Source organism: Marinagarivorans cellulosilyticus (assembly GCF_021655555.1).
Taxonomy (GTDB): domain Bacteria; phylum Pseudomonadota; class Gammaproteobacteria; order Pseudomonadales; family Cellvibrionaceae; genus Marinagarivorans; species Marinagarivorans cellulosilyticus.
Genome location: NZ_AP023086.1, coordinates 3,624,972 through 4,086,344, shown reverse-complemented (window position 1 = coordinate 4,086,344; position 461,373 = coordinate 3,624,972). Strand labels below are relative to the sequence as shown.

Here is a 461,373-nt window from a genome sequence, read left to right as displayed (position 1 = left end):
CGTGGCTTGATGTGCTGCTAGGTAGCCCTTTTAACAGTGTGGCAAGTATATTCGCTGTGGTATTCGCCCCTTGGGTGAGCTGCTGGGTAATGCCTGCAGTTTGCTGTAACTGCGTAATAAGTGGGTGGCTGTTCGTAATGCCTAGGGCGTGTTTCACTGCGGCAATTGAGTCTTCTGGTGTTTTGGCTGCGACTTGATTGGGGTGCAGTAGCGCGGTTAGTTTTTCTGCTAGTTTGTTGGGTAGTAGTTGCTTCTGAATGACGGGTGTGGTTTGCGCTACGGCTTGTTGAAGTTGCTGTATATGATTAAAGGTTTGGCTTGGTGGCGTTGTTCCACCGCCTTGGTTGCGTAAGTTGTTGTTCAGCGTCCCAATTGCGCTTTGTATGGCCGATAATTTCGTATGCAAATCTGCTGGTGCTTGTAGTTGTGTACGGCTAATAGCGGTTGTTGCTGGTTTTGTGTTATTGCCGGCAGTGTGGGGGTAATGATGGTTTGCAGCTATAGGGGTGGCCGGTGCAGTATTGCTGAGCCTGGCGCTTGGGTTTTTAGTGTTAGGTAGGGCCAGCTCTATTTGACCGCTGGGCGATAGTGTAATTGGTATTTTGGTGCCAATGCTTGGTAAAGCTGGCGTAGCTTTAGAGGATATTCCAGTGTCGGCAGCGGGTGCCAGAATTAGTATCGAGCCAGCTTTTGCGACAGCAAGCTTTAGCCAAAAGGCTGGGTTAGCTGGTGCTGGACTTGTTGTTGGGGTGGGCGGTGTGTTCGGAGCGCTAGCTTGGCGGGCGGCCAGAGTTTGCGGCCCATTAGCGCCCAAGTTCATGCTACTACTGTTGAGCTGCGCTAGTATTTTCTTATCAATTAAGCCGCTAGCAACGACTGTTGCTGGGACGGTTCTTGTTTGTGTAATGCCAAGAGCTTTAATGAGTGCTTCAGGGCTGGTAAGCGGTAAATTCGGCAGCGCCGTTTGCGAGGGCTGCGCTGCCGCAATATTCGAGTTGGCAATAATCGAGGGTGGCAGAATATTCATAGCGGCTGTTTAGTGGTGCTCTTAAATGCTGCGTGACTAACTGCCGCGCAGTGATTGGGAACGGGTGCTTACAAATAGAGTTTAGTTGTTAAGTTTAGCCGGTGTAGTGCTCGCCATCGGTCTTTTAAGCGACTACACTGTGCGGCCTTTAGATATGGCTTTTGGTGGTAGCTGCCACAGGCGGCTAATTGCTGTAAAAATAGTCTTAAATAATAAAAATATCCCACTTTGGAGGTTTTTTGGCCTTGTTGCAGTTAAACAAGTTCACCTGTACTCGCGATGACGAGCCTCTTTTTGTGCCTATAGATGTTTCTATTCACGCAGGCCAAATTGTTCAGGTTGCAGGCCCAAACGGTGCCGGTAAAACGACGTTGCTGCGTTCATTGTGCGGTCTTTTTGATAGCTATGAAGGCGAAATTCTTTGGCAAGATATGCCACTGGCCAAGGCTCGATTTGAGTTCTTAAGCCAGCTTCTTTACTTGGGGCATCAGCCCGGTATTAAAAAATCCCTCACCGCTCGAGAGAATTTACAGTGGTTCGCCGGTATAAAAGGCGCAGTGCAAACTCTAGACGTTGAAGGTGTGTTGGCTAAGGTCGGTTTGGCCGGCTATGCCGATATTCCGTGTCATCAAATGTCTGCAGGGCAGCACAGGCGTGTAGGCCTGGCGCGACTACATTTCGATACGTCTCCGCTTTGGGTGTTAGACGAGCCCTTTACTGCGATTGATAAACTTGGTGTTGAGCGTTTAGAAGGCCTGATCGAGGCGCGTGCAAAAGCAGGTGGCACAATTTTATTGACGACGCACCAAGCGCTTTCTTTTGAAGGCTACACAACGATTGAGCTAGAAAAGTTTAGCGGTGGCGCCAATGTCTAATGTTTCATCGAGTGGCCCAAGTCTTCGCGTAGCCATTGGTGCATGTTTCAAACGTGAGCTGGTGGTTGCTTTTAGGCACAAGGGAGAGCTGGCCAACCCTTTGATTTTCTTTTTAATGGTAGTTATTTTTTTGCCGTTGGGCATTAGCCCAGAAAAAGCCGTCTTAGCGCAGCTGGCGCCAGGCATGATATGGGTAATTGCCTTGTTGGCGACGCTGTTGTCCTTGGATGGTTTGTTCCGCAGCGACTACGATGATGGCTCGTTAGAGCAGATGTTACTAAGCCCGCATCCGCTACCTTGGTTGGTGCTGGCTAAAATTGCCGCGCATTGGCTTGTTACGGGTATCCCGCTCATGCTGTTGACGCCATTGTTGGGAATAATGCTGTTTTTGCCTACTCAAGGGTATTTACCGATGATGCTTTCTTTGTTTATTGGTACTGCTAGCCTAAGTTTAATTGGCTCGATTGGTGCGGCGTTAACTGTAGGGTTGCGTAAAGGTGGGTTGATACTGTCGTTGGTTGTAATGCCTTTGTATGTTCCTGTGCTAATTTTTGGTGCGAGCGCTGTTAACGAGGCCGTTGATGGTTTTGCGATTGGCGGACAAATTGCTGTTTTAACGGCAATGTGTTTAGCGGCGCTTGTTATGGCGCCTTTTGCGGTTGCAGGTGCTCTGCGCATTAGTGTTAATAGCTAGTATTTAATAATATTTGGGCTTTGTTCTCATAATTAGGCCAATAAGCGAACTTTATGTGTTTGGCTTAGGTCTGAACCGAAACTTAACGGAAGTGTAAAAATTCCACATAACAAGAAGGGTCGAATACTGTGGCATGGCAATGGTTTCACCGCTTAGGCTCCCCTAAGTGGTTTTATGAAAAAACAGCGCGTTGGGTCCAAGCGATGGGGTGGTTAGCGCTGATCCTGTTGGGTGTTGGGGTCGTATGGGGTTTAGGTTTTGCGCCTGAAGAGGCGAAGCAAGGCAATAGCTACCGTATTATTTATATCCATGTGCCAGTCGCTATTGTTTCTATGGCGGGTTACTACGTTATGGCTTTTAGTGGCGCTGTAGGTTTAATCTGGCGGATGAAGCTTTCTTATATGGTTATGAAGGCCGCCGCGCCGGTTGGCGCAGCAATGACTTTTCTTGCATTGGTTACTGGTGCTATTTGGGGTAAGCCAACGTGGGGCACTTATTGGGTGTGGGATGCACGCTTAACGTCGATGCTGGTGTTGTTCTTTTTATATTTGGGCGTTATGGCTTTACAGGAGGCTTATCAGAATCAAGAGTCAGCGGATAAAACCTGCGCAATTCTCTCGCTGGTAGGTATGGTGAATATCCCGATTATTTACAAGTCCGTCGATTGGTGGTTTACCCTGCATCAACCGGCCACGCTAAAACTGACTGAAAAGTCTAGTATTGCACCTGAAATGGCATACCCGCTGATATTAATGATTTTTGCCGTGTACTTATTCTATGGTTGGTTGGTGTTGAGCAAAACGCGCGTTGAGGTTTTGCACCGTGAAGCCAAAACTCAGTGGGTTAAAGATACAGCGTTGGGAGGGCGGTAATGGAATTCTATTTTGCAAGTTTTTCTGACTTTTTATGGATGGATGGGCATGGCCCTTATGTGTGGGCGTCTTACGCTTTAACAGTTGCAGTTTTTATTGGTATGGCTTTAGGGCCTAAATTACGTAAATCTAAGTTTGTTCAGCAGCAACGTGCGTTAGCGGCACGTAATGAAGCTGCAGTAGAGGTGGCTAATAATGAACCCCGTTAGAAAACAGCGCTTAATCGTGGTGCTTCTTATTGTGATTGCATCATCAGTGATTGCCGGTTTGCTCAAATATGCCGTTGGTTCTATGGGCAACTTATTCTTTTCGGTGTCGCAGGTTGTTAATGGCGAGGCACCTCTTGATAAAGCTATACGTGCGGGTGGTTGTGTCGTACCAGGCAGTATCACTAAAGCTGCTGATAAGTTAGAAACGCAGTTTTTAATTACCGACGGTGTTGAAAACTTGCGCGTCACCTTTGATGGCATATTGCCTGACTTGTTTGGTGAGGGTGAAGCTGCAGTCGTTAAAGGTAAGCTTAATGAGGGTGGAGTAATTGTGGCCTCTGAGGTGTTAGCTAAGCATGATGAGTCATACACCCCTAAAGAGGTTGAAGACTCCGTTCAGAACACATCACAGCATTCAAAAGCGTGTGAGGGGCTAAGCTATGATTCCTGAGTATGGTAATTTCGCGTTGATTATGGCGCTAGTTATGGCGATGTTTTTGGCGGTAGTGCCGTTAGTGGGCACGTTTACTGGCCGCGTTGTATGGATGAACTCTGCTCGCTCTTTAACTGCTGGTATGTTTGTGTTTACTGCCGTTGCTTTTGTCATCTTGGCTTATTCGTTTTTGCAGGATGATTTTTCGGTTAAGTATGTCGCCAGTAACTCCAATACGTTGCTGCCAGACCACTTTAAAATTAGTGCCGTTTGGGGTGGCCACGAAGGCTCTTTACTGCTTTGGGTTTTAACGCTGTGCACGTGGACGTTGGCAGTCTCTATTTTCTCGCGAGATCTACCGGTTGATATGCTAGCGCGGGTATTGTCTGTATTAGGCATGATCGCGGTTGGCTTCTTCCTCTTTATGATTGTGACCTCTAACCCCTTTGATCGAAATTTACCTGGCGTGCCGCAAGAAGGCTCTGATTTAAACCCGTTGTTGCAAGACTTTGGTTTGATTATTCACCCGCCCATGCTCTACATGGGGTATGTGGGTATGTCTGTTGCGTTTGCTTTTGCTATTGCTGCTTTGTTAGGCGGCCGCCTAGATAGCGCATGGGCGCGCTGGGCAAGACCTTGGACTAACATGGCGTGGGCCTTTTTAACGATAGGTATTGCGTTGGGTAGTTGGTGGGCTTATTACGAACTTGGTTGGGGCGGCTGGTGGTTTTGGGACCCCGTTGAAAATGCTTCGTTTATGCCTTGGCTGGTCGGTACTGCATTAATCCACTCGCTGGCCGTAACTGAAAAGCGCGGTGTGTTTAAGAGCTGGACTATTTTGCTGGCGATATTTGCTTTCTCGTTAAGTCTATTGGGTACGTTTATCGTGCGTTCTGGTGTTCTGACATCAGTGCATGCTTTTGCTACGGACCCTACTCGCGGGCTCTTTATTTTGGCTTTCTTGGGTGTGGTTATCGGTGGTTCTTTGCTGCTCTACGCCATAAGGGTGCCGGTGATTCGAAGTGTTCCTGGTTTTAGCTGGATGTCGCGTGAGTCGTTCTTGCTGTTCAACAATGTGCTCTTTGTCACGGCTACCGGCATGGTCTTGTTTGGTACTTTGTACCCTGTCTTTGTTGAGTTTCTGTGGGACGAAAAAATATCGGTGGGGCCTCCATTCTTTGATTTGTTTTTTACGCCAATAATGGCTGGCGTGGCAATACTTTTGGGTATTGGCATAATGATGAACTGGAAGAAAACCAAGATGGAGCCATTGCTGTTGTGGCTGCTAGCGCCATTGTGCGGTGCAATTTTTCTGGGGTTGATATCTCCGTTTCTAGGTGATAAATACAGCTGGGGGGCGGCATTAACGGTAACTCTAGGCGCTTGGGTTACCTTAATGACGATTAGTGATGTGCTACGTAAAACACGCCACAGCAAAAACCGTTTGTCGGCGATCTTTAATTTCAACCTAAGCTATTACGGCATGATTGCCGCGCACCTTGGTTTTGTGTGGATGATCTTGGGTGCATCGCTCAATACCATTTACAGTGATCAGCGTGATTTGCGCTTGGAATACCAAAAGCCTGTTCTAGTGGGCGGTCACGAATTTGAGCTTGTTGAGGTGGCTAATGTGAGCGGGCCTAACTACAAAGCACAAGTGGGCGAAGTTAAGGTGTTTCACGAGGGTAAGCTTGAGGCCGTTTTGAAGCCTGAAAAACGTCAGTATCTTTCTGGCGGTAACGTTATGACTGAGGCGGCTATTGATGCGGGTTTCACGCGAGACTTGTATGTTGCCTTGGGTGATGAGCTTGATGTTAGAGCTTGGTCGGTTCGCGTGCATTACAAACCGTTTGTTCGCTGGATTTGGCTGGGAGCTATTTTTATGGCTTTGGGTGCAACGCTTGCGATATTGGATAAGCGCTATCGTTTGGCGCGCGAGCCGAAAGCAGCGTCAGCTGCTGCGACGGCCTAGTAAGGTTAGATATGAATATTGATCGTTTGAAGTTATTTATACCGTTCGTGGTTTTTGCTGTGCTTTCGGTATTGCTATACCAAGGGCTGAAGAAGGACCCCAATGATTTGCCTTCGGCTTTAATTGGTAAGCCCGTGCCATCATTCTCGTTGCCGTCATTGGGGGACCCTGCAAAAGCCCTTACCGAAAAGGATTTTCAGGGCAGTCCTTACTTGTTGAACGTATGGGCGACGTGGTGTCCTAGCTGTAAGGTCGAGCACCCGTATCTGCTAAAGCTTGCTGAAATGGGTATTCCTATTGTGGGCCTTAACTACCGTGATGATAGTGCTGATGCAATAGCACTGCTTAAATCTCTTAAGGACCCCTACATCGCAAATATTGCAGACGAAGAGGGTCGCTTAGGTTTGGATTTGGGCGTTTACGGCGCGCCAGAGACCTTTGTAGTAGATGCGCAGGGGATTATTCAGTACAGGTTGGCAGGGGTGATAACCGAAGAGTTGTGGACCTCTGAAATTGCCCCTATCTTTTTTGGTGATTAAGTCTGTGCTCATTCGCTTGCTGGCTGTGTGCCTATTGGTTGGTTGTGCATCTTTTGTACGTGCAGACTACCGCGCTGCGCCAGGGCTTGATGCGATGCAGCGAATGCAAGGGCAGTGGCAGCGCCACTGTTACCCTTCAGTAGATGGGCAGTCGAAAGTTTACCGCAGGGATTTTCTTGTGGTGAGCTTTACCCATCTGGCTTTTGAGTCAAAAGTGTATTTGGATGATGCTTGCAATGCCGAACGTACAAGCTATAAGGCGACGTATCGGTACACCTTGACAGGGGCCTTTTTTGAGGCGCGCGGCGGCAAAAAAGCGTTTGCTTTAAATGCTAAGGCGGAATCGCCTGTATCTGATTTTTTTGTTTTACCCCCTTTGAATATCGCTGCGGTAGAGTCGGGTAGGTTGTACTTTGGTCGCGACTTTAGTGGTGAGTCAGAGGCGGGCGTTAGGCTTTCACGGCTTGATGTAAATTCTCCTTTTTTAAGGCATTAGAATGTCACATTCACAAATGTTGCCTGAGTGGGCTCCTTGTCGCGCGGTGCTCTTAGCGTGGCCCTATCCGGGTGGCGATTGGGATGCTAACTATGATGATGTTACGGCCTGCTATTGGGATATGTTGGAGTCAATATCGCAATCTTCAGAGGTTTGGGTCCTGCTGCATCCTTCGTTAAATTTGAATGCCTTTAATGCCAAATTGGCGCGGTTGAGCTGTGTTTTTCCTGTTCGTGTTAGGGCGGATGTTGCCTACGATGATACGTGGATTAGGGATTACGGCCCGATTAGTTGTTCGGGTGGGTATGTGGCCTTTACCTTTAATGGGTGGGGCGGCAAGTACAATGCTGATGCCGACGATGCCGTCGCTTTGCAGCTTGAGGATTGGTTATTGCAGCGGCCGAACGGCTTTAAGTTTGTATGCGAAGGCGGTGGGTTAGAAATCAATGATGATGGCGTGCTGCTGGCCAACGAGGATTGCGTTATCGATTCTGCTCGCAATCCCACTGCATCAAAAGAGCGCGTGCAGGAAAAGCTGCGCGATATCCTAGGTGTTCAAGAGTTTGCGTGGCTCAGGGGGGTAGTGCTTACGGGCGACGATACCGATGGTCACGTGGATACGATTGCTCGATTAGGGCCGAATAATGTGATCGTTTATTGTGGTCGCAATGATGAGCATCATGATGCGCGTGTTTTGGAGTCTTTGCATGAGCAGGTGCAGGACTTGGCTGGCCGCTGGGGCTGGCGGCCGTTTGAGTTGCCGACACCGGTGGTGAAGAGCTGCGTAGATGGCCGCTTGTTGCCAGCGACATATGCGAACTTTCTAATTTGTAATGCAACCATTTATCTGCCTGTGTATGGCCTGCCCGAGGATGAGCACGCCCTGAGCGTGATGAGCGAAGCTTTTCCAGAATACAGCATTCAGCCGATTAATTGCTCGGCTCTTGTTGAGCAGCATGGAAGTTTGCATTGTGCAACGATGCAGGTTGGCCTTGCATCTGTGCGTTAGTATTTAATTTTAATTGAGTTGTTGAGAGTGACTTATATGGCGTCTAGTGGCGTAATTAAGGCTGCGGTTTTACAGTTGTCGGTGGCTTCAGATAATAAAGCTGAAAACTTCGAGGTTTGTGCGCGCCATGTGCGCGGGGCTGCAGCAGATGGTTGTAAATTAGTTGTGCTTCAAGAGCTTCATGCAACTAGGTATTTTTGTCAGCAAGAAGACGTTGAGTGCTTCGACTTGGCTGAACCATTAGATGGTGAGACATACAGCGCTTACGAAGCCTTGGCTGCAGAGCTAGATGTTGTGATGGTGATATCCCAGTTTGAGCGAAGAGCTGCCGGGCTTTACCACAATACGGCACAGGTGATTGATGGTAAGTTGGGGCGTGCAGGTATTTTTCGAAAAATGCATATCCCTGACGACCCGGGGTTTTACGAGAAATTTTATTTCACGCCGGGTGATGCTGATGCCGAATTTGACGGCTTTAAGCCAGTGCAGACGCAAATTGGTAAGTTGGGTGTGCTTGTGTGCTGGGATCAGTGGTACCCAGAGGCTGCGCGGTTAATGGCCCTCGCGGGCGCCGATATGCTGATTTATCCAACGGCAATTGGCTGGGATCCGGCAGATGATGCAGCAGAAAAGGCTCGCCAGCAGGATGCTTGGGTAACAATTCAGCGAGCGCATGCAGTGGCCAATGGCTTGCCTACTTTAGTGGCAAACCGCACGGGCTTTGAGGCCGACCCTGCAGGGCCTTCGGGCATTCAGTTTTGGGGTACGAGTTTCGTCGCTGGGCCGCAAGGGGAGCTGCTAGTAAAGGCGCCCGTTGAAGAGCAGGGTTTTTATTCGGCCGAAATTGATATGCAGCGTAGCGAAGCTGTGCGCAGAATCTGGCCTTACTTTAGGGACCGTCGAGTTGATGCATACTCAGGCCTGGTAAAGCGCTGGCGAGAGAATTCGCTATAGGAAGTAGGGGTGTAGGAATAATGTGCGGTTGACGATTGTTGTCGTTGATCGCATGGTTTGTTGGGGGGGTAAAGGTTTTTATGTTGAGCTTAACGGGGAAGATTTTCTTTTGAAGGTCTTGGGTGCTTTGTTTTAAGTGGCGGACTGGACGGGACTCGAACCCGCGACCCCCGGCGTGACAGGCCGGTATTCTAACCAACTGAACTACCAGTCCGCAGAACTTAAATCAAATGGTGGGTGGTACAGGGGTCGAACCTGTGACCTACGCCTTGTAAGGGCGCCGCTCTACCAACTGAGCTAACCACCCCAAGAGAGACGCGCATTTTAAGGATATTCGAAGGCGCGTCAATGTTTTTTTTTAATTTTTTTTCAATGAAACAAATGGCTGTTTTTGCAATCTTTAATGGTGGTATCGCCTAGCTTTTTGCTTGGTGGTCTGGATGTGGGCAGCAGGGTATACTTCGCCACCTTTAAACCGATGAGCTAATCAAGGGGACAATAGTGTTTAAGCAGGTCGGATTTTTTATATTGTTATTGTTGTTAAGCGCGGATGTATTTAGTGGCATTGATACTTACGAGTTTGACGTTGAAGGTGGGCTTGAACGCTACAACTACTTTATTGAAGAGTTGCGTTGCCCCAAATGTAAAAACCAAAATCTAGCGGGTTCGAATGCGCAAATCGCGCAGGATCTTCGAAGAGAGTTACACCGCTTGATTACCGAGGGTGAGACTGACGATGGAATTGTCGATTTCATGGTTGATCGCTATGGTGATTTTGTGTTGTACCGCCCTAGGTTGCAAAAAAATACCTATGTCCTTTGGTACGGGCCAATTTTCATGTTGTTGTTAGGCGTTGGCGTGCTATCGGTCATTATCTATCGACGAAGCAAAGCCCCTAATAGTAATGGTGGCCTAACGGATGGTGAGCAAGAGCGTTTAGAAAGTTTTTTAAAAGAAACTGACACTGTTGCTGTCTCTCAATCAAAAAATTCTAATAAGAAGTAAGTGTTTATGGCTTTTTGGCAAGGTGTATTGATTCTGGCGGCGCTTGGCGCAGTGTTTATTTTGTGGCCTATTTTTAAATTGCCGCTAACGCGTGGCTTGGCCTCAAAGCCTGTTCGGCGCGATGTGACACAAGCTGCGCTTTATAAAGAGCATTTGGATGACTTGGATCGGTTGCTTAAAAATGGCGATGTCGAACAAGATCAATACAACGCTCTTAAGACAGAGCTTCAGCGTACGCTGGTTGTAGAATCAGACGGCCTTACCGAAGTCTCTACGCGCCCGGGTGGCAGCATTTTATTGGTGGGTTTGGCTGTTGCAGCGCCATTATTAGCAACTTTTTTATATTTCCAGTGGGGCGCTAAGCCGGACTGGGATATATACACTTTGATGGAGTCTGAGCGTGATAACCCTGCAAAAACTCAAGCGGAGTTCGAGCAATTTACTAAAGAGCTATTGATAACGGTGCGTAGCCGTCTAAAACAGCAGCCAGAAAACCATCAAATGCGTTACCTGCTTGCTGAGCGCTCTATGGCTGTAAAAGATTATGACGAGGCGATATCTGCATACAAGGAGTTGCTAGAAATAGAGCCTAACTCACCCACCATGGCGATTAAACTGGCCCAAGCGCTATTTGTTCGCGAAGGTAATAAAGTTACCCCTGAGGTGGCGCATTTTACTGATATCGCCGTGAAGGGCGCCCCTTTTATGTATCAAGCGCTTGAAATGAGTGGCTTGGTAGCCTTCCACAATAATGATTACCGCAATGCGGTTATTTTCTGGCAGCGTGCTAAAGGGCAACTAGACCCGAATAGTCGCTCGGCACAAGCGTTGGATGGGGCTATTAATAAGGCAGCGCGCGCGGCGATTGCAGCAGGGGAGGATTTAACCTCCGAGCCAAGTGAGGTAGCAAAAACTTCCGCAAACCAAGAGTCGGCAGCAGCTGATAAAGGCTTTGATGTGTCGGTTTCTATCGCGGATGGCATTTCGGCGAGCCCTGGCGATACAGTTTTTGTTTATGCGCGGGCATGGAAAGGGGCAAAAATGCCTTTGGCCATTCAGCGTATAACGGTAGCTGACTTACCTAAGACGATTCGCCTAGACACTTCTATGGCAATGGCGCCAGGCATGGACTTGACCACGGCAAGCGAACTGGAATTATTGGCTCGTATTTCTAAATCTGGAAGCCCTGTGCCGCAATCGGGCGATTGGCAGGCAACTTTAGGTCCGGTTTCTCTGGGCGATGGCATCGATTCCCAATCATTGGTGATTGCCGAGAAGGTGCCCTAGGCGTTGTTATTGGCAAGGGTAATTGGCATCTCTATTACTAAAGTATTATTTTGATGCCAGTTATTCGTCAATTTTTCTGGGTTATTAGGGTTTTATTATCTTGATCGGTGTAGAATTCGCCGTTTAATTGTCAAAGCAGCATCCGAGAGTTAAGCAGTATTCTATGCGGTTAAAGTGCATTAAATTGGCAGGGTTCAAATCCTTTGTCGACCCCACAACGGTTCATTTTCCAAGCAACTTGTGTGCTGTGGTTGGGCCTAATGGTTGTGGTAAATCTAATATTATCGATGCTGTTCGCTGGGTTATGGGGGAATCTTCCGCCAAAAACCTGCGCGGCGAATCGATGACAGATGTTATTTTCAATGGTTCCAACGGTCGTAAGCCTGTTGGTCAAGCCTCTATTGAGCTAGTGTTTGATAACACCGATAAAACGCTCAAAGGCGAATATGCCGCCTATAACGAAATTTCAATTAAGCGAAAAGTGACGCGTGATAGCCAAAATATTTACTATCTTAATGGTACTAAATGTCGGCGTCGTGACATCACGGATATCTTCTTGGGGACAGGCCTAGGGCCTCGTAGCTACGCGATTATCGAGCAGGGCATGATCTCTAAGTTGATCGAGGCTCGGCCTGAAGAGCTTCGCGTTTTTATTGAAGAGGCCGCGGGAATATCCAAATATAAAGAGCGTCGGCGCGATACTGAAAACCGCATGCGTCGTACCCATGAAAACTTAGAGCGCCTGACTGACATCCGAGATGAGCTAGAGCGTCAGCTCTCTCGGCTAGAGCGTCAGGCTCAGGCGGCAGAAAAGTACTCCGAATACAAAAAAGAAGAGCGTTCCCTTAAAGCGTATTTGCAAGCTCGTCGCTATTTGCACTTGCGCGAAAAATCGCAGAATAAGCACGGCATCATTACTGAGTTAGAACTTAAAGTCGAAGCTGGCGTAACCCGACAAGTGAATATCGATACCACAATCGAGACTCAACGCGTCCGTTTTACCGAAGTAGGCGACAAATATCATCAAGTTCAAGAGCGCTTTTATGCTATTGGTGCTGATATTGCGCGTATAGAGCAAACCATCGCGCACTCGCAAGACCGTGAACGACAACTGCGCGTCGACCTAGATCAAACAGAAAAAGACTGCCGCGAAGCGGCATTGCACCATCAACAAGATGCTGATAAAGCCGAAGGCTGGCAGGCTGAGTTGCATGTTATGGAGCCTGAATTAGAGTTATTAGAAGAAGAAACAGAGCTCTCTTCTGAAAAGCTCATACAGGCTGAAGAAGCTATGCAGGCTTGGCAGCAAGAGTGGGATGCTTTCAACCAAAAGGCGCAAGCCCCGCGCCAACAAGCAGAAGTTCAGCAGTCGCGCATACAGCACTTAGAAACCGTGCAGCAGCGTTTATTGGCACGCATCGAAAAACTCGATGCCGAAAAGCGCGAGTTGGTGCTAGGTGATGTCGAAGACGAAATAATGGAACTGCGCGAAAGCGTTGCGATGGCGCAAGAAGAGCTAGAGCAACTGCGTTTGCAAATAGAGGAGCACAGCGAAAAAGTTACTGTCCAGCGCGAACAAGAGCAAACCTTGCGGGCGCAGTTAACAAACTTACAAGGTGTGAATCAAAAAGGAAAAGGGCGTTTATCTTCGCTTGAGGCGTTGCAGCAATCGGCTTTAGGTAGCGGCAAAGGCCTAAGCACTTGGCTTAAAGCACAAGGCATTGATTCGTTGCCGCGATTAGCCGAGTCAATAACCGTAGCCGGTGGCTGGGATCGTGCAGTTGAAATTGTATTGGGTAAGCGCATTCAGGCTGTAGCTGGAGTTAGCGACTTAGGCAGTCTTATTGACGCGCATGAATCGCTGGCCAGCGGTGACTGTAATGTTTTTACTGATGGTGTTGTTAAGGGCGAAGGCGCTGTAGCGGATTCACTGGCAAGCCAAGTCAATAGTCCTTTCTCTATCGCGGGCTTACTTAATACTGTCTTTATGGCAGACGATATAGCCCACGCTAAAGCGCTACAGGCTAACTTGTGTGCACACGAATCCGTGATTACTCGCGAAGGTGTTTGGTTGGGGCCCAATTGGCTGAATCTTGTCAAAGCCGATGACGCGGGTGCCGGCGTTATTGCGCGCCAAACTGAAATAGAGCAGCTTAGAGGTGAGCTTGATGTTCAGGATGAGCAAATTGAAGCGCTGACGATAGAGTTAGAGACAGCAAGGCAAGGCGTTAAAGATTCCGAAGCTGCACGCGACGAAGCCCGAAAGCAGTTAGATCAAAGCCAGCGGGTTTTGTCGCAAGACCAAACCAAACTTACTGCTCATACGGTAAAAGTCGAGCAGGTACTTGCACGCAAAGATCGCGTCACCGCTGAAATTAACGAAGCCAAAGAGCAATTAGAGTTAGAAGCCGAGGGCCTCGCTCAAGCACGCATGCAGCTTGAAGATGCGATTGAATCGATGGAAATGGATACCCACGCACGTGAAGAGCTATTAGCGAAGCGTGATCAATATAAAGATTTACTCGAAAATACACGTCAAAAAGCGCGTCAGGATAAAGATACTGCTCATCAGTTAGCTATGCGTATCCAGGCGGTCAGTACACAGCTGCAAGCTGTTAAGCAGGGTTTATCTCGGTTGAGTGAGCACACCGCAAAGCTAGAGGAGCGACGCCAAAGTTTACTCGATAGCCTTGCCGAGGGTGCAGAGCCAGTTGAGCTACACAAAGAAGAGTTAGAAGCGCACCTACAAAAGCGCGTTGCCGTTGAAGAACAGTTACTCGAAGCTAAAAAATCCGTCGAGGGTGTGGAGGAAACCTTGCGCAACGCCGAAAAAGAGCGTTTAACTGTTGAGCAAGAGGTGCAGTTTGTACGTGCAAACCTCGAAAAAGAGCGTTTAGAAAGTCAAACCTACGACGTTCAAGCGCAAAACTTACGCGATCAGCTAGAAGCAGATGACTATAACGTAGACATTCTATTGGCCGAGCTGCCAGAGGATGCAGAAGCCGATCTTGAGCAAGCGCTCGAAAAAGTGGCGGCAAGAATATCTCGCTTAGGGCCGATTAACCTCGCGGCTATTGATGAGTATAAAACCGAGTCTGAGCGTAAAAATTACTTAGACGACCAAGATCAAGATCTTATGGAAGCATTAGAAACACTGGAAAATGCGATCCGTAAAATTGACAAAGAAACAAGAACGCGCTTTAAAGAGACATTCGATCAAGTTAACAGCGGCCTGCAAGAGCTGTTTCCTAAAGTCTTTGGCGGCGGCCATGCCTATTTAGAGCTAACCGGCGAAGATTTACTGGATACCGGCATTACCATTATGGCAAGGCCACCAGGCAAGCGTAACAGCACCATTCATTTGTTATCTGGTGGTGAAAAAGCACTAACGGCAATTGCACTGGTTTTCTCGATATTCCGGTTAAACCCAGCGCCGTTTTGTATGTTGGATGAGGTTGATGCACCATTGGACGATGCCAACGTAGGACGATACGCGCGTATGGTTGAGCAAATGTCGTCGCAAGTTCAATTTATTTATATTACTCACAACAAAATTGCTATGGAAATGGCGGATCAGTTGATGGGTGTAACCATGCACGAGCCAGGTTGCTCTCGTATGGTTACTGTAAATGTAGAAGAGGCAGCCGAAATGGCTGCACTATAGGAGAAACCCCATGCGTGAATGGTTAACAGTCATTATTGTGCTTTTGATAGTCGGAATCATTTTGGATGGTATTCGGCGTGTGCGTGCTGCTCGCAGAGAGCGCATTCATATGTCAAATAGCTTGCCAGAAGAGGGAGGGCTTGATGACGAAAATGTCGGCAGTGAATTCCCCAGCGGTGGCGCCCGTGTGGCGGCGTATCGGCACCCAGAAGATGCCGCAAATTTACACGTAAACCTTAAAAGCTCTTTGGCGGCCAGTAAAAAAACGGCAGGCGTTAATGCTAAAGCGGAGCCTGCACCAACAATGCTTATGGATTCTGCCGATGAACACCTAGAACCCACATTGGGCAACCTGGACGATCTAGATGATGACTTGGCGGTGATGGCACCACCGCGCACAGCAGCGCCAGCAGCTAAAGCTCCTGCTAAAGAGCCGGCCGTTCAACCTAAGGCTAAAGTAGCCGAGCCAGCCTTGGAGCCAGAAGAGGTTATTGTTATTAACGTTATGGCCCATCAAGGGCAGCTTTTTAGCGGAGAAACATTGCTGCAAACGCTTACCGAGCAAAACTTGCGTTTTGGCAATATGGAAATTTTTCATCGCCACAAAAACGAAGATGGCTCAGGTGAAGTCTTGTTTAGCTTGGCCAATATCGTAAAGCCTGGCACCTTTGATTTGACGACTATGGAAGATTTCTCCACGCCTGGGATCAGCATGTTTATGATGCTTCCTATCAGAGGCGATAGCGTTGCAGCGTTTGGTTTAATGGCGCGCACCGCCAAGGCTATTTCTGAAGCGCTAGACGGTGAGCTAAAAGATGAGCATCGCAGTGTGATGACGCAGCAAACGTTTGAACATTGCCGACAACGTGTTATTGAATTTGAGCGAAAACGTCGCCTTAATCGCTAATCAAGCCTTGCCAGTGTATAGATTCCAAACCGCCTATTGGCGGTTTGTTGTTTTGGAAACAAAAAAATGACAGAAGCTGTATTAACGGAAAATGACACAGTGATTCAACAGCAGTACGAAGCCCTTAAACAGGAAATCCAGCGTCATAACGTTGCTTACTATGTAAAGGATGAGCCTTCTATTCCAGATGCAGAATACGATCGTTTAATGCGTCAATTATTGGATGTCGAACAGCAGCACCCTAGTTGGGTAACGCCCGATTCCCCCTCGCAGCGCGTAGGAGCGACCCCGCTCGATAGCTTTCAAAGCGTAACGCATTTACAGCCGATGTTATCGTTAGGTAATGCCTTTAATGACGATGATATGAGGGATTTTGATCGACGTATACAAGACCGCTTAAAAACATCTATCGCGGTACATTATGTGTGCGAACCAAAATTTGATGGCCTTGCGGTAAGTTTGCTCTATCGCGATGGGCTATTCGAGCGCGCAGCTACAAGGGGTGATGGCACAACCGGCGAAGATATTTCGCAGAATGTTCGCACCCTTAAAAACGTACCGCTAAAGCTTGCCGGTAATTACCCTGCAGTGCTTGAAGTGCGCGGCGAAATTTACATGCCCTTAAAGGGGTTTGAGGCGCTGAACCAATCGGCGCGTGAGAATGGCCAAAAAACATTTGTAAACCCGCGCAATGCGGCAGCTGGTAGCTTAAGGCAGTTGGATTCTCGCATTACCGCAACAAGGCCGTTGGTGTTTAATGCTTATTCAGTGGGTGAGTTTGATGGCGAGCTGCCGGCAACGCACTTTGAAACCCTGCAATTACTGCGTGATTTAGGGTTTGTTGTGAGTGATCTTGCAGAGAAAGTCGACTCTATCGAAGGCTGCTTAGACTATTACACTCGAATGGCAGCCAAGCGAGATGCTCTGCCTTTTGATATAGACGGCTTGGTTTTTAAGGTTGATGACTTTGCATTACAGCGTCGCTTAGGTTTTGTTGCAAGGGCGCCACGTTTTGCGATCGCGCAAAAATTCCCCGCCCAAGAAGAAATGACAACCCTTAAAGCGGTCGAATTTCAGGTAGGGCGTACCGGTGCGATTACCCCTGTTGCGCGCTTAGAGCCGGTGTTTGTGGGCGGTGTTACCGTAGCGAACGCCACGCTGCACAACCGCGATGAAGTGGAGCGCCTTGGGGTGATGGTGGGTGATACCGTTATTATTCGTCGAGCAGGCGATGTAATCCCACAAATTGCCGAGGTTGTACTCGAGCGCCGCCCTGAAACGGCTAGCCCAATAGAATTTCCCGCGCAATGCCCTGTTTGTGGTGCCGATACTAGCCAAGTTCCTGGTGAAGCGGTGATTCGCTGCAGCGGTGGCTTATCGTGTGCAGCACAAAGTAAAGAGGCCATTAAGCACTTTGCAAGCCGTAAAGCGATGGATATTGATGGTTTGGGCGATAAGCTCGTAGAGCAATTGGTTGATGAAGGCTTGATCGCTAATGTTGCCGATTTATACCAGTTAACACTGGTACCGCTTGTTGGTTTAGAGCGCATGGCCGAGAAATCAGCCCAAAACTTATTGGATGCATTAGAAAAAAGTAAAAGTACGACTTTGGCGCGCTTTTTATATGCCTTAGGTATTCGAGAAGTTGGCCAAACAACCGCGGCTACGCTTGCACAGCATCTAGGTAGCTTGCAGGCCATTACGCAAGCTACGGCTGAACAGCTGCAAGAAATTCCTGATGTTGGGCCGGTTGTCGCTGAATATGTCGAATTGTTTTTTAAACAAGAAAGTAATTTAGCTTTACTAGAGGCTTTGCAGGCTGCAGGAGTGCATTGGCCAGCGCCGACGGTATCGCAAAATCAACCTTTAGCGGGTAAAACCGTAGTACTAACGGGAACGTTAGAAACTATGGGGCGCAGCGAAGCCAAAGAACGCTTATTGGCGTTGGGCGCTAAAGTAGCGGGTAGTGTGTCGGCAAAAACCTATTTAGTGGTGGCAGGGGCAAAAGCGGGCAGCAAACTCACAAAAGCGCAGGATATTGGGCTCGATGTGCGCAACGAAGAGGAGTTTATTGCGTGGTTAGAACAATTCGAATAATTAGCAGCTTCTGTTTTAGTGTTGTATTGGTAGCCTTTGCAAGTGGTTGCGCGGGCTACAGGCCTACTCAAATGGATGACGCTTGCGACATACTTGGCGGCAAAAAAAGTTGGTATAAAGATGCCGTAAAGGCTGCCAATAAGTGGGGCACACCGGTCGCAACGAAGCTGGCGTTTATACATCAAGAATCGCGTTTTAAAGCCGATGCGCGCCCCCCCAGAAAGAAGATCCTCTGGATTATTCCCGGTCCTAGGGCCAGCGATGCTTACGGTTATGCCCAAGTAAAAGATGCCACTTGGCGTTGGTACCAGGATAAAACTGGAGCGCGCGGTGCAGATCGCGATGACTTTGGTGATGTGACACAATTTATTGGTTGGTACAACAAAGAGAGCCAGCGCCGTTTAGGTATAGGCTTAGGCGACGCTTATAGGCAATACTTGGCGTATCATGAAGGCCATGGCGGTTATGAACGCCGCTCTTACAATAAAAAGCCTTGGTTAAAAAAGGTTGCCCTTAAAGTTTCTTCGCGGGCAAAAATGTACCAACAGCAAATTAAAGGCTGTAAAAAAGAGCTAGAAAAAAATCGCTTTTGGTTTTTTTAGTGCCAAGTGCATCGTAACGGAAATTCAATGACTATCTCCCTTGAGCAATTTTTACTGAGCGACCAAAAGCCGGATATACGATTGGCTTTGTTTGATGTTGATGGCACCTTATTAAATGTTGATGGCAATTACACCGCAGGGGTACAAAAAAGCATTGCTAGGGTGCAAGCCTTGGGCGTCAAAACAGCTGTAGCCAGTGGCCGTCCGTATTTTGCGACGCGCTTTTTGTGGCAGGAGCTTGGTTTAGTGGATACTGGCGTTTTTTGCACGGGGGCACAAATATTTGAGCCATCGACTAATACGTTACACAAGGCTCATCCACTACCTGATTCAAGCGTAAAAAAGCTATTGGCGCAGCTGCGCGAACAACATTTATATTACGAGCTTTACACCGATGCCGGCCTTTACATCGAACGTGATGTAGCACCCGAGATACTTGGGGTGCATTGTAAGCATTTACGTACGCAGCCGATCATGCAGAGCTTTGATACAGTCCATGATCCCGTCATAAAGCTGCTAGTGGGTGTTGATTTAGATAAAAGCGCGAATGCGCTGCAGGTTTTAGAGCAGCGTTTTCCAGATTGCATATTTGCCTATGCCAAGCTGCCAGCATACCCACGCTGGTTGTTTGCCAGTATTATTCATCACAGTGCCAGTAAACGTGCAGCTTTTGATTACCTGTTAGCGCACTATGGCATTAGTGCAAGTAATGTGATTAGTTTTGGGGATGCGCAGTCGGATATGGAATTTATTTCTATGGCTGGTGTAGGTGTTGCTATGGGGAATGCCTCTGATGCGGTTAAAAACGTCGCTAACATTGTGACCTCGCCAGTATGGGAAGATGGCATCGCAAAAGTGTTAGATGTACTCATTTAGTGTGTTAAGTAAGAGAGTGGTATGGCTAAGGTAAAGTTTAAGATCAGTAAGAAAACCCGTTTTATGAGTCATATGCTTGCTTCTGTATGTTTTATTGGTTTGTTTATATGGGGCTGGGATTTGTCGGTCAGCGATGCCCTCGCTTATTTGTTGGTCAGCTTGGGCTTTTTGGCCGTTATTATTTTAATATCCGCGGTATTGGGGTTGGCTTTACGTTTTGTGCGTCGCACAAAAACGACTGTTGAAGAGGAATAGCATGTTCACGCCAAAAGTTCCGGCCGCACTTGTACGGCATTTGCTCGATGAGGCGAAGCAAAACGGTATTGATTACAGCGATGCCTTAGCTGAATTAGAGCTCACGCCCGATGATATGAAAGCTGGCCTTCCATCGTTTAAATATGGCCAGTTGTACAGACGCCTTATCTTTTTAAGTGGCGATGAATGGTTTGGCATGTTCTCTGGCGGCAAGGTGCCTGTTGGTGCATTTCGTTTAATGTGCTTGACCTTACTCACCGCCGGTAATATTCGCCAAGCTTTAGAGTTAGCCGGTGAGTTCGCCGAGGTATGTAAGGGGTTTAAAGTTCGCTATAGCATTGATGAATACCATGGCTTAGCGCGGGTGTTTATATCGCCGGTGCGCACTAGCAGCGCTGAAGAATTAGATCAGCTGCAAGCGAATGCAACGCCAGAGCAGCTGTTGACCACATTGGTGGCTGGGCACCAGTTAGCTTGCTGGCTAGCGGGTACATCGCTGCCGATTGAGGGTTTACGGCTAAGCTTTGGTGCCGGTGAAACCATTCAAAGTGTCCGTTCGTTGTGTGAGCAAGATGTGCAGTACAACCAGCCTATCAATGCTTTGCTATATCCTTTGAGCGTACTGAATCGCCCAGTGGTGCAAAACCACCAGAACTTACCCGACTTCCTGCGTACAGCGCCTTACCAAATCGTAACTCAAGACTCTAGCCAAATTAGTACCACTGAGAAAGTACGTGCACTGTTAAATAAAGACGTTGGCCATAACATGCCATCGGCGGAGCAGGTCGCCGAAACTTTAAATATGTCGGTGACAACGTTACGCCGGCATTTGGCCGATGAAAATTCAGCCTATCAAACACTTAAAGACGAGTGTCGCTTAGAGGCGGCGATCCAGCTGTTAGCTTGCAGGGATCTTACCAATGTTATGGTGGCAGAGCGTTTAGGCTTTGATGAGCCGAGCGCGTTCTTTCGGGCCTTCAAAAAGTGGACTGGTATGACGCCAGGGCAATACCGCAAAAAACACCTGAATGTTGATATGCAGTGTGAGTAATTGACGGAAGTGTCCTACACTTATAGCTGTATATTATAAAGCTTGGCCAAAACACAAAAAGATAGCGGATTAAGTAATCAAACCTGCGTTAATTGGTTATCTACTTGTAGCAGGGCTTGGTACTACAATATTTAGCAAGACTAAACGCACGAGGCCGCTATGACTGATTACAAAGTTCCCGCAAGAGATATGCAGTTTGTATTGCACGAGCTGCTTGATTACGAGGCACATTGCCAACGTTTAACCAATGGCGAAGATGCTACCCGCGATGTGGTTGACGCGGTAATAGAAGAGGCCGGCAAGTTTTGTGAAAACGTACTAGCACCATTAAATAGAGTTGGCGATACCGAAGGTTGTAAGTTCGATAACGGAACCGTCACCACGCCTACAGGTTTCAAAGAGGCTTATCGGCAGTATATCGAAGCCGGCTGGCCCAGCATGATCCACCCCGTGGAATACGGTGGCCAAGGTTTGCCCGAATCCCTCGAGACAATTGTAAGTGAGATGGTAGGCACGGCTAATTGGTCTTGGGGAATGTACCCCGGGCTAAGTCATGGTGCTATGAAAACCATTGGTACCCATGGCTCTGACGAACAAAAAACGACCTATTTAAAACACCTAATTGCCGGTGAGTGGACCGGCACGATGTGCTTAACCGAGCCGCACTGCGGGACCGATTTAGGCATGCTGAAAACCAAAGCAGAACCTTCTGCAGACGGTAGCTACGCCGTTACTGGAACGAAAATATTTATTTCTGCTGGCGAGCATGATCTGGCTGAAAACATCGTACATATTGTATTGGCTCGCTTACCCGATGCGCCTGAGGGTACCAAAGGTATATCGCTGTTTATTGTGCCAAAATTTTTGCCCGAAGGTGACGGCATAGGTGCACGCAATAATGTAGCTTGTGGCTCGCTTGAGCATAAAATGGGCATTCACGGTAACGCAACTTGCGTGCTAAATTTTGATGGCGCGAAAGGCTTTTTAATTGGTGAAGCCAATCGTGGCTTGAATTGCATGTTTACCTTTATGAATGGCGCACGCTTAGGTACTGCAATACAAGGGCTTTCGCATGCTGAGCTTGGGTTTCAAAAATCGTTAGCCTATGCCAAAGACCGTTTACAAATGCGGTCGTTATCCGGTGTTAAAAATCCTAGCGGCCCTGCCGACCCTATTATTGTGCATCCCGATGTTCGCCGTATGCTACTTACGCAAAAAGCATTCGCCGAAGGTGGCCGAATGTTGGCGTACTATATATCGCAGTTAGTGGACGTGGAGTATAACGGTACGGACGACGCCGAGCGGGCTGAAGCTAGCGAGTTGCTTGCCTTTTTAACGCCAATTGCCAAAGCCTTTATGACAGAAAGCGGCTTTGAAAGTGCAAACCTCGGTATGCAGTGTTTTGGTGGCCACGGCTATATTGCGGAGTGGGGCGCCGAGCAAAATGTACGCGATAGCCGTATATCGACGCTCTACGAAGGGACCACGGGCATTCAGGCGTTAGATTTACTGGGCCGAAAAGTATTGCAATCACAAGGTGAAATGCTAAAACGTTTCACCAAAATCATCCACAAGTTCTGCCAAGGGCATAAAGATAATGCGGCTTTGCAAGCTTACATTGAGCCACTCGCCGCGGTTAATAAAGAGTGGGGTGAGCTAACAATGCACATTGGTTTAGCGGCCATGAATAATGCCGACGAGGTTGGCGCAGCCAGTGTGGATTACCTAATGTATTCCGGTTATATCACGCAGGCGTACTTTTGGGCGCGCGCGGCGGCGGTTGCACAGGCTAAGCTTGGCGGTAGCGAATCGGACTTTTACCAAGCGAAGCTAAAAACGGCAACCTTCTATTATCAGCGCATTTTACCGCGCACGCGCACTTTGCACGAAACCATAAAGTCTGGCGCTGCCAATTTAACCGCGTTAGATGCCGAGCACTTTAGTTTTTAAAAACCAATAGCCCCAAGGCTGCTAAAGGTTTGGGGCTATTGGCGAGTTTGGTAGTTGGTACATCGCTTTTTAGGCGACGTTAGTTAAGTGGTAATTCGGTGGTGTATTTCACCTGTTTTAAGGCAAAGGTCGAGTTAATTGACGCCACGTTTGGCAGGTGAACCAAGGTCTTTTTCAGTAGCTTTTCGTAAGCATCCACAGTACTTACAATAATCCGCAACAAATAATCTTTATCCCCCGTAGTGGAATAGCATTCGACCACCTGCGGCACCTTTAGTACGGCTTCTTCAAAAGCATTAAGCGAGCTTTCATCGTGACTTTTAATGGTTAAATAGGCGTGCACACTAACACTTAAATTCAGCGTGTTTGCGTCCAGTAGGGTCACTCGTTTTTTAATGTAGCCATCTTGCTCCAAACGCTTAACCCGCCGCCAGCATGGTGTATGAGACAAGCCCACGCGTTCGCCAATTTCGTTCATTGAGTAATCGGCATTTTCTTGCAACGCTTTAAGAATCAATCGATCGAATTTGTCGAGGGTGGTGTTTTCGTTCATGGTTGGTGTTGATCCTGGTTTTAGCTGCACGTTTATTTTTGTGATGTTATCGGATAATGATGGTTTTTGATATTTTCGGTTTTGTGAGGTGAGTAAACTGATACCTATGCGCAGTAATACTTTTATTGAGTAGACCTGACTTTGACTTATTGTCGTCTCTTTGCGCGCTCTTATTCAATAAGGCGCCCAAATTACTGGGCACCCGTTTTATTAGAGAAAAGTGTCGAAACTGTTGAAGAGTTTCAGCGAGATTATTTTTTTACCTAGCACAGCGCTTCATTTGCAATATGGTCGGCTCCCTTAGATCAAAAATGATATTGAAGACCGGCGCCATAGCGCGAGTATTGAAAGTCAAGTGTAGTGTGCTGGTCAATAGGTAAGTCTGATTCCGTCGCAGCCCACAACGCAAATAACGTGATATCTAGATGTCGAGTCATCGCATAGCTACCGCCTAGACCACCGATAATACTCGTGCCTGAGTCACTTCGGCTTACTGAATCCATATAGGGGCTGTCAACCGTTAATGTTACGTCCCATTGCAGAATCCCTAGCTCTGCATACATTGACCATTGTTTTTCATTGCGACTAGTGCTCCATACAGCTGTTAAAGTATTGCCATCCGCTTCGGTTTCGGCTTTCACTCCATAGTCGTCAATTGGGGTCGCAGAACCAAAATTAACGACAGAAAGCTTGGCGCCCCAGTTGTGGTGAAACTGATAGCCGGCATAAACGGAATAAGATTCGCTCATATCTGATTCGTCTTCATAGCCGGATGCTGAAACCTTGTGTTGGCTCAAGGCAAAATCACTCCCCAGAAAGGCTCCTAGGTTGTTGTCGTTAGCATTAGCCAGGCTGCTTATGGATAGTAATAATGCAGATAAAGGTAATGTTGAAAATTTCATACAAACTCCAAATGGTAATTAATGCGTACATGTGGTGGAGAGGCTTATAGGCTAGTCAGTGCTCTTTCCATCTTGAACGCTGCGAATTGTATTTATTTACGCTAGACGTTCGCCGCATTTATCAGGAATTGAGGTCCATCTATAGCTGTATCACCACTTTAGAGATAACACTTCAGAGCAATGCACCCTCCAAAAATAATTTGATATTCGACATGATGGTGATTGCCGGATAAAAATTTTGATTAATGGCCGGAATTGTAAGGTTGCCCTTTTTTGCCTTATCCGTTTGTTTTTAGTTACTTTGGTAGATTTGGTGTTCTGAAGAGGTGCCTGTGAAATTAATATGGGCGCGGTTTTATGTGCTTTTAGGAGCGCACCTAACGCTATATTGCATTTGGTACTGAGCCGCTGGTACTCAAAAAATACTTACTAAAATCAAATCGCGTTGTATATTAAACTCGGAAAACGGTAGTCAAAAGTTGGAAGTATTAGATTGAAATTATCACACTACGGCCAAAGAATGGCCGCACCTTCTGCTATTGCAGAGCTTATGCGCGATTTGGGGGAAGCTTTAAATACTAACCCCGATTTATTGTTTTTGGGTGGCGGTAATCCCGCGTTAATTCCTGAGGCTGGCGATATTTTTAGCCGGCACTTACAAGCTTTACTTAATGATAAAGCATTGGTTCAGCGTTGGTTGGGGGTTTATCAGTCGCCTCAAGGGTCTGAATCGTTGCTGCCGTTGCTTAGCCAGTATTTGCAGGACCAAGGTTGGCCGGTTAGCGCTAAAAATTTGGTTGTGGTGAATGGCGGTCAGTCGGCGTTTAACCGGTTGTTTAATTTATTGGGTGGCCCAAGTGTTAAGGGAACACAACGTATTCATTTGCCTATGCTGCCTGAATACGTGGGTTATCGCGGGCAGATGATTGGTGGTGATGCCTTTGCGGTATCGCGGCCCATCATTGCGTTGGAGTCTGAGCACCGTTTTCGTTACAAGTTAGATCGTAGTGCGCTGGTTTTGGATGAGCACTCAGGAGCGCTGTGTTTGTCCCGCCCAACCAACCCATCGGCTAATGTTGTTGACCTTGAAGATGTTCGCTGGCTAGAAGGCGAGGCTAAGCGTTGGGGGATTCCTATGCTGGTCGATTGTGCTTATGGCGCGCCATTTCCGAATATTATGGCGCCATCGCAGGCCTACCGCTGGCGCCCGGGGTCTGTGGCGGTATTAAGTGCGTCTAAATTAGGTTTGCCCGGTTTGCGCACGGCCGTGGTAGTGGCCGATGAAGAGCTAGCTTCTCTACTGGCACACGTTGGCGCGGTGGAGAATTTAGCCTCGGGCAACACAGGGCCATTATTATTGGAAAGCCTAATTGCCAGTGGTGATATTCATCGTTTAACCCAACTGATTCCTGAGTATTACCAACCAAAGCGCAAGTTGATGTTGGCCTTGCTTGATGAGCACTTGCAAGACGTGCCATATCGTATACACGGTGCTGATGGGGCGTTTTTTGTTTGGCTGTGGCTACCCAACTTACCTGTTAGTGCCAAGGTGTTATATCAACGGCTAAAAGCGCGCAATGTCTTGGTTATGGCGGGCAATGACTTTTTCTTTGGTGAGGAGGCGTCTTGGCAGCATGCTAGGGAGTGTCTTCGGCTGAATATTTGCCAGTCCGATCAAGCTATGGCCGAGGCGGTTGCGATTATTGCTAGCGAAATAAAAGCGTTATATTCAAAGGCTAAATAGCCGTTGCCAGCGTTGTAGGCTGACAACGGCGCTGTGCTTATTGGGTAAGTTGCTGCTCTAGCCAAGCGGCTGCACCGTTAAAGGCGAGCTCGTTATGGGTGACAAGGTAGGCCGGAATGTTTTCTACATAGCTGCTCATGGGGCCTTTATGGGCAAACTTAGCGGAAAAATCACTTTTGATGACAAAGTCGCTAAAGCGAGGCAGTATGCCGCCGGCTAAGTAAATGCCGCCAGTGGCGCCGTAAGTTAATGCAAGGTTGCCGGCAAAGCTGCCTAAAAAGCTACAAAATGTATTGAGTGTGGTCACGCAAGTAGCATCGGAGCCGTCTAGTGCTTTGGTTGTGATGTCGGAAGGCTCGTATTTGGCCGCACTGGAACCTTCGACTTCACAAATGGCGTTGTATAAATTAACAAGGCCTGGGCCCGATATAAACGTTTCGGCAGAGGCGTGACCGTGGTGGCCTATTGCGGCTTTAATAATGTCGGCTTCAAAGGCTGAAGTTGGCGCAATGTTGATATGGCCGCCTTCACAGGGGTTGGGTAGCCACAAACCGTTATGGCGAATAACACCTGCAACCCCAAGGCCTGTACCTGGGCCAAAAACAGCTTTATTAGTATTGTCTTGTGGTGTGCCGTCTTTAAATGTAATTAAGTGGTCGCCGCCCATCAGTGGAATCCCGGCAGCTACTGCGGCAAAGTCGTTCATAGCCACAAAGGCTTTAAAACCAAATTGTTCCGCAACCGCAGCGCAAGAAAAGCCCCAAGACAAATTCGTCATTTGCACTTGATCGCCTACCACAGGTCCCGCTACTGCTGCGCACATTGCTGTTGGTTTGATGCCGTCGAGTTTGTCTAAATAGGCGCTTAAGGCATCTTGAAAACTGGCGTAGTCTTTACCTTTAAGGATGTGGATGTGTTCTAGTGCGTAAAGGCCTGCATCTTTACCGGTGACAAGGGCAAAGCGGGCATTGGTTCCGCCGATATCGGCAACAACATAAGGAAACATAACGAAGTCTCTGTGGGGTCAATTACAAAACCTCGTCACTCTAGTCAAACCGGCATTAGCGTGCAAGTTCCGTGATGGCTTAATCCTTGGGGTAGCCTGATAGCAACGCTAAGGATTCAAGTGCTTCTTCTGCCATAGTGCGCCCGGTAATGGACTCTGCAACCCTTATAGTGCGGCCGTTGTTCAGTTGTGCTTCTACTGCGAAGTATTCCGTGTGGTTCTTGCCCGATTGCGACGAGCCGGTGCTTTTTATACGCAGGCTTTTTATTTGAGAGCGCGTTGCGTGTTTGTGGTTAAGGGTAAAACCTAGGAGCTTTCGGGTTGCTTTGATGCCCTCGCGTGTTATTTGCACGTCATAGCTATTGAGCAAGGCGTAGAGCCCGCCGGCTATTATGGCTGCGCCTATGGAGCCAAAAATAAAACCCATAATCGCCGCATCACCGCGAGATATAGCAATGCCTGCACCAAAAAATATAAAACCAAATAGCACGAAGGCGCCGGATACTTTTGCATTGCGTAGCGGCTGCAGCTTAATGGCTATGCCGCCGGGTATTGTGGTTGGGTTCAACAAGCTTTCGAGTGCTTCTTCCCGTTTGTTTTTAACTTTAGGGTGCTGCGTACTGTCGTCGATATTTAAATGTGATTGTGCATCGGATTGAAAGGCGGGTATTTCAAAGTCGCGATGTAGGTCGGCCCCTGGCAGTTGCGCCGCGATAGATACGCGCCACAGGTGGTAGCTATCGCTGGGCAATTCAGAATTTGGTAGGTTTTTAGGTGGGTTAAAGCAAAACGCAATTTGGCTGCCTTGTGGTAGGTTTTTGATGTGGCCTTGTCCTGCGTTGCTCCAAGTAATGCTTTCTCTGCGCTTGCGGTTTTTACCGCTGCCGCTGTAGTAGCTTTTTACGCAGCTAAGGGTAATGTGGACTTCTGTTTGGGCTGGCAAGCGGCTGCGCAGCGTTAGTGTGCCACCCATTTGGCCACCGATGGCTGCGGGGTAGGGGCTTAGCATCAAAGGTGTCGCACCAAAGCGCCGCCATCGAGCCGTATTAATCGCGCACCATGTCAGTAGGAATAGACCAATAATGGGGAAAAGCAGTGCGACGAGTGCGGGGTAGTTTTTACTGGCAAGCTCTTCGGGAATTATCAGTAATATAGGCATGGAGATAGCGTTCCAGAACACGGCAAAGCCCCACAACCCCCAAAGCCCAGCTTTGGCATTGGATGCAATTGGGTTTTTCCAATCGTCATTGGCTTGCCAGGGCATGTCTGTTTTCAGTTGTTCTGGGTGTTTGGTATTTTTCGAGACAAGAGCAAAAACAATAAGCCCAATCCCCACGCCGCCAAAAACAATGACAAAGACAGATTTAAATAGCAGCATGCCCCAGCGCAGTTCGCGATCGATAACAGATTGGCTGGGGTTACTTGGGTCCACATAAAGGGTAATGGGGGTTTTGTTTTGGTGATGCTTTTTAAGTGTGCGACTGTGGTCTTGGTGCCAGCTACCGATATTATCTGCGCCGCTCATAATGCCAAGGCGTGAGCCCGTATAGGTTTGATTGTTAAACTCATATTGGTACCGTGCGGTCGCTTCCCAAGTGGTGCTGTCATCGCCGCGGTGAGTTTGCAGCTGCGCAGATGTCACTACAGCTGGCGTGGCTTGCCATGCTTTCATTGCATGCCATTCCCACAAAGCGGGAATAATACTCAGGAACAAAAAGCCTAAGCCAACAGCGGCAAAGGGTAGGCCAAAAAGTGCCAGTAAGATGTTGTTCTTTTTCGCTGTGTTCTTGGACATGGCAGTGAAATTCGTGAATTAAGAATACGGTGATACCGCGGCAGTACTGCGAAATTGTAAGGCCACGTGATAGGATTCGCCTCCAAAATAGCACCGCATTACGGCCCCAACTTTTTACACAGGATAGTACAACATCCCATGCCCAAACATATTGCCATCATAGAAGATGAGATAGCGATAGCAGAAAACTATCGCGATGCCTTAACTCGACAAGGTTACGACGTAAGTCATTACACGAGTCGACCACAGGCGATGCAGGCTTTCGCCGCAAGGCTACCTGATTTGGCCATTATTGATGTGGGCTTGGGGGACGAGGCTGAAGGCGGCTTTGATCTTTGTAGAGATTTGCGCACGCGAGCATCCCAGTTGCCTATTATATTTTTAACGGCCAGAGATTCAGAGCTAGATCGCGTGTTGGGCTTGCGTTTAGGTGCGGATGATTACTTAACAAAAGATATTAGCCAGCCCCATATGCTTGCCAGAATTACGGCGTTATTTCGGCGAGTGGATGCGCTCGCTGCGCCGGCTCAAAATCGTGAGCAATTAGTGGCTGGGCCGCTGCTAATCGACTGTCAAACTTTGCAAGTGACATGGCAGGGGCATGCTATTGAGTTGACCATAACCGAATATTGGATTTTGCAGGCTTTAGCGGCACGCCCAGGGCATGTAAAAAACAGGCAACAATTAATGGATGCCGCGAATGTTGTGCTAGACGACAACACTATAACCTCCCATATCAAACGAATTCGCAAGAAGTTTAAAGCCATTGATGAAAGCTTCGATGCAATACAAACCGCATACGGCCTGGGTTATCGCTGGCTAACACCCAAGGACCCTGCATAGATATGACACTTAAGCGCCAGTTACTGCTATTGGGTTTGTTGACTTTGGCGCTACCGTGGCTGGCTGTTAGTTATATTCAACAGCTAGATAGCACTTTACGGCAATCGCGTTTAGATTCTGTCGAGCAATTGGCTGCCAGTGTTGCCCATAGTTTGTCGAAAGAGGGCGCTTTAATTGCCCGCTTAAAACAACGAAATCTGCAAACACCGGCGCTATTTACGGCTGAGTTGCCCAAAGATTATGTTTTAGACGGGTATCTAACCGAGTGGCATTACGACGAGGCCGATAATGCCGAGCCTGCGCGGCGTTACAGCAAAAATAATGGCTGGCACCCATTTATTAATTTGCCTACGGGCGTTTTGGCAGCCGCACAGTTTGCCTTGGTAGAAGACGGGTTGTGGTTGGGAGTTGCTATTACCGGCGTGGAGGCAACGCTTTTTTCGCCTCAGCGCGAAAGTTTCGATGCGTTGATATTGCGCTTTTCGCACGGTGTCGCTTTGCGAGTTATTACCTCGGTGGCGGGTGTTGCCGAGGTGCAGCGCTGGCAAGGTGGGCGCTGGCGACGCCACTTTGAAGACGTCGCTTTATGGCAAATGTCGGCTGCACAAACATCTGGCAGCCTTCAAACCATTGAGTTATCACTGCCGCTGGCATACCGCGAACACAGCGTTACGGTGGAGTACGCCAGCGCAGCGCTGGGTTATAGCGTATTTTTATCTCCGCAAAATAACCCTGTGCATTTGGCTTATCGGGATGCAGAGTTTACCGGCCTTGTCGGCGATTATGCTTCTGAGCAGCAGCGGGTGACTTTATACGATTGGCGAGGGTTGCCTGTGCAAGGAACGGGCAGTTTGGTTTTAGGAGCTGGGCTGCCGGAGTTTAATGAGCGCAACTCCTGGCTTATGCGTTTGTACTTTTTATTGTCGGGGCGGCCGGAATACCGCTACCAAGCGCCGCAAGTCCCTATGTCGACAGAGCATTCTGAATGGTTTTTTAATCGGGTATCGCCAGTGGCGCGCGCGGTTGTGGCGTTGGGTGAAAAAGGTCAAGCGCCGGTAGGTTGGCTCGTGCTCGACAAGCAAGACGCCCGTTTTTACATATTATTGGCGGGTATTTATGGCCAGTTTGTCTTTGTATGTACTATTTTTGCTGGGGTGGTTGTTATTGCGCTGCTTGGCTTTTCGAGTGTGCATTCGTGGCGTATTCGGTCATTAGCGAAACACGCGGAGCAAGCGATAGATCCTATGGGGAATGTGCGGGCGCCATTTCGTTCGAGCCGTATTCCCGATGAGATAGGTCAGTTGTCGCGTAGTTTTGAGGCTTTACTGCGTCGCTTAGGCGCGCATCAGGAGTACTTAAAAAGCCTTGCGGTAAAACTTTCACACGAGCTGAGAACCCCCTTGGCAATTACGCAAAGCTCGCTGGATAATTTAGAGGTGTCGGCGCTTGATATTTCGCAGCGTCGGTATGTTGAGCGAGCGAGGGGAGGCATGGCGCGGCTGTCATCAACACTTAATGCCATGAGTTCTGTGAATAGCCTAGAGCAGGCTTTAATGCATGCCGAAAGCGAAACCTTTTGCATTAGAGATATGCTCACAATGCTGGTCGATGCTTATCAGGACAACTACCCGCAGCAAGTGGTCTTGAGTGGTTTCGCTGAAGTTTCTAGGCCATATCGTGTAGCGGCAGCGCCTGAGCTAATAGTCCAAATGCTCGATAAGCTTGTCGAGAATGCTAGCCAGCTGGCGCCTAAAGATTCGACCATCGAAATAAGTGTGAGTTGGCCGAGCGAACCTGCGGGTGAGCTAACACTGCGTGTGATCAACACCGGCCCACCATTGCCCAGCGCTATAGAACAGCAGATTTTCGATTCCATGGTGTCTTCGCGTGAGGCGAGTCAGCAAGGTGATGGCGTGCACCTTGGCTTGGGGTTATATATTGCCCGCTTGATTTGTGAGTTTCACGGCGGCAGTATTCGGGCTTCCTCAATAGATGCGAGCGAGTCTAAGCGGGCTTTGGTAACATTCGAGATTATTTTACCCATTATTTCAGAAGGCTAGATTTGCTGGCCTTTTGTTTTTAAACAAAGTAAGTGAGTGCACATGCAACAACAATTATTGAAAATGCTAGAAATGCAGGACGCAATGAATACCAAGGTAAATGCCCATTGGCGCGATCAGGGCTTTGCGTGGTACCGCGCGATTTGGGTTGAATGTGCTGAGCTAATGGACCATTACGGCTGGAAGTGGTGGAAGAAGCAATCCCCAGATATGGCGCAGGTGAACCTTGAGTTAGTTGATATTTGGCATTTTGGCTTAAGTGACCTTCTACAGGGGGCTACTAATATAGACGATTTGGCTAAAGCGCTAGATGCCGAGTTGCGTAAAGTACCAGAGTCGGTCGCTGAATTTCGGCTTGAACTCGAAGACTTTGTGGCTGGCGTGGTTAGCACAAAATCGTTCAATTTGGTGGGCTTTTGCCGTGTGTTGGCCGCTGCCGAATTTTCGTTCGAACAGTTGTATTTACAGTATATGGGTAAAAATGTACTCAATTTCTTCCGCCAAGATCACGGCTATAAAGATGGCAGTTATCATAAGATTTGGCAGGGCAAAGAAGACAACGAGCATTTGGTTGAGGTTTTGAGCGAGCTGGATATTAAAAGCCTTACGTTTCAAACAGACGTTTATGAGGCTTTGCAGGCGCGATACCCCGCAGATTAGATGACTTTTACAAGGGTTGCTCTATAATGGCGCCCGCAAAAGCATGCTTAAGTACAGGCTTGCCTGTCTTGGGTTTATTTATTAGCAAAAACGGAGATTGATTGTGAAAGCACCCGTTCGTGTAGCCGTAACCGGCGCCGCAGGCCAAATTAGCTATTCTTTGTTGTTCCGTATTGCCGCTGGCGATATGTTAGGTAAAGACCAGCCTGTAATTCTGCAAATGTTGGAAATTACCCCCGCTTTAGGCGCACTGCAAGGTGTTGCTATGGAGTTGGATGACTGCGCTTTTCCTTTGTTAGCGGGAATGATCACAACTGATGATCCGAACGTTGCCTTTAAAGATGCGGATTATGCGTTGCTTGTTGGTGCTCGCCCGCGCGGACCCGGCATGGAGCGTAAAGATCTTCTCGAAGCAAACGCTGCTATCTTCTCTGTGCAAGGAAAAGCGATAAATGATCACGCTTCGCGCGATATCAAAGTTTTAGTGGTGGGTAACCCTGCCAATACTAATGCATTGATCGCGCAGCGTAATGCGCCAGATATCGACCCTCGCCAATTTACCGCAATGATGCGACTTGATCACAACCGTGCGATGACGCAAGTGGCCCAAAAAACGGGTACCAGCATTAACGATGTCACTCAAATGACAATCTGGGGTAATCACTCATCTACGCAATACCCGGATTTGCACACTGCACTGATCAATGGCGAGCCTGCCATTTCGAAAGTTGACGGCACTTGGTACGAAGAAACCTTTATCCCTGAAGTACAGCAACGCGGCGCAGCCATTATTAAGGCGCGCGGCGCGTCCAGCGCTGCATCGGCAGCAAATGCGGCTATCTTCCATATTCGCGATTGGGCGCTAGGTACCCCAGAGGGCGACTGGGTGAGCATGGGCGTGTATTCCGACGGTAGCTACGGCATCGAAGAGGGGCTGATTTATTCTTTCCCTTGTGTATGCAAAGATGGCGACTGGCAGATTGTTCAAGGCTTGGAAATTAATGAGTTCTCCTCATCCCGAATGAAAGCCACTGAAAACGAGCTTAAAGAAGAGCGCAATGCCGTGAAATCTTTGTTGCCTGCGTAAGTAGCCTTACTTTACTCTTACTTCATGAAACCGCGCCTAAACGCGGTTTTTTTTCATCTCTCACTTAGCTATCCAGTAGGAACTTTCCATGAATCTCCCAAAAATTGGCAACAAAGCACCAGCATTTGCGTTAAAAGATCAAAACGGAGAGCTTGTAAAGCTTTCTGGCTTGGTGGGTAAGAATGTTGTGATTTATTTTTACCCCAAAGCCATGACGCCAGGTTGTACGACTCAGGCTTGCGGGCTGCGTGACGCCAGTGCGGACTATGCAAAGAGGGATACTGTTGTGTTAGGGCTTAGTCCAGACCCGTTCGAAAGGCTCAAAAAATTTGAGGATAAGCACGACCTTAACTTTACGTTGTTGAGTGACGAGGACCATGCTATTGCAGAAAAGTACGGTGTATGGGGCTTAAAAAAGTTCATGGGACGTGAGTTTATGGGGATTCATCGCGTGACATTTATTGTCAATAAAGAAGGGCGCTTGGCCCACATTATGGAAAAGGTGAAAACAAAGACGCATCACGATGATGTATTAGCCATTCTAGACGGCCTTAACTCATAACGTAACTATTCAGCCGTGCTTAAATACGTCGGCAAACTGATTTTTCTGGGCCGCTCAAGCCATCTACGACTTTGTACTTCTGCAAAGTCTACCCCCACGCATCCTTGCTAATGTCATTAACTTAAGGAAAGTTAAGCGGTATGCGGTAGGTTTTCAGGACCCTCACGCGCCGGCTCTTGCAGGGATGGCAAGGTCAGGAGCCGATTTTCCAGAGTGCGTGCGGAGCGCCCATGGATTGGCTTTAGCGAGTCCAGAAAAATTGTCGGCTGCTGCTAAATTAATGACATTGGCATCCGTGCTGGGGCTGGGCGCTATGCACGAGACCTAGACGCGTAAATGCCTGAAAAATAATCAATCAGCCCCCCCTAAGTGAGCAATATTTTTTACGGCTGCATAGTTATCTCATAACGAAGGCTCATGCCCATTAAAAACTGCCACTTTGGGAGTTTTTTTTGCCCGCTAATCCGATAATTCCTCCAAATATCCACAAGAGTTCTCGCTATAAAGCATGAGCTATTAAAAATAAAATGGATTTTAATCAATAGCTTAAGGCTAGTGAAGTTCTCCTGTAGCGAAAATAATGTATTAAATGGCTTCAAATGACGCCTATTGGCGCAGCTATACTGCTTATTGGTGGCGTGCAATTCATTAATACTTATTGTCTTGTCGAAAAAATATAAACGTTTGTATTAAAAAATGCTTTGTATTTATGTAGGTGTTTGATTAGATTTGGCATCAGCATTATTAATTGTGTTTTTTGTGCCACCGATTGATTTAAGTGCCATTATCCGCGAAACCCATGACAATTGAACGGTTTTAGCGTGATGTATAACGTGATAAGTTATTGTTTGGCGCCTAACATGACAATTATTGGCGTGAATAACATTAATGTGGCGCAATGGGTTATGGTCTGAAAAGTTATATGGCGCATAATTCTCCTTATTGCTTTTTGCTACTTTTGGTTGGTTTTTTATTTTCTCATTAATACTTGTAGGTGGTTAACTTGAAACTTCATGCACATTCTCATGCTCCCTCTGTTTCTGTGCCAGGTTTTCAGCCTGACATAGCTGCGCTAACGCTTGGTGACTCGGAATCGCGCTTAAAAGCGTTGTTTAAAGTGCTGGTGCGCTCCAATCATGGCGACGACCGTTCGTCCGGCGTTACGCACTATTTGGACTTGGGATGTGCGATGTTTGGGATGGATTACGGGTTACTTTTGCGACAGTTGTCGGCACAAGTCGCCGAGGTGGTTGCTGTGGGTGAGCACGCGGATTCCTTTTATGTTGGGCAGCACCTAACAATCGAGCGGACATTTGCATCTGAAATATTTGATCGTGAAGAGTCGATGGTTAGCCCTAAGGTTGTGCCTACCCCCACATCTGTTCCTGCTTGTACATATAATGGCCATATCGTAAATAGCTACGTCGGTGCTCCTGTCCATACGGCAAAAGGCGAGACGTTAGCTGTCGTGTTTTTTGCTTCTTCCTACTTGACAAAGGAGCTGCAATCGTCGGATATTGAATCGCTTGAATTACTGGCAGAAGGAGTCGCCTGCATGAATGATTTACACAAAACCCAAGCTCAGCGCAAAATGACAGATCAAGCTATGTTTGCTTTGGGGTCTGTTAAGACCTTGGATGAGTACTTAGAGCAAGCTAGGTTGCCTGAAGTTTATGGCATTCCGTCGCGGGTTGTTGAGGTGCTTCGCAAGCGCATCGGTCAATCTCCGCTGGGTATTGGCAATGTCGCTGAAGAATTAAACCTTTCTAAGCGTACCTTGCAGCGCCGCTTGCAGCAGCAGGACATTAGTTTTGCAGATTTGCGTGATCAAGTGCGCTTCCACTACGCGGTTGATTATTTGGTTAAGCAGCATATGAGTATCGATAGCATTTCGGTATCGCTCGACTTTTCTGACCGCACCAGTTTCACCAATGCCTTTAAGCGTTGGACTGGGTTGTCGCCAAGTACTTTCCGCAAGCTTTTCCGCGATTACGTGTAGCTTCAGCTAAAACACTTACCTTATAGAGGCCCGCTTAGCGGGCTTTTTTGTTGCTGGGGTTGGGCAAACTCTGTAAAGTTGCGCCTTTTTATAGAGTAAGGGGCGAAACGTTTATGTCTTTATTAATTCCAGAAGCAATGGCTCAAGATGCTGGCGCACAAGGTGGCGGCGATATGTTTTCGTTGCTGATGCTGGTGGGCTTGGTGGTCCTCATGTATTTCATGATGATTCGCCCACAGCGCAAGCGTCAAAAAGAGCATGAAGCGCTGGTAAGTGGTATTGCTAAGGGTGATGAGGTTGTGCTGACAAGCGGTATGTTGGGTAAGGTTGTAGAGGTTGATGAGTCGTACATTGCGGTTGATACCGGAGAGGGTGTTAAATTGCGCTTTCAAAAATCTGCAGTGCATGCGGTTTTGCCCAAGGGCACAATGAAGTCGATTTAGTTGGTTTAAGTGAAAAAGCCCCGCAATAGCGGGGCTTTTTTCGTTGGGTTGTCGGAAACTGTATCTTGTGGGGGTATATGACTGCTGATTATTGGCCGGCCAAAGAAAGGTTGGCGCAGCTGCCAACACCAATGCACCGCTTGGCGCGTTTTGATCAATCGCTAGATGCCCGTTTATGGTTGAAGCGTGATGATCTAACCGGTTTTGTGTTATCCGGTAATAAAGTGCGCAAGCTTGAATATGTTTTGGCTTATGCAAAACGCTCGGGGGTGACGCGCATAATTACCTGTGGTGGCGTGCAGTCGAATCACTGTAGGGCAACTGCTTTTGCGTGTGCGCAGCTTGGGTTGGCGTGCCATTTGGTTTTGCGTGATACCCAGGGGCGCAACGTTGGGGGGAATTTTCTGCTGGATCAAATGGCTGGCGCCGACTGCTCTATTTACAGCGTCAAAGAATTTGCCAGTGGCTTACCGAGCCTTATGTCTTATTGGGCTGGTATTTATGAGGCTAAAGGTGAGGTGGTGTTGGAGGTGCCGACTGGCGCTAGTGATGGGGTGGGTATTTGGGGTTATGCAGCGGCCGCATTTGAGTTGATTGAGGATTTTCAGCGTGAAGGCATTAGCCCTGAAGTGGTTGCCTGCGCTACTGGGTCTGGTGGTACTCAGGCGGGCTTGGCTTTGGGGTTCGCGTTGGCGGGTTATGAAGTCGACTTGGTGGGCTATGCTGTGTGTGATGATGCAGCGTATTTTGATCGAAAAGTAGCGGCTGATATTGCCGATTGGCGGCGGCGCAACCCTGATGTTCGCTTGCAGGCGCCACTGCGGTACAGAACAGTTGATGCTTATGTTGGTGCGGGTTATGCCAAGCCGGGCGAGGCTGATTTGGCTTTGGCGTTGAAGGTGGCTAGTACGGAGGGTGTGCTGCTGGACCCTGTCTATACCGGAAAGGCTTTTTACGGCTTTACTGCGGATGTGCAAAATGGTTTGGCGTCTAATGCTGATGCGGTGTTTGTCCATACGGGGGGAGGCTTTGGTGTCTTTCCTTATGTTAATGAGTTCGAGCGGCGGTGGTCCGAGCGATAAATAGGGGGTTGTGTGGCAGAGTTGGAAGGTGCTGGAAAGCTGGTTGTGGCCATTAGTTCGCGAGCCTTGTTTGATTTGGATGATAGTCATGCAGTGTTTGAATCGCAGGGGCTTCGCGCTTACTCAGAGTACCAAATTGAGCATGAAAACGATGTGCTAAAGCCCGGGCAGGCTTTCGCCATGGTTAATAAGCTGCTAAGGATTAATACTTTGCTTGGAAGGCGTTGCGTGGAGGTGATTTTGCTGTCTCGCAATAGTGCAGATACCGGCTTGCGGGTGTTCAACTCGATTAATCATTACGGCTTGGATATTACCCGCGCGGCTTTTACCGGTGGCGAAAGTCCGTTCCGCTATATTGCTCCTTTTAATAGTCAGTTATTTTTGTCGACATATGCAGAGGATGTGGGGCGGGCGCTTGAGAATGGCGTGGCAGCAGCAACGCTCTTGTCGGCAGGCGGGGCGCCTGAGGTTTCTTCGCAATTGCGCTTTGCTTTTGATGGTGATGCTGTACTTTTTAGTGATGAGGCTGAGCGCATCTATAAGGCGGAGGGTTTGAAGGCTTTTGCTAAAAGTGAAAAAGAGTCGGCCAAAAAGCCGCTGGAGGGTGGTCCTTTTCGCCATTTTCTATCGGCTTTGCAATCTTTGCAGAAAGAGTTTCCGGAGGGGGAGTGTCCAATTCGTACAGCGCTAGTCACTGCGCGTTCCGCGCCTGCTCACGAGCGGGTTATTTTGACCTTGAGGGCGTGGGGGGTTCGCATTGATGAGTCGTTATTTTTGGGTGGAATGGATAAGGGGTTGTTTTTAAAGGCCTACGGAGCCGATGTGTTTTTTGATGATCAGCGCAGTCATTGTGATTCCGCCAGCGCCCATGTGGCAGCCGGGCATGTCCCGCATGGTGTTGCCAATCAGTAGTTTTCTGAATCTTCTTGAGTTTTCTTCGTCTTTCTGGTAGATTCCGCCCGCCTCATATTCTGTGAGGCTTTAAATTGCAGCAGTAGAACCACCAGCACTGGCTGTTGTTGCAAAAACATTAATAGACCCGTGTCGCTGGTAACACGGTGAGTGGCAAATCCCGTTTTTTGGGTGAGTGCCATGAAAAACATTACAGGTATCGCAATGAGCGAAAGCTTTGCAGAACTCTTTGAAGAAAGTTTATTAACCGTAGATATGGTTCCCGGTTCAATTGTAACTGGTGTAGTTATCGACGTTGACCAAGACTGGGTAACTGTTCACGCAGGCCTAAAATCTGAGGGCGTTATCCCCGCAGAGCAGTTTTACAACGAAGACGGTAAGCTGACTTTAGAAATTGGCGATGAAGTTCAAGTTGCCCTTGAAAGCGTAGAAGACGGTTTCGGCGAAACGAAACTTTCACGCGAAAAAGCAAAACGTGCAGAAAGCTGGAAAGTTCTTGAAGGCGCGCACGGTGCTGAAGAAGTTGTTAAAGGTATTATTAACGGTAAGGTTAAAGGTGGTTTCACCGTTGACGTTGCTGGTATTCGAGCATTCTTGCCAGGTTCATTGGTTGACGTTCGCCCTGTACGTGAAACCACGCACCTTGAAGGCAAAGAGCTTGAATTTAAAGTTATTAAGCTTGATCAGAAGCGCAACAACGTTGTTGTTTCTCGTCGCGCTGTTATGGAGCAAGCTAACTCTCACGAGCGTGAGCAGTTGTTGGCCACTCTTCAAGAAGGCCAGTCTGTTAAAGGTATCGTTAAGAACCTTACTGATTACGGCGCCTTCGTTGACTTGGGCGGCGTAGATGGCTTGTTGCACATTACCGATATGGCTTGGAAGCGTATTAAGCATCCTAGCGAAATTGTTAATGTTGGTGACGAAATCGACGTTAAAGTGCTTAAATTTGATCGCGAGCGCAATCGTGTTTCTCTTGGTCTTAAGCAATTGGGTGAAGATCCATGGGCAGATATCACTGGCCGTTATCCAGAAGGCGCCAAAGTTAAAGCTAAGATCACTAATCTTACTGACTACGGTTGCTTCGCAGAGATCGAAACTGGCGTTGAAGGTTTGGTTCACGTTTCTGAAATGGATTGGACCAACAAGAACATTCACCCATCTAAAGTTGTGCAGTTAGGCGACGAAGTTGAAGTGATGATTCTTGATATCGACGAAGAGCGTCGTCGTATTTCATTGGGTATCAAGCAGTGTCAAGAAAACCCCTGGGATGCATTCTCTAACCAGTTCGCTAAAGGCGACAAAATCAGCGGTAAGATCAAATCTATCACTGACTTTGGTATTTTCATTGGTTTGGATGGCGGCATCGACGGCTTGGTTCACTTGTCTGATATTTCTTGGAACGAGACTGGCGAAGAAGCTGTTCGCAAGTTCAAGAAAGGCGACGAGCTTGAAACTGTTGTGTTGGCAATCGACCCAGAGCGCGAGCGTATCTCTTTAGGCATTAAGCAGTTGGACGAAGATCCGTTTAGCGCTTATGTTGCTGAGAACGACAAGGGCACTATCGTAAATGGTGTTGTTAAAGAAGTTGATGCTAAAGCAGCTATCATCACTTTGGCAGACGATGTAGAGGCGACTTTGAAAGCTTCTGACATTAGCCGCGATAAGATTGAAGATGCGCGCAATGTGTTGAAAGAAGGTGATGAAGTTGAAGCGAAAATCACCAATGTTGATCGCAAGAATCGTTTGATTGTTCTTTCTGTTAAAGCGAAAGATGTAGCGGACGAGAAGCAAGCGGTTAAAGAGCACAATAAGCAATCTGAAGCTGTATCGGGTGCAACCACTATTGGTGACTTGATTAAAGCGCAAATCGAAAGCCAAGATAAGTAAGTTTTTACTACTCCCTTTTAGGGAATGTCTTTCGGAAACCGCAAGCCCTCGGGCTTGCGGTTTTTTTTATGCCCGCCCTATGGCGAGATAATTATGTGAAACGCCTTGCGTGCCCGAGCGGCGCCCAGTAAACTCGCGCCCGCATTGAGGTGCCCAAAGAACTTACGATTTGGGTTAAACGGGAATCAAGTGTAGAGCTTGAGCTGCCCCCGCAACGGTAATTGGTTTAGTTATTTCAAATGCCACTGTGTTTTTTAGCATGGGAAGGTGAAATAGCCGTGTTAGCCAAGAGCCCGGATACCGGCCTGAGTGTGCACGCCTATTGAGTGTCAGCCAATAGGTATTCACGATGTTGCGGTGGGCGACATCAGCAGTTCCTGTTTGGTGTTAAAGGCTTTTTCTAAAAGTTATAACCATTCCCGTTCGGCTTTTCCTGCCTGTAGCATCATAGTACTCACTGATATTTAGTAATGACTATGATCTCTCCAAAAATTCAAAAAAAATCTTTTTTAAGCGTTGCTGTAATGGCTGCGTCCTTTGTTCCAACTGTTGTTTTTTCGCTGGAGGTTACCCCTCCTGAAATAGAAGAAACTATCGTTACAATTTCTCGCATTGAGCAGCCATTAGATGATGTGATCGGTTCTGTCAGTCAATTTACGGCAGAAGATATTCGACAGGTTCAGCCTTACGATCTTAATGACATGTTTGATTTGCAGCCTGGAGTTGATGTTTTACGTTCAGGTAGCCGGGGGGCTAACAGTAGTATTCAAATACGTGGGTCTAGCTCAGAGCAATCGTTGATAATGGTCAACGGTGTTAGGATTGCTAGTGCAACAAGCGGCGCCTCGACTTATCAACTTGTGCCGCCTGAACTCATTGGGCGTGTGGAAATTTTGCGAGGGGCTGCGTCAGCGCTTTATGGGAGTGATGCTATTGGCGGGGTTGTGAATATCACTACCAAGGCAGGCACGCTGAATTCGAAAGGTATAAATTTAGGTGTTGACTATGGAAGTCACAATTATCATAGAGCTAGTGTTGCGGGAAATTATGCCGGCGATACTGTTGGTGTAGCTGGAGCTGTCATAAGAGAATCGTCGGATGGTATTGATAGTCTTATTCACGAGGGCGCGCTAGATCCAGATTCGGATGCCGATGGCTATGAGCGTTTAGGGGGTGGGGTCAACCTTAGTTATCGTCCTGACGACCTTACCGAGATAACATTTCTAGGTTTTACGAATAGTAACGACTCTTCATACGATGGAGGACTGGGAACAATCCGTGATCCATATCAAGATTCTTCATTAACTGTTTATCAGTTGTCAGGTGCGCGCCGTGTGAATGAATTCTACAGGACAACACTGGCTGTGGGGCGGGGGGCTGATGACTCGGTAGATAGAGCGCGAAACCCTAGCGAGCAGTTCTCTGAAAGTATCTATAACACGACCAATGTAAGCGTAAGCTGGTTAAATCAAATTGATTTTTCAGGTCAAACACTGGTTTTGGGTTTCGAGAATTTAACTGCAGACGTTGAAAGTAGTCAGGTTTATACGAATCGAGATGGCGAGGCTGTTGATAGTCGATCGGTAGATGCGATATTTGGTCAGTTGGTTGGTGGGGTGTCTGACTTTTCTTACGCTCTAGGTTTACGCCGCGATGATGCTAGTGGAATTGGTGCTGAGAATTCTGCGAACATTGGTGGTTCTTATACGTTTGTTGATAATCACAAAATCCATGTACGCTTTGCTGAGGGTTTTATTGTTCCTACTTTTAATTCGGCGTACTACCCTGAATATGCTTACGAGTGGCCTCCGGGACAATATCATGTTTACCAAGGTAATCCAGATCTGGAGCCCGAGCAGTCTGATAGTTTTGAAATAGCCTATGAAGGCTCTTTCTCCTTCTTTAGTCTTGGTGGGGCGCTTTATAGAAAAGAGGTTACTAATCTAATTGAGACAGCCTATAGCGTGCTGGAAGATGGGACTAATTTTTCTACACCGAGTAATGTCCGTGAAGCCGATATTCAAGGTGTAGAGTTGGTTGGTAGTGTATCTAGCGATAAGCTGGGTTCGTTGAGCGCGGCCTTTGATTATCTCGATGCGGTTGATGTGTCAGAAAGTGAAGCCCAGCCTCTGAATAATCGAGCAAAGCGTACGCTTCGCTTGGCATGGCAAAAGACGTCCGGCGCTGTTGAACTTGGGATGCAAGCAAAGATTCAGTCGGGTCGCAAGGTGAGTGAGCGTTATGCGGAATCGGGTTACACTGCAGGCTATGGGGTCGCAAATGCAACTTTCGCTTACCAAGTATCGGATCACATCCGCGTACAGGCAAAATTGAATAATATCTTTGATAAAGAATATACGCTTAACCCATCTTATAACGAAGATGGCCGCAACTGGGTTGCTGGCGTTAAAGTAACCTTTTAATTTTTGAGTTAGCACAGGGACGTGTTTGTGAGAACTTTATGTCTGAGATAGATAAAAACCAAAAACACAAAGCCGCCATGCAAAAACAAAAAGCTAAGGTTGATGCCAATATCGCTGCCGCTGATGTTGAGCGTGGCGTGTCGGTATTGTTAACGGGGAACGGCAAAGGTAAAAGTAGTTCTGCTTTTGGCATGGTGTTGCGGGCTTTAGGTTATGGCCAAAAAGTGGCTGTTATCCAGTTTATTAAGGGCGCCCAGCTTTCCGGAGAGGAAATTTATTTACGCGATAAATGCCCCGAGGTAGATTTTTACCAGATGGGCACAGGCTTTACTTGGAATACCCAAGATCGTACGGCGGATATTGCCGCGGCAGAAGAAACTTGGCGTTATGCTGAAAAAGCACTAACCGATAGCTCGATCGATTTGGTTGTGCTGGATGAGGCAACATACATGATTGCTTATAAATACTTAAGTGAACAAATGATTCTTGATGCGTTGAAAAATCGGCCTTACGAGCAAAGTGTAGTCGTTACCGGGCGCGGTGGTGGCGCGGCGCTGCAAACGCTAGTCGATACGGTGTCGGAGGTTAAAGATATTAAGCATGCCTACAAGTCGGGGGTAAAAGCGCGCAAGGGAGTGGATTTTTAATGATTTACAGTGAGCGCTTGGCTGAAATAAAAATAGAGCCGCTTAACGAAGTGATGCGTGAATCAATTCAGGATAAGTTGAACAATAAAACGAAGCCTTTGGGGTCGCTTGGGCAGATCGAGCAAATTGCTTTGCGCATAGGGATGATTCAAAACACCTTAACGCCTACTTTGTCTAAGCCACAAGTTTTTGTATTTGCTGGTGATCACGGCGTGTGCGAGGAGGGCGTAAGTGCTTTCCCTCAGGCGGTAACTCAGCAAATGGTTGCTAATTTTTTAGCCGGCGGCGCGGCTATCAGCGTATTAGCGCGTCAGCATAGCATGTCTCTTGGGATTGTGGATGCGGGCATCAATGGCGATGTTGCTGATTTACCGGGGTTGCAAAATCGAAAAATTAACCACGGTAGTCGCAATTTTGTTAAAGAACTTGCCATTACTTCGGGTGACGTCGTTTTAGCGCTAGAAGCCGGAGCTGATGTTATTAACGCGGCGTCGCATGAAGGGGGTAAAGTTGTATTGCTGGGGGAAATGGGGATAGGCAATACAACCTCTGCGGCGGCGTTAACGCATTTTGTAACGGGGGCTCCGCTTGCGCAATGTGTGGGTGCTGGCACAGGTTTAGATGCTGCCGGTATTGCGCATAAACTTGCTGTTATCGAAAAAGGTTTAGCGCAGCATAAAGCGTTTTTGGATGGGGCAGAAAAAGATGCCGTTCGTTTGCTGAGTGCTTTTGGCGGCTATGAAATAGCGATGATGACAGGAGCCTATCTGCAAGCGGCTAGTCATAAAATGGTTGTGCTTGTCGATGGTTTTATTGCTTCAGCAGCCTTGGCGGTTGCCACCCTTATTAATCCTTTGGTGTTGGATTATTGTCTTTTTTCGCATGGCTCAGCTGAGCATGGCCATGGCGCGTTATTAAAATATTTTAAGCGTACACCCATTTTGCAATTAGGTATGCGCTTAGGCGAGGGTAGCGGCAGTGCTATGGCTTATCCGCTGTTAGTTTCGGCGGTTAATATTTTAAATGAAATGGCTTCTTTTGATGAGGCGGGGGTTAGCGCGAGTGACCGTTAGTTTTGCTTGTGGCTAAGCCGTGGTCCAAAATTGTAAGCTCGCAACTTACGCTATTTTTTAACGCGAGTGTTTTTCTTACGCGCTTTCCGGCGCCTAAGAAAGTTCGCTTTAGCGCGAAGTTGCTAGAGCTGTCGGCTGTTTATTTTCCGTTGGTGGGGTTAATTGTTGGGTTGTTTGGTGCGGCTTCGTACGCAGTATTTTTAATGGTGTTTCCGCCGGCTATAGCATTGCTGCTAATGATGGCTTTATGCGTTTATGTAACCGGGGCTTTTCATGAAGATGGTTGGGCAGATACCTGTGATGCATTAGGTGGCGGTTACACACCTGATGCGATAAAAAAAATAATGAAAGATTCCCGGCTAGGCACCTACGGTATTGTTGGCATTGTTGGGATATTAGCTATTAAATATTCGGCTTTATTTACCCTTGCAAGTTCAGCGGTTGAAATGCTACTGATTTTTATTTTTGCGCAAGGTTATAGCCGTTGGCTGGCTTTAACTGTGATGTGGCAGCTTCCGTATGTACAGGATTCGCCGGGTAGTAAATCTAAGCCGTTGGCCTCAGCAATCAGCGGGGTGATTTTATGTCGAAGCGGCATACCGCTACTGTTTTTGTCTGTTGCATTTTTTACTGTTGTTTCTTTTGATAGCTTTTGGTTTGCATTAATCGCTTTAGCGTTTGGTTATGCGGGGCGAGAATACATGATGCGAAAATTAAAGCGGGCCATTGGTGGCTTTACCGGCGATGGCTTGGGCGCGGTACAGCAATTGTCTGAAGTGCTTTTTTACCTTGGTTGTGTGGCTGTCTTGCCTTCATGAATTTTTATCTAGTTAGGCATTGTTTAGTGCCGCGGCAAGGGGTGTGCTATGGCCGCAGCGATGTCGTTGCTCAGGCATTGAGTGATTGTGAGCGCAAAAGGCTGCTTAGCTCGCTGCCAGAAGCGTCGGCCATGTTGAAGTTTTCTAGCCCGCTTTCGCGTTGCCAAGCGCTGGCGAATTTTTTATGGGGAGATGCGTCTTCTGATGATCGCCTCGCCGAGTTGGACTTTGGTGTGTGGGAAGGGGTACCTTGGGATGATATTAGCCGAGAAGCACTGGATCAGTGGGCAGCTTCACCCTTAATGTTTTCTCCGCCGGAAGGCGAAAGCTTTAAGGTGTTGATTCGCCGCGTTGCATTGTGGCGCCGCGATGCATGTTTGCGTGCCCGTGAGCAAGGGCTTGATCATGTTGCGGCGGTAAGCCATGCCGGCGTTATTAAAGCGATGGCGGTATTGTGTAATGGCGTGAGTGTGGCGCAAGCGCTTGCTATGCAAGTTCCATATGCTGAGGCTTTGCATTTTCGGTAGCGGCGTCAGCGCCTTTAATTTGTATCGCGTTCCATGCCTTGAGCATGTTGGTACAAAAAGCCACGAATAATACGTGTTAAGCGTAGCTCCCCTTTGGTGCCTTGCGCGGCGGGTTGTATTTTTCGGCTGAGATAAACAGGCATTTCACTTATTTTTGCTTGTCTTTTTCGCTGTGTTAATTGTTGCATGGCAATATCTAAGTTGGCTCTACCCGATGCGCTTTCTATGATATCAAATGTAGGAAGGGTGATTTTTTCGAAAGCACTAAAAAAGTCAAACTCGGGGATGTGTTGTATTTCTTGCGCGCTGTTAAGCAATATTAATCCGCGAATCGAACTGAATGCAGTGGTGTCTGTTTGTGCTTCTTCGGAGTATATCGTGCGAATAATGCGCGCTGCGCTTATGCCTTCGGCAAAAACAATATTATTAAATTGTTTTTTGCTTTCTAAATGTTTAATGCCGGCCTTAATGCGCGCTATAGCAACTTCTTCGGCGGGTAAAACGGCTTCGTTGCTTTCTTGGGGTTCTGGGTTGGGCGGGTCGTCGGGTGTTGTTGTGCTGATTATTTTGCCTTCCGATAAATCTTCGGCGGAATCGTCGTGAACCACTTTAGATTCATCGACTGTTTGGTTGGCATTGTTTTTTTCGGCGTTAGCTTTTTCTGTTTCATCGTCCTTTTCCGTGTCGGGGGTTCCATCTTCTGGTGTGTCGGCTTGATCAGTTTGTGGTTTAACGACAATAGCGGGGGGGCGCTTGGGCGGCATTTTTTGCTGTTGTTTGGGTAGGCTCAGGGTTAGTGTCGACCAGCCGTGTTGGCTCAAATAGTGTTGAATGTTGTTTAGCTTGTGTTGATTGGCAGGGTTGGTATTTTCGCTTGGCAGTATTAGGAGTGCGCCCTGTGGATTGCCGCTTGTATCTTTATGCCATAGCGCTAAAAAATCGGTATCGTTAGCGCTTAGCCAAATACTTTGCGCTTGTGTGTGTTTAGCTTGTAGCTCGCTCTCGATCAGTGTTTGCTGCTGCAAAGGGTTGTAACTGTATTGCTGGCCGGGCCCGAGTGGCGTCGGTGTGGCAGGCTTGGTTGTTTCTGTATTGCTTTGTGCGCTGTCGTCGGGGTTTTGCGCGTCTGGGGTCGTATCGGCTTGATCGCTAGGTGGGCTTGGCGTTTCCTTCGTGGCTACGTCGGGGGCTTCTTGGCTATTGGCTATGGTTGGCAGCGTTAAGCTTGCACCCAAAAACAGTGCCGCAAAATAAAGGGCAAGGCTGCCCAGAAGCTTTTGTATTGGCGCTGTGTTTATGGGTGGGTGCCTTGGTGTGCTTGGTGCCGTGCAGCTATTCAACATGTTACCCTCTGATGGATTACTCCAAACATAGCAGAAGACCATGAATAACAGCCCAGCAATGCAAACTATTTTATCGGCAGTTGCAGATGCTTGTTCAGCCATATTGGCGCACTACCATCCCAATGCTACCTATTCTGATGTGGCTTACAAAGGTGACAACACACCGTTGACTCAAGCCGATTTAGCGGCGCATCGGATATTAAGTGATAGTTTATCGGCGATTGCAGGTTTGCCTGTGATCAGCGAAGAGGGAGTTATTGCGGATTATGCCCAGCGTGCACAGTGGCCAGCCTATTGGTTAATTGATCCACTAGACGGCACCAAGGAGTTTATTGCTGGCAGTGGCGAATTTAGCGTTAATGCGGCGCTGGTGGTTGGTGGGCGGGCTGTTTTGGGCGTTATAGCTGGGCCTGTGTCGGGTAATCTTTATGTGGGGCTAAGTGTAGCGTCGCCGCTAGAGCAGGCTCAAGTTTCGCGCCTACTGCCTAGCATTAGCTCTAATACCGAAGCTTTCAGCGCTAAAATTGATAGCTGGGCGAGCTTTAATCCTCAGCAAGCGCTTTCTTGGTCGAGAATCTCCACTGTTCAACCGCAGCGAAGTATTAAGGTATTAACCAGCCGCTCGCATCACGGGCTAGAGGCAAACCATTATTTGACGGGCCTAGAAGAGGTTGAGGCGATGCCTATGGGCAGTTCCTTAAAGATGTGTTTTATCGCAGAAGGCTTGGCGGACCTTTATGTAAGGCTGGGGCCAACGTCAGAATGGGATACCGCTGCAGCGCAGGCAATATTGGAAGGGGCTGGCGGGCAACTGTTGGACTTAACGGGCAATCCTTTGCGTTACAACCAAAAGGCCTCTTTGTTGAACCCGGCCTTTTGGGCAGGTAGCCAATATTTTTCTATCAATAACGCTGGTGCCATCAGTTTAAAAGAAAGCGAATTTAACGCCGATAATCACCAATAGCGTTGCAAGAATAGGGCGAAGAATACCGTTGGGCACACGATTGGCCAATTTTGCGCCTACGTGTACCGCCGGCAGCGAGCCAACCAATAAGCCGCCAAGTAGGGCGAAGTCTATATTGCCGAGCAGCACAAAGTGCCCCATGCCGGCAATAAAGGTTAATGGAACCGCGTGGGCAATGTCTGTGCCGACCACGCCAATAGCGCTTAACCTTGGGTAGAGCGATAGCAATAGCACGGCACAAAAGGCGCCAGCACCGACCGAAGACAGCGTAACTAGTATGCCCAGCGCAAAGCCTGCGATAACGGTAATGGGTTTGTTGTGCCGCTGGTACCAGCGTTCACCGTGAGAAAGGTCATGGGATTCAGCTTCTACTTGTTTCTTGAATAGCAAAACAATACCGGTTAAGACCAGCATTGCGCCTAAGGCTTTATTTAATAGTGGCGAATAATCGAGGTTGTCATTTACTAAGTAGCTAAGCGCAAGGCTGGTGAGCATTGAGGCAGGAATACTGCCGGCCGCCAGCAGTGCCACCACATCCCAGCGTACACTGCGTTGTTTGGCGTGGGTCCATGCGCCACCGGCTTTGGTGATGGCGGCGTAGAGTAAATCGGTGCCTATGGCGATTTTCTCAGGGATGCCCCAAAGGATTAGTAGCGGTGTCATTAGCGAGCCGCCGCCAACACCGGTAAGGCCTACAGCTAGACCTACGCCTGCACCGGCAAGGATGTAAAATAGAAAATCTATCAACAAGACACCTACTAATTCAATAATTTGGGGGTAAGATCGCAAACACATTCGCCGCTCGGCTTGGTGAGTGCTACATTAAGAGTTATAAAGAGGTTGGCAAATATACTGATTTGCATCTATTCTTCAAAAGAATATTTATTTATATTTTTATAAGTAAATTGATGAGCGCGTGTTTTTGCTCTAATACTTCGTTTATTACTGTGTTTTACCGCTTCCATTTGTTTAACGTTAATAATATTGCCGCCAATCGGAGGGCATAATGAAACTCCAGCAGTTACGATATATCTGGGAAGTTGCGCATCACGATCTTAATGTGTCTGCAACCGCTCAAAGCTTGTATACATCTCAACCCGGTATTAGTAAACAAATTCGTCTTTTGGAGGATGAGCTGGGTGTGGAGGTCTTCTCCCGCAGTGGCAAGCACCTTACCCGAATTACCCCTGCAGGCGAGGCTATATTGCGCACCGCGGGTGAAATCTTGCGTAAAGTCGAGAGTATTAAGCAGGTGGCGCAGGAATTCAGCGATGAGCGTAAAGGCAGTCTTTCTATTGCCACAACGCACACCCAAGCGCGCTATGTATTGCCCAATATCATTTCCAAGTTTATTAGCGAATACCCCGATGTGTCACTGCAGCTAAACCAAGGCACGCCCATGCAGATTTCTGAAATGGCTGCCGATGGCTCGGTTGATTTCGCGATAGCGACAGAGGCAATGGACTTATTCAGCGACCTTATTATGCTGCCGTGCTACAACTGGAACCGCTGCATATTGGTGCCTAAGAATCACCCGTTATGCCAGCTCTCAGAGTTAACTATTCAAGATGTGGCTAACCACCCTCTAGTGACCTATGTTTTTGGCTTTACTGGGCGCTCTAAGCTAGACGAAGCTTTTATGGAGCATGGCTTGGCGCCGAAAGTTGTATTTACCGCAGCCGATGCCGACGTTATTAAAACCTATGTTCGCCTAGGTTTGGGGGTTGGTATTGTCGCCAAGCAAGCCTACAACGTCGAAACGGACTCAGACCTAGTGGCGCTAGATGCTAGTCACTTGTTCAAACCGAGCACAACGCGTTTGGCCTTTAGGCGAGGGACATTCTTGCGAGGCTTTATGTACGATTTTATCGAGTTGTTTGCGCCCCATTTAACCAAGCAATTGGTCGATAGCGCGTTTAACTGTAGCTCGAAAATAGAGCTGGATGAATTGTTGGCTGATATACAGCTGCCCGAATATTAAGATTGCCGAGCATTAAATAAAAAGGCCTCAAACGAGGCCTTTTTTATGTCTGCGCTTTGTGGTTAGTCCTTTAGGTTTTCGTTGTGTAGGCCACATTCTTTTTTTGTGGCATCTTCCCACCACCAGCGGCCTTCGCGCTCGTGTTGATTGGGGCCAACAGGCTTGGTACACGGCTGGCAACCAATGGAGATAAAGCCTTGGTCGTGCAAGGTGTTATAGGGTACTTCTAAGGCGCGAATATGCATCCACACATCTTCTGAAGACCAGTTTGCCAGCGGGTTGTACTTTGTAAGCTCGCGGTCGGCGCCCGCAAATACGGCATCGTTTTGAATAACAGGAATGCCCATTCTTGTGCCTGGGCTTTGATCTTTACGCTGGCCAGTCACCCAAGCATCCACAGTTGCCAGTTTGCGCTTTAAGGGCTCTATCTTGCGGATGCCGCAGCATTCTTGATGGTTGTCTTGGTAAAAGCTAAACAGCCCCTTTTCTTTGACTAGCGTTTGTACTGCCTCTGCTTGCGGAAACATAAGCTCGATATCAATGTTGTAGTGGTTGCGCACGCGATCGATAAAACTGTACGTCTCTGGGTGCAGGCGCCCGGTATCTAGCGTGAAAACGTTGATGTCTGGGCGAATTTTGCTGGCTATATCAACCAGTACAACATCTTCGGCACCACTAAAAGAAATGGCGATATTGTCATGTGTTTCGAGGGCGTACTTGAGGATTTCGCGGGGGCTTTTCTTTTGTAGTTCGGCGTCTAGGTCGATCGCGATCATAGCGTGTGCTCATTTAAAACGGGTTTAGGTCTGCTGGCGCGCGCAGCGCCTATGCTGTAGTCATTTTGGCGGCGCTGATCATATCAAAAACTACCGCTTATCCCCAAATTGGACAACTTTGCCTGAGTTCTCGCGCAATTACAGTTTTGGACTATTCTTGGATTATGGCCGTTCAGGCTTTCACGGCGATAATCGCTATTATTAGATTTGGTATTAAAGGTGGACTTACCCATGTCAATTAACTCTTCGGTTTCTGGTGATGGCAAAACATTAATGATTGAGGTTGATGGTCGTTTTGATGCAAGCTCACTTGACGAGTTTCGTAGTTGTTATGAAGGTGGGAGTGGTTTGGAAGGGTACGAGGTAAATTTGCGTAAAGCGGAGTATCTCGATAGCTCTGCGCTGGGTATGTTGTTGGTATTGCGCGACTTTGCCGGCGGTGACCGCGCATCAATTACAATTTCTAATTGCTCGCCAGAAGTTAAAAAGATTTTTGCGATATCAAGTTTCGAAAAGCTATTTAGCATTCAGTAGTCAAAAATACGTTTGTTATCGCTTAAACCAAGATGTAGGTAAGGTTTAGTGATTTAAAGCTGGCTATAGATGGAGCAGGGTAGGATGGGCGACAAAACTGATGAAGTGCAAGAGGCGCTCGTAAAGATTTTAGTCGCCGAAGATTCCGCCGTGGATCGGATGATCCTTGAATCCATGCTAAGAAAGGGAGGCTACCACGTCATTATGGCCGAGGATGGCCTGCAGGCCGTCGAGCAATTCGAACGTCATAATCCAGACCTTGTTTTTTTAGATGTATTAATGCCGAACTTAAATGGTATTGAGGCGGCACGTAAAATCCGAGAAATGTCTGGCGATGTATTTACCCCGATTGTATTTCTAACATCACTTGCCGATGCTGAATCCTTGGCTACCTGCTTAGAAGCCGGTGGCGATGATTTTTTATCTAAGCCGTATAACGCGGTAATTATTGAAGCCAAAATTAAAGCGTTTTATCGCATGCGCGAAATGAATCAAACAATGATTCGTCAGCGCGATCAAATTGAATTAAATAACACCCATTTAATGCAAGAGCAAGAAGTGGCAAAGCAGGTGTTTGACAAAATCACCTATGCGGGTACGTTAGATTTGCCCATTATTAAATACTATATGTCTGCGCTTGCGGTATTTAATGGTGATGTCATTCTTGCAGATTTAAGCCCAACCGGCAGCTTGTTGCTTTTATTGGGTGATTTTACCGGGCATGGTTTACCTGCGGCTATCGGCTCTATGCCTTTGGCATCAATTTTTCATGGTATGGCCAGAAAAGGCTTTAGTATCGGCGATATTATTCGCGAGGTTAATGGCAAGCTCTACCATACTTTGCCGGTAGGCCTTTTTTGCTGCGCCACGGCGGTAGATTTAAGCTTCCATAAAAAACGCGCATTGATTTGGTCTGGTGGGTTACCCGAAGGTGGCATCTATCGTGCTGAGAGTCGTCAGTTCGATGTTATTCGCTCGACTAATTTGCCGTTGGGCGTTTTATCTAACCGGGAATTTAACCATACGCCAGCACGCTATGAAATGGCCGAAGGCGATCAGCTATTTTTATGGTCCGATGGCATTATCGAAGCCCGAAAACCCGATGGAAACATGTTTGGCGAGGAGCGCTTAAATGCCATTTTGTATGCTCAGAGCCCGGTGGATACTATTTTCGATACCGTGCTTAAAAGTGTGCAAAACCATATTGGCGACAGCGATGGCGATGATGACGTCTCGATTGTTTCTTTGGAAATGCCCAACGACGAAGTGGCTGAAAAAGTTTTAAAAAGTGCACCTAAATCACGTGGTAGCCTAGCGGACTGGGCAATGACGTTAAAATTAAATACCTCGTCATTAAAAACGTTTGACCCGCTACCGTTGCTGTTAAACGTCATTTCGGAGGTTCCACACCTTCGCCAAAGCAGTTCGGTTTTGTACACTGTACTTTCTGAATTATTTAATAATGCAGTTGAGCATGGTGTTCTGGGATTATCATCAAAACTTAAATCATCACCCGAGGGCTTTGCAACTTATTATAAGCTGCGCAAAGAAGGGCTAGAGCAGCTTCAAGATGGTTGGGTAACAATTGACTTTGAGCACCAGCTTGAGGTCGATGGCGGCTTATTAACGATTCGCTTTACTGATAGTGGTAAAGGTTTTGTTAAAGAGGACGAGGTGGTGAAGACCGAAAAAGGGGATCTGCACCCGAATTATTTTGGCCGGGGGTTGCAGCTGATAGATTCAATTTGTGAGCGATTAACGATTAATGTTCCTGGTAACCGCATCGAAGCGGTTTTCCGTTGGAGTACTGAAGATTAATGTGGAGCCTATGATGGAGTCTGTAAACCTAGGTGTGTTGGCCGAGCTTAAAGAATTGTTAGCCGAGGGTTTTGAGGTTTTGGTTGAGCGTTTTATTCTTGATGGTCAAGCGCGAATAGATAAAATGCAAGAAGCCTTATCTGCTGGTAGTGCAGAAGTCCTCTATGCCGAAGCTCACGGTCTAAAAGGCAGTAGCCGCAATGTCGGGGCAAATTTATTGGCCGATTATTGTGGTCAGCTTGAGGCAATGGGACATGCGCAAAACCTTGCCGGTGCCGAACCAATATTTTCCGCTGTTGTGAAAGAATTTTCCGCTGTTTGCCAAGCTTTGCAAGATTTTAGCGTTGCCTAATTGTCGGTTGCGCATTCCCTCTGTTGATAAGCCCAGGTACGCCAAAAAACTGACTTCAAACAGTTTTTTGGCTGTATTTACAGCTTTCGTTATATCCATAGTGTGCGCAATAAAGCTATAAACCTTGCGCTGTAATCTTTTGTTAACCATTGGCGTAGTTTCTGCATTCTCTTAGTTTTGATACAAGACTTAATCTGCAGGACGAAATAATGACGACTCATGCCTCTGCTTTAAACATGCTAGATAAGCCTGTTGCTAATCACGCGCCTAAAAAGCAAAACGCCAGTCGCGAAGCTGCATCCGCGGATGGTCGCGCTGGACAAAGCTCCGCTAGTGATACTCAACAAGCGCAGGATGCAAAAGACTTTAAAAAAGCGATGGCTAGGGCGGCACAAAAAAATAGTCAAGGCGATGAGGGTAAGGTCAATAATGATAAAAATACATCTACTGAGAACCCCATAGCGACAAACGAGCCCTCTGCACAAGTGATCGGCCCTGAGGCCGTGCTGGCGCCGGCGCCAGACATGGCTGGTGAATTACTGCCTATTGAAGAGCCTAGTTTTCTGACTGAAGGGGAAGTCAAGCCGCTTACTTCTCCTGTGCAAGCAGAGGGGCTTAAGCCTCAAGAGTTGTTATCTGGCGCGGGCGAGGCGCCAGAGGTCGGCGCGGAGATGGGGCCGAATGCGGCGCTTGATCTACAAAAGGTCGATTTGCCGCTACAAGCGAAGCTAACGGAGTCGCCGGCTTCGGAAGGTAAAGTGGAAGCGCTGGCCAGTATGCCGATAAAAGGTTTTGCGCTAAAGAATGCGACACCTGAGGTTGCTGTGAGCGGCGATGACGAGTTAAGCTCGACTTCAGCATCGGTTGTGATGTTAGGTAAGTCTACTCTTCCTACCGGTACTCCGCAAAGCGGGGGCGGTATGTTGTCGTCAATGAATAATGGACAGTTAACTCAGGCATTATCCAATAAATTCATGGCGCAAGGCTCTGGCGTGATTGCCGCTAAAGCGGGTGCTTCAGAAGCGCTAATGCCCGAAAAAGGTTTTAGTTTTCAGCAAAATTATTCATTACAAGAAGAGCAAGATTTTAAGCCTGCGTTACCCGCGACAGAGCTTTCACCAAAAGCGCCTTTGCCAGCAGTGGATCGTGTTTTTGTTTCGGCTAATGTACGTTTTGGCTCGCCGGCTTGGGCTGGCCAAATTGCGGAACGTTCAGCCAATTTGGCTTCGCAAAATATTAAGCAAGCTGAAATACAGTTAAACCCGCAGGATATGGGACCGATAAACGTCAAAATATCAATGGCCAATGAGCAAGCGACGGTTACATTTTCGGCGCAAAATGCGGCTGTCCGCGAAGCTCTAGATTCCACTTTGCAGCGCTTAAAAGACTCGTTTGATGAGGAGGGGTTAGATCTTGTGCAAGCGGATGTGACTGATCAGCAAGCTTCTGATAGTGATGATTCGCAAACTTATGGTGGCGAACCCCAAGGAGGCCCAGAGGAGGCTCAGCCCGAGCAGCATGTTGTGCATGTTCCTCGTTCGGCTGTAGATCACTTTGTATAGCAACTAAAAAATGTGACGAAAAAGGCTGCGTATATCGCGGCCTTTTTTGTGCCTCTGTGTTAACAACTTTATGTGTGTCTTTAATAGTTATGTGGCCCTTTTTTTGCTCCGTCATTAATTAATTGATAAAAAATTTAATAAACGACGAGTTTTTGACATGGCTGAAGAGGAAGAAAGCGGTGCCGAAGCGCCAGCTGGCGGCGGCAAAAAGAAGCTGATTCTATTGGTTCTATTGGCTTTACTACTGGTTGGTGGTTCAGTCGGGGGAACTATTTTTGCCCTTAAATTGATGACTCCTCCGGCAGAAGAAATGCCAGCTGAGGAAGCGGTTGTTGAGGACGTCAAAGAACCGGCGATTTACTACCCGATTAAACCGGCCATTATTGCTAACTTCGGTTACAAGGGGCGGCAGCGTTATGCTCAGGTCGACGTTACTTTATTAATCCGTGACGAAAGTGTCATTTCCGCTATCGAGCTTCATGCGCCTCTAATTACCAATGCGTTGGTGTTAACGATTGGTGGTCAAATGTATAACGAATTGCAAACGGCTGAAGGAAAAGAATTGCTTCGTCAGCAGTGCTTGCAAGAACTGCAGAAAATTCTAGAGAAAGAAATCGGCAAGCCAAGTATCGAGCAGGTTTTATTTACCAACTTTGTAATGCAGTAGGGTAAAGGGATGCAAGATTTATTATCACAAGATGAGATCGATGCCTTACTTCACGGTGTTGATGATGGCGATGTCGAAACGGAGGACGACAGTGATCCCCTTGCGGTCAGTAATTATGACTTAACAAGTCAGGACCGTATTGTTCGTGGGCGAATGCCTACGTTAGAAATGATTAATGAGCGTTTTGCACGTTATACCCGAATAAGCATGTTTAATTTACTGCGTCGTACTGCAGATGTTTCTGTTGGGGGGATTCAAATTCAAAAGTTCGGCGAATATGTCCATACCCTTTATGTGCCGACCAGTTTGAATATGATCAAGTTTCGGCCTTTACGTGGTACAGCTTTGGTCATTCTTGATGCAAAACTTGTTTTTAAATTAGTTGACAATTTTTTTGGTGGTGATGGTAGACATGCCAAAATTGAAGGGCGTGAATTTACACCCACAGAATTACGTGTTGTGCAGATGGTATTGGAGCAGGCTTTTATTGATCTAAAAGAAGCTTGGCGCGCAGTAAAGGTAATTGATTTTGAATATATTAATTCAGAAGTTAATCCCTCGATGGCCAATATTGTTAGTCCGAGCGAAGTGGTTGTGGTCAGTACTTTTCATGTTGAGCTCGACGGCGGCGGCGGAGAACTTCACATTACGATGCCGTATTCGATGGTCGAGCCAATTAGAGAAATTCTTGATGCTGGTTTGCAATCGGATACCGACGAAAGAGACGACCGCTGGATAAATGCGTTACGTGAGGATGTGATGGATGCGGAAGTTGAACTTGAGTGCGACATTGCCCGTCGAGATATTAGTTTGCGCGATATTGTTGAGCTACGCCCCGGTGATGTTATCCCGATAAATTTACCAGAAATGCAAGTGTTAACGGCCAACGGTGTGCCTATGTTCAGAACCACGCTAGGTCAACGTGGTGAGCACCTAGCCCTTAAAGTGTGTGAACAAATAGACCGAGCAGGCCCATTTAAGCCGGGTGCGCCCGAAGGAGAAACTGATGAGTGATGACGAGAATGATAATGTTGATCAGGACAGCATGGCCGATGAATGGGCTGCAGCTATGGAGGAGCAAGTAGAGGAAGAGGCTGCTCAGGCGGTTGATCTTGAGGAGTTTGACGAGCCTGCCGCTGCTGCCGGCACTGGCGCAGCAGCGAGCGTTGATGGCCGCCCGGATCTGGACGTCATTTTAGATATTCCTGTCAGCATTTCTATGGAGGTTGGCCGTACTGCAATTACCATCCGGAATTTACTGCAGCTAAATCAGGGCTCGGTAATTGAGTTGGATCGACTCGCTGGCGAACCGCTGGATGTTTTGGTGAATGGTACGCTCATTGCCCACGGAGAGGTGGTTGTGGTCAATGAAAAATTTGGCATTCGAATGACTGATGTTATTAGTCCTTCAGAGCGAATTAAAAAACTGAGGTAGCATCGATGACAAAATTCATTGTTTTTATTGTGATGCTAAGTTTAACGGGGCATTGCATTGCGCAGGCGACGCCGGTGCTTGCAACTGAGCAAGTCAACCTTGCTGTAGACCCTTTGGTTGCACGGGGGCTGCCTGAAAATACCGCAATGGCGGAAGATATTAATACTACGGCTTTGGCTTCGCCACTCGGGAATAAAAAAGAAACGGGCAATGCATTGGCGACATCTGGTTTAAGCCCAGCGCGCTCAATAATAAAAGTGCTTGGTGCATTAATGGTGGTATTGCTGGTTATAGTCGTTGTGGCAGGGTTGCTAAAACGTACAGGCTTTACGGCATTAAAAAGAGGTAAGCAGTTAGTTCTACGTGAAACGCTTAATGTTGGTGCTAAAGAGCGTTTGGTGGTTGTTGATTTTGCCGGTGAAAGCTTATTGATTGGTGTTGCCAGTGGCAACGTGAATTTGGTAAAGGCTGTGCCGATGCTGGGTTTTGATAGCAGCGAGTTACCGTCGCCGCATTTAGGCGCTAAAACGGCGATGGACTTTCAGCATAAGCTCAATGAATTTTTATTAAAGGGTCAAAAGTGATACTGCCTTCTTCTATGCCTGCGAGTTTGCGCTTTTTATGCAAGCAACCGCATTTAATTTTAGGGCTTATTTTAGTGGCGGTGTGTTACTGGGCGATAGAAAGCGCAGAGGCGCAAGCGCAAACACCTCCTGATCCAAGCACTGAAGCCGAGCGCATAGAGGAGGTGAGTGGGCTTAATTCTGCGGCGGCGCCATTGGGCTTTGCTCCAGTGCCTGCTATGCCTGTGCTCACCGTAAGCGGAGCGCCAAACGGGCAAAAAGACTACAGCGTTACTTTACAAGTTTTGCTGCTAATGACGGCTTTGTCATTTATTCCAGCCATGTTAATGACGATGACTTCCTTTACGCGGATTATCATTGTTTTTTCTATTCTGCGGCAGGCGCTGGGCTTACAGCAGTCGCCATCTAATCAAATTTTGATTGGTCTTTCATTGTTTTTAACCTTTTTTATAATGAGTCCAATCTTAGAAAAAATTTACGATGAGGCTTATTTACCTTATGCTCATGAGCAAATTGACGCGCGTGAAGCCTTAGCAAGAGCACAAGACCCAATGCGTGCTTTTATGATAGCGCAAACTCGGGAATCAGATTTAGCGCTGTTTTTTCGAATCGCAAAACGGGAGCCGGTGGCAAATACACAAGAAATTCCGTTTTCGATATTAATGCCCGCGTTTTTAACATCAGAACTGAAAACCGCTTTTCAAATTGGTTTTATTATTTTTATTCCTTTTCTGGTTATTGATATTGTCGTGGCCAGTATTCTTATGGCGATGGGTATGATGATGCTATCGCCTTTGATAATTTCTTTGCCGTTTAAAATAATGCTGTTTGTTTTGGTGGATGGCTGGGCATTGATTATTGGTACGTTGGCGGCAAGTTTTGGTGTTTAGTTGTAGGAGGTTGTTATGACGCCGCAAGTAGTCTTAGATATTTTGGGCGAAGCTTTTTTCCTTACTGTCATTATTGTTGTTGTGATTGTAGGGCCAAGCTTGGCAGTTGGTTTGATTGTAAGCGTTTTTCAAGCCGCGACACAAATCAACGAACAAACATTGAGTTTTCTGCCTCGATTGGTGATGACACTAACAACGATTATGATGACGGGGCCTTGGTTGCTTAGCCGTCTTACAGACCTTTTTAATCGCCTTATTTACGATATTCCACATATTATCGGATAATATGAACTTCACATTTTCCGAGATAGACGCACTTTTTCAAATGTACTTAATGCCTTTTTTCAGAATAGGTGCGTTGTTTTTAACCATGCCGGTTATTGGTACTCGGGTTTTGCCTGCGCGCAGCCGGGTAATAATGGCTTTTGTTATTACCATTATTGTTGCGCCCTTAATTCCCCAGCAAGATGCACCGCCAATACTGTCGGTATTTATGTTGGGGACTATCGGCGCCGAATTACTTGTTGGTGGTGCAGTCGGTTTTGTTTTTCAGGTGGTTTTTCAGTGTTTTGTTTTGTCGGGGCAATTGATAGCGATGAAAATTGGGTTGGGATTTGCATCCATGAATGACCCCGTTAATGGCGTGCAAACAACTGTTATTTCACAATTCTATTTGGTTGCTGCAACGTTACTATTTATTGCATTTGATGGTCACTTAGTGTTGCTTGAGCTGGTCGTCGAGAGCTTTTATAGTGTTAAATTAGGTGATTATGGTGCTATTGAGTTTTACGCCATAGCAGGCTTAGGCACATGGTTGTTCACTTCGGCATTGTTAATGAGTATTGCTTTATTAACGGCCTTGCTTCTTGTGAATATTGCTTTTGGTATTATGAGTCGAGCCGCGCCGCAATTAAATATATTTGCTGTAGGTTTTCCGTTTACGTTAACGTTAGGCATGATTCTAATTTATATAGGGCTGGGCGGTATGCTGGAGTATTTTGAGCGTATTGTTGGTGATGGTTTTATGTTTGTTCGCAATATGGTGAATTAATGTCCGAGAATGATAGTTCGCAGGAAAAAACAGAAGACCCCACGGCAAAACGTCTTGAGAAGGCTAGGGAAGATGGCGATGTTCCCCGCTCGAAAGAGCTTACAACAAGCGCTTTGTTATTGCTGGGTACGGTTGCATTAATGGTGACAGGACCTGCCATAACAGAGGCCATTATGGATGTTATGCGCAGTTGTTTTGGCGCTTCGCGCGAAACACTTTTTGATGCGCAGAAATTGCTTGGTATTTTTGCCTCATCAATTTATGAGGCTTTTTACTCGCTATTGCCATTTTTTGGTGCTGTATTATTCGCATGTATCGCGGGCCCTACGGCTTTAGGTGGTTTTTTGTGGAGCAATAAAGCACTGGCGCCAAAACTCAATAGAATGGATCCACTGGCGGGCCTTAAGCGAATGTTTTCGGTGAAATCGCTGGTAGAGCTAATCAAATCAATCGCCAAAGTATTAGTGGTGATGATCTCGGCTTACGTTATGTTAAGTTTGATTGCCGACGATATATTGGGGTTAGTCAATAAACCTGTGGAAGAGGCTATTCATCAGGCGGCTTATTTAAGTGCAATAACAACGTTGGTGGTATCGGCGTCGACATTGCTTGTGGCGGCGATTGATGTTCCTTTTCAGATTTACGAGCATACTAAAAAGCTTAAAATGTCGATGCAAGACATTAAAGATGAAATGAAAGATAGTGAAGGTAAGCCCGAAGTTAAAGGCCGTATCCGTCAGCTGCAAAGGGAAATGTCGCAAAAAAGAATGATGGCGGATGTGCCGACTGCCGATGTGATTATTACCAACCCAACGCACTACTCTGTAGCATTAAAATATGATCCTGCCGATATGGCTACACCAATATGTGTGGCTAAGGGCGTAGATCATGTGGCCATGAAAATTCGAGAAATTGCTAAGGCGCACAAGGTTGAAATGGTACAGGCACCAGCTTTAACCCGTGCGGTTTACCACACAACGGACGTTGGCAGTGAAATTCCTTCGGGGCTTTACGTGGCTGTTGCTAAAATATTGGCTTATATTTTTCAGTTGCGTGAATATCGCTTTGGTCGCGGGGAACGGCCTAGCCGGCCTCAAAATATTATTGTTCCTCGTGATATGTATTTTGATTAGCGGCGTTAGTCTGAAAATTTAATGATGCTACTGGAAAGCTCATTGATAATAGTTTCCAGTTGCTGGTCGATAACAATGCCTTGCTCAAAGTGATCCAATGCTTTACTAGCGGCTGTGGTAAATATGTGCAGTAGCTGTTCTTCTTGAGCGTCGGTTAGGCCCATAGCGAAAAACGAAGCTTCTACTTCGTGTACCATTTCATCCAAGATACTCATGTTGCCGGCTTTATGATTTTTTTGTTGTTCCTGCACGGCGGTGAGTTTTTTATGTGCGCCGACAACGGTCTCTCGGACCTTGAGAAGCCTCGCTGTCTTACCTTCATTGGCTTGCTTAATATGTGCTAGTTTGTTTTGGATGCCCTCGACTAGGGTCATTAAGTGGTCTTTTAATCTTGCGGCATTATCTCGGTCGTCTGGTAAGTCATTAATCAGTAGTGCTATTCCTTCGCGCCCAATAATGACTTTTCTGTTGTATTCATGAATGCTGGGGGCGCTGGACCTTAAGCGTTGAAGAAACGTGATTTCTAATTCGGATATTGAGTTGTCGCTGCTGTGAATGGCGCTGTCGGCGTTGTCGTAAAGCAATGTTGAGCCGGTAAGGTTTAGGCCAATAAGGGCATCGATAACGCAATGAGCCAACTCGTCTAAGTTATTAACATCAAAGCAAGCTCTTAAGAAAGACAGTATAATGCCGAGGTCGCCAGAATCTCTCATGGCACTCATAGCAATGGTGTTCGCTGTTTTTGCGGCGGCGGTTAAGCTTTTGCGTTGTTCTTTGTTTTTAAGGGTTGTTTTTATTTTTGATAGCAAAATGTCGCTGTCAAAAGGTTTAATGACGTAGTCGCAAGCGCCGACATCAAACCCTTTTGTGATTTCTTCTGTGGAATCATTGGCGGAGAAAAAGACAACTTCAATATGTTGAAGCTTGGGCGCTTTTTTAATTTCCAAGCAGGTTTCGTAACCATCTATGCCCGGCATGTTTATATCTAATAATAGTAATTCTGGTAGTTGCTCTTCATTAGAAGCCATTAATGATTTAATAGCTTGTTCACCGCTAGTGGCGACATTAATGGTGTGGTGTGCTTTAAGGGCGCCCAATATCGTTTGAATTTCAGATGGATTGTCATCGACAATCATTACGCGGTTTGTTTGGCCGTTCATAGATATTTTCCGCTTTAAGGATGACTGTGTAAATAGTTTTCGATGCAGTTTGCGAGTTTAGTTAGCTCAAATTGATTAAATAGGCTGACCATATTTTGGATGTCATCGTTGTTTTCAATTTTTGCATCGAGCTCATCTAACTCGTCTTGTGCGAGACCAACATCTGTTTCTAAATTGTTGAGAACACAGGTAAGTTTTTGCTTGATTTGCTCTTTATTTATGGTGGCTGCAGGTGCAGCTGTAGCCTGCGGGGCGCCTGTGGCTAGTTGTTGATTGCAGGCGGCGATGGTGAGTGATATGTGTTTTTTTAGGTTGTTCATTTGCGCTATAGAGGGCTGCTCTTTTTGGCCGCATTGTTTTTCGAGTGTGGCTCCTAGGTTGGATAATTTTGTTGCGCCAATATTGGCCCCGCCGCCTTTAAGCGTATGACAAATGCGCTTTGCTACTACCCAGTCTTTTTGATCGAGGGCCTCGCAAAACGCTTTGTAGGTGTGCGTATTATTTTTGGCGAAACTTTGTAAAATCTTGTTAATTAACGAGGTGTTGTTTTTCAGTCGGGCGTTAACGGCTTGTAAATCTAATATTTGTGTACGATCGGTATCTTGTGAGGGCTCTACTGATGAGTGTTTTGCTGCGTCCTGATTTACAGGGGTAGCGATTTTAACACCTGTGAATTTTTCTATCTGCTCAATGAGTGTTTCGTAGCTGAAGGGTTTACCCATATATCCGTTGAATGCCGACTGAGAGAGTTTGCTCTTGATGTCTATTTCGTTATGCCCTGTCATGGCAATAATGGGCGTGCTGGAAAATGCTCTAATGGCGCGGGCTGTTGCAAAGCCATCTGGTTCGGGCATTTCGAGGTCTAGAAATATTACGTCTAGCTGTCGTTTTTTGGCGATTGCTATGCCGGCATTGCCATCATCAGCAAAGTCGACCACGCATTGGGTTTCTTCGAGGTAGGCTTCGGCGATATGTAAGTTGGACGGAGTGTCGTCAATAAAAAGAATATGTGGCTGTGACATGAGAAAACAGAGGCTCGTGTTCGGGTAACACTTAAAGTCTAGCCTCTGTTATGAAATGTGCTGCGCAGTTTGGTGTTTTAACGCGCAGCCCATTGGCTTAATCGCAGTATTGGCACAGGTAGGCGGTATCTATCGCTACGGTGACATCAAAGCTTGAATTTGCAGGTACTTCAAATACTTGGCCGTTGCGAAAGGTGCGCGCTGCGCTTTCGCCAGGCAGGGTTACAGTAAGCTCGCCCTGTACTACCGTCATGATCTCTTTCTTGTCGGTGCCGAAGGTGTAGTCGCCGGCGAGCATAACGCCAATGGTGGCCGGCAAAGAGCCAGAGTTAATGGCCATGGATTTTACTTTGCCGTCAAAATATTCGTTTACAGTTATCATTTTTGTCTCCTCTATAAAACGCGCGCCATTGTAGAATAACCGCCGCAATAGTCCACTAAGAATTCTAAGAGAGCGCAATGCCAGCGAAGCACCCTGAAAAAGATCGCAATTTCGACGATTTAAGCCAACGTTTTACCCGTAATATTTACGATACGCCCAAGGGACGTTTGCGTTTGGCTGTGTTAGAGCGCGACTTTGGGGTTATTCCTAATAACCCAGCTTTAGATGTTTTGGATGTTGGGGCCGGGCAGGGGCAGTTTGGCTTATGGTTGGCGCGCCAGGGGCACGGGGTAACTTTGGTGGATGTATCGGGTGAAATGCTAGCGAAGGCGCAAACGGCCGCTAAAGAGCAATGCTTTGCAATACAGCCTAAATTTATCCAACAAGATTTGTGGTCGCTATGCAAAGAAACTCCGCCTAATAGCTGCGATATGGTGGTGTGCCATGCGGTTTTAGAGTGGCTTGAACACCCGCTGTCGGCCATTGTGGAGCTTACAAAGCTTGTGCGTCCAGGGGGGTATGTGTCGTTACTTTTTTATAATGTGCATGGGCTGGTTTTTAAGAATTTATTACGTACTAATTATAAGCGTGTGCTTAATGGCGATACGAAAGGTCAAAAGGGCAGTTTGACGCCGATTAACCCGCTCGAGCCGCAAGCCGTATTGACTGCAGTGGAGCACTTAGGGTTAAGCGTTTTGGCACACAGCGGTGTTAGGGTTTTTCACGATTATGTACTTGATAGGGAGCAGCAGCGGCGAGATTACGACAGCGTCGAAGCGCTGGAATTGACCTTGTCTAACCAAGAGCCATACCGCGGATTAGGGCGTTATGTCCATGTGTTGGTGCAAAAGCCTTTGTAAATGGCGTCCCCAGCTGGAATCGAACCAACATCTAAGCCTTAGGAGGGCCTCGTTTTATCCATTAAACTATGGGGACTTTATTAGGTGTTTACCTTAACGGCCGGCAATTCTAGCAACCTTTAACGCGTGAGCCAAATGGTTGGGGCAGTTCATGGCAATGTTGTATTTTCTGTCGCCATTATGCTTGGTTTTCGTACTTGCTCGTTTCCAGCAAGGCCTGTACTTCCTTGTGCAGCTTGTTGCGGCCTAACAAAAGGCGCCAAACACTCCCGCCATTTTGCCGCCACAAAATAGAGGCCCGAATAGCTGCAAGTAATAGCGCCCTGATTTGATCGGCGACACGCTGTTGTTGTAGGTAGGTGTATTCCCCTTTGACCTGGATGCGGTAGGAAAAGGTGCTGATGGTTTTGCTGTATATATCGGCAATATTACTGATTACATTGTCGTGGCTAACGCCAAAGTGGGTGCTTTGGTGTTTAGCGTCGTGTAAGCGCTGGCCGACTGTTGCTAGCATGTTTTTGTTACGCAGTAGTTTGCCGGCAAGGTTGTTGATCCCCACGGCATAATTAATTAAGTCCTTTTGATGGCTGCCTATGCGTTCGTTGAGCAAGCTTTCTGTTGTGCCAAACCCGCGCTCAAGTAAGCCAAGGCTGCCATAGACGCTTAGGGTGGATTCGGGGCTGTCTTCAAATAGGCTTTTAATGCATGTTTCAAAGTCTTGGCTGTTTAAATAGCCTGTTCGGGCGATTTCTTTTACTAGACTAAGGGCCTGTAGCATGCCGGCAAGGGCAATGGCTTGATTTTGCAGAGCACTGTAATTCATTTAATCATCTGTATTGGCGGTGGGTTGCAATAATAAGCGCGTTATTGGGCGGCGTTGATAATAGCGCCACCTAAGCAGTGATCGCCATCGTAAAACACTGCGTATTGCCCAGGGGTTATGGCTCGTTGAGGCGAGTCGAAGCTCACTTTTAAACCGTTGACGGTTTGCCCCAAGTGGTTGATTGTTTGGTGAGGCTCTATTTTGCAGGCTTGGTCGGGCTGGCGGTAGCGCGTTTTTGCCGCCAACGTTTTGTTGGGGGCTATAGTGGTAGGGTTTATCCAGTGGCAAACCTCTGTTGTGAGTGTTTCAGCCATTAGCAGTGGGTGATGCTTGCCCTGAACAACAATCAGCTCGTTACTGGTGAGGTCTTTAACGGCAACATACCAAGGCTCTTCAGGGGCTCCTGCTACGCCGCCAATGCCTAGGCCTTGGCGTTGTCCAATTGTGTGGTACATCAGGCCTTGGTGGGTGCCGATGATTTTGCCAGTCTCTGTAACAATGTTACCTGGCTGGGCGGGTAAGTACTGGGCTAAAAAGTCTTTAAAGCGCCTTTCTCCGATAAAGCAAATACCGGTGCTGTCTTTTTTGTTATGGGTAATTAGGTCGTGCTGCTCGGCCAGGGCGCGTACTTTGGGTTTTTCGATATTGCCAATAGGGAAGAGCGTTTTTGCAAACTCTTTACCGCCTACCGCGTGTAAAAAATAGGATTGATCTTTGTTTGGATCTAGCCCTTTGTGTAGCTGTGTTTCGGCGCCGTTAATATGGGTGCGCGCATAATGCCCTGTGGCAATATGGCTGCCACCCAGCATTTCGGCATACTGCAAAAACACCTTAAATTTGATTTCGCGATTGCACAAAATATCGGGGTTTGGGGTGCGGCCCGCTTTATATTCCGCTAAAAAGTACTCAAATACGTTGTCCCAATATTCAGCGGCAAAGTTGGCCGTGTGCAGTGGAATTTGCAGTTTGTCGCATACGGCTTGAGCATCTGCAAGGTCTTGTTTGGCTGTACAATATTCTGTGCCATCGTCTTCGTCCCAGTTTTTCATAAATAGGCCTTCAACTTGAAAGCCCTGCTCTTTGAGCAGTAATGCAGAAACGGAAGAGTCTACGCCGCCGGACATTCCGACAATGACTTTATTGTTGGGTGTTTCAGGTGATGGCATAGGATTAGTTCTCTGTGTGGTCGTAAAGGCTGCAAAGTGGAAGCTTATCGCCTTGCTCAAAGCGCGTTATATCATTGAGTATCATTGGGCTACGTAAAGCATGCTTTAATTGCACGATTTCATCTTTCGTAAGCCATATTGCCTCTAGAATACCGTCGTCCAAATGTGCCGCTTCGTTGTGCTCGGTGGCGCTGGCAATAAAGCTAAAGCGGATATAGGTTTCCCCGTTGCTAGGGGCAACATAACGGCTAATACCGAGTAGATGCTCTATATTTACATGCCAGCGGGTTTCTTCAAGGGTTTCGCGCTTGGCCGCTTCAATTAAGGATTCGTCTGGCTCTAAGTGGCCGGCCGGCTGATTGTAAACTTCTTGGCCGTTGATAAGTTCTTTGACGAGTAGGTATTTTTTATCGCGACAAACGACCGTTGCTACAGTCACGTGAGGGTTCCATGTTCTTGTGGTGCTCATCGGGCGTCACCTTTGCCTTTTCTAGGTCTTCGCTTATTGGGTTGTGTAGACTTCGGTAGGTGAATTTGTTCTTCTCGGCTATCGCCGGGCTGTAAGTGGTCGAGCTTCCAATTGCCAATTTGGGCTCTCACCAAGCGCAGCGTGGGTAGACCAACGGCGGCTGTCATGCGTCGTACTTGTCGGTTTTTTCCTTCGGTTAGGGTGATTGCCAGCCAATGGGTGGGCGAGTTAGCGCGTTCGCGAATAGGGGGGGTCCGAGGCCAAAGCGAGGGTGGCTCGATTACTTTAGCAAGACAGGGCTTTGTTGGGCCGTCTTTTAACACTAAACCTTTGGCCAGCGCTGTTACAGCAGCTGCTGAGGGTTGACCCTCTACTTGGACCCAGTAGGTTTTAGGGAGTTTGAACTTGGGATTGGCTAATTGGTGCTGAAGGCTACCGTCGCATGTTAAAACGACAAGGCCCTCTGAGTCGTAGTCTAACCTTCCAGCCGCGTAATACCCTTTATAGCGACGGGTATCGATATAGTCGGATAGCGTCTTACGGCCCTCGGTATCAGTGAATTGAGTGAGGGTGTGAAAGGGCTTGTTAAGTAGAAGAACTGTCGCCATGGTTACGCACATTAAAAACAGTGCGCATTGTAACGGGCTGGCGAGTTAGTGCAAATTAAACGTGCTCATGCTCATCGGCATAAGCCATTGCTTCTGCATCTTCGTTGTGTGCTGCGCTGGTTGGCGTTATGGACCGCCCAGAAACCTCATCTGCTGCACGTATGTTGGCCGCATGTAGCCCCTTTTCCCCTTGTTGAAGATCAAACACCACAGATTGTCCTGCTTTAAGGGTGCGAAAACCGTCCATTTCTATGGCGGAATAGTGCGCAAAGATATCTTCACTATTTTCATCCGACAAAATGAAACCAAAACCCTTGGCGTTATTAAACCACTTCACTATACCTGATGGCATTTTTATACCTTTTGGTTATTTGTGATGTATTGTATTCACGATTGAATGCAACGTTTTTTTATTATTCTGGCTTCGGCAATCACAAAAAATTATTTGAAAAACCGAGACTGGGCAATAGTTGAACAATTTGTAATCAAGTCGAGCAGGGCTGTCAAGTTTTTGTTGCTAATTTCTCTAGTGTGCGCACAAGTTTGCGCTATCTGCGGTAATATTGACGCTAGTTTTCATCATTTGTGACGTGTATAGATCATGGGTAATCTAGAAAGACTTCAGCTACCATTAGGTAGAACGTGTGTGATTAAAGCTTCTTTAGAGCATGACGGTCAGGACGGCGATGTTGCGGTTGAAATAGAAAAACCAAAATTGAAACGTCCACCAATGTATAAGGTCGTAATGTTGAACGACGATTACACACCGATGGATTTTGTAGTGGAAGTGCTCGAGCATTTTTTTGGTATGGATGCTGAGAAAGCAACGCGCACGATGCTAACCGTGCATACTGAGGGTAGAGCAACCTGTGGAATTTATTCCAAAGATGTTGCAGAAACCAAGGCCATGATGGTCAATAAGTATGCGCGCGAGCATCATCATCCACTGCTATGCGAAATAGACGTTGTAGAGGATGGAGATCCTTAGAACATAAGGTAAAGCGACTATGTTGAGCAAAGAACTGGAAATGACATTAAACACGGCTTTTAAGGGCGCACGCTCTAAACGCCATGAGTTTATGACTGTCGAACATTTATTGTTGGCGCTACTCGATAACGAGTCGGCGGCAGCTGTATTGCGCTCATGTGGCGCCAATTTGAATATTTTGCGACAGGAGTTGCTTGAGTTTGTTGATTCAACCACGCCGCTAATTCCTGAGGCCGATGATCAGCGGGAAACGCAACCGACTTTGGGTTTTCAGCGCGTATTGCAGCGCGCGGTATTTCATGTGCAGTCTTCGGGTAAAAACGAAGTGACGGGTGCCAATGTATTGGTAGCCATTTTTAGTGAGCAAGAAAGCCAAGCTGTTTATTACCTTAAGCAGCAAAGCATTGCGCGCATTGATGTGGTTAATTACATCACGCACGGCATTACAAAGGTTTCTGGTGGTGCGCAGTCAGACCATCACGGCGGTGATTCTGCTCAAGAGCAAAACGACGAAGATGCCATTTCACCGGCTGGTGAGGGAGCAGCAACGGACCCGTTGGACTCTTATGCCACTAATCTAAATGAAGAAGCGCGGACGGGGCGAATTGACCCGCTCGTCGGACGCGACGAAGAAGTTGAGCGAGTGGTTCAAATCTTAGCGCGCCGGCGCAAGAATAACCCTCTGCTTGTTGGTGAAAGCGGCGTTGGTAAAACGGCTATCGCTGAAGGTTTAGCCAAAAAAATCATCGATAACCAAGTGCCTGAAATCCTCAGCAAAAGCGTGGTGTATTCACTTGATTTAGGTGCATTGTTAGCGGGTACTAAGTACCGTGGCGATTTTGAGAAGCGTTTTAAAGCGTTGCTCGCTGAGCTTAAAAAACGTGACCATGCAGTTTTGTTTATTGATGAAATCCATACGATTATTGGTGCCGGCGCGGCGTCCGGCGGTGTGATGGACGCCTCCAACCTGCTTAAACCTCTGTTAACGAATGGTGATTTACGTTGTATCGGTTCTACGACGTTCCAAGAGTATCGCGGTATTTTTGATAAAGACCGTGCGCTATCACGTCGATTCCAAAAAATTGATGTTGATGAGCCCTCGATTGATGATACCTATAAAATCCTTAAGGGCCTTAAAAGCCGCTTTGAGGAGCACCATAAGCTCAAGTACACCGATGGCGCTTTACGTGCAGCGGCCGAGCTTGCCGGTAAGTACATCAACGACCGCTTTATGCCCGATAAAGCCATTGATGTTATTGATGAGGCAGGGGCTTTCCAGCAGCTCCAAACGGCAAGTAAGCGTAAAAAGCAAATCGGCGTAAAAGATGTAGAAGAGGTGGTTGCCAAAATTGCACGCATTCCACCTAAAACAGTATCGTCTTCCGATAAAGACCTGCTAATGAAACTTGAGGATAGCTTGCGTATGACTGTTTTTGGCCAGTCAGATGCTGTTGATGCAGTTTCCTCGGCCATTAAGCTTTCTAGAGCTGGTTTGGTTTCTGGCGATAAGCCGGTAGGCTCTTTCTTGTTTGCAGGCCCTACGGGTGTTGGTAAAACCGAGTTATGTAAGCAGTTAGCGAGCGCTTTAGGCGTAGAGCTGTTGCGTTTTGATATGTCTGAATATATGGAGCGCCACACGGTATCGCGGTTAATCGGTGCGCCTCCGGGTTATGTTGGCTTTGATCAAGGTGGCTTACTAACCGATGCAGTAACCAAGCATCCGCACAGTGTTGTGCTTCTGGATGAAATTGAAAAGGCGCATCCTGATGTCTTTAATTTACTGCTGCAAGTGATGGATCACGGGAAATTGACGGATAATAATGGTCGTGCAGCAGACTTTAGGAATGTCATTTTGATTATGACGACCAATGCTGGCGCTGAAGTTTCAAGCCGCGCGTCTATTGGCTTTACTCAGCAAGATCACACTACGGATGCCATGGAAGTCATCAAAAAAGGGTTTTCGCCAGAATTTCGAAATCGCTTGGACTCCATTATCCAGTTCGGCGGCTTAAGCTTCGATGTGATCGAGACAGTTGTTGATAAATTCTTAGTTGAGCTGCAAAGCCAGCTAGACGACAAGAAGGTATCGCTGAATGTGACTGAGGAAGCAAGGAGGTGGCTTGCTGAGCATGGTTATGATGAAAAAATGGGCGCTAGACCGATGGCGCGTATTATTCAGGACCAAATCAAGAAACCATTGGCTGAGTTGGTGTTGTTCGGCAAGCTGTCGGATAAAGGCGGAAATGTGGTGGCATCGGTTAAAGACGGCAAGATCGTTTTGGAGACTGAAGGTGCTTGATGCCTGAGCTTTACCGAAGAAATAAAAAAAGGGGTAGCCTTGTAGGCTACCCCTTTTTTTATGAATCTACTTTAGCGGGCGCGGTATGTGATGCGGCCTTTGCTGAGATCGTAAGGTGTCATTTCAACCTTGACCTTGTCGCCAGTTAAGATGCGGATGTAGTTTTTGCGCATCTTGCCTGAAATGTGAGCGGTTACAACGTGCCCGTTTTCAAGTTTTACCCGGAACATTGTATTGGGAAGGGTATCAACCACTTCGCCTTCTAATTCAAAATTGTCTTCTTTTGCCATTCGGCGAAGTCCTCATTTAGTCGCTAATTGGCGCTATCAGACAGCGCCGCTACCTCAACCGCAGGAGGCGGTTTTATTGAAGCGCGCAATTCTGCCTGAACTTGGCCCGATAGCCAAGCTTTTAGCGTGAAAACAACGCAGATTACAGCAAATAGGCGGAAATCCGAGCGCGAGTAGACAAGTTTAACCCTAGAAACCGTAGTTGAGAGTCAAAATATGCGTATTCCCTTGGTGTGCATGGTGTGTAGTAAAAATGTGTAGTAACCCCCATGGACGGCAATGTCATTAACTTAGCGGCAGCCGACAATTTTTCTGGACTCGCTCAAGCCACTCCATGGACGCTCCGCACGCGCTCCCAGCGCGTGACGGTCCTGAAAAATCACCGCCTACCGCCTACCGCTTAACTTGCCTTAAGTTAAGGACATTGCCATGGACGGGGGAAATGCAGATCACGCGGGAGCGGTTATCTGTCACCTTATTGGTAATGAATCATTTTTATCGCGCGCGAGGTGCGCCAGCGGAACGCGTAGACTTTGATGGTTCAACTGCGGTTTTTAGGTTCAAGCGTCTGGAACGCTTGCGTAGCGACCAGGGATGGCTTGAGTGGCCTAGAAAATGATCAGTTTGTCGACCTATTTGAGCACGGCTGAATAGCTACCATGGTTTAGCTGCGGCTTTAGGTTTACTGTTTAGACTCATGTTAAAGCGTTATTGACGCTGTCAAAAATATGCGCTGAGTATCTACTTTAGTCGCAGGTGCCCAAAAGTAAGCGTATCGAAAATGCGTTTTGATTTGTTTGAGGTTGGGCAGTTTAATGTCGATGTCCAGCGCTTTGCCAAGAAAATGCGTACTGTTATAGCGCGTAAAATGATGCGCAAAGACGGCAACTTTATAGTTTCCGTATGAGTATTGGCCTTGAAGGCTATTGTCGGTTACGCCTTGTTCTGGCGTTGTCGTGAACTGGTCGGCAAAGCCCTGGAAGTCGTGCAGAGATGCCATCGGGGTGATGTAAGGGGTGTTATCTTTGCTGCCGAGCTGTTCTTGTTCAATAGCGAATAGCCATCGGTGAGTATTGACCGCACCTTTAAACCGTGTGTACGGGATATGGCTAACTTGGCTACGCTGTTGAACGCTAAGGTCGGCTTCGATAAACGCTTTCGCCGCGCCAAAGGCGTACCGCCATTGGTAATTGGCGCCAAGACTACGGTAGTTAAGCGCGGGAACACTGAGGTTGTTATTGTCGATGTAGTAAATACCGAGCTTATTGAAATCCAATATTGTCGTTTTCAAAGCGGCAGCAAATGTTTTTAAGTCGTGTTCTCCGCGTAAATTTGCTGGTCGTATCCCGTTTAAGTCAGAAAAGTTATTATCCGAAGGTTGTAACCGTGTGCTCGCTTTGGGGCCTGTGATGCGGTGCGCCTTTGATAGGTAATTAAGCTGCAGCGCACTAGACATGCCGACAGCATAATTAAGCTGGGCGGCATCAAAGGTTTGCTCGTTTTGCCAAAATCCGTTGCCGCCTAAATGGCGTTGGTTTTCAAAATGAACACGCTGTTTACCGATTTTTAGCTCGAGAGCTTGCCAATGGCCTTTTACCCAGGCCTCGTTCACTTGGGTGCTAGGCGCGTCAGGTATTGTCGGCATGGCATTAAAACGTACGCCGTCGCTGTGCTTATCCTGCCAACCGGTAGCAATGTGGTCGAAGGCGACTTTACCTTCAAGTGTTTTGCTTAATGGCTGCTGCCAACTTAATCGAAGCCGGTAAGAGGCTGCTTGCCCAGCGTTGAGCTGTTCCATTTGGGCTAGCCGCCCCCTTAAGCTCAGGGCAAGCGGTTGTGTTGTGGCGCCGGCTTTAGCTTTAGGTTGAGCGGGTTGAGCATAAGTGTGAGGGCTGAAGGGGAGGTAGGCCCACAGTGCCATTACATACAAAAAAGCCTTAAGGGTTAACGGCTGTGCGATCAGGCGGCTGTGCTCAGCCATGGTAATTACTTCCTTTTGCGACGGTTGTTGGGGAACATGCAGCGACGCACCTTAGCGAAGGATTTTTATGGTTGCAATAGCGCTAGCTGTTATTGCCAATCTTCTGCGTTGCCGTCGTGAAAAGTCGTAACATGAGTGAGTTGATCCATCCTATCGTATAGCTCGTCGGGCATCGGGTTTTGCCGCACATCTAAGAACGCAAGCGCAGGCAGCCGAGTAATGTCCATAGTCGGTAGCTCGTTATTGAATAGATACAGTTTGTTAAGTTGGCTGAGTCGTTGGTAGCTGAATTCCTCTATGCGGTTGTTGTTGGCTCTTATTGTGGTTGCCGCCGGAAGATTGAGGTGCAGGAATTGCAGGTTTGCGCTGAATACAAATAGCTCCTCCAGCGCGGGGTGTGATAACTGCAATTTGGTCAGCGGATTCTTTGCAATATTGAGTTTGCGAAGTTTGGTAAGTGGCGGCAGCTGTAAGTGTTCAATATTATTGTTGAATAAAGATAATTCTGTCACTTCCACAAATTGCTCTAAGCCCTGAATGCTCGAAATCTTTTTGCTGTGGCACTTTATTTGGGTGACTTCTTTAGTCGTTTTCCAGTGGTGCTGTGCTTGCGCTTTTTGTAGGCACTTGCGTAAGTTCGCATCGCTAATGTATTGCAGTGCAGTGGCAAAGGCGTCATCGGGGTTGGCATAGGCCGGAGCACTGAAGAAAGGCAATACAATCAGCGTTATCAGCGGGATAAACTGGTTAGGTGTCAATGTGAGCTTCCTCCATGCGTATGCACGGCCCTGAAGCAATAACGTGATCGCTGGGTTCATCAATAGCGGAGCCGCCTTCCTCCTCGGCGGATAACAACAAACTGTGTGCATCTGTAATCAAGCGCCATTGGGCAATACTAAGCTCCAGGGCTTGGGTTGGTGTTTCGAGTACGGCAATGGATCGGTATTGACCGTCCCTTTTCGATTTTGCCCACAATTGCATAGCGCGCTGTGGTTGTTTGGCGGACCATTGCAGTGTTAATCGTTTTTGACCTTCAAAGCTTGCCGCAGTAATGACTGGCGAGCCCTTAGCATCAGCCAAAATGGCGAGATAATCTGGTGGTGGCGACGAAGGTGGAGAAAGCAACAGCACAAGCGTAATGATGCAGAAGCTCGCGAAAGAGGCGCCTGCAATTGCGGGGGTTAACCATTGAGAGCGATATTTGGGTTGTGCGCCAAGCCGTTTGTTAATGGCTTGCCAAGTTTCGGGTTTGGCGGGTGTGTCAAGGCTTTCGGTGTTTAGTGATATGAGTTGTTCCTGCCAAAATAGTACCTCGTGTTCAAGGTTGGTATTGGTCTTCATGATGGCCTCAAACAGTGTGCGCTTGATGCCTCGCAAACTACCTGTCACGTACAAAAACGCCCATTTATTGTAGGCGTTTAATATTGCATTAGGCATTTTCGGAGGTTCTCCTGTGCGCGGTGAAGCCATGATTTTACGGTGTTAACTTTCGTTTTGAGTTGCGTTGCGATCTCTTCGCGACTAAAGCCTTTTAAATAAGCCAGCTTTACACTTGCCGCTTGGGTTTCGCTAAGGCCGTTGATACATAAGGCCAGTTGTTTTGCGTTTTCGTTTTTGAGCAGATTTCTCCAAGGGCCGTTATCGCAGTGAGGTTCGGCATCCTCGTCTTGAATAAAGGTTTGTTGGTAGCGTTTGTCTTTAGCGATGCGGTCTAGTGCGCGGTAGCGAATAATGCTTGTTAGCCACGTGAGGGGCTTTGAGCGCTCGGGTTGATAGCTGGATGCGTTATGCCAAATTTGTACGAATGCATCTTGCAAAATATCGTTGCTGGCATCTTGATTCCTGACCATCGCCAAAGCAACGCCATTGAGGTAGGCGTTAGTCATGCTGTACAGCTTATAAAACGCTTGCCTGTCGCCCAGTGCTGTCAGCGCAATGAGCGCTCGCATCTCACTTTCTTTATCTTCTTTGTTCATGCCGTTGTCTTAATGTTTTTGTCCCGTGCAGTGTATACGTCTTAATGGCGTGGAAAGTTGCAGTGTAGAAAAAACGCTTTGTTGTGATGGGCGGCATGCGAATGATCCGTGCCACACCGCGATCGATGTCTATACTAAAATTATTCAGTATTGATTTATCACATTAAGGCCATCAATGACCTCAACGTTTAGCGCGTCCAACAACTTAAAACACTTTGCTGAACACCTTGTACAGGTGAATCGCCAAATGCCGGTCGTTTTCACCGCTAACCTTGTTGCAGCCGATGGGGAGCTGCTTGCTAGTGCTGGCCAAGCGTTTGACCAGCAGGTGGCTAGTTGTTTAAACACCCCAAAAGAGCTGCCCAATTATCTGGCCATAATTGGGGTTGCCCAACCGCTAAGTGCACAGCAGCTGCTTGCAGATATCACTCAGTTTGTTGAGCAGGATCAGGCGTTGCTAGAGCTATCTGAGCGTCACATAGTATTTGATGACTTTAAGCCATTAACGCACCGAATTGAAGAGCTAAAGCCCGTTGTGCTGCAACTAACAGTGCTAAAGATCCAGCTGCCCCTTGTCTACGAGCAAGCCTTGTTTTGCGCTTGGCTTGGGGTCATGTTGATGCAAAAGTTTAATCGATCATCGAGTGATGTTTTCCATATATTTTTATTGGCCTTGGTGCACGATGTGGGTTTGCTGCATGTGCCTGTCGAGTACGTTAAAAGTCGAAAAAGATTCAACTACAAGCAGCTGAAGGTGTTGCAGCTTCATACCATTGCTGGCTTTGAAGTGATGAAAATGGTGTCTAAGGTGCCGGAAGATATCCTAAAGGCTATTGCCGAGCACCATGAGAACCTTGATGGCACGGGTTACCCGCTAGGTAAAGTGGGCAATACAATTGGCCGCTTTGGTCAATGTTTGAATTTTTTAGATGCTATTAACGCAATTTACAATAAGCGGATAAAACCTGGAGAGCGCCCATTGCGGGATTTGATCCCGATGATTCAAATGAACGGGCACAGCCGCTTTGGGGTACTTGGTAAGAAGCTCATTGAATGGCTAAAGGAAATGCCGGCTCCCAAAGTGCGGGCGGTGCCAAATGTCTTGATACCCTTTTTGATACAAGCTGTCCGTGACCGCAATGGCTACATCACCAGCTGTGTCGATATTATGGATCAACTATCAAAGGAGGTGGGGTTTCGCCATGGCGATCAGCGAGTCTTTGCGCTGCAAAACACCATTATTCATATCAATATTTCTATTACGCAATCGGGCATTATTAATGTCGCTTACATGCGCTGGTTAGACCAAGTTGAAGCCGAAGGCTTAGCGCATGCCTATCGCGAAATAGAAGATGTGTTCCTGATGATGCAAGAGGTGGTTTACCATATTGGTAAGCTGCGAAATCAAATTGAGTACTTTCTGACGACACCCTGCGAAACGGACGAAGCTTATAAGCTAAGTCGCGGTCTTGAGCGCTTAGAGCGTGTAACTATGCCGCGTATTCACCCTAATCTTGAAATTTTGTGGATTGCTAACGTGCATTAAGTTGTAATACGGCCCAGCTATTTTAACCAAATAAGGGCTTTAGTTACGTGACCCCACCCAGCGATTTCCTGAATGTTGCCGCCATCCAAATGGTGAGCACTTCCATCCCTGACGACAATTTAGTGCGCGCTGAAAAACTGATTGCTCGCGCTGCGAAAGGCGGTGCGGAGTTAGTGGTTTTGCCAGAAAGCTTTGCATTAATGTGTGGCGAAGATACCCGCGTAATCGCCGAAAAAGAGGAGCAAAGCTCCGTGATTCAACACTTTCTAGCCGAGCAAGCGCTTCGCCATAAGCTATGGCTTGTGGGCGGCACCGTTGCGCGCATTAATCCCATCATGCATGGCCTAAAATTATTTGATGAGACATCTGAGCCCGCTTGTTCGCCCAAGGCTTATGCGGCGGTGCACACCTTTAACCCAAATGGTGTTTTGGCTGGCCGATACGATAAAGTCCATTTATTCGATGCTGGGGTGGATGATGGTGTGGGGCAATATTGCGAGTCGAACACCATTGCTGCCGGCAAGCATCTCGGTGTGGTGGATACACCGTGGGGCAGGCTGGGGGTTGGCGTGTGTTATGACTTGCGATTCCCCGAGTACTTCAGGTTGTTACAGCAAGCGGGCGTAGATTTCATTGCTGTGCCATCCGCATTTACCTATCAAACCGGGCTTGCCCATTGGTCTGTTTTACTTAGGGCAAGGGCCATAGAGAATCAATGTGCAGTTATTGCGGCCAATCAGGGCGGACAGCATAGCGCAAACCGTAAAACCTTTGGCCATAGTTGTGTAATTGATGCGTGGGGGGCGGTTCAAACTATGCAGCAAGATTTAGGTGAGGGGGTTGTGCATGCCCGTATCGATATGCAGGCACAAAAGGCACTGAGGCTAAAAATGCCTGTGCTTGAGCACCGCCGCTTAAAGGAAAATTGATCGGCGTCAAAAACTGGTTTTGCTGGCCTTTTATGCTGTTATTGGGCGTACTTCTTGAGGTGCGCGCAATACCCCGTATGGGAAATGGCAATAAAGCGAGGGCGTATTATGCCGATGGATTTTGTGATTGGGTTAAGCTTGGTTGTGGTTGCTGCCGTGCTGGTAGGTATGGGCTACGCGGTACGTTATGTGGCAAAGCATATTAAAGAGGATGCTGCGCGTGCCGAACAGCAGCCACGCGCTAAGGGCTAATTTGCGAGCTATTTAGGTCTCGCCGCTTGGTGCAATTTGGTGGTAGTTTTGGTTGCTGAGCCAAACGCTTTGATATGGCGATAGCTCTAGGGTTTTTTGGTCACGCGTGAGTTGCGTCGATGTGAGTAAATCCCACCATGCATCGAGTTCTATTAGGTTGATGTCGCTAAGCGAAATGCTTTGCGCTTGATCGCTGATATTGTTTATGCAGAAAATGCTTTGTTGTCGGTTGGCGCATTGACGCCAAAAGGCAAAGATGTGATCCCCTAGGTGCAAGGTAAATTGAGTCGCATTAGGGTGGAATGCCGGCTGACCTTTACGGATAGTTAATAGATTCTTTAATTCTGCAAATACTTGAGCGTGGTGACTGTCAGAATCCTCTAGTGCATCTTGAAGCGCACTTAAGTCCCATTGGTGGCGATTGATGGCGCGATTGTGGCCGGTATTTTCGGCGCGCTGATAATCGTTGCTGGTGCCAAATAAACTGTGAACATATATGGCTGGCACACCCTCGATGGCTAGCATAATGGTGTGCGCGCTAATAAACCGTGCTAATTGATGGCCGTCGTCGGCATGGGTAAATGTGCTTTTAAAGGCATCCCAAAGAGCGATATTCAGCTCGTAGGGTTTCATGGTGTTGGCATCAACGGAACGCCACGATATCTTCCCTCCATTGCGCTCCATCAACTCTGCGAGCGAGTGAGTTTCCTCACTACTGAGTAACCCTTCGGCTGGCCGCAAGCCAATACCGTCGTGACTGGCAATAAAGTTAAGGTAGGCGGTGCCCGCTTGCGCCGGCGGCATCGACATTAGCCAGCCCTTTAAGGCCTTTGCATCGCCACTGACTAAGGTATGCAACAGCAGCGGCGGCAGCGAAAAGTTGTAAACCATATGGGCTTCGTTGGCGTTGCCAAAATAGGAGATATTCTCGCGGTTGGGAATATTGGTTTCGGTAATGATGATAGCTTCAGTGTTGCAGTGTTCGACCAGTGTGCGTATCAGGCGGATGACTTCGTGTGTTTCTGGCAAGTTAATACAGCTGGTTGAGATGTCTTTCCATAAAAATGCTACCGCATCTAGACGGAAAATCTTAGCGCCTCGATCGAGGTAAAAGCGAATGATTTTGACAAATTCCAGTAGCACAAGCGGGTTGGCAAAGTTGAGATCCACTTGATCATGGCTAAAGGTGCACCAAACGTTTTTCTCACCGGTGGCCGTTTCGGTAGGGCGCAATAGCGGTGAAGTTCGGGGGCGTGTAATGTGGCTTAGGTCGTGGCTGGGGTCGCCTTCAACAAAGTAGCTAGCGCCCGGCTCAATGCCTTTTTTGAAGTTGTCGAACCAGCGGCTTCGAGATGAACAATGGTTAATGACAAGGTCTGTCATCAGGTTGAAGTCACCCGCAATGGCTGAAATATCATTCCATGTTCCGTGGCCTTCGTTCACCTGCAAATAGTCTATTACGGCAAAACCATCATCTGAGCTCCAAGGGAAAAAGGGCAGGATGTGCACGCCGTTGACAAAGCCTGTAAGGTTGGCGCGCAGGAACTGTCGGAGGGTTTTTAGGGGAGCTTCGCCTTCGGTTTTAATGCTGTCGCTGTAGGTTATTACAATAGCGTCTTGCTGAGTCCACGGGTTGTGGTGTGGCTCGGGGGTGGCGATAAACTCATCCAGCCGCATATTGCGTAATATCTCATGCGTTAAATCGCTATTATCTTCGGTGGAATAAATAACATTTAAGTGGGCTTTAACGCGTTCTGCCAAGTCTTCAAAGGCGCTCATGGCGAAAACTCCTCCATGTCTTGGCTTACAGCCTCAAGCATTGACTGTTGTAGTTGCGGTAAAGCGCTGCTTACGCGGTTCCAGCTAGGAATAAACGGGCGCTCCATGGGGTTATCCAAGAACGCTAAGCCGGCTTTAAGAATATTGGCGGCAAACAGCTCAACGGCTTGTTCTTCTTTGTGAATATCCATGGTTAGGCCATTCATCTGCGCATCGTTGGCATAGGTTTCGATAAGGTCGAGCGCTATGCGAAAATAGGTCGCTTTTATTGAGCGGAAAGTTTCGCTGGAAAATACCACGCCATTGGTCGCGAGCTTACGAAATATCGCCTTTGAAATGTCTATCGACATTTTAGATAAGCCAGCTTGGTCGTTATCGGTCGAGAGGTTTTGGTGTTTGTGGTCGTAGGTGTCGGCGATATCAGCCTGACAGATGCGGTTGGTTGAATAGTTGCGCTTCATTTCAGCCAATACACCAATCTCAAGCCCCCAGTCGCTGGGTATGCGAATATCTTGTACTGAGTCAGTACGCATCGCAAATTCGCCAGCCAATGGATAACGGAAGCTGTCGAGGTACTCGAGGTATTCTTGCGGACCAAATATTTTGGTGAGGGCGCGCAGAAGAGGGGTGACAAGTAACCGGCTAACGCGGCCATTCATTTTACCGTCGGCAACGCGGGCGTAGTAACCTTTACAAAAGGTGTAGTTAAATTGTGGGTTGGCAATAGGGTAAATTAGCCGTGCTAGCAGGTCGCGTTTATAGGTGACAATATCGCAATCGTGCAAGGCTAAAGCACTGCTTTCTTTGGAAGCAAAGGCATAACCAAAACAAAACCACACATTGCGCCCTTTACCTGGGTCGCCAATGGATAAGCCAGCATCAATAAGTTGCTGATGGGCTTTTTTCAGACGAGGCCCGTCGTTCCATAACACCTTGTAGTTTTGTGGCAATTGAGAAAAAAATTGCAGGGCTTTTCGGTACTGGCTTTCATCAGCTTTGTCGAGGCCAATAATGATTTCATTCAGGTAGGGTACTTTAGCCAGCTCTTCCACGATGGGCTGCATAGCGGGGCCTTCTAGCTCGGAGTATAAGCAAGGTAGAACGAGGCCTAGCTTTCGCTCATGGCTAAATGCTACAAGCTCTTTTTCAAGCTCTTCTACCGGGCGGCGGGTTAAGTTGTGCAGTGTGGTAACTATGCCGTTTTGATGAAATTCACCCATGGTTATTCTCCAGTATTTTCATTATTGCGCTATTCCAACCGGCTGGCCCGTATGCGCTTGTGTAGTGAATGTTTTGATGTTCAGCAGGTAGTGCTGGGAAGTCTCGCGTGGGGTTGTTAACTACAACCGCGGTATCGGCTTTGGTCAACATGGAAACATCGTTGGTGCTGTCGCCCAAAGCTATAACGTGCGCATTAGGCATGTGTAAAACTTGTAATAAATGGTTGATTGCGCGTTGTTTGCTCACGCCGCGGCTCAGCGCGTGATAAAAACGGCCGCCTTGTACAATATCAATATTGAATTTCTTAGCCGCGCGCTCGAACTCGTCAAATGCAGGTTCCTTGCCTTGCCACAAGAAGGGCTCGCTATAGCGTCGATCTTTCGCGTTGGCGGCTTCCTCGATGCTTAATCCAGTTTGGCGAGCAACTTCTTCGATGCTCATGTCGTGAAACCCCCAAAATTGGAAGCGGGAATCGCGTTTGAGTAGCTGTAGCTTCTCGATAATTAAGGGGTAGCGTGGGGCTAGGTCGATAACCTTGCCTTCGGGGAGGGCAATCCCTGAGCCATTTTCACAGATGATTGGCGTTTCTAGGCCAATATCTTTGATTAAATGCAATGTTTCGGAAAATGTTTTACTCGTGCACGGAACAACGGGAATCTGGCGTCGTTTGGCTTCTTCCAAAGCGGGTTTGGCGTTGTGCCAACTGTAATCGTGGTGATCAAGTAGTGTTCCATCTAAGTCGGAAACGATAATAAAGGGTTGCTCTTGATCTTGGTTGTGATGCATATAGCTACCTTCGTGCCCTGTTTAACAGGGCACCCAAATGGGCTTGCAAAGGCTATTGCATAAATGGTGCCGAACTCCGAAAGAAGGGGGTGGTTGGCTTTTTTTTGATCTATGTGGCGCTTGTCTCAGCGGTATAATAATTCGATCGCACCATTATGGTGCGTCCTGGTTGGCGGTAGTGAATCTAGTTGGTGCCAAAAACAGGGGCTAACTATTGGCCCATTCAGATTCCGCCCAAGACCAAATTGATGGCCATTCGCCTGGTTGTTGAACGCCATCGCACCAGTAAATCACTTGATCTTCGAGATCGAGGCAATAGTACCCATCAGCTGTTTGGCAAACGGGTAGAAGCTCTCTTGGTAGGCCATTTTCCCAGGCATGACTAGCGACGTCTGGTAGGTACGTATGTGAGCTAGAGTCGTTTACGGTTACAGGCTCTAATGTGCCGATAATGAGGTCTGAGGCTGTTAGCAGAAATTCGCGAAAGTCGCCGCGAATTTGAACGTAAATCATTTCTTCGACTTCAAGAATGTCATCGTCATCGGGTAACTCCAAGCCCACAAGGGGTTTTTGGTGCGCGGCTTTCAATATAGGAAGGGTTGATTCTTTGTCTGCCATAATTGTTCTTTACCTGTTTGAGTTGACCCCTATCTTGGGTGTGAGCACAAAAAATCAAGCCACTACCGTGACGGATGGGCTAAAACACTTCTAAAATGAAGGGGATCTCGCTATATTGGGGCGCTAATTTAGACAGCTATAGGTGAAAAAACCATTACAGTCATCGAATTGGCGTAGGCTCTTTGCAAGGAAGAGCCATAGAAGCGCCGTCGATAGCTTGGAAATCATCGAGATAAATCAATAATAAAAACCAAGAGCAGGCAGGAATTGCATTATGCGCTTAATCAAATGGTCATTCGGACTCGTCATCGGTTTGGTGGTGTTGGTCGCAGTCGCTCCCATTGCAGCAAAACACTACGCGGTATACTGGTTTACTGAGCAAGGTTACGAGGCTCAGATTAAAACCGTCGGTTTTAATGCAGTTACCGGTAAGTTAAGTATTGCCGGCTTGGATATTCGCAAGAGTAATGAGCAGGGTATACGCATTGATTTACTGGAAGCGCATATCAAATTACCCGAGCTATTCGGCCAAGAAGCTGTAATTCGGCGTTTGCGCACACAGGGGCTGCGCTTGGACATCGGCGCGCTTGACACTAACTTTTCAGAGTTCACAACCCCGATTGAAACATTTGTTAATCGGCACATGCCCGCGTGGCGTTTTGAGATTATCAGCTCTTTAAACGAGCATCTTGAAGTGTGTAGGACAGGCGCGAGCCCCAGTGGCAAGGCGCTTTCGCAATGCTTTAGTATCGGTAGCTTTGCTTTGCGTGATGCCACAGTTCAAAACACTAGCAAGGGCTGGCAGCTATCAACGCGCTCCACCTCCCATCTCCAGCGCATGTATTTCAAAGATCACTTTAATGGTACTTCGTTGTTGTACCTTGGCGATGCCAAGATCCGCGATGTGGTTGCCGATCAAACTGAGCGCCGAATTGGACAAATAGCGCTAAAAAGCTTTCACCTAGTTGAACGCAGTGAAATTGAAACCCAGCGTTTAGATACTCCTTATCAAACACAGCTTAATAGCTTATTGGTTAACGATATTGTAGAGACGCGTTCGCGCGATCAAGTACGCTTACAGTTGGGTTTGGTTGATGCTACAGCGTTAAGACAAACGCTACACAAAGATCACAACGCTGCGTTCGTGATTGTTGAGCGCTTGCGCGAAGTGTTTCCCTCTTTAGATTTGGCATTAAGTGGTGAGTCGGCAGGGCCGAATGTTATTGTCGAAGTAATGAAAACCCGCGTGATTGATGGCGGCATTGCGTGGCTTGACGACTCTGTTTCTCCGCCGGCACAAGAAGCCCTTACTGGGCTGTCTTTAGAATTAGGCCCGATTAGCAGTGCTCAGCCTGAAAAACGTTCACCGGTGACTTTTATTGCGCGCTTAAGCGATGGCGGAGAAATTGTTGTACGAGGCCGCTTGGCACCGTTTGCTGAACATCCCAATTTTGATGTTGATGGCCATGTTAAGGGTTTGGACTTAGCTAAAATCTCAGCTTATACCGAGACGCTTTTTAATGAAAGAGTGCTCCAGGGGCGCGTAGATGCTAAATTTAGGGCGCAAGGACAATCGTCAAGTATTCAAGGTGATGCTTCTGTGCGTTTGAGCGATATGTCTACTGGTGGCGGCGCCAGATTGAATGGTGTACTGAGTTTGCAGGATTCGTACTCGGCCCTAAAAGATAGAAATCAATCGGTGGATTTTGAGGTTTTCTTCGACTTTGATTTGCTGAAAGTAAACTCTCTAAGCGAAGCTTTAGGTTATCGAGCCAAGCGAACGCTCAGTGATTTGGCGCAAGGCATTACCCCGCAGCGGCCAGCGAATAAGCCAAAAGCAGCACAAGGCATGGTATTTGAGCCGCTTAAATACAACCCGAGTGAAACTGAGTTGATGGGCGGGCAGGCGATACGCTTTAAAGACATTACGGTGTTGGCCAAGGAAAACCCCACTAAGATTTTGTCTTTGTGCCCAGTAACCACTGGTGGCGAGTGGGCTGGGCTTTATCGCCAAGGCAAGCCGTTAAAGTCGTGGGAGCAAATTTCCTCTGCCGAGAATGAGCACTTGCTCAATATGTCTAAGCGTCGGGCCAAAGCTGTATCCAAAAAGCTGGATGAAATGGGTGTTTCAAAAAAACGTGTTAGGTTTTGCGAGCCAACACTCAAGTTAACGGATAACGGCCCATCATTTTTATCTGCGGAGCTTAAATAGCGGCTCTGCCTTTTCAGTTAGGCATTTAGGTGATTGCTAAATTAGCGATCACCTAAATGTTTTTGATCTTAAGCGTTGCATAGTCAACCCTTGACCCCATAGTCTTTTGCATTTGTTAATCTAAATAGCGTTATTTATGTCTGATCTTGTGATTCCTGGGGCCGAAGAAGTCCTACCACTCAATGTTTTTACTGAAAAAGCGTACTTGGACTATTCCATGTATGTCATTCTTGATCGCGCCTTGCCGCATATTGGTGATGGCTTAAAGCCGGTTCAGCGACGCATTGTGTATGCCATGAGTGAATTGGGGCTGAAGTCGACGGCCAAGTTTAAAAAGTCAGCGCGTACGGTCGGGGATGTTATCGGTAAGTTCCACCCGCACGGCGATTCGGCTGCCTATGAAGCCATGGTGTTAATGGCGCAGTCGTTTTCGTTTCGTTATCCACTGATCGATGGGCAGGGCAACTGGGGGTCGCAAGACGACCCTAAGTCGTTTGCGGCGATGCGTTACACCGAGTCAAGGCTGACTAAATTCTCTGAAGTACTGCTAAGCGAGCTGGGTCAAGGCACGGTGGATTGGCAGCCTAACTTTGATGGCACGCTTGATGAACCGGTGGTTCTCCCTGCGCAGGCCCCGTCGGTTTTGCTGAACGGCACCACGGGTATTGCCGTGGGCATGGCGACGGATATTCCCCCGCACAATCTGCGTGAAGTGATTGATGCCACTATTTTGTTGTTGGACAAACCCAATTCAAGCGTTGAAGACTTGTGCGAGTTTATTCAAGGCCCAGATATGCCGACCGACGCCGAGATAGTAACGCCGCGAGAGGATATTATTAGCATGTACAAAACTGGCCGCGGCAGCATTAAAATGCGCGCGCGCTGGGAAACCGAAGATGGCGACATTGTTGTTTCCTCCTTGCCTCATCAGGTGAGTGGCAACAAAATTCTTGAGCAAATCGCGCAGCAAATGCAAGCTAAGAAGCTACCAATGGTGGCCGATTTACGTGATGAATCGGATCATGAAAACCCCACTCGTTTAGTCATTGTGCCGCGTTCGAATCGCATTGATGTCGAAGGGGTAATGAACCACCTGTTTGCTACCACTGATTTAGAGCGCAATTACCGAATCAACATGAATGTGATTGGTATTGATGGGCGCCCAGCGGTTAAACCCTTAAATACCATGTTGGGCGAGTGGCTAGAGTATCGCGCAGAAACTGTTCGCAAGCGCCTTCAGCACAGGTTGGATTGGGTTAATCGCCGATTACATTTGTTAGATGGTGTTTTAATCGCGTATTTAAATCTGGACGAAGTGATTCATATCATTCGTACGGAAGATAAACCAAAGCAAGTACTTATGGAGCGCTTTGAGCTTTCGGAAGAGCAAGCGAACTACATTCTTGATACCCGCTTACGACAGTTGGCGCGCTTAGAAGAGATGAAGATTCGTGGTGAGCAAGAAGAGCTTGCCGTCGAAAAAGAAAAGCTTGAAGGCTTGCTGGGCTCTGAGCGCAAACTTAAAACCTTGATCAAAAAAGAATTAAAAGCCGTAGCTAAAGAGTACGGTGATGATAGGCGCTCGCCCATTGTGACGCGCGCGGAGTCTAAAGCCTTTAGCGAGTCTGATTTACTCGGAAGCGATCCAGTAACGGTGGTGCTCTCTGATAAAGGCTGGATTCGTGCAGCCAAAGGTCACGATATAGACCCTAATGGTTTGAATTACAAAGCGGGCGATAGCTTCAAGTTGTTTGTTAAAGGTAAGAGCAATCAGTCTGTCATGATGATTGATTCGACAGGGCGTAGTTATTCTTTACCTGCGCATACCTTGCCTTCTGCTCGCGGGCAAGGCGAGCCAATTACCGGCCGCTTAAATCCCCCGAGTGGCGCCGCCATTGAGGCGCTGATTATGGGCAACGATGATCAATCGGTGTTGCTCGGAAGTGACGCCGGTTATGGCTTTATTGCCAAGCTTAGTGACCTTCAAACTAAGAATAAGGCAGGCAAGGCATTGCTATCGTTACCTGCGGGGGCCAAGGTGTTAACCCCTCGTTTTGTCACGATTACAGAAGAAACCTACTTAATTGCTGTGAGTAACGAAGGCCGGATGTTGGTATTCCCGATTGCAGAATTACCCGTGCTGGCCAGAGGTAAGGGCAACAAAGTGATTAGTATTCCAAGTGCACGGGTGCAGTCTCGCGAGGAGTTTATGATTGATGTGGTCGCTTTTGTGCCAGGCCAGAGCTTAAAGGTATGGGCCGGCAAGCGGCACCTTGCAATGAAGCTTTCGGATATGGAGCATTACATTGGCGAGCGTGGCCGGCGCGGGCATAAACTGCCCAGAGGGTTTCAGCGAGTAGACCGTTTAGAGGTGGTTTAAACCATTGTTTTAAAACATTAGGCGCAGCGGGCTGCTAGAAAGGATTAGTATTACAGCCTGCTGGGGTTTCTTTGGTACACTCCGCGCCAATTGTTTGCTGAGATATTCGTTATCTTATTATGTAAGGTTTTTTGTGTATTTAAGGCTTTGTTATTACAAGGCCTTACGTTTGTTGTTTAAGGTGTATTGATGTTGTTAAAGATGTTGCGAGAAGGTTTGGGGCGGGTTTTAGTGTTTGGTGATTGGGTTTCGCGCCCCAAACCCATTAAGCGTAACGAGGCACAGCAGCAAGCCGCCAATATCGATGCGCAAGGGTTATCGTTATATCAGTTTTATGCGTGCCCTTTTTGCATCAAAGTTAGACGTAAAATTCACGCTTTAAACGTCCCAATTAATGTGTGTGACGCGCAAAATGATCAGCGTAAACGGCAAGAGTTAAGCATCGAAGGCGGTAAGTTAAAAGTTCCGTGCTTACGAATAGAAGAGCAGGGCAAAGTGCTTTGGATGTACGAGTCGAGTGACATTATTAATTACCTCAATCAACGTTTCGGTTCTGTATAAATCCTATGCTTCAAGCTTTTGACCCCGTATCGCAGCAGCTAATCCAGACATTGGTTAATTTGGTGAATCGCTCTACCGGCGTGGTCGATGGTGCCAGATTGCCAGTGTCATCCCAATTTGCTGGTAGCTATGTTTATGCATCCCCCAACAGCCGTCGAGTTTGCCATGATGCACTTAAACCGCTGGAGGATATGGGCTTAATCGAGTGCGGCTGGCACCTTAAAGTGTTAGAAGACTTTGAAACACTCAAGCATATTCACGTACCACGAGGTAAAGCTTTTTTAGAGTACCTAAGCATAGCGCCGCAGGTTGATATGGTGGCCAATGCGGCAACAACCTTACTTGAATTAAAGTGTGGTGTGGATTGGATTGATCATAAGATCAATGAAATTGGTGAACGCTGGCGTTTAGGTGCCCGCTACTTATCGTTAGGGCCAGAGCATATTGCGCAAGTTGTGATAGCCGCAACTGTGGCCAAAAAACTCGCTAAAGAGCCATTGCGTGGGCGAAGCATTCGGGCGTTAAGCCTAGATTGGTTTGGTGCTGCCCATATGCTTGACGAGCATAAACAGGTTATTACACTGTTTTGTGAGTCCAAGATTCACCCAGCAGCTAAAGAGCTCGATTATGAAGATCAGCTGGCCAGCTTAGGGCTAATCCATAGTTCATCACTGCTCCATTTGAGAGGCCCGTTTGATGCAATTTGCGATGACGATAAGCTGATTGATGTTGGGGGGTGGTCGGGTGCGGCCTTGTGTGCTGAGTTTATACGCGGCTTTGAGCGTACATCGGTGCCTGACTACGTGTTAACTATCGAAGATCTTACTTTGTATCAGCGCTATATTGCTGCAGTTCAAGATAATGGTTTGGTGGTTTATGTTGGCGATTTCCCCACGTCGCGTACGCTCAATTTTTACGAAAAGTTGGTCGATAAATTACCGCCTGAGGTGGCTCTATACCACTGGGGTAATATTGATTTGGCGGGTTTTAAATCGCTGTTGGCACTGCAAAGTAAGTTATTGTTACGCCGTGTGCTGCCTTTCAATATGGGGGCGGAGCAGTTGCTGGCAAACCCTGCACCTGGTGGGCCGTTAGGTTTAAGCAAACTGCGTAAATTGGCTTTTAGTTGCCAAAAAGAAATTAGAGACACGCTCATTGGTATTGCAAGTTTACCCGAAGAAAAGGTGCGTGAATGCCCAAGCGATTGCATGCCCATTCGCACCCCTCATAGCGATGAACCACTCGCCTAGTTGACTAGTTGTTAGCGATACAGCCGATGAAACGCCACAAGGCTCGCTGCAATACTCACATTGAGTGATTCCACTGCGTTAGCCATAGGAATGCCAAGTTTATGCTGGCAGCTTTTTATAATGGCGGGGCTGACACCGTGGGTTTCGTTGCCTACTACATAAACATTGCGCCCGTCTAACGGCAGGTTTTGCAAGTTGTGCTCGCCACCGCCTGTCAAGGCAAATGCCTGCGCGTTGTGCTTTTTCAGCTGCACAATGGCATCGTTTAAGTCGTCGCAACGAATAATATTGGCTTTAAATAAGGTGCCAGCACTGGCTTTGATGACTAGGGCATCTAGGCGTGCGCAGCCTTGGTTTGGCAATAGCAAGGCTGTGCATGGCGACGCACAGACCGAGCGAATAATCATGCCTAAGTTCTGAGGGTTTGTTACGGCATCTGCCGCGATAAGGTCAAAATGGGTCGGTAAGTTCTGTTCAAACTCTGCAAATGTCGTAAAACCTTGGCATTGTATGTCGAGCGCAACGCCTTGGTCTTGTTTGCTGTTTTTAGATATCCGGCTTAGCGCTGCTCGCGAGTGATAGAGTACTTCGGCGCCTTTAGCCTTGGCGAGCCGAGTAACGTCGTCGATGATGCCGGCTGATTTGTTACTGTCGGCAAGGTGTAAGCGAAATGGCGATATACCCTCTTGTTCTAACGCTTCGAGTACCGGTTTGCGGCCGTAAATGGTAAGCACTTTCGCGAAGACGGCTTTTTTATTGAGATAGGCTTGGCTATCCCCTTGGTTGCCACTGGGTGTCATGCGCAGATCTCTAAATAAGCTTTTAAGGCGGCATCCATTCCCATGAGCAAAGAGTCAACAGTAAAGGCGTGGCCAATTGAAACTTCGGCTAAGTAGGGTACTTGCTTAAAGAGTGGCATATTGTCTAAATTGAGGTCGTGGCCTGCATTGACGCCAATATTCAGCGCTTTGGCCGTTTCGGCTGCGCGAATATAGTCATCGAGCAAAACCTTTAGGTTATTGTCGTTGCACTGGAAAGCTTCGGCGAAGGGGCCTGTATACAGCTCTATACGGTCTGCGCCGATAGCGGCCGATAGTTCTACTTGCTCAACTATTGGGTCCATAAATAAGCTGCTGCGAACGCCAAGCTCACGCAGTTGCTGGACGATAACTTCGACAGTCTGCCGATTTACTGTTAAGTCGAAGCCGTGGTCGGAGGTTAATTGGCTATCGCTATCGGGCACTAGTGTGCACTGGTGTGGGTGAGTTTCTTTGACTAACGCCATCAGGCCTGGGTAATCCCCCTTGGGCGGTGCAAAAGGGTTGCCTTCGATATTAAATTCCGTACCGGGAAAGTCGCTAACCAATTTCCGTAGTGCGTAGACATCGTGTGGTCGAATGTGGCGGCCGTCTGGACGAGGGTGCACCGTTAGCCCTTGTGCCCCGGCCTCCAAGCATTTTTGGCCAAAGGCAACAACATTGGGGTAGTTGCCTTCTCGGGAGTTTCTAATAAGCGCAATCTTGTTCAGGTTTACCGAAAGAGCAATGCTTGAGGATGCTGTGCTCATTAAGGGGCTTCCTGTGGGGCGCTTTCGGTGGGTGTTGGGATTGGCGTTTCAAATACCATGGCTGGCGCAGGTTTTAAGCGTTTAGAGGCTTTGATGAAGACAGTGTCGTTAGGGGCGTTGCGATGCCCAGTGGCACTGTGCTTGCCGCGGGGCAGTTGCGTAATTGTTTTAGCGACCTCGGCGCCTTGAATAACCGTGCCAAATACTGTGTAGCCGGGGCGGCCATCTTTGGCGTCTAGGTTGGGGTTGTCGACGACATTGATGTAAAACTGTGAAGATGCGCTATCGGGGTTGCTGGTACGTGCCATTGCAATGGTGCCAACAACATTGGGTAGCCCGCCTATCGATTCATTAACAACGGTGCCCAGCGCTTCTTTGCGGGCAAAGCCCTCAGAAAAACCTCCACCTTGTGCCATAAACTCTGGAATGACTCGGTGAAATATTGTGTTGTCATAGAAGCCAGCATCTACGTGTTTTAAAAATAGCTCTACGGTTTTAGGGGCATAATCGGGGTGTAGCTGGATAATCATTTTCCCTTGGCTTGTCTCAAACTCCACTACCGGTTCGGTTTTGCTTGGGGCGCACGCGCAGAGTAGTAGGGCGGTTAAGGCAATAAAAGCTACGAGGCCAAGGCGTATTTTTTTTATGACTAGTTCAAGTAAGTTCATGTGTTATCCCTGCTGGATTAAAGAATTTGGTCGCTATAGCGTTTGCGTGGACGGAACATCGGTAGCACTATGGCCAACAGCATACCTGCCAGTAATAGTGCAATAGCATAGAGACCGTGGCTAATGGTTTGGTCACTGCGCAAGTTATCATTTTCTGCTTTGAGCGCATCGTGTTGGGTCAGTAGCACTTCGTGCTCGGCAAGTAGGTCGCGGTAGCGGGAGCTAAGATTGACAGCATCTTCAGAAAGAATTTTTAAGTTTTGGTATTCCGTACTTAAGCTAGCGTGTTCGCTTTGCACGTGGCTGCTAATTTTTTTCAGCTCGGCGTGCTTATTTTGCAGTTCTGTAAGTTCTTGTGTTTTAGCGGCTAAAGTGGCCTCGGCTTGCGCTTGTTTGGCTTGTGCGTTTTCGAGCAAGGTTTTAGCTACGGGTGAGTTTTGCAAGTATTGCTTGCGAATCCAGCCCTCGGTGCCAGCGGGCAGCTTTACTTGTGCCCAATCGCCGGTTGGCTCGTCCAATACTTGCAGCTTGGTGCCACTACGGATGCGTGAGTTGATAATGCGAAACTCATTACCGGGGCCTGAGCGCAAAGGCACCATTAAACTGTCGGTGATGTAGCGCGTTTGTGCCCAGCTATTACTGCTGAAAAGAGTGCTCAGCAAAATGGCGCTCAGCACGAATATTTTAGAATTCAATGTTCTTGGTCTCCGTTACGGTAGAACTTTTTTGAAAGGCTTAACCGTGACCTTGGCGTAGACGCCAGCGGCTACATAAGGGTCGGCATCGGCCCAGCTTTTGGCGTCACTCAAGCTGTCAAATTCGGCAATGACTAAACTGCCGGTAAATCCGGCATCGGGGTTCTCGTCAGAGGCGGGGTGTGGGCCTGCTAACATGAGCCTGCCTTGCACTTTTAGGCTTTCTAGGCGTTCAATGTGGTGTGGCCTTGCCTGTTTACGCAAGGGTAAGCTGTTTTCTACATCTTCACTTAAAATGGCGTAGTACATGCTAAATCCTTAAGGAGTTATTTGTTGTTATCTGGGTTGATAAGAATGTCGTCAATCGATAACCCTGTGTGTTTTTTGATTTGTCGGAACAAATAAAACATCGCCCCAACAAACACCAGCATGGTTGGAATGGTAATTACTGGGAAGCTCATGGCCGTCATTGTGCCAAGCTCTGCGTTAAAGGCTTCGCTGCCGGGTTCGCTAACAAGCAGGTATTTGGCTAAACCGTAATTCAATACCGATGATAAAAAGAATGAGCTAGCGAGCATTATGGAAGCATTGGTTAAAGTTTGCTCGAAAGCATGCTTGCATTGGTTTTTTTCGACGGCGTTTTGAATTTTTTCGACCTGCATGATTTGCGGGTTTAACATAAATGTTTTGACCAGCGGGAAGCGCGTTTTGAGTGAACCTAAAACGGCTAGGCCAAATAGAGCGGGGATGGCAGCTTCTTTAATAGCAATATATTCCGGTGGCAGCTTTAATAAGGTCATGCCGCCGGTGAGCATAACGCTAACGACACCCAGGGCAGAAAAAAAGTTAAGTTTGCGTGTTTTGAGGTAATCTATAACCCCGTAACCAATCGGAAACGCTAGCGCGACTATGAGTGCTAGCGTTGGCCCTAGCTTAGTTTCGCCGCTCAGCTTCATTAAAATAATTGTGGGTATGGCAACGTTGACGATAATGTTTAGCCACATGTTTTCTTTTTTAGGGGCCTCTTTATTATTTGTCACTGTATTATCGGGCGCTATTTTATCGGTCATTGCCTACTCAGTTGGGTTGTTTAAATGCTTTGTTTTGCCGTGTAAACCTTGGTTTAACAGTGCATATTATGGGAGTTTTAAGTGATTGCAGATTTACATACCCACACCACCGCGTCGGACGGTATTTTACGGCCTGACGAGCTGGTGTCGAGGGCTAAGTTGCACGGTGTGGATTTGCTCGCAATTACCGATCACGATACCCTTGCTGGCTTGCCGCTGGCGCAAGAGGTTGCTATTGCTAATGATATCCAGCTTATTACGGGTATAGAGCTGTCTTGTTTATGGCAAGGCCGCGGTATTCATATCGTTGGGCTGAATGTAGATTTAACCAATACAACCTTGCTTGAAGGCGTTGCGCAACAAGCTGCCGTGCGAGAAAAACGCGCTAGGATTATTTCTGAGCGACTTGAAAAGGCTGGCATTGCAAACGCTTATGACGGTGCCAAAGCCATTGCCGGAGAGGGTGAAATAGGGCGCCCTCATTTTGCGCAATACTTAGTAAAAGCAGGCGCAGTGCGTTCGGTTGAGCAAGCATTTAAGCGCTATTTGGGCGCAGGCAAGCCAGGCGACGTAAAACAAGACTGGCCAGAAATTGGCCAAGCGGTCGCTTGGATTCACGCCGCTGGTGGCCGAGCGGTTGTAGCGCACCCGGTAAAATATAAGCTTACACGGACAAAATTGAGAGACCTGCTTACCGACTTTAAAGCTTGCGGCGGCGATGCCCTAGAGGTGATTAGCGGCTTGCAAACCCCAAACATTACGCGGGATATGAGCTTGATGTGTCAGCAGTTTGGTTTGCTGGCCAGCTGTGGTAGTGACTTCCATAGCCCAAATGCGGGCTGGCAAGCGCTAGGTGGCTTTGGCAAACTAGCGCCCGAATTAACTCCGGTATGGCACGACTGGCTTGCAGCTTGAACCGCGTCTATATCAATATTACAGTTTCCGTCTGCTCGGCAGCGTGCCTAAGGCAAAGTAACTATGACTAAAATTATTACCATTCACCCAGAAAACCCGCAGCAACGCTTGATTGATCAAGTGGTGGAAGTTGTGCGTACCGGCGGTTTAATCGCTTATCCAACCGATTCAGCCTACGCATTGGGTTGTCATATTGGTGACAAGATGGCGCTTGATCGCATTCGAGCGATACGGCAGTTAGACAAGCATAAAAACTTTACCTTGATGTGCCGCGATTTGTCAGAATTGGCAACCTATGCCAAGGTCAATAATAGCGATTTCCGATTGCTGAAAAGCCATACGCCAGGCGCTTATACCTTTATTCTTAATGCGACGCCCGAAGTGCCGCGCCGGTTAATGCACCCAAAGCGAAAGACTATCGGCATGCGAGTGCCGAATAACCCTATAGCCTTGGCTATTATGGAAACTTTGGGTGAGCCGATCATGTCCAGCTCGTTAATTTTACCTAACGACACCGCACCATTAACGGACCCATACGATATTAAAGAGTCGCTAGACCATCAAATAGAGCTTGTAATTGATGGTGGCTTTTGCGGCTTTGATGCAACCAGTGTTATTGATATGACCGGTGATGAACCCGAAATACAGCGCCGCGGCTGCGGTGATGTAAGCGCTTTCGAATAACTTTTATACGACTAACCATAATCATAAAGTTGGCTTTTTTATAATTTATGTCTAACTACAACGCTGAAGATATTGAGGTCCTTACCGGCCTAGACCCTGTCAAAAAACGCCCAGGTATGTATACCGATACCACGCGCCCCAACCACTTGGCGCAAGAGGTTATTGATAACAGTGTGGATGAGGCCCTCGCAGGCCATGCTTCGCGCATTGAAGTGCGGCTGCACAAAAATCACTCGCTAACAGTCTCGGATGATGGGCGCGGTATGCCGGTAGATATCCACCCAGAGCAAGGGCTGCCTGGCGTCGAGGTTATTTTGTCTACGCTGCATGCTGGTGGTAAGTTTTCAAATAAGAATTACCAATTCTCCGGCGGCTTGCACGGGGTGGGGATTTCGGTTGTTAATGCCTTGACCGACGAGCTGGTCGTTGAGATTAAGCGCGACGGCAAAGTCCATCAAATTGCCTTTAGCAACGGTGCTAAAACATCTGATCTACAGGTGATTGATACTTGCGGTAAACGCAATACTGGTACCAAGGTAACCTTCCTGCCAAACCCCAGTTATTTTGACTCGGCTAAGTTTTCTGTTTCGCGAATGCGCCATATTCTGCGCGCTAAAGCCGTGTTATGCCCAGGCCTGACGGTTATCTTTATTGACGAAACCAGCGGCGATAAAGACGAGTGGTACTACGAAGATGGTCTAAAAGATTACTTAGCCGCAACTACGCAAGGTTATGAGTGCGCGCCAGCGATACCGTTTGTGGGCCAATTCGCCGGTAAAACCGAGGGGGTTGATTGGGCGGTCCAGTGGCTGTTAGAAGGCGGTGAGTGCGTTCAAGAAAGTTACGTGAACTTGATCCCTACGGCGCAGGGCGGCACGCATGTCAATGGTTTGCGTACGGGCTTACTAGATGCCATGCGTGAATTTTGTGAAATCCGTAATTTGTTGCCGCGCGGCGTTAAATTGGCCCCTGATGATATTTGGGCTGGCTGTGCTTATGTACTGTCTTCAAAGCTGGCTGATCCGCAGTTTTCTGGGCAAACAAAAGAGCGCTTGTCTTCTCGTGAGGCGGCAGCGTTTGTGTCGGGGGTCTCTAAAGATGCCTTTAGTCTGTGGTTAAACGAGCATACGGCAGAGGCAGACCAACTTGCTGAATTCTGTATTAATAATGCGCAAAAGCGTGTGCGTTCGGCCAAAAAGGTCGCCCGTAAAAAAATTACTCAAGGCCCTGCGTTGCCGGGTAAGCTCGCCGATTGTTCCAGTGATGACCCAACCCGCGGTGAGCTATTTCTTGTGGAAGGGGACTCGGCTGGCGGCAGTGCCAAGCAAGCGCGCGACCGTGAAAACCAAGCCATTATGCCTTTGCGCGGTAAAATCCTAAATACATGGGAGGTCGATAGCCAAGAGGTGCTTGCCTCGCAAGAGGTGCACGATATTTCTGTTGCTTTGGGGATTGACCCTGGCAGCCCCAATATAGAGGCGCTTCGCTACCATAAAATCTGTATTTTGGCCGATGCTGATTCTGATGGGTTGCACATTGCAACTTTGCTTTGTGCGTTGTTTTTTCAGCACTTTCCCGCTTTGGTTCGCGCGGGCCACGTTTATGTGGCTATGCCGCCTTTATACCGTATTGATATTGGGCAAGATGTGTACTACGCACTCGATGAAAGTGAAAAAGAAGGCATTCTTGACCGCATTATTGCCGAGAAGAAAAAAGGCAAAGTGAATGTTCAGCGCTTTAAAGGGCTGGGTGAAATGAATCCACTGCAATTGCGTGAAACAACCATGAGCGCTGATACCCGACGTTTGGTGCAATTAAGCATTGATAACGAAGAAGAAGTGCGCCAAATGATGGATATGTTGCTAGCGAAAAAGCGTGCTGGCGACCGTAAATCGTGGCTTGAAGACAAAGGCGATTTAGCCGGTGTGGCGCTTTAAACTTGGTGTACAAATAACATCTGAAATAAAAACCGCCCCAACGTAAGTTGCAGGGCGGTTTTTTTATTTTAGGGGTGTTAAGCCATAAGTTGCGCAATATTGCCGGAATAGCGCGTGCCGACCCTGTCTATTTCAAGCCCCATTGCGTTGGCCAAGGAGGTTAGTAGCGTGTTGTGGGCACCGTTTAAATTAAGTGCCATACCGGTTCGAAGTGCGCCACCTGCACTGCCAATTAATGCGTAGTTAATAAGGCTTACATCGTGTGAGTCGCCGGTATTCATATCGTTGCCAATAGATATCACGCTGTTATCTAAAGCGCTTAAGCCGCCTTCGTCGGTGGCGTCTAATTCGGCGGCTAAAATCGCGACTTGTTGAAATAGCCATTGGTCCACTTTGGCTTTGTCGGCGCTTTGGCCGGCATGTGCCAGCATATGGTAATCGCGGTTAACGCCAATCCAGGGGAAGGTATTACCGTTACCGCCGCCGTTATCGTATAGCTCCATGGTGGCTACGCGGGTGTAATCGCATTTCAATGCGACAGCCAGCATTTTAAACATGGCATCCATTCTAGCGGGGACTTGTGTTGATGTATCTACATCGGGTGCCTGGCAGCTTGGGCCTGATGTTGCGGCTGACTCTGCTTGTAATTGGGTTTCGAGTTCTCGAATGGAGTTAAGGTGCGCAGCAATTTTGATTTTGTCTTCGGTGCCTAGGCGAGCGGCAAAGCGCTCTAAGTCTTTTCCTAAGTAATCGAGTACGCTTGCATTGCGAATCATGGCTGCATCTAAAACGTTTGTTGGCACCGCTGCGCTGCTAAATAAGTCGGTATATAAGCTGGCAGAACTCACCTCGTTACGATTGGGTTGCCCAGAGGCTCTCCAACTGGTGTCTCTGCCATCGCGCTCTGAACGCACTCCTAAGTTTAATAACGGTCGTGTTAGGTTCACCGTTTTGGCGATATGGTCTGAAACCATTTGGTCGACAGAGGCATTTTGTGCTGAACCGAATTGCCCTCCAGAATGACTGCCGCTGAGTGCACAGGGGTGTGAATAATGGCCGTCCCAGCGCTGCCCTTTGTCTACCATCACTTTTAAGCCCAGCCCTCGAATGGTTGTGACTTTATCTTTCCAAGGCTCTAAAGGCTCTAATGCGACGCTGCCGGTGCTGTGAAAACTGTGAAAGTCGTTAGGGTTATTGCCATTATTCATGGTGATGCACACCATGCGTTTCGGAAAACCGCTATTGCCTTGGGCAAACAGTTCATCGCTGTGTAATAGGGGGATGCAAGCGGCGCTCATGCCTAAACGCCGGAGAATGTCGCGACGGGAGAAACGTGCATCTTTTTTGAGGTTCTTGCCGGTAATAATCATGGTTGTAGTTCCTCACCCGTTGATGGCTCGCGATACATAAAGGATTGGGATGTTGCTATTGCAATAATGAGCTCTTGTATGTCGCCCGATGCTATAAACGCAGCTGTGACTTGTTGAATAGACGGTTCATCTGAATCGAGATGCTCGTTGCGGTCTAGGCCGTAGCGCATCCACTGGCGGGCAAAGCACGATTGTGCTTGCGGGCTTTGCGCCAAAATAGCCGAAAGTTCTACAGCGCCATCAAAGCTGTGATTGATGCCGTCAATCTCATAATGGCTGGAAGCATCAACGATTGAGCCGTTATCAAATTCACGGAACTGCCCAATGCCATCATAGCTTTCAAATGCGAACCCTAGTGGGTCAAATAGTGCGTGGCAGGCCGAGGCGCAAGGGTTGCCCGTGTGTTCTTCAAAGCGCTCACGTGTCGAGCCACCAGCGGAAGGTGGCGCTATGGCAGGGATAACATTGGGTGGCGGTGGCATGTGTTTACAAAGTACTTGTTCAAGTATTACTGCACCCCTTAACGCAGGGTTCGAGCCATCGGCCGCGCCTTTGTCTGCAAGAAAGGCGGAAAGAGTAAGCAGCCCCCCTCGCTCATTGTTGCTTAGGCTTACCGGTTGTAATTGCTCGCTAAAAATGGCCCCAATATTGTAAATGTCACTGAGGTCGCTATTAACAAAAGAGCTTGTGCTGCTAAGCAGCGACTGAAATTGCTTGTCGCCGTCAAAGATAATGCTTTCAACAAATGCACGGGATTCTTCAAGCATCGCGGCTTTCAGTTGCCCATCGAAGTTGGGGTAGGTGGTTACGTCTTTTTCGATGGTACTTAAGTCGTTGTAGGTGAGCCAATACTCGAAAAATCGTGATACAGAGGCTTTTGCTTTTTCATGACTTAACAGGCGGCGAGCCTGCGCTTCTATTTGTGCTTTAGAGTTGAGCTTTCCCTCTTTGGCGGCTGTTAATAATATTTGATCAGGCATAGAGCGCCAGATGAAATAAGATAACCGAGAGGCTATTTCGTAATTGTTGAGCGGGACGAGCCCATCAATTGATTGCACTGAGCTTGGCCCCAATTCCCAGCGATACAAAAAGGCAGGCGATTGTAATACCACTTCAATCATCAAGCGTAAGCTTGTATCGAAATCGCCAGTATCCTCGCTGATTTGGCGGTAAAAATCGAGTAAATGGGCCGACTCTTGGGTTGTAAGAGGACGCCTGAAAGCCCTTTCTCCGAATGCGTTGATGAACTCGGAGGCACATTCTTGTGTGGCGTTTGAGCATGGCTTTAAGCGACTTAAATCAGCAGCTTCTGCAAGTGCTTGTGCAGCGTTTTGGTATTTTCGAACTTCAAGTGTGGAAACGCCGCCGGAGGCGAGCGGGTAAGAAAAGTCATCTCGCAAATCAGAGGCAAACTGAAATTGTGTTGATGGTTGCATACTGACATAAAGCAAATCTTGCACGGTGTTGTCGTATTCAAAGGAGTTAAGCCGGCGCAGAGGCATTGGGCCGGCAGAAGTTTTCAGTGTGACTTCCGGTTGGCTGGAGTGGCTCGCGCCTTCCTCTGAATTACCAGTGCACCCGCCGAGGAGCAGTAGTGAAAGTGTGACAGCGCTGCAGCACCTAGCGTGTAGCCGTGTGCGAAAAATATGCGAACCCATATGTAATCCCCCAAATATAGCCGAGCCGTGATTTCAAATCGTAGAAAACGCGGTGTTTTCTATATTAAGGCGTAAAAACTGCTGTTATTCTCGTGTCTTAGGTGAGGGTTTTGAGACTCATAGCGCACTTTGGTGCTTTGCATATTTTGGCTCGTGGGTTGTTTGAAGCGCCTGCTTTCGACTTTTCAATTCATAAGCTTGCTGTCGAGTGATACCACCAAGGGCGTAGATGTCTGTATTATTGGCCGCTGTAAAAACATCCAGTGTGGTTCGGGGTTTGTTGACTATTTGTATATTTAGTAGGGTTATACCGTGCGGTAAGTGTGTTTTAGGGCTGCTTGTTAGTTTTGCAGTAATGTTGCGCGTTGAAGCTTCAGAGGTGCGCGTGGCAGTCGCCTCAAATTTTGCTGCGCCAATGCGGGCGCTTGCGGCTGAGTTCGAAGGTCGCTCGCAGCATTCAGTTAAAATCGCTTATGGCTCGTCCGGCAAGTTTTATGCGCAAATTACCCACGGAGCGCCCTTTGACGTTTTTTTCTCGGCCGATCAGGCTAAACCTGCAGCGCTATCGGACGCTAACTTGGCGCTATCGAATACGCAATTTACCTATGCTGTAGGCCGCTTAGTTTTATGGTCTGCTAATTTTCGGGATATAACCGGTGGTGCCCAAGTGCTTGCGGGCGGCGAATTCAATAAGCTTGCTTTAGCCAATCCCACGCTCGCGCCTTATGGCGCTGCAGCTGTTGAGGTATTGCAAAGCTTAGGGCTAAAGGCGGAAACGCAGCCCAAGTGGGTTTTGGGAGAAAACATTACACAAGCTTTTCAGTTTGTAAGTACGGGTAATGCCGACTTGGGTTTTGTGGCCGGTTCGCAGCTCGCTCAGCTTCAGCGCGCAGGCCAGCTGAATACAGCTGCAGTGTGGCAAGTACCGCAAGCAATGTATTCGCCGGTTCGGCAAGATGCGGTATTGTTAGTTCGTGGCGCGAAAAACCCGGCGGCAATAGCTTTGCTGGTGTTTATGCAAAGCCCTAAGGCGCAGGCCATTATTGAATCTTACGGTTACAGCGTGCCCTAATTTCTTATCGAGTTTATCTGTTTATGTTTTTCTCTCCATCGGATATGGCCGCGATTGGGCTGACCTTGCGGCTGGCTTGTACGGTTACGGTAATACTGTTGGTGGTCGCAACGCCATTAGCTTGGTGGTTGGCCAGAACAACCTCTTGGTGGAAAGGGCCTGTGGCGGCCTTAGTTGCGCTGCCATTAATTTTGCCTCCTACGGTTTTGGGTTTTTACTTGCTTTTGGTTATGGGCCCCAACGGTTTTGTGGGCGAGCTTACGCAAGCGGCCGGCCTAGGGATATTGCCTTTTACGTTTTGGGGGTTAGTCGTTGCATCGGTATTTTATTCGCTGCCGTTTGTGGTGCAGCCCATTCACAACGCTATAGAAGCAGTAGGTGTTCGCCCGTTAGAAGTCGCAGCAACGTTGGGTGCTGGTCCGTGGGACCGGTTCTTTTCTGTTGTATTGCCGCTGGCCAAGCCCGGTTTTATTACTGCGGCGGTTTTGGGGTTTACGCATACGGTGGGTGAGTTTGGCGTGGTTTTGATGATTGGCGGTAACATTCCAGATGAGACCCGTGTGGTATCAGTGCAAATGTATGATCATGTTGAAGCGCTGCAATATGGTCAGGCGCATGCGCTAGCGCTGAGCCTAGTGGTATTTTCGTTTATCGCATTGTTGGCCTTGTACGGTTACCAGCGACGACAGCGCCAATTACTAAGCAGCAACGCAGGTGGTTTTTAGTTTGTCTTTTTTGCCGCAATCTTCGATTCATGCACGCTTTAAACATTGTCCTCGGCAAGCGCATGCTAGCGTGCCGTTTTGTTTGGATGTTGATATTACGTTGCCCAGTGCAGGAGTAACCGCAATATTTGGCCCATCTGGCTCGGGTAAGACAACCTTGCTGCGTTGCATAGCGGGGCTAGAAGCTGTTTCGCAGGGCGAATGCACTGTTAATGGTGAGAGTTGGCAAAGTAATACGACTAGTATGCCAGTTCATCGACGTGCAATAGGTTTTGTATTTCAAGAGGCGAGTTTATTCGCTCACCTAACTGCGCAGGCCAACCTGCAATATGCGATAAAACGTGCAGCCGGCAAAACGCACGCAGTTAATTACCAGCAAGTGGTAGATGTGATGGCACTTTCGCCGCTGCTTGCGCGTTATCCGCATGAGCTTTCGGGGGGCGAGCGCCAGCGCGTTGCTATAGCGCGCGCATTATTGGCTCAGCCTCGATTATTGTTGATGGACGAGCCGCTTGCGTCCTTAGATAGCGCGCGCAAACAAGAAATACTGCCTTACCTTGAGCACTTAAGGGCGGCTTTTAACGTTCCGATTATTTATGTCACTCACTCTCTGGAAGAGGTGGCGCGATTGGCGGATCAGGTTGTGTTAATGGAGCAGGGGAAGGTTGTATCACAAGGTGATGTGGCTGATGTTTTTTCTCGGGTCGATGTTGCCTTGTGGCTCAATAATGATATGGCGGTTGTGCTAAAAGGTATTGTTGTTGAACGTGATGCCCAGTGGCATTTAATGCGTGTGCAGTACAGCGGTGGCTATTTGTGGCTGCGTGATAGTGGTGCGGCATTATCGCAGGCGGTGCGAATTCGCATTCATGCTAAGGATGTGAGCCTGACATTAGCAGAGCATCAAGATACTAGCATTGCCAACAGGCTAAGCACGCAGGTGGTTGATATTGTAGATGACCACGATGAAGCTATGTCACTGATAAGGCTGGCGTCTGGTGGTGATTATTTAATGGCCCGCGTTACTAAGCGCTCTGTTGAGCAGCTGGGCCTTAAGGTGGGCATGTCGGTTTGGGCGCAGGTTAAGTCGGCAGCGATGGTGCGCTAAGGCGCAATATTAATTACAACAGGATTAGACGGAGACGCCATGCGTGGAACCTACATCCTTGGCAATGTCATTAACTTAGCGGCAGCCGACAATTTTTCTGGACTCGCTCAAGCCAATCCATGGACGCTCCGCACGCGCTCCCGGCGCGTGAGGGTCCTGAAAAATCACCGCCTACCGCTTAACTTGCCTTAAGTTAATGACATTGCCATCCTTGGTCGCTATGCAAGCGTTCCAGACGCGTGAATGCCCAGAAAACAATCAATTCGCCTTTGCGGTGACCATTATTTCGCGCCCACCTGACCCACGTGAATAGTTACGTTGCGTTTAGCTATCGGCTTTACCGAAGCATTCCGCGTCACAACTTATTTCGTGGTTCATATCCAGCGCTGGCGATGCGCTTGCGGTTTTACCGACTACAACTGCTGGTACGCCGGCAACGGTTGTTTGTGGCGCAACATCTTTTAATACAACACTGCCGGCACCAACCTTAGCGTTGGCTCCTATCTCTATGTTGCCGAGTATTTTAGCGCCGGCGCTAATTAAAACACCGTGCCTTACTTTGGGGTGCCGGTCTCCGCATTCTTTGCCTGTTCCGCCCAAAGTGACCTCTTGCATAATGGAGACGTCATCTTCCACTACCGTTGTCTCACCGATCACAATGCCTGTTGCATGGTCTAGCATTATGCCCTTGCCCAGCTTTGCCGCAGGGTGAATATCCACGCTATAGGTAATGGCAATGCGGCTTTGTAAAAACAGTGCAAGGCATTTTCGGTTTTGGCGCCACAGCCAGTGAGCAATACGGTAGCTTTGCAGTGCTTGAAACCCCTTAAAGTAAAGCAGCGGGTATAAGTAGCTATCGCAGGCCGAGTCGCGATCAAACACGGCATGCAAGTCTGCTCTTATAGCTTGGCCGATACTGGGCTCGCTCTTAAAGGCCTTTTCGATAATCTCTCTGACTTGTAAGTCAGAAATCTCTGAGCTGCCAAGTTTGTTAGCTAGGTGGTAACTCAAAGCGGCTTCGAGTGTGTCATGGTTTAGTACGGTCGCATGTAAAAAGCTCGCAAGGGCGGGCTCGTTAGCGGCTTGGTCGCGGGTTTCAGACAATATAGTTTGCCAGAGGGTGTCTTGGCTTGGCATTGCTGGTCCTTGTTGCTGGCGGCGGATTTGTATAACGGTTGGGTCATTATTGGGGGCGAGTCTCAAAAAATCTACCCTTGTGTTAATGGGTGCCATTATTAGGAATAGTTATTTATAGCGGGCTAATTTTACTGTTGGTTGGAGTATAAGGGAGTGGCTTTGAGCCGGGGTTAATGTGTTAAAAATGAAGGCCTTAGGTTTTCTACCTTAATGTAGGCTCGCGCAGCTTGGCTTCTGGCGCGTAATACGTCTTTTCTAGGGGGTGGTGTTATTTGTCAGAAATGGTCAATATTTGTACATTCTTGTTGTGTTTATCGAGTGTAGGAATTTAAAAATGTTTAATAAAACTGCGTTTTTCAAGCAGGCTGGTGAGTTGTTCGGCCATAAGGGTTCTCGTAGCGGCAAAGCAAGCTGTAAAAAAATTGCACCTATTGGGTTAACAAAAGATGAGGTTACGTTGCTGGCCAGTATGGTGTCTATTGTGGCTATTAAAACGCAAGATGAATGGCAGCTTGGTACAGTCGAAGATTCGGAGCTGTTCTTTGTCAATGTTGAGTCGAAAGAGGGCGCCAGTTTTGTGCGCCGACATGATGGCCAGTTCGCCATTATCCAGTACGGTAAAAGCAAGAGTGGTTCGGGGCTGGCAAAGCCGCTGCGCGCCCGCGACTTATCGGCAGCACTTAAAAGCTTAAACGAGCGCAGTGAAAAGCTTAGTGAAACAATTAATGCTGAGCTAGTTGTGCCAAATGTTGCACGAAATATGCGGCGTTCTGCCTAATAAGAATATTTGATTACCGGACTTTTTATTGCTTGCCCGCAGGGATTTTGGGAACTTGTGGTAGTCTTTATGAACATATAAGCCACTTTAAAGCGGTTTAGTTAAAAGACGACTAATGGTTACCCGGTAGGGTTAAGGAGAATGTCTGTGGGTTTGGGGAAAGCTTGGCTTCCAGCTGGAATTTTTGTTGCTGGCAGCATTGCGTTGTCTGTGGTGGTTTTTGCGAAACCAAAGCCTGAAATGCGACCTCCGCAGGTGGATGCAGCCTTGGTCAGTGTCGAGGTCACTAAAGCGGAATCAAAAGGTTTGCGCTTGTCGGTGACAGCGCAAGGCACTGTTGTGCCCAGACGCGAGATTGACATTGTTGCACAGGTCGGTGGCCAGGTTGTTGGCGTCGGAGCCTCTTTTGTTGACGGTGGCTTTTTTGAAGATGGTGAGCTGCTATTGCAGCTAGATACTAGGGATTATGACGTTGCCGTTTTGAGCGCTAAAGCGCGCTTGGCTGATGCGCAGCGAAAATTGGCTGAAGAGCAGGGCGCTAGCAGGCAAGCCAAGCGCGAATGGCGAGACCTTGGCAATCAAACCGCGAACGATTTGTTTGTGCGCAAACCCCAGTTGGCAGCCGCGCAAGCGGCTTTAACCTATGCTAAGGCAGATTTGGCCCATGCTGAGCTTAACCTCGCGAGAACTAAAATCGTTGCGCCTTATGCTAAGGGGCGAGTCAAGCAAACCTCAGTCGATTTGGGCCAGTATGTCACAGCGGGGACGCGCTTGGCCACGGTGTACGATTCAAGTGTTATTGAGGTGCGTGTGCCGCTGACAGAGCAGCAGGCCGCACTAATTGATTTGCCTTTTGTTCACAATGCCTCTGCCACAAAGCCCTCGGTTGTTGTTTCTGCGTCGGTTGCCGGCCGTCCCTATCACTGGGAGGGGGTGTTAGCCAGAACTGACTCTTTTGTCGATCCTGATACACGAATGTATTTTGCGATTATCGAGGTGGAAGACCCTTTTGCAGGTGCGCCGCTGTTGCCAGGTTTGTTTGTGGATGTTGATATCGAGGGGCGGGCTTTAGAGAATGTTTTTGTGCTGCCACGCAAGGCTATTTTCGAGCGCAACAAGGTTTACACGCTTGATGCGGATAACGTGGTTGTCTCTCATGATATTCAGGTTCTAAGGCGTACAGAGGACATGGTTTGGCTTACAGCCAGTATTCCCAACGGAGCATTAATAGCGCTCGAAAAACAGTCGCTTATTGCTGTTGGATCTGCGGTTGCTCCAAATGTTATTCAGCCGGCTGATGATGCGCGCGCTGCGATGGTGGCGCCGTGAGTCATTTAATCCGCTGGTTTGTAGATAACCCTATTGCGGCCAATTTGTTAATGCTTGCCATGCTAATTGGCGGCATTATGGGTTTTGATCGCGTTGAAAAAGAAGTATTCCCGTCGTCGGCATCTAATAGTATTTCCGTTTCTATGAGCTACCCCGGCGCCGCTTCAAGCGAGGTGGAGCAACAAATTGTGGTGCGCATTGAGGAGGCGATTGGTGATTTGCCAGGGATTTTTCAGATCACATCAGAATCGCGTCAAGGGTATGGCAGCGTCAATATTGTTGTTATCGATGGCTTTGATGTTCGCGAGCTACTCAACGATATTAAGGGGCGTATTGATGCGATAAACACTTTCCCTGTCTCGGCCGAGCGCCCGATTGTTCGTCAAAATTTACGTCGCGAAACTCTAATGTATGTGGCTTTATTTGGTGATGCAGAAAGGCGTGTACTGAAAGATATCGCGTTTCAGATTCGTGATGAAATGGCGTTGCTAGAAGGGGTTTCTGAGGTTGCGGTTGTAGGTTTGCGAGATGATGAATTAAGCATTGAGGTAACCGAGGATACCTTGCGCCATTACAACTTAAGCTTTGATGAAGTCGCCCAAGCTATCCGTCAATCGTCACTGAATGTGCCTGCCGGTACGATTAAAACTAAAGATGGTGATATCCAAGTGCAAACGCGCGCGCAGGCGTTCGACGGCTTTGATTTTTCGCGCATTGTTGTGCGCAGTAGCCGCGATGGTGGCCAGTTGTACTTGGGTGATATTGCCGATATTCGCGATGGTTTTGCTGAGCAAGATGTTGATTTCACCATGAATGGTAAGCCAGGCCTGAACCTTGAGGTGCGGCTAAGCGATGACCCGTTATTGTTTGAGGGGACGGAAAACTCCCGCGCTTATATCGAGGAATTGCGGACTTACTTGCCCGAGGGTGTTGAACTAAAAATCAATTTTGAAATGCGCAGCATTTTCGATAGCCGCTTTAATTTGCTCAAAGACAATGCCATTAGCGGGTTAATACTGGTCTTTGTTATTTTGATGCTGTTTTTGCGACCATTGCTGGCGATTTGGGTGGTTGCTGGTATAGCAACAACATTCTGTGGGGCAATATGGCTGCTGCCGTACGTGGGTGTATCTATCAATATGCTGTCAATGTTTGCCTTTCTGATGGTGCTAGGCATTGTTGTGGATGATGCCATTATTATTGGTGAAAGCATTTACCGGCATCAGCAGCGCGGTGAAAAAGGTTTATTTTCAGCATACTCAGGTGCGAACTCAGTTTTAAAACCGGTTTTTTTGGCGGTTATGAGTACGATTGTCTTCTTTTTGCCGATGATTGATGTACCCTCCGAAATCCTACCTTTTACACGTTCAATTTTTTGGGTGGTTTTCCTGTGTTTGGTTTTCTCATTGGTGGAGTCGCTATTAATACTGCCTTCGCATTTGTCGCATATGAAGCCTGAGCAGCCTAGCCGCTTTCGTTTGTTGCAAGGTTTAACGAAGGTGCGGCATTGGTTCTCTGGCCATATGGATGGCTTTGCGCAAACTCGTTATTTGCCAGCGTTAAAGGCTGTTTTAAATAACAAGGTGAGCACTTATTTTGTTTTCTTTTTTACATTTTCTATTGCGGTTGCCCTGGTGGCTGTCGGCTGGATAAATAAAAGCTTTATGCCTAATGTGCCGCAACCATTTGTGATGGTGAATGTGAGTTTCCCTGAGGGTACTGCCTTTGAGCAAACACTTGAAACCAGTCGCTATATTCGCGAGCAAGTAGAAGTTCTGCGCAATGACTCGGATATGATCGCGCGCAACGGAGGCGCTCCTTTTGTTCGAGAGGTTAATAAAAACCTTAATGGAACATCGTCTACGGTTTTTGTTGGTTTAACGCCGCCGGAGGAGCGCATATTGTCTTCTGGCGATGTGGCGACAGCGCTTCGTGAGTTGATTGGCCCCTTGCCTGAGGCGCAAAGTTATTCGCTAAATGCCTCTATGGGCGGCAGTGCTCCTGATATTGCCCTCAATTTGAATTTGCTCGACAACCATCGAGCTGTGCAGCAGGCCGCCGTTGATGATGTGATTAAGCAGTTATCTGCATACGAGGGGGTAATTAATGTCCGAAGTAACTTGGACTCCGAGCGCACAGAGGTGGAGCTGGAATTAAAGCCTTACGGTCAAACGCTAGGTTTAACCCTGAGGGATGTGGCGCAGCAAGTTAGGCAGGGGTTTTATGGTGAGGAGATTCAGCGCATTCCACGAGCTAAAGAGGATGTGCGCGTTATGCTGCGATATTCTTTGGCTGAGCGGCAAACCCTCGATACGCTTGATCGGCTGCGGGTGCGCACAAATGATGGGCGAGAGGTGCCATTAAGTGCGGTAGCTGAGGTTAAGCTTGTGCCTGGTGCGAGCACTATTCGGCGAGTGGATAGAAAACGCAATATTGCGATTACTGCCGAAGTTGAAGACGGGGTAGATGCAAACATTATTGTTAACCAGATAATGGCTGATCATCTGGCCCTGTGGAAGCGGCAATACAATGGCTTTAATTTGTCGCTTGATGGTAATTTGCGAGCGCAAGCGCGCTTTGGCGATAATTTCGCGGCGAATTTCCTGAAGGCATTCTTGTTGGTGTTGGCTGTTTTTGCGATTGCTTTTCGCTCTCTGTTCCAGCCATTTTTGGTAATGCTGGCGATACCTTTTGGTTTTGTGGGCGCTTCAATTGGCCACCTGCTGCTTGGTCATAGCATTAGCATGATGTCGTTTTTTGGGTTTCTTGCTTGTGCGGGCGTTGTGGTGAATGACAACTTGGTATTGCTTGAGCGCATTAATCAACTAATTGCACGAGGCGAAAGCACTATAGATGCCGTTTTGCATGCGGGGGTGGATCGCTTCAGGCCAATTGTGCTGACCTCTATCACCACATTTATCGGGCTACTACCGATTCTGTTTGAGAAAAGTTTGCAGGCTCAGTTTCTTATTCCGATGGTTATATCTTTGTCGTTTGGCGTGATGTTCTCGTCGGTTGTAACGCTATTTCTGGTGCCGTGTAGTTACTTTGGTGGCCATAGGTTAAAGTTAAGGGTTGTTTCTTGGTGGGGGCGAATAGCCGGTGCTAAGACGGTGGTTGCTAGCTAATAGGGTCTTGATAGTGATGAGTTGCGTGGTAATCGCGCAGCTTGTTGCTTCGGTATTGCTTTGATCTGCTATCGCGAATAGCAGACATAAAAAAACCGGCTAATGCCGGTTTTTTTATGTGCTTAATTTTGCAGGGCAAAATTAGATAGCAACGATGTTCTCAGCTTGTGGGCCTTTTTGGCCTTGAGTTACAGTGAACTCAACTTTTTGGCCTTCGGCCAAAGTTTTAAAGCCAGAACCAGAGATGGCGCTGAAGTGAGCGAAAACGTCTGGACCAGACTCTTGCTCGATAAAACCAAAACCTTTAGATTCGTTGAACCACTTAACGGTGCCTTTAACAGTGTTAGACATGATAATCTCTCGATAAAAATAATAATGTTAGCTCTTGTCATGCGCTTGGCGCAGGGGTGAGCGTTTGTAGCTGGAAATGAAGGCGGTACTAGGAACTACAGGTCGAGGTATTACAAGTAAAACAACGAAAAGGAGATTGTGACCAAGGAACTTTTTTCTAGCTGCCCCGAAGCATATATGGGATTTTCCATATGTCAAATATTTTTTTGGGTATCCATAAAAAATCTACCATTTGGCTGGCTGGAAAGGCGATAAGTATTCGCTAAGCTTAAAGGACGCGGTTGGGGGTTTAAGCTAAAGCACGGTGGTGCAGCCTTGATGTGGTTCTCGCTTGAACGCTTTTTGCTTTTAAACCCGTTAACAAATAGTGCTTTAGGGTATAAGCTCTGGGGATTGGGCCTGAAATTGGTCGTGTGTTTTTCAATTCTTTATACGGATAAATGTTAAGGGCTGTGTCATGGCAAAAAGAGCGCTAATCGTTGATGACTCAAAAACGGCACAGGTTCGTTTACGCAAAATGCTGGAGCGTTTTGAGGTTGATGTTGATATATCAAGCTCTGCAGAAGAGGCGCTGGGGTATTTATCTTATCGTCAGCCATCAGTTATTTTCCTTGACCACCATATGGAGGGGATGAGTGGCCTTTCGGCGTTAAAAATCATTAAGTCCAATCCCGCAACGGCATTAATCCCTGTGGTGATGTACACCTCTGAGCAGGGAGATGTGTATGTTGGGCAGGCTAGGGCGCTTGGCGCGTTGGATATTATTTCCAAAGAAGTGATTAAGCATTCCAGTATCGAAAAGGTATTGTCCAGCTTAGGCATACCTGCTTTGGGTACCAATAAGGATACTGGCGATATTCCTTCGCACGATGCTCCAGGCTCTGTGGTTAAAGAAGCTAAGGCGCCTATTGGCAAAAGCAAGCCAAGCTCTATCTCGCAATGGGGCGATGATGCCGGCAATAAACCTTCCTCCGATTATGTTGCCACCACTGATTTAAACAAAGTGCAAGTGCAGGTTGGCAAGCTATTCGAAATACATATTGCTAAGGTTCGGCAAGAAATCGAAGACAATACCAAGTTTTTGATGCGCCGTTTGAGCAAAGAGATTCAAGATAAGTCTGCCCCAAAGCTGGGTGCTGCCGTTAAATCGGCGCCGGCCGAGCCGGACCTGCCCGAGCAAGACTTATTGGCCGGTGAGGCGGTACGTGCTGGTGCGACACGGACGTCGCTGTGGCCGTTGATATTGATCATCGTGCTTGTGGGTTTTGCCTGTTATCAAATGCTTGATGCGCGAGAAACTCAGAGGCAGTCTTTGCTGCAGATTGAGATGCTGACGGACCAGTTAGGTGAGCAGGGGGCTGTTGTTGATCAAGTGTTAGAAACTGTGGTTGCGCAGCAGCGGGTGCCAAAATCGGGGGCTGATGCACGCGTGATGCTTGATGCACTTGGTTGGGCTGTTAATGTTAACCCAACTGTTCCTTTTGGGGAGAAGGCACTTAATGATGAGCGCATCTATATGTTGGGGGAGTTGCTGGCGCTATTAAAAGCTGCAAACTTTGGCGGGACAGTATTTATTGATGTTCACTTGGGCGATTATTGCGTGATTAAAGCGCCAACCGGTGAGTGGGTGCTGCCGGAAGATGATGCGGCTTTAGATTCTTGTGTGTTTATTGCGGAGCAGGCTGAAGAGGTTTCGTTAGGCGAGCAAGTATCCGTTGGTTTTCTGAATTATTTACATAGCACGCCAGTGTTGACCGATGGCGGTATTTCGGTTGAGTTAGCCTCGATGGGCTACGATTCTCCTAAATTTAGTTATCCTTCTGCGACGAATGCGACAACTGCAGGGCAGTGGAACTTAGCTGCTTCTCGAAATAGTCGCTTAGCCTTTTCTTTTTCACCGGAGTAAGCGCGAATATTGTTGATGGTGCTAGCACCCAGCACCGTCAATTCTGTGTTGAGCCCATATTACTTTTCAGTGATTTTATACAAATTCTCGATTAAACCTTGCTTGCTAATGTCAAACCGAGGGGGGAAGGGTATGATGCGCTCGTTAAAAGTGTGCGCTGTAGCTGGGTTTAGTTGCCTTACCGCACAAGTATTAGTTTATATAAGATGAGATTGACACTATGACACAGGATTCATCCCCCACTTCACCAGAACAAGATAACGCAAATTTGGCGCGTCAAATGAAGCTTGGGATGCGCCAGTGGGCGAGCGGCGTTTCGGTAATTGCTGCGCGAGATGAACAGGGTGAGCCGCATGCAATGACAGCCTCGTCGCTTACCTCGGTATCGGATGCACCGCCTTCATTGCTGGTTTGCGTTAACACTAAGGCTCGGATGGCGGGCATTGTTGGCATTGTGGGCGCTCAGTTTTCTGTTAATTTGCTGGGAAGTCAACATCAGGTGGTGTCCAACGCGTGCGCAACGCCAGATATGTACGATAAGCGTTTTACCATTGGCGGCTGGGACACCAGCGCAACGCCAAAACTCATGGATGCGCCGGCGGTCTTTGAGTGTGAAGTCGCTGAGGTTGTTACTTATGGTACTCACCTGGTGGTCATTGGGCGTATACACAATGTTGTTTTGCATGACCAGTCGAGTACGCCACTGTGTTATTGGAATGGTGGCTATCAATCGTTGGTTGTCGAATAGCGGCGGTTAGTTAGGCTTATGGCTTTGTCACTATTCAGTCATGCTCAAATAGATCGACAAACTGATCACTTTCTGGGCCGCTCAAGCCATCTGCGACTTTGTGCTACTGCAAAGTCTATCCCCACGCATCCTTGCTGGGGCTGGTCGCTATGCAAGCGTTCCAGACGCTTGAATGCCCAGAAAACAATCAATTCGCCTTTAGGGTGACTATTATTTCGCACCAACCTGAATAGTTATATTGCTTTTAGGTGTTATTAGGCTTGGCAGCTGAATGCGCTCTAGGATGTCGTGTAGTTGAATTTTAAGCGACTTTTCGTGACTGTGAAGTTGGCTGGTGCGTTCGTGCAATACCGTGTAGAGCCGTCCTATAAGGTGGCACATTTCATTTTGGAATACGTTGAGGTTGACCAGCTCTAGCGTATTTTTGTTCTCAAGCGCCTCATTCGAGGCGGCATACTCTTGTTGTTCTATCCCAATATTATGAATCCCTGTCAGCAGTTGCTCCTGCAGCTTTCGCAAGGCAACGTTCTGCGCTTCTGGGCGATATTGAATCAAAAGGTTTAGGGCGCGATTTAAGTCTTTGTGGCTTTCGGCAATCTTCTGGCCTTGCGTTGTCAATGCGCCTGCATTGGCTTGATTGCTAGGTGGCTCAGTAATGTCTGCTTTATGTTTGGTGAGGTTGATGGCGCTATTGAGTATTTTGTGCGGGAATTCATTGTTATGAAGTTGCAGTATGCAGCGCGTTAGTTGGTGGCAATGCAAAGGGTAGTGGCTGTACTCGTTAGTGGCTCTTACGAATAAATCGGTGACGGCGACAATGGCTGTAATGTCATTAGTTTCGTTGAGCGATGCGCGCGGATAACCTGTGCCGTCGTTGCGCTCGTGATGGTCGCGAATGATATCGCACAGCGCCTGAGGCGCCCTTGATAGACGCTTTACCATGCCCGCGCCAACGGCGCCATGGACGCGAATTGCCGGGTCGTGGGTGTGGCTATCATTGAGGTGCTCAATAGCAGGCGTAATTGGGTAGGCGAGAAAGCCAATATCATGGTAGAGGCCGGCAAGAAATGCGAACTCGCGACTTTCTTCATTGAGGTCTACATCCTTTGCAATGGCAAAGCCGGCCAGTGCAGAGAAAAGCGCGTGGTAATAATGGGCTGGGTTTAGCTGCTCCAAAAGTTGAAGCTGTTGTAATAGACGAGGGTATTTAAAGCTAATATCGCAGCACTTTTTTAGGTCGGGGGCGTTTGGTGTGTCGTAAATGGCTTCTAGCCCGGGCAGTGTGCGCATAAAGTTGTGTAGGTGGCGTTGGAACTGCTCTGGCTGGCGGCATTTGAAGTCGGGCTTAACCACTGGCACTGGCGATTCCAAGCTTAGCGCTTGAACAGTCTCATTCGAAAACCCTAGTGCTTGGATGTTGTGCTCAAACTGTTGTAGCCAAGGCGACATGGTGGCGCTCTTATAAAAACGGTATAGCTTTTAGTGTAGCGCTTTGTTTCGTTATTGCTGCTTTATGGCTCTATTCGACTAAGACTTGGTCAATTTTTTCGATAAGTTGCTTGATTCTTTGTGGGTCCTCTAGCGTTGCGTCTTTGCCGCTATTGATAGGCGCGGTATTTTTTAGCTCATTGCAAAGGTTTAAGGCGACAACAACAAGTAGTTGGTCGAACTGGCTGGTTGATGCTCCTTGGCTGCGCAGCTTGCGGGCACGCTCATCGAGTAGTTTCGCAGCTTCGAGTAGGGCAGGCTTTTCTGAGGGGGTGCAGGCAACGGCAAATTCGCGGTTAAGAATATCGACGGTCACTTTTTGTGCTCGATCGCTTGGTGTTGATAGCTTGCTCATGATTGCGCCGGAGTCTCTAAATTTTTAAGGTGCTTTACAACCTGCTCTAACCGCTCGCGGGTTTTGACTTGTTGTTGCATGGATTCTTCGTAGCGTTGGCGCCATAGGCTCGATTGTGCTGCGAGCTTGATTTCGGATTGCTCTAAATTTCGGGTATAGGCAATAAGAGCATCGAGCTTTGCTTCCAAAAGGCTAATTTGTGCATCGGCCTGCTTGTTGTGCGACTCATTCAACGGTTTACTCAATGTCCTTTCCTCGTGGGCGGTGCTCTCGTTTGCAGGCTTACCTTTGCAGCCGGCTTGAAGATGCTAAACAGTCCTTATGATTACGTCAATGAGCGGTATCACGTGATAGCATAACAACTTTTTATTTCCGCGCTGCTAGCTCGGGCTAAGATTATTGAGGAATACGATGAGTGATTTAGATGCAATACATTCTTGGGAACATTGGCGCGAGTTTCTGTTTAGGTTGGGGGCGATCAGTAGTCCGGCTGATCTCCAAGGTTTTGCCTCTGGTTTGTTGGCCGGTGGGGCTGCGCTAGATGTAGAGAAGTGGCTGGCGCTTGCCGAAGAATTTATGGATTTGCCTGAGCCTGTTACGCAGATGGAGTCCAGAGAGGCGTTGGCGGCGTACTGGATTTTGGCGCAGCGCAGTATAGCCGATAGTGATTATGGCTTTCGGTTGTTACTGCCCGATGACGCTGTATCGATGTCTTTGCGGGCCGAAGCTTTGGGCCAGTGGAGCCAGAGTTTCTTGGCGGGCCTTGGGCTTTCTGAATGCAATACTGACATGCTCGACGAAGATGGTACGGATATGCTGACAACCCTTGCTGAAATTGCGCAGATTGATATTGATTTGGAGGCTAGCGATGAAAATGAAGGCCTTTATACCGAGCTTTGTGAGTTTGTGCGCATTGCGGCTATGTACCTGTACCAACATAACCAGCCCTCGTCAGACGCTGGGGGGAGTGAAGATGTGAGTGCTTCGCTACATTAGTTGATTAAAGGGCATCTCTAAAAATGCACTTTTTCCGCGTTAGCGGCTTACAGGTTTTTGCTCCTGCAAAACCTGTATACAGCCCATCCATGGATATTAGCTCCGTCCTCGAGTCCTCATTTACACTAGGTAAACTGCGGCTCTCCGGGCGGTGCTTCCTTGCTCTCACACAAAAATTACTATTTTTAGAGGCGTCCTAAAGTTAAAAGCAGAACATTAATCTTTGATTTGATGGAATAACATTATGAGCTCAACCGTTCAAGCCTACGAGGCGCGCCGTCAAAAGCTGATGGCCATGATGGCGCCAAACAGTGTAGCGATTTTACCTGCGGCGCAGGTGAAAATGCGCAGTCGCGATACGGATTACCACTTTCGCCAAGATAGCGACTTTTATTACTTATCTGGTTTTGCTGAGCCCCAAGCTTTATTGGTTTTAGCGCCAGGGCGTGCGGAGGGTGAATTTATTATTTGTTGCCGCAAGCGCAATAAAGAAAAGGAAATCTGGGAAGGTGCTATGGAAGGCCCGGAGGGGGCTGTGGCGAACTACGGTGCGGATCAAGCTTTTCCGATAGATGATATTAATGATTTGTTACCATCATTGTTGGCCGATATCGATCGGGTTTATTACCCGGTGGCTGCAACCCACGATTTTGACGGTGAGGTTATGGCTTGGCTCAACACGGTAAGATCGAAGGCGCGCAGTGGTGTGCAAGCGCCGTCGAATTTCAGCGATGTTAGCCCTTTAATTCACCAGCTCAGGCTGATTAAATCTGAACACGAGATTGCCTTGATGAGGGCTTCGTGCGAATTGGCTGCTCAGGCCCATGTGCGTGCCATGAAGTTTTGCTGTGCTGGTGTTTTTGAGTATCAGTTGGAAGCTGAGATTCTGCATACCTTTGCTATGTCTGGAGCTAGAAGTGCGGCTTACAATACGATTGTAGGTGGCGGCAATAATGCTTGTGTGCTGCATTATATTGATAATTCCGATGCGCTAAAGGCGGGCGATTTGGTGTTAATTGATGCGGGTTGTGAACTCGATTTTTATGCGGCAGATATTACAAGAACATTTCCAGTGAATGGCGTGTTTTCAGCTGAGCAGGCGGCCTTGTATGCGCTGGTGTTAAAGGCTCAGTATGCTGCGATCGATGCCGTTTCGCCTGGTCGGCGATGGAATGAACCCCATGACGCCTCGGTGAAGGTCATCACTGAAGGTTTAATTGGTTTGGGCTTGCTAGAGGGCGAGTTAGATGCGTTGATTGAGAGTGGAGCTTACAAGCGTTTTTATATGCACCGCGTTGGGCATTGGCTGGGTATGGATGTGCATGACGTGGGCGCTTACAAAGTTGATGGGCAGTGGCGCGAGCTGGAGCGCGGCATGGCGATGACGGTTGAACCGGGGCTTTATATTCCAAGCGATGATGAGTCGGTTGATGCTCGCTGGAGGGGTATTGGTATTCGCATTGAGGACGACGTTGTTGTTACGGACCACGGCTGTGAAGTGCTAACCTCGGGCGTGCCAAAGGAAATTGCCGAAATCGAAGCGCTAATGGCTTAGTTGGGCCTATTGAGGCGGGCGAACCCTTTGTGACGAGCGGTAGGGGAGCAAGAAAAAGAAGGTAAATGCCCCCGGGCCATATAAACCGCGGGGGCTGCCACTCGTTATAGTGGCTGTGGGTTGGCGGAGCCAAATTGTGTTCGGTTGCTGCTGTTTTGTATTGTTTGCAGCAATCGGCGCAACGTTTGTTGCAGTGTTGTTTGTGTGGCCCGCTACTTCGCGGGGCTTATGTTGCAATAGAATCTTGCAAATATTCTGTTGCAAACAGGCAAAAATGGCGTTCGCGCTTGCCGAGTGAATTGAGGCTTGTAGCGCCGCAACGGGTTACCTTTTGCTATTTGTTAATCTTTTGCCTTGGCCGCCGACTTACAGGCGGCTTTGCTTAAAAAATAACCTCTACTTTTACTTTGTTGTGTTGAAAACATCATTTTTACGGTAGGGCAGTTGTGCTGCCTACATGTTGCTTAGGCGTTGCGCCTGTGCCGCGGGTCCGAAGCCGTTCCAGTTATCTTCTCTACCTTCGCGCCACCCAGCCATCCAGCTTTCTCGTGCACTGCCAACATCAAAAGGGCAGTTATTCCACGATTTGCCAGAGGCTCCAGCTTGATAACCTTTGGTTAATGCGCGATCAATTTGGCTTCTTTTCTGTGTTTTCATAGGTAGACGATACCTCGCTAGTGTTTTTTACTATAACTGTCATCACCAATTGCCAGTACAATAACTGCCGTTACACTGCATACAATATTGGTATCGTGTATTGCCAGCTTTGTAGACAGGCTAGGGAAACCCTATATTTGCCTATCTTTGGGGGCATTCTCTATCGTAGATAGAGCGGTAATTTCAGTACCAGGTTTTTCACATCAAGGTTAAAGATCTGTTTGCAATATTGCTCCTTCGGGGTGGCCTAACACGCCCAGATGACATCAATATTACAAACCAGCCGCTGCGTTAGCGGATAACCAGTAAAGCAAATTTTCTTATAACAAGGAACAACTATTTTTTTCTAATGCCCCCTTTTTTAAGCGGCTAAGGTTATAAGAAAAGTGAAAGCTTTGTCGTACATTTTGTGCAGTTAAAGTTCCATTTTTAAGACTATTTTTTAATTAGAGAGTGTTATGCAATTTTTTGTTACCTGCCCTAAGGGCTTTGAAGACCTGTTATTAGAAGAGATGCAAAGCTTAGGTGCTGAGGATTGTAGACAAACGATTGCAGGCGTTGCTTGTGACGGTGAGTTGGACTTTGCCTATAAAGCGGTATTGAACTCGCGTTTGGCCAACCGTGTTTTGTGGAGTGTTAAAAAAGCGTTGGTAGAGACGGCCGACGACCTTTACGCAGCTGCCAAGGCGGTGGAATGGAAGTCTATTTGTCGGCCCGATGCCAGTTTTGCTGTAGATTTTAGTGGCTCAAACCGCGCAATTAATAACACACAGTTTGGTGCGTTAAGGGTTAAAGACGCTGTTGTTGATTATTGGCGTGAAGCGGGCTTTGAGCGCCCGAATGTGGATAAGCAATCTCCAGATGTACGGATTAATGTGCGCTTAAATCGCGGTGAGGTGACTATCGCGCTTGATTTTGCCGGTGGCAGTTTACATCAGCGGGGTTATCGCCAAGAGCAAGGTGCCGCGCCATTAAAAGAAAACCTAGCTGCCGCTATTTTGTTGCGTATGGGCTGGCCCGCGGTGGCTGCTAATGGTGGTAGTTTAATCGACCCAATGTGCGGATCTGGAACTTTTTTAACCGAGGCTGCATTAATGGCGCTCGATGTGCCACCTGGTGTTTACCGAGAGCATTGGGCCTTTGGGCATTTAAGTGTTCATCAGCCCGCACTCTGGGAGCGGCAATATTCGGTAGCAAAAGGGCAGCTTGCTAAGGCTGCTGATACAGCGTTGCCGCCTATTTTTGGCTTTGATATGCATCCACCTGTGCTTCGCGCAGCCAATAACAATATTCAGCGCGCCGGTTTGCAGGGGAAGGTTATTGTGGGGCACAACACCTTGGCACAATTGCGATGCGATAATGGTTGGCCTGCGGGCATTATCGTTACAAACCCACCTTATGGTGAACGTTTAGGTGAGGTCGAGGCGCTTAAAGGGACGTATTTACAAATGGCGCAAGTGGCTAAAGAGTACTTTGCCGGTTGGACCCTGGGCGTGTTTACTGGTAACCCCGAGCTTGCGCAGCATATGCGAATGCGCGCAAGCAAGAAAAACAAGTTGTTTAATGGTGCGATTGCTTGCGAATTGCAGCAATTTAAAATATTAGCGGCATCAGAAGCGACCTTAAGGAAGGGGGAGGCAACGGAAGAGCGGCCGATTAATTTATCGCTAACTGATGGCGCACAAATGGTCGCTAACCGGCTGCGCAAAAATGTTAAAGCTTTAAAGCCTTGGTTAAAGAAAACAGGTAATGAGTGTTACCGCGTTTACGATGCTGACATGCCTGAATATTCTGCAGCAATTGATATCTATGCAGGAGAAGTGCATTTGCAAGAATACGCGGCGCCAAAAACAATTAAACCCGCGGCTGCAAAAGCGCGATTTAACGAAATACATGCTGCTGTATGCCAAGTGTTTGAAAAAGCGCCAGACGAAATAGCCACTAAAACCCGAGAGCGAAACAAAGGCGAAAAACAATACGAAAAATTTGCCTTGGCAGATAACCCTGATATTAAGGTGATGGAGGGGCATGCAGCTTTTTGGGTTAATTTACATAAATATATTGATACTGGCTTATTTTTAGATCACCGGCCATTGCGCTTAAAAATTGCTAGCGAAGTGCTTGGTAAATCATTTTTAAACCTGTTTTGCTATACCGCTACCGCAAGTGTTCATGCCGCGTTAGGCGGCGCTAAAAAAACTGTTAGCGTAGATATGAGCAAAACTTATTTAGCTTGGGCCAAGCGCAATTTTGATCTCAACCATATTGGAGAAGAGAATCACCTGCTGGTGCAGTCGGATGTCAGTAAATATTTGGCGGGTTGTCGTGAAGGCTTTGATGTCATTATGTTAGATCCACCTAGTTTTTCTAATTCAAAACGAATGGATGATGTGCTTGATATTCAACGAGATCATGTCGCACTCATTAAGCGCTGCATGGATGTATTATTGCCAACGGGCACGTTGTACTTTTCCAATAACTTAAGAACATTTAAGCTTGATGCCGATGAGTTGGTACGTTTTAACATTGAAGATATTACCGCTCAAAGTATTGATGTGGATTTTTCTAGAAATACAAAAATACATCAATGTTTTGCGATAACGCATAAACGGTAAAGTTGATTCTAGCGGGTAGATTTTTAGGTGGATACATGAAAGCGTTTGATGTTAAAGGGGCCTTTAAGCCTGCGGGCGACCAACCTAAAGCGATTGAGGCTTTAGTTGATGGTATTGAGGCGGGGCTGGCACACCAGACATTGCTGGGGGTAACTGGGTCGGGTAAAACTTTTACTATTGCAAATGTTATCCAAAAGCTGCAGCGCCCAACCATGGTTATGGCGCACAACAAAACCTTGGCGGCTCAGCTCTATAGTGAGTTTAAAGAGTTCTTCCCGAATAACGCGGTTGAATACTTTGTTTCTTATTATGATTATTATCAGCCAGAAGCTTACGTCCCTAGCTCTGATACTTTTATCGAAAAAGATGCTTCGGTTAACGAGCACATAGAGCAAATGCGTTTGAGTGCTACCAAAGCCTTGATGGAGCGAAAGGATGCCATTGTTGTCGCGACAGTATCAGCTATTTATGGCCTAGGGGACCCTGAAGCCTATTTAAAAATGGTGATTCATTTGGTCTGCGGCGATGAAATGGATCAGCGTGCATTGCTGGCGAGACTGGCCGAGCTGCAATATACCCGCAATGATATTGATTTTCATCGAGCGACTTACCGTGTGCGCGGCGATATTATCGATGTATTCCCTGCTGATAGTGAAGATTTAGCGCTGCGAATTGAGTTGTTTGATGATTGCGTCGAGTCAATCATGTTATTTGATCCGCTAACAGGGCAAGTGCAGCACAAAGTCGCCCGTTATACGCTGTACCCCAAAAGCCATTATGTAACCCCGCGCGAACGGATTGTCGAGGCAATTGACCATATTAAGGCCGAGCTTGATGTGCGTTTAGAGTATTTGCGCAATAACGACAAGCTAGTGGAGGCGCAACGAATCGAGCAGCGAGTGCGTTACGATGTGGAGATGATGCAGGAGCTGGGTTATTGCAACGGCATTGAAAACTATTCACGGTATTTGTCTGGTCGTGAGCCGGGCTTGCCGCCACCGACCTTATTCGATTATTTACCGAACGATGCACTGCTGGTTATTGATGAGTCGCATGTAACGGTGCCGCAAATTGGGGCCATGTATAAAGGTGACCGATCTCGTAAAGAAACACTTGTGGAGTACGGTTTTCGATTGCCCTCTGCGTTGGATAATCGACCGATGCGTTTTGATGAGTGGGAGCGTGCCGCACCGCAAATGATTTTTGTATCCGCGACGCCGAGTAAATACGAGCAGGCGCATGCCGGAGCCGTTGTCGAACAAGTGGTTCGTCCAACAGGGTTAGTTGACCCCAATATTGAAATACGGCCGGCTGGTACGCAGGTGGATGATTGCTTGAGCGAAATTCACAAAGTCGTTAAAAGCGATGAGCGAGTGCTCATCACGGTTTTAACGAAACGCATGGCTGAAGATTTGACCGACTTTTTGCAGGAGCAGGGCGTTCGTGTTCGTTATTTGCATTCAGATATCGATACTGTTGAGCGTGTAGAAATTATCAGAGATTTAAGGGCTGGCGAGTTTGATGTTCTGGTCGGCATTAACTTACTGCGAGAAGGGTTAGATATGCCCGAGGTTTCTCTGGTGGCGATTTTTGATGCGGACAAGGAAGGTTTTTTGCGATCGGAGACCTCTTTAATTCAAACCATTGGCCGTGCTGCGCGAAACGTAAACGGCCGATGTATTTTGTATGCCGATAAAATTACAGGCTCTATGCAGCGCGCAATTGATGAGACTGATCGCCGAAGGACTAAGCAAGTTGCCCACAATCTTGAGCATGGCATAACGCCAAAGGGTATTAAAAAGCGCGTGACTGACATTTTAGATGGCGCGCGTATTCCTGGGGCTAAAGTGGGCAAGCGAAAAGCGGCATCGGGCGCAAGTGCAGACTTCTTAACGCCAGAGCTTAAGGGAAAAGATGTATGGCTGCAGGTGGCTGAACTTGAAAAGCAAATGTTTGATGCTGCCAAAAACTTGGAATTTGAAAAGGCTGGGGCGTTACGCGATGCTATTCATAAGCTAAAAGAGGGCGGAGTTTAAAGCGGGTTTCTTTGTGTTAGCTGTGCGCAGGCAAATGTTTTTACTGTGAGTGATAGTCGTTTCGCACCAAAATAGGTAGCTTTGTGTAGAATGCACACTGCTATGGATTGGTGTGGTGCGTTTGATGATGCTTTCGGGAGTGGAGGCTAAAGCGATAACCACTTATCGCGCCCACTAAGAGGCGCAATAATAATGACTCTTGCTACCGGGGAACCCCATGAAAACTATCGTAAGCGCTCTTGCCTTATTGGCATGCAGTAGCCCTGTGTTCGCTCAGGACGCACTTAACGGCGGTAATACTGCCTGGATTTTAACGGCCACCGCTTTAGTCTTGTTTATGACGCTGCCTGGCTTATCGCTATTTTACGCGGGGCTTGTCCGCTCTAAAAATGTGCTGTCTGTTCTGGTTCAGTGTTTTGCGATCGCTTGCATTGCATCCATTCTATGGTTGGCGCTTGGTTACAGCTTAGCTTTCACCGAAGGCAATAACTGGATCGGTGGCTTTGGTCGTGTAATGTTCTCGGGCATGGGGACCGAGTCTTTATCAGGTGACATCCCCGAGCCGCTGTTTGCTCTTTTTCAAATGACGTTTGCAGTGATTACACCGGCACTTATTGTTGGTGCTTTTGCCGAGCGGATGAAGTTCTCGTCAGTATTAATTTTTAGTGCGCTTTGGTTGCTAGTGGTTTACGTACCTATTTGCCATTGGGTGTGGGGTGGCGGCTGGCTGGCTGATATGGGGCTCTTAGATTTTGCTGGTGGCACAGTGGTTCATATTACCGCTGGTGTCGCGGCGCTGGTAACGGCGATGATGATTGGTAACCGCAGGGGCTTCCCTGAAAGCCCTATGCCGCCGCACAACATGACAATGACAGTGACAGGTGCTGGCATGCTGTGGGTTGGCTGGTTTGGTTTTAATGGCGGTAGTGCGTTGGCCGCCGGTGGCGCAGCTGCAATGGCTATGCTTGTGACTCACTTATCTGCTGCTGCAGGCGCTTTGGCTTGGATGGTTGTTGAGTGGAAAAAGTTTGGCAAACCAAGTGCGTTGGGTATTGTGACGGGTATGGTTGCTGGCCTAGGCACTATTACCCCGGCCTCAGGCTCTGTTGGGCCGGCGGCGGCTATTGTTATTGGTTTAACAGCCGGTGTTGTATGTTTTATTGCCACCCACTGGATAAAGCGCGGTTTGAAAATTGATGATTCATTAGATGTATTTCCTGTACACGGAGTGGGCGGTATTTTAGGTACTTTAATGGTGGGCATTTTCGCTTCCACAGAGCTTGGTATTTTTTCCGGCTTAGGCTTTGGTGGCGATAACACCTCAATTGGTCAACAGTTGGGGGTTCAGTTTGTGGGTGTACTCAGTACTGCAGTTTATACGGCAGTTGTGACTTTTGTGCTGGTTAAGTTAACCGGTGTGCTTACTGGTGGCATCCGCGTGAGCGCGGAAGAAGAAACACAAGGGCTCGATATTACTCTGCACGAAGAAGTGGGCTATAAACTTTAGCTAGCCGCTTACTGCAATAAAAAAGGCGCCGATCGGCGCCTTTTTTATTGCTTTACCCTGCAGCCATAATGTGTTGGTTTACTGAATTTGGCACTTGAGTGTAAAGGTTGGCCGGCAGAGTTAATTCGATGGCTATTTCGCAGTAACCTTCGATACAGGGGCTTAATACCTCGACGCTTGCGTTGCCTCCCATTTCTTCTAGGGTGCTTTTTACCTGTGCAATGCCGTAACGGTAGCTGCTATCGATCGATGGTGAGCTAGGTGTATACACTTTTGGGTTGAACAGCAGCTGAGCCACGGTATTGATGTTTTTGGTTTCAGCGGGTGTTATTTGCCCCTTGTGAGCGCCTTTTTCAGCTAGCCGTTTGATATTCAGCCCTTTCCCGTCATCGGTTATGCGAATAACCAAGTGGCTGGATTTTTCGCTGATTTTAAGCGTGATCACCCCCGAGCTGTCTTTGCCAAGTCTTTTACGCTCTTCTTTTGATTCGAAGCTGTGGTATATCGCGTTGCGAAGTATTTGATCGAGTACCTCGGTGACAGAGGCTTTAAGTTTATTCAGCACACGGAAATCGTTTGATGGGGCGTAAATCGAGGGTTTCGTTTTATCTAGCGGCTCGGCAATATCTGCCAGAAGGTCTAAGCGCTGGTTGGCTAAAAGGACAATATCCAGTGTGGTGGCATCCAAAAGAATATTCTCTATAGCAGCTAAACTTGTTAGCCCATTCCTACCTGAAATGGCCGGTTTCAAATTTTTTAACTCTGAAGCAATTGTGTATAGCTGCTCCTTGCTGAGTTGCGGGGCCGCTGTAGCGTCCGTGCGTTTTAGTATGTCGTGATTGATGTGTTTGTAGCGCTCAATTTTAGTGGTGATGATTTGCAGGTCTGAAAGTAAATCGGCGACTTTCCAAGTGTTATCGAGTTTTTTGCGTATGGCGTCGTATCTCGATTCAATAGTATGGAGGCTCTGCGTTAAGTGGGTTAAACCCTGAGTGCGAGCCTCTTTTTTTATGTTATGAATATTGTGAAAAAGGGCATCGAAATCTATTTGGTCGGAATGCTCATAATCGCGAATTAGCTTAATGTTACGGTTGAGGGTGCTTTGAGTGTAATGCATAAGCTCTTCAAACTTTAGTGTATTAACTTTTAATACTTGCCCTACCAGTTCTAGCTCTTCTTTTTGTGCGCGAGTCGTGCGCTCCAGCGCATCTTGGTGTGTTGTATCTGAAATGGTCAGCATTAACTTGGTAATCACACCCTTATCAATAATGGGGTCCCAGTGGGTTAGTAGCGTTTTGTTGCTGCCGTTAGGGTCGATTATGTTGAGCTCTTCGCATAGCAGGTGGCTATTAAATGCGTACATCAGCTCCTGACTGCCAAGTGTTGTATCTATCGCGCAGGTTATTTGATTAATTTGGGCCGAGCTAAGGCCGGTGTTGGCGAATAGAAGCTCTTTATAATGCTCGCCAGGAGTGATTCTTGTATTGAGGATAAGCTCGAGCTTTTGCGAGTAGTGGTCATCAATAAGGCCGTGCTCGGTAATAATTAACATGCCTTCATGCAGGTTTCTCATTAGGTTTGAAAGGTCGTTGTTTCTGGATTCTAAGCCCTCGCGTGTTGTTCGGTTGTCTTGTTTTAATTTGGCCAGTTGTGTTTTGAGGCTATTGTTTTCCGTAATGCGAGAAAGCGAGGCGCACAAAAGCCGGCCCAGTTGGCGGGTGATTTTGTCTGAGGGCATGGGCGTTGCTTGGCGTTGCTGAGCTTCGAGCTCATTGATGATCAGTATGCTGCCTTCTTGTTTGTGGGTGTGGGCTATGATGGGCAGCGCGAAAACAGTAACCTGTTGGTTGCATAGCACATCGCCGGTTTGCAGGTTTGCAGGCTTGGCTTGTTGCTTAAACGCAGTTAGCGTGCGCTCTATTAGAATGTTGAGCTCTGGGCTTAGAGAGGCCGTAGTTTCCGTTTCTCCCTCTTCGTTGTGCTTCCCCTTTTCAAGCAAATAAATGTGTTCTTGGTTATTTTGATCGGTAACGAGCAGCACAATGATGGATGCGTGAGTGTAGTCGTATAGTGTTTGCGTGATGGCAAGCGCTGCCGCTACGGGTGTTGAGGCATTTGCAATTTTAAGGGTTGCTTGGGTGAGTAACTGCTGCTCCTCTACACAGGTATTCCATTGCAGCGCCAATTGATTGTATGTGAGTGTTAATGGCACAGCGTTGCTTGTCGTTATTGGTTCTAACAAGTGAGAATCTAACGCTTGGCTGATGGATTCTTCTATAACTGCAACTGACTGGGTTATTGTGCGTGTGACTCGCTGAGCAAGGTAGGCGCAACTGATTGCGGTAGCGGTAAGAAGGAATAATAAAATAATCGCTGCGCCAAACAGCTTTTTGGGCAAAGTTGGTTGAGGGGGGGCTGCCGGTATTTCGGTGGCAAAGTAGACGGCACCTTTGAATTCATTGTCGATAACAATTGGGCTAGCGAATAATGTGACGGCTTGTTCGTTTAACTGGGTTTTCAAATGACCGGGTTCTTGTAGCTCGCTTCCCCATAGGCTGTTTTCGTCAGCTAGCGAGTCTAGTGATTCTGGAATGCCTTGCGGTTTTGATGGCGTGGCAAGAGCCCAAGGTACTAAGTCTTCGTCTAGATAAGCTCCATAAATAATTTTGGGGTTAAATGCTACCGTGGTAGCAATAAGGCTTCGAACGCTGTTAATGTCCTGCGCTTCGATAAGAGGCGTTAGTGCGTGGCTAGTTGTCTTGACCAGTGTCAACCCTAAGGCTGTGGAGGGTTGGGGGGGCGTAAAATCTTTGGCTTTTTGATTGGCTTGGTAAACTACAATGCCAGTAAAGAACGTAAGGGCGGCACTAATAACAATGCCGCCTAAACTTATGCCTAATATTTTTTGAGTAAGCGTCATGTTTATCTCCCTAAGTGCTTATAGGGTCGGGCTGATAAGCACTTGATTCGCTGCGGCTTAACGCTGTGCGAAGGGGCGTATTTTAGTAATGCGCGGTTGGTGTTGTTGCTTTTAAGTGTGGCCAACAATTGAGGATGTTGCCAGTGCCGCGGCTTGAAAAAACGTGCCCAAGAAGATTGTAGCGTCGTAGTTGGGAAGTTAGCCGCCGGTGGCGTTCATAAAGCGAATAATTTGTGGTGGCTCGTCGAGGTCGAAGTGATGCTTTTCGGGTTTTAGCGCGAGCCCTTGTTGAATGGCATCTGACAAGGCCTTGGCGTCGAAAGGGTATTTTCTAACGACTGCACGCAAATCAACGCTGTGTTCATTGCCTAAGCACAGCAGTAGTCGCCCTTCTGCGGTAAGCCGAACGCGATTGCAGCTACTGCAAAAGTTATTGCTATGCGGTGATATAAAACCGATTTTGGTATTGCTGTTCTCAATGTTCCAATAGCGTGAAGGGCCTCCTGTTGTATTGGTACTTTTGCTTAAGTGATACTGCGAAGAAAGTTGCTGCATGATTTCTTGGCTAGATAGAAATGCCGCTTTTCTGTCGTGCGCCATGGTTGCGCCAAGGGGCATCTCTTCAATAAAGCTAATATCAAGCGCGTTGTCGATTGCATAGTTAACCAAGTCTTTGATCTCGCCGTCGTTAAACCCTCTAAGTGCAACCGTATTCAATTTTATTTTGTCGAAGTCGTATTCCTTGGCTGTGGCTATGCCTTTCAATACTTGCTCTAGATTACCTATGCGCGTGAGTTCTTTGAATCGCGCTGGGTTCAAAGAGTCAAGGCTAATGTTGATGCGGTTTACGCCGGCCTGCTTTAGTTCGGCCGCATATTGCGCCAAGTGGCTGCCGTTGGTGGTGATGGCGAGGTCATCGAGGCTGCCGATATTACTGCTTTTTATATTGCGTAGTAGCTCGGGAAGGTCACGGCGAATTAGGGGCTCCCCGCCTGTGACTCTGATACGGCGGGTGCCAAGGCTAACAAAGGTATTGGCAATAAATGCCATCTCTTCAAGGCTTAGAAGCTGGTTGCGTGGCACAAATGTCATATCTTCAGCCATGCAGTAGGTGCAGCGAAAATCACAGCGGTCAGTCACTGAAAGCCGAAGGTAACTTATGCTACGCCCGAAGGGATCTATAAGAGGAGTCTGAGTCATGGGGGCATTATTACTTCTTGCTCTCTTTTAGTCACGCTTTACGTTCATGGCGCTTGCGTGCACCGAAGTGATCCTTTATGTGTTTTAAACTGGTGCTTTTTTATTGTGCGCTTAGCAAATAGCATTTTCTTTTTTGGTGCTCTCTGGAGTATTTCGGTGACATGGTGGTGCAAAAACAAGATCGGTTTGTGAGGTGTTATTGTTTAACTTGCTGAAAATTAACAATAAAATATTTATTCTTGAGTTGGCCTGTTTTATGCTTTTATTGTTGTGATTATTTTTGTTTCTTTGCAAGTTTATATGTTTGTCCTAGTCGTGCTTTGTATTGGTGCTTTTTTGTGAGGCTGGGATTTACATGATAGGACCCGATAGCATGCCGATAGTAGCTTTGTCGGTGTGTGGGGAGTTGTACGGAGGCTGCTTTTGTAGCGCTTTGGTGCAGCTCAAGGAGTGTTTCTCCTTTGATAGCAAGTGTAACTCTGCACTTTTTGGCGGCCTTAGTGGCCGCCTTTTTTGTGCGTGTATTATTTACAACAGCTCAGATGTTAAACCGATGGCTTTTGTTTCCTCTTCTTTGTTTTTGTCGGAAATTACGCATGTGTGCGCGGTTTGCCCCTTGAGGTAGGTTTGAGCGACTCGTTTTAAGTCGCTTTCTTGGGTGGCCAGTAGGCGCTCTCTGAAGCGTTGGCGAGTGGCTGGTGTGCGGCCGTTTAGCATTGCGTGAAAATCTCGTTTAGCGCCGCCAGCGGGTGAGTCTGGTTTGTCGAGGCTACTCACAACGCCCAATATAGCTTCTTCAATAGACTGCCAGCTGTGCGTTGTTTCTATAGACCAGTCGATGGCTTTGTCGAAGTCTGCCAGTGTTTCGGCTAGGCGAGGGTCGCGGTATGAATAAAAGCGGAAGGCGCCGTTGTTGCTGTCTTGGCCTGCGCCGCCGCCATAAGCACCGCCTTGCTCGCGAATAGCGCGATGTAAAAAGCCGTTGCGCATAACATTACCCAGTACAACTAACGCAGCAGCATCCGGGTGGTCGCTTGCGACTGTCGGGTAAGCTTTTGCGCAAAAGTTCACTTGGCTATTTGTGAGCCAGGCTTCTTGCGTTAAGTGGGCGTTAAATTGCGGCGTAAACACGCTAGCACTAGCAGCGGGGGGCTGGTCGAACTTGTTGGCAAAGTGTTTAGTGTAGCTTGCCAAAGGTTGCTCTTCAGCAACAACCATAAAACGCTTAGGCATTGCCATAACCGCTTGGTGTATCTGGTTTAACTTTTGGCTTATCGCACTTAGGGTTTTGGTGTCGCTAAGGGACTTGTCTAGTGCCTTAAGATGGCGGATGCCTTGAAGCCCGGTTAGGTTAAAGCTTAGCTGTGCTCCTGGGCTAATCCCTTTGCTTGCGCCTTGCATGGCTAGCCCATGGCCGCTGCCAGTAACGCTTTGTTCTCTGCTGCTGCGCATTTGCGCAATCAGCTCTTTGATGCGATCAGTCTCGTCAAAGCGGGCTTCGTTTATGGTTGCTAGCATTAATTCACTCAGCGATTGCTGGTTGCTTCCTAAGGCTTTGCCAGACAGGGTAATAAAGCTGTTGAGCTTTTGTGTGTCGTCGACGCTGCCGCGCAGACTGGAGTAGGCGCCTAAGCTTCCGCTTACCTGTGCTTGCCAGCGTTGCACGTCTAAGTAATTTTTGCTGCCAATGCCGACCTCGGTGAGTAGTGAGGTATAAAATGGCAGGTAGGGTAGTAAATCGTCGTCCAGTGTGGGCATGTCACAAACAACTTGCTGGTAAACCAAGCCGTTGGTGCCCGCATTGTAGCCATACAATGAAAACTCGCTCTGCGGTAGGCGCTTCTCAAAAGCGGGGCTAATGATGGTTTCCGCTGCTGGCACGTCGTCAAGAGTTACCTTGGGTAATACGCTGTCGTCATCAACTTGCGCTTGTCTATCGAGCAGTGCTTGGGCTTGCTCAATAATTTGCTGGCTTTGCTTGGGGGTTAAAGAAGCTTTGATCTTGGCCAGCTGTTCTTTTTCGGCCGCTTCTTTAGTGGCGTTTAGCTGGGCATCTGGCGTTAAGGTAAGAGTAACCCTGTGTTTATTGTCGAGTAACCATTTTGTGATAATGGACGGGATAAAGGTGGGGTCTTTAATTTTCTCACGCAGTTTTGCCAGTGCGCTGTCTATGTTCAGTAGTGCAACTGGGTCGCCTCGGTGGGTGGCGGCTGTTAAGCCGTTAAGGATAAGCTGTAGTCCGTAGGGGTAGCTGTCGCCGCCGACTTCACGCTGTTGTAATTCTAATTGATGCAGGGCCGCCTCTAAATCTTCAAGGGGAATGCCGTCTTCGGCGACCTTTTTCAGGGTGTCTAGCAATAATGCTTCTACGGCATCACTTTGGTCGCGATCGGTGCCCGCAATACCGCAAACAAAAATTACTTCTTTTTGTGAGTCATCCAAGCCGCATAGAGGGCTTGGGGCCTGCCCGAGCGTTGATGTTTCTAATGCTTGCATTAGCGGGCAAGCGCTGTTGTCGAGCAGTACGCTGCTTAATAAATGTGCGGTTAAAGCATCTTCTAGGTTGATGCTTTGTCCCAGTAGCCAGCCGGTAACAATATGGGTTTTATGGCTCAAGTCTTCTTCGTTTAGAGGGTAGTGCTCTTCTACGCGAACAGGGGCGAAGTAACGCTTTTCGTTGGCGACATCAATTGTGACATCGAGTTTGTCAAATTCTTTCAGCGCTTGGTTTTCGAATTTTTCTTGTAGCTCGGCTGCCGGTAGGTCGCCAAATGTCATAAAGATGGCATTGCTGGGGTGGTAATGTGTTTTGTAAAACTGTACCAGTTCCTCGTAGCTTAGGTCTGGAATGCAGCTCGGTTCTCCGCCGCTGTTGTTGTGATAGGTGTTGGAGGGAAACAGGTATTTGGTTAAGGTTTGCCAAAGCTGAGAGTTAACCGAGCTCATGGCGCCTTTCATTTCGTTGTAAACAACACCCTTGTATTGCAGCTCGCTGCTGGGGTTAGCCGCTTCGGCGTATTCTAGCCGGTGCCCTTCTTGCGCAAAATCTAGCGGGTCTAAGCGAGAAAAGAACACCGCATCGAGGTACACATCTAATAAATTGTTGAAGTCTTTGCGGTTAACGCTGGCGAAGGGGTATGCCGTCCAGTCTGAGCTGGTAAAGGCATTCATAAAGGTGTTTAGCGAGCGGCGAGTCATCATAAAAAATGGATCGCGTACAGGGTAGCGCTTGCTGCCGCACAGGGCAGTATGCTCTAGAATATGCGCTACGCCGGTAGAGTCTTCTGGTACTGTGCGCAAAGCAACGAGAAATACGTTTTCGGGATTGTTCGCCGCTAGGTGGATGTGCTGGGCGCCGGTGCGGATGTGCTCGTATTCTTCAACAACAATGTTCAGTGATTCTACGGCTTGGCTACGAAGTTTTCGAAAGGCTGGGTGTGCTGCGTTTTGCGCATTAGGCATTAAGTGTCTCGCTTTTCAGGGCATTAAAAACAAATTTTAGGTGTACTGCCTGCAATATAGCAGTGCTTAGGGCTAAAACCGACATTCATTGGTGGAGACCAACTACAATAGTTGTATTTGATGTCGAGAAATGGGCGTGTGTGTCGCTATTGTGCCGGCCATAGCCGTTTGAATTCAACTGCTGTAAGGGTTTTTCGTGACTATCGATGCGTGGATAGAGCTGCATGGCCAAGATTTATTGGGCTTGGCATGGCTGTTATTTTGTTGGTTGGGGTATGCCATGTTGGCGCGTAAGCGCGCAAAGCATGTTTTTTGTATCGCTTCGGTACTGCATCAATATCGTAAGCAATGGATGGCTCAAATGCTGCAGCGCGACAACCGTATTGCCGATGCGTCATTGCTTAATAACTTAGAGCGCAATGCCAGTTTTTTAGCTTCTACCTCCCTTTTTATTATTGCTGGTTTGTTCACTGGTTTGGCGTCCTCCGATAAGCTGCAAGCAATTTTGCCAGAGCTGCCTTTTGCGGTTGCTACGGATATTGTGAATGTCCAATTTAAGTTGATTATTGTGCTAATGATTCACATATACGCTTTTTTTACATTCACGTGGGCTATGCGGCAATATGGCTTTTGTGCTGTTTTATTAGGGGCCGCGCCTTTGCATACCGATCCAGATTTAACGGGCGAAACGGGGCAAAACTATGTGCGCTATATGGCCAAAGTTATTGATCGCGCGGGGCATACTTATAATTATGGTTTGCGCGCGTTTTATTTTTCTTTGGCTGTATTGGCGTGGCTGTTGAATGTTTGGGTTTTTATATTGGCCGTCGCATTTACCATGGCGATTTTATATGGGCGCGAATTTCATTCTAAAACATTGCGCGCCATGATTGGTGTTAGCACTTTGGACTTAAATAACCTACCAAAGCGTGACTAAATGATGAATAATAGCGGCTTTCCTTTTGCGCGGAGAGCTGCAGCCCATGCCCTTAAACAAGGCTGTAAATAACGACTCAGACGATGACTTGGCCGTAGAAACGTGTGCCGAGCATCTTGCTTGTGCTGATGCAGAAGAGGATACCCAAATTCGTCGCCACGAGTTAACAGGCAAGCCAAGCGATAAAGCCAATCGGCCATCAGTAATCTCTCAGCAGCACGCATCAGAAGAAATTATTCCAACGCTTAACGAAAGGGTCGGTATCGATTCAGATTATGCAGAGCATAATTTTAAAAATGGCGATACCAGTAAGTTAAGTTTTTTAGCCCGAATTGATAAAACCGCTGAGCGTCAGCGATTGCGTTCGCAACCAGAAGGTACGGTTTTACGTGACCGCTTCTCGCTAATAAAAACACTGGGTAGTGGTGGGATGGGGGATGTTTATCTTGCGAAAGACCTTTTGCGCGAGGAAATGCAAGACAGCTCGCCTTATATCGCTTTAAAGCTGTTAAACGAAGATTGCCAAACTATTCCCGGCGCCTTGCAGGCTTTGCAGCGCGAAGCTAAAAAAGCGCAAGCGTTATCACACCCTAATATTGTGACGGTGTTTGATTTTGACCGTTGTGGCGATACTGCATTTATTTCAATGGAGTACTTGGAAGGCCAAACAATAAAAGATTATTTGGCTGATCACGGCAGTATGCCTCACAGCAAAGCGATGCGAGTTATTGAGTTGGCCGCTCGCGGTTTAGCTTATGCTCACCAAAAGGGTTTTGTTCATGCAGATATAAAACCCGCAAATGTATTTTTACAAACTGATGGTAATGTAAAAATCCTAGACTTTGGTATTGCTCGAGCCGTCAACCAAGTTCAGGAGCCGTCGGCGAGCGAGGATTTAACGGCTTTTGCTTTAACGCCAAATTATGCAACTGTCGCTAGCTTAAAAGGGCAAGCTACTACAGAAAAAGATGATATTTACGCATTGGCTTGCGTCGCTTACCAGCTGCTTACCGGGCGCCATCCTTATACCACTGCCCAGGGGATTCCCCTATCGGCATTGGATGCTCAGCGTTTGGGTGCCCGAGTGGATAATATTTTAGGGCTTAATCATCGCCATATGCGTGCTTTGCGCAAAGCATTACGTTTTGATAATGGCAATGGCTTTAATAATGCTGGCGAGTTTATTGATGCGATTAAGCCGCGCAGCCATAAAAAAATGGCAATGACTTTAGTTGCAGCGGTAGCCATCACGTTGGTTAGTTGGGTCGGTTTGCAAAATTATATTGAAAGCCGTGTGCCATCCTTAGACTCCTTGCCGAAAACACTAGCGCCTATCGCGCAATTAGTTCGCGAGGGCGATCGCTCGTTGCGCTCGGACGATCTAGATTTAGCCCATCGTTTTTATTCGCAAGCGTGGTTTGATGCGCAAACAACACCTGTAGGGCAAGATAAAGAACAGTTATCAATTGTTCAAAATATTGTTGCTGAACGTATTAATCGTGTAGTGTCTGCACTTATTGAAAGAACCGAGCAACGCTCGTTGTCAGAATTTAAAATGCGCGAATATTTAGCGGCGCTCGAGTTTTTTGCCGAAGCTGAATTTGTTCGCCGTCCTCACCGTGTTCGCCAAGCTATAGCGGACTTAAAGCAGCGCATTGAGCAGCTGCCCTAGGAGTATTCATTGTTTTCTTTGAGTAAAAATACAAAACGCTGGATCGCCCCCCAATGTTTAGTTGCTGCAGGCTTATTACTATCTGCTTGTGCTGGTGATAATAGCGTTAGCCAAGATAATGACCATGCCGATGTTGTGCATCAAGATGATCTAGCCGTTATTGATTGCCTATTGCCCGGCCAAATACGAAAGCTAGGTCAGGCGCGTTACATTAGTGCGCGGCGGGCAATTAAAACCACCGCGCACGATTGTGAAATTCGCGGTGGCGAATATGTCGCTTACGATAGGGCGGATTATAAAAGCGCTTTAGCAGCTTGGTTACCCATGGCCAGCGCGGGCGATGCCAAGGCGCAAAATTATGTCGGCGAGATTTACGAGAAAGGTCTAGGCATTGAATCCGATTTTCAACAAGCCGCTTATTGGTATGAAAAGTCGGCCGAGCAAAGTTATGCCCGTGCTCAAATTAACTTAGGTTTATTGTATGAGAAAGGGCAAGGGGTCGAGCGCAATTTGGCAACGGCTTTAGAGTATTACCGGCTGGCCTCTGGTGTTAGTGAAGACGCCGTGCTGCTTAGCACAGAAGCGAAGCGTTCTATGGAAGCGGAAAAGCTGACTCTTGAAGCGGCTTTGGCTGTTTCCGAGAAAAAGGCGCAAGAGCTGGGGTCGGAATTGTTAGCCCTTGAGCAGCAAGAGAAAAAGCGTGTGGCCCATGCCGAAGCGGATGAGCATGTTAATGCCCTTCGAGCTTTATACGAGCGCTCTGTTTCTGAGCGTTCCCGGTTGCAAGGGCAGTTGGACTCAATGAGTCTTGCCTATCGAAAGTTTACTCAGAACGAATTGCTAACACCTTCGACATTTGACCTAGGCGCAGAGCGCGTCGCTAAAGATATTAATTTTGGCCGTTACTTTGCGCTAATCATTGGTAACGAAGATTACGAGTTCTTGGACGATTTGCGCTCGCCTTTGCGCGATGCCGAGCGGTTAAAAGCCGTTTTGGAAGATCGTTATGGTTTTACGACGCAGTTAATTTCCAATGGCTCCGAAAAAGACGTGCTTATGGCGATTAATCAACTTTTTACCGAGTTGACTGAAAACGATAACCTACTGATTTTTTATGCAGGCCATGGCGAGCTGTCAACGGCGGGCATTAGTAAAAAAGAGCGTGGTTACTGGTTGCCAGTGGATGCTCAGGCAAACAATATTAGCCACTGGATCAATAATGCGGTTATTAGTGATCACCTTGATCGCTTAAAAGCACGCTCTGTACTGGTGATATCTGACTCTTGTTTTGCGGGCTACTTGGGCGAAGATAAAAGTCCCTATTTATTTGGTTTAAGCGATGCCAGTATGTCTCGTAGTGCTATTGAGGCTGGCTTGGAGCGTCGCTCGCGGGTTGTTATTTCCTCGGGTGGTGAGCGCCCCGTATTGGATGGCAATGGCAAGAATCATTCAGTATTTGCCGGCGCGCTTATTGACGCTCTCGAAAAAAATGATCAAACACTGCGCGATAGCCAATTGTTTTCGCTGCTGTCGGTGAATGTTTCTAAGCGGGCCGACTCCTTAGCTATGCGACAAAAGCCAGAGATGAAACCGGTAAGGGAAGCAGGCCACGAGGGCGGTAGCTTTTATTTTGTGCCTTCGAATTAGTAAATGCTCTTTAGGGCACCTCTAAAAATAGTAATTTTTGTGTGATAGCAAGGAAGCACCGCCCGGAGAGCCGCAGTTTACTTGGTGTAAATGAGGACTCGAGGACGGAGCTAATGTCCATGGATGGGCTGAATACAGGTTTTGCAGGAGCAAAAACCTGTAAGCCGCTATTGCGGAAAAAGTGCATTTTTAGAGATGCCCTTTAGTTTAGCGCTGCTTCTAGTAGCGCTTTTGTATAGGGGTGGCTGGGCGTTGCTAATATATCGTTGGCGGGGCCTTGCTCTACTATTTGCCCCTCTTTCATAACAATAATGTCGTGGCTTAAGGCCTTTACTACTTTTAAGTCGTGGCTAATAAATAAATAACTAAGCCCGTATTTTTCCTGTAAGGATCTTAGAAGGTCTATAACCTGCGCTTGCACAGCTCGATCAAGTGCGGAGGTTGGTTCGTCTAAAACTATTAATCGAGGTTTCAGTACTAGTGCGCGGGCTATGGCAATTCGCTGGCGTTGTCCACCAGAAAACTCATGTGGGTAGCGATGCTTTATGTCGGGTTCTAAGCCAACTTCGTGCAAGGCGCGATCAACCGTATCGTCAATACTTCCTTCTAAGCGATTCTTAAAGACGACTAACCCCTCGGCGATAATCTGCGCGATGGTCATGCGTGGGCTAAGGCTGGCAAACGGGTCTTGAAATACAACCTGCAAAGCTTGGCGGAACGGCTGCATTTTTGCGCTCGATAAAGAGCTTATCGATGTGTTTTCGAAGATGATTTCACCTTCGCTTTTTTGTAGCCTTAAAAGTGCCATGGCTAAAGTTGATTTTCCCGAGCCGCTTTCGCCAATAATACCGAGCGTTTCACCTTTTTTAATTTCAATGGATATGTTGTTTACGGCCAAAAGCCATTGTGTGGGCTTTCGAAATAATGGCTTGTTCAGTGGGAATTTAACGCTAACGTTTTTAGCGCTTAAGCAATTACTGTTGTTTTGTGTGTTTTTGAGCGGGCTACCCTTGGGGTCGGCTGAAATTAGCGCTTGGGTATAAGGGTGTTGTGGTGTGCTAAATAGGGCGGTTGGGGTTGCGCGCTCGACGATTTTACCTTTTTGCATAACGGCGATTTCATCGCTGTAACGCTTCACCACGCCCAAATCGTGGCTGATCAACATGACAGCAATTTGTGACTCTTGCTTAAGTGTCTCGATCAGATCGAGTATTTGCTTTTGCACGGTAACATCAAGGGCGGTTGTGGGTTCGTCAGCAATGAGTATTTTAGGGTTGTTAGCCAGCGCCATGGCAATCATAACGCGCTGCCTTTGGCCGCCCGATAATTCATGCGGGTAGCTTTTTAGCCGGCTTTCAGGCTGTGCGATGCCAACTTTACCGAGCCACTCAATGATTACTTTACGCGCGTCGTGGCTGGTTAAACCTTGGTGTATACGTAGTACTTCACCAATTTGTTTTTCAACAGTGTGGAGTGGGTTGAGCGCGGTCATTGGCTCTTGAAAAATCATGCCGATATCATTGCCGCGAACTTTCCGTAACTGTGCTTCGGGTAATGTAAGTAAGTTGTTGCTGGCAAATAAGATTTCACCGCGCGGGTGCGAAGCTTGAGGGTAGGGCAGTAAGCGCAGTATGGACATGGCCGTTACGCTTTTGCCAGATCCGCTCTCACCAACAATGGCGAGTGTTTTGCCCGCATAAAGCTCTAGGTTGATGTCCTCGGCAACCAGCGAATGTTGCCCTTGCTGGTTAAAAGCAACATCTAAATGGCGAATGCTCAGTAGTGGTAGCGTAGACATAGTTAAACCTTAAGGCGAGGGTCGAAAGCATCGCGTACGCCTTCGCCAATAAATACCATGAGCGTTAGCATTAAAGACAAAACACAAAATGCAGTTAGCCCCAGCCAGGGCGCATGTAAGTTATTTTTACCCTGCATAACTAGCTCGCCAAGCGAGGCAGAGCCCGGCGGCAATCCAAAACCTAAAAAATCTAAAGCGGTTAATGTGGAGACGGCGCCAGCTAAAATAAAAGGCATGTAGGTCATGGTGGCGACCATGGCGTTAGGCAGTACGTGACGAATGATGATTTTACCATCGCTAACGCCTAATGCTTTGGCGGCTTTAACGTATTCAAAGTTGCGTACACGAAGGCATTCGGCGCGCACAAGGTCGACTAAACGCGTCCAGCTAAAAAACAACATAATTAACAGTAGCCACCAAGCGTTAGGGGTAATCATGCTTGAAATAATAATGAGTAGATAAAGCTCGGGTAAGCCGGACCAAATTTCGAGAAAACGCTGGCCTATTAAATCTATTTTGCCGCCAAAGTAGCCTTGGATAGCGCCGATAAAAATTCCGATAATACTGCTGCCAATGGTTAGGCCTAATGCAAATAATATGGATACTCTAAAGCCATAAATACAGCGTGCTAACACATCCCTTGCTTGATCATCTGTGCCTAACCAATTTTTTGCTGTTGGTGGCGAGGGTGCAGGTTTATCTAAATTACTAATATGCGTTTTATAGTTGTAGGGGATAGGGGGCCATAAGAGCCAGCCGTCGCTTTCGATCAGCTCTATAACATAGGGGTCGGTATAGTCAGCCTCGGTTTCAAAGTCGCCGCCGAATTGTGTTTCTGGGTAGGTTTTAAAAACAGGGAAATACCAATTGCCATTCTGGTTGGCTATCAGAGGTTTGTCGTTAGCAATAACATTGGCAAACATTGAGATAAAAAATAAAACGCTAAAAATCCACAAGCTCCACTTGGCGCGGCGGTTCCCCCAAAAAACATCCAACCTTCGCTGTGCGAGGGGGCTAAGTTTTTGCCTTAATGTGCCCATTAGCGCCCCCCTTCAAAAGTAATACGAGGGTCTACCCAGTGGTATACCAAATCAGATAATAATTTAAGGAGTAGGCTTAGCAGGGTAAAAATGTACAGCGTTGAAAAAACAATCGGATAATCGCGATTAACAATCGCCTCGTAGGTGAGTAGGCCAATGCCGTCTAAAGAAAAAATAACTTCAATCAGAAGTGACCCTGTAAAAAACATACTGACAAACGCGGATGGGAAACCCGCAATTATAATGAGCATGGCATTGCGAAATACGTGGCCGTACAACACTTGTTTGTCGTCTAAGCCTTTGGCAATGGCAGTAGTAACGTATTGTTTGTTGATTTCATCCAAAAAGGAATTTTTGGTTAACAGTGTTAAGGTAGCAAACCCGCCAATCGTATAGGCCGTAAGGGGTAACGCCAAGTGCCAGAAATAGTCGGCTATTTTACCGGCGAGTGTTAGCTCGGCAAAGTTGTCTGATGTTAATCCGCGTAGCGGAAACCAATCCAAATAACTGCCGCCGGCAAATACAACGACTAAAATCATTGCAAACAAAAAACCCGGCACGGCATAGCCTACAATAAAGACGGAGCTAGTCCATATATCAAAAGAACTATTGTGGCGAAGTGCCTTTTTGATGCCAAGTGGGATGGATATTAAGTAGATAAGCAATGTGCTCCATAGCCCTAAGGATATGGAGACGGGCATTTTGTCTATGAGCAAGTCTATAACGGAGCTGTCGCGGTAAAAGCTATCTCCAAAATCAAATAGAGCGTAGCTTTTTATCATAATGAAAAAACGCTCAATCGGTGGTTTGTCAAATCCATATTGCGCTTTTATTTGTGCCATTATTTCTGGTGGAATCCCGCGCTGCATGGAAGGATCACCAGAAGCAGCGGCACCATCTAGGCTCCCGCCTATTAGGCTTTGATCATGCATTGCCGCTCCTTGCTTTAAACTAGCAACGGCTTGATCAATTGGCCCACCGGGTGCGAATTGAACAATAATAAAATTAATCAGCATTATCCCTGCCAACGTTGGGATAATGAGTAATAGCCTTCTGAGTATGTAGTTGGACATTCGACTATTTTGTTTGCTTTAGCTTCTTGGCTTTTTCTTCATCGTACCACCATGTGTAAAATCCAATCTCATGGCGGAAATCATAAGTAGTACGCTTTTCAGGGTATGAAAATTTGTCCCAAAATGCGAGGCGATTGGTTTTTGAATGGTAAAGAGGAACGATATAGTGTGAGTGGGTTAATATTCTATCGAGTGCGCGCGCGGCTGCTATTCGCTCTTCATCATTAGTGGCTGCAATTAGTTTTTTAATTATGCTGTCAATGGCGGGATTTTTAATACCCATATAGTTTGCGCCACCCTCAACGTCTGCGTTCTCGCTACCCCATAGCAATGCTTGCTCATTACTGGGGATGTCTACGCCTCGAAAACCTAGCCAAACTATATCGTAGTCATAAACCTCGAGAAGATTACTCCATTGTGCTAAATCCATTATTCGAAGTTTAACAATGATGCCTATTTTCTTTAAGTTGGCAATCCAAGGGTTTAGTACTTTCTCTAGTCCAGCCTGTCTAATGATAATTTCCATCTCGACTGGCTTATTTGATGCGGGATCAATGAGTTTGCCATTGATGATGTTGTAGCCGGCTTCATCAAGGATTTTTTTGGCTTCTCTAAGTTGTTTGCGGTTATTACCGCTACCATCGGTTTCGGTTGCGCGATAGGCTGGGCCAAAAACTGCGGGAGGTAGTTGATCTCGGAAGGGTGATAATAGTGCAAGCTCTTCTTTGCTAGGCGTTCCCTGCGCAGCATATTTTGTGTTTTCATAAAAACTGTTTGTTCTGCTGTAGGACCCATAAAAGATATTCTTTTTGGTCCACTCAAAGTCGAAGGCAAGGCTCATGGCTTGGCGCAAAGTACGATTTTTTAACATAGGCTTTCGCAAGTTGAAGAATATGCCGCTTACGCCTTGAGCCATTTCATCTTCGTACTCGAGGCGCTTTATTTTTCCTTTGTGTACAGGTTCTATATCATAGCCTGTTGCCCATGTTTTTGATGTTGCTTCGTAAAGGTAGTCGTAAGAGCCTGCTTTGAATGCTTCGAAATCCACGTCCTGGTCTCGATAGTACTCAACGTAAATTTTATCGAAGTTGTACATGCCATTGTTGACGTTTAGATCTTTAGCCCAATAGTTTTTATCTCTAACGTATGTGATAGATCTTCCAGCATCAAATCTTTCAATTTTGTAAGCACTGCTTCCCATAGGAATACTTAACCCACTTTTGGCGAATTCTTTACCCTTCCAGAAGTGTTTGGGGAATGCAGGCAATCCTGCCAATGCGTTTAATAAGTCCTTATTTTCAGGGTTAGTGATATCAAATTTTATTCTATGGGGTGATAAGATTTCTACTTTCCCAACATCAGCGAAATACATTTTGTACACTGGGTCGCCGTGTTCAATTAGCGTCTCAAATGTGAATTTTATGTCTTCCGCGGTCACAGCTTTACCGTCGGAAAATTTTGCTTTTGGGTTAAGGTTAAAGATTATCCACTGTTTACTTTTAGGGTATTCAATGCTTTCGGCGATTAGGCCGTACATGGTGTTGGGTTCATCGGCGGAGCTGACCATTAATGAGTCGTACATCAGAGTGCAGTTTCGCTCTGCAACGCCCTTTTGTATGAAGTAGTTCAGGCTATCGTAGCTGCCAAACTCTGAAATCCTAACCTCGCCACCCTTTACCGCGTTTTCTGAGGTGTATTCAAACCGCGTGAAGTCTTTAGGGTACTTAGGAGTGCCGTACTTGGTGAGTGCATGCGACTTAATAATAGTCTCAGCAAAGCAAGCTGATGAGAGGATAATAGTTGCGCAAAAAACAAACAAAGTTCGAATGGGCACGTTTTTCAACCTTCTATAAGACAAGTGGGCACAAGTTACCAATTTGATGCTACTTTTTAAATAGGTAATCAATTGTTTTTATGGCTTCTGAGTATAGGCGACGCTAGCGGGCCTGTATTCGACAATATCTTGTCGTTGGCGCGCAAGTCAACTATAGACCAAGCATACAGGATTGAGTTCGACGAAGCTTCTAAGGTATTGGCTGTACGGCTGAAAAGTAGGGTTAAACATGCTGCAACCGTTTAAGTTCGAAAAGGAAGGTAAAGGCACCGATTATTGGGTGCGCCGCTTAATGCGTCAGAACATGCCTGTGGCAGGGACGGTAATTGCCGAGCTGAATAAGCTATCTGAAAATGATGATGCACACCTTAACCATCTAGCCGAGTTGATCCTGCGCGACCCAAATCTCACATCACACGTGCTACGCATTGCTAACAGTGTGCAATACAGCGGCTCTAAGGGGCGCGTTAATACCGTTAGCCGCGCCATTGTCATTATCGGCCTGAAGGGTATGCGGGCCATTTGTATCTCTTTAATGTTGATTGATTCGCTGTTAAAAAATGGCGCTAAAGAGCGAATGCTGGAACTGGTGGCGCAAGGCTTTCATGCCGCTACACAAGCGCGGGCCTTGATGGCGGCGCAAGATGAGGAGGCCGCCGAAGAGGTTTTTATTGCAGCGCTGCTTTATAACCTCGGTGAAATGGCGTACTGGTCCTCGACCGATGTTACCAGTAAAAATGATGCGCTCGTTACAGATAGCACCAAGGCTAGAACAGAAGCCGCACAAGAGGTGCTAGGAACGAGCTTTAACAAAATCACCAAAGGTTTGGCGCGCCAGTGGAAGCTAGGCGCGACGCTAGAAGAAGCTCTGGTGCCAGGCAAAGAGCCATCGGCAAAAGCGCAGGCGGTTATTCTAGGGGAAAAAATCAGTCGCGCTGCGTTAAAAGGGTGGGATTCGCCAGGCATGAAAAAGCTGCTCGAAGAGGTTTCGCGTTATACCTACCTAGAGCCCGACGAATGCTTGGCGAACTGTCAGGAGCAAGCCGAATTGGCGCTCGATGTTGCGCGGCAATATGGGGCCAGCGATGTTTGCCATATGATCCCTAGCCGACACCAAACCTTTAAGCGGCCAGAGCCTGCGGCGGTTAAAATTAGCCGCATTATGAAAAGCGACCCTCAGTTGCAGCTAAATATTTTGCGCGAGCTAGCGAGTACCGCAGCGCAAAAGCACAATGTGAATACAATTTTTCAAATGGTTATCGAAGGTATTCACCGTGGCGTTGGTATGGAGCGGGTGGCTGTGGGCTTTATCAAAGATTTTCGGGTGACAGCCAAATATAGCTTAGGGTACGGTGCTGAAAATTGGCGAGAAACGTTTAACTTTGATGTTGGCCCCTATGCCGATAACGTATTTGTAGAGGCCGTAGAAAAGGGTGGCTTACTTTGGGTTAACGATGCCTTTTTTAAGCAAAATAAATCAGTGGGCCAAAAAGAAACAGCCAAAGTGCTCGGCGGCGTTGATTGTTTGATTTATGTGCTAGAGGTTAACGGCAAAAAGCCGGGCTTGATTTACGCAGATCGGGCAGACTTTGGCGGTTTAATCACGCAGAACCATGCCGATAGCTTTTTACACTTTGCTGCACAAGCGCAGTATTGTTTGCAGGCCATGTCTGGTGCGGCTAAACGCTAGTGGCAATAACGTTTTAGCTGCAGGCTAAAAATGCATCGGCATGTATTTCGGCCATGTTAGCCCCTGCTAAGAAGCACTGTTTTTTCAATTTCGTCACAAAACTTTGTGCACCACACAAATAAACGCTGTAGCCCTTAGTGCTTGGGTGTGCTTGTTTGCAAAAATCGTAAACACTGGCCTGGGTGTACCCTTCGGTGGGGCCGTCTTGCACAACAAAATCTACGCGCAAATTGGTGTGGGCGGCCTCTAGTTGTTTGAGCTCGGCGGCTAAATAAATACCTTGCACGTTTTTGGCTGCACAAATTAAGTGAATCGGCCCGCAATGCTGTTGCTGTATAGCCTGTTTAAGTATGCCAAAAAGAGGCGCCAAACCCGTGCTAAGGCCAGCTAGCAACAAAGGTTGCGTGGCATCTTTGGGGGCATATATGCAGCTGCCGGTAGGGCCTTGTATTTCCAGTGTGTCATCCACTTTAAGGTGCTCAAACGCGTATTGGCTGAATAGGCCGCCGGGCACCTTTTTTATGTGGCATTCAATAAAGCCCTCATCGGCTGTACTGGCAATAGAATAGCTGCGGGCAATATTACCTTGGTGCCAAAGGGTAAAGAATTGTCCTGCCACAAAAGGGAATGCTGCACTCAGCCGTAGCTGCAGTATTTGGGGGCTAAACTTTTTTAAGGCCAACACCGTTACGGCGGCACGCTTTTGTGCTTCTGGTTGGGTTAGTATCAAATCTTCATTGGGCCGGCATTGGCAGCTTAAAAAATAGCCTAATGTTTTTTCGGCATTGGTTAAGCCTTGTTGTGCTATTGCAGGCACTTGCCCTTGCGTTGCTTGTAGTTTGCAGGCTTGGCAGGCTCCTGCTCTGCAGGCATTGGGAATATCTAAGCCTGCGCCTTCTAGCGCCTCTAATACCGTTTCGTCGCCTTTTAATATTACGGAGTGCGATTGCTCGCTATTCGGTTGGTAGAGGATAACAGTCATGGCGTATTCACAGGGTGCGTCGAAGTTTAAACTGACAACGCCTGAGAGTCAGGCGTTGTCAGTGTTGTTATTTATTTAAAATGTCATCTTTTACGCTAATCGCGATGCCGGCGATTTCATTAATATCGTCTTCTTTTACACCCAGCTCGGTAAGGGTGGCTGCTAGGTTTTCGACAACAGCGTTGAAGTGTTCCTCGGTGAGGTTCATGTGTTTGTGTGCTTCGCGCATGTCTTTGCCGGAATAGTTGTTAGGCCCGCCAAAGGCCATGGTCAAAAACGCTTTTTGTTTGGCGATTTGAGCGTCCATATCAACGCTATCGAAAAAATGGCTAATGCGGTCGTCGGTTAATACCTTGCGATAAAAGATGTCGACAGCGGCGTCTACGGCGGGCGCGCCGCCAATGCGTTCAAATAAGCTCATGGTTTGCTCCGGTGGTGATGTATGTGTTAACAGCTTACTGAGTCTAGTTGTTAGCGGTTAGGCGTGCTTGATTAAACTTTGGGCAGCCCATTTTTGTGGCGGCTCAGTAAGGCTGTAAATGCGAGTGGTTAAAGGCTAGCACGATGGCGGTAAAAAGCATCGCGCGTTGTGGGTAAAGCTGTGGCGAAAAGCGCTTTTGATGATGCAAATCAAAAAACACTTGGGCTGTGTTTCGGCAAAAAACTTACAGGGTGAACGTTTTAAATTCGGGGTCTATATCGCTTTGGCTTTCCCATAAATTGTCAAAGGCTTCCAGCGCGTGCCTTGCTTCGGCGCGCGCCTGTTCGCAATAAAACCCAACCGCGCTTTCTTCGTTATTAAAAAATACCATCGCTTTTTTATCGCTAATGCAAAAGCCGGTTTCAACCCTTTGCTGGTCTTTGTTTAAGACTTTGAGTTTTGCGGCCGAGGGTAGGCGTTGAATAAGGGTGATTAGGTCGTGATTGCAGCCGTATAAGGGCTGGCTGTTTTGCACCAATACCCGAATGCGGCTTTGGCGAGAGCTGCGGGCAAGTGACGACACGTTTGCGATAAACTCGGGTTGATTAAATAGGTGGCCGTCGAGTTGGTTCGAGAATATATCAATGTGCCGAATGGCAAGGCCAGTGCAGGCGGTTAAGTATTGCTTGGCGGTATCCACGCTGTCGAAGCGATAAATGCCGGTTGTATTTTGGCTGTCGTCCATGGTTACCAAAAGAGTACCTATGGCGTGGAGTTAAGTGCTTTGCTAATAGGTTTATGCAAAATGCCGGCATCGTAAAAGCTGGTACCGGTCACTTTGAAGTTGTGTTGCAGGTAAAAGCCTAGGGCATCTAGCTGAGCATCGGCGATTAGCTCGTCCATACCGGCATGCAGGGCCGAGCGGCACACCGATTTAAGCAATGCTGCGCCCACGCCTTGGTTGCGGTAATTTTTAAGTACGGCCATGCGGGTTAGTTTATGGTGCTTTACTAGGCGGGCAGTGCCCACCGGCGTGCCGTTATGGTAGGCAATAAAATGCTGGGAATCTTGCTCTAGGCCGTCCCATTCGAGGTGCGGCGGTACGTTTTGCTCTTTGATAAAGACTTGCTCGCGAATACTTTCTAGCTCTGAGGCCTGTGCGGGCCAGCGCACTTGGCGTACCTTAACAATGGGTACTAGCGTGGGCGGCGTCTGGCAAGTTAAGGTATTCATGGTCAATCCACTGCTCAATGATGGCTTGGTCTTCGCTGCAATAATGCTCGGGCTGAATAATAGTATAGTTACATAACGCGCGGGCGAGAGACAAACTGGTCTGCCATTGGTCGCCATTAATGAAAACGGTAGCACACTTTGCGTTTGCATTTGTGTTGCCGTGCACATTCTGGCTTGTCAAAGGCTCGCTCGAGTGACCTTGCTTATTTTGAGTATAGGCCGCTCTTACATCTGCGGCGAGAATTAAGCCATCAGTATCAAACTCAGCGGTTGTAACGTCCGGCGCGCAACGCTTGCTTTCAGTCAAGCTTTTGCCCAGCCAGGCGGCAACGCGCTCTGGTGTAAAGTAGCTCTGGCAGTGTTCGGCAATGGTTTGGGCCACAGCAGGGCTTATTTCGCCGCAATCTTGGCTGCCAAACGGGTTCAGCGCGGGGTCGCGGTAGCGAGTATCTGGGCTTAGTGTACTGGCGATATCTTGGCTTAAGTCGAGCAAAATATCGCTATAGCTTGGAGAGCGAAAGCCAATGGAGTAGGTCGTGCAGTCGTCGCTTTGGGCAACACCCCAGTGCGCCATATTGGCCGGAATGTACAGCAGGTCGCCAGGCGTGGCGATGTATTCGGCTTGGCTTTCGAACGCTGTGAGTATTTTAAGTGGGCAATCTGGCACTAACGGCGATGCCGACGAGCATTGCTGCCCTAATTGCCAGCGCCGAGTGCCGGTGGCTTGTAACAAAAATACATCGTAATAATCGAAATGTGGGCCAACGCTACCGCCGGTTGGCGCAACGCTGGCCATAATGTCATCTATGCGCCAGTTGGGAATAAACCGAAATTGGTTTAGTAGTTGGTGTAGCTCTGGGCATATTTGGTCTAGTGCTTGAATCAGCAGTGTAAAATGGCTGCTTGGCAACGTATCAAACCGCTCTTCGGCCAATGGGCCGTGCTCCATAGCCCATTGGCTGCACAAAGGGTCTTTCGACGTTTTTTCAATAATCAGTCGCGATTCAACGCTGTGCTCAAGTGCCAACCCCGCTAAGTCATTGCCGTCCAGTGGCGCTTCCCATCCCGGTATGGCATTGGGAATAAAAAGTGGCTTTTGTTGCCAGTAATCGCGCAGAAATTCGCTAACGGGCATCGCACCTAAATGATTGAGCGGGGGCGCAGTCATTTTATGCTTTTAGCTTTGCAAGCTGGGCAGGCAAATCTTGCGTTTGGGCGATGGCGTTACCAATGTAATTGGCGGGCGTTAGCGCTTGTAGCTCGGTTTTGGCTTGCTCCGGCATATCTAAGCCATCGACAAAGGTCTTAATAGTGGCTTGGTCAATAACATTGCCGCGGGTTAATGCTTTTAGTTTTTCGTAGGGCTTTTCAATACCGTAGCGGCGCATTACGGTTTGAATGGGCTCGGCCAATACTTCCCAGGCGTTGTCTAAGTCTTGCGCTAAACGTTCTTCGTTAATTTGCAGTTTGCCAATGCCTTTAAGCGCTGCTTCGTAGGCAATATTGCTGTAGCCAAAACCAACGCCCATGTTGCGCAATACGGTAGAGTCGGTTAAATCGCGCTGCCAGCGGGAGATAGGTAGCTTAGCGGCTAGGTGGCCATAAACGGCATTGGCTAGACCAAGGTTGCCTTCAGAATTTTCGAAATCAATGGGGTTAACTTTATGCGGCATTGTAGAAGAGCCTACTTCGCCGGCGATGGTTTTTTGCTTGAAAAAGCCCATCGAGATATAACCCCAAACATCGCGGTTAAAGTCGATAAGAATAGTGTTAAAACGCGCGATGCCATCGAACAGTTCGGCAATGTAATCGTGTGGCTCGATTTGTGTAGTGTACGGGTTGAAGGTTAAACCTAGCGAGCTAACAAAAGCTTCGGCATTTTGTTGCCAGTCAACATCGGCATAAGCGCTAATGTGGGCATTGTAGTTGCCTACCGCGCCGTTAATTTTACCGAGGATGGCCACCTTGCTGACCTGTTGAATTTGGCGCTGTAAACGAATGGCTACGTTGGCAAATTCTTTACCCATGGTGCTAGGCGAAGCTGTTTGGCCGTGGGTACGGCTTAGCATCGGTGTGCTGGCATATTGTGCTGCGCAGTCGGCAATGGCATCAACAATGCGCTGCATTTGCGGCAGTAATACGGTGTCGCGGCCACTTTTTAGCATTAACCCGTGGGACAAATTGTTAATGTCTTCGCTGGTGCAGGCAAAATGGACAAACTCTGTTACTGCGTTTAGCTCGGCATTATCGGCAATGCGTTTTTTAATGAAGTATTCAACGGCTTTCACATCGTGGTTGGTTACGCGCTCTTCTTCTTTTATGGCTTGTGCATCGGCTTCGCTAAAGTTGGCGACAATGCCATCGAGAATAGCATTGGCCTCGGCGCTAAAAGCTGGCACTTCGGTAATGGCGGGGTGGGCGGCAAGTTGTTGCAACCAGCGAACTTCGACTTCTACGCGGGCACGAATAAGGCCGAATTCACTAAAAATGCCGCGTAGGCTTTCGGTTTTGCTGCCATAACGGCCGTCGATAGGAGACACTGCGGTCAAAGATGTTAGGTTCATAACGCTCACCAGCTGAAAAAAGGGCGCATTGTAGCGGAAACTCTACAGCAGCGGAAATTTCCAGTATTGCAAAGTTGTATTTGATCTGGCTCTGTTTGCACGTAAAGTGCATGTCCTACAATAAGAGCAACTGATTATCCCGTTTAATCATTCGCATCTGCCGCCGATATAACAACCTAAGTTAAGGACCTCTATCATTATGAGTGCACAAGCTCACCCGATTGTTGCCGTACCCTATGTATTAGAGGTAGTCGCCTTTTTGGTGGCGGTGGTTATTTTAGTACCGCTACTTAAGCGCATAAAAATAAGCCCTGTACTGGGCTATTTGGCCGTGGGGGCTGTTATTGGGCCTTATGCATTGGGGCTGGAGCGCGATGTAGCTGGGGTGCAGCATGTTGCCGAATTGGGCGTTATCTTCCTGTTATTTACCATTGGCTTAGAGCTTTCCTTCGAGCGTTTACGGGCCTTTAGCCGATTAATTTTTGGCTTAGGCACTTTGCAGGTGATCATCTGCAGTACGGTTATTGCGTTTGCCGCATGGTTATGGGGCAACGAAGTTAATGCTTCGATTATTATTGGGCTGTGTTTGGCCCTTTCTAGTACTGCCATGGTGATGCAGTTGCTGGCCGAGCGTGGCGAAAATGCAGCAGTGCATGGCCGCGCCTCTTTTGCGGTGCTATTGCTACAAGATTTGGCGGTGGTGCCCATTCTGATTCTAGTGGGGGTTTTTGGCGATAACTCTGGCGGCAGCCTTTGGGTTAGCGTGGGTGGTGCATTGGCTAAGGCCATAATTGTTGTTGTATTAATTGTGGTGTTGGGCCGCTATGTGCTGCGTTACTTGTTTCGTGTAGTCGCCACTACGCGCAGTGTAGATGTGTTTACCGCCATGATTTTGTTATCGGTATTGGCAACTTCTGTTGCAACCGGTATGGCTGGCTTGTCGATGGCGTTGGGGGCATTTCTTGCGGGCTTATTGCTCGCAGAAACGGAATTTAGACATCAAATTGAAAGTGAAATTGAGCCTTTCAAAGGGCTGCTGCTGGGCTTATTTTTTATGAGTGTTGGCATGAGCATCGATTTTGTTTTGGCCTTCGAGCGCGGTATTTGGGTGCTGTTATCGGTGTTCGGGCTAATAGGCCTTAAAACAGTAATCACCACGCTCATCGCCCGCTGCTTTTTGCCCACCTGGGGCGCAAGTTTGCGCACCGGCCTGTTATTGTCGGAGGCCGGCGAGTTTGCCTTTGTGGTTATTGGGCAGGCAACACTGACCTACAGCATTTTACCCAACGAGACAGCACAATTTATGGTGGTTGTAGCCGGCCTATCAATGGCTTTAACACCATTGTTGGCGTGGTTGGGTAAACGGGTCGAGCTAGCCATGCTAAAAGAGCCCCCCTCGGTAACGCTTAAGCCAGAAGATGCCGAAGGGCTGCACGACCACGTGGTGATTATTGGCTTTGGAAGGGTCGGGCAGTCTGTTGCCTCTGTATTGGCGCAGCAAAGTATTCCTTATGTGGGGTTTGATGCTGATACAAAGCGCGTGCAAACATTGCGCGAAAAAGGCGAGCCGGTATTTTTTGGTGACGGCAATAAAATGGACGTGCTTGAGCGCGCCGGCGCTGATACGGCCTCGGCACTGTTGATGACTACGGATGATGCGGCACAAACAGAGGCTGTTGTTGTTCAAATTCGCCAGCGTTGGCCCAATTTGCCGATTTTGGTTCGCGCCAGGGACCACTCCCACTCCCACGCGCTGGTAGCCTCTGGGGCAACGACGGTAGTACCTGAAACACTTGAAGCCAGCTTGCAGCTCAGTGGCCATGTTTTGTGCGCATTGGGCTTCCCTAGAGAGGAGGCCAATGCCTGCATGGAAGTTATCCGCCGCAATAACTACGACGCACTACCCACACCAAGTGTTCGCTCATAAGGGCTATACAAAGTGATTTTTTAAGCGTTAAAAATGGCGATTCGTTCAAACTTTAACCTCTGTCTGGTTCTAAAGTGTGGCTTTTGTTGTATTTATTGGCCTTCTTAAGTGCGATAATTTACTGCTGCAGTAATACTAAAGGCATTATTACAATAATACGCACCGAACGGGGGAAGCATGGACATACTGCGCCGCAAGCAAGGGTTTACATTGGTTGAACTGGTGGTAACGCTTACCTTGCTGGCGTTGCTGTTCATTATGAGCGCGCCTTTTACCCGAGCTTGGATTAATAGCGCCAAAGTTAGCGATACGGAATCGGTATTGCAGCATGCTATTGGTTTGGCGCGTTCTCATGCTATGCATTCGATGGAAGTAGAGGATGTGCTGCAGGCGCCGGTGGCGGTGGTATGTATTGCATCGAGTGATTTGCAGGTGCGCATCGTTAACCGCGATATTGATTTAAGCCAGGGCCAGCAGCCTTGCATACACTCTAAAGTGGTGTGGCGCACCAAAATTACCGAGCAGGTAAACCAAAGCTTCATTAATGATAACAACGAGCCGGTCATGTTATCTGAAATGCATTTTGATCGTGACGGCAAGCTTGCTTCGCAGTATTGCCACAGTGCGATTAATCAAAATAACTGTGCCACCTCTAATGTATTAGAGGTATCGGCCGAAGGCGCGCAGAAGGTTCAGTTTTCTGCGCGTTAGTGCCAAGCTAAAGCTTTGCCTATATTGCTAATGTTGGCGCCAAAGCGGTTGGTCTCTATTACTTAGGTTGATGCCAGAACGGCTGGCCTATAGTAGGGGTGCTTGGGCTGGCGGTTTGGCGTTTTACCATTAACCCCCCTTCGTATGCCGCGCGGCCAGATTCAATGGCCTGGGCAAACGCTTTGGCCATTAAGGGCGGTTGCTGGGCTTTGGCTACGGCGGTATTTAGCAGTACGCCATCAAATCCCATTTCCATCGCCTCGCAGGCTTGCGAGGGTGCACCTAGGCCGGCATCAACAATTAGCGGTGTGCTGGGTAAGCGCTCGCGCAGGGTGCGTAAATTGTAGCGGTTAAGTAGCCCTTGGCCTGTTCCAATAGGTGCGCCCCACGGCATTAGCACTTTGCAGCCAACATCCAATAAACGCTGGCACAGTACTAAGTCGTCGGTGCAATAGGGCAGCACTTGAAAGCCACGTTTTATGAGTTCTTCGGCGGCTTCAACCAAGCCGAAGGGGCACGGCTGCAGGTTGTAGTCGTCGCCAATCACTTCGAGCTTAATCCAGCCGGTATTAAAAATCTCACGCGACATTTCGGCTAAAGTAATGGCTTCTTTGGCGCTTTTGCAGCCGGCGGTGTTGGGTAGTAATGTGCAGCCCGTATCGGCAATTGCATCCCATATGGCTTTGCCATCTTTTTCTTGTGGGTTTTGGCGGCGCAAGCCTAAAGTCACAATATTGCAGGCCGAGGCTTTAACGGAATCGACCATAACCTGGGGTGAGCTATACAAGGCAGTGCCAAGTAAAAACCGGCTTTCAAAGCTTTTACCATAAAGTGTTAGCGGGCCGTTCATTAGCCACCTCCTACGGGCGTTACAATATCGAGGGTGTCGCCATCTTCTAGCACGGTTTCCTCATGCAGGCGCTTAGGTACAAATTCGCCATTGCGCGCTACGGCGTATTGGTCGCCGGTATTTAAAGTGGCGATAAGCTTGGCGAGGTTATTTTCGGCCGTGTCTTGGCGCTCGCCATTAATGCTGATATTGATCGTGGTTGTCATAGTTTTTTACATCGTAACGGTATTGGGGTGTTGGCCTAGCTAAGCTGGCCTAACAAATTTTCGATTAAGTGCGGCGCTAATAGATAGCCGTGGCGGTAGAGGCCGTTAATGCTAACGCTATTGCCGCTTTTATGCCATGTGATCGCCGGCATGTTATCCATGTAGCTGGGGCGCAGGTTGGCGTCTAGTTCAATAATGCGGGCCTCGGCAAAGGCAGGGTTTAGGGTATACAGCGCACTGCAAAGCTCCATCATCGATTGCACGCTTACCGGCGAGCTATCTTGGCTTTCAATTTCGGTGGCGCCGACAATAAAGCTATTGTTAGGTTTGGGCACTATATACAGCTTGTAGCGCGGGTGCATAAGGCGTACGGCGTGTTTTAGCGTTACTTCTGGCGTTTGCACCCACAGGACTTCGCCGCGTACACCGCGTACGGCTTGCGATTGTTTGGCGCCGGTGCCGCGTGCATCAATGGTGCAGTCGTAGCCTGCTAGTGGTCTCCCCTCTCGCTGTGGTTCGGGCGTGAAGGTAATGCTTGTATTGTCTTGAATGCTGCCGCCTAAAGCGATAATCCGCTGGTGTAGGTTATGCAGTAATTGGCGGTTATCCAAAAAGGCTTCGTCCGGAAGCAGTAGCCCGCGATTAAAGTGTGGGTTTAGGTCTGGCTCGTAGGTAGTTAATTCGTTGCGGTTTAGCCATTGTGCGGTATTGCTATCGCCAAGGTGGTAGCGCAAATCTTGTGCAAACTGCTCAAGCTCGCTTTCGTCGCTGGGGTGGGCGACCACAAGGCTGCCTTGATTGTTATAGAGTACGGGCTTGGCGCTGTGCTGGTTGAGTGTGCTTAACCATTTTGGCCATAACTGCAGCGAGTGCATGCCCATATCGTAAATGGCGCGCTCTGAAACCACCACTTCGCTTAATGGCGAGATCATGGCGGCGGCGGTGTAGGCGGCGCTGCGTGGTTGCGATAAATCGCCTTTTTCAAATAGGGTGACGCGAATAGGGCGGTTGGCCGTTTCGAGTAGTCGCCACGCCAGTAAGCTACCAGCAAGGCCGGCGCCAGCAATGGCAAAAGAAGAGGGTGTTGGCATAGCACTTGTTCCCTACGCAGGTTTAAGCCCGATCAGGTTCGGCGGGTTTCACAATTGATCTCAGCGACCCCAACTAAAGGCAGCACCCCGACAAGAAGCTGGCAGTGTAATGCGCGGCTTGGGCTTCGTCTAGTTGGCTATGGCTGAGCACTTGCTTCAGCACTGATTATTGCGATTAGGTAATGTCGTTAATAGTGGCATTCAAACTGCCGTCGGCTAGGGCGATGGCCACACTCTGGCCGCTTTTGGCTTGCGCCGTGCTGCTTATCACGCGGCCTTTGTTGTTGCGCACTACAGCGTAACCGCGTTGCAAGGTTTGCAGGGGGCTTACGCTATTAAGCAGTGCGACTTGTTGCTGCAGTTGTTTGCGCTTTTGTTGGAAGACGCGTTCAAACGCTTTTTTAAGTTGTAGGCTTAAGCGTTGATGTTGGTTTTTAGCCTCTTTAACTTGCCATGCGGGGCTGTTTAACTGCAGTTGGTGCCTTTGCGTATTGAGCTGTTGTTTGGCTGAATTTATGCGGTTACTTAGGGCTTGTTTAAGTCGTAGTTCTAAATGGTCGAGTTGTTGCTGCCGGTGACGAAGTTGATCTTGTGGTGATTGCAGCTGTGCTTTTAATAGTGCAAGCGAGCGCTTGGCATTGCCGATATGTGCCGCCATTAGGTGTTGCAGTTGGCGTTTGCGCTGGCTTAGCTGTTGCTGAATGTCTGCCATGTTTGGGGTGGCGGCTTCGGCAGCAGCCGATGGCGTAAGTGCACGCAAATCGGCGGCGAAGTCGCTAAGGGTGAAATCCACCTCGTGGCCCACGGCACTAATAATGGGTGTGTGGCTGGCATAAACAGCGCGCACCAGTGGCTCGCTATTAAATGCCCATAAATCTTCTAGCGAACCGCCACCGCGGCCAATAATTAATACATCGCAGCGATTTTGCTTATTGGCCAGTGTCAAAGCGCTTAATAGGCTGGCGGGTGCCTCGGCCCCTTGCACCATTGCAGGGTAAATAATAACTTCGGCGCTAGGGTAGCGGCGCTTTAGCACGGTAATTATATCGTGCACGGCAGCGCCCGTTGGGCTGCTAATAATGCCAATAGTGTTGGGGTAAGCTGGCAGTGCCCGCTTGGTCTCGGCATCAAATAGCCCTTCGGCCGCTAAAGCATTTTTGAGTGCTTCGTACTGCTGGTGCAAGTCGCCAAGCCCCGCCTTTTGCAGCGAGTTAACAATCAGTTGGTAGTCGCCGCGGCCTTCGTACAGGCTAACATTGGCATTGCAAACAATTTGGTCGCCAGCGCGAATAGGCTCGCGCACCATAATATTCTTGCCGCGAAACATCGCGCAGCGCACCTGGGCGCGGTTGTCTTTTAAGGTGAAATACCAGTGCCCCGAGCTGGGCTGGGCCAAATTGGTTAGCTCCCCTTGCACCCAAACGCTGGGCAGGTTTTGCTCCAGTGCGCGCTTAGCTTGTTGGTTAAGCTGGCTAACGGACATTATATTTTTGGCGGCGGGGGGCATGTCGGCCTCTAGCAAGGTAATCAAAACGTGGTGCGCAGTGTAAGTGGCTATGCTGCGCGGGTAAACCTAGTGATAGGCGCGCTTTTTATTGATCTTGATAAGAAATTGCAGAATTACACGCGATAGCGTTGACAACCCCTAAACAGCGCATTAATATGCGCGCACTTGTTACGGCACAGCCGCAGCAAGTTATCCCAAGTTGCTGATTTTAAATATTAAAATGCAACCACCCAATTACGGGGCCTTAGCTCAGCTGGGAGAGCGCAACACTGGCAGTGTTGAGGTCAGCGGTTCGATCCCGCTAGGCTCCACCAAACAACAAAAAAGCCCCGCTCGAAAGAGTGGGGCTTTTTTGTTGTTTCTTGAGTTTAGTGAGATTGTTCTAAGCCTGCGGTTAACGTGCATCGCTACAGGGATGTAGTTTAGTAGAGCAATGCAGGAGCGATTGCCGAGGGATGCACTAATACCGCGAGCGCATGGATGCGCATGAGCGGTGCGATCCAAAGGTCTAATGTTTAGCTTGGTGTCATACTCGAAAGAGTGGGGCTTTTTTTGTTGTTTCTTGAATTTAGTGAGGTTGTTGTAAGCCTGCGGTTAACGTGCATCGCTACAGGGATGTAGTTTAGTAGAGCAATGCAGGAGCGATTGCCGAGGGATGCACTAATGATGCAATGACTAATAAAGAGCATCAGTGCTCCGATGCATTACCCTAACAACGTATATCCATATACGGATGCGATGTCTATTAAGAGGCTTCCTGCCCAATGTCATTAACTTAGCGGCAGCCGACAATTTTTCTGGACTCGCTCAAGCCATCTACGACTTTGTGCTCCTCGACTTTGTGCTCCTCGGTAATTGCTCCTGCATTACCCTAATAGCGTATATCCATATACGGATGCAAAGTCTAATCTTGCATATCCTTATGCAGGTGCAAAGTCTACCCCCCACGCATCCTTGCTGGGGCTGGGCGCTCCGCACGCGCTCTGGAAAATGTGCTCCTCGACTGCGTGCTTCCTGCGCAGTTCTAATAAAGTACATCCTGTACCGATGCATTTTCGATCACCTTGCTATCCCTGCAAGAGCCGGCGCGTGAGGTTCCTGAAAAATCACCGCCAACCGCTTAACTAGCCTTAAGTTAATGGCATTGGCTTCCTGCCTCGATGGATTGCTTTAACAGTTGTAACTATTCAGCCATGCACAAATAGGTCGGCAAACTGATTAGTTTCTGGGCCGCTCAAGCCATCTGCGACTTTGTGCTCCTCGGTAATTGCTCCTGCATTACCCTAATAGCGTATATCCATATACGGATGCAAAGTCTAATCTTGCATATCCTTATGCAGGTGCAAAGTCTACCCCCGCGCATCCTTGCTGGGGCTGGTCGCTATGCAAGCGTTCCAGACGCTTGAATGCCCCGAAAATAATCAATTCGCCTTTGAGGTGGCCATTATTTCGCAGCCGCCTGAATAGTTACCAATTTACGCTCCTGTAAAAGCCTAGCTCTGCACAAACGTCCTGTTTGTGGCGGCCTCAGAGGTTCATTCCTATACCTTTACGGAGTTCAGCAGCTGGTCACCTTTGTAGTTGGCTATTGTCTAGATATCAATTGGGCTGGTAACGCCTCGTTCTCGAAACCAATTCGGGATACTCTAAATTCCCCTGACCCATACATAATCTGAGCGGTTACCTTGTGTAGGCTAGGCATGCGCTTTATCACACTATTGGCCTCCGTGAGAGAAAAGACGGTAGGTATAGTCCTAGCTCGCGAACTGTATGCAAAGTTCAGCTTCCCTACCTCCTGCTTCAAAAGCTTCCGATACATAAACGGTATGGGATTCAGTGCTGTTTTTTGGGCGTTGATCGCCAGTAACCTGTTAACCGCAAGGGTGTTTAAATTGGTCTCTATGTCAATATCGGTGAGTTCAGGAAGATTCCAATGAAGTGCCGTGTGGCGCGAACTTGAGTTGTTTTGATCCACATAATCTGCCAACGTATCAATACGCAAAAAACGAAGGAGCTGGTATGGATAACAACCCCACTAGAAGACCTGTTAAACGACTTAAGGCTGAATACACTGCCGGTTCGGGTAAGGCTCAGATTGCAGAAACACCAAGTCAGCTCTCAAGCATTCTCTGGCGAGCATCGAATAGTGAGCAAGGCAAAAGAAATACCGCCATGTGTATGCTGCTCTTTGCGACAGGTTTACGAATAAACGAGCTTGCCCAGCTTCAAGTTAGAGATGTGCTCCACCCCTGTGGCGAGCTTAAAACTACTTTTCGATTACCGGCGAAATACACCAAGACTGGCAAGTCACGACTTGTCTATATCCTGGTGAAGCAGCTCCGTACGGCGCTCGAACTATGGCTGAGCCAGCGAATAGCTGAAGGGGCCATGCTGTGTGATAGCAATGATTACCGATCACTAAGACCAGATAGTCCTTTATTTCTTGCCAAGAAAGGCACTTGGCGCCGATTTGCCTTTAATGTAAAGCGCTACAAAGCAACCGATAAAGATGGACGCTCGGTTACGAGAGAGGCGATGGTTTGCAGCAGCCTCGAGAACCTTATGAGAGAGCTATTCAAAGAGTCTGGATTGGAGGGCGGGTCGTCGCACAGTGGGCGTCGTACACTGGGGAGCTGGCTCGACAGAAAGGGCTGCACGTTAGAAGCTATACAGTCGATCATGAACCATGAAGACCCCGAGACAACCCTGATATATATCGATCCTTGGGATAAACGGATAGACCAAGCCTTCAAAGGGCATTTAGCCGAAGTGAGAATGCCAGAGCAATTACGACGAGCCCACCCCTTTACCGTTTGACACATAGTAATGAACTGAGTATCTTTACTATTACGTGATAAGTAAAGAGGTATTTCATGCCAAAAGTTAGCGCAAAGAGACAGATTACACTGCCTATTGATCAATGTAGGGATGCGGGTATTGAGCCTGGCGATGATTACTCAAGTTATGTGGACAACGAAGGTCATATAACCATCATCAAAAAAGTGGCCGGAGCGGCCAAGGGTTTACTATCTGACATTGATGTGAACCGAAAATACAGTGATGAGGATTCACTACAAAGCAGTATCGCTACATGATCTCAATTGATACCAACGTGCTCTTGAGATACCTCCTGGAAGACGACAAGACGCAGGCAAAAAAAGCGGCGGCTCTTATTATGGGTGATGAAACTGTATTGATTACTGATGTGGTTCTGGCTGAAACTATTTGGACTCTGAAAGGAAAACGCTATGGTCTGGATAAAGAAGCCATCGTTAAGGTAGTTAATTCGTTATTCGAAGAGCCAAATATAGCTTTTGAAAGCGGTCAGACTGTTTGGCGAGCCATTAACGACTACAAGAATTCAAAATCAATAAAGTATGGAGGTAAGCGCAAAGAAGCGGATTTTCCAGATGCGCTAATTGTGAACAAGAGTATACATACATCTAAAGAGTTAGGGGTTAAGTTTAACGGTGCTTATACATTTGACGTGGCTGCCCAACAAATCCCAGGAACAAAAAAACCATAGGGTCTTGGAAATGATAGGTAGGATGCGGCACTCGAATAGAGTCTTTGCGATTTTGTTATTTGTTTTAGCATTGATGGTTATCGGAGGGGTTTTTTATATCGCCGACAATGGCTTTATGCCATTCGGCGAGGCTCTTATTGTTATTTTTCTCTGGGGAGTTATTGCCATGCTGCTAGTTTCAGTTGCTCATGTTTCGTTTGTTACTGCCGTGGACGCCTTACGCACTGGAGATTGGAAATGATTGACTTAGTCCTGAGTAGGACCCTCAATACCTTCGGGGGGGCACCCAAACTCAAATGATAACAATCACAGAAAGCGGACGCCCTAAAACAATAAACATGAGGACGTAACGGCATGGACTTTTCTCCGATATTAAGCCAGATTTACAGTTCGCTTTGGTACTTAATCCCCTTCTTTGTTTTAGTTGGGGTAGTAAAAAGCCCTTGGTTTAAGGGCGTTTTTGGTGAATTTCAAGTCAATATGTTACTTAAATTATTCTTATCTAAAGATGATTATCATCTGATAAAGAATGTCACGTTACGCACTGAAGACGGCACGACTCAAATTGATCATATTTTAGTTTCAAAATATGGGGTTTTTGTTCTTGAGACTAAAAACATGAAGGGATGGATTTTTGGCTCAATTAGTCAAAAATCGTGGACACAAAAAATATATAGGCATACCAGTAAGTTTCAGAACCCTCTGCATCAGAACTATAAGCACACCAAAACGCTTGAAGAAATCCTTAAGGTTGACCCTGGATACATCCACTCAGTTATTGTTTTTATAGGCGATAACACCTTCAAAACTGAGATGCCTGAAAACGTTACTTATGCTCGGGGTTGCATAGAGTTTATTAAGTCGAAACAAATTGAGGTATTTGAATCTTCGCAAGTGATAGCAATTGTGAATGAAATTGAGTCTGGAAGACTTAAGCGCGGGATCACCACTAATAGAGATCATGTTGCCCATGTTCGAACTATCGTCCAGTCTAAAGAGGATTCGACGGCCGGACCTACGAATTGCTGCCCTAAGTGCGGGTCAGCGATGATAGTTCGAGAGTCTAAAAGAGGCGAAAATGTGGGGCGAAAGTTCTGGGGATGCTCATCATTTCCGAGGTGTAGGTCAGTTTTGGCGTATGAGTAACCGGTAAGTTTTAGTTGCCGTGTTTTAAACCCGCGAAAAATTAATAATTGACCTTGGAGAGATGAAAGCGAATGTCCGGCAAGTTATGCACCGAATATCATGAATTGGCGTGCAAACCCTGAAAAGGGATGGTATTCATAGCGGCCGCACTATAGGTCTCTGTTAAAGTAGGGGCCGCCTTAAGCTTCACTCACTCAATGAGGAAAGTTGGAAATGGCAGAAGTAGCAACAAACATTGTGGTCGCCTTGGGGGCAACCGGGTTTATCTTTTTAGGCTTATATGCGTTATACGTATACTTTAAAAACAAGTAAGCATCACTATTGGCAGCGAAAGCCTACTGTTATTTAAAAATAGGATCGATTATGACATTTACAGACCCCGCCATAGCTTTGGCTATTGCCCTAGTAAGCTTGATCATAACCCTAATTGGTGCTTGGGATAAGATTTCTTCTATCATTCAGGTTTCAAGAAAGGCTCGAACGCGCAAAAAGATTGCTGCGTTAGAGGATAATATTTCTAGGATAAACAAAGCGCTATCAACCCCGTCACTTGTCGTTGCCCAGTGCTCTGTTGAGTTAGGTATGTTAATTTCATCTGGATTGTTCGTAATTCTTGCTGATCTATCGCTTTCTAAGGACGCTTCTTATGTAGAGGTTGTTGAATATTTTTACTATGGTTTTGCGTTATTAGTAGGGATGGTTATGGGCAACCTATTTGTTTTGAGGGATAACTTAAGAGATCCACAGAAAAAAATTGAAAGTCTGCAGGCCTATAAGCAGATCTTATTGGGCAAGGAGAAAAATATTCATGGCTAATGACACGACAGATGACGAAGGTTGTTGCATGAGAAAATCAGTGTTACTCAGTCTATTCACTTTTCCATTGGGTCTTGTTGTTGGGTACGCTATCTGCGCCGTATGGTATTTTAAGGTGATGTATTTTGATGAGAACAGCGCTGAAAGCTATGCGTAACTTAATTATATCTTGAATTCAGGCGCAAGTGATACTGCTACGAATATGATAAAGCTCGCCTTGTTGGATAACGCGATTAGCATGCGCGAGAGTCGGGATATTTACTCGGCAATTATAAGTGAAGAGGGCGGATTAACAGTGCCATTGCGCTTCAATCTTGATCTCAGCGTCGAGAAGTCGGCATTAATCGTTACTGCGAGCCAGATAGGGTTGAGGTTGTAATATGAGTGAAAAGGTTAAAAAATCTATCTGGGACGAGACTGGACCAGATCGTTATCTGGGAGATTTTAATTGCAATGCTCAGAATTTGGCAGTTCTTAAGTATGTCGAACATGCAAAAAAGCAAGCCGGTGTGCTTAGCAATAGTGATTTATCGAAAATTGATACATTCATTTCAGAAATACCCTCTAATCCAAATGTTTCGGATATTTACCGATATCTAGATAATGTTTGTGGAATTGATGGTGTTGGGATACCAATTGCTATATGCATGCTCTCTAGGTCGAGGAGTGGTGAGTTTCCACCTTTTGATCAGTATGTTTTGTTAGGCCTGTTTCGTAGTGGTGTGCTTACCCAAGATGAGTACGATGAGCTCGCTAGAAAGAAAATTTCAACATTTTCCGAAATTTATTTGAGAAAAGTTGTAAAGCTCTGGCTTGAAGAAACGGCATCCGGCCGCAAGCCATCTCACATTGATGAGAGTTGGGTTTTGCTGGGCAAGAAGAAATAAAGAGATTGGAAAGTGCTGCTGACCCTAGAAAACAAAACTGACACTTCCATTTTCTATGTTGGGAAAATCACTATTGAAAATAGCTACAATAGAACGCTCTCTAACCCAAATTTAAGACTCAGGGAATTATTATGCCAAATAAACCACTTAAACTGTTTTATAGTTATTCTCATGCCGACTCTATGCATCGCTTGGAGATGGAAAAGCATCTGGTAACCCTCCGAAAAGCTGGCAGGATTAGTGAGTGGTCCGACAATAAAATAACCGCTGGAAAAAAGATAGGCTCCGAAATTAGGAGGGAGATCGCGGAGGCGGATATTGTTGTATTTTTAATAAGTGTTGACTTTCTGAATTCGGAAGCCTGTCTGGAGGAGGTATCGATGGCGAAGGAGCTATTTGCGAATGGTTCATGCAAGCGTTTGATCGCTGTAATCTTGAGGGATTGTGCTTGGATGGATTTCGATGATATGGGCGACTACTTAGCTCTTCCGTACGATGGGAAGCCTGTAGAATGCTGGCCATCAAAAGATATAGCTTGGTCAAATGTTTTTTCTGGTTTGAGAAATGTTATAGAGCAAGAAGAATTGAGTCACCAGAAAGAGTGGAAAATATGAAAGGTTTCCGGCTTGAATTGTACTGCAGCTATTTTGATGGTGATGCAGTTAGCCTTAAAAAGTTTGAGGATCATCTGGCTTCCTTAAAAGCAAGTGGCGTCATCAAAACGGTTAACAAAGGAAAGATAACCGCTGGCCAGATGATTGGAGTACGTCAAAAGGAGCTTCTTGAATCGGCTGATATTGTAGTTTGTTTTATCAGCGCTTCATTTTTAAGTGATAGTTCCTGTGCTGAAGAGCTTCATCGTGCGATCGAACTATCTAGTGGAGGGCGGAAAAGAGTTGTTCCTATAATACTAAATCCGTGCGATTGGAGAAAATTTCCTGTTCTTGGAGAATACAGTCCACTACCTTCAACGGAAAAAGCAATTAGTTTGTGGGAGGAAGAAGATTCCGCTTGGTTGGATGTTGTTCAAGGTATTTCCTGTGTGGTGGATGACATTAGAAATTGCTTTGAGCTAAGGGAAGAGTATATCTCTAGTGTTTCAGAGATTGAATTTTGCTCAAAGAACGATCAGGCAGTTTCAATTGATGACGTTTTTGTATTTCCGAATCTATTTATTCAGGGGGATGGTGTAAGTGAGGAGATCTCTGTAAAAAGCATCAAAGATGTTCTGAAATACAGGAAATTAATAATTGAGGGGGATCAGCAGAGCGGAAAGACCAAGTTTGCAGTACATATGCTTCTTGAGATGAACAAGAACAGCAATCCTTGCCTGCTGATAGACTTCAACCTAATTCAGTCTAGAAGGCCGTCGGAGCAAGTGTTAAGGAGAGCTTTTGATGAGCAATGGACCGGAGACTATTCACAATGGATTGAGCAAGAAGAGCTTACCGTGATTGTGGATAATTTATCCGGGTGTGAATACTCCTTAAATTATATATCCCTTTTAGAGGGCATATTTTCTAGGGTAGTAATTCTATGCTCTGCCGATGTTTATGATTCATATTTCGTTGATGAAGAAAAACTGGCCGAGTATCATACTGGGTCAATACGGCCTTTTACTCATGTCAAGCAAGAAAAGCTAATAAAGAAATGGATTTGTGTGCAAGGTGCCATTGGTGATACTCACGCCTTAATTGATAAGCTCGAAAACAATATTAACTCTATCATTCTTGATAACAAGGTGATTCCTAGATATCCATTTTTCATACTATCTATTTTACAAACGTATGAAAGTTTTATGCCGCAAGATACACAAATTACTGCATACGGGCATTGTTATAATGCATTAATTTTGGCGAGACTGATAAAGTCAGGCGTGGATAATAGTGATAGTAATATAGGAACGTGTTTGAATTTCTGTAGTAGGTTAGCCTACGAAATATATCAGAATTCTGGGGCGGGACTGTCTGAAGATCAGTATTTAGTTTTTATTGATCACTACAAAAGTAAATTTATTATCAGTGACGCTTTAATTAATCGGATTGTAAATCATTTTGGTTTGGTGAAAAATAATAATGGTTGCGGATATCATTTTATAATTGAGTATAGCTATTTTTTCTTTTTGGGTAGATTTTTGTCAGGCACATATTCCGATAATTCCAAAATCGTTACTGGAATGATCGATAGTAGCTATTCACGGAATAATTCTTTATCCATAATATTCACCATTCACCATGCGCACTCCCAGGAAATTGTTGATGAGATTTTGGCACATACAATGTGTGCGATTGACTGCGTGGCTCCAGCCAGTTTAGATGAGAGTGAGACCGCACTGTTTAACCGGGTATTGAATGATATTCCAAGTAAACTTTCTTCATTTAATAGTGTAGACGATGCAAGGGAGGAGCAGAGAAGTTATCGAGATGCTGCTGAGCATGGGAAAGCTGATATGGAGGAAGAGCTTTCAGAAATGGAATCCAAACCTTTGGTTAATGAGGTTTTTAAATGCTATAAGAATATGGAGATTCTTGGTCAAATATTGAAGAATAAAACAGGTGATCTAGAGATTGATGCAATATATGAAATTGTTGAGGTAATATGCGATGCAAGTTTGCGCCTATCTAAAATGATGCTTACTGATGAAGACGAGTGTGAAAAATTTATTAGGTACTTGTACCGACAATATAAGCTTTCCGACGACTATGACCCGAGTAAAACTGAAGCTCAACATCTCGCGGAGATTAAGAGAATATATGTGTTTAGAGCATTTATTTGGGTGATGCAGAATATTGAACGAGCTGTAGCATCAATTAATAAGAAGGAAATTGTTGATGTGGTTAATCGCCTAGCTGAAGATAAGCAAACTCCTGCTTATGAGCTAATTCGCTACTTTTTTACTTTAGACACCTCTGAGGGTTTTGATGAAAGAGCTAAAGCGGAATTTAATAGTATCTATGAGAAGTATGCGAAATCAAAAAAAGGTGAAATTATTCCAAGGGTGGTTTCGATTAGAACGCAGTATTACTGTAGAACTCATAAGATTCCAGAAAGTATTGAGCAATCAGTTTATTCGACACTTGGAATCAAGTATGAGCCAAAACTTAAATCGTTGACTTAAGAACTTGTGTTAACGGCTCTTATGGCTGAAAGAGGTAGGCCTTGATTTTACGATGCTGCTAACGTCCGCTTTTGGCCGAAAGCGGACATTGGGAAATGGCCTGCGGATGAATACCTAGTTATAGAAAAAATAAACGGCTTACAATTAAAAAAGGTTGATTACAAGACGAGCGTCGAAAACCATGAAGGCTATAGACGATTGAACTGGATATTTCACAATCCAGTGTGGCAGCTCAATTTTGCACTAAAGGTTCCGGAAATATTTTATTAATTACATACGAGTCAAACTGTCCATCATTGCTTATTCTGGCGACCGAAAATGGACGTAAATAAAGGTTTAAGGGCTATATGAACTACATCTACCTCGATACATGTGTCTTGCTGGACATTTCCACAAAGAGGAGTGATTTCCCCCTCGTATCTGCACTAGAGGAACTGGTGGATTCAAACAATGTGAAATTGGTCTTAGCCGATCTGGTTGTTGAAGAATATGAGCGAAATAAAGAGAGTGTTGCTAAGAAAACAGCTCAAAGATTGTCTCAAGAATTCAAGCAGGTAAAAGCTGTAGTAAATGAGTTTGCGGGAGAAAAGCAAGCTGAGACCATGGAAGTTCTTAATGATATCAATGCAAGATTGCCGCTTTTGACTGAAGCGAACTACGCAACGATCCATAGAGTTGAAAGGTTAATTGAATCGGCAAAGATCATTTCAATTAGTGACCGCTCTAAAATCGCCGCAGTTCAACGTGGACTCGAAAAAAGAGCCCCTTTTCATATCAGCAAAAACTCAGTCGCGGACGCTGTCATTATCGAGCAATTTTTTGAATTTGTGAGTAGCCTCGACAGTAACAATGATATTTGCATTTTTGTAACCCTTAATTACACCGACTTTTCTTCGAAAGATCATCGAAAGCCGCATGCAGATTTTGAGGAGATATTCTCAATCTCGAAATCTTTATATTTCAATAATCTAGCTTCAGCTATTGATCATATTGATCCAGAGTTGCTTGCTGAAGTCGAGTTTGAAAACGATTTTACAGAAGAAACTAGAGGTTTGAGAGAAATATTGGACTCTATGGATGAGCTGGTTGATAAAGTCTGGTACAACCGCCACCAAAATAGAATGTGGGGTATCGAACATGGTGAAATTGAAGTCATACCAGAAGGAACCGAACGCTACGGCTCAGATATAATTCATGAGCATATCCTCAAAGGCGCTATTAAGTCAGCGGAACGCGTGGAAGGAAAATATGAAGACATAGGGCCGTGGAGTGATTTTGAGTGGGGGATGATCAATGGTAAGTTATCGACACTGCGTTGGGTGTTAGGTGACGAATGGGATATGTTAGACACCTAAAGTTAAGAAGCATTACAACGGACGAGCCGTTGAATGCGGTGTTAAATTCCGCTCTTGGCCGAAAGCTCTGACACTAGACATGATGAGATTGGAATATGACAATGAAGCTTGAAGCGATAAAGGAAGAGCTGAGTAAGCTTAGAAATAAGCTGAGTGGACCCAATTTAAACCATGCTCAGCGCGAGGATGTTAAACTGCAAATCAAAGAGCTTGAAATTATGTTAGCCACAGCCATCAGAGCAGAAACAATCGCCTCTGGGGTGTTGCGCGCTATGAACGGAAAAAGCACAGAAACTAACCCAGAGCTGAAGCCAACCACTAAATCCAGCGGTTTCTTTCCCTCTAACAGGTAATGGGGGTTGGAAAATAGCGTAGCATAAGTTAGTTAATAAATTCATTACGGGAAGAGATGGAAGGCCTTTAGCTGTCGTTAAAAACTTTTCTGGTTTGGATGCTGAAAAGAGTGAACAGGATTTACGCAGTATGGCCGCTCAACTGATCTTAGCAGCAGACAAACTTGCCGTTAACAAAAAGTAGGCTGGAAGTGAGAAAGTAATGTTTTAGAAAATCTGATTCTCAAGCTCAACGTAAGACGCGAATTCGATTAACGACCCGGAGATACTAAGTATGACTTTTGACAAAGACACTTTACTCACACTTGCTAATGGCGAACCTGCCTCTAAAAAGGCCTTAGCTTACCTTGCAGCTACGGCATTAATTGGCGTATTCTTCAAAGAATCAGAAATTTTTTTGTGGACTAAAACGGTTAGTATAAAAGCCATTAAAAAACTTAAGAGGAGCTACCATAAAAACTTTGATATGCCATTTCCAGTATCAAGGCGTAGAAAATTGTTTAGCGCTTGGGTAATGATCACTGTGTTAGTTTTACTGACTGCAATCCTATTTATTCAGGGCTTATCCATATCAGCACTTGGCTTTTTATCAGCTCAAAACCTAACTCTTACGAATATGCTTTTAATAGTAGGAATTGGTGCATTAATGATGATTTTTGGTAGGCATTTATCAGTCACCGCGCACAAAATTGCAATTGAAAATAGCATTAACCTATTCCCATGGAGAAAAAAAGTTGGAAATAACCTTTAAACTCGTTGTAGGCGCGATATTTCTGAGGCTAATTTCCTGCACCTTACTTTTGTAAATGACTATGACTGACTCATCTAGCCAAGAATATTTAAAAGAGAAGTACAGCGAGTATTGTGAAAAGCCAACCGCTCTGCATCAAAGATCGCATGACTACTTGAAACTGCGAAGTGAGCCAATTGATGTTTTGGCATTTTTATTGGTTGAAATTGACTCAAATCACAGAAGTAGTCCGGCTGACCCATCTGCCCTTCTTGGACTGAGGTCGGCGGTTCAGGTCATCATTAATGAGCGAATTGCTAGGCGTCAGGAAGAAATAACTCTGCGGCTGAACAGAACCGGTCGTCGACTGGCTTGGGTGGGTATTTTTGTCGGCGTTGTTGGGGCAGCTGCCACTATTGCTGGTATATTTTTATAGGTTGGAAAATGACCAGTCAAGGCAATACGAGCTCCTATGTCCCTTTTGACTGCGAGTAGATTAACTAAAATAGGATCAGAGAGATGCAAAGGCATAAACTAAATTCACACCTATACAATTTTTTTTCGGAATACAAATATATACTAATTATAGCCTTCACAGCCTGGTTGTCTGGGTGTGCAGGAAAACACACGCTAAGACCAGATAACTACTATTCCATCAACTCTGAAAATCATGTCATCAAAGTTGCATTTGATCAAGAAGGCAGCATTTATCCTATCGACTCAAATCACGATGCCTTCGATTGGGAGCCTTCTTGGAAATGTAGATTTGCAGATTGTGGTTGGCAATTACATAGAATTAAAAATGCAGATAACAAAGAGTTAGTATACGACTACTTCACCGACCATAAAGCGGCCCTCTCAATAATAACCAAAGATTTAAACGAAAGCATTCAATCTACAGGTCATTTGGTGGTACTAATTCATGGATTTAATAATGATCACGACCAAGCTAGTGCTAACTTTGGCGAGATACAAAAAAAGATCGAAAAAGATGTAACGTTTTTAGAAGTGTATTGGGATGGATTAGGCGGTTGGCAACCGATCAGTTTTTGGGGTGATGCGTTGACCTATTCCAACTTAGCGGGACAACTTGGCCTTCGTAGAATACTAAACAGCGTTGAAAATAAGCCTCACCTTACCTTTGTTACGCATAGCCGAGGAGCAGCGGTAGCTTTAAGTGCTATTTCTGACCCAAAGTATGACGAAGATATATGCGCCCCCCAAGAAAACAATGTCAATAAAACAAACATCGAACTGTGTGCGAAGCAACTAGGCGAAAATGTTCCATTAGACCCAGACAAGCCTCTGCCGCGATTTTCGCCCTTTAAAAGTGGTAATTTTTCGTCCTTAAATACAGCGATGTTTGCGCCTGCAATAGGCAGTGGGCACATTTGGGAAGGCACAAGTAGATACCTTGGTGAGCTAGATAAAGTAAACCTGATTGTTGGCGCAAATACTAAAGACTTTGCCACAAGCAAGGTAGTTGCTGGCCACGAGTTTTACGGAGACACCTCTCTCGGTGGAAATAAATGCTATATCGAATCTGCCACTGCTAACTTATACCGGAAAGAATCCAACATCCGTTTACAAACACTATGGTTTCATAAAGGGCGCTATCACGGTTTATTGGATTATTTTGACCAAAAAACGAATAAACAAAAGCCCGAGTGTATGTTGTGGGCCGCCAGCTTAATTACAACAAAACCTCACGAATGTAACTTAAAACAAGTAAAGCTAATAAACACTAGAATGCCGCAGGCGAAATGAATGCTATCGATGGTCTGGAGGCCTTAGCGCTCGTATTGGATAAGATAACCGACACGGCGAGATATGTTGTGGATCTAACGCACCATAATGAACAGAAATGTATCAAAAAAAAATCGAACAACTGAACAGATGATATTGGAAATGAATGAAGATGCTATTGTCATAAATGAAGTGACGCTAACACCAGAACAATCAAAGGCTCTAAAGGCTGCTATAGAAGGATATTATAGTGTGCTACAACTCACCCACGATGAAGAAATTGCAGCGGGTGGTGGTCTTGATAAACGCTTAAAAGATCCTATTCGAGATATCCGTAATCTATTCAAGTAATGTATTCGATTAAATTGGAGGTTGGAAATGACAATAGATGAAATCAATACGCTTATCGAAGGCAAAAAGCGTCTCAAAGTAGCGTCTACTGATCGACAAGAAATATTCTCATTGGCAGTTGAAATAACTGACCTAGAGAAACAACGTGATAAGTTAATTACATTTTCCAAGCGCGCCAGCGCATGGCAAGATGAGTACGAAAAGCAAAAGGCGAAGCCGTCTCGGTCGCCTAGTAATACACCATCAATGTGAGGTTGGAATATGAGAGATTGGAAATAAGGCACCGATTGTCACACCCAATCGACCAAGATAATTGTCGTCAGCCGGCCATCCTAATTGTCGCCGAACAGGCTTCGATGGTTGGTAATGCCCTCACTTTGTTCAGGTGTTGAAATGACAGCGAACCGAACAAGTCGAACCTGCAATTCGCGGGTTTAAGATAAAGCCGTGGCAATGGTCACCGAACAGGTTTTTAACATTGCGAAGGCCGCAGAACCATAATTTTCAGGTCTCAAAATATGTACATAGGGTCGGAGCAGGCAGGCTAACCAAAATAGATAGCCCTGTCTGCCCTGAGTTAAAAAGGGGCCTGCACTCTATTATTCAGCTTATTGCACGACACCAGCTTAGTTGCTGACCGATTTGACGGTGACTGTGGTGGGGGCACTGTTTTGTGTGAGTGACCACTCGATACGTTGGCCTACGGATAATCCAATCAATGCTGATCCTGCAGGGGTTAGAATAGAAATACTCTTTTCCTTGTCTCTTTCATAAGGGTAGACCAGCTTTAGTGTGAAGGTGCGGTGCGTAGTCGCAATTGAAAAGGTGACGGTCGAGTGCATTTTTACTACATCATCTGGCATTTCTTTATCGGGTAAAATTTGGGCTCGCTCAAGCTCTTCGATCAGGTTGTCGCAGTTCTGCCCTCCATCGATCGTGTCCAACAGATTTGATATTTTGAGATAATCGCTCTGGCTAATGATAACGTTGGGTTTTTTCATAGTAAGTCTGTCAATAAGTTTCGTGAATGGGTTGCTAGCGCTATAACGTATGGTTTTCAGTTTGGGTGTTGCTACGTTTTACTGAAACGCGATTGTTGGCGCAGTGTCGTGATTTGGTAGCCATTGCTTCTTGGCATAGTAGGCTGCAATTTCTCGTGCAAGTGAATGCACCGTGGATTGTTCCGGCGTAATTTCACAGCGGATATTAAGTGTATTGCACCTTGCTTGGGTGGCGGCACCGATGGCAGCAAATGTCGCCATCTTGTATAGCTGTGGGTACCTGGAATGCGGGGCTAGACGCGCAAACGCTTGGGCGGATGAAGGCGATGTGAAAGCAATGTAGGGGCCGGTCAGTCAGTGCATAGTTGCTGCTAGTGGCCAAAAGTCTGTGCCGGTTTGCGTGGGCCGGCGTGCTGGTCAAGTGCCACGGAATAATGATCTCGCTGAGCGATATTACGCTATTCTCGGTAGGTCATTGTTTGGATTGGATATGGTTGAGTGACATCGGTCAGCTGATCAAATTCCCGCTTTAGCTCGTTAGGCGTGCGAAAGATACAGCGTTCAAAAGTGATCTTTATTTTAGGATCTTTAAACGTTTCGTTTACATCCGAACTTATCGATTCAACAAACCTCTCGTTTATCAGTCGATATAGCGATTTCATTGGTGGGAAAAACCTTGGCTGAAGCGCTAAATTCAATAACATATTCTGAATATTTAGTCTCGCAATGAAAGACGCATCCAGCGTATACCTGTTTTTGAAGCGAGCGCATATTTTTGCATAGATTATTAGCCCCACTAAACAATCGAGATTCGGTGCTTCGTGAAATGGCGGCTCATTTAAAGCTTCATAGAATTTTTTATTCCGATGCGGCGTGCTTGGTGTTTTAAATTCGAAAGCGTCGTCATCGGCATTAAAATTCACCAAACTCACATACAAACTGGGCCTTAATTGCTGGGCCGCTAACGTGAGTGAGTTGCTGTTTACATCATCTCCCAAGATCCTCCAAAGAGGGTGCTCGGCAACACGGGCGCTGCCAGGCAGTGCATCTTCGAATGCGGCAATAAGGTCATAATCTCTTAAATCATATTCCTCGCTCGCACATCGATATATCTTGCTGCGACTTGAGCTTATCTTTTTAGCGTATCGCGGTGATTTCTCAGCAAGTATTTCGGGAATCTTGGAATAAGAAGTGCCCAGCCGGTGACAAAGTTCGTTCACATAGAATGCGCTCCTCGAGCGCATAACCAATCGCTTATTTATAGCTAATTGATCTTTACTTGGATGATCTCCCAAAATTTTCATTTCCTCTAAATCAAAAATTTTGTTTCTTTGATATGGCCATAAATATAGCGCTCGCAGACTAAAAATGCTGTTTCAAAAACCGCCAAAAATGAAATTACGGTGCAAAGGGACCAATCTGGCACTTTTCTATCCCCTATATACACTGGTTATTAAGTGTTACGGCAATAGTCAGTGAGGGGGACAGGTCCTTGGAATCCAATCGAATGATGCCCGCAGAGGCGGATCTAGAAAGAGAAATCTATACCTCGCTGTTTGAGGCCTATGGGCCGGTCGTGACAGGCAAGGCGCTGTGGTCAGCGTTGGGTTACATCTCGGATGATGCGTTTCGTATGTCGATCTCACGTGGCGAAATGCCGATTCCACTTTTTGGTATTGAAAAACGGCGCGGGCGTTATGCACTTGTGAAGGAGGTCGCTCGCTTTTTAGCACAGCAACGCACTCAGAACTTGGAATCGCCAAAGCGAGAGGAGGTGAATTATGTAACTGTCGAACGTTAGCCCTTTATTCAGCGAGCTAAAACGAAAAAAGACCTGAGGACGGCAATCCCCAAGTCTTTTTGAAGCTAGTCGATAATGACCCCGACTCCTTTCAGTTTTATCCTCAAAGCCGATTCTGTCAAGTACAGAGCTACATTTTGATGTTGGCTTTGCGGGCTCGCTGTGCCGAATGATTTGTTGAACAAGGTACAGCTATGACTTTAACTGCACGGCGGGAGGCTTTACGCCTGCTGCTTCAAACTAAACTCTCCAATCGAAAAATCGGTGAGCTGCTGGGTGTTTCACGCAATACCGTGGCTCGCGACCGCAAAAAAATACAGCTCAAACAGTGGTGCTGGTCGGATATAGAGGCCATGGATGATATTGAGCTGTCTGGCCATATCCACGGGCATCGCCAGCATGATTCAAACAAAGTGATGCCTGACTGGCCAGAGACCCATAAGCTACTGCAGGCCAAGCATCAGACGCGCATTGAGTTATGGGAGAGCTACCGCGATGCCCATAAGGACAATGCCTATTCGTACTCCCAGTTTAACCACCATTACAAGCAGCACGTAAAAACCTTAGACATCTGCATGCGCCAGATTCACTACGCGGGTGAGGTGGTGTACGTGGATTATGCCGGTAAAACGATTCCGTATTATGATGACGCAACACAAAGCCAGCGCCAAGCGCAGGTGTTTGTGGGGGTTATGGGATGCTCGAATTACACTTTTGTTTTCGCATCGGCTAGCCAAAAACTTGAGAACTGGATTGAAGCGCACAACCGCATGCTGTGGTTTTTTGGCGGTGTGCCGCAAGTGGTAGTGCCCGATAACTTAAAGTCTGCGGTCACCAAGCCAGGGCGCGACCCCGTCATTAACCGATCTTATCAGGACTGGGCCGAGCACTGTGGCTTGGCGATTGTGCCAGCGCGGGTCAGAAAACCCCAAGATAAATCCAAGGCGGAAATCGGGGTGAAACTGATTACTCGCTGGATTAGTGTGCCGCTCTCGCGCCAAATGTTTCAAAGTGTGCATGCGATTAATCAAGCTATTGCGCCACTATTGCAGCGCTTTAATCAGCGACCGTTTAAACGTTTACCGGGTTCCCGCGAGTCGCATTTTAATGAACTGGATAAAACGGTATTGCGCCCGTTACCAGATGCGCCGCATGTCTACGGCGAGTGGCTAGCCGAGCAAAAGGTTGGGCCGGATTACCATGTGTATGTGCAAGGACATGCTTATTCGGTGCCGTATCATCTGGTGGGCAAGCAGGTATCGGCGCGCATCTCGTTGAAATCGGTTGAGTTGTTTTGTGTGCACAAACGTGTGGCCTGCCACTTGCGCGATGATATCGTGGGTGGTGCTACGACCCAGCCAGAGCACCGGCCTGCGAGCCATCACGCCTACGCGAACCAGAGCCTCGAGAGCTACACCGAGTGGGCGTTGACGTTAGGTACGGCCACTGCGAGTTTTGTGGCAGCGCAGTTTAAAGGTCGGCACGATCATTACATGCCAGCCCGCCAAGCCTGCGGTCGCGTAAAGGCGCTGGCTCGCCAGTATGACGCTGTAAGGCTCGAAGCTGCGTGCCAGCGGGCGCTGGATATTCAATCGCCCACGGTGAAAAGCCTGACCTCAATCCTGCGCAACAATCTCGATGCCAGTTCAAGCGATGACACCATTCTCAATACCATTCCTGAGCACAGCAATGTTCGAGGGCCAGACTACTTTTTGATAGAGGAGCCATCGGAAACAGATTCAGTAGAAGACAGCGCCGAGGGCGACCTGCCTAAGAGAGGACATGACGATGCTTAACCAGCCAATTGTTGAACAACTCAAAGAGTTAAAGCTATCAGGGGTACTACGTGCTTGGGAGCTGCAACAAAGTGATACCCGCTTCCACAGTTTAAGTTTTGAGGAGCGCTTAGCGCACTGCGCCGAAGCTGAGATTCATGATCGCAGCCAAAAGCGCCAAACACGCTTGTTAAACCAAGCCAAGCTCAAACAAAGCGGAGCCTGCATTGAGGATATTAATTACACCGCACGGCGCGGATTAGATAAAGCGCAGGTATCGTCATTGGCGCTGTGCCAGTGGGTTGAGGAAAACCAGAATGTCATTATCACAGGGCCAACAGGCGTGGGTAAAACATGGCTTGCCTGCGCACTGGCGATGCAGGTCATTCGGAGGGGCTGGCCGGTGCTCTATTTGCGAGTGAGTCGGTTCTTGGAGCAAACGGCTATCGCGCGAGCAGACGGATCTTTGCCCAAGCTGCGTGTACGCCTAGCCAAATGTCACTTACTGATATTGGATGATTGGGGTTTGTCGCCGCTAACCGAGGTAGGCCGACAAGACTTACTTGAGTGCATTGATGACCGCAGTGGTAATGGTTCAATCATTCTCGCCTCGCAACTGCCGATCAAAAGCTGGTATGACTATATTGGCGAGCCAACGCTGGCGGATGCCATACTGGACCGTATCGTTCACCGCTCCCATAAACTCGAGTTACAGGGCGCCTCCATGCGTAAACGTGTAGGTATGGGCTCTGCGACGAAGGAGGGGAAATTATGAGCGCTATGATTCAAGAGCGACACCGTATGTGCTGTGTGCAGACGCCTTTAGCGATTGAGCAGCCACACCATCCGGCAGGGCATACCGCTCAACAAGTGTTTAGCTATTACCAGAAGTGCTTATGGCAATCCTCCCGCGCACAGTGTTATTTAGAAGAGCGCGGTTTATTGGACAAGGCGCTGCTACAGCAATTTCACATAGGTTTTTGTGACCGCACGCTTCATCGCCAATTACCGGTGGCAAAATCTGTGGCAGGGCAACGGGCGCGTGGTCCCTTACGGCAACTGGGTTTGATGCGACCTTCGGGGCGTGAGACATTTGAGGGGGCGATTGTTGTACCTGCGTTGTGTAATGGTATGCCTTTGGCGGCGTATGGTCGGCGGGTAACACCTAAACTGGCTTCGCGGTGCGTGCCTTACATTTATTGGGCTACCCAGGAGGCAGGCTTATTTAATGAGTTGGTGATTTATCGGCATCGGCATGTGTATTTATGCAAAACGCCCATTGAAGCGCTGACACTTATTAAAGCGGGTATTAACAACGTGGTCAGCTGCTGGGGGAATGCAGAATTGACGAATAATCAATGGCAGCAGCTGAGTGATGCTGGTTTAGCTAGCCTTACCGTTGTGATTAATAAAGGGGGATTCGCTCAACAATTTATCGAGCAGTTACGGTCTGTTACACGGGAACTGCCGGTTATGCTGCGTTACATAGCACTCCCGAAACGTTGTGATTTAAATGCGGCTTGGGGAAAGCTTTCGGGGGACCGCGCGGCGTTTCATTCTTTACTTGCCAACGCCCGGCCTTATTTAGCGGGGGCTTTATGAACGATACCGCTGAATTACTTCACGAGGGCATTGAGTGTTATCTCACTTACTGTGAATCTCACGCCCAATCACTCACAACAATCCTTAATAAAAAGCGCATGCTTTTCTACTTCGCCAGCTGGTGTGAGCAAGAGCAATTAACGCTTCTTGCGCAAATCGGCATGGTGGAGTTTGAGCGCTATAGCTTGTACTTGTGCCGCTATCGGAAAGCACTTGATGGCGAGCCGTTGGCTCACTCTACTCGGCGCTTGCGGTTAACCGCTGTGCGCGAATGCTTTCGCAGGTTGTATTGTATGGGCATATTACCAGCACATTCACTTGCAAAATTTGAATTACCGCGCGTGCCAAAGTCCTTACCGAAAGCCGTCTTCACGCTTGAGGATATCGAAATGATTATTGACCAAGTACCTGAGTATGGCGCTAAAGGCTTGCGTGATAAGGCGCTATTGGAAGTCTTGTTTGCGACCGGTATTCGCACCGCAGAGCTGGCCCGTTTAAACGTCGTCGATGTGGATATGGCGCGTAAGCTGTTGAGCGTGAGCAAGGGTAAAGGCAAGAAGGATCGCGTTGTGCCTATTGCCGAACGCACTGTTCTGGCGCTTGAGAATTACCTTCATCTGTCGAGGCCGCGCTTACTGAAGTTTGAGGCGACTGATGCACTTCTGGTGAGTAATCGTGGTAAGCCGTATCGGCCCGAGCAAATGTCGCGCTTGGTGTCCCAGTATATTCAGCGCTCTGGCACGCTCAAGCTCGGCTCTTGCCGTAAATTTCGCCATGCGGCAGCGACGCTAATGCTTGAGAATGGCGCCGATATTCGTGTGATTCAAGAGCTGCTAGGTCATGAAGACATTACCACCACGCAAATTTATACGCGGGTATCGCCGGATTTATTGATTAAGACTTATCAGGCTACACACCCTGCGGCCTTATATGGGGTGAAATAATAGAGGGGCTGCCACAGCTCTTTGGTTGTCGTTTGACAACCAAAGAGCTGTGGCATAAGCTAGAGGTACTTATGAGACGAAAACAACATACCAATAAAGAGATTGAAGCCGCATTGCTCCATGCTGAGAAGCAAGGCTGGTCAGTTGTCGCAAAAGGCAGTCATGCGTGGGGGCGAATTAAGTGCCCTTTTAACGATAAAGACTGCCGCTGCGGAGAATTTTGTATTGCGAGCGTTTGGAGTACGCCGAAAAATCCATCTAACCATGCTCGCCAATTAATGCGCGTCGTTAATAAGTGTGAGCGGAATATTGACCTCATCAATGCTGACAACACCAATGACAATCATGATGACGGAGAGAATACACAATGAATGAGTATGAATTTACATTAATCTATTCGCTTCCCGATAACGATGCTGACCCTGATCAATACATCGAACAGCTCGCGGAAGCAGGTTGTGATGATGCATTGATTGGTGTGGGGCGCCGAGGCCGCATTGCGCTAGATTTTATTCGTGAGGATAAGAGCGCAGCGTTAGCCATTGTCAGTGCGCTGAAGCAAGTAAAGTCTGTAATCCCTGAAGCTCGATTAATTGAAGCAACGCCCGATTATGTGGGGCTAACTGAAGTTGCCGATATTATTGGTTGTTCGCGACAAAACATGCGTAAGCTTACCCAAAACCATGCGCTATCTTTCCCCGTTCCAATCCATGAAGGCAAAGCAGCTATTTGGCATTTGTTTCCCGTACTTGATTGGTTCAAGCAGCGTGAGAGTTACAAGATTGATAGTAGGCTTATAGAAGTTTCTAAAACCGCAATGGAAATTAATGCGGCCAAACAGCTGGTCAGTATCCAGTCGCCAGTAGAGAATTATACCCAGCTGGTGTAGCGATGATGGCTGGCATTTACTGCCAGTAATAATTACGATATTTTGAGCGCACATTCAGTGCGTTTTTTTTCGCCCAAAATTTGCGTTTACCCTTGCGGTAAGCGTGTTTTTTAACAAATTCCCTTATGCCAAACTCTTCAATTGTTGAGTGGTTTTTGACCGGTAGGTTTTAAAAGCCACTCAGCTTTATATGAAGGCGCGGTTCTACGACCCCGATGTGGGCCGGTTCTTGAGTCAGGATACTTATCTTGGGGAGGGGACTGAGGCGCCTAGTTTGCATCGGTATTTGTATGCCTATGGGAATCCTAATTATTATTGGGATCCTGATGGATATTGCTCAGCGATAGGTGGTGCCGCTTCTTCGGCCAGCTTATGCGGGCAAGCTATGGCCTACGCCATGACTGGCGATGACCGCCACTTAGAATTAGGGCTTGAGTTGGAGCAGCAAGCACTGGAACTTGCGCCGAAATTCTATGGCAGTCTGGTTGGTGGGGCCGGTATTGCTGCGGGGGTAGGAGCAACAACAGCCAAATGCGCAGGCTCTGGTGCGTGTAGAGCGTCAATCTCCACGCTATTAACTGGCTTTGGCTTATCGGACCTCTCTGTTGAAGATCTCGTGCCTGTTGAAAAAATGGCAAAAGGTGCAGTAAAACTTTTAGATGATGGGGTGAATGCTGTAAAGTCCGGCGTTGCGGCGGCTAAGAAAAAGCTTGCTGGGCAGAGTACTGTAGAACAGCCGCTAATTGAGGGTAATCAGCAGACTAGTGATATTGGGAACAGTGCTGGGGCTCAGGCTGATGCTGAGTTGGCTGTTCCTACTCAGCAAAATCTAGGAACTAGTGTTACGTTTGATGGTTATAGATTCTATGATCCGGAATATGGATTGATGAGCACGAACCCAGCAAATACTTATAGGTTCTCTGATCCGAGTTATCGTAGTACAGGGCAGGATGGATATTTTGCTGGTCACCCATCAACAGCTTTTGCTGAGGTTAGAGGCAAGGCAAATGGAAATTTATATCGAGGTCAAATTAAAGCCGATAATGTTTTAGATCTTACAAAATCAGATGTTAGAGGTTCATATGGCGCTGACCTTGGCGAGTTAAAAAAGAAAACAGACACCGCTGAGTATGATTACACTAATGAAATGTCAAATAGGGCCTATGATGACGGTTATAGCGGAATCAAATTTCCTAGCTCAAGAACTTCAGGTGATAATTTAATATTATTTGATGGGCGAAGTGATTCTTACAACATGAATACAGTCTTTGACGTTCCTGTGGATCATTAAAATGATAAACAATATATTATTAAAAAAATCCGGCGTGAAGGCGTTTTCTTGGGGTTGCTGCAATTGTAAAAATAGAAACATACTTTATTTGGCTGATTCACATAGCAGTAAAAATGCAGTGGGTGCTCGATGCTTGGCTTGCCAAGTAACTATATGGTGTGATGGGCGTAATGATTTAGTTTTAAATGAACTGACCAGACCACCTGAAAAATCTGGTGAACAATATGTAAGTTGGCGAAAAAAAGTTATTGATAAATTTTTACAGTCTTTCGGGGGTTGCCTGAACTGTGGAGATAAAGCGGCTTATGAACTTGTAACTAATAAGCCTTCTAAAGAAACAACTTGTCTTTCATGTGGAAAAATTAATATGGCACCAAAGTTAGAAGATGTAACGATTGAGCATGAGAATGATGAGTTGCAGTGGCGGTCATAGATTAGAGCAATAAAGAAGTAATCTGGGACACCCCAAACACTACGTAGCGAGTAAACGTAAGCCCAGCCAACCGGTTGGGCTTTTTAGTGTCTATCTCTTCGCTTTAGGGCGCGAGACACAGGGACGTCACTCTAAAAGTCACTGTTTTTGGCCCTGAAACCAGCGCCATGTCCTAGCCTAACCGGCACAGGCTGGCACTAACCTCCGGCACGGTGGCTCATGTGGGCCGGTGCCTACAAGCAATACAGTCAACATCTTGATCGTCGATTTTCTGCTGCAATTGTGGATAGAGGTCGTCATGTTGAGTGACGCGATAAACTTCAATCGAATCTACGCTGTGACCCTTTTTCTTTAACAGTGGTTCTAGAATGTTGGGCGAGCAATTACCTTTCGGAAATAGAATTTTTGCAGGCTTCCTCGTCCGCGGAATAATTGACGCTAATGCCTCGGCTGTATATTGATGCGGAATAATGTCAACATGTAAACCTTGGTTTTCGAGGTGTGCAGAGACCATCGGCCCGCCTGCACAGAGGGTTCCATTGTTAAACACGAGAGGGCATATGCCCAAGTTGCTGCAAAGCGTAAGCGTATTCTCCACCGCATATCGCGATGTAAAAATCGTGTAGTCGTAGTCTGCAGCATTGTTAAAGCATTCGTTTTGCTCGCTATTTAACGTAACGGGTTCAATGCTGACCGTGGGGGATGCATAGACCTGAAAGCGATTGCTTGGCAGCACATGGGTAATGCTGTGCAATAGCTCAGGTGGCCGCGTGATAAATACGGATATTTTATTAAAGTGAGACATAGCTAAGCCCGCCAAGAAGGGCGCGCGCAAACCCTGAGAGGGGTGTGCGTTTCGAGTTTAAGAAAAGGTTGGAGCTAAAGGTTTCGGGCGGCCAAGTCAGCTATGCTTGGTCGCCCTTAAATGAGAAAGGCGCGAGCAAGCGAAAATGCTCCGCGGTTGGCAGAGTTCTGAGCTTGTCTCGTTAAATGTGATGTGCGTGGAATCGAGTTCATGCTTACATTAATATGCTAGACATCCATGCATGTCAACTTAAAATTAATTATTATTCGGTTACACGAGTGCCAGTGCACATACCATTGCTTGGTCGAATTTTAACCCTATTGGCTAATTGGGTAGTGCCAATCCACTTGAGCAGTCGATTGGTTGTGCACGGCACTTACGATCAGATAAGCTCAAAGAGCTTAACAATATAGGAGAATAATATGGTATTACCGATTGAAGAGGGCCAGTACAAAGTCCGTAAAGGCAAGATCTACAGTTAAATAAATCTTGAAGATCACGGGGATGACTTCATTACGTTTGAGCTTGTTGAATCTGAATATCCAGACGATATGGGTGCAATATCGGTTGAACTTAGCAATAGTGATTGGGAAGATTTTTGTGCCATCAACGGCATAACAGCTCTATAGGGTGAGAATAATGGCGGCAAGCAACGAATGGCAAGCGCTATGGTGTATTAGCTCAGAGTTAATCTGACAGTTATTTATTTTTCAATAGCACCTGTCATTTTATGTCTGAGCTAATACATGTCATTGTAATTGACAATAACGATCTTGAATAGATTGAATCTGCTCACCTACCTAGATAGGTGCATAGTGATCGAAATTAAACGGACACACACTCTAAATTCTGGACAAAAAGTGATCATTGGCTAGGCTTAAGGTATTACCCTCTGCCGCTAGGTGATTACCATGACCAAGGCTCGCAAAGTCCAGGTTTCGCTAGACACCACGCCCTATTATCACTGTGTCAGTCGATGTGTTAGAAAGGCTTTCTTGTGCGGCCGAGATAACCACACGGGGCAAGACTACGAGCATCGTCGTCAGTGGATTGAAGACCGCTTATTGCTATTGGCTGAGGTCTTCGCCATCGATTTGTGTGCCTATGCCGTGATGTCGAATCATGTACATACCGTCTTGCATATCAATGCTGCCGAGGCCCATCACCTGACGGATTTAGAGGTGTGCGAACGCTGGCATCGGCTTTATAAGGGTACGGTGCTCACACAAAAATACGCTCGGCAGGACCCCATGAATAAAGCCGAGCAAGTCGCCGTTAAAATGCGCATTGATCAGTGGCGCCTGAATCTATTTGATATTAGCAAGTTTATGAAGGCGCTGAATGAACCGATTGCTCGCATGGCCAATGCGGAAGATAAATGCACGGGGCGGTTCTGGGAGGGGCGTTTTAAATCGCAAGCGCTGTGTGACGAAGCGGCATTAGCGGCCTGCATGGCTTATGTTGATCTGAATCCAATTCGCGCGAAAATGGCCGAAACCCCTGAAACCAGTGATCATACCTCGATAAAGCAGCGTATTGCGGCCGCTAAAAATAATGAGACCCCAAAAAATCTAGCGCAATTTGTCGGTAACCCGCGCGAACCGATGCCGCAAGGCTTGCCGTTTACATTGATGGATTACATTGATTTGGTGGATTGGACGGGCAGGGTAATGCGCGATGATAAACGAGGCCATATCATCTCAACTTTACCCCCAATTGTTGATCGCCTAGGTATCGAGCCAGACAACTGGTTAGAGCTGACCCGGGCTTTCGAAAAGAACACGAAAACCTTTGTGGGGGCTGGTGATCATATCGAAAGTGCCGCTTTTGCAATGGGGTACCAGCGCACGCCTAATCGGCGGCGCTGCCAGTCGTTATTTGGCTGATCAGCCGCTTATTCCCCTCCGCTTTCCTCACGCCTCTAGGCTTAACTTAGCTTGGGTATATGGCTCGTTGTTCTAAAAATACATTTTTGATAGCCTGTGGTCATAAGATCACGGGCCTACAGCTTCGCCTGAAAAAGATTGCTGGGCCTGAAACATCGAGCGGGTAGATTTGATTGTTTTTTAAAGTGAGTGTCCTGTTTTGATTAATTGTTAGTGTCCTGTTTTGATTACAAAAGTCTCATCAGGTTGTGCTGGCACTGTTGTGTATTGGCAAACAGAAGATTTCGATGCAAGATTAAGTTTTTTACTTTCCAAAGGGGCAACACTTTTTCGCGGCCCGATGGATCTTAAAAGTGGTGTTCGTATGTGTCAGGTATTAGACCCTTTTGGAAACCCATTTGGGATTCGTGGGTACCCTAAATAATTACGGTCATAAATCGGGTAAGCGCTGGTTTCTAGCCAGCTCTCCCTGCACCACTCGGTATGCTGATCCACAGGGCTCGCTTTCAGATTGGTAATAAATTTCTACCCAATGATCACCTAGCGTTTTACATTTTTGCATTCGATAACGAATATATTGGCTCCTTTTTTCGCGAGGTTATCCGCACTTAAAGCTCACAAAGTATTCCCTCTAAAAGCGAATTTTAGCCGATGGAAAAGTGTAGGCGTATGGGCCGAAGGCTTAACCGCTATGCGTTTTGTTGATTGCTTACGCACGCCCTCAAATAGGCTATAAATATCCGAGTGAGCATCTGAGTGCATTTATTTTTGGTGTGCGTCTGGGTATGTTGTTTGGCTCCCAATGCACGCACAAAGCTGCTATTGCTTTCTTTAATAGTCGGCTTAACTCCATCACAAAACGCCATGGTCACTGCTTGATGTTGCGCTCTTGCGGTGCACTTGTGCGTACAATTAGGCTTATTGATATAAAGAGCCTTTGGGGCTTAATTCTAGGAGTTGAGTGATGGCGTATTTTTCGGCAGTTAGCCATATTCTGTTAATGGGTTGTTTTAGCTTGCTTGTTGCCTGTGGTGGCAAGATGGGGGCTGCTGGGGATTCCGTTGCTAGTGGATCGTCGGCGAGTTCTGAGTTAAGTGAAGGTTACTTACGTTTGGCACCCAGTATCGCGATGATTGATAAGTCTCGTTTTTGCGCTGCGCCTGCGGCGCTAGGCACGCGTGTAGTGAGCTTTCGGTTCGAGCGCGACTTTTTACAGCAGCAGTTGCTTGGCGAGGGTTTGGTGGGAACGGTGCATGGGGTTATGTCTATTAACCAACAAGCTGTTTTTACTTATCGCAGCGACACTAACTTTTTTGATGCTGAGGAATTAAGCCTTGTGCCCAATGATGGGCAAGTGGCTGGGGCGTTAGCGTCTGTCGGGCGGCATGACCGGATTCGCATACAGGGAAATTTATTGCAAACGGGGGATGGTCCTCGGCATGTACTGGTGGAGGCGTTGGAGGTGCTCGAGCCCTATGCTACGCGCTACGATTATAATTACCGTGTTGATGAGACACTGTTTGAGGGTGTTGATCGGGCAAAAATTTTGGCGCAGGTTCACGCCATTGTTGATGGTGGCAAGGGGTTGGTGCTTGAGCATGAGGACATGGTTTTGCCGGTGATTGTTGATGCTAGCCATCAAGCGCTAAGTGCAGCTTTGTATCGAAATGATATTGTGCTGATCGATGTGAGTATAATTCGTGCTGATAACCGGCCTTTGCATTTCCGAACAGATGCCGCTGTGGTCGATGCTTTGCAGCGCGTTGATGCGATGGTAGGTTGCCATAACCGTGAAGTAGTGTTGCAAGGTGCGTTGGTGCGCTTTGCGGCTAGCCCGGCAATATCGCGTGATGTTTATGCGGTTAAAGTGAGTGATGCCAATGGTATCGCGCGCATTTATACGTTGTTTCCTGGCATTGGCTTTGAAGACCCGGCCGCGTTTAATGCGTTATTTTCAGCGTTGTCTGAAAAGGCCCAGGCGGCATGGCAGGCCAATTTGGCCACGGCGGTGGCGGGGCGAAATTACTTTGTGAACCCAGTAGTACAAGTGAATGTAGCCGGGCGAATAAATGTAACTACCGCAAACCAAGCAAACCCCCAGCTGTATGTCGATAATGTCGAGCAGCTAGAGTTTAGTGTTGGCGAATAATATTTATGTTTACTTTGTGGCTGCTTTTGTTTGCAGGGGGTAGTGTTTGATCTTGATATTGGGCCTGCATGCTTGTGATTGTGAGCAAAAGCTTTTGGCGTGAGGCCTACTTTTTACTTTAGGATTTATTATGTCAGTGACACCGACCAGTAAGCTGGATCGCATTCTTGCGGAGCAGCGCGAATATATTGCAACTCGTGAAAAGGGGTACCGTGAGCGAGCATTAAAAATGTACCCTTGGGTGTGTGGCCGATGTACCCGCGAGTTTAACCATAAAAACTTGCGGGAGCTAACGGTGCACCATCGGGATCATAATCACGATAATAATCCTTCTGATGGCAGTAATTGGGAGCTACTTTGTGTGTATTGCCATGATGAAGAGCATACTAAGTTTTCTAACCAAATTATTTATGGCAGCCGAAAATCTGCGGAGGTTGCGCCCGCCACTTTTAATCCTTTTGCTGATTTAAAAGCTCAAATGGAAAAAAGCAAAAAAGAATAATGTCTGTTGTTGAGGGGTAGGGTGGGGAAATAAAAAAACTCCGTTTTTCCGCAGCTGAATGGCGTACAGCTGCGGAAAAACGGAGGGTCGAGGAGGAGAGGTTGAGCTAAGCTTGCTGCAATTTTATTGGGGGCGAATAATTAAGGCGCTGCAATCGCCAGCGTAAGCGGCATTTTCTAACCAAGGGAACAGCTTGCTGCTAAAGCCTTGGCAGTGGGCCACTACGGTATGGCTGGTGCCGGCATTTAAGGCATCTTGCATTAGTTGAGGTATGTCGGCTTCGCGTTTGGGGTGTAAAATTCTAAGGCCCATTACATCGAAGTTAAACTGCGCAAGCGCCTCGCGGCTAATTAGCATTGGGCATATCCATGTGAGCCAACGCCCGTTATGGCCATCAGTTTTATGTTGATGGCTAAGGTGGGCCAGCATGGCAAAGGTTAGATCGCCTTGCGGATTGTTGCCTGCCAATATTATCTCGCTAACCTTAGAGGGCCGGTTGGCTGCGGCATCTGCGGTATTGTATTGGCTTGGTTGCTGCAAAGAGAGAGCTTGCATAGTTTTATCCTCGGCGAATAACGCCAACGCTAATGCCTTCGATAGAAAAACTGCTATCGCGTAAATCTACTTCAATAACATCAAAGTCTTCATTTTCGGGGAATAGTTGTACCAGTGCGCGGTTGCCTTCGCGGCGATAGCGCTTGACCGTTACTTCGTCTTCCACGCGCGCCACGACTATGTCGTTATTTTTGGCGGTTTTAGATTCGCGAACAGCCAGTAAATCGCCGTCAAGGATACCGGCGTCTTTCATGCTCATGCCGCGTACTTCCAGCAGATAGTCCGCAGACGGGTGGAAGAAGTTTTGCGGTATGGGCAAATAATCCTCGATGTGTGCGGTGGCCAAAATGGGGTTGCCTGCGGCAACGCGGCCTACAAGCGGTATGCCGCGGGCCTCTTCGGGTAGGCGGATGCCGCGAGAGGCGCCTTCGATAATTTCAATGGCGCCCTTTCGTGCTAGGGCCTTGATGTGCTCTTCAGCGGCATTGGCCGACTTAAAGCCCAAAATCTTCGCGAGCTCTACGCGAGTTGGGGGGCAGCCGGTGTCTTCCATATGCGATTTAATAACATCGAATACTTGCTGCTGTCTGGCGGTAAGTTTGGACATTTTGCCTCCAAAGGTAAAAGTACTGGTTGGCTGTACAGTATGTGATTATAAGCAGTAATTGCTGTAGTGCAAGCACCTTTTTCAGTGTAGTGGTTAAATTTGTGGGGCAGTGGGAGGTTGGTGCTTGCTTGTGCAGCCGTAAGGCTTTGGAGTTTGTTTAGGCAATGCTGCTATAATCGCGACTTTTGGCCACGGATAACTACTCTCATCATGATTTTTAAAACCAAGATGTACTGGTCCTTTGCGCAAGCAGTGCTGCTTGCGGGCGCATCGCAGCTGGCGATAGCGCGAGACATTATCATTCCCAAGCCTCCTCAGGTTGCGGCAAAAGCCTATATTCTTATCGATGCGCAAACAGGGCATGTGCTAATTGAGGAGCAAGCTGATTCTCAGTTGCCCCCAGCGAGCCTTACCAAAATAATGACAAGTTATATTGTCTCTGAGGAGGTGGCGCGCGGCGATTTAAGTGAGCAAGATAAGGTATATATCACCGACGATGCATGGCGCCGCGGCGGCACATCCAGTGGTGGTTCGACCATGTTCTTAAAGCCACGCACGGAGGTAGAGGTTATTGACCTTCTGCGCGGTGTCATTATTCAATCGGGCAATGATGCTTCTATTGCGCTAGCGCAACATATTGCCGGTAGTGAGGGTGCCTTTGCCGATGTAATGAATCAAACGGCCACCTTGCTTGGCATGCAAAATACGCACTTTAAAAATGCAACGGGCTGGCCGGCTGAGGGGCATTTAACAACGGCGCGGGATTTAGCCTTGTTGGCACAAGCCACCATTTACGACCACCCCGATCACTATGGCCTTTATGCTGAACAAAGCTTTACCTATAACGGCATTAAACAAGATAACCGCAATAGCTTGCTGTTTCGCGATAGTAGCGTAGATGGATTGAAAACCGGCCACACTGAAGCTGCAGGTTATTGTTTGGTGGCAACAGCAGACAAGGAAGGCATGCGTTTGATTTCTGTCGTGCTGGGCACGCGTTCTAAAGAAGCGCGTGCGGTGGAGTCGCAAAAGCTGCTGTCTTACGGTTTTCGTTATTACTCAACACATACTGCCATTAAAGGTCAGCAGCCATTACTTGATGAGCGCATTTGGCAGGGTTTGAATAAACAGGTGTCTTTAGGGGTGATAGATGACATCACCTTAACCATTCCGCGCGGTGCCAGTGACAAACTGGAAATGGTAACCACGGTTGACGACACCATTAAAGCCCCTGTTGCGGTTGGGCAGCCTTTGGGCACCCTAGCCATTACTTACGACGGCGAGACCCTATACCAAGGTAGCTTGGTTGCGCTTTATGATGTGGAGCAATCTGGTTTTTTTGCGCGTTTGTGGGATAGCTTGATGCTGTTTATCAATGGTTTGTTGTCATGAGTGAGCAAAATAATCCCCCGGTTATTGAGTTTCCTTGCCCTAATTACCCAGTCAAGATCATTGGTGATGCTTTTGAAGGTTATGAGGCAGCCGTGCTAGAGGTGGTTGCTCAGCACGCGCAGCTGTCGGCTGCGCCAAAGCCACTTAACCCCAGCCGCAATGGGCGCTTTGTTTCATTAACCGTGGCTATTATTGCGACAGGGGAGCCACAGTTAAAGGCGTTGCACGAAGCACTTAAAGGTTTAAGCTTCGTTAAGATGGTGATGTAGTCGTGGTTGATCAGGCTATTGTTGATGAAACCCCTTCGCTACTGACACCCATATTGGTGAAAGACCTTGGTGTTGCGCCTTATAAGGAAGTATGGGCTGCTATGCAAGCATTTACCAATGCGCGCGCAGAGGAGGATCCCGCACACCCGATATCTGACGAGCTATGGATTGTTGAGCATTTGCCCACCTACACTCAGGGGCAGGCCGGCAAGGCTGAGCATATTATCGGTGACCCGACGGCGCCGGTTGTGCAAACCGATAGGGGGGGGCAGGTGACTTACCATGGCCCAGGGCAGTTGGTGTTTTATCCGCTGCTGAATTTGCGGCGCAAGCAGCTGGGTGTGCGTGAGCTTGTCACCCATATTGAAAACAGTGTGATTGCGTGCTTGGCAAATTACGATGTGCAGGCGGCCGCCCGAGCGGATGCGCCAGGCGTTTATGTTGGCGATAAAAAAGTGGCTTCTTTGGGGTTGCGGGTGCGCCGCGGTTGTAGCTTTCACGGCGTGGCAATCAATATTGCTATGGATTTGACCCCCTTTGATGCCATTAACCCCTGTGGTTACCCTGCGTTAGAAATGGCGCAATTGATAGATTATGTTGACCAAACCCCCGCAGATTTAATTGCAGGAGCAAAAGCACGTTATGTAGAGTGCTTACTCACAGAGCTTAAGTGTGTGCTGGCGAATGAGCATGGCTAGCCGGCACTTCCCAGTGGCAATAATGGCGGCTGGATTTTTGAGGTAACTATGACCGAACATTTCGATCCTGTAAAACGTACCAGGCGCATAGCGCAAGGTGAGAAGCTGCGCGATGCCGATAAGGTAGAGCGCATTCCTGTAAAGGTGATTGCATCGGATGCGCCCCTGCGAAAGCCAGACTGGATTCGCGTTCGCATTCCGGCCTCGCAAGAGGTGCAGCGCATTAAATCGTTGTTGCGCAAAAGTAAATTGTCTACTGTATGCGAAGAGGCTAACTGCCCTAATTTGAGTGAATGTTTTAGTGGCGGTACCGCTACGTTCATGATTATGGGGGACATCTGCACCCGTCGTTGCCCTTTTTGTGATGTTGGCCATGGCAAGCCTAATGCGCTAGACCCTGCTGAGCCTAAAAATTTAGCCGGTGCCATAGCCGATATGGGCCTTAAATATGTCGTGATTACCTCGGTGGACCGTGACGACTTGCGCGATGGTGGTGCGGAGCATTTCGCGGCGTGTATTCGTGAGTCTCGTTTGTTATCGCCAAACTTGCAGGTAGAGGTTTTAACGCCTGATTTTCGTGGCCGTATGGATGTTGCGTTAGAAATATTGGCTGCTGAGCCGCCAGATGTGTTTAATCACAATTTGGAAACTGTGCCGCGCCTGTATCGCGAAGCCAGGCCTGGCGCCAATTACCAGTGGTCGCTCAAACTGCTGCAAAAATATAAAGCGCTGAAGCCAGATGTATTGACTAAATCGGGTTTGATGGTGGGTTTGGGGGAAACCAAAGAAGAAATTATGGATGTGTTAAAAACCATGCGTGAGCACGATATTGACATGCTGACTATAGGTCAATATTTGGCACCATCAAAAGATCACCTGCCTGTGCGGCGCTATGTGGAGCCAAGTGAGTTTGACGAGTATGCGGCCTATGCAAAAGAGTTGGGTTTTAAGCATGCGGCTTGTGGCCCGCTGGTTCGCTCTTCGTACCACGCCGATAAGCAGGCGCATGGAGAGGAGGTAAAATAATTGCCGGTTGTTGATTGGGATGGTATTTGCTTTGATCTGCGAGATCAGCCATCGCTAATCGATACGCTGTTGCTTTGGCTGCATGCCGAATGGCTTAAGCAGCGAAAAGATAGCTTAGAAAACCCCGCTGAAGCCTATGCTAAGCGGCGTGCGCAGCTTCAGGAGCACTTAAGTGGTGCGGCGGTACCTATGACTTTAGTCGCCAAAGAGTGTGAAACGCATAAGGCGCCGCCGTTAGGTTGCGTCAGCCTTACCCGCTTAAATAGCCGCAATACACGATTGGCTGAAGGCTTGTGGTTGAGCAACCTGTTTGTTACCCCTACTGCACGCGGTCGTGGCGTGGGGGATGCGTTGCTGCAAAGCGCAGAGCAAACCGCCTTACGCTTGGGTGAAACAGAGTTATACCTGTATACCGATATAGCGCGTAGTTACTATATCAGCAAAGGCTGGCAGGAATGCCTAATGTCTAAGTCGCATTCATCGGGTTCGTCTGTCGCCGTCTTTAAGAAGGTTATCCAAGCGTCTGGCGCCTAGTTCAACACAGTAATCACGATTTACTGCGGCAAATAATTGAGACAAAAGCCCAAATCTGGTAATCTGCCGCCCCATCCACGCGGGCGTCTTTAAGGGTGTTGGTTGGAACGGTTGGGATTGCACAAGGCGCAGGTATTCGGCTCGCCAGTTTTGTGTTTTCATCTGTTTGCAGCATAAATACTCTTCAATGATGGTTTGATCCTCTCAATTCGAATACCCGTTAATTTTCACGTTTAGAATGCCTCTAAACGATTGACTTTCACAAGGCGTCAAATGACACGATTTGTTTTTGTTACCGGTGGCGTGGTTTCGTCATTGGGTAAAGGTATTGCGTCTGCATCTTTAGCTGCAGTGCTTGAAGCGCGCGGTCTTAAAGTGACTATTTTAAAGCTAGACCCCTACATCAATGTCGACCCTGGCACTATGAGCCCGTTTCAGCACGGTGAGGTTTTTGTGACCGAAGACGGTGCCGAAACCGACCTTGATTTAGGCCATTACGAGCGTTTTATTCGCTCGAATATGTCGCGAAAGAACAACTTTACAACAGGCCGTGTTTACGAAACTGTGTTGCGCAAAGAGCGCCGTGGCGATTACTTGGGCGGTACCGTGCAAGTTATTCCGCACATTACTGATGAAATTAAGCGCCGCATTTTAGAAGGTGGCAATGGTTACGATGTGGCCATGGTGGAAATTGGCGGTACGGTCGGCGACATCGAATCGCAGCCGTTTTTGGAGGCTGTTCGCCAGCTTTCTGTGGAGCTGGGCAGCGAGCGAAGCGCCCTGATGCATTTAACACTCGTGCCCTATATTGCGACAGCTGGCGAGACAAAAACAAAACCTACCCAGCACTCGGTAAAAGAGCTGCGCTCAATTGGTTTGCAGCCGGATGTATTATTGTGCCGTTCAGAAACCTTAATCGACGACGACTCCCTTCGAAAGATTGCTTTGTTTACAAACGTTGCAGAGCGCGCGGTTGTGCCATTGCCCGATGTCGATACCATTTATTCGATTCCGCATCACTTGCAGAATTATCATCTCGATCAAATCCTGTTAGATAAATTCAAGCTTACAGCGGAACCCGCTGATTTATCTGAATGGGACTGGGTTGCTGATCGCAAGCTTAACCCTGAAAAAGAAATCACCATTGCCATGGTCGGCAAATATATGGAGTTGCTCGACGCTTATAAATCGCTGAATGAATCTATCAGCCACGCGGGCATCCATACAAAAACAAAAGTGAATTTACGCCACATTAATGCTGAAGATGTAGAAGAGCAGGGCATTGGTTTGCTCGACGGTGTCGATGCTATTTTGGTGCCTGGCGGTTTTGGCGAGCGCGGCCTTGATGGCAAGCTAATGTCGGTACGCCATGCACGCGAAAATAATATTCCATACCTGGGCATTTGCTTGGGTATGCAGTCTGCGGTTATTGAGTTTGCGCGCAATGTGGTTGGTTGGGGTGATGCTAACAGTACCGAGTTCGACACTAAAACATCGCACCCTGTTATTGGTTTAATTACCGAGTGGATTACCTCTGACGGCGATGTAGAAAAGCGTGATGAAGCAAGTGACTTGGGTGGCACAATGCGCCTTGGTGCGCAAGAATGCCGTTTAGAGAAAGGCAGTAAAGTGCACGATATTTATGGCGAGGATGTTATTGTTGAACGCCATCGTCACCGCTATGAGGTGAACAACCATTTTATTGATCACTTGCGCAAGGCAGGCTTAAGAATTGGTGGCTGGTCCGCCGATGATGCTTTAGTGGAAGTTGTTGAAATTCCTGATCACCCTTGGTTTGTTGCCTGTCAATTCCACCCCGAATTCACTTCGACGCCGCGCGATGGCCATCCTCTTTTCACAAGTTACGTCAATGCGGCTATTGCCTATAACGAGGCAAAAAAATGAGCAAAGTGATAAAAGTTCAAGGCATCTCAGTTGCTAATGACCTTCCCTTTGTGCTGTTTGGTGGCATGAATGTTTTGGAGTCGCGTGATCTAGCGCTAAAAACAGCCGAAGCTTACGTAGAGGTTACTCAAAAGCTCGGTATCCCTTATGTGTTTAAGGCCTCTTTTGATAAAGCCAATCGTTCATCCGTGCACTCTTATCGTGGCCCAGGTATGGATGAAGGGCTAAAGATTTTCCAAGAAATAAAAGAAACGTTTAGCGTGCCAGTTATTACCGATGTGCACACCCCAGAGCAAGCGGCGCCCGTTGCCGAGGTTTGTGATGTTATTCAGCTGCCTGCCTTTTTGGCTCGCCAAACTGATTTGGTCGCAGCAATGGCAAAAACTGGCGCTGTTATTAATGTAAAAAAACCGCAGTTTTTAAGCGCTGGGCAAATGACGAATATTGTCGAAAAGTTTGCTGAGTGCGGTAACGATAAGGTTATTCTATGTGAGCGCGGCAGCTGCATGGGGTATGACAACCTTGTAGTGGATATGCTGGGTTTTCGCACCATGAAAGACAGTTGCGACCAAGCGCCGATTATTTTTGATGTTACCCACTCGTTACAGTGCCGCGACCCATTTGGCGCAGCTTCAAGTGGCCGTCGTAGTCAAACCGCCGAGCTGGCGCGTGCGGGTATGGCTGTGGGTTTGGCGGGCTTATTTTTAGAAGCCCACCCCGAACCGGACAATGCAAAGTGTGACGGGCCTAGTGCGTTACCGCTCAATTTACTTGAGCCATTTTTGGCGCAGATTAAAGCCGTTGATGATTTAGTGAAATCGTTGCCTGCGCTGGACATTCAGTAATTATTTAAATTTCTTTGATGGCCGCAGCTGGTGCGGCCATTATTTATTCCCACAATGTAATTATGTTTTACCTACAACTAACGGAGACGGACTCAAATGAGTAAGATTGTCGACATCAAAGGTTTTGAAGTTATGGATTCACGCGGTAACCCAACGGTTATGGCGGAAGTTATTTTGGAGTCGGGCGCAGTAGGTTCTGCATGTGCACCTTCTGGTGCTTCAACGGGTTCACGTGAAGCATTGGAATTACGTGATGGCGATAAAAGCCGTTATTTGGGTAAGGGCGTTTTAAAAGCGGTTGCTAACATTAATGACACCATCAAACCTTTGTTAGTGGGCAAAGACGCAACAGCGCAACGCGAACTTGATCAAATTATGTTGGACGCTGATGGTACTGAAAACAAAGCGACTTTGGGTGCAAACGCAATTTTGGCTGTTTCTTTAGCGGCTGCCAAAGCAGCATCGATTGCTAAGAACGTTCCTTTGTATGCGCACATTGCAGATTTAAATGGCACTCCTGGCCAGTACACAATGCCGGTGCCTATGATGAACATTGTTAACGGCGGCGAGCATGCCGATAACAATGTTGATATTCAAGAGTTTATGGTTCAGCCTGTTGCTGCGCCCACTTTTGCTGAAGCTTTGCGCGTTGGTGCAGAAATTTTCCACGCCTTGAAAAAAGTATTGTCTGGTCGCGGCTTAAATACCGCCGTGGGTGATGAAGGTGGTTTTGCACCTAACTTGCCTTCTAACGAAGGGGCTTTAGAAGCAATTGCTGAAGCCGTAGCGAATGCAGGTTACGAGTTGGGCAAAGACGTAACGTTAGCGTTGGATTGTGCGTCGTCAGAATTCTACAAAGATGGCGTTTACGATATGGCTGGCGAAGGTAAAAAATTCTCTGCGCCTGAGTTCGCTGATTACCTTAAAGGTTTGACCGAGAAGTTCCCGATTTTGTCTATCGAAGATGGCATGGACGAAAGTGATTGGGATGGCTGGGCTGACTTGACCGCTAAAACTGGCGAGAAAACACAGTTGGTTGGCGATGATTTGTTTGTGACAAATACCAAAATTTTGAAAGAGGGCATTGATAAGAAAATTGCTAACTCTATCTTAATTAAGTTCAACCAAATCGGTTCGCTTAGCGAAACATTGGACGCCATTAAAATGGCTAAAGATGCCGGTTATACTGCTGTGATTTCACACCGTTCAGGTGAAACTGAAGACACCTTCATTGCCGATTTGGCTGTTGCTACTGCCGCGGGCCAAATCAAAACCGGTTCTTTGTCTCGCTCTGACCGCGTAGCAAAATATAACCGCTTGTTGCGTATTGAAGCCGAGCTTGGTGAAAAAGCGCCTTACCGCGGTTTAGCTGAATTCAAAAAAGCATAAAGCGGGTTCTCATTGGTGCTATGCGCTAATGTAAAATGCGTTAAAAAGGGTCGCTTGGCGGCCCTTTTGTTTATTCGGTGCTTTTTCTTTGCTATCTTTTAATCATGAATAAATTATTGTTTGTTTTAGTGTTGCTGCTGGTTGCTAGCCAATACCGCCTTTGGGTTGGCGATGGTAGCTTGGCGCACCTTGTTTCGCTAAAGCGTGAAATGGCTAAACAGCAGGCGGAAGTCGACACACTGACAGACCGCAACCGTGTTTTGCTGGCAGAAGTGCTAGCGCTTAAGCACGGTTCTAAAATGATTGAAGAAAAAGCGCGAACTCAGCTGGGAATGATTAAAGAAGGCGAAACCTTCTTTATGTTTGCTGATTAACTTTTCTGAGTAACCTTTGTGAATCCCATTCAAAGAAATTCTGATCGTTGCTGGTCGGTAGTGCCTGCCGCCGGTAATGGCTCGCGAATGCAGGCCGTATTGCCTAAGCAATATTTAACCTTAAATAATAAAACGGTTATTGAGCTTACCTTAGGGAAATTGCTTCATATTGCAGAAATATCCGGTGTTGTGGTTTGCCACGCCGATAGCGATACACGCTTTGGTGAGCTTGCGATTGCTAAGCACCCCCGTATTTTTGCTGCGATAGGTGGCACAGAGCGTGCGCACTCGGTGTTTAATGGCTTGGGCTATTTGCGCGATATGGCGCAAAGTGATGATGCCGATTGGGTGATGGTGCACGATGCCGCGAGGCCTTGTGTCAGTCATGCCTCGCTGGAGCGCTTGCTTGGGCATTGCCGCAAAACCGGGCGAGGGGCTATTCTTGCATCGCCAGTGGCAGATACCCTTAAGCGTCAGCAGGCGAATACCCCAATTATTACGGAAACGGTTTCGCGAGATAACTTGTGGCAGGCGCATACGCCGCAGTGTTTTCGTTTGGGTGAATTGCATGCTGCACTAAAAGCTGCATTAAGCACGGGCGTGGCAATCACCGACGAGGCGAGTGCAATTGAGCACTGTGGTGGGAGCGTCGATTTAATTGAGGACTCCCGCGATAATATAAAAATTACACGGCCTGAAGACTTAGCATTAGCGGGATTTATTTTAGGTCAACAGGCATTAAATTGGTAAGTGTTAAGCAAAATCAGGGGAATAAAGTGTCTTGTGATTTCCGCATAGGGCAGGGCGTCGATGTTCACGCCTTTGGTGATGGCGACCACATTATTTTAGGTGGTGTGCGCATTGAGCATACTCAAGGCTTGGTTGCGCATTCAGATGGCGATGTATTGTTGCATGCGGTATGTGATGCACTGCTTGGCGCTGCCGGCTTGGGTGATATCGGTTTGCACTTTCCTGATACTGATGATGCGTACAAAGGTGCTGATAGCCGCGAATTGTTGCGCAGCGTTTATGCGCGGGTTGCGGCATTGGGTTATCAGGTGGGTAATGTAGACTGCACTATTGTCGCTCAAGCGCCTAAAATGGCCCCTCACATTATTGCGATGAACCAATGCATTGCCGCTGACGTAGCGTGTGAAGTAAGTCAGGTTAATACCAAGGCCACAACGACTGAGAAGTTAGGCTTTAATGGGCGTAAAGAAGGTATAACTGCGCTGTGTGTTGCACTATTGGTGAAGGGGTAGTTGGTATGAAGTTAGTGTATAGCCATCAAAACGCCATTTTAGTTGAAAATGCTAAAAGCTTATTGTTAAGCGAAGGTATAGATGTGCAGCTAAGAAATGAGCATCTTGCCGCCGGCGCTGGTGACTTGGCACCCATGGATTGCTGGCTAGAGCTTTGGGTGGTCAATGAAAAAGATTTTGAGCGCGCTGACGGTTTAATTCAAGCGCTTACAAGCGAAGAAAAGCTTGAAGATTGGGTGTGTCCGAATTGCCGAGAGAAAAACTACCCGTCTTTTAAATTGTGCTGGAATTGCCAGCACAAAGTCGCTTAATAAAATGAGCTACTGGCATGAAGTTCATGCCAGTATTAGCGTTAAGCTTGTTGCAATGCTTGGTTGGCCAAGTGCTCATCGTAGGTGCCTTGGAAGTCGATAAGCTTTTTATCTTTTATTTCGATAATGCGCGTTGCTAGCGAAGAAACAAATTCCCTATCGTGACTGACGAAGATCAATGTGCCGTCGTAATGTTCAAGTGCAAGGTTGAGAGCCTCAATGGATTCCATATCCAAGTGGTTTGTCGGCTCGTCCATAATCAAGATGTTGGTATCTTGCATCATTAACTGACCAAACAATAATCGGTTTTTTTCACCGCCAGAGCAAACCTTAACTTTTTTCTGAAAGTCGTCAGCCGAAAACAGTAGCCTACCTAAAGTGGCGCGCACAATTTGGTCGTCGTGTTCGGGCTTACGCCATTGGCTCATCCAGTCGAACAGGTTTAAATCACAATCGAATGCTGCGGTTGCATCTTGGGGGCAGTAACCCAGTGTGGCGTTTTCTGCCCATTGAATGCGGCCAGCCTGTGGCCCAAGCTCGCCTGTTAAGCAGCGTAATAATGTTGTTTTTCCTGCGCCGTTTTCACCAATAATGGCAAGCCTTGCGCCGGCTTCTAAAATCATATTGCCGCCGCTAAAAAGTGGCTCGCCCTCAAAGCCGTGACCTAGCCCTTCGATGGTGAGTGCTTGGCGGTGTAGTTTTTTATCTTGTTTAAAGCGAATGTAAGGCGATACGCGACTAGACGGTTTGATGTCTTCGAGTTTTATTTTGGTTAATTGTTTAGCGCGAGAAGTGGCTTGCTTGGCTTTTGATGCATTGGCTGAAAATCGACTAACAAACTGTTGTAGTTCGCTGATTTGTGCTTTTTTCTTTGCGTTTTCGTTGTGCAGGCGCTCTTGTACTTGGGTGGCTGCTGTCATGAAATCATCATAGTTGCCAGGATAAATTCGCAAGTCGCCGTAGTCGATATCAGCCATGTGCGTGCACACGGAATTTAAAAAGTGGCGGTCGTGCGAGATGATAATCATCGTGCTTTTTCGCTGGTTGAGTACTTCTTCTAGCCAGTGAATTGTGTGGATGTCCAAGTTGTTGGTTGGTTCGTCGAGCAGCAGTATGTCTGGGTCCGAAAAAAGTGCTTGTGCGAGCAATACGCGTAGCTTCCAGCCAGGGGCGACTTCGCTCATTGGCCCGTAATGGAGTTCTTGTGCAATGCCGGCGCCCAATAAAATTTCGCCGGCACGGCTTTCTGCACTGTAGCCGTCCATTTCTGCAAATTGGGTTTCTAGGTCGGCCACGCGCATGCCGTCTTCTTCAGACATTTCTGGCAGTGCGTAAATGCGGTCACGCTCTTCTTTTACGCCCCAAAGTTCAGCGTGCCCCATAATAACGGTGTCTATGACGGAGTGTTTTTCGAAAGCAAACTGGTCTTGGCTTAGTTTGCCTAAGCGCTCGTTGGGTGTAATGCTAACCACGCCGCTAGAGGGGGCTAGGCTGCCATCAAGAATTTTCATGAAGGTTGACTTGCCGCAACCATTGGCGCCGATTAGGCCGTAGCGGTTGCCGTCGCCAAATTTTACAGAAATATTTTCGAAAAGCGGCTTAGCGCCAAATTGCATAGTAATGTTTGCAGTAGAAATCAACGGTACATCCAGTCGTAGAGGAAATAGGCCGCGTACTATAAATATTTAGCGGCACCGAGTCGAGTGCTTCCCTTGGTTGTACTGTGTGAAATGGGGTTTTACGTTATGCTGGCTAGTCGTCAGGTTGATCTGCGCTACGTATACGTTCTTGTCGCTCTTGTTCTTCGGCAAAAGCGGCTTTTATTTCTTCGAGTACGGAATCAACATCGGCCGATACTTCTTGCGCTTCAAATTGCCCCGTTAGCGTCATGTCTGGGTCGAGGGTACCTTCTTCAAAGTGAGACCATATTTCGCTGGCGTACTGGGTGTGTTTAAGCTCGGGAGCAAATTGTGCGTAGTAGTTGGTAATATTGTCGACATCGCGAACAAACATGCCATGCGCGTTGTTATTGCCAGCGGCATCTACCGCCTGAGGTAAGTCAATAATGACGGGGCCGTAATCATCAACCAATACATTAAATTCAGAAAGGTCACCGTGGACAATGCCAACACTGAGCATGCGCATTATGTAGTGCATCATAAGTGTGTGATCTTCAATTGCTTGTTCTGCACTCATGGTTACGTCATTTAGACGAGGCGCGACAGAGCCATCATCGGTGGCGATAAGGTCCATTAACAGTACGCCATCGTAGCAACCATAAGAGTTGGGTACGCGCACGCCGGCGTTGGCCACTCGAACAAGGGCGTCGGATTCTGCGCTTTGCCAAGCTTCTTCTTGCTGGTCGCGACCAAATTTAGAGCCTTTTTCCATGGCGCGTTGGCGCCGACTGTTGCGTACTTTTCGGCCTTCTTGGTATTGCACTGCTTTTTTGAAGCTGCGCTTAGCGGCATCTTTATAAACCTTGGCTGCGCGTGTGATATCGCCGCAACGCACAACATAGACAGAAGCCTCTTTTCCGCTCATTAAAGAGCTAATGACGTCGTCGATGAGTCCGTCTTCAAATAGGGGCTTTAGGCGTTTAGGCATTTTCATGAAGTTACGTTACCAAAAATATTGTGTGCAAATAAAGAGAGTGATAGCAGAAGTGATTTTAACGTTAGATTTAAGTAGCGCGCTTCACATAAAAAACAAAGGTATCCTTGTCTGTTGTGCTGTGAAGCAACTCATGCCCTAAAAAATCACAAAACTTTGGAATATCCCTCTGGGTGGAAGGGTCAGTAGCCACTACCTTAACAACCTGATCGATTTTAACGGCGTCAATGGCGCCATGCAAAAGCATAACGGGCTCTGGGCAATAAAGCCCTTGGGTGTCGAGTAGCGTTTCAAATTCTACGCTTTGCGGCTCTGTCATGGCGGCGTTCGTTAGGTTCTTTTTGTTGAAAGCGACAATTGTACCTTGTTAATCCTCAGTCGCCACCGGTAGTTGAATTTAAGATGCTAAGGTAACCTAAAGCCGCGCAGGAGGTCTCTTGTGTGCCCTTTAATTTCCAGCACCTTTGGTAGTGCTGTTGCTGTTTGTTAAGGTATGTGCGTTTTTCCGGCGTAAGTGGTTGCCATATATCATGCCCTAAAAGGGAGATTTGCCGTGTTTTGGCGGCGCTTTTGCTAACTTGCATGTGTATGTGCTCGTGATGCTGCCCGTTTTCGCTGACGAAGTCTTCTGCAATGCAGTCGAAAGGTGCTTGCCGCAGGTAGCGCCTGAGCTCAAAGCTTTGATTATTCGTACTGAAAATGAAATCCGTTGTCGCTTCTGCAGTATTGAGTAGCGCTGGATTTTGCTCAAGAATGGCCGATGCAATAGTGACAGCTGTTTCCCCTCCAACCCCTGCAATAATGAAAAGCTTGTTGCCTGCAAGCGCTTGAGGTGAGAGTGTAATTTTTTCTGCATTAATGCATTCGATACTTAAGGATTCATCTGGGGTTGAAGGGTATTGTTGCTGTATTTTATGGATAATCGAGGGTACGCAGTCGATTAAATGAATATGTCTGCGGTAAGGCATTTTATGCTGATGCAAATGAAGGCCAAGCCTGCCGTGATCGCAGCACAGATCCCATATGTACGAGTATTGACGGCTATTTGCCCAAGTGAATATATGGTGAAGTCTTGCGTCTAATTTCCTGATGCCAGGACCTGGAGGGCTGGATATGAGGTTTGCTGGTGGGGTATTAATAATTGGACCTTTACTTTTATGGGGCGTAGATGAGTGATGGTAGTGTAAATGTCTGCGGATGTGTATCGACTTTATTATGTGCGTTATCGCTTGGCTTTTCGGCTTGGCTCTTATTTAGGTTTTATTCGGGGCTTTTGTGCTGCGCCAATTGCGCCTTATTTGTTGGGCGAAGGTAAGCTGTCTGTTGATACCGAGCGCAGACTGGCCGATGCGCGTAATGTGATTAGAGATTTTATTCACAAAGGGTTGGAGGCTTCTGAATCTAAAGCGCACTTTAATAGAATGCGGCTAGGGCATGCCGGCGTGAGCTTACCCGAAGAGCACTTTTTATATGTGATTGCTAATTTTTATCTAGAACCGCTTAGGGTGAAGCGAATATTGGGAGGCAGCGTAACGGCTACTGAATGCAAGATGTTGTGTCGATTTTGGTGCGATGTTGCACGGAGTATGGGCCTGCGCAATATTCCAAGCAATTATATTGGCTGGCTAACACTAAGGCGCAATTATGAACGCCGATTTGGTGGTACAAGCAAAGGCTCTGTTGAGCTACTAAATCGCTGCATGCAATCAATGCTGGGTTTATCTATACCTTTTGGGCTGCGAACCTTTGCAAGGGCAATTATAGTTGCGCTATTGCCGTTGTCCCACAAAGCATGGCTGGAGCAGCGTACAATCACTGGGCGCTTTTATCTTCGCGTACTCATTTGGCGAGCAAACTTTAGAAATAGGTAAAAATGATGATGAAAAATAAATATTGGTTGGGGTTGTTTTGTGTGTTTGCGGTTGCCGGTTGTGACCGCATTAATAATGCAAGCCGAACAATGGATACCATGCTAGGCGGTGATTATGATGTTTATATCGAGGGCCACCCGCAGGTTTACCATGTTAAAAACGGTAAGGTGACGTCTGTGCCGGAGAAGGGCTATTACATTTTTTACCCAACGATTAACGGTGATAAACGTATGGTGCAATCTCCTATTAATGCAACAACGATTGTTGCGGTTGATTAAATCGCATGTTTTTAATTCGTTTGGCTAAAGATGGCGATTGTCTAGCACTGCTATCGTTGGTGAATCGCGCCTACCGGCCTGGCGAAAATTTAGCAGGCTGGACCCATGAAAGTGAATGGATCGATGGCGATCGAATATCCTTGGAGGCTTTAACGGCGCTGGTCAATCGCGAAGAAGTTATTGTGGCTACCCATGCTGGCGAACCTGGTAAGTTATTGGGTTGTATCCATGTTTCTATTGTTAATGAGGTGGTGTCTTTAGGAATGTTAGCCGTTGAGCCTAGTAGCCAAACGCTGGGTGTTGGCAAATGGTTGATGGCTAAGGCGGAGCAAATGGCTGGCGCTAAAGGGTGTAAGTTGGCTCGAATAGAGGTGGTTGATAAACGTACATCTCTAAGAGGTTATTACCAGCGCCAAGGCTATTGCGAGACGGGGCAGAATTTTAATTACCCCGTTAATCTGGGTGTTGGCAGCCCTAAAAAGCCTAATACTGTTTACTTGGTTGAAATGTCTAAAACGTTAGCTGAGCAAGCGCTATAAAAGGGCTTTATCCTTAAAACCCTTATTGCATTGCCTTTTATGCCTGTAGTTTTTGGCAAAGCTCTTCAAAGAGAGCGTCTGCTTTTAATGCAGAAGACTCTTTATCGCTGCGGTGTTTGTATTCGATTTCGTTGTTATCTAAGCCTCTGTCGCCAATGACTATGCGGTGCGGAATACCTATTAATTCAATGTCAGCTAGCATGCTGCCTAAGCGGGCTTTGGCTTCATCCATAAATAAAACATCAAACCCTTTAGCTTGTAGTTTTGTGTGAAGCTCCTCGCACACTTGGGCGACACGCTCTGATTTGTGCATATTAATTGGCACAATGGCAACGTTAAATGGCGCAATAGCATCTGGCCAAATAATGCCGGCTTCGTCGTTGTTTTGCTCAATGGCCGCAGCGACAACTCGCGAAACACCAATGCCATAGCAGCCCATTGTCATTACCGAGTCTTTACCTTGCGCGTCGAGAATAGAGGCGTTCATGGCTTTCGAGTATTTGTCGCCTAACTGGAATATGTGCCCAACTTCAATACCGCGTTTGATCGTGATATTGCCTTTGCCGCAAGGTGAAGGGTCGCCAGCAACAATATTGCGAATGTCTTCAATGCGAGAGAAATTAGCCTGAGCGCCCCAATTGCAATTTACAAAATGGTAATCGTTTTTGTTTGCGCCACAGGTGAAGTTAACGGCGACGGCAGCCGCCCGATCGGCAATAACTGGAATGCCGAGTTCTATTGGGCCGAGTGAGCCGGCGTTGGCGCCAATTGTGTTTTGTATTTGTTCGTCACTTGCAAATGTAAGCGGGCTTGCAATTTCAGCGAGTTTCTCGGCTTTAACTTCATTCAAAGCGTGATCGCCCCGCAAGCACAGTGCGACAAGACCTTGTTTGCCGGTTTCTTCGTCTGGGGTGCCCATAACAAAAAGTGTTTTAATGATTTTTTGCGAAGGTACATTAAGCAGGGCCGAGACTTCTTCGATGGTTTTGGTGTTTGGGGTATGGGTTAAGTCAGCTTTTGCCGCTGCAGCTTCTGTTGACGGAGCCGGAGCGAGGGCTTCTGCTTTTTCAATGTTGGCGGCGTAATCACTGCCATCGCTAAAGGCAATATCGTCTTCGCCACTTTCTGCAAGGACATGAAATTCATGTGAGCCAGAGCCGCCAATAGATCCGGTGTCAGCTTCTACTGGGCGAAAGTTTAAGCCTATACGATTAAAAATGGCGCAGTATGCGGCATGCATGATGGCGTAGGTTTCTTCCAGTGAGGTTTGGTCAGTATGAAAAGAGTAAGCATCTTTCATAATGAACTCGCGCGAGCGCATAACGCCAAAACGCGGGCGAACTTCATCACGAAATTTTGTTTGAATTTGGTAGAAGTTGGCGGGTAATTGCTTGTAGCTTTTTAGTTCGTTACGCACAAGGTCAGTAATGACTTCTTCGTGGGTGGGGCCTAAGCAAAAACCATTTTGGTGGCGATCGTTAAAGCGCGTAAGTTCCGGGCCAAACTGTTCCCAGCGGCCAGATTCTTGCCACAGCTCGGCTGGTTGGACTACGGGCATAAGTACTTCTTGTGCGCCGGCATTATCCATTTCTTGTCGAACAATCGCTTCTACTTTTCGAAGTACTTTTAACCCGAGGGGGAGCCAGCAATAAAGGCCTGAAGCTAGTTTGCGGATCATGCCTGCGCGTAACATCAATTTGTGGCTGATGACCACGGCATCGGATGGCGTTTCTTTTTGGGTGGCTATTAAAAATTGTGTGGCGCGCATAGCGAGTGAGTACCTAGTGTCGTGAATAGGGGGGATAGCTGAGGGCATTCTATGTCAGCTGGCTGGGCTTGTCAGTGCTAGTGATAGACAGGCACAAAAAAAGGGCAGCAGCTGCTGCCCTTTTTGCTGTTTGTATGGCTTAGAGTGCCATTTCTTTCAGCTTTTTCAGTGGGCGAATCTTAACAGCAACACTGGCTGGCTTGGCTTTGAAGGTGGTTTCTTCGCCGGTGAAGGGGTTGATGCCTTTGCGCGCGCGGGTCGCAGGCTTTTTAACAGTAACAATTTTCATAAGGCCTGGGATAGTGAACTCGCCGACAGCGCGTTTTTTAACGTGCGCTTCGATGATGTTTTCAAGCTCGGTAAATACCGCTGTTACGTCTTTGCGGCTTAATTCAGTCGCTTCGCTAATGCGGTTAAGAATGTCGGTTTTGGTATAGCGCTCTTGAATTGCCTTTAAAGGTTTTACTGCGCCAGTAGTGGCTGCTTTAGCTGCGGGAGCCTTCTTTACAGGTGCTTTTTTAGCAACGGGGGCTTTCTTGGCTGGTGCCTTTTTGGCGACAGGAGCTTTGGCAGCGGCTTTACGTGGTGGCATATATGAATCCTCTAAATGGTCGTTATGGTCTAATAAGAAAAGTGTCGGTGTAAGCATTAATCGTTTGCGGATTAAACTGTAGCAGTATCTTTGCGAGCACCTATAACAGCTATTGCTTTGCTGTTTGTGCTGTATATATAGAGTAAACTCACAAAGTGAGCAACACAAAATATGAAAAAACCTTAAAAAATAGGGTTAAAAGTGAAATACGTGTTCTGTTTTGCGGCAAATAGGCCATAAAAAGCACATTTGGCCGAGCTTCGATTGTGCTTGCCCGTAAAGGGCTGTGCTCATGTATAATGCCCCACTTTTGAAAATAACGTGGGTCTTGGCGGCCCACATCGACGGTAGTTTTAGCGTGTATTTGGAGATTTTGCATGCCTATCTATGAGTATCAGTGTGCGAATTGCGGCCACGAGTTAGAGGCCTTACAGAAAATGAGCGACGCCAATTTAACGCAGTGCCCTGAATGTCGGCAGGAATCGTTAAATAAGAAAGTATCGGCGGCGGGCTTTCGCTTAAGTGGTAGTGGTTGGTACGAAACCGATTTTAAATCCGGCAATAAAAAGAATCTTGCAGGCAGCGATAAAGATAAAGCCGCTAAAAGTAGCGCTGGCGACAAGCCTGCAGCCCCGAAAGCGGAATCTAAGCCAGCGACTTAACGTTAAGCCTGCTAATCGCTGTAACCCATATTTGAATATTGAATAATTTAGGAAAAACTATGCGCAGTATCTATTGTGGTGCAGTTCGCGCCACCGATATCGACAAAGAAGTAACTCTATGTGGCTGGGTTGACCGTCGCCGAGACCACGGTGGTGTTATTTTCATCGACTTGCGCGACCGGGACGGCATTGTGCAGGTGGTTTTTGACCCCGACGGCAAAAGTAATTTTGAATTGGCCGACAAGGTCCGTAGCGAATATGTATTGCAAGTCAAGGGCGTGGTGCGCGCACGCTCTGAAGCGACAGTTAATAAAAATATGTCGACAGGTGAAATTGAAGTTTATGGTCAAGCGCTTGAAATTTTAAATGTTGCTGAAACGCCACCGTTTCAAATGGATTCGCATACCACAGTAGGTGAAGATGTACGTTTAAAGCATCGCTACATTGACTTGCGCCGCAACGAGATGCAGCGCAACCTACGCTTGCGCTCTAGTATTACAACCGCTATTCGTAACTACCTCCATGATAATGGTTTTTTGGATATCGAAACGCCCATTCTTACAAGGGCTACGCCTGAAGGTGCGCGCGATTATTTGGTGCCTTCACGTACCCACGAAGGCAAATTCTTTGCTTTGCCGCAGTCGCCCCAGCTTTTTAAGCAATTATTGATGGTGTCGGGCTTTGACCGCTACTACCAAATAGCTAAGTGTTTCCGCGATGAGGATTTGCGCGCTGATCGTCAGCCTGAATTTACTCAAATTGATATCGAGACATCTTTTATGTCTGAAGACGATATCATGGCGATAACCGAAAATATGATCCGCAAGTTGTTTAAAGAAACTTTATCGGTTGAATTTGGTGACTTTCCTCGTATGCCATTTTCCGAGGCGATGGAAAAGTACGGCTCAGACAAGCCAGACTTACGCATTCCATTAGAACTGGTGGAAGTAAAAGACTTGATGGCTAGCGTAGACTTTAAAGTTTTCTCTGCTCCAGCTAAAGACCCTAAAGGCCGTGTTACAGCATTAAAAGTACCTGGTGGTTCTGAGAAGTTAACGCGCAAGCAAATTGATGAATACACAAAGTTCGTTGGCATCTATGGCGCTAAAGGCTTGGCTTACATTAAGGTGAATGATGTCACTGATGTGCAAGAAGGCTTGCAATCACCTATTGTGAAATTCTTACCAGACGATGTGCGTCAAGCTCTGCTGGACCGCCTTGAGGCACAAAACGGCGATATCATCTTCTTTGGTGCAGATAAGGGTAAGGTTGTATCGGAGGCCCTTGGGGCGTTGCGTTGCAAGTTGGGCGCTGATCTTGACCTTTATACCTGTGACTGGGCACCTTTGTGGGTGGTCGATTTCCCCATGTTCGAAGAATTAGATGGCGGCAAATTTACCGCGTTGCACCATCCCTTTACGGCGCCTTCGTGTTCGCCTGATGAGTTAAAGGCAAATCCTGCAACCGCGCTTAGCCGTGCTTATGACATGGTATTAAATGGTACTGAGCTTGGCGGCGGCTCTGTGCGTATCCACAATCAAGATATGCAGCAAACGGTATTTGAAATTTTGGGTATCGAGCATGAAGAGCAGCGCGAGAAGTTTGGCTTCCTGTTAGATGCCTTAAGCCATGGCGCGCCACCACATGGCGGCTTGGCTTTTGGTTTGGATCGTTTGATTATGCTAATGACAAATTCAGATTCCATTCGCGATGTGATTGCCTTCCCTAAAACGCAATCTGCGGCCTGTGTGATGACAGACGCCCCTGGCGCTGTTGATGCATTGCAATTGCGCGAGCTGAATATTGCATTGAAGTTAAAGTCTGAGAAGAAAGCTACATCAGAATAAGCCGCGATAGGTTTGTGAATGCTCCGCAAAATCCCACTAGTTATGCTGGTGGGATTTTGTGTATTTGATAGCCCTGTTTTGTGTGCATTAGCCACTGAATAGGCGTGTTACAATTTTGTAGCTGGGCGAGTTTATATTGCCCGAGCTTAATCCATAAAAGCTAGAGAACTCCTATGTTAGATCCCATCATGTCGCCTGTTGTTGTGGCGTTAGATGTTGATAATGAACGCGATTGCATCGCACTTGCAGAGCGTTTATCGCCCAAGCTGTGTCGCGTTAAAGTTGGTAAAGAACTTTTTACCAGTTGTGGCCCCGCCATTGTAGAAAAATTACAGTTGTTGGGATTCGAGGTTTTTCTTGATCTTAAATTTCACGACATACCCGTTACCACGGCTAAAGCGGTTAAGGCTGCCGCTGATTTAGGTGTTTGGATGGTCAATGTTCACGCCAGTGGTGGTATTCGTATGCTAGAGGCTGCAAAGGAAAGCCTCGCAAACCATCAAAAGGCGCCGTTGTTAATTGGCGTAACTGTATTAACCAGTTCAACGCAAGAGGAGCTTCAGCAGCTGGGTATTAATCGCAGCCCAGCAGAGCAAGTGTTGAGTTTGGCCGGAATGGTTAAAGGTGCAGGTTTGGATGGCGTGGTTTGCTCGGCGCAAGAGGCCTCCGCTTTAAAGGCGCAAAACGGTGATGATTTTGTCTTGGTAACGCCGGGCATTCGCCCAGCCGGCAGTGATAATCAAGATCAGCGTAGGGTAATGACGCCGAGCGAAGCGATGCTTGCCGGTAGCCACTATTTAGTTATTGGAAGGCCCATTACTAAAGCGCAGGATCCTATTGCGGTATGTAATAACATCATTGCAAGCTTAGCAGGCGAAGCCGGAGTAGCTGTTGAATGAATACCATAATTACTGTTGATGGCCCAAGCGGTGCCGGTAAAGGAACTTTATGCCAACTGTTGGCTAAGGCAACCGGTTATGCGTTGTTGGACAGCGGGGCGCTTTATCGTTTAACGGCGTTGGCGGCTATCAAAGCCGAGGTTGCGCTTACGGATGTTCAGGCTTTAGCCAAGTTGGCTGCCGGGCTGGATATTGCTTTTAATGCAGCCGAGCAGGGCGTTACCGTTTTGCTTGCAGGTAAAGATGTCACTCGTGAAATTCGAGAGGAGGCAGTGGGTATGGCCGCTTCGCAAGTGGCAGCTTTGCAGCCAGTGCGCGATGCGCTATTAATGCGCCAGCGCGCTTTTGCTGATGGCAGTGGTTTAGTTGCCGATGGTCGCGATATGGGCACGGTAGTATTTCCGTCGGCGGCAGTTAAGTTCTTTTTAACGGCAAGCGCTGAAGAGCGAGCCAAGCGGCGAGTTTTGCAGCTTGAGTCGGTAGGGCAAAAAGCGGATGAGCGCCAAATTTTGACGGACATAGAGGCTCGAGATAAGCGTGACCGCGAACGAGCAAGTTCGCCGCTGGTGCCTGCAGCTGATGCAATTTTGCTAGATTCCACAAAAATGACCATCGACCAAGTCTTTGAATACGCTATGGCTACCATCAAAAAAGCCGCACTGCCGTCTTAAATAGAGTGCTTAACACTAATAACAAAGGGTGTTTGTGAAATGTTAAAAACGATGTACGTGTGGACGATTCGGCTTTTAATGCTGGTGTGGTGGTTGTTTTTAGCATTAATGGTGACCAAGTTTTACCTCGATAATACCGAGGTGGTCAGCATTCATTTTATGCGCTGGACGCTATCTGAGGTTTCGGTTTCAACGTTAGCTTTTGCCTTGTTGGGTGGAGGAATGGGTTTGGCAATACTTATTCTTTTGCCTTGGGTTTTTATGCAGCGCCTAAAAACCAAACGGCTTGAAAAGCAATTAAGCCGTACAGCAACAGCGCTTAATAGTGTTGCTAAAGTATAGGCAAGGCTATGGAGACTAACTCGCTACTCGTTTTTTTACTGTTTTTAAGTGCTTTGGCTATTGGTTATTTACTGGCTAAAAGGCCGATTGATATTCGGAACAGAATGAACCCTAAGGCCTCGCGTGTAAGTTTGGATCGCTACCGCGAGAGTTTAAATTATCTTATTACAGAGCAGCCAGATGCGGCCATTGATGCATTAACTGCAACGCTGGATGTTAATGAAGATACGCTAGAAACGCATATGGCTTTAGGTAGTATGTTGCGCAAACGTGGCGAGGTTGACAGGGCTATTCGCATTCATCAAAACGTATTATCGCGTCCCAGTTTAACGAAAGATCAAGATTTACAGGCGCGTTTGGCTTTAGCTGAAGATTACTTGAAAGCCGGTTTGTTCGACCGCGCTGAAGCCTTGTACAACGAGTTAAGCCATGTGGATGAGGCGGGTATAGCCACTAAGGCTTTAACACGTCTTGTTGAAGTTTATCAAAGCGAAGGCGAATGGCTGCAGGCGGTTGTGGCTGCCGATGCGTTATCACAATCGGGTGTTGATAGTGATCATTGGCGCCGCTTACAAGCGCAGTTTTATTGTGAAATTGCAGAGCAGTCACTTTCGAGAAGTTATTATAGTGATGCACAAGAGGCGCTTGAAAAGGCTCAAGTTTTAGATGTCGATTTGGCGCGAACTTTAATTTTACGAGGTCAACTTGCGCTGGCTCAGGGTCACCGGCAGCAGGCGTTTGAACTGCTCAAACAAGTGCCATTAAATTTCACTGCGCACAACTCACAGGTATTGCCGCTACTTATCGAGGCTTACACTCGTGCCCATAAAGCGGAAACACTGGAGGCATTTTTAGCCGACCTTTATCAGCAGCAACCATCTGCCTTGTTATTGCCCGATATGGCTCGCGCTATCGCGCAGAAAACCTCAGAGTCAGAAGCGATTATTTTTCTTATTAAAGAATTGGAGCAGTGGTCGCATTTAGAGTCTCTCAGTGACGTATTAGGAATTTTGCCATCGTCAACCTATCAACAGTTATCGTTAGAATCGCTACTGGGTATTGTTGAACAGCGCTTGCAGCAAACGCAATCTTACGAATGTCAGAATTGTGGCTATAGCGGGCATGAGCATCACTGGCATTGCCCAAGCTGCAAAAATTGGGGCACGGTCATTTCTACGCACTAGGCGTTTTAGTACGCTTTAATCTACCGCTGGTGCGTAACTGGTTAAGTCGTCGCGGATCATGTTGCCGCACTCATCAATAAAAAAAGGCTCTACTTTCCCTTTTTCTGTCGCAGCTTTGCGAATCATCGCTTCTAGATAATCGGTGTGGCTGTTTGCGAAGCGCTCGCAGTGCGCGCCCAAATCATCGAATGTGATACGGTAAATTGTTGGCTCACTGGCTCCATCACAAATCATATAATCAAAACTTTGATTGTAATGAGCAATTAGTAGTCCACCGCTAGGGAGCAATAGCTCGCTACTTGCCATGGTTTTGTGAAACTCAAACTCTTCTGCGATTTCTTTAAGGTCATCAAAATAGATGGCTGCCCAGCCAGCGAGGTGGCCAGCGGAGCGGCCGCAGCGGTGCAAAAAATGCACGTAGCTGGCGGGGAAGCGCAGGCCAAAAAATGTCTCCATATTTTTAATTTCCGACAGCGGTACTCCCACGAGGTCTTGGCTTTGAGCTACGCCTAGCTCGCTCATTAATTCGGTGAGTTGTTGGAAATGCATAGAGTCTCGTATGTTTGTTAGCGTTTAAAAATAGGCTGAAGTTGAAATTTTCCGCATTCTAGGTGAAGTGCAGTACGAGTCCAAGGGAATTCAGATAGTTGACGTTTTTAATGCGATGACCGTGTTTGTTTGGAATGCGTCGGAATTTTGTCGATGTTAGGCCGTATTGTGCTTAAATTTGCGCATATATATCAATATTTGTTAGGTGGTTGGCTTTCTACAATAAATTGATCTTAAAGATATGGCCTTATGTGCCGTGTGGTGAGTGTTTTTTGATCAGCTTGAGGGTAGACTTATTTGTGTAGAAACTGTCTTACTTTTATTGGAGGGGATGTATGAACTCCGTTATGTCTGCAGGATATCAAGGCATGGTGCAAAGCCAGCAAACAATGCAGCGCTATGCACAAAATATTGCCTCAACGAACACCGAGCTTCGGTCGGGTTCAGCTTCGGGTGCGGGTTTAGTGCCTCCGAGTCAATCGCCACAAGAGCTTGAGCGCGGAAATGGCAGTGATGCAATGCCCGCAGGGGAAGTGCCAGCTTCGCAAAAAACGCAGGTTGCCAACGGCGATCGCTTGGCGGCTTCTGATGGTGGCAGCTCGATGGCACAAAACATGGTGGCCCTGAAGCAGCAAGAGCAAATATTTACTGCCTCAGCCAGTGTTGTTGAGGTTGGGGCGGAAGCTGTTGGTAGCTTAATTGACGATTACACCTAAGGAATAAAAAGGCGGGGGTGCGGGAAATGCCTTCAATAACATCAATGCCCTCTGTGGCACCTTCGTCGATTGCAGCAGAATTTTCTGTTGCGGCTGCTCCGCGTGAGGGAATGACACCTACAGGCTCGTCTTTTCAGCCGGTAGCTGAGCCCGCAAAATCAAACCAGTTATACAGCGCGCAAAAGCAAGAGGTGGATGCGAAATCTATTCACTCGAATCAAGCGGCGCAACCACTTCTATATGGTGAAAGCGGTAAGCTTTTGCCTGGCAAAGAGCGCGCGGCTACACCAGAAGATACGCCTCGTACAGCAGCGGGGGAAACGAATGAAGAACAAGCCGAGCAAGCGCTTAAAGCCAAAAAAGAGCAGCAAGTCGAAGCTAAAATCCAGGAGGAGATCCGTGAGCTGGCTGCGCGAGATAGAGAAGTGCGCGCCCATGAACAAGCACACGCTGCCGTTGGGGGCTCTTATGCCGGCGCACATAAATATCAATTTGAGCGAGGCCCGGACGGGGTGAATTATGCCGTGGGGGGCGAGGTGCCAATTGATGTTGGGCCTGCAGCGACACCAGAGCAAACCATAGCAAAAGCACAAACTATCCGGCGTGCTGCGCTGGCGCCAGCTGAGCCTTCGCCACAAGATAGGCAAGTAGCGCAAGAGTCTATTCAGCTAGAGGCTGCTGCGCGCCAAGAGCTGCAAGCAGAAATTAGAGCAAAAGAAGAAAGTTTGACATCTGCTCCTGAGGAGGAGCAAGTCTCGGCAGTGGCGGAATCCACGAGTGAGGATCAAACTGCAATAGAGAATAACGAAGCCTCAGCAATACTGCCCGGCTTAAGCAGTCGCGGCGCTAATAGTTATAGGTTAATGAGCGCCAGCGTCGCCGAAGCTTCGCCTTCAACATTATTTAGAGCTACCGCTTAGCGTTTTCGCCTAAATAACAGCGGTGCCGCCATTAACATAAGCAGTCCGATGATTGATGATAAACTCATCGATCCACCTGATTTTTTTGGGGCTGGTGGAGCTGCCCTTGGCTGTATAACGAGGGGCTGCGGTTCTAGTTGTTCAGCGCTGTTCGTTGCGGCGTCGGTAACGATCACATCATAAATAATGACAAAGTTGTCGTGTACAGGCTTGGTTTCTTGGGTGAAGTCTTGTAGCGGTACGTTCGCGGCTGCCCCCGTCCTCCCGTCTCATTATCAACATTATGTATTGGAAGTGCTGCAATGGCGTCTACTACATCCATGCCGTTCCCTATAACCTGCCCGAATACGGTATAGCCGCCATTGGCGTAATCTAGGTTTGCACTGTTAGTGCTGTTGTTACCCAAGTTTATGAACCACTGACTTGTTGCGCTATCGGGTAGGCCTGAGCGCTTTGCCATTGAAATCGTAGCTCGCACATTAGAGTAATAGGCCTCATTCTCTACTTGTGAGTGAATGTTTATGGGGTTAAATAATGCATCTTCGGTAAGGTTGAAACCACCCCCTTGAATTACAAAGTTTGTTGCTGAGCGATGAACAATGGAATCTTCATAGGCTTCTTCATTTACGTACTGCAAAAAATTTTCTACAGTTTTTGGGGTTTGTTCGTCAAAAAGAATAACCTCGAAGTCGCCAAGGGAGGTCTGAAATTGAACGGTTGTTGCATAGCTATTTAGTGCTAAGAGAAGCAGGCCAGCAGTACTGCCGATAAGGGATGTAAGTTTGAACATCAGAAGGATCCGAGCAATTTATTGGAAGCGTTATAAGCTGGAGATAATAACATAGCGTTTAATTCTGAGTGGCGACGCTGTATCAAGTTTGGCTGCTAATAAGGCGCATAATATCGGCAGCTATCTCGGTGGCTTTGCAATCGCTTTTGGATACGGTGATATTGGCGTGCTGCTGATAAAGCGGGTGGCGCTCGTTGTAAAGCGCGCTAAGTGTTTGTGCCTTAGGTTTCGCTAGGCCGCGCTGAGAATAGTCGCCTATACGTTGCTGTATAAGGGGGAGGGGCACGTCTAAAAAAACAAGAACCCCTTGCCCTGCAAGGTGTGTGATGGCTTTTTCGCTATAGATGGCACTTCCGCCCGTTGCAATAACAGTGTTAGATGTATTGATTGTTAAAATTGCTTCTTCTTCAATTTTGCGTAACCCTAAGTATCCCTCGCTATCAAGTAGTGTTTGCAAGCTTTTATTTTCTCGCTGCTCGATTAATTGGTCGCTATCAATAAACGGAAAGTTAAGCTGGCTGGCCAAAATTCGGCCGATGGTGCTTTTTCCTGCGCCAGCCATACCGATCAATACAATGTTGCTTTTGGCCATAAAGAATCCGCTGCTGTTTAGTGTGTTGTCATCATTTGACGTGCGTGAGCAAGGGCTTCATTTGAGTCTATTGGGCCGCCGACCATGCGTGATATTTCGGCAACAATATCGTCGCCGCACAAAGCTGTGATTTGTGATCGGATTGTACCGCGTTGTTTTGTTTTTCTAACATTTAAATGGTTGTGTGCTTTGCTTGCAACTTGTGCAAGGTGGGTTACACACAGTACTTGTGCTTTGCCGCCGAGCTCACGCAGTAGTGTGCCAACGGTATCTCCTGTCGTGCCGCCAATGCCGGCGTCGACTTCGTCAAAAATAAGCGTGGGCGTAGTTTGGGTGGCTGCTGTTACGACTTGGATGGCCAGACTAATGCGCGATAGTTCGCCGCCCGAGGCAATTTTATGCAAAGCTCCGGCAGGCTTGCCTGGAATAGTGGTAATTAAAAATTTTACGCCATGATTGCCGTGTGGGTGTGGGCTGTCGTGAGCTTCGAAGTCTATATAGAAACTAGCATGCTCCATATTTAGCGCTTTTAGCCGCTGCCCAATAGCCTTGCAAAGCCGCTTGCTGGCCTTAAGGCGTGCGTCGTGAAGCTTAATTGCATGAGCATTGTAAGTCTCAAGCGCGCCTTCCGCGGCTTGCTTTAAAGCGGCGATATGCTCATCGCTGCATTCAAGCTGTTCAAGCTCGGTGCACAATGTTTGGTAGTGCTCATGCAGGGCGCCCGGCTGTACTTTGTGTTTGCGGGCAACGGTGTAAATAGTGGAAAGTCGTTCTTCGATGGCGCTAAGGTTGGAATCTTCGGCGTTATAGTTCTGCGCGGTGTTGTCGATGCTTTCTATAGCTTCTTCAATATTAATTAAGGCCGTTTTTAGCATCTCGCTGGCATCATTAAACGAAGGGTCGTGCTTAGTTAGGCTTTGCAGTTGGCTTGTGCACCAGTGCAGTTGTGTTTGTAAGCTGTGCTCGCTGTCGCGCCCGCTGTGGATGATGGCGGCGCAAGTTGCTTGCATGGCTTCGGTATTGGCTAGCCGCTTTTGTTGCCCCTCAAGGCTTTTGACTTCGTTTTCATTGAGTTCAAGTAACGCGAGTTCGTCGACTTGGTATTTTAATAATTGATATTGAGCGCCTTGGGAATCGGCAAGTTCTTGTGCTTGGTTAAGCGCTAATTCGGCCTTGCGCCAGTGCTTAAATGCCAGTTCTGTTGCGTCGGTTAATTGGGGGTAGGCGCCGAACCGGTCTAGCAGGCGGCGCTGTGTTTGCGGGCTAAGTAAAGCTTGGTGCTCGTGCTGGCCGTGAATATTTACCAGCTTGCGGCCTAATTCTTGAAGCTGGGACAGGGTTGCGCTATGCCCATTAATAGAGCATCGAGAGCGCCCCTGCGGTGTGATCACCCTTTTAAGCAGGCATTCGTTGTCGTTGATGGAGATATCGTGCTGCTCGAGCCATTGCTTGATGTGTGGTTGATCGCCAAGGTCAAATAGCGCTGATACTTCTGCGTTAGCGGTTGTATCGTGAATGGCTTCACCTCTTGCTTTGCTACCGATAGCTAAACCGATGGCGTCGAGCAATAACGATTTGCCTGCACCAGTTTCTCCGGTAAGGGTGGTTAGGCCCGGTTGCAGTTCGAGGTCGAGACTGTCTACAAGAGTGTAGTTGTGTACGTTAAGGTGACTAAGCATGGCAATCCTCCGTCGGTGTATTGGTTATTTATACAGTAGTTTTGGTGGCTTTGCCAAGTCTTGCTGTTATCTCGCATCAAAACCCTTGAATCGTTTTTTCCCGCCCCCATTAACAGCTGCACTGAAAATACTCTTTAAGCTGAATTCGTTTAGGTGAATTTGGCAATTTTTGAAACGGCTGGTTAGGAGATGCAATCGTGAGCCAAGATCATTCGCAAACACAAACAAATGAAGCGGAAACTTTAGAAGATGATCACGTCGAGCTGAGCTCTGTTGATGCGCAAGAGCCTGCAACGGCGGATGTGGCTGCGTTGCAGGCTGAAATCGAAACTTTAAAAGAAGAAGTTGCCAATGCGCAGGAGCAAGTGCTAAGGGCGTCTGCTGAAATGCAAAACGCCCGCCGCCGCGCTCAGCAAGATGTTGAAAAAGCGCATAAGTTTGCCTTGGATAAATTTGTTGGCGATATGCTACCGGTGGCCGACAACTTAGAGCGCGCACTTGAAGCCGCTAACGGCCAGCAAGGCAGTTTTGAGGCTATTGTCGAAGGTGTAGAGTTGACTTTGAAGTCGATGACTGATGGCCTTAAGCGCCACAATGTGGAAGCAGTTGATCCTGCTGGCGAGCCGTTTGACCCGCAATTACATCAAGCGATGTCCATGGTGCCGGACCCCAATGTAGAGCCAAACACGGTGATTAATGTTTTCCAGCGCGGCTACACCTTGAATGGCCGTTTGGTGCGCCCAGCCATGGTTGTTGTCAGCAAAGCTGAATAAAAACCTCAATCAGCGGTTGAAATACCGGCAATCGCGCCAATATAGCAAGCATGCAATGGCGTCGCCGGTTTCGGAAAAGGCCAAAGGCGTAGATCGTACGGGTAATTAATAGCTATCAATACGATACATCTCTAAAGAAAGTTTAAAACACAGTTTAATTTTTAACGCTGTAATACAGCGCTAAAGCAAGATCAGGCGAAGGCCTAAGAGGAGCACATTATGGGTAAGATTATTGGCATCGACTTGGGGACAACCAACTCATGCGTTTCTGTTTTAGAAAGCGGTAAGCCAAAGGTTATTGAGAATGCGGAAGGCGATCGTACTACACCATCGATTGTTGCGTTTGCTGAAGATGGCGAAGTACTGGTCGGCCAGAGCGCCAAGCGCCAAGCGGTTACCAACCCTAATAACACTTTATTTGCCGTTAAGCGTTTGATCGGTCGCAAGTTTACCGATGATGTTGTACAGAAAGATATCTCCATGGTGCCTTATAAAATTATTGGCGCGGACAATGGCGATGCATGGGTAGAAATCAAAGGCGATAAAAAAGCACCACCACAAATTTCAGCTGAAGTTTTGAAAAAAATGAAAAAAACAGCTGAAGATTATTTGGGTGAAACAGTGACCGAAGCGGTTATTACTGTTCCTGCTTATTTTAATGACTCGCAACGCCAAGCGACTAAAGATGCTGGCAAGATTGCAGGTCTAGACGTTAAGCGCATTATTAACGAGCCAACGGCCGCCGCTTTAGCTTATGGTATGGACAAAGCTGAAGGTGACCGCACAATTGCCGTTTATGACTTGGGTGGTGGTACTTTTGATATTTCAATCATTGAAATCGCTGATGTCGATGGCGAGCATCAGTTCGAAGTACTAGCGACTAACGGCGACACCTTTTTGGGTGGTGAAGATTTCGACTTGCGCTTAATTGAATATTTGGCGGCAGAATTCAAAAGCAGCAACGGTATCGATTTGCACAACGATCCATTAGCGTTGCAGCGCTTAAAAGAAGCGGCAGAGAAAGCCAAAATTGAGCTTTCTTCTAGCCAGCAAACAGAAGTAAACCTGCCGTACATCACCGCAGATGCAACCGGCCCTAAGCATTTGGTTGTTAAGTTGACTCGCTCAAAATTAGAGTCATTAGTTGAAGAGCTTGTGAAACGCTCGCTTGAGCCGCTGAAAACTGCATTGGCTGATGCGGATCTTTCTGCTAGCGAAATTGACGATGTTATTTTGGTGGGCGGCCAAACCCGCATGCCTTTAGTGCAAAAATACGTAACAGAGTTTTTTGGTAAAGAGCCACGTAAAGATGTGAACCCAGATGAAGCGGTTGCTATGGGTGCTGCGATTCAAGGTGCTGTACTTTCTGGTGATGTAAAAGACGTATTGCTGCTTGATGTAACGCCTTTAACGTTGGGTATTGAAACAATGGGCGGCGTAGCAACGCCGTTAATTGATAAAAACACCACCATCCCAACTAAGAAGTCGCAAACATTCTCGACTGCTGATGATAACCAAACTGCGGTAACCATTCATGTTGTACAGGGTGAGCGCAAGCAAGCATCGGGCAACAAGTCTTTGGGTCGTTTTGATTTGGCCGATATTCCACCGGCTCCACGTGGTATGCCGCAAATTGAAGTGACTTTTGATATCGATGCCAACGGTATTTTGAATGTTTCTGCTAAAGACAAAGCGACCGGCAAAGAGCAGTCGATTGTTATTAAGGCTTCATCAGGTCTAAGTGATGGTGAAATCGACAAGATGGTTCAGGATGCAGAAGCTAACGCTGAAGCCGATCGCAAGTTCGAAGAAGTTGTTACTAGCCGCAACACCCTAGAAGGCTTGATTCACGCGACTAAGAAAACACTAGAAGAAGCTGGTGATAAAGCGACAGATGATGAAAAAGCCGCAATTAATGCCGCCATCACTGAAGCTGAAGAAGCTGTTAAAGGTGAAGATAAAGAGAAAATGGAAGCGGCAACTAAGAAATTGACTGACGCTTCTGGCACCTTGGCGCAAAAACTTTATGCCGAGCAACAAGATGCTGCTGGTAAGGCTGGCGCTGCTGAGGGCGCTGAAGACGCTGGCAATGCTGCTGATGACGGCGTTGTTGATGCTGAATTTGAAGAAGTTAAAGACGAGAAGTAATTAAAAGCCCTGCATTGCGGGGCTTTTAACATTTGCGGGCTGGCGTATTGCTGGCCCGTTTTAAATTTTAAAAGCAGGGCTGCGCTCTGCTTTCCTTATATTTAACCGTAGGCAAGATAGTTAGACATGTCGAAGCGAGATTATTACGAAGTGCTAGGCGTTGCAAAAGGCGTCGACGAGAAAGAGCTGAAAAAAGCTTATCGCCGCATAGCAATGAAATGCCATCCCGATAGAAACCCTGGTGATGCCGAGGCCGAAGAGCAATTCAAAGAAGCCAGTGAAGCTTATGAAGTGTTGTCGGATTCTCGCAAGCGCAGCGCTTACGATCAGTATGGCCATGCTGGTGTTGACGGCGCAGCAGGCGGCGGGGGCTACGGCGGCGGTAATGGTAACTTCAGTGATATTTTTGGTGACGTTTTTGGCGATATATTCGGCGGAGGTGGCGGTGGCCGTCGCGGCGGGCCAGCGCGAGGCTCAGACTTACGCTACACACTCGATCTTGGCTTAGAAGAGGCCGTTAAAGGGACCAGTGTAAAAATTAAAGTGCCAACCTTGGTGAGTTGTAAGCCTTGTTCTGGTTCGGGCGCTAAGCCTGGCACGCAACCTAAAACTTGTAGTACCTGTGGCGGTGTTGGCCAAGTGCGAATGCAGCAGGGCTTTTTTCAGGTTCAACAGACTTGCCCAACTTGTCGTGGTAAAGGGAAGGAGATCGGCGACCCTTGTGGCTCTTGTCATGGCCAAGGTCGTGTAGAAGAAACTAAAACCTTAAGTGTTAAAGTGCCACCCGGCGTTGATACTGGTGACCGAATTCGATTGTCAGGTGAGGGTGAAGCGGGTACTGATGGCGGTCCGGCAGGGGATCTTTATGTTCAGGTTTCGGTTAATGAGCATGAGTTTTTCCAGCGCGATGGTAAAAATCTTTACTGTGAAGTCCCTATTAGCATTTTTGATGCTTGCTTGGGTGGCGAGCTTGAGGTGCCTACGCTTGATGGTCGTGTTAAATTAAAAGTGCCTGCTGAAACGCAAACTGGCAAACTGTTCCGCTTGCGCGGCAAAGGCGTCACTCCTGTGCGCGGCGGCAGTGCAGGCGACTTGCTGTGTCGCGTTGTGTTAGAAACGCCGGTCAGCTTAACGGGTAAGCAAAAAGAGTTATTGCAAGAATTGAAAGGCTCTATGGAAGGCACGAAGCACTCACCAAAACAATCGAGTTGGTTTGAGGGAATGAAGAACTTTTTTGGTGACATGAAGCTGTAAATGATTCTATAAATTAAGAGCCCGCAATGATTAAATGCCTTGCGGGTTTTTTTGTTTTTGTGGGGGGATAATGCGGGCAATTATTAATACGTTTCTAAAGGGTTTAGTTTTTGCCTTGCCGTTGGTAGTCACTTTTGGCTTGTTGTATTGGTTGTTTGTTAAGGCTGAAGGGCTGCTAGAGATACCTTTGCAATGGGTATTGCCAGAGGGTGCTTATGTTACGGGCATGGGGCTTGTCTCGGCTATTGTGCTGATTTTTATGCTCGGTGTGCTTGTGCAAACCTATATAACAAAGCATATATTCCGTTTGTTTGGTGAGTTAATGGCGCATACGCCGCTGGTTAAAACGCTCTATACAACAGCTCGCGATTTTATGGAGTTGGTGGCTGGTGATAAAGATAAAGCAATGCAAGGCGTAGTGGTAATCACGCTAGATAGCGATATTCGCTTAATGGGTTTTGTGACCAACGATGATGTTGACCTGGGTGAGCATGAAGGTTTAATTGCGGTGTACTTGCCGATGAGTTACCAAGTTGGCGGTTATACTCTGCTAGTGCCGGCTGAGCGCTGCGAGCGAATTAATATGCCAGTGAAAAAGGCGATGCAGCAGGTATTAACTGCGCACGTCGTGCGCAAAGACCAAGCTCGAAGTAATCCCAAAGTATAAATATTGTAGAAATAGATAAGAGAGAGTTTATGACAACGCGTATTGCGGTTGCTGGTGCGAATGGGCGCATGGGCAAAATTATAGTTGAGGCCGCAGCAGCGGCGGATAATGCAGCATTAAGTGTTGCCACTGTGCGAGCTGGGAGCTCTTTGCTGGGTGTTGATGCTGGCGAGTTGGCAGGTATTGGCAAAGTGAGCTTGTCGACTGTTGCCAGCCTTGAGGATTGTATTAGTGAATTTGATGTTCTTATCGACTTTACCTTGCCGGACGCTACCTTAGCCAACGCGGCTATATGTGCTAAACATGGCAAAGGCATGGTTATCGGCACAACAGGTTTTACGGCGGCGCAGAAAGACGAGCTGCTAGCCTACCAGGCTAAAATACCGCTTTGTTTGGCGTCTAATTTCAGCACCGGCGTTAACTTGTGTTTTAAATTGCTTGATGTTGCAGCGCGCGTGCTGGGTGATGATGTGGATATCGAAGTTTATGAGGCGCACCACCGCCATAAGCTGGATGCGCCATCGGGCACAGCTTTAAGTATGGGCGAAGTGCTTGCCAATGCGACTGGTCGAGATTTAGATTCGGTAGCTGTATATGGGCGCGAAGGGCAAACAGGTGAGCGTGATCGCAAAACCATTGGTTTTGCTACGGTGAGAGGCGGCGATATTGTCGGTGATCACACGGTAAGCTTTTTGGCTGATGGGGAGCGAGTGGAAATTACCCATAAAGCTACAAGCCGCATGGCATTTGGGCGCGGTGCTGTTCGGGCGGCTACTTGGATTAATGAGCAATCAGCAGGCTTATTTGATATGCAGGATGTACTGAAGCTGCGTTAATGTTGGTGCGTCATTGAAGGGGAGGGAGTGTTGCAGCTTTATCGGCCGCAACACTCCTTATTCTTGTTGCTAATGTTCTAGGTTATACAGGCATTGGTGTGTTTAACAGGGCTGCTAATAGTGCGCCCAGCACCACAAGTGCCCCCGCAATCATGCCGTAATTTACTTTGCGAGGATCTTTATTTTTGCTTGGTTGCTCGGTGATTTCGTCGTCGCGATAAATAAATTCAATACGACCAAATTGAATGTTATCGCCATTCTTTAATGTTGCTTCGGCGTTAAATTTGCCATTAATGAGCATGCCGTTGGTTGTGCGAGTAGTACGAATTTTATAGCCGGCATCCGTTAGTTCGATATGTGCGTGAATCAAGTCGATCGCTTCTTCACTGAGTTGCATGTCGGTATTGCTTGCGCGGCCAATTGTCCATGTCTTTTTAGCGTCAGTTGCGGCGAGTAGGTAGCACTTACCCCTAATTGGCGCTGTCTGCGCCAATAATCTAGGTCCGCTGCCAAGGTTGACCTCAGTGGTGCTGCGTTTGGTTGGTGGTTTTAAGGCTGCTGGCTCTTCAACCTCAGGTTCGCTTTCTGCTGGCGCCAAGTCGTTTTCTTGGGTCACCTCTTGCGTGGTTTCAAGTGGCTCTTCTGGCGCGAATGCGTGTTCTTGACTAGTTTGCGCTACATCTATTTGCTCTTCTTCCGAGAGTGATTCATCGGTTAAAGCGGCAATTTCTTTTTCGAGTTCTGCAAGTTCGTCTTTGTCTGAAACCGGTGCAGCTTGCCGGCTGGAAATAGGAGTCACTACCGCGCGCCTTAGCTCGCCATTTTCGTTTAAGCTGGCGGGGGTGCCATCACTGTGTTTTGGGGTGAATATTAATGGCTTGGCGGTTGTTGTTTCGCTTGTTGTTTGTTTATTGCGGTTGGCAATAAACTCTTCCCAGTCGGGGTTTAGGCCAGATTCTTCAGACTCTTTAAAAGACTGCAAGCGTGCTTTGGCGCGCTCTTCTAAAGCGCGGGTTGCCTCAACAACATCTTGGTTTGAAAAAGGCATCTCAGGCATTGGGCTTGCTTTGGGCAGCGGGGTACCAAAGCCAAAAGTATCTTCAAGGTTGATATCTTCGACTGGAGCATCTTCTTGGCTTAGGCTTACGGCTTCAACTGTGAACTTAACACCATCAAAGTTGATTTCATCACTCAAGGTGACCCACGCGCCGGTGCCAATGCGGCAACCGTTAAGGTAGGTATTATTTTTGGAGTTTAAATCTTCGAGAAATAGCCCATCTTCGCTAGCGCTGACTTTTGCGTGGTATCGCCGAATTTGTGGATCTTGCAGGCGAATCGTGCAATCAAGCTCTCTGCCGATCAGTACTTCATCTACCAGCGGATAGGTTGTCCCTGTCGCTTTGCTTGTGAGTTGGAACTCTGATGATGTCGCTTGAGGAATGTTTATTTCGTCGATGGTCACGCCAGTACCCGTTGGTTGTTTCGTGTGAGATTGAAACGTTTTCAGTGTTTTCAATTAGACCATAAAGTGGCGCGCGAGTCATTTGTGCGATGCGAAGATTTTGGTTGTTATTTGAACGAATCGGCGAAATAACCCATAAACTGGCCGTTCATTAACGCATATCTGAACCGAGTCACACAATGGTCTGTTTCGAGTGGATACTTTAAGCGCACTTCAAATTTGAAGTGCGCTTGCACGGCTTTAGCGAGCAGCCAGCTCTTTATGAGCGTTTACAGTTGCTAGGCGAACTTGGTTTGGTGCCGTGCCGCCAATATGGTCGCGTGCAGCTACCGAGCCTTCTAAGGTTAATACATCGAAGACATCTTGCGTTATTTCTGCGGAAAATTGCTGTAGCTCAGCCAGTGTCATTTCAGAAAGGTCACGGCCTTGCTCGATACCAAATGCAACAGATTTACCAACAATTTCATGGGCGTCACGAAACGCAATGCCCTTGCGAACAAGGTAGTCGGCTAAGTCAGTCGCGGTAGCAAACCCACGCATAGCGGCATTGCGCATACTGTCTTTTTTGGGCGTGATGGCGGGGATCATATCGGCAAAGGCGCGCAAGCAATCGCGCACAGTATCAACTGTGTCGAACAAAGGCTCTTTATCTTCTTGGTTGTCTTTGTTGTAGGCAAGTGGCTGTGATTTCATTAGCGTTAAGAGTGAGACCAAATGGCCATTCACGCGCCCTGTTTTGCCGCGCACTAACTCTGGCACATCGGGGTTTTTCTTTTGGGGCATGATGGACGAGCCCGTGCAAAAGCGATCGGGCAGGTCGATAAAGTCAAATTGGGCAGAGGTCCATAAAATAAGCTCTTCACTCATGCGTGACATATGTGTCAATAATATCGCCGCAAAGCCGCAAAATTCGATGGCAAAATCGCGATCTGATACCGAGTCTAGAGAGTTGCGCGTAGGCGCGCTAAAGCCTAGCAGTTCAGCGGTTAGTTCGCGGTTGATGGGGTAGGTGGTTCCGGCCAGTGCAGCGGCTCCTAATGGTGAATAATTCATGCGCTTGCGGCAGCCCATTAGGCGGCCAAAGTCGCGACTTAGCATTTCATACCAAGCCATTAGGTGGTGGCCAAAAGTCACGGGTTGTGCCGTTTGCAGGTGCGTAAAGCCCGGCATGATGGTATCGGCTTCTCGCTCGGCAAGACCTACTATGCCTTGTTGGAGGCGGGTGAGTTCGTGGGCGATAACGTCGATTTCATCGCGTAAGTATAAACGGATGTCTGTGGCGACTTGGTCGTTTCGAGAGCGCCCAGTATGCAGTTTTTTGCCTGTAATGCCGATGCGCCGAGTAAGCTCGCTTTCGATGTTCATATGCACATCTTCTAATGCAATGCTCCACTCAAACTTACCGGCAGCAATATCTTGGGCGATATCGTTAAGCGTGGTGATAATAAGGTTTTTTTCGTCTTCGGATAATACACCTGCGCTGGCTAGCATTGTGGCGTGCGCAATCGAGCCTTGAATATCTTGTTTGGCAAAGCGTTGGTCAAACATTACGGATGCTGTAAAGCGCTGGACGAAGGCGTCAGTCGCCTCGCTAAAGCGTCCGCCCCACTGGCTATTCGTGTTTTGATCGGGGTTATTTGATGTGTTGTCGCTCATATGTATTCTCGGGTTCGCTGTTGCGGGTTAATCATGGCCATATGCATAAGTGCCTTATGGGCGCTAAACTGCACTGAGTTGCTATAAAAAGTTGGCGCATTATAAACGAGTCGGAACAGACAACAAAAAATGACAGACAATTCCTTCAATATTGTGCGGCAAGAAGACTTCTTGCCTGATTTGTGTACTGGGCAGGCGGTGTTTCACCTCGTTATTGTGGGTGAGCTTTTAGCTATAGCGCTCACTATGGCTGGCGCTTCGGTGGGTGGTTTAAGCTGGTATCGTTTTGGCTTGGTCTCGATGATGGTGCTATGGGTGGTGCTCGCCAGTGCGGCCTGTTTATGCCCGTTGCGGCGCTGGTTTAGAAGGCAAACGCCCGAGTTGTCCGGAGCTGTCAGCTATGTGATTGTGTTGTGTATTACGGCGGCCTTTACGGCTATTGGGGTTGTTGTGCAAGCTAATGGTCGCGAGGAGGAGTGGTATCTAGTGTTGTGCAATACCATTATCGCTGCCGTATTTGCAGGCGTGGTTTTGCGCTACTTTTATCTGCAGCAGCAGCTGCGCAATCAGCAAAATGCAGAGCTGCAATCGCGAATTCAGGCATTGCAGTCGCGTATTCGGCCCCACTTCTTATTTAATAGTATGAATTCAATTGCAAGCTTGATTGAAATAGATCCACAGCTTGCCGAGCGAACAATAGAAGATTTATCAGACCTTTTTAGGGCGAGCTTGAGTGAACCTGGGCTTGTGAGCATGGATAAAGAGCTGGATTTATGCCGTAGATTTAGCCGGATCGAAGAGCTAAGGCTTGGTGACCGTTTGGAGGTGAAATGGAATATCTCCGGTGACGTTGCTTCGGTTGTGGTGCCAAGCTTGTTATTGCAGCCGCTTATTGAAAATGCGATTTACCATGGCGTCCAGCCACTTCAAGAAGGCGGGGTAGTGGATGTCGATGTTCATATTATGGGGGGCGATGTGCAGTTGGCGGTATCAAATCCATTGCCGCTTGAGCCACCCAGTGGCCGGAAAACACAAGGTAACGGCATCGCAATGGATAATATGAAACGCAGATTAGAGGCCTACTACGGCCCTAAAGCGCGTATTTTTATTGTTGCGCAGGCCGGTAGGTTTAGTGTGCAGCTTCAGTTTCCGGCGGCGGTAGAGAAAAAAAGTACTAATGCCGAAGGCTAGGCTAGACTATAAGTAACTAGAGTGCATGCAGCTCGCTGTAGCATGTAGAAATTGTGTTTTGAAAGGATTGGGTGTCACTTGAAACAAGTATTAGTCGTTGATGATGAGCTGCTCGCTCGCCAGCGTGCGATGCGAATGATTGAGCGAATTGATGGATACGAGGTAATTGGTGAGGCAGGCAATGGCCAAGCTGCGCTGACAGCAATTAACGATCTCGATCCAGATATAGTGCTTATGGATATACGCATGCCAGGGGAGGACGGGCTAAGTGCTGCGCGCAGTATATCGACTCTAGATGAGCCTCCTGCTGTTATTTTCTGTACCGCGTATGACGAATACGCTTTAGAAGCGTTTGATACTTTAGCTGTGGGGTACCTGCTTAAGCCATTAAGGCAAGATCAGCTTGAGCTGGCATTGGCTAAAGCCAGCCGCATTAATAAGGTTCAAAAAGCGCGTTTAAAAGAACCAAACCCCAATCAGCGCAAGAATATTGCGGCAAAAACGCGGCGCGGTGTTGAATTGGTGCCTATCGAAGATATCTACTGTTTTATGGCAGACCAAAAGTACGTAACCATCATGCACCATGGTGGCGATACGCTCATTGACGACACGCTAAAAGAGCTTGAAGACGAGTTTGAAAGCACTTTTGTACGGGTGCATCGCAATGCGTTGGTGGCGGTAAAGAATATTGAAAAACTTGAGCGTTTATCTTCTGGTCAGTACGAACTGAAGCTGAAAGGCGTTGAATTCAAGCCCGTGGTAAGTCGCAGGCACGTGGCGGCAGTAAGAGAGCTATTAAGTAGTCTTTAATACCTCTCTTACTGCTTACTTACGATTCATTCACTAAACTGCGTGGCATATAAAGAGGCGTAATAGCCGCCTTTTTCCAGTAACGTCTTGTGATTACCTACCTCTGTTATCTCTCCATTTTGCATTGCAACAATTACGTCGGCATTTTCGATGGTCGATAACCTGTGAGCAATCACAATGGTTGTTCTGCCTTCCTGCAGCGTTTCTAGCGCCTCTTGTATAAGTTTTTCTGATTCATTGTCTAGCGCTGATGTTGCTTCGTCCAAGACAAGAATAGGGGCGTCCTTGTAAAGTGCGCGTGCCACAGCAAGGCGTTGGCGTTGCCCACCAGAAAGCCTGTCACCGGCTTCACCAATAGATGTTTCAAAACCTTGGGTTTGCTGTTCGATAAAGTCGAAGGCGTTGGCACTTTTGGCGGCGGCTATTAGTCCATCTTTATCAAGTTGTACATCCTCACCGTATGCAATGTTAGCTGCGATTGTATCGTTGAAGAGCGTTGTTTGCTGGTTAACGAAGGCAATTTGAGAGCGAAGGCTACTAAGTGCAATTTCGCTAATGGGTTGGCCGTCAATTAAAATTGCGCCGGATTCAGGTTCGTAAAAACGCAGCAGCAAGCTGACTAAGGTGCTTTTACCGCTGCCTGATTGGCCGACGAGAGCAACGGTTTGGCCTGGCTCGATTGTAAGGTTGATATTGTTTACCGCGCGTTTATCGCCATAACTAAAGCTAACCTGGTTAAAGCTTACACTGCCGCCGGATACGCTGAGTTTTTTGTTGCTTTGATCTTGGCTTTGTTCTTTTGCCATATCTAAAACTTCGAAGATAGTTTCGCTTGCGGCTAGCCCTTTTTGTATGGTTTCGTTAACTGAGCTGAGTTGGCGAATGGGCTTTGCAATCATGCCGGCGGCAGTAAGGTAGGCGATGGCAGAGCCCGCTGAGTCTTGCCAAAAAAGTAAAATTAAAAACAGAATTAAGCCTAAGCTGCAAGCGATAACAATGTGATAAATAGGGCCTTGTAGCGAGGCGACTCGTTCGTACTTTGTGGCAAGGCGAGTGTTTTCGTTACTGGCCTTGTCGAAGCGCGCGCTTTCGTACTTTTGGCCGTTGTAACTTTTAACCAGTTTGTAACCTTGCAGTGCTTCATTGGTGACGTGGGTGATGTCCCCCATGGTTGTTTGCATGCGCCGGCTAAGCCTTCGGAAATAGCGTGATGCGATACTGACTAGCCCCGCAAGCAGTGGTGCCATCACAAGAAAGATTAACGTTAGCTTCCACTCGACATAAAACAAGTAGATAAGCAGGCCGACAACGGTAAATCCATCGCGTAGTGCGATTTTTACAGCGTTGGTGACAGAGCCTGTTACCTGGGCAATATTATAAATAACAAGCGATACTAGCTCGCCGCTATTTTTAGCATCATAGAAACTGCAAGGTAGCGCCAGCATGTGGGCAAACAGCTGCTTGCGCATATCGTTAACAACCCCAAGCCCAACGCGGCTGATAAAGAAGTTGCCGGCGAAAGCGCCAATTCCGTGCAGCATGCGCGCGGCGACAACGGCGATAGGGATCCAGATAATCATGTCTTTGTCGCGGGTGGTTAAGCCGTCAACAAAATATTCCATCATCTGCGCCATGGCGACTTCCATAGCCGCCATTACAGCAAAGCCGAAAAAGCAAATGACAAAAAAGAAACGGTAGGGGCGAGCGTAACCCAATAGCCTTTTGTATAGTGGCCAGCTCTCGGTCTTATCCTGCGTTGTCATTTGACGGTGTCTTTGTGCTGGTGCTGATGGACTCTTCCAATGCTTGCAGTTGTTTTTCTAGTGCTTCAACCTTGGCGCGTGTGCGTTGTAACACCGCAGTTTGTGCATCAAACTCTTCTCGTGATACCAAGTTGCATTTATTGATGGCGCCTTGCAAAAGAGTTTGAAGCTGTGGTGAGTTTAAGGGTTCGCTAAAGTTGGTGCGATTGAGCGCGTCGGATAATTCATTGGCGACTTGCTTAGCAATGCTTGCGAGCATAGGTGGGACCTCTCATTTGGAGTGGCGCAGTTTAACGGTACCGCGCGACGAATTAAACCATGCAAACTTAAGGCGTGGCTTTTAGGTTTTAAATTGAACTGCCATGGGGGTCTTAAGGTGGCAGTGGTTTCCTTGGGGCACTATGGTGTTGACGCCAAAAGCGGGGGCCTTAGGTTGGTTTGGCATGGGGTTAAGGTTCGCTAATGACGCGAAAATGTCAGCGGCATTTTCAACGGCGGCAGTAACCGGGTCGACTGTAATCATGGAACAGCGCTGGCAGTGGTCTATAAGTTTTATTTCCCCACCTGTAATTGTGAGTGACTTAATTTTGTGCTCGCTGAAAGCGGGTAGCCCAGATACCACTACATTGGGGCGGAAGCGCTCCATTGATAGCGCGGGTAACTGTTTGGTTTGTTTTAAGTGGTCATTCAATGCATCTAGGCTTGCTTGGTTAGTGACAAGTAACGGTGCGGCATCGGCAAAGTATGTCGTGTGATTGCCAAAGCGCTGGCGGTCTAACTCTCTTCGATAAGAGGGCTTACGTGCGACAAGCGATAATGTATATTTGGAGGGTAGCACCTTGTTAAGCCATTGGTTGATGTGGCTAGGGGCTAGTAGGGTTACTACCTCGCTACTCCACACTTTTGCAGGCGTCTCGTTATTGCACTCGCTTTTGGCGACTTCTACGCTCCCGTGTTCTTGATGACTTAAACGAATGCCTGTTTGGGTGAGGGCAACGTTTATGCGTGTCATGCTTGGTAATTTCCGTTGGCTGACAAACACCCCTTTTTCATCAATGACCATCCAGTGGCGATCGTTTGCTAAACCTTCGGGAGTGATTTCGCAGTTTTTTAACTGAATCCCGCGCATCGATTTTACAGGGTATATCCATAGCGCATCGATTGTGCCTTGCGTGCTCATTGGGAAGAGTGGTTGCGCTTGGGAATCAGCCATAAATGAGTGACTCTATAGGAAAAAAGCTTACCGCTTCGCCTTTGTTGAGGCTTTGATCTGCGGGGATTAAGGCAAGCCCTTGGCATTGCTGAAGGCTGCTTAATACACCACTGCTTTGGTTGCCGGCACTGATGACTTGGCCATTAACAATATTGGCCCTTAGGTATTCAGGGCGTTGTCGTGGTTTTTCAATTGAGAACCCCAGTGGCACTTGGAAGCTTGCGGTGCTGGGTGCGTTGGTGTTGCAAAGCGCATTCAGTAGAGGTTTAGCAAACAGTAAGAAAGTCACAAAAGCTGACACTGGATTGCCCGGCAACCCTAATATGGGCGTTTGATTGATAGTTGCCAGCATCATCGGTTTGCCGGGTTTTAGCTTGATTTTCCATTGCTCGAGCTGACCGAGACTGCTGATCGCTTGTTTTACATGGTCTTCTTCGCCGACTGACACACCGCCAAAGCTAATGACTAAATCACTATCCTTGGCGCTTTGATCAAAGGCGTTAATGGTTTCTGTCAGTGAATCCTCGACATGTAAGTATTTAATATTAATACACCCCCAAGAGGCCAGTAGTGATGATACGGCATAGAAATTGGAGTTATAAATCTGCCCTTGTGCTAGATCTTGGCCTAGCTCGATAATCTCGTTGCCAGTGCTAATAAGGGTGACGGTCAGCGGCCGCTGGGCCGGCACAGTTGTTAATCCTTGAGAGGCTAGCAGCCCAAGTAGGGCGGGCGTTATTTTGTCACCCTGCTTGGCGAGCTGCTGGCCTGCTGAAATATCTTGCCCTTGGGGGCGTATGTTGTCGCCGACGGTGTAGTTTTCTGACTGTAAGAATTGCACGCTATCAGCTAACGCTTTTGTGTTTTCCTGCATGACAACAGTGTCAGCCCCAGCGGGTAGCTCGGCGCCAGTAAATATCCTCGCGCAGCTATTAGCTGCTAACGGTTGGGGGGCTGCGCCGGCAGGAATTCTTTGGCATATAGGCAAAGGCGTGTTTTGGCGGAGGTCGGCAAGTCGCAGTGCATAGCCATCCATGGCACTATTATCAGCTGGTGGCACTGGATGCTGGGCAATTATATCTTGCGCTAAGCGGCGGTTTAATGCCGCGTTTAGCGGCACATGCTCTATGTGGAGTTCTAATGGTGGTGTTGCAGAAAGCTTGCTCTGCATCTGTTGTACGCTAATCACGTTTTATTTGGCCATAAAAATTGCAAGGCTTGGTTCGACTATCAATTTGCGGGCGAATAATTTGGCTAAACCCTAGCTCACAGGCGCCGGTTGAACCAGGAAGAGCAAAAATCAGGGTGCGGTTGGCTAAGCCTGCAAAAGCTCTGGACTGGATGGTTGAGGTGCCAATATCATCATGTGATAGCTGCCGAAATAATTCACCAAAGCCTTCAATGTGCTTGTCTAACAGAGGGCGAACCGCTTCGGGCGTGCTGTCTCTGCCTGCGAAGCCTGTGCCGCCGGTTGTGACTATCACTTGGGCTTGCTCGTTGGCGATCCATTCGCTAAGGGAGGCGCGCATTTGGTAAACATCATCTTTAATTAAGCGTCTATCAAAAACGTAGTGCCCCGCCTCCTCGGTTAGTTTCTGCAGCATGTTGCCGGATGTGTCGTTGTCGCGATTACGGGTATCGGAAATTGTCAAAACACAAACGTTTAACGGGTGGAATTGGCTGCTTGAGCTCATGCTAAATCCTCATTGTTGTTCCAGTAGATAACACGCTCGTCCAAGGCTGGGCGAGCACGCTCTTGCGGCGCCTGCGAAGGTGTACCGATGTAAATAAAGCCCGCAATTTGCTCGTTAGGTAGCATATTTAATAGCGTATCAACGGCTTTGTCGTAGCTGTACCATTCGGATAACCACTGGGCAGAAAAGCCTAAAGCGTGAGCGGCTATAAGTAAGTTTTGGCATGCCGCTCCTGCAGATAATGTTTGCTCCCACTGAGGGACTTTAGGGTGTTCCAGATTTGGGCTTGCAATAACCGCAATCACACAAGGCGCACGGCTTAATAGGCGGCTATTATGCGCTATCAGTGTTTCGCTGGCATCTGGGTTGTTTTGCTGGTAGATATTTTTCAGCTTATTGTCGAACTGTGTGCGGGCTTCGCCTGTAAAGACAATAAAGCGCCAAGGCCCGATTTTGCCGTGATCAGGTACTCGGTGCGCGGCTGCGAGTAGTTGCTCTATTTGCGCTGAGTTTGGGCCGGGAGCATTAAGGTCGGCAGCTTTTACTGAGCGCCGAGTGTGCAGTAGTTGGAGGGTGCTTTGGTTGACCTTGGTCATAAAATTGGCTCTTTGGTAATTCTACAGAGGTAAACGCATCGCTACTGGCTCGCCAAACATGGCGGTGCCTATGCTGTAGCTAAATAGGTTTGCAGTGTAATCAGGCTGGGATTCAACGGCTAGTACTGATTTACAAAGGATATCCGTTATAATTGCCGCCATTTTAAGTACCTCCTGATATTACTAGCTGGAATGACTATGACTGTACGCACTCGAATTGCCCCTTCACCAACCGGTGACCCCCATGTTGGCACTGCCTATATTGCTTTGTTTAACTATTGTTTTGCTCGTCAGCACGGCGGTCAGTTTTTGCTGCGTATAGAAGACACGGATCAGGCACGTTCGACTGCTGAGTCTGAGCAAGCGATTTTAGATTCCTTGCGTTGGTTAGGGCTGGATTGGGACGAAGGCCCAGATAATGGCGGTGACTTTGGCCCATATAGGCAAAGCGAGCGAGCTGAACTATACGCCCGCTATGTGGACGAGCTGCTCGAAAAAGGTCATGCGTTTAAGTGTTACCGAACCAGTGAAGAGCTTGATGCGCTTCGCACTGCACGACAAGAGGCAGGGGTGCATACGGCAATTAAGCCTAGCGACTTAATCTTGCCAGCAGAGGAGGTCGCTCTTCGCGAATCACAAGGGCAGCCTTATGTGGTAAGGATGATGGTGCCGGAGGAGGCAGGCCCTTGCCCGGTAACAGATATGTTGCGCGGTGAAGTTACTTTGGATTGGTCTCAGGTTGATGCCCAAATATTGCTGAAATCCGATGGTATGCCGACGTACCACCTTGCGAATGTTGTTGATGACCATCTAATGGGCATTACTCACGTTATTCGCGGAGAGGAGTGGATCAATTCTGCCCCTAAGCACATTTTGTTATATCAATACTTAGGTTGGGACACGCCTACGTTTTGTCATTTACCTCTTTTGCGCAACCCCGATAAATCCAAACTAAGCAAGCGAAAAAACCCTACCAGTATCCTTTATTACAAGCGCATGGGATATTTGCCTGAGGCGCTATTGAATTATTTAGGGCGCATGGGCTGGTCTATGCCGGATGAAAGTGAAAAATTCAGCCTTCAAGTGATGCAAGAAAACTTTGATATCCAGCGAGTATCTCTCGGTGGCCCCATTTTTGACTTAGAGAAGCTTAATTGGTTGAACGGCTTGTGGATTCGCGAAGATTTCGACGCAAAAGCGTTAGCCGATAGGCTGCAAGGGTGGGCATTAAATCGAGAAAACCTAGAGGCGGTATTGCCGCACGTGCAGCAGCGAATGAATACTTTGAGCGACTTCATGCCGCTTGTCGGTTTTATGCTGGCCGGCAATTTACCGTTAACCCAGGCTAACTTCGAGGCGCTTAAGCTTGATCAAGAAACGCAACTTAAGGTTCTGCAATTTAGCTTGTGGCAGCTAGAAACCTTAGGTGTTTGGGATAAGGAGGCTATTTTCCCAATATTAAAAACATTGGCCGATGGCATGGGTATCAAGATGAAGGACTTCGTTGCGCCCATTTTTGTTGCTGTTAGTGGAACTACGGCATCGTTCTCGGTAACTGACGCTATGGGTTTGCTTGGCTCCGATATGACTCGAGCGCGATTGCGACACAGTATTGATGTTTTAGGTGGTGTGGGTAAGAAAGTGGCCAAGCGTTTCGATAAAGAGTACCGTACACTGCTTAGTACACACTAGCGAATGGTCTACTAGCACTGTGTGTTCGCACAGTGCTATATTTGTCCTTAGCGCTGTGCCTTTAGGCGATAAGCGTTTTAAATGTCGATTCAAGAGGTTTTAACGATGGCAATGCTCACCAATGACGATGCTGATGTATTAGCGACTAAAGTGCGTGAGACCTATTGGCGCGGCAGAAGCTTTCCTGTCGACCCTATATCGGTCGGCCGCGCGATGGGGATTCGCATAGTGGATGCCGAGCTACCCGATGATGTTGCTGGCGCACTGCTCAAAAAAGTCGGTCAAGACCCTATTATTATGTTACACGGCGACGATTCTCCCAGCCGTAAGCGCTTTACGTGTAGTCATGAGCTGGGTCACTATGTTTATCGTCTAGAACGCGGCCATTTTGACGATCAAGCTATTGATTATGTCGACTACCGCAATGATATGTCTCGCCAAGGTACAGACCCAGAAGAGGTTAGTGCCAACCGCTTTGCAGCTGCGTTTTTAATGCCTATTGCCAAAGTTAAAGAAATGGCCGAAAAGAAAAATGCCAGTATTTATTCGCTGGCAGAATTTTTTGGTGTTTCGCTTTCTGCCATACGCTATCGCCTAGATGATTTGCAAATCACTTTAAAATGAATGACACAACTAAAGTGCTTGTAAAGCAGACGGCGGATGCCCTCTACAATAGCCAAAGCCCGTCGGACTTAGTTGATAGCTCGGCGCTTAGCCAGGATGAGCTAGACCAAGAATCCGATCGAAAACTTAAAAAGACCTACGCCTATTGGTTTGTTGGCATTCTTATTGGCCAGCTGGTGGTGATGAATATGGTATTCGTCGGCCATGGGTTGGGGTGGCTTAGCTTTGATGAATTAACGCTGCGTTTTTATACCACCAGTACAATTCTGGAGGTTTTTGGTGTTATTTTTATTATTGTTAACAATCTATTCCCCTCATCAAAAGCCGTTGTCTCTGACCGTAAAAGTCATCTCTAGCTTTACCTTGTGGCGTTAACTCAGTAAAGTGTCGCCATTGTCTTGTCGGGGTGCGCTGTTAAATTTAGCGCTGAGAGTAAACCCGTCGACCTGACCCGGTTAGTACCGGCGTAGGGAACGAGATCACTTCTAATCGCACTGTATGTGCGCCTTGATTGTGCCTAACCCTGCGTCGTATTTCTAAATTCAGCCCTCTTGGAGTTTGTGTGAGCAAACATTGTCCTGTCGTTTTGACGATTGCTGGTAGTGATTCCAGCGCCGGTGCTGGTATACAGGCCGATATTAAAACGTGCGGTGCGATGGGGGTGTTTGCTTGTTCGGTTGTGACGGCAGTGACGGCGCAATCACCTGGCAGCGTGCGTGGTATTTATCCGATGCCGGCAAGCTTGGTTATGGACCAAATCGAGGCTGCAATTTCGGCTTTTCCAGTTGCGGTTGTAAAACTAGGGATGCTGGGGAATTTGGCTACAGCCGAGGCTGTTGCTGATTTTTTGCAGCGTTCGAATTTGCCGGCCGTTATAGACCCGGTGTTAAAAGCTTCGGCGGGGGCTAATTTGTGCGCCGATAGCGCCGGCATTGATAGCGTGGTGGCTTTTTACCGAGAGCATTTAGTGCCATTGGCAACGTTAATTACCCCCAATTTGCAGGAGGCATCACTACTGTTGGGTGCGCCATTAGCGAATAGCCACTTGAGTTATGAGCAGCAAGCAAAAGAGCTGCAGATGCTTGGCTGTAGTGCCGCCTTACTTAAGGGTGGGCATAGTTTAGATCAGCGCTTGTGCACCGATTATCTTGCATATAGAGATGACGATTCGGGAGAGTGTTGTGTGCAGGCCTTTTCGGCAGCGCGCCTTCAAACCCCGCATGGGCACGGCACCGGCTGTACGCTGGCTAGTGCGATAGCCGCGGGCTTGGCGCAAGGTTTAACGCTGCGACAAGCCGTAGCTGCAGCAAAGAATTATTTACAGAATACCTTAATGAATGCCGAGCGCTTGGCGCTTGTGCCAAACAATGGGCCGCTGCATCACTTTGCCAGCTTTTGGTGAGTGTGTTGTGCGGTTTTATTGTGGCCATGGCGAAACAAATTGTCGTAAACAATACAGGTGACTTATGAGTGATACCCCTATGGATTTTTTAAGCGAAACGGCTAAGGTCGATGAAGCTTCTATTCAGCCTTTTCCCAATTCAACAAAAATCCACGTGGAAGGCTCGAGCTCTGATATTCGTGTACCAATGCGCGAAATTAGCTTGGCAGATACTGTTACGGACAGTGGTCGCGAGGTTAACCCTGCGGTACGCGTTTACGATACTTCGGGCCCGTATACTGATCCGAGCATTAGCATTGATGTGCGCAAGGGGGTGCCGGATATTCGCTCAAACTGGATTGAAGCTAGAAGCGATACCGAGGTTCTCGAAAAATATACCTCCGAGTTCACCAATGAGCGCCTAAATGATCCAGAGTTAGCAAAGCTGCGTTTTGACCTTAAGCATCGCCCGCTTCGCGCGAAAGCGGGTAAGAATGTTACTCAGTTGCACTATGCTCGCCAAGGCATCATTACGCCTGAAATGGAATATATCGCCATTAGAGAAAATATGGCGCGCGCGCAGGCTGCCGAGCAGGGCGTGTTAGAGTCGCAACATAAAGGGGAAAGCTACGGTGCTAGCATTCCCGATGAAATAACGCCGGAGTTTGTGCGTTCCGAAGTTGCGCGTGGTCGTGCGGTTATTCCTCTAAATATTAACCACCCCGAAGTTGAGCCAATGATTATCGGCCGGAACTTCCTTGTCAAAATTAACGGCAATATTGGTAATTCAGCGCTGGGCTCGTCGATTGAAGAAGAGGTTGAAAAACTCACTTGGGGCACGCGCTGGGGCGCCGATACCATTATGGATTTGTCGACGGGCAAGAATATTCACGAAACGCGTGAATGGATTGTTCGAAACTCTCATGTGCCTATCGGTACCGTGCCCATATACCAAGCGCTTGAAAAGGTTAACGGCGTTGCGGAGGATTTAACCTGGGAAATCTACCGTGATACGTTGATTGAGCAGTGTGAACAGGGTGTCGATTATTTCACCATTCACGCGGGTGTTTTGTTGCGCTACGTACCCTTAACAGCGAAGCGTGTGACGGGCATTGTGTCGCGTGGTGGCTCTATTATGGCTAAGTGGTGTTTAGCGCATCATAAAGAGAACTTCCTATATACCCATTTTGAAGATATTTGCGAAATCATGAAGCAATATGACGTTACCTTTTCGTTGGGTGATGGCTTGCGTCCAGGTTCTGTGGCTGATGCTAACGATGAGGCGCAGTTTGGAGAGCTCGAGACCTTGGGTGAGCTGACCAAGCTTGCTTGGAAGCACGATGTGCAGTGCTTTATTGAGGGGCCAGGGCATGTGCCAATGCACATGATTAAGGAAAATATGGATAAGCAAATTGAAGTGTGTCACGAGGCGCCGTTTTATACCTTAGGGCCTTTGACCACTGATATTGCACCGGGCTATGACCATATAACATCAGGCATTGGCGCTGCCATGATCGGTTGGTTCGGTTGTGCCATGCTGTGTTATGTCACGCCGAAAGAGCATCTTGGATTGCCCAATAAAGACGATGTAAAGGTCGGCATTATCACCTATAAATTAGCGGCTCATGCGGCCGATTTGGCAAAAGGGCACCCTGGCGCGCAATTGCGCGATGATGCTTTATCCAAGGCGCGCTTCGAATTCCGTTGGGAGGATCAATTCAATCTAGGTTTGGACCCTGATACTGCTCGCTCTTACCACGATGAGACTTTGCCTAAGGATTCTGCCAAGGTTGCACACTTTTGCTCCATGTGCGGGCCTAAGTTTTGCTCTATGAAAATATCTCAGGAAGTGCGTGATTATGCGGCTGAGCACGGTACCGACGTGACCGCAATTAGCGATGAACAGGTGGTACGTATGGTTGATGTTGAAGCAGAGATGCAAGCTAAAGCGAAAGAATTTCGCGAAGCCGGCAGCGAAATTTACAGTAAGGTTTAACCATGGCAAAGCCCTCGGGAGTTAACGGCACAAGTTTTACATCGGCACAGTTTGGGCGTGCCGATGTAAAACTATTGAGCAGTAAAGTGTCTTTTCGCGGCTTTTTTGAGCTTTCTGTCCACCGCTTTCGTCACCGCCTTTTTAAAGGTGGCTGGAGCGGGGAGATAGAGCGGGAAGTGTTTACTAAAACCGAAGCTGCCGCTGCCGTTTTATATGACCCGAAAAACGACCTTATTGCGCTTATTGAGCAATTTCGGGCAGGAGCTGTTGATTCAGAGTATGGCCCGTGGTGCTTGGAGGTTGTGGCTGGGATGATCGAGCCTGGCGAAAGCCCCGATGACTTAATTGTTAGAGAGATCAAAGAAGAAGCTGATGTGGTGCCGCATAAATTGCATAAGATCACGGCGTATTATTCTACCCCTGGTGCCTGCAATGAGAAAATTCATTTGTATTGTGCAGAGTGTGATTTAAGCCATTCGGGCGGTGTTCATGGGCTTGAGAGCGAAAACGAAGACATTCTGCTGAGTGTCTTTGACGCGCAGGAGGTCTTGGATGCTATGCTAAACAGTAGGATGAACAACGCGGCTACTTTGCTTGCATTGCAGTGGCTTGCCATGAATCGTCAGCAGTTGCGCTCGGGAGTTGCGCCTAATTGCTAAACAAATCTGCGGATTACGCTTATGGGGATGGAGCAAAACAAAGCACAGCGCCAGTATGGCTTGATCGAGGGGTTACATAGTGGTCGCCTTTAATCGATCTGAGCTGTGTGATTACATTGTTAACCTAAAGCGTCATCACAGCCAGTGTGAATTAAACTACCATTTGTGCATGAGTTTAATACCGGATTGTCGCCAGTCAGCGGAGCGCTGGTCGTTTGAGTTGCCTTCCGAGCGCAGTGTCTCGGTTTTAGTGTCTCGGGTAGATTTAGCCCCCTATACCACGACCCTGGAAATTACCCAGTCGTCTGCTCAGTCAGACTATGTTACCCGTCCCAGGATGCTGATTCGCTTATATCATGACGTTGAAATGGCTGAAGTTGTCGCGTGGGATAACCATCGACACTGGCATCCTGTGTATAGTTACCCCAATCGAAAAATGTACCAACGCGATGAAAAGCTCGCATTAAATCGCTTTTTGGGCGAGTGGTTAGTACATTGTCGCAAACTCGGTATTTCCCCTGAAGGATTTGTGAATCCTCTCCCATAATTCTGATGGGTAGCATCGATTTACTGCAAGTACTCGGGCAAACTAGAGCTGTTGTAATAAAGTTATATTAGGTGAATCAAGTCATGGACTTTGGTGCAAATGTGGCCCGACTTCCTGAACGCCCATTGCGGGTGCTACAAATAACCGATAGCCACTTAGGTAGTGATAGCGACGAAACGCTGCTGGGTATTAATACCGAGCAGAGCCTTCGTGATGTGCTAACTGCCGTCAATGAAAAGCAGGACGCTAGCCAACCATTTGATTTGATTGTTGCTACTGGCGATATTTCTAATGATGGCAAAAGACCGTCTTATCAGCGTTTTGTCAATATTGTACGTGAATATCTGCCTGGAATGCCGCTTGCGTGGCTTGATGGTAATCATGATGACCCTGAGGGTATGCGCGTCAAGGGTGTTCCGCAGCCGCTAAGCCAGATTGTGGGTATTGGTGATTGGCGCATTATATTGCTCAGTTCTCGCGTGCCTTTTGAGGAGCGCGGGGAGCTGCCCGAATCAGAGATTCACCGGTTGGAAAAGCTGCTATCTATACGCGGCGATTCTCCTACTTTAATCATGATGCACCATCAGCCGGTACCGGTTGGCTCTGCTTGGATCGACCAGTATAAGGTCGCTAACTCCGATCGTTTTTTTAACATTATCGATCAACACCCGAATGTGAAAGGCGTTGTTTGGGGGCATGTCCACCAAGACTTTTATATGCGCAGAGGTGAGCTAGAGCTATTTGCCACGCCTTCGACGTGTGTTCAGTTTAAGCCTAGAAATGACGATTTTGCGGTAGATACTAGCATGCCCGGTTACCGTGTTTTTGAGTTGCACGATAATGGCAGAATTAACACTTATGTGAATAGGGTTGAGGGCTTCTGCTACGTTGTGGATCTCAGCTCAGGTGGTTACTAGGCTTCTTAGCCGTACTCTTCTCTTCTTGATATCGAGCTTTCTATGCCGTCCATCTTGTATTTACATGGCTTTTTAAGCTCGCCAGAATCGACTAAAGCGCGCGTGACTAAGCAATGGGTGGCGTCGCATTATCCTAGCTGGCAATACTATTGTCCGCAGCTATCGTCTTATCCGCAGGCGGCGAGTCAAGCTTTGACGGAGTTTTACCAAAGCATCGACGAACCTCCATATGTTATTGGCAGCTCTTTGGGTGGCTTTTGGGCTGCATGGTGTGTTGAGCAGTTTGGCGGTAAGGCGGTTTTGGTGAATCCAGCTGTTGCACCGCATACGCGTTTTCAGCATTTTGTTGGGCAGCCGCTAAAAAGCTACTACTCTGAAGACACTTATACGCTGCGGGAGAAAGATCTCTCGGTTTTAGCCGAGTGCGATTTTGTGCAGCATACTAATCCGGAAGCTTATTGGGTCATGCTGCAAAGTGGTGATGAAACGCTGGATTACCGGATGGCGCTGAAACGATATCAAGCATCTAACATCCTGCTCGAAGAGGGTGGGTCCCATAGTTTTGATGGTTACGAAGCGCATTTGCCCGCGATAATGGATTTTTTCTCGAAAACCTAGTCAGGCTTGGCTCTTGTTTTACTGGGCTTGTGAGCAGGCAGGCAGGAATCGGTAGTAATTAATGGTCTTGGGGCGATATAATCGCCAGCTTTTCGTCCCGGCGCGTTTACGTTAGGATTTTGCCTCTGCAGTCTAGGAGCATGTGTGACCAGTACAGAAGTAACTGCCCCGGCAGAGTCAGCTAAAGCTGCTGACGTTGTTGAACAAGACCCTAAGAGCCAATCTCCTGCTCAAGCCGAAATGCCGTTTGCATTGGTTAATGGGCAAGCTTACACCGAGCTTCCTAAAGATCTGTATATTCCGCCGGACGCCTTAGAGGTGATACTGGAATCTTTTGAAGGCCCGTTAGACTTACTCTTGTACCTTATTCGCCGTCAAAACATCGACATTCTTGAGATTGATGTATCGGCCATAACTAAGCAGTATGTTGCTTATGTGGAAATGATGGAGGCGATGCAGTTCGAGTTGGCGGCCGAGTATTTGGTAATGGCCGCTATGCTGGCGGAGATTAAGTCGCGCATGTTGTTGCCCCGACCACCATCGGAAGATGGCGAAGACGAAGAGGACCCAAGAGCTACGTTAATTCGTCGCCTACAAGAATACGAACGCTTTAAGCAAGCAGCGGAAGATATTGATGAGATGCCTAGGATGCATCGCGATATTCATGTCGCGCGTGCCATGGCGCCGGATCGTACGCAAACCCGCGCAGACCCGGATGTTGACATGAAAGAGATCCTCTTTGCTTTGGGCGAGGTTTTACGCCGTGCGGACATGTTTGAAAGTCACCAAGTCGAGCGCGAAAAATTATCAACACGCGAACGAATGACGCAAGTGCTGGACCAGTTGTCGGGTAAACAGTTTATGCCGTTTATCCAGCTTTTCCATTGTGAGGAGGGGCGTTTGGGCGTTGTTGTTACGTTTTTGGCGATATTGGAATTGGTTAAAGAGTCATTAATAGAGCTGGTGCAAACGGAAGCTTTTGGTTCTATTCATGTTAAGGCGCGTTCTGAATAACTTAGTCAGCGCCGTGTTTGCTACAAAGTAAAGAGTTGTAAGAGTAAGTATTATGTCAGAGACCACACCGTCAGAATTAGTCGAGGAATCACGTGTTGAAGCCTTGCCGGTAGCGCAAGAAGGTGACTTCCAATACGATCAGCGCTTTTTGTCGCGGGTGTTGGAAGGCGCCATTTTAGCGAGTGGTGAAGCGGTGTCGCTGGATAAATTACTCACACTTTTTGATGAAGATAAGCGCCCCAGTAAAAGCTTGCTAACGTCAACACTTGAGTCTATTCGCGACAGTCAACATGATCGTGGCTTTGTATTGAAGCAAGTTGCGAGTGGTTGGCGCTTTGAGGTTTGTGACGACTTGGCGCCGTGGGTTAATCGGTTATGGGATGAGCGGCCGCAAAAATACTCGCGCGCTCTGTTAGAGACGATTGCCTTAGTCGCCTACCGTCAACCCCTGACGCGTGGTGATATTGAGGATGTTCGCGGCGTAGCCGTGAGTAGCCACATTATAAAAACTTTGCTCGAGCGCGATTGGGTCAAGGTTGTTGGTCATAGGGATGTTCCCGGTCGGCCGGCCCTTTATGCCACAACGCGCCAGTTTCTCGATTATTTTGGTTTGAAAAGCTTGGATGAGCTGCCGTCTTTAGGTGAGCTGCAAGACATTGATAGCTTAAGCGAAAAGCTTGAACTTGATGGTGGTGTAAGCGAAAGCGTTGAATCTGAGCCATCTAATACGGATGATACAAGCGCTGAAATCGCCAAAGCGCAAGATGATGTAAATCAAGAGCCTGTAATTGATGCGTCGCTAGACGGCTCGCCGGCACTCGAAAGCGAGCCGGAGATCGACTTGCTGGGCGACATTGTTCACCCTGCAGTTGAAGGCGACAATGCTGATGCCGTTGAAAATGCGGCAGACGACAATGCAGACGACAATAGTGCTTTATCGGAAGATGAAGACAATACCATTCTCAGTGCTGCTGATAGCACCGAGCCCCCTAAGAATACAGAGGTTTAACTCACACACTATGAGTGTTAACGAGAAGCTCCAAAAAGTGCTGGCATCGGCTGGCTTTGACTCCCGGCGCGCAATCGAGCGCGCTGTTAGCGCCGGCCAAGTAACATTAAATGGCCAGCGTGCAACGCTAGGAGTGCGTGTAGCTCCGGGTGATCGTATTATCTATCAAGGGCGCTCTTATACCGTGCCTGCAATGGCTGACAAAGAAACGCGAGTGCTGCTTTACAATAAGCCTGAGGGTGAAATTTGCAGTCGCCAAGACCCCGATGGTCGTAATACCGTTTTTGATAAGTTACCCCGTTTAATAACCGGGCGGTGGATTTCGGTGGGGCGCTTGGATATAAACACCAGTGGTTTATTGCTATTTACGAATGATGGTGAGCTCGCCAATAAGCTGATGCACCCGTCCTCAAGTATCGATCGGGAGTATCTTGTACGTGTTCATGGGCTTGTGACTCCCGAGGTTAAAAAAGCGCTGACCGATGGCGTGTTGTTAGAGGACGGGGAAGCCAAATTTACCGACGTTCAGGAAAGCAAAAACAATGAGCATGCCAATGGCACTAACCGCTGGTTCTATTGTACGGTAATGGAGGGGCGCAATCGTGAAGTTAGGCGGTTGTGGGAGTCTCAGGATTTAAAAGTCAGTCGTTTAAAACGGGTACGTTACGGTAATATTTTTATTCCCTCTTACGTTCGTAGCGGGCAATGGGTTGAGCTAAACGATAAAGAATTATCAGACTTGTACAAGACTGCCGGCTTAGATGCGCCCAGAAAGCGTAAATTTCAACCTAAAACAGCTCAAGCACGAGAGCGTAACGAGCGTAAGCTTAAAAGCGCTGGGCGACGCGGAGGTAATAAGCCGCGTTACAAATAGCTGTTGGTCCCTTTGCTTACGAATTAAATACCGGCTTTGCTGTTTGTGGTGATGCTGGTATTTAATAGATCCCATTCGGTTCTAATGCAGTTTCTTCCTGTGCTTTTGGCCAGATAAAGCGCTTCGTCGGCGCGTTCAAATAGACTATCTCTTCCATCCTCTGCGCTAAATGCGCTGATTCCCATGCTTACTGTGGCGCCTATAGCGTTTTTATTAGTATTGATGGCCGATTTTTCTACCGCATCGCGGGCACGCTCAGCAACCAGCTCGGCGGCTTTAAGGTTGGCGTTCGCAAGTAAAATAACAAATTCTTCACCACCAAAACGAAATACCTGATCCGTTTCGCGCAGTGTGCTTTTAAGTGTTTGGGCAATGTGTTTTAACAGCATGTCGCCAGCATGGTGACCGGCAGAATCATTTACCGCTTTGAAATGGTCAACATCTATAACAATCATACTTAGTAACTGGTTGTGCCTTTTGGCCATACCTAATTCGCGCTTTACCGCTAGCTCAAAGGCTGCGCGATTGGCTAATTCGGTTAGGGGGTCGCGCAGCGAGCTATCAAGTGCCTCCTTGTAGAGAAGGGCGTTTCGAAGTGGGTAAAATACAGCACTTAGGCCGTCCTCTAGTTGCTGCAAATCACTTTCCGAAAACTGATCGCTGCGGGTGAAGACGATCTCTCCTAGGTCGTAGCCGCTCGCCTTTAGCCCATACTTGGCCGAATGAAGCTTTGCAGCGCCGAGTTCTAGGGTGATTTTTTTTACCGGGTTGTGATAACGCAAGCTGGCGCAGGGCACTTGCGTAGTGATGCCGTTAAAAAAAGTAGTCAGCACATCTCTCACATCTAACGAGGTGTTGAGCTTTAGCTGCCAGCGCGCAAGCGGGGGTTTTATCATTGCTCGTTTTGAGTCTTTGTGGTTTTCGTTATGTTGCGCTGCTGACGGTTGCGTTAGCGAGACCATGTGTACACTCCAAGCCTTAAATGTATTCAAGTGACTGTTTTTTGAACTTCACTATGCGTATATCAAAAGGCGTGCCATAAAAAGCCTTGCTTTTTATGGTTTTGGTTGGGATTTCACTTTATTGGCGCCATTAAAGTGACAGTTTTGTTCCTTCGAAAGGCTAAGCATTGTATTGGTGTGGCATTATTGCCAAAATGGCGCCGCACAAAAATGAGGAAAATTCAGTGGCAAAGATTGGTTTATTTTTTGGTAGTGATGAAGGCAATACGGAAAATATTGCAGGGCGTATTGCGCAGCGCTTAGGTCCAGACAATGTTGATATTTATGATATCGCTGATGTAACCCAGGCCGAGTTCGAGGACTATAGTTGCCTCATCTTAGGTATTTCAACGTGGGACTTTGGACAAATACAATCGGATTGGGAAGAGTTTTGGTTTGATGTTGAAGCCATAGATTTCACGGGTAAGAAGGTCGCACTGTATGGTTTAGGTGATCAGTTTGGTTATGGTGACTTTTTTGTCGACGCAATGGGGATGCTGCACGATGTCGTAAGGGCGCGTGGCGCGGATATCGTAGGGCATTGGCCAATAGAGGGGTATGAGTTCGATGCATCTAAGGCATTGGCCGCTGATGGCGTGTCTTTTGTAGGCTTGGCGATAGACGAAGACCAGCAAGCTAACTTAACTGATGAGCGCTTAGATGCTTGGTGTGAAAGCTTGAGGTCTCATTTTAGCTAATCGTTTTTCTTTGAGGGAACTGCAAATGCGGGCAAACTGATGTAACCTTGATAGGTTAACTAATGCCTGCCAAACTTGATGCAGGCGAGAATTATCCATTCATTAATAACAATGCAAAAAAAGAGGGATGCCTGTGACCGTCAATGCCAATACTGCCTTAGCAATTTTTGAGCACGCATTTCAAGCCTACCCCAATCGCCCAGCATTTACCTGCTTAGGAACAACGTTAACCTATCGCCAGATCGACGAGCAAAGTGCGGCGTTAAGCGCTTATTTGGCTAACGAGCTAAAGCTTGTGCCGGGTGATCGAATTGCTTTGCAAATGCCAAATATTACACAGTATCCCATTGCCTTATATGCGGCTTTGCGTGCCGGTTTGGTAATTGTTAACGTTAACCCTTTGTATACTCCCCGCGAGCTACGTCATCAGTTGAAAGACAGCGGCGCTAAAGCATTGATTGTTCTTGCTAACGTGGCCGCTGAGGTTGCTCAAGTGGTGGAGCAGACGCCGGTCGAGCATGTGATCGTCACAGAAATTGCCGATTTCATGCCATGGCCAAAGCGCTTGTTAGTGAATTTAGCTGTTAAATATATCAAGAAGATGGTGCCTGATTTCTTCTTTGCAAAACCTGTTGCACTTCTTGATGCGATAAAAAAGGGGCAGGGTTTGGCTGCGCCTCAGGTGGATGTGAAACCTGAAGACTTGATGATTTTGCAATACACTGGCGGCACAACAGGCGTTGCTAAAGCCGCTATGTTAAGTCAGTTCAACCTGTATTCTAATGTCCAACAAATCAAGACTCACTTCCCCGAGTTTTTTTCGGACGAGTCAGAAATTTTTGGTGCGCCATTACCGCTTTATCATATTTATGCTTTGAACTTGCATTTGTTATCAGGCTTTTCGAATGGTGCTCACTCAATATTAATTCCGAATCCACGCGATTTACCATCATTATTTGATGCTTTATCGGCGCATAAAATGACTGTATTTGTTGGTATTAATACTCTTTTCAATGCCATGTTAAATCATAAGCGTTTTGACGAGCTTGATTTTTCTAAGCTAAAGGTCACAGCAGCAGGAGGTATGGCTTTAACTTCAGAAACTGCGAGGAAGTGGGAGGAGCGTACTAAAAGTAAAATATCTGAAGGTTATGGCTTAACGGAGACATCGCCGGTTGTAACGACGAACAAGGTGTCTGCTGTGCAGCTAGGTTCTATTGGTACGCCACTTGTGGACACTGAGGTAAAAGTGATTGATGAGCAGGGTGACACTTTGCCCGCTGGCGAAGCGGGAGAGTTGTGCATTCGAGGCCCACAAGTTATGCAAGGCTATTGGCGAAAGCCCGATGCCACTAAAGAAGTATTGGACGATGAGGGGTGGTTTAGAAGTGGTGATATCGCGCTGATACAGCCAGATGGCTACCTTAAAATAGTGGACCGTAAGAAAGATATGATTATTGTATCTGGTTTTAATGTCTACCCTAATGAAGTCGAAGATGTTGCTATGACGCACCCCGCGATACTAGAGGCCGCGGTAGTTGGTGTTCCCAGTTCAGATGGATGCGAGCAAGTTAAAATTTTTGTTGTTACCCAAGATGAATCTTTAAGTGAAGAAGATGTAATAGCGCATTGCCGCGAGAATTTAACGCGCTATAAAGTTCCTAAATTAGTGGAATTTCGTAAAGAGTTGCCCAAGAGTAACGTAGGCAAAATACTGCGGCGAGAGCTGCGAGACCAGTGATTATTTGCTTCTCTAAAAGTTAAACATTTTCTTTAGGCTGCACTCCCATGTTCTGGGTGTGTTAAGTGCAACAGAATAAGTCCATGCGGTATTTGTAATATTTGTAAAATAACGCTTATTACTAATATTCTTTCCTACTAGGCTGATCTGCCAAGGCGCAGCACCGTTTGTGTGCCAGCGTAGGGCGGCATCAATGGTAACGTGGGATGGGACTCGATCGTAAAACGAGGGCGCCTCATCAATTATTGCTCGCGCTGGGCTTGCCTTACTGTTCGCGAATGATCTGGGTTCATAACCATTGCCGTTGTAAGGCGTTAAATAGTAATCGCTTCTGTATTTAGCGCCGATAGATACCTGAATGCTGCCAATACCCATTGTTTTTTGGTAATTGATTTCTGTATATAAATCCCATGAAGGGCTGCGCGGCATTTTGTTGCCTTTTAGGCTTCGGGTGGGCTGTTCGATATCTGGCGCTTGATTTAATACGGTGTAGCACTCGCCATCACCGCTAATATTGGGAAACCCTGTAGTGCATGCGGTTTGATAATAGTGGCTGGGGCGGCCGTCATTGTTCATGTCCGCGCCTGGCCTAGCTTGTTGATATTGCGGTTCAGCAATATAGTCATAAATGTTATAGCTGTGGGTGTAGGTGCCTTCATCGCTATCTGGGATGGTAATGTTTGTGTGAGGTGTATTAAAGCGTAACGGGTCCGCATTTGTAAAACCTGAAAAAGCAGCCATCCTCGAATCTTGTATTTCACCTTTGACGTACTCGGCATTTAAGTAAAGTACATTGGTGCGTATACCCCAGCTGTTATTCCATGCGTAGTCGATATCTACGCTGGCGCCGTAGCTTCGGGCTTTAGGTATATTAATTCGGAAGTCGTTGGTGGTTTCTAAGTTGCTGCTTTGTATGGTCGATGTAAAAACGTCATTAAAGGCTCTACTTGGTGCTACATTAATCATAGCTATTTTGTCTTGGTATTTATACCAGAAGAGGTCGACCTTAATCCCCAAAGCTCTTCTTTTTCGCACCATTCCGGCCGTTAATGCTAGTGCTTTCTCTGCTTTATAGGTTGGGTAAGTGGTATTGGATAGGTTGTCATTAAAGCCACTATTAGATGTGGCTGTCGTTAGGGCTGTGTAAAATTGCTGTTTTAGATCTCGTGTGTTTTTATAATCAAATGTATAACTAAGGTTCCAGTCTATGGCAGAGTCTTCGACTTTCCCGTTTTGTGATGAGATATAAAAGTCATTACCCTGATAACCATTTTGTTCATAGTAGGACAAAACATTATCCTCTTCGCCCCAGCTTTTGATGCCTGCTCTGTAGGCCTCCCACTGTTCTCTTTTGGTAACAACCTGTAAGTCTTGCGGCGATAAGTTTTTTATGGGGTTGCCATTGCTGTCCACTTCATCTTTATCATCGAAATCGTTTGGGTTTCGAATTGAGTAATCCGAAAAATTCCATGCAAACCCTGTCGAGCCATGCCTGAGTAATGGGAGGTCAGAGTTCTCGGTTAAGATGGCAATTCCGTTGCGTGCTTTTTTATTGGACTGCTGCCTAACGCCGGCTGTTAAGGTATGTTCGGGGAGTGGGCTGTAGTTTAGTTCGGAATACAGTGATCGCGAATTGGATCGATATTGCGTGTTGTATTGTCCCCCGATGTACCCATTAGCCATATCGTCGCTATCGCCCCAAAACCAAAAAAGCCTTTCATTGTTAATGCTGAAATAATTATTCCAAGACCATTTGTCGAGGCCCAAAGAAAAACCAATGCCGGCAGTGCGTGCGCTTTGTTCTTTGTAATCGCTGAAAAAATCATATTGATTTAAGGTATTGATGGCCTGCGTTTTTTGCCCGCCGTACCCGCTCAGCTCCAGCCCTCTATTTTTGCCTGTATTATTAAATGCATCGCCTGTATGTTGTGCTGCGTTTACTTGAATGCTAAATATGTCGGTGTTGTAAGAAACGCTAAGTTGACTAATTTTCGAGCGAACTCTATTTGTAGAGTCGACATTAACAAAGTGTGCTCTGTCAAAGTCTGCGTTGTATAGGTCGGGAATGCGAGGGGTGAAGTTGGCTGTTCTAGCGCCTTGTAGGTAGGGCGTAAGCGTAATGCTTGTATTGCCGGTGCCGTCGTCGTGGAAGCGGGTGTGGGAGAATAGTGCGTTAAAACCTTTGATATTATTTATGCGATATTGCAAGCGAAGCGACTTGTTGTCGGCCCTGCCGGGAATGTCTGTCGAGCTGTCGGTGATATTTGATAAATAGCTGTCGCGTTTATAGCCTTCTAACGAAGCTCTAAAAGCATTTTGATGATTAATCGATGCGTTGATGATGGCATTAATCTTCTGGGCGTTATAGCTGCCTGTGGTAAAAGCTAGCTTGCTATAGCTATTTTGCGTATCCGGCTTTTTATGCTGAACATTGATGTGGCCGCCCACACTAGCCTCTGAATACAGTTGATTTTGTGGGCCAGGCGCTACATTTATCGATTCTACATCGTGCCAGCTTCCTGCAAACGTGTTTAAGCGGGGGATGTACATACTGTTTTCATAGTATTTCACCAGTGGATCGCTTAAATCCGTATTGTCATCAATTCCTACTCCACGGATATATAGTGTGGGTGAACTGCTGGCGTTAACGTCAATACCGGGAATTTTGTTGGCAATTGCTTCGGCGCTATCAATAGCGAATAGGTCTATATAGTTTTTAGTTAAAGCGTATGCGCCATTATGTTGGCTTGGTAATGTTTCACCCGTCGGGTAGCCTAGAATAAAAATTTCTTCCATTGGGGGCGTTTTTTTTATGGTGGTTTGCGGGGCTGCTATTTGCGTTTTAGTTTGATGCTTTACAATAAAGCTTGAGCCCGCTTTTTTGTAAATGTAATCGCTGTTTTTAAGAAGGGTTTCTAATGCATTTTCAATAGTCATTGTGCCGACTATGGCAGGGCATAGCGGAATGTGCGGGCCGCCCTGTTTGAATGCAATTGAGCTTTTAGTCTGCGAGGATAATATAATAAGTGCATCATTTAGCTGCTGACTGGCAATGTTGATGTTGAATGTTAGCTTATGGTTAGCTTCCTTTTTCGCGGCGCTTGTGCTGATGTTTGTGTGACTTGATGGAGTGTTTTGCTCTTGTGCTGCCACATCAAAAAGAATGAATAACAAACTTGTTAGCAGGATTTGGCCACAGCGTTTTAAGTGGTTCAAAGGATGACCTTAAATTCCGCCAACAATGAGTTTGGTGCGTTGGCGGTGTTAAATGAAGTTTATGGTTGGCTGACCAGCATAATTTTACCATATTCAGCTTTAACGGCTTTAATTGGTAACAGTGCTTCTAATATCGATGGTAGCTCGTCTAATTGGCTGATGTTTATAGATAGGCTAATTTGGGTTTTCCCCAGCTGCGTTGTAGCAGGAAATATCTGCTGCAAAGTGTAGGTGTTAGTTTCTGCCAATATCTGGTCGAGTGCCACGTCGCGATAGACCAGTACTCCGCGTTTCCAAAGTGATAGCTGGTTACTGTGGCCTTGGCTGATTTCGCCAAGGCTGCCGTTGCGTGCTTGTATAGCTTGCCCTGCGCTTAAGTGGTTAGATTCTGTACTATCTTTAATATCTTCGACTACAACATGACCTTCATCAACCATCACAGAGAACTCATCGCGCTTTGTGTTAATGCTAAAGGCTGTGCCGGTCACCGTAACGGTATATTTATTGTGCTTTACCGTAAAAGGGCGCGAATTATCTTTGGTTATATCAAAAAAAGCATGCCCGTTAGTCAATGTTACACTGCGCTGGTGCTTTTCGAATGTTACCAAGATGTTAGTTTTGGGCGTTAAGGTAATCAAACTGCCGTCGTCAAGTGTGAGCTCTCGCGTTTCTGTGGCCGCCGTTGTGTATTCTTGTGTGATGCTCTTCGAGGGTATATAAAAAGCAAATACAAGCGCAAAGCATATCACTGAGCAGGTTGCAGCTATGCTAGTGTGTAAAAAACGGTTGTGAACAAGAGTGCTCAAGGTTGTTAGTAGGCTACCTTTTTGGCTTTGCGCTTTGGCATGGCGCCGTAAAAGCTGCCCCTCAGTGGTGTGCGATAGCTGACCAAGCGCGTTCCATGTTTGTTCCACACTTTGGTAGGCCTTTTCGTTCTCCGGTTTTTGTAGCCAGCAGTTAAAGCGGTAAAAGGTATCGGCGCGTACGGCGCTGTCATCTTGCAGTTTCAAAAACCACTGTCGCGCTTGTTGTTGACGTATTTTGTGCTGAAGTTGATTAAACATCGTCTTTCTCCATCGCTTGATGGCATTCGGCTAAGGCTTTTGCAACATGTTTTCGCACGGCAGACTCCGATAACCCTGTTTGCCGCCCAATTTCCGCAAAGCTTAATTCTTGAAAACGGTGCATCGTGAATAGCTTGCGCCTTTTTTCTGGCATCTTCCAAATAACATTATTGAGCTTGGTTAAAAGTTGGCGAGCGCTAATGGTGCGCTCGGGGCATAAGTCATTCTGGTTGTGGCTGTGCTCTGCCGCATGATCATTGAGCGAGTTTATTGTTTTTTCTTTGCGTTTAAGGTCGATGCAAAGGTTGTGTGTAATGCGGTAAGCGTATTGGCGAGGGTTTAGTATCTCGCTGTCGGCGTTTTGCATGCGTAAGTAAACGGCTTGCACAATGTCATCAGCGCAGTGACTACTTATACGAAAATGTTTTATGGCATAAGCCATTAACTCTTCTCTGTGGTCGCTATACCAAGGTGTGCTCGACGTAGCGTTTGCTCTCGCCGGCGGCTTAGACGCTGTTAAGGATTCGGTCATGTATAAATCGCTGTCTACTAAAAATAATAAAGGCGCATCCGTGCGCAAAGACGAGAAGTACTCTCGTTGAACAAAAGTCAGTGCTAATTGGCCACTTCCCATTAGACGCTAATGCTTCCAAATACCGCACCATCTATCGGTAATAAATGAATAGGTTGTGTTTAGCTGGCGAATTCTAGCATCTGCCCACGCTGCTATATGCCCTACGCCGGGAGCGGTGTTGTTTAGCCGCTGCTAGACTAAGTAAAGTACTTTATCTAATATGCGTTCCACATTCACCAAAACCGGCTCTTGCCGGGCCAATGAAATACCATCATGTCCTTAATTGTTTTTAATAGTGCGAGTAATCCGATTAACCATTGTAGGCACAATGAAAAGTTAGTGCTTCATATGCTGCGCCAACATCACCGCGAGTCTAAAGCTAACTTGGCTAGGCTGGCCGGTTTAACAGCGGCGGCCATAGGCGGAATTGTCACTGCGCTTGAAGAGAAAGGCTTAATTCGTAATGTCGGCAAGATACAGGGCGATATGGGTAAGCCCGCAACGCTCTACGCATTACTGCCTGAGGGGGCCTATGGTATTGGCGTTAGCATTAACCGTGGCTACATTGAAACCATATTTATGGACTTTGTCGGCCAAGTTGTCGCTAGCAAAAAGCACCGCGTGATATTACCAGCACCCCAAGCGGTATTAACGTTAGTATTAGATGATATAGCCAGTATGGCTGAATCACTAAGCAGTGATATTACGAGCCGGCTGGTGGGGATTGGCGTGGCGCAACCTTACAATATCAGTAGTTGGTCGAACGATAACCAGGATTGGTTGGCTTGGGATGATTTCGATCTAGCGAGCAACCTTTCTAAAGCAATTGGTCTGCCTGCGCAGATGCAAAACGACGCCAACGCGGGGGCTATTGCCGAGCTGATTTACGGAGAAAAGCCTGCAGCTAATGATTTCCTCTATTTTTACTTTGGTTCGCCTATGGTGCGAAGCTTAGGTGGTGCGGCGGTATTGGACGGTGAGTGCCGGAGTGGGGCGTCTGGTAATGCTGGGGATATTGGCTTAATGCCTATGCCTGTCGATGGTCGATATACTAAAGCTATAAACAGTGAAGTAGAGCCACAATTGTTAACGCATAGTTGTTCGCTGTATTCATTGGTATGTTATTTACGAAGCCTCGGCGCGATGGTTGAAAGCCATGACGACTTTGATGCGTATTTACGGCAATACTCAGCCGATGTTGATGCTTGGTTGGAAAAATGTGTGTTTTCATTAACGATAGCCGTCCAAAGTTTTCAAGCGTTAGTGGATGTCCCAGAGATAATTATCGATTGTGAAGACGCCGATGCGGTACTGATCGAGCGAATTATTGCAGACCTAAACGCAAGTTTGAGTGCTTGTTCTAAGCGAGGGTTTGTAATGCCGGTCGTTCGAAAGGGTTCATTCGGGAGTCAGGCGTCTGCGATAGGCGCTGCAACGGTTCCGCTAGATACCTGTTTTTCGCCAAAATAAAGCAGTATGGGGTTGTCTACGCCTTTAAACGCTATATACTAAATATACTTTATTAAGTAATTAGGGTTGGCTTCATGGCGGTACCCCCAGAGCTCTTAAGCTGCGCTGCAAAGTTTGAATCGTGGATAAAAGACGAATGTTTGCCGTTATGGGCTGAGCGCGGCATCGATAAGGTCAGTGGCGGTCACTATGAGCAGCTCGGTGCAGACGGACTGCCTGACTTGACCGCTCATAACCGCGTTAGGGTGCAAGCGAGGCAAATATTTAGTTATGCCTATGCTTACAGCAAGGGGTGGTTGCCGACCGGTGCCGATATGGCAAATGAATTGCTGCATTTTGTGATTTCACATGCGCTTCACCCTACAGCAAGGCAGGGCTTTAGCCACCTTATGGATGCGCGTTTTAATGTTGTGGATGCTAAACAAGACCTTTATGACCACGCCTTTATATTCTTAGCCTATTCGGCGATTTATCGCGCAACAGCTAATAAAGACGTATTAGATGCAGCGACACAATTGCTATCGTATTGGGATGAGCACTTTGGTTCTATAGTGGGAGGCTGGCACGAGGGTGACTACGATGCACCGCATCGTCGGCAAAACCCGCATATGCATTTGTTCGAAGCTTTTATGTCTTTGTATGAATGCAGTAGCGATGTGCGTTGGCTAGCAAGAGCCAGTGAGATATTTGCCCTGTTTCAAGTACACTTCTTCGATTCAAAAAGAGGGGTTGTGTTGGAATATTTTAACCACAATTGGCAGCCTCACGCAGGCGAGTTTGGTACACAAATAGAGCCTGGCCATATGATGGAGTGGGTTTGGTTGTTGCGCTGGTATCAGCGGCTGTCTGGTCATGATGTTAGCCGCTATACGCAGCCGTTATATGTTAAAGCATTAGAGCTAGGTTTTTATGGCCAATCAAAGCTCATGTTTGACTTTGTTTATATTGATTCTGATGCAAATGTCACATTACATTCTGGCACCAAGCGCTGTTGGCCTACAACCGAGCTGATTAAGGCGCACATTGCGCAAGCAAGAGCGGGTAACTTACAAGCCGAGAAACTCGCGGCACAATCGATTGAGCAGCTTTTTACGTATTTCGTGAGTGCCGAAACCGTTGGCGGGTATTGTGACCAGCGAGGTGAAAACAATGAGATTACCAATGCCAATATCGCGGCGAGCACGCTTTATCATCTTATTGTGGCTTGTGGCGAGGTCTTACAATACTGCAATGATATGCGCTCTTAGTCGCTGAGTTGCGCTCAAAAAATAGCTTAACACTATGATCTTTAAGGATATTCAATGGCTCTAACAATTATTGATAGTGCAATTATCGTAATTTATTTGCTCAGTACATTGGCAATAGGTTTTTGGATATCAAAAAAAGCTTCCAAAAACATGAAAAGCTATTTCCTAGGCGGCAATAAACTGTCGTGGTTCACCTTAGGTTTATCCAATGCCTCGGGTCAGTTTGATATATCAGGCACTATGTTAATGGTGTCGTGGTTATTTATTTATGGCCTGAAAAGTATCTATGTTCCTTGGTTATGGCCGGCCTTTAATCAAGTATTTTTGATGATTTTTTTATCTTTGTGGCTGCGCCGCTCGGGAGTTATGACTGGAGCCGAATGGATTCGTTTTCGATTTGGTGATAGTGCTGGCGCAAGGTTATCGCATTTGATTGTAGTTGTTTTTGCTTTATGTCTTGTCTTGGGATACTTGGCGTATGGTTTTATTGGAATAGGGAAGTTCGCGGCGGTATTTATGCCTTGGCAATTGTCTGATGTGCCTGAAAAAAATGAAACTTATTATGCCTGCATTATTACCGCAATAACTACCCTCTATGTAGTTAAGGGGGGGATGTATGCGGTCGTTTTTACTGAAGTTTTACAGTTTTTTATGATGACGGTTGCCTGCATAGCCGTTGGCGCTATTGCTATTTTAACGGTCTCGCCACAGATGCTAATAGCCGCCGTGCCACAAGGCTGGCTTAGTATGGGGGTTGGTTGGGACATTGGGTTGGATTGGTCTGGTTCTATTCCTCAGGCACAACAAATTATTATTAATGAGGGCATGGATTTATTCGGTGTGTTTTTTGGAATGGTATTAATGCGCGGCATTTTGGTCAGCATGGCAGGGCCTGCTCCCAATTATGATATGCAGCGCATCTTGTCCGCAAAGAGCCCAAAAGATGCCGCCAAAATGAGCGCATTTGTGAGCGTCGCCTTGCTTGTACCGCGATATATGCTTATTACTGGGCTTACGGCGTTAGCATTAGCCTTTTTTCTGGGCGATTTAAAATTGATGGGCGACAATTTAGATTTTGAAACCATTCTGCCTTTTGCCATTAAGAACTATATACCTGTAGGCGTGGCAGGGCTTTTGATTGCAGGACTTATTGCCGCTTATATGTCCACTTTTGCCGCCACCGCTAACGCGGCGCCAGCCTATATTGTTAATGATATTTACAAGCGTTACTTTAATTCCAGCGCCAATGATACAACCTACGTAAAGCTTAGCTATCTAGTATCGATAACTTTTATTGTTATTGGATCTATCATTGGTTTAAAAGTACCTTCTTTAAATTCTGTTGTGTTATGGATTGTGGGTGCGCTTTATGGGGGTTATACGGCTGCCAATGTATTGAAGTGGTATTGGTGGCGCTTCAATGGCTTTGGTTATTTTTATGGCATGTTAGCAGGCATCTTAGTGGCCATCCCTATGATGTTTATTGATGTTCCCGAGCTTTATGCTTTTCCCGCGATATTGCTGATTTGTATTGTTGCCTGCGTCGCCGGCTCGCTGCTTACTGCGCCGAATGACATGTCTGTATTAAAGAAATTCTATCTAAAAACTAGGCCTTGGGGCTTTTGGCAGCCGGTTTATGACGAGTTGAAAAAGGATTACCCCAAGATACAGCCCAACGCATATTTTGGTCGAGATGCGTTGAATGTATTGGTGGGGCTCGTTTGGCATACAAGCTTGACTGCAACCGGAATTTTATTAGTGCTTCAAATGTGGGGCGCGTTGCTTGTGGCTGTTATGACATTAATCGCGACAACCTATTTTCTGAAGATTCGCTGGTATGACACGCTGGAAGATTACCCCGATGAATATGCAACTGCGGCCCTAATTGAAAAAGAGCAAACGGTAATATGAATATATTTGAATCGAATTTAAAACGAATTTTAGATCAGCATGAAGCGCTTATTTGCAAAAAAAATAACCCATTAACCCCTGATAATGGTGTATTTACGCGCTGGGAAAACCCGGTTGTTACAGCCGGCCACGCGCCTATTGCATGGCGTTACGATTTAAACCCAGAAACAAACCCATTGTGCATGGAGCGCTTAGGCATTAATGCCACCTTTAATGCCGGTGCAATGCTGTGGCAGGGGAAATACGTATTGGCATTGCGTGTAGAGGGTGCTGATAGGAAGTCCTTTTTTGCTATTGCAGAGAGCGAAAATGGTGTTGATAACTTTCGGTTTTGGAAACGCCCGCTAGTAATGCCCGAAACGCAAGAGCCAGACACCAATGTTTATGATATGCGCTTAATTGCACATGAAGATGGTTATATTTATGGCGTTTTTTGCACCGAAAGAAAAGACCCTAGCTGCCCGGACGATACCACTGCGGCTATTGCTCAGTGCGGCATTGCAAGAACACACGATCTTGTTAATTGGGAGCGCCTACCCGATTTAATCACAAACTCGGGTCAGCAGCGCAATGTTGTTTTACATCCTGAGTTTATCGATGGCCAATATGCATTCTATACCCGCCCTCAAGATGGGTTTATTAGTGTTGGCGGCGGTGGGGGTATTGGTTGGGGTTTATGCCGTGATATTACTCAAGCGGAAATAAAAACCGAAACGATCGTTGACGGGAAGGTCTATCACACCATTAAAGAAGTTAAAAATGGTCAAGGGCCTGCGCCGATAAAAACAGAGCAGGGCTGGCTTCACCTAGCTCACGGTGTACGTAATACTGCAGCGGGTCTGCGTTATGTGCTTTATGTTTTTATGACCGACCTAAAAGAGCCATGGCGCATTGTTAGGCAGCCTGGCGGCCACTTTATTGCTCCGCAAGGTGAGGAGCGGATCGGTGATGTGTCAAATGTATGCTTTAGTAATGGTTGGGTGCTGAACGGCAATGATATAAAAATTTATTATGCGTCATCTGATACCCGCATGCATGTTGCCACAACGACTGTAGCGCAGCTGTTAGATTATGTTAATAACACGCCGCAAGATGGCTTGACCTCGGCAGCATCTGTTCAAACGCGGCTTAATTTAATCGACAAAAACGAAAGCTATTTAAAGGGAATGCAGTGAAGGGATCTTTAGAATCTGCCAGTATGTTTGATCCACTATCTCTAAATATATTGGCGGGGGAGTGCAAGGCAGAGCTGCTGCGGATTTGCCACTGGTGGGATGAAAATGTGATTGTGGCTGATGGTTTTGTCGGCGAGATTGGCCATGACCTAGTTGTTAAACCGCTTGCCCCGAGAGGAGTTATTTTAGCGGCGCGTTTATTGTGGTTCTACAGTGAGGCGGGCCTTTTTCTTACTGAGCAAGAGCATCAATCTCGATGGAAGAAAATTGCAGATCATCTTTATCAGTATATAGTCGCGCATTTTATAGATACGCAGCATGGTGGTGTTTTTTGGGAAGTGAGCGCTAATGGCCGAGTGACTAATAACCGAAAACAAATTTATGCCCAAGCTTTCGCAGTGTATGCCTTGAGTGCGTATTACCGGTTGTCGAAAAATCATGCGGCGCTGGAATTGGCGTTGGATATTTTTACATTAATAGAACGCTATGGGTTAGATTCAATAAATGGCGGCTATTGTGAGGCTTTTTCGCGTGAATGGAATACGCTTGATGATATTCGCCTTAGCGAAAAAGACCTGAATAGCGCTAAAAGCATGAATACACACTTACACATATTAGAAGCTTACACCGGGTTGTATTTGGCGAGTAAAAATAGCCAAGTTAAAAGTGCCTTGGTGGTTTTAATCGACTGCTATTCAATGCGTTTTCCGTTTGCCGATACCGCGCATTTAAAAATGTTTATGACGGCTTCTTGGCAAGACGAAAGTGTAGATTATTCCTACGGTCATGATATCGAAAGCAGCTGGTTGTTATGGCAGGCCATTATTGCCGTAGAAGATGGCCTATTAGCGCAGCAAGGTAAGCAGCTTGTATTGAAACTTGCAGAGGCGTGCAAAAATGAAGGCATAGAAAGTGATGGCGCACTTGTTGACGCTTATTCACTGATAAAGCAAGCTAAAATTGAAGATCGGGTTTGGTGGGTGCAAGCTGAGGCAATGGTTGGCTTTTTTAATGCTTACGAAATCACCCAAGAAGAACACTATATCGTGTTAGTTCAAGGGTTGTGGCAGTTTTTAAAAAGCGAAATTATAGATACCGAATTGGGCGAGTGGCGCTGGATGGCAAAAGGCGATCCGAAGGGTAAAAATTATTACACCGCCGGTTTTTGGAAAGGCCCTTATCACAATGGACGTGCATTAATTGAAGTGTGCCGGCGTATCCAGAACCTACAGCTCGCCTAAGGCGTTTTGGGTGGATTCACGGACAATTAGCTCGTAGGGCAAAACAATATCATTACTGGGTAGCTCTTGCTCTTCAATAAGTTGCAATAAAACATGAAAGGCCGTTTTGCCAAGCTCTTCAGCGGGTTGGGCTATGGTAGTCAATGGCGGCTCGGTGTATTTTGAAAATTCAATATTATCAAACCCAGCGATAGAGAAATCCTTTGGTGGATTTAGGCCAGCGCTACGGAAGCTTTGTAGGGCGCCAATGGCCATTTCATCATTCATGCTAAAAATCGCGGTGGGCCGATGTGCCATGCTAACGAAGTGATTTGCTGCGATAACACCAGAGCACAGCGTAAAGTCTCCATAACTGATTAGCGTTTCATCAAAGCTAATTCCTGCACGTTCTATTGCTTGGCAATAACCGCGTTTGCGATCCATTGTGTGCGGGTCGTCAGCATTGCCGGCAATAACCCCAATGCGTTGGTGGCCTTGATTTATGAGGTGTTCAACCAAGGTTTGTGCTGCAGCGATATTGTCGATACGAACTGAAGGGTGCGGGCTGTTTTCACGGCCACAAACGCTCACAACGGGTGTATTAAGCTCGGGGGTTATAAGGCTGCCGCTAGAGTGCGGGCGAAGTTGTATGGTGCCATCGGATTGTCGTGTGCGTACAAAGTTGACGTACTCTTTTTCCAGCGCTAAGGAATCATTGGTGTTGCCCAAGATTACTGCATAACCTGCTTTGTGTGCAGAGCTTTGAATTCCCCTAATAGCCGTCGAAAAGAATGTGTTTGCAATGTTAGGAACTAAAACCACAATTGAATAAGAGCGTGCAGCCCTAAAGTTTCGGGCCATCATGTTGGGGCGGTAATCCATTTTATCGATTGCCGCATTAACCCGCTCGAGGGTATTTTTTGATACTTTTTCAGGGGTGCTTAATGCTCTCGATACGGTTGCAATGGATACACCCGCCGCTAATGCCACCTCTCGTATACTCGACATGCTGCTAAACCACTCAAATAACAGTACTGTTTGGCGAAAATACCGATTGCATAAAATTCACCACTAGCGGAGCTTAGCATTCAATTGTCTATTCAGTCTGTCAAAAGTTGTAACCGGTTACAACGAAAAGTTAGACTGCATCTAACTTTGTAAACTATCTATCCTTAGGGCATTTTATTGGTGCATGCTAAGCCCGTCGCTGGGCCTAAAAAGTCTGCTCGTAAATGTTAGAAGGGGGAGATTCTCCTGAAGGGTTGCTGGCATACACGCGATATTGATAACGTCCGTGCGTTATGTTGCTATCAACAAATAAAGTATCTTCTTGTGGCATAAAAACCAGTTTGCCATCGCTGATGTCTCGGCCGATGGTTCGCCAAGGTGTCCAACGCTGCCAGAATTTCCAGCTAGCATTTTTTTTGCGTCGCTCAATTCTATAATATTTGCCCAGCGGGGCGCCCATCCATGCGATGGCGCCGTGGCTGCTAACCTCGCGTAAAATAGGCGCTTCGGGCACGGGCAGTGGGGGCGCGGCGGTTAAGCCTTGCAGTTGTGCTTGTGCTGTGCGCACAATATCAACAACCGACTGTTCCTCGTTCGGGTCGCCCTCGGTGAAGCCGGGCAAGCGGTAACTGTAGTGCCCTGTATATTCCTTGTGCCAATAAAAACCGCCGTTGTGCCTGTGCCCTCTAAACCCCCAAATAAATGCGCCTGCAGCGCGAGCGCCTTGATATTGGTAGTGCACGGCTTTATGCATGATATCTTCTAGGCCACTTGCGTCTTTAAGGCCGTATTCGCCGATAAGGTACACCTTCTTTCCATTAATGGCTTTTAAATCTTTTTCAATTTGCTCGGGGTTGTTGTTCTCGTTTGTGGTGTAAAAATGATTGGAAATAATATCGATGTTGGGATCGTCTAAGGAGGAGCTAATAATCTTTAGGTAGGTGCCGTCCACAATCAGCTGCTTGGGCGCATGCTTTTTAATATGGGCTGCAGTTTTTTGGACAAATACTGGGGTCGAGTCGCGCAGCTCATTACCTGTTTCCCAAGCCATTATGGCTTTTTCTTCAGAGTACAAACGTCCGGTTAAGGTATTTTTACGATTAATCACTGTACTGATGATGTGCAAGTAAGCTTGGTAGGTCTTGCTGTCAGTATTGTAAAAATCATTCGCAGACTCACCATAAAATGCGGCCAGCTGCTCTCTGCCTCCCCACCACTTCCAGTGATCAATAAAAGGCAGAATCAGGCGAAGGTTGTGCTTGCTTGCCAACGCAATCATACGGTCGTAAACAACCATGGCGTTCTCATTGAGTACCGGCATTCCATCTGGGCTCGATGGCGGTAGGATGTGGGTTTCACGTTGGCAATCTTGATCGTATGGGGTTGCAACGGATAACACATAAACACGCATAACCTTATGACCAAAGCGAGTTAGTGCTTTTATCCAGTTTTCTTGCTCGTCGGCGGTAGGCCATTGAAAATACTGCCCCCAGCCACGCGGATCTTGTAAGCAAGGCCCCGCTGCATCGTTTTCAATGCGATGCAACTCGGGCGCATGGATACCTGCAAAGCGCAATTCAGTAGCACCGTCGAGTAAGCGGTGACCATCGCGGGTTATAAAATGCGTGAAATCAGCCTGTGCAGAAGGTATTAAAAAGCTGATTAGCGCACACATTAAAGCGATAAACTTTTGCAAAATAAAATCCTCAATAAATAGGGTCAACCTGCAAACCACGGGTTTAAGCGCCTTTTAGAGCAATAGGGCAGTACACTATATTTGGCGTCAAATGCTAAACAAATAGTAATTATATTGAATAACGGTTTCCCCAATATACTAAAGATACTTAATTTAGTATATTGGGGAAACCGTTATTACTTCGAAATAATATTTAGGGCGTCATTTATGTTGAAATCTTATGCACGGCAGTTCCTCGCAGTTATATTCCTGTTGTTGGTTGGTTGTGTGCAGCCGCCAGTGTCACAGCCTTTTAAGCCTACAGATAACAGCGCTTTTGTGCGTGTATCGGGTAATCAATTCACCATCGAGGGCAAGCCCTATCGCTACGTTGGCGTAAACATGTGGTACGGCGCTTACCTTGGTTCCTCAGCGGCCGATATTGGCGATCGAATGCGCTTAGTGAAAGAGCTAGACTTCTTAAGTGCTATGGGCGTCACTAATTTACGGATTTTGGGGGCTTCAGAAAAATCCAGTTTACGCGATGCCGTTAACCCTGCCATTAATAATCGTGGAGAAATCGAGCGAGAAGATATTTTATTGGGTTTAGATTTTTTACTCGTCGAGATGCGCAAGCGCGATATGCGCGCAGTGATATACCTGAATAATTTTTGGGAGTGGTCTGGCGGAATGGCAACGTATTTATCATGGGTAAACAATGGTGAAATCGTAGACCCAAGCGACGCCAAAACGCCCTGGCCCGCATTTCCAATATTCACAGCGCAATTTTACCGTGAACCCAAAGCAACAGCGTTGTTTGAGCGCTATATTCACGCTATTACTTCTCGCGTAAATTCTTTAAGTGGCGTTGCGTACCGTGACGATCCAACAATTATGGCTTGGCAGCTTGCAAACGAGCCGCGTCCAGGCCATAAGAGTCACGACGCGGCTTATTTGCCCGACTATTACCAGTGGATAAAAAAAACGGCAAGCCTTATTAAGTCTTTAGCCCCGAATCAACTGGTATCTTTGGGTTCTGAAGGTGTAATGGGGTGCTTAGAAAGCCCTCAATGCGTGCTTGATGCGCATAAAGGGACAGGCATCGATTACATGACGTTCCATTTATGGATGAAAAATTGGGGCTGGTACGATGCCACAAAGCCGGAGGAAACCTTTGAGAGCGCTAAAAAAACAGCGGGCAATTACATAAAGCAACACATTGCATTTGCTGATAAGTTAGGCGTGCCCACCGTATTGGAAGAGTTCGGTTTGGAGCGCGATCAAGGCCAATTTTCGCCACAAGCGCCAACGACATATCGTGATGATTTTTATGCATTCGTCTACGGCAAAATAGAACAAAGCTGCGCCGAGGGCGGCCCTTTGGTCGGTAGCAATATTTGGGCTTGGGGGGGCTTTGGTGAAGCGCAGCATGCCGATTACCGTTGGCGCGCCGGCGACGGCCAATTTGTTGGCGACCCACCACAAGAAGCGCAAGGTTTAAATTCGGTCTACGCTAACGATAAAACAACAATAACCATTATGGCGAAGCACGCCAAAATAATAAGGGAGCATCAATGAGAACTTCAGCCCCATTAACTGCCGTCGCGGCAATTTTTTTATCCGCTAGCCTTTTGGCTTGTCAGCCATTAAGTGAAAACCGTGTGAAAGCCAATGCTAGCTCGCTAGCGCAATGGCCCACAGTGGTGCCGGGTGTTAAAAAAGACCCTGTCATAGAGGCTCGTGTTGATGCGCTTTTACAAACCCTGTCGTTAGAGCAAAAAGTCGCACAAATGATACAAGCAGACCTTGCGCATGTTAGTGCAGAGGAAATAAGTGAGTATCGCATTGGCTCGGTATTAAATGGCGGTGGGCAGCCACCCAATAAAAATGCCGACGCCCCACCTAGCGAGTGGGCCGCTTATGCTGAAATGCTGTATCAGGCGGCGATGAAGCCCGAAGCCGGAAAAAAGGCAATACCATTGCTGTGGGGCACAGATGCAGTACACGGCCATGGCAATTTGAAAGGCGCGACATTGTTTCCACACAATATCGCTTTGGGTGCCACACGTAATACGCAATTGGTAGAGGATATTGCCCAAGCCACTGCATTAGAGGTTGCAGCGACTGGGGTCGATTGGAATTTCGCGCCGACAGTCGCGGTTGCTCGTGACGATCGCTGGGGTCGTACTTATGAAAGTTTTTCTGAAGACCCAAATATTGTAGCAACACTCGGTGCTGCGACAGTGCGTGGTTTGCAAGGCGCTGCTAATAGCGGCGACTTTCTCTCTGAGTCCCGCGTTTTGGCCACGGCCAAGCATTTTATTGGTGATGGCGGCACTGCCTTTGGTGATGATCAAGGTTATACCCAAGGTGATGATGCAGAATTAATCAAAACACATCTACCTGGCTACATTGCAGCGATTGAGGCTGGCGCCCAAACAATAATGGCCAGCTATAGCTGGTGGCAAGGTGAGCATTCACACGGTAGCCGGTATTTATTAACCGATGTGCTTAAAGGACACTTACAATTCGACGGCGTTATTGTAAGCGACTGGCAAGGAATTGCGCATATACCTGGCTGTCAAATTGATAATTGCCCGCAAGCGGTTAATGCCGGCATTGATATTTTTATGATGCCTTATGCACCCGATTGGAAACAGTTTTACCACAATACTTTGGCGCAAGTGCGCAATGGCGACATTGAACGTTCACGTATTGATGATGCAGTACGGCGTATTTTGCGCGTTAAAATGCGTGCGGGTTTGTGGCAAAAACCTAGCCCGCAGGCGCGCAAAATTGTCGCCAAGACAGGGGTTGTTGGCAGTGAAAAGCATCGCGCGCTGGCGCGAAAAGCTGTGCGTGAATCACTTGTGTTGCTCAAAAATACGGGGGTATTACCTTTAAATCCAACTAGCCATATTGCTGTTGTCGGAAATGCGGCTAAAAATATCGCTACGCAAACAGGCGGCTGGTCTGTTACTTGGCAAGCCAAAGGCGTTGCGAACGATATGTTCCCCAATGCCACCAGTATTTACCAAGGTTTTGAGCGCGCTATTAGTGCGGCTGGCGGGCAGGTTGAGTTCAGTGAAAGCGCTGAACAAGTCACAAAGGCCGATGCGGCGATAGTTGTTTTTGGTGAGCAGCCGTATGCGGAAATGTATGGTGATATACAAAATTTAGATACCTTAGAATTTCAACAGCACGATAAAGTGGCGTTGGCGCAGTTAAAAAAATTAAAAGCTAGGGGCATACCGACGGTTGCCGTTTTTTTAACGGGCCGCCCGCGCTGGGTGAATAAAGAGCTTAATGCGGCTGATGCGTTTGTTGTTGCTTGGTTGCCGGGTAGCGAAGGGCAGGGCATTGCGGATGTATTACTCAGTAGCAAGCATAATTATAATTTTAGTGGCAGGTTGTCTTTTTCTTGGCCTGCTAACCCGTGTGATGCGGTAATAAACCCCGATAATATTTCGTCTGCAAACACCTTGTACCCATTAGGTTTTGGTTTGGATTACTCGTCGCCTAAAAAACAATGGCAATTACTGCCGGAAAACACCGAGGCCTGGCGTTACGGTTGCATATTGGCCGATCAGCTACCTCAGTATCAAGCCGTCGACTTTTCGAAAGAGAAGGGGTGGTTTTTTGCACTAGAAAAAAAATCGCTGGCACGAAAACCCATTTCGCAAACTGTTGCTATCGAAAACATCAGCGCAAAACCCCTAGAAAATAACAAGGGTGTTTCGGTGGCATGGAATGGTGCAGGCTTTGGCCGGCTCGTGTTACGCAATAATGTACCGAATAATGACTTTCTAGCGCAATATGCAAATGGCGCTGTGTTGGATGTGAATATTCGGTTACTACAAAAACCCACGCAAAGCGTTAATCTTGTTGTTGCGAGCGGACATTTGGCGACCAATTCGCTAGATATCACCAACGCCCTCACTGACTTTCCTTTGAATCAATGGCAGCCATTGCGTATAGACTTACGCTGCTTTACCCGTGAGCGTGCGGATATGAGCAAAATCGATGTGCCATTTAGCCTAGAAACTCAAGGGTTGCTAAATATTGATATTCGCGATGTGGGTTTTAGGCGGGTTGAAGCTGCTGAGCAAACAATAACCTGCCCCTAATGCAGTTTTTGGTAAGGGCTTTTCTTGAGTGAGGGGAGCCCTTTAAAGATTTTGGGGAGGCTTTTAAAAAAGCACTTGTTCCGCGATCGCGGCGTCCCCAGAAAAATTGTCGTCTGTTGCTAAGTTAATGACATTGCCGTCCTTGCTCTCACAAAATAGTGACTATTTGTAGAGCTACCCTCTACATAGGTTCAGGCTCAAGTTCTGCCGAAAGCGACATATTTTCTAGGCTGTAATAACAGCGTTTCAAACTCTTATGTACGACGCAATAGATATGATATATCATTTGTGCCGTGTATCGAAGTTGCCATTTCTCAGCGTTAAGATATCTAAGCCCGGTTAGTTTACGGAACAGTCACAACCCATTTGCTCGATTGCATCATGCATTGTTAGCTTCTGTCGGAATGATAAAACTTATTTAAAAATACGTAACTATTCATTCCTCACCCGAAAGCGCGTGCATAGCGCCCATGGATGGCTTGAGCGGCCTAGATAATGATCAACTAGCGCTCAATTGTGCAGATGGCTGAATAGTTACAAAAATGCTTTAACCATTGGAGTTATCAATGAAGTGCAAATTACTGGTTGCTGCCATTTCGGCGGCATCCTTGAATGCGTATGCCCTTGACGGGCAAGTTATTACAGAGCAAGGCGTACCTGTTGTTGGAGCCAAAATAAAAGTCAGCGGCTCAAAGCAGTTTATCGTATCGGATGATCAAGGGCGTTTTCAGATTGATGACGATGCCAATGAGGTTCATGTTTTAGCGCCGGGCTATAGCCATCAAATGGTTCATCTGCATGATCGCGATGGTGCGCCTCTTGTTGTGCGTTTAGCTGCGTCGGTTATCGAGCAGGTGGATGTGATTGGCCTGCCTATCCATACCTCGGTGATAGAATCCGCTTTGCCTGTTTCTGTACTAACTGGTGAGGAGCTTCGTAATCAACAAGCTTCAACGCTCGGTGATACGCTGGACAGACAGCCGGGCGTAAACAGTAATTTCCATGGCAATGTGGCCAGCACACCGGTGATCCGGGGTTTAAGCGGCCCGCGCGTCCTTATTACTCAAAATAGTCTGGATGTCAGTGATGTTTCTCGCGTTGGGCCTGATCATTCGGTAGCGTCTGAGGTTTCAACGGCTCAGCAAGTCGAGATTTTACGTGGCCCCGCCACATTGTTTTACGGTAGTGGTGCTATTGGCGGTGTAGTTAATGTGGTAGATCAACGGGTGCCAACAGACCCCGAAACTCGCGGCGAATTCATGCTTAGCCGCGAAACCGTCAACCAACAAAATCTTGCGTCTTTTAATGCCACAACTGGTGCGCAGCATTTCGCTTTTTATGCGGATGGCTTTTGGCGTGAAGCCGACGACTATAAAGTACCAGTGGCACCAGAGCAGGAGGACGAGCATGAGGAAGATCACGATGAGGAGCATGCCGATAAGCACATAGTCGCTAATAGCGCAGAGCAATCCAGCGGCTATACAGTGGGCTCCAGCTACTTGCTGGATAACGGTTATGTCGGAATAGCAGTAGGTCGTTTAGATCGCGAATATGGTATTCCCGGACACAGTCATGGAGAGCCAGAAGCAGGCGATGCCGCAGTTGTTTATGCGGATTTAGAGCAAAATCGCTATCAACTATTAAGCGAGTTGACTGTGGATTTTGCCGGGCTACGCGCGATAAATACACGCGCGGCCTACACGGACTATAGCCACGCGGAAATAGAGGGTGGCGATATCGGGACGGTGTTCTCGAATCAGACTACTGAGTTGCGATTAGATTTGTTACATCAAGAATGGCGCCACTGGAAGGGCGGGCTTAATTTTCACTATAAAAACAGTGAGGTAGAAGCGCAAGGTGACGAGGCTTTTACTCCGCCATCGACGACCCAGACATTAGCCATGGCCATGATGGAAGAACGGCATTTTGGAGATGTGTTAGTGCAGTTTGGAGGTCGGGCCGAGAGGGTGACTATTTCCGCAGATAATGCTCTATTGCCACCCTTGGAAGTCCACGGTCACGAGCCAGAATCTGATGAGGCGCATGATGATCACGCTGCAGAAGAAACGCGTGTTTTCGCTGTGGATCAATCTTTTACACCGGTTAGCTTGTCTTTGGGGGCGGTATGGGATTTCGCGCCTGGTTACAATTTGGGCGTGTCATTATCACGTGCTCAGCGCGCGCCTTCAGCTTCTGAGCTTTTATCTTTCGGCCCACATATTGGTACGCGGACATACGAAATAGGTGCACTATTCGAGTTGCATGAAGATGACGGTGAGCCCCATTTCGAACTGGCCGAAACTGACTTCGAGTTAGAAACCTCAAACAATATTGACTTAACGCTTCGCAAGCACGAAGGTGATTTCGGTTTTATTTTGAATGCCTTCCATAATCAAATAGACGACTATTACTATCAGTATTTCACTGGGAAATTCGCTGAGGTTGGGCACGACCATGGTGAAGATGATCACGTGGGTGAAGGCGATCATACAGATGAGGAAGAGGCGCACGAAGACGAATTACCGGTGTATATCTACACCCATGCCGATGCTAGGCTTTTTGGTTTTGAGGCGCAAGGAATATGGAAGTTAAGTGAGCAGTGGCGTACAACAGTATTTTCGGATTACGTAAATGCCGAGCTTAAAAATGGCGGTTATTTACCGAGAACGCCCCCGTTGCGTTTCGGCGCAGATTTGGACTTTACTGGCGAGCAATTAAGCGCTTCTTTAAACTGGACCCATTACGCGAAGCAAGACAATACCGCCGAGCGTGAAACGCCTACTGAAGGTTATGATATGTTTGACGCTACGGTGACTTATCGTTTTCCTGTAGGGGCAGATGAGTTAGCGTTTTTTCTAAAAGTCGAAAACCTAACGAATACCGAAGCGCGCGTGCATACTTCATTTATTAAAGATGTTGCCCCACGACCCGGTCGCAATTTTAGCTTTGGTGTTCGCGGTAATTTTTAACAGCAATAGCTAAAACCGGTCGGCTAAAAGCCGGTGATTTCAACTTTTTTGTGGCTAATAAGCCAGGGTAATTCCACTTAAATAAGGCTAGAACAAAGCTCGTTAGACGAAGATCGTGACGCAAGAATTATTCTGTTCATGCAGAGCACATCGAATCCGCATTTTAGGGGCCGCTCAAGCCATCCATGGGCGCTATTCAAGCGCTCCCGGCGCTTCAATGCCGCAAAAATACAGCTCCGATGAGCTTTGTGGTGATTTAATGCACGATTTTAACTCGGATGGCCCTGGCTAATAAGCTTGAAGGCAATACACCTAAAATAAAAATGTTTTAGGTGTATTGCTGTCTATCGAGCTGGATATCTATATAAATTATTACAGTAACAAAGAGCTTATGGGGCCAGCGCCATAGTTATCGCCTGTTAAGCCTAATGCAGAACTCACCGTATCCAATAGTTCGCGCTGTGTATTAGCGCCAGCGGGAGGGCGGATAACTAAGCCATTTTTAATAAACTGTTTTCCGCCCGCCAGCATTACCGGCGCATCTGTACCTGTATGGCTGCGGCCGTCTCCCATATTTGCGACTTGCACGACTAAGGTTGAGTCTATCAGCGGGTTGCCATTGCTATCAGGTGTAGCAGCTAATAGTTTAATCAAATAGGCTACGCGCTCGCTTAAAAATTGCCGAAAAGCAATAAAGGCTTGCGGCGATGCTGTCGCGTGAAGTGCTTGCGCATAATCAATATCTAACCCAAGGCTAGGTAGTCTAAAATTACCTTCATCATCCCCTAGCTGCAAACTCGCAACACGAGTCTTATTGTGCTGCAATCCTAAAACGGCTAGCTCTAGCATTTGTCGCGATTGTGTTTCAAAATCGTAAGGGTCCAATGCTAGCTCTTGCTGCGCGAAATGGTTAAACAATGGTGAGCTTGATTGTGCTTGCGAAAACAAAGCATTGAAAACACTTTCCATATTGGAGGCTGCTGGAATTAGACCGGCCTCTGCGCTGTAAGTCATTGTGTCTAGGGAGGAGTTAACTGCAGAAAGCGCTAATGGCACATCTTCGCCAAAATGCTTCGCTAGGCGAATGTCCAGTGATTCGCTGTGACTCGATTCTGGGTTTAATTGGCGCCAAAGGGTGCCATGGCCATAATCAACGAGGTTAATACCTTGTAAAAATACGCAATGTTGTTTTACCGGTTCGAAAGGCGCGCTCATTTCATTAAGAGCAAAGTCATCACCACAGCCCTGTGGGTGCCATCGTTCGGCAATGGCTCCACCAGGTACATGTACGAATATAACGCGTGGTGTATCAGAAGGGCTGACATTGTCGGCCAATGCATTTGCCGTGGCGATGCTCCCCGCTAGCAAGCTACTTGTTTTTATTAGTTGGCGCCGAGTCGTCGATAATAATTGTTTACTCATAATATTATTCCCTTTATTAACGGTAAGTAATGCTATTAACGGCATCATTGCAGCGTAACTGATCGAGCGTGTTGCGATTCATGCTCGCCAAAATTCGGGCGTCGCATTCGCTAGAAGGCATTACCATAAAGTCGGGGTATTGTTCGTCAAATACTTGTGTAATACCTGGATGGGCGTTATCGCCTACATCAAGCCATACGGTTATAGGTGCGTATACGTCGTCAGGAGGGCTTCCGGTAAGAGACGCAGGGGCGCTGCATAAATTAAAACGACGCACCAATATCAAGCTAGCAATATTTCCCTCGTTTAATATTAGCGTGTCGGCGTTTAAATCGTAATCGGTGACGGCATTCAAGGTATTTTGGTAAGCCATTAATTGCGTGGTATCGCAATTCGCTTCATCCGGTGAGCCCATAGACGAAATTTTTATGGGCGCGCTTAGGCCATCAGAAGTGTACTCGGCAGTGTAAGTCGTCATGTAAGTACCGCACTGGTGCGAAACTTCCATTTGCGATTGTGCGTCAAACTTCACGGTAAATAATCCACTTAAAGACTCTTGCAAACCTATATCTGATTGGCTGTATTTTAATACCCATTCGGTATTGGCAAGAGCTTGTGAATCCAAAACGGTATCGCCTTGGCAGGCGACTAGACACACGGTGGTAACACTCATCAATAATTTTTTCATGGCAGTTCCTTTTATGGCTAATTGCTACCGACATTAGCATTATTATTAAATAGCAGGCTTAGCATTTTAATGCCGAGCTTAGGATATAGGAGAAACCGCTTGTGGCCAGATATCTAAGAGTTCAGTAACTCCAAACTGTGTACTTGTTTACACCGTAAAAGTGAATAAGGGCACTGATTGTTTTCAATGCTTTGCCGCCCAGCGGCATTCTTCGGGCAATCGGAGGTATTCAATATTTGGCGGGGTGTTTTCTTTGTTTGGTAGGCCAATCTAAGTAGTGTTAGAAGATACCGCGGTCATTGCTTGTGGTCGTATTCGCCAACGCTGCAATATTCCGCTACCCTAGCATGCATTACATCACAACTGCTAAAGAGCTATGACGAAATACAGCAAAACAAAAACGAGCTTTTACCGGCGTTTATATGTTGCCCATTTAATTGATGGCGGGATTAATACTGTGCCAGCGATTATTAGGCACACCAACATGCCAAGGCGCACCGTGCAAGACACCATTTTGGCCCTACATGAGCTGGATATTAATTGCGAGTTTGTGGGGGGGAATAAAAACGGGGGCTATCGGATTAATGGGTGGGGTGCTATTAGCTCTGATTGGGTCAGTGCTAATTTATCCACTTTGGTTCATGTATTGGCTTTGCCGTTAAAGGCCGGCGAATGAAACCTGCGCGAATTAAAGCAATGTTACCGGTGGTTATATTCTTTGTTTTAGCAGCGGTTGCGGCGGCTGGTATTAGGTATGGGCTAGAGCAATCAAAAAAGCCCCTTATCGATAGCAACCACCCGAACGTAGTTGCTGGAACTTTACCCGTTGTAACGCTGTACAGCACGGCTTGGTGTAGCTATTGCAAAGCAGCGCGCACGTACTTTACACGCAAAAATATTGCTTTTATCGAAAAGGATATTGAAAAGAACCCCGCAGCCTACCAACAGTATCAGCAGTTAGGTGGGAACGGGGTGCCTTTTATTACAATTAATGAATACACAATGCAAGGCTTTGACCGAAAAGGCTTTAAAGCTGCTTATCTCAAGCAACTTTGATTGCAAAGCCTCTTCGTGCAGGGGGGGCTTTGTCGCTTGCTCACTGTTTGTCTTATGTCTTATGTTTTCGCCATATTACCTTAGTAATTTGCGCGCTGTTGCCAGCGTGCCATTAAGGTTGATTTCGCGCAGGTATTCGCAAGTGAAAAGCTCAAGATTGTTTATGTTTAGCAGCGTTTGAGGAAAAATGGATTCTAGTGCAAAAATACGCGCTACATATTCGGTAGGGGTGTGCGCACATTGCTTTGCAATCGCGGCAAAATCGTCGGCTAGTGGATCGGATACTTGTATTGCTCGACGCTGATCATCAGTACCGCTGATGTATTTCATCCAGGCGGCTAATGCGAAGGCAAAAAAACGAATGTCGCCATTAGTTTCGATAATATCACTTAAAGTGCTTAACCAGCGCTGCGGTATTTTTTGCGAGCCATCCATAGCAATTTGCCACGTGCGATGCTTTAGACCTGGGTTTTCAAAGCGCTCGTGAAGCTGTTCTTGATAGGCTTTAATATCAAAACCTTCGGGGGCTGTAATAGTGCTGGCTGCACTTTGCATAAAGGCTGTACATAGCTTTTTTAATACGTGGTCTTGCATGACGTCGGCAATCGTTTCTTTGCCGGCTAGATACCCCGCGTATGCCAGCAAACTGTGTGTGCCGTTGAGCAGTCGTAGCTTTATCAATTCGTAGATTTCCGCTTGCGTTACAAATTGCGCACCCACCTGTTCCCAAGCGGGGCGAGTATTGGCGAAATTATCTTCAATAATCCATTGGCTAAAGGGTTCAGCGACAACCATGGCTTCGTCGCGGTAGCCCAATTTGTCTTCAAACAAGGCGATATCGTTTGCGACAGTGGCAGGCACGATGCGGTCTATGACAGTGGAGGGGAAGGTTACATTTTGTTTAATCCACCGTGCTAACGCCGGTGAAATGCTTTCGGCAAGTTGTAAAACACAGCGTTGAGTGACCAAGCCATTACTGGGTAAGTTATCGCAACTCATTACTGTAATGCCTGACAAGTTTTTTTCTTGCCTAGCTTTAAGCCCTGCGACTATGTAACCAATTGCCGACTTTGGTGAGCCTAAATGGTTAATGTCGTGGATAATATCGGGATGTTCGGTATTTAATTGCCCTGTCGCTGGATGGTGGCAATAACCTTTTTCTGTAACCGTAAGAGAAATAACTTTAATACTCTCGCCTGCAATAGCATCCACAATGGCTTGCGGATTTTCGGGGCCTACTAATACTTGTTGTACTGAGCCTATAAGCTCGGTTTTATCGGTGTTTCCGCGCTCAAGTAGCGTGTATAGGCAATCTTGCTCGGCCATTTGTTGATAGACGGTGGCCGAGCGTAAACTGCAGGCAATAATTCCCCAATCTCCGCCGTTTTGATTCATCACGTGATGGGTGTACCAAGCTTGGTGGGCTCGGTGAAAAGCGCCAATGCCTAAATGAATGATGCCAGCTTTAGTTTTTTGCCTGTTGTATTGTGGTGTTTGCACTGTTGTAACGCTTTGCGCTAATGCACTATTAAGTCGGGACATAAAATATAATCGTATTTAGCTTTAAAGTTTATAGGCGCGTTTGGCTAGGTTGTAACTTAAGTCTTGCGCTAGTGCTTGGGCATCGTCTTCGGTTATGCGGTGTTCGGCAACAAGTTGAGCTAGCCAAGTGCAGTCCATTCTGCGTGCTACATCGTGACGAGCAGGAATAGACAGAAAAGCACGAGTGTCATCATTAAAGCCAACTGTATTATAAAATCCTGCCGTTTCGGTAACTTGCTCCCTAAAGCGACGCATTCCTTCGGGACTATCGTGGAACCACCATGAGGGACCCAATTTTAAGCATGGGTAATGGCCTGCTAGCGGCGCTAATTCGCGACTGTACGTGGTTTCGTCTAAGGTAAATAAAATAATGCTTAAGTCTGTGCGGTGGCCGAATTTATTCAGTAGAGGCTTTAATGCATCGACATAATTTGTTTGGCTGGGTATGTCCGCGCCTTTGTCTCGACCAAAGCGTTTAAATACCGTTTGGTTGTGATTGCGGTGAGATCCAGGGTGTATTTGCATCACTAGGCCATCTTCCAAACTCATGGCGGCCATTTCCGTTAGCATTTGCCCTCTAAATGTTTCGGCATCTTGCGCGCTAAAGTCTCCCGTTAATACTTTTTCAAATAATGACTGTGCTTGTTCGCGCGTTAAATCAGCCGTTATTGCGGTAGGGTTGCCGTGGTCGGTTGAGGTAGCGCCTAAGCTTTTAAAAAATGCACGCCTTTGCATTAACGCTTGTAAGTATTGCGTGTAACTTGATGTATCTAGCTGAGTTAATTCGCCTAAAGCACTGACGTTTTCACGAAAGCCTTCAAAGTCCGGGTCGGTGACTGGATCTGGGCGGAAGGCGGTAATTACATTGCCTTGCCAGCCGCTATCGCGAATTTTAATGTGGTGTTCTAGCGTATCGAGTGGTGACTCTGTTGTGGCTAAGCACTCAATATTGAAGCGGTCAAACAAGGCGCGGGGGCGATAGGCATCGGACTGTAATGCGGCATTAATGCGATCGTAGTACTCGTCTGCCGTGTGCTCGTTAAGCCGGTGCTCTAAACCAAAGACTTCACTAAACACATGCTCTAGCCATAGCTGCGATGGCGTGCCTCTAAATAAATAAAAGTGTTGTGCAAATATACGCCATATTTCACGGGGATCACTCGCGGTGGCTGTGCCGTCGTGTGTTCTTATGCCAAGTGACTCCATTGAGATGCCTTGGCTGTAAAGCATTCTAAAAACGTAGTGGTCGGGCTTAATGAGTAATTCTGTTGGATTGCCAAACGACGCATCCTCAGCAAACCAGCGAGGGTCGGTGTGACCATGGGGGCTGAGAATCGGTAGATTTTTCACATCAGCATACAAACGCTGAGCAATTGCTCGTTGTGTTGGGTCCGCCGAGAAAAGACGGTTAGGGTTAAGCGATAATAGTTCTTTTTTGCGTGAGTTCATGGGCGTCTGCTGTGGTGATTGTATCGGATTATTCATGGCGCTTTATTAAGTGTAGTGGCTTCATCAGTTTAAAAAAACGGGGGCCACGAAGGCCCCCAAATAAACCATGAAGGGGCTTACAGTTAAGCCAAGCCAATTGCCTACTGGGGTGCAATAGCTTGTCGAATCGGTAAGGCCAATAGATGTTTTCAGATATCCTTATTGGTGTCAAACCAAAATGCCATTTTTTTGCATTTACCGGCTTTATATGCAGATAAACGAGAGTTATCGCAAAAATACGGCCAATAATTTGAAATGAAGTGGCATTTAAATGCGGGTTAATGTAAAACTGGTATTACCAATTATTAGTGAGGTGAACACGAAAATATGACCGATTTAGTCGCGATTGGTGAGGTGATGCTGGAGCTATCTAGCACCGATGCGCCTCACGCATTAAGTACAGCTAAAGTTGGCGTTGCAGGAGATACCTTCAATACCGCGGTTTATGCGGCGCGCCATGGTGCGAATGTGGCCTATTTCACGCAATTGGGGGACGATCCTTATAGCGCTAAAATGTTGGCGCTATTGGCTGATGAAGGCATAAATACAGAGGGTATTGTGCAGCTGGAAGGGCGCGAGCCTGGCCTCTATATGATTGCGAACCGAGCCGACGGCGAGCGAACCTTTCACTACTGGCGCAGCCAATCCCCCGCGCGCGAAATGCTAACAACAGCAAGTGCCGTTGCGTTGTTTCGCCGTTGTATAGAACGTAGCAAAATTGTGTACTTAAGCGGTATTACCCTTGCGATCTTGCCTGACCAAGCTCTTGATGCGTTACATCAATCACTTTGTGAATATAAAGCTCAAGGCGGGCAGGTTGCTTTTGATAGCAACTACCGGCCTCGATTGTGGCAATCGCACCAAAAGGCTAAAGCCGTTATTCAGCGCTTTATGTCCATTACGGATATTGCCCTGCTAACAGACGAAGACGAACAAAATTTATGGGGATGCGAAAGTGCTACGCAAGTTGCCCAGCAGCATGTAGCAACGGCCGTTAAGGTACTAATTGTTAAGCGCGGTGCAAAAGATGTGGTGTCTTTTACGCGTACTGAGGGTGACGATGCCTTTTTGCCGCCGGTGTTTATTGATGTGCCGCAGGTTAAGACTGTGGTGGATACCACCGCTGCCGGTGATAGCTTCAATGGCGCTTTCTTGGCGGCGCATCTAGCCGGTAAGAGTTTGAGTGTTTCTATTTCCTGTGCAAACCAGTGCGCAGGCAGTGTTATTAAGCACAGGGGTGCCATTGCTCCTAAAAATGCTACCGTTTAGCGCTGTTTCGGTAGCAAAACAAGGGGGATGATCCGTTTCACGGTATTCGCCGCCCTAATTAAATATAATTTCCAACGTTTAAATAGTGAGCTTGCAAATATGAAAAAAATAATAAATCTAAGCGCTTTGCCTATGGTTTTGGCTTTAGCCGCCTGCACGGGCCAACCCGAAGTTACAGCTACAAACTCGTCCAGCGAGGGCTTGCCTATTTCAAGCCAAAGCTCGTCAAGCGTTGCGGTAAGCTCTTCAATGGGCGCTTCATCTTCTAGTGTGGTTATTGCAAGTTCAGAGGCGGCAAGCTCTAGCTCGGCAGCGAATGTGCAAGCGTTTACCTTACAAGAAGGTGATGCGGGTTTTTGTTCTATCGATGGCCTAGCCGTAGAAACAGACAACGACGGTTACACTGGTTTGGGTTATGCCAATACAGACAACTATTCCGGCGCAAAGATTGTTTGGCAATTAGCCGCGCAAACTAGCGATACGTTTACCTTGGAAATTCGTTTCGCGAATGGTGGCGACGAAGCTAGGCCTGCGCAGTTGAATATCAATGAAGGCAGCAATGGTAGCTACATGCTAGCTTTTCCAACAACAAACGCTTGGACGCAGTGGGAAACAGAATCAATTACTGTCGATCTTGTGCAGGGGCTAAACACATTAGAGCTAGTAAGTCGTAACGACAGTGGTTTAGGGAATATCGACGCTATAAAAATTATTGGCGACGGCATTAGTGGCGGCGCTTGTGAGGGCTTGCCGGTGGCTTCCTCTAGCGCGGCTTCAAGTAGCGCTCCTAGCAATATTGGGGAGGGCGAATTTCTACCGCAAGCAGGTAACCCTGTGCATTCACGCTATAACAAATATAAATCGGAATGGAGCCACGATAAGGCCGATATTATTTTATCCCACCAATACGCCAATGGTGGCTGGCCTAAAAATCAAGCTTACGATTCAGCCGGTAGTGGCGGGGATGGCTTAGGCACTTTCGATAATGGCGCAACCACCTTGGAGATGACGTTTCTTGCTGATGTTTACAATGCAACGCAAGATAATAAATACCTAAATGCAGTACGCAAAGCATTAGATTACACATTAGATGCACAATACGCTTCGGGTGGTTGGCCGCAATATTATCCGCTAAGAGGTGGTTATTCCGATCACGTTACTTTTAACGATGATGCTATGTCGCGCATCTTAACCGTTTTGCATCACGTGGTACAAAAAACAGCGCCTTATGATACCGGCGTGGTTACTGATGCCCAGCGCGAGCGAGCAAAAAATGCTGTCGCCAAAGGTGTGGATTACATTATAAAAGCCCAGTGGAAGCAAAATGGTGTGCCCACGGTTTGGTGTGCGCAGCATGGCAAAGACGATTACCTACCAAAAAAAGCACGGGCGTATGAGCTGGAATCTTTAAGTGGTAGCGAATCTGTTGAGGTGGTTGCATTCTTGATGACACAACCGCAAACGGAAGAAGTTGCGAATGCGGTAAAAGCCGCGTTAGCTTGGTTTAGAAGCCCGAACACTTACCTTGCCGATTACACTTACAACAAATCTGTCGAAGAAAAATTTGTGCCCCAAAATGGCAGCCGAGTATGGTTTAGGTTTTACGACCTCACCACTAACAAAGGCTTCTTTAGCGATCGCGATAGCCGTAAAGTATACGATATCATGGATATCTCTGAAGAGCGCCGCAATGGTTATAGTTGGGGCGGAGGCTACGGCGAAAAGATTATTAACTATGCCGATAGTGTGGGCTACTAGGCTTGCTAATCTATAGGGCACCTCTAAAAATAGTAATTTTTGTGTGAGAGCAAAGAAGAACCGCCCGAGAGCCGCAGTTTACGTGGTGTAAATCATTCAGCGCATCCTTGCGCTTCACCCTTCGGGCAGCAAGCTGTGCAAATTGATCCTCCAATCTGTGAGGATTTGTTGAAGCCCTCCTTGGCTTCAATCCTACGGATTGCCCTGCGGCAACCCAAAACGCTCCTGGCGTTTTGGTCGAGGACCGAGCTAATGTGCATGGATGGACTGAATACAGGTTTTGCATCGGTGCAGGAAGCACCTTATTAGACATTGCAGGAGCTGAATGTCGAGGAGCGAAAACCTGTAAGCCGCTATCGCAGAAAGAGTGCATTTTTAGAAGTGCCCATATTGAAATGTGTGCGATTTATTGCTGAAGCGACCGCCATAAATCGACTTCGGCTAAAGCGCTTTTTTCAAGGGTAATGATTTCTAAACGGCTTTCGATGCAATCATCGAGTTCGGTCTCGGTTATGGTATCTGATGTAATGTTATAGCCAAAAACTCCGTCGTTAGTAATAAAAACGCCCTTTGCGCGTTCTACATTTATACTGCCAAACCAATTAATCAGCGCCGAACGATTAAAGATTCTATCGGGGGCAAACCGCCAGCCGATGCTATGGAAACCCTCACCTGCGTTTTCGATTTTTAAGTAGCCCTTACTGGGAATTTCTGCATCATTAATACTGGGGTCTAATTTAGTCGAGTGATTGTGGTGATGGAGTGTTGTAATGACTTTAGACTTCCCATTGAGGGTTGCTATGTCGAGTTCACCCTGTGCGGTGAAAATAATCGGAACAACATTTTCGCGCTCGCGAGTGACGTAATTAATTAGAGTATTTTGCTCTGCCTTGCCATATAGGTCAGCTTTGTGCCCGACAATAATATCGGCCATTGCTATTTGCTGGTTAAATGTGTCGTGTTTGGTATAGCGGGTATCTGCCAGTTTTCGCGCATCGACTAAAGTAATGCATTGCTGAATATCTAATATGTCTCGATAGTGCTTGGCGCTAAGCACTTCGAGCACCTCTTTGGGGTGGCCAAGACCGGTGGGTTCTATTAGCAAACGGTCTGGTTTGGCTTTAGCTATTAATTGATTGAGCGCAATTTGCATGGGTAAGCCTGCAGCGCAACACATGCAGCCTCCGGGTACTTCACGAATAAATACCTCTTCGGCTTCACTATGATTACCGCTAATAAGGCTGCCATCAACACCTATCTCACCAAACTCGTTTACCAATATTGCCCAGCGCTCGTTTTTGGGCTTTTGTTGTAATAGGCTTAAAATAAATGTCGTTTTTCCAACCCCTAAAAAGCCAGTGATAATATTGGTAGGTACGCCATAAATACGATTTTCTTTTCTGCTCACAGCATGTTTCCTCAACCGCTTAGGTTACTATTAACCACAACGCTTTTTATATTTTTTCCCGCTATCGCACGGGCAGGGATCATTTCGGCCTATTCTAGGGGTGGCGTTAACAAAGGGGGTCGGTGGCGCACAGCAACTAGCCTGCGGGCAACAGTTGTTAGGCTCGTCCGCTTCTAGTGGGTTAGACGCTTCGTTGCATTCTAAATTATTCATAAATATTTAGGGTGTGAATTCTCGTTAATGTTTAATACTCAGCAATGTATACCTTAGAGATGCCCTTCAGTCTGTTTTACTTTAGTGCCTTCTGGGCGGGCACAATCGGTGTTGTTCAGGCAAAGTTTATAGTTTCGGTAGTGAGAAAAAGCAATAAACGTGGCCCCCATGAGCGTCAGTATTTTTTCGCCGATCTCTTTGATTACAGTTTCCGTGAGGGAAACCGCAAGCAATAAAAGCGCTAGGCCGAGTACGCCAATTGAAAGAGTATAGAAACGTTTGTGCGCTTTACAGCCTAATGTCAGCGCATAGAGGCTGATGGGAATTACGATAATGATCATCCAAAAATGAAAGTATTCATTGTCGAGTTGTAGTGTGGCTATGCTTGGAAATACAATCAATGCCAAAGGCAAAGCTAAGCAATGTAACGCACACATCAACGATAGGCTAATGGCGGTTGTATCTGAAAGTGTTTGGACTTTAATCAAGGCGGATTCCTTCGGTAGCATTTTGCTAAACTGTGATCACTTAGGCCGTGCAATTTCAGCTGAGAAATCATTAGCTTGTAGTAGGTATTTTTGCGCAATTCTATTTGCGAATACACGACATGATTGTTGGCGGAGTTATTTGCGAACTAAGGATCTGGCTTTAAGTTAATATAAGTGCCTCCGTCGCAAACAAGATGCATTTTTAGAAGTGTCCTTAGGCGATGGCGGAAGCTAAGCTTCCGCCAAAAACTATGCTAAAGAAAAATGAATATTAATGATCATGACTCTCGCCAATACCAAGCCAAGTAATCATGGCGGGGATGTAGTCAAGTTCAAGATCGCTGACGACTTGCAATAGTTCTAAGTCGATGATTCGTACATGCTGCTCTAGTGGGTCGGCAATATAGACTGTGTGTTCATTTTGGGCGAGCGTCATAGAAAATTTCATGCCTTCGCTCAAAGTGCTGACATCTGCATCGGTAATATCTAGTCGCTCGCCATACTCCCAGTGCGTGTGATCACCATCAAGGTGAGGCTCTATGGTGGTTAGGTAGCCTTGGTCGTCCAAAATAACAAAGTGCTCCGCTTCAAAAGAAAACTGGCTCGCAACTGATTGTGCTCCCGGCATTGGCTGCCAGTCGATAAGCTCCATTTCCATTTCGGTAGGGTCAATCATAAAAAATTGCGCTGTACTGCCCGAATGCGCGCTAGCTTTGGCAATAAATTGACCGCTTTCGGGGTTGCCCCATAGGCTGCCTATGCGCAATCCGTCGGCAACATCTTCTGTATTTAACAGTTTTTGCGCGCTGTATGTATCATTTCCATTATCGGTAACGAGCAATACGCCATCACTACAACCGAATACAATATGGTTTTCGTTTTGTGCAGCACCGTGCAGGTCGGGGCAGTTAACATCTAAAGTTTGCTCTAGAATATATTCGCCGTCATGCAGATGATAGACGCCGACCTGATCTGGTAGGTTAAAATTATTGGAGCTAGAAACGGTATCGTCACGGCGAAGGCTTGCCAACACGTGCTCGCCTCGAGGTTCAGCAACACCGTGCTGCGGCATGGTGAGTGCAATAGTGAGAGGCGCTTCTAGCCCTTCAATTACATGATCATCAAACACTTGAATGCTGGCATTTGATCCAGTATCTGTATTGCCGTCTAAAAATAGCGCAACTTGGCCTTCGTGAGGCACAAAGTGCGTAGGCCGACTGCCGGTTAAACTGAAGTTAGATAGGCTGGGCATCGTAGTTATTAAATCGAAGTGGTCGTTGTGGGCGACTTGCCACAAACCACCATCAATAAAGCCGACTTTGTCGTTGTTGCGCTCGATGAGTGCCGCAAGTCGATAACCCGCAGAGGCATAAACCGCGCTAGGTACTGCATCCAAAGCGAGTGTTGTGATGAGGTCGCCATCAGCCAAATCGTAGATGTCGGCTTCAGAATCATCACTGTTTATTATTAATAATCGCCCTTCGGATTCTCCTCCGTGATTATGATTGTCATGGCCTTCATGCTCATGCTCGTCGTGATCATCATTAGCTGTAATCGATGCTTTTTCATTAATTGTTGTATTTGCATCACCACAGCCAGTTAAGGCCATAATTACAGCACTTGCTGTTAACGAAAGTGCTAACTGTTTAATAAAAAAGGGGGGCATGATTTTCCTCGGATGTTGTTTGGCTCAATGTTTTATCGAATATTTATGATTGGGCTGTCTGTGTTGCCTACGGTTGCGCCAATCACGATGTATCACCGAAACCCTGCGTTGCGTACTATTTGATTTAATACCAGCGTGTTAATGACCCTAACAGAGCAGTGGCACAGTGGTGGGGCCAGGTAGAATTTGATCGGCGCCGTATCGCCGATATTTTCACAAATGCTAGCAGGTGCTTTCCCATTTTTACCGGCTGAAGAGAAGAGAGCTGCCATCGAATGTTGAGGGTTTCTGTTAGTGGGTGAGATGATATACCATATCATTTGTGATTGGCAATGCGCTTTTCAATTAAAGCTGCCTTGCGTTGCTGGAATGGCGTTTAAAGTGGATGCCACGTGAATGTAGGGAAATACTCAATGTCCCCAAATAATACGCGCTGTTTCTTTGAGTGCAGAAAAGGCACTGGGTAGATCGGCCGACAATGTAGAGAGTGCGGCAATAGGTGTGCGTAAGTTGGGGAGAAAAAAGTTGAAAAAAGTTGCTTCAGCGGGTGCGATACTCCGTATTCAGTGCATACAAAATACAGAGCGCATGAAAAATAAAAAACGGGGTAGTGAAGCCACCCCGTTTGAACCTAGAAACCGCAGTTGAGAGTCAAAAAGATGCGCATTCCGTTGGTGTGTATGGCGTGTAGTAAAAATGTGTAGTCACCTTGTTGGTGATGAATCATTTTTATCGCGCGTCAGGTGCACCAAGGGGATGCGTAGACTTTGATGGTTCAGCTGCGGTTTTTAGGTTGAAAGTAACGCTTATAAATTAAGACTCACTAAGAACCAATAATCCCGCCATCCTTCCTTGTGATTACTAAAGTGCAATCCCTTGGGATGGTGTAGCCGTCTGGCTCTGCAGGGAAGTTGGTGGCGCCTGGGTCACCGTTGCCTGGGTGCTGCAAGTTAACGAACATAGTGCGTTGGTCCGGCGTGACGGTGATACCTGTGACCTCGTCAGAATTAACCCCCGTTAATAAACGGCGCGAGGTTCCCGTTTTGGTATCAATCACAAGCAATTGATCTTGCAGGCCAAACTCTTGACCTCCGTCGGTACCAATAAATAAGCGACCGTACGGATCTGCCCATAGGGCATCTGGGCTTCCGAATGTTTCTTCAGTGCCTAAGGTGGCGCTTGCCAGCATGTAGATTTCCCAAGTAAAAGACGTGCCCGTGTGATGCTCTGAATCCTTCCAGCGAATAATGTGGCCGGTGGAGTTTGGAGTCTCTGGGTTGGCAGCGTTTGGCTCGGTACGGCGACTGTTATTGGTTAGGGTGCAGTACACGTATTCTTCTTGGCCTATGGTGGTCCACTCGGGACGGTCCATTGGAGTCGCGCCTAGTATATCGGCAGCAATACGCGCATAAATTAATACTTCGGCTTGCGAGTTAAAACGCGCAGCCAACATTGGGTTGTCGATGGTAAGCTCTAGCCAATCGCCGGTGCCGTCTTCGTTAAAGCGGGCGACGTAAAGTTTACCTTCGTCTAACGGGCTTACGCCTTCGCGCAACATGCTGCGGTGGTTGCGATCAGAAACAAATTTGTAAATGTAATCAAAGCGCTGGTCGTCACCCATGTAGGCAACGGCTTTACCTTTTTTGCCAATCGTGACGGCAACGGCTTCGTGCTTAAAGCGGCCCATTGCAGTGCGCTTAACGGGTTTTTGACTGGCGTCGAAAGGGTCGATTTCTACAATCCAACCAAAACGATTTTGTTCGTTGGTGTAGTCGGCATCGGAAAGGTCAAATCGTTTATCGAATTTTTCCCAGCCATAGCCAAACCCATTGGCGCTAAAGCCATAGCGGTCTTGTTCTTCGGTACCGGTAAAAGCATCGCCTTCGCTTGAACCAAAGTATCCGTTAAAGTTTTCTTCGCACGTGAGGTAAGTACCCCAAGGAGTGGCGCCAGAGCCACAGTTATTTAAGGTGCCTAAGGCTATGTTGCCGGCCGGGTTTTGAAGTAATTTGGATTTTGCCGCTGGGCCAGAAAACGCCATAGGGGTATTGACGGTGATGCGGCGTGATTTGGCGCTTTTGTAGTTTGTCCACTTGCCATCGCGGCTTTTTTTAATCGCCACCACAGAAACACCGTGTACGTTTTGAGACAGGCGCACGTCTTCTAAACTTTCTGGTGCATCTTTTCCTAATACATGCGAGTTGGATCCGTACTCGTGGTTGATGGCCAAAACGCCTTTGCGGTTGCTGCCGCGAAATGGGAAAAACCACATGCCGTCGTGCCCAATGCCCACTTGCAGGCTGGCCTCTTGGGCCGTTGGTCGAGTGCTTGGATCACCGGTATATTCTTTAACGGTGCCAGGCTCTAGTGCTGTGCCCCAAGGGATGAGTACGTCGTACTGATAATCGTCGGAGATCTCTGGCATGACGTTGTCTAGCTCGCCTACCGAGTTTGGAACTGGCGTAAAGCCTACTTTGCATTTGTGGCTTTTTTTGCCCCACTTGTCGCCCTTATCGCGGAAATTGTCATTACCCCAATCGCCGGCTAACGACTTGGTAGAAAGGAAAGATGTAGCGGCTAAGGTTAATCCCCCGGCAACCACCTTACGGCGTGAAACGAAACCCTCTAAAACGCGCTCGAAAGGTTTATTGCCTGAAAGGTTAACACTGTAATTCTCTTGATCGTCAAACTTTACTTCGTTGCTCATGCTTTTTCCCCGTAATTGGTTAATGGGCATCTCTAAAAATGCACTTTTTTCGCGATAGCGGCGTCAGCTCCGTCCTCGAGTCCTCATTTACACTACGTAAACTGCGGCTCTCCGGGCGGTGCTTCCTTGCTCTCACACAAAAATTACTATTTTAAGTGATGCCCTTATGGCCTGCCTTAAGGTAAGCACACAGTCTTACGGTAGTAAGTTTCATTTTCGTGTCGCTTAAATGACCATTCGGTTACGGTTTGAAAGTTGGGTTCCTCAATTAAAGACTTGTAGCGGTTTGATAACTACCGTGCTTAATGAGTACGGTCAGAAAAGATGCTGGGTTTTGAATATTCATACAAACGAAAAGGCAGCCTCAGATGGGCCGCCTCTTCTTATTCTTAAGTTACCGCTGAGCTGTTTTTTTAGGGCATGTTATACAGGCCAAAAAACTCTGGTAAAAACTCACTTAAGGCAGGGATAAAAATAACTAATAGCAATGCAAATATCATTGCGGCGTACATCGGTAATAAGGGTTTTATTAGTGAGCCAATGGATGTTTTAGCAACACTACAGCCAACAAATAATACGCTACCGACCGGTGGCGTACACAATCCAATGCATAGGTTCATGATCATAATAATGCCGAAATGTAGTGGGGATAGGCCTAGGCTTTCGGCAACGGGGAGCAGTATTGGAGTGAATATCAGCACTGCGGGTGTCATGTCCATAAAAACACCGACCAGCAGTAGAATAATATTAATTGTTAACAGTATGACAAGTGGGTTCTCTGTAAGATTTAGTAATTGGGTTGATAGGTCCTGGGGAATATTTTCGTAACTTAAAATCCAAGACATAGCCGTAGATGTTGCAATAAGCAATAATACAATGGCTGTGGTTTCGCCGGCTTTAACCAGCAGTGGCTTTAAATCACCCCATGCAATTTCCTTATACACCACAAGCGAGAGGAAGCCGGCATACAAAACAGCAATAACGCTGGCTTCTGTTGCGGTAAAAATGCCTTTAATGATGCCGCCAATAACAATAAAGATGAGCGCAAGGCTTGGGATTGCCTCCCAGCTGCGAAGGGCGACATCCTTTAAACATGGACGTTCGCCCACAGGAAACTTTTTAATGCGGGCGTAAATAGCGCAAACAATCATCAGAAAAGCCGCCATCAGTAAGCCGGGAATATAGCCTGCTACAAATAATGCCGCAATGGAGACGCCACCACTGGCAAGGGAATAAATAATTAAAATATTACTTGGTGGAATTAATAGGCCAGTAGTGGACGAGGCAACAGTGATCGCGGCATTGAAGTTTTTATCGTAGCCCTCTTTATTCATTGTTGGAATCATAAAGCTACCAATAGCCGAGGTGGCGGCGACGGCAGAACCTGAAATTGCACCAAATAACGTACAGCTGATAACATTTACAAAGGCAAGGCCGCCAGGAAACATACCAATAAGCACCTTGGCAAACTCGACAAGGCGCCTAGCTATACCGCCTTGGCCCATTAACAACCCCGATAAAATAAAGAAGGGGATGGCCAGTAGCGAAAAGCTGTTTAACCCACCGCCCATGCGTTGCGCAGTGGTTGTTACGGCAGGGATAAAATCAATACTCACCAACATGGTCAGTAATGTCGACACCCCGATACTAATAGAAACCGGCGTACCGATAATCAATAAAAAAGTGAAGCTAATGACAAGAATAAGAATAGACGGATCCACGACTTACACCTTTGAGTTATTGTTGTTTTCTGAATGTGATCCAGCATGGATGAAATTATCGAATGCAAACCAACAAATAAATAAGCCGCTTATTGGGATGCAGGCATAAACCCATCCCATCGGTATACCCAGTGCAGCAGAATTTTGTTTAAGGCTTAGGGTCAGTGCCATTAATTTATATCCGCCAAACACCATCACGCATAAAGCAAACGTAAAGGTTACGCATTGAATAAACCGGTTTAATCGAATTTGAGCGGCCGGCGAAACGGATTTAATCACTAAGTCTAAGCTTAGATGAGAGTGCTTGCGGTAGGCATAGGCTGCACCGAGCAAACCTACCCACATTAAAAGAAAGCGTGCGAGCTCCTCTGTGTAGGAGCTTGGGTCGGCTAGCGCGAAGCGCGATATCACTTGCCACAGTACATCTATTACCATGGCAGCCATTAGGAAGGCCAAAAAATTAGAAAGGGCTTTTTCTAGCCTTGTTGAAATAAGAACGACGGTAGACATGCGTTACACTCTATTTGCGGAGTAATTTGATTTTATTAATAATGTCTTTATTGATTTGGGGTTGGTTCTGGGCAGCAGAGGCCGCCGCGGATTGAACCTTTTGTTGGTAGGGCGCTTTATTTGGCCTGATGATTTCCACACCGGCGGCTGCTACGGCTTCAAGCGCTTCTTCTGTGGCTTCGGCCCATAACTTACGTTGATAGACAACTGATTCGTCCATTGCGCTTTGTAGCCAACCCTGTTGTTGTGGGTTTAGGTGGTCCCATGTGTATTGGCTGATAAGGATAATATCCGGCACCATTGTGTGTTCATCGAGGGTGTAATACTTTGCCACTTCGAAATGCTTTGATGACCAGAAACTAGGAGGGTTATTCTCGGCACCATCAACAACACCTTGTTGTAGCGCAGTATAAAGTTCGCCCCACGCGATAGGTGTGGCGCTGCCACCTAGGGTGTTGACCATTTGAATCGCTGATTGACTTTGCTGTACGCGTATTTTTAGGCCGGCCAAATCATCGGGAGTGTGTATGGGTTTGTTGACGCTGTAAAAGCTTCGGCTGCCTGCATCGTAAAAACCAAGGCCACGCAAAAACACAGATTCACCCGAAAGTAAGATGTGGCGGCCTACATCCCCATTAAGCGTTCGCCAAAAATGATCGTTATCTTCAAACAGGTAAGGGGTGCTGAATACTTTCATTTCGTCGATGAATTCTTCTAGCGGGCTAGACGAAACTTTTGTCATGGCTAGGCTGCCGATTTGTAAAAGTTCGATTAATTCGCGCTCGCCACCAAGCTGGCCGCTAGGGTATATATCGATAGCCATAGCGCCATAAGACTTTTCCTTAAGTCGCTCGGCCATATAGATAAGCGCTTTATGCACTGGGTGATCGATATTTAATGTGTGGGCAAGCTTAAGCGTTTGTTGGCGGTCGTTCTTTTGGCATGCGCCGAGCAATAGCAAAAGTGTAACGGAAGCGAAAATGGTGAAAATTGGTTTAATCATGAATGTGTGCCGCATATTTATAGTTGGGTGCTACCACTTGGGAGTACACCTTTTATTTTCTTGCGATGGATTATTTGGTGGTAAAACTTATAGGGTTACGCAATGTTAAAAATTGGTAAGGCCATATTAGCCGCCACAGAATTTTTCCTCAACCTTTAAGATGCTAAAGAAGCGATTTCTATTTAATCAACATAAAAAAGGCCCCTTAAAATAGGGGCCTTCTATTCATATTAGTCGCAGGCTGTGACTGCATTGGCGTTGCCGGCGAGCGCCTAGGGCACTGTTACAAATAGCGCGCCCGTGGTATTCCAAAAAGGCGTCTCGCCCTAGTGTTTTGGCTGAGTTAAGGGGCGCTAGGCCATCTTTGCCTGCAGTAGCCAATACGTAGTTGATGTAATCAGATTTGCCCGCTATATATTATCTAAAACACAATCGTATCGGCAAAGCGCACTAGGGTGTAGTTGCTCTAGAAAAAGCCGTCATCAAACTTCTCGTGTGTTAAGTCGCGCCAAGGATCTATAGCCACTGTCCGACTGTCGTGCCATCATATCGACACCTCGGGCCAAACACTGTGACCGCTATCGCATATTGGTATGACCAAAGTATTGGTTTTGGCTTTCCAAAGTTGCTGGGCGGGTTCATTAAAACCGTTAAATTGCGCTAATGCTGGGGTTTTAGTGCAGTCAAATGTAGCCTGCGTATGGTGTTTAGGTTAACAACCAAAAGCGACAGTTCCAGCAAACTACCGCCGATCGAGCCAATCAGCACGTTGTTGATCAGCCAGCACAGGGTGCCGCCTAGCAGTGCTACCCGCATGGGGATGCCATTAAGGCAAAAGAGTGCGTAAGTCCCGATAGATGCGCCAATTACCGGCAGCATATCTAGCCAACTTTGCGCGGCATAAGCACCAAAAACCAGTACCCCCAGAATAAAAGCATAGGCAACATACTTTGATGAGGTGTAAAGCGACGCACCGGTGCGCACAGCCGAAAATAGGGCGGCAATGACGGAGGTTGTAGCGCCAAGTAGCGCAAAGTGCACTGCATTATTAAGGGTAACGGCCAGCATTACGTATTTGAGGCGAGCATCGTCTTTTTGAAAAAAACAAAAAAGGCCGAGCGCAAAACTTAGCATGCCCAAGGCCTGCGCCCAAAATTGGTCTACCACTGTGTGCTTCTCGCTTTAGCTTTGATGGGCGAACATTCTAGCGCTTGAGTTAGCAATTAGCCAAAATATTTGGTCAGGCCGAAAATTGGCCTGTTAATCAACTTTGCGGTGCTTGCCGCTTTCGGCCCGAATGCGGTTCTCTGTTTGCACGTAAACGGTATCTGTTGTAGCCATGCTTGCGTGACCTAAATCTTCGGATAAGTCCTTTAATGCGCGGCCGCGCTCTACTTCCATGCTGGCACCGGTATGGCGCAACCAATGGCTAGAGGCCTCTTTAAGCTTGCGGGCATTATCTTCACCTTCTACACGACACATTTTTTCGTAGGCCAAGTCGAATATATCTTGCACGATGCGCGATAGCTGGCGCGAGGTCATGCCGCCGCGGCCTCGCAGTTTTTCAACGATGGGCTCGTTTTCACCCGAGGAGGGCAAAGGGCTTAGTCCCCGGTAAGCGCGGTAGCGTTTTAAATAATCAATAAAGCTATCTGGTACAGTAATGTCGCGCAGCTTACGGCCTTTGCCATAAATTTTTAACCACCAGTTTTTATCGGCATCTTGCCAAAAATGGCTCATCAGTGGTGACCATTGTGCCCGCTCAGATAATTCGGATATCCGTAAAAACAATGTTTTAAGGGCAGAGATAATAAATAGGCTGCGCTCGTAGTCTGGATCTTCGTTGGCTTTTGCCAAGGTAACGGCGTGCACATATTGCCATTGCTCCTGCGTAAGCCGCCTTACCTCCTTTACCTGTGCATCCTTTATAAAATGCCTGCAATCGGTTTTGGCGATTTGCGCTGGGTTGCCATAAAGGTATTCTTCATTCATTAGGTACTTATAAAAGGCAATGATGGCCGTGAAGGTGGCGGTCAATGTTTGCTGGGAGGGTTTATATTTTTTTTTGTCAGGCGTAGCTTTGTTAAGGTCTAGCCCTTTAGCTAACTTTAATTTAAATGGCGCCCAAGCTGGGTTCTGTATATAGCGGCCATTTTCAAACAGGAATTTTTCGTGGTTGGCTAGGCAAATCCAGTTAACCGGTGGCTGCCAGCAAAAGTCGGCATATTCTAGAATATCGGCTTTTCCCAGCTGCGACATGGGTTTTAACTTAATTAAAAAAAGCCACAGTAAAAAGCGCTCTACCTCTGTGCGAAAGCGGGTAAAGGTATGCTCGGATTTGTTGCGCCCAGTATAATTTAAAAACTCCAAACCCCATTGCCAATGCGGCATACGCCAATCGTCGCCGCTGCTTAAAAAATGTTCAAGTTGGTTAAACTCCTCAAAGGCAAAGTCCTTGAAATCTTTATAGCTTGGGTAAAGCGCAACGGGGGTAGGGATTGCCATAATAAGCCTTATTTTGAATGGACTAACTGTTAGCTCGGGGATTGTGACTCGAAGGCGTCTCTGAAAGTAGTAATTTTTTGTGAAAGCCAGAACAAAAGTTGCTCCCCTAACGGTAAAAACCGTCGTTTGGCTAGGTAAGCAGGCCTCGCCGCCAAAGCGGGAGCTATAGGTCTGGCGGGCCTTAGCTTTAATTTGTTGGGATTAGTGGGAGTGATAGTGTTCGCCATCGTGTGAATGCTCGTCAGGTTGATATTTTTGCTCTTTTTGCTGTTCGGGTAATAGCCCAGGAAAGCTGTTGGTGCCGAGGTCGAACGTCTTAGGGGTGTTTGATATAGGCGCCAATGTTCGCTGCATATCTTCGTGAGCGTGATGGTGATCATCCTGATTCAACGGAAAGTCGTGGGGATGTGCCGTGTGTAAGTAACCGTGTAATTGCATCAACAATAACAACCCACCGGCCATCATTAATGCCGCATTGGCCGCTTTGCTAAATCGATGGAACGATGCCGTTTTTCGCCACGCGAGCAAAATAACGAACATCACGCACAATGCAATGATTTGTCCCACTTCAACGCCGATGTTGAAAGATAGGATTTTCAACACAAGGCCATTATCGCCCAAGGGCAATTGTTGCAGTCGTGTCGATAAGCCAAAACCATGGATTAAACCGAATATAAACACCATCGAGGTTAAATTCGGCGAAGACATTTGGAAATATTTTTTAAAACCATCGAGGTTGTCAAACGCTTTGTAACATACCGTTAAAGCGATAACAGCATCAACCAAATAGTAATTGGCGGTGATTCCCCATAGTGTTGCCAATACCAACGTAATTGAATGGCCAACGGTAAACGCTGTAATAAATTTTAAAATATCGCGAAACCGCGTTAAGAAAAACATCACCCCGAAAAGAAACAGCAAATGATCGTAGCCAGACAACATATGCGTCGCACCCAGATGCATATATTCTAAGTGCCCCGCGTTGAGTATTCTGGCTTGATCTTCAGCGGACATGCCGTGTGAAATAGCATTGGCGCTGAATACGCACAGCAAAGCCATCGTTAGTAGTCTAATCATACAATCCTCAAATGATGTTATAGGCATCTCTTAAAAAGCGCTTTTTTTGTGATCTTACCTGATTTAGCTGTGGAAATTTATAGTCAATAGCCCAGGAGTTAATGTAGTGGGCAACCTGTAGCGCGAGCGCAAGCGTGGACGAGATAATATAACGAATAGTTTACTGGATGAGAAAACGAATGCTACTAACCCATCAAGAAAAGCATCCAGCCGTAAGTACGGGTGACCAACTGTATCGGCTCAAAGGATTAGGGTTGATTGCTGGTGGCCTCAGCGCACAGACCCTTTCGTTCTACGAAAACTTGCCCAAGCCAAATCGCTAGCCATCTTAACTAAACTGAAGGCGAAATCAAACAGCATTCAAATCTATTCGATTAAACCGACAGGGTTATATGCGAAGGGGTAAACCTAATACTTTGCCGGTCGATCCTTCATTAAAGGCCCTCTATTTTATAACCCACGCCATATACCGATTGAATAAGCTCTATATCAGGGGCAATGGCCTTCATTTTTTTACGCAGGTTCTTGATGTGGCTATCAATGGTTCGGTCATTGACGATCCGGTGCCCAGGGTAGACGTGATCGAGCAACTCATCGCGGCTAAAAATTCTCCCCATTTGGTCAGACAGTGTCGTCAACAGTTTAAATTCTACGGGTGTTACTTCTAAATCAACTGATAGAAAAGTGGCTTTGAATGTTTTGGGGTCAAGGTGAAGGGGGCAGTTGTTCGCGTCTTCTGGGGGGGCTGTAATATTGGGTGTTCTATTTAAGATGGCTTTCACCCGATAAACCAATTCACGAGGGCTAAAAGGTTTACAGATATAATCGTCGGCACCTAAATCAAAACCTTCTAAGCGATCGTTCTCCTCGACTTTGGCAGTTACCATAATAATGGGTACTTGGGATAAAGCACGAATGCTTTTGCAAAGTTTAAAACCGTCAGTGCCTGGCAGCAATACATCCAGTAATACTAATGCAGGTTGTCTTTGTGTAAAAACATCAAGTGCTTTAGCTCCATCGCTTACCCAGTGGGTAGCAATATCGCTGGCGTTTAAATAATCAACGATTAAGTCGGCTATTTTTTGCTCGTCCTCAATGATGAGCACTTCTTTACCTTCAAAGTTAGACATTATATTGATGAACTTCCAAAATAGGGGAATTCTACCTTTATGCGCAGCCCTCCCAGCGGGGAAGGGTGCGCGCTAATATTTGCCCCGTGCGCCAGGGCGATGTTTTTACAAATAGACAACCCCAAACCCGAACCTCCGTGCTCCCGATTGCGGGAGGTGTCAACGGTATAAAAGCGCTTGAAAATATCATTCAAGGCGTATTTTTCAACGGCTGGGGCAGTATCAGAAAAATCGACAATCACTTGTGCATTTTTTTTGTAGGCGCTAATGGCTAGTGTTCCTTCGCTGAATGTATAGCGAAAGCTATTTTCTAATAAATTTAAAAACAATTGGTGTAAGCGTTGTTGGTCGCCCTCCACAAAAAGCCCCTTAGCCGCTATATTCAGTTTAAGCTCGATGGATTTTTGTTCGAATTTAATTTGCATTTGGGAAACAGCTAGGGTTAATACCTGACTAATATCCACTTTTTTCATATTACATTGCATAGCGCCGGAATCGGAAAGGGCTAAATCGTAAAGGTCATTAACAATTTTTTTGATCATCGTAACTTCACTGCGTATAGATTCAACGGTTGCCATGCTCAGCGGACGTATGCCGTCCTGTACCGCTTCGACCTCGCCGGTAAGGATTGACAAGGGTGTGCGTAACTCGTGCGAAATATCGGCCATAAAGTCTCTTCGCAAGGCTTCGCGCACTGCATTTAAACGAATGATTTCGGCGTTTAGCAACTTTTCTTTTCGGTATTTTAAACGCTGCGCATGTAAATACAAAAGTGCCTGCAATATTAGTATTGCCAACAGAATATAGCCTACATAAGCCCACCACGTTTGCCAGGGGGCAGGGTTTATTGTTATGGCTAGGCTGTCTTGTTGGTCGCTCCAGTTACCGTGCTGGTCTTGCGCTTTAACATGAAAGGTGTATTTCCCCGCAGGAATATTGGTATAGGTGGCCGAGTGGTTTTTGCCAATATAATTCCATGTCGCGTCATAACCTTCTAGCCTATAAGCATATTGGTTCCAGCGCGATAATGGATAACTAAGGCCGGCAAAATTAAGGGTAAACACATCATCTGTGTGGCGTAAAGTGATGGCTTTGGCCTGTAAAATACTTTTATTTTCCAGTGGGTATTCACCGGCTTTAATCGTTTTGTTGAAAAGCTTTAAGCCCGTAATGTGTACGGGGAAGTGCTGTATTTTCGATTTTAAACTTTGTACATTTAATATGCTCAACCCTTTAGCTGCACCGGCGTATAGCGTACCGTCGCTATCAATAAATCCCGCTCCGCGGTTAAAATTACTATCGGCTAGACCGTGGGCTTTATTAAAAACTTTGACCGCTTGATTCGTTTGATTAATACGCGCCAAGCCATTGCGGGTAAATAGCCATATGTCGCCATCGGGAGACTGCTGAATTTTCGTTATATTATTTGAGGGTATCCCTTGCGCTAACCCTAAGTGTTTAAAGTGCTGACTTTGGGGGTTATAGATATAGACTCCTTGATCCTCTGTGCCGACCCAAATGTTATTGCGGTTGTCTTCAAACAAGCTACGAATTCGGAAGCTCGATATAGTGCTTGGATTAAAACTTTCGCTAGACAATTCGACCAATTCCCCTGCGGGCGCCTGCCGATAAAGCCCCCCAATAGAGGCGATCCACAAGTTATCTTTGCTATCGCGCAATACGTTGTATACATGGGTGCCATTAAACGCGGAACCGCCATCAACTAGATGGATACGGCTAAATGATTGCGTGTCAAAGCGGAATTGTAATATCCCTTGAACCCCTTCAGATGCGAATAAAATGTGCTCGCTTTCGGGCAATATACCCCAGAATCTTGCTGCATCTACAGTGTTTGGGTTTGTCTTTGATGGCGCGAAATGGGTCACTTGCTGATTTTGAGGGGAAACGCGATACAGGCCTTCCCCCCAGGTGCTGAACCACAATTGCCCCTTATGATCCTCTGCTATATAAGTGATTGGTACTTGGGGAATTGCCCATGCTTGGCTTCCGTCTGAATAGTTTTCGAAGGTATAAGCGGTTTTGTTAAAACGATTAAGTCCTTTTTCAGTGCCAATCCAAATTGATTGTTGCGAATCTTCAAAAATACTTAATATGCCATTGTCATTCACACTGTGCGTGCTGCTGGAATTTGCATAGAACTGATTTACATCGGCGCTGCTGCGATTAATTAAATCAATGCCTTCTGGGTATAAGCTTACCCAAAGGTTGTTGGCGCTGTCTTCGTACACGGTTGTTGGTTTATTACTTGCAATACTATTGCGATTGTTCACATCGTGGCGATAAGCAAAGAAGCTATCGCTGTCGGCGTTGTAGCCCAGTAAGCCACCGCCATCAGATGCCAGCCAAAGCTGCCCGGTAGAATCTAATTTGATAGACCAAATATACGAGCTACCTAAATTGTAGCTGTCATCGTCATTCAAATAATGTTGAAACGTTTTTTTGTCTTTTAATAGTTTGCTAACGCCACCTTGGTGCATGCCAAACCACAGATCCCCTTGTTTATCCATTGCTATCGTACGCACATCATTGCTTGGCAATAAATTAGGTTGTGCAGGCGTATTCATGTAGTGCTCGAAAAACCCCGTACTCGGGGAGAAATGAATTAGCCCAGAAGCTAAACTGCCGAGCCAAACGCTGTTTGCTGATTCAAAAAAAATTGCGCGAAATTCATTGCTGCGGTTGTGGTATTGCGACTTAAGCGGGGAGCTAAGAAATGTTATATCCGTACGCGCTGGGTTAATAATGGCAAGCTCGCTACTAAAGCCAATATACACCTCATTATTGGGGCTAACATTTATTGCGCTTGCATTGCGCGAAAGCGCTTGCCCCGTGTGTAGGCCAAATGGTTTAAATTTGTCAGTATTGGCTACGTATTGGCATACGCCTTTTTCAGTAGTGATCCAAAGTATGCCGTCGAGATCAATGGCCATCCCGGTAATAAAACTTGAACATATACTCATCGGGTCGAGCTGGTAAGGGTAAAGTTGCGTGCCGTCATAACGATAAAGGCTATCACCGGCAAACCACATCATGCCTGCGCTATCTTGAATAATATGCGGCAGGTTGCTGTGAGGCGAAATACCGTCTGGAAATGCTTCAAAAACATGCTCAAAGCGCAAGAGGGAGGAGTGCTTGGGTACAGGGGATTGTTGTGCGTATGCGATTAATGGCACCAACAACAAAAAAATAACCCACGCGATTAAGCGGCATAAATGGAGCTTCAAATATCTATTCCTAAATCATCTAACGAGCCACATTGCTTTACTTGCGAGGCTATTGGTTTCATACGCTTTTACTACCCATCGGCAGTGTTTGTGATACTGCGCGGTTTGTAATCTCAATAAAACGGTGCGCGACGGTATTCGGCTTGCGTGCTTAGAATTATTCACAAGCGCCTTAATGAGCATATTCTCGCTTTGTGTAAATGCAAGGCAAACGTTTTACGCAATAGCAGCTAGCGGCTGTGCGCGAACTCTCAAATAAACGTAGGGCTATTGGTCTCCATATTGTGTGCACATTTAACGGTTAGCCTTAGGGTGCGATGGCATTGCCAATATGCCTGAAATGCTGACTGCGAGGGCTTGGCTCTGTACCCATAGGCTTTGGATGCGGCTCACAATGTAGCGCAAGCGCCTTATTTTACCCGACACTTTATGCCCGCCACGCCGCTAGAAACTTACAAATATCGACTCGGTGTGCGGGGCTTCACAAATCAAATCCTTTCTCTTTTTTTCTCCACATTGTGTGCACATTTGCTCCTTAGGCTCGCAGGCAGCAAGGTTTACTTTCTTTAAAAGCGCGCCTTAAGGCACGCAAAACAATAAAAACACGTTGGGGTGTTCTACATGGTGAATCGTTATTCAAACTTTTCTCGAACAATAAGGCAGGTAGCTATTGGCTGCGCCTCGTTTGCGCTGGCAGGTTGTGTTGCAGGGCCGGGTACCGAAACAAGCAGCTCTGAAGCCACTGCGGTATCGAGCGTTGCGTCGAGTGTTGCGCTTAGCTCGAGTATGGCCAGTAGTAGCCAGCCAATGATGCCGGTGGAAACGTCAAGTTGTGATCAACCGGTTAATATCGCGGCGGGCCTAGCTGGCGTAGGCTCCAGTATTGATACCAATACGGATGATACCAGCCCCAATTTTGCCTTTGATCAAAACCCTGCAACGCGCTGGTCTAGCGCTTATACCGATAACGAATGGTTGTCTGTCGACTTAGGTAGCGAAGCCGTTATTTGCAGTTTTGCCATTAATTGGGAAGATGCCTACGGCACGGTTTATAACTTAGAAACCTCTATGGATGGCAGTAACTGGCAAACAGTGTATGCCGAGGTGAACGGTAATGGCGGCCAAGATACCATCACATTGGCAGCGCCTGCTCCTGCACGCTATGTGCGCTTTAAAGGCGTCGAACGTGGAACCCAGTGGGGTTACTCATTTTGGGAACTTGAAGTTTTAGGGGCATATGATGGCCCGCCGGTTGCCCAGATTACTGCACCAAACAGCGCGATTATTGGTGAAAGCTTAAGTTTTAGCGGCGCCGCAAGTGTTGACCCTGGCGGTAATATTGTTAGTTACGCGTGGAACTTTGGTGATGGCAACAGCGCGCAAGGCCCCGAGGCCAGCCACAGTTTTAGTGCAGCAGGCAGCTATAACGTGACCTTGAGCGTAACCGATAATGACAACAACCTTAGCCAGCAAACGCTTACCGTAAACGTGCGCGAAAACGTTATGGCCGGTAAAGGGCAGTACGATGAGCAGTGTGCGCTTTGTCACGGAGATAACGGTGAGGGGACTGATTTTGGTACACCGCTAAGTGCGGCTAAATGGCAAGACAATGTCGCTGGCTTAGCACAAGCGATAGACCTAACCATGCCTAAGGGGAATATTCAAAAATGCCAAGGCAGCTGCGCCACAAACGTTGCCGCCTACATCATGACATTTGCCCCTGCGAGCGCAATGGACTGCGACAATAAAGAAGCGCCATTACCGCGAACCTTGCGCTTGCTGACCAACCGCGAATACCAAAACAGCATTAATGATTTATTTTCGGTGCCGGCTCTAACGAACATTACCGCGAGCTTCCCCGGTGGTGTTCGCGTGCACGGCTTCGACAACAATGCTTTTGCCGAAAGTGTTAGCGAATCGCGCATAGGCGTATATTGGGATGCCGCCAATACGGTGGCAAACAGTGTTATAGAAAGTCGCTTTAATGCCGTTGTGGGTTGTGACCAACTTAATGCCAACTGCGCAGGTACTTTTGTTGCCGATATGGGGCGTAAGATCTTCCGTCGCCCATTAAGTAATGAAGAACAGGGCGCTTATGTTGATATTTTCTTGAGTGGTGGCAATGCTCGCGAAGGTGCTGCAAAGGTGTTAAAAGGCTTTTTAATTTCGCCAAACTTTTTATATCGACCAGAGCAAGGCGTTGCTGATGGTGATCACTTCCGATTAACGCCATGGGAAACGGCTACATTACTGGCTTATACTTTTACAGGTTCCACCCCAGACAATGCCTTGCTAAGTGCAGCACAAAATAACCAGTTGCAAACGCGCGCGCAGTTAACCGCACAAGTTCAGCGTTTATTGAGTTCACCCAAAGCTAACGCGGCGATTATCGACTTTGCTAGACAGTGGTTAATGCTGTTCGATTTTAAAGATGTGAGTAAAGACACCCGTGTATACAGTGACTTTACACCGGCTGTAAAAGCCGGCATGGAAGAAGAGTTTCAGCAATTTATGCAAAGCGTCTTATTGGGTGAGGCTACGCAGTTCAGTGATTTATACGTGAGCAATCACACCTACGCGAATGCAGCGCTGGCTAACTACTACGGTTTAAATGGCGCTACTGCAACGACGTCACGCATTGATACTAATGGGGAGCGCGGCGGCATTTTAAAATTAGGCGCGCTGCTTGCTCGTCAAGGTAAAGCAAACGATACCTCGCCAGTATTGCGCGGTGTATTTGTGCGCAAACACTTGCTATGCCAGCCCATGCCACTGCCCGATGCAACCTTGGAAATTAACATTCCCATGCCGGTGCCCGGTGTGAGCCCGCGCGAGCGTTTCTCGCAGCACTCAGCGGACCCTTCTTGTGCATCTTGTCACCAATACATAGATGATGTGGGCTTTGGTTTTGATACCTTTGACGGTGCCGGTAAAGCCGTTGCCAACCCTGATGATGTCGGGGTTTTAACAGGCCTTAACGAACTTACAGCGCCCGATGCGCACCCGTTTAAAGGCGTGCACGAGCTATCGGTTATTTTATCTGATGCCAATAGTGCGGCAGCTTGTGTAATCGAAAACTTCCAGATTTATGCCACCGGGCAAGAGCACCAAGACGCCTGCACCGTACAAACTACGGCCGAGCGCTGGCGCAATGGGGGCTATAGCTTCCAGCAACTTTGGCAGGAAATTGTTTCTGCTAATACCTTTTTAATTCGCGAATAATGGCCCGGGAGATAACACCATGAAAAGACGTGATTTAGTAAAATTGACCACAGCGGCGTTCGCGAGCGTTCAACTTCCTTTGCACTTAACTTTGGCGCGCTCGGCAATGGCGGCGGTATCCGGTACGCGCCCTAAGCGTGTGATGTTTGTTTTTACACCACACGGTGGTGGCCCATCGTGGGATCAGCCCAATTTGTGGCACCCTAACGACCAGCTATCGTTGAATGAATTTTCGCGACCGATGGAAAGCGTAAAAAACCGCATGCTATTTATCGATGGGATGTCCATGTATGGCAACCCTTACAATATTGGTGACGGTCATAAACAAGGTAACCGCAAAGCGCTAACGGCAAATGGTAATGATTCACTCGATATTGTTATTGGCGACCACTACCGTAACGAAACGCCTTTTGGCTCGGTGCAAATGGGGGTTATGCCCAACCGCTTCGACCACCACGATACGTCGTCTTACCGCAATGGTCAGCAGGTTCCGGTGTGGGATAACGCTAAAGCCCTGTATAACCAGCTTTTTTCGGCCGGTGGTGGCAACAATACGGCCGCCGGCAACCCTGATGCGAACGTCTTATCCAACGCCGCTGCAGAATTGGCGCGCTTGCAGCGTCAATTAGGTCAGCTCGAGCGCGAGCGCTTAGAGCAACACGCCGATGCGTTATCCCAATTAGAGCAACGCTTAAACGCAATACCCAGCCAAAATTGCTCAGCGCCTGCTGTTAATTTTAATGGGGTGCCCGATAACAACCCGAACGCCGAAAATAGCATTAATGAAATATCGCGCGCGATGCAAGAAATTGCTGCGCAAGCGATTTCATGTGACCTAACGCGAAGCATTAATTTCCTTTTTGGTCACGAAGCAAACGGTATTCGCTTACCAGGGTTTAGTGCCTACGATCACGATGCATCCCACAATGATCTTAATGGTGAATGGAAGCGCTATCGTATTTATTGGGCCGAGCAGCTGAATAATTTGATTACAACGTTGGCCACGACACCAGATGGTCCAGATTTTGTATTGGACAACACATTGGTAATGCATTACAGCGAAATTGGCCATTCGAATAGCCACGACTTTAATCGCATACCGTTTTTCTTAGCGGGTGGCGACGCTTTTGGTTTGCAAACCGGCAAGAAAATCACCTATAACTACAACGGTAATTACGACCCTAATGGCGAACCGCATTCACATTTATTAGCGACCATTGGCCAGCGCATGGGGTTAAACATGACCCGCTTTGGCGATGGCAACCGCACGCTAAATAACGAAAGCGAAATATTTTCTAGCTAATTAAAATCGTTGTTATTCTACAGGGCACCTCTAAAAATAGTGATTTTTTAGTGAGAGCAAGGGCAGAAGTTGCTCCCGGCAACTTTCTGCATTTCCTCCGTCCGTGGCAATGTCATTAACTTAGCGGCAGCCGACAATTTTTCTGGACTCGCTCAAGCCAACCCATGGACGCTCCGCACGCGCTCCCGGGGCGTGAGGGTCCTGAAAAATCACCGCCTACCGCTTAGCCTGCCTTAAGTTAATGACATTGCCGTCCGTGGCGGTCAAGCACCGCCCGGGCGACTGAATGGATTCAGGAGGTAGAGGGACGCATCGGTACAGGATGTACCTTATTAGAACGGCGCAGGAGCTGAATGTCGAGGATCAAAAAACTGTAAGCCGCTATCGCGGAAAAAGTGCATTTTTAGAGATGCCATAGCGTTAACGATAAATAATGTCTTGGCGGAGCGGCGCAAGTTTTTTTAGTAAGGCATTTTGTGTTGTGTTTTTAATGCCTTGTTGCGTCATTGCGTCAACTAGAATATCCACTAGGTGATTAAAGTCGGCCTCATTGATGTTCATGCCCGTATGAACATCAATCATTGTGTCGCCGTCATAGGTGCAGGGGCCATCGGCAACGTGGCAAAAGTGCAGGTACAGTTTTTGTCTAAAGCGGCTAACTTTTGTTTCAGCAAAATAATCGAAAATTTTCGGGTCTTTACCTATGGCGGTAATCATTTTATCAACCAAAGATTGAACGCCTTGTTCGCCGCCTAATGCAATAAATAAATTTTTCTGCGGTGTTGTAGCACAAGCGCTGCACAGGCTAATTATCACAACGGCAGCTAGCTTTAAAACAATGTGTGACAGCTTCATGCATAGATCTCCATGATTAATAATTGGCCATCAAGGATAAGTGCCAGCCGGTTTGATCCTGTATTCCGGCAATTTCACCAAGATCTAAAAAGGCCGCGGTGACATTAACACGCTTATTTGGAAACCAAGCGATGAATAAGTCGACCCAATCGTCTTCTGGGATGGTTAAGTTATTAGGCTTTTGTCGATACTCAAGGCCTATTGCCCAATGCTGATTAACAAATAGGGCACTAGAGGCTTCTATTTGTAGTTGGCGGCCATAACTTTGGCTACCAAAGCCTAGCAGCCCTAGCTGGTTAGCTTGTGTGCTACGCAAGGTAATATTCCAAAAAGCATTGCGCCCAGCAATAGCCGCTAAGTGTAATTTACTGGCAGCAATGTATATATCTGTGCCTTTATCACTCGTGGAACCAAAGGCATCAACGACCCAAGGATCTTTCAGCGTTTTGGCTTGCACCCCTAAACTGATTTGCGGCCACCGGCTATAAATAATATCGCCATAAAGGCGCAGCTTGGCACTGATTATTTGCTGGCTAATATCAACATTGAGAGGCTCTACTGTAAAGTTCTGCTGGGCCACAGCAAGTTCTAAACGGTCAAATATGTTGACTTGCAAGCCACAATTATTCAGGCTGAAATCTTTAACATTAGACTGGCTACAATAGCCACTAGCCGATATTTCGTCGCGGCTGGCATAACCGGCAAGCTGAGCCCAAGGTACGATGCCGCCGCCGGCTGCGCCTTCTATGGTGGCAACGCCTGGGGTGCCTAGAAGCTTACCATTCGCGGCCATAGCCAAATTGCTTATTAACAGCCAAACAAAACAGAGGCTAATTCGGCTTGCGGTTATCTTCATAGTTTTTTAACCAGCTAATGAATTCGTCGGACGTAATAGGCCGGCAGAAATAAAACCCCTGGATATAATCGCAACCCATTCGGTGTAAAATATCTTGTGTTGCTTGGTTTTCAACACCCTCGGCTACTACGTGCAAGCCTAAGTTATGGCCCAGTTGAATGGTGGACTGGACAATAACTTGATCGGCTTCGGATTGATCTAATTTTAAAATAAAGCTTTTATCAATTTTAAGCTCGTCGATAGGCAATTTTTTGAGTTTGCCTAACGAGGATTGCCCTATACCGTAATCGTCAACTGCAAGGTCGAAGCCTGCATCCTTCAGGGCGTGTAAACGCTGCGCGCCTTCTTGTTCATTTTCCATCAAATCACGCTCGGTGATTTCGAGTGTAATACTTTGGGGGTCTAACTTATTGGCTTCTAAATGCTTGATAATGGAATAAATAAAATCTGGGTGAAGGATGTCTTGTGCAGATATGTTAATGGACACTTTGGTGGATATTTTCTGCTTCTGCCATGCTCTCATTTGCGTTATAACCGTTTTTACCACCCATTGAGTGATTTCAACAATTAAGCCGGCTTGTTCAGCCAAACCAATAAATACCTCTGGTGATACCCACTTGCCATCCGGCTTTTGCCAGCGAATTAAAGATTCTACTTTTTCAACATTGCCGTTTTTTAAATTCAGTTTGGGTTGATAGACCATAAAAAGCTGATCTTCTTGGTTTAATGCCGCTTTAAGTTGGTCAATAATTTTAAGGCGCTCTAGATGTTCTTCGTCTTCGCCACTTTTATAACTGCGTATAGCCACCTTTTCTCGCCGACCTTCCTCTAGCGCGATGATTGCTCTGCGCATCATGCTTTTTGCATCGTTTGCGTGCTGCGGGTAACTACAAGTGCCTAAACTATAGGCAAACGAAAGTGTTAAATCATTCACCTCTATGGGTTTGGCGATCCAGTTGTTAAAAATTTCTATGGTCGATTCGCTTGAATATTCCTTACCTAATTCCAGCAGCGCAATAAATTCATCGCCACCCAAGCGGGCATGCAGTGCTAAATTTGGGAAGGGGAATTTATTGACTCTTTGCGCTACGGCTTGTAAGCAGGCATCGCCAATTTGTGGCCCTAGGCTATCGTTAATATTGCGAAATCCGCGTAAGTTATAGGCAATCACAATAAATGGCTTTTGCTTGTCTATGGCTTGCTCAATACCGTTTAAAAAGGCATTGCGGTTAAGCAGGCGGGTAAGGGGGTCGTGCCGGGCATTAAATGCAATTTGATGTTCGCGCTGCCGAATTTCTATCCCCATTTCGTTGAGTGCTAAAGATAATGCATGCACTTCAAAATTAGCTTGGCTGCTTATACTGTGGCTTGAATAGTCGCCTGCGGCAAAACGATTAGCGGTTTTTACTAAGTGTGCTAATGAGCTTGTTAGCCGGTTGCCGAACCAAATGCTGGCAATAAACCCAAGCAAAAGTATAAAAGCTGTTAACCAAATAACAGTACTAATCAATTGATCGAACTGTGCGTGGCTCGGGCGTAAATCAGCGCTAATGACACCATTAATATCATTCGATCCTGCCAATAGCATTGGAATAGGGCGGTTTCGATAAGTCGGGCGATTAAAAAACAAACCATTACTGTAACGGCTTATAAGGACCTCACTCAGTGCTTGCGAGCGTGGTTGTTTAAATGTGGTTGCAAAAACTTCGTTAGTGCTGGAGTAAAAGCTGATGTCTACGCCGGTTAAAACTTTTATTTCTGATACGGTTTTAGAATCGATAATAAAACCCGCGACGGTGTAAGCAACAGTGCGCGGCGCCCTTACCGGCTGTAAAATTAATTGATAAAGTGTTTTATCCAGCACAACAAAACGCGCTTTACCAGGGTTTTCAATGAGGACTTCTTGGGCATAAACAAGGTCAGCTAATGCATTAAATGTTTTAGGGCTAGATGCGATTAGCTGCCCCTTGGTGCCAGTAATAATCATGAGGTCTGCATTTATCCGCTGGCCTAGATTATCTAATGCGCTGGAAATTGTAAGTTTGTCATTGGTTGCGACCGCGGTTTTAAAACCGTAGTCTGCCGTTAATATTGCGAGGGAGGTAGAGAGTAATTGCTGTTTTTCTGATACATAGCGCTCGAGTACTTTAGCGGCGCTGTCGATGGCACTATCGATGTTTCGCTCTTTGTAGCTGTGACTAAACCACCAAAAGCTAGACAGTATGCTGGCACTGGTCACAACAATTAGTGTAACGCACAGCGCAATAACTTGATGCTTAAGGGGATATTGCCGCATTGCCTTGGAATCGCTCAGAAAAAGTATCAGGTGCTGGCGGTAGCGTTGTGGCTATCGTGACCTGCCAAGGTTTATCACCGCTCACTCCTGTAACGGGCGTTTTACTGTGCAAATCTAAGGCTTGGTTTGGGTGCCATACTGTAATTGGCTGGTCGGCTTGCGGGCTAAACACTAATCTGCCGTTTTCATCTGTGGCCATCGCAGTTTTATCCGCGACATAAATGTAGCCCACCATTGCATCGTGAATATTGCATCCCAGCACGACCACACCGGCTGTATCCATTGTTAGTGGCGCACCGTGTTTACCTTTATATAGCTTTAATTCAAATGTCTTAGTCGGCGAAAAAGAATAAACATGGTGTCTTATTTCATCGCTGTTAGGGAAAGATACCTGATCGCCACGTTGCACAATGAGCTGTTCTGGCTTAAAGCGTTTATCGATTTGATCCATCACCGCAACTGAGGAGCGCCCAGCAGCAAGCGCCGCCGGAGCGAACTCTACAATCGCGCCCTCCAATGGTTGGCCATGCTGGTCTACAACATGCAGCGTTGCAGCTTGTGCTTGTAATAGGGTTGACCACTGGAGTACTGCCAGCGCTAAAACAACATAAATGCGCATTTATATACCTGCAGGCTTTGCTTTGGGCAAAAAAACCTCTGTGTTTAATCCATGTATCATTAGGCCTGGCCAATATGGGCGGCGTACATCGTTATATGTTGGCGTTAAAATCAGGCGCGAGCTTTCTTATGCTCTTATTGAGTATGGTTGCCAAATGGCGATTTATCAAAGTATTGCCGTGATAATTACGACTATTTGGTCTTGTTGTTGAGTTGTACTGGCGGGGATTTTTTTTATGAAAGGGGCGATATCTGAGAGGGGGCTCTAGGGCTTAGCGGGCATAAGCCAATAGGCGCTTTTGCCCGCTAAGCGTTGTGTATTAAATGGCTGCAACACTTGAGTAAGCTGAAAACTCAATGGATATATTCAGCTTGCAACAAAGGGCCATAATATCGACGGGAATATTGATCGACTGCGCACACTGCTCTTGAGCATCCACCGTGCAGCCAATGTCAATAATACATGTCATGCCCATGGTTTTTAGTGCTTCGAAGGCTTCTGTGCTTGATTCTAAAAACACACGCACATGGGCTAGGTTATCTTCTGGCTCTATCTGTTCAGAAACCAGCGCATCAAAGCCGGAGTCTATATTAGGGTTGCCGAGTAAATCGGGTTCGCCCTTTGAGTAAGGCTCTGCGGGTATCGAAAGAGGGTACTGTTTAAGAAACCCCTCGACATCAAAATCTTTCCCGAATACTCGCAGTACGGAATCTAGCATTTTTGCCTCCTAGGCAATTGAAGTTTAATAGTGAATGCACAAATACTACCACGGCTATGGTGTAACTGCCTTTTACGGATAAACAGTAGTATAAATAGCGGTGTGATAACGCGTAACTGGGGCCCAATAGCTTACGGCGTTTTAGTGCAATTACATATCCAATATGGCACCACAACCACCTAGCCCGCAATAACCGTTTGGGTTTTTATCTAGGTATTGCTGGTGATACTCTTCAGCATAATAAAACTCGGTGGCGGATTTTATTTCGGTTGTAATTACGCCCAAGCCTTTATCAGCTAGCGCTTGCTGGAAGACTTTTTTGCTGTGCTCGGCCAACTGCTGTTGATGGTCTGAATAGGTATAAATGCCCGAGCGATATTGCGTGCCTTGATCGTTGCCTTGGCGCATGCCCTGCGTTGGGTTGTGCGACTCCCAAAAAGTTTTAAGTAGCGTATTGTAGTTAATTTGAGCCGGGTCGTAGATCACTAGAACAACTTCGTTGTGGCCCGTGGAGCCTGAGCATACTTCTTGATAACTTGGGTTTGGCGTGTAGCCGGCACTATAACCTACGGCTGTGGCGTATACACCCTTAAGGCTCCAAAACTTCCGTTCGGCGCCCCAAAAACAACCAAGGCCAAATAATGCTTTTTCCATACTGGCGGGGAAGGGCGCCTGCATGCTGTTGCCGGTGACAGTGTGAATCCCTGAAATATCCATAGCCGTAGTGCGGCCTTTAAGTGCGTTTTCAGGTTTGATCATTTTGGCTTTTTCAGGTTTTAAAAACATAATTTGCTAACGGCCTAATGTGCTTATTAAATATCGGATTATTCAAGCGGGTAAGTAAACCACATTTGAATATTGCGCTTTATAGCCTGATACGCGCTGGCATTACAAGTGGCTTTAATAAACTATTGGGCTTAAAGCTTCTCGACTTTATCACCTATGGCAATGACGCCGCTGGTAATAATTTTGGCGCAAATACCTCCATGGCCTAGCATCGCGGCAACAGCCCCTGTGCCTAAATTTTGTTCCATGCGTAAGCACGGGTGGCAATGTGCATTAGCTTCAAATTCGGCCTCGCCAATACGAAAGCGCTGGTGCCTGAGTGCTTGCAAATTAACCCCTGTTACAACAAGGTTCCTTCGGAGTTGTTCTGGGGCTATGCTCGCCAATCCCATCAGGCTTGCAACCACATCTATGTGTTCTTGATTGATCAAAGTTACCTGCCGGCCAGAGCCTGGAGTAGATGCGCAACGCCTATCGCCTTCTAAGCCGAGCGTTGCTATGGCTTTGGCGCTTTCAACTATTGTCATACGAGCTTTGCGCTCTGATCGCAAACCTATCCACGTAAGGGTACCTGCCGGCATATTATTAAGGTGCCGGCTAAGCAGCTTTCCTACTGAGTTCATGGCTGTCATTGCTCTTTAAAGGTAGCGGCTGCAAAAGGTGATTATTCTAGCTTTATGACCCTATAATAGCCCCAACCGACATTTAGTATTTCTCACTGTCTAGTTTAGGCTAAATTTTTAAGACCTTTTAATAGAGGCTCTATGTATATTAATTTTGATGCGCTAACACCAAGTCAGCGTTATTTTGCTATGGTTCAGTCCATTGTCCCGCGGCCAATTGCTTGGGTTTTAACCAGCAACGCACCTAATGGCGAAGCGCAACCAAGTTATAATCTCGCGCCATTTTCGTTTTTCACGGCGGTTTGTAGCGACCCACCTTTGTTAATGTTTTCTGCTGGTAAAAAAGCCACAGGCGACGAGGCCGGACAAGTTAAAGATACCTGCCGAAACATCCAAGAACACAAGCAATTTGTACTGCATATAGCCAGTACAGATATGCTTGATGCGGTTAATGACTCGGCTGCTACCTTGAACCACGGTATTTCCGAGGTAGAGGCGTTAGGCTTAAAAACGGTAGCCTTCGAAGGCTCTGAATTGCCGCGCCTTGCTAACTGCGCTATTGCTATAGCATGTAGTTTGTACCGCATTGATGAGATAGGCAATACGCCGCAAGCGGTTATTTATGGCCAAATTAATACACTCTATGTCGACGATGCGATAATCACGCCCAGCGAGCAGCGCTTAATTATCGACGGTAAAAAGTTAGACCCTTTAGCCCGCTTAGGTGGCAATTATTACGGCAATGTTGGCGACCTTCTAATAGCGGACAGACCTAAATAGTGCAGCAGGCTATTTTTGTTGATGGTAGCGTTAACCCTCAAACGCGCATTGGCTGCGGTGCTTTTTTAGCAGTACCTGTGCCTAGCAGTTTACAACCGCCAACTGGCGTGCCTGATGCCATTAAAACAAAACGCTTTACCAATACCAGCTCAACACAGCTAGAGCTCGAAACTTTGCTTTGGGCGCTTTCGGATGTGGAACTAGGAAGCGACGTCACGGTGTATACCGATTGCCAAAATATTATGGGCTTGCTGGCGCGGCGTAATCGGCTAGAAAGTAAAAATTACTGTAATGCTAAAGGTCAAGCATTGGCGCACGCGGCGCTGTACCAACGCTTTTTTCAGTGCTATGACGGGCTAGCTTTTACTCTGGTTAAACTAAAGGGGCACAAACCTGCGGCTAATCGCTCGGTATTAGATCAGTGGTTCTCCTTAGTTGACCGCGCGGCTAGGGCGGCATGCCTACAAAAGCAGTAGCACGAAAATAGGCATTGCTACAGGTGTAATCAAGTGTAATAGCCTAGCGGCAAACAAGGGCTCTATAGTATTGGCAACAAAGACATAACCAAGGACGCCCTTATGCTTCAGCCTGCTGTAGAGAACTATATTCGCCTCAATACCAATGGCTATACCCTGCAAACAACCTGTCGGCCCCCGCAAACCCTGCGCGAATACGCGCTAGATTTCCAGCGGGATTCTGCCTGCAGTGTATTTCAGAGCCGCTCTTCAGATGGTTTGACCCGCATCGATACCTATGTGGCGATGGCCGTGTCTATTCAAGCGTTGGATCACATTCGAATAGCCTATATTAGTAAGTTGTTAATTATGGATTTGTACCGCTGGTCGCAGGGTTTTAACCCCGTTTCTGGCGTTGCCATTTCCAGTAAAAGCCAGAGCCGGCGCTGTAGTGCGGTGAATGCGTTGCTGGCCGGCGCCTATATTTGGTACCGCTACAGTTACGAGGCCTCTAATGCCGAACGCAAAGCTATTGGCCTAATGCGTAACCAACAAGATATTCCCTTTGATTTATACCGCTACCGATTCAGCCGTTCTGGCTTTAATTTGCACAACGCCCAAGCTCGCCTATACAGAGGTGATACTCGGCCGCCAGCGGTATTATGGCAGGCCGGCGGTTTCTACCCCAAAATGGATGCCGGCCGAGATAGCCACGACCCCCATTTAGGCAGTGGTGCCTCTAACCAAGTTATCTCGACAACAACCGACCCTAATATCGTTGCGCGCTTTGCTTGGCATAACAAAGCGTATTGCCCCAAGCGTTTTTACTATATCCATTATGGGGACACCCCTAAAGCCATTGCCGGCTTTGTCTATGAGGTTGCGAAGCAGGGCCACCAATGCATCGAGGTTACGGGCGTCACGCCAGGCCGAGAGGTGAGCTTTTTGGCGATACCCAAGCAATATATTCGCAGGTTTCGCTTGCGCTATTTTGCCGGCTCACAATCTAATGTTGTGTTATCGGACTGGATGTATATGAATGAACAGTCTGTACGCAACATTAGAATTGCAGAAGATAAAACGGCTTGGGAGCGACTAAAAAAGGACTACCATTCACTGGCTTAAAAGAAGAAGTCTAAATCACCGGCTTGTGCGCTATCGTCCTCTTTTGCGTCGTCTTCGATGGCGATTGTTTCGCTAAACGTTTCGAGCGTGATGCCCATTTCAATGGGCTCTTCGTCGAGCTTGTAGTAGTAGGGTATATACTCGCATTGGTTAATGCTTTGGGTTGTATCTTCACCAAAGTCGTGGCTGGGTAAGCCTGTATTAAGGCGACAGTCGCGGCTCATTAGCTTGGCCTTAAGTAAACCAAGTAGGCGGTTAGAAAGCTCTAGTATCCAATCTTCCAGTTCGCTTTCATCAATTGAAACAATTTGGTCCTGTATCGGGTAGGTCATCGTCAAAGCGGCTAAGGGTAAGCGCAATGTTAGTAATAGCTCAAAATCGTCTGCGCCTGCATCTATATAGGCTGCAGGAATATATGCGCTCTCTACGTCATTGCAAGCGGCAGGTTCCACATTGCAGTGCATTGATTCAAACAGTTCGGTGCACGATTGCTCAAACAATGTGCGAATCAATTCGATGGCTTGGGTTACGTTCATCCTGTCTCGTCTTTTAGTTATGCATAAAACGCGGGCGCGGGTACCTATAGGTGTAAAAAAACCTTTGTATCAAAAGTATAGTTAATTCGATAATTATTTCTTAAAGAAAAGCGATTATTTATCGAACCGTCTAGAATTTAAAACAGGCACTTGAGTTTAGGTTTTTAAAAAATTAGTGTGAAGGTCAAATTATTGGCGCGTACTTTATTAACGCTTAAAATTGCCACTATTAACATGACTCAATTCATTGATTATTGAGTACATGAGCTATACCTAATGCATAGCCATTTTATTCTAGGTGTACTCAGTGATTGTTAAAAACCTGTCGCGATTAGCGCCATGGCTGCTTAGCCTTATTTGTTTCTTGGGTATGGGGGTAACTGCAGCCGATTACCCTAAAAAAATTACCTTTCAAAATGTAATGGCTAGTAAGGACTTTGCATTAGGTGAGGTTGAAGCGCTATTGCAAGATCACGAAGGATTTATGTGGTTAGGTGGGCGCAACGGCTTGTTGCGCTATGACGGCTACAGCTTTTTATCTGTTGCGATAAAAACGGGAAAGGAGCCACCAGAAGATTTTCAAGCCGTAAGCCAGGTAATCGACCTATTTGAAGATAGCCGGCAGCAGTTATGGGTTGCTACACGCGCAGGCCTGTTGCGGTACGACCGTGATGCCGAGGTGCTTTATAAAATGGCACCACAAGATGGCAATGTGCCGGCCGCATATGGCGCTGGTGCACGGCGAGTACTTGAGGCCCCGTCTGGTGAAATTGTTGTTGCTGGGCCAAACGGCATGGTCTTTGTGGACCCTGAAACACAAAATGCAACAGCCATTGCGCACTCAGCAGATGGGCGTGATGGTTTAATCAACGTTGTAATTCACGACCTGTATTTAGACCAAAACAATGTTTTTTGGCTAGGTACCGATGCTGGCATTACCAAGTTTGATTGGAACTCAAAACAGTTTAGCCACTTTACCCCCTGGCCAGAACTGCCAACCTCGCTGCCTGATAACGCCGTTAAAGTGGTGGATGTACACCCCAACGGCGAGTTATGGGCCGGTGTTGATAAAGGTATTTACCGCTTTGATACTAAGACCGAAAAATTTATAAAGCGCTACCTAAAAGACGACAATGATCGTTTTAGTATTGCAGACAATATTACTCGGGATATTTATATTGATCGCAACGGCTGGGTGTGGACAGGGAGTGACGTTGGCGGTTTAAGTTTATACAACGCAGAGCAAGATCGTTTTTTAAGGTATCAGCACGAAGCCGGTAAAATAGGCTCTTTAAGTGCTAATTCGATAAGGCGGATTTACGAAGATACCATCGGCGATCTATGGGTGGGAACTTACCCTGCTGGGGTAAACTTCTACGACCGTTCAACGGCCGCTATTACGGTATATAAACACGAGCCGAACCCAGAACTTGGCCTGCGAAGTAATGAAATAGCCGCAATTGTCGAAGATGCCGATGGCAATCTATGGCTAGGTGGTGGCGGCATTACTAAATTTGACCGGAAAAAAGACACTTTCACCCACTACACACCAAGCAACGGCAAGCTTAAATCAACGGCGATAATATCTGGCTTAGTCGATAGCGATGGCGGCCTTTGGTTTGGCACTTGGGCAGGTAGCTACCACCGCTATAACGCCGAAAAAGATGTTTTCGAAGAAATGCCGTTTGATGGCAGCCTTGCAAGGGGAGGGCATAAGTCTTCGAAAGTATTAAACGACTCTGTGGTATGGGATATCTATGAGGACAAGCGTAAAAACCTCTGGATTGGGACCCATAACGGCGGGTTAAGTCGCTACGACCGTGCTACTGGCGAATATACAATTTATGAAGAAGACGGCACGGGTAGCGGAATTACAAACCAATTAATCTGGACTTCGTTTGAGGATTCTAAAAGCCGCTTTTGGGTTGGCACCGCAAGTGGTTTGAATTTAATGGATCGCGATGCCGGTACCTTTAAACGGTATAAAACAGATGATGCCAACCCCAATAGCCTTGTACATAATTCTGTACTGTCCATATTTGAAGATAGCCAGCAGCGATTGTGGTTTGGCACAGATGCCGGCCTGCACCAATACCGAGAAGAAACCGACGATTTTATTGTGTTTGATACCAAAGATGGTTTTGTCGACCATGGCATTCGTAGCATTGTTGAGGATAAAAACGGTAGTTTGTGGCTAGGGACAAACAACGGTGTGGTAATGTTTAACCCAGACACCAAAGAAGTTCGCAATTACAAAACCTATAATGGCGAAAAGATTGGCGGCTTTGTTACCGGTTCGGCAATAACATCCAAAACAGGTGAGGTTATTTTAGGGGGGCGTAATGGCCTGCGGATTTTTGATGTGAATAAATTGGGTAAAAACGAACATGTACCGCCGGTTGTTCTTACTGATTTTAGAATCTTCACCAAAACAGTACCAATCAATGGCCCCGAAAACATCTTAACCCGTGTTGCCAATCAAACAGATCAAATCGTCCTAGACTATACCAAAACAATGTTTTCTTTTTCGTTTTCCGCGCTAAATTACCGCGACCCCGATAAAAACCAGTATGCCTACAAACTAGAAGGGTTTGATAAGGACTGGCGCGAAGTCGGAAACCAGCGCAGCGCCCTTTATACCAATCTAAATGCGGGTAATTACCTGTTTAAAGTCCGCGCCAGCAATAATGATGGCGTATGGAATGAAGTCGGTCGCTCGATACAAATAAAACAACTTCCACCACCTTGGCGAACTTGGTGGGCGCACACCATTTATGCATTGATTGTATTGGCCGTTATTGTGCAGTTTATTCGTTCGCAACGAAGAAAACGCAAGCTTGTCGAAGAGCAAAACCGCATACTAGAGGTGCGGGTCTCCGAGCGAACTAGCGAGTTGCGAGCAAAAAATAACGATATTCAAGCCATGCTCAGCAATATGCGCCAAGGCCTATTTACAGTTGAGGCGAATGGCGAGATTCATCCAGAATACTCTAAACATTTGGAAGCTATATTTGAAACAACGCAAATCGCAGGTTCAAACGCCGTAGAGTTACTTTTCGGTAATGCAAAGCTTGGCAGCAATACCTTGGACCAAGCTAAAGAAGCAATAGGTTCTATCATCGGCGAAGATGAAATGAACTACAGCTTTAATGCGCATTTGTTACCAGAGGAGTACGAAGCGGACTTTTCAAGCGGTAGCAAGTTCTTAGCGTTGGATTGGAACCCCATTCTAGAAGACGATATTATTGTAAAGCTGATGATATCTGTGCGTGATGTAACACAACTTAAACAAATGGAAAGTGAAGCTGCGGCTAAGAAGCGCGAACTGGATATTATTGGCCAGCTATTAAACATACCGGCCAAAAAATACTTGTCGTTTGCGGACTCTGCAAAGAAATTTATCGTTGAAAACCGCAGTGAAATTAGAGCAAATGATAGTTATGATGAAAATGTGGTGGCTCTGCTTTTCCGCAATATGCACACCATTAAAGGCAACTGTCGAACCTTTGGCTTTACTTTTTTCAGTGATGTTGTTCACGAAGTTGAATCGGTGTATAGCGCACTAAAAACACCGAGTGAAACCCCTTGGCAATCAGATGTATTGCTCAACGATTTGGAAGCGGTTGATGCCATATTGGCTGAATACGAAAATGTTTATTATGCCGTATTAGGCCGCGGCAATAATTCCGGCGCCTCTCGCGATACCGAGGGATTTTGGGCTGATGCAGAAATTGTGGCCAAAATTCGCGATTGCATTGAAAGCATTAATGAAAAACACCCAGAAATCCAAGTAGCAGAAGACTTGGCGCCAATAACTCAAATCATCGATAATGCTCTAGCCAACCCTTTGCCGAAAGTACTCGCGGATGTTGTTGATTCGCTGCCGTCTATTGCAGAGCAACTCAATAAAATCCCCCCGCAAGTTAATTTTACGGGCCAAGTCGTAAATATACGAAATACTGAGGAGTCACTGCTGGGGAATATATTTGCCCATATTTTGCGCAACTGTGTTGACCACGGATTAGAATCGCCTGAAGAGCGGCAAGAGCAAGGCAAAGCAGAGCAGGGGACTATTACCTTAAACACCATCACTGACGAGCAATACTTAACCATTGAGGTGTCCGATGATGGTCGCGGGCTGAATGTTGAGCGTTTGTATGCAAAAGGTGTAGAGCTATCGCTATGGAGCGACGACAACCCGCCAAGCTATGAACAAATAGCCGAATTAATTTTTTATTCTGGCGTTTCTACTAAGCAGGCGGTGAGTGATATATCTGGCCGCGGTGTTGGCATGGATGCGGTTAAGCAGTTCTTGTTAGAACGTGATGGCGATATTTCCTTACGGGTATTGAACCCGCCAGAAGTGTTTAACGCCAAAATATTCTTACCATTTGTTATAGACGTAAAACTCCCAAGTAGCGCTTGCCTATAATTCATGCCCCTAAGTATCATCAGTGTTTCAAAATTGTCTTTGCTGGTGATGCTTAGGCTTAGGCTTAGGCTTAGGATTTAGGATTTAGGATTTAGGATTTAGAGCTCTTGGGTTTTGCTGGGGATTAGAGTTTTCGTGTTTAACGATTTAACGGTGTAACTATTCAGCCATGCTCAAATAGGTCGGCAAACTGACCACTTTCTGGGCCGCTCAAGCCATCTACGACTTTGTGGTCCTGCAAAGTCTACCTCTACGCATCCTTGCTGTAGCTGGGCGCTATGCAAGCGTTTCAGACGCTTGAATACCCAGAAAACAATCAATTCGCCTTTAGGGTGATCATTATTTCGGACCCACCTGAATAGTTGCTTATCGGTTTGGTCTTGCATCGCCGCGATGAAGTAACAAGTACAGCGCCGGCAGTACAAAAAGTGTTAATACCGTAGAGGATAATATTCCGCCGATTACCACGGTTGCTAGCGGCCGTTGAACTTCTGCGCCAGTTCCTATATTAAAAGCCATCGGGATAAAACCTAAGCTTGCAACTAGTCCCGTCATTAGCACTGGGCGTAAGCGTGTTAATGCGCCCTCGACGATAGCATTAGTCAATGTATATTGTCCCTGCCAAAGCTCTCGAATAAAGGCGAGCATAACCAAGCCGTTAAGCACCGCAATACCAGACAACGCAATAAACCCCACCCCTGCAGACATTGATAACGGCATATCGCGTAGTAATAGTGCAAAAACGCCACCGGTTAACGCTAAAGGCACGCCAGTAAAAATAATAAAGGCATCTTTAATCGAGCCAAACGCCATAATTAGTGCACTAAAAATAATAATGAGTGTAAGGGGCACAACGACCATCAAGCGCTGGCTTGCTGATTCCATTTGTTCAAAGGTTCCGCCGTACTTTAGCCAATAACCTGGTGGTAACGTTATATTCTGTCCGATAACTTGCTTAGCTTGCGCCACAAAGCTGCCCAAGTCTCTGCCTCGAATATTGGCTGTAACAACAATGCGGCGCTTGCCATTTTCGCGGCTAATTTGTGCTGGTGCTGGGGCCAGAGCAATAGTGGCAACCTCGTAGAGTAAAACATAACCGCCGCTGGCAAGTGGAACAGGGAGGTACTTTAGATTGTCGATATCGGTGCGCAAAACTTCTGGCAGGCGCACAATCAATTCAAAACGTCGATCGCCTTCGTACATTAACCCGGCATTTTGGCCGCCTATAGCGGTGGCAATCCAATTTTGTAAATCCAATGCCGTAAGATCATAGCGCCCAAGCACCGATAGCTTTGGCGTAATGGCCAAAGTCGGCAGACCTTTGATTTGTTCAACTCGAGCATCCGCAACCCCCTCTATTTGGTTAATCTGCTGCAAAATAGCGTTGCCAGCAATAACCAGTTGGTCGAGGTCATCACCAAATACTTTAATGCCTAAATCTGCACGCACGCCTGAAATAAGCTCATTAAAACGCATTTGTATTGGCTGCGTGAATTCATAATTATTGCCGGGCAATTGTTTTAGCGAGGCTTCTATTTCGGCGATTAAATCGACTTTAGTTTTTTTAGGATTTGGCCATAGTTCACGAGGTTTTAATATTACAAAGTTATCTGCAACATTTGGCGGCATTGGGTCGGTGGCTATTTCGGCGGTGCCTAAACGGCCAAAAACACGCTCGACTTCAGGAAACGTTTTAATACGCTTTTCTAATGCCGCCTGCATGCTAACGGCTTGATCAATACCTGTACCCGGTATGCGTAGCGCATGCAATGCGATATCGCCTTCGTCCAGTTGAGGTATAAACTCTTTCCCTAGTTTTGAGCCAAAAAACACACTAGCCATTACGAGCGCTATAGCTACACTAAGTATTTTGACTGGGTGGCGCAACACTTTTAGCAAAATAGGTTTGTAAGCCGATTTGGTGTGTTTAATAATCGGGCTATCGTTAATATTGATTTTTTTATGCAAAAATATCGCGACGGCGGCAGGTACTAATGTTAGCGATACGACCATTGCAGCCAACATAGCTATAACTACGGTTGACGCCATAGGGTGGAACATTTTCCCTTCAACACCGCTAAGGCTAAAAAGAGGAACATAAACCACTGTGATAATCGCAATACCAAATAGGCTGGGTCGAATAACTTCGTGCGTTGCACGAAAGACGGTATCTAGTCGTTCTTTTAATGTTAGCGTGTTTTTTTGTTGCGCTTGGGCTAAGCGCCGTGTAGCGTTTTCAACAATAATTACTGCGCCATCGACAATAAGGCCAAAATCTAAAGCTCCTAAGCTCATTAAGTTAGCGGATACGCCGGCTTTAACCATTCCTGTTATTGTAATTAGCATTACGATTGGAATAACCGCAGCGGTAATCAAGGCTGCGCGAATATTCCCTAATAATACAAATAGAACCACTATGACCAGTAGCGCGCCTTCAAGTAAATTTTTACTGACGGTGGCAATGGCTTTATTAACCAGCGTCGTTCTGTCGTAAACTGCCTCGACATAAATGCCTTGAGGTAGCGATGCTTGCACTACGGTTAACTGCTTGGCGACATTTTTTGCCACCGTACGTGAGTTTTCCCCAATAAGCATCATCGCAGTGCCTAATACAGTTTCGCTACCATTTTGCGTAGCTGCGCCAGTACGCAATTCTTTGCCAATAATAATATCGGCGATATCAGCAATTTTAACAGGTATTCCGTGATTGCTCTTAACTATGATATTGGCAATATCATCAGGGCTTTTAAGCTGGCTTGCCGAGCGCACTAAAATTTGCTGGCCATTTGTTTCAATATAGCCAGCACCGCGGTTCACATTATTGGCCTCTAATGCATTAACAACATCTTGCCACGACAGCTGAAACTGCAATAGTTTCTGTGGCCAGGGCGTAATATGGTACTGTTTGGCATAGCCACCGATACTATTAATCTCGACTACACCTTTTACTTGGCTAAGTTGCGGCTTAATAATCCAGTCTTGAATTTCACGCAGGGCGATTGCATTGTAGGGTGAGCCATTGGGTTGTCTTGCATCCTCTGCCGCACGCAATGTGTACATAAAGATTTCGCCCAGCCCAGTTGATATAGGCCCTATTTGCGGGGCAATATTTTCGGGAAGTTTCGTCTTCAGGGCGTTCAATTCAATATTAATATTGTTTCGCGCGAAATGAATGTCTGTGTCTTCATTAAAAACGACTGTCACTTGGGATAAGCCGTAGCGAGAAATAGAGCGTGTGTAAGCAAGGTTGGGCAAGCCGGATAATGCCGTTTCTATGGGGTATGTAATACGTTGCTCGGCTTCTAGCGGTGAATAACCTGGGGCGTGCGTATTAATTTGTACTTGCACGTTGGTGATGTCAGGCACTGCATCAATGGGTAACTTCTGATAGCTCCATATGCCGGCAATAACAACTAGCCCCAGTAAACTTACTATAAAATATCGCCGCTCAATCGAGAAGCGTAAAATATGATTAATCATGGTATACGCCTTTGTTAATGATTGTGTTCGGCTTCAGATTTTTTTATGTCTGCTTTGATTAAAAAACTATTGCCAACAACATATTCTTCGCCGGCTGCAAGACCAGAGCTTATCTCTATAAAACTTTTATCTTCTTGGCCGGTTTTCACGGCCCTAAATGTAAAAGCATCGCCAGCTTTAATAAACACACCGGCCTGGCCCTCGAGGCTTTGTAATGCATTTTTGTTTACCGCTACGTTCACATCTATTGTATTGGTATAAATCGCTGCCTCTAGCATAGTGCTTGGGCTCAAGTGCTGCGAGGGGTTGCCGACTTTTGCTCTGGCAATGCTGAATGGCTTGTTTATGCTTGGCAGAATGTGCGCTATATTTGTTTGATATTGCTCGTTATTAATAGTGATTGTAACGGCGGCGTGTTTTTTTATTTGACTTCTTTGAGTTGGGAAAATGTGCAGCTCTGCCCACAATGAATTTAGCTGCGTGATAGAAAAAAGAATTTGCGCTTGCGTAACCTCGCCTGGGTTCGCGTGGCGCTGAATAATGGTACCGCTAATGGGAGCTTTGATTTGGAATTTCTTTAGGCTCTGGTTGGATTCGACAACAGCCAGTAAATCGCCTGCTTTAACGTTATCGCCAATGGTGGCGTAAACAGAGTCAATTACACCGCTGAATCGCGCCCGTACATGGCTCGTTTGTTCTGGCCCGGAATTTAATTCGCCGTAAACTTTAATGCTTTGTTGTAGCGTGCGAGGCCCGGCAATAGAGGTTGTTATACCAACCTCGTCAGCAATAGCTTGCGCAATATGACTTTTGCTGACATGCCCATGGTCGTCCTCATGGCCGTGCTCGTCGTGGTGCTCATGTTTGTTATGGGTGTCATTATGGGGTTCAATACCACTGGCGAGGGGCGTTGCGTGGGTACACAACGAAAATACGCCAACACATACAACAGCCGTTATTTGTTTAATTGAAAGTAGAAATTGGGTCATGGGGTATCCAACTGTGCGACTGTTAAATAGGCGTGTTTAGTGTGGGAGCGAAGGGCTCGCCAGTTAATTGCTCGATGAGTGCTTGGCTAATTCGCAATGTGCTTGCATGCTCGAGCAGGCGATGCTTGGCTTCAAATAAACCCTGCTGAGCCATAGACCAATCAAAGTAACTGTAGCGGCCATTTTCATAGGCTTGCTGCGATAAAGACAGTGTTTCACTTAACGCAGGAATAATTGTTTCACTGATAATGCGCATGGCTTTTGCGTGATGGTTGCGTTGCGAATGGGCAACGAATAACTGTGTTTCTAATGTTTGTAGGGCATGTTTTTGTGCTTTGCTATGGCGCTGTTGTTCTGCGCTGGCAATTGTTATGTGCCCTTGCGTTCGCTGGCGCTGATTCAGTGATGTTGATATGCCTGCAACTAAGGCGGTATCTCCAGTTTCATTAAAGTGCTTAAAGCCAACATTCCAACCTATATCACTTCGCCCTTGCGCAAGAGCTAGTTGGTATTGCGTATCTTTTATGCGCCGTTCAAGGGCTAATTGCTGAGCATGGGGTGACTGCCTAACGTGCTTAAGTAATGTTTCAAATTCAATTATTTCAGGCTCAGCGTAAAGCTCACCAATTAACCGCTTGTAGTGCGCGGTAGGCTCACCCCAAAATTGACTTAACTGTTTAAATTGCTGGTGCAACTGGCTAATTAACGCATCCAGTTGAATATTTGTACGCGCTAGAGCAACATTGGCGCGTTGAATATCAATTTCTGCAGCAGCCCCTTCGCGCGCTTTTCGCTTTACAATAGCAACGCTTTTACGGGCAAGGGCTTGCTCTTCTTGCGTAATCAGAATGGACTCTTGAGTCTTGAGTGTTTGAATAAAAAGCACTGTAAGCCCGCCTAATATATCCAGCGCATCGGCTTGGCGCTGCATCTGAGCCGCTGCCATTTTGCTATCTATGGCATTAAGGCGCAGGCCGCGTTTATTACCGAGTTCTAACACAGACCCGAGTGTTATTGTGCTTTCTAGTGCATCGATACCTTGGCTCTTTCCACTGCCTGCAAAGTTTTCAAACTCCACACCAAGGTGTAAAGGCGGCCGTAAAGAAATCTGGTGTTTTTCGCCTTCTAATGCTTGCTGTTTAAAAGGTAGCGCTTTAAGTTCAGGATTGCTGCTGAGCGTTAATGCAATAGCCTCCTTGAGCGACAGACTGGTATTGGAAGGGGCATCGGCTAGTGAGATAGTCGGCAGTAAAGTAAAAGCAATAAACCAATACTTGCTTAAAAGCGCAGTAAAACGCACGGAATTAATCCATGAGAAATAGGGTAATAATGGCATAACGTTGTCCGTTATTCAGAGTATCTGTAAAGCAAAAAAGTTACAGGTGGAATAATAAGTACGAGCAGACTTGTGATTATTTTGCGCTCACTAAAAGTCTAATCGAACATAGATTTGTCGGGCAGCACGTACAACGCCACCATATAGAGCAGGGCATGGCACGCGCTTTTTGCGTGTTATTTACGCAATTGGAGGGCGGTAAGGTGTAGTGCTATTGCGAGGAAGGAGGTGATTGTCCAATAAGCTGTAAGCTGGCAGTGATGCTAAAACAGCTTCCAAATGCTCGCCGATAGGGATCATAAATGCGTGAATGCTGCTATGGCAATGGCAGCAGTGCTGGCAGTCTTTATGGTTGTCATCTTCTATCGCGTATTCGCATGGTGTGTCGCCGAGGATAGGTTGAGAAGAATCGATTCCGTTTTTAAGGCTTGTTGCTAACGCTGCGGTAGTAAGGTGTTGATCCTGCCCCGCATGAAACTGATGCGCATCGCCACTTGTAGCAAATGCCTGCGCAAGTACTAGCAAGCTCAATAATAATGTTTTTATTGTATGGCGCATAATTATTGGCACATTGAGTAGTAAGGTCCAAGAGTAGCAAGGCCTAAGGAGGGCCCTCAAACCACCGTATTTATTTAGCAGTCTAAACAAAAGCTATCACAAAGCAAACTGCTGCTTTGTCTGTGCTGGCTGAACAAAGTTCCGGAAGCTAAGTTTGCACCGCCTGTAATCGTATTAAGCCATGTATAATTGCGTGATTTCTTAAGCTGTGTTTCTAATGTTCGGCGCCTGAAAGGATCTGGTTATATGTTGTATAGAATTACTCTCGCTTTATGTCTTATGCTCAGCATGCGCGCGCTTGCTGAAGATCCCACTGTTAAAGAGCTGCTTGATGCGGATCAGCGTTCAGAGCAGGTGATTATTAGCTTGCGCGAGCAACCAACGGCCGAATCGTCTCCACTAAGTACTATGGCGACAATGGTCGATGCGATTCGCCGTGATGACTGGGTCAGTGCCGCTGAATATATGGATATGCGTTACTTACCTGCTGAGCTGAGTGCGGCTGACCCTGTCATATTACTTCAGCGCTTAGCTGTTGTCTGGGGGCAGCATCAACTTGTTGATCTCTCTGCGCTAAGTCACAGCCCGGAAGGCGATTTAGCCGACGGCTTACCGGACTATCGAGAATTGCTGGGTTCAATCACTCTTGATAAGCAGGTTATCCCCATTTATCTGCAAAGAGTGCCCGATGGAAAGGGCGGGCGGGTATGGAAAGTTTCTAACGCGACTATTGGTCAAATACCTAAGCTTTGGGCTGAGTTTGGTTATCATCCATTAGTGCTAAAAATTGCAGATTATATCCCTGCATTTTCCGTGTTACATATGCAAAACTGGCAAGTGATAGGCTTAGTCGTCTTGATTTGTGCAGCTTGGTTTTTATCGGCCTTGATTCGCTGGATTTTATTACGACTCGTTTCTTTTTCAGAAAAATACCGCGAAGGCTTGCAGCGATTTTTTACGGTACCTTTGCGTTGGTTTCTGTTTTTTAAGTTTCTTGAAAGTGGAATTGCTGCGCTGGGCTTGCCACTTAAAGCGCGTGTTTATCTTAATGACGGAACACTAAGCTATATCGCAAGTACCTTTCTTGTGCTTGCGGCTATTGAATTCGCAACGGCTGTTTTTTTGAGCAACTCGGCCAACAAGCGTTACTGGTCGGGTATTATTCGTCCGGTGCGAACTATTCTAAAAATACTCGCTGTTATCACAATCCTTTTGATGTGGTTAAGCGATGCAGGTTACAACATTTCAACACTATTAGCGGGTTTAGGTATTGGCTCATTAGCCTTAGCCTTGGCCGCTCAAAAAACGCTCGAAAATGTGATTGGCGCCATCACACTTTATATTGCCAAGCCTATCGCACCTGGTGATTACTGTAAATTTGGTGACGTTAGCGGTACGGTGGAAGAAATTGGCTTGCGCTCAACGGCGATTAGACGTCTCGACCGCACCTTGGTACACGTGCCCAACTCTGCCATTGTTGGGGTCAACCTCGAAAACATCTCGGAAACAGACCGCCGACGTTACAATAAGCAATTGTGGGTTGCCATTGGTTGTAGCGCCGATCAGTTGCGCCTTGCCATTTTAAAAATGAGGGAGCTACTACTAAGCCACCCCAAAGTGTTAGATACGGCACTGCGTGTGCGCTTTGATGAAATTGAGCGCGATGCCTACCGCATTGGCCTTAATGCCTATATTGGTACTAGCTCTATGCCAGAGTTCTTGGCTGTATCTGAAGATATCAATTTTCGGCTTTTAGGTATTTTAGAAAGCACGGGCTTGCAGCTGGCGTTGCCACAGCAGCGGATTGTTTTGGAGCGCCCTGATCAAACCGAGGGTGAGCGCATTGCATCAATTCGGGACGAGTCCGAGAAGGAGATTCAGGCATTGCTCGAGCAAGAGACGCTAGGCTTTCCTGACTATAGCGCTGATCGCAAAGCCGAGCTGCGCGGTTCAATACAATACCCAGAAAAGGGTTGCGCGCAGCTGGGTGAGTAAGCGCGCGGCAAGCAAGGGTCTAATCGAGGGTCGGCCGTCATTCTGGAAAAATTCGCCAAAGTTGACCTAACTCTATGTTTTTAATATAAATATTTCAATGCAGTTGGCTCTTCTCCGCTTTAGTGAGGTGATCTAGTGGCTTCCATAGAACATGGATTGCTCGTCAGGCATCGATGATTGCCTTATTTTTAGCTTGAAGTACTCGGTATCCTTGATGCCTCTTGCTCGCTTGCGAATCATGCCAATGCTGACATTGCCGGCTTCAATTCTGGCGCTAGTCAGCCCGTGTTTTCCGTAGTTACAAATGCCTACGCTATGCTTCCTTAGTGACTTTGCAAATTTCTTGAGATAGAGCATATTCGTCTGTTCCGCGATGTCGCACCACTGCTCCAATGCATTCATCATGGCGTCATAATTCCCTGCATTCCACAAAGCTTGGAGCTGCTCTTTGAGTATATAAAGTGTATTGATATTGGAATTATTTTCGAGCAATGTCTGGAGTTTATTGGCTTGTTTATCATTTAACTTGTCGGCATTTTTTAACAACAGGTAGTGGGTACCTTTAAGCTGCTCTTTGCCTGCGCGATCCGCCTTTCTGAACTCGATCCTACGCTGATTGCTCATGGCTTTACTGTAGTTTTGCATCACATGAAACCGATCGAAAACAATGTCAGCATTAGGCAAGCATTCGCGTACCGATTTTTGATAGGCTGGCCCCATATCCATGGCTACCGCCTCTATGTTTTCAGCGGTTTGTGCTGGTAAGCGCTTTAGAAACGCTGTCAACACCTCGGCTTTACGGCCTGTCTCAACGCCAATTAAATGACCGGATTCCATGTCATAAATCACCGTCATATAATCATGGCCTTTGGCTCTAGCGACTTCATCGACCCCAAGATATTTTAAGTCAATTAATTTTTCAGGATTAAGTGCAGGCAACGTTTTCTCTAGGTGAAATTTATCCATATTTTTCACCGTTTCCCATCGTAGCTTTAGGTGCCGACTGACCGTGCTGATACTCATATGGCGACACAATCCGCTCACCAACTGGCAAAATCTTTGAGTATAGCGATTGCCTGTATCGACAAATTCGCAAGCCTCCATTAGACGCCTACCGCAAGTCGTCACAACTTGAGCGAGCTCAACTTCCAAATAGCACTCGAAGCCACACAAAGGGACATCACGGATCGTTCTGCGCAAGTATCGGTTGATGTTGGCCGCCTCATTACTTGACGGGTCAATCGCTCTATAACGACGGTCTCGCTTGCAGTGTATAGTCAATCTTTGCAGGGCCAAGTCATGCTGAACTTGTTTGACACGCTGACCAGGAAGGCTCAAAATTTTGCTGGAGATGTTAAGGCTCATATATTCGTTTAAGTGTAGTGGCGTGAGAACCTTACATTTCAACGGATATGGCGGGTCTTAGCATCTCTTTTTACCTCACTAAAGCGGAGAAGACCCCAGAAGAAACGTAAAAAGCTCACTATATCAATAAGTTACCATCATTTTGGCGAATTTTTCCAGAATGACGGCCGACCCTCTAATCGGCCTGCGTTTGATTCCCCCTTGCAACAGTTAGTTTGCCGCTATTGTTGGCGCTAAAATCTTTGATTGCCGCTACCTGGGGTTGACAACACCACTTTTAAATATGAATATACGGATATCCGTATATTCATATTTAAAAGTGGTTTATTAGAATGATAACTAATCACCACCTGCAAAGAAGCTAAATCATGCTCGAAGTCGTTCAACTATTTAAGTGTCTATCTGATGAAACACGTTTGCATGCGACCCTGCTAATTTATTTAGAAGGGGAGCTTTGCGTTTGTGAGTTAATGGCAGCACTTAACGACAGCCAACCCAAAGTGTCGCGCCACCTTGCCCAGCTTCGCAATTGCGGCATCCTTGACGATAAAAGGCGAGGGCAGTGGGTATTTTATTCCATGGCGAAAAGCTTACCCCATTGGGCCAAAACAATTTTAGAAACCGCATGCCAATCCAACAAGCCGGTGCTTCAGGGCTTTCAAAAAAACCTAAAGTCTATGCAAGATCGGCCTCAATGCTGTTAACTTTATTACAAACGATTAAATTGCCATGAAAGTTCTATATATTTGTACTCATAACCGGTGCCGAAGTATTTTAAGCGAAGCCATTACCAACCATTTGGCAAAAGGAAGAATTCAAGCATTTAGCGCAGGAAGTCACCCAGCAGAGCACGTGCATCCCCTAACGCTTAAGCATTTAGCTAGAAATGGTATTCCCATTAACGGCCTTAAAAGCCGGTCTTGGGATGATTTTGAATCCGAAAAATTTGACCTTGTAATAACAGTATGCGACAACGCGACGAATGAGCTTTGTCCTGTATGGTTTGGCGATTCCGCAAAAGTGCACTGGGGCCTGCCAGACCCATCCAAACAAGCGGGCAGCGAGGAAGATATAGCGCAGGCATTTAAAGACGTAATGCAAACTATTGAAAAGCGCATTAAAAACCTTTTAGCGCTAAACCTCGACGAGCTATCAATGCACGAACGCGACGGCGCACTAAGTAGCCTTACAAAGGAGCAATAACTGTGGGTATTTTTGAACGCTTTTTAACGCTATGGGTTGGCTTGTGTATTTTTGCGGGCATTGTGTTGGGCTATTTTATGCCTGGTCTATTCCTGTGGTTCGCCGCTTTAGAAGTCGCACATGTCAATATTCCGGTTGCTATCTTTATTTGGGTCATGATTTACCCCATGATGATTCAAGTGGATTTCTCATCGATTAAAGACATTGGGAAAAAACCAAAAGGCCTATTGCTAACATTAGTTATAAACTGGCTGGTTAAGCCTTTTAGCATGGCTTTTTTGGGGTGGTTGTTTTTTCGAGTATTATTTGCGGATTGGGTGGACCCGCAAACCGCCACAGAATATATCGCAGGTATGATTTTGCTTGGCGTTGCACCTTGTACCGCTATGGTTTTTGTGTGGAGCCATTTGGTGAAAGGCGATGCCAACTATACCTTGATTCAAGTATCGGTAAATGATGTCATCATGATTTTTGCGTTTGCACCGATTACGGCCTTTTTGCTGGGGGTTAGTGATGTTACGGTTCCTTGGGATACCTTATTGTTATCTGTTCTTTTATACGTGCTAATCCCTTTAATTGCTGGTGTTTTAACGCGTAAAGTATTGGATAAACAAAACAATCACAGCAAGCTAAACCATTTTATACAAAGCCTTAGGCCCATTTCTATTGCTGGCTTATTGGCGACGGTGGTATTGCTATTTGGGTTTCAAGCTAACACTATACTGGCGAACCCACTGGCCATAGTTCTTATTGCTATCCCGCTGCTTATTCAAACTTACGGTATCTTCGTTATTGCTTATGCGTCCGCTAGGGCTATTAACTTACCGCATAACATTGCTGCCCCAGCGTGCATGATAGGCACCTCTAATTTTTTTGAGCTGGCGGTAGCCGTGGCTATTTCTTTATTTGGGCTACAATCAGGCGCCGCTTTAGCGACAGTGGTTGGTGTGCTCGTTGAAGTACCTGTAATGCTGAGCTTAGTTGCCTTTGCCAACCGAACACGGCATTGGTTTGGCACACCTTCTGAATAATCTCAAGTTAGGCTATTTGCATTTTTAATGCGACCATTTAATCAGAGTGAAACGATGGACACTAAAGATCTTCCAAATATAGATATGCAATGTTTAACCGACATTGATAAGCAAAAATTAACGGGCGTTAACGCAAGCGCGACCAAGCCCAAAATTCTTTTATTGTATGGCTCGTTACGCGAGCGTTCTTTTAGCCGCCTTGCGACAGAAGAGGCCGCAAGAATTCTTGAGTTTTTTGGCGCGCAAACTAGAACTTTTGACCCCTCAGGTTTACCTTTACCTGATGACTCCAGCGACCAGCACCCTAAAGTGCAAGAACTTCGTGAATTAGCCCAGTGGAGCGAAGGCATGGTGTGGTCTAGCCCCGAACGCCACGGCGCAATGACGGCAGTGATGAAAGCGCAAATTGATTGGATTCCTTTAGCGCATCAAGGTGTGCGCCCCACCCAAGGGAAAACGCTAGCATTAATCCAAGTTTGCGGTGGCTCGCAATCTTTTAATGCCGTTAATCAAATGCGCGTTCTTGGCCGCTGGATGCGTATGATCACAATTCCTAATCAATCGTCTGTGCCAAAAGCATGGATGGAATTTGATGACGATAACCGCATGAAGCCGTCATCACTTTATGATCGCATTGTTGATGTTATGGAAGAGCTGGTGAAATTTACGCTTTTAACACGCGATTGCAGTGAATATTTAGTGGATCGATATTCCGAACGTAAAGAATCTGCTGAAGAGTTCCGCCAGCGTATTGATCAACGCTCGATATAAAGGAAATTACTAATGCCACAACATCCCATTTATGTTTTACCGTGCCCAAGTGGCCAGGGTAAATTATTGTTAACGCCATGCCCGGGCTCTAAAGACGCAGATTTAGAAACATCGCTGCTCGATTTAAAAAACGCTGGCGCAAGTGTCGTCTTAACATTAATGACTCAAGAAGAAATGCATATTAATAATGTAGGGGCTATAGCCTCGCAATGCCAAGCTCAAGGCTTTGCTTGGTTCCACTTGCCAATGGATGACGAGTGCGCCCCAGAAAAGCCTTTTTTAGACGCTTGGGCGCAACATCAAGAAGAAATACATCGCCGCTTAGATAATAACGAAACTATTGCTATTCACTGCAAAGGGGGTTCTGGCCGTACCGGTATTGTAGCAGCACAAATATTAATGGAGCGTGGCGCAGCCAAAGATAAAACTATCGCGGATATTAAAGCGCTGCGACCCAATGCGTTTAGTCATGCTGTACAAATAGACTATATCAAGCAATTTCAAGTTTAAATTATTGGTAATCGCAAAAACGAGCCGGTAAATACAGTAAGTACGTAAAGTGCATGTATTTACCGCCGCTACTTTTATTGTGCGCTACTCAAAAACGACTTTTTGTGATCGTACGCTGCAGTGGCCTGAGTAACTATCGCACACCTCAATTATTAAAAAACTTTCGCTAGGGTGACCCGCTAAAATATCGGTAATATCTACGCTGGGGTTTTCGTACTGGCTGGTTGAACAGCTAAGGCTGTCGTAATGGCTCGAGCTTGAATGCTTCGCAACACTATCATAAAAACAATAGGCAAAACCTTCGTAGTCGCAATCTAAGCCTTCACCGCAATAAGTCCGTTCAATTTCGTAACTGCCCCATAAAGAGGGGGTATCGTTGATGGCGATAGATACGGAATAATCATCATAACTACTTACGTCCCACCATAATTCGAAATAACCATCGTCGATGCTATCGTCGATAAATAACTGACTGTGATAACTGCCATGTTGATGATGGTCGTAGTCGATATTGCTGTTGCCATAACTATCGACCACTTCCCAATAGTTGATGATGGGCTTGTTAACGCTGTGGTGGTCCGAATGCTCATCACAAGCGGCTAAAACTAAGCAGGTGGCAATAAGGCTTAATATTTTAAAATTCATGCGGCGCTCCAATTTCTGGTTTAGCCGCATAATATTAAAAGCAGGGTTAACCTTGGATGAACCGTGGTTTGGTTACGCGTTTTTCAGTTTTTGCGCCGCGTCTTTTGCGAAGTAGGTCAATATACCGTTAGCACCTGCGCGCTTGATGCACATTAACGATTCAAGAATAACCTCTTCACCCAAATTGCCTTTTTCGATAGCCAGTTTATGCATAGAGTATTCGCCGCTCACTTGGTACACAAACGTTGGCGCACCGAACTCTTGCTTTACGCGTCGAACAATATCCAAGTAAGGCATGCCAGGCTTAACCATGACCATGTCTGCACCTTCTTGTAAATCTAGGGCAATTTCATGCATGGCTTCGTCACTGTTGGCCGGGTCCATTTGGTAGGTGAATTTATTGCCTTTACCAAGGTTACCCGCCGAGCCAACCGCATCACGGAACGGCCCGTAATAACTTGAGGCATACTTGGCCGAATACGCCATAATTTGCGTATTGATAAAGTCGCTAGCATCCAAGCTTTGGCGAATCGCGCCCACGCGGCCATCCATCATGTCCGACGGCGCGATAACATCAGCACCGGCCGCAGCGCAAACAACGGCTTGTTTTTGTAAGGCTTCAACGGTGATGTCGTTTAGCACATAGCCATTTTCATCAATAATGCCGTCTTGCCCGTGCGTGGTGTAAGGGTCTAGGGCGCCATCACAAATAATGCCCATTTCGGGGTACCGCTCTTTTATCGTTCGCACAGTGCGTGATACTAAGCCGTCTTCATCAAATGCTGCGCTGCCATCAAGGGTTTTAATGTCGTTGGCTACTTTGGGGAATAGGGCAATGGCAGGAATGCCTAGCTCGAGTAACTCTTCTACTTCGCGTTCTAACTCGTCGATGGTCATGCGGAATATCCCCGGCATTGACTCAATCACTTCGCGCTGGTTTTTGCCCTCGATAACAAAAACCGGAAAGATAAAATCGCTAGCGGAAATTTCAGTTTCGCGCACCATACGGCGAGAAAACTCACTAAAACGATTGCGACGCATACGCGTTGAAGGAAAGGAGCGTTCCATAGTGATTAACCTTGTTGGTATTTATAGTAATAGCGGCAGCCTACTGAAGCGCTTTACGCTTGGCAAGCCTGCCAAGCAAAGGCTTCGCGGGTAAATATGTTTGCCGCTGGTGTTAAGTGATAAAGCGCATCGGCGGCTAGTAACACAGCGCCTGCCGTCCAGCTGGTTTTATCTTCAGGCCAAACGGTTTTGTCGCGAAAAACATAGCCTGTTACATAGCCGCCATCGGCTTGCTGCCACTGGGCCAATGTTGCGAACAGCGCTTGTGCTTTTACCGGCCTTTGGGCCATCACCAGCGCCATAACAAGCTCGCTGGTTTCAGCCATAGTCACCCAAGGTTCGTCGCTTACACAGCGGCAGCCCAATTCTGGTTCTACGAACTCCCTCCAGCGATGCTCAAGGCGGTGCGCGGCATCTTCTGAGCTGTAAAGACCTGCGAGTACTGGGTAATACCAGTCCATGGCGAAGCGCTTTTTGCTTTCCCAGGTGCGATCAAAGCGTTGCGGCTTGTGCAATATAGCTTGTGATAACTTGTGCCAAGCTTGCTGCCAGTGGGCATAAGGCCGACCAAGCGTTTGCGCGGCTTGAATGCCATATTCTAGTGAGCGCGCAATAGACGCGCAGGCGGTAAGCAGGGCGTCGGGTTCGGGTTTGTTATGGGCATCTACTGCCCAGCTAATTTCACCTTCCGGGTGCTGAAACTGCAAAACAAAGTCTATCGCGCGCTGCATCACAGGGAAGAAGCGCAAAAGAAAGTTACGGTCGTTTGTGGTTAAAAAATAGTGCCACACGCCGGTAGCAACATAAGCAATAAAGTTAGTTTCTTTGCCTGTAGGCGCTGTAGGTGTACAACTGTTGTTACCAAAATAATACGCCGCGTGCCAACTGCCGTCTGGCAACTGGTTGTCGGCCAACCACTGGTAAGCTTTTTGCGCTTGTGTATGCATACCAGCAACGGTTAAGCCCATTGCCGCCTCTACGTGATCCCATGGATCTAATTTATCGTTAAGGTTCCACAGAATCGCGCCGTTATCGAGCTGTAAGCTTCGAATGTAATCGGCCGTTTTAATCAAATTGAGCGTGCTTAGCGTGGGCTGCAAAAGGTAACCTTAATGATCCGTTGGGGCTGGTGATTTAACAAAATGCCAAACCGTGCTTTTCCCCATTAATGGGTTAAGTAAGCGCTCGAGTAGGCGAGTGAGTGCGGGTTTTTTCATAAGGTCCCACACTAGCAGTTTATGGTATGTGCGACAAAGTAGCGCTTGCTCGCCCTGACGCCAAAATGCACAGCGCAGCCACCAGTAAATACTGTGCAACGCATGAGCGTAGTAATGCTGTGTTTGTAAAAAGCCTAGCCCTTCAATGTGCTGTGCAAGTGCGTTGCCATTAAAAATACGCACATGGCCACCTTCAACCTGATGGTAAGCGGCGCTTAGCTGCCAGCAAACGCGCTCGGGCCAAGCCCTAGGGACGCTAGCGGCAAAAACGCCCCCAGGTTTGAGCACCCGCGTTATTTCATCGAGCATTGCGCGGTAATCGGGAATATGTTCAAGCACCTCTGAGCATATTACGGCATCAAATGTTTGGCTTTGAAAAGGCAATTGGGTGCCGTCACCGCATGCATAACTGAGTAGCGGTGATTGTTTAATTGATGCAAAAAAGTCATCACCTTTACCACGCGCGCAGGTTAGGTCTTTATGGCTTAGATCAACACCCACGGTTTGTATATTGGGGAAGTGCCAAGCGCATGCATGGCTGTGCCTGCCTTCGCCACAGCCTAAATCCAATACAATGCTGCGGGGCTCTAATTGCAGCGAGGCGATGTTGATGGTTTCCACTAGCTCGGCTCCGTTAGGCTTGCGCTAGCGCTCGGTTTGCAAGCTTTGGGGTTGCAAACAGCTGAGGCCCGGGTGGGCCTAGAAATTTGGCGCTGGGCAATGGCTTGACGGTATAGCTCAACGTAATCCTCTGCAACTTTGCCCCAGCTTAATACACTGCACGCTCGTTCTCGGCCGCGTTTTTCAAGGTCTTGTCTGTGGTCGTAGTCTTGGAGCAATTGCCCCGCTGCGTGCGCCAAGGCCTGTGAGTCACCGGCTGGCACAACGAGCCCTGCATTACCTACAACTTCGGGTAATGCGCCGCCATCGCTCACAATTACTGCCGTGCCGCAGCTCATGGCCTCTGCTGCAGGCAAGCCAAAGCCCTCATACAGCGACGGGCAAATAAATACGGTGGCGGCGTTATAGGCTGCTACCATTTCGTCATCACTCAAACCCGAGCGAAACAACACGCGGTTTTGCAGCTTTAAATGGTGAAGGTGTTTTTCACTTTCGCCATTTGTTTGTAGCTTGCCAATAACCGTTAGCTGTAAGCCTGGATGCTTTTTGAGAAGCTCGGCATAGGCATTTAACAACACCTTAAACCCTTTTAACGGTTGATCCGATGAGCAAGTCGCCAGCAATGTATTTGGCTGCTTCTCGACCCCATCTAAGGGCTTAAATAAGGCGGTGTTAATGCCGTTAAATATCACCTGAGTTTTGGCTACTGGGCGCCCAAAGCAGGCGGCTATATCTTCACGCGATGCCTGCGAAACCGTAATAACATGCGAAAGTTTACGCGTAACGCGCGCTTGCATGGTTAAAAAGGAATACCAACGCCGGGCGCCCCAGCGATGCAGCCAGTTTCTAGCTTGGGCAATGGCGTGTTCTTTGTCTCGTGTTATAGGGTGATGCACGGTGGCAACGGTGGGAAGCTTAAGTTTAAGTAGTGCAGTACACAGGCTTTGATTATCGTGAACGATATCAAAACGGTTGGGGTGTTTTTTTAAAAAGGCTTTTAATCGTCGGCCAAAACAATACGGCTCAGCAAAGCCACCGGTTAGCATGCTCCACCACTCGTAAGTATCGGCTAACGAGCTTAAGTGTTTAAAACGCAAAGCCGTAACATGGTTAGGCACCTCGTAAAGGTTAAGGCTAGGCAGCTTAATAAGCGTAATGTCGTCAGGTAATGCCGGGTAGGGAGGGCCAGAGATCACGGTTACCTGGTGCCCTAAAGCATGCAGTGCGCAAGCCAGTTGCTTGATGTATATCCCCTGCCCACCAACATGCGGGTGGCTGCGATAGCCTATCAAGGCAATGCGCAGCGCAGGTTGCGGTGTGCTTGCGGGCGTTGTGCTTTGTGTGTTGTAGGTTGGCAATGCGGGCATCCATTTGCGAAAGCCGGCCATTATAGCGCCCATAACAATATCGCCAACCACCTTAGCGCCTTAAGGGTAACTAAACCTAAAAGTCACAGTTGAAGCTTAATAGTCTAAGCCCATTTTGACTCTCAACTACGGTTTCTAGGTTAAAGCGATAAGGCCGCTTAAATCTGCTGCAAGAAAGCGCTTGGCTCGAATGTAATTTCCAGCTTTTTAACCAGCGTGCCGTCGGGCTTTAAAATCACTAGGGTAGGGAAGCCATAAGCTTGATAGGTTTTGCGGAAGTAAGCTGCCTCGTCAGATTCAGAATCAATACGTGCATAAACGTAGCTACTATCGATAACGCTTTTAACAGCCTTATCGGTAAAGACTTCTTTGTCCAGCTTTACACAATAGCCACACCAATAAGCCGAAAAGTCCGCCAGAATCGGCTTGCCTTGCTCTTGGGCTTTCTCCATGGCCTGCGCCAAAGTTAGGGGCTCAAGCCCAGTTTTGGCGAATGCTCGCTTGCCATTAAAGCTTTGCAGTGAATTAATGCCTATATAAAAAAGCCCCCCAAACGCTATCATCAAAACGATCGAGAAGAACTCTTTTTTTAACCGAGCTTTACTGATATTCACTTTACGACTCCCCTTTAAAACCTTCACCCGGTTAGGACTACCATTATAAAAGAATGTTCAGTTCCAGCCCTGTATAGGGAAGAACTCAAGACACGAGCGCGATGCAACGCTATAATCGCCGCTTTTCAAAATGTCTGGAGTACGTATGGCCGACCGCACGGCGAAAGTTGACCGCGATACACTCGAAACACAAATCAGCGTTGCCTTGAATTTAGACGGCGCCGGTAAAGGTGTTTTTAACACGGGTGTTCCTTTCTTAGAGCATATGATGGATCAAATTGCCCGTCATGGCATGATTGATTTAGATGTGGTGTGTAAAGGCGATACGCATATTGATGATCACCACAGCGTAGAAGATATCGGCATTACCATTGGCCAAGCTATAGATGCCGCCGTTGGTGATAAGCGCGGAATTTACCGTTATGGTCACGCATATGTGCCGTTGGACGAGGCCTTGTCGCGGGTAGTGATTGATTTTTCTGGCCGCCCAGGTCTAGTCATGAATGTACCTTTCACCCAAAAGCGCATTGGCAACTTTGATACCGAGCTGTTTTGGGAGTTTTTTCAGGGTTTTGTCAACCACGCCAAAGTTACCGTGCACATTGATTGCTTGCGCGGCCACAACGCGCACCATCAAATAGAAACGGTATTTAAAGCTTTTGGCCGAGCACTGCGTATGGCTTTAACCGTTGACGAGCGCATGGGCAATGCTATGCCATCCACCAAAGGCACACTCTAGGAGATGATGTAGTGAGCTCCCAGTTAACCGAAGTCGCCATTATTGACTATGGCATGGGCAATTTGCACTCAGTGGCCAGTGCCGTAAAACACGTCGCCCCCGAAGCTAATGTGGTTGTTAGTTCCGATAGCGATGCCATAGCACGCGCCGACCGCGTGATATTTCCTGGTGTTGGCGCCATCCGCGATTGTATCGCAGAGATTAAATCGCGGGGTTTTGACGCTGCCGTTGCCCGAGAAATAGCATCGGGCAAGCCGGTGTTATCTATTTGCGTAGGCCTACAAGCGCTAATGGCACGCAGCGAAGAAAACAACGGGGTGGAGTGCTTAAATGTATTCTCAGGCGACGTTAAAAGCTTTAGCGCCGCACCGGGTTTTAGCGCAGTTACCGACGAAAGCTCGCACAGTGGCGAACGTTTAAAAGTGCCGCATATGGGCTGGAATAATGTCGCCCAAACGCTATCGCATCCGCTTTGGCATTCGATTGACGACGGTGGCCGCTTTTATTTTGTGCATAGCTATTTTGTACAAACGCAAGACCAAGCCCTTATCGCGGGTAAAAGCCATTACGGTTTAGATTTTGTTGCTGCTTTAGCGCGCGACAATGTGTTTGCAGCCCAGTTTCACCCCGAAAAAAGCCATACTAATGGCTTGCAACTATTAAAAAATTTCGTAGCTTGGGACGGTAAGCCCTAATTTAAAAGGCTTACACCTGCGCTAGAACACAGCTTGTATCTTAAGGTATTTATTCATGTTAATTATTCCTGCCATCGATTTAAAAGACGGCAAATGTGTACGCTTACGCAAAGGCGTAATGGACGATTCCACAGTTTTTTCAGACGATCCGGTCAGCATGGCCCAAAAGTGGGTAGATCAAGGCGCACGACGCTTGCACTTGGTCGACCTTAACGGTGCTTTTGCCGGCGAGCCTGTGAATGGCGATGTGGTTACGGCCATATCAAAAGCCTACCCCAATCTACCGATCCAAATCGGCGGCGGTATTCGCAGCGCAGAAACCATCGAATATTATTTAAACGCTGGCGTTAAGTACGTAATTATTGGTACTAAAGCCGTTAAAGAACCGCAATTCGTTACCGATATGTGCAAGGCTTTTGCTGGTCACATTATTGTAGGTTTAGATGCTAAAAAAGGCCTTGTTGCCACCGACGGCTGGGCGGAAGTATCTACACTCAAAGCCACTGAACTTGCAAAACGCTTTGAACAAGATGGCGTAGACAGCATTGTTTATACCGACATTGACCGCGACGGTATGATGCAAGGCGTTAACGTTGAAGCCACGGTTGCTATGGCTAAAGCCTCGAGTTTGCCCGTTATCGCGTCTGGCGGTATTACCGATATCAACGACATTAGCGCGTTGCTTGCGGCAAGCGCTGAAGGTGCGGGTATTTGTGGCGCAATTACTGGCCGTGCAATATACGAAGACACGTTGGATCTGGCCGAAGCGCAGGCCTTATGCGATCAAAAAGGTTAATTAATTATGGCTTTAGCAAAGCGCATTATTCCTTGCTTGGATGTTGATAAAGGGCGCGTCGTTAAAGGCGTGCAGTTTGTTGATATTCGCGATGCCGGCGACCCTGTAGAAGTGGCTAAAAAATATAACCAGCAAGGTGCCGACGAAATCACCTTCTTGGATATTACCGCTTCGCATGAAGCGCGCGATACAACTATCCACACTGTAGAAGCTATTGCTTCGGAAGTTTTTATTCCGTTAACCGTCGGTGGTGGCATTCGTACCGTTGCCGATATTCGCAATATGCTAAATGCCGGCGCCGATAAAGTGAGCATTAATTCGGCGGCGGTATTTAACCCCGACTTTGTTCAACAGGCTGCCGACAAATTCGGGTCGCAATGTATTGTTGTTGCCATCGATGCTAAAAAAGTGAGCGTCGAAGGCGAAACACCGCGCTGGGAAATATTCACCCACGGCGGGCGAAAACCTACAGGCATAGATGCGGTTGAATGGGGCGTTAAAATGGTCGAACTTGGCGCCGGCGAGATTTTATTAACCAGTATGGATAACGACGGCGTTAAACAAGGCTTTGACTTAGGCGTAACCCGCGCTATAAGCGATGCGGTGTCGGTGCCGGTTATTGCAAGTGGTGGCGTTGGTAACCTTCAGCATTTGGTTGATGGCGTAGAAAAGGGTGGTGCCGATGCTGTACTGGCCGCCAGTATTTTCCACTTTGGTGAATACACTGTCCCCCAAGCTAAAGCTTACATGGCTGAACGCGGCATTGAAGTTAGGCTGTAGCGCTTAACTTTAATCGTACATCCAAATGACTCCCTCCCAATAAATATGCCCCGCAAGGCGAGGCATATTTATTCCTTCAAGACCCTCTTTAAAAATTAAAGCTTTAATTATCCTTTCCCAATTTCCCAATGTAAAGATAGAGTCATTTTATTGTTATAAGCTAGCCATAATAAAAAGCTATATTAACCACTCGCACCAAAAAGGCTCGGCTTGAGTTCGCGCGCACAGGCGTCGAGCATAACAATTACGCCGCCAAAATTAACCTCTATGACGAAGAAAATTCGGTTTATCGATCAAGATCAAAACTATCAGTAGAACGCCTTTTTTAGACAGCGACTAAAGCCGTTGCCGTTTTCGTTATAGAGCGTTAAATGCCTAGTACCCAAAGCTGGTATGTGGGCACTAGAGCAGCCTATTTGGGGGAAATCCTAAACAAAACCCCGAATTCCTCCATAGCAAATAATAATCATTCGCATATATGGCCGATTACCTTTTAGGGTGTTACAGCAGACAGAAAAGTTTTGGCTTGGTGATCTTTAGATGTTTATGCTGGTATCGAAGCGAGGGATAATTTTGGTTAGTATTAGAGTCCCATCAGGCAGACGGCGTAAGGCGGTTATTGAAAAATTGTGGCATAATCTTTCTTTGCTTACTCAACGACCGTTTCGAATAACCGCAAACTTAGCTTTGCCGATAGTGCGCTTCTTTTGAAACGTCATGTGATTGGGTTATTCTAAAGATTCTTTGATGTTCATCCGGCAACCGGCGAAAAGCTGACCATGCGTTTTTTGAATCGTCCAAATAGCCCAAGGGTAGTTTCGTAGGCTTCTGCCAAGCTGGTAAAGGGAAGTGGGGTATTGCCATCGTCTGGGTCACCTAGCGTTAATGATGTTAGATCAGACAAGCTTTCAATATGTTCAGTGGTGTCTCGAGGGGCTGCAGTAAAACCTTCTTCTTCAGTTGAACCCGGCTCTATTTCCGGGGCACCATTCGTTATCGGCGCTATGCTCTCCTCCATCATCTTTATCAAGACCGCAGTGGATGAGGGGATATCCTCGGCGATACGGTGCGCAAATTCCATTAATTTAGGTTCGGCGGGCATGAGGAGCAGTGCGTCTTCATGTGCATTATTTTGCACTCTCAAAATTCTCCCCAGAACTTGTCGAAAATACAATTCCGTCTTGACTCTAGTAAGGTGACAGCACACCTGTAAACGCGGAATATCAGTCCCTTCGCTAATCATTCCTACCGAAACAATCCATTTGGTGTTCGCATTACGAAATTGTTGAATTGCCTGCTGGGAGTCTTCATGCATGTAGGTGACTACGGCCGGAATCTCTCCACAGGTGTTTTCTAAAATTGTAGCGATGAGCATGGCATGCTCTACTGAAGCCGCCACAATAAGTCCACCCGCGCTGGGATTGTACTTCCTAATTGAGTTTAGGCTTTTCTGACTAAGTTCTATTAAGTATTGAATGAGCGTCCTGTTTTCTAGGAGTTGCTGGTAGGTACAATGCGAGCTCTTGAGGAGATCATTAATCGAACGATACACATCCTCCTTGCCTTCGCATTTCACGGAAATTTTCTCATTGTCAATGCCGGTAATTCTAGGAGTGCGGCACACGCCATCCTTGATTGCCTGCGCCAAGCCGTAGGTGTAGTCGCAATGGACCGTTCCTTCATGGCAGTAAGACGTCAATGCAATAGGGATGCGATCCGAACGCCATGGCGTGCCCGTCAGCGCAAGACTATATGTCGCATTACCTTGAATATTCTGGATGATTTTTTGGCCCCAGGCATTGGCGTTACCGAGATGATCGCCTGCGCAGTGATGTATTTCATCAAATATCACCAGCGTACGGTGCGACGTCAGTAGTGACCAGAACGTTTGGTCGAGGTTGAGCATGGATTGATAGGTCAGCACATGGCCTTTCGCTCCCAACAGTCCATCCAATCGATATCCGAGAACGCCCTCCAATGTGGCCTGAAAGGAGTTGGAAACATTGATGGAAGGGGAGAAGCAGAAGACTAGATCAATCTCACCACTATTCAATAATCTTTTCGCAACGGTAGACGCCATGAAAGTTTTACCTGCACCAGGCGTGGCCAGACAGAGAAAGTGGGCTTGACCATTACGGTACCGAGATAAACAGCGTGACACAGCTTCACGCTGCCAACGTCTTAACTTCATAAGGGGGTTACCGCAAATCGTTCGATGAGAGAAGACTTTCCAATGCCTTGATTTTTCCGAGAAGCAGGGCGCTACGTTCCCTTGCCTCAGCATAAAGAGACTGTGCTTCTTCGCTGAATTCAGGCAATTCTTTACAAAGAGATTCGTATTCCTCCGCCTCGCCCAATGCACACAACATGTCGGATCGGTGCTTACTGAGTCTCTCACGTAATGCCGCGACAGGTTTTTTGGGCTGAATCTCTTTGGGTTTTGCTTTGGGTTTTGCTTTTGCTAGTGCTTTTACTGGCGGGGCAGCTTTGGGTGGCAAAGTAGAGAGTGCACTGGCCGGCTTCTTTAGAATGGGATACTGAGATCTAAACTTTTGAGTAAGCTGGTATTTAGGCCAACCACCATCGTCTGGCAATTTCTCCATTAGTCCCGCTTTCATCAAACGCACCATATTTCGATAGACAAACTGTCTCGCCGGCTTTTTACTTTTGTGCGGACTTTCTGGGCGATCCAGATAGTATGTCGTCAACACCGCTACCGTGAAGGAGTCTCCTTGTAGCTCGGAGAGCGCATGAAGGAGTTCGGGTTTTATCTGAATCGTACTCATGAGGTATTTTGTCGCGTGCCTTGTCTCGAATTTCGCGACATTCTACATTGTCTCTATCATCGAGACAATGGAACCGTCCTCCTACTCACCTCATTACGATAAACTGCGCGCTTGGATGAAGCAAAAGCGGGAGGAGAGCGGTTTGTCCTTAAGAGCGGTCTCCGAGGAATTAGGCCGTCATCATTCTGTGATCGGTAAGATGGAGCAGGATCGCCGCAAGATTGAGCTTTTAGAATTTGTAGAGTACTGTCGTGTCATCGGTGCCGACCCTCATGAAGGGCTTGACGTAATGCTCTCAAAATCCGCTGAAAACGGAGCTTCACTTTCCATGCACAGTTACAGCGTGCTAGGCGCAGTTAGACCTAGCCAAATCAATCCAATGACTATGTGTATCTAATCCACCTCATTCGTTCCCTTGCCGGACCTCAGAGCACAATCATACTGAATCGCCCGGTTTTGATTTGGGTCAAGCTCTTAAGTGTAGGTTTGAACCATTATGTAATTGGGTTATCCTATGTAGAGATTGATCTTAATTTGGGTTGATGTGTGACTTCAAAATATACCAACAAAAGGCGCCTTCTTTGGGTGTTCATCGCGCTACTGGCCTATTCGGTCCAGTCGTTAGCGTTTGTCGGTACTATGGATAATCCAGCATCCGCTCCTGCTGACCAAATGATGAGCGGGTGTCATGGTGACCACGATAAGTCGGTCAAACCCCACAGCGATAATACCCCAGCAGATTGTTGTGAGGATGGCTGTACTATGATGGGCTGTCACACCGCCAGCGCACTAGTCGGCAGCCTGAACACTCCTGTATTTAACGTGCGTCAAATGCAAAGTCAGAATGTTAACTTGGGTTTAGTCGCAAAACTATCCAGCTCCCTCTATCGTCCCCCAATTCTCCGCTAACACAGGATTAGTCCGTCTACAGTCGGACCGTTAGCGGGGGCATTTGCCCTCAAAAATTTCATGCTCCGATTAATGGAGCCGAATATCAAGGGTATTCTCGTGAATCTTTTATCCAAAAGTCTAATTCTATTTGTTTTTGCCGTATTGGCTGCCTGTTCTGCGTCTGAGGCGCCAAAGGCGCAGGAAGGAAGTGCGCTTGAAGTCTTCAAAAGTCCAACCTGTGGGTGTTGTGGTAAGTGGGTCACTCATCTTGAGGAATCAGGCTTTAACACCACCGTTCGAAATCAAAACTCGCTTGATAGCATTAAGAAAAAGCTGGGTATTCCCGCCAATATGCAATCTTGCCATACCGGAGTGAGTGCAGATGGCTACTTTTTTGAAGGGCATATTCCTGCAAAGTTTGTTAAGGCTTTTTTAGCTAAACCGCCGGAAAACGCCGCTGGATTGGCGGTGCCTGGTATGCCTGCCGGAAGTCCGGGAATGGAAATGGGCGATCGTTTTAACCCATATAGTGTGATTCTGGTGAAAAAGGACGGTACTACCGAGGTATATGCCGAAGTCGCGTCCCTTGAGGAGCAACATCAATGATCGGCAATTCACAATACAAAATACGCCCTTTGTGCGTGGCGCTCGTGCTAGTTTGGAGCGGCATTTCAGTCGATTTGCATGCTGAGCAATACAGTTTGCTGGAGGCCATCGAAAAAGCACAATCACAGGACCCATGGCTCGATGGGAGCCGGTTTCGTGAGGAAAGCTTAGAGTCTTTGAGTATTAGTGCGGGTACACTTCCCGATCCGACAGTCAGTCTCGGGATTGCTAATTTACCTATCGATAGCTTCGATTTTTCTCAGGAAGGAATGACGCAGTTTAAGGTGGGTGTTAGCCAAATGTTTCCGCGGGGCAAGACACTGGCCCTGCGGCAGGAAAAGTTAGAAAAAATGAGCCAAATGCAGCCGCTTGTTCGGGAGGATAGAAGGGCGCAAGTGTCGGTGACAGTGGCTCAGCTTTGGCTGGAGGTGTATCGCATTCAAAAGACCATCGCATTAATAGAGCAAGATCGAAGCTTGTTCGAGCATCTTGTCGATGTGGCACAGTCGAGTTACACCACGGCATCTGGACGAACTCGGCAGCAAGATCTGATTCGGGCACAGCTTGAATTGACCCGTTTGGAAGACCGTTTGACGATGCTAAGACAACGACGGGAATCGCAATTGGCACAATTGGGGGAGTGGTTGGCAGATTCCAGCTATGAACTGGCTATCGAAATGCCGAAAAATTTGGGAACTGGACATCTCAAGGATCCCCTGATTAATGAAATTGAGACAGGCATAAGGGCTCAAAAACTCGCACAAATATTGATGGCGCACCCAAAGATTCGAAGTGTTGACCAGAAAATCAGCGCCGAAGAATCGGGAGTGAAACTGGCGAAGCAAAGCTATAAGCCACAATGGGGAATCAATGCTAGTTATGGGTATCGTGATGCCGATCCAATGGGTAATGATCGAGCCGATTTTTTCTCTGTTGGGGTGAGTTTGGATGTACCGCTATTCACCGGTAAGCGTCAAGACAAACAAGTACAAGCGGCAGTCGCAGAACGCGAAGCTATTAAAACCGAACGTACCTTGGTGCTACGTCAATTGCGTTCAGGCTTTGAAACCGCCGAAAGTCAGTACCGCCGCTTACTCGAACGACGAGAACTCTACCGCTCACGGCTTTTGAAAGAAATGTCTGAGCAGGCGGAGGCTTCATTGACAGCCTACACCCACGACGACGGTGATTTTGCCGAAGTGGTTCGTGCACGCATTGCCGAACTCAATGCGCGTATTGAGGCACTGAATGTCGAAGTCGACATTCACAAAATCGTTGCGCAGCTGAACTACTTCCTGAATCCCTCTCACAACAAAAATAGCGCAGTACTGACCGATGTGTCCAGTGCTTCTGGAGAGCTAATTGACCATGAATAACTCAAAAAAACTCACTCCCATTTCTATCGCGGCTGCAATTGGGGGCCTCGTCGCAGGTATTGCGCTTACGTTGATATTTGCAGGAGGAGGAGAAACCAATAGCGGGAAATCCGCCTCAACGGAAAAACAACCACTGTATTGGGTGGCCCCAATGGACCCCAATTACCGCCGAGATAAACCTGGTAAATCGCCCATGGGCATGGACCTAATTCCCGTCTACGAAGGTGGTGAAAAGGCGAATGACGAAGGGCCCGGTACGATCAGCATATCGCCCGATGTGATTAATAATTTGGGGGTTCGTACCGGCTTGGTTGAGCGTCAGCCACTTCATACTGAAATTGTCACCGTCGGATATGTTAAATACGATGAAGACAAGCTGATCCACATCCATCCCCGTGTCTCCGGTTGGGTGGAAAAATTATTTGTTAAGGCAGCCGGTGATCCGGTGCAAGAAGGCGAGCCCTTGTATTCGCTGTATTCGCCGGAATTAGTCAATGCGCAGGAAGAGCTGGTGCTCGCACTTAATCGAAAAAATACACGCTTAATTCAAGCAGCGGAAGACAGGCTTAAGGCCTTACAAATTCCAGCGGCCTCCATTAAAGCGCTGAAGCAGACCTTAAAAATTCAGCAAACAGTGACGTTCTACGCCCCCCAAACCGGCGTGGTTGATAACCTGAATATTCGAGAAGGCTTTTACGTTAAGCCAGGCACAACGATGCTCAGTATCGGCGCATTGGATCAAGTATGGGTAGACGCGGAAATCTTTGAACGCCAGGCGGCCCTGGTTAAAGCCGGCGATCCTGTCACGATGAACTTGGACTACCTGCCGGGTAAAACCTGGTCAGGTCAGGTGGATTATATTTACCCAACACTCGATAGCAAAACACGCACAGTGCGTCTTCGCCTTCGTTTTGAAAATCCAGATTTTGCGCTCAAACCCAATATGTTTGCGCAAGTTGCTGTGCACTCCGATAGTGCTGAGCAATTACTTGTCATCCCAAGGGAAGCACTTATTCGTACCGGCAGTCAAGACCGGGTTGTATTGGCCTTGGGAGAGGGTAGTTACAAATCGATTGCCGTCAAAGTTGGGCGTGAAGATCAGTCAATTGCTGAAATCATCGAAGGCGTGAGCGAAGGGGATAGGGTAGTGACATCGGCCCAGTTCTTACTCGATTCCGAGTCTAGCAAAACCTCAGACTTTAAACGAATGCATCATGGCGAAGATCAGCCCAGCTCAGTGTGGGTTGCCGCCACGATCGAGAGCGTAATGCCTGATCATCGAATGGTGACTGTCAAGCATGAAGCGATTGACGCTTGGGGATGGCCAGAAATGACCATGGATTTTCAGGTTAATCCAAAAGTGAATTTTGAGGCGTTAACACCCGGTACTCAGCTGCACATGGAAATCACCAAGCTCGACAACGGCCAGTATGAAATGACGGGTACGCATATTATGAATGGCGGAATTGAAGAGGACATGTCTTCGGAGGAGGAAGAGAAGGTGGACCACAGCCAGATGAATCACGGTGAGATGGATCACAGCCAGATGGGTCACGGTGAGATGGATCATTCTAAAATGGATCACAGCCAGATGAATCATGAAGAAATGGACCATTCACAAATGAACCACAATGGCATGGAAACTAACGCGGTTGATCACTCAAAGATGGATCACTCCAATCACCAACAGCACTCAGGTGACGGGGAGTAAAGCATGATTGAATCCATTATTCGTTGGTCCGTTGGCAATCGTTTTTTTGTCTTACTGGCGACCGCCATACTCGTTGGGGTCGGGTTATTTTCTTTAAAGCGTACGCCTGTGGATGCGATTCCCGACCTTAGTGACGTACAGGTCATTATCAAAACGTCTTATCCTGGGCAGGCGCCTCAGGTGGTTGAAGATCAGGTGACTTACCCGCTCACGACGGCCATGTTGTCGGTACCTGGCGCCGTGACGGTACGAGGTTACTCTTTTTTTGGCGATTCATATGTTTACATCATTTTTGATGAGCAAACGGATCTTTACTGGGCGAGAAGCCGCGTCTTGGAATATCTGAGTCAGGTAGCGCCCTCGTTACCCCCAGCGGCGAAACCTCAACTAGGCCCTGATGCCACTGGTGTGGGCTGGGTCTATATCTACTCACTTATTGATCGAACGGGAAAACACGACCTGAGCCAGCTGCGAAGTTTGCAGGATTGGTTTTTAAAATACGAACTTCAGACGGTGCCGGGTGTTTCAGAAGTCGCGGCCGTTGGAGGTATGGTCAAGCAATACCAGGTGACAGTAAACCCAGAGAAATTACGGGCTTTTGGTATTCCCTTGTCTCATATTCAGATGGCGATTAAACGGGCAAACCAAGAGGTCGGTGCATCGGTCGTTGAAATGGCTGAAGCCGAGTACATGGTGCGTGCCTCGGGCTACTTACAGAGTGAAGAGGATTTGGCCAACATTCCGTTGGGTGTCAATGAAAATGGCACTCCATTACTTTTGAAGGACGTTGCGGATATCGGTCTCGGACCGCAAATGCGCAGAGGAATTGCCGAACTCAATGGCGAGGGTGAAACAGTAGGTGGTGTTGTGGTCATGCGTTTTGGTGAAAACGCCCAGACCACCATCGATGGTGTCAAAGCTAAGCTCGAGCAATTGAAACAAGGCTTGCCTGAAGGCGTAGAGGTTGTCACGGTGTACGATCGCTCCGGTTTGATTGAGCGTGCGGTTGAAAACCTATGGCATAAGCTTCTTGAAGAGTTTGTTGTTGTCGCGCTCGTATGTATGGCCTTCCTTTTTCATATTCGCTCATCCCTGGTGGCAATATTCAGTTTGCCGGTGGGTATTTTGACGGCGTTTATCATCATGCACGCTCAAGGCATTAACGCCAATATCATGTCGCTCGGAGGGATCGCGATTGCCATTGGCGCGATGATCGATGGTGCTATCGTCATGATTGAAAATATGCACAAACATATGGAAAAAACACCACTGACAAACGAAAACCGCTGGCAAATTGTGTCTGAATCCGCGTCAGAAGTCGGTCCCGCTTTATTTTTTAGTTTGCTCATTATTACGGTGAGTTTTGTCCCAGTGTTTACGCTTGAGGCGCAAGAAGGTCGGATGTTTAGTCCGCTGGCATTTACCAAGACTTATGCCATGGCGGCGTCGGCTGCACTCGCAATCACTTTGGTCCCTGTTCTCATGGGCTACTTTATTCGGGGCCGAGTATTGCCCGAACATAAGAACCCGATCAATCGTTTTCTTACGGCCGTCTATATACCAGTACTGAAAAAGGTCCTCACTTTTCCGAAAATGACGCTGGTTATCGCTGTATTGCTCCTTTCTACAGTGATGTGGCCGCTCGGAAAGATCGGCAGTGAATTTATCCCGCCATTGGATGAGGGGGATTTGATGTACATGCCCACCACTTACCCCGGTATTTCAATTGGTAAAGCCCGAGAGCTGTTGCAGCAAACCGACAAATTAATCGCGAGCGTGCCGGAAGTTAAAACAGTATTTGGGAAAATAGGGCGAGCAGATTCCGCTACTGATCCCGCTCCACTGACGATGATTGAAACGTTCATACAACTAAAGCCACAAAGTGAATGGCGCGACGGGGTCACTACCGAATCGTTGAAAAAGGAACTTGATGCTCTAGTAAAACTACCCGGTGTTACAAACGCTTGGGTAATGCCCATTAAAACCCGCATTGACATGCTGGCAACCGGTATTAAAACCCCCGTGGGAATAAAAATCGCCGGTCCGAATTTATCGGTTATCCAAGATATCGGCAAGCAGTTAGAGGTGATACTCAAAGATGTAGAAGGCACAGCGTCGGTCTACTCTGAGCGTGTTGCTGGCGGACGATATCTTAATGTGGATATTGATCGCGCTAAAGCGGCTCGTTATGGATTGAATATCGCTGATGTGCAGGAAGTTATTGCATCCGCTATTGGTGGTATGAACGTTACCCAAACGGTAGAAGGGCTTGAACGCTATCCAGTCAATATACGATACCCCCAGTCCTATCGGGATTCTCCACAGCAACTTGCTTTGCTTCCTATTGTCACCGCCAGAGGTGAGAGGATTGCCTTGGGTGATGTTGCTGATGTCAACATTGCCGACGGACCTCCAGGAATTAAAAGTGAAAACGCCCGGATCAATGGGTGGACGTTCGTTGATATTGATGGCATCGATGTCGGCACCTACGTCGTAAATGCTCAAAAAATCGTAGCAGAACAACTTGATTTGCCCGCGGGGTATTCAGTGGGTTGGTCGGGTCAATTTGAATATATGGAAAGAGCCAAAGAAAAATTAAATTACGTTATTCCTTTGACGTTGGCCATTATTGCCATTTTGCTGTTTATAAACTTCCGAAGTTTTATTGAGGTCGCAATTTTAATGGGCACCCTACCCTTTGCATTGATTGGCAGTATTTGGCTCATGTACTGGGAAAACTTCAACTTTTCCATTGCGGTAGGGGTTGGTTTTATTGCACTAGCAGGCGTAGCCGTGGAAATAAGTGTAATCATGTTGGTGTACCTCAATCAAGCATGGCATCGTGCTAAAGAACAGTCAGATAGAGAGACTTTGTCCTTGGATGAGCTGCGTCAGGCTGTTACCGATGGAGCAGGACTTCGTGTTCGACCGGTAATGATGACTGCAGCGGCTGTGATTGTAGGCTTGCTCCCAATTTTATATGGGAGCGGCACAGGTTCAGAAGTAATGAGCCGTATTGCAGCACCGATGGTCGGCGGTATGGTGAGCGCTGTATTTTTAACACTACTAGTTTTGCCCGCAGTTTATTTTATGTGGAAAAAACGTGTCTCGTAGCAACCAAGCTAGGTGCATTTAACTATGCACCTAGCTAGTTTTTAACAAAAAAAGGAAATGAATAAATGAAAAATAAAATGTTACTTTCAAGTGTGGTTTTAGTCGTTATTATTGCATTGGGCGCATGTAGCTCGCAGACCTATCATAAAGCCCTAATGAAAGGTCAGATTGTGGATGTTGAAGATGGGAAAATAACGATGTGTATCGGCAGTCGAGAAGGCGCGAGTGAGGGGGATGTGTTTCGTGTTGTGCGATCAACGTTTAGAAAAGATGTGGTCGAAGACGGAGAGTCGGATTACGAGCTAGTCGAAGTCGGGACCGTAAAAATATTAACTATAGTAAATGAACATTACGCTACAGCAAAAGTGCTGGATGGGGATGTGAAAATATACGATATCGCAGAAAAATAAGTAGTTTGTGGCTGCACTTAACTTTGTGACTTCGGGGTTAAGTGTCGTTCTGTCTTGGTTTTCGGGTAAGAATCGTAATTGTTGCAGGCATGCTATATGAACCGCATGTTCGTGCGAGAAAACTTTGAGCAATCACCATTGAAAAGTACATTAATAGTGCATTGAAGGCCGTGGGCAAACTGTGACCATAAGCTATATGAATATACATGCCTATGCCTCCGGCGGAGGGGTAAGCAGACGATATCTTAATGTAGGAATAGGCGCCTGCGGCCAGAAAGGCCAATGGAAAAAGTGGGCCGGTCATCTCGGCGATCTGACCGGTAAGCGCTAAAATACCCGCGCCGATCATTGACGTATTGCAGTGCCCCATAAAGACAAACTATCCGATTTATAATGACTTGATCGTTCAGTTTCTTGAGACATATTTTGTCCTTTTGATTTATTTTAGTGAGAAAGGCCATCGACGGGAAGATGTATGGTAAATGTCGTGGAATGGCTATTGGATTGTGCGTGAATTACACCCTTGTGAGCTTCAACGATGGTTCTAACAATGGCGAGTCCTAACCCTGTACCGTCACCGTGTCGTTGTCGAGAAGGGTCGACACGATAAAATCGATCAAAAATACACTCCAAATGTTCCGTTAAAATCGTACTGCCTTCATTCGTGACCGAAATGCTCACCATATCGTTGTCAGTATCAACGAGAGTTACGTGAATAGTTTTTCCTGCTGGCGTATGCCGAATGGCGTTCGATAGTAAGTTGGTCAATGCTCGTCGTAATAATTCTCGGTCACCCGATATGTTGGAGGCGTCGCCAGAGATCGCCAAGGTGATGTGAGTATCTTCTGCGAGCGCTTCGAAAAAATCGAAAAGCGACTGAACTTCTTGTTGGAGATTGATTGGCCCGAAGGTTGGGGTAATTAGTCCGTTTTCACTTTTGGCAAGCCACAGCATATCGCTCACCATTTTGCTCAGTCGCTCCATGTCTTCGAGGTTAGAATACAGTAGTTCTTGGTAGTCTTCAGCTCTTCTTTCTTTACTTAACCCCACTTGCGTTTGTGTCACAATATTGGTCAGCGGTGTCCTTAATTCATGGGCGATATCAGCAGAGAAGTAGGATAGTCGAATAAACCCCTCTTCAATACGCGTTAACATATGGTTAAACGATTGAACTAGCGGTTTCAACTCTACAGGGACTGAGTGCATATCGAGCCGAGAATCTAATTTATCGGTCTGGATAAAATCCACTTGATCACTTAGTCCTCGTAGAGGCTTCAGCCCTTGATGAACGCCCAGCCAAGCCGCGAATAAAGTAAGAATACCGGCGCCAAATAGAATCAACGCGACACTTTGCGTAAATTTTTTGAGAAAGCCTTGGTGAAAATCTCGATCGATAGCACTGGTAATACGATATTGGTTTTTGTCGATGGTTATCAGAGTCACGATGCCTCGATACCCTCTATCCTTATTTCTCCATGTTTGCATGGTGCTTGCCGTAATATTTTTTACCACAGGAAAGTCCGTGGTCGGCGGACGAAAATCTATGTCTGATGAACTGTAATGCACGACGCCATTACGTTCGACTTGATAATAAACGCCATGATGTCCGGATATCGCTTGAGAGAGTGCTTCTTGATTCTTGAGTGTGTCAGTGGGCGATTGGTGAAGTGCTTTTTTAATCGAGTTAACCATCACATTAATTTCGCCCGCATCTTGTTCGATGAAATGATGCTCTATGGAAGAAAGTAATAATTGGCTGATCACTGCTAGGCTTACACCAAATGCGGTAGCAACAAAAAACAGCACGCGCAGCGTCAGAGAGAGCGGTCGTCGTGAACGGCTAGTCATCATTGTGTTCCAAGTCTAGGGTGTAGCCCATTCCTCTTATGGTATGGATAAGCTTAACGTCAAAACCTTCGTCCACTTTCTTGCGTAAGCGGCGAATGGCGACATCAATCACGTTCGTGTCACTATCAAAGTTCATGTCCCACACTTGGGAGGCGATGAGTGAGCGCGTGAGTACCTCACCTTGTCGGCGAACCAATAATTCCAGCAAGCAAAACTCTTTGTGACTTAAGTTAACTTTCTTTCCTTGTCGTGTAACGCGTCGTCGAGGAATATCCAGTATTAAATCGCCAATTTGAAGCTGATCCACTATTGCAGGAGCTTGACCTCGACGCAGCAGTGTACGAACTCTCGCCAAAACTTCTACAAAGGCAAAGGGTTTAACCAAATAGTCATCTGCGCCAAGCTCTAATCCTTTAACTCGGTCGTCGACATTGTCTCGGGCTGACAGAAAAAGCACGGGTGTCTTTTGCCCCGATTCGCGTATTGACTGAAGAATTCGCCAACCATCCACGTCCGGAAGCATGACATCAAGAATCAAAAGGTCGAATTCTTCAGTCATAGCCAAATGATGTCCATCGAGTCCAGTCCTCGCAAGCGACACGAGGAACCCAGCTTCACTCAATCCTTGTTTCAGGTAATCGCCAGTCTTTTGTTCATCTTCTACTATTAAAAGTCGCATGCCGCTCCTCAATATCCCAAGCATATAGTATGTCAAATCTAACCAACAACAAGGTGACGGCAAGATTACAGAATTGTCATCTTTGGGTCATGTGTGTGAAAGCCTTGAAGCAGTATGGTGTATAGCATTGTTTAGTTCGAGAGTGATGTATGAGTGATTCCGATATGACTGACCTTATGTTGCCACGTCGGCGCTTTGTTAAGGGACTAGCGCTTGGCGGCGTCCTGGCGGCAATGCCAAGTGTTTTGCAGGCTGGGGAGTTGTCGCCCCACACTCGCTCAGGTTCTGCACCTGTATTACAAGGTTCCGAGATAGATTTAGTGGTTGGGCAGTCGCCGGTGAATTTCACGGGTGTGACTCGTCTAGCCACTACAATTAATGGGTCAATTCCTGCGCCAACGATCCGTCTGCGTGAAGGGGATGACGTCACGATTCGCGTAACAAACCGACTATCAGTGCCTACATCGATTCACTGGCATGGGATTATTCTTCCGTTTCAGATGGATGGCGTTCCGGGCATCAGTTTTAGAGGTATTGCGCCGGGTGAAACGTTTGTCTATCGGTTCACGCTCCAGCAAAGTGGTACATATTGGTATCACTCTCATAGTGGGTTCCAGGAGATGACAGGGATGTATGGTGCCCTGATTATTGAGCCCCGTGAAAAAGAAGTCATTCAATCAGACCAGGATTATGTGGTGCAGCTATCCGACTGGACTGATGAGGACCCGATGCGGGTCTTCAGTAAATTGAAAATCCAGGGTGACGTTTATAATTTCAACCAGCCAACGGTTATAGATTTTCTACGTGACGCTTCAAATGGCGGGATAAAAGACGCCATGCAAAAGCGACGGATGTGGAATCAAATGCGTATGAATCCTACGGATTTGGCCGACCTATCCGCATCAACACTGACGTATCTGATGAATGGCACCACACCTGCCGGAAATTGGACCGGTCTTTTCAAGAAGGGCGAGCGAATTCGGCTGCGGTTTATTAACGCCGCGAGCAACAGCTTTTACGATGTTCGTATTCCAGGGTTGGCAATGACGGTTGTGCAAGCAGATGGGCAAAATGTCGAACCAGTCAGCGTTGACGAATTTCGTTTTGGTCCCGGTGAAACTTATGATGTTTTGGTGGAGCCTAAAGACGATGCGTATACGGTTTTTGCACAGAGCATGGATAGAACAGGGTATGCGCGTGGAACATTAGCGACCGAGCGAGGCCTTAGCGCAGAAATTCCAGACCTCGACCCCGTTGAGTGGCTTGAGATGAAGGATATGATGGGTTCGATGTCTCACGGTGATGACGGCGCTGCGATGGATCACGCGGCGATGGGTCATTCCATGCCGGGTATGAATCACGGTGGCATGGCGATGGACCACAGCGTTCATTCCACACATCAAAACCCTTTAGCAATGCCCTCACAAACCGTGCGTCATGCCAGCACGGAATTTGGTCCTTCTGTCGATATGCGTGTGGATATGCCTCGCACCAGCCTCGACGATCCGGGCGTTGGTTTACGTAATAATGGTCGGCGAGTGCTGACGCTATCCGACCTGAGATCGCGCGATGGCATTCTTGATAGTGGCATACCCGAGCGTGAAATCGAACTGCATCTCACCGGTAATATGGAGCGCTATAGCTGGTCCTTTGACGGCTTAGAGTTCGGCAAAAGCACGCCGGTGCATCTGAAGCACCGTCAACGCGTGCGCGTCATTTTGCAAAACGACACCATGATGACCCACCCAATGCATTTGCACGGAATGTGGAGTGATCTGGAAAACGATAAAGGTGAGCCGCTGGTTCGCAGACACACGATTCCTGTTCAGCCAGCTCAGAGGATAAGCTTCGTAACGACACCGCACGATCTCGGGCGTTGGGCATGGCACTGTCACCTACTTTTTCATATGGATGCAGGCATGTTCCGCGAAGTGGTGGTGTCATGAGTACCATGAAAATTAAAGTAATCATTAAAACGTCTTTTCTCGTGGGAGCTTTATCGTTATTAAGTCCGCTGCTTCTCGCTCAAGAACATTCGGGCCATGATGCAATGAATCAGGAAAAAGAGGACGAAGAAGAAATGGACCACAGTAAAATGGGCCATGAAAGTGAACCTGCGGCTGAAGAAACGACGGAGGCACCCAAGCAGCATTCGAGTGGTGCTACCGGAACAATGGCTAGCGAAATGAATATGGAGCGTAATGTTTCCAATACCCGTGATCCTCACGCGCATTCTGGAGGATACACACTCACCGAGGGGCCGTATGCGCTGAAGGGACCACGACAATTAAAACTCGCTGATGAACATGTATTCAAATCGCTTCTCGCCAATCGATTTGAATACGACAGTGAAGCAAGTCTTTATGATGTGCAAGCTTGGGTCGGCACAACTTACGATCGATTGGTTGTTAAGGCGGAGGGTGATATTGACAGGGGTACACTAAAAGAAAGTCAAACAGATATTCTTTGGAGTCATGCAACATCCACTTTTTGGGATACCCAAATAGGCGTTCGAGTTGACAGTGCTGAAGAGGGCGAGTCCAGACAATGGCTGGCCGTCGGAGTACAAGGTTTAGCGCCTTATTGGTTTGAGTTGGATGTGGTGGGCTACGTTGATGTTGATGGTAGAACCGCGCTCGCTGTAGAGGCCGAATACGAGTTGATGCTTACACAGCGACTGATACTTCAGCCTCGCGCTGAAATAACCGGCTACGGTAAAGACGATGAATTCAACGGTGTTGGGCAAGGCCTTTCTTCATCAGCATTCGGTGTACGGTTGCGTTATGAATTTTCTCGACAGTTTGCACCGTATGTCGGCGTTGAACGAACAAAAATGTTTGGCAATACAGCCGACTTTGTACGCTCTGCTGGTGAGGCAAGCTCTGAAACACGTTATATCGCGGGCTTGCGTTTTTGGCTTTAGTTGTAAAAAAGTAAGCAATATTTTTAATTAGAGGATTTAAAAAATGAAAAAGAACATCGTCACATTATGTCTAATATTTTCAAGTACGTTGTACACAGTGTCCACGTTAGCGCACGATCCGAAAGAGCATATGGAACAAGCTGCAAAGCTAGATTGTGCACCAATGGAAAAAATGGACCACAGTAAAATGGATATGAATGATCCTGTTATGCTAGCGATGATGAAAAAGTGTATGGGTAAGATGAAACATGACCAATCGAACAGTACAAAGGGTGCTGGCGAAGCCAACGAAAACCATGTTCATGATCATCAAGAAGATTTATCTAATAAAAGTGATGAATCGTCATCCCATGAGAATGGCACCCACTGACCTGTTTGAATAATTTTTTAGGCCGTTTATATTTTTCGGATAATTAGATCGCATGGCTGTTTATTTGTATAAAAAGAGATATCTATGAAAATCATTAAATACACTGCAATATTTTTCTTTGCTGTTTTTATTGGCGGTGTTGTATTTATATATTCGGGAATATATCCGATGGGGGCAGACGTTCCACATAATAAATTAACCTATTGGTTGCTGGAGACATTGCGAGAGCAGTCGATTAGTCGAGCGGCGAAAGATATTGTCCCTCCAAGCAATTTGAGTGATCCCGATCGCTTGCTGGCCGGCGGAGCAGATTACAACGACATGTGCGCTAGCTGTCACTTGAAGCCCGGAAAAGTTCAATCTGATTTCAGTATGGGGTTGTATCCAAAACCGCCGAACCTAAGCAATAAAAATGACGAGCATGGTCACTCGCATGAACTAAGTGAAGCGGAAACAGCATCGCGTCAATTTTGGATAATCAAACATGGTATTAAGGCATCGGGAATGCCTGCTTGGGGACCAGGCCATGACGATGAGCGCATTTGGTCAATGGTGGCATTTCTTCAGCGCTTACCTGATCTAAGTGCAGAGCAATACCAAATAATTACCGCACGAGAACAAAGTGAAAAGTGATGGGCATCATTAAAGATGACTCCATCTCCTGATATTAGCTATCCGCTTAGTTGCTGGTTTGGGTAGCCATTTTTTAAGAACAATGAGCATTATCATGAAAGAGAGATTGAAATTAATACCAATAGCCCTATTTTTAATAGTTTCTTCTGGGGCAGCTTATGCACACAATGGCGAAGATCCGAATCGTGAATTAAGGAAGAGTACGGAACACCTAAATGCATATCAATCAGATTTTGACCCTGGGGATGGTTCTAGGGAGATGAAAAATAATTTGGAGGATCAGCTAAATTCAATTCGATCGAGATTGCTCTTGTTGCGAAACGAGCTTGCGTCGGACTCTTCCATGCGCCGGTGCATAAATAAAGATTCGGAGATAGATTATTTTAAGGAGCTGGATCGTACATTAAAATCAAGCGATCGTTTTCTTAAGCAAGTAAACAAACTATTGGATAGCGTAAAATAGCGTGACGGTGCAATGTCGCGATAACATTATTAATCAATTGAGAATACGATGAAAAAATATATTTTATTGGGGCTTATGATTTTAGGGATTGTTGGTACATTGAGCGCTTGTGGAACTACAGGTTATACGCCAAGAGATAGTGGCGGCCATAGTGGTCACTCGCACTGATATTTACACTGGGGAAAATGTCGTTGTTTTCCTATACGGGGAACTATTCGCGAATAGAGTAATACATCTTCGATGTTCATTCGCTTAGATTTATTGGTGTGCCGAAAAGGTTTGAGATATTTTGTGGGTTCCGTTTCTACAGAGATGAATGGCGATTGATTTTAAAACACATGCTTGAGTTGGTTTTATGCAAGGCTAAAAATAACTCCTAGGTCTAATCTGATTGACTTAAGCCAATATAATGAAAGCTCAAAATTGAGATAATACCGTTTACAATAGCGAAAGCTAATATTCTTGGTGAGACTATGACAAGCAAGCGATTTAAAGCGATAGTGTTAGTCTGGGTGCTGCTCAGCCAGCCCCTACTATCGCTTGCGTTTGCTTGTTCACCTGCAAACGATTCGCATGATCATAGTTCTCATGATCATGCTTCCATTGAAAACAACCTAGGCCAAATGGTGCAAGAAAAGCATCATAGCATTGACACTCACGAAACGTCAGCGCATGACCATCACGCTGCTACAAAAGTGATGTCCACGCATGACTGCAGCCCCTGTTTAAATGGAGATATGAGCCATTGTCAGTGCCATGCCGTAACCCACATGGGGCTCGGGGTAATGCTTAAAAGCTTTTCTGTCTTTGAACCTACAGCTCATTACACTTATGTATTGGCTGCACACGATCAGTCTCTTATTCGTCCTCCCATTTTTGCCTAACCTAGGGCAAATCCGTCTGTCGTTTCCAAAAATGTTATCTGGAAAATAAAACCTCTTCCCGTGCATGTGTTTACCGCGGCATGTGAAGCTGACGCGACAACATTTTTACCCTCCCTCTTTATACCAATATTATTTTTTCATTTTTTTGTGCATGTGCAATATTGCGCCGGCATGTAAGGGGAGATATTCAATGCCTGTTAAATATTTGGCGGCGATAACCGTCGCTGCGTCTTCGTTATCAGCTGCAAATGCCAGTGAAATTGATAGCGCGCGATTCGTACTTAGCGGTTACGGTGAAGTGAAATACGAAACCAGCGAGCTTCAGGACAGTAGTGCTTATAGCGCACGTTTCGTGCCGATATTTTTATTTAGTCTAAGTGACAAAATTCATGTCGAAGCTGAAACGGAGATCAGTCTAAATGCAGAAGGCGAAACCGAAGTTGAACTGGAATACGCCGATTTGCATTATTTTCTTACTGATACCACCACGCTCACAGCCGGTAAGTTTTTGGTTCCTTTTGGTCAATTCGGGCCAAACATTCACCCAAGCTGGATCAATCGTTCGCCGTGGACCCCTGGTATTTATGGATCGCACGGCAGCAACCAGGCAATGGAGGCATTGTTACCGATATTGAGTGATGTTGGCGTCGCTGTTCAGCAAACCATTGTTTTGGGTGGCCATCAAAAGATATTTATCGATCTCTACAGTACCAATGGTCCTGGAGTGGAGGCCGACGATCATGCCGAAGAGCCGGTTGAGGATGAGCATCAAGAGGAAGAGAGTGATCACGCTGAGCTGCCTGAACTTGCCTTTGAGGCCACCAGTGGTGACAACAATAAAGACAAGGCATTTGGTGGTCGCGTCGCTTACGCCATGCTGCCGGGCCTCGAACTCGGCGCATCTTACTATAGCGCTAGCTACGACGAAGAGGAGTCATTGGACTTTCGTGCCCAGGGTATCGATATCAATCTGATTGGCTCACATTACCTGCTGCGCGGAGAGTACATCGAAACGCAAACGGATGGGCGCGAGGAAGAAGAAGGCGAGAGTGAAATTCATACCTTCAAACGCGATGGCTGGTATCTGCAGAGCACTTTTCAAACGGGAAAACTTTGGCCATCGCTTTCGGGTACGGAGTTGGTACTCGAGTACGCCGAAACCAATAAGCTGGCAAAAGCCAGTCGTTGGATGGTCGGAGTGAATTACTGGTTGGATGCCCGCTCGGTGATCAAAGTTGCCTATGACGATACCGATCTCGAAGAGGGAGAAGACGATCAACGTTTTGCCATTCAATTGAGCTATGGCTTCTAGGAGAGACCACTATGAAACAACTTATAAATCGCACTCCTTTATCACCAGCTTCCTGGTCGATCCTGTTTTTATTGATGTTTAGCGCATCTTGGGTAAGCGCTGAACCCTCACCGATCAACGGCGCGGAAGTGTTCAACAACAATTGTGCCCGATGCCATAACGCACGTTCACTTGATGAATTTTCATTGCAAGAGTGGGCCGTCATTATGCCGCACATGCGTGAAAAAGCGCACTTAACTGGCAAAGAAACCGATGCCGTGATGGCGTTCATTACTCTCGTGAAAAAGGGTGAGACCAAAAGCGCTAGCGCTAAAGAGGGAGCCCACGTTTTAAATGGTGAAGCACTGTTCAACAAATACAGTTGCCAGGGTTGCCACAGTGTTAACGGGAAAGGTGGGACAGTGGGGCCTGCTTTGGACACGACAATAGCGGATAAAGGAAAAACGTTTTTTCTTCAGAAATTAAAAAACCCTCAATTTAATAATCCGGCCTCGCCGATGCCAAAAATGCCGTTATCGGATGAAGAGATTGAAGCCTTGGCTGATTATCTATCAACATTTTAATTCACTTAATTAACGAAAAAAATACAGGAATAAGCATCATGAAAAAACACATTAACCATTTCGCCATTCTGTCATTGACCACGTTGGCTGTAGGGTACGCTTCGCTGGCGTTTGCTGAAGACAAAGCAACGCATAAGCACCATAAAGCCACCATGCCAGAAGCGACGCACCAGCAATACATGGAAAAACAGAAAAACGAAGCAGCACCGAGTGATAGCGACAAGCAAACGGTCAGCAAACACTCCATGCGCAATGGTGTTCAGATGCAAGGGAAAACCCATCGTGAACACGCTAACCGTGAAAAACAAGAGGACCTTGTCGATGCAAGCAAAGAAAAAAAGAGCCATAAACACCACAAAATGACTATGGAGGGTGAAAAGCATAATCAATAAGGCTTGACCTGTGTGTTGGACACAGGTTTATCGTGAGTGGTAACGATTAGACCTAGGTTTAACACCTGGGTCTAAGCTGAAATATTTGGATTAAACAGGTGACGTCATGCGAGTCAAAGATTTAGCCAAGATGCTTAAAGTCAGCGCTGAAACGGTGCGGTTCTATACCCGGAAGGGCTATTTGTCGCCGACCAAGAGCCCTGCGAACGGCTACAAAGAGTACAGCCCTAAAGATCAGGCTCGTATGCGTTTTATTTTGAGCGCGAGGGCACTCGGTTTTACGGTCAATGACATCGGCGAAATATTGGCGGTGGCGGATAAACAAAACGCGCCTTGCCCAGTAGTGAGAATGCTGATTGAGCAACGCCTGATGGAAACCGAAGCGCAATTTAAAGCCACCGAAGAACTCCGTAATCGTATGCGCACCGCTGTGCGCGAGTGGAGTGGTTTGCCGGATGAAGAACCCACCGGACATATGATTTGCCATTTGATTGAAAACTTTACCAAAAAACACCACAGGAGGCGAACGCAATGAGTGAATCCACTGTTACTGACAGCCATTGTCATTCCGAACACCCAGAAAAACCAAGCGTGGCACAACCAGTGAGCTGCGTTGTTACAGAGCTCATTATCGACGGTGCGGGATGTGCTAGTTGTGTCGGCAAAATCGAAGGTGCGCTCAAAGCGGTATCCGGGGTGCAGCATGCTGAGATGAACTTTGCGCAACGTACCGTCAGTGTTTCTGGTACAGCACCCAGTGACGTATTGGTCCAGGCAATAGAGCGTGCAGGGTACAACGCCAAAGTCAGCTCTGCTGAGACAGATACCGATGAGTTGGACGAAAAAGAACAAGCCGATCTCGCATACTACAAAAAATTGATGCGAGAGACCTGGATTGCTTTGGCTCTGGGTGCGCCGTTGATGGCCTACGCTCTGATCACCGGAGAGATGAGTGTCAATACCACGACCGAACGTATTGTGTGGCTGATTATTGGTATTTTGACGCTAGGTGTCCTACTCGCCAGTGGGCGTCATTTCTTTGTGGGTGCCTGGAAATCATTTCTCAATCATTCCGCCAACATGGATACATTAATTGCGTTGGGGACTGGTACCGCTTGGCTGTATTCCATGGTGGTGGTGTTTTTTCCGGAAGCGGTGCCAGCGCAAGCCCGGCACGTCTATTTTGAAGCCACCGCCATCATTATCGGCTTGATAGATTTAGGCCTGGCACTGGAGATAAAAGCGAGAGGCCGTACCAGTGAAGCCATTAAGCGTTTGATCGGCTTGCAGGCGAAAACGGCGCGCGTCATTCGTGATGATAAAGAGATGGATTTGCCCATTGAGCACGTGCTGCTGGATGACCTAGTGCGCGTCCGCCCCGGCGAAAAAATCCCCGTCGACGGCGAGGTGGTCGAGGGACACACTGCCATTGATGAATCCATGCTGACGGGTGAGCCCATGCCCGTGGAAAAAGCTAAGGGTGATGAAGTGGTCGCCGGCACACTCAATAAAACCGGCAGTATTGTATTTCGAGCAACGCGGGTAGGAAAAGACACGGCGTTGGCTCAGATCATTAATATGGTGAAGCGCGCCCAAAATTCCAAGCCACCGATTGGCCGATTGGCCGATGTTATTTCAGCGTTTTTTGTGCCGGTCGTCATGATTACTGCTGTCATCAGTGCCTTAGCTTGGCTCAATTTTGGCCCAACGCCAGCCATCGCTTTTGCCATCGTGTCGGCAACCACGGTACTCATTATCGCTTGCCCTTGTGCTTTGGGATTAGCGACGCCCATGTCGGTGATGGTCGGTGTAGGTAAAGCGGCGGAGGCCGGAGTATTAATTCGTAATGGCGAAGCCTTGCAAACCGCTTCCAAAATTACCGCCATGATTCTCGATAAAACCGGCACGATTACCCTGGGCTCACCGAAGGTAACCGATGTTGTCGTCGTGAGTGGGCGAACGGAGCTCGAAGTGCTGCAATTAGCCGCCAGTGTTGAAGCGGGTTCGGAACACCCATTAGCGCTGGCCATTATGGAAACCGCACAAGAAAAAGCGATTGAGTTAAGTAAGGCGTCGTCCTTTAACGCGATTACCGCAAGAGGTGTCGAGGCTGAAGTCGACGGCCGTCGCGTGTTATTTGGTAATGAAAAGCTTATGCATGAACGGGACGTCACCTTGAATGTGGCGGGAGACGATTTTGTTCAAAAGGCACAGTCGTTGGCGGCTGACGCGAAAACGCCCATGTACTTCGCAATTGATGGCAAGTTGGCCGGCATTATCGCGGTCGCCGATCCCATTAAAGAAGACTCCATCTCGGCAATTCAGCGACTGCAGAAAAACGGTATTCGCGTCATCATGCTCACGGGGGATAACCGCGATACCGCCAAAGCTGTAGCGAAAAAGGTGGGCATATCAGAGTTTGTGGCCGAAGTGTTGCCGGAGGATAAAGCCAAGAAAGTACAAGAGCTTCAAATGGCCGGGGAAGTCGTGGGCATGACGGGGGACGGTATCAATGATGCCCCAGCGTTGGCCTTAGCCAATGTGGGATTTGCCATCGGCACTGGCACTGACGTCGCCATTGAAAGTGCCGATATCACGCTGATGCGGGGTTCACTTCATGGGCTGGCGGATGCCATTGCTGTGAGTAAAGCCACCCTGAGAAATATCAAGCAAAACTTGTTCGGCGCCTTTGTCTATAACGTCGCCGGTGTGCCGGTAGCGGCCGGTATTCTCTATCCCGTGCTTGGCATTCTGATGAACCCGGTTATTGCGGGGGCGGCCATGGCGTTCTCGTCACTCACGGTCGTGAGCAACGCCAATCGATTGCGTTTATTTAAAGCCCAAGAACACTAATACACAGCAACACTGAGGAGCGTTCAGATGTTAATAATCAATATAGCCGGCGTGATTTTAATTGCGCTTATTATTTGGTGGTTTTGGTTGTACAAACCCCAAGCCGAGCAGATGGGTGATGATGACTTGGTGGTCGTTGTCGAAAACGGCGTGTATAAACCGTCCCATATTTTGATGGATAGTAACGATACTCATGACATAACGTTTTTACGCAAAGATGCATCACCTTGTGCGGAAACGCTCATGATCCCTCAGCTGGAAATCAGCGAAACCTTGCCACTCAACAAGCCAACAAAAATCCATATCCCGCCATTAGGTGCAGGTGAATACGCCTTTCATTGCCAAATGCAAATGTACAAAGGGACGATCAGCATTAAATAAAGTGGAAGCTGAACTTGAATCAAGAGGTTTGATAATCATACTTCTGATGGATACTCGATCTGTTAGTTACAGCATGACTTATTTGATTGAATCGGCGGACATTGAACCGTTCCATAAGAGCAGTACACGCAGCAGTCTCCTGGCTTGGGGCTTAACACCGCGTGGCACGACTCACACTCATAAAACCACTGGCAAGCATCCGTTGGCATCGTTTCCACTTTCTTAAAGCCGCATTCTGGACACGTGATTTCTGAGTCAGTCACAAGTGGCTTAGTCATTAGACGCTTCCGACTTTAGGGTAGATGGAAAGCCCGCATTGGTGGTTACTGAGATTAAGTCATCAATAGAGGTGACCGTGTTTTCGAACTTCACTGTCGCAAGCTTGGTTTTGTAGGTGACCTCAACAAAATGTACACCTTCAACTTTTTCCAAAGCTTTTTTTATTGTGATCGGGCATACCGCGCAATTCATGGAGGGAAGGCTCAGCTCAACTAGCTGTTCTTCTGCAAATGCGCCGCTGATCGAAAATACGCTTAATAAAAAGACGGTCAACTTTTTCATGTGGGTACCTTTTTATACAAATAGTGGAATCCAGTATGGGCTTGCCACAAAACCAATAGCAGCAATTAGTGATACGACAAATAGGATCTTGCGATTTCTCTGTGTTTCAGGAATCGCGCATGCTTCCCCTGGTTTACAATCACCGCTCCCTGTTGAGCCTGGTTTGAATAATTGCCAGCCTGCCCAGCCAAATAACACAATGACGGTGGCGACAAATAGGGGGCGGTAGGGCTCTAGGCTAGCCAGGTTGGCGATCCAAGCGCCACTCACACCCACCGACAATAATATCAGTGGTCCAGCACAGCAAAGGCTAGCGCCGATAGCGGCGCCAAGACCCGCCAATATTGACCAAAGTGATTTGTTTTTGAGCACCGCTTGCCCCTATTCAGGTTGAATTACCTTAAGTGTATGCTCCGTACATAGGTACGGAGTCAAGGCTATAGCGGGGGTTGTAATGAATCGATGATGGGGCAATGGCTTTTGTCGTCATTCTCATGACATTGAGAGAGTAGTGCTTCAAGTGCATTTTCTAAGCGTCGTAAATCGAGTATTTTGGACTGCACTTTTTCAAGCTTTTTGTTTGCAAGTGTTTGGACCTCGCTGCACGGCGAGTCTTCCAAGCTAAGCAAGTGCACGATTTCATCAAGGGTAAATCCTAGTTCCTGTGCACGCTTAATAAAATGGATTCGATTGACCGTCTCATTCGGGTAGTGGCGGTACCCGGTTGTTGGCTTTAGTGGTTGTTGGATTAAGCCTTTGCGTTCATAAAAACGAATGGTCTCAATATTAATACCCAGCTCTTTAGCAAGGCGGCTGATTGTTCTGGTCATAATTTATTGGTCTCTGCAGGGTTCATTGGGGAACTCCAGCTCGATGGTTGTGTGCTCTAACCCAAATCCCGATAGGCGGTCAGCAATCTCGGTTTTTAATTGGAGTTGACGGGTTGGTTCGATTAGCTTACTCAATTCTAAATGCGCGGTCATGACATGGTGTTCCCCGTCAAGCGACCAAAAATGTAGATGGTGAATCTCTTTGACTTCCGCAAAACTCAGTAGTGATTCACGAATAGTATTGGCCGTATCATCATTTGGCGTCGCCTGAAGAAACAGTTTAGTTGTGGCCCATAAATTACGAAGAACGTTGATTAATATAAAAATCGTAAAAGCAATGGAAAGAATAGGATCGAGTATGGGCCACTCGATAAACATCAAAATGACTGAGACTACCAGTACGGCTACCCAGCCTAGAACATCTTCCAGTAAGTGCCAATTCAGCATCTGCTCATTAAGTGACTTACCTTTGGAGAGTTTAAACGCTGCATAGCCATTGACGGTAACCCCTAGGACGGCCAAGCCGAACATACCTTCGATAACCGGCATTTCGGGGTTAAGGAGTTTGGGAATTGCTTCAGATAAAACCCAAATTGAACCGATAATTAATACGATTCCATTAATGAGTGCGCCCAATAAGGAAAATCTTCGATAACCGTAGCTAAACCTTGAGGTGGACTCTCTTTCGCTCAGGTTACCCAGTATCCAAGCGAGACCAATCGATAAGCTATCCCCTAGGTCATGAACCGCATCAGCCATGATTGCGGTGCTGTTGGTCAGCCATCCCCCAATAAATTCGATGATCGTAAAGCTGACATTCAGGAAAAATGCCCAGGCTATTCTGGATGTACTTTCATTGTGTTGTTCGTAGTTGTGGTACGCATGATTGTGCATGGTATTTCACCTATAGCCAGCGACGAACATGTTGGCAATACTCACTATATGAATCCCCGTGTTGCTTTGTTAAATACTCTTCTTCCATGGCGACTTGTATTTGAATTAACGCGATATCAAGGGCAAGTATTGTTAGCGTAATTGGATTGGGGAGTAACAGAAAAAAACCGAAAGAAATGAAAATCACCCCGACAAAAATAGGGTTTCGTGAATATTTAAATAAACCTTTTTGGACAAACGCTGTCTTTGCGTCATGATCAATTCCGATTCTCCATGACGCGCCCATTTGAGATTGTGCCGCCAGTACCCAAACTAGCGAAACAACCATTATTCCCATTCCCATCCACTGAATAGCGGCATGGTTCATCAGGTCAATCGGCCCGATAGATTGATATAGGTTTGGCAGAAAGCTATAGAGAATAAAAACCAGAATGGAAACAAGAGGTAGAAATTTAAAGTACCACCCCGTAATCGATTCGGCTCCTGCCTTTTGATTAAGTTTAAAGGCGTTAACGCCCGTTCTTTTTGCAACAATAAAATTTCTGAATACAACGGCGAACCCAAAGAAGCAAATAAAGTAAATGCCCAAAAAAACGATAATGGTATTTTGCATAAGTTTGGCCCCTCACACAGAAGGGGCTCCTCCATTGTTATTGATTCACTTTTTCGTTTTTATGCAGCCAGTGATACAACACTGGTAAAACGAGTAGCGTTAACAGTGTTGATGAGATAATGCCGCCGATCACCACAGTGGCAAGGGGTCGCTGAACTTCCGCGCCGGTACCCGTATTAAGTGCCATCGGCACAAAACCCAGACTCGCAACCAACGCAGTCATCAGGACGGGCCGCAAACGAATCATTGCGCCTTCGGTAACGGCCAAAATTAAGTCGCCTTTTTCATGCCAGAGGTCGCGAACAAAGGCGAGCATAACTAAGCCATTAAGTACGGCGACGCCCGAGAGCGCAATAAAGCCAATACCCGCCGAGATGGACAAAGGCATATCTCGAAGATATAGCGACAAGACGCCCCCGGTTAACGCTAGCGGCACGCCACTAAAAATAATCAAGGCATCTTTAAGTGAGGCGAAGGCCATAACGAGAATACCGAGTATCACCAAGAGAGTAATAGGTACTACGATAGACAAACGTTGACTTGCAGACTCCAGTTGTTCAAAGGTGCCGCCATAATCTAACCAATATCCCGGTGGGATATCCGCTTGTTCACGGATGCTGGCTTGCACTTCTTTCACGAAACTGCCCAGGTCGCGACCGCGGACGTTAGCAGTGACCACAACTCGGCGCTTACCGTTCTCGCGACTTATTTGCGCGGGCGCAGGTGAAATATCCAAGGTTGCGACTTCTTCGAGTGGTACGTAATCTCCATTGGGGAGTGGTACCGGTAGAAATTTTAAACGGTCGATATCGCGACGCGTTGTTTCCGGTAAGCGAACCACCAATTCAAAACGTCGATCACCCTCGTAGATAATGCCGGCGGATTCGCCACCGATGGCGGCAGACACCCAATCCTGAAGTTCGGCAACATTTAATCCGTATCGGCCCAAGGCAGTGCGATTCGGTATCACGGAAAGCGTAGGTAACCCAGTTACTTGCTCAACCCGAGCATCGGCCGCGCCTTCAATTGCGTTAACGATGCCTAGGATATCGTTGGCCGTTATGACGAGTTGGTCCAAGTCGTCGCCAAACACCTTGATGCCCAGATCCGCACGCACACCCGAAATCAGCTCGTTAAAGCGCATTTGAATCGGCTGGGTAAACTCATAGTTATTTCCCGGTAGCTTCTCCACAGAACGCTCTATTTCCTCAACGAGTTCGGTTTTCGTTTTGGCGGGATTTGGCCATTCACTTCGTGGCTTCAATGTCACAAAATTATCGGCAACGTTCGGTGGCATTGGGTCAGTAGCTACCTCGGCAGTACCGATACGTGCAAATACCTTATCCACTTCAGGAAAGGATTTGATTCTCTGTTCGAGGATTTCCTGCATTTCTACGGCTTGTTCGAGACCGGTACCTGGAATACGCATGGCATGCAGTGCGATGTCCCCCTCGTTTAATTGAGGGATAAATTCTGAGCCTAAAGTGGAAGCTAACCATAAACAAAACACAACGAGTACTGAGGCAAAGCTCACCACTGCCCAGCGAAATTTCAAAGCGAGGTTAAGCAAGGGTTTGTAGACAGATTTTGCTTTGCTGATAACGATGCTTTCTTTTTCACTGATTTTGCCATTCATAAATACCGCAACAGCAGCAGGCACCACCGTTAACGACAGCACCATGGCAGACAATAAGGCCATCACCACAGTTGCAGCCATAGGGTGGAACATCTTTCCTTCAACGCCGGTTAGGCTGAATATCGGGATGTAAACGATGGTAATAATGGCCACGCCAAACAGACTTGGGCGAATCACCTCGGATGTGGCCTCGAATACTGTGTTTAGACGTTCGCGTAAATCTTGCAGTCTGCCATTCGCATGCTGAGCTTCGGCCAAACGGCGAACACAGTTTTCAACAATGATCACCGCACCATCAACAATCAATCCGAAATCGAGGGCTCCCAAACTCATAAGATTGGCCGACACGCCGGTTTTCACCATGCCAGTGATGGTCATCAACATGGCTAACGGAATTACCGCTGCAGTAATTAATGCAGCCCGCATATTCCCTAGCAAGAGAAACAGCACCACGACGACTAGAAGCGCGCCTTCCATCAGGTTTTTGGATACGGTGGCAATGGCCTTATCAACCAGCGCGGTGCGATCGTAAACGGCTTCCGCCACCACACCTTTCGGTAACGAAGCTTGTATAGCATCGAGTTTAGTTGCCACATCCTGAGCAACCGTACGGGAGTTAGCACCGATGAGCATCATGGCAGTACCTAACACGGTTTCCACACCATCGCGTGTTGCGGCACCAGTGCGCAGCTCTTTACCAATTCCGATCTCAGCGATATCCTTGATTTTAATCGGCACGCTGTCATGTTCAGTAATGATGACATTGCCGATGTCCTCGCTTGTTGCAAGCTGGCCAGGAGAGCGCACTAAAAGTTGCTGGCCATTGCGTTCGATATAGCCTGCACCGCGATTGTCATTGTTAGCTTGTAAAGCTTGCACGACTTCTTCAACGCTGACTTTATAGAGCAGCAATTTAGCGGGATCAGGCATTACGTGGTATTGCTTGTTGTAGCCACCAATACTGTTAACTTCAATGACGCCTTTCACCTGTGCAAGCTGAGGTTTGATAATCCAGTCCTGAATTTCTCGCAATGCGGTTGCGGTGTAGGGTTCACCATTGGCCATCCGGGCATCAGATTTGGCTTGCACGGTGTACATAAATATCTCACCCAGGCCGGTGGAGATCGGTCCCATTTCCGGTTCGAGCCCAGGCGGTAAGACACTTTTGATCGCACCCAGTCGAGCGTTAATCAGGTTGCGGGCAAAATAGATATCAGTGCCTTCTTCAAACACGACCGTAACTTGTGACAAACCATAACGTGACAATGATCGCGTGTAGGAAAGATTGGGTAAGCCGGCCAGCGCAGTCTCCACCGGATAGGTAATGCGTTGTTCCGATTCCAATGGTGAGTAACCCGGAGCTGCGGTATTAATTTGTACCTGAACATTGGTGATATCGGGTACTGCATCAATAGGAAGTTTTTGATAGCTCCATACGCCGACACCGACAATGAGTAAAATAGAACATAAAAACAGTAGGCGCCGCTCAATAGCTAAGCGCAATGTAGATTCAATCATGGTGCGCCCCTTAGTGTTCGTGTTCAGCTTCGGATTTTTCGATATCGGCTTTAATTAAATAGCTGTTTTGACTGACGTACTCAGCGCTACTCTCAAGGCCATCGATGACTTCATAAAAGTGATCGTCTCCACGACCTAGAACAAGGGGTGTAAAGGTGTATTCGTTGCCATGTTTAACAAATACGCCTTGGCGTCCGCCTAGGTTTTGGACGGCATCTTTCGCAACGGCAAGGGATACGGAAAAGCGACCAATCTCTAATTGGGCTTCCACCATCAAGCCTGGAGATAAGGCGTGCTTGCTATTGTCCAGCTTGACCCGCGCCAATTGATAAGGGGAGTCCATCGACGGCACTACATGTTTTACCCTAGACTCAACGCGTCCGTTGGTTGTCAAAACATGCACGGACTGACCTTCTGCGACCGAGGATTGTTGCGCAGGATAAACGCGCAGCTCTGCCCAAACAGTGTCAAAGTTGGCGATAGAAAATAGAATTTGATCCTGAGTCACTTCACCGCTGTTGGCGTGTCGTTGAACAACACGGCCAGAAATCGGTGAGCGTATTTTGTATACCTTGAGGCTTTCATTGGATTCAATTTCTGCCAACACATCACCGGTTTTTACTGTATCACCAATGGTGACTTGAACAGACTTAACCAGGCCTTCAAAACGTGCGCGTACATGACTCAGTTGTTCTGGCCCCGAGACCAAGTTACCGTAAATAGTGATGGTTTGGTGGAGTTCTTGTGAGCCGGCGCTTGCGGTAACGATGCCCACTTGTTGCGCCATGTCGCTATCGATGCGGCTGCTATTTTCATCGCCGTGTCCGTGCTCATCTTCTCCGTCATTCCCGTGACCATGTTCATCATGATCATGATCGTCTTCATCGTGATCAACATGATCTTCATGCTTATCATGGTCACCGTCTTCATGGTGTGGTTCATGTTGTTCATTGGCTTCATGTTCATGGTCGTGGTCACCCTCCGACCAGGCGTTTAATGACAGTGCATTTAGCAGAAATACAAAAGCAATCAGCACGCCTGAAAAAGGTGTTTTGCTTTTAGGTTTTAAATAAGAAAATAAAGTAGTTAAGTCCTTCATTATTTATTCTCCTTTGTTTTTTTATTCGCATGGTCATCGGCGTGATCGTGGTGGTCATGATCTTCATCGTGATCATCTTTGGTGGGACTCTTTTTGTGATCGACGTGGTTCTTATGTTCCTCGTGGTCGCCTTCAGCGTGGTGTTTTTTATGGTTTCCAATTTTTTCATGTTGATGGTCGTGATTGTGTTCTTCGGCTGCGTGAACATACGTACTTAAAACAAAGCTGCTTAAAACAAAGGTTAGTGTCGTGAGTGCTGTGATAATTAATTTTTTCATGATCATAAATTCCTAAGGCCTGATACTGATCAAACCTGAATAAAATGGATTGAATTATTGATTGAGGGATTCACTGGACAGCTTTTCTATCAGCGCTTGACTAATAAGTGCTGTCGATGCCGCATCGATACGTGCTTGCTTGGTGGCAAGCAGCTCTTCCTGGGCAGCAATCAAATCCAGGTATCGATAGCGCCCATTTTCGTAGGCTTTACGTGTGAGTTTGAGTGCGTTTTCGAGCGCAGGAATAATCTCACTTTCGGTTTTATTCACGGCCGCAATGCTCTGCCGTCGCAGCGAATATGCTTCAAAAAGCTGAGCATGCAAACGCAAGAGTAGATCCTGCCGGGCATAATCCACGGCATTGCGGTTTGCTAGGGCAGCCTTCACTTCGCCACTGTTTCGTTTTTTGGAAAATAACGGGATGGAGAGCCCAGCGGTGAATGCTGAATCGCCAGTTTCTTCAAAACGTCTAATACCCGCACGCCAGGTCAGATCACTGCGACCGCCAGCGCGTGCCAGCGTTACTTCGGCATCTTTGATTCGCGCCTCGCTCGCAAACACCTGAATAGCTGGTGATGTCTTTACTCGTGCGTACAGCCGATCGAATCCTTGGCTTGAGCCAAATGCAAATAGGCTTCCCTCCAGAGAGCTAAAGGCCGGAGTGGTATCTCCCCAAAAACGCGCAAGCCGCACCTTTTGACGTTCTAGCCGCTCCACTAACGCAGCAAGGCGGATCTCAGCGCGGGCAACTGCCGCTTGAGCGCGCATCACTTCAGCTTCGGGTGTTGCCCCTTTGTTGGAACGCGTTTTGACAGTATTTAGTAATGATTGAGATAGCTCCAAAGATTCTTCTGCCAGCCGAATGTTGGCTTGGGTTGCCAAACTCTCGATGTAGCTCGCCGTCAGTTCACCGAGTAAATCCAGTGTAGAGGCTTGCTGTTCCCATTCCGCTTGGTGAATTCGAGCATCCACCAAAGACATGCGTGCTTTTCTTTTTCCACCCATTTCAATAACGGAAGAGAGTGAAAGTGTGGCTTCGGGACTATCGAGTCCTTTAAATGCGCCTGAACCCGCAAAGTTTTCCACCTCTATCTCGAGCTCCATTGCGGGGCGTAGTGCACCCGTTTGCTTTTGAGCATTTAAAGCGTCATTTACAAACCGGTATTGATATAACTGTGGGTTTTGCGCGAGGGTCTGAGTGATCGCGTCTTTTAGTGTGAGCGGGGTGTCAGTGCTAGCGTATCCAACTGCTGGTAGTAAACCGCCAGCCAGAATTAACACAATCACACCGATCTTTCTACACCCAATAAGTGTAATAAATCGCATAACTTGATCCTAAATTAAGTCTAATTTTTCCGCTTTCGCGAAATTAAAATAAGGGCTTGAATTAGGTGTGTGCGATCGGAGGGCGTAAGAGCGGGTTAATAACTTTAGATGGGAAGTTTTCGCTGTAATCCGTATTGGATGTGGACGATTTATTTAAGACGAACCCAGAGGGTTTAACTAAAACCGCTGGGGTAAAATGGCCATGACAATGGCAGCAATGATGGCAGTCCTGTTCGTGGTCTTCGAATCCATCAACCAGGTTATGATCAATCTTGATATCTTCGTGAGTATGCTGATGATCGTCAAAAGTGAGGTGCTCGGTGCCTGACTGATGCAACTGATGTGCATCGGCAATCCCTGCGGCGGATTGGAGCACCACCAGTGCAAGGATAAAATATGTCAGGAAACGTTTACTCATTATGCAATTCTAATTCATTCGATATGTGATTCTATTAAATGGGTTATAACTCGATCATCTTAGCAAAAGTATGCGTCGGGTGCCGTTTAAAACAATGAACCCAATGATAACACCGATGATCAAGTCCGGTATTTGAGACCCTGTCAGGGCCACCAGGGTTCCCGCAATGATCACGCCTGGCCAATACATCTTTACCTAGCCCGCTTAATCGGCTGGGAATATTTTTCATTACATGACCTAGATTCTGGAAAGTCTGGAGCGTATTGTATAAGCAACAAATACAGCAATGACCAAGGCTTGAGCTAGGAGGCTTTGCCACGTTGATTTCAGTCCTATCCAGTCTAGCTCGAAAGTCATAGGCAGCGGAGAGATACCGATGATTGCTGCTTCCTGCAAAGCGATAATACCTTTACCGATCAGCACAAAAGATAGTCCAACTAGCAGATAAGTCGTCACGGAGAAAAATCGACCAATCGGAAGTTTAACTGAGTAACGGATTGTCAGCCACGCTACCACCACTAAACAAAGTGTTCCTACTAAGAATCCACTGATAATTGTGGGCGTTTGAGAAGGTAGCGATTGTGTTAAAAGGGCTTCGTAAAACAACACTGTTTCAAAGACCTCTCGGTAGACCGCGATAAACACTAATAGGGCGATCCCCCAAAGTGTGCCGACCTTTAATCTCTGAGTGACCTGTTTTTGGATATAAGCTTTCCATTGTGCGGCATGACTTTTACTGTGCATCCAAACGCCCACGTAAAATAATACTGCAGCGGCAGTCAGGGCGGCCACGCCTTCCATTACCTCACGGCTGGCACCACTGATGCTGATTAGCTCGCGTGCAGCCCACCAGGTTAATCCGCCAGCTACGAGCGCTGTGATCCATCCCGCGTGGACATACCGGAGGACGTCGGCTCGACCAGAGCGTATCAACACCATTGCTAAAGCAAGTGTAACCAGAAGCGCTTCTAGCCCTTCACGCAGTAGGATGATTAAACTGGCACTAAATAAGGTTGCGTTAGATAATCCTTCCGAAGACAAAATCTGTTCGGCACTATCGAGTTGTGCCAGGGTGGCATCCAAGCTTGCTTCTAGCTGCTCCCGGTTCTCCGCGTTTTTAAACTGCTTCCTTAATGCCATCATATTGGCTTCAATTTGCTTTCTCAGGTTCGAGTCTCGAGTATCGAGACTGCTTTCTACCAACTCAAACCCATCTAAGTAGGCGCTCACAGCAAAGTGATTTGCCTTTTCCAATTGACCATTTTTGTAAGCAGAGCGAGCCTCTAACAACTTGCTTCGAGCTATACCTAGGGGGGAAGGGGAGTGAGAAAAAAATCTGCTGGGTGACGCGCGAAGTTGTACAACTTTTTCAAGCTCGTCTATATCCCCATTAGCTAATTGCGTGGGGCTATTATTGATCAATTCCTCCAAGGTAACATTTGGTGATTTCGCAAACTCGACCTTAACCTCTTCAAAAGCCAAACTTCCCGCATAAAAAGCCAGCGACCAACGCTGCTCTTCGCTCAGGTGGTCGTAAGCAACCATGGCTGTTTCATCGATACCATTGGATATCGCATCGTATAACCCGAGAATGGAACGATTCATCGCGCGCGTTCTGTCGGTAAAATCTGTGGGCGGTGGTGCTAGCCCAATACTAGTGGGGCCATCACCTTTGCCTTGGCGGCCGTGACAGGTTGAGCATTGTTGCTGAAATAGAGATTGGGTTGCAGGCTCTGGCAACAGTTGCCGAGGCCGTGTCGCTTGAGGCATTTGCTCCAATAGTTCAGAACGTAGCTCGTTACACAATTGTTGAATTTCTGAAGATGCTTTCTTTTCCTTGATGGACGCTTCCAATATTTCTGCCTTGGAAACGAGCGCACTTACCTTTGATGCCTTTGCCTGTGTTATCAAAATGCCGGAAAACTCCAGCATTTCCTGATACTCCGCATTATTGATAATCTCACCACTATCGATTGCTTCTGGATAGTCCACGCCTATATATTCGGCCAACTGAGCCATCTGCCTGTAGTCTGGTATTTGTGTATTGGCAATACAATTGACCGAGAGTATTGATATCAATACCAACATTGCTGTGTGAACTTTAGAGCCATTAAACCAAGGAAAAAACACGATATAACCTCAGGGGTTTATAAGTGGAATGAGAATTAATCTCGATTATAAACTCTATAGCTAGTATAGAGTCAACCCCCCCCGCTTATAGATGCCCCTCCACGGCTGAAGAGGGGGGGTATTTCTGCTAGCCTTGCTTAACATCTTTTCGATGTACCCACTGATACAGCGCCGGAAGTACGAGCAAGGTTAAGATAGTTGAAGAGATAATCCCTCCAATCACAACTGTCGCGAGTGGTCGTTGAACCTCTGCACCGGTACCGGTATTCAGTGCCATCGGCACAAACCCCAAACTTGCGACAAGTGCCGTCATTAACACTGGCCGTAGTCGGATCATGGCTCCGTCTACGATGGACTGGGTCAATTCTCCCGTCTCATGCCAAAGTTGACGTATGAAAGCGAGCATCACCAGACCATTCAGAACGGCTACCCCTGATAAAGCGATGAACCCGATGCCAGCGGAGATCGATAACGGCATATCACGTAAATACAGTGATAACACGCCACCAGTGAGCGCGAGTGGCACACCACTGAAAATAATCAATGCGTCTTTCAGTGATGCAAAGGCCATGACCAGCAAACCCAAAATCACTATCAGAGTGAGTGGCACCACAAGAGATAGTCGCTGACTGGCCGATTCCAACTGTTCAAAGGTGCCGCCGTAATCTAACCAGTAGCCTGGAGGGATATCGGCTTGTTCGTGAATTTCCTTTTTTACCTCACTAACAAAACTTCCCAGGTCTCGCCCGCGCACGTTTGCGGTTACAACAACACGTCGTTTCCCATTTTCTCGACTAATTTGTGCCGGAGAAGGCGCAATAGTGAGAGAGGCCACTTCTTCCAGAGGAACATAGTCGCCGTTGGGAAGAGGAACAGGTAAGGATTTAAGTCCTTCGATATCCCGTCTGAGCAGCTCGGGAAGACGCACGATCAGCTCGAAGCGACGATCTCCTTCGTATAAAACACCCGCTGATTCGCCACCTATTGCTGCAGCAATCCAATCCTGCAGTTGAATCACATTCAAACCATAGCGACCGAGCGTTTCTCGTTTAGGGCTCACTGACAAGGATGGCAACCCCTCCACTTGCTCCATTCGGACATCGGCCGCGCCTTCAATCTTGCTTACAACCTGTAGGATGTCTTTTGCGGTAAGGGTCAGTTGGTCCAGGTCATCACCAAATATTTTTATTCCCAGATCTGCTCGCACACCCGAAATGAGTTCGTTAAAACGCATTTGTATGGGTTGAGTGAATTCATAATTATTACCGGGTAGTTGCCACAGTGCTTCTTCTATTTCTTCAAGTAATTCATTCTTTGTTTTTGATGGTTCTGCCCATACATTCCTGGGTTTTAGAATCACAAAAATATCAGCAATACTTGGCGGCATGGGATCAGTGGCCACTTCTGGCGTCCCTATTCGCGAAAAGACTTTATCGACCTCCGGAAACGCTTTAATGCGCTGTTCCAGAACCTCCTGCATTTCGACAGATTGTTCCAAGCCTGTACCGGGTATGCGTAGCGCTTGAAGAGCAATGTCACCTTCGTTTAATTGCGGCACAAATTCTGAACCTAGAGTGGTCGCCAGCCAAATGCTGAACGCCACAAGAAGAGCTGCACCTGATACGACCACCCAGCGAAACTTGAGTGTGGCAAGCAATAACGGACGATAAACAGATTTGGCTGCGCTGATGACGACGCTTTCTTTTTCACTAATTTCTCCATTCATAATCACCGCGACGGCTGCAGGAACCAGCGTTAACGACAATATCATGGCAGAAATTAGCGCCATCACGACGGTCGCAGCCATCGGGTGGAACATTTTTCCTTCAACGCCAGTCAAGCTAAATATCGGGATGTAGACGATGGTAATGATGGCGACACCGAACAGGCTTGGACGTATCACTTCAGAAGTCGCTTCAAATACCGTATTCAGTCGTTCACGAAGATCTTGCCGTCCACTCTGATGCTGTGCTTCAGCCAAGCGTCGAATACAATTTTCAACGATAATTACAGCACCATCGACAATCAAACCAAAATCGAGCGCTCCCAAGCTCATTAAATTGGCAGACACGCCTGTTTTTACCATGCCCGTTATCGTCATCAGCATCGCCAAAGGAATGACTGCAGCGGTGATAAGTGCAGCACGTATATTCCCCAGCAATACAAATAACACAACAATAACGAGTAGCGCGCCTTCCAATAAATTTTTGCTTACCGTCTTAACGGCTTTATCAACCAGGCTTGTGCGATCGTATACCGCTTCCGCAATAACGCCTTCTGGCAACGAAGCTTGTATATCCGCCAGTTTAAGCGCGACATCTCGTGCCACTGTCCGTGAGTTTTCGCCAATCAACATCATGGCGGTTCCCAGCACTGTCTCCACACCATTTCGCGTTGCGGCACCGGTACGGAGCTCCTTGCCTATCGCAACTTCTGCAACATCATCTATTTTGACGGGCACGCCATCATTTTGTTTGATGATGACCTGACGAATCTCTTCAATCGTGGCTAATTGACCTTGAGAACGTACCAATAATTGTTGGCCATTGGCTTCGATGTAGCCGGCACCTCGGTTATCGTTATTTGACCGTAAAGCATCGGCAACATCTTCGAGACTGACCTGATGGTATAAAAGTTTTTCCGGGGTTGGCATCACATGGTATTGCTTGTTGTATCCGCCAATACTGTTAACCTCGATCACGCCTTTAACTTGTGCTAATTGGGGCTTGATGATCCAGTCCTGAATTTCTCGTAGGGCCGTGGCTGTATACGGCTCACCGTTGCTCATTCGCGCAGACGAATTCGCTTGGACTGTATACATAAATATCTCACCAAGGCCCGTTGATATGGGGCCCATCTCCGGCTCCAGCCCGGCAGGCAACACACTTTTAATCGCACCAAGCCGCGCATTAATCAGGTTTCTGGCGAAATAGATATCCGTGCCTTCTTCAAATACCACCGTGACTTGAGATAAACCATAGCGAGATAAAGAACGCGTGTGCGAAAGCTTGGGCAAGCCGGCAAGAGCCGTCTCAACGGGATAGGTGATCCGTTGTTCCGCCTCCAGAGGCGAATAGCCTGGTGCCGAGGTATTAATTTGTACCTGTACATTGGTGATATCCGGTACTGCATCGATGGGAAGTTTTTGATAACTCCACACGCCAATACCAACAATCACCAAAATAAAACTTAAAAATAGAAAACGCCTCTCTATCGCGAGGCGCAAAATTGATTCAATCATAATGCACCCCTAGTCGTCGTCTTCAGCTTCGGATTTCAAAATATCCGCTTTGATTAAGTAGCTATTTTCTGAAACATATTCGGCCCCCAGTTCCAGCCCTGAAACAACCTCAATGAAATTGTCGTCGGATTTCCCTAGTACCAAAGGCGCAAACTCATAAGCTTCACCTTCTTTAACAAACACGCCTAATCGTTCCCCCAATTCTTGTACGGCGTCTTTCGTCACCACCAAAGAAACGTCAAATTCATTGGTATGTATTTTCCCTTTGGCAAGCAGACCTGGAGAAAGCTTTAATTCATCGTTATCAAGCTTGACGCGCGCAAGTACGTAAGGTTTATCTTCAGCCGGTATTAGGTGGGCTACATCGGAAAGAATAGTCTTATCGTTGATGGTGATAGAAACAGGCTGTCCCGCGCTCACTTTTGCCTGCTTTTCCGGGTAAATACGGAACTCTATCCACACCGTATCCAAGTTGGTAATCGTCAATAACCGCCGTTGTTGTGTCGGTTCACCTGGGTTCGCGTGGCGTTGCACAATAACCCCGGATGCCGGAGCGTGTATTGGATAGCTTTTTAAGCTTTCATTTGACTCAATGGTCGCGATGCGATCCCCTTTTTTAACGGTATCACCGATTACAACATTGACTGATTTGATAATGCCGGGGAAACGCGCATAAATTTCGTGACTGTTCTCAGGCGCTTGTGTCACGTTCCCATAGACGGTAACGGTTTGACTGATTGTCCCTGCAGTTGCTTTTGCGGTAACAATGCCTACCTTGGTAGATAACTCGTCGTTAATTCGACTGATTTCTTCATATTCATCATCATCGTCGTCATCCGCCAAGGTGCTTTGAATCGGCGCTAAAACGCCAAGCAATAGAAATAGTGTGAGTAAGTATTTATTCATTGTTAGTCCTGTTTGATCCATGTATTGATGGGTCATTTAAATTGTTCAAAACGGTTTATTCAGAGATCGATGCACCGGTTAACTGTTCGATCAGTACCTGGCTTATCTGCACATTCGTGGCGGCATCAATAAGGGCTTGTTTTGTCGCGAGTAACTCTTCCTGTGCTGCGACGAGATCTTGATATCGATATCGTCCGTTTTCATACGCTTTTTTGGTTAATTGAAATGCCTTTTCCAGAGCGGGGATGGCCGTGTCTTCCATCTTCATCACAGCGTCCATGTTTTGGTTTCGTAGAGACCAAGCTTCGAAGAGTTTTGCATGCAAACGCAGGAGGGAGTCTTGCTTGGCATACTCAGTGGCGTTGCGTTCAGCGAGTGCGGCTTTAACTTCACCTCGGTTTCGCTTGGATGCAAACAGCGGCATTGACAGGCCAGCGGTTAACGCAGAATCACCGGTATCTTCAAAGCGCCTAACACCTGCACGCCAGGTAATATCGCTGCGACCACTTGCGCGAGCTAACGTGACTTCCGCATCTTTTATTCGTGCATCACTCGCAAATACCTGAAGAGAAGGCGATGTTTTAATGCGCGCATAAAGCTGATCGAAACTCTCGCTCTTACCAGATTCGAATAAATTTCCATTTAGGTGACTAAATTCGGGAGATGTCTCGCCCCAAAAACGTGCCAGCAATATTTTTTGTCGTTGAAGCTTTGAGGTCAACGCCGCTAATTGAAGCTCCGCCCGAATGACGGCAGCCTGCGCACGCATAACCTCGGCTTCAGGTGTCGCGCCTTGCCTGGCTCGTGTTTGTACGGCCTTGAACAGTGATCGCGACAGATTCAATGAGTTGTTAGCAAGGTCGATATTTGCCTGCGTTGACAAGCCTTCGATAAATACTTGGGTCAGTTGACCCAAGACATCCAATGTGGCTGCTTGCTGTTCCCAATGATTTTTATTGATTCGAGCATCTACTAGGGACATACGCGCCTTGCGCTTGCTCCCTAGTTCAATAACCGATGAGAGTTGTAGTGTTGTTTCTGCACCGTCAAACCCTTGGGTATCGCCGGATCCCGCAAAGTTTTCTACTTCGAGTTCGAGTTCTATTGCTGGACGCAAAGAGTGGGTTTGCTTTCGAGCTTCAAATATTTCAGTAGCGAGGGTGTACTGATATAGCTGCGGGTTCCGTTCTAGCGTCTGGGCAATGGCGTCTTTTAATGTAAGAGCGGGGTCAGTACTTGCATAGCTAGGAGACGCGGATATACCGGCGACCAAAACTATAGCTGACAGGCAAATCGCCCGACACCGATTAAGTGGGTTAATTCGCATAAAATGATCCTGATTAAGTCAATCTATTCCGCGTTAGCGGAGTGAATAGTTTGTTTAATTAAGATCGTAAGATAGGAGGGCGTTGGAGAGGACTAGGCACTTCAGAGGAGATGCGTTTACGATAATCAGGGACATTTGTTCGTGCTTTTTGAAACGTAAAACTCAACGTTTTAACTAAAATCACGGGACAACCATGTCCATGGCAAAGGCTGCAGTGACTGCAATCGTGCTCCTCTTCAAGCGGATCAATATTTGTTTCAGGCGGATCAATCTCGCCGAGCCCAATTAGAATATTATTAATTGAAAAATTATCAGAGCCTGACTGTGTTATCTGGTCTACATCCCCCATAGCGATACTTGACTGAAAAACCGTCAATACGAGCATCAAATATATTAGGGTGGGTTTTACCATCAGGGCTGCCACTAGATTTCGATTAAAAAATACATAATAGGATGTCAAGAATTCACATTTAACTTGGGAACAATAAATATTTCTGTCTCGCCATTTAACACAAAGATGAAGTGTTCACTCTCACCAAGTTTTGTGCCGCTAACCAACCTGCCGCCATAAGCTTTTACTTGAATGGGTGCTAGTTCTATATTGCCTTTCATCAATAAATACAGGCTGTGTATCGCTGCAGGGTAAAAATGTTTTAGCCAATATTCGCGATCTTTCGATAATTGAGATTCCGAAATATTCGCAAATTGTATCGTTCGTTCCTTGCAATAGCGGAAATGCACCTCGATGGAGGAATCTATGTCTGTTGAAAAGTTTTGAAATCCTAACTTAGGTAGGTTTGAGTCCCAAAACCTTAGGGTCCAGTTATAGTCTGCGTCATTGAAATGCAGATCGGCAACATCGAGCCAATCCCCAGTATATGTGGCTGTGTTATTTAGGCGTATTTATTGGCCTTGGCTTGTTCCTTTAAAGCATTGGTTATATCTTTGGCCGCTTGATCGAAATTGTTTGTTTTTTCCTGTACTACGGGGCTTAAATTGTCAAAAATAATGGCATTCACTGCCTTTTTTTGAGTTAAGTCCTCGATACCAATAGAAGTAATATTGTTTGGCCGATTGTTGCTAACGCAAGCGCAGAGCACGCCACTGATGAGCAATAGCATCAATGGCTTATTGGTGAGTAGTTGTCGGATTGTATTGACCATATCGCGTTTAATTCAGTCGCAAGATGCGAACCGCCCCCCACATAACCAGGCCTGCTATTAATAGGCCGATGACCAAATCTGGCATTTGAGACCCTGTCACCGCCACTAGAACTCCCGCTGTTATCACGCCCGCATTGGCCAACACGTCATTGGCAGAAAATATCCAGCTCGCTTTCATATGGGAGCCTTGGTTTCGCGATTTGAAGATCAACAAGAGACAGGTAATATTTGCTATCAAGGCCACGGCGCCAAAGCTCATCATGAGCACCGAGACCGGTTCACTTCCATATAAAAAGCGTCTGGCAACCTCCGATAGAACACCCAGAGCAAGTGCAATCTGCAGCCAACCCGAAAAGTGAGCCGCTTTGAGTTTAAACTTGGCCGCCTTGCCCACTGCATATAGCGACACGCCGTAGACCGCCGCATCGGCGAACATATCCAGTGAGTCGGCGATAAGCCCTGTCGATTGCGCCACAATGCCCACGCCGAGCTCAAGTACAAACATGAAGGCATTAATGGCCAGCAGCCACTTTAATGCCTGAGCCTCCCGCGTTTCATTGATTGTTGTGACTTCCAAGGCAGCCTGAACCGCATTGTGATCTACTGACTCGAATGAGACCAAGCTTGCCCCGAGGCCAACAGACTTCATGGCTTTTTCCACTTTATCCGCCATATTAGGGTGATATATATGCACCTTGCGTCCGGGCAAGTCGAATTCGAAGACGACGGTTGCTTCAAAGCTAGCAAAAGCCGTACGAATCAAGTTCTCTTCGGATGGGCAATCCATCTTAGGAACGTCAAATACGCTCAGGTGGCTCATTTCAGCGTGAGCACTACTTGCTGCTTGCGATTCAGGTTGCAATGACGCGTCTTGACTAGCGTTGCAACCACAAGTCTTCGAGTCTTCAGTCATAACTGGCTCTTGTTTACACAGTAATGGAGAGTGTAGACTCTGTAGTAACTATAGAGTCAAGAGACGGGTTGAAGAAAGATGAAAATTGGTGAACTGGCAAAACGCAGTGGCTGCTCAGTGCAGACAATCCGGCACTATGAAAGGGAGGGGTTATTGAGTTCTGTTGCGCGCAGCGAGGGGAACTTTCGGTTGTATGACGAACGAGCGGAAGAGAGGTTGATGTTTATCAAACGTTGCCGAAATCTGGATCTATCGTTACAGGAAGTAAAGCAACTATTAACCCTGAGCCAGAACCTGGAGGCAGCCTGTGATCAGGCTAACAGTATCGTTGAGCAGCATATAAGCCTGATCGAAGTACGTATTACGGAATTCCAGAATCTACGTCAGCAACTACACGAACTTCGAAACAACTGCTCAGCAAATCGTACGGTGGAAGAGTGTGGGATTATTAAAAACCTGTTGCAACACTAATCATTCCGACCTGTATCGAAAATGGGGGATCAGTCACCCTCCATGTGCGCCTGCAACTTTTCCATTAAAATGTGTGCGGCATTGTTTGTCAGTTGCTGTCCTTCTTCAATGTATTCCCAAACGGTGGCATCACTTTTCCAGCCTCCCTGTTTTTTGATCAGCTCGAAATCTATCCGCTCCCTCGCAGCTGAAGTGGACAAGCCTCTGCGAAAACTGTGACTGCTTAATTCCCCTACAAACTCAAAACCACATTTCGTCCCAAGAGTTTTAAGAAGTTCGTTGATCGCGCCAGCGTTCAGGTGCGTCTCTTTTATCTGATCCCAGCGATTGATTGGCCGAAAAAGCGGTCCCGAGTCAATTTGCGTTAATGCGATCCAATTCCTGATGGCTCTTGCCGGACAAACATTTTTGCTGCCAAAGGGAAGGGCACGTGTTTGTCCCGCAGATTTTTGGTCCGTTTTAGAGCGTGGCATTCTGATGATTAAACCCTCTGGCTCCCATATCAAATCCTCTATCTGAATAGACACGAGTTCACTTCGCCGGAAGGCCCCAAAGAAGCCGGTCAAAACCAGTGCCAAATCTCTTGCGCTTTTATTGGAAGGAGGCGACTGCTGAATATGGCTTACCATCCGTGCGATATGCTCGAGCCGCAAGGCCCTAGCCTTGCGTTTGGGTTTTCCGTGTGATCGACGGATACCTTCCATTGTCTTGCGCACGACCGGCGCATCCACGGGATTGACCAACCCCTGATATCGGTGCCACTGACTGATAGCTGTGAGGTGCAAATCCAGCGTCCGGACACTGGATACTTGAGCCTTATCCAGTAAATATTTGATCACGGTGTGTTGGTCCGTCGGCAGCCGTCCACCCCATTTCTCAAACTGTTTGATGGCTGAGCGGTAGGCTTTGCGCGTGTTTTCAGAGGTCGCAGCACTGAGATATTTCCGCAGTGTCTCCGTCTCCGCAGAAGAGGGCAGTCCGGCAGATAGGTTACCTAACGGTTTTTCTTGAAAAAACGGTTGATCAGTCATTTTAGCCCTGGTTCACGGAGTACTGCGTGTTTGTACCGTTGATAGAAATGATTAGCGTGGATGATTTCCATCTAACCGATGATAAGGGTGATTATCGTTGGTTAGAAATTTAATCTCAAGTATTCTTTCTTAATCGTTATATTATGTTATATTACGGATTACGTAATACGATATTGAATTCTCATAGGTAAAACTAATGGCCCGACCCGGTGTGACTTACTATGACATCAGTCGAGCTGCTGAAGCGGTCAAAGCGCAAGGCAGCGAACCGACTATCGATCGCGTTCGAGAGCAGCTTGGAACCGGTAGCAAAAGCACCATTGCCCCATTATTGAAACAGTGGCGAAACAATGTGGAGTTGAACATCGAGGAGCCTGATACGGGCTTGCCTTCGGATCTCATCAGTGCGGTGAAATCCTTGCGCGACCGCATCCAGCAGGCATCAGAAGAAGCGGTTGAGCAGGCGAAGCAGGACTATCAGTCCCGAGTCCAGACGCTTGAGCGCACGCTGGCTGACGACCAAGAAAAGCTATCTGAAGCCTTGGATCGAGAACAAACCTTAAAGCAGCAAATTACTGATCTTGAAGCCAATTCTCGAAAGTTAAATGGTGAACTTAACGGATTAGCATCTCGCTTTGCGGTAACCGAGTCCGAACGTAATGCGCTCAAAGCCCGGGCGCAGGAGCTCAAGGAAACAGTTTCTGAGTTAAAGGATGAAAACAGAACGGTGCGCGATCATTTTGAGCATTATCAGCATAGAATGGCAGAGGACCGCCAACTTGAAAGAGACCAATTTCAGTCTCAGCTTAGGCAGCTGCAGTCTCAAGTAGAAAGTCTGACAAAGCAATTGACACACTCTCAGGCTGAAAAGGAAAACTATAGAATTCGGTATGAGAGCGCTCAAGACCAGGCCGAGAAAGTCACTTATGAAAACCAGGAGCTAGGACACAGGCTGGAGTCCCTCAGCTCACAGATAAAAAAACTCGAATTGGACTGTGGCAGTAAAAATAAAAAGATTAGCGATTTCGAAATAAATACCAGCAACTTTAATGCTGAAGTTCAGGGTCTGAAAGAACAGCTAACACGCAAGGGCGTTACTTTAGAAAGAGCTGAGACAGATCTTCATGAGATTCGCGAATATGCGGGTCGCCTTGAAGCTGAGAATAAAGAGATCGCAGAGGAAAAAGCCGTACTTCAAGGGCGTTTGGAACAGTTGCAGGCCTCTCTTGGCTTAATCGAATGATATGTTAACTTCGCCTATACAATATCGAAGCATCAAAAAATGGGGATTCTATGACGCAATCATCAGAGTTGGCCGGAGGTGAAGGCTTTACCTATGAAGGCGATGTTGCCGCGTATTATCTTTCTACACTTCTGGCGGAAGCTTATGCTCCGGGTATTAATGATCGAACTGTTGTTCGGGTCTCTGTTCAACAGCGAGACTTTGGTCAACCACTCGATGATGTAATAGTCGATTTCGAAGACTCGAACGGTAATCCCGCGCGACTGAGTTTACAAGTAAAACGGTCACTCACAATAAGCAGTGCTAAATCCAATGAGGATTTTCGCGATATCATTCGTGATAGCTGGTTTACTCTTAAAAATGCCGATTTTCGTATCGACATTGATCGTTATGGCGCCGCTGTTGGCACAATAAGTGCCGCCAAAAAGCGAGCCCTAGCCACACTCTGTGACCTGGCTCGTGAAAGTGTGACGTGCGACCACTTTGATTCTCGGTTTGCCAAAGGGGGCAACGCCAGTGAAGATAGTGTTGCAGTTAAGAACGATATTGTATCTGTACTGGTCTAATAGAACCGGACACATCAATAAGAGATAATAATCTCAGCAGATTGAGGTGTTGATATGACCAAAAAACGTACAAATAGAGTCTATACCCAAGAATTCAAAAAAGAAGCCGTTGCCCTAGTGACCAATGAGGGTTATTCGGTAGCGAAAGCGGCAGAATCGCTGGGCATAAGGGCTAACTTGCTCTATCGCTGGAAAGATAATGAGGAGGCCCAAAAGACCGGAGTCGCTCCCAGTTGCGAGGAGCGCGCAGAGCTTGTTCGGCTGCGAAAAGAAGTTAAAGAATTGCGGATGGAGAAAGAAATTTTAAAAAAGGCGAGTGCCTTCTTCGCGAAAGAAATGAAGTGAAATTTGGCTTTATTGATGAGAGGTCGGCGGATTTCCCGGTACGACTACTGTGCCGTGTAATGAAAGTTGGTAAATCAGCATTTTACAGCTGGCGACAACGCCCCAAGCCTGTGATCAGTGCCGAAGATCTGCATGTAAATTCGCGAATGAAGGCGTTATTTGATCAAAGCCGGGGCAGCTTAGGCAGTCGCGAGCTAGCCAAAAAGCTTAACGAAGAAGGCATTACAATTGGCCGTGGAAAAACGCGGCGTCGCATGAAGTCTTTGGGGCTTATAGTGCAGCAGCGCACGGCTTACAAGGTTACGACCAAACGCGATGAGCGCGCGGGTGTTGCCGATAATTTACTGAATCAAAACTTCAATCCGGTGGGAATTAACCAAGTATGGGCTGGTGATATTACCTATTTGAAAACGACTCAAGGCTGGATGTACTTGGCGGTCGTTATGGATTTATATTCCCGGCGAATTGTTGGCTGGGCAATAGATAAGCGCATGACCACGTCGCTAATTTGCGAGGCAATTAATCGTGCGGTGGCAATAAGGCAGCCACCAAAAGGGCTGGTTTTTCACAGCGACCGCGGCTCTCAATATACAAGCAAGCGCTTTGGCAAACTCCTGAAGAGCCATGGCATTCGCGCTTCAATGGGGGATGTTGGCGCCTGCTGGGATAATGCCGTTGTTGAGCGTTTTTTTGGCAGTTTAAAGCACGACTGGCTTTTTAAAGTACCAATGCACTCTCGAAAATCTATGAAAAAAGATGTGGGTTTGTATATGAAATATTACAACAGTGATCGCCTTCACTCGGCGAATGACGACTTGTCGCCCGCTGCATATGAGCGAAGACATTTACAACAGGAGGCGCTTTATGGGTATAAGGGTTCTGGCATTTATGCCAGGTTCATTTTATCCATAAAGTGGCAAAGAAATGTGTCCGGATCTATTGACCAGAACAATCGTTGCTCGAAGTTGCTAAGGGAAGCACCTGTACAAACGATGAGGTTTATCAATTTCTTTCGCACTTTGTAATTATTGAGTTTGGCTTTCTTCGAGAAGGTGAGAAAGATCCAGCAGAAGCAATCAATCGAATTCGGGATTGTTTGTCGCCGGACGAGGCCTCAAAAGCTCCACTAGTGTGGTCTCAACTTGTACAACTCGCGAGAGCATCTTCGGGAAGGTCAGGTCAGTTTAATCGTGCCAGGCTTGTGCGATTAATTTCTCAAAATACACGCCTTATTGGTGCGAACTCCTTACGCGGCGATCTGAATACAATTTCAGCTCTGGCGAAAGGATATGCTGCATTAATACCTGATGATGTAGGTGGAACAAAGCTTGATAGAAGCTCACTTGTTGATAAATTGAGTTCAAAACTGAAGAAGGTAAGGCTTGTCCAAATTACAGGCCTGCCAGGCAGCGGTAAATCTGTTTTAGTTCGTAGTGAAGTTCAACGATCATTAGAAATTGGTCCGACACTCTTCTTAAAAGCGGAACAACTTGAAGGCACCGGTTGGATTAGCTATGCAGCGTCGCAGGGTCTTTCTGGTGTTTCTTTGGAAACCCTACTCGTAGAGGTCGGAGCATCAGGTACGCCAATTCTGTTTATAGATGCCATTGATCGTATTGAAAAGTCACAGCAGCCAATTGTTCTGGACTTGTTTCGGGTTATCACACAATCGAAATTATTAGACAACTGGAAAATTGTTGTTTCTCTTCGTGATACAGGGATTGAGGTGCTTCGAAATTGGCTTGAAAACTTTTTGAGTCAGGAAACGATCGAAACACTTCCCGTAAATCACTTGAATGATGATGAGGCGGAAATTCTGGCGAAAGCAAAACCTCATTTGAGGAGTCTTCTTTTCGGCGTGCAACAGGTGCAAGAAATTGTTCGTCGTCCCTTTTTTGCAAAGATTCTTGATCAAGGTTATAGAGGTGACGCAAGAACTACTAAATTCGTTCCCGGGTCTGAGATAGATTTAATTGAGCATTGGTGGCTTCGTGGTGGATACGACGCTGATGGCAAAAATGTATTATTACGTCAACGAGTATTGCTTGAACTGGCGAGAATTCGCTCAAGAGAACTGAGTAAGCCAATTCGAATAAGTCAGCTTGGCTCGGTAGATCAAATTGATGGACTAATAGCCGACGGAATTCTTCAACAAGTACGTTGAGGAATATCAGTCAGGTTCACACACGATATCTTTTTCGAATGGGCTTTCTTTTATGTCTTGGCAGATCAAGAAGCAGAATGGATCTGCGAAATAAAGAAGTGCGGCGAGCCTCCGGCCGTTGCCAGGGTTGTGGAACTGGTTTCTCAATGGGAGTTTTTTAATGGGGATGGCTGGATAGACTACCTCAGTCAGACCGAAGATCCGGAGCTAAGGTCTCAATGGCAACGAGCATGGCTTGCGGGCCCAGTTGGAAATGCCAAATTCGAACAGCATGAAGAGCAATTTGAGAAAGCGACATTTGCTGATGATTTTCGATTTCTAAAGAAGGTTTTGGTATGGTTTCAGGCTGAAAAAACCTCACCAAACACTGGAATTCTTGCAGGAAAACTCCCTGTTGAACAACGACAACGTATTGCTGATTACCTTGGCTGGCCTTCAGATTTTTCTGCCTGGCGGCGGCTAATCAATTTTGTTGTTCGGCGTATATCATCGATCCCCCAGAAACTCTATCCAGATGTTGTTGCTATTTTCGAAGTTTGGCAAAACGGGCTTTCTGAATTGTCTAACCCAACATCACGAGCGATTTTGAATCTCTGTGCTTCATGGTTGGAACGAATTGATATTGCAACCGCATCGAAACAGCCAGACGAAAATACTACATTTTGGCAGGAAGTTCCAAATCAAGTCGAATTTAGAAAATCACTGGAACAGATGCTACTGAGGTCGTCAAAATCCGAGCCGGAACTTACCCAAAGCTACTTAAGAAGAACAATAAAGCTTAAAAGAATCACAGAGGATCGTTTTAGAGACATCGTTTCCTTTAGTCCGCTAGTCGCTCAAACTTCGCCCAAATTATTGGTCGACCTCACTCTCAAATTTCTAAAAGAAGAACTTCCGCAAGATCGTGTGGCTAGATTGGAGTGTTCTGGTCAATAGATCCGGACACATTTCTTTGCCACTTTATGGATAAAATGAACCTGGCATAAATGCCAGAACCCTTTTACCCATAAAGCGCCTCCTGTTGTAAATGTCTTCGCTCATATGCAGCGGGCGACAAGTCGTCATTCGCCGAGTGAAGGCGATCACTGTTGTAATATTTCATATACAAACCCACATCTTTTTTCATAGATTTTCGAGAGTGCATTGGTACTTTAAAAAGCCAGTCGTGCTTTAAACTGCCAAAAAAACGCTCAACAACGGCATTATCCCAGCAGGCGCCAACATCCCCCATTGAAGCGCGAATGCCATGGCTCTTCAGGAGTTTGCCAAAGCGCTTGCTTGTATATTGAGAGCCGCGGTCGCTGTGAAAAACCAGCCCTTTTGGTGGCTGCCTTATTGCCACCGCACGATTAATTGCCTCGCAAATTAGCGACGTGGTCATGCGCTTATCTATTGCCCAGCCAACAATTCGCCGGGAATATAAATCCATAACGACCGCCAAGTACATCCAGCCTTGAGTCGTTTTCAAATAGGTAATATCACCAGCCCATACTTGGTTAATTCCCACCGGATTGAAGTTTTGATTCAGTAAATTATCGGCAACACCCGCGCGCTCATCGCGTTTGGTCGTAACCTTGTAAGCCGTGCGCTGCTGCACTATAAGCCCCAAAGACTTCATGCGACGCCGCGTTTTTCCACGGCCAATTGTAATGCCTTCTTCGTTAAGCTTTTTGGCTAGCTCGCGACTGCCTAAGCTGCCCCGGCTTTGATCAAATAACGCCTTCATTCGCGAATTTACATGCAGATCTTCGGCACTGATCACAGGCTTGGGGCGTTGTCGCCAGCTGTAAAATGCTGATTTACCAACTTTCATTACACGGCACAGTAGTCGTACCGGGAAATCCGCCGACCTCTCATCAATAAAGCCAAATTTCACTTCATTTCTTTCGCGAAGAAGGCACTCGCCTTTTTTAAAATTTCTTTCTCCATCCGCAATTCTTTAACTTCTTTTCGCAGCCGAACAAGCTCTGCGCGCTCCTCGCAACTGGGAGCGACTCCGGTCTTTTGGGCCTCCTCATTGTCTTTCCAGCGATAGAGCAAGTTAGCCCTTATGCCCAGCGATTCTGCCGCTTTCGCTACCGAATAACCCTCATTGGTCACTAGGGCAACGGCTTCTTTTTTGAATTCTTGGGTATAGACTCTATTTGTACGTTTTTTGGTCATATCAACACCTCAATCTGCTGAGATTATTATCTCTTATTGATGTGTCCGGTTCTATTAGACCAGTACAGAGCGTGAATCTTTAAAACGGGAGGAAATGCGTCAAGAACTTTTGGCTAAGCCGGAATCTGAGCGTTCTGATCTCGATCTTAGAGTGTTAGATGATTTTTCGTTTCCGATGAGTTTATCCAGTTTTAATGATCATGACTGGGACGGGCTTTCGTTACGTAAAGATTATAGGAGTTTCAACCCGCCTTCACCCCTTAGAGAGCCATTTCATTCTCTTTTCTCATACATGCCGAAGGAAGCCTTGAGATTGCTGAAAAGCCTTTGTAATCATGCGATGACCTCTTGGCGACAATTGCACCAATTTTCTCATAATTCAGAGGGCAACCCTCTACCTTTGAAAATTGCATTTCCTTGGGGAGAGCAAATATTTTGGGGGACGGATAGAGAGTATTTATGGTTTCGATCGATGTGGGCGCCGGATGCAATTGGCTGTGGATTCATGGCGTTAGAAGAGTGGTGCTTTTCTGAATTAGAACGAGGCAGGAATGTTGACGAGTTGATGAAGGAAATCCTTGAAGGAAACGAATGCATCGCAGCATTGGGTATTGCATCAATGATTACAATTCACACTGAGGTTGTTTCTGAAGTAACACTATCTCTAGTTTCTTCTCAACGGCTTTTGGCTGCAGATTTCAATCGCATGAGACAAGATCTCTCGTCTTCAGCAAATCTGATGGGGTTTATGAATAGAGCCGATATGCCTCACGTGGATGCTATACGAGCTGCTAACAATCGCATGGTACGAAAAAAAGAGTTGAGATGGATGGTGCCCAGGTTTGTTTTTTCTGGGGAATCAATCAGCCAGCGAATAAGCGAGGTTATCTTAAATTTTAAGCATAATCTTCCCTATCAATATGAAGAACATCGTAAAATTAGCGGCGCGACTGAACATTTGACTGCTCAAGCGAATAAGTATGCCGAATTGGTAGACGAGAAAAATTATCAAACATATCGAGCGGAAGAAAACTCTGATGATATTGCTATTGTTCATGTGAGCCCATCTGCGTCAACTCCGGAAAATGTTGCCAAGGCAAAAGAAGCATCGACATACCTACGACAATCGAATCTTTGGAACTGGGCATCGGAATGTTTAAAAGATAAAGTTCTGCGAGAAGGGTTTACTGTAGATGGAGCAATAAAGTTTGCTAAGGAAATTGATTCCCATACGTTATTTGAGAATTCCGATGATTTTATCGGAGATGAAGATCAACGATTGGAAATAGGTACTCGTCGAGGAGCAGTTGCATCTGCAGCTGCCATAGCTCTTACTTTCCGAGACGGGGTTGGCGACAGTGATCTTGATTGGGGACGTAGTATATTATCCAGGGCAATTAGTCTAAAAGAAAAGCGTGGGCCAATGTGGGCCGAGCAAAGTCTCATTCCATGGCACCATTTAATTTTCGTTGTGAAAGCTATTGGTTCTGAAATTCGATATGGCACTGCAACTGAAAGTGCAACAATCGATTTGATTTGTCTCGTTACATATCCACTCGAGATAGTGTCCCTGTCTGTAATTGAAGAAGCGGTCAAACTGTGGTCTGATGATCCAAAGTTGGTTTGGGTCATACTTTGGCTAGCTTTTTCGTTGTGTCATATCCCTCGTCGACAGAAGTACGATGAACCGTTGGATGATAGTACTGACGATTTTGCTCTTACAATTCATAAGGCAATAGAGTTTTATACCCAGAGTGAACAATGGCCGCCACTTCCATTACCCCCCCCTGCATGGGTTCGAGTCAGTAAAGAAAAAGAGAACAGATTTCATTTTCATGAAGACTACGAATGGAATGATATTGAAGACACTTCAGTCAACTGGGGTGAGCCTGATGTTTTCTGGAATTCAAAGAAAGCTTCGGAAATTATCAGTAAAATTCCATTTGAAGAGGTGTTGAATAGTGAAGCAAAAGGTTTGCTTATTGATTTTTTTGCATCTGTACTCGTTTGGACCAATGAAAAAAACTCTCCTCCATGGGTAAAGCGAGGACGAAGAAATCAATCACCCACTCGTATTATAGAATGGACCCATGCTTTGGGTTCGCGGCTGGGACATGTAGCAGGCCTTATTCCTTTCGATGAGTTTCAACCCATTTTGTTTGATCCGGTTATGCGATTGGAAGACGAAAATTGCTGGGCTTTATTGTCTCCATTCACAAGTACTTACATTTGTGGGTATGTATATGATGCGACTGTGATACCAGAGGATGCCAAGCAGATACTGGATCTTTGCCTTAATAGATTTCTGGAAGCTCCTGTCTTCAAACGTGATAGTTATAGAGGTGGGAAATTTTCAGGGTTTGATCAACCGAGATTGGTTGAGACATTGATGTTTGTCTCCATCGAACGTGCGGAGCTAGCAGCCAGGTTTGTAAATGGGGACTGGTCAGATATTGGATTTATTATTCCTTTGGTCGATAAATTTGTTAGGGCTGGGGGTTGGGCTGCGTCCGTAATGGATCCATATTTGACTCTTTGCGAGAGATCCAAGGAATATTATCCGGCTGAGGTATTTGCCAATCAAATTATCTCAATAATCCATGGAGGGAGCGATAATCTAAAGGGATGGCACGGAACATTTATTCCTGCTCGTATAGCTGAACTGGTTCAGTTTTTTGCACATCGTGATACGCCACTAAATTTAGCATTGGCTAAGAAATTTTTGAGAATACTCGATATTTTGGTTGATATGGGAGATCGACGTAGCGCTGCTCTCCAGCTAGGAGAGTCCTTCCGCGAAGTTAGATTACCAAGTTAATAGATAAAATTGTCCACTGAGCACCTAAAGACTTTTGGAAAAGCCAAGCAGTTTCGATGAACTGAGTACTGGTTTTAAGCAGCACTCAAGCTAAACTACCTACAAATAAACCAGTGGAATAACCGGATTGGCATGCGGTCAGCTTAGATGTTAAGAGGGTGTCTGGGCTGTGGCCCTTTCTGCCGTTCTGAGTCTAGACTTTAACGGTTGGCGGAGTCTGCAAGACTAACTGTCATGGTTGTCTCTACTGGCGTTATGTTCAACGGCATTAACCGCCGTTTTCTTATAATTTAAATTTGAGCAAAAGTGAAAATCCACACTCGATGCAAAATAACGAAGCTGTTTCAACAGATTTAGCGACCCCAGGTCTAATCAGAATCATCTGCATTGACGCGCACATTCCGCGCAAGCGCATGGAGGTGAAGCTATCCAGGCACGCCAACATCAGTGGCAGCAATGGCTCGGGCAAGACGACCCTATTAAAGTTGGTGCCGTTCTTTTACGGGGCGATACCCACCGAGTTGGTGGAGCGGGTCGGCAAGAAAACGAGCTTCACCGATTATTATCTCGCCCGTCCGACCAGCATGATTATTTTTGAATACATGACCCCGCGGGGCCCGAAATGCGCGGTGGTCTACCGGCATGCCTCCGGCACCAAACCCGCGTACCGCTTTCTGGACGAGCCTTTCAATATCGAATATTTCAGCGAAATAAAAGACGGTGAGTCGGTGTTTATCGAAAGCCGCAGCCTGGGCCGGCACTGGACACTGCTGAAATTGGGCCACAGCAACCAGCTGGATACGGTGACCGATTACCGCGCGGTGATTCAGGGTGACCGAAGTTTGGTGGCGCGCTCCAACCAAGCGCGCGAACTCGCCCAGCTGAGCGCCGCTTATTCCCTGGGCGGCAGCAAAGGCTCGATGTACTGGTCTAATAGAACCGGACACATCAATAAGAGATAATAATCTCAGCAGATTGAGGTGTTGATATGACCAAAAAACGTACAAATAGAGTCTATACCCAAGAATTCAAAAAAGAAGCCGTTGCCCTAGTGACCAATGAGGGTTATTCGGTAGCGAAAGCGGCAGAATCGCTGGGCATAAGGGCTAACTTGCTCTATCGCTGGAAAGACAATGAGGAGGCCCAAAAGACCGGAGTCGCTCCCAGTTGCGAGGAGCGCGCAGAGCTTGTTCGGCTGCGAAAAGAAGTTAAAGAATTGCGGATGGAGAAAGAAATTTTAAAAAAGGCGAGTGCCTTCTTCGCGAAAGAAATGAAGTGAAATTTGGCTTTATTGATGAGAGGTCGGCGGATTTCCCGGTACGACTACTGTGCCGTGTAATGAAAGTTGGTAAATCAGCATTTTACAGCTGGCGACAACGCCCCAAGCCTGTGATCAGTGCCGAAGATCTGCATGTAAATTCGCGAATGAAGGCGTTATTTGATCAAAGCCGGGGCAGCTTAGGCAGTCGCGAGCTAGCCAAAAAGCTTAACGAAGAAGGCATTACAATTGGCCGTGGAAAAACGCGGCGTCGCATGAAGTCTTTGGGGCTTATAGTGCAGCAGCGCACGGCTTACAAGGTTACGACCAAACGCGATGAGCGCGCGGGTGTTGCCGATAATTTACTGAATCAAAACTTCAATCCGGTGGGAATTAACCAAGTATGGGCTGGTGATATTACCTATTTGAAAACGACTCAAGGCTGGATGTACTTGGCGGTCGTTATGGATTTATATTCCCGGCGAATTGTTGGCTGGGCAATAGATAAGCGCATGACCACGTCGCTAATTTGCGAGGCAATTAATCGTGCGGTGGCAATAAGGCAGCCACCAAAAGGGCTGGTTTTTCACAGCGACCGCGGCTCTCAATATACAAGCAAGCGCTTTGGCAAACTCCTGAAGAGCCATGGCATTCGCGCTTCAATGGGGGATGTTGGCGCCTGCTGGGATAATGCCGTTGTTGAGCGTTTTTTTGGCAGTTTAAAGCACGACTGGCTTTTTAAAGTACCAATGCACTCTCGAAAATCTATGAAAAAAGATGTGGGTTTGTATATGAAATATTACAACAGTGATCGCCTTCACTCGGCGAATGACGACTTGTCGCCCGCTGCATATGAGCGAAGACATTTACAACAGGAGGCGCTTTATGGGTAAAAGGGTTCTGGCATTTATGCCAGGTTCATTTTATCCATAAAGTGGCAAAGAAATGTGTCCGGATCTATTGACCAGAACACGATGAGCCACATCAACAAGATGACCGCCGCCATTCTCTCCCGCCGGGGCAATATGGAGGGGATAAAGCAGATGATTGCCGAAATCATGCGCGAAGAGCAGATCGAACTGCCGCACATTCAACTGCATAAAAACGTTCGCGAAATCGTCGCGGAACTCGGTGTGCTGCGCAACCTAGAAAAAAACGAAGCGCTGTTTCGCAAAGCCGTCAATCTGGGCACCAATTATTTCGAGAACAGTAAGCTGTTAGAAACCGGCGCCAAGGAGCTGTACACCCATTGGCACAATGAAGGCAGCAAGGTGGATGCCTTGGAAAATTCGATAAAAAACAACCGGACCAAGCTGGACGCGTTGAAATCGGCCTGGGAGGAAGAGGGCGGCAGCATCCGAAGAGCCCAACAGGATGCTGAACATGCCCGGAACAAGGCCGAGGCCGAACTCGACCAATTGGACGACGCCAAACAGAGCTGGTTGGAACAGGACATTCTCACCAAGGACGATGAATTTGAAAACCTCGACGAGTTTGAAGAAGCATTGAAAGAGGCGCGGGAACATCAACAAGCCCTGGAAGAAGGGGTTGCCGACCTCAAGGCCCACTACGATGGTCTAGCGCAAAAGGAGACTCAGCGCCATACCGAAAAAAGCGCACACTTGGCCGCGGTGAAGGCGGAGAAAACCAAAGCCAGAACCGATGAACAAGCGCGTTGGCAAGAGCAGGAATTAGAATTAGAGCGCAGTCGGAACCGCGCGCTGGAGCAGCATCGAGGGTCTCGCGAAGTGGATGTCGACGAGCACAAGCGCGCGGTGATGGAAGCGGAGTTCGCCACCAGAACCATTGTGCCAACCGAAGAGGAAAAGCTGGCGGAAGTGGCGACCGAATCGCGACGCGATCAACTGGAAGAGCAGTTGCGGGTAGCGAACAGTACCATCGACAATGCCGCGACCCTGGTCGAGCAATGCAAACGCGACGAAGACGCGGCTCGCCACACCCGCTCCACCGCCCAGAAAAAGGTGACCGATGAAACCAACAAATTGGAGCACCTGAGAGCCTTGTGCCACCCGAAATCAGGCAGTTTGTTGGCTGAACTGCGCAAGCATGACGAGACCTGGCCTAACACCCTTGGCAAGCTGTTGAGGGAGGATTTGCTGGAGCGGCGGGATTTAGCACCCGTCTACACGGGCGAGAACGCCAGCGCCGTGATGGGCTGGACGTTCAATTTGGACAACCTCACCAAACCCGAATGGGCGGCATCGCTCGAAGAACAGGAGCTACGACTTACCGAACAGGGCAAGGCCCTGGATACCGCTCACGAACACCTCAAGCGAAAAGTGGCAGACCACGAAGCGGCACTTAAAGCCTTGAAGCAAGCCCAAGAGCAACTTGAGGCGGACAAGCGTCAGGCAGGGCAAACTCAGCGCGAATACGAGGCTGCCAAAGAAGCCGTCAAGCGTGTCAAAGCGCAGAACCGTGCCGCCGAACAGGAGCGCAAGGCCCAGGCGAAAGAGCGTCATAAAGCCATGGAAAAGTCGCTGGCGGACTTACAGGCGCAGATCGCCCAGGAAGCGGAAGCCATCCGGCACAACTTTGACAAGGACCGGAAAGCCGCCCATGACCAGTACCTGATACAACACTCGGAGCTTGAGGAGGCCGAAGCGCTGGCGGCGGAGGCGATACAAACGGAAACCAACGCGCACAAGCAACGGCTTGCGGACATTGCCAAGGAATACAAAGAGCAATGTGCTAAGAACGGCCTTGATGAAGCGATACTGAACTCCGCGATCGAGCGCGTGCGAACTGCGAACGAAAAATTCAACACCGTCAGGGGCTATAAATCCTCGGTGTTGGAGTACCGTCATTGGCAAGCCAACGAATGGCCCCGCCGCCCGGAATATGACGCCATACGCACCGAGGAGGCCCGCAAAGCGGAACAAGCGGGCAGCCAGTATCAGAAGCGGGAGCAACAGTATAAAACGGACCGGGATGAGCTTAATTTCAGTTACAAAGAATTGCTCAGTTCCAAATCCAAAGCGAGCGAGCAGCGCGAGAGCTGCTTAATCATGCTCCGCCGCGCCGAATACGAATGGCTGAAGGAGGGGGTGGTCGAACCGCGACCGCTCGAAGCGGTGCTGGCGGAGGTGGAATCCTTAATTGAGAGCCAACAAACGATACTGAAAGAAGTCCGCACCAGCATCAACAAGGTGGAGACGGTGATCTCCGGCCAGGGCGAGCGCAGTCAGATTACCGACGTTTGGGAACAGCTGCGCAAGCAGGCGGAGGCGGCCACCAGTGACCCAAACAATGTGGATGCATTAAATATCAACCTAACTCGAGGCGTCAGTGAGTTGCTGGGTGTACATTTGCCACAGAAAAAGGAAACCATCGAATCCTTTGTGCAAACCATCAGCGGCCAGCTGGAAGACTTCTACACCGGGCTTAAACAAATTTCCCGCCTAATCAACCAACAGTCCCGCGCCATCTCCCATTCGATCAGCGAAAAGCTCTATTTTGAAGCGATTGGCCATATCGACGTCAGCCTCAGTAGCCGCATCGACAGCCAGGACTACTGGCCGTATCTGGAGGAGTTTGCTCTGCTCTATGGCGAATGGCGCGAACAGCAAAATACTGCGCTGCCACCAGAAAAGTTGGGCGACCTGCTGATCAAAGTGACCGACATTTTGCACCGATCCAAGGTTGCTACAGGGATCGAATCCGTTTTCGATCTGGCAATCACGCTGGAGGAAAACGGCCGGAAAGTCACCGTTACCAACGGCCGGGATTTGGAACACGCCTCCTCCAACGGGCTGAGTTACCTGATTCTATGTTCCATATTCGCAGGTATTACCCGGATGTTGTGCCGGGATGAACACATTCGCATTCATTGGCCGGTGGATGAGCTGGGCGTGATCGACTCGGTCAATATTGCCGGACTGTTTAAAATGCTGAACGATCACAACATCGTTATGGTGGGCGGCTTTCCCACCACCGATCCTTTATTGCTGCAACACTTTAGTGAGCGCCATGAAATGCGCAAAGGCGTGGGCCTTGTGGATATCGCCTTACCGGAGGACAAACTGGAAGCGCTGATGCAGGCGCGGCGCCAGGCCGCCCGTCAACAGGAGGCCAAACATGCGCAATGATGTGACCGAAGGCCTGTTTGCAACGGTGGTGGAAGCGCTGCTGATGGGCCGGTTTATTTGTGAATACACCGATAAGGTGGCTTATGAATACCTGCAACAGGAAGCCTATCGCGAGAACGTCAATGACTATCTCTCCAGGATCGGCCGCAACTTGCAGTTGAGCAGCACCGGGGATGTTTTTTATTGCGCGTACAACGCCATCAATAGCGCGGACCGCAAGGCATCCGTCAAGGCTCAGTTCGGCATTACCATCAACCAGCTGGAGCCGTTGGTGCGCTGGTTAAAACTGGCGATGTCCGCACTGCAAAAGGAGGCCTCGATACAGCCGGGGGATACTTTGCGCCAGGGCGAATTGTTAACGGCCATTGAGGGCGCCCAGACCCTGGCGGACGATCTGGCGAAGATCGTTCGCAGTGGCCAATTCGCCACCACCCGCTCGACACCCAGAGAGCAGCTGAACCACATTATGATCAAACTGGTGGAAAACGCTTACCTAAAACCCCACGATGCCAAATCCACCACTTATACGGCAACTGGCAAATGGTCCTACCTGTACGACCTGCTGGAATTTATTCACACCCATGAAAGCATGGGCTCGCCGGAGGACCAACCGCCGGAAGAGCAACAGGAGATGCTGCTTTGAGCGCACGGGAAGATGGCCTAAAAGTCCTCCGGGCGCTCGCCAAGTACGGCGACATCATCATGGCCGCCTATGAGGAAAACCGCGGCTTTGTTGCCGCCACGGAAGCAAACGCCCGCGCCATTGCCGATATGGACCGGCTGCGCCTGATCGTGTCGGACCCAGCCGACGGCCGTTACCGCTTGAACTCCACCGTCACGGAGCTGCTCGACCAAAGCTTGCGCACCAGCCGCCTGAAAGTGGTGAACGCGGACATCGGTGAGGCCATTGAAGGCATACTGTTCCTGGCCAATCAATATCTGGCCGCCAAGCGCTCGGCCAGCCGGGCGGATGCCGAGGGCTACCTCGACAACCTGGAAACCAATGTGGTGGCCCTGGGGGACAGCATTGTGGGCCAGGCGCAGATGATCTGGCGCCAGATCGACAGCGATTTTGGTTCCGTCTCCCAACTCTCCAGCAAGATCGCGCTGAATAAAAACACCCTGGAGAAGGTGAGGGCGCTGATCGCCTCCCTGGAATTGATCGACACCGAGGCGCTCTACGCCATCGGCAGTCAGGATAAAGAGCTGCGCCTGTTGCAGGTGCGCCTGCCACTGGCCATCGACCAAGGCCGCAAGGATTTGAGCGATGCGCTGCACCGGTTAAACAAAATACTGTTCCGGCTTAACCAGTTGGAGAGCCGGGCCAAGCAAGTGGACGATTTTGTGCGCTATTGCGACGCCGAATCCACCGCCGCCCTCCCGCACTATGTGGAGAAAACCCACGTACCCGCGGTGTGTATGGCTGTGCAACCCATGGCCGCATTCGGCGCGCCAGACCCTTTAAATTCGGTGCTGGAATTGGACCTGGCAGAACTGATTCGTAATGTGCGCAAAGAGGAGATTGAACCGGAAGCAACCGAACACGCCGCACCACTTTCTGCGGACTTACCGGAAAACGCGCTGGAGACGCTTATGGTAACGCCGTTTAAGGATGCGGTGCGCAGTGTCTTTCTAAAAAGCCTGGAGGAGGGCAGAAGCGTCAGTGGCATTGAGTGTTTTGATCTGGCCCCGGAGGGCGTCTCCGCCAGCATTTGGCTCTATGGCCTAATGGCCGAATACAGCGCCATGAGCGAACACGACCGCGCGATTTTTGATGTGCAATTTCCCGGCGTTGTGGGTGCGTTCTTCGATGGAAACTACTACGCCGAGGACGTTGTCATTTGCCCACGCTAAGCAAACAACAAACAAAAATCATTGCCACAGCCATCAAAAACCAACGGCCCGAAATTAAAGCCACCCGCGTTTGGCTGGGGTTGGTAGCGGAATTTTCCATCGGCCGAGTGGATGGCAACAAAATCAATTTCACCCGCAGTGATTACCAACAGTGGCGTGAGCTACTGATCTCCAGTTGCGGCTTCGACCCGACGACAACCGAATTGACCGGCAACCGCACCGAAGTCTCCCGCATCACCCATCAAGAAAAATGGGCACCGGAATCGGAGTTAAAAAAGCAACTGTCGGTAACCGCTCTCGGTGGCGACCTCATCACCACCCAAGGTCGTTGCGCGGTCATCCCGCAAGTGGATTACCGCGTGAATAAAGCATATTTAAAGCCCCAGGACTATAACGCCTGCCTAGTGGTCGAGAACTTCGAAGCCTTTGTGTTTATCCATCAGTTTAATCTGCCCACACTCGGCCACGTGCTGGTGCTCTATCGCGGCCATGACCTCACCGCCCGATCGGTGAACGAGTTTTTGGCGGATGCGAGTGATACCCCGATCATCGGCTTTACCGACCCAGACCCCGCAGGCCTAGGCATACTCAACGACTGGCCCTGGCTAAGCCATGCACTGATTCCCAAATTAACCGACCTGAAAAATTTTACGGATATCCCGAGCTTGCACGATCGATTTATAAGCCAACTGCGGAAAAGACCAAATTTGAGAGAGGAGTGCGCTGATAAACCGCAGGCTTACAGGGACTATGCAAATTGGATATTAAATGCGGGTTTTGCGGGGTCGCAAGAGTGGCTGTGCAGTCATGGGGTGGGGTTGGAGGTGGCGGGGTTTTGAAATGACCGGCTGTAAATTATTCGATTTGGCTGGAATGTCGCCAATAAAGAGCATAATTTACCGGCCTTTATGTCGGAAAATTGACTATACTCACCAAAACCAAGATAAAAAGCATTTCCGCGCTATGGAGCAGGGATGATGGGCCTTACATTTACCTCAAATTCATCATTTTCAAACCTGGTGACATCTTCAGTCGGGCATCATATCTGTCGGGCGCATACCCATCTGATAACGTTCTTTTCATTAACTTCAGAAGTCGATTCTTCTTCATTCGGTTGGGTATTCGATGTCTACGAGAAATTATTGTTTTGGTGGATAAATTTTAATCCCTCCGTCCCCTCAACCGTTGCATTCTCGGGATGGCTCAAACGCGATCGTTGAGTTGGAAAAAAAACAAGACATAAGGAGGCGAGTTAGTGAAATTTATCCACGCTGCAGACATCCACCTCGACAGTGCTCTGCACGGATTAGAGAGGTATGAGGGAGCTCCCGTAGAGGAAATCCGGAGTGCCACGCGCCGAGCCTTTGATAATCTGATTGAGCTGGCCATTGATGAGCAAGTGGCATTCGTGTTGCTGGTCGGGGATCTGTATGACGGGGACTGGAAGGACTACAACACCGGCCTCTATTTTGTTGAGCGCATGGGAAAGCTACGCGACGCCACTATCCGTGTCTTTATCGTGGCTGGCAACCATGATGCAGCCAGCCAGCTTACAAAGCACCTTCGCTTGCCTGACAACGTTACTCTATTTTCAACGAAGAAACCTGAGCGGGTTATCCTGGAAGACTTAGGTGTGAACATTTGCGGACAAGGTTTTGCAACGCGAGCCGTAACGGACGATATTTCACAAGATTATCCGCAAGGCGATCCGCAACTCCTAAATATCGGCTTGCTACATACCTGTCTGGACGGTAAGCCAGGCCATGAGCCCTATGCTCCTTGCACGGTTGATGGGCTGCGCTCCAAAGGATACCAGTATTGGGCATTGGGCCATGTGCATAAACGGGAAGAAATTAGCCAAGATCCATGGATTGTATTTCCGGGCAATATTCAGGGAAGACACATTCGTGAGATAGGACCAAAGGGCTGCACTTTGGTCACGGTGGATGGCGGGGAGATTATTGAGGTAGCACACCGCGACCTCGATGTGATGCGTTGGTCCATTTGCGAGATGGATGTTTCTGCTGCTGAGACGGTCGACGACATTTATGAACAGGTGCGAGAGGAGTTGCAGTCTTCATTGGATGCTGCTGAAGGACGGCCGGTGGCTTTGCGTCTAGTTCTGTACGGGGCTTGCTCTGCACACCAGAAGTTGCATGCTGACCGTGAACTCTGGATCCAGGAGTATCGAGCCTTGGCAACCGGACTCGGCGGTGCAGGTATCTGGTTAGAGAAAATTTCCATCAAGACGAAGCCCGGAATTTCTAGGGATGAAGGTCTTGACCGCGACGATGCATTGAGCGGCCTGCTGCGAGCCATACATGACATGGAGCTGGATTCCTCGGTTCTGGACGATCTGGCAGAGGAAATTTCCGCGCTTCGTCAGAAACTCCCTGCCGAACTGCTGACTGGCGATGACCCATTTGATCCAACTAATCCGGAATTCATTAAAGAGACGCTGGAGGATATCAAGGAGCTTCTAGTCAATCGTTTGCTGTCCACGGAAAATAGAGCATGAAGATTCGGAAATTGAATCTGACGGCATTCGGGCCTTTTACCGATCGGGAACTGGTGTTTGACGAGGTGGGGTTACACATCGTCTATGGCCCTAACGAGGCGGGAAAGAGCTCGGCTCTGCGCGGTTTAAAAGCACTGCTTTATGGTATTGATGAGCGGACGCTTGATAACTTCATTCATGCGAACGATAAGCTCCGCATCCACGGCCTTTTACAGAAAAATGATGATCGTGAACTTGCTTTTGGTCGGCGCAAAGGCCGGAAAAACACCTTGTTGTCTCCCGATGGTGAAGTGCTTGATGAACAGGCACTGACGCCGTTTCTCCAGGGCGTCACTCCAGAACTGTTCGCATCTCTTTTTGGGATCGATCATCATGCATTGGTGCAGGGAGGGAATGAGATCCTTGAACAGAAGGGGGAGGTTGGTCAGGCACTGTTCTCCGCTTCGCTTGGGAGTCATGCACTGCACACCGTACTTGGGGACCTGGATGATTCGGCGAAAATTTTTTTTCTTCCCGCTGGTTCAAAGCCGCTGATCAACTCAGCCATTCGAACATATTCGGACCTGAGGGCTGAGATTAAAAAGTGCTCGCTCTCGTCCAGAGAATGGGATGAACATCGCCGAGCATTGGCACGCACAGAGGAAGAGCTGAAGCGAATTCAGGCTGAACTGGCGGACTACCGGACGGATATAAATCGTTTACAGCGTATCCAGCGCGTTTTACCAAAACTCTCAAAGCGATGCGAGCTTTTTCATGAGTTGAAATCGTTAGGCGACGTTGTCATCCTTCACGATGATTTTTCTGGTCGTCGGCGTAAGGCAATCAATGCGTTGGAGACCGCTCAAGCCATTGTGGGTAAGGCAGCCCCTCGTCTCGAAGGACTAAAACAGCAACTTGCTGAGTTATCCACCAATCGGGCCTTGCTGGAACAGGCTGAGAATATCGAAGATCTTCATGCGCGCTTGGGTGGTCATCGAAAAGCAAAGCAAGAACGACCCCACCTTGAAGCAGAAACCAAGCAATTATTGGCGGATGCCGAGTCCATACTCAGAGAGAATCGCCCTGATCTCGAATTCAAGGAAATTGAGCAATTACGTCCCGTATTAGCAAAGCGACAGACTATTGCTAATTTGGGCAGTAAAGAAGCCGTCTTGAATGCTCGGGCAGAACAGGCGGAGACCAGTCTGTGCGAGACAGAAAAACGCCTGCAGGCTGCGCGCAAGGATCGTGACGAGATTGCTGAATCAGATTCGACGGATGCACTGCTCCGTGCAATATCCGCCGCCAGGAAGCAAGGGGAGTTGGACTCATCCATCCAGTCTACTCAGAGTCAACTTGCAAGCCAGAAAGCAGAATGTGATGACAACTTCTCAAGACTCACGCTTTGGCAAGGTGTGCTGGATGAAGTGGCTCACTTGGCGTTACCAAGCCGGGAAAGTATCCATCAATTTGACGAGAGCTACGCTGATCTCTCAAAACGTATTCAACGACTAGAGGAGAAAAAGGACGAGCTAATCGATGCTTTGCAGGATACATCGCAGAGGCTCGATGAAATTGAGCGAGTCGGGAAGGTTCCGACGGAGGTTTCTCTCAAACAAACCCGGACAGAACGCGATGCGATTTGGCAGTTGCTGCGTCGACAGTGGATAGGCAATGAAGACGTATCCGTCGAAGCGAGTGAATATCAGAGTGAAGGCACTTTGCCTGATGCCTTCGAAAATCGCCTTGCAAGTGCTGATGAGGTATCCGATCGGCTGCGCCGTGAAGCGGACCGGGTTCATACGCTGGCAAGCCTTCAGGCCAAGCAGGAGGGCAAGCAGCAACAAGCTCAGAAGGTGGCTGATCAACTTGAGGCAGCCAGCGCTGAAAAAGCTCAACTGGATTCGGATTGGCAGGAATTGTGGGCACCCTGCGAAATTGAGCCACGCACTCCTCGCGAGATGCGAGCCTGGCTGGATGCCTTTGAAAAACTTCGTGATCAGGTGGCGCAGCTTAAGCAGTTGCGCCAAAAAGAGACTGATCTTGAGCAGAATCGTAGCACCCACCTCCAGAGACTTAATGCACAACTGATGCAATTGGAAAGAGTGGCTTCCACATCAAACGAGCTTGAAATTGTGCTCTTGGAATGCGAGGCGTTAGCCGCTCAGCTTGATGAAGCCAAACGTAAACGGGATTCATTGGCCAAGGAAGTTAAGGATCGGGAATCTGACGTTGAATCATTGAAGGAAGAGCATCGAGTGGCGACTGAGGCACTCGAAGCATGGAAGGCAGAGTGGGCAGCGCAGATGCAGAATATTGGCTTGCGAAGCGAGATATCACCATCGGAGGTTGACGATTTCTATGAAAACCTCAGATCATTGTTTTCGAAGCTGGGGGAAGTGGAGAAATTGAGGATACGGATAAATGCCATCGACGAAGATGCAGCAATATTCCAAACCCAGATAGAGGCCATGGTAGCCACCATTGCCCCCGAACTGGGTGATATCCCAGCCGATGATGCGGTTGTTCGCCTTAACGCTCTGCTATCTGAAAATCGGTCAAGACAGACAAAACGGCAACAGATTGAAGAACAAGTCGAACAGGCAATACAGGAGATGCAGGATTCAAACGCTTCCATCCAGACGATGACTGATCGCCTGGATGCGTTATGCGTGGAAGCAAAATGCGATGGCCACCCTCTACTTGAGGTTGCGGAACGCCGGTCGGCTGATTATCTTCGCATCAAGGCGGCAATTGATTCGATAGAGCAGGAGATCCTGGATGCAGGTGAGGGCAGCACCATTGCCGAGTTGGAAGCTCAAGCGGAGGGTATCGATCCGGATAGTTTGCCGGGGCGAATCGGAGAATTGAAAAACAAGATCGAGGATGAACTCGAACCCAAACGTACTGAACTCGCATCGGCAAAGGGGCGTGAAGAAAAGGAATTGGAGCTTATGGACGGCAGTGATCAGGCAGCCACGCTCGCCAATCAGGCCCAGGCTACTCTTGCCAGTATCCGCTCAGACGCTGAGCGCTACATTCAGGTGAAATTGGCTGGCAAGATATTGCGGGATCAGATTGAACGTTATCGCCAGGAAAACCAGGGACCGCTGGTCAAACGCGCCAGTGAACATTTTTCTGCGCTGACACTAGGTTCGTTCGATAGACTCATGACCGATTTCAATGAAAGAGATGAACCCATTCTCGCTGGCATTCGATCAGGGGGAGAGCGTGTGACTGTGGAGGGTATGAGTTCGGGGACTCGTGACCAGCTCTATTTGGCGTTACGTCTCGCATCGTTGGAAAAGTATATGGAATCCTCCGAGCCGATGCCTTTCATTGTGGATGACATACTTGTGGATTTTGATGATGCTCGTTCACAAGCAGCGTTGATTGCGTTGGCTGAATTATCCGAAAGAAGCCAAGTTATTCTGTTTACGCATCATTCGCGGGTTGTTGAACAGGCGAAAAATTTAGTTGCTGTAACAAATATTCAAGAACTTTAGTTAACAATTATTACACGGCAATCCTCATTCAGAAGATATCGAAACGATAAAAGACTTTAAAGAAAAATAAATATAATGGTTCTTGGCAAAGACGAATCGAGCAAGTCTGAAAAATAGAATAAAAAGGCATAAAATTTACGAGCGGGATGAAATAATATGTTCGCATTCGCCCCAAAGCGGACAGTTAGATATGAGCTTTAAAAGCCGTTGACTCTTCTCATCAGGAAAAATAAGCAATATATAAAATCAATAGTCCACAAGGAATTCTCGCTTGAAAATTTCACATATTGACATTCAAAACTTTCGCAAGCTAAAAACCTGTCGCGTAGAGCTAGCAGATAAAAGTACTATTTTTGTTGGTGCAAACAATAGCGGGAAAACTTCAGCTATGGACGCGCTGATTATGTTTTTGAAAAAATCAAAACGCCGAGAAATAAGCACTACAGATATAACATTATCTAATTGGGAGGCAATTAATAAAATTGCTAATGATTGGATCACTAATGCTTCTGCGAAACCACTAACGCAACCAGACCTATCTCTAAATGCTTGGCGTCCACATTTTCCAACTATTGATGTTTGGCTTAGCGTAGATGGATCACAAATTCATTATGTTCACCACATTCTACCAACTTTAGATTGGGATGGCGGCTTATTAGGTGTCAGGCTGATACTGGAGCCGAAAGACCTAGAAACTCCAGAGGCCATTTACAAATCCTATATGGACGCGTATTCAGCAGCTCAAGAAACGTTAGCGGCGCGTAAGAAGTCAACAGAAAATAAGAATACTGTTGAAGCCGTATCGACATTAACCTTATGGCCAACTTCAATGCGTGATTTTTTGGATAGAAAGCTGCAAGAATTCTTCAGCGTTAATGCTTATGTGTTAGATCCCGCACACGAAAATTCAGATTCCCCCCAGTTATTTACTGAATTAATGGAGCCACTTGAAGGCGACCCTTTCGATGGCCTGTTCAAAATCGACATCATCAACGCCCAAAGAGGGTTCTCTGATCCGAATTCAGGCGAGGGAGCTGCCAATGCCGACCGCCGCCTCTCCTCGCAATTAAGACATTACTTTAATGAACATCTAGACCCAAGCGAGCTACCGGAAGCCAGTGATTTGGATGCACTTGAGGCCATGGAAGCTGCAAGAACAGCATTCGATCAGAAATTGAAGAGCAGCTTTAGTGTCGCAATTAGCGAACTTGAAGGTCTGAATTACCCAGGATTTAGCGATCCACAAATTCTACTATCAAGTAAAGTGAACCCTGTCGAAGGGCTAAATCATGATTCAGCCGTCCAATTTAAAGTTGTTCGCAGTGAAGACCCATCGGTTAATAACCTATGCCTACCGGAAAAATACAACGGTTTAGGCTACCAAAATTTGATCTCTATGATTTTTAATCTGATCCGCTTTCGTGATGATTGGATGCGTGTTGGAAAAATAGGTAAACGAGAGAAAATTAGTAATACGCCTATAGAGCCCTTGCACTTAATGCTCATTGAAGAACCTGAAGCGCATCTACACGCACAAGTACAGCAGGTTTTTATTAAGAAGGCATACGGCGTATTACGCAATCACTCTGAACTAGCTGAAAAACCACATTTTTCTAGCCAGATGGTGGTGAGTACGCATTCTAGTCATATTGCGCATGAGACAGACTTTACCGGATTACGCTATTTTCGAAGAAAACTGCTGGCGAACGAGCTAGAAATTCCCTGTGCCTTAGTCGTTAGCATGAGCACAATATTTGGTGGTGGAACCGATACATCCAAGTTTGCGAGTCGTTATTTAAAAACAACACACTGCGACTTATTTTTTGCTGATGCTGCAATTCTTGTTGAAGGGCCGGTGGAGCGAATGCTGGTACCCCACTTCATTAGAAATCATTATCCAGAGTTGGAGCGAAGCTATATATCCCTATTAGAAATAGGTGGTAGCCATGCGCATACATTGCGCCCTCTGATTCAAGCCTTAGGAATTCCCACCCTTGTCGTAACCGATCTTGATTCAATTAAAAAAGAATCTACTGGTAAAGCACAGCCGAAGAGAGGCCAAAGCTTTAGAACGGGGAACGATACATTGAAAACATGGGCGCCAAGAAAAACCGCTTTAGATGAAGTCTTAGCCGCGACGCCTCAGGAAAAAATAACCGACAAAGGGTTGGTTCGGGTGGCGTATCCCTACCTTACAAAGATTCAATATCTTTCAGAAACAGATGAAGAAGAGGCTATCCCTTATACGTTTGAAGACGCTTTGGTACTGGAAAATATCGCGATGTTTAAATCTATGACGGCTAGTAAAGGTCTCGTAAAGAAAATGTGCGATGCCGTTAACAAAGCAACTCTCAATGAGGCTTGCAAGGGTATGTTTGATGCGCTCGATAAGAATGCCAAAAAGGCTGAAATGGCTCTGGAATTGCTTTACACCACTGAGCCAAATTTACTTAAACCTCCGGCATATATCAAAGAAGGCCTTGATTGGCTTAATACTATGTTAATCAATAATTCCTCTTTGGTAACTTCGTCGTCAGCTAAGTCGGAGGGCGAGTAATGACAGATGTGATCGATACGAAGACTGTTGACGATGAAATATATAACTGTCTCGATCTCGACAAGCCTAAGAGTTTTTTTCTTTTTGCCGGTGCAGGATCAGGTAAAACCCGCTCATTGGTCGAAGTGCTAAAACGGTTTCGTGAAAATAATATTCACCGTTTACGAACCAACGCACAACGAGTAGCAATTATTACTTATACCAACGCAGCATGTGATGAAATTAAACGGCGGTTAGAGTTTGACCCTGCATTCAGTGTCTCAACTATTCATAGCTTCGCTTGGGAGCTCATTCGACCACATACACACGACATTAAAAGTTTGCTTAGAGTATTCCTTCAAAAGGACGTTGAAGCACTTGAACTAGCGCAAAGCAAAGGGCGGACAGGTTCAAAGGCGGCTGAGGATAGGCCTAAGCAAATAGCGTCTAAACGCAAACGGCTTGAGTCACTAAGTACAGTACGAAAATTTACCTACAACCCCAACGGGGAGAACTCAAGCAGAGACTCGCTTAATCATGCAGAGGTAATAGCATTAACAGCAGAGTTACTTTCAATTCGTCCGCTCCTGCAAACAGTATTAATCCGTAAGTTTCCCGTCTTACTTTTAGATGAAAGCCAAGACACAAAAAAGGAATTAATCGAAGCACTTTTTGCAGTTCAGCGAACGCATAAAGATCAATTTTCACTTGGGCTTTTTGGCGATACGATGCAGCGCATCTACATGGATGGCAAAGAAAACTTAGGATTGGCGTTACCTGATGATTGGGTGACCCCGAAGAAAATCTACAATTACAGATGTCCTCGCAGAGTGGTTAAGCTCATCAATAAAATTCGAGAGGAAGTTGATAAAAACCAGCAAGAGCCTGTTAAAAAAAGTGAAGGTTTTGCAAGGCTATTTATTGCAGATACCAGCCAGTCCATTGATAAATCTGCGTTTGAAGAGATGGCTTGCCAAAAAATGGCTGAATTTACGAGCGACGAACTTTGGATGGAGCCAAAAGAAAACAAAGCTCTTACATTAGAGCACCATATGGCAGCACAACGTGGAGGATTCTCAAATTTCTTCAATGCTCTACATGGAGTGGATAAACTTAAAACCGGATTATTGGATGGGACTTTATCCGGCATAACTTTTTTTTCTGAAAAGGTACTGCCACTTATTAGTAGCTTAGAGGTTAATAATCAGTTTTCGGTTTCACGAATACTCCACAAAAATTCTCCGTTGATGCTCAAGGAGAAATTTGAAAATAGTGAAGATCAAAAGGCTGAATTAAAAAAAGTAAACGTAGCGGTAGATGATCTATATGCCCTATGGAAAATCGATTCGAACCCAACGCTAATAAATATTCTAAAAGAAATTAACCGCAGCGGTCTATTTAAAGTGCCCGACAGTCTAGCGACTATTGCAGATAGACAGGAAAAAGACTTTGAGCTACCCGAAGGCGATGTTGATCTCATTATTGATGCTTGGGATACCGCATTAGAATCGAGTTTTAATGAGTTCAAAAGTTATGTGCAATACATCTCCGAAGAATCGCGTTTTGGCACGCATCAGGGCATCAAGGGACTGGAATTTCCTCGTGTTATGGTAATTCTTGACGACGGAGAATCTCGCGGCAATTCTTTTAGTTATGAAAAGTTACTCGGCGCTAAAGAGCCTGCAAAGTCAGACAATGACAATCAGAAAAAGGGTAAAGAAACCAGTATTGATCGCACTAGACGGTTATTTTATGTGACTTGCAGTCGAGCAGAAGAAAGTCTAGCGATCATTGCTTACACCAGTGAACCTAATAAGGTGAAAGAAAATGCCTTAAGGCAGGGGTGGTTTGCAGAAGAAGAAATTGTCAAATCGTAATATTGCTCATCAATATAAAGAAAATACAATCAACCAACATTTTGATCCAAATCCCATCAGTTTCGGGAACACACAAATTAATGTCTATGAGCGAATGGTGAACCAATGAGCATTAATAAAATGGAGTTGTTAAGCAACGTGGCTGAAATCCGTGCCAATCAAATTGAGAAGCTCCGGTTTTCAGGAGAGGGTTTGTATTCGTCACAACTCAGGGAGCTGCTCGGTAAACTCGATCCCATTCAGGCTCCGAAAGGCGATCGCATTCGCCGTCAGCTGATGACACGCTCTTTGTTATTATCTGAAGGAATGTCACCGAAAGCCTACAGTGAAGCTCGCGCTTGCGCTGCACGGTTTGGCATAGCGTCCAGTGTTGAAATTTACCAGGCCGCTGGCTCAGAAAATGCCGCTATGCACTTCTGCGCCGATCCAGTGTTGCTGGAGATTCAAGGACGATTACTGTCCCTGCTCGACGATGAGGGTTTACGAGCAGTTTTGGGACATGAACTAGGGCATTATCTGGCTCATGGCATCGACAACCCCGAGTGCGCGGTGTCCCTCGCGGCTCAGCATATCCTTTACTCTGAAACTGCTCCGGACTCCTGGGTCGATGTGGCCCGGCGATTGAGCATGTCTGCTGAACTCACTGCGGATAGATTTGGTCTGCTGGCCTGCGGCAGTCTGGACGGCGCTCTGCGACTCAGTATGGTGGTTGTCACTGGCCTGCCATCCAGCGATCTTAATTGGGATACTGGCGCTTACTTGGAGCAATCGAAAGCGCTAATCGATTACATGCGACAGGAAGGTGAAACTGCCGAAGGCACGAGCCATCCAGAGCATGGCCTACGAGCTTGGGCACAGTGGCTCTTTAGTGAAACCGATGTATACCACGAACTCACTGGGCTTGGACCGGGCACGCGTACACTGGAAGAGATCGACCGGGAAATCCTTGAAATTTTGGGAACACCTCACATCGAACTCGATGATGCGCAGACGTTTGAGGAGCCTCTGCCTGAGGTACAAGAGTGTGCCCTCGCAGCCTGTGTGCTGGTGGCCCACGCCGATGGTGAAGTCCATGAAACTGAAATCGAGGCCATCGAACACGTCTTCGAACATCTCGTACCACATTGGCGGGAGGTTCTTGAACATGAGACGGCCTATCAGCGCTTTCAGGAATTAGCGTCAGTGCTCTATGTGGCTGGACCTAGAGCGCAACGTAGCTTGTTTATGCTGCTTTTTCACGTAGTGGCTGCGGACGGAGAAGTCACCACGGCCGAGCTGGCTGAAGTCTTGAAAATTGGTAATGCTCTGGGCTGCTCTGCACTGTTTCACCAGTTCCTCGTAGGCATGCTTGGCAAAGATCCTGTTATCGCTGCTGATCAGATCGCAATCCGCGAATCAATCCCTTTAGCGGCAGAGTCCAAGCAGGTTGAGCATGCCCTACAAGTGTATTTTAAGCGAATTCAAAGTCAGGGCGGTGGCGAAGTGACGGCTCGACGGCTGTTTCGCCTCACCGGGGAGTCTCGCTTTACCGAAAAGGTTCGACGCGTGTTACATCGAGCAGCCGCCAATTCAGGTGTTGACATAGAGCCTGCGCTGACGGAAGACCTCGATGGGCAACATCGACTGGTTAGCCAGAAAGCAGCTGAGAATACTTCCTCAGTCAAACCTGCTGTAGCTCCGAGCGAAGCCACACAGCGGCTATTGCATACCGTATCCAAATTACGCGATAAGTTAGTCTCGGGTGATGGACGAAGTCCCTCGGTACGTTTGAGAGAAATACGTCGGGGGCGTAGTTTTGATTGCTATCAGCTGGAGGGAATATCAGTCGGTTTGGCAGAGCGGGTGATTGAACTGGTTCGCGGTGAAACCGAAACTGTGCTGGTCAACTCCGAGGATGCATTGAGCCATGAAGCAGCCGCCCGGTGTCAGCGTCAATTAATAGACTTGCTGCGCGAACACCAGAGCCGTATGGAGGAAACGGGTGCTGATGAACTGTATTTGGGGACAACCTTTGTGTCCGCAGTCCTGAATCGGTACCTGTTGCGCGCACCCCTTATTCTGTACAACGTCGCCCTGGTACGTACGGCCTCCAGTATCAGCCTGAACACACCGCGCGAGGACAGTGCACTCGCCAATCAAGCCTTGCTGCAGACTATGGCACGGTTGTCCGGCAAACCTTGGACAGAAGCACTAGCGTCCCAAGCCGACGACGCCGCTCGTGAGGGCCAGTTAGCAGTACTCGAATTTCTGCAGAACCAAGGATTCAAGGTGGTTGGGGGACTTGGCGAACTGCAACCGCTACGTAACCGCAATGATGAGTTCGAAGACTGGGTAGATGACCGAATTGAGCTTGAGAACTGCGCCGTGCTGGGCTTATTCCCACAGTCACGTTCGGATTTGTTGCACGATTACGATGGACTGCTTGAGCAACTAAGTGCAAAGGCCGCCGCTTCGCCGCTTTTGTCCAGCGCCGTCAATCTGCTGCCGAGCGAGCTGAAAGCACTGGTCGCAGATCCGGACCCGGTGCCAACGGAGAATTCGGAAAATCCACCAAACCTCCCGATCATTCAGGCTGACCCTGTTCAGCGAACGGTCATAGAAACAGCACGATCAAAACCCGCAATGGTCATTGACGGGCCACCAGGAACTGGCAAGAGTCAGGTGATTGTAAATTTGATTTGCGACGCGCTTCTGTTAGGGAAAAAAGTAGCTGTAGTCTGTGAAAAACGCGCTGCTCTTGATGTCGTGGTCAATCGGATGCAGGCCGAAGGGCTACGGCACTTACTCGCACTGGTGCACGACGTCAAAGACGATCGTAAGGACTTGTATGAGCAAATTGTTGAGCGCATTGAAAGTAGTGAACTTGCTACGGCTGATCGGGGTGAGCCCCTCAGCGTTGTCGCTGACCAACTTAACCAGGCGGTAAAACCGCTGGCTGAATTGAGGGCACCGCTGCACCTCGAACAGTCCGGGCTTACGCTGGGGCGAGCCATCACATTGATGAGCGGTCTTGATATCGCGCCAATTGCAGCTCCGGCCACTTTATTTCAGGTGCATAGAAATACTATCGAAGCCTTAGCCTTGCAATTTGAGGAATTAAAGTCGTCTGCACGGCTCTGGTCGAGTGACAGTCTCTGGCGTAGCCCAAAATCGACCAACAACAGGGCGAGTTTTGCGAACGCGAATGAATCAGATCGGCAGTTGTTGCAGACTCAGCTCGATAAGGCAGTGACAACACGGGAGGAGTTTGAGACGGCTTTTCAGTCAACGGGGCTTCCGTTAGATTCCAATACACTCAAGCAGATTCTTGGTCTGCATGACCGGCTAGTTCCCTTTTTGGTTCAACAATCGAAAGCCGATAGCGAACAACTGGAACAAAACCAGGCTCTCTTCACGTTGTTGGTGACACATGGCAGTGAGTCGCTAAGCGACTTTGTAAACGCGTCTCAAAAACTCGAACAACAATTACTTGCAACAGGCTTGGATGCTCATCGACCCACCTTGCAGAAATTGGTGCAAGCTCGTTCTACGTTAGTGGAATTCAAGTCGTTAGCTGAGCGTGATGAAAGCGAACTCCGCGCAGTGTCGGCCTGGCTCCACTGCGGCGATGTGCATAAATTCACTGATGCGCACGTGCAATGCGCTTCCTTGTGGAAGCAATCGCGAGAGGCGCTGGAACAGTACAAAAACCGTGTGACATGGACAGATAATGAGGTCTTCATAAACAGTTTTGAAACCATCAGACGATTTGTCGGGCGCTGGCAGCGCTTTTTCATGCCCGGTTGGTGGTCGGCGCGAAGCGTGTTTCTCTCTCAGGTGCAGTTACAATGGAGTGGCAGTGATTCCGTAAACCTGTCTCCTGCCTTTCTTGCCAAATTTGAAAACTTTCGTAAGTCGGCGAAGTGCTGGCGAGCACTGGATGAACTTCTGCATACATCCGGCGCGAGGGATTTCCCAGATGCCACTGATGAGGCAAGAAAACAGCTGAGCGTGATCGATAAGGGGCAAACCGTGGCTCGTGGTATTACCTCCGCTGAGGGGCAGCTGCAACCTTTGGCTCTGTGGCCTGCCCCTGCGGCGCCAGAGGCCTGGCGAGCCTGGGGTGAGCGCATTGACGCGATGCTTGAGGTGCTACCGACTTTGGCGGCACTAACGAAGGCGCGCACAACGCTCAGCGAGCAAGCCCCGTTGTTGAAGCTACCTGAAACAGCAAGTGACATGTCTGCAATTAAACAATGTATTTCAGTGCTGATGGGATTGCTTAAACAGCGCGATACTCTGCAATCTTTACGGGCCTGGCCCACTGATGATAAGGCTCATACTGCGCTATCGGAGCTGTATGGGACTTTGCAGCAACTCGTTAAGGTTCGCGCTACCTATGCTTCGCTACTTGAGGCGCTCAAGGCTCTGCAGCCACACTTTCCTTGGTTATCTGTAGGCAGCACATTGCGCCGACTCAAAGATATGCAACAACACTGGAGTAGTGATTTCGAAGATCTGGTTAAGTCCGATCAGAAGCTTGCAAAATGTGTTGATCTCTGGGCTGATTCACCCGAATTGCTTGGCATTCTGGCCTCGATAGACGGAAGTGAAAAATTATCATGGGAGATTCATGTCACCGGTCTGTGGGCAAAGGAGGTGGCAGATCAATTGCTAAAATCCCTGCCACAGTTAAGCACCTCAAACAGACTGCTCAGCGATAACGAGAAAACACTGGCTAAACATTTTCGTTCTCTACAGGGCGCATCACACACACAGGTCGCAAAGGCGGTAATCGCTACACAAAATGACAATGATTGGTACCGCGAGCCCCCCGCCGAAAAAGGTTCACGGCGAAGCCCCATTCAGTCGATCAAAGAAGCCATGTTGAAAGAAGCACGCAAGCAGCGCCGTATCATGCCGCTGCGCAGCTTTGTTCGTCAGTATGTGGACAAGGGGTTACTTGATGCGATGCCAGTTTGGTTATTATCCCCGGAAACTATGGCTCAGCTCTTTCCTCGGGAGCCGGTTTTCGATCTTGTGATCATAGACGAAGCTTCGCAGTGCACCGTGGAGACCGGTTTGCCGGTACTGATGCGAGCGAAAAAGATTGTGATCGCTGGAGATGAACACCAGATGCCTCCGAGCAATTACTTTAAATCAAGCGGTGACAGTGAGGATACTCAGGAAGAAGAGGGTGAAATTCCTACCGATGTCATGGATGCAGAATCTCTTTTGGTTCTAGCGCGTGATCGTTGTTTCCATCAACGGCTGTCTTGGCACTATCGCTGCCAGTTTGAAGAATTGATCGCTTTTTCTAATCACGCGATTTATCAAGGCGACCTACGCAGTATTCCAGCCACTCAGAGCCGGCAAGCTCCCGCAGCGATCTCTTGGCACAAAGTTGAGAATGCAAGTTACGAGGAAGGTAGTAACCCCAATGAGGCCGCTGTGGTCGTCGACCTTATGTATCAGCTGCTATGTAAAAATCCTGTATCATCAATTGGTATTATCACCTTCAACCTGAAACAACGTCGGACAATTCTGGATGAAATCGACTCGCGGATGGCGGAAGATAATAGCTTTGCTGAAGTTATCCAGAAGGCCATCACAGCCGAGCAGATAGATCAGCGTCCATTTGTGAAAAATCTGGAAAATGTACAAGGGGACGAGCGTGATCAGATCATTTTCTCTCTCGGTCACGCCCCTCGTCAGCGTCAACGTAAAGATGGCAAAGGTGACTGGTATGTGCCCGCACGTTTTGGGCCGCTCGGTCAACGTGGGGGCGAGCGCCGTCTGAACGTTGCTGCGTCACGAGCCAAGCAGGGGATTCATATCGTATCGTCCTTTGAGCCTACGATGCTCTCTGTAGCAAACGCGAAACACAATGGTCCCCGTCTTTTTAAGGGGTTTCTAGAATACTGCCAGAAAATGGCCGACGGTCGTCGTAGCGAAGCCGAGCGCGTGCTCGACGTCCTTCGCGGCAATCGTCTCCATGACCGTAAATCTAACGAACTGCCTAACACCCATTATGTGCCGTTAAAGGTTCAACTCCTGTTGGCTCTAGAATCAATGGGTTATTCAGTCGAGCTGGATGTGGGCGACTCTGATTTTCGTGTACATGTGGCCATTACCGATCCACGCGATAACGGGCGTTATGCTCTCGGTTTAATGTGCGAGGAGGGCAGTACTGTTTCCGATCCGTTTGAGGTCCATGTACACATTCCAGCTGTGTTGAAATTGCGAGGGTGGAATTTACTACATATCAACGCTGTTGATTGGGGGTTACGGCAACAGGCCGTACTAGGTGAAATTGTCGAGCTCGTAGGCAGACCGTGAAAACCAGCTCAGACTATAAGAGGCGCAGCTTGGGGAGGCTAGATCAAGTAGATTCCGTGGGGCGTAATAGTGTTGCATCGTTTTGACGAATCCATCTTGGAATTAATTATGCGTGTTTTTGGCTAGCTTGAGGTAAAGATCAATGGGAATTAATTATGAAATATATTCTAAGGAAAATATTACGGATGAAATAAGGCATGTTTTTGCTGAATTGCTCAAGCTACAAGGAAAGGTTCAAGGCGATCTGTTGGGCAAAGCTGATAGATGTAACCTATTATGCGTCACTAAGGATAACAGCAAAGTAATTGCTATTGGAGCAATAAAAATTAAAACTGCTTCAGTTTTTTCAAATAGAAAATCAGGTCTACCAGAGTTGGCAAATGATTTCGAATGGGAACTCGGCTACATGTACACGATCCCACAAGAAGCAAGGAAGGGGATTGCAAAAAAAGTTGCGCAAATGCTGGTTGAAACGTTTGGTAAAGGCAATTTAATGGCATCGACTGAAGTCACAGATAATCCAGCGATGGTGAGTATATTAGAACAACTAGGCTTTCAGCGGCGTGGTAAGTCTTGGAAAAGCAATATACATGGCAACGAACTAGGATTATTTCTTAAGTACGGAATCGCCTGATATTCGAAAATATAGGGTGGTTCATCTCGAAACTCATGGATATGCCCATTACTAGTTAAGTAGTACCAAAGAGTAGTTTATAGCTCCAAAATAATTTAAAAGACATGAACAATTTAACAGAAATTGTTAGCCAAGATCTCGCTTTTCTATATGCCATCTCATATTCAGAGTGGGTATTTCTCAATTTTACTCCTTAAGATAGCGAGGGATAATTGTAACGAGTCTAGGCCCTTGTTCTGGTCAATAGATCCGGACACATTTCTTTGCCACTTTATGGATAAAATGAACCTGGCATAAATGCCAGAACCCTTTTACCCATAAAGCGCCTCCTGTTGTAAATGTCTTCGCTCATATGCAGCGGGCGACAAGTCGTCATTCGCCGAGTGAAGGCGATCACTGTTGTAATATTTCATATACAAACCCACATCTTTTTTCATAGATTTTCGAGAGTGCATTGGTACTTTAAAAAGCCAGTCGTGCTTTAAACTGCCAAAAAAACGCTCAACAACGGCATTATCCCAGCAGGCGCCAACATCCCCCATTGAAGCGCGAATGCCATGGCTCTTCAGGAGTTTGCCAAAGCGCTTGCTTGTATATTGAGAGCCGCGGTCGCTGTGAAAAACCAGCCCTTTTGGTGGCTGCCTTATTGCCACCGCACGATTAATTGCCTCGCAAATTAGCGACGTGGTCATGCGCTTATCTATTGCCCAGCCAACAATTCGCCGGGAATATAAATCCATAACGACCGCCAAGTACATCCAGCCTTGAGTCGTTTTCAAATAGGTAATATCACCAGCCCATACTTGGTTAATTCCCACCGGATTGAAGTTTTGATTCAGTAAATTATCGGCAACACCCGCGCGCTCATCGCGTTTGGTCGTAACCTTGTAAGCCGTGCGCTGCTGCACTATAAGCCCCAAAGACTTCATGCGACGCCGCGTTTTTCCACGGCCAATTGTAATGCCTTCTTCGTTAAGCTTTTTGGCTAGCTCGCGACTGCCTAAGCTGCCCCGGCTTTGATCAAATAACGCCTTCATTCGCGAATTTACATGCAGATCTTCGGCACTGATCACAGGCTTGGGGCGTTGTCGCCAGCTGTAAAATGCTGATTTACCAACTTTCATTACACGGCACAGTAGTCGTACCGGGAAATCCGCCGACCTCTCATCAATAAAGCCAAATTTCACTTCATTTCTTTCGCGAAGAAGGCACTCGCCTTTTTTAAAATTTCTTTCTCCATCCGCAATTCTTTAACTTCTTTTCGCAGCCGAACAAGCTCTGCGCGCTCCTCGCAACTGGGAGCGACTCCGGTCTTTTGGGCCTCCTCATTGTCTTTCCAGCGATAGAGCAAGTTAGCCCTTATGCCCAGCGATTCTGCCGCTTTCGCTACCGAATAACCCTCATTGGTCACTAGGGCAACGGCTTCTTTTTTGAATTCTTGGGTATAGACTCTATTTGTACGTTTTTTGGTCATATCAACACCTCAATCTGCTGAGATTATTATCTCTTATTGATGTGTCCGGTTCTATTAGACCAGTACACCTTGCTCAGGAGCAACAGCAGTGCGCAATACTGTAATCGACAAATCATGGCCGTGCTGACGCAGAGACCAAGAACCGGATCGAATAGCTTTGAACTTTTGACGACCAGCCTCAGCTTTTTGAACAAATGCAGCAGATTTGTCGGGAACTTCAGTATCCATGGAAAATTTTACCTTCTTGAGTATTTCACTTCGCGAGCGTATAGCAAATAAGCTGTCTCTTTCAATACCCTCGGTCACTCAGTCGGCAGAGGGCGTAGCGTTTTCAACTAGTCGTTGGGGGAGATGGCGCGAATTCCGGCGACAACTCTCAGGAGCTATGTAAAGGCTTCCGGGCGAGGCATCGAATATATAATTGTCGTACTAAGGCTAATTCACCGTGCGGTGAAAAGCGATGCGAGAGGCTTGGACGACTGTCTGAATACTTTTAGGTAAAACTGAACGGTTTAGGGAATGAAACTGAATACTATGGGGAGTCGTCCATAGGAATCCATTCATCAGAAGAGGCTCCTTGCACTCTTACAAATTCACATACGCTTTAGTATTCGACATAGCTTATTTAAGCCTGTAAACTAGTACCTCCTAAAGATCACAGGTTTTACTATGGCCATCCCACAAACCAAACCTATTGCTCTATATCCCGCATTCTCTGAACTCAAATCTTTAGATTTTAGCGAATATAAAGACCTCAAGCAGTTTCTGGAGTCTGGCGAGTCCTGGTGGCAAAACCATTGGGTTTGGGGCCGTGAATTTCTCAGTTATGTTGGGCGCAACAAATCCGCACACACGTTTACACGGTTCAGAAATGAAACCGAGCGTTTTTTACTGTGGGTTTTTCTGTTCAAGGCCAAGCCTATGGAGCAATTGCGTAAAGCCGACATATTGGAATACGCTGATTTTTGCTGGCAGCCGCCAGTGGCCTGGATTTGTACTGCGAACCACGAAAAATTTGTTTTTCGCAACGGGCATTTCACGCAGAACCCCTTATGGGCGCCATTCAAGCTTCAGCTACCCAAAAAAACGCTGGAAGAACAGCTTCCGGACAAAAAGAAGTACAAGCCCTCTCAGCAAACGCTCATGGCAACGTTCACTGCCATCATTGCGTTCTACAAGTACCTGATGAACGAAGAGTATCTTTATGGAAATCCAGCTCAAATAGCCAAGCCCGACTGCCGTCATTTCATAAAAGACGCACAAGTTAAGGAAGTCAGACGCCTATCTGAATCTCAATGGCAATATGTATTTAATGTGTCGCTGGACCTCGCCAATCAGGACAGGATTTATGAGCGCAGCCTATTCGTGATTACCGCCATGAAAACCCTGTTTTTACGGGTGTCAGAGCTGTCTGAGCGACCAAACTGGACACCGGTAATGAGCCATTTTTGGCAGGATTCCGATGGCAACTGGTGGTTAAAGATATTTGGTAAAGGCCGAAAGCTGCGAGACATTACGGTGCCCAACAGCTTTATTGATTACCTGAAAAGATACCGGCAGTTTCGTGGCCTGGGCCCCCTGCCGTCATTAGGTGAAAATCATCCCATTGTTGAAAAGATTCGAGGTCAAGGTGGGATGACGTCCAGACAACTTATTCGAATTGTCCAACAAGTTTTCGATATGGCTTACGACAAAATGAAGCAATCTGAGGGCGAAGACAATGCACGTAAGTTAAAGGAAGCCTCATCACACTGGTTAAGACACACCGGTGCCAGCATGGAAGTTGAACGCGGTCGTGCGCTGAAAGATCTATCTGAAGATCTAGGGCATTCAAGCATGGCAACGACCGATACTGTCTATGTACAAACCGAAAATCGCGTTCGCGCCGAAAGTGGGAAAAACAGAAAAGTAAATTAGTGACTTGCTGCTCTCAAGCTCTGTAGGCTATTTGCTCTTATCGCTGGCCACCTTGGGCGCTCCGCAGATTCCAACTGTTTTACGACAGGAGGAACTCATATCCGGTCGACACGCATGTTAGCCAATCCGCCCGCGCAATTCAAAGTCCACCACCACTGATCCCATCTCATTCCTAACGACCGCGCTTAGGCCATATACATCTCAAGCTTCAAAAACCAAAGCTATCAATCAGCTACTGCTAAACGATTGACGATGTCACCTTATGACCAGATTTGGAGGCGAGAACATCCAAATGAATACAGACTACTTTTTTCCCAGTATCATTCGTTCTAAAATTGTATGAAATATTTTTAAAGTGAATGGCTAAGTCCAGCTTTAAGGCTAAATAATAAGCAGACACACAGATAATGCACAGAATCGGTGCGTTTTTTGGATCATACAATCCAAAAATTGCACGAAATTGGGGCGAAAAGCGGGTGCTAGAAGAAAAACCGACAACAGAATGCTACCAGACTCTTTCGAGCGCGTACGACTATTTTAACAGCGCGTTGTTTGCCGGGCAATTGCCTGATGTCATCATCACATTTCACCGACAGCGCAAAGTGATGGGCTATGCCTCCATCGGCCGGTGGGTCAACGAAAAGCGCCAGTATGTTGATGAGCTAGCCGTCAACCCTGAATACTTCGCAAAATACCCACTGATAGAAATTTGCCAAACCCTGTGTCATGAGATGGCGCACATCTGGCAGGCTCACTATGGTTCACCCGGACGACGGGGTTACCATAACGCCCAATGGGCCAAAAAGATGGTGCAAATAGGGTTGATCCCATCATCCACTGGGAAACCAGGCGGGCAGAATACGGGCGAATGGATGATGGATTATGTTTTACTTGAAGGCCCATTTCACAACGCCTGTAAAGAGCTCCTCAAAAAGGGTTATCGTCTGCCCTGGGTTGACCGCTATCCTGTATACCGCCTGGAGCTACCTATTACTGCCTACGATGACAAAGGCTCCGAATACGAGCTGACCGAGAATTTAAATCCCAGACCAACCGCAGCAATCGCGGCCATGCGAGCTGAGAAAGACGCTTCGGCAGTTATGACTGAGCAGTCATTAAGCGAACGGAGGCTTGGCAGTGAGCATGAAGAAGTTAACCGGTTTTATGATGACGACAATCTCAGTGAGCTGATCACTTCAAAGCCAAAACCGCGATCAGGGCGCATTAAGTACGCGTGCAAAACATGCCATATCCAGCTTTGGGGCAAGCCGGGATTGAACGTAGTTTGTGGAGACTGTAACAAAAAACTAAGTGAGGTAATTTAGAACTTGGGATAGGGGTTTTCAGAATGGATAATAACACTTCCTTCCATAGGATAACATTAGGAGTGTTCAATGTACACCAAAAAAATCTGTTCCACCGATAAAGAGTTCCACGATACCCCTCCCCAGTTCAAAGCTTTAGACCGCAAGCGCTTTTTCTACGTCGAATCTCACTTCAAACAGCTCATCACGCAGAATGTTCGTGGCCATGCCAACATCGTCTATATCATCGTCGCCTATGGGTACTTCAAAGCCACGGGTCAATTTTTTAATTCTGCGATCCAGGAAGATGTTGACTATGTAGCGGGCCGACTGAAGCTCAAGCAAAGTTTTCGCTGGGAAAGCTACAATACAAGCACTAGAAATCGCCATAGAGAAATGATTATTGATGCGCTTGGTTTTAAGCCATTTAATCAAACCACCATTCAACCACTGCTGCCACTGATAAGAACGGACGCACGCTCTCAGAAAAATCCCGATAAATGCTTTATTTCCGTCTGCGAATGGCTCTTTGAGCACAAAGTCGAGACACCCGATTATAAAACAATTTGTGACACGGTCGAGTCGGTCTATAAAACGCACATGGACCAACAGATTGCCGTTGTTAAAAATAAACTCTCGAACAATGGTGCTCAAAAACTTGATGCGTTATTTTCAAAAGGAAAAGATACTTATGATGAGATGGAAACTTACAGAATTACGTTGCTGAAGAAACTCAACCAGTCAACCAAGACGTCTAAAATACGCGAGAATGTCGCGATATATGATACGCTCAAGCCGCTCTATGATATCGCACTTCCAATAGTAAGCGAGCTGGATTTTACAAAAGATGGACTTAAACGCTACGCATTATCCGTTCACCGGCGGCAGGTTTTTCAGATCAATCGCTTGAAAGATCATGACCGGCACCTTCACCTTGTCATTTTTATCACTCATCAATTTCAACAGCTGGTCGATATTCTGGTCGAAACGTTTCTGGCCTCGGTGAAAACAGCAGTAAACAAGGCCGAGAATCTTGCCAAAGAAGAATACTACAAACAACGCCAAGAGCAATCTGGCCATACGCAAGCGTTAGTAAAGGATACGGTTGATTTAGTGTCGTTGGTGGAGAAACTTAAAGAAACGCTGAACAACCCTATTCTGAGTGATTCAGAGAAAGTCGAAAAAGCGATTCGCTTGATAAGCCCGTCAAAAATATCCACGGAAAACGTAAACTCTCATGTAAAAGATGTCCAGGAGGACTTAGATAAAATCAGCGGGCAGGCTCTTGAAATGCTTTTTTTGGAAGAAGGCGCCACGTCGCTTCAGCTCAAGTGTAGCGATATTCTTCGGCGGCTCAATTTCGATTGTGATGTGAAAAGTAACAAGCTGATAAAAGCAATATCGCAGTACCAAACGAAAAACGGAAAGGTGGATGATACATTCCCGGTCGGGTTTCTTACGAATTCAGAAACCGGCTACGTCGACACAAAAGACTCCTTCCGCGCAAAACTGTATCGCATTCTGCTCTATAAGCACACTGCCGCCGCCATTAAAGACGGAACGCTGAGCATTGTTAACTCAAATCGTTACCGACAGCTAGAGCAGTATTTAATCTCGCGAGAGTACTTTCAAAAAAACCGGGATCACATTCTAAACTTAGCGAACATGGATGATTTTAAAGATGTTAGTAAATTGGTTGAGCGCTGGGAGCTTGAGCTGGATGCACAATACAAGGAGACAAACGAGCATATACTGGAAAATATAAATGAATATATTGAGACTGATGGTCTTGGCGGATTTAAGCTAACGTACGAACGAAATACTCGGACTGAAGTGCTTTCAGAGATGGAAAACGACGTGGCTTTGTTTCCGGATGATCAATACATTCGCATAGCAGAAGCGCTAAGTACAGTGAATGCCGCTTCAGGGTTTCTGGACGAGTTTGAACACAACAGTATCCGATACCGCAAGCCAAGACCCGAAGATAAAAATTTCCTGGCGGGAATAATTGCGCTAGGTGAACATTTGAGCGTGCCCAAGTTATCTAAATTGGCGAGAGAAATTGAACTTGCAACCCTGGAATCCACGACCAATGGTTTTTTTACGCTTGAGAATTTGAGACGAGCAAACGATGCCGTTATTCGTTTCGTCAATCAACTTCCACTGGCCAAAGTATTCATTGGAGACTACGGCTTGCAGACATCAAGCGATGGTCAGAAATGGACCGTCGCATATGAATCACTCAATGCAAATAAGTCATTTAAATATGGCGGTCGTGACCCCGTTGTATCGGCCTATACGTTCATAGATATACGAGGAATGTTCCCTTACTCAATGGTGATCAGTGGTGCCGAATTTGAAGCGCACTATATGGTGGATGGGTTATTGAAAAATGATGTAGTGAAATCAGACCTTCACTCCACAGACAGTCACGGTTACACGGAAGCCATATTTGGTCTTACGCATTTATTGAAATTTTCCTTTGGGCCACGCATAAAAAATCCCGGCAAGAGAGTTTTATACTCCTTCAAAACTCCCTCTTTCTATAAGAAAAAAAGCTATCCGATCTTTCCAAAGGAGCGGATTAATAAAGACAAAATTATTGATAATTGGGAAGATGTTCTTCGTCTATGCTCATCAATCAAGCTAGGCGAAGTTACTGCGTCTCAAATCTTTAAGCGATTGAATTCATACTCAAAAAGCAATCCTCTTTACGAAGCACTAAAAGCATTTGGAGGTATTCCGAAAACGTTGTTCTTGCTCCGGTATGCCGACGATGTAGGTATGCGAAAAGCCATCCACCGCCAGTTAAATAAAGGTGAGGCTGGGAACAAGCTGGATCGAGCGCTGGCCATTGGGCGGGCAGATTATGTGCAGACAATTAAAGAAGATCAGGAGATCGCAGAGACCTGCAAGCGACTACTTAAAAATGTCATCGTTTGTTGGAATTTTATGTATCTCTCCAAACGTCTGTCAGAAGCCAAAACAGATATTGAATATTCCCTGCTACTAAAAAAGATTAAGGCGTCGTCTATGCTGGCTTGGGAGCATTTTGTCTTTCATGGCGAATTTGATTTTTCACAGAACTCTCTAAAAGACTCTCAACAGATAGATTTACAAAAAATCCTTGATCCAGACCTGATCAAAGAATAATCGATCTTCGCAGTTTTGCAGGAGAGTGGCCTCCACTCTCCTCGTTTTCCCAAATTTAACACCGATTTTTAGCATCGCTCCGGGAAAACTAAAACCATATAACATATTGTATTTAAAGGTTATTTTTGAATTCCTATAGTTGCTTTTCTAGTTTTGTTTAGGATTTCCCATTTGGGAGCAGAGGTCACCTTTAATTTCACTGAGCTAACTGAATTTATTCCCGAGCGATGACCGTGACGATAACTATTATCCTTCTTCGGGTCGCTTTTTTGATGTTTGGCTCGGTCGCAACGACAGTCGCTGGGGAAGTGACGCTGAATACAACCGAGCAACATTGAATTACTCTCAATATCTTCCCGTAAGCTCAAACCACATTATCGCTTTAAGCCTGAACGCAAGTGAGGTCGATGGCGATACGCCGTTCTTCCTTAAACCTAGTTTAAATATGCGCGGCTTTGTCACAACAAAATATCAAGACGAAGCCGCTGCATCTACGCATATTGAATGGCGCTATAAGTTCTCTACGCGCTGGGGATCTATGGTTTCATACGAGGCAGGCTCTGTTGGCAGCAGTTTGAGTAAGCTGAAAAATATAATTCTTAGTGTAGGCGCTGGCATACGATGGAAAATTCAAAAAGACAATAATTTGAATTTGGGTGTGGATGTTGGCGTGAGCAAGGATGACAGCGCATTCTATATTGTTATTGGTGAAAAGTTTTAACCTGACAATAGGCCCGCCAGCCACTCTATGCAAAACATCCGATACTAAACAGTATCGGACATAGCGAGGCGGATGTGTAGCTGCCTGCATACCTTCCTTGTTCTAGATTAGATAATCTAGGCAATTCAATAATAGCCAGCCAAAACGATTGAACTGGACCAATCCATGCTGTCAACATAAACTCGCTTGCCTTCAAACTTAAATGCTGGTTTTAGAATGAATTGGTCCTCTCTTTTATTTCAACAGTCATTGCGTATCTTTTGCGTGACGCTACTCATATCCTGTACCGAAGTGTTCGCGAATGACGAACAAGCTAGCACTGATAAGACCTTTGAAGCATGTCGCACGACTCTTCGCGAGAATGCTCAAGCGAAAGGCTTTTCAAACTGGATACTCACCGATGTCATCAATAATCTAAAGCCACTTGAGCGCGTGATCAAACATGATCGCAGTCAACCAGAGTTCACCGAAAGTTTTGTGGGCTACACGCGTAAGCGTGTTAGTGAGTTTCGCATAGCGACAGGCAAAAAAATGCTGGCCGAGCATGCTGCACTGTTGGCTAAACTATCAAAAGAATATGGGGTTCCTGCGCGCTACATTGTTGCATTTTGGGGGTTGGAAACTAACTACGGTGGTTACAAAGGAAAAATTGAGATACTCAATGCACTAGCAACATTGGCTTGCGACCCTCGTCGTAGTGGGTATTTCACGCAGGAACTCTATAACTTATTTACACTATTAGATGATGGGCGCGTTCAGCAAGAGCAACTTTTGGGGTCTTGGGCTGGAGCAATGGGTCACATGCAATTTATGCCTACCACGCTAATAACTTATGGGGTGGATGGCGACGGCGACGGAAAGCTAAACGTATGGGATAGCCTACCTGATGCATTAGCGTCAGCTGCAAACTATTTAAATAAAATAGGTTGGAACAAAGAAGAAATATGGGGGCGCAAGGTTGAGCTACCCAAGAATTTTGCTTTTAGTCGCGTCACCCTGGATACTCGTTATCCTTTAAGTCATTTTAAAAAGTTAGGCATCACAAAAAGTTATCGGCGCCCTCTTCCTGATTACGATACCGAGGCAAAGCTAATTTTGCCGTCGGGCCATTTAGGCCCGGCATTTTTGGTATACGACAACTTTTCCATCATACTCAAATGGAACTACTCACAAAACTACGCACTTGCAGTAGGTTTATTGGCTGATCAACTTATTGATATTAACCATGGGCTTGATAACTATACTGCCGAGCCGCACGCCTTTACCAACGAAGATCTTAAAACCTTACAGCAAAAACTGGCAGATAAAGGCTTCAACATCGGGAAGCCAGACGGGATTTGGGGGCCAAAAACACGTAAAGCTATGCAGCAATACCAACTGCAAAACCAGTTAACGGCTGATGGTTTTCCCAATCAAGAGGTTTTCGAAAAGCTTTCGATAGTATTGAATAATGGCTAGCTTGCGGTTTATACAACAGCGACAACCTTCCTTGGCCGCCGCTGTTGCATTGTAACTATTCAGTCATGCTCAAATAGGTCGGCAAACTGATCATTTTCTGGGCCGCTCATGCCGCCCTTGGTATTTTTGCAACGGTACTTGGGCAAGTTTCGTGTACAGCGCCGGCAGAGGAGCTAATAATGCCAAAGACCCATGGTTGCCGCACTTGAGTTAGTAGGTAAAGCATCGACACTAAATGCTATATTTGAATTAGAGCTGGCTCCGAACCACCATCGCAAACCGCTAATACAGAAAGCAAAGCATCGCGTTCGCGACCTTGTTTTACCTTTTTATTGATTTTTAATTGCTCGCCCCTACGATTAAATAATATGTTTTTGATGCTCAACCGAAGGCTCATACCAAAAGTTAATAAAGTTAATAAAGTTAATAAAGTTAATAAAGTTAATAAAGTTAATAAAGTTAATAAAGTTAATAAAGTTAATTTCGGATCACTCTGTAAATAGCTTTTGCGTGCATGAAAAGTCATTTTTGGCATAAGCAATATTACTGTGGGCACTGCATATAATATTTACGTTTAGGGCCGGTATTAATTTGAGTACCTATAGCAGCTTGAGCTTGATAGCCGTTGTTATTAAAGCTTACGCTCTTCAGTGCATTGCCAGCCTATAAATACGCATTGGTCGGGTGTTAAAAATAACAACCAGGTACTGAGCTTGCGCGTAGAAACGTAAGTTTTATAGCGAAAAACTGTTTTTGTTATTTTTATGGCGTTATTTTTTTATTCGGCTGCAATAAACACCCGTTATTCTGTGACGAAACGCGCGTCAAATTAGGCGCTTTGGAAACTGAAGGGGGTTGGCATTGCGTGATCTTTGCCGACCGAGCTGTTTGTTTAATCACAAAAAGGCATTCAGCCAATTGCATTACGCACAAAAGCTAAGGATACTGGCTCAAAATAATGAACGGTAAGCTGGCAGGCTCCCTATTGATAATTTCTTATGTATAAGTTTTATAAAACCGCACTTTATTCTGGGGTAGCACTATTTGCTATATCGCTCGTAGGCCTCTGTGTCGGCTATAAGGCCTCTTATATTAGCGCTAAACTTAATGTCGGTAGCGATAGCGATATTCCTTGGTCTCCAATCACCGAGCAAATTGATGCGGCCCAGGGCTCCGTCTTACAGCTAAAGCCAAATTCTGAGTTTATTGAGTACGAATCCTATTTGCCTGCGACCCAGGAGTTCCCCTATACCGCCTACACCTTTAAGTTTGGCAACGATGGCAATACAGATAGCGCTATAGATCTAACGCCTTACGACAGCATCGATTTCAATATTACTTGCACGCCGCAAAATGTACTGCTTTTTAACGTATTTACGCATGACCCCGAAATTACTTTGCCGCAACAAAATCCTACCCAGCGCGTTAACTCAACGTTCTTTTCATGCGATGCCAGTTGGCAGCTAATTAAAATTCGGCTCGCTTCACTTGTAACCCCCGTCTGGTGGTTTAACGAATACCGTTTAGAGCTATCTAAACAAGCCTATGATTTAACACGCGCCTACCGATTCAGTATTGTAAATTCCTTGCAAAGCCCGCGAGATACGCAATTGGACATAAAAATAAAAGATGTACGTTTAAGTGGGAGAAAACGGCAGTACTTTTATTTTACGTTGGCTGCAACTGCATTGTTATGGCTAGTTTTCGCCTTTTGGGTGATAAAACGCTACGTCTATTTTTTGACCCTAGACCTTAGGGAGAAAGTAAAAAAGGATCGCCAAATTATTGCCTATAAAGAGCTAACCATTAACCCACAAAAAAATAAAGAAGTTAGCGACGTCTTGCGCTTTATGGCTACCGAGTATGCCAGCCCAGAAATAAGCCTAGATATGGCCTGTGGCAAACTGGGCATTAATAGGACGAAAATCAACGAGATTTTAAAAACAGAGTTAAGCCTTACCTTTAACACCTACTTAAATAAGCTACGCATAACCGAAGCTGCAAGGCTTTTAACCAAGAATAAATCGGCCACAATCGCCGAAATCGCCTACTCGGTTGGTTATAACAATGTCTCCTATTTTAGTAAGTTGTTTAAGGCTGAGTACGGTTGCACCCCAAAAACCTTTAAACAACTCTACGACTAGCAGCTAAGCACTTTCTGATTGTAGTAACGACTTATAGACTTTAGGTGTGCAAGAGTACTCATCTTTAAAGAGTTTGTTAAAATAAGAAACATTGTTGTAGCCGACGCTATAAGCAATTTCTGCTACGTTTATGCTTTCGCTTTCAGCCAATAGCCTAGCGGCTTCTATCAACCGCAATTTGTTAAGGTAAGCACTAAACGTTAATCCAACAACTTCTTTTAAAATGGCATTCATTTTACTACGATTTATGCCTAATGCAGAAACAGCCAGCTCAACATTAAGCTCTGGGTTGGTATATTGCTCCGACATATAAGCGAGCACAGCATTTTTATTTTTATCACCCTGCGACTCCAATTTTAATTCCCGCTTCACATAAAGCTGCTCGTCATTTTTTGATTTCTCGCTTAACATTTCAATCATCGATTGCGTATAGAATTTCAGCCACCAAAAAATAAACCCTGCCCAAATTACAACGAGTACCGCAATTAAAGAGAAAACCCACGCCCAGGCTCGCCCTTGCAAGCGCAAGCGTTCAATAATCACTTGCGTGGTTTGGTGCATTGGCGTTTGGCTGGAGATACCAAAATTCATATGGCTTGCCTTAGCCAAAAAATATTGTCTGTTGGCCAAGTCTATTTGTTGTGCCCTTAGCCACCAGCTCGGTACTTCTAAGCGCCGTAAGTCAATATCGGCGTTACTACCGCCGGCTTTACACGAAAAGTGCGCAACGGCCGGCCGATAACTTAAAGGATCATCAGGGACCGTAATGCTTGAATCCAACGTATTGACAGTCACCGTTAGCGTGCTGGCAGTATCGCATGCCGCATTAAAGGTAAGCGTTGAATACATGGACAAATCAATTGAGGGCTTGAATGGTTCGAGCGAGCCCAGCGCTAAGCTAACTCCCGCATAAGGTGCCGGCGCTGCTGGCGATAACATAAAACTGTAACTAAGGCGCTCTTCTTTTTCATGGAGTACCACAGTAGACTCGCCATTCGTTTGGCTATCTGAATGAGCAGAGGCAAACCATTTCAAATCGCTATTTTGTGCGGGAAAAAGTAGCACCTCAAGGTACGACTGTTTAATACAGATAACGGCTACAATTGCCGAGAACAAGAATAAGGTCGAAAATACCACAGCGGTTTTCCGATAAAAATCTGACATCAATTTATCGCCTTGTCGGGCTTATAGCTTAGCCATACCGGCAAGCATTATTATCTAAAAAATAAGCAAATTCTTAGTATTTAAGCATTAATCACGCGCTCAAACAGCCATAACGAGGAGTTTAACGCAAAAAAGGAGCCGCTGGAATAATGGCCGTTAAAATATGAATACCGGCACAAGAATATAGGCATAAGCTAAAACGAGGTGCTGCCCGCTACAGAAGTACAGCTGCCGCTACCGATAGCAAGACACAACCTGCAATCATCAGCATTACAGGCAGCTGCCAAAGCCGTAAGGTGGCTATTGCCAAGAGCCCAAGCGCCATATCAAGCGGCCCCAACACGGCTGAGGTAAAAACGGGGTCGTAGAGAGCGGCGCCGAGCACGCCTACAACAGCCGCGTTGATGCCTGCCATGGCATTGTTTACCCGTTCCACATGCGCAATGCGCTGCCACAACGGTAAAATACCAGCCAGCAGTAAAAAGCCTGGCAGAAAAATGAATACAAGCGCCACGCCAGCCCCCAGCAAAGCACTCCCTTCAGGGGCTATTAGAGCACCAAGGTAGGCAGCAAAGGAAAACATTGGTCCAGGAATAGCCTGTGATGCACCATAGCCGGCCATAAAGGCCTCTGGTGTTAGCTGCCCTGTAGGCACGAGCGCGTCGTTAAGTAATGGCAGTACTACATGGCCGCCTCCAAAAACAAGCGCACCTATCGAGTAAAAGCTATGGGCCAGCGAAAGCCAGCTATTACCTGTGTATTGCAGCAAAGACAAAGCAGCGAGCAAGGTCAAAAACGCCACAAGTAAAATCGTACCTGTGGTTTTGCCATAACCAACGCGTACAACGGGTGCAGCCTTTGTATTAAAGTCTGAAGTTTGGCAATACAAAACCCCGACAACGGCCCCTGCCGCTATAACGCATAGCTGCCCCCAAAGGGAGCCTATAGCGCATAAAGCGACAGCAGATAGGCATGCGATGCTCGCCCGCAGCCGGTCGGGGCAAAGTTTTTGATACATCGATATAACGGCATCGGCGACCACGGCAAAAGCGACGATTTTTAAGCCGTGCAACGCAGCTTGGCCAGCCGTACTCGATAACACTGGCAGCAGTACAGAAAAAGCCAGCAGCAATAACACCGACGGCAAAGTAAAAGCCGTAAACGCTACTAGGCCGCCTGCCCACCCTGCACTCATAAGGCCAATGCAAAAGCCAAGCTGGCTACTTGCAGGGCCTGGTAGCAATTGGCAAATACCGAGTAGCTGCGCAAATTGCTGCTCGGTTAACCATTGCTTGCGCTCAACAAAGTCTTTATAAAAATAACCGATATGCGCTACGGGGCCGCCAAACGCCGTTAAGCCTAGCTTTAAAAAAGCACAAAAAACTTCGGTAACTCGCAGCGTCATAATCACTTAGCCGTTTATGTAAAATATGCAGTGTTTCAGGCTTCCAGCAGTGCAAGCCCTGCCGGTAAAGCTTCGCCAAATATCTTTTCATTGTCACTTGATGATAATTCATCGGCACTGTTTAGCATGCCAAGCCAAGTGCTAGGCGCTTTACTATGGTGGAGTTTTGTTTCGATCGCTGCGCGCAATTCGCTATCGATATCTCGGTGACGATCGCCGCTCATGCGGGCCATCATTACCGCGCAAAAAGCGATTTGCGCATCGGCTCTCCAATTAAGTTTCAACAAATCGTGCAACCATGGGTTAACAATATCGGCAGGAACCACATGGTGATTACTGCTGTAAAAAGGCACGCGTGTAGCGATGCGGCCAATGGCCCAATAACTGATTGGTGATGGGTTTTTCAACGTGAGGCGGGTTATTAAATGATTAACAAGGGTTATTTTGTGCTGCTGGGGCACCCGCTCTAACGAAGCCAGCAAACGCAATACATCATCGTAAGAGATTAGTTTAGCTTCACCAATTACCTTGCGTGAATTAATGTATTGCGGATCGGCGTAAGGGGCTAAGCCTTCAAAAACATGTAGCTGTTGTTGCGCATCTAAACCACCGGCGGCACGGCGCCAAAATGTCCAAAAATCTATCCAGCTTTGTGTTTCTTTATCGAAGGTTAAAAATTCTTCGTATAACGGCCATACTTTTTCAATTCGCCAAATATCGGCCGCTTCACCACACCCTGGGCGCAAGCAATAACCCGTTAGGTTAAACCAAAGCCTTTCATGTGCAGCTGAACGACGTCGTTTTTCTTTATGTTCGACCAGTACATCAAAGATTGCCCGCAAAAGCTGAACACCCCATTGCTGTCGTGGCCCAAGCAAGCCTTCTAAAGATTTACGTAGGTTTTTAACCGCTTTGTTTTTATCGCTCGCTTTCCTGTTGCCAAAAACTTCTTCTATTTTTTCGCAGGCTTGCGCAAAATTAGGCGGTAATGCTGCTTGTGCCGCCGAAGCTGTGCGCTGCCCAGCGCGTGCCTCAAATTCTAACGCCCATTTATGGCTGTTATCTTGCGCTAAACACTCGACTTGCAACGTGCCGACTTCTGTCAATTGAACATTTAAGTTAACCGGAAGGTAAAGTCCGCCCGGTTTCGTAACAATGGCTTTCGCGTTTGAAACTTCGTGGCTATTAATTTTGGTCACTAACGAGGGCAATTGAAAAAAGTCGTCGTCTAGTGGCACTTTATCGCCCGCTCGGTAAACTTCACTAGATCGAGTTGATGCCAATGTGAAATTCACGGGCTGATCTAGCCGCAGGACAAAATTTTGCTGCGCCAATAAGTATTCAACGCCATCTTCGGCCCCTTTTGGCAACAAACACACCGCTTGTCGCGCTTCGGCTTCTTGAGCGTCTAACACCAAAAAAAACGCCCTCGCCGAGCCACCAGAAATAGTTTTATGTGAACCTGCGCGGGCCATTAAATAACTTACGGCACCAAAAGCTACCGCCAAATGCGGCGTGTTGTTTTCGAGCAAAGCAGGTGCCGCCCCCTTGCGCCAAGCACTTAATTGCGCCAATAAACGCTGGCGAATGGTTGCGCTGTTAAATAAGCCGCCGTTTAACAAAATGCAGTCTGGCACGGCAGGCTCAGCGTCTTGCGCTTGTGATACGCCCAACGCTTGCTGGCATACACTTGCGTGCTGAGTTATAAAACTGGCTAAATGCCTGCTAATTGCTGGGTCGGCCGCGTAAGGTAAGCCAAACTCCATCACAGCGCTGCGCCGCTTTTTAGGCGTTACATCCAAAGGGACTTCGGGGAAAAACCCCTCTAGCGCTAGGCTGGTTACTTCTGCTTGGGTTAATTCGCAGCTTTTTGCACCGGCAATAAGGCGCGAGCCGCTACCTACAAGGGTAATGGTGGCTTGAGCTAACGTTTTGTTATCGAGCAAGCGCTCTTTCGCGCGCCGGGTTTGAGCAATAATTTGCGATAACTGGGCGGCATTAAGGGCTTTGGGTAGATTAAGGCGGCGCTCTACAATATGCGCTAAAGCCAAATCGACATTGTCGCCGCCAAGCATTAAATGGTCGCCAACGCCAACCCGAGTGAGGTTTAGCTCTTCGCCAGCTTTTTTCGATATTTGAATAAGGCTTAAATCCGTCGTGCCGCCACCTACATCGCACACCATCAGTAACCGGCGGCCTTCTAAGGTTTTTTCAACAGAATCTTTATTGCTGCCATACCAGTGGTAGCAAACGGCTTGGGGCTCTTCTAATAAACGAATGTGGTTAAGCCCTGCTAATGCAGCAGCCTCTACCGTTAAAGCTCTTGCGTCGGCATCAAATGAAGCCGGTACCGTGACCACGATATCTTGATTTTCTAACAAAGCCTCGGGGTGTTCGTGATTCCATGCTTGCCGCACATGCAGTAAATAGCTCGCACTCGCCACAACGGGCGATACTTGGCGAATACCTTCCGCGGCACCCCAGGGCAGAATATCAGCGTGGCGCTCTACTTGAGTATGAGACAGCCAGCTTTTAGCACTGTGTACTTGGCGCCCAGATGCCTTTGCTCCTAGCTCACGTGCCCACTCGCCAATAATGGCACCCTCAAAATCGCCTTTAACACACGCAAGCGATTGCTGTGAATTAGACCAGGGTAGTTGGCAATCAACCGCCGCAATTTCGCCGGCCATTGGGTGGTAACGAAACGACGGGAGCATGGGCTTTTTAGCCACTTCTCCTGGCGACACCAGCTGTTCTATTTCGAATATTTTGCGTTTTTGGGGTTGGTCTTTATCCGCCAGCGCAGCATAGGCAACCACTGTATTTGTTGTGCCTAAATCGATACCTACAAAATACTGCGCGGTTTGTTTATTCACTGGGACCTCTTACGTTGATACTAAATTTAACGTGAGCTAATCGCGAACATCCAGCTCAACTTGCCAACGCTGCTGTGTATCGAGCTGGCCGTCGGGCTTTAATAATGTAGCCTCTAGTTTTAAGGTGCCTATTTCTGTGACATAAGACGACAGCCGCACAGGAATAACATCGCCTGCCTTGCCTTGCGCTACAGGTAATTCGACTTTGATTTGTGGCAGCTCATTAAGCTCGCCCTCGGCCCAATGCGCAAGTAAGGCGCCAGCTTGGTCGTTGTGGCGGCTACTAGAGCCAAAGAACCTAAAATGAACCGGCTCGCCTACAACCAAACCAAAACTTTGTTCGCCCGCCTGCGCTTGGGTGCCCTCTTCTAAGCCAAAAGGTGCAATACACAAGGCCTCTAAGGGAGGCTCCATTCCGGGGATGGCCGGCATTGCGCTTTCAACGCCCACATAATAGGCATTGGCCAGCCCACCGCGAATGCGCACTCCCTTGCCTTGGCGCACTTGGCCGTAATAGCTAGCCCCTTTGGCAACACCTAAATCTAAATCGGCACCTTCTAACAAGCGTGCTGGAGCAGCATTCGCTGTTGTTAACCACTGATTAATTTGGCTTAACACACGCGCTTTAATGTGTGCCGCCTTTAGCACGCCGCCGTTTAATAAAATGGCACTGGGTTTGATGAAGTTAGCGGGCGCAGCACTGGCACCGCCGAGCGGATCCGCAAATGCCGCCAACGGGTCTTCATACTGTAAGGGTTCTTGCGCTTCACCTTCGACGGCATTTTTTTGCCGCGTTAAAAACGCGGCCAAGTGGCGGCTAACCGCAGGGTCTTGCGCATACGGCAAGCCACGTTGCGTTAAAGCACTGCGCGGGTTTTGGCGAGGTTGCTCAGCAATATCGGTTAGCGGAAAAAAGCCTTCTACTAATGTTTGAGTCACTTCATCACGGGTTAATTCACAACGCAAAGTACTGCCAAACAGTTTAGAGCCACGGCTAGGTATTGTGATGGGCACAGCTTGCACATCGTTGTCCGCAAGGAGTGATTCCTTAGCATCGCGGCACGCTTGTGTAATACCTTGAATTTGCCAAGGCTCCAGCGCTTTGCCTTGCTCGGCAAGCTTCGCTTTAACACGATACGCAAGGGCCAAATCCATATTGTCGCCACCTAGCAAAATATGCTCGCCTACGGCAATACGATTAAGGCTGAGATTACCGTCTTCTTCGGCTACGGCCACAAGCGATAGATCGGTTGTACCGCCGCCGATATCCACCACCAAAATAATATCGCCAACGCTAACTTGGCTACGCCAGTCATCACCGCAGGCATTTACCCAGCTGTAAACGGCGGACATGGGCTCTTCTAGCAAAGTAAGGTGTTGAAACCCCACATGTTTTGCCGCCTCGGCGGTTAGTTCGCGAGCAACGGGGTCGAAAGAGGCGGGAATAGTGACGGTAACATCTTGCTCTTTTAGCGGTGAGGCGGGGAATTGATGGTCCCAAGCCGCGCAAAGGTGGGCTAAATATTGGCAACTTGCCGCGAGCGGCGAAATTTTTTGAACCTCTTCTGGGCTACCAAAAGGCAAAATATTCGCGCGCCGGTCAACGCCACCATGACACAACCAACTTTTGGCACTGGCCACCAGGCGAATGGGCGTTTTACTGCCCAAAGTACGTGCAATGGTGCCAGTAAGGCTGGCGCTACTACTAGACCAAGGCAACACGCACGCTTCGCTATTAATTTCTGCTTCGTGGGGCTGATAGCTAAATGAAGGCAGCTGCGGCAGCGCTTCTACTGCGCCAGGTCTAGAAAGCTGCTGAATGGGGAAAATCTTAGGCGTTGCACCCTCTTCCCCTAGAGGTAGGTAGGATAAAACGCAATGGGTAGTCCCCAAATCGATCCCCACAGAATAGCGCGAAACAGCATCACTCACAGCTCAACCTCCGCGGGAGCAATAATCGACGTATTGTGCCCCTTGGCTATTTTGGGCAAATTACTCTTCGTAACCTGCCAGCCGCGATGAATCAGCGTGCCATTAAAGGGCGCTTCGCCAACCACGTTACCCGTTAGGCGGTATTCGGCAGGGTTAAAGCCTGCCGGCACTGTAATACTAGACTCTTCTTGGGCCGACGAAACAGCCGCAAAACTAAAATAGGTCGCCAATGCTTTTTTGCTGCCTTCGTGCACTACACGGGCAACCGCGCCTATTTCGGCATCGGAAAAGTGCCCTAAATCTTCTTGCGTAAAGTCGACAAAGCGTGCCTCTTGCTGCAATAAGCTGAGTAACTGCAATGCGGCATCGGGAGAGGCGCTGGCTATAGGGCTTTCGACCTTTGGAGTGTTTTGCTCGGGGGCAGGCTGTTTAGCTTCTGGGCTTTGTTGTACCGGCGCTTGCGTAGGCTGGTTTGATGCTAAACGAATGCGTATAACAATGAGGATTAAAAATACGACAGCCGTAAAAAGCAATATATGCAGTAAGTCGATAGATGAGGGAAATACGCCGGCATTACTAAAATTTAAGCTCATGATGGGACTCTTGATGCGTTTGAACGGTTATTCGCTTTAGAGGGTGCAACCATCGGCATTCACTTGTTCGCCACAGTGAAGGGGTAAGGGCTTAACGATAAGACAGGCTTTAACGCCCAAAAGAAAACGACCGCCGATTGCTCAAGCGGCCGATTATGGTGCTGTTCTGGTGAAATTCAAGCCCTAAAAGTGATTTAGCCCAAGACAGGCTTAGCACGAAGGCAATAAGATTCAATAGTAGCCATCAAACACGGCTTGATGGCTACTATTGATAGGGGTTGTATAAGCGTTACGGGACCGGATTCCAACCTTGACCATTGTTGTAGCTGGCAAATATTTTCTCGCGGCTAGAATACCATTGGCTAACCTCACCGGCATTTAATGCATAGACACTGTAGCGCGCGCCCAAATTAATTGGGCTGCCGGACAAAGTCGTGCTGCCATATTCGCGGTAGCCCGCCAACGCAGTGCTTTGGCTTGGGTTGAGTGTTCGGCCACTATCAAAGCCTTCGCTGCGGATATGCGCATCCATTTGGCAATTAATAAAGGCTGCGCTATCGTAGCTGTCCGTTTTATTCGCCCCGCGCCCAAGTGTTGCTTTACCGTTACCGGGCGTATTACCTGCAGGCCCCTTACCGCGCGTAAAGCGGCTATTTAAAAACACAAAACCCAATGCATTGGTTGGCGAGCGTGATTGCAATACATAGCCGCCACTATCACCGTTTGGATTACTAGAATCACCAACAGTACGGATTTCGCTGTTTTCAAACAATGCCACATTGGGATAACCCCAAATAAAATCGACATTGCCAGAAATTAGGCTGTTATAAAACCACGCATAGCCTTTGGTTAAAATGGTATCTTGCTCGCTGTAAAAGGCCATATTTTTAGCCACAAGCCGGCCGCCACTGTTAAAATAAATGGCCTCCGCTTGACCGTCACCACCGCCGCGCGTTGCCGTATTGTGTATGGAAAAGTTTTCTAACGAGACCATATCACCGCCATTAATTAATAATAGCGGTCTACCGCTGGAGCCGCTATTAATCGTATTGCCATTGCGTGCGCGAACAATGGTATTCGCTTGACTTTCGCCGACTATGCGCAGATTACTTTTATTTTTTAAGTGAAGTAATTCTGGGTAAACGCCATTTTTAATATTAATTTGTGCGCTCGCGTTGCCGCCGTGCTTACTCATAATATAATCAAGCGCGCCCTGTACCGAACCAAAATCGGCTGGCGCATCGTCGTCCACTGTAACATTTGCGCTCGTAGGGCCTGCTGGCTTCGTTCTAAACTGCCACTGCGTGCCAGAAACACCCGCGTAATTTTGCCCTTCGATCTGGCCGCTAAATACCCCACTGCCAATTTCGACATTGTAGGTTTTTCCGTAAGCTAAACGATTGTTGTGAGGATTAATAATAATTGTATTGCCCACAACACTGACCAAATAAGCCGTTAAATTACGCTCGCCGATAGTGTCTTGCTCTTGGCCCACATTAATACTATCGACCTGGGCGCCAGTATTAGCATCAATAATATTTACCGTTCCCGCATTAATCGCAGGCTTACTATCAAACGTAATACGCAAATTAATATCGGGGTTTATATTATCTGCACCGGCCGGTGGGTAGACATCGCCAGGGGCATCGCCAATCACAACATCGCTGCCGCCGTCTTCAACCTGTAATTCACCACACTCGCCAGTACTTAGGCCCTGCCCTTCAATAGTGATCGAATCAATATTCGCTAACCCATTGGCCGTTGTGGCAGATAAGCGCACAATGTTATTGCCTTGCGCTAAGGCTAGCGCTCCACTTTCAACTTGCCAGTTATCCCATGTATTTGTAATACCTAAATTAAATGCTGTTGTTGAACTGGCTTGTTCTGCACTTAAATTGCCGCCACGAGCTTGCGTGCTGCCGTTAGCATAACGAATATCGATACCGTAGCTGCCCGCGTTGCTAACGTTAACAGCAAACACAATACTGGCACCGGCCTCGTTTAATGTGTCAATAAAGCCTGCGCCGCTAAAACCTACGTGTTTTGTATCTACAACACCGCTGTATTGACACATCGCCATGTCCGATTCCTGAACCGTAAAAAGCGGCAAAGAATCAGCGACGCTCGATGCAGATTGCTCACTTGAACTGTTGATTGCCATAGCACTACTCGACATTAGCGCGCTACTTGTTTCCGAGCTAACAGATATTGACGAGTTCTGTGCAGCACTGCTTAGGCTAGCAGGTAAGTCGTTAATTGTATTCCCGTTGCAACCTGCCATAAAAAGTGTTGCGGCTAGAACAGTGGGGCAATAATGTAATCGCATATTTAACCTTGTTTGTATTTAAATAAGTAAAATGGTTATAGGCGCAGTCTTTAACAAAGTGCTCTTATTTATTGCACAAGAGCATTAATATATTCTTCAATATTAACCCAACCATTTTGATTAGAATCTACCATTGCATCAGCAGCATTTTGGGGGTTAAGGCCGCGTTCAATCTCCCACTCATCGGGCATGCCATCATTATCTGTGTCGAGCAAAGCCAAGCCACCTGCAATGTTACCGACAACATTTGCTAAACCTAAAACGCGCTCATCACTTATAGTGGCACCAGCGCTACCCCAAGATTGCAGCTCTGATATTAAAAATTGGTCCACCTCATCGCGTGCTTTAGACGCGCCGGCGTGCTCAATAACGTAATCTAAAGCCTCTGCGGCACTAAGCGCGCTAACCTGGGGGTAATCTGTACTGGGCGTTGTGTGCCAAGTAACACTGCCATAATCTCCCTGCCCTAGAAGGCGGCCATCTAGCTGGCCGTTTTTATCTGGATCGTACCAATTATCTTGCGCATATAAATGGTACACAGCACTAGGGCTTTTTAATGCCGCCCCACTTGTTTCTGGCCCAGAAATAAAATAATTACCAATCATCGCACCGTCGTAACGGGTACCAGAATTTGCTGCAGAATCGCCCAAAATATAACCGGCCACCCGCCAGTGATAAACAACATTATTCACAAACTGTAAAACACCACGGGCTTTGGGGTTTCTTGTGTGATTATCGATATACAAAGAGCGAATAATCGAAGCGCCGCCATTGGCTACCATTAAGCCGCCTGTCGAATGTGTTTGCAGGCCCTGAGCGATTATCGAATCTTGCAGGGTAATGTTAGAAATGACTTTTCCAGAATCTGGATTAACATCAAAATTGCCATCCCTTCCCCAACTTAAAGAGACGTGATCAAAAATTATATTATTGCCATGGGCAATGGATACTGTGTCTTTCCCGCTAGAGCCGACCTTCCCCATGCGAAAGCGGATATAGCGCACAATGGTATTTGATGCGCCCGAAAAAGATGTCCCGTTACCATAAATGCTAATGCCATCACCCGGCGCCGTTTGCCCAGCAATGGTTTGGTTGTGTTTAAAAACTAAGCGTTCTTTAATGTTGATCACGCCACCCACATCAAAAACCACAATACGATTGGGTTGGCTAATGGCATCTCTCAACGAGCCTGGCCCACTATCATTTAAGTTGGTTACGTGAACCACTTCGCCACCCCTGCCGCCAACGGCAAAGCGGCCAAAACCTTGTGCGCCAGGAAATGCTAACGTTTCTCCATCGGGGCTTGCTGGTGGGGCTTCCGCACAATCAACCCCAGTTACGCCAATAGCCTTCACCGTAATTGAATCGATATTGGCTAGGCCAGCTGCTGTATTGGCCAGTAAGGTAATATCGTTAACGCCTTGCTGCAGCTGAATATTACGCGTTTCTAATAGCCAATCATTCCAACCAGCGGTTGCAGGAAAGTTGAGCGCATATTGGCCATCAACCCCGCTATTAATGCTCAGCAAAGCCGAACGTGCCGCGTCACCACCATTAGCGTAACGAATGCTTAAAGTCGCAACGCCAGAATGTTCAACATCTAGCCGCCAAGATAAGCCATAACCGATTGCATTTTGAGTATTGGCATAACCAGCACCTAAATAACCGTCATGCTCGGTTTCTATTGCTGCGCTGAGCGTATTGCAAAACCCAACATCGCCCTCTTCGAAAACGCTAGCAGTGCTCTGACTACTCGATGAATATACACTGGGCTGGCTGCTGGAATCTGTGCTTGAGGTAGCAAAAGCACTGCTGCTCGATAAAGATATTGCGGCAAGCGACGAATGGCTACTTATTGTCGATGGCACTTCATCTTGGCGAGCGACGCCGCCATCGCAAGCTAATAAATTAAGTAGCATTAAAACTAGAAGCAAAGACAACATTGCACGCATTAGACATACTCATTTTTATTTTTTGAACTGAACCCATCGAGTCTATTTTATTGCCCGATTTTTGGCTCTAGAGTAATTTGAATCGCAGCGTTATTTTAATAATTTTTAGATAAATAGTAAAAATATAAGTAAATTGACGCATTCACAGAACCGCAAAATGCGCTTTAGTGACGCAGCACACATTATTTTTTTCAACACTGGAAGCATTTAGCTTCTAAGAAAAATGTTAACTGGGCATAATATAAGAAAGGTAGCGCTCAACTTCGCTGATGGAACCTAGGATAACATCCAAGCGCTGATGCAAAGATGCCGGGGCAATCTCTAAAATAGGTATGCTTTGTGAATACGCCAAACCGCCAGCGCCCTCAATTAGCATTGCCATTGGCGCCGCTTCGTAAAGCAGCCGCAGCTTAGCTTTACGATGACTATTGTGATTTAACGGGTATAAAAAAATACCGCCGCGCAGCAATATACGATGCACATCACCCACCATCGCGCCGCTCCAACGCATATTAAATGGCTCGCCCCGCCCCCGCAGTACATCGCCAATATAACGCTTGACGCCCTCGTCCCAACCGGCTTGGTGAGCCATATTAATAGCGAATTCTGACGTCTTTATTGGCAAGGTCAGCACTTCGTCAACCAATACATAATCACTTTGGGCATCTAATGGTGTGGGTGTTTTGGCAGCATCTTTTGAGTGTTTATTTAACAATGTAAAACTGCGCGTTGGCCCACCACAACATAAAACCAGCTGTGTTGAGGGACCATAAAGCACATAACCGGCACACACTTGCTGCGAACCCGGCCTTAAAAACTGCTGTTCACTATGGTGATCAAATTCTGGAAGCCGATTGTAAACGGTAAAAATTGTGCCGATTTGGCCGTTCACATCGATATTAGAAGAGCCATCAAGCGGATCAAAAGCTACTACATAGGAGCCATTAGCGTAGCACGGCACCACGCCAGCCTCCTCCTCTGACACTAACGCGGCTACAGCAGGAAGGCCTTGTAGCGCAGCTTTAATTAAATCGTTGGCGACGACATCCAGCGTTTGTTGAGTTTCGCCCTGAATGTTTTGTTTCTGTGCGCTTCCTAAAATACCGCCTAGCGCCCCCAAGGCAATACGCGCAGACAAGTGCTGCGTTGCCTGCGTTAAAGTCAGCAATATAGAGCTCAAGGCTTTGCAAGCGCCATCTTCAGCTAATACATCTATGAGCGTTTTCATTCTTGAGCCTCATCATTACTGGGTTTAATACATCAAATATTATATTGTCGGGCATTCACAAGAAGGCACCCAATAAGGCTATTTTATTCTTTAACTGCGCAAGCCTGCTGGCAAATGGCTAAAAAGTGCTCTGTATCTAAACTGGCACCACCGACAAGCAAGCCGTCGATGTCCTTTTGTTGTAACAATTGCGCAGTATTTCCTTTATTAACACTGCCGCCATAAACAATGCGAATACGTTCGGCATCTGCAATGCCGAATAAGCTGGTTAACTCATTGCGAATAATTTCGTGGACGTGTTGCGCGCGCTCTGGCGAAGCCGATAAACCCGTACCAATCGCCCACACTGGCTCGTAAGCGATGCAAAGGTCGCGGCCTTTTAGTGCGATATTGGCCAAACCTTGTGTTAATTGAGATGATAAAACAGCGGATGTTTTACCGGCGTCCTTTTCGGCCTGGCTTTCGCCGATACACAGCACCGGCAACAAATTGTGATTAAGCGCTGTGGCCACTTTAATACAGCAGCCCTCGTTGCTCTCGTTAAACATTGCTCGGCGCTCTGAGTGCCCTATTAAACACAAAGAGCAACCCGCTTCTTTTAGCATTTGGGCTGAGGTTTCCCCTGTGTAAGCCCCGGATTCAAATCGGCTGACGTTTTGACTACCGATTAGCAGCTCAGAAAATTTTAAAAACGCCATCATGTCTCGCATATAGATATACGGCGGACATATAGCGATAGTGCCGTCAAATTGTTTACCAATAAACGAAGCAAGTGACATACAAATTAGGTCTAACCCGCCATTAAGCTTCCAATTAGCTATAACAATTGGTTTTCTATTCACAATCGCCTCACAAAATACCAAACGTACAATATCAGTATAGTGAAACATTGGGTTGCGGCGAAACTACTCGCCCTGAGGGCGGCCAATCGTGGCTAAAATACCACCATCAACATAAACAATTTGGCCTGTAATAAAGTTACTCGCCTGGCTAGCCAAGAAGATGGCAGCACCTTGTAAATCGTTAGGATCGCCCCACTTGCCTGCGGGTGTACGCTGTTTTATAAATTCGTTTAAGGGGTTACCATCGACGCGAATAGGCGCTGTTTGGCTAGTTGCAAAATAACCCGGCCCAATACCGTTGACCTGCACATTAAAGCGCGCCCACTCGGTTGCCATGTTGCGCGTTAGCATTTTAAGGCCGCCCTTCGCTGCAGCATAAGCGCCTACAGAATCGCGGCCCAGTTCACTCATCATCGAGCAAATATTAATAACCTTTCCACCGTCGCGCTTAATCATATTTTTGACAACCGCTTTAGTCATTACAAAAACGCCAGTCAGGTCGGTTTTTATCACTTTATCCCACTCTTCAAGTGGCATATCCAATAACGGAACACGGCGAATAATCCCTGCGTTGTTAACAAGAATATCAATGGGGCCAACGTCTTTTTCTATTTGCGCAACGGCGGCTTCAGCCTGACGCTCATCAGCAACATCAAACTTATAACCATAGGCTGTATAACCTTCTGCTTTGTATTGCGCCAAGGCATCATCTATTTTTTCTTGCGATGAAACACCATTAATAACAAGCGTAGCCCCTGCGCTGGCCAAACCTTTAGCCATTGCCATGCCTAAACCATGGGTTGCGCCAGTAACCAACGCAACTTTACCGGTAAGGTCAAAAAGTGGATGACTCATATGATTACCTTTGTTTGTAGAGTGTATATATATTGAGTAGATAAAAAACGTCAATGCCATGTTGGATATAGGCATCGCTGAACACTATTTGGGGAATGTAATAAAATAAAGCCCGAGAAAAATTCGGGCTTTATTTGTATGTGATTTAATGCAGCGCTAAGGGCTAGCGCTGCATTATTTCAGCGTTGAAGGCTGATGAAAATCCATATCGTTATAATCTAGGTTTTCACCAGCCATACCCCAAATAAAGGTATAGCTGGCGGTGCCAACACCAGAGTGCATAGACCAAGGCGGTGATACAACAGCTTGCTCATTATTTACCCATAGGTGGCGGGTCTCGTTAGCTGGGCCCATAAAATGGCATACAGCGCTATCTTGCGGAAGATCAAAGTAAAAATAAGCTTCCATACGACGGCTATGGGTATGCATTGGCATTGTATTCCAAACACTACCAGCTTTGAATTCTGTCATCCCCATTTGCAATTGACAGGTTTCGACCACACCGCCAACAATCAGCTGGTTAATTCTGCGTTCATTACAGGTTTCTGCCGAACCCAACTCTAGAACATTGGCATCAGCCATACCGACTTTTTTATGCGGGTACGCGTGATGTGCTGGTGCGGAATTCATATACAGCTTTGCAGGATTTTCCCCATCAACACTTTCGAAGGTAACACTTTTGGCACCACGGCCAATATAAATGGCTTCGCGAGTAGCCAGCGCGTATTCTTCACCATCAATGTTAACAGTCGCACTGCCGCCAATATTAATTACGCCAAGCTCGCGGCGATCTAAAAAGTGCTCGGCTTTTTGCTGATCAACCGCGCCCAACACTAGCGGTTTGTCGATGGGCATAGCACCACCAACCATCACGCGCTCGTAGTGGGTGTAAACGAAGTTAATTTCGTTCGGCGTAAAGATTTTTTCTATTAGAAAATGTTTGCGCAGTGTGTCGGTATCGTAATGTTTGTAATCATCAACATGGACGGCGTAGCGCTCGTCAGTTACGTGTGTCATTGTTTAATCCTGTTGTAATAATTTGGCGATTTCGATTCCTGTAATCATAAAGGGCACTGTGCCTTTAGGGTCGTCTTGGAAAACACGCTCGCTCATGTAGTATTTGTAACTGCCATCGCGGCCAAACCCTAAGCCTGCAACCAAGCATTGGTTCGTCATGCTAATTGTTCCGTCGGCGTTAACGTTAACAAATTCGCTAATCAAGCCGTTATACGCTTTGATTGCCTCTGCCTTGTAACCTTGAGATAAGTAGTTTTTGTTTACAGCTTTGGCTAAAAAATAGGTGAACATAGCACTTGCCGAGGACTCTCGGTAATTACCGGGCTTGTTTGGCATATCGGCAATTTGCCACCACGTGTGCGTGGCTTTGTCTTGTGCATCTATTAGCGCTTTAGCCAAATCTTGAGTAATACGAATTAATGGCGCGCGCAATTCGGGTTTAGATTCCGGAATAATATCGAGCACATCAACCAACGCCATAGCAAACCAACCCATGCCACGGGACCAAAAGTGTGGCGATAAGCCTGTTTCGGGACTGGCCCAAACCTGTGCTTTTTTCTCATCCCACGCGTGGTAGTAAAGCCCTGTTTTGGGATCGCGTAGATATTTTTCGGTAAGGACAAACTCTTTTACAACTTCTTCAAGCGCATGGCCACCTTCAAAAAGCATGGAATACTCGGCTAAAAACGGCATTCCCATATACACACCATCTAACCACAGCTGCGAGGTGTATTTCTTTTTGTGCCAAAACGCCCCTTCAGTAGTCCTTGGGTGTTGCTCAAGCTGCTTGCGAAGTAAATCGGCAGCCTTGCGATACTTTTCTTCACCCGTTAATTTATAAAGGGATAGAACCGTTCGACCGGGGGCCACTGCATCAATATTGTAACTGTCGAATGTATAACGCTGAATTTCACCCGCATCATTGATAAAACTGCCGGTAATATGATGAAGAATATCGTCATATTCAGGTTTATCGAGCGCTTTACCTAACTCATGATACGACCATGGCAGCATACCAATAATGTCGTATTCAAACTTAGGTTTGCGCCGGCGATTAACATCCCAACCATCTACGTGATAGCTCATGGTTTTGCGCTTTAATTCTGATTCCGCTAAGCGGTAACTCCAATCAAGTGCTTTTTCAGACGTTAACGCACCAGATTTATCCTTTTGGGATAAAGACGTTTTTAACGATACCCTATTAGCCTGCGTTAATTTTTCTACCTCACGCTCTAAGTAGACAATAAAGTCTTCGCGGTTATTAATGCCCTTGCCGTGTTCGCCTTCCCAGGCGGCAAGAAAGTAATAATTGAGCTCATTGCCAGCGGTGTCCATTTTTATCGCATAGGAATTCTCATCGCTGAGTACATCACGGAAGTCACGTTTGCTAAATATAACAGCCATGCCCAAGTGGTCGCCATTTAAGCTTTGCTGACCCCAGCTAGCAACATAACTATAACTATCGCCCGCCACATCCCGAGAGCCTTCAATAAACTCCGTATTTTTATGCTTAACAAAGCCTATGGCTAAATTGGGAAGTGATTCGGATAGAGTCAGTGAATTGTGCACAAGCCGGCTACCGGCACGCATTGTTAGGTGTGCATTAACATCAAGCGTTTGCCCGTTAATATTCCAGTTTTTATAGTCGATTTTTACGCCCGAAAAAATTGGCCCGTTATTGGTGACGGTTGCGGTATGCGAAGCCACGTCATTAACACCAACAATTTTATTGCCGTCGTAAAATCCAAAACCGCCTACACCTAAAGAACTACCCACCTTAAGAATATCCATTCCCCAAGGTTGCATCTCGTGATAACTCGAATAACCGACTTGGCCGATTTTTTGTAGTACAGGGTCTGGTGAGATTTTGCCGAAAATGTCAAATCCGTTGCGGCCATCAAGGTAGACTCTATAAGCTACTTTGTCAGACTCAATGCCAGGACCTTCGTAACGAATCCAATTTGAATGATCCGTATACTGTTTTGGCGGTGTGAGTGATTGGACATTCTGAAATTCGCCACCCACATACTCCTGAAAACCTTCTGTACGTGTATGCGGCACCCACTCCCCCCCAACTTTGTGTGATATTTCAGCTTGGGTCAGTTTTTTTGAATTAGGGGCTTGTTTTACCTTTTGAATGGACAGATCTACTTGCTCATACGCTTTGAGATCGAGCGCTATTGCAATGCCATCAAGTATGCCATCAGCATCAACATCGATGGCTTGAGTAGGTTGCGCCACACCATTGCGTAAGGCTACTAGTAGAGTCGTACCAGACACGCCTAATTCATTGTAACTAAAATACAACGGACTCTTTTCACGCATAAAATCAGAAGGGTTCCCTACTGAAATATTTGCAACAAACGTGGAAGGTGCTTCAATAGCCGAAGCTGAGTTATTACTTTGTTTGCTTGTAGCACATGCACATAAAGAAAGTGCAATCGACGCGACAAGCCATTTTTTTGTTGCCCGTAAAAGACAATATTTTTTAATGGGTGGGTAAATCATTTATTGAGTCTCAGCGATTACTGATATTCAGGTACAAGGGCAATAACAAAATAAAATTCAGGCGCCCATTTTGAACGCCTGAATAATATTACTTACAATTTATACTGTAAGCCTAAGGAGAAGTATGTGCCTGTTTCATGATAATAAGACAAACGGTGGTCGGCATTATCTACCCACTGATCATCCCCTTCATTGGTCAAATTATTAATATCAAAAGACAATTTGAAATTATCATTAATCTGGTAAGAAGAAGAAAAATCTAGATTGGTTGTACCATATGTACCATGCTGGACATTGCCATTACGACCACGCGCATCAGTGAGGTAATCAGAACGATCAACCCATGCTAAACGTGCACTATACGTATCATTTTCGAAATAAAATGTCGCCGATTGAGTAACATCAGATAAGTTTGTCAAGTCTGCAACAACGTCAATTTCGCCTTTATCATTTAAATAAGCTAACTGAGTTTTAACGTACGTATAGTTTGCGATATAACCAAAGTATTGACCTACATCGCCAAAGGCACTGAAGTCACCTTGTACCTGAAATTCGAAACCGTGTAGGTCGCCACCTGGGCCATTTAAAGGTACAGAGCGGTCAAATAATGCATTTACGTTACAGTTATCGGGTGATTGCGCAGCTGCAGTGCATTGCTCATCAACTTCTGACGCTGGAATACCAAGTTCAGCAGGTGTTTTTTGATCGCGTAAGCGCTGTACGTGGCTCTCGATATTCTTTTTGAACGCTGTAAGTGACAACATCGAGGTATCGGACATGTAAAGTTCAACACCAAAATCAAAGCTGGTAGCTTTCGTAGGCTCCAGCAACGGGTTACCTCCGGTAATAGTATAAGAACTACCATTAACACTTACACCTTGATCAGCCCTTAAAGAGCTAAGCCCAGCACGCGTAATACCCTCTGAAGCACTAAAGCGAAGAATTACGTTTTCCATCGCCTCTAAACTTAAATTCAACGATGGCAAAATATCATCGTATGAATGCTCGAATACAGTTTGCTCGTTGTTGCCATCGCCATCCACATCAAACCAACCCGTTGAAGACTGGTCGGTATCGAAATACTGTAAACCTAAATTACCAAAAAATGGCATATCGCCAAATTCTGTATTGAAGTCCATTTGGGCAAATAGCGATATAGTATCTTCGCCAATCGCATAAGTGTCACGTTCACGAGGGATAAGTTCAAATGCGCCCTGCCCCGAAAGCATGCCTGCAGCGATGAAAGGCGCTCGATCAGGGACTAACCATGCCTTGTTTTCACCAAGACCTGAATCATAAAAAAATGTATTACCAGTTATACTTAACCCGTTAGCACCTTCACTACCGTAACGCGATTGATAAGTATCAAAATCAAAAGATTTACCGGTCAAACCACCTTTAAAGGTAATCGAATCATTAAGATCAAACGCCAAGTCAAAGCTAGCATTTGTGTACTCGTTGTTCGTACCTTGTGGCCGTTGGCGAATACCAGTGAGTTCATAATTAGATTCTTGATAGGCGCCATCACCCCACGTTAATAGAGTATCGGCGCTGTCGCCACGATAATCCCAAGTCATACCCACGCCATTTGCGCGAGCAATTAAGGTATTTTGAATAGGGTTTTCAAATTCAGATTTAGAGGTACCTAACAATGCATTCAAACGAAATCGATCACTGAACTCATGAGAACCACTTAATAAAAATTGTGTAAAAGTGGTAGACAGCTCGTCGAAGCGATTCTCTACTTGGGCATCCGCGTTACTGATGTTGCCATAAACTAACGAGTTACCTTGAATTTCATAATCTGTGTAGTTGTAACCTGCATAAGCGCTGCTTGAATTACCCACACCTTGCATAAATATTTCATTACGTGTCGAGTCATGCCTAGCAAAAAGCACATCTAAAACAAGGTCTGTAACATCCGTTGGCTGCCATTGTAATGTAGTGGCTAGGCCTGTGCGCTCGATTGTATGGGTATAGGAATCATAGCGTGGAATACGAGGGTGGTATGCGTTATTGATAGCCGTCAAGCTAGCTGCATCCTCGGGTGATATATCCGGGTCATCTAGCGCCTGACCTCGATAACTACCTGCATTATAGGTATTTTCCCAGCGTACAGTGGAGTTACCTTCGTCTAGAATCTCACGATCGGCATAAGACACAGAAAACAATGCGCCAAAGGTATCACTAAACTGCTTGCTAAATAAAACAGCTAATTTTGGGTCTACCGATTCAGCCTGCTCGTTATAGCCAATATTGCCATTAACCGACAAGGTCATATCGTCCATATCCATAGGGCGAGCCGTTTCAAAATCGACAGTTGCACCTAAGGACCCCTCACCTTGCTCAGCAGAATTGGTTTTTCTAACTAATGTATTGCTAATGAGATCTGATGAGAAGGTGTTGAAATCAAAACCGCGACCACGATTATTACCACCGATAGCATCAGTACCGCCGGTAGATGACATAGCGTCCATGCCATTAATACGCACACGCGTAAAACCCGGCCCTAAACCACGCACTGTAATTTGACGACCTTCACCGCCCGCGCGGCTAATTGCCACACCAGGGATGCGTTGCAGTGACTCAGCCAAGTTATTATCAGGAAACTCAGCAATATCTTCGGCAAAAATTGCATCCACAACGCCTGTCGCATTACGCTTGGCATTCATGGAGTTTACAAGAGAACCACGAAAACCGGTGACAACAACCTCTTCAACGACTTTTGCATCGTCACTCTCCGACTGAACATTTTCTGCTGCCCAGGCTTGGTTGGTTAAAACCACAGCCAGGAAAATGGGTTTAATCTTGATAGCGTTCATTGTGATAATTCCCCAAACTTAATCATTATTTTTTATTTTAGCCATATGCTTGGCCGTAGGCGCATGGTCACACCTTTTGGACTACCATTCAAGACATTTTGGACTTACCAATAATAATTTTGGTTGCCAATTATCTGGATAATAATGTCCCGTTGATTGAGACGCCATCAAAAGAGACTTCGTCCGCAAATTCCAGAACACCCAAGCTTTCGGCCTGCACAAAATGCACATCACGCAACACCATTCGACCAATGGGTATTTCCGGAAAACCTCTGAGAATAAAAGCATTTTTAGCGTTATCACAGGTGATATCCGTTAGATAAATATCGCGCACGGTTGGCGGGTGGTTGCCAGCATTGCCTTCCTCGTAATGGAAGTTAACCACTACAGCATCACGAACGCGGCCAATATCCACATGGCGAACATAAAGTTTCTCGATTAAACCTCCGCGTACTGAATTTGTTTTAATTCGAATGCCGCGATCAAGGTCGGGGCTATCCATATGGCAATGTTCAACAAAGATATTTCGCGCGCCACCGGATATTTCACTACCAATAACAACGCCCCCATGGCCGGCACTCATGCTGCAATGGCGAATTAAGATATCCTCAGATGGAATGCCAATATCGCGGCCATCTCGGTTGCGGCCAGACTTTATGGCAATGCAATCGTCTCCAGTGTTAAAGGCACAATTTTCAATAAGTACGTAACGGCACGATTCGGGGTTGCAGCCATCCGAATTGGGCCCAAGGCTTTCTAACGTAACGTTGCGCACAATAACGTGCTGCGATAACACTGGGTGGATCAACCAAAAAGGCGCGCGGCGCACAGTGATATCTTCGACCTTTACCTGGCTGCATTCGTAAAACTGTATAAAAGAAGGCCTTAAATAGTGCCCCTCAGCATAATGCCGATCTGCAATGTCGACGCCATTTGCCACATCCTGCATCAGCTGCTTACGCGCTGCCTGCTGTGCACCAAAGCCCTCGCGCTGCCAGCCCTTTTCGCCTTTCCAAGGCCACCAGTGCTCACGATCTGCCCCGCCATCCAAAATTCCGCTGCCGGTTACCGCAACATTCGTTTGGCGATAGGCGTAGATCAACGGCGAATACCCCATTAAAGCCATGCCTTCCCAGCGCGTTTTTACGGCGGGCAAGTAACGCTTAGGGTCGGTATAAAAAGAAATAGTTGCGCCATCACTTAAGTGCAGATTGACGTTGGATTGAAGGTGAATGGGGCCGGAGTAAAAGCGCCCACTTGGGATAAGTACTCGACCGCCCCCTGATTTATAGCAGGCATCAACTGCGCTTGCGATGGCTTGCGATGCATCACCGCCTTCGACGGCGCCAAAATCAGTAATATTAAAATCTTGCGCTGCAAACGCTGGCTCTTTGAGTTTGGCGACCCAGCTAGCGCAATAGTCCCACGCACGGGACTCGCTTGAGCTTAACTGGGGCTTAGACGGTGCGCTTGCGCAGGCTTGCACACCCAAGCCTGCGGCGATAATAAATGTTCGACGTTTAATGGGGGGGAGCACGAGCATTCCTACCTACTATTGTTATTGCGGGCAATTACACTAGCAAATTGGACTGACCAATACAAAAAAATAATTAAGTATTGGTAATTCCGTCCCACACTAAGCAAGAAGCTGAGTGAAAGCCCGCCACTGAAGACTTAAGAAAGCATAGACGAGGTAAATAGAAGTGGCCGACGGGGAGTCGGCCACGAACGTAAATCACAAAATGGGGGTTAAAGCTGAGGAGGTACGCTAAAGTTGCGCGTCAATTTAAAGCAAGGGCAGCTAGCTAGCGAACCATGGCAAAGCGCTCGCGCTCGCGGCTAACACTTTTTTTGGCTTCTTCTATGGCCTGCGCTTCAGTGGACTCAAGCAATTGGTCGGCGACACGTGAAAGGTGCTCCTTCATCGCAGCGCGAGCGGCTTCGGGGTCCCGCGCTACCAAGGCATCTAAAATAGCCCTGTGCTCTTCTATGCGCGGGCGCGAGCCAGCTTGGCGAACCTTATCTAGAATCGAAGCAGAGACATTCGATTGATTGCGCATTGACCACAGATGCTTACAAACTGAAATCATCGCTTCGTTATGGGTCGCCTTCGCAATGATGTTGTGGAAAATCTCATCAGCGTTTTCAGACACCTCATCTTGTGCGTTTTCGACTTCCATCGAGTGCAGTGCGACCTTTAAATCCTCCAACTCTTCATCCGTAATGGCTTTTGCAGCAACGGCAGCAATTTCGCTTTCAAAAACTAAACGCGCCTCTAAGATTTCAAACGCGCCGACATCAAGCACAGCGCCAGCTAATGCCTCAGAGCTTCCAGAAGATGTTACGTAAACACCCGAGCCACTTTTTACTTCAACACATCCAACAAGCTCCAGCGCAATAATGGCCTCGCGTATTGTAGGCCTGCTGACATTAAAACGTTCGGCTAACTTTCGTTCGGCGGGCAACCTTGTACCCACAGGGTACTCACCTTGCGATATACGCTCTGCCAGCTCATGCGCGACTTTTTGATACAGTCGCCCCGAGGCCACATCCTCTAATGCAGATTGCACTGCGCCACCACCCGTGACGCCGTGATCGCCATCTTTACTTATGTAATTCATTACCCGCTACACCTTAAATCTATATTGTTCACATCCAACCTCGCCAACCTAGAAGCGAGACTCTGTGAGGCGCTTTAGTTAGGCTCCATTCTACCGTTTTTGCTAATTGGAGCTAGCTGTAAAAGCACACAATATGTGCTCAAAGATCACATAAAGCCACAACAATCCCAAAAGGACAAGCCAATAGAAGCATTAAATATTACCAAAGTTAAAATTGCGGCCTTACCAATATGATGATAAATTGAAACTGTCTAGAAAATACAAGAATAAGTAGAGCCTTTAAAAAAACATGAGCAAAGACACGAGCGACCTAAGCCCGAGTACGCAGCAAAGCTTGCTGCAACTCCACAGCCATGACAACGTTGCCGTTGCCCTACGGCCCCTTAGCGCCGGTACAATAGTTAAGCTAGCTAATCAAACCATTACATTACAGTCAGACGTTAGCGTGATGCACAAGGTTGCTATTAAGAATATCTCAGCAGACCAGCCTGTCATTAAGTATGGCCAACCTATTGGCATTGCAATCCAGCCCGTTGCGGTTGGCGAAGACGTTCACAATCACAACTGTGAAATGGCCAACCAAACGAAGGACTTTAACTTTTGCAGCAACATCAGCATGCCTAAAATGGTTGCAGAAGCCGAGCAGGCCCAGTTTATGGGGTATCACCGCGAAGGTGGCCGCATTGGAACACGCAACTTTGTTGGCATTATCACAACCGTTAATTGCTCCGCTACCGTTGCCAGCCATATTGCAGCTTCATTGAATACACCAGAAGTCCTTAAAGATTATCCCAATGTTGATGGTGTCGTCGCCCTAACTCACGAAGGTGGCTGCGGCATGAAATCCAGCGGTGAAGGTTATGAACTACTGGAGCGCGTGCTAACAGGTTACGCAAAACATCCAAATTTTGGTGGCGTTTTGATTATTGGCTTAGGCTGCGAAACAATGCAGATCCAACGTTTAATCAATGAAAACGCACTGCACGAAAGCCCCCGTTGCCAAGCGCTGAACATCCAAGATGCCGGCGGCACCCGCCAGAGCATAAGTAAAGGTATTGACGCTGTAAAATCACTGCTGGCTAAGGCCAACTTAGATACGCGCACTGCTGCCCCGGCCAGCCATTTAACGGTTGCCCTGCAGTGTGGTGGGTCTGATGCGTTTTCTGGTGTTACGGCTAACCCGGCTCTAGGCGTGGCGGCAGACTTGCTGGTCAGCCACGGCGGCACGGTAATCTACTCCGAAACGCCCGAAATATATGGCGCAGAGCATTTGTTAACGCAGCGCTCTATCAACCCAGCGGTAGCAAACGCGGTATTAGATAGAATCAAATGGTGGGAAAATTACACCGAAATAAACGGATTTGAGCTAAACAACAATCCATCGCCCGGCAACAAACTGGGCGGCCTAACAACCATTGCCGAAAAATCGCTTGGTGCGCAATCTAAAAGTGGCACCAGCGCCTTGCAGGCGGTATACCTTTATGCCGAACCTGCCACAGCCAAAGGCCTAGTGTTTATGGATAGTCCTGGCTTTGACCCGGTTTCAGTGACTGGACAAGTAGCCTCAGGCGCCAATGTTATATGCTTTACCACTGGGCGAGGGTCCGCCTTTGGCTTTAAGCCTGTGCCTTGCATCAAGCTAGGCAGCAATAACGCACTTTACGAGCAGATGGGCGAAGATATTGATGTTAACTGCGGTGAGATTATTAGCGGTAAAGAAACCGTGACCGAGTGCGGGCAACGCATTTTTCAAGAGATTCTAGATGTGGCCTCTGGCAAGGCGCCTAAAAGTGAAAGTTTTGGTTACGGCTTAAACGAATTTAACCCTTGGCGCATTGGTGCAACTGTTTAGCTTCAAAGCTGTGTAACCTAAAAGCTGTAAAGCTAAAATACGATTAACGAAAACTCAAATAGGCGAGCATTATGCTCGCCTAAGATGCCGTCTTCAGGCACGCCTGACACACGCAGTCTAGCTCCAACTGCGAGTTCATCAGCTGATAGCCCGCGCCTTTCACCTGCTCATCAAGCTCATCAACAATACTTTTTTGTATGGCAATTTCTTTTACTGACTGGCATTTATTACAAATCAGAAACTGAGGAACCTCGTGGGAATGTGAGCAAGCAATATGGGAGCAGGCAATATATTTGTTGGCCGAAGCCAGCTTGTGAACCAGCTGCCCTGCTTCCAAAAAATCGAGTATTCGATAAACCGACATTGCAGGCATGGCGTTTTCCGCATTGCGGTTATAGGCATCGGCAACTTCATAAGCCGACAAAGGCACTGCCGACGTCACCAGCAGTGTCAGTATTCGCTGACGCTTTTCTGTTAAGCGCCCGCCCGTGGCCGCACAGATCTCAGAGGCTTTGCCAATAATCCGCGTCAGTTCGCTATCCTTCATTAATCATCTCTATTCAAATCTTAATCACACCGCCTATATTACAGTGTTCATGAGCATTTGTAGCGATCCCTTTCCCTTTATGGCGCCAAGCGAGCGACAAAATCGGCAATACTTGCTTGCCCCAATCCTCGAGCCTTACTGATATTATCTGCAAGCTCCGTTACTAAGCTTAATTGCTGCCCCATTTCTTCAGCCAATATGTTGGCTTTTTCTAGCTCTTGTAAAAAATTACCTAAATGCACAAGGTTTTTGCTGGGCTCGGCACGCGCATCGGCAGAACCGCCGGTATCAGCACCGTATGTACTTTGTACCTGTGAAAAACTTGTTTGTGTTAGCTTAAGTGAAAAGCTTTGGATTTCTTCGCTATCAAACCCCATGCTTACTGCTTGCTCAAACGCTTGCTCAACATTGCCACCAAAAAAGCTTTCACTCACAGAGTTAACCTGGTTAAGCAAGTCATTAATTGCTTTTAATTCATCACTATCGAGCTCGCCTTCAACCCGAAACTCAAATTGATTTTGCTGCGCAACCTGGCCTGAGGCACCCTTGCCATTGGCGTGAAGCTCAGCTGCTTTTAATGAATCGACTAAAATCTCAATTTTATCGCCATCCGCGGTCTCTAACTCAAAGCGAAAGCTATTTTGACTAGCCGCGAAAGCATCAAACGCACCTAAAGACGGAGCCTGCGTATTCAGCACTTGTGTTTCTGGCTCGCCTGCGGCCTGCGAATGCTCAGAAAGCTGTGCATCTAAATTACTTTGAGCCTGTACTATCGCGCTTGGGTCTAGCCCTAGCTGTTCGGCTGTTTCCGCTAAGCCAGCAAGTACTTGGGTCTTGGTAGACAAGACATCACCGCGGATATCACCAGTAAACTCCGATAGCGCCGAGAGTTGCTCAAACGCCTCATCAAAGCCGCTCAAAAAGCCACTTAGGCCTGCCTCAAGGCGTGATTGCAGCTCTTCTTGGGTTGCTCCGTCAGCAACATCCACTGCAAGCTGGCCATTAATGGCATTAAGAATGTTATTGGCGAACGGGTTATTTGCAGGCTTATCAATTAGCGTCGGCTGTACGCCATTAGTTGCATTAACGCGCGCAACCTCAATCGAGGCCTGACTTAATGAAACCCGTACGGAAGGTTGGTGAGTACCGTCACTTTGGGCTGACTTCGCGGTATTGGCGGGATCGCCGCCGCCGTCTTTGCCGGCTGCGGAAACGTTGATGCCAAGCTGGCGAGACACCAAAGATTGATTGTGCGGAATAATGTTCATGACAGCCTCCTAAAACAAGTGATGTCTAGTTAACGGCTGCCACTGAATAATTTTTAATAGTTAGTTGGTATTACGAATGCTCGTAAAGGCGATATAGGCTTTAAGTAAGCAAAAACCAAGCAAGCCATGCGACTACGCCAATAACAATGCCCGCACCTAGCAACAGCTTAATGGTATCTGCTGAGGAGTCATCATTAGAACGCCCCGTGCTGGCACTACTTAACCTCGGGCGCACAGGCGGGGACTTTCGACCAGCGCCAGATGACGGCTTTTGGCGCTCGATTTGTTTTGGCGTAACGGCCTGTCTAATTTGCGTTTCATCCAGCGCTGCGCGCAACGTAGTTACATCTTCGACGTTGCTTGCCGCTTCGACCCGAAAGCGCAGCGTATCAAAGCTGACCTCATCTCCATGATGTAACGATATGCGCTCGATTCTTGCGCCATTGATAAACGTACCATTCGATGAGCCCAAATCCTCAACGGTTAAGCCTGCATCTGTAACAATAAATTTGGCATGCTTGCGGGATAAGTGTGATGCCGGAATGCAGATATCACACTCTTTTGAGCGCCCAAGCAACATTGTACCGTGCAGGTCAAAACCATCGCTTTTAGCAAGCGTCGTATTAAGTGGCCTTAAGTGCCACGGCGCTTCAGCTTCGCCCTCTGGCACACTTTTTAGGTTTAGCGCAGAGCGTAAATTGGTCTTATCAGAAAAATCCCTTTTAGGGCCTTCTTGCTTTGGGTCGGCAATGGCAAGCTCTGCCTCTCCCATTGAGATAAGATCCCCAGGTTTCAATACTTGGCTGGCGGCAACGGTGTGGCCATTAACCTGAATAATGGCGCTGCCGTCAATACGAACCAAAGAAACGGCTTCGCCTTCGACAATAATGTCTGCATGGTGCTCAACGACACCCGGTTGGGCCAGCACACAATCGCAATCGTGCTTAGATCCAAAAGTATATTTTGGCGCGACAAGCCACATGGCCGGCTTTGCGGAGTTGGTAAAACGCAGCTGAAGCATAATATTATTATTTCCTGACCCAGTCTTTTTGCTGTGTAGGCGACTTTATACCAAACACATGTAAATACCACCAGAGAGATCACATTCTTTTATTTTTCGACTGACAAGTCCGCCTTTTTGGTTTAGGCTCCGTCCAATAAGACAATAACTGGACTTAAGCGCTTTTCTGTCGCCACTTCAAACGCATGCCGCTACCCTACTATAATGCTAAAACCGATGTTGGTTTAGTCCGCAACAATAATGAGGACGCCCTCCTAGTAAGCCCTTCGCTTAAATTATGGGCCGTGGCAGACGGAATGGGTGGCCACGCTTCCGGCGAAGTTGCCAGCGCGGTTGCCAATATCACCATAGAAGAGTCTATAGAAGCTGGCGCTAGTCTTAGCGAGGCCATTCAGCGCGCGCACAAAGCGGTATTGAATGAAGCGACAGAGCAACCTCAGTATCGCGGGATGGGGTCGACGATTGTTGCGGTTCAATCCAGCGGCACGCAATATCAAGTGGCCTGGGTTGGCGATAGCCGCGCCTACTTGTGGACGCACAGCCAGCTAGGCCGGCAGTTAGAACAGCTCACCACCGATCACTCTTATGTTCAAATGCTGTATCAGGCCGGCGCGATTACCGCCAAAGAACTCAACACGCACCCAGAGCGCAACGTCATCACGCAATGCCTAGGCTCACTAGAGCTTAGCAGCGTGAATGTCGAAACCGTAGACAGAGAATGGCGCAAAGGCGACTGGTTATTGCTTTGCAGTGACGGCCTTACCGATGCTGTTGGCGATCAAGCTATTTGCGATATTCTGAGCGCCCACACAGAAATCCCCTCTGCCGTTGACGCCTTGGTTCAGGCAGCCCTTGATAACGGCGGCCGAGACAACGTGTCTGTGCTTATTGTTAGCCGCCCCCCCACCGGTTTTAATCGAATTCTTCGCGCCTTAGGCGTATAGCCTTTTTAAAAAACTGTAACTATTCAGCCATCTGTGAAACTGAGTACTAATTGATCATTTCCTAGGCCTAGGCCGCTCAACCGATCTACGACTTTGCACTCGTGCAAACTTTAACCTTGCATATCCTTATGCCGGTGCAAAACCTTTCTCCAAACACCCTTGCTGGGGCTGCGTACTATGCACGTGCTCCGAGGCATGCCTAGAAAGCAATCCCCCTTCGAGTAAGCAATATTTTTTAATGGCCGAATAATTACAAAAAACTTAGCTCTCGTTACAGTTCACGCTAATGGTGCACCGAATTAGATCTATGCATTCAATTCGAGCGCCATGCTTTGGACCTTGCACCTCCCGAAACCACAAAATAGGTCAGCAACAACCCAGAGCGCCACAAAATAACCCCTCAAGGTCTTATAAACAGAAGATTTCGCCAAAAATAAATACACAAGCACGGCTTTCCGGCATCAACAACGTGCAACCCAAAAAAAAATAATAACTTGGCACAAAACCTGCTTGGCAAGGTGTAGCGTAATTAAATTGCTGCTAGTTATAGGCAGCAACGCGCACCACTTTATTAATACAAAAACAGGCTATTTATGAGCTCCTCAAACTTAAATCTTCTTGATGTTAGTAAGGCGAATGTTCGCTTATTACACCTCTCTTGGTTTGCATTTTTCCTAACCTTTATGGTTTGGTTTAGTCATGCTCCGCTTAAACCCCTCATTATGGAGGCCTTTAATTTAACCGGCGCACAATGGAAAGCACTGTTGATTTTAAATGTGGCCCTTACTATTCCGGCACGAATAGTTGTTGGCATTTTGGTTGACAAATTTGGCCCGCGCATTGTTTATAGCTTACTTCTATTTAGCTCAGGCATTATGTGTCTGGCATTTGCTTCGGCTCAAACTTATGAGCAACTTGCATTAACACGATTTCTATTGGGTTTTGTCGGCGCTGGTTTTGTTATTGGTATTCGACTTGTTGGAGAATGGTTCCCTGCACGCCAAGTTGGTTTAGCCGAAGGCGTTTACGGCGGCTGGGGTAACTTTGGTTCGGCGGCTGCAGCCTTTACCTTACCGACGCTTGCCATTGCCTTTTACGGCGGCGAAGACGGCTGGCGCTACGCGATTGGCACCACGGGTGTTGTTGCGATGATTTATTCATTCATTTTTTACTTGCGCGCACGCAACACGCCTAAAGGCTCAACCTATTTTAAGCCTAAAAAATCAGGTGGCCTTGAAGTTAGTAACCGCAAAGACTTTTTCTTTTATTTAGCCATGAATATCCCAATGTATTTGATCCTTGCGGTACTCGCATGGAAATTATCACCATCAGGTGTTGGCCTCTTATCTCAAAGTACAACTTATCTTTTGTATGCTGTACTCGTTGCGCTTTTCATTTTTCAGTTTTCTCAAATTTATAAAGTTAACAAAGAGATGCTTAAAACGGGTGATGTTGAGCCTCATCAGCGTTATAAATTTAAGCAAGTGGCCATTTTAGATTGGGCTTACTTTGTTACCTTTGGTTCTGAACTGGCCGTTGTTTCTATGCTTCCTGCATTTTTTATGGAAACGTTTGATGGCATGTCGATAGCCGTTGCCGGCGCACTCGGCGCAGCATTTGCCTTTATGAACTTGGTTGCACGTCCTGGCGGCGGTTATTTAAGTGATAAATTCGGTCGACGCAAATCAATGAGTATATTTATTCTTGGCTTGTCTGCCGGCTACTTTATTTTGTCTCAGGTTTCTGGCTCTTGGCCAATTCCCTTGGCAGTTCTAGCGGTTATGTGCTGCTCTTTCTTTGTGCAAGCTGGTGAAGGGGCTGTATTTGCCATTGTGCCACTGGTAAAACGCCGCATGACCGGCCAAATCGCGGGTATGGCAGGTGCTTACGGTAATGTTGGTGCCGTTACCTTCCTAACCATTTACAGCTTTGTTGATGCATCCACTTTCTTTATGATTATTGGCGCCAGCGCTCTGGTTATTTTTGGTGTCGTACAATTCTTAGAAGAACCTGATGGACACATGGCCGAGGTGCACGAAGATGGTACCGTCGAAAAAATCGAACTAACCTAATTCGTCATTAGCAAAACAAAAAGCGGCGTCACATAAAATGTGCGCCGCTTTTTTCTTTTCTAAAGCAAAACTTTGCGATTATTACCAAAAACTAGCAAAATAGCCGAACCTCACTTTCTCGGCCATATCATGTACATTCTTTCTGCCGCGGTACCAATCTTTTCTGTTTTAGTGCTTTTAGTTGCCTTAAGGTTACCTGCATCTAAAGCGATGCCACTAAGCCTTTTGTTGACCTTTATCGGCTGTTTCTGGGTATGGAAAATGCCTTTCGTCCACATCTTTGCTGCGGCAACGGAAGGGGTAGTCATTGCTGTTAGTATTTTATGGATCGTTTTTGGCGCTATTGCATTACTCAATGTATTAAAAAAAGTAGGTGCCATTGAAATTATTCAGCAAGGCTTTACCCAATTAACGCCAGACCGACGCATTCAAGCAATTGTTATTGCTTGGCTATTTGGCGCCTTCTTAGAAGGCGCGTCTGGTTTTGGCTCGCCAGCCGCTATTGCAGCACCACTTTTGTGCTCACTGGGGTTCCCTCCCATTGCCGCCGTCGTTGCTGCGCTGGTTGGCGATTCCGCACCCGTCACTTTTGGCGCGGTTGGCACTCCGATCCTAATAGGCCTAACTGAGGGTGCCCCAAGCTTGTCACCGACTGAAATACAAGCTATCGCCAGCCGCGCAGCATTATTTGATATCGCAGTTGCAACTTTTATCCCGCTATTAATTGCAATGTTGCTCACGCGCTACTGGGGGGAGCGAAAGTCTTGGCGTGAAGGGCTTGAAATTTGGCCATTTGCTTTGCTTTGCGGCGCAAGTTTCACAATTACCGCCTGGGCTGTTTGCACTTTTTTAGGGCCGGAGTTTCCATCGATTATTGGAGGTTTAGTCGGTTTGGGTTGCGCACTATTGGCGATTAAAAAAAATTACTTAATGCCAAAAAAAATCTGGCGCTTTAAAAATGATGAGCCCCAACTGCTACCGCACGGGCCTAGCCGACAACAGCTCCTATTCGCTTGGGCGCCCTATTTTGCTGTTGCTAGTCTTTTGGTGTTAAGTCGAATTGACGCCTTGCCAATAAAAGCCTTGCTAAAGCAGATCACAATCAACACCGGGCCAATATTGGGTTCGAATATTCAAACAAGTTTTGAGCCGCTGTATTCACCAGCAATGATTTTTATTGTTGTAGCCGTTATTACCCAGCTAGCTGCTAAACAAGTGCAAGCCAACGTTAACCGTAAAACTATCGAGCCAGACTTACAAACACCTTGGCTAAATGCACTTAAAACACTTCTACCGACAAGTATTGCTTTAATGGCTTCCGTTCCGATGGTGCGCATGTTTATTCATTCTGATATCAACAACCAGGGGCTAGAGGCTATGCCCATAGTACTGGCAGAACTCGCGGCCAACCAGTTTAGTGCTGCATGGCCTATTTTCGCACCTTTCGTGGGCGCCCTTGGCTCTTTCGTTGCTGGCTCTGCCACTTTTTCGAATATGATGTTTTCTAATTTGCAGCTCGCCGTTGCTCAGCAACTTAACCTACCCACTACAAATATGTTGGCGTTGCAGCTTCTTGGCTCAAATGCCGGCAATATGATATGCGTATCGAATGTTGTTGCAGCCGCTTCTGTCGTTAAGATCGCCGGCTCAGAAGGCCAAATAATCCGGCACACGTTGCTCCCAATGTTATTGTATGTGCTGGCTGCCGGCACCATTGGGCTATTACTTGTTTAGCGCCATTCACTCTGAAGAAGAATATTATGGACCATTTGCAATCATCCCTTAAAATCGATTTTGCGCAGCTTTCTCAAGCAGGAGTGAAACCCGAAAACCAAGATACTATTGGCGCACGCATACCCGAAGGCAACACGCTGGCAAGCAAAGGAATTGCTATCGCTATCGCAGATGGCGTTAGCACCTCGCAAGCTGCAAGGCAGGCAAGCCAAAGCGCAATTACAGGTTTTTTAAGCGACTATTACGCAACGCCAGACACATGGCGAACAGAACAAAGTGCAACGCAAGTCATTCAATCACTTAATCGCTACTTGTGGGGCCTAGGGTTAAATAGCCCTAGGCAAGAAGGTTTATTAACCACCTTTTCCGCAGTGATTTTGAAAGGAGATAAAGCCTTTTGTTTTCACGTAGGCGATAGCCGCATTTATCGATTAAGAAACGCACAGCTTCAGCAATTAACACGTGACCACGCCCAGCGAATAGATAAAAAAACCACCTATTTAAGCCGAGCCTTAGGCGCTGACTCAGTACTTGAAATAGATATCCAAAAACTGGAAGTGGAAATTGGAGATACTTTCATACTCACCACGGACGGCATTCATGACAGCCTATCGTTAAAACAGTTTGAGGGCTTGGTTAATGCCTATAGTGACGATCTAGATGGCGCCTGCCAACGATTATCACAGCAAGCTCTTGAGAACGACAGCCAAGATAATTTGAGTATCCAAATCTGTAGAATTGCGAGCGTAGGGGCCTCTTCTCAAAGTGATGCCGTAGCCGTGTTATCCCAGCTGCCCTTCCCCCCCCTGTTGAATGCTGGCAACACCTTAGATGGCTTAACAATAAAAGAAATATTACAAGAGTCGGAGCGAAGCCAAGTTTATCGCGTTGAAACCCAAGATGGGCAAAGCGCCATTATGAAAACGCCCTCGGTAAACTACAGCGACGACATAGCTTATATTGAGCGCTTTGTGATGGAAAGTTGGATCGGTACCCGCATCCAGAGCTCCCATGTAGTGCGGGTGATTGAGCCACCGCAAGCGCGATCATGTTTATATTATTTAACCGAGCATCTAATAGGGCCGACCTTAACTCAGCTAATCAAGGAGCGCGCGCCTGTCGACATCCCTGACGCAGTAGAATTAATTGGCGAAATTAGCAAAGGCGTTAGAGCTTTTCATCGCAAAGATACGCTGCATCAAGACATTAAGCCCGACAACATAATCGTAACTGCAAAAGGCCCTGTAATTATTGATTTTGGCTCCAGCTGGGTTGCCGGCGTTAGTGAAATGAGCACATCTTTTGAGCGTGATTTTATTTTGGGCACACTCGATTACTCAGCCCCGGAGTATCGGTATGGTGGGCGGGCGAGTAACCGCTCGGATCAATTTAGTGTCGCGGTGCTATTGTACGAAATGCTAACAGGCAAGCGTCCATACGGCGATGGTTACGGAAAAGCAATGAACCTGAAGTCTTTCCAAAAATTAAAGTATCGCCCTGCCACGGCTTATAATCCTTTGGTACCTTTTTGGCTCGATAAAGCGATGGCCAAAGCCCTACAAATTCACCCAGAACAGCGCTACTCGTCCTTTTCTGAATTTTTACAAGACTTGCAGCGCCCCAACCCCAGCTGGCAAAACCCCGAAACCCAGCCCTTATTACAGCGCAACCCGCTGCGTTTTTGGCAAACGCTAGCGGCCTTAGGTTGGTTTATTTCCTTTGTATTACTACTGAGTATGATCGACTAGCTTTCTAGCTTGCTGCTCGGCACTTGTGCCGCAGAAGCTTTAAGTGCTTCTTGCTCTGCTTTTTGCCGAGCGGCAACACGTTTACGCACTTCTTTTGGGTCCGATATTAATGGGCGGTAGATTTCCACTCTCTCACCGGCATGTAATTCATAACTTTGTGGCGGCGCCAAACCCTTAACTCCCAGTGTTTGGCCAAAAATGCCCATCGAAGCATTTGTTAAATCCAGCTCTGGGAAATGCGATTTAATACCGGATTGCTCCGCAGCCTGCAAAGCAGTAGTGCCAGGCTTTACAAGTAGCTCTATTAATTTTTGTTTCTGAGGAAGTGCGTACGCGACCTCCACTGAAATTGGTTCTATATCTGTCACGTGATTACCCATAAATTGCTTTTGCGCGAGAACAAATAACATCGACCTGCTCGCCAGCCAAGTCTTCCATCCACTTACCCGCTGTCACATTAAGCAACATACTCGAAAAAGCAAATGTTAGCTCAAAGCTCACTTCACATCCCCCATTAGCTAAAGCCGCAAAGATCCAAACACCATCAAATTGTTTAAAGGGGCCAGTTACTAACTTAAGCTCCATTTTAACAGGCCGCGTAAGGGTATTGCGCGTGCAAAAGCTATGCTCCAGCCCACCTTTAGATAATGTCAATTCTGCTTCTACTACGCTGTTTTGTTTTGATTGAATTTTTGCAGCAACACAATGCGGTAAAAATTCTGGGTACGATGCAATATCATTGACCAAATCAAACATTTGTTCACAAGTGTATGGCACGATTGCTGTACGACGAATATTACGAGCCAAGTCTATACTCCAGCACTAAAAAAGGTTTCATAAAGTTTTAATGTCATCACCATCACAACCAGTAATGGGGAAATGTAACGCAAGATAAAAAACAGCCAAGTTCGGAAGCCTTCTGACAAGCTACTTAACTCCTCATCGAATACTTTCCTCGGCAAAACCCAAGCAACAAAAATAGCGATAAGCACGCCACCCAAGGGCAATAAGACTTGCGCCGTTAAAAAAGCAAAGAAGTCAAACGGTGTAAAGCTCAAAAGCCAAACCGGTTTAAAATCAGCTAAAACGTTAAAAGACAATACCGACAATATACCAATTGCCCAGGCCACAAATGTCACACAGGCACTAGCCGTTACACGACGCCATTTTTTATTTTCGATCAGCCAAGCTACGCCGGGCTCTATAAGTGACACGGATGAACTCCAAGCTGCAACCGATACTAAAGCAAAAAATAAAGTACCAAAGAGCCCGCCTAAAGCCATGTTACCAAATGCAACCGGTAAGCTTACAAAGAGTAAGCCCGGGCCTGAACTCGGCTCTATTCCAGGGCTAGCAAATACAATCGGGAATATGGCTAAGCCGGCCATTAAAGCAATAACTGTATCGAGCAGCCCCACAGTGATCACCGTGCGCCCCAAACAAGCTTTAGCTGGCATATAGGCACCATAAGCCATAATTGCCCCCATGCCTAAGCTGAGGGTAAAAAAGGCATGCCCTAGTGCAATTAAAACGGCATCAACAGATAATGCGGAAAAATCAAAACCAAACAAAAAGCGGACACTGGCCATAAACTCGCCAGCAAATACGCCGTAGCCCAATAACACCACTAGGCTCGCCAACAAAAAAGGCATCATTATACGAGCAACAGAGCCCAGCCCCTTGCTAACGCCGCCAGCCACAACAGCAAAGGTCATAAAACTAAAAATGCTGTGCCAAGTAAATAATATTTTGGGGCTTGCGAGTAAACCACCAAATACCTCACCGGCTTGCTCGCCATTAATACCCGCGTAATCACCAGAGGCGGTTGTTACAAAATAGTGCAATGCCCATCCAGCGACCACACTATAAAAAGACATAATAAGGACACCGGCTACAATCCCCATGCTACCAATATGCATCCAGCCTGTTCGCGCACTATTTTCTAATGCAATGCTTTTTACGGCATTAACTGGATTTTGGCGGCCTCTTTTACCCAATAGTACTTCAGCAATCATTATTGGGATGCCAATAAGCGCGATGCACATTAAATAAATAAGAACAAATGCTCCACCGCCATTTTCACCCGCGATATAAGGAAACTTCCAAATATTTCCAAGACCCACAGCAGACCCTGTGGCTGCAAGGATAAAGGTCCAACGGTTAGACCACATACCGTGTAAGCTTTTAGACTGCAATGTCATTCTCCCGTTTTATGATTACGGCTTTTCTTATAGTGTTGGCGCTAGCGGTAAACTACTTTGGGTTCGTGAAACCCTTTTTCCACAAAATGGCGCTGAAGGTGAACCAAATCCCAGTTATCTTTCAGTGGCCCCAATAATATTCGGTAAATACCACGCTCGGGTACCGGCTCAAAATTAATGGGGTATGTCGTCAAGGCCGCCGCTGACTGCCGAAACTTCTGCGCTCTTTCAAAGTCGCCAAAAGCACCCAACTGCAAAAACGTACCTTCGGGTATTTCGTAGCCACCAGAATTTCGAGGCTTTGGTGCGACGCCAGGCGATACTGCAGGTGTAGGCGAGCTATCCGATAGACCTTCATAATAACGACTACCGTCAGGTTCAATAACACGAAGCTTTACCCGACCTGTGCCATTATTCGCAAAACCTAACTTTCTAGCGGCGGTGTAAGTCAGATCAATAATACGATCACCGTGAAAAGGACCACGATCGTTGATTCGCACGATAGCTTTTTTACCATTCTCGACATTTGTTAATTCGACAAAGGTAGGGATCGGCAAAGTCTTATGTGCGGCAGTCATGCCATACATATCATAAATTTCACCATTGGATGTTTTCTTACCGTGAAATTTTTTACCATACCAAGAAGCATACCCCTCTTGCTCAAACCCTACAGTCGACTGAACAACACGGTAGGTTTTTCCACGGACGGTGTAAGGTGATTTATTGCCAGCTTTTGTTCGCGGTTCTTTTACCGGCACAGCGTCAGGAATGTGATCCACCGCGAGCGTTGTCGCAGGACCACTGTCTTTAATACCGATTTCGACGGGTGCCTCATAAGTCACGCTATAGGTTTGACAAGCAGACAAAAATAGAACCGCCAACAAGGTGGCTAAATACTGATACAACTTAAATAACAATGTCACTCACCTTAAAGAGGCGCAGGAGCTGCGCTCGCTTTTTTATAGCTAGTAGCAATTTCTTCGCTTAGCTGGTACACGGCCAAAGCATACAAACGGCTACGGTTATATCGGGTTATGACATAAAAATTGTTATAACCCAACCAATATTCGTCGCTATCAAGACCCTTATATTTCAAAGCAACAGCCGGTTTATCTGCAATAGCTTTGCGCGAAATTGGCGTAAAGCCAAGTTTGCCGAGTTCCACAGCTGATGTTTTGGGTCGACTTTTATCGTTGAACATGCGTTCTGGAAACTGTGCTTTTCGAGTCGCTTTTTGTGCTACTGGCTCCCCTGTTTGCCAGCCATGCGCTTTAAAGTAATTTGCTACGCTGGCAATGGCATCGCTTATATTAGTCCATATATCAGCAAAACCATCCTCATCATAATCAATAGCAAAGCTGCGGTAACTGCTCGGAATAAACTGGCCATAACCCATAGCGCCAGCGTATGAACC

At 47.1% G+C, this 461,373-nt stretch carries 402 protein-coding genes, 4 tRNA genes, 1 pseudogene and 3 riboswitches (2 of these 410 running past the window's edge); of the genes and pseudogenes, 231 read left to right on the top strand and 176 right to left on the bottom strand.

Features of this window, described 5'->3' with window-relative positions:
• A protein-coding gene (locus tag MARGE09_RS16660; RefSeq protein WP_236983821.1) for a hypothetical protein crosses the window boundary here: on the bottom strand, positions 1-1,027 show its 5' portion. Its footprint begins 536 nt before the window's first position; only the first 1,027 of its 1,563 coding nucleotides appear in the window; the start codon lies at positions 1,025-1,027; its stop codon lies beyond the left edge, outside the window.
• A gap of 245 nt (positions 1,028-1,272) precedes the next feature.
• On the opposite strand from MARGE09_RS16660, the gene ccmA reads away from it, so the two are divergent.
• The 10 genes from ccmA (at position 1,273) to MARGE09_RS16610 (ending at position 9,080) form a co-directional block, all read left to right on the top strand.
• The gene (ccmA, locus tag MARGE09_RS16655) at positions 1,273-1,902 is read left to right on the top strand and encodes a cytochrome c biogenesis heme-transporting ATPase CcmA (RefSeq protein ID WP_236983814.1); all 630 of its coding nucleotides are present in this window, start codon (positions 1,273-1,275) and stop codon (positions 1,900-1,902) included.
• Positions 1,895-2,596 (top strand): heme exporter protein CcmB, encoded by a 702-nt coding sequence (gene ccmB, locus MARGE09_RS16650; protein ID WP_236983812.1) that lies wholly within the window; start codon positions 1,895-1,897, stop codon positions 2,594-2,596. Before ccmA ends, ccmB begins: the two co-directional genes overlap by 8 nt.
• 128 nt (positions 2,597-2,724) lie before the next feature.
• Entirely contained in the window at positions 2,725-3,468 is a 744-nt protein-coding gene (locus tag MARGE09_RS16645; protein WP_236983810.1) for a heme ABC transporter permease, read from the top strand.
• The gene (gene ccmD / locus MARGE09_RS16640) at positions 3,468-3,677 is read left to right on the top strand and encodes a heme exporter protein CcmD (protein WP_236983808.1); all 210 of its coding nucleotides are present in this window, start codon (positions 3,468-3,470) and stop codon (positions 3,675-3,677) included. Before MARGE09_RS16645 ends, ccmD begins: the two co-directional genes overlap by 1 nt.
• A complete protein-coding gene (locus tag MARGE09_RS16635) occupies positions 3,664-4,128 on the top strand; it encodes a cytochrome c maturation protein CcmE (RefSeq protein ID WP_236983806.1) in 465 nt (154 codons plus the stop codon). The genes ccmD and MARGE09_RS16635 overlap by 14 nt, the downstream gene beginning before the upstream one ends.
• A complete protein-coding gene (locus MARGE09_RS16630) occupies positions 4,118-6,082 on the top strand; it encodes a heme lyase CcmF/NrfE family subunit (RefSeq protein WP_236983804.1) in 1,965 nt (654 codons plus the stop codon). Before MARGE09_RS16635 ends, MARGE09_RS16630 begins: the two co-directional genes overlap by 11 nt.
• A gap of 17 nt (positions 6,083-6,099) precedes the next feature.
• The gene (locus MARGE09_RS16625; RefSeq protein WP_236987396.1) at positions 6,100-6,621 is read left to right on the top strand and encodes a DsbE family thiol:disulfide interchange protein; all 522 of its coding nucleotides are present in this window, start codon (positions 6,100-6,102) and stop codon (positions 6,619-6,621) included.
• A complete protein-coding gene (locus MARGE09_RS16620) occupies positions 6,596-7,117 on the top strand; it encodes a hypothetical protein (RefSeq protein ID WP_236987456.1) in 522 nt (173 codons plus the stop codon). Before MARGE09_RS16625 ends, MARGE09_RS16620 begins: the two co-directional genes overlap by 26 nt.
• A gap of 1 nt (position 7,118) precedes the next feature.
• On the top strand, positions 7,119-8,126 hold the full coding sequence (locus MARGE09_RS16615) for an agmatine deiminase family protein (RefSeq protein WP_236983802.1): 1,008 nt from the start codon (positions 7,119-7,121) through the stop codon (positions 8,124-8,126).
• A 36-nt stretch (positions 8,127-8,162) separates the two neighbouring features.
• Entirely contained in the window at positions 8,163-9,080 is a 918-nt protein-coding gene (locus MARGE09_RS16610; protein ID WP_236983800.1) for a carbon-nitrogen hydrolase, read from the top strand.
• Between the two features lie 137 nt (positions 9,081-9,217).
• Here the strand turns inward: MARGE09_RS16610 and MARGE09_RS16605 are convergent.
• Both MARGE09_RS16605 and MARGE09_RS16600 read right to left on the bottom strand, forming a co-directional pair.
• Positions 9,218-9,294 (bottom strand) — tRNA-Asp (locus tag MARGE09_RS16605).
• 17 nt (positions 9,295-9,311) lie between these two features.
• A tRNA-Val gene (locus tag MARGE09_RS16600) sits at positions 9,312-9,387 on the bottom strand.
• Between the two features lie 194 nt (positions 9,388-9,581).
• Between MARGE09_RS16600 and MARGE09_RS16595 the strand changes: the two genes are divergently transcribed.
• The 10 genes from MARGE09_RS16595 to MARGE09_RS16550 all read left to right on the top strand — a co-directional run bounded on the left by MARGE09_RS16595 (position 9,582) and on the right by MARGE09_RS16550 (position 22,774).
• Positions 9,582-10,085: a cytochrome c-type biogenesis protein gene (locus MARGE09_RS16595; protein ID WP_236983798.1), complete on the top strand. Its 504-nt coding sequence runs from the start codon at positions 9,582-9,584 to the stop codon at positions 10,083-10,085.
• Positions 10,086-10,091: 6 nt separating this feature from the next.
• Positions 10,092-11,372 carry a c-type cytochrome biogenesis protein CcmI gene (gene ccmI, locus MARGE09_RS16590; protein WP_236983796.1) on the top strand — a complete coding sequence of 427 codons (1,281 nt, stop codon included), beginning with the start codon at positions 10,092-10,094 and terminating at the stop codon, positions 11,370-11,372.
• A 163-nt stretch (positions 11,373-11,535) separates the two neighbouring features.
• Positions 11,536-15,036 carry a chromosome segregation protein SMC gene (smc, locus tag MARGE09_RS16585; protein ID WP_236983794.1) on the top strand — a complete coding sequence of 1,167 codons (3,501 nt, stop codon included), beginning with the start codon at positions 11,536-11,538 and terminating at the stop codon, positions 15,034-15,036.
• Positions 15,037-15,046: 10 nt separating this feature from the next.
• Positions 15,047-15,943 (top strand): cell division protein ZipA, encoded by an 897-nt coding sequence (gene zipA, locus MARGE09_RS16580; RefSeq protein WP_236983792.1) that lies wholly within the window; start codon positions 15,047-15,049, stop codon positions 15,941-15,943.
• Between the two features lie 66 nt (positions 15,944-16,009).
• Positions 16,010-18,040, top strand: a complete 2,031-nt coding sequence (gene ligA / locus MARGE09_RS16575; RefSeq protein ID WP_236983790.1) for an NAD-dependent DNA ligase LigA — start codon at positions 16,010-16,012, stop codon at positions 18,038-18,040.
• Complete coding sequence (locus MARGE09_RS16570; RefSeq protein ID WP_236983788.1) at positions 18,019-18,642, top strand: transglycosylase SLT domain-containing protein; 624 nt, start codon at positions 18,019-18,021, stop codon at positions 18,640-18,642. The genes ligA and MARGE09_RS16570 overlap by 22 nt, the downstream gene beginning before the upstream one ends.
• 27 nt (positions 18,643-18,669) lie before the next feature.
• Positions 18,670-19,518 (top strand): HAD family hydrolase, encoded by an 849-nt coding sequence (locus MARGE09_RS16565; RefSeq protein WP_236983786.1) that lies wholly within the window; start codon positions 18,670-18,672, stop codon positions 19,516-19,518.
• Between the two features lie 21 nt (positions 19,519-19,539).
• Positions 19,540-19,773, top strand: a complete 234-nt coding sequence (locus tag MARGE09_RS16560) for a hypothetical protein (RefSeq protein WP_236983784.1) — start codon at positions 19,540-19,542, stop codon at positions 19,771-19,773.
• A 1-nt stretch (position 19,774) separates the two neighbouring features.
• Positions 19,775-20,824, top strand: coding sequence for an AraC family transcriptional regulator (locus tag MARGE09_RS16555; protein WP_236983782.1), 1,050 nt, complete (start codon positions 19,775-19,777; stop codon positions 20,822-20,824).
• 159 nt (positions 20,825-20,983) lie between these two features.
• Positions 20,984-22,774 carry an acyl-CoA dehydrogenase C-terminal domain-containing protein gene (locus MARGE09_RS16550; RefSeq protein ID WP_236983780.1) on the top strand — a complete coding sequence of 597 codons (1,791 nt, stop codon included), beginning with the start codon at positions 20,984-20,986 and terminating at the stop codon, positions 22,772-22,774.
• A 79-nt stretch (positions 22,775-22,853) separates the two neighbouring features.
• On the opposite strand, the gene MARGE09_RS16545 is transcribed toward MARGE09_RS16550, so the two are convergent.
• Both MARGE09_RS16545 and MARGE09_RS16540 read right to left on the bottom strand, forming a co-directional pair.
• The gene (locus MARGE09_RS16545) at positions 22,854-23,327 is read right to left on the bottom strand and encodes an Lrp/AsnC family transcriptional regulator (protein WP_236983778.1); all 474 of its coding nucleotides are present in this window, start codon (positions 23,325-23,327) and stop codon (positions 22,854-22,856) included.
• Positions 23,328-23,632: 305 nt separating this feature from the next.
• Positions 23,633-24,229, bottom strand: a complete 597-nt coding sequence (locus MARGE09_RS16540) for an outer membrane beta-barrel protein (RefSeq protein ID WP_236983776.1) — start codon at positions 24,227-24,229, stop codon at positions 23,633-23,635.
• 493 nt (positions 24,230-24,722) lie between these two features.
• On the opposite strand from MARGE09_RS16540, the gene MARGE09_RS16535 reads away from it, so the two are divergent.
• Positions 24,723-25,973 carry a pyridoxal phosphate-dependent aminotransferase gene (locus MARGE09_RS16535; RefSeq protein WP_236983774.1) on the top strand — a complete coding sequence of 417 codons (1,251 nt, stop codon included), beginning with the start codon at positions 24,723-24,725 and terminating at the stop codon, positions 25,971-25,973.
• 37 nt (positions 25,974-26,010) lie between these two features.
• Here the strand turns inward: MARGE09_RS16535 and glk are convergent, their stop codons facing one another.
• Together glk and MARGE09_RS16525 are read right to left on the bottom strand one after the other, a co-directional pair.
• Entirely contained in the window at positions 26,011-26,979 is a 969-nt protein-coding gene (glk, locus tag MARGE09_RS16530) for a glucokinase (protein ID WP_236983772.1), read from the bottom strand.
• A gap of 79 nt (positions 26,980-27,058) precedes the next feature.
• Positions 27,059-28,774 carry a DUF3592 domain-containing protein gene (locus MARGE09_RS16525; RefSeq protein ID WP_236983770.1) on the bottom strand — a complete coding sequence of 572 codons (1,716 nt, stop codon included), beginning with the start codon at positions 28,772-28,774 and terminating at the stop codon, positions 27,059-27,061.
• Between the two features lie 138 nt (positions 28,775-28,912).
• Between MARGE09_RS16525 and pdsR the strand changes: the two genes are divergently transcribed.
• The 15 genes from pdsR (at position 28,913) to MARGE09_RS16450 (ending at position 45,797) form a co-directional block, all read left to right on the top strand.
• Entirely contained in the window at positions 28,913-29,617 is a 705-nt protein-coding gene (gene pdsR, locus MARGE09_RS16520; RefSeq protein ID WP_236983768.1) for a proteobacterial dedicated sortase system response regulator, read from the top strand.
• 2 nt (positions 29,618-29,619) lie between these two features.
• Complete coding sequence (locus MARGE09_RS16515) at positions 29,620-31,677, top strand: ATP-binding protein (RefSeq protein ID WP_236983766.1); 2,058 nt, start codon at positions 29,620-29,622, stop codon at positions 31,675-31,677.
• Positions 31,678-31,719: 42 nt separating this feature from the next.
• Positions 31,720-32,337, top strand: coding sequence for a dUTP diphosphatase (locus MARGE09_RS16510; RefSeq protein WP_236983764.1), 618 nt, complete (start codon positions 31,720-31,722; stop codon positions 32,335-32,337).
• Positions 32,338-32,440: 103 nt separating this feature from the next.
• Positions 32,441-33,424, top strand: coding sequence for a malate dehydrogenase (locus MARGE09_RS16505; protein ID WP_236983762.1), 984 nt, complete (start codon positions 32,441-32,443; stop codon positions 33,422-33,424).
• A gap of 88 nt (positions 33,425-33,512) precedes the next feature.
• Positions 33,513-33,986 (top strand): thioredoxin-dependent thiol peroxidase, encoded by a 474-nt coding sequence (bcp, locus tag MARGE09_RS16500; protein WP_236983760.1) that lies wholly within the window; start codon positions 33,513-33,515, stop codon positions 33,984-33,986.
• 1,003 nt (positions 33,987-34,989) lie between these two features.
• On the top strand, positions 34,990-35,985 hold the full coding sequence (locus tag MARGE09_RS16495; RefSeq protein WP_236983758.1) for a helix-turn-helix domain-containing protein: 996 nt from the start codon (positions 34,990-34,992) through the stop codon (positions 35,983-35,985).
• 113 nt (positions 35,986-36,098) lie between these two features.
• On the top strand, positions 36,099-36,428 hold the full coding sequence (gene yajC / locus MARGE09_RS16490; RefSeq protein WP_236983756.1) for a preprotein translocase subunit YajC: 330 nt from the start codon (positions 36,099-36,101) through the stop codon (positions 36,426-36,428).
• 77 nt (positions 36,429-36,505) lie between these two features.
• The gene (locus tag MARGE09_RS16485; protein WP_236983754.1) at positions 36,506-37,510 is read left to right on the top strand and encodes a 1-aminocyclopropane-1-carboxylate deaminase/D-cysteine desulfhydrase; all 1,005 of its coding nucleotides are present in this window, start codon (positions 36,506-36,508) and stop codon (positions 37,508-37,510) included.
• Between the two features lie 21 nt (positions 37,511-37,531).
• On the top strand, positions 37,532-38,422 hold the full coding sequence (locus tag MARGE09_RS16480) for a 5'-nucleotidase (RefSeq protein WP_420828105.1): 891 nt from the start codon (positions 37,532-37,534) through the stop codon (positions 38,420-38,422).
• Between the two features lie 204 nt (positions 38,423-38,626).
• A complete protein-coding gene (gene rpsA, locus MARGE09_RS16475; RefSeq protein ID WP_236987395.1) occupies positions 38,627-40,309 on the top strand; it encodes a 30S ribosomal protein S1 in 1,683 nt (560 codons plus the stop codon).
• A gap of 130 nt (positions 40,310-40,439) precedes the next feature.
• Positions 40,440-40,632: riboswitch (cobalamin riboswitch) on the top strand.
• 153 nt (positions 40,633-40,785) lie between these two features.
• Positions 40,786-42,732 (top strand): TonB-dependent receptor plug domain-containing protein, encoded by a 1,947-nt coding sequence (locus MARGE09_RS16470; RefSeq protein ID WP_236983750.1) that lies wholly within the window; start codon positions 40,786-40,788, stop codon positions 42,730-42,732.
• Positions 42,733-42,770: 38 nt separating this feature from the next.
• On the top strand, positions 42,771-43,379 hold the full coding sequence (gene cobO / locus MARGE09_RS16465) for a cob(I)yrinic acid a,c-diamide adenosyltransferase (protein WP_236983748.1): 609 nt from the start codon (positions 42,771-42,773) through the stop codon (positions 43,377-43,379).
• Complete coding sequence (gene cobT, locus MARGE09_RS16460) at positions 43,379-44,452, top strand: nicotinate-nucleotide--dimethylbenzimidazole phosphoribosyltransferase (protein WP_236983746.1); 1,074 nt, start codon at positions 43,379-43,381, stop codon at positions 44,450-44,452. Before cobO ends, cobT begins: the two co-directional genes overlap by 1 nt.
• A gap of 8 nt (positions 44,453-44,460) precedes the next feature.
• On the top strand, positions 44,461-45,270 hold the full coding sequence (locus MARGE09_RS16455; protein ID WP_236983744.1) for an adenosylcobinamide-GDP ribazoletransferase: 810 nt from the start codon (positions 44,461-44,463) through the stop codon (positions 45,268-45,270).
• On the top strand, positions 45,267-45,797 hold the full coding sequence (locus MARGE09_RS16450; protein ID WP_236983742.1) for a histidine phosphatase family protein: 531 nt from the start codon (positions 45,267-45,269) through the stop codon (positions 45,795-45,797). Before MARGE09_RS16455 ends, MARGE09_RS16450 begins: the two co-directional genes overlap by 4 nt.
• 14 nt (positions 45,798-45,811) lie before the next feature.
• Here MARGE09_RS16450 and MARGE09_RS16445 read toward each other — a convergent pair whose 3' ends face one another.
• A complete protein-coding gene (locus MARGE09_RS16445) occupies positions 45,812-47,140 on the bottom strand; it encodes a DUF3530 family protein (RefSeq protein WP_236983740.1) in 1,329 nt (442 codons plus the stop codon).
• A 40-nt stretch (positions 47,141-47,180) separates the two neighbouring features.
• Here MARGE09_RS16445 and MARGE09_RS16440 point away from each other — a divergent pair, with 40 nt between their 5' ends.
• Complete coding sequence (locus tag MARGE09_RS16440; RefSeq protein ID WP_236983738.1) at positions 47,181-48,104, top strand: 3'(2'),5'-bisphosphate nucleotidase CysQ family protein; 924 nt, start codon at positions 47,181-47,183, stop codon at positions 48,102-48,104.
• Here MARGE09_RS16440 and MARGE09_RS16435 read toward each other — a convergent pair.
• Positions 48,066-48,851, bottom strand: a complete 786-nt coding sequence (locus MARGE09_RS16435) for a sulfite exporter TauE/SafE family protein (protein WP_236983736.1) — start codon at positions 48,849-48,851, stop codon at positions 48,066-48,068. The two genes, MARGE09_RS16440 and MARGE09_RS16435, sit on opposite strands and share 39 nt — an antisense overlap.
• Positions 48,852-49,110: 259 nt before the next feature.
• Here MARGE09_RS16435 and cysB point away from each other — a divergent pair, with 259 nt between their 5' ends.
• Positions 49,111-50,085, top strand: coding sequence for an HTH-type transcriptional regulator CysB (gene cysB, locus MARGE09_RS16430; RefSeq protein ID WP_236983734.1), 975 nt, complete (start codon positions 49,111-49,113; stop codon positions 50,083-50,085).
• Between the two features lie 62 nt (positions 50,086-50,147).
• On the opposite strand, the gene MARGE09_RS16425 is transcribed toward cysB, so the two are convergent.
• A complete protein-coding gene (locus MARGE09_RS16425; RefSeq protein WP_236983728.1) occupies positions 50,148-50,861 on the bottom strand; it encodes a phosphoadenylyl-sulfate reductase in 714 nt (237 codons plus the stop codon).
• 231 nt (positions 50,862-51,092) lie between these two features.
• Here MARGE09_RS16425 and MARGE09_RS16420 point away from each other — a divergent pair, with 231 nt between their 5' ends.
• The 12 genes from MARGE09_RS16420 (at position 51,093) to flhB (ending at position 60,887) form a co-directional block, all read left to right on the top strand.
• A complete protein-coding gene (locus MARGE09_RS16420; protein ID WP_236983726.1) occupies positions 51,093-51,395 on the top strand; it encodes an STAS domain-containing protein in 303 nt (100 codons plus the stop codon).
• Positions 51,396-51,479: 84 nt separating this feature from the next.
• A complete protein-coding gene (locus MARGE09_RS16415) occupies positions 51,480-53,213 on the top strand; it encodes a fused response regulator/phosphatase (RefSeq protein ID WP_236983724.1) in 1,734 nt (577 codons plus the stop codon).
• Between the two features lie 10 nt (positions 53,214-53,223).
• Positions 53,224-53,565, top strand: a complete 342-nt coding sequence (locus MARGE09_RS16410; protein ID WP_236983722.1) for an Hpt domain-containing protein — start codon at positions 53,224-53,226, stop codon at positions 53,563-53,565.
• A gap of 209 nt (positions 53,566-53,774) precedes the next feature.
• Entirely contained in the window at positions 53,775-55,127 is a 1,353-nt protein-coding gene (locus tag MARGE09_RS16405; RefSeq protein WP_236983720.1) for a flagellar hook-length control protein FliK, read from the top strand.
• A 157-nt stretch (positions 55,128-55,284) separates the two neighbouring features.
• Positions 55,285-55,794 (top strand): flagellar basal body-associated FliL family protein, encoded by a 510-nt coding sequence (locus MARGE09_RS16400; protein WP_236983718.1) that lies wholly within the window; start codon positions 55,285-55,287, stop codon positions 55,792-55,794.
• A gap of 9 nt (positions 55,795-55,803) precedes the next feature.
• Entirely contained in the window at positions 55,804-56,808 is a 1,005-nt protein-coding gene (gene fliM / locus MARGE09_RS16395; RefSeq protein ID WP_236983716.1) for a flagellar motor switch protein FliM, read from the top strand.
• Positions 56,801-57,229 carry a flagellar motor switch protein FliN gene (gene fliN, locus MARGE09_RS16390; protein WP_236983714.1) on the top strand — a complete coding sequence of 143 codons (429 nt, stop codon included), beginning with the start codon at positions 56,801-56,803 and terminating at the stop codon, positions 57,227-57,229. Before fliM ends, fliN begins: the two co-directional genes overlap by 8 nt.
• 5 nt (positions 57,230-57,234) lie before the next feature.
• The gene (locus MARGE09_RS16385; RefSeq protein ID WP_236983712.1) at positions 57,235-57,813 is read left to right on the top strand and encodes a flagellar biosynthetic protein FliO; all 579 of its coding nucleotides are present in this window, start codon (positions 57,235-57,237) and stop codon (positions 57,811-57,813) included.
• Positions 57,814-57,827: 14 nt separating this feature from the next.
• Positions 57,828-58,703 carry a flagellar type III secretion system pore protein FliP gene (gene fliP / locus MARGE09_RS16380; RefSeq protein ID WP_420828104.1) on the top strand — a complete coding sequence of 292 codons (876 nt, stop codon included), beginning with the start codon at positions 57,828-57,830 and terminating at the stop codon, positions 58,701-58,703.
• 15 nt (positions 58,704-58,718) lie between these two features.
• Positions 58,719-58,988: a flagellar biosynthesis protein FliQ gene (gene fliQ / locus MARGE09_RS16375; protein WP_236983695.1), complete on the top strand. Its 270-nt coding sequence runs from the start codon at positions 58,719-58,721 to the stop codon at positions 58,986-58,988.
• Position 58,989: 1 nt separating this feature from the next.
• Positions 58,990-59,754, top strand: coding sequence for a flagellar biosynthetic protein FliR (gene fliR / locus MARGE09_RS16370; RefSeq protein WP_236983693.1), 765 nt, complete (start codon positions 58,990-58,992; stop codon positions 59,752-59,754).
• Positions 59,754-60,887 carry a flagellar biosynthesis protein FlhB gene (gene flhB / locus MARGE09_RS16365; protein WP_236983691.1) on the top strand — a complete coding sequence of 378 codons (1,134 nt, stop codon included), beginning with the start codon at positions 59,754-59,756 and terminating at the stop codon, positions 60,885-60,887. The genes fliR and flhB overlap by 1 nt, the downstream gene beginning before the upstream one ends.
• Positions 60,888-60,892: 5 nt before the next feature.
• Here the strand turns inward: flhB and MARGE09_RS16360 are convergent, their stop codons facing one another.
• From MARGE09_RS16360 to ppnP, 3 genes are all read right to left on the bottom strand, one after another.
• A complete protein-coding gene (locus MARGE09_RS16360) occupies positions 60,893-62,047 on the bottom strand; it encodes a response regulator (protein ID WP_236983690.1) in 1,155 nt (384 codons plus the stop codon).
• A gap of 14 nt (positions 62,048-62,061) precedes the next feature.
• A complete protein-coding gene (locus MARGE09_RS16355) occupies positions 62,062-63,069 on the bottom strand; it encodes a response regulator (protein WP_236983688.1) in 1,008 nt (335 codons plus the stop codon).
• Positions 63,070-63,166: 97 nt separating this feature from the next.
• On the bottom strand, positions 63,167-63,451 hold the full coding sequence (gene ppnP / locus MARGE09_RS16350; protein WP_236983686.1) for a pyrimidine/purine nucleoside phosphorylase: 285 nt from the start codon (positions 63,449-63,451) through the stop codon (positions 63,167-63,169).
• A 77-nt stretch (positions 63,452-63,528) separates the two neighbouring features.
• Here ppnP and MARGE09_RS16345 point away from each other — a divergent pair, with 77 nt between their 5' ends.
• Positions 63,529-64,311, top strand: a complete 783-nt coding sequence (locus MARGE09_RS16345) for a methyltransferase domain-containing protein (protein ID WP_236983678.1) — start codon at positions 63,529-63,531, stop codon at positions 64,309-64,311.
• A gap of 1 nt (position 64,312) precedes the next feature.
• Here the strand turns inward: MARGE09_RS16345 and MARGE09_RS16340 are convergent.
• The 6 genes from MARGE09_RS16340 to cspD form a co-directional block, all read right to left on the bottom strand.
• Positions 64,313-64,387: transfer RNA gene (locus MARGE09_RS16340), tRNA-Arg, on the bottom strand.
• 102 nt (positions 64,388-64,489) lie between these two features.
• Complete coding sequence (hflD, locus tag MARGE09_RS16335) at positions 64,490-65,134, bottom strand: high frequency lysogenization protein HflD (protein ID WP_236983676.1); 645 nt, start codon at positions 65,132-65,134, stop codon at positions 64,490-64,492.
• Positions 65,135-65,175: 41 nt separating this feature from the next.
• On the bottom strand, positions 65,176-66,300 hold the full coding sequence (mnmA, locus tag MARGE09_RS16330; protein ID WP_236983674.1) for a tRNA 2-thiouridine(34) synthase MnmA: 1,125 nt from the start codon (positions 66,298-66,300) through the stop codon (positions 65,176-65,178).
• Between the two features lie 4 nt (positions 66,301-66,304).
• On the bottom strand, positions 66,305-66,769 hold the full coding sequence (locus MARGE09_RS16325) for an NUDIX hydrolase (protein WP_236983672.1): 465 nt from the start codon (positions 66,767-66,769) through the stop codon (positions 66,305-66,307).
• The gene (locus MARGE09_RS16320) at positions 66,766-67,377 is read right to left on the bottom strand and encodes a pseudouridine synthase (RefSeq protein ID WP_236983670.1); all 612 of its coding nucleotides are present in this window, start codon (positions 67,375-67,377) and stop codon (positions 66,766-66,768) included. The genes MARGE09_RS16325 and MARGE09_RS16320 overlap by 4 nt, the downstream gene beginning before the upstream one ends.
• Before the next feature lie 55 nt (positions 67,378-67,432).
• On the bottom strand, positions 67,433-67,729 hold the full coding sequence (cspD, locus tag MARGE09_RS21645) for a cold shock domain-containing protein CspD (RefSeq protein WP_275068727.1): 297 nt from the start codon (positions 67,727-67,729) through the stop codon (positions 67,433-67,435).
• 249 nt (positions 67,730-67,978) lie between these two features.
• Between cspD and clpS the strand changes: the two genes are divergently transcribed.
• The gene (clpS, locus tag MARGE09_RS16310) at positions 67,979-68,365 is read left to right on the top strand and encodes an ATP-dependent Clp protease adapter ClpS (RefSeq protein WP_236983668.1); all 387 of its coding nucleotides are present in this window, start codon (positions 67,979-67,981) and stop codon (positions 68,363-68,365) included.
• A 19-nt stretch (positions 68,366-68,384) separates the two neighbouring features.
• The gene (clpA, locus tag MARGE09_RS16305) at positions 68,385-70,664 is read left to right on the top strand and encodes an ATP-dependent Clp protease ATP-binding subunit ClpA (RefSeq protein WP_236983666.1); all 2,280 of its coding nucleotides are present in this window, start codon (positions 68,385-68,387) and stop codon (positions 70,662-70,664) included.
• Positions 70,665-70,735: 71 nt separating this feature from the next.
• Here clpA and infA read toward each other — a convergent pair whose 3' ends face one another.
• From infA to MARGE09_RS16280, 5 genes are all read right to left on the bottom strand, one after another.
• Positions 70,736-70,954 carry a translation initiation factor IF-1 gene (gene infA / locus MARGE09_RS16300; protein WP_236983664.1) on the bottom strand — a complete coding sequence of 73 codons (219 nt, stop codon included), beginning with the start codon at positions 70,952-70,954 and terminating at the stop codon, positions 70,736-70,738.
• Positions 70,955-71,654: 700 nt separating this feature from the next.
• Positions 71,655-72,935: a hypothetical protein gene (locus MARGE09_RS16295; RefSeq protein ID WP_236983662.1), complete on the bottom strand. Its 1,281-nt coding sequence runs from the start codon at positions 72,933-72,935 to the stop codon at positions 71,655-71,657.
• Between the two features lie 89 nt (positions 72,936-73,024).
• On the bottom strand, positions 73,025-73,693 hold the full coding sequence (locus MARGE09_RS16290; RefSeq protein ID WP_236983660.1) for a leucine-rich repeat domain-containing protein: 669 nt from the start codon (positions 73,691-73,693) through the stop codon (positions 73,025-73,027).
• Positions 73,683-74,372 carry an anti-sigma factor gene (locus MARGE09_RS16285; RefSeq protein ID WP_236983658.1) on the bottom strand — a complete coding sequence of 230 codons (690 nt, stop codon included), beginning with the start codon at positions 74,370-74,372 and terminating at the stop codon, positions 73,683-73,685. The genes MARGE09_RS16290 and MARGE09_RS16285 overlap by 11 nt, the downstream gene beginning before the upstream one ends.
• A complete protein-coding gene (locus MARGE09_RS16280; RefSeq protein WP_236983656.1) occupies positions 74,354-74,911 on the bottom strand; it encodes an RNA polymerase sigma factor in 558 nt (185 codons plus the stop codon). The genes MARGE09_RS16285 and MARGE09_RS16280 overlap by 19 nt, the downstream gene beginning before the upstream one ends.
• A gap of 175 nt (positions 74,912-75,086) precedes the next feature.
• On the opposite strand from MARGE09_RS16280, the gene MARGE09_RS16275 reads away from it, so the two are divergent.
• The 3 genes from MARGE09_RS16275 (at position 75,087) to MARGE09_RS16265 (ending at position 77,638) form a co-directional block, all read left to right on the top strand.
• Entirely contained in the window at positions 75,087-76,457 is a 1,371-nt protein-coding gene (locus tag MARGE09_RS16275) for an HD-GYP domain-containing protein (RefSeq protein WP_236983654.1), read from the top strand.
• A 47-nt stretch (positions 76,458-76,504) separates the two neighbouring features.
• The gene (locus MARGE09_RS16270) at positions 76,505-77,386 is read left to right on the top strand and encodes a carbon-nitrogen hydrolase family protein (RefSeq protein WP_236983651.1); all 882 of its coding nucleotides are present in this window, start codon (positions 76,505-76,507) and stop codon (positions 77,384-77,386) included.
• 108 nt (positions 77,387-77,494) lie between these two features.
• Positions 77,495-77,638 (top strand): hypothetical protein, encoded by a 144-nt coding sequence (locus MARGE09_RS16265; protein WP_236983649.1) that lies wholly within the window; start codon positions 77,495-77,497, stop codon positions 77,636-77,638.
• 12 nt (positions 77,639-77,650) lie between these two features.
• On the opposite strand, the gene MARGE09_RS16260 is transcribed toward MARGE09_RS16265, so the two are convergent.
• The 4 genes from MARGE09_RS16260 to MARGE09_RS16245 all read right to left on the bottom strand — a co-directional run bounded on the left by MARGE09_RS16260 (position 77,651) and on the right by MARGE09_RS16245 (position 82,042).
• A complete protein-coding gene (locus MARGE09_RS16260; protein WP_236983647.1) occupies positions 77,651-79,417 on the bottom strand; it encodes a sugar phosphorylase in 1,767 nt (588 codons plus the stop codon).
• Positions 79,414-80,637, bottom strand: coding sequence for a glycosyltransferase family protein (locus MARGE09_RS16255; protein WP_236983645.1), 1,224 nt, complete (start codon positions 80,635-80,637; stop codon positions 79,414-79,416). Before MARGE09_RS16255 ends, MARGE09_RS16260 begins: the two co-directional genes overlap by 4 nt.
• Positions 80,630-81,424, bottom strand: a complete 795-nt coding sequence (locus MARGE09_RS16250; protein ID WP_236983643.1) for an HAD-IIB family hydrolase — start codon at positions 81,422-81,424, stop codon at positions 80,630-80,632. The genes MARGE09_RS16255 and MARGE09_RS16250 overlap by 8 nt, the downstream gene beginning before the upstream one ends.
• A gap of 207 nt (positions 81,425-81,631) precedes the next feature.
• A complete protein-coding gene (locus tag MARGE09_RS16245; RefSeq protein WP_236983641.1) occupies positions 81,632-82,042 on the bottom strand; it encodes an SMI1/KNR4 family protein in 411 nt (136 codons plus the stop codon).
• A 274-nt stretch (positions 82,043-82,316) separates the two neighbouring features.
• Here MARGE09_RS16245 and MARGE09_RS16240 point away from each other — a divergent pair, with 274 nt between their 5' ends.
• The 4 genes from MARGE09_RS16240 (at position 82,317) to MARGE09_RS16225 (ending at position 88,445) form a co-directional block, all read left to right on the top strand.
• On the top strand, positions 82,317-84,254 hold the full coding sequence (locus MARGE09_RS16240) for a DUF748 domain-containing protein (RefSeq protein WP_236983639.1): 1,938 nt from the start codon (positions 82,317-82,319) through the stop codon (positions 84,252-84,254).
• Between the two features lie 136 nt (positions 84,255-84,390).
• The gene (gene parC / locus MARGE09_RS16235) at positions 84,391-86,634 is read left to right on the top strand and encodes a DNA topoisomerase IV subunit A (RefSeq protein WP_236983637.1); all 2,244 of its coding nucleotides are present in this window, start codon (positions 84,391-84,393) and stop codon (positions 86,632-86,634) included.
• 189 nt (positions 86,635-86,823) lie between these two features.
• Positions 86,824-87,195 carry a glutathione S-transferase N-terminal domain-containing protein gene (locus tag MARGE09_RS16230; RefSeq protein WP_236983635.1) on the top strand — a complete coding sequence of 124 codons (372 nt, stop codon included), beginning with the start codon at positions 86,824-86,826 and terminating at the stop codon, positions 87,193-87,195.
• A gap of 5 nt (positions 87,196-87,200) precedes the next feature.
• Positions 87,201-88,445 carry a Wadjet anti-phage system protein JetD domain-containing protein gene (locus tag MARGE09_RS16225; protein ID WP_236983634.1) on the top strand — a complete coding sequence of 415 codons (1,245 nt, stop codon included), beginning with the start codon at positions 87,201-87,203 and terminating at the stop codon, positions 88,443-88,445.
• Between the two features lie 11 nt (positions 88,446-88,456).
• Here the strand turns inward: MARGE09_RS16225 and MARGE09_RS16220 are convergent, their stop codons facing one another.
• From MARGE09_RS16220 to MARGE09_RS16195, 6 genes are read right to left on the bottom strand one after another with little or no spacing between them, the layout of a single operon-like run.
• Positions 88,457-89,245 carry a TrmH family RNA methyltransferase gene (locus MARGE09_RS16220; protein ID WP_236983632.1) on the bottom strand — a complete coding sequence of 263 codons (789 nt, stop codon included), beginning with the start codon at positions 89,243-89,245 and terminating at the stop codon, positions 88,457-88,459.
• On the bottom strand, positions 89,242-90,012 hold the full coding sequence (locus MARGE09_RS16215) for a pyridoxine 5'-phosphate synthase (protein ID WP_236983630.1): 771 nt from the start codon (positions 90,010-90,012) through the stop codon (positions 89,242-89,244). Before MARGE09_RS16215 ends, MARGE09_RS16220 begins: the two co-directional genes overlap by 4 nt.
• Positions 90,012-90,680: a peptidylprolyl isomerase gene (locus tag MARGE09_RS16210; protein WP_236983629.1), complete on the bottom strand. Its 669-nt coding sequence runs from the start codon at positions 90,678-90,680 to the stop codon at positions 90,012-90,014. The genes MARGE09_RS16215 and MARGE09_RS16210 overlap by 1 nt, the downstream gene beginning before the upstream one ends.
• Positions 90,681-90,697: 17 nt before the next feature.
• Complete coding sequence (locus MARGE09_RS16205) at positions 90,698-91,375, bottom strand: TIGR04211 family SH3 domain-containing protein (protein ID WP_236983627.1); 678 nt, start codon at positions 91,373-91,375, stop codon at positions 90,698-90,700.
• Positions 91,376-91,390: 15 nt separating this feature from the next.
• Positions 91,391-91,684, bottom strand: coding sequence for a YciI family protein (locus tag MARGE09_RS16200; protein ID WP_236983625.1), 294 nt, complete (start codon positions 91,682-91,684; stop codon positions 91,391-91,393).
• Positions 91,685-91,701: 17 nt separating this feature from the next.
• Positions 91,702-92,445, bottom strand: coding sequence for a VC0807 family protein (locus tag MARGE09_RS16195; RefSeq protein ID WP_236983623.1), 744 nt, complete (start codon positions 92,443-92,445; stop codon positions 91,702-91,704).
• Between the two features lie 81 nt (positions 92,446-92,526).
• Here MARGE09_RS16195 and MARGE09_RS16190 point away from each other — a divergent pair, with 81 nt between their 5' ends.
• The 3 genes from MARGE09_RS16190 to parE all read left to right on the top strand — a co-directional run bounded on the left by MARGE09_RS16190 (position 92,527) and on the right by parE (position 95,981).
• Complete coding sequence (locus MARGE09_RS16190) at positions 92,527-93,360, top strand: PHP domain-containing protein (RefSeq protein WP_236983621.1); 834 nt, start codon at positions 92,527-92,529, stop codon at positions 93,358-93,360.
• Between the two features lie 63 nt (positions 93,361-93,423).
• Positions 93,424-94,044 (top strand): L-threonylcarbamoyladenylate synthase, encoded by a 621-nt coding sequence (locus tag MARGE09_RS16185; protein ID WP_236983619.1) that lies wholly within the window; start codon positions 93,424-93,426, stop codon positions 94,042-94,044.
• 47 nt (positions 94,045-94,091) lie between these two features.
• Positions 94,092-95,981, top strand: coding sequence for a DNA topoisomerase IV subunit B (gene parE / locus MARGE09_RS16180; RefSeq protein WP_236983612.1), 1,890 nt, complete (start codon positions 94,092-94,094; stop codon positions 95,979-95,981).
• A gap of 77 nt (positions 95,982-96,058) precedes the next feature.
• On the opposite strand, the gene MARGE09_RS16175 is transcribed toward parE, so the two are convergent.
• Positions 96,059-97,351 (bottom strand): DUF1552 domain-containing protein, encoded by a 1,293-nt coding sequence (locus MARGE09_RS16175; RefSeq protein ID WP_236983610.1) that lies wholly within the window; start codon positions 97,349-97,351, stop codon positions 96,059-96,061.
• The gene (locus MARGE09_RS16170) at positions 97,348-99,009 is read right to left on the bottom strand and encodes a DUF1592 domain-containing protein (protein ID WP_236983608.1); all 1,662 of its coding nucleotides are present in this window, start codon (positions 99,007-99,009) and stop codon (positions 97,348-97,350) included. The genes MARGE09_RS16175 and MARGE09_RS16170 overlap by 4 nt, the downstream gene beginning before the upstream one ends.
• 229 nt (positions 99,010-99,238) lie before the next feature.
• Here MARGE09_RS16170 and modA point away from each other — a divergent pair, with 229 nt between their 5' ends.
• The 3 genes from modA to modC are packed head-to-tail and all read left to right on the top strand — an operon-like array spanning position 99,239 to position 101,914.
• The gene (modA, locus tag MARGE09_RS16165; protein ID WP_236983606.1) at positions 99,239-100,081 is read left to right on the top strand and encodes a molybdate ABC transporter substrate-binding protein; all 843 of its coding nucleotides are present in this window, start codon (positions 99,239-99,241) and stop codon (positions 100,079-100,081) included.
• A gap of 23 nt (positions 100,082-100,104) precedes the next feature.
• Positions 100,105-100,806: a molybdate ABC transporter permease subunit gene (modB, locus tag MARGE09_RS16160; RefSeq protein WP_236983604.1), complete on the top strand. Its 702-nt coding sequence runs from the start codon at positions 100,105-100,107 to the stop codon at positions 100,804-100,806.
• Position 100,807: 1 nt separating this feature from the next.
• A complete protein-coding gene (modC, locus tag MARGE09_RS16155; protein WP_236983601.1) occupies positions 100,808-101,914 on the top strand; it encodes a molybdenum ABC transporter ATP-binding protein in 1,107 nt (368 codons plus the stop codon).
• Positions 101,915-102,238: 324 nt separating this feature from the next.
• On the opposite strand, the gene cysE is transcribed toward modC, so the two are convergent.
• Entirely contained in the window at positions 102,239-103,051 is an 813-nt protein-coding gene (cysE, locus tag MARGE09_RS16150) for a serine O-acetyltransferase (protein ID WP_236987394.1), read from the bottom strand.
• 334 nt (positions 103,052-103,385) lie between these two features.
• On the opposite strand from cysE, the gene MARGE09_RS16145 reads away from it, so the two are divergent.
• From MARGE09_RS16145 to MARGE09_RS16135, 3 genes are all read left to right on the top strand, one after another.
• The gene (locus MARGE09_RS16145; RefSeq protein ID WP_236983600.1) at positions 103,386-103,829 is read left to right on the top strand and encodes a hypothetical protein; all 444 of its coding nucleotides are present in this window, start codon (positions 103,386-103,388) and stop codon (positions 103,827-103,829) included.
• Between the two features lie 141 nt (positions 103,830-103,970).
• Positions 103,971-105,158 carry an efflux RND transporter periplasmic adaptor subunit gene (locus tag MARGE09_RS16140; protein WP_236983598.1) on the top strand — a complete coding sequence of 396 codons (1,188 nt, stop codon included), beginning with the start codon at positions 103,971-103,973 and terminating at the stop codon, positions 105,156-105,158.
• A complete protein-coding gene (locus MARGE09_RS16135) occupies positions 105,155-108,286 on the top strand; it encodes an efflux RND transporter permease subunit (RefSeq protein WP_236983595.1) in 3,132 nt (1,043 codons plus the stop codon). The genes MARGE09_RS16140 and MARGE09_RS16135 overlap by 4 nt, the downstream gene beginning before the upstream one ends.
• 141 nt (positions 108,287-108,427) lie before the next feature.
• On the opposite strand, the gene MARGE09_RS16130 is transcribed toward MARGE09_RS16135, so the two are convergent.
• A complete protein-coding gene (locus MARGE09_RS16130; protein ID WP_236983594.1) occupies positions 108,428-108,637 on the bottom strand; it encodes a cold-shock protein in 210 nt (69 codons plus the stop codon).
• Positions 108,638-109,094: 457 nt separating this feature from the next.
• Between MARGE09_RS16130 and MARGE09_RS16125 the strand changes: the two genes are divergently transcribed.
• Both MARGE09_RS16125 and MARGE09_RS16120 read left to right on the top strand, forming a co-directional pair.
• Complete coding sequence (locus MARGE09_RS16125; protein WP_236983592.1) at positions 109,095-110,543, top strand: response regulator; 1,449 nt, start codon at positions 109,095-109,097, stop codon at positions 110,541-110,543.
• Positions 110,544-110,763: 220 nt separating this feature from the next.
• The gene (locus tag MARGE09_RS16120) at positions 110,764-111,291 is read left to right on the top strand and encodes a flavin reductase family protein (protein ID WP_236983590.1); all 528 of its coding nucleotides are present in this window, start codon (positions 110,764-110,766) and stop codon (positions 111,289-111,291) included.
• 210 nt (positions 111,292-111,501) lie between these two features.
• Here the strand turns inward: MARGE09_RS16120 and MARGE09_RS16115 are convergent, their stop codons facing one another.
• The 3 genes from MARGE09_RS16115 to MARGE09_RS16105 form a co-directional block, all read right to left on the bottom strand.
• Positions 111,502-112,740 carry an HD-GYP domain-containing protein gene (locus MARGE09_RS16115; protein WP_236983588.1) on the bottom strand — a complete coding sequence of 413 codons (1,239 nt, stop codon included), beginning with the start codon at positions 112,738-112,740 and terminating at the stop codon, positions 111,502-111,504.
• Positions 112,741-112,810: 70 nt separating this feature from the next.
• Positions 112,811-113,134, bottom strand: coding sequence for a cell division protein ZapA (locus MARGE09_RS16110; protein ID WP_236983586.1), 324 nt, complete (start codon positions 113,132-113,134; stop codon positions 112,811-112,813).
• Entirely contained in the window at positions 113,131-113,379 is a 249-nt protein-coding gene (locus MARGE09_RS16105) for a hypothetical protein (protein WP_236983583.1), read from the bottom strand. Before MARGE09_RS16105 ends, MARGE09_RS16110 begins: the two co-directional genes overlap by 4 nt.
• A 166-nt stretch (positions 113,380-113,545) precedes the next feature.
• Between MARGE09_RS16105 and MARGE09_RS16100 the strand changes: the two genes are divergently transcribed.
• A complete protein-coding gene (locus tag MARGE09_RS16100; protein WP_236983581.1) occupies positions 113,546-114,130 on the top strand; it encodes a UPF0149 family protein in 585 nt (194 codons plus the stop codon).
• 244 nt (positions 114,131-114,374) lie between these two features.
• Positions 114,375-115,685 carry a Xaa-Pro aminopeptidase gene (gene pepP, locus MARGE09_RS16095; RefSeq protein WP_236983579.1) on the top strand — a complete coding sequence of 437 codons (1,311 nt, stop codon included), beginning with the start codon at positions 114,375-114,377 and terminating at the stop codon, positions 115,683-115,685.
• A 453-nt stretch (positions 115,686-116,138) separates the two neighbouring features.
• Here the strand turns inward: pepP and rmf are convergent, their stop codons facing one another.
• Positions 116,139-116,342, bottom strand: a complete 204-nt coding sequence (gene rmf, locus MARGE09_RS16090) for a ribosome modulation factor (RefSeq protein ID WP_236983570.1) — start codon at positions 116,340-116,342, stop codon at positions 116,139-116,141.
• Positions 116,343-116,800: 458 nt separating this feature from the next.
• Here rmf and rlmKL point away from each other — a divergent pair, with 458 nt between their 5' ends.
• From rlmKL to MARGE09_RS16075, 3 genes are all read left to right on the top strand, one after another.
• On the top strand, positions 116,801-118,957 hold the full coding sequence (gene rlmKL / locus MARGE09_RS16085; protein ID WP_236983569.1) for a bifunctional 23S rRNA (guanine(2069)-N(7))-methyltransferase RlmK/23S rRNA (guanine(2445)-N(2))-methyltransferase RlmL: 2,157 nt from the start codon (positions 116,801-116,803) through the stop codon (positions 118,955-118,957).
• 35 nt (positions 118,958-118,992) lie between these two features.
• On the top strand, positions 118,993-120,993 hold the full coding sequence (gene uvrB, locus MARGE09_RS16080; protein ID WP_236983567.1) for an excinuclease ABC subunit UvrB: 2,001 nt from the start codon (positions 118,993-118,995) through the stop codon (positions 120,991-120,993).
• 217 nt (positions 120,994-121,210) lie between these two features.
• On the top strand, positions 121,211-122,500 hold the full coding sequence (locus MARGE09_RS16075; RefSeq protein WP_236983565.1) for an ammonium transporter: 1,290 nt from the start codon (positions 121,211-121,213) through the stop codon (positions 122,498-122,500).
• A gap of 52 nt (positions 122,501-122,552) precedes the next feature.
• On the opposite strand, the gene MARGE09_RS16070 is transcribed toward MARGE09_RS16075, so the two are convergent.
• From MARGE09_RS16070 to MARGE09_RS16060, 3 genes are all read right to left on the bottom strand, one after another.
• Positions 122,553-125,420 carry an ATP-binding protein gene (locus MARGE09_RS16070; RefSeq protein ID WP_236983563.1) on the bottom strand — a complete coding sequence of 956 codons (2,868 nt, stop codon included), beginning with the start codon at positions 125,418-125,420 and terminating at the stop codon, positions 122,553-122,555.
• A 198-nt stretch (positions 125,421-125,618) separates the two neighbouring features.
• Positions 125,619-126,620, bottom strand: a complete 1,002-nt coding sequence (gene moaA / locus MARGE09_RS16065; protein ID WP_236983561.1) for a GTP 3',8-cyclase MoaA — start codon at positions 126,618-126,620, stop codon at positions 125,619-125,621.
• A gap of 528 nt (positions 126,621-127,148) precedes the next feature.
• Complete coding sequence (locus MARGE09_RS16060; RefSeq protein WP_236983559.1) at positions 127,149-130,082, bottom strand: insulinase family protein; 2,934 nt, start codon at positions 130,080-130,082, stop codon at positions 127,149-127,151.
• A 196-nt stretch (positions 130,083-130,278) separates the two neighbouring features.
• On the opposite strand from MARGE09_RS16060, the gene MARGE09_RS16055 reads away from it, so the two are divergent.
• The 3 genes from MARGE09_RS16055 to MARGE09_RS16045 are packed head-to-tail and all read left to right on the top strand — an operon-like array spanning position 130,279 to position 134,338.
• Positions 130,279-131,019, top strand: a complete 741-nt coding sequence (locus MARGE09_RS16055) for a DUF599 domain-containing protein (RefSeq protein ID WP_236983557.1) — start codon at positions 130,279-130,281, stop codon at positions 131,017-131,019.
• A 46-nt stretch (positions 131,020-131,065) separates the two neighbouring features.
• Positions 131,066-132,691: a serine/threonine-protein kinase gene (locus MARGE09_RS16050; RefSeq protein ID WP_236983555.1), complete on the top strand. Its 1,626-nt coding sequence runs from the start codon at positions 131,066-131,068 to the stop codon at positions 132,689-132,691.
• Between the two features lie 9 nt (positions 132,692-132,700).
• Positions 132,701-134,338 carry a caspase family protein gene (locus MARGE09_RS16045; RefSeq protein ID WP_236983553.1) on the top strand — a complete coding sequence of 546 codons (1,638 nt, stop codon included), beginning with the start codon at positions 132,701-132,703 and terminating at the stop codon, positions 134,336-134,338.
• Positions 134,339-134,540: 202 nt separating this feature from the next.
• Here the strand turns inward: MARGE09_RS16045 and MARGE09_RS16040 are convergent, their stop codons facing one another.
• Genes MARGE09_RS16040 through MARGE09_RS16025 form a run of 4 tightly spaced genes read right to left on the bottom strand, consistent with a single transcriptional unit; the run spans position 134,541 to position 140,155 of the window.
• Positions 134,541-136,136, bottom strand: a complete 1,596-nt coding sequence (locus tag MARGE09_RS16040; RefSeq protein WP_236983552.1) for an ABC transporter ATP-binding protein — start codon at positions 136,134-136,136, stop codon at positions 134,541-134,543.
• A gap of 2 nt (positions 136,137-136,138) precedes the next feature.
• The gene (locus MARGE09_RS16035; RefSeq protein ID WP_236983550.1) at positions 136,139-137,176 is read right to left on the bottom strand and encodes an ABC transporter permease; all 1,038 of its coding nucleotides are present in this window, start codon (positions 137,174-137,176) and stop codon (positions 136,139-136,141) included.
• On the bottom strand, positions 137,176-138,249 hold the full coding sequence (locus MARGE09_RS16030) for a microcin C ABC transporter permease YejB (protein ID WP_255711688.1): 1,074 nt from the start codon (positions 138,247-138,249) through the stop codon (positions 137,176-137,178). Before MARGE09_RS16030 ends, MARGE09_RS16035 begins: the two co-directional genes overlap by 1 nt.
• A gap of 4 nt (positions 138,250-138,253) precedes the next feature.
• Positions 138,254-140,155, bottom strand: coding sequence for an extracellular solute-binding protein (locus tag MARGE09_RS16025; protein ID WP_236983547.1), 1,902 nt, complete (start codon positions 140,153-140,155; stop codon positions 138,254-138,256).
• A 157-nt stretch (positions 140,156-140,312) separates the two neighbouring features.
• Here MARGE09_RS16025 and MARGE09_RS16020 point away from each other — a divergent pair, with 157 nt between their 5' ends.
• The gene (locus tag MARGE09_RS16020) at positions 140,313-141,773 is read left to right on the top strand and encodes an HDOD domain-containing protein (RefSeq protein WP_236983545.1); all 1,461 of its coding nucleotides are present in this window, start codon (positions 140,313-140,315) and stop codon (positions 141,771-141,773) included.
• A gap of 13 nt (positions 141,774-141,786) precedes the next feature.
• Here the strand turns inward: MARGE09_RS16020 and MARGE09_RS16015 are convergent, their stop codons facing one another.
• From MARGE09_RS16015 to purB, 6 genes are all read right to left on the bottom strand, one after another.
• The gene (locus tag MARGE09_RS16015; RefSeq protein WP_236983543.1) at positions 141,787-142,755 is read right to left on the bottom strand and encodes a 2Fe-2S iron-sulfur cluster-binding protein; all 969 of its coding nucleotides are present in this window, start codon (positions 142,753-142,755) and stop codon (positions 141,787-141,789) included.
• Positions 142,756-142,822: 67 nt separating this feature from the next.
• Positions 142,823-143,176, bottom strand: a complete 354-nt coding sequence (locus MARGE09_RS16010) for a group I truncated hemoglobin (protein WP_236983541.1) — start codon at positions 143,174-143,176, stop codon at positions 142,823-142,825.
• Between the two features lie 244 nt (positions 143,177-143,420).
• Entirely contained in the window at positions 143,421-143,921 is a 501-nt protein-coding gene (locus MARGE09_RS16005) for a DUF7931 domain-containing protein (RefSeq protein WP_236983539.1), read from the bottom strand.
• Positions 143,922-143,938: 17 nt separating this feature from the next.
• Positions 143,939-144,409, bottom strand: coding sequence for a GNAT family N-acetyltransferase (locus MARGE09_RS16000; RefSeq protein WP_236983537.1), 471 nt, complete (start codon positions 144,407-144,409; stop codon positions 143,939-143,941).
• Positions 144,360-145,577, bottom strand: coding sequence for a cupin domain-containing protein (locus MARGE09_RS15995; protein ID WP_236983535.1), 1,218 nt, complete (start codon positions 145,575-145,577; stop codon positions 144,360-144,362). The genes MARGE09_RS16000 and MARGE09_RS15995 overlap by 50 nt, the downstream gene beginning before the upstream one ends.
• A 1-nt stretch (position 145,578) precedes the next feature.
• Positions 145,579-146,973 carry an adenylosuccinate lyase gene (purB, locus tag MARGE09_RS15990; RefSeq protein WP_236983522.1) on the bottom strand — a complete coding sequence of 465 codons (1,395 nt, stop codon included), beginning with the start codon at positions 146,971-146,973 and terminating at the stop codon, positions 145,579-145,581.
• Positions 146,974-147,172: 199 nt separating this feature from the next.
• Between purB and MARGE09_RS15985 the strand changes: the two genes are divergently transcribed.
• Complete coding sequence (locus MARGE09_RS15985; protein ID WP_236983520.1) at positions 147,173-148,900, top strand: monovalent cation:proton antiporter-2 (CPA2) family protein; 1,728 nt, start codon at positions 147,173-147,175, stop codon at positions 148,898-148,900.
• 177 nt (positions 148,901-149,077) lie between these two features.
• Positions 149,078-149,611: a prepilin-type N-terminal cleavage/methylation domain-containing protein gene (locus MARGE09_RS15980; RefSeq protein ID WP_236983518.1), complete on the top strand. Its 534-nt coding sequence runs from the start codon at positions 149,078-149,080 to the stop codon at positions 149,609-149,611.
• Between the two features lie 58 nt (positions 149,612-149,669).
• Here the strand turns inward: MARGE09_RS15980 and MARGE09_RS15975 are convergent, their stop codons facing one another.
• The 4 genes from MARGE09_RS15975 to xseA form a co-directional block, all read right to left on the bottom strand.
• Positions 149,670-150,461 (bottom strand): thiazole synthase, encoded by a 792-nt coding sequence (locus tag MARGE09_RS15975; RefSeq protein ID WP_236983516.1) that lies wholly within the window; start codon positions 150,459-150,461, stop codon positions 149,670-149,672.
• On the bottom strand, positions 150,461-150,667 hold the full coding sequence (gene thiS / locus MARGE09_RS15970) for a sulfur carrier protein ThiS (protein WP_236983514.1): 207 nt from the start codon (positions 150,665-150,667) through the stop codon (positions 150,461-150,463). The genes MARGE09_RS15975 and thiS overlap by 1 nt, the downstream gene beginning before the upstream one ends.
• Positions 150,668-150,702: 35 nt before the next feature.
• Positions 150,703-151,758: a glycine oxidase ThiO gene (gene thiO / locus MARGE09_RS15965; protein ID WP_236983512.1), complete on the bottom strand. Its 1,056-nt coding sequence runs from the start codon at positions 151,756-151,758 to the stop codon at positions 150,703-150,705.
• A riboswitch (TPP riboswitch) is annotated at positions 151,751-151,858 on the bottom strand. It overlaps the preceding gene by 8 nt.
• A gap of 75 nt (positions 151,859-151,933) precedes the next feature.
• Complete coding sequence (xseA, locus tag MARGE09_RS15960; protein ID WP_236983510.1) at positions 151,934-153,265, bottom strand: exodeoxyribonuclease VII large subunit; 1,332 nt, start codon at positions 153,263-153,265, stop codon at positions 151,934-151,936.
• A gap of 238 nt (positions 153,266-153,503) precedes the next feature.
• Here xseA and MARGE09_RS15955 point away from each other — a divergent pair.
• The 17 genes from MARGE09_RS15955 to MARGE09_RS15875 all read left to right on the top strand — a co-directional run bounded on the left by MARGE09_RS15955 (position 153,504) and on the right by MARGE09_RS15875 (position 167,545).
• Positions 153,504-153,579, top strand: a tRNA-Ala gene (locus tag MARGE09_RS15955).
• A gap of 1,705 nt (positions 153,580-155,284) precedes the next feature.
• Positions 155,285-156,082: a tyrosine-type recombinase/integrase gene (locus tag MARGE09_RS15950; RefSeq protein WP_236983508.1), complete on the top strand. Its 798-nt coding sequence runs from the start codon at positions 155,285-155,287 to the stop codon at positions 156,080-156,082.
• 56 nt (positions 156,083-156,138) lie between these two features.
• Positions 156,139-156,360 carry an AbrB/MazE/SpoVT family DNA-binding domain-containing protein gene (locus tag MARGE09_RS15945; RefSeq protein ID WP_236983506.1) on the top strand — a complete coding sequence of 74 codons (222 nt, stop codon included), beginning with the start codon at positions 156,139-156,141 and terminating at the stop codon, positions 156,358-156,360.
• The gene (locus MARGE09_RS15940; RefSeq protein WP_236983504.1) at positions 156,357-156,791 is read left to right on the top strand and encodes a PIN domain-containing protein; all 435 of its coding nucleotides are present in this window, start codon (positions 156,357-156,359) and stop codon (positions 156,789-156,791) included. Before MARGE09_RS15945 ends, MARGE09_RS15940 begins: the two co-directional genes overlap by 4 nt.
• 52 nt (positions 156,792-156,843) lie before the next feature.
• A complete protein-coding gene (locus tag MARGE09_RS15935; protein WP_236983502.1) occupies positions 156,844-157,032 on the top strand; it encodes a hypothetical protein in 189 nt (62 codons plus the stop codon).
• A gap of 113 nt (positions 157,033-157,145) precedes the next feature.
• Positions 157,146-157,937 (top strand): nuclease-related domain-containing protein, encoded by a 792-nt coding sequence (locus MARGE09_RS15930; RefSeq protein WP_236983500.1) that lies wholly within the window; start codon positions 157,146-157,148, stop codon positions 157,935-157,937.
• A gap of 363 nt (positions 157,938-158,300) precedes the next feature.
• Positions 158,301-158,753, top strand: coding sequence for a hypothetical protein (locus MARGE09_RS15925; protein WP_236983498.1), 453 nt, complete (start codon positions 158,301-158,303; stop codon positions 158,751-158,753).
• Between the two features lie 380 nt (positions 158,754-159,133).
• Positions 159,134-159,640, top strand: a complete 507-nt coding sequence (locus MARGE09_RS15920) for a hypothetical protein (RefSeq protein ID WP_236983496.1) — start codon at positions 159,134-159,136, stop codon at positions 159,638-159,640.
• Positions 159,641-159,771: 131 nt separating this feature from the next.
• On the top strand, positions 159,772-160,254 hold the full coding sequence (locus tag MARGE09_RS15915) for a toll/interleukin-1 receptor domain-containing protein (protein ID WP_236983494.1): 483 nt from the start codon (positions 159,772-159,774) through the stop codon (positions 160,252-160,254).
• A complete protein-coding gene (locus MARGE09_RS15910; RefSeq protein ID WP_236983492.1) occupies positions 160,251-162,758 on the top strand; it encodes an NACHT domain-containing protein in 2,508 nt (835 codons plus the stop codon). The genes MARGE09_RS15915 and MARGE09_RS15910 overlap by 4 nt, the downstream gene beginning before the upstream one ends.
• A 347-nt stretch (positions 162,759-163,105) precedes the next feature.
• Positions 163,106-164,113: a PIN domain-containing protein gene (locus tag MARGE09_RS15905; RefSeq protein ID WP_236983490.1), complete on the top strand. Its 1,008-nt coding sequence runs from the start codon at positions 163,106-163,108 to the stop codon at positions 164,111-164,113.
• 95 nt (positions 164,114-164,208) lie between these two features.
• Positions 164,209-164,466 (top strand): hypothetical protein, encoded by a 258-nt coding sequence (locus MARGE09_RS15900; protein WP_236983488.1) that lies wholly within the window; start codon positions 164,209-164,211, stop codon positions 164,464-164,466.
• Between the two features lie 274 nt (positions 164,467-164,740).
• Complete coding sequence (locus tag MARGE09_RS15895; RefSeq protein ID WP_236983486.1) at positions 164,741-165,217, top strand: hypothetical protein; 477 nt, start codon at positions 164,741-164,743, stop codon at positions 165,215-165,217.
• Positions 165,218-165,278: 61 nt separating this feature from the next.
• Positions 165,279-165,632, top strand: a complete 354-nt coding sequence (locus tag MARGE09_RS15890) for a hypothetical protein (RefSeq protein WP_236983485.1) — start codon at positions 165,279-165,281, stop codon at positions 165,630-165,632.
• 83 nt (positions 165,633-165,715) lie between these two features.
• On the top strand, positions 165,716-166,963 hold the full coding sequence (locus MARGE09_RS15885) for an alpha/beta hydrolase (protein ID WP_236983483.1): 1,248 nt from the start codon (positions 165,716-165,718) through the stop codon (positions 166,961-166,963).
• 87 nt (positions 166,964-167,050) lie between these two features.
• Positions 167,051-167,293, top strand: coding sequence for a hypothetical protein (locus MARGE09_RS15880; protein ID WP_236983481.1), 243 nt, complete (start codon positions 167,051-167,053; stop codon positions 167,291-167,293).
• A 27-nt stretch (positions 167,294-167,320) separates the two neighbouring features.
• Positions 167,321-167,545: a hypothetical protein gene (locus tag MARGE09_RS15875; protein ID WP_236983479.1), complete on the top strand. Its 225-nt coding sequence runs from the start codon at positions 167,321-167,323 to the stop codon at positions 167,543-167,545.
• A gap of 374 nt (positions 167,546-167,919) precedes the next feature.
• Here MARGE09_RS15875 and rnk read toward each other — a convergent pair whose 3' ends face one another.
• The 3 genes from rnk to MARGE09_RS15860 form a co-directional block, all read right to left on the bottom strand.
• Positions 167,920-168,294, bottom strand: coding sequence for a nucleoside diphosphate kinase regulator (gene rnk / locus MARGE09_RS15870; protein ID WP_236983477.1), 375 nt, complete (start codon positions 168,292-168,294; stop codon positions 167,920-167,922).
• Positions 168,295-168,372: 78 nt separating this feature from the next.
• Positions 168,373-168,633 (bottom strand): uroporphyrinogen-III synthase, encoded by a 261-nt coding sequence (locus tag MARGE09_RS15865; RefSeq protein ID WP_236987393.1) that lies wholly within the window; start codon positions 168,631-168,633, stop codon positions 168,373-168,375.
• A 119-nt stretch (positions 168,634-168,752) separates the two neighbouring features.
• Positions 168,753-169,514: a hypothetical protein gene (locus MARGE09_RS15860; protein WP_236983475.1), complete on the bottom strand. Its 762-nt coding sequence runs from the start codon at positions 169,512-169,514 to the stop codon at positions 168,753-168,755.
• 272 nt (positions 169,515-169,786) lie between these two features.
• Between MARGE09_RS15860 and MARGE09_RS15855 the strand changes: the two genes are divergently transcribed.
• The 9 genes from MARGE09_RS15855 (at position 169,787) to MARGE09_RS15815 (ending at position 177,029) form a co-directional block, all read left to right on the top strand.
• Positions 169,787-170,095 carry a hypothetical protein gene (locus MARGE09_RS15855; protein WP_236983473.1) on the top strand — a complete coding sequence of 103 codons (309 nt, stop codon included), beginning with the start codon at positions 169,787-169,789 and terminating at the stop codon, positions 170,093-170,095.
• Between the two features lie 194 nt (positions 170,096-170,289).
• The gene (gene istA / locus MARGE09_RS15850; protein WP_236983471.1) at positions 170,290-171,891 is read left to right on the top strand and encodes an IS21 family transposase; all 1,602 of its coding nucleotides are present in this window, start codon (positions 170,290-170,292) and stop codon (positions 171,889-171,891) included.
• The gene (istB, locus tag MARGE09_RS15845) at positions 171,884-172,645 is read left to right on the top strand and encodes an IS21-like element helper ATPase IstB (RefSeq protein ID WP_236987392.1); all 762 of its coding nucleotides are present in this window, start codon (positions 171,884-171,886) and stop codon (positions 172,643-172,645) included. The genes istA and istB overlap by 8 nt, the downstream gene beginning before the upstream one ends.
• Entirely contained in the window at positions 172,642-173,472 is an 831-nt protein-coding gene (locus MARGE09_RS15840) for a toprim domain-containing protein (protein WP_236983469.1), read from the top strand. Before istB ends, MARGE09_RS15840 begins: the two co-directional genes overlap by 4 nt.
• Entirely contained in the window at positions 173,469-174,416 is a 948-nt protein-coding gene (locus tag MARGE09_RS15835) for a tyrosine-type recombinase/integrase (protein WP_236983467.1), read from the top strand. Before MARGE09_RS15840 ends, MARGE09_RS15835 begins: the two co-directional genes overlap by 4 nt.
• A 71-nt stretch (positions 174,417-174,487) precedes the next feature.
• Positions 174,488-174,787 carry a hypothetical protein gene (locus tag MARGE09_RS15830; RefSeq protein WP_236983465.1) on the top strand — a complete coding sequence of 100 codons (300 nt, stop codon included), beginning with the start codon at positions 174,488-174,490 and terminating at the stop codon, positions 174,785-174,787.
• Positions 174,784-175,305 carry a helix-turn-helix transcriptional regulator gene (locus MARGE09_RS15825; RefSeq protein ID WP_236983463.1) on the top strand — a complete coding sequence of 174 codons (522 nt, stop codon included), beginning with the start codon at positions 174,784-174,786 and terminating at the stop codon, positions 175,303-175,305. The genes MARGE09_RS15830 and MARGE09_RS15825 overlap by 4 nt, the downstream gene beginning before the upstream one ends.
• Positions 175,306-175,495: 190 nt before the next feature.
• Positions 175,496-176,596 (top strand): RES domain-containing protein, encoded by a 1,101-nt coding sequence (locus MARGE09_RS15820; protein WP_255711686.1) that lies wholly within the window; start codon positions 175,496-175,498, stop codon positions 176,594-176,596.
• A 1-nt stretch (position 176,597) separates the two neighbouring features.
• Positions 176,598-177,029, top strand: a complete 432-nt coding sequence (locus MARGE09_RS15815) for a hypothetical protein (protein ID WP_236983460.1) — start codon at positions 176,598-176,600, stop codon at positions 177,027-177,029.
• 217 nt (positions 177,030-177,246) lie between these two features.
• Here the strand turns inward: MARGE09_RS15815 and MARGE09_RS15810 are convergent, their stop codons facing one another.
• Positions 177,247-177,834 carry a uroporphyrinogen-III synthase gene (locus MARGE09_RS15810; protein ID WP_236983459.1) on the bottom strand — a complete coding sequence of 196 codons (588 nt, stop codon included), beginning with the start codon at positions 177,832-177,834 and terminating at the stop codon, positions 177,247-177,249.
• A gap of 911 nt (positions 177,835-178,745) precedes the next feature.
• On the opposite strand from MARGE09_RS15810, the gene MARGE09_RS15805 reads away from it, so the two are divergent.
• The 3 genes from MARGE09_RS15805 to MARGE09_RS15795 all read left to right on the top strand — a co-directional run bounded on the left by MARGE09_RS15805 (position 178,746) and on the right by MARGE09_RS15795 (position 182,371).
• Positions 178,746-179,720, top strand: coding sequence for a transposase (locus tag MARGE09_RS15805; protein WP_236983458.1), 975 nt, complete (start codon positions 178,746-178,748; stop codon positions 179,718-179,720).
• A 964-nt stretch (positions 179,721-180,684) separates the two neighbouring features.
• Positions 180,685-181,869 carry a hypothetical protein gene (locus MARGE09_RS15800; RefSeq protein ID WP_236983457.1) on the top strand — a complete coding sequence of 395 codons (1,185 nt, stop codon included), beginning with the start codon at positions 180,685-180,687 and terminating at the stop codon, positions 181,867-181,869.
• Between the two features lie 130 nt (positions 181,870-181,999).
• Positions 182,000-182,371, top strand: a complete 372-nt coding sequence (locus MARGE09_RS15795) for a YajD family HNH nuclease (RefSeq protein WP_236983456.1) — start codon at positions 182,000-182,002, stop codon at positions 182,369-182,371.
• Positions 182,372-182,494: 123 nt separating this feature from the next.
• On the opposite strand, the gene MARGE09_RS15790 is transcribed toward MARGE09_RS15795, so the two are convergent.
• Both MARGE09_RS15790 and lexA read right to left on the bottom strand, forming a co-directional pair.
• Positions 182,495-182,926: a hypothetical protein gene (locus tag MARGE09_RS15790; protein ID WP_236983455.1), complete on the bottom strand. Its 432-nt coding sequence runs from the start codon at positions 182,924-182,926 to the stop codon at positions 182,495-182,497.
• 4 nt (positions 182,927-182,930) lie between these two features.
• A complete protein-coding gene (gene lexA / locus MARGE09_RS15785) occupies positions 182,931-183,533 on the bottom strand; it encodes a transcriptional repressor LexA (protein WP_236983453.1) in 603 nt (200 codons plus the stop codon).
• Positions 183,534-183,761: 228 nt separating this feature from the next.
• On the opposite strand from lexA, the gene MARGE09_RS15780 reads away from it, so the two are divergent.
• From MARGE09_RS15780 to MARGE09_RS15760, 5 genes are read left to right on the top strand one after another with little or no spacing between them, the layout of a single operon-like run.
• Complete coding sequence (locus MARGE09_RS15780; protein WP_236987391.1) at positions 183,762-184,925, top strand: D-alanyl-D-alanine carboxypeptidase family protein; 1,164 nt, start codon at positions 183,762-183,764, stop codon at positions 184,923-184,925.
• Positions 184,922-185,194: a YbeD family protein gene (locus tag MARGE09_RS15775; RefSeq protein ID WP_236983451.1), complete on the top strand. Its 273-nt coding sequence runs from the start codon at positions 184,922-184,924 to the stop codon at positions 185,192-185,194. The genes MARGE09_RS15780 and MARGE09_RS15775 overlap by 4 nt, the downstream gene beginning before the upstream one ends.
• Positions 185,195-185,235: 41 nt before the next feature.
• Complete coding sequence (lipB, locus tag MARGE09_RS15770; RefSeq protein ID WP_255711991.1) at positions 185,236-185,892, top strand: lipoyl(octanoyl) transferase LipB; 657 nt, start codon at positions 185,236-185,238, stop codon at positions 185,890-185,892.
• A 48-nt stretch (positions 185,893-185,940) separates the two neighbouring features.
• Positions 185,941-186,918: a lipoyl synthase gene (lipA, locus tag MARGE09_RS15765; RefSeq protein ID WP_236983448.1), complete on the top strand. Its 978-nt coding sequence runs from the start codon at positions 185,941-185,943 to the stop codon at positions 186,916-186,918.
• A complete protein-coding gene (locus tag MARGE09_RS15760; protein WP_236983446.1) occupies positions 186,919-187,452 on the top strand; it encodes a GNAT family N-acetyltransferase in 534 nt (177 codons plus the stop codon).
• Positions 187,453-187,465: 13 nt separating this feature from the next.
• On the opposite strand, the gene MARGE09_RS15755 is transcribed toward MARGE09_RS15760, so the two are convergent.
• Complete coding sequence (locus tag MARGE09_RS15755; RefSeq protein WP_236983444.1) at positions 187,466-187,627, bottom strand: hypothetical protein; 162 nt, start codon at positions 187,625-187,627, stop codon at positions 187,466-187,468.
• 98 nt (positions 187,628-187,725) lie between these two features.
• Here MARGE09_RS15755 and MARGE09_RS15750 point away from each other — a divergent pair, with 98 nt between their 5' ends.
• The 7 genes from MARGE09_RS15750 (at position 187,726) to MARGE09_RS15720 (ending at position 193,538) form a co-directional block, all read left to right on the top strand.
• Complete coding sequence (locus MARGE09_RS15750) at positions 187,726-189,357, top strand: CTP synthase (RefSeq protein ID WP_236983442.1); 1,632 nt, start codon at positions 187,726-187,728, stop codon at positions 189,355-189,357.
• Complete coding sequence (gene kdsA, locus MARGE09_RS15745; RefSeq protein ID WP_236983440.1) at positions 189,354-190,202, top strand: 3-deoxy-8-phosphooctulonate synthase; 849 nt, start codon at positions 189,354-189,356, stop codon at positions 190,200-190,202. The genes MARGE09_RS15750 and kdsA overlap by 4 nt, the downstream gene beginning before the upstream one ends.
• A 96-nt stretch (positions 190,203-190,298) precedes the next feature.
• Positions 190,299-191,591 (top strand): phosphopyruvate hydratase, encoded by a 1,293-nt coding sequence (gene eno, locus MARGE09_RS15740; protein WP_236983438.1) that lies wholly within the window; start codon positions 190,299-190,301, stop codon positions 191,589-191,591.
• Positions 191,592-191,695: 104 nt separating this feature from the next.
• Entirely contained in the window at positions 191,696-191,965 is a 270-nt protein-coding gene (locus MARGE09_RS15735; RefSeq protein ID WP_236983436.1) for an FtsB family cell division protein, read from the top strand.
• Positions 191,966-191,983: 18 nt separating this feature from the next.
• Entirely contained in the window at positions 191,984-192,715 is a 732-nt protein-coding gene (gene ispD, locus MARGE09_RS15730) for a 2-C-methyl-D-erythritol 4-phosphate cytidylyltransferase (RefSeq protein WP_236983434.1), read from the top strand.
• Positions 192,716-192,741: 26 nt separating this feature from the next.
• Positions 192,742-193,227 (top strand): 2-C-methyl-D-erythritol 2,4-cyclodiphosphate synthase, encoded by a 486-nt coding sequence (ispF, locus tag MARGE09_RS15725; RefSeq protein WP_236983432.1) that lies wholly within the window; start codon positions 192,742-192,744, stop codon positions 193,225-193,227.
• Between the two features lie 5 nt (positions 193,228-193,232).
• Positions 193,233-193,538, top strand: coding sequence for a putative signal transducing protein (locus MARGE09_RS15720; RefSeq protein ID WP_236983430.1), 306 nt, complete (start codon positions 193,233-193,235; stop codon positions 193,536-193,538).
• A 41-nt stretch (positions 193,539-193,579) separates the two neighbouring features.
• On the opposite strand, the gene MARGE09_RS15715 is transcribed toward MARGE09_RS15720, so the two are convergent.
• The 4 genes from MARGE09_RS15715 to MARGE09_RS15700 all read right to left on the bottom strand — a co-directional run bounded on the left by MARGE09_RS15715 (position 193,580) and on the right by MARGE09_RS15700 (position 197,242).
• Positions 193,580-195,178 carry an ABC-F family ATPase gene (locus MARGE09_RS15715; RefSeq protein WP_236983428.1) on the bottom strand — a complete coding sequence of 533 codons (1,599 nt, stop codon included), beginning with the start codon at positions 195,176-195,178 and terminating at the stop codon, positions 193,580-193,582.
• A gap of 112 nt (positions 195,179-195,290) precedes the next feature.
• On the bottom strand, positions 195,291-196,151 hold the full coding sequence (locus MARGE09_RS15710; RefSeq protein ID WP_236983427.1) for a PA4780 family RIO1-like protein kinase: 861 nt from the start codon (positions 196,149-196,151) through the stop codon (positions 195,291-195,293).
• Positions 196,152-196,221: 70 nt separating this feature from the next.
• Complete coding sequence (gene tusA / locus MARGE09_RS15705; protein ID WP_236983425.1) at positions 196,222-196,470, bottom strand: sulfurtransferase TusA; 249 nt, start codon at positions 196,468-196,470, stop codon at positions 196,222-196,224.
• Between the two features lie 55 nt (positions 196,471-196,525).
• Complete coding sequence (locus MARGE09_RS15700) at positions 196,526-197,242, bottom strand: tRNA (adenine(22)-N(1))-methyltransferase TrmK (RefSeq protein WP_255711990.1); 717 nt, start codon at positions 197,240-197,242, stop codon at positions 196,526-196,528.
• Between the two features lie 96 nt (positions 197,243-197,338).
• On the opposite strand from MARGE09_RS15700, the gene MARGE09_RS15695 reads away from it, so the two are divergent.
• From MARGE09_RS15695 to MARGE09_RS15685, 3 genes are read left to right on the top strand one after another with little or no spacing between them, the layout of a single operon-like run.
• Complete coding sequence (locus MARGE09_RS15695) at positions 197,339-198,022, top strand: hypothetical protein (protein ID WP_236983423.1); 684 nt, start codon at positions 197,339-197,341, stop codon at positions 198,020-198,022.
• A 2-nt stretch (positions 198,023-198,024) separates the two neighbouring features.
• Entirely contained in the window at positions 198,025-198,300 is a 276-nt protein-coding gene (locus MARGE09_RS15690; RefSeq protein WP_236983422.1) for a hypothetical protein, read from the top strand.
• 5 nt (positions 198,301-198,305) lie between these two features.
• Positions 198,306-198,839: a GNAT family N-acetyltransferase gene (locus MARGE09_RS15685; protein ID WP_236983421.1), complete on the top strand. Its 534-nt coding sequence runs from the start codon at positions 198,306-198,308 to the stop codon at positions 198,837-198,839.
• 37 nt (positions 198,840-198,876) lie between these two features.
• Here the strand turns inward: MARGE09_RS15685 and MARGE09_RS15680 are convergent, their stop codons facing one another.
• Complete coding sequence (locus MARGE09_RS15680) at positions 198,877-200,607, bottom strand: proline--tRNA ligase (RefSeq protein ID WP_236983420.1); 1,731 nt, start codon at positions 200,605-200,607, stop codon at positions 198,877-198,879.
• 139 nt (positions 200,608-200,746) lie between these two features.
• Entirely contained in the window at positions 200,747-201,199 is a 453-nt protein-coding gene (locus MARGE09_RS15675) for an HU family DNA-binding protein (protein WP_236983419.1), read from the bottom strand.
• A gap of 377 nt (positions 201,200-201,576) precedes the next feature.
• Here MARGE09_RS15675 and MARGE09_RS15670 point away from each other — a divergent pair, with 377 nt between their 5' ends.
• The 6 genes from MARGE09_RS15670 to MARGE09_RS15645 all read left to right on the top strand — a co-directional run bounded on the left by MARGE09_RS15670 (position 201,577) and on the right by MARGE09_RS15645 (position 206,804).
• Positions 201,577-201,861, top strand: a complete 285-nt coding sequence (locus tag MARGE09_RS15670; RefSeq protein ID WP_236983418.1) for an FmdB family zinc ribbon protein — start codon at positions 201,577-201,579, stop codon at positions 201,859-201,861.
• Between the two features lie 59 nt (positions 201,862-201,920).
• Positions 201,921-203,708 carry an aspartate--tRNA ligase gene (gene aspS, locus MARGE09_RS15665; protein WP_236983416.1) on the top strand — a complete coding sequence of 596 codons (1,788 nt, stop codon included), beginning with the start codon at positions 201,921-201,923 and terminating at the stop codon, positions 203,706-203,708.
• Positions 203,709-203,881: 173 nt separating this feature from the next.
• Positions 203,882-204,607: an orotidine-5'-phosphate decarboxylase gene (gene pyrF, locus MARGE09_RS15660; protein WP_236983415.1), complete on the top strand. Its 726-nt coding sequence runs from the start codon at positions 203,882-203,884 to the stop codon at positions 204,605-204,607.
• The gene (cmk, locus tag MARGE09_RS15655) at positions 204,604-205,278 is read left to right on the top strand and encodes a (d)CMP kinase (RefSeq protein ID WP_236983413.1); all 675 of its coding nucleotides are present in this window, start codon (positions 204,604-204,606) and stop codon (positions 205,276-205,278) included. Before pyrF ends, cmk begins: the two co-directional genes overlap by 4 nt.
• 39 nt (positions 205,279-205,317) lie before the next feature.
• Positions 205,318-205,620, top strand: coding sequence for a LapA family protein (locus MARGE09_RS15650; protein WP_236983412.1), 303 nt, complete (start codon positions 205,318-205,320; stop codon positions 205,618-205,620).
• 8 nt (positions 205,621-205,628) lie between these two features.
• On the top strand, positions 205,629-206,804 hold the full coding sequence (locus tag MARGE09_RS15645) for a hypothetical protein (protein WP_236983411.1): 1,176 nt from the start codon (positions 205,629-205,631) through the stop codon (positions 206,802-206,804).
• A 15-nt stretch (positions 206,805-206,819) separates the two neighbouring features.
• Here MARGE09_RS15645 and MARGE09_RS15640 read toward each other — a convergent pair whose 3' ends face one another.
• The gene (locus tag MARGE09_RS15640) at positions 206,820-207,353 is read right to left on the bottom strand and encodes an SMI1/KNR4 family protein (protein WP_236983410.1); all 534 of its coding nucleotides are present in this window, start codon (positions 207,351-207,353) and stop codon (positions 206,820-206,822) included.
• Positions 207,354-207,688: 335 nt separating this feature from the next.
• Between MARGE09_RS15640 and MARGE09_RS15635 the strand changes: the two genes are divergently transcribed.
• On the top strand, positions 207,689-208,069 hold the full coding sequence (locus MARGE09_RS15635) for a hypothetical protein (RefSeq protein WP_236983409.1): 381 nt from the start codon (positions 207,689-207,691) through the stop codon (positions 208,067-208,069).
• A 26-nt stretch (positions 208,070-208,095) separates the two neighbouring features.
• Positions 208,096-208,989 (top strand): putative metalloprotease CJM1_0395 family protein, encoded by an 894-nt coding sequence (locus MARGE09_RS15630; protein WP_236983408.1) that lies wholly within the window; start codon positions 208,096-208,098, stop codon positions 208,987-208,989.
• 172 nt (positions 208,990-209,161) lie between these two features.
• Here MARGE09_RS15630 and MARGE09_RS15625 read toward each other — a convergent pair whose 3' ends face one another.
• From MARGE09_RS15625 to recN, 3 genes are all read right to left on the bottom strand, one after another.
• Positions 209,162-209,779: a peptidylprolyl isomerase gene (locus MARGE09_RS15625; RefSeq protein ID WP_236983407.1), complete on the bottom strand. Its 618-nt coding sequence runs from the start codon at positions 209,777-209,779 to the stop codon at positions 209,162-209,164.
• A gap of 82 nt (positions 209,780-209,861) precedes the next feature.
• Positions 209,862-210,371, bottom strand: a complete 510-nt coding sequence (locus tag MARGE09_RS15620; protein WP_236983406.1) for a shikimate kinase — start codon at positions 210,369-210,371, stop codon at positions 209,862-209,864.
• Positions 210,372-210,388: 17 nt separating this feature from the next.
• The gene (gene recN / locus MARGE09_RS15615; RefSeq protein ID WP_236983404.1) at positions 210,389-212,050 is read right to left on the bottom strand and encodes a DNA repair protein RecN; all 1,662 of its coding nucleotides are present in this window, start codon (positions 212,048-212,050) and stop codon (positions 210,389-210,391) included.
• A 194-nt stretch (positions 212,051-212,244) separates the two neighbouring features.
• On the opposite strand from recN, the gene grpE reads away from it, so the two are divergent.
• The 5 genes from grpE (at position 212,245) to dapB (ending at position 217,728) form a co-directional block, all read left to right on the top strand.
• Complete coding sequence (gene grpE / locus MARGE09_RS15610) at positions 212,245-212,823, top strand: nucleotide exchange factor GrpE (RefSeq protein WP_420828103.1); 579 nt, start codon at positions 212,245-212,247, stop codon at positions 212,821-212,823.
• Between the two features lie 219 nt (positions 212,824-213,042).
• Positions 213,043-214,971, top strand: coding sequence for a molecular chaperone DnaK (gene dnaK, locus MARGE09_RS15605; protein WP_236983400.1), 1,929 nt, complete (start codon positions 213,043-213,045; stop codon positions 214,969-214,971).
• A 126-nt stretch (positions 214,972-215,097) separates the two neighbouring features.
• Entirely contained in the window at positions 215,098-216,225 is a 1,128-nt protein-coding gene (dnaJ, locus tag MARGE09_RS15600) for a molecular chaperone DnaJ (RefSeq protein ID WP_236983399.1), read from the top strand.
• A 70-nt stretch (positions 216,226-216,295) separates the two neighbouring features.
• Entirely contained in the window at positions 216,296-216,892 is a 597-nt protein-coding gene (locus tag MARGE09_RS15595; RefSeq protein ID WP_236983397.1) for a DUF502 domain-containing protein, read from the top strand.
• Between the two features lie 29 nt (positions 216,893-216,921).
• Positions 216,922-217,728, top strand: a complete 807-nt coding sequence (gene dapB, locus MARGE09_RS15590; RefSeq protein ID WP_236983395.1) for a 4-hydroxy-tetrahydrodipicolinate reductase — start codon at positions 216,922-216,924, stop codon at positions 217,726-217,728.
• 82 nt (positions 217,729-217,810) lie between these two features.
• Here the strand turns inward: dapB and MARGE09_RS15585 are convergent, their stop codons facing one another.
• Both MARGE09_RS15585 and argH read right to left on the bottom strand, forming a co-directional pair.
• Entirely contained in the window at positions 217,811-219,190 is a 1,380-nt protein-coding gene (locus tag MARGE09_RS15585; protein WP_236983392.1) for an FHA domain-containing protein, read from the bottom strand.
• A 240-nt stretch (positions 219,191-219,430) separates the two neighbouring features.
• Positions 219,431-220,846, bottom strand: a complete 1,416-nt coding sequence (gene argH, locus MARGE09_RS15580) for an argininosuccinate lyase (protein ID WP_236983387.1) — start codon at positions 220,844-220,846, stop codon at positions 219,431-219,433.
• Positions 220,847-220,975: 129 nt separating this feature from the next.
• Between argH and MARGE09_RS15575 the strand changes: the two genes are divergently transcribed.
• Both MARGE09_RS15575 and MARGE09_RS15570 read left to right on the top strand, forming a co-directional pair.
• Positions 220,976-222,037, top strand: coding sequence for a sensor histidine kinase (locus MARGE09_RS15575; protein ID WP_236983384.1), 1,062 nt, complete (start codon positions 220,976-220,978; stop codon positions 222,035-222,037).
• A gap of 78 nt (positions 222,038-222,115) precedes the next feature.
• A complete protein-coding gene (locus tag MARGE09_RS15570; RefSeq protein WP_255711672.1) occupies positions 222,116-222,847 on the top strand; it encodes a LytR/AlgR family response regulator transcription factor in 732 nt (243 codons plus the stop codon).
• Positions 222,848-222,873: 26 nt separating this feature from the next.
• On the opposite strand, the gene msbA is transcribed toward MARGE09_RS15570, so the two are convergent.
• From msbA to MARGE09_RS15535, 7 genes are all read right to left on the bottom strand, one after another.
• Positions 222,874-224,610 carry a lipid A export permease/ATP-binding protein MsbA gene (gene msbA / locus MARGE09_RS15565; RefSeq protein ID WP_236983382.1) on the bottom strand — a complete coding sequence of 579 codons (1,737 nt, stop codon included), beginning with the start codon at positions 224,608-224,610 and terminating at the stop codon, positions 222,874-222,876.
• Entirely contained in the window at positions 224,594-224,869 is a 276-nt protein-coding gene (locus tag MARGE09_RS15560) for an accessory factor UbiK family protein (protein ID WP_236983380.1), read from the bottom strand. Before MARGE09_RS15560 ends, msbA begins: the two co-directional genes overlap by 17 nt.
• A gap of 81 nt (positions 224,870-224,950) precedes the next feature.
• Complete coding sequence (locus MARGE09_RS15555) at positions 224,951-225,823, bottom strand: MOSC domain-containing protein (RefSeq protein WP_236983369.1); 873 nt, start codon at positions 225,821-225,823, stop codon at positions 224,951-224,953.
• Positions 225,816-227,012 (bottom strand): molybdopterin molybdotransferase MoeA, encoded by a 1,197-nt coding sequence (locus MARGE09_RS15550; RefSeq protein ID WP_236983367.1) that lies wholly within the window; start codon positions 227,010-227,012, stop codon positions 225,816-225,818. The genes MARGE09_RS15555 and MARGE09_RS15550 overlap by 8 nt, the downstream gene beginning before the upstream one ends.
• Positions 227,005-227,517: a molybdenum cofactor biosynthesis protein B gene (gene moaB, locus MARGE09_RS15545; RefSeq protein ID WP_236983365.1), complete on the bottom strand. Its 513-nt coding sequence runs from the start codon at positions 227,515-227,517 to the stop codon at positions 227,005-227,007. Before moaB ends, MARGE09_RS15550 begins: the two co-directional genes overlap by 8 nt.
• Positions 227,514-228,113, bottom strand: a complete 600-nt coding sequence (locus tag MARGE09_RS15540) for a nitroreductase family protein (RefSeq protein ID WP_236983364.1) — start codon at positions 228,111-228,113, stop codon at positions 227,514-227,516. The genes moaB and MARGE09_RS15540 overlap by 4 nt, the downstream gene beginning before the upstream one ends.
• A gap of 21 nt (positions 228,114-228,134) precedes the next feature.
• Positions 228,135-228,275: a hypothetical protein gene (locus tag MARGE09_RS15535; RefSeq protein WP_236983363.1), complete on the bottom strand. Its 141-nt coding sequence runs from the start codon at positions 228,273-228,275 to the stop codon at positions 228,135-228,137.
• A gap of 36 nt (positions 228,276-228,311) precedes the next feature.
• Here MARGE09_RS15535 and gltX point away from each other — a divergent pair, with 36 nt between their 5' ends.
• The 12 genes from gltX to MARGE09_RS15475 all read left to right on the top strand — a co-directional run bounded on the left by gltX (position 228,312) and on the right by MARGE09_RS15475 (position 239,444).
• Positions 228,312-229,805, top strand: a complete 1,494-nt coding sequence (gltX, locus tag MARGE09_RS15530; RefSeq protein ID WP_236983362.1) for a glutamate--tRNA ligase — start codon at positions 228,312-228,314, stop codon at positions 229,803-229,805.
• A gap of 81 nt (positions 229,806-229,886) precedes the next feature.
• Positions 229,887-230,429, top strand: coding sequence for an ImmA/IrrE family metallo-endopeptidase (locus tag MARGE09_RS15525; RefSeq protein WP_236983361.1), 543 nt, complete (start codon positions 229,887-229,889; stop codon positions 230,427-230,429).
• Complete coding sequence (locus MARGE09_RS15520) at positions 230,426-230,785, top strand: hypothetical protein (RefSeq protein WP_236983360.1); 360 nt, start codon at positions 230,426-230,428, stop codon at positions 230,783-230,785. The genes MARGE09_RS15525 and MARGE09_RS15520 overlap by 4 nt, the downstream gene beginning before the upstream one ends.
• A 36-nt stretch (positions 230,786-230,821) precedes the next feature.
• Positions 230,822-230,919, top strand: a riboswitch (TPP riboswitch).
• A gap of 72 nt (positions 230,920-230,991) precedes the next feature.
• A complete protein-coding gene (gene thiD / locus MARGE09_RS15515) occupies positions 230,992-231,831 on the top strand; it encodes a bifunctional hydroxymethylpyrimidine kinase/phosphomethylpyrimidine kinase (RefSeq protein WP_236983359.1) in 840 nt (279 codons plus the stop codon).
• Between the two features lie 64 nt (positions 231,832-231,895).
• The gene (gene thiC, locus MARGE09_RS15510) at positions 231,896-233,806 is read left to right on the top strand and encodes a phosphomethylpyrimidine synthase ThiC (protein ID WP_275068726.1); all 1,911 of its coding nucleotides are present in this window, start codon (positions 231,896-231,898) and stop codon (positions 233,804-233,806) included.
• Between the two features lie 2 nt (positions 233,807-233,808).
• Entirely contained in the window at positions 233,809-234,465 is a 657-nt protein-coding gene (locus tag MARGE09_RS15505) for an NUDIX domain-containing protein (protein WP_236983358.1), read from the top strand.
• A 79-nt stretch (positions 234,466-234,544) separates the two neighbouring features.
• On the top strand, positions 234,545-235,012 hold the full coding sequence (locus MARGE09_RS15500) for a DUF1249 domain-containing protein (RefSeq protein ID WP_236983356.1): 468 nt from the start codon (positions 234,545-234,547) through the stop codon (positions 235,010-235,012).
• 83 nt (positions 235,013-235,095) lie between these two features.
• Positions 235,096-235,929 carry a 3',5'-cyclic-AMP phosphodiesterase gene (cpdA, locus tag MARGE09_RS15495; RefSeq protein ID WP_236983354.1) on the top strand — a complete coding sequence of 278 codons (834 nt, stop codon included), beginning with the start codon at positions 235,096-235,098 and terminating at the stop codon, positions 235,927-235,929.
• 42 nt (positions 235,930-235,971) lie between these two features.
• Positions 235,972-236,547 carry a YqiA/YcfP family alpha/beta fold hydrolase gene (locus MARGE09_RS15490; protein ID WP_236983352.1) on the top strand — a complete coding sequence of 192 codons (576 nt, stop codon included), beginning with the start codon at positions 235,972-235,974 and terminating at the stop codon, positions 236,545-236,547.
• Positions 236,548-236,691: 144 nt separating this feature from the next.
• A complete protein-coding gene (locus tag MARGE09_RS15485; RefSeq protein WP_236983350.1) occupies positions 236,692-237,561 on the top strand; it encodes a segregation and condensation protein A in 870 nt (289 codons plus the stop codon).
• A gap of 52 nt (positions 237,562-237,613) precedes the next feature.
• Positions 237,614-238,570 (top strand): SMC-Scp complex subunit ScpB, encoded by a 957-nt coding sequence (gene scpB, locus MARGE09_RS15480; protein WP_236983348.1) that lies wholly within the window; start codon positions 237,614-237,616, stop codon positions 238,568-238,570.
• 10 nt (positions 238,571-238,580) lie between these two features.
• Positions 238,581-239,444, top strand: coding sequence for a pseudouridine synthase (locus MARGE09_RS15475; protein WP_236983344.1), 864 nt, complete (start codon positions 238,581-238,583; stop codon positions 239,442-239,444).
• Positions 239,445-239,467: 23 nt separating this feature from the next.
• Here the strand turns inward: MARGE09_RS15475 and MARGE09_RS15470 are convergent, their stop codons facing one another.
• Positions 239,468-240,406, bottom strand: a complete 939-nt coding sequence (locus MARGE09_RS15470) for a GGDEF domain-containing protein (RefSeq protein WP_236983342.1) — start codon at positions 240,404-240,406, stop codon at positions 239,468-239,470.
• A gap of 224 nt (positions 240,407-240,630) precedes the next feature.
• On the opposite strand from MARGE09_RS15470, the gene MARGE09_RS15465 reads away from it, so the two are divergent.
• Together MARGE09_RS15465 and MARGE09_RS15460 are read left to right on the top strand one after the other, a co-directional pair.
• Positions 240,631-241,143, top strand: a complete 513-nt coding sequence (locus MARGE09_RS15465; RefSeq protein WP_236983340.1) for a flavodoxin — start codon at positions 240,631-240,633, stop codon at positions 241,141-241,143.
• Between the two features lie 127 nt (positions 241,144-241,270).
• Positions 241,271-242,884, top strand: a complete 1,614-nt coding sequence (locus MARGE09_RS15460; protein WP_236983338.1) for an AMP-binding protein — start codon at positions 241,271-241,273, stop codon at positions 242,882-242,884.
• 12 nt (positions 242,885-242,896) lie between these two features.
• On the opposite strand, the gene MARGE09_RS15455 is transcribed toward MARGE09_RS15460, so the two are convergent.
• The 3 genes from MARGE09_RS15455 to MARGE09_RS15445 are packed head-to-tail and all read right to left on the bottom strand — an operon-like array spanning position 242,897 to position 247,798.
• Positions 242,897-246,100: a TonB-dependent receptor gene (locus MARGE09_RS15455; RefSeq protein ID WP_236983336.1), complete on the bottom strand. Its 3,204-nt coding sequence runs from the start codon at positions 246,098-246,100 to the stop codon at positions 242,897-242,899.
• 59 nt (positions 246,101-246,159) lie between these two features.
• Positions 246,160-247,164 (bottom strand): FecR family protein, encoded by a 1,005-nt coding sequence (locus MARGE09_RS15450; RefSeq protein WP_236983334.1) that lies wholly within the window; start codon positions 247,162-247,164, stop codon positions 246,160-246,162.
• Positions 247,157-247,798 carry an RNA polymerase sigma factor gene (locus MARGE09_RS15445; protein ID WP_236983332.1) on the bottom strand — a complete coding sequence of 214 codons (642 nt, stop codon included), beginning with the start codon at positions 247,796-247,798 and terminating at the stop codon, positions 247,157-247,159. The genes MARGE09_RS15450 and MARGE09_RS15445 overlap by 8 nt, the downstream gene beginning before the upstream one ends.
• A 213-nt stretch (positions 247,799-248,011) precedes the next feature.
• Between MARGE09_RS15445 and MARGE09_RS15440 the strand changes: the two genes are divergently transcribed.
• The 5 genes from MARGE09_RS15440 (at position 248,012) to MARGE09_RS15420 (ending at position 254,782) form a co-directional block, all read left to right on the top strand.
• Positions 248,012-249,208 (top strand): ROK family transcriptional regulator, encoded by a 1,197-nt coding sequence (locus MARGE09_RS15440; protein WP_236983331.1) that lies wholly within the window; start codon positions 248,012-248,014, stop codon positions 249,206-249,208.
• Positions 249,209-249,282: 74 nt separating this feature from the next.
• Complete coding sequence (locus tag MARGE09_RS15435; protein WP_236983329.1) at positions 249,283-250,455, top strand: AGE family epimerase/isomerase; 1,173 nt, start codon at positions 249,283-249,285, stop codon at positions 250,453-250,455.
• 54 nt (positions 250,456-250,509) lie between these two features.
• Positions 250,510-252,366, top strand: coding sequence for a sodium:solute symporter family protein (locus MARGE09_RS15430; protein ID WP_236983327.1), 1,857 nt, complete (start codon positions 250,510-250,512; stop codon positions 252,364-252,366).
• A complete protein-coding gene (locus MARGE09_RS15425) occupies positions 252,363-253,541 on the top strand; it encodes a glycoside hydrolase family 130 protein (protein ID WP_236983325.1) in 1,179 nt (392 codons plus the stop codon). The genes MARGE09_RS15430 and MARGE09_RS15425 overlap by 4 nt, the downstream gene beginning before the upstream one ends.
• Positions 253,538-254,782 carry an AGE family epimerase/isomerase gene (locus MARGE09_RS15420; protein ID WP_236983323.1) on the top strand — a complete coding sequence of 415 codons (1,245 nt, stop codon included), beginning with the start codon at positions 253,538-253,540 and terminating at the stop codon, positions 254,780-254,782. Before MARGE09_RS15425 ends, MARGE09_RS15420 begins: the two co-directional genes overlap by 4 nt.
• Here MARGE09_RS15420 and MARGE09_RS15415 read toward each other — a convergent pair.
• Positions 254,768-255,769 carry a LacI family DNA-binding transcriptional regulator gene (locus MARGE09_RS15415; protein ID WP_236983321.1) on the bottom strand — a complete coding sequence of 334 codons (1,002 nt, stop codon included), beginning with the start codon at positions 255,767-255,769 and terminating at the stop codon, positions 254,768-254,770. The two genes, MARGE09_RS15420 and MARGE09_RS15415, sit on opposite strands and share 15 nt — an antisense overlap.
• Positions 255,770-255,974: 205 nt before the next feature.
• Positions 255,975-257,465 carry a glycoside hydrolase 5 family protein gene (locus MARGE09_RS15410; protein WP_236983319.1) on the bottom strand — a complete coding sequence of 497 codons (1,491 nt, stop codon included), beginning with the start codon at positions 257,463-257,465 and terminating at the stop codon, positions 255,975-255,977.
• A gap of 207 nt (positions 257,466-257,672) precedes the next feature.
• Between MARGE09_RS15410 and MARGE09_RS15405 the strand changes: the two genes are divergently transcribed.
• From MARGE09_RS15405 to MARGE09_RS15395, 3 genes are all read left to right on the top strand, one after another.
• Positions 257,673-259,022, top strand: a complete 1,350-nt coding sequence (locus MARGE09_RS15405) for a glycoside hydrolase 5 family protein (RefSeq protein WP_236983317.1) — start codon at positions 257,673-257,675, stop codon at positions 259,020-259,022.
• Entirely contained in the window at positions 259,019-261,571 is a 2,553-nt protein-coding gene (locus MARGE09_RS15400) for a glycoside hydrolase family 3 protein (RefSeq protein ID WP_236983314.1), read from the top strand. The genes MARGE09_RS15405 and MARGE09_RS15400 overlap by 4 nt, the downstream gene beginning before the upstream one ends.
• Before the next feature lie 566 nt (positions 261,572-262,137).
• Positions 262,138-264,540 carry a TonB-dependent receptor gene (locus MARGE09_RS15395; RefSeq protein WP_236983312.1) on the top strand — a complete coding sequence of 801 codons (2,403 nt, stop codon included), beginning with the start codon at positions 262,138-262,140 and terminating at the stop codon, positions 264,538-264,540.
• Between the two features lie 372 nt (positions 264,541-264,912).
• On the opposite strand, the gene MARGE09_RS15390 is transcribed toward MARGE09_RS15395, so the two are convergent.
• Together MARGE09_RS15390 and MARGE09_RS15385 are read right to left on the bottom strand one after the other, a co-directional pair.
• Entirely contained in the window at positions 264,913-265,962 is a 1,050-nt protein-coding gene (locus MARGE09_RS15390) for a DUF1552 domain-containing protein (RefSeq protein WP_236983310.1), read from the bottom strand.
• Between the two features lie 16 nt (positions 265,963-265,978).
• Positions 265,979-266,650: an META domain-containing protein gene (locus MARGE09_RS15385; protein ID WP_236983308.1), complete on the bottom strand. Its 672-nt coding sequence runs from the start codon at positions 266,648-266,650 to the stop codon at positions 265,979-265,981.
• 376 nt (positions 266,651-267,026) lie between these two features.
• Here MARGE09_RS15385 and MARGE09_RS15380 point away from each other — a divergent pair, with 376 nt between their 5' ends.
• A complete protein-coding gene (locus MARGE09_RS15380; RefSeq protein WP_236983306.1) occupies positions 267,027-267,326 on the top strand; it encodes a helix-turn-helix domain-containing protein in 300 nt (99 codons plus the stop codon).
• Complete coding sequence (locus tag MARGE09_RS15375; RefSeq protein ID WP_236983304.1) at positions 267,323-267,706, top strand: glutaredoxin family protein; 384 nt, start codon at positions 267,323-267,325, stop codon at positions 267,704-267,706. The genes MARGE09_RS15380 and MARGE09_RS15375 overlap by 4 nt, the downstream gene beginning before the upstream one ends.
• A 75-nt stretch (positions 267,707-267,781) precedes the next feature.
• Here the strand turns inward: MARGE09_RS15375 and MARGE09_RS15370 are convergent, their stop codons facing one another.
• Together MARGE09_RS15370 and uxaC are read right to left on the bottom strand one after the other, a co-directional pair.
• Positions 267,782-269,248 (bottom strand): mannitol dehydrogenase family protein, encoded by a 1,467-nt coding sequence (locus MARGE09_RS15370; protein WP_236983302.1) that lies wholly within the window; start codon positions 269,246-269,248, stop codon positions 267,782-267,784.
• A gap of 21 nt (positions 269,249-269,269) precedes the next feature.
• Entirely contained in the window at positions 269,270-270,697 is a 1,428-nt protein-coding gene (uxaC, locus tag MARGE09_RS15365) for a glucuronate isomerase (protein WP_236983301.1), read from the bottom strand.
• Positions 270,698-271,063: 366 nt separating this feature from the next.
• Here uxaC and MARGE09_RS15360 point away from each other — a divergent pair, with 366 nt between their 5' ends.
• A complete protein-coding gene (locus MARGE09_RS15360; RefSeq protein WP_236983300.1) occupies positions 271,064-272,005 on the top strand; it encodes a sugar kinase in 942 nt (313 codons plus the stop codon).
• A 99-nt stretch (positions 272,006-272,104) separates the two neighbouring features.
• Positions 272,105-273,763 carry a pectate lyase gene (pelA, locus tag MARGE09_RS15355; protein WP_236983299.1) on the top strand — a complete coding sequence of 553 codons (1,659 nt, stop codon included), beginning with the start codon at positions 272,105-272,107 and terminating at the stop codon, positions 273,761-273,763.
• Positions 273,764-274,169: 406 nt separating this feature from the next.
• Here pelA and MARGE09_RS15350 read toward each other — a convergent pair whose 3' ends face one another.
• The 13 genes from MARGE09_RS15350 to MARGE09_RS15290 all read right to left on the bottom strand — a co-directional run bounded on the left by MARGE09_RS15350 (position 274,170) and on the right by MARGE09_RS15290 (position 291,436).
• On the bottom strand, positions 274,170-275,171 hold the full coding sequence (locus MARGE09_RS15350; protein ID WP_236983298.1) for a CobW family GTP-binding protein: 1,002 nt from the start codon (positions 275,169-275,171) through the stop codon (positions 274,170-274,172).
• Positions 275,172-275,201: 30 nt separating this feature from the next.
• A complete protein-coding gene (locus MARGE09_RS15345) occupies positions 275,202-275,384 on the bottom strand; it encodes an SEC-C metal-binding domain-containing protein (RefSeq protein ID WP_236983297.1) in 183 nt (60 codons plus the stop codon).
• A 53-nt stretch (positions 275,385-275,437) separates the two neighbouring features.
• Positions 275,438-275,872 (bottom strand): MerC domain-containing protein, encoded by a 435-nt coding sequence (locus MARGE09_RS15340; protein WP_236983296.1) that lies wholly within the window; start codon positions 275,870-275,872, stop codon positions 275,438-275,440.
• A 271-nt stretch (positions 275,873-276,143) separates the two neighbouring features.
• Positions 276,144-277,538: a 5-methyltetrahydrofolate--homocysteine methyltransferase gene (locus MARGE09_RS15335; RefSeq protein WP_236983294.1), complete on the bottom strand. Its 1,395-nt coding sequence runs from the start codon at positions 277,536-277,538 to the stop codon at positions 276,144-276,146.
• An 823-nt stretch (positions 277,539-278,361) separates the two neighbouring features.
• Positions 278,362-280,245, bottom strand: coding sequence for a PhoX family protein (locus MARGE09_RS15330; RefSeq protein WP_236983292.1), 1,884 nt, complete (start codon positions 280,243-280,245; stop codon positions 278,362-278,364).
• A gap of 413 nt (positions 280,246-280,658) precedes the next feature.
• A complete protein-coding gene (locus MARGE09_RS15325) occupies positions 280,659-281,966 on the bottom strand; it encodes a TRAP transporter large permease (protein ID WP_236983290.1) in 1,308 nt (435 codons plus the stop codon).
• A 3-nt stretch (positions 281,967-281,969) separates the two neighbouring features.
• The gene (locus MARGE09_RS15320; RefSeq protein ID WP_236983288.1) at positions 281,970-282,476 is read right to left on the bottom strand and encodes a TRAP transporter small permease; all 507 of its coding nucleotides are present in this window, start codon (positions 282,474-282,476) and stop codon (positions 281,970-281,972) included.
• A 10-nt stretch (positions 282,477-282,486) separates the two neighbouring features.
• Positions 282,487-283,479, bottom strand: a complete 993-nt coding sequence (locus MARGE09_RS15315; RefSeq protein WP_236983286.1) for a TRAP transporter substrate-binding protein — start codon at positions 283,477-283,479, stop codon at positions 282,487-282,489.
• Positions 283,480-284,139: 660 nt separating this feature from the next.
• On the bottom strand, positions 284,140-284,646 hold the full coding sequence (locus MARGE09_RS15310; protein ID WP_236983284.1) for a YgjV family protein: 507 nt from the start codon (positions 284,644-284,646) through the stop codon (positions 284,140-284,142).
• A 93-nt stretch (positions 284,647-284,739) separates the two neighbouring features.
• Positions 284,740-285,984: a tyrosine-type recombinase/integrase gene (locus MARGE09_RS15305; protein WP_236983282.1), complete on the bottom strand. Its 1,245-nt coding sequence runs from the start codon at positions 285,982-285,984 to the stop codon at positions 284,740-284,742.
• 201 nt (positions 285,985-286,185) lie between these two features.
• Positions 286,186-287,061, bottom strand: a complete 876-nt coding sequence (locus MARGE09_RS15300) for a HupE/UreJ family protein (protein WP_236983281.1) — start codon at positions 287,059-287,061, stop codon at positions 286,186-286,188.
• Between the two features lie 434 nt (positions 287,062-287,495).
• Positions 287,496-288,191 carry a response regulator gene (locus MARGE09_RS15295; RefSeq protein ID WP_236983280.1) on the bottom strand — a complete coding sequence of 232 codons (696 nt, stop codon included), beginning with the start codon at positions 288,189-288,191 and terminating at the stop codon, positions 287,496-287,498.
• Entirely contained in the window at positions 288,191-291,436 is a 3,246-nt protein-coding gene (locus MARGE09_RS15290; RefSeq protein WP_236983279.1) for a ligand-binding sensor domain-containing protein, read from the bottom strand. The genes MARGE09_RS15295 and MARGE09_RS15290 overlap by 1 nt, the downstream gene beginning before the upstream one ends.
• A gap of 621 nt (positions 291,437-292,057) precedes the next feature.
• On the opposite strand from MARGE09_RS15290, the gene MARGE09_RS15285 reads away from it, so the two are divergent.
• Positions 292,058-294,658, top strand: a complete 2,601-nt coding sequence (locus MARGE09_RS15285; protein WP_236983278.1) for a DUF1592 domain-containing protein — start codon at positions 292,058-292,060, stop codon at positions 294,656-294,658.
• Positions 294,659-294,677: 19 nt separating this feature from the next.
• Positions 294,678-295,961, top strand: a complete 1,284-nt coding sequence (locus MARGE09_RS15280) for a DUF1552 domain-containing protein (protein ID WP_236983277.1) — start codon at positions 294,678-294,680, stop codon at positions 295,959-295,961.
• Positions 295,962-296,381: 420 nt separating this feature from the next.
• Here the strand turns inward: MARGE09_RS15280 and MARGE09_RS15275 are convergent, their stop codons facing one another.
• From MARGE09_RS15275 to MARGE09_RS15245, 7 genes are all read right to left on the bottom strand, one after another.
• Positions 296,382-296,816 carry a group I truncated hemoglobin gene (locus MARGE09_RS15275; protein WP_236983276.1) on the bottom strand — a complete coding sequence of 145 codons (435 nt, stop codon included), beginning with the start codon at positions 296,814-296,816 and terminating at the stop codon, positions 296,382-296,384.
• Positions 296,817-296,832: 16 nt separating this feature from the next.
• The gene (locus tag MARGE09_RS15270; protein ID WP_236983275.1) at positions 296,833-297,609 is read right to left on the bottom strand and encodes a DUF3034 family protein; all 777 of its coding nucleotides are present in this window, start codon (positions 297,607-297,609) and stop codon (positions 296,833-296,835) included.
• 37 nt (positions 297,610-297,646) lie between these two features.
• Positions 297,647-299,968 (bottom strand): bifunctional diguanylate cyclase/phosphodiesterase, encoded by a 2,322-nt coding sequence (locus MARGE09_RS15265; protein ID WP_236983274.1) that lies wholly within the window; start codon positions 299,966-299,968, stop codon positions 297,647-297,649.
• On the bottom strand, positions 299,949-300,587 hold the full coding sequence (locus MARGE09_RS15260; RefSeq protein ID WP_236983273.1) for a methylamine utilization protein: 639 nt from the start codon (positions 300,585-300,587) through the stop codon (positions 299,949-299,951). Before MARGE09_RS15260 ends, MARGE09_RS15265 begins: the two co-directional genes overlap by 20 nt.
• Before the next feature lie 319 nt (positions 300,588-300,906).
• Entirely contained in the window at positions 300,907-301,305 is a 399-nt protein-coding gene (locus tag MARGE09_RS15255) for a hypothetical protein (RefSeq protein ID WP_236983271.1), read from the bottom strand.
• Positions 301,306-301,455: 150 nt separating this feature from the next.
• Complete coding sequence (gene msrA / locus MARGE09_RS15250) at positions 301,456-302,091, bottom strand: peptide-methionine (S)-S-oxide reductase MsrA (RefSeq protein WP_236983269.1); 636 nt, start codon at positions 302,089-302,091, stop codon at positions 301,456-301,458.
• 131 nt (positions 302,092-302,222) lie between these two features.
• Positions 302,223-302,714, bottom strand: coding sequence for an MOSC domain-containing protein (locus tag MARGE09_RS15245; RefSeq protein WP_236983267.1), 492 nt, complete (start codon positions 302,712-302,714; stop codon positions 302,223-302,225).
• Between the two features lie 141 nt (positions 302,715-302,855).
• Between MARGE09_RS15245 and MARGE09_RS15240 the strand changes: the two genes are divergently transcribed.
• From MARGE09_RS15240 to MARGE09_RS15230, 3 genes are all read left to right on the top strand, one after another.
• Positions 302,856-303,494 (top strand): flavin reductase family protein, encoded by a 639-nt coding sequence (locus MARGE09_RS15240; protein ID WP_236983266.1) that lies wholly within the window; start codon positions 302,856-302,858, stop codon positions 303,492-303,494.
• Positions 303,494-303,970, top strand: a complete 477-nt coding sequence (locus tag MARGE09_RS15235; RefSeq protein WP_236983265.1) for an RNase H family protein — start codon at positions 303,494-303,496, stop codon at positions 303,968-303,970. Before MARGE09_RS15240 ends, MARGE09_RS15235 begins: the two co-directional genes overlap by 1 nt.
• A 102-nt stretch (positions 303,971-304,072) precedes the next feature.
• Positions 304,073-305,074, top strand: coding sequence for a hypothetical protein (locus MARGE09_RS15230; protein ID WP_236983264.1), 1,002 nt, complete (start codon positions 304,073-304,075; stop codon positions 305,072-305,074).
• Here MARGE09_RS15230 and MARGE09_RS15225 read toward each other — a convergent pair.
• Entirely contained in the window at positions 305,071-305,610 is a 540-nt protein-coding gene (locus MARGE09_RS15225) for a hypothetical protein (protein ID WP_236983263.1), read from the bottom strand. The genes MARGE09_RS15230 and MARGE09_RS15225 overlap by 4 nt on opposite strands.
• A 307-nt stretch (positions 305,611-305,917) precedes the next feature.
• On the opposite strand from MARGE09_RS15225, the gene MARGE09_RS15220 reads away from it, so the two are divergent.
• Entirely contained in the window at positions 305,918-310,042 is a 4,125-nt protein-coding gene (locus MARGE09_RS15220) for a two-component regulator propeller domain-containing protein (RefSeq protein WP_236983262.1), read from the top strand.
• A gap of 366 nt (positions 310,043-310,408) precedes the next feature.
• Here MARGE09_RS15220 and MARGE09_RS15215 read toward each other — a convergent pair whose 3' ends face one another.
• The 4 genes from MARGE09_RS15215 to MARGE09_RS15200 form a co-directional block, all read right to left on the bottom strand.
• Entirely contained in the window at positions 310,409-313,522 is a 3,114-nt protein-coding gene (locus tag MARGE09_RS15215) for an efflux RND transporter permease subunit (RefSeq protein ID WP_236983261.1), read from the bottom strand.
• A gap of 14 nt (positions 313,523-313,536) precedes the next feature.
• The gene (locus MARGE09_RS15210; protein ID WP_236983260.1) at positions 313,537-314,511 is read right to left on the bottom strand and encodes an efflux RND transporter periplasmic adaptor subunit; all 975 of its coding nucleotides are present in this window, start codon (positions 314,509-314,511) and stop codon (positions 313,537-313,539) included.
• A gap of 22 nt (positions 314,512-314,533) precedes the next feature.
• A complete protein-coding gene (locus MARGE09_RS15205) occupies positions 314,534-315,847 on the bottom strand; it encodes a TolC family protein (RefSeq protein WP_236983258.1) in 1,314 nt (437 codons plus the stop codon).
• 180 nt (positions 315,848-316,027) lie between these two features.
• Positions 316,028-316,405 carry a hypothetical protein gene (locus MARGE09_RS15200; RefSeq protein WP_236983256.1) on the bottom strand — a complete coding sequence of 126 codons (378 nt, stop codon included), beginning with the start codon at positions 316,403-316,405 and terminating at the stop codon, positions 316,028-316,030.
• 246 nt (positions 316,406-316,651) lie between these two features.
• Between MARGE09_RS15200 and MARGE09_RS15195 the strand changes: the two genes are divergently transcribed.
• Entirely contained in the window at positions 316,652-318,400 is a 1,749-nt protein-coding gene (locus MARGE09_RS15195) for a mechanosensitive ion channel family protein (RefSeq protein WP_236983255.1), read from the top strand.
• 132 nt (positions 318,401-318,532) lie between these two features.
• On the opposite strand, the gene MARGE09_RS15190 is transcribed toward MARGE09_RS15195, so the two are convergent.
• A complete protein-coding gene (locus tag MARGE09_RS15190; RefSeq protein WP_236981837.1) occupies positions 318,533-319,765 on the bottom strand; it encodes an ISL3 family transposase in 1,233 nt (410 codons plus the stop codon).
• A gap of 368 nt (positions 319,766-320,133) precedes the next feature.
• On the opposite strand from MARGE09_RS15190, the gene MARGE09_RS15185 reads away from it, so the two are divergent.
• The 5 genes from MARGE09_RS15185 to MARGE09_RS15165 are packed head-to-tail and all read left to right on the top strand — an operon-like array spanning position 320,134 to position 323,280.
• The gene (locus MARGE09_RS15185; RefSeq protein ID WP_236983253.1) at positions 320,134-320,469 is read left to right on the top strand and encodes a metalloregulator ArsR/SmtB family transcription factor; all 336 of its coding nucleotides are present in this window, start codon (positions 320,134-320,136) and stop codon (positions 320,467-320,469) included.
• 25 nt (positions 320,470-320,494) lie between these two features.
• Positions 320,495-320,968, top strand: coding sequence for an arsenate reductase ArsC (locus MARGE09_RS15180; protein WP_236983251.1), 474 nt, complete (start codon positions 320,495-320,497; stop codon positions 320,966-320,968).
• Positions 320,969-320,970: 2 nt separating this feature from the next.
• On the top strand, positions 320,971-321,999 hold the full coding sequence (gene arsB, locus MARGE09_RS15175) for an ACR3 family arsenite efflux transporter (protein ID WP_236983250.1): 1,029 nt from the start codon (positions 320,971-320,973) through the stop codon (positions 321,997-321,999).
• A gap of 54 nt (positions 322,000-322,053) precedes the next feature.
• Positions 322,054-322,770, top strand: coding sequence for an arsenical resistance protein ArsH (gene arsH / locus MARGE09_RS15170; RefSeq protein WP_255711655.1), 717 nt, complete (start codon positions 322,054-322,056; stop codon positions 322,768-322,770).
• A 12-nt stretch (positions 322,771-322,782) separates the two neighbouring features.
• Entirely contained in the window at positions 322,783-323,280 is a 498-nt protein-coding gene (locus MARGE09_RS15165; RefSeq protein ID WP_236983249.1) for a phosphatase domain-containing putative toxin, read from the top strand.
• A gap of 84 nt (positions 323,281-323,364) precedes the next feature.
• Here MARGE09_RS15165 and MARGE09_RS15160 read toward each other — a convergent pair whose 3' ends face one another.
• The 6 genes from MARGE09_RS15160 to MARGE09_RS15135 all read right to left on the bottom strand — a co-directional run bounded on the left by MARGE09_RS15160 (position 323,365) and on the right by MARGE09_RS15135 (position 328,812).
• Positions 323,365-323,925: a hypothetical protein gene (locus tag MARGE09_RS15160; protein WP_236983247.1), complete on the bottom strand. Its 561-nt coding sequence runs from the start codon at positions 323,923-323,925 to the stop codon at positions 323,365-323,367.
• A gap of 72 nt (positions 323,926-323,997) precedes the next feature.
• Positions 323,998-324,993 carry a porphobilinogen synthase gene (gene hemB, locus MARGE09_RS15155; RefSeq protein ID WP_236983245.1) on the bottom strand — a complete coding sequence of 332 codons (996 nt, stop codon included), beginning with the start codon at positions 324,991-324,993 and terminating at the stop codon, positions 323,998-324,000.
• A gap of 53 nt (positions 324,994-325,046) precedes the next feature.
• On the bottom strand, positions 325,047-326,093 hold the full coding sequence (locus MARGE09_RS15150) for a prenyltransferase/squalene oxidase repeat-containing protein (RefSeq protein WP_236983243.1): 1,047 nt from the start codon (positions 326,091-326,093) through the stop codon (positions 325,047-325,049).
• A 9-nt stretch (positions 326,094-326,102) separates the two neighbouring features.
• Complete coding sequence (locus MARGE09_RS15145) at positions 326,103-326,831, bottom strand: class I SAM-dependent methyltransferase (RefSeq protein ID WP_236983241.1); 729 nt, start codon at positions 326,829-326,831, stop codon at positions 326,103-326,105.
• Positions 326,831-328,249 carry a glycosyltransferase family 4 protein gene (locus tag MARGE09_RS15140; protein ID WP_236983239.1) on the bottom strand — a complete coding sequence of 473 codons (1,419 nt, stop codon included), beginning with the start codon at positions 328,247-328,249 and terminating at the stop codon, positions 326,831-326,833. The genes MARGE09_RS15145 and MARGE09_RS15140 overlap by 1 nt, the downstream gene beginning before the upstream one ends.
• Positions 328,250-328,356: 107 nt before the next feature.
• Positions 328,357-328,812, bottom strand: a complete 456-nt coding sequence (locus tag MARGE09_RS15135; protein ID WP_236983237.1) for a thioredoxin family protein — start codon at positions 328,810-328,812, stop codon at positions 328,357-328,359.
• 145 nt (positions 328,813-328,957) lie between these two features.
• Here MARGE09_RS15135 and hisB point away from each other — a divergent pair, with 145 nt between their 5' ends.
• From hisB to hisF, 4 genes are read left to right on the top strand one after another with little or no spacing between them, the layout of a single operon-like run.
• Positions 328,958-329,551: an imidazoleglycerol-phosphate dehydratase HisB gene (gene hisB, locus MARGE09_RS15130; protein WP_236983234.1), complete on the top strand. Its 594-nt coding sequence runs from the start codon at positions 328,958-328,960 to the stop codon at positions 329,549-329,551.
• 11 nt (positions 329,552-329,562) lie between these two features.
• Positions 329,563-330,246, top strand: coding sequence for an imidazole glycerol phosphate synthase subunit HisH (gene hisH, locus MARGE09_RS15125; RefSeq protein WP_255711654.1), 684 nt, complete (start codon positions 329,563-329,565; stop codon positions 330,244-330,246).
• A 55-nt stretch (positions 330,247-330,301) separates the two neighbouring features.
• Positions 330,302-331,042 carry a 1-(5-phosphoribosyl)-5-[(5-phosphoribosylamino)methylideneamino]imidazole-4-carboxamide isomerase gene (gene hisA / locus MARGE09_RS15120; RefSeq protein ID WP_236983232.1) on the top strand — a complete coding sequence of 247 codons (741 nt, stop codon included), beginning with the start codon at positions 330,302-330,304 and terminating at the stop codon, positions 331,040-331,042.
• Positions 331,043-331,048: 6 nt separating this feature from the next.
• Entirely contained in the window at positions 331,049-331,822 is a 774-nt protein-coding gene (gene hisF, locus MARGE09_RS15115; RefSeq protein WP_236983230.1) for an imidazole glycerol phosphate synthase subunit HisF, read from the top strand.
• Between the two features lie 751 nt (positions 331,823-332,573).
• Here hisF and MARGE09_RS15110 read toward each other — a convergent pair.
• Positions 332,574-334,013 carry a DEAD/DEAH box helicase gene (locus MARGE09_RS15110; protein ID WP_236983228.1) on the bottom strand — a complete coding sequence of 480 codons (1,440 nt, stop codon included), beginning with the start codon at positions 334,011-334,013 and terminating at the stop codon, positions 332,574-332,576.
• Between the two features lie 7 nt (positions 334,014-334,020).
• Positions 334,021-334,608 carry a hypothetical protein gene (locus tag MARGE09_RS15105; protein WP_236983226.1) on the bottom strand — a complete coding sequence of 196 codons (588 nt, stop codon included), beginning with the start codon at positions 334,606-334,608 and terminating at the stop codon, positions 334,021-334,023.
• On the opposite strand from MARGE09_RS15105, the gene MARGE09_RS15100 reads away from it, so the two are divergent.
• The 6 genes from MARGE09_RS15100 (at position 334,607) to MARGE09_RS15075 (ending at position 342,716) form a co-directional block, all read left to right on the top strand.
• A complete protein-coding gene (locus tag MARGE09_RS15100) occupies positions 334,607-335,005 on the top strand; it encodes a helix-turn-helix domain-containing protein (RefSeq protein ID WP_338040712.1) in 399 nt (132 codons plus the stop codon). The two genes, MARGE09_RS15105 and MARGE09_RS15100, sit on opposite strands and share 2 nt — an antisense overlap.
• Positions 335,006-335,589: 584 nt before the next feature.
• Positions 335,590-336,105: a DUF411 domain-containing protein gene (locus MARGE09_RS15095; RefSeq protein WP_236983221.1), complete on the top strand. Its 516-nt coding sequence runs from the start codon at positions 335,590-335,592 to the stop codon at positions 336,103-336,105.
• Between the two features lie 44 nt (positions 336,106-336,149).
• Positions 336,150-337,481, top strand: a complete 1,332-nt coding sequence (locus MARGE09_RS15090) for a TolC family protein (RefSeq protein WP_236983219.1) — start codon at positions 336,150-336,152, stop codon at positions 337,479-337,481.
• Complete coding sequence (locus MARGE09_RS15085) at positions 337,474-339,192, top strand: efflux RND transporter periplasmic adaptor subunit (RefSeq protein ID WP_236983218.1); 1,719 nt, start codon at positions 337,474-337,476, stop codon at positions 339,190-339,192. The genes MARGE09_RS15090 and MARGE09_RS15085 overlap by 8 nt, the downstream gene beginning before the upstream one ends.
• A gap of 3 nt (positions 339,193-339,195) precedes the next feature.
• Positions 339,196-342,306, top strand: a complete 3,111-nt coding sequence (locus MARGE09_RS15080; protein ID WP_236983216.1) for an efflux RND transporter permease subunit — start codon at positions 339,196-339,198, stop codon at positions 342,304-342,306.
• 65 nt (positions 342,307-342,371) lie between these two features.
• A complete protein-coding gene (locus MARGE09_RS15075; RefSeq protein WP_236983214.1) occupies positions 342,372-342,716 on the top strand; it encodes a hypothetical protein in 345 nt (114 codons plus the stop codon).
• 444 nt (positions 342,717-343,160) lie between these two features.
• Here the strand turns inward: MARGE09_RS15075 and MARGE09_RS15070 are convergent, their stop codons facing one another.
• Positions 343,161-344,564, bottom strand: a complete 1,404-nt coding sequence (locus MARGE09_RS15070) for a heavy metal sensor histidine kinase (protein WP_236987384.1) — start codon at positions 344,562-344,564, stop codon at positions 343,161-343,163.
• The gene (locus MARGE09_RS15065) at positions 344,557-345,243 is read right to left on the bottom strand and encodes a heavy metal response regulator transcription factor (RefSeq protein WP_236983212.1); all 687 of its coding nucleotides are present in this window, start codon (positions 345,241-345,243) and stop codon (positions 344,557-344,559) included. Before MARGE09_RS15065 ends, MARGE09_RS15070 begins: the two co-directional genes overlap by 8 nt.
• Before the next feature lie 149 nt (positions 345,244-345,392).
• On the opposite strand from MARGE09_RS15065, the gene MARGE09_RS15060 reads away from it, so the two are divergent.
• From MARGE09_RS15060 to MARGE09_RS15005, 12 genes are all read left to right on the top strand, one after another.
• Complete coding sequence (locus MARGE09_RS15060; protein ID WP_015486861.1) at positions 345,393-347,189, top strand: copper resistance system multicopper oxidase; 1,797 nt, start codon at positions 345,393-345,395, stop codon at positions 347,187-347,189.
• The gene (locus MARGE09_RS15055) at positions 347,186-348,166 is read left to right on the top strand and encodes a copper resistance protein B (RefSeq protein WP_255711652.1); all 981 of its coding nucleotides are present in this window, start codon (positions 347,186-347,188) and stop codon (positions 348,164-348,166) included. Before MARGE09_RS15060 ends, MARGE09_RS15055 begins: the two co-directional genes overlap by 4 nt.
• A 43-nt stretch (positions 348,167-348,209) precedes the next feature.
• Positions 348,210-348,536: a hypothetical protein gene (locus MARGE09_RS15050; protein ID WP_236983211.1), complete on the top strand. Its 327-nt coding sequence runs from the start codon at positions 348,210-348,212 to the stop codon at positions 348,534-348,536.
• 84 nt (positions 348,537-348,620) lie between these two features.
• Entirely contained in the window at positions 348,621-349,169 is a 549-nt protein-coding gene (locus tag MARGE09_RS15045) for a c-type cytochrome (protein ID WP_236983210.1), read from the top strand.
• Between the two features lie 94 nt (positions 349,170-349,263).
• Positions 349,264-349,632 (top strand): hypothetical protein, encoded by a 369-nt coding sequence (locus tag MARGE09_RS15040; protein WP_236983209.1) that lies wholly within the window; start codon positions 349,264-349,266, stop codon positions 349,630-349,632.
• 473 nt (positions 349,633-350,105) lie between these two features.
• Entirely contained in the window at positions 350,106-350,516 is a 411-nt protein-coding gene (locus tag MARGE09_RS15035; RefSeq protein WP_236983208.1) for a hypothetical protein, read from the top strand.
• Between the two features lie 190 nt (positions 350,517-350,706).
• Positions 350,707-351,828, top strand: a complete 1,122-nt coding sequence (locus tag MARGE09_RS15030; protein ID WP_236983202.1) for a porin — start codon at positions 350,707-350,709, stop codon at positions 351,826-351,828.
• A gap of 11 nt (positions 351,829-351,839) precedes the next feature.
• Complete coding sequence (locus MARGE09_RS15025; RefSeq protein ID WP_075186834.1) at positions 351,840-352,391, top strand: c-type cytochrome; 552 nt, start codon at positions 351,840-351,842, stop codon at positions 352,389-352,391.
• A 38-nt stretch (positions 352,392-352,429) separates the two neighbouring features.
• Complete coding sequence (locus MARGE09_RS15020) at positions 352,430-352,783, top strand: hypothetical protein (protein WP_075186835.1); 354 nt, start codon at positions 352,430-352,432, stop codon at positions 352,781-352,783.
• 106 nt (positions 352,784-352,889) lie between these two features.
• On the top strand, positions 352,890-353,318 hold the full coding sequence (locus tag MARGE09_RS15015; protein ID WP_236983194.1) for a MerR family transcriptional regulator: 429 nt from the start codon (positions 352,890-352,892) through the stop codon (positions 353,316-353,318).
• Complete coding sequence (locus MARGE09_RS15010; protein WP_476703458.1) at positions 353,315-355,636, top strand: heavy metal translocating P-type ATPase; 2,322 nt, start codon at positions 353,315-353,317, stop codon at positions 355,634-355,636. The genes MARGE09_RS15015 and MARGE09_RS15010 overlap by 4 nt, the downstream gene beginning before the upstream one ends.
• A 27-nt stretch (positions 355,637-355,663) precedes the next feature.
• Positions 355,664-356,017 (top strand): cupredoxin domain-containing protein, encoded by a 354-nt coding sequence (locus MARGE09_RS15005; protein WP_236983192.1) that lies wholly within the window; start codon positions 355,664-355,666, stop codon positions 356,015-356,017.
• A 62-nt stretch (positions 356,018-356,079) separates the two neighbouring features.
• On the opposite strand, the gene MARGE09_RS21640 is transcribed toward MARGE09_RS15005, so the two are convergent.
• From MARGE09_RS21640 to MARGE09_RS14920, 17 genes are all read right to left on the bottom strand, one after another.
• Entirely contained in the window at positions 356,080-356,295 is a 216-nt protein-coding gene (locus tag MARGE09_RS21640; RefSeq protein ID WP_275068724.1) for a GDCCVxC domain-containing (seleno)protein, read from the bottom strand.
• Positions 356,288-356,578, bottom strand: a complete 291-nt coding sequence (gene merP / locus MARGE09_RS15000; protein WP_236983190.1) for a mercury resistance system periplasmic binding protein MerP — start codon at positions 356,576-356,578, stop codon at positions 356,288-356,290. Before merP ends, MARGE09_RS21640 begins: the two co-directional genes overlap by 8 nt.
• A gap of 12 nt (positions 356,579-356,590) precedes the next feature.
• A complete protein-coding gene (locus tag MARGE09_RS14995) occupies positions 356,591-356,950 on the bottom strand; it encodes a mercuric transporter MerT family protein (protein WP_236983188.1) in 360 nt (119 codons plus the stop codon).
• Between the two features lie 65 nt (positions 356,951-357,015).
• Positions 357,016-357,408, bottom strand: a complete 393-nt coding sequence (merR, locus tag MARGE09_RS14990; protein WP_236983187.1) for an Hg(II)-responsive transcriptional regulator — start codon at positions 357,406-357,408, stop codon at positions 357,016-357,018.
• Between the two features lie 3 nt (positions 357,409-357,411).
• A complete protein-coding gene (locus MARGE09_RS14985) occupies positions 357,412-358,302 on the bottom strand; it encodes a cation diffusion facilitator family transporter (RefSeq protein ID WP_236983186.1) in 891 nt (296 codons plus the stop codon).
• A gap of 10 nt (positions 358,303-358,312) precedes the next feature.
• Positions 358,313-358,915, bottom strand: a complete 603-nt coding sequence (locus MARGE09_RS14980) for a methyltransferase family protein (RefSeq protein ID WP_236983185.1) — start codon at positions 358,913-358,915, stop codon at positions 358,313-358,315.
• A gap of 37 nt (positions 358,916-358,952) precedes the next feature.
• Complete coding sequence (locus MARGE09_RS14975; RefSeq protein ID WP_236983184.1) at positions 358,953-362,069, bottom strand: efflux RND transporter permease subunit; 3,117 nt, start codon at positions 362,067-362,069, stop codon at positions 358,953-358,955.
• Between the two features lie 10 nt (positions 362,070-362,079).
• A complete protein-coding gene (locus MARGE09_RS14970; protein WP_236983183.1) occupies positions 362,080-363,168 on the bottom strand; it encodes an efflux RND transporter periplasmic adaptor subunit in 1,089 nt (362 codons plus the stop codon).
• The gene (locus MARGE09_RS14965; RefSeq protein WP_236983182.1) at positions 363,168-363,446 is read right to left on the bottom strand and encodes a hypothetical protein; all 279 of its coding nucleotides are present in this window, start codon (positions 363,444-363,446) and stop codon (positions 363,168-363,170) included. Before MARGE09_RS14965 ends, MARGE09_RS14970 begins: the two co-directional genes overlap by 1 nt.
• Before the next feature lie 54 nt (positions 363,447-363,500).
• Entirely contained in the window at positions 363,501-364,772 is a 1,272-nt protein-coding gene (locus MARGE09_RS14960) for a TolC family protein (protein ID WP_236983181.1), read from the bottom strand.
• Positions 364,773-364,833: 61 nt separating this feature from the next.
• Positions 364,834-365,190 carry a hypothetical protein gene (locus MARGE09_RS14955; RefSeq protein ID WP_236983179.1) on the bottom strand — a complete coding sequence of 119 codons (357 nt, stop codon included), beginning with the start codon at positions 365,188-365,190 and terminating at the stop codon, positions 364,834-364,836.
• A 237-nt stretch (positions 365,191-365,427) separates the two neighbouring features.
• A complete protein-coding gene (locus MARGE09_RS14945) occupies positions 365,428-367,320 on the bottom strand; it encodes a cytochrome c/FTR1 family iron permease (RefSeq protein WP_236983177.1) in 1,893 nt (630 codons plus the stop codon).
• A 127-nt stretch (positions 367,321-367,447) separates the two neighbouring features.
• On the bottom strand, positions 367,448-370,561 hold the full coding sequence (locus MARGE09_RS14940) for an efflux RND transporter permease subunit (protein WP_236983175.1): 3,114 nt from the start codon (positions 370,559-370,561) through the stop codon (positions 367,448-367,450).
• A 9-nt stretch (positions 370,562-370,570) separates the two neighbouring features.
• Positions 370,571-371,467: an efflux RND transporter periplasmic adaptor subunit gene (locus MARGE09_RS14935; RefSeq protein ID WP_236983173.1), complete on the bottom strand. Its 897-nt coding sequence runs from the start codon at positions 371,465-371,467 to the stop codon at positions 370,571-370,573.
• A gap of 55 nt (positions 371,468-371,522) precedes the next feature.
• Positions 371,523-372,794 (bottom strand): TolC family protein, encoded by a 1,272-nt coding sequence (locus MARGE09_RS14930; protein ID WP_068436103.1) that lies wholly within the window; start codon positions 372,792-372,794, stop codon positions 371,523-371,525.
• Positions 372,795-373,687: 893 nt separating this feature from the next.
• Positions 373,688-373,957, bottom strand: coding sequence for a hypothetical protein (locus MARGE09_RS14925; protein ID WP_236983172.1), 270 nt, complete (start codon positions 373,955-373,957; stop codon positions 373,688-373,690).
• A gap of 7 nt (positions 373,958-373,964) precedes the next feature.
• Positions 373,965-374,870: a cation efflux transmembrane domain-containing protein gene (locus MARGE09_RS14920; protein WP_236983171.1), complete on the bottom strand. Its 906-nt coding sequence runs from the start codon at positions 374,868-374,870 to the stop codon at positions 373,965-373,967.
• A gap of 78 nt (positions 374,871-374,948) precedes the next feature.
• Between MARGE09_RS14920 and cadR the strand changes: the two genes are divergently transcribed.
• A complete protein-coding gene (cadR, locus tag MARGE09_RS14915; protein WP_236983170.1) occupies positions 374,949-375,341 on the top strand; it encodes a Cd(II)/Pb(II)-responsive transcriptional regulator in 393 nt (130 codons plus the stop codon).
• A gap of 29 nt (positions 375,342-375,370) precedes the next feature.
• On the opposite strand, the gene MARGE09_RS14910 is transcribed toward cadR, so the two are convergent.
• Positions 375,371-376,372 carry a site-specific integrase gene (locus MARGE09_RS14910; RefSeq protein WP_236983168.1) on the bottom strand — a complete coding sequence of 334 codons (1,002 nt, stop codon included), beginning with the start codon at positions 376,370-376,372 and terminating at the stop codon, positions 375,371-375,373.
• A gap of 196 nt (positions 376,373-376,568) precedes the next feature.
• Between MARGE09_RS14910 and MARGE09_RS14905 the strand changes: the two genes are divergently transcribed.
• From MARGE09_RS14905 to MARGE09_RS14885, 5 genes and pseudogenes are all read left to right on the top strand, one after another.
• The gene (locus MARGE09_RS14905) at positions 376,569-377,615 is read left to right on the top strand and encodes a DNA-binding protein (RefSeq protein ID WP_236983167.1); all 1,047 of its coding nucleotides are present in this window, start codon (positions 376,569-376,571) and stop codon (positions 377,613-377,615) included.
• A 50-nt stretch (positions 377,616-377,665) separates the two neighbouring features.
• On the top strand, positions 377,666-378,181 hold the full coding sequence (locus MARGE09_RS14900; RefSeq protein WP_236983166.1) for a hypothetical protein: 516 nt from the start codon (positions 377,666-377,668) through the stop codon (positions 378,179-378,181).
• A 54-nt stretch (positions 378,182-378,235) separates the two neighbouring features.
• A pseudogene (locus tag MARGE09_RS14895) lies at positions 378,236-379,389 on the top strand (IS3 family transposase); the annotation flags it as partial.
• Between the two features lie 92 nt (positions 379,390-379,481).
• Positions 379,482-380,690 (top strand): hypothetical protein, encoded by a 1,209-nt coding sequence (locus tag MARGE09_RS14890; protein WP_236983165.1) that lies wholly within the window; start codon positions 379,482-379,484, stop codon positions 380,688-380,690.
• 57 nt (positions 380,691-380,747) lie between these two features.
• Positions 380,748-381,626 (top strand): hypothetical protein, encoded by an 879-nt coding sequence (locus MARGE09_RS14885; protein WP_236983164.1) that lies wholly within the window; start codon positions 380,748-380,750, stop codon positions 381,624-381,626.
• A gap of 64 nt (positions 381,627-381,690) precedes the next feature.
• Here MARGE09_RS14885 and MARGE09_RS14880 read toward each other — a convergent pair.
• A protein-coding gene (locus MARGE09_RS14880) for an IS3 family transposase (protein WP_236983141.1) occupies positions 381,691-382,853 on the bottom strand; the annotation gives its coding sequence in 2 pieces (ribosomal slippage) (positions 381,691-382,604 and positions 382,604-382,853; 1,164 coding nt in all).
• 94 nt (positions 382,854-382,947) lie between these two features.
• On the opposite strand from MARGE09_RS14880, the gene MARGE09_RS14875 reads away from it, so the two are divergent.
• From MARGE09_RS14875 to MARGE09_RS14815, 13 genes are all read left to right on the top strand, one after another.
• Positions 382,948-385,671 carry a hypothetical protein gene (locus MARGE09_RS14875; protein WP_236983163.1) on the top strand — a complete coding sequence of 908 codons (2,724 nt, stop codon included), beginning with the start codon at positions 382,948-382,950 and terminating at the stop codon, positions 385,669-385,671.
• 323 nt (positions 385,672-385,994) lie between these two features.
• Positions 385,995-386,633 (top strand): ATP-binding protein, encoded by a 639-nt coding sequence (locus MARGE09_RS14870; protein ID WP_236983162.1) that lies wholly within the window; start codon positions 385,995-385,997, stop codon positions 386,631-386,633.
• A gap of 26 nt (positions 386,634-386,659) precedes the next feature.
• Positions 386,660-387,822 (top strand): IS3 family transposase gene (locus tag MARGE09_RS14865; protein ID WP_236983141.1). Its coding sequence is split into 2 segments (ribosomal slippage): positions 386,660-386,909 and positions 386,909-387,822, totalling 1,164 coding nucleotides; the frame shifts between segments, so codons are not numbered across the junction.
• 81 nt (positions 387,823-387,903) lie between these two features.
• Entirely contained in the window at positions 387,904-391,038 is a 3,135-nt protein-coding gene (locus tag MARGE09_RS14860) for an ATP-binding protein (RefSeq protein WP_236983160.1), read from the top strand.
• Positions 391,028-391,681 carry a condensin complex protein MksE gene (locus MARGE09_RS14855; RefSeq protein WP_236983158.1) on the top strand — a complete coding sequence of 218 codons (654 nt, stop codon included), beginning with the start codon at positions 391,028-391,030 and terminating at the stop codon, positions 391,679-391,681. The genes MARGE09_RS14860 and MARGE09_RS14855 overlap by 11 nt, the downstream gene beginning before the upstream one ends.
• The gene (locus MARGE09_RS14850; RefSeq protein WP_236983157.1) at positions 391,678-392,892 is read left to right on the top strand and encodes a hypothetical protein; all 1,215 of its coding nucleotides are present in this window, start codon (positions 391,678-391,680) and stop codon (positions 392,890-392,892) included. Before MARGE09_RS14855 ends, MARGE09_RS14850 begins: the two co-directional genes overlap by 4 nt.
• Positions 392,880-393,731, top strand: coding sequence for a DUF7281 domain-containing protein (locus MARGE09_RS14845; RefSeq protein WP_236983155.1), 852 nt, complete (start codon positions 392,880-392,882; stop codon positions 393,729-393,731). Before MARGE09_RS14850 ends, MARGE09_RS14845 begins: the two co-directional genes overlap by 13 nt.
• A 416-nt stretch (positions 393,732-394,147) precedes the next feature.
• Entirely contained in the window at positions 394,148-395,410 is a 1,263-nt protein-coding gene (locus MARGE09_RS14840; protein ID WP_236983153.1) for a metallophosphoesterase family protein, read from the top strand.
• Positions 395,407-398,895 (top strand): ATP-binding protein, encoded by a 3,489-nt coding sequence (locus MARGE09_RS14835; RefSeq protein ID WP_236983151.1) that lies wholly within the window; start codon positions 395,407-395,409, stop codon positions 398,893-398,895. The genes MARGE09_RS14840 and MARGE09_RS14835 overlap by 4 nt, the downstream gene beginning before the upstream one ends.
• Before the next feature lie 271 nt (positions 398,896-399,166).
• Positions 399,167-401,452 carry an ATP-dependent nuclease gene (locus MARGE09_RS14830; protein ID WP_236983149.1) on the top strand — a complete coding sequence of 762 codons (2,286 nt, stop codon included), beginning with the start codon at positions 399,167-399,169 and terminating at the stop codon, positions 401,450-401,452.
• Complete coding sequence (locus MARGE09_RS14825; RefSeq protein WP_236983147.1) at positions 401,452-403,308, top strand: UvrD-helicase domain-containing protein; 1,857 nt, start codon at positions 401,452-401,454, stop codon at positions 403,306-403,308. The genes MARGE09_RS14830 and MARGE09_RS14825 overlap by 1 nt, the downstream gene beginning before the upstream one ends.
• Before the next feature lie 105 nt (positions 403,309-403,413).
• Complete coding sequence (locus MARGE09_RS14820) at positions 403,414-409,626, top strand: AAA domain-containing protein (protein ID WP_236983145.1); 6,213 nt, start codon at positions 403,414-403,416, stop codon at positions 409,624-409,626.
• 142 nt (positions 409,627-409,768) lie between these two features.
• A complete protein-coding gene (locus MARGE09_RS14815) occupies positions 409,769-410,260 on the top strand; it encodes a GNAT family N-acetyltransferase (RefSeq protein ID WP_236983143.1) in 492 nt (163 codons plus the stop codon).
• Between the two features lie 311 nt (positions 410,261-410,571).
• On the opposite strand, the gene MARGE09_RS14810 is transcribed toward MARGE09_RS14815, so the two are convergent.
• Positions 410,572-411,734, bottom strand: a protein-coding gene (locus MARGE09_RS14810; protein WP_236983141.1) for an IS3 family transposase whose coding sequence is annotated in 2 segments (ribosomal slippage) — positions 410,572-411,485 and positions 411,485-411,734 — 1,164 coding nt in all. Because the reading frame shifts where the segments join, the coding sequence is not laid out codon by codon here.
• Between the two features lie 54 nt (positions 411,735-411,788).
• Positions 411,789-411,962, bottom strand: coding sequence for a hypothetical protein (locus MARGE09_RS14805; protein ID WP_236983139.1), 174 nt, complete (start codon positions 411,960-411,962; stop codon positions 411,789-411,791).
• 441 nt (positions 411,963-412,403) lie between these two features.
• Between MARGE09_RS14805 and MARGE09_RS14800 the strand changes: the two genes are divergently transcribed.
• The 5 genes from MARGE09_RS14800 (at position 412,404) to MARGE09_RS14780 (ending at position 420,287) form a co-directional block, all read left to right on the top strand.
• Entirely contained in the window at positions 412,404-413,651 is a 1,248-nt protein-coding gene (locus tag MARGE09_RS14800; RefSeq protein ID WP_236983137.1) for a tyrosine-type recombinase/integrase, read from the top strand.
• A 407-nt stretch (positions 413,652-414,058) separates the two neighbouring features.
• Positions 414,059-414,976 (top strand): SprT-like domain-containing protein, encoded by a 918-nt coding sequence (locus MARGE09_RS14795; RefSeq protein ID WP_236983136.1) that lies wholly within the window; start codon positions 414,059-414,061, stop codon positions 414,974-414,976.
• Between the two features lie 69 nt (positions 414,977-415,045).
• Positions 415,046-418,108, top strand: a complete 3,063-nt coding sequence (locus MARGE09_RS14790) for a Tn3 family transposase (RefSeq protein ID WP_236983134.1) — start codon at positions 415,046-415,048, stop codon at positions 418,106-418,108.
• Between the two features lie 208 nt (positions 418,109-418,316).
• Positions 418,317-418,829: a BamA/TamA family outer membrane protein gene (locus tag MARGE09_RS14785; protein WP_236987381.1), complete on the top strand. Its 513-nt coding sequence runs from the start codon at positions 418,317-418,319 to the stop codon at positions 418,827-418,829.
• A 216-nt stretch (positions 418,830-419,045) separates the two neighbouring features.
• Positions 419,046-420,287: a lytic murein transglycosylase gene (locus MARGE09_RS14780; RefSeq protein WP_236983132.1), complete on the top strand. Its 1,242-nt coding sequence runs from the start codon at positions 419,046-419,048 to the stop codon at positions 420,285-420,287.
• Between the two features lie 238 nt (positions 420,288-420,525).
• Here the strand turns inward: MARGE09_RS14780 and MARGE09_RS14775 are convergent, their stop codons facing one another.
• Positions 420,526-420,822 carry a hypothetical protein gene (locus MARGE09_RS14775; protein ID WP_236983130.1) on the bottom strand — a complete coding sequence of 99 codons (297 nt, stop codon included), beginning with the start codon at positions 420,820-420,822 and terminating at the stop codon, positions 420,526-420,528.
• Positions 420,823-421,285: 463 nt separating this feature from the next.
• Here MARGE09_RS14775 and MARGE09_RS14770 point away from each other — a divergent pair, with 463 nt between their 5' ends.
• Entirely contained in the window at positions 421,286-422,431 is a 1,146-nt protein-coding gene (locus MARGE09_RS14770; RefSeq protein ID WP_236983128.1) for a helix-turn-helix domain-containing protein, read from the top strand.
• A gap of 3 nt (positions 422,432-422,434) precedes the next feature.
• Here MARGE09_RS14770 and MARGE09_RS14765 read toward each other — a convergent pair whose 3' ends face one another.
• The 15 genes from MARGE09_RS14765 to MARGE09_RS14695 all read right to left on the bottom strand — a co-directional run bounded on the left by MARGE09_RS14765 (position 422,435) and on the right by MARGE09_RS14695 (position 446,572).
• Positions 422,435-423,595 (bottom strand): helix-turn-helix domain-containing protein, encoded by a 1,161-nt coding sequence (locus MARGE09_RS14765; RefSeq protein WP_236983126.1) that lies wholly within the window; start codon positions 423,593-423,595, stop codon positions 422,435-422,437.
• 214 nt (positions 423,596-423,809) lie between these two features.
• Positions 423,810-425,000, bottom strand: a complete 1,191-nt coding sequence (gene chrA, locus MARGE09_RS14760; protein WP_236983124.1) for a chromate efflux transporter — start codon at positions 424,998-425,000, stop codon at positions 423,810-423,812.
• A gap of 35 nt (positions 425,001-425,035) precedes the next feature.
• On the bottom strand, positions 425,036-427,876 hold the full coding sequence (locus tag MARGE09_RS14755) for an Hsp70 family protein (protein ID WP_236983123.1): 2,841 nt from the start codon (positions 427,874-427,876) through the stop codon (positions 425,036-425,038).
• A gap of 36 nt (positions 427,877-427,912) precedes the next feature.
• Positions 427,913-429,808 carry an Hsp70 family protein gene (locus tag MARGE09_RS14750; protein ID WP_236983121.1) on the bottom strand — a complete coding sequence of 632 codons (1,896 nt, stop codon included), beginning with the start codon at positions 429,806-429,808 and terminating at the stop codon, positions 427,913-427,915.
• On the bottom strand, positions 429,805-430,401 hold the full coding sequence (locus MARGE09_RS14745) for a DUF2760 domain-containing protein (protein ID WP_236983119.1): 597 nt from the start codon (positions 430,399-430,401) through the stop codon (positions 429,805-429,807). The genes MARGE09_RS14750 and MARGE09_RS14745 overlap by 4 nt, the downstream gene beginning before the upstream one ends.
• A gap of 289 nt (positions 430,402-430,690) precedes the next feature.
• A complete protein-coding gene (locus MARGE09_RS14740; protein WP_236983117.1) occupies positions 430,691-432,727 on the bottom strand; it encodes a pectinesterase family protein in 2,037 nt (678 codons plus the stop codon).
• Between the two features lie 68 nt (positions 432,728-432,795).
• Positions 432,796-434,670: a carbohydrate-binding protein gene (locus tag MARGE09_RS14735; protein ID WP_236983116.1), complete on the bottom strand. Its 1,875-nt coding sequence runs from the start codon at positions 434,668-434,670 to the stop codon at positions 432,796-432,798.
• A gap of 235 nt (positions 434,671-434,905) precedes the next feature.
• On the bottom strand, positions 434,906-435,907 hold the full coding sequence (locus tag MARGE09_RS14730) for a class 1 fructose-bisphosphatase (RefSeq protein WP_236983114.1): 1,002 nt from the start codon (positions 435,905-435,907) through the stop codon (positions 434,906-434,908).
• An 83-nt stretch (positions 435,908-435,990) separates the two neighbouring features.
• Complete coding sequence (gene tpiA, locus MARGE09_RS14725) at positions 435,991-436,749, bottom strand: triose-phosphate isomerase (protein WP_236983111.1); 759 nt, start codon at positions 436,747-436,749, stop codon at positions 435,991-435,993.
• A 63-nt stretch (positions 436,750-436,812) separates the two neighbouring features.
• Complete coding sequence (locus tag MARGE09_RS14720; protein WP_236983110.1) at positions 436,813-437,604, bottom strand: gluconate 5-dehydrogenase; 792 nt, start codon at positions 437,602-437,604, stop codon at positions 436,813-436,815.
• Between the two features lie 174 nt (positions 437,605-437,778).
• Positions 437,779-438,621 carry a 5-dehydro-4-deoxy-D-glucuronate isomerase gene (gene kduI, locus MARGE09_RS14715; protein ID WP_236983108.1) on the bottom strand — a complete coding sequence of 281 codons (843 nt, stop codon included), beginning with the start codon at positions 438,619-438,621 and terminating at the stop codon, positions 437,779-437,781.
• Between the two features lie 3 nt (positions 438,622-438,624).
• Positions 438,625-441,129 (bottom strand): DUF4861 family protein, encoded by a 2,505-nt coding sequence (locus MARGE09_RS14710; protein ID WP_255711649.1) that lies wholly within the window; start codon positions 441,127-441,129, stop codon positions 438,625-438,627.
• Between the two features lie 92 nt (positions 441,130-441,221).
• Complete coding sequence (locus tag MARGE09_RS14705) at positions 441,222-443,951, bottom strand: TonB-dependent receptor (RefSeq protein ID WP_236983104.1); 2,730 nt, start codon at positions 443,949-443,951, stop codon at positions 441,222-441,224.
• Between the two features lie 130 nt (positions 443,952-444,081).
• On the bottom strand, positions 444,082-445,488 hold the full coding sequence (locus tag MARGE09_RS14700) for a glycoside hydrolase family 28 protein (RefSeq protein WP_236983102.1): 1,407 nt from the start codon (positions 445,486-445,488) through the stop codon (positions 444,082-444,084).
• A 268-nt stretch (positions 445,489-445,756) separates the two neighbouring features.
• Positions 445,757-446,572 carry a FadR/GntR family transcriptional regulator gene (locus MARGE09_RS14695; RefSeq protein ID WP_236983100.1) on the bottom strand — a complete coding sequence of 272 codons (816 nt, stop codon included), beginning with the start codon at positions 446,570-446,572 and terminating at the stop codon, positions 445,757-445,759.
• A gap of 289 nt (positions 446,573-446,861) precedes the next feature.
• Here MARGE09_RS14695 and MARGE09_RS14690 point away from each other — a divergent pair, with 289 nt between their 5' ends.
• Positions 446,862-448,424 (top strand): UxaA family hydrolase, encoded by a 1,563-nt coding sequence (locus tag MARGE09_RS14690; protein ID WP_236983099.1) that lies wholly within the window; start codon positions 446,862-446,864, stop codon positions 448,422-448,424.
• Between the two features lie 79 nt (positions 448,425-448,503).
• On the opposite strand, the gene MARGE09_RS14685 is transcribed toward MARGE09_RS14690, so the two are convergent.
• From MARGE09_RS14685 to MARGE09_RS14675, 3 genes are all read right to left on the bottom strand, one after another.
• Positions 448,504-448,971, bottom strand: a complete 468-nt coding sequence (locus tag MARGE09_RS14685) for a Fur family transcriptional regulator (RefSeq protein WP_236983098.1) — start codon at positions 448,969-448,971, stop codon at positions 448,504-448,506.
• A gap of 77 nt (positions 448,972-449,048) precedes the next feature.
• Entirely contained in the window at positions 449,049-450,239 is a 1,191-nt protein-coding gene (locus MARGE09_RS14680) for a DUF5610 domain-containing protein (protein WP_236983096.1), read from the bottom strand.
• Positions 450,240-450,339: 100 nt separating this feature from the next.
• Positions 450,340-451,260, bottom strand: a complete 921-nt coding sequence (locus MARGE09_RS14675; protein WP_236983094.1) for an FHA domain-containing protein — start codon at positions 451,258-451,260, stop codon at positions 450,340-450,342.
• A 185-nt stretch (positions 451,261-451,445) separates the two neighbouring features.
• On the opposite strand from MARGE09_RS14675, the gene MARGE09_RS14670 reads away from it, so the two are divergent.
• The 4 genes from MARGE09_RS14670 to MARGE09_RS14655 all read left to right on the top strand — a co-directional run bounded on the left by MARGE09_RS14670 (position 451,446) and on the right by MARGE09_RS14655 (position 457,758).
• Positions 451,446-452,204 carry a PP2C family protein-serine/threonine phosphatase gene (locus tag MARGE09_RS14670; RefSeq protein WP_236983093.1) on the top strand — a complete coding sequence of 253 codons (759 nt, stop codon included), beginning with the start codon at positions 451,446-451,448 and terminating at the stop codon, positions 452,202-452,204.
• Positions 452,205-452,797: 593 nt separating this feature from the next.
• Positions 452,798-454,276 carry a NarK family nitrate/nitrite MFS transporter gene (locus tag MARGE09_RS14665; protein ID WP_236983092.1) on the top strand — a complete coding sequence of 493 codons (1,479 nt, stop codon included), beginning with the start codon at positions 452,798-452,800 and terminating at the stop codon, positions 454,274-454,276.
• A 129-nt stretch (positions 454,277-454,405) separates the two neighbouring features.
• Positions 454,406-456,010, top strand: coding sequence for an L-lactate permease (locus tag MARGE09_RS14660; protein WP_236983091.1), 1,605 nt, complete (start codon positions 454,406-454,408; stop codon positions 456,008-456,010).
• 26 nt (positions 456,011-456,036) lie between these two features.
• The gene (locus MARGE09_RS14655; RefSeq protein WP_236983090.1) at positions 456,037-457,758 is read left to right on the top strand and encodes a bifunctional protein-serine/threonine kinase/phosphatase; all 1,722 of its coding nucleotides are present in this window, start codon (positions 456,037-456,039) and stop codon (positions 457,756-457,758) included.
• Here the strand turns inward: MARGE09_RS14655 and MARGE09_RS14650 are convergent.
• The 5 genes in view from MARGE09_RS14650 to mltB are tightly spaced (at most 41 nt apart) and all read right to left on the bottom strand, a layout consistent with a single transcriptional unit that may run on beyond the window.
• Positions 457,755-458,126 carry an RnfH family protein gene (locus MARGE09_RS14650; protein ID WP_236983089.1) on the bottom strand — a complete coding sequence of 124 codons (372 nt, stop codon included), beginning with the start codon at positions 458,124-458,126 and terminating at the stop codon, positions 457,755-457,757. The genes MARGE09_RS14655 and MARGE09_RS14650 overlap by 4 nt on opposite strands.
• A 4-nt stretch (positions 458,127-458,130) precedes the next feature.
• On the bottom strand, positions 458,131-458,565 hold the full coding sequence (locus tag MARGE09_RS14645; RefSeq protein ID WP_236983088.1) for a type II toxin-antitoxin system RatA family toxin: 435 nt from the start codon (positions 458,563-458,565) through the stop codon (positions 458,131-458,133).
• 2 nt (positions 458,566-458,567) lie between these two features.
• Positions 458,568-459,959, bottom strand: a complete 1,392-nt coding sequence (locus tag MARGE09_RS14640; RefSeq protein WP_236983086.1) for a sodium-dependent transporter — start codon at positions 459,957-459,959, stop codon at positions 458,568-458,570.
• 41 nt (positions 459,960-460,000) lie between these two features.
• Positions 460,001-460,876 (bottom strand): septal ring lytic transglycosylase RlpA family protein, encoded by an 876-nt coding sequence (locus tag MARGE09_RS14635; RefSeq protein ID WP_236983084.1) that lies wholly within the window; start codon positions 460,874-460,876, stop codon positions 460,001-460,003.
• Between the two features lie 11 nt (positions 460,877-460,887).
• Positions 460,888-461,373, bottom strand: partial view of a lytic murein transglycosylase B gene (gene mltB, locus MARGE09_RS14630; RefSeq protein WP_236983082.1) — the 3' end only. It continues 522 nt past the right edge of the window; 486 of the gene's 1,008 nt are visible here — the last part of the coding sequence; its start codon lies beyond the right edge, outside the window; the stop codon is at positions 460,888-460,890.

Bases quoted from the DNA above. Each gene is read 5' to 3' on its own strand.
- MARGE09_RS15255 (WP_236983271.1), bottom strand. From the start codon at position 301,305: ATGCTAGATTCCGTACTGCGAGTATTCGGGAAAGATTTTGATGTCGAG.
- cysE (WP_236987394.1), bottom strand. From the start codon at position 103,051: ATGCCAAGCCAAGACACCCTCTGGCAAACTATATTGTCTGAAACCCGC.
- MARGE09_RS16405 (WP_236983720.1), top strand. From the start codon at position 53,775: ATGACGACTCATGCCTCTGCTTTAAACATGCTAGATAAGCCTGTTGCT.
- MARGE09_RS15835 (WP_236983467.1), top strand. From the start codon at position 173,469: ATGAACGATACCGCTGAATTACTTCACGAGGGCATTGAGTGTTATCTC.
- MARGE09_RS15890 (WP_236983485.1), top strand. From the start codon at position 165,279: ATGACTGACTCATCTAGCCAAGAATATTTAAAAGAGAAGTACAGCGAG.
- MARGE09_RS15245 (WP_236983267.1), bottom strand. From the start codon at position 302,714: ATGAACTCAGTAGGAAAGCTGCTTAGCCGGCACCTTAATAATATGCCG.
- MARGE09_RS15205 (WP_236983258.1), bottom strand. From the start codon at position 315,847: ATGCCATTATTACCCTATTTCTCATGGATTAATTCCGTGCGTTTTACT.
- MARGE09_RS15460 (WP_236983338.1), top strand. From the start codon at position 241,271: ATGCCTGTGACCGTCAATGCCAATACTGCCTTAGCAATTTTTGAGCAC.
- MARGE09_RS15820 (WP_255711686.1), top strand. From the start codon at position 175,496: ATGAAGGCGCGGTTCTACGACCCCGATGTGGGCCGGTTCTTGAGTCAG.
- MARGE09_RS16145 (WP_236983600.1), top strand. From the start codon at position 103,386: ATGTTTAATAAAACTGCGTTTTTCAAGCAGGCTGGTGAGTTGTTCGGC.
- merP (WP_236983190.1), bottom strand. From the start codon at position 356,578: ATGAAAAAGTTGACCGTCTTTTTATTAAGCGTATTTTCGATCAGCGGC.
- MARGE09_RS16050 (WP_236983555.1), top strand. From the start codon at position 131,066: ATGCCCTTAAACAAGGCTGTAAATAACGACTCAGACGATGACTTGGCC.
- MARGE09_RS16325 (WP_236983672.1), bottom strand. From the start codon at position 66,769: ATGAGCACCACAAGAACATGGAACCCTCACGTGACTGTAGCAACGGTC.
- MARGE09_RS15240 (WP_236983266.1), top strand. From the start codon at position 302,856: ATGTATATTAATTTTGATGCGCTAACACCAAGTCAGCGTTATTTTGCT.
- MARGE09_RS15405 (WP_236983317.1), top strand. From the start codon at position 257,673: ATGTTGAAATCTTATGCACGGCAGTTCCTCGCAGTTATATTCCTGTTG.
- dnaJ (WP_236983399.1), top strand. From the start codon at position 215,098: ATGTCGAAGCGAGATTATTACGAAGTGCTAGGCGTTGCAAAAGGCGTC.
- MARGE09_RS16125 (WP_236983592.1), top strand. From the start codon at position 109,095: ATGGCAAAAAGAGCGCTAATCGTTGATGACTCAAAAACGGCACAGGTT.
- MARGE09_RS14925 (WP_236983172.1), bottom strand. From the start codon at position 373,957: ATGGTCAATACAATCCGACAACTACTCACCAATAAGCCATTGATGCTA.
- MARGE09_RS14955 (WP_236983179.1), bottom strand. From the start codon at position 365,190: ATGAGTAAACGTTTCCTGACATATTTTATCCTTGCACTGGTGGTGCTC.
- MARGE09_RS14790 (WP_236983134.1), top strand. From the start codon at position 415,046: ATGTACACCAAAAAAATCTGTTCCACCGATAAAGAGTTCCACGATACC.
- MARGE09_RS15385 (WP_236983308.1), bottom strand. From the start codon at position 266,650: ATGAAAAAATTATTGATGAGTGTTACCACCGTGTGTCTAGTCGCCTGC.
- MARGE09_RS15555 (WP_236983369.1), bottom strand. From the start codon at position 225,823: ATGGCTGATTCCCAAGCGCAACCACTCTTCCCAATGAGCACGCAAGGC.
- MARGE09_RS15880 (WP_236983481.1), top strand. From the start codon at position 167,051: ATGAACAGAAATGTATCAAAAAAAAATCGAACAACTGAACAGATGATA.
- MARGE09_RS14640 (WP_236983086.1), bottom strand. From the start codon at position 459,959: ATGACATTGCAGTCTAAAAGCTTACACGGTATGTGGTCTAACCGTTGG.
- MARGE09_RS15095 (WP_236983221.1), top strand. From the start codon at position 335,590: ATGGAGCCGAATATCAAGGGTATTCTCGTGAATCTTTTATCCAAAAGT.
- MARGE09_RS15535 (WP_236983363.1), bottom strand. From the start codon at position 228,275: ATGGCGGCAATTATAACGGATATCCTTTGTAAATCAGTACTAGCCGTT.
- MARGE09_RS16120 (WP_236983590.1), top strand. From the start codon at position 110,764: ATGACACAGGATTCATCCCCCACTTCACCAGAACAAGATAACGCAAAT.
- uxaC (WP_236983301.1), bottom strand. From the start codon at position 270,697: ATGAACTCACGCAAAAAAGAACTATTATCGCTTAACCCTAACCGTCTT.
- xseA (WP_236983510.1), bottom strand. From the start codon at position 153,265: ATGCCCCCCGCCGCCAAAAATATAATGTCCGTTAGCCAGCTTAACCAA.
- MARGE09_RS15520 (WP_236983360.1), top strand. From the start codon at position 230,426: ATGAATGACACAACTAAAGTGCTTGTAAAGCAGACGGCGGATGCCCTC.
- MARGE09_RS16555 (WP_236983782.1), top strand. From the start codon at position 19,775: ATGTTCACGCCAAAAGTTCCGGCCGCACTTGTACGGCATTTGCTCGAT.
- MARGE09_RS15300 (WP_236983281.1), bottom strand. From the start codon at position 287,061: ATGATTAGACTACTAACGATGGCTTTGCTGTGCGTATTCAGCGCCAAT.
- MARGE09_RS16545 (WP_236983778.1), bottom strand. From the start codon at position 23,327: ATGAACGAAAACACCACCCTCGACAAATTCGATCGATTGATTCTTAAA.
- msrA (WP_236983269.1), bottom strand. From the start codon at position 302,091: ATGTTTTTAAAACCTGAAAAAGCCAAAATGATCAAACCTGAAAACGCA.
- MARGE09_RS15315 (WP_236983286.1), bottom strand. From the start codon at position 283,479: ATGATTAAACCAATTTTCACCATTTTCGCTTCCGTTACACTTTTGCTA.
- MARGE09_RS15790 (WP_236983455.1), bottom strand. From the start codon at position 182,926: ATGCAAGCTCTCTCTTTGCAGCAACCAAGCCAATACAATACCGCAGAT.
- recN (WP_236983404.1), bottom strand. From the start codon at position 212,050: ATGCTTAGTCACCTTAACGTACACAACTACACTCTTGTAGACAGTCTC.
- MARGE09_RS15210 (WP_236983260.1), bottom strand. From the start codon at position 314,511: ATGACCCAATTTCTACTTTCAATTAAACAAATAACGGCTGTTGTATGT.
- MARGE09_RS16000 (WP_236983537.1), bottom strand. From the start codon at position 144,409: ATGAATACCTTAACTTGCCAGACGCCGCCCACGCTAGTACCCATTGTT.
- MARGE09_RS14660 (WP_236983091.1), top strand. From the start codon at position 454,406: ATGTACATTCTTTCTGCCGCGGTACCAATCTTTTCTGTTTTAGTGCTT.
- MARGE09_RS16220 (WP_236983632.1), bottom strand. From the start codon at position 89,245: ATGACACCCAGTGGCAACCAAGGGGATAGCCAAGCCTATCTCAATAAA.
- MARGE09_RS14685 (WP_236983098.1), bottom strand. From the start codon at position 448,971: ATGAAGGATAGCGAACTGACGCGGATTATTGGCAAAGCCTCTGAGATC.
- MARGE09_RS15775 (WP_236983451.1), top strand. From the start codon at position 184,922: ATGAGTGAGCAAAATAATCCCCCGGTTATTGAGTTTCCTTGCCCTAAT.
- MARGE09_RS15380 (WP_236983306.1), top strand. From the start codon at position 267,027: ATGACGAAATACAGCAAAACAAAAACGAGCTTTTACCGGCGTTTATAT.
- fliP (WP_420828104.1), top strand. From the start codon at position 57,828: ATGCCTGCGAGTTTGCGCTTTTTATGCAAGCAACCGCATTTAATTTTA.
- rlmKL (WP_236983569.1), top strand. From the start codon at position 116,801: ATGCAATTTTTTGTTACCTGCCCTAAGGGCTTTGAAGACCTGTTATTA.
- MARGE09_RS14705 (WP_236983104.1), bottom strand. From the start codon at position 443,951: ATGAACGCTATCAAGATTAAACCCATTTTCCTGGCTGTGGTTTTAACC.
- MARGE09_RS16285 (WP_236983658.1), bottom strand. From the start codon at position 74,372: ATGCCTAATGCAATATTAAACGCCTACAATAAATGGGCGTTTTTGTAC.
- MARGE09_RS16470 (WP_236983750.1), top strand. From the start codon at position 40,786: ATGATCTCTCCAAAAATTCAAAAAAAATCTTTTTTAAGCGTTGCTGTA.
- MARGE09_RS15085 (WP_236983218.1), top strand. From the start codon at position 337,474: ATGAATAACTCAAAAAAACTCACTCCCATTTCTATCGCGGCTGCAATT.
- parC (WP_236983637.1), top strand. From the start codon at position 84,391: ATGTCTGATCTTGTGATTCCTGGGGCCGAAGAAGTCCTACCACTCAAT.
- cpdA (WP_236983354.1), top strand. From the start codon at position 235,096: ATGGACTTTGGTGCAAATGTGGCCCGACTTCCTGAACGCCCATTGCGG.
- cysB (WP_236983734.1), top strand. From the start codon at position 49,111: ATGAAACTCCAGCAGTTACGATATATCTGGGAAGTTGCGCATCACGAT.
- istA (WP_236983471.1), top strand. From the start codon at position 170,290: ATGACTTTAACTGCACGGCGGGAGGCTTTACGCCTGCTGCTTCAAACT.
- MARGE09_RS16550 (WP_236983780.1), top strand. From the start codon at position 20,984: ATGACTGATTACAAAGTTCCCGCAAGAGATATGCAGTTTGTATTGCAC.
- MARGE09_RS16415 (WP_236983724.1), top strand. From the start codon at position 51,480: ATGGGCGACAAAACTGATGAAGTGCAAGAGGCGCTCGTAAAGATTTTA.
- MARGE09_RS16060 (WP_236983559.1), bottom strand. From the start codon at position 130,082: ATGCCTAATGCGCAAAACGCAGCACACCCAGCCTTTCGAAAACTTCGT.
- thiS (WP_236983514.1), bottom strand. From the start codon at position 150,667: ATGACAACCACGATCAATATCAGCATTAATGGCGAGCGCCAAGACACG.
- MARGE09_RS15435 (WP_236983329.1), top strand. From the start codon at position 249,283: ATGGCGGTACCCCCAGAGCTCTTAAGCTGCGCTGCAAAGTTTGAATCG.
- MARGE09_RS16295 (WP_236983662.1), bottom strand. From the start codon at position 72,935: ATGGCTGAGCACAGCCGCCTGATCGCACAGCCGTTAACCCTTAAGGCT.
- MARGE09_RS15690 (WP_236983422.1), top strand. From the start codon at position 198,025: ATGATGATGAAAAATAAATATTGGTTGGGGTTGTTTTGTGTGTTTGCG.
- MARGE09_RS16020 (WP_236983545.1), top strand. From the start codon at position 140,313: ATGCTGCAACCGTTTAAGTTCGAAAAGGAAGGTAAAGGCACCGATTAT.
- MARGE09_RS14675 (WP_236983094.1), bottom strand. From the start codon at position 451,260: ATGCTTCAGCTGCGTTTTACCAACTCCGCAAAGCCGGCCATGTGGCTT.
- MARGE09_RS15035 (WP_236983208.1), top strand. From the start codon at position 350,106: ATGACAAGCAAGCGATTTAAAGCGATAGTGTTAGTCTGGGTGCTGCTC.
- MARGE09_RS15840 (WP_236983469.1), top strand. From the start codon at position 172,642: ATGAGCGCTATGATTCAAGAGCGACACCGTATGTGCTGTGTGCAGACG.
- chrA (WP_236983124.1), bottom strand. From the start codon at position 425,000: ATGACGCTGCGAGTTACCGAAGTTTTTTGTGCTTTTTTAAAGCTAGGC.
- MARGE09_RS15670 (WP_236983418.1), top strand. From the start codon at position 201,577: ATGCCTATCTATGAGTATCAGTGTGCGAATTGCGGCCACGAGTTAGAG.
- MARGE09_RS15995 (WP_236983535.1), bottom strand. From the start codon at position 145,577: ATGACTGCGCCCCCGCTCAATCATTTAGGTGCGATGCCCGTTAGCGAA.
- MARGE09_RS15900 (WP_236983488.1), top strand. From the start codon at position 164,209: ATGACAATGAAGCTTGAAGCGATAAAGGAAGAGCTGAGTAAGCTTAGA.
- smc (WP_236983794.1), top strand. From the start codon at position 11,536: ATGCGGTTAAAGTGCATTAAATTGGCAGGGTTCAAATCCTTTGTCGAC.
- lexA (WP_236983453.1), bottom strand. From the start codon at position 183,533: ATGTCCAAACTTACCGCCAGACAGCAGCAAGTATTCGATGTTATTAAA.
- cobT (WP_236983746.1), top strand. From the start codon at position 43,379: ATGATTTACAGTGAGCGCTTGGCTGAAATAAAAATAGAGCCGCTTAAC.
- MARGE09_RS14730 (WP_236983114.1), bottom strand. From the start codon at position 435,907: ATGAAAACGCTCATAGATGTATTAGCTGAAGATGGCGCTTGCAAAGCC.
- MARGE09_RS16630 (WP_236983804.1), top strand. From the start codon at position 4,118: ATGATTCCTGAGTATGGTAATTTCGCGTTGATTATGGCGCTAGTTATG.
- MARGE09_RS16360 (WP_236983690.1), bottom strand. From the start codon at position 62,047: ATGAACGGCCAAACAAACCGCGTAATGATTGTCGATGACAATCCATCT.
- MARGE09_RS15415 (WP_236983321.1), bottom strand. From the start codon at position 255,769: ATGTCGAGTATACGAGAGGTGGCATTAGCGGCGGGTGTATCCATTGCA.
- MARGE09_RS15280 (WP_236983277.1), top strand. From the start codon at position 294,678: ATGAAAAGACGTGATTTAGTAAAATTGACCACAGCGGCGTTCGCGAGC.
- infA (WP_236983664.1), bottom strand. From the start codon at position 70,954: ATGGCAAAAGAAGACAATTTTGAATTAGAAGGCGAAGTGGTTGATACC.
- MARGE09_RS16130 (WP_236983594.1), bottom strand. From the start codon at position 108,637: ATGTCTAACACTGTTAAAGGCACCGTTAAGTGGTTCAACGAATCTAAA.
- MARGE09_RS14920 (WP_236983171.1), bottom strand. From the start codon at position 374,870: ATGACTGAAGACTCGAAGACTTGTGGTTGCAACGCTAGTCAAGACGCG.
- MARGE09_RS14820 (WP_236983145.1), top strand. From the start codon at position 403,414: ATGAGCATTAATAAAATGGAGTTGTTAAGCAACGTGGCTGAAATCCGT.
- MARGE09_RS15400 (WP_236983314.1), top strand. From the start codon at position 259,019: ATGAGAACTTCAGCCCCATTAACTGCCGTCGCGGCAATTTTTTTATCC.
- msbA (WP_236983382.1), bottom strand. From the start codon at position 224,610: ATGACAACGCAGGATAAGACCGAGAGCTGGCCACTATACAAAAGGCTA.
- pepP (WP_236983579.1), top strand. From the start codon at position 114,375: ATGAGCTCAACCGTTCAAGCCTACGAGGCGCGCCGTCAAAAGCTGATG.
- clpA (WP_236983666.1), top strand. From the start codon at position 68,385: ATGTTGAGCAAAGAACTGGAAATGACATTAAACACGGCTTTTAAGGGC.
- MARGE09_RS14745 (WP_236983119.1), bottom strand. From the start codon at position 430,401: ATGAGCTTAAATTTTAGTAATGCCGGCGTATTTCCCTCATCTATCGAC.
- MARGE09_RS15265 (WP_236983274.1), bottom strand. From the start codon at position 299,968: ATGCGGCAATATCCCCTTAAGCATCAAGTTATTGCGCTGTGCGTTACA.
- MARGE09_RS15815 (WP_236983460.1), top strand. From the start codon at position 176,598: ATGATAAACAATATATTATTAAAAAAATCCGGCGTGAAGGCGTTTTCT.
- cobO (WP_236983748.1), top strand. From the start codon at position 42,771: ATGTCTGAGATAGATAAAAACCAAAAACACAAAGCCGCCATGCAAAAA.
- MARGE09_RS16610 (WP_236983800.1), top strand. From the start codon at position 8,163: ATGGCGTCTAGTGGCGTAATTAAGGCTGCGGTTTTACAGTTGTCGGTG.
- MARGE09_RS16425 (WP_236983728.1), bottom strand. From the start codon at position 50,861: ATGATCGCGATCGACCTAGACGCCGAACTACAAAAGAAAAGCCCCCGC.
- MARGE09_RS15625 (WP_236983407.1), bottom strand. From the start codon at position 209,779: ATGTTCAAACTTACATCCCTTATCGGCAGTACTGCTGGCCTGCTTCTC.
- ccmD (WP_236983808.1), top strand. From the start codon at position 3,468: ATGGAATTCTATTTTGCAAGTTTTTCTGACTTTTTATGGATGGATGGG.
- MARGE09_RS14985 (WP_236983186.1), bottom strand. From the start codon at position 358,302: ATGCACAATCATGCGTACCACAACTACGAACAACACAATGAAAGTACA.
- MARGE09_RS15755 (WP_236983444.1), bottom strand. From the start codon at position 187,627: ATGCTGCAAACAGATGAAAACACAAAACTGGCGAGCCGAATACCTGCG.
- bcp (WP_236983760.1), top strand. From the start codon at position 33,513: ATGAATCTCCCAAAAATTGGCAACAAAGCACCAGCATTTGCGTTAAAA.
- MARGE09_RS15875 (WP_236983479.1), top strand. From the start codon at position 167,321: ATGACAATAGATGAAATCAATACGCTTATCGAAGGCAAAAAGCGTCTC.
- MARGE09_RS15695 (WP_236983423.1), top strand. From the start codon at position 197,339: ATGTCTGCGGATGTGTATCGACTTTATTATGTGCGTTATCGCTTGGCT.
- MARGE09_RS16440 (WP_236983738.1), top strand. From the start codon at position 47,181: ATGAATAACAGCCCAGCAATGCAAACTATTTTATCGGCAGTTGCAGAT.
- MARGE09_RS15750 (WP_236983442.1), top strand. From the start codon at position 187,726: ATGACACGATTTGTTTTTGTTACCGGTGGCGTGGTTTCGTCATTGGGT.
- MARGE09_RS14815 (WP_236983143.1), top strand. From the start codon at position 409,769: ATGGGAATTAATTATGAAATATATTCTAAGGAAAATATTACGGATGAA.
- MARGE09_RS14900 (WP_236983166.1), top strand. From the start codon at position 377,666: ATGACGCAATCATCAGAGTTGGCCGGAGGTGAAGGCTTTACCTATGAA.
- MARGE09_RS16345 (WP_236983678.1), top strand. From the start codon at position 63,529: ATGCCAGCGAAGCACCCTGAAAAAGATCGCAATTTCGACGATTTAAGC.
- MARGE09_RS16245 (WP_236983641.1), bottom strand. From the start codon at position 82,042: ATGGCAGACAAAGAATCAACCCTTCCTATATTGAAAGCCGCGCACCAA.
- MARGE09_RS16410 (WP_236983722.1), top strand. From the start codon at position 53,224: ATGATGGAGTCTGTAAACCTAGGTGTGTTGGCCGAGCTTAAAGAATTG.
- fliM (WP_236983716.1), top strand. From the start codon at position 55,804: ATGCAAGATTTATTATCACAAGATGAGATCGATGCCTTACTTCACGGT.
- MARGE09_RS15910 (WP_236983492.1), top strand. From the start codon at position 160,251: ATGAAAGGTTTCCGGCTTGAATTGTACTGCAGCTATTTTGATGGTGAT.
- hisA (WP_236983232.1), top strand. From the start codon at position 330,302: ATGTTAATTATTCCTGCCATCGATTTAAAAGACGGCAAATGTGTACGC.
- MARGE09_RS15940 (WP_236983504.1), top strand. From the start codon at position 156,357: ATGATCTCAATTGATACCAACGTGCTCTTGAGATACCTCCTGGAAGAC.
- MARGE09_RS15360 (WP_236983300.1), top strand. From the start codon at position 271,064: ATGACCGATTTAGTCGCGATTGGTGAGGTGATGCTGGAGCTATCTAGC.
- MARGE09_RS14655 (WP_236983090.1), top strand. From the start codon at position 456,037: ATGGACCATTTGCAATCATCCCTTAAAATCGATTTTGCGCAGCTTTCT.
- MARGE09_RS16450 (WP_236983742.1), top strand. From the start codon at position 45,267: ATGAATTTTTATCTAGTTAGGCATTGTTTAGTGCCGCGGCAAGGGGTG.
- ligA (WP_236983790.1), top strand. From the start codon at position 16,010: ATGACAGAAGCTGTATTAACGGAAAATGACACAGTGATTCAACAGCAG.
- MARGE09_RS14825 (WP_236983147.1), top strand. From the start codon at position 401,452: ATGACAGATGTGATCGATACGAAGACTGTTGACGATGAAATATATAAC.
- MARGE09_RS15885 (WP_236983483.1), top strand. From the start codon at position 165,716: ATGCAAAGGCATAAACTAAATTCACACCTATACAATTTTTTTTCGGAA.
- MARGE09_RS15395 (WP_236983312.1), top strand. From the start codon at position 262,138: ATGAAGTGCAAATTACTGGTTGCTGCCATTTCGGCGGCATCCTTGAAT.
- merR (WP_236983187.1), bottom strand. From the start codon at position 357,408: ATGACCAGAACAATCAGCCGCCTTGCTAAAGAGCTGGGTATTAATATT.
- MARGE09_RS16515 (WP_236983766.1), top strand. From the start codon at position 29,620: ATGACACTTAAGCGCCAGTTACTGCTATTGGGTTTGTTGACTTTGGCG.
- MARGE09_RS15100 (WP_338040712.1), top strand. From the start codon at position 334,607: ATGAGGTATTTTGTCGCGTGCCTTGTCTCGAATTTCGCGACATTCTAC.
- glk (WP_236983772.1), bottom strand. From the start codon at position 26,979: ATGTTTCCTTATGTTGTTGCCGATATCGGCGGAACCAATGCCCGCTTT.
- arsH (WP_255711655.1), top strand. From the start codon at position 322,054: ATGGACACTAAAGATCTTCCAAATATAGATATGCAATGTTTAACCGAC.
- MARGE09_RS15830 (WP_236983465.1), top strand. From the start codon at position 174,488: ATGAGACGAAAACAACATACCAATAAAGAGATTGAAGCCGCATTGCTC.
- MARGE09_RS16510 (WP_236983764.1), top strand. From the start codon at position 31,720: ATGCAACAACAATTATTGAAAATGCTAGAAATGCAGGACGCAATGAAT.
- MARGE09_RS15055 (WP_255711652.1), top strand. From the start codon at position 347,186: ATGAGTACCATGAAAATTAAAGTAATCATTAAAACGTCTTTTCTCGTG.
- MARGE09_RS16400 (WP_236983718.1), top strand. From the start codon at position 55,285: ATGGCTGAAGAGGAAGAAAGCGGTGCCGAAGCGCCAGCTGGCGGCGGC.
- MARGE09_RS14930 (WP_068436103.1), bottom strand. From the start codon at position 372,794: ATGCGAATTAACCCACTTAATCGGTGTCGGGCGATTTGCCTGTCAGCT.
- pdsR (WP_236983768.1), top strand. From the start codon at position 28,913: ATGCCCAAACATATTGCCATCATAGAAGATGAGATAGCGATAGCAGAA.
- MARGE09_RS14835 (WP_236983151.1), top strand. From the start codon at position 395,407: ATGAAGATTCGGAAATTGAATCTGACGGCATTCGGGCCTTTTACCGAT.
- eno (WP_236983438.1), top strand. From the start codon at position 190,299: ATGAGTAAGATTGTCGACATCAAAGGTTTTGAAGTTATGGATTCACGC.
- MARGE09_RS16210 (WP_236983629.1), bottom strand. From the start codon at position 90,680: ATGAACTTACTTGAACTAGTCATAAAAAAAATACGCCTTGGCCTCGTA.
- MARGE09_RS16140 (WP_236983598.1), top strand. From the start codon at position 103,971: ATGTCTGTGGGTTTGGGGAAAGCTTGGCTTCCAGCTGGAATTTTTGTT.
- cmk (WP_236983413.1), top strand. From the start codon at position 204,604: ATGAATACCATAATTACTGTTGATGGCCCAAGCGGTGCCGGTAAAGGA.
- MARGE09_RS16265 (WP_236983649.1), top strand. From the start codon at position 77,495: ATGCCGATGGATTTTGTGATTGGGTTAAGCTTGGTTGTGGTTGCTGCC.
- gltX (WP_236983362.1), top strand. From the start codon at position 228,312: ATGACTGTACGCACTCGAATTGCCCCTTCACCAACCGGTGACCCCCAT.
- kdsA (WP_236983440.1), top strand. From the start codon at position 189,354: ATGAGCAAAGTGATAAAAGTTCAAGGCATCTCAGTTGCTAATGACCTT.
- MARGE09_RS14670 (WP_236983093.1), top strand. From the start codon at position 451,446: ATGCCGCTACCCTACTATAATGCTAAAACCGATGTTGGTTTAGTCCGC.
- MARGE09_RS15810 (WP_236983459.1), bottom strand. From the start codon at position 177,834: ATGTCTCACTTTAATAAAATATCCGTATTTATCACGCGGCCACCTGAG.
- MARGE09_RS16485 (WP_236983754.1), top strand. From the start codon at position 36,506: ATGACTGCTGATTATTGGCCGGCCAAAGAAAGGTTGGCGCAGCTGCCA.
- MARGE09_RS15215 (WP_236983261.1), bottom strand. From the start codon at position 313,522: ATGATTAATCATATTTTACGCTTCTCGATTGAGCGGCGATATTTTATA.
- aspS (WP_236983416.1), top strand. From the start codon at position 201,921: ATGCGCAGTATCTATTGTGGTGCAGTTCGCGCCACCGATATCGACAAA.
- hflD (WP_236983676.1), bottom strand. From the start codon at position 65,134: ATGAATTACAGTGCTCTGCAAAATCAAGCCATTGCCCTTGCCGGCATG.
- MARGE09_RS15490 (WP_236983352.1), top strand. From the start codon at position 235,972: ATGCCGTCCATCTTGTATTTACATGGCTTTTTAAGCTCGCCAGAATCG.
- MARGE09_RS14980 (WP_236983185.1), bottom strand. From the start codon at position 358,915: ATGCAAAATACCATTATCGTTTTTTTGGGCATTTACTTTATTTGCTTC.
- MARGE09_RS15260 (WP_236983273.1), bottom strand. From the start codon at position 300,587: ATGCGCATTTATGTTGTTTTAGCGCTGGCAGTACTCCAGTGGTCAACC.
- MARGE09_RS14910 (WP_236983168.1), bottom strand. From the start codon at position 376,372: ATGACTGATCAACCGTTTTTTCAAGAAAAACCGTTAGGTAACCTATCT.
- pyrF (WP_236983415.1), top strand. From the start codon at position 203,882: ATGTTAGATCCCATCATGTCGCCTGTTGTTGTGGCGTTAGATGTTGAT.
- MARGE09_RS15070 (WP_236987384.1), bottom strand. From the start codon at position 344,564: ATGACTAGCCGTTCACGACGACCGCTCTCTCTGACGCTGCGCGTGCTG.
- MARGE09_RS15425 (WP_236983325.1), top strand. From the start codon at position 252,363: ATGAATATATTTGAATCGAATTTAAAACGAATTTTAGATCAGCATGAA.
- MARGE09_RS15230 (WP_236983264.1), top strand. From the start codon at position 304,073: ATGCTTCAGCCTGCTGTAGAGAACTATATTCGCCTCAATACCAATGGC.
- MARGE09_RS16185 (WP_236983619.1), top strand. From the start codon at position 93,424: ATGACTAAAATTATTACCATTCACCCAGAAAACCCGCAGCAACGCTTG.
- rnk (WP_236983477.1), bottom strand. From the start codon at position 168,294: ATGAAAAAACCCAACGTTATCATTAGCCAGAGCGATTATCTCAAAATA.
- MARGE09_RS15345 (WP_236983297.1), bottom strand. From the start codon at position 275,384: ATGAATAATTTAGAATGCAACGAAGCGTCTAACCCACTAGAAGCGGAC.
- MARGE09_RS14870 (WP_236983162.1), top strand. From the start codon at position 385,995: ATGCAAAATAACGAAGCTGTTTCAACAGATTTAGCGACCCCAGGTCTA.
- hemB (WP_236983245.1), bottom strand. From the start codon at position 324,993: ATGGAACGCTCCTTTCCTTCAACGCGTATGCGTCGCAATCGTTTTAGT.
- lipA (WP_236983448.1), top strand. From the start codon at position 185,941: ATGACCGAACATTTCGATCCTGTAAAACGTACCAGGCGCATAGCGCAA.
- MARGE09_RS16540 (WP_236983776.1), bottom strand. From the start codon at position 24,229: ATGAAATTTTCAACATTACCTTTATCTGCATTATTACTATCCATAAGC.
- pelA (WP_236983299.1), top strand. From the start codon at position 272,105: ATGAAAAAAATAATAAATCTAAGCGCTTTGCCTATGGTTTTGGCTTTA.
- MARGE09_RS15160 (WP_236983247.1), bottom strand. From the start codon at position 323,925: ATGAATTTTAAAATATTAAGCCTTATTGCCACCTGCTTAGTTTTAGCC.
- MARGE09_RS14855 (WP_236983158.1), top strand. From the start codon at position 391,028: ATGCGCAATGATGTGACCGAAGGCCTGTTTGCAACGGTGGTGGAAGCG.
- MARGE09_RS15270 (WP_236983275.1), bottom strand. From the start codon at position 297,609: ATGGCCGCGAATGGTAAGCTTCTAGGCACCCCAGGCGTTGCCACCATA.
- MARGE09_RS16170 (WP_236983608.1), bottom strand. From the start codon at position 99,009: ATGGGTTCGCATATTTTTCGCACACGGCTACACGCTAGGTGCTGCAGC.
- MARGE09_RS15975 (WP_236983516.1), bottom strand. From the start codon at position 150,461: ATGAACGGCCCGCTAACACTTTATGGTAAAAGCTTTGAAAGCCGGTTT.
- fliN (WP_236983714.1), top strand. From the start codon at position 56,801: ATGAGTGATGACGAGAATGATAATGTTGATCAGGACAGCATGGCCGAT.
- fliR (WP_236983693.1), top strand. From the start codon at position 58,990: ATGAACTTCACATTTTCCGAGATAGACGCACTTTTTCAAATGTACTTA.
- MARGE09_RS15195 (WP_236983255.1), top strand. From the start codon at position 316,652: ATGTTGTATAGAATTACTCTCGCTTTATGTCTTATGCTCAGCATGCGC.
- MARGE09_RS16200 (WP_236983625.1), bottom strand. From the start codon at position 91,684: ATGTACTACGCCATTTTAAGTGAAGATGTAGAAAACAGCTTACCCTTG.
- rmf (WP_236983570.1), bottom strand. From the start codon at position 116,342: ATGAAAACACAGAAAAGAAGCCAAATTGATCGCGCATTAACCAAAGGT.
- MARGE09_RS15925 (WP_236983498.1), top strand. From the start codon at position 158,301: ATGACATTTACAGACCCCGCCATAGCTTTGGCTATTGCCCTAGTAAGC.
- tusA (WP_236983425.1), bottom strand. From the start codon at position 196,470: ATGACAGAGCCGCAAAGCGTAGAATTTGAAACGCTACTCGACACCCAA.
- MARGE09_RS15645 (WP_236983411.1), top strand. From the start codon at position 205,629: ATGGAGACTAACTCGCTACTCGTTTTTTTACTGTTTTTAAGTGCTTTG.
- thiC (WP_275068726.1), top strand. From the start codon at position 231,896: ATGAGTGATACCCCTATGGATTTTTTAAGCGAAACGGCTAAGGTCGAT.
- MARGE09_RS15680 (WP_236983420.1), bottom strand. From the start codon at position 200,607: ATGCGCGCCACACAATTTTTAATAGCCACCCAAAAAGAAACGCCATCC.
- MARGE09_RS15930 (WP_236983500.1), top strand. From the start codon at position 157,146: ATGGACTTTTCTCCGATATTAAGCCAGATTTACAGTTCGCTTTGGTAC.
- MARGE09_RS14720 (WP_236983110.1), bottom strand. From the start codon at position 437,604: ATGAGTCATCCACTTTTTGACCTTACCGGTAAAGTTGCGTTGGTTACT.
- MARGE09_RS15560 (WP_236983380.1), bottom strand. From the start codon at position 224,869: ATGCTCGCAAGCATTGCTAAGCAAGTCGCCAATGAATTATCCGACGCG.
- zipA (WP_236983792.1), top strand. From the start codon at position 15,047: ATGCGTGAATGGTTAACAGTCATTATTGTGCTTTTGATAGTCGGAATC.
- MARGE09_RS15685 (WP_236983421.1), top strand. From the start codon at position 198,306: ATGTTTTTAATTCGTTTGGCTAAAGATGGCGATTGTCTAGCACTGCTA.
- dnaK (WP_236983400.1), top strand. From the start codon at position 213,043: ATGGGTAAGATTATTGGCATCGACTTGGGGACAACCAACTCATGCGTT.
- MARGE09_RS15450 (WP_236983334.1), bottom strand. From the start codon at position 247,164: ATGTTTAATCAACTTCAGCACAAAATACGTCAACAACAAGCGCGACAG.
- MARGE09_RS16420 (WP_236983726.1), top strand. From the start codon at position 51,093: ATGTCAATTAACTCTTCGGTTTCTGGTGATGGCAAAACATTAATGATT.
- uvrB (WP_236983567.1), top strand. From the start codon at position 118,993: ATGAAAGCGTTTGATGTTAAAGGGGCCTTTAAGCCTGCGGGCGACCAA.
- MARGE09_RS14965 (WP_236983182.1), bottom strand. From the start codon at position 363,446: ATGAAAAAATTAATTATCACAGCACTCACGACACTAACCTTTGTTTTA.
- MARGE09_RS14875 (WP_236983163.1), top strand. From the start codon at position 382,948: ATGCGTCAAGAACTTTTGGCTAAGCCGGAATCTGAGCGTTCTGATCTC.
- MARGE09_RS15025 (WP_075186834.1), top strand. From the start codon at position 351,840: ATGAAACAACTTATAAATCGCACTCCTTTATCACCAGCTTCCTGGTCG.
- MARGE09_RS16175 (WP_236983610.1), bottom strand. From the start codon at position 97,351: ATGATTATTACCGGCAAGAACCTCAAAAAAGATGCACGTTTCTCCCGT.
- MARGE09_RS16215 (WP_236983630.1), bottom strand. From the start codon at position 90,012: ATGAGCACAGCATCCTCAAGCATTGCTCTTTCGGTAAACCTGAACAAG.
- MARGE09_RS15010 (WP_476703458.1), top strand. From the start codon at position 353,315: ATGAGTGAATCCACTGTTACTGACAGCCATTGTCATTCCGAACACCCA.
- yajC (WP_236983756.1), top strand. From the start codon at position 36,099: ATGTCTTTATTAATTCCAGAAGCAATGGCTCAAGATGCTGGCGCACAA.
- istB (WP_236987392.1), top strand. From the start codon at position 171,884: ATGCTTAACCAGCCAATTGTTGAACAACTCAAAGAGTTAAAGCTATCA.
- MARGE09_RS16565 (WP_236983786.1), top strand. From the start codon at position 18,670: ATGACTATCTCCCTTGAGCAATTTTTACTGAGCGACCAAAAGCCGGAT.
- MARGE09_RS16320 (WP_236983670.1), bottom strand. From the start codon at position 67,377: ATGGCGACAGTTCTTCTACTTAACAAGCCCTTTCACACCCTCACTCAA.
- MARGE09_RS16275 (WP_236983654.1), top strand. From the start codon at position 75,087: ATGACCTCAACGTTTAGCGCGTCCAACAACTTAAAACACTTTGCTGAA.
- MARGE09_RS16355 (WP_236983688.1), bottom strand. From the start codon at position 63,069: ATGTCACAGCCACATATTCTTTTTATTGACGACACTCCGTCCAACTTA.
- MARGE09_RS21640 (WP_275068724.1), bottom strand. From the start codon at position 356,295: ATGACTAAGCCACTTGTGACTGACTCAGAAATCACGTGTCCAGAATGC.
- MARGE09_RS15540 (WP_236983364.1), bottom strand. From the start codon at position 228,113: ATGACCAAGGTCAACCAAAGCACCCTCCAACTACTGCACACTCGGCGC.
- MARGE09_RS14975 (WP_236983184.1), bottom strand. From the start codon at position 362,069: ATGATTGAATCTACATTGCGCTTAGCTATTGAGCGGCGCCTACTGTTT.
- ccmI (WP_236983796.1), top strand. From the start codon at position 10,092: ATGGCTTTTTGGCAAGGTGTATTGATTCTGGCGGCGCTTGGCGCAGTG.
- MARGE09_RS15375 (WP_236983304.1), top strand. From the start codon at position 267,323: ATGAAACCTGCGCGAATTAAAGCAATGTTACCGGTGGTTATATTCTTT.
- MARGE09_RS15015 (WP_236983194.1), top strand. From the start codon at position 352,890: ATGCGAGTCAAAGATTTAGCCAAGATGCTTAAAGTCAGCGCTGAAACG.
- MARGE09_RS14775 (WP_236983130.1), bottom strand. From the start codon at position 420,822: ATGCCAAAAATGACTTTTCATGCACGCAAAAGCTATTTACAGAGTGAT.
- MARGE09_RS15275 (WP_236983276.1), bottom strand. From the start codon at position 296,816: ATGAAGCTGTCACACATTGTTTTAAAGCTAGCTGCCGTTGTGATAATT.
- MARGE09_RS15805 (WP_236983458.1), top strand. From the start codon at position 178,746: ATGACCAAGGCTCGCAAAGTCCAGGTTTCGCTAGACACCACGCCCTAT.
- MARGE09_RS15370 (WP_236983302.1), bottom strand. From the start codon at position 269,248: ATGTCCCGACTTAATAGTGCATTAGCGCAAAGCGTTACAACAGTGCAA.
- MARGE09_RS15620 (WP_236983406.1), bottom strand. From the start codon at position 210,371: ATGGCCAAAAGCAACATTGTATTGATCGGTATGGCTGGCGCAGGAAAA.
- moaB (WP_236983365.1), bottom strand. From the start codon at position 227,517: ATGAGCTCAAGCAGCCAATTCCACCCGTTAAACGTTTGTGTTTTGACA.
- MARGE09_RS14665 (WP_236983092.1), top strand. From the start codon at position 452,798: ATGAGCTCCTCAAACTTAAATCTTCTTGATGTTAGTAAGGCGAATGTT.
- clpS (WP_236983668.1), top strand. From the start codon at position 67,979: ATGGGTAATCTAGAAAGACTTCAGCTACCATTAGGTAGAACGTGTGTG.
- MARGE09_RS14805 (WP_236983139.1), bottom strand. From the start codon at position 411,962: ATGGATACTGAAGTTCCCGACAAATCTGCTGCATTTGTTCAAAAAGCT.
- MARGE09_RS15920 (WP_236983496.1), top strand. From the start codon at position 159,134: ATGAGTGAAAAGGTTAAAAAATCTATCTGGGACGAGACTGGACCAGAT.
- MARGE09_RS16255 (WP_236983645.1), bottom strand. From the start codon at position 80,637: ATGGGTGAATTTCATCAAAACGGCATAGTTACCACACTGCACAACTTA.
- MARGE09_RS16070 (WP_236983563.1), bottom strand. From the start codon at position 125,420: ATGACGCTTACTCAAAAAATATTAGGCATAAGTTTAGGCGGCATTGTT.
- MARGE09_RS16230 (WP_236983635.1), top strand. From the start codon at position 86,824: ATGTTGTTAAAGATGTTGCGAGAAGGTTTGGGGCGGGTTTTAGTGTTT.
- MARGE09_RS15780 (WP_236987391.1), top strand. From the start codon at position 183,762: ATGTACTGGTCCTTTGCGCAAGCAGTGCTGCTTGCGGGCGCATCGCAG.
- MARGE09_RS15950 (WP_236983508.1), top strand. From the start codon at position 155,285: ATGGATAACAACCCCACTAGAAGACCTGTTAAACGACTTAAGGCTGAA.
- MARGE09_RS16280 (WP_236983656.1), bottom strand. From the start codon at position 74,911: ATGAACAAAGAAGATAAAGAAAGTGAGATGCGAGCGCTCATTGCGCTG.
- MARGE09_RS16560 (WP_236983784.1), top strand. From the start codon at position 19,540: ATGGCTAAGGTAAAGTTTAAGATCAGTAAGAAAACCCGTTTTATGAGT.
- mnmA (WP_236983674.1), bottom strand. From the start codon at position 66,300: ATGCCATCACCTGAAACACCCAACAATAAAGTCATTGTCGGAATGTCC.
- MARGE09_RS14960 (WP_236983181.1), bottom strand. From the start codon at position 364,772: ATGCGATTTATTACACTTATTGGGTGTAGAAAGATCGGTGTGATTGTG.
- flhB (WP_236983691.1), top strand. From the start codon at position 59,754: ATGTCCGAGAATGATAGTTCGCAGGAAAAAACAGAAGACCCCACGGCA.
- MARGE09_RS16005 (WP_236983539.1), bottom strand. From the start codon at position 143,921: ATGGACGACAGCCAAAATACAACCGGCATTTATCGCTTCGACAGCGTG.
- MARGE09_RS16250 (WP_236983643.1), bottom strand. From the start codon at position 81,424: ATGCATCACAACCAAGATCAAGAGCAACCCTTTATTATCGTTTCCGAC.
- MARGE09_RS14710 (WP_255711649.1), bottom strand. From the start codon at position 441,129: ATGATTTACCCACCCATTAAAAAATATTGTCTTTTACGGGCAACAAAA.
- MARGE09_RS15040 (WP_236983209.1), top strand. From the start codon at position 349,264: ATGAAAGAGAGATTGAAATTAATACCAATAGCCCTATTTTTAATAGTT.
- MARGE09_RS16010 (WP_236983541.1), bottom strand. From the start codon at position 143,176: ATGAGCTTATTTGAACGCATTGGCGGCGCGCCCGCCGTAGACGCCGCT.
- MARGE09_RS14795 (WP_236983136.1), top strand. From the start codon at position 414,059: ATGCACAGAATCGGTGCGTTTTTTGGATCATACAATCCAAAAATTGCA.
- MARGE09_RS16100 (WP_236983581.1), top strand. From the start codon at position 113,546: ATGAGTGATTTAGATGCAATACATTCTTGGGAACATTGGCGCGAGTTT.
- MARGE09_RS16615 (WP_236983802.1), top strand. From the start codon at position 7,119: ATGTCACATTCACAAATGTTGCCTGAGTGGGCTCCTTGTCGCGCGGTG.
- MARGE09_RS14695 (WP_236983100.1), bottom strand. From the start codon at position 446,572: ATGAATTACATAAGTAAAGATGGCGATCACGGCGTCACGGGTGGTGGC.
- MARGE09_RS15505 (WP_236983358.1), top strand. From the start codon at position 233,809: ATGGCAAAGCCCTCGGGAGTTAACGGCACAAGTTTTACATCGGCACAG.
- MARGE09_RS15285 (WP_236983278.1), top strand. From the start codon at position 292,058: ATGGTGAATCGTTATTCAAACTTTTCTCGAACAATAAGGCAGGTAGCT.
- cadR (WP_236983170.1), top strand. From the start codon at position 374,949: ATGAAAATTGGTGAACTGGCAAAACGCAGTGGCTGCTCAGTGCAGACA.
- scpB (WP_236983348.1), top strand. From the start codon at position 237,614: ATGTCAGAGACCACACCGTCAGAATTAGTCGAGGAATCACGTGTTGAA.
- MARGE09_RS15390 (WP_236983310.1), bottom strand. From the start codon at position 265,962: ATGAGTAAACAATTATTATCGACGACTCGGCGCCAACTAATAAAAACA.
- MARGE09_RS15320 (WP_236983288.1), bottom strand. From the start codon at position 282,476: ATGTCTACCGTCGTTCTTATTTCAACAAGGCTAGAAAAAGCCCTTTCT.
- modA (WP_236983606.1), top strand. From the start codon at position 99,239: ATGTCTGTATTATTGGCCGCTGTAAAAACATCCAGTGTGGTTCGGGGT.
- MARGE09_RS15190 (WP_236981837.1), bottom strand. From the start codon at position 319,765: ATGAGCCTTAACATCTCCAGCAAAATTTTGAGCCTTCCTGGTCAGCGT.
- moaA (WP_236983561.1), bottom strand. From the start codon at position 126,620: ATGACTCAGACTCCTCTTATAGATCCCTTCGGGCGTAGCATAAGTTAC.
- MARGE09_RS16445 (WP_236983740.1), bottom strand. From the start codon at position 47,140: ATGTTGAATAGCTGCACGGCACCAAGCACACCAAGGCACCCACCCATA.
- MARGE09_RS15735 (WP_236983436.1), top strand. From the start codon at position 191,696: ATGAATAAATTATTGTTTGTTTTAGTGTTGCTGCTGGTTGCTAGCCAA.
- MARGE09_RS16115 (WP_236983588.1), bottom strand. From the start codon at position 112,740: ATGTCGCCTTGGCTACAACAGTTTGAGCACAACATCCAAGCACTAGGG.
- MARGE09_RS15650 (WP_236983412.1), top strand. From the start codon at position 205,318: ATGTTAAAAACGATGTACGTGTGGACGATTCGGCTTTTAATGCTGGTG.
- MARGE09_RS14770 (WP_236983128.1), top strand. From the start codon at position 421,286: ATGTATAAGTTTTATAAAACCGCACTTTATTCTGGGGTAGCACTATTT.
- MARGE09_RS15985 (WP_236983520.1), top strand. From the start codon at position 147,173: ATGAGTGCACAAGCTCACCCGATTGTTGCCGTACCCTATGTATTAGAG.
- MARGE09_RS16240 (WP_236983639.1), top strand. From the start codon at position 82,317: ATGCGCTTAATCAAATGGTCATTCGGACTCGTCATCGGTTTGGTGGTG.
- MARGE09_RS15080 (WP_236983216.1), top strand. From the start codon at position 339,196: ATGATTGAATCCATTATTCGTTGGTCCGTTGGCAATCGTTTTTTTGTC.
- MARGE09_RS14970 (WP_236983183.1), bottom strand. From the start codon at position 363,168: ATGAAGGACTTAACTACTTTATTTTCTTATTTAAAACCTAAAAGCAAA.
- MARGE09_RS16110 (WP_236983586.1), bottom strand. From the start codon at position 113,134: ATGAGCAAGCTATCAACACCAAGCGATCGAGCACAAAAAGTGACCGTC.
- hisB (WP_236983234.1), top strand. From the start codon at position 328,958: ATGGCCGACCGCACGGCGAAAGTTGACCGCGATACACTCGAAACACAA.
- MARGE09_RS15030 (WP_236983202.1), top strand. From the start codon at position 350,707: ATGCCTGTTAAATATTTGGCGGCGATAACCGTCGCTGCGTCTTCGTTA.
- MARGE09_RS14740 (WP_236983117.1), bottom strand. From the start codon at position 432,727: ATGCGATTACATTATTGCCCCACTGTTCTAGCCGCAACACTTTTTATG.
- MARGE09_RS15065 (WP_236983212.1), bottom strand. From the start codon at position 345,243: ATGCGACTTTTAATAGTAGAAGATGAACAAAAGACTGGCGATTACCTG.
- MARGE09_RS14935 (WP_236983173.1), bottom strand. From the start codon at position 371,467: ATGAATAAATACTTACTCACACTATTTCTATTGCTTGGCGTTTTAGCG.
- MARGE09_RS15630 (WP_236983408.1), top strand. From the start codon at position 208,096: ATGCCTTCAATAACATCAATGCCCTCTGTGGCACCTTCGTCGATTGCA.
- thiO (WP_236983512.1), bottom strand. From the start codon at position 151,758: ATGCCAACACCCTCTTCTTTTGCCATTGCTGGCGCCGGCCTTGCTGGT.
- purB (WP_236983522.1), bottom strand. From the start codon at position 146,973: ATGAACCTAACATCTTTGACCGCAGTGTCTCCTATCGACGGCCGTTAT.
- MARGE09_RS15075 (WP_236983214.1), top strand. From the start codon at position 342,372: ATGAAAAATAAAATGTTACTTTCAAGTGTGGTTTTAGTCGTTATTATT.
- MARGE09_RS15110 (WP_236983228.1), bottom strand. From the start codon at position 334,013: ATGAAGTTAAGACGTTGGCAGCGTGAAGCTGTGTCACGCTGTTTATCT.
- MARGE09_RS15800 (WP_236983457.1), top strand. From the start codon at position 180,685: ATGGCGTATTTTTCGGCAGTTAGCCATATTCTGTTAATGGGTTGTTTT.
- MARGE09_RS14940 (WP_236983175.1), bottom strand. From the start codon at position 370,561: ATGATTGAATCAATTTTGCGCCTCGCGATAGAGAGGCGTTTTCTATTT.
- MARGE09_RS16035 (WP_236983550.1), bottom strand. From the start codon at position 137,176: ATGGGCACATTAAGGCAAAAACTTAGCCCCCTCGCACAGCGAAGGTTG.
- rpsA (WP_236987395.1), top strand. From the start codon at position 38,627: ATGAGCGAAAGCTTTGCAGAACTCTTTGAAGAAAGTTTATTAACCGTA.
- MARGE09_RS15445 (WP_236983332.1), bottom strand. From the start codon at position 247,798: ATGGGAAGTGGCCAATTAGCACTGACTTTTGTTCAACGAGAGTACTTC.
- MARGE09_RS15105 (WP_236983226.1), bottom strand. From the start codon at position 334,608: ATGAGTACGATTCAGATAAAACCCGAACTCCTTCATGCGCTCTCCGAG.
- MARGE09_RS15575 (WP_236983384.1), top strand. From the start codon at position 220,976: ATGACAGACAATTCCTTCAATATTGTGCGGCAAGAAGACTTCTTGCCT.
- MARGE09_RS15895 (WP_236983486.1), top strand. From the start codon at position 164,741: ATGACTTTTGACAAAGACACTTTACTCACACTTGCTAATGGCGAACCT.
- MARGE09_RS16195 (WP_236983623.1), bottom strand. From the start codon at position 92,445: ATGACCGATAAAATAGCGCCCGATAATACAGTGACAAATAATAAAGAG.
- MARGE09_RS15825 (WP_236983463.1), top strand. From the start codon at position 174,784: ATGAATGAGTATGAATTTACATTAATCTATTCGCTTCCCGATAACGAT.
- hisF (WP_236983230.1), top strand. From the start codon at position 331,049: ATGGCTTTAGCAAAGCGCATTATTCCTTGCTTGGATGTTGATAAAGGG.
- MARGE09_RS15330 (WP_236983292.1), bottom strand. From the start codon at position 280,245: ATGAGCAACGAAGTAAAGTTTGACGATCAAGAGAATTACAGTGTTAAC.
- MARGE09_RS15050 (WP_236983211.1), top strand. From the start codon at position 348,210: ATGAAAAAGAACATCGTCACATTATGTCTAATATTTTCAAGTACGTTG.
- MARGE09_RS14690 (WP_236983099.1), top strand. From the start codon at position 446,862: ATGAGCAAAGACACGAGCGACCTAAGCCCGAGTACGCAGCAAAGCTTG.
- MARGE09_RS15915 (WP_236983494.1), top strand. From the start codon at position 159,772: ATGCCAAATAAACCACTTAAACTGTTTTATAGTTATTCTCATGCCGAC.
- MARGE09_RS16040 (WP_236983552.1), bottom strand. From the start codon at position 136,136: ATGTCTACGCTACCACTACTGAGCATTCGCCATTTAGATGTTGCTTTT.
- kduI (WP_236983108.1), bottom strand. From the start codon at position 438,621: ATGACACACGTAACTGACGAGCGCTACGCCGTCCATGTTGATGATTAC.
- MARGE09_RS14680 (WP_236983096.1), bottom strand. From the start codon at position 450,239: ATGAACATTATTCCGCACAATCAATCTTTGGTGTCTCGCCAGCTTGGC.
- MARGE09_RS15980 (WP_236983518.1), top strand. From the start codon at position 149,078: ATGGACATACTGCGCCGCAAGCAAGGGTTTACATTGGTTGAACTGGTG.
- MARGE09_RS15720 (WP_236983430.1), top strand. From the start codon at position 193,233: ATGAAGTTAGTGTATAGCCATCAAAACGCCATTTTAGTTGAAAATGCT.
- MARGE09_RS15020 (WP_075186835.1), top strand. From the start codon at position 352,430: ATGAAAAAACACATTAACCATTTCGCCATTCTGTCATTGACCACGTTG.
- MARGE09_RS15470 (WP_236983342.1), bottom strand. From the start codon at position 240,406: ATGGTCTCGCTAACGCAACCGTCAGCAGCGCAACATAACGAAAACCAC.
- MARGE09_RS15045 (WP_236983210.1), top strand. From the start codon at position 348,621: ATGAAAATCATTAAATACACTGCAATATTTTTCTTTGCTGTTTTTATT.
- MARGE09_RS15905 (WP_236983490.1), top strand. From the start codon at position 163,106: ATGAACTACATCTACCTCGATACATGTGTCTTGCTGGACATTTCCACA.
- MARGE09_RS16030 (WP_255711688.1), bottom strand. From the start codon at position 138,249: ATGTCCAACTACATACTCAGAAGGCTATTACTCATTATCCCAACGTTG.
- MARGE09_RS15675 (WP_236983419.1), bottom strand. From the start codon at position 201,199: ATGCCACCACGTAAAGCCGCTGCCAAAGCTCCTGTCGCCAAAAAGGCA.
- MARGE09_RS15305 (WP_236983282.1), bottom strand. From the start codon at position 285,984: ATGGCAATCCCTACCCCCGTTGCGCTTTACCCAAGCTATAAAGATTTC.
- MARGE09_RS15710 (WP_236983427.1), bottom strand. From the start codon at position 196,151: ATGAAAATGCCTAAACGCCTAAAGCCCCTATTTGAAGACGGACTCATC.
- ccmB (WP_236983812.1), top strand. From the start codon at position 1,895: ATGTCTAATGTTTCATCGAGTGGCCCAAGTCTTCGCGTAGCCATTGGT.
- MARGE09_RS15200 (WP_236983256.1), bottom strand. From the start codon at position 316,405: ATGCGCCATACAATAAAAACATTATTATTGAGCTTGCTAGTACTTGCG.
- MARGE09_RS15795 (WP_236983456.1), top strand. From the start codon at position 182,000: ATGTCAGTGACACCGACCAGTAAGCTGGATCGCATTCTTGCGGAGCAG.
- argH (WP_236983387.1), bottom strand. From the start codon at position 220,846: ATGAGCGACAACACATCAAATAACCCCGATCAAAACACGAATAGCCAG.
- MARGE09_RS14735 (WP_236983116.1), bottom strand. From the start codon at position 434,670: ATGTTGTCTTTGCTTCTAGTTTTAATGCTACTTAATTTATTAGCTTGC.
- MARGE09_RS15475 (WP_236983344.1), top strand. From the start codon at position 238,581: ATGAGTGTTAACGAGAAGCTCCAAAAAGTGCTGGCATCGGCTGGCTTT.
- MARGE09_RS15180 (WP_236983251.1), top strand. From the start codon at position 320,495: ATGAAAGTTCTATATATTTGTACTCATAACCGGTGCCGAAGTATTTTA.
- cspD (WP_275068727.1), bottom strand. From the start codon at position 67,729: ATGCCATCAGGTATAGTGAAGTGGTTTAATAACGCCAAGGGTTTTGGT.
- MARGE09_RS15635 (WP_236983409.1), top strand. From the start codon at position 207,689: ATGAACTCCGTTATGTCTGCAGGATATCAAGGCATGGTGCAAAGCCAG.
- fliQ (WP_236983695.1), top strand. From the start codon at position 58,719: ATGACGCCGCAAGTAGTCTTAGATATTTTGGGCGAAGCTTTTTTCCTT.
- MARGE09_RS14800 (WP_236983137.1), top strand. From the start codon at position 412,404: ATGGCCATCCCACAAACCAAACCTATTGCTCTATATCCCGCATTCTCT.
- MARGE09_RS15005 (WP_236983192.1), top strand. From the start codon at position 355,664: ATGTTAATAATCAATATAGCCGGCGTGATTTTAATTGCGCTTATTATT.
- MARGE09_RS16260 (WP_236983647.1), bottom strand. From the start codon at position 79,417: ATGAGCGCCTTTGAAGACTTGGCAGAACGCGTTAAAGCCCACTTAAAT.
- MARGE09_RS15225 (WP_236983263.1), bottom strand. From the start codon at position 305,610: ATGAACGTAACCCAAGCCATCGAATTGATTCGCACATTGTTTGAGCAA.
- MARGE09_RS16635 (WP_236983806.1), top strand. From the start codon at position 3,664: ATGAACCCCGTTAGAAAACAGCGCTTAATCGTGGTGCTTCTTATTGTG.
- MARGE09_RS15185 (WP_236983253.1), top strand. From the start codon at position 320,134: ATGCTCGAAGTCGTTCAACTATTTAAGTGTCTATCTGATGAAACACGT.
- dapB (WP_236983395.1), top strand. From the start codon at position 216,922: ATGACAACGCGTATTGCGGTTGCTGGTGCGAATGGGCGCATGGGCAAA.
- MARGE09_RS15430 (WP_236983327.1), top strand. From the start codon at position 250,510: ATGGCTCTAACAATTATTGATAGTGCAATTATCGTAATTTATTTGCTC.
- MARGE09_RS16525 (WP_236983770.1), bottom strand. From the start codon at position 28,774: ATGTCCAAGAACACAGCGAAAAAGAACAACATCTTACTGGCACTTTTT.
- modB (WP_236983604.1), top strand. From the start codon at position 100,105: ATGTTTTTCTCTCCATCGGATATGGCCGCGATTGGGCTGACCTTGCGG.
- MARGE09_RS14905 (WP_236983167.1), top strand. From the start codon at position 376,569: ATGGCCCGACCCGGTGTGACTTACTATGACATCAGTCGAGCTGCTGAA.
- MARGE09_RS15640 (WP_236983410.1), bottom strand. From the start codon at position 207,353: ATGCATTTCCAACAACTCACCGAATTAATGAGCGAGCTAGGCGTAGCT.
- MARGE09_RS15335 (WP_236983294.1), bottom strand. From the start codon at position 277,538: ATGCCCCCCTTTTTTATTAAACAGTTAGCACTTTCGTTAACAGCAAGT.
- MARGE09_RS15525 (WP_236983361.1), top strand. From the start codon at position 229,887: ATGTCGATTCAAGAGGTTTTAACGATGGCAATGCTCACCAATGACGAT.
- MARGE09_RS14860 (WP_236983160.1), top strand. From the start codon at position 387,904: ATGAGCCACATCAACAAGATGACCGCCGCCATTCTCTCCCGCCGGGGC.
- MARGE09_RS16075 (WP_236983565.1), top strand. From the start codon at position 121,211: ATGAAAACTATCGTAAGCGCTCTTGCCTTATTGGCATGCAGTAGCCCT.
- MARGE09_RS16015 (WP_236983543.1), bottom strand. From the start codon at position 142,755: ATGACTGTTATCCTCTACCAACCGAATAGCGAGCAATCGCACTCCGTA.
- ppnP (WP_236983686.1), bottom strand. From the start codon at position 63,451: ATGATAACTGTAAACGAATATTTTGACGGCAAAGTAAAATCCATGGCC.
- parE (WP_236983612.1), top strand. From the start codon at position 94,092: ATGTCTAACTACAACGCTGAAGATATTGAGGTCCTTACCGGCCTAGAC.
- MARGE09_RS15060 (WP_015486861.1), top strand. From the start codon at position 345,393: ATGAGTGATTCCGATATGACTGACCTTATGTTGCCACGTCGGCGCTTT.
- MARGE09_RS15440 (WP_236983331.1), top strand. From the start codon at position 248,012: ATGTCCTTAATTGTTTTTAATAGTGCGAGTAATCCGATTAACCATTGT.
- MARGE09_RS15945 (WP_236983506.1), top strand. From the start codon at position 156,139: ATGCCAAAAGTTAGCGCAAAGAGACAGATTACACTGCCTATTGATCAA.
- MARGE09_RS15165 (WP_236983249.1), top strand. From the start codon at position 322,783: ATGCCACAACATCCCATTTATGTTTTACCGTGCCCAAGTGGCCAGGGT.
- MARGE09_RS14780 (WP_236983132.1), top strand. From the start codon at position 419,046: ATGAATTGGTCCTCTCTTTTATTTCAACAGTCATTGCGTATCTTTTGC.
- MARGE09_RS14765 (WP_236983126.1), bottom strand. From the start codon at position 423,595: ATGTCAGATTTTTATCGGAAAACCGCTGTGGTATTTTCGACCTTATTC.
- MARGE09_RS15595 (WP_236983397.1), top strand. From the start codon at position 216,296: ATGCGGGCAATTATTAATACGTTTCTAAAGGGTTTAGTTTTTGCCTTG.
- MARGE09_RS16385 (WP_236983712.1), top strand. From the start codon at position 57,235: ATGACAAAATTCATTGTTTTTATTGTGATGCTAAGTTTAACGGGGCAT.
- MARGE09_RS15295 (WP_236983280.1), bottom strand. From the start codon at position 288,191: ATGTCTAACTTTGAAGGTAAAGAAGTGCTCATCATTGAGGACGAGCAA.
- MARGE09_RS16225 (WP_236983634.1), top strand. From the start codon at position 87,201: ATGCTTCAAGCTTTTGACCCCGTATCGCAGCAGCTAATCCAGACATTG.